This window comes from Paenibacillus sp. 1A_MP2 (assembly GCF_052244825.1).
In the GTDB taxonomy this organism is placed as follows: domain Bacteria; phylum Bacillota; class Bacilli; order Paenibacillales; family Paenibacillaceae; genus Paenibacillus; species Paenibacillus vandeheii.
On record NZ_JBQQCS010000001.1, the window covers coordinates 5,822,466 to 6,283,838 of the forward strand.

Consider the following 461,373-nt stretch of genomic DNA (forward strand, 5'->3'; position numbering starts at 1 on the left):
GTAACCTTATACTGGCTGGACAACACACTGGTCAACCCCACATGGTTGGGAACATTAAACATGCGATGCACCGCAGGTTTGCGTAAATCGGTATCCATCAGCAGGACCTTCTTCCCTTCCTGCGCGTAGGTAACTGCCAGATTACCGATTGTTGTCGTTTTCCCTTCACCGGACAATGCCGAAGCAATCATGATCGTTTGAATCTGACTATCAATAGATGAAAATTGAATATTGGTTCTTAACTTTCGGTAAGATTCAGATGAAGTAGACTTAGGATTAGCCATTGTTACAAGCGTTCCTTTTTCATTGGTTAACCGTGGCATACTGGCCATCACCTACCTGTTTTTGAGATGTTGTTGATTGCTTGGATAAACGAGCTTCCTCTTTTCTGATTCTGGAGATAACAGCAAGTGTGGGGATACCCAGTTCTTTTTCCAATTCATCCTCCGTCTTCAAGGTATCATCCAGATATTCCAACAGGAATATAAATCCTATAGATAGTAGGAGACCAACAAGGAAACTGATGAGGATATTCATAACGGGATTTACATTGATGGGTCCTGAGGAATCCGTAGGTTTGGCTTCACTCAAAATGGTTACATTATCCACTTTCATAATTTCGGGGATTTGGGATTTAAACACTTTGGCGACGGCATTTACGGTTTTTGCCGCTTTCTCAGAAGATAAACCGGTGACGGTCAAATTCATAACCTGGGATTCATTTGCCGTGGATACCCGTAGGATCTGTCCCAGCTCATTACCGTTCATGCCAAGATCGGGGTATGTAGCAGCTACTTTATCGAGGATTGCCGAAGATTTAATGATTTCCATATAAGAACTAATCACTTTAATATTGGTTTGAATTGAACTAATATCAAGGCTTGGAACACCTTGAACGTTATATGCCTGGTTCACGATTAATTTGGCGTTTGCCTCATATAAAGGTACAGTCAAAAAATAATTTTTAACACCCGCCCCTATACAAGCAACTGCAACAAAGGCTATGATGATCCAAATTCGTTTACGTAAAATTTGCATATACTCTTTCAGTTCCACCTTGTATTCCTCCCATTCAAGTCTGCAATTATGATGAAGATAAAGAACTTATTTCTTTTAAACATGTTTAGCTGGTCTCCAGAACAACACCCTGCGTTTCTTGATCGTGGGCACTTCAAGCTTTACGATTTCATTGTTCCATACCGCTCGTGCATTATTTTGCAAACTTCGAACCAGATGCTTCCCAAAACGACGTTCAAGCAGGTGATATGCGGTTTTCATCAAGAATGTTCTTTCTACCATATTATGGGCGTCCGATGAAATGAAATGAAATCCGTTTTCTTTGCAAAAATGGAAACACCATTTCTGAACTTTTCGCCCGAAAAGTCCCATGACCGATTGAGCCGTGATTTGACATAGAGCACCTTGCCCAAGATATTCAACCAATAAATCGGGATTGTTCTGGATTGGACGATTTCGTTCGGGATGAGCAATAATAGGAATGATACCCGCTAACTTAAGTTCTTGGAGTATCCCGGGGAACTGCGAGGGGATATGACCAAAGGGCAATTCCAGCAACATGTAACGGCTCCCGGCGAGTGTGCAGCACGTTCCTGCGTATAAGTCTGCAATCAGGTTGTCATGCACCCTGATCTCCTGTCCGGGACGGATCTCCAAGCGAATGTTGCGTTTGCGAAGTTCTGCATGTAGCAGGTCCACTGCCTGATTGACCACGTTGGGTTTATTGTTGTACTGCCCGTTCAGGTGATGCGGAGTAGCAATGATCGAGGTAATTCCTGAGGCTGCCGCTTTCTCAGCCATCGCAATGGACTGTTCCATATGAACAGGACCATCATCCAGACCGGATAAAATGTGGCAGTGCATTTCAACCATATCCAAACTTCCTCAATGTATGATCCCCCTCGCCCCTTTATTCATTGCGCAAATGCTTTTGGTGTTAAAGAACTAATGCATAACGCTATGAAATATAGTAAAATGGCGTTAAGTACATGCTTGTTCAGAATATGTTTAGAATGTTCAACTCATATGGTAAAATCAATGTAATGATAGGTTTCCTGCAAGTTAGGTTGTTCCGATGCCTTCTCATACTGGAACCGGGAAATGGTCGGAAACTGTACTTCTCGAATCATTGTATTTAACTGTCCCGTTATATATAGTGTCTGCTCTTGCTGAATATGCAAGATTGAATGATACAATGTGAGCTCACCGAAGGGCTGTTTCCATTGCAACCTTGCGTGGAGTCGTACACATACATGGCTATCTTCTACATCCAAACCGATCAGCATCTCTGATGATATTGGCAAGTCCAGGTCGCTCAGGAAGGTGATCGCTCGTGTGTCCATACCAAGCAACAAAACGGGGCGTCTTTTGCGGTCTACCCATTTGCCATGGAACTCCTGAATGTACATATGGACATTTAATTTGAGATCCGCCCATTCCTGAATCATTGAATTCATGGCTTCATTCCTTTAGAATGGTTTAGCTTGCAAGAGTTGCCTACACTCCTTCTCACAGGTATATTGGCTAGGCAACGTGGTCATACTTAAAATATCCCAAATGATACATTTTGTAACTCCATACGTCCAATTTACGATACAATTTGTATCATGTCAAGCAGTATTTGGACATGGTTCTTTTGATTTACGACAATATGAGATGTCCTTAGACAGACCTATATACAACTAGGACTAATAAGGCATTACGATTATGCAGGAAAGCTGCCCTGATCAAACACTTGGCTCAGGATTGTTTCAATATATATTTGATGGCGTTCAGGGGGAAATAGCATATGAGCTACGGAAATCGCATTGCTGAATTAAGGGAACAGCGGGGACTTACTCAAGAAGAACTTGCGAGCTCCATTCATATTACAAGAGCTGCTCTCTCCCACTACGAGAAGAACCGACGCAAACCGGATTTCGAAGTGTTAACGAGACTTGCTGACATCTTTGGCGTATCCATTGATTATCTCATTGGACGGACGAAACAAAGTGATGTCGTGATGGATGAGGACGTAAGGGAATTTGTCGACGCCCTTGAATTATCGGATAAGGAAGTGCTGGAACGCTTCGGCCTGATGATTGATGGTAAACCCTTAACAGAAGAAGAGGCACGTCGTTTTATTGCTTTTGTCCGCATGGAACGCAGCATGGATTAATCCGCAAAGAAGACCCAGTACCGAGAAATACACTTCTCCGGTTTCTGGGCTTTTTTAAGTCTTGTGTTCCCTCCATCTATTCTATGCTTGTCGATGTGTTGTCAAGCCCGCTTGTTGTTGTCGGAGGATACGAAATGGTTCCAACGCTCCGGGTCGATTCCGCATTGCAGTAAAACTTTCATGATGTCCATCTGGGTTGCTTCGACTGGTTTACCTTTCGGCTTACGATCGCCCCTGTTTGGATGCTTCATATTCATTCCGCTAACCTCTCTTATCTTTATACTTTCGCTGCACTCCAAAACTAGCCTTATTATACTTGAGAAACTTCCTCAATGTTGTCGTCTCATGGCGATAGCGTTTTTTGTGCGGGTTCTAATTTTGTCGAAAACCAAATAGGAGCCCTATGGCGCCGCATTGGCCGCCATAAAGCTCCTATTATTCTTAATACAACCAGTTCATGCACTCGAAAAGGAACAAATTAACCTCCTGTACGTGCAAGCTCACGCATGTTGGCTTCAAAAGCTGCCAGCAAAGCAGCCTCCCCGGTGAGACCTGTTGCCTGAATCCGTTCGATTTGCTCTGTCATTCGTTTGAAGTCCTTTGGTATAACCCGAACAAATTGATCTACGGACTGCTGCCAGTTATCCAGAATGCGCTGACCAGCCACACTGCCTGTGTTCGCAACATGGCGCTGAATCATGCCCCGCAGATCTGCACTTTCAGAAACATCTTCGATACGCTCCAAAAGTACCATTTCCAGATTACAACGTTGCAGGAATGTGCCTTTTGGATCATAAACATAAGCAATACCTCCGGACATCCCGGCTGCAAAGTTACGGCCTGTATCACCCAGAACGACAACACGCCCACCTGTCATGTATTCACAGCCATGGTCACCCACACCTTCAACAACGACTTTGGCACCCGAGTTCCGTACAGCAAACCGCTCCCCAGCGATACCACGAATATAGGCTTCACCACTGGTTGCCCCGTATAGAGCGGTATTACCAATAATGATGTTATCCTCGGCATCAAATGTGGCTTTTGGTGAAGGCATGACGATCAGCTTACCTCCGGACAAACCTTTGCCTACATAGTCATTGGAATCCCCTTCAACGGTCAATGTCATACCTTTAGGTACAAAGGCCCCAAAGCTTTGACCAGCAGAGCCGACAAATTTGAATTGAACCGTATCTTCTGGCAATCCTGCAATTCCATATTTGCGTGTAATTTCGCTACCCAAAATGGTTCCCACTGCACGGTTTACGTTGGTAATCGGAAGCACCGCTTCAACCGGTTGACCGGATTCGATCGCAGGTTGTGCCAGTGGCAGCAATTGCTGCATATCCAGCGTCTCTTCCAATTGGTGGTTCTGATGCTGTGTACGGTAACGTGCAGAGCCTTCAGGCATTTCAGGCACATGCAACAATACAGACAGATCTACACCTTTTTCTTCCAATGGTCTACAGCCTCTACCGTTTCGAGGCAATCGGTACGGCCCACCATTTCCTGAATGGTACGGAATCCAAGATCAGCCATGATTTCGCGAACATCTTCAGCAACAAAACGCATGAAGTTAACGACATGTGCAGGATCTCCCGTGTAATTTTTACGCAATTCAGGGTTTTGTGTCGCTACACCTACCGGACATGTATCCATCTGGCAGACACGCATCATAATACAGCCGAGTGCAACGAGTGGTGCTGTAGAGAATCCATACTCCTCAGCTCCCAGCAAAGCAGCGATAGCCAAGTCACGACCATTCAGCATTTTACCGTCTGTTTCAAGAACAACACGATCACGCAGATTGTTCAGCATCAACGTTTGATGTGTCTCTGCAAGACCCAGCTCCCAAGGCATTCCCGCGTGACGAATGGAGCCTTGCGGGGATGCACCTGTACCACCGTCATAACCGCTGACGAGAATGATATCGGCACGACCTTTGGCTACACCCGCGGCAATCGTTCCAACGCCGACTTCGGATACCAATTTAACGTTGATCTCTGCACGTGGATTCGCATTTTTTAAGTCATAAATCAACTCAGCCAGATCCTCAATCGAGTAGATATCATGGTGTGGCGGCGGGGAAATCAGACCCACACCCGGTGTTGATCCACGAACCTCAGCAACCCAAGGATATACCTTACGTCCAGGCAGCTGTCCACCTTCACCCGGTTTTGCTCCCTGTGCCATCTTGATCTGAATCTCGTCGGCATTGACCAGATAGTTGGATGTTACACCAAAACGTCCGGATGCCACCTGCTTGATCGCACTGCGACGAGAATCACCGTTGCTATCTTTAATGAAGCGAGCCGGATCTTCCCCGCCCTCACCTGTATTGGATTTACCTCCAACACGGTTCATCGCAATGGCAAGATCTTCATGTGCCTCTTTACTGATCGAGCCGAAGGACATTGCTCCGGTTTTGAAACGGCGCATAATGTCTTCCACGGATTCCACTTCTTCCAAAGGAATCGCAGGACCGACCGGTTTCAGTTTCAGCATGGAACGAATCGTCAGCAACTGATCGTTTTCACCTTGCACAAGTTTGGAATACTTTTTATACAGCTTGTAGTCCCCGGTCCGTACTGCATGTTGCAGCGTATGGATCGTCTGCGGATTGAACAGATGCTCTTCTCCGTCATTACGCCATTGGTATTCCCCGCCGGAATCCAGTACTTTGTCATTGCCATCTTTGTCCGTGAAGGCACGGTTGTGATGGGTCAGTGCTTCAGCTGCTACTTCTTCCAGACCAATCCCGCCAATTCGGGAAGGTGTCCAGGTAAAGTAACGGTCAACGAAGTCCGATCTCAGACCCACTGCTTCAAAAATTTGAGCTCCGCGATAGGATTGTATCGTCGAGATTCCCATTTTGGACAATATTTTAATAACACCCTTGGTAGCGGCTTTAATATAATTCTTCACGGCTTTCTCATGTGAGATGCCACGCAGCAGTCCTTGCTGAATCATGTCATCCAGCGTTTCAAAGGCCAGATACGGGTTCACGGCACTCACGCCGTAACCAAGCAACAAGGCATAGTGATGAATATCACGCGGCTCTGCCGATTCCAGCAAAATGCTGACTTTGGTTCTGGTTCCTTTACGAATCAGATGGTGATGCAAACCTGCTACAGCCAGCAATGCAGGAATAGCCGCATTCTCGGCGTCCACACCACGGTCAGACAGGATCAAAATGTTATGGCCTTTGTCAATGACACGGTCCGCTGCTTCAAAGAGCAGTTCCATCGCTTTGCGAAGTCCTTCTGCGCCCTCTTTTACTGTAAAGAAGATCGGAATCGTCATCGAGCGGAAGCCTGGACGACGAACGTGGCGAATCTTCGCAAAATCCTCATTGGAAAGTACGGGTGTATCCAACCGAATCTGACGACAGCTCTCCGGTTCAGGATTCAACAGGTTACGCTCGGGTCCGATCGTTGTTGCCGTTGACGTTACAATCTCTTCACGGATCGCATCGATCGGTGGATTGGTAACTTGTGCAAACATTTGCTTAAAATAGTTATACAGACGCTGCGGACGATCCGACAGAACCGCCAGCGGTGCATCATAACCCATAGAGCCTGTGGCTTCCATACCTGTTGAAGCCATAGGCTCCAACACTTTGCGTAATTCTTCAAATGTATATCCATAGGCCAGCTGAAGCTGGGTCACGTTAGCATGTTTTGGATCAGGCAGTTCCGGTGCATCAGGCAGCTCATTCAGGTCCATCAGATGCTCATCGAGCCAATCCTGATACGGATTCTCGGCTGCAATGAGAGCTTTCACTTCCTCATCTGCAATGATGCGTCCTTGTTGTGTATCGACAAGCAGCATACGTCCTGGACGCAGGCGGTCTTTGTAGAGAATTTCTTCAGGAGCGATATCAAGTACCCCAACCTCGGAGGACAAAATAATACGGTCGTCTTTCGTTACATAGTAACGTGCAGGACGCAGACCGTTACGGTCAAGTGTTGCACCAATCTGCAAGCCGTCGGTAAAGGCCATTGCTGCTGGTCCATCCCAAGGCTCCATCATTGTGCTGTGGTATTCATAGAATGCTTTTTTGGCAGGGTCCATTCCCTCATCCGTACTCCAAGGCTCAGGAACCATCATCATTGCCACATGTGGCAATGAACGGCCACTCAGGTACAGGAACTCCAGCGTGTTATCAAACATCGCTGTATCCGAACCATCCGGGTTGATAACCGGTTTTACTTTCGAGATGTCGTTACCGAACAATTCGCTTTCGAACAGCGACTGCCGGGCATGCATCCAGTTCACGTTACCACGCATCGTATTGATCTCACCGTTGTGGATCATGAAGCGATACGGGTGAGCACGTTCCCAGCTTGGGAATGTATTTGTACTGAAACGGGAGTGCACCAGCGCAATCGCTGATTCCACAAGATCTTCCTGCAGATCCAGATAGAATTGTCCCACCTGTTCAGTTGTCAGCATGCCTTTATAAACGATTTTACGACAGGACAAGCTTGGCAGGTAAAATGAACCGCCTTCCGCTTCATCCGCTGAATAACGAATAGCCAGCTCAGCACGTCTGCGAATGACGTACAACTTCCGTTCAAATCCCAGTTCATCCGTAACTTCTGCCGATCTTCCAATGAACACCTGACGTACATATGGCTTTGCTGCAAGCGCAGAACGCCCAAGCATCTCATCAAACGTAGGCACATCCCGGAAACCCAGGAATGTCTGGCCTTCTTCTTCGATAATTTTCTTAAGACTCTCTTCATGTGCACTGCGAATAACCGGGTCCTGTGAAAGGAACAACATCCCTACGCCGTAGAAGCCCTGTTCAGGTAAAGCAAAACCAAGACGATCCGCTTCCTGTGCAAAATAGCGATGTGGAATCTGGATCAAGATACCGGCTCCGTCACCGGAATTCGGCTCACTGCCCTGTCCTCCGCGGTGTTCCATGTTACTGAGCATGGTCAGTGCCTGACTAACGATGTCGTGTGAAGGTACTCCTTTGATGTTGGCAACAAAACCCATTCCGCATGCGTCTTTTTCGAACTGTGGGTCGTACAGACCCTGTTTAGGAGGTAATCCGATGTGTCTCATGGAACGCAACCTTTCTATAATGAAGTATTTCGGAAAGATCAAGAACATAGGCAACAAGCAACAATAAATCGGGAGGAGCGGGCATTTATTCATTGATTAAAAGCCTGCTAAATGGACGAGGGCGACAGCAATATGGCTGTCAATCTTATAAGTGCTGCTATTGCGACATGCCATCCATGAGAGGAGCTGATCCGGATTATCCGGCAAACAGCTTGGTATAACAACACGCAACCGCAGGCACGGCCGCTGATATGGAGCGACGTTTTTTGATATAGTTCTATTATTTTAACACCGACCTAACATCAGCGCAATTTAAACTTTTTAATACCTCTGATAAGAAATGTTTTGCAGTACAGCTTTAGTGTACTGATGCTAAAATTCATCTCTTTTTCGAATAATTATACACATTTTATGTCAGAGTACAACTGATTTTAATTACTGACAAAAGAAAATCATTCCATATGTGGCCTGTGTTTATCTATAGTTGGGCCAATATCTCATGCCATCCTCCAGCGATTATCTTCATCCCTATGCATTGGTATAAAAAAGAGTCTGCAACCCATTTTCGGGTCACAGACTCTTTGCACTATTTGACTACTATATTGCATAATTTTGATACTTGAGTTCAAAGTTTATTTTCAATATTTTGTCCTGTTCCGGTCCAATTCCGCTTATGCCGTCACAACTTGACCGGATTCAGCCACTTGGGCTTCTTTTTTGCGACGTCTGCCGCTCCAAAGGAAGAAAGCCAAGGTCAGCAGCACGGATACGCCTGCATAGATTGCCAGAATGCCGACCTGATGCCACATCACATCGAAGTTGCCACTGGATACAACTGCCTTGAAGCCCATGATGCTGTGCGTCATTGGCAACCAAGGGCTAAATGCCTGAAGCCACGACGGAATCAGCTCTACCGGGAAGGTTCCCGCACTTGCTGCAAGTTGGAAGACCAACAACAGAATGACAACATAACGTCCTGGCAGGTCAAGCCAGGTAACGAGGGCCTGAACAATAAACATAAAGGTCAGCCCCGTAAAGATCGTGAACAGATAGAACAGTGGTACGCTGTGTGTTTCCAATCCAAGACCGTACAGCATGAAGCTTGCCACGATCACGGATTGGATGATGCTCACAAAGCCGAATACGAGTGTACGGCTGACGAAACGGTTCCAGCCCGTTGCGCCCGGTACGGAAGTTTCCCGCATTTTCAAAACAATCGTTGAAATCAACGATCCCACAAACAAACCGATGGACAGGAAGAATGGTGTCAAGCCTGTACCGTAATTACTTACGTTCTCTGTTGTGTTCTCGGACGTATTCACAGGTTCGGCGAACATGTTCACCACATCGTCTGTCTTTTTGACTTCTGACGTTTTCTGAGCAGCATCATTCAGCTTGGTAGCCAGTTCGCTTGAGCCGTCTTTCAGCTCTGTTAGGCCGTCCGCCAGCTTGCCTGCTCCGTCACCGAGTTGTTTAGAGCCGTCCGTGAGTGAACTCACGCCACCGCTCAGCTTACCTACACCTGTTTGCAGGGCAGTTGTACCTGAGCCCAATTGCTTGGCTCCATCTGCCAGCAACGTACCGCCACTTGCAGCTTCGCCCAGCTTGCCGCTGAACTGCTTCAGACCATCGGAGAGCTTCGCTCCGCCTTGGCTAAGCTGACCGGCGCCTGCCAGCAATTGCTGCTGTCCATCCACCAGCTGATTTGCGCCCGCAAGAAGCTGCTTTTGGCCTCCATGGAGCTCAGCTGCACCTGCTGCCAGTTGCTGATTGCCCTGATGCAGTTGATCTGCACCCTGCGCAAGCTTCTGTTCGCTCTCATGCAGCTGCTTACTGCCTTCGGCTACTGCCGCACTGGCCGCCAGCAGCTTCTGTACATCCTCACTGGCTGCCAATTCAGGGTTGGATGCAGCAAGCTGCTTCAAACCGTCTGCAACGCTCTGTGCACCGTCTGCAACCTTGCTGCTGCCGTCTACTGCCGATTGCAGGCCAGTTGCCAATGTGCCGCTGCCTTGCACTGCGCTTTGCAGACCATCGGACAGCTTCGCACTGCCCTGCTCAGACGATTGCAGACCCGCTTGCAGCTTGCCTGCTCCGTCCACGGAAGACTTCAGTCCAGTTTCCAGCTTGGCACTGCCGTCCTTCAACTGGTCTGCACCGCTCTGAAGCTGGCTTGTTGCCGCCGCTTGAAGCTGCTGCAAACCGGATACCAGATTTGATGTTCCACTTTCAAGTTTGGTCGCACCCGTGTGCAGTGCACTGACACCATCACTTAATGGAGACAAGCCATCCTGAAGCTCCAATGTTCCGGATGCCAGCTTTTCCAAATTATCCTTGAGCTTCACGGCCCCATCATCGAGCTTGCCTGCGCCGGTATTCAAATCTCCTGCACCGTCGCCCGCTTCAGCCAATCCGTCCGATACTTCGGAAAACTTGTCGAGCAGTGTCTCCGCATAGGATTCCGTTACTTTGGCCGAAACCTTAGCTTTCAGATCCTTGATGGCCGTCTTGCCAATCTGCGCACCCACGAAGCTGTAATTGCCATTTGGTTCGTAGATCAGATCAGCCGGCTCGGGCTTGTCGTCAAGCAACGTGGTTGCCTGGGATGAAAAGTTTTCCGGGATCGTAATTTGCATATAATACTTGTCGTTTTCCATGCCTTCTTTGGCTTGGCTGGCACTGACAAAGTCCCATTTAAAATCTGCATTTTTCTTCAATTCATCGACGAGGTCGCTACCAACATGCAGCGATTTGCCCTCCAGCTCTGCACCTTTATCAAGGTTGACCACTGCAACCGGCATTTCATCGACATGACCATATGGGTCCCAGTAAGCAGCCAAGTAAATACCGCTATATAGAATTGGAATAAACAAAATAGCAATGACGGGGATCAACACCTTCGGGTTTCTCACGGCCGATCCCACATCCTTGAAAAACACGGATAAAGATTTCATGTTATTTTCTCCCCTTGTTCTCTCTGCTCCATGAGCAGAATAACCAAAATATGAAATTCATTTGACCTGTTACGGAAAATTACCGAAACACGAAGTGACTACTTCCCTCAAACGGTCACTTTAGAGCAAAAAAACAAACCTGTCTCTCGACAAGCCTCACTGCCTGCATGCTTATAATTAACCCATATTATAGTAGAATAAATTCGGGTTACGTTGCGGCAGCAATTCCTTCCATTAAGAAAAGGCGAAAGTAATTCTTGATTTCCTCTTTGCTCAGCGGCTCGTGCTGCTTGCTCCAATCTGAGGTGAGGGCAATGTACAAACGAATCATCATAAAGGCTACTACCTGTGGATCACAGTCACGAATCTCTCCGTTGCTCCTTGCCTTCTCTAGCTCCTGTGCCAGAAAATCAGAGATGACTTTCTCCACTTTCTCCAAACCTTCCTTGGCCTGAAGAGTTCCAAAATCCTTAAGCTCCTGGGACAATTTAACCAGCAAATCGTGATCACGGCGAAACTCCAGCAGTGAATCAAGCACACGAAACAGATTATCAAAAAAAGCACTTTCCTGATGAACTTCACGGTGAGCAATGTTTTTCATTTCCTGGATTACTTCCACCAAAATCTGATCAAACAATTGTTCCTTATTCGTAAAGAACGTATAGATCGTTCCCTTGCCAACGTTCGCAATCTTCGCTACCTGATCCATCGTGGTTGCCTTGTATCCAAACATGGCAAAAGACTGCGAGGCTGCATGAATGACCTGCTGTCTCCTGTCAATCGGAGCCATCATATCCCCTCCTTATTTTCTTGATCGTTCTCTTTAAATGACCAAAAATACAATTCGGTCATTCGGTCAAAAAATAGATTACCACTCTCATCATCAGATTGCAACCCTAACATTAAAAATTTGTGTTAATTTTTTTTAACCGAAATGCAGTGGAAACTGCTCGTGTCGTCGTCTATAGTGTAAGATGACTCCAATAACACGGATAAAGACGAAGTTTCGATGTATCAGAACATCAACTATAGTGTAAATATGTAACGAATGAACATGATTTTCCGCTTCGCTGTATATTCATGTAGTAATGCAACGTGCGGTATGACTATGAGATGTTAAATTTAAATTGATGAATAAAGGTGAACTCATGCGAAAACCAAGAGTGCTCTTGTTATCCGAAGGTTTCGGCACCGGTCACACCCAGGCCGCCCATGCGCTCGCAAGCGGCATTAAGAAAGTCAGTCCACATGTGCATAGTCGGGTCATTGAGCTTGGCAAATTTTTAAATCCAACCATGGCTCCGCTTATTCTGTCCGCTTACCGTAAGACGCTAACGGTTCAGCCCAAGCTGGTCAGTCTGCTGTATCGGACGCAATACAACAAATCACTAAACGGATTTACCAAACTGGCCTTGCACCGGATTTTCTATACACAGACGGCCCAAGTCGTATCCCAATTAAAACCCGATGCCGTGATCTGTACCCATCCTTTTCCAAATGCGGTCATCTCCCGGCTGAAACGTCAGGGACTCGATATTCCATTGTATACGCTCGTCACAGACTATGACGTACATGCAACGTGGATTAATCCCGAGGTCAACAAATATCTGGTATCCACACCGCAGGTAAAGGCTTTGCTTGAAATCAGGGGTGTTGAGCCCTCTCGCATCCAAATCACCGGCATTCCTGTACATCCTGATTTCTGGGAAGCAGGAGACAAAGTGAGCCTCCGACAGGAAATGGGGCTTCAGAACATGCCCACTGCTCTGCTGATGGGTGGCGGATGGGGACTTTCCTTTGATGAAGAGCATATGAAGGCTCTCGCCTCCTGGGCGGATCGGGTACAGCTGCTGTTCTGTCTGGGAAGCAATGAGAAAATGATTGCCAAGTTGAAGGAAATGCCCTGCTTCCAGCATCCGAATATACGCATTCTAGGCTATACCCGCGAGGTCAGCAAACTGATGGACGTATCCGACGTGCTCATTACAAAGCCAGGCGGCATGACTTGTACGGAAGCATTGGCTAAAGGTTTGCCGATGTTATTCGTGCCTCCATTACCGGGGCAGGAAGAAGAAAACTGTGAATATTTTGTACAAGCCGGATACGGCCAGGTCATTCACTCTGCTGACGTTATTACTAATCGCTTCAAATACTTGAGTGAGCAGGTCTATGCACCGCGTCAAGCTGAAAGCCAGCTGAAATCAGCCCTCAAACCAGACAGCAGGAGCACCTATGATCCAACATGTTGTGCCCAGGCTGTTCATGATTTATTGTTCCCGGCTACAGCGGAAGTCACATCCGCACCCAAGGAGCGCTTCACAGCCGGAATTGGGGCCACTTCGCTGTCAGGTACCCGAATCCCATTCTAGCAGCTCTATGACCCCTTCTAATCGTTCTACGAGGACGTTTCATCTCTTGAGGACATGCATAAAGAAGGTTCCCCTCCATTGATCCGGAAGGGAACCTTCTTTTATTTCCTTCATATCTCCGTATGATTTGCTGGAAAAAAGGGTAATTTAAATAACAAGCCCTCATCAACAATTCAATTAAAAACGATGAAATAAAACTGTATTCCAGGGCTTTTCGAGGTCTATGTAGTGAATACATAGTTAACTACCCTGCCTGTTTGCAGAATTTAAAGGTCAATTACTTGTAAAAAGTATGATGCCCAATCGTTTTTACTTTTTTCTGAGAACGAGCCACTGTCAGATCATCCGCAAGCGTCAATGACAAGAAATAATACGTATCATCGGCGACTTCCTTTTTCCCATTCAACGCTGCATTAACAGCCTTGATACTGTCCTCATTGGGAGTAACACGTTTCAAACGCCCGTTCGCTACAGGACTGAATTGGGATTTTTGATAGATAACTTTGTAAATAGTATCGGGAAAATTGGCTGACCGCAGCCGGTTTAAGACAACATTGGCAACTGCCACTTTGCCTTCGTACGGTTCACCTTCCGCCTCTGCCATGACGATTTTTTGCAGCAGAAGCAGCTCTTTATCGGACACACTGTATGACCAGGCTGCAAGTTTCGAGTCTTCCTGGTTCAGAAGTTTGGTCCGTGTAAAGTAAAGTTTTTGGGGGGAGTCGTAATTGCAGCTACAGCTTTGGCACGCTCTACTTTGGCCAATTTCAGAGCTGCCTCTTTTTCGCTTTGGCCGCAGCTGCCGCTCGGGCCGCATGTTTAGCCTTGGCTTCTTTCTGTTCCTGCTCTTCCTGAGCAGCCGTCAGCCAGTTTTTGGCTGGGAGCGATTGGGTCCAGTAATCGGCCTGAATAGACGCATCAGCAGACAGACTTGTCCCGTCTGCCATCATTCGCCTGTCTTCGCTAAAAGAATTTTCGCTATTTTCTGCCGAACCCGCAAGTTCAGTCATCTGTTTGCTATCACTTGCCTCATTCCACTTTCCAGTCGCCTGAACGACATTAGCCCCCACTATACATACAAGCAGCACAGATAACATCGGTGCCACCCAACGATTCTTGCTTATAATATCCATTCGAAGATTCCTCCTGTCGAAACAATTCCCTAATCTAAGTAACCACAAAAAAAGAATTTGAATAACGTTGGCTAATATTACATAGGGAATAACGTAATGTCAATGTGATTTTATGTCATATCCATGAGTTTCAGGAAAAAGAAAACGTATCCACGACCTCATACATCGGCGCCTGACCTGGCTGTGTCACATAAAGCACAAAATCTTGTACCATCCAAGAATTAACACCCAAAAAGTCTTCAGGAAGCACTCCAAATATCCCTTTATCTTCATTTCCTGGGTCCTTACCCATAAATTTACGCGCAATCGTAATATGAGGAGAATACGGTCTTAATTCGACCTCGAATCCGAGGGAGGAAGTTGCGTCCACAATCCGTTTTTGCAGAAGATGAAGTTGATCCATATCTCCCTCAACACCTTTCCACAACACCTTTGGTGCCTCTTTTAACCCAAACGTTCCCCATCCGGATAATTGCAGCTCAAAAGGCTGAAATCCGTCCGTCGCCGAGCGCAGCGTTTTCCGAAGATGTCCAATGTCACTAACAAGGGTATCTCCCAGAAATTGCAATGTAATATGATAATCTCTATAATCGGTCCACTTGCGAAAATCAAGCTTTCCTTGCACCTGTTCGGCAGTCATCCGAAGTGAGTTCTGAATGGGTGCAGGCACCTGAAGTGCAGTAAATAATCGTTCCCGTCGGGATGGAAGATCCGTATATGAATAGTTACTCATGGTAAACACCTCTTCTAAAGTTCGTTTTATTATTTCATAGTCGTCTCTATGGTTCCAAGTTGGTTAATTATAGAGTGACACAATTTATGGGATTTGCACATGAGGCTGTATTCCTGCCTTTTACGCACATCACCTTCTTTTCTGCTAAACTAAAATCACAACATATTTGAATTCAGGAGGCCACTAACTATGGGTAAAATTGTATGTTTTCCATCCCTGACCACGAAACAGCAGCAACGGATTCTGGATGCAGCGCCAGGTTATACACTTACGGTTGGCAAAGCCAAAGAGATTAATACATCGGAGTTAAAAGAAGCCGAAATTATCGTAGGCTGGTCTCCTCTGGTAACTGAGAATGCACTCAAAGAAAACAGCCCTCTCAAATGGGTTCAAGTCTGGTCCGCAGGTGTAGACAACCTTCCATTCTCTGATCTGGAACAAAAAGGAATTTCATTAACCAGTGCTAATGGCGTACACGCCATTCCCATTACCGAGATTATTCTGGGCATGATGTTGTCCCACAGCCGCTGGCTCAGACAAGCGATGCTGCACCAGCAGCGGGCGGAGTGGAAATCACCAGGCAAAGCGCTTCCGGAATTGCATGGAAAAACAGCCGTTATCGTCGGTGTCGGAGAGATCGGATCAGAAACCGCGCGTATTCTCAAAGCATTGGGCATGAACGTAATTGGGGTTCGGCGCTCCGGCAAAGACGTTCCGAATGTAGACCAAATGTACAATATGTCCGGTCTGCATGAAGCACTGAGTCAAGGCGATTACGTCATTAATATTTTGCCACTTACGGATGAAACCCATCATATTTATAATCAGGCTGCATTTGAACATTTCAAATCCGGTTCCTGCTTCGTCAATGTGGGACGTGGTCCAAGCGTGAATACGGAAGCCCTGCTGGGTGCACTGGATAGTGGACAGGTTGCCTTTGCTGCACTTGACGTATTCGAGGAGGAACCACTGCCTTCCGACCATCCCCTGTGGAGCAAGGAAAACGTCCTCATTACGCCACACATTGCCGGAAGTACAGAACAGTACACCGAACGGGCTCTTGATATTTTTGTGCAAAATCTGGAGGCGTATATTGACGGAAAACCCCTTCCTGTAAATCTGGTAAATTATAGTCATAAATACTAAAAACGCTTGATGTTCCTATGTGAAATTGTACAAATCCATGTGAGGTATTTTTCCTGTGAAAATCAAAAACCTCCACACCGGAAAATGAATCTTTTCCCGTGTGGAGGTTTTTTCTGTTATTTTCAGTACAATCGTGTTAATTACATAGCCAAATGTGACGTATAAACGTGCCTTTGCTCACCGTTCGATACTGATCGATGTTCCACCCGGCATCCAGAATGTGCCCCTCCACCCATTCGGTGGAAACGATAACTGCCCGTCCTGTCAGCTTACGCAGACTAGTTAACATGGCAAGTTGTTCCTCATCGGGAAGAACAGAGCAGAGATTATATGGCATGTCCAGGATGGCTGCATCGTAGAAACCTTCCAGATCATTCATATCTCCGAGGGTAATTCTGGCTGGATCATAACCATAATGAGGAAGATTAATGCGCGCACCCTGTACCGCCAAAGGGTTCAAATCATTCCCTTTCGCCTCAATCCCCATCGACAATGCTTCAATAACTACCGTTCCCATTCCGCAGCACGGATCGAGTAACTGATGCCCCTGCACATGCGGAATCGCAATATTGACTAATGCTCTGGCTAACGTCACACCCAGACCTGTGGAATAATTTTGCGGCTTCTGATGATGGGTTTGCCACGAGCGATCAGCTTCTGTCCATTGACCAAGGAGCCATTTCCCATTCGCATGGATTAGTCCGAAAGTCACATCAGGTTGTTTCATCATCGCCTTGCCTCTAATGCACATGCCCAGCTCTTTTCCAGCAAACGGGAATGTGCATAATCCGGCATGTCATCGCCCTCTTTCAGGCAGACCACCTTGAACGTTTCATCAGAAGACAGATCGATCAGTGAAGCCGCAGGCTTCAAATCCTCCACCGTATCTGCTTCAGCCATCACATCCAGTCTGCCTCGGACAAATGGACTTCTACCTGGTGGAATGCATAGAATGGAGCGAACATAAGCATGATCGCCGGAATGAATATCTGTGCCAGAAGCGAGCATCGTTTCCAACTCCAGTTCACATAAAGCACGTTCATTCTCATGGCAAGCAAAGGTATATACGTAATTTCCAGCAACTGAATCCTTGCTGTTTGTAGAGCTCAACATGGTAGCCGTCCTTCATGTCTCTTCTATTATAAGAAGAGGTTATATTTTTAATTTTTCAATGGAAACAAGAAGGTCTTCGGACAATTCTTTCAAGGTTTGAATATTGCCGCTAATCGTTTCCATGGAGCTCACCTGTTCCTCAGCCGACGCTGACACTTCCTCTACACTGGCCGCGGATTCCTCCGATACTGCCGAAATTTGTTGACTGAAATCATTCATGCGTCCGCTCGCCTCCTGCATGCCCTCCAGACCATCCGTCATTGTACCAATGACCTGAACCATGCCCTCTACCGACTCACTAATGGTACGGAACAGATTGCCGGAATTACGTACTTGCTGCTGCCCGCGCTCTGTCTCCAGTACACCTGTTCGCAATTCCTCAACCACACCCTGGGAATCCTTCTGAATATCTTCCGTGATGACGGTAATCTCTTCTACAGATGTCCGAACGGCTTCGGACAATTTACGCACTTCTGCTGCAACAACTGCAAATCCGCGTCCACTCTCTCCTGCACGGGCAGCTTCGATGGAAGCATTCAATGCGAGCAGGTTGGTTTGGCGCGCAATGTCATGAATGACTTGAACCAACTGCGATATGTCTCCGTTTTTGCGATCCAGCTGTTCCATCTTGTGCATGGAAGACGAAACTGTCCCAGCAATCTGCTGCATCTGGTTCACGGATTGCTCCATGGACTCGCGGCCGGTCAGTCCTTGTTTCAGAATAAGGTCTGACATCAGGCGAAGCTGGTTTCCCTGCTCCGAATGTTGCTGAATATGTTCGTTCAGTCCCTCGACGGTACGAGCAGATTCAACAGCCGTTTCCGCTTGACTCTCTGCTGCTTTTGCCGACTCTTCCATCGTTATGGCAATTTGGCGACTGCCAATCTTAACCTCTTCAGAAGAAATGGCCAATTCGCTGCTTTGGCGGTTGACGGCTTCAGCAATCCGTCTGACATTCAATACCATGGAGGTCAGATTACCTTTCATGTCGTTCACGGCTTTGGCAAGCACACCAACCTCGTCTTCATGTTTGGTATGTATGTCCTGAACATTCAATTGACCTTCCGCAATCAGTTTCACAGCACTGATTACTCGAAGCAGCGGTTTCACGACTTGTGAACGGATGATCGGGATACTGATTGCCGTGATGAGAATCATCACCAGTACACCTACAATAATAATTATTCGTCCGTCCTGTACGGATCTAATGGTCTGAGCCGCCGAGAGGTCAGACTGCTCCTGATTGTATCCCACCAGAAAGTCCATATGGACTTGCATGGCATCGAAAGAAGCCGCCCCTTTTTCTGAGACTTCCTTCGCCAGTTGTTCCTGACCTTCGTCACTCAGTTTGATGGATTGCGTGTTAATCTTGAGGTAAGCTTCCCATTTTGTCTTTAAAGCTTCCCAATGTTCATTCTCTTCAGCTGCCTTTTCCTGCTGATCATATATTTTAATGGCCTGAGCTGTTTCACGAATGTATTTGGTGCGCTCTTCAGCGAGGTCTGCTTTGGCCCCAGCCTGTGCATCATAATGGCGATAGCTCAATGACAAAATATGTTCTGTTGTATAATTCAAACGGTTAATCTGCTGGATCGAAGGCATCCAGTTATTGGTGATCCTATTCGTGTTTTTTTCCATTGAGTTCATTTGTGTAACAATCGTGACACTAAGAAGAATTAAACAGAGGATTAATAGATAGAACGCGATGCTGATACGCAGACCGATACTCTTGATCTTGAATCTGCTAAACATATGATTTCCCCTTGTGCCCATCTTCGGCCACTTCCGTATTTTAGGTGCTTTTGTCGTTGTTTTCCCCTTCTTTTGGCATCTTGCAAAATACTCTTTTCTATATTATATCCATAGGAAAAGGGACGTAAAGTATTATAACATTCTTTTGTTTTAGTCATGCTTTATTTTGTAAAATCTTGTGATTATTCCACATTACCTGTTGAACGGAATCGAATAATGTAAATTTATGAGCAAAATGAAGCAAAAAAGAGCTGCAGCATACGGCAAATATCCGATCTGCAGCTCATAAGATTTGAATCTAACAGAGGGGCAGGTATGGAACCCGCCATTCTTTATATCATAACAGCTAACCAGCCACCCTTATGCGTTCGCCAGTAACTTGTAAGAGGCCAACCTTCGCTCGTAATCTGGTCCAGTGGTCACTATAAGCAGCTGATCCGTGTCTAGTCTGTGGCACACCTGCTGCAATTGGTTCCAAACCTGTGCAGGTGTGCCTGCGTAATGTCGTTGTACTTCTTTTCCATCAACATTGGCACTGTCGTCGTTGGAGCGGGTACTCGTGCTGGCAATGTCAGACTGCGTCGAATGCTCTTTCCCTCCGGCTCTGCGTCTCTCCTCCATCTCGTGGCTCCAGGACACCGCATCTTCCTGCGTCTCCGCACACAGAACACTGACTGCAGCCATAACCTCCGGTTCTTTCCTGTTGGCGCTGGGGATAAACCCCTCCCGATAACGCCGCACGGCCTCTGTACCATCCGCGTCACTCATAAATTGTCCAAATACATACCCCATACCAAAACGTGCGGCAAACTCGGCACTTTTTACGTTGGTACCCAGCATCCATAAGGATAACGGAAGCTCCGGAATCGGTCGGGCCGTCACCGGATGTTCTTCATAGGTGTAACGGTCTTCCAGTAGTTCGGTCAGTGCCGCGAGCGATTCAGGCAGCTTGGACACATGTTGCAAGTAATTGCCACTCAAGGCCATCGTCGCATGGGGCCGCCCCCAGGAGCACGTCCCAAGCCTAATTCGATGCGCCCCGGATAGAGCGCCGCCAGCAGTCGGAACGATTCTGCTACCTTGAGCGGGCTATAGTGCGGTAACAGCACAGCACCGGAACCAAGCTGAATCGTGTTCGTTCGTGCGCCAATATGGGCAAGCAGCACTTCCGGCGATGCCGATGCGAGTTCATCCATGTCATGATGTTCAGACGTCCAGTATCTCGAATAGCCCCACTCTTCAGCACGCTGCGCAAGTTTAACGGATTGTTGGAGCGCCTGTTCTGCTGTGGCGCCGTTCAGCCTTGGAACAAGGTCAAGTACGCCCAGATTGTATTTTCCACTGATGGTCGCACCCAAGCGTCTCATCTCCCTTCGTCTCGCTTATCTTAGTCCAAATCGTAGATGGAGCCGACCTTGAGACCGTAAAGTTCATTGTATATTTTCTCGGCAAATGCATCCGTCATCCCGGCAATATAATCAATCACCATATGCTCCCAGGTCCAGATCGGATTCGCCTTCGCCTGATCCTTCTCATAGCGCTGCAGCCAATCGGACGGAATTATGGATTTGGACGTTTCCGGGTCAAGGAAAGCATCCCACAGACGCTTAATCATCCATTCACTGCGCTTTTGCAACCTCTGCACACGCAGGTCACGAATCATGGTCACCCAGGCAAAGCTCTTGAGCACACTCACCGTGCGCAGCATATCGAGATCCTCGGCACCTTCACGGACAAACGTTACCTTTTTCCAGTCTCCGTTATCAATAACTCCCAGACTTGCGACAAAAAGACTGACCCAGTAAGCTTTGACCTCCCGGCGGGTGCGTGAGTAGTCATGCTCACAAAACGGCATCTTTTCATTCCAGATGCGCAGGAACGAAGCAAGGACTTCTTCGACTTTTTTGCCAATCGCTTCCCTTGTCCATCCGTTCCAGAACAGATCCTCCAGCGTTGTAATCTTATCCACAATCAGTCGATTGATATGCGGATCTTGCAGGAAATGCTCATGTACTTCGATTTTGCCTGCCTTGATGCCATCCTCCAGATCATGTGCGGAATACGCAATATCGTCGCAGAGGTCCATCAGCTGTGCTTCCAGCGTCTTTTTGCCAGCAGGAATATCCCAACGATTGCGAATCTCGCGGATATACTGCCATTCATGATGGTACATGCCCTTCTTGCTCTCCGTACCTGGATACGGATACTTGTTGATGCCGAGCAGCACTGCATCGGACAGGTTCAGTCCATCGATATCCTCCCGTTTCTCCAAGTACATAATGAGACGGAAGTTATGTGCGTTGCCTTCAAAATGCTCATATTTCCGCTTCAGCTCAGCACGAATCTCCTGTTCCGGTTGGGTGATTTTGCTCCACGATTTTTCTTCATGATTTTCTTGATCTCAGTGTTAATGAGATCATCGAGGATGCCATCCAACACTTCTTCCCCTTTATGCCCAAAAGGCGGGTGACCGAAGTCATGCGCAATCGCGGCACACTCCACCACTTCCGAATCAATAATCAGTCCCGGGCTGTCTGCCTGGTTCAACTCCACCTCCGGGTAGCGTCGCAGCAAGCTTCTTGCCGCTTCTCGCGCAATCTGCGCCACCTCAAGGGAGTGGGTCAATCGTGTGCGATAATAATCGCCCGTTCCTGCACCAAACACCTGTGACTTGCCCTGCAGCCGACGGAAGGTCGGTGAATGTATCAGTCTGGAATAGTCGCGCTCATAGGCTGCACGAACCCCATCCAGTTTCGTTAGTTCAGGATATTGTCTATGTTCTCTCAGATCGTTCCATTGCATGTTGATCACTCCTAGCCGACTGTCTCTATTTTGAGTGATTATACACATATTCTGCAGTTTCGAAAAGCAAAACCTGTCTGCGATTGTCATCTCTTCTCACATCAACTTGTGATGCACAGTCGTCTTCTCTTATTATACCCCGCCAGACTATCATCCGTGCACCTAAATGGTAATGATTAATATTGAAAGTAACTTATGACGAAAAAAGTGCCTTATACAGTTTGCTTGGCCGTTCCGGTTACGGATCGTTCTTTCGATCGCTGTTATTCCCAAATTTCTTTGATTCCCTTTAGAAAGGGTGAAATTCGGGAATAAAGGCGAACGCTTCGCTTCTTCAGAATCGATTCCGTCCCCTTCACTACTGTCGCTGTTTGATTCACACCCACTCTAAAATGACATTACATCCCCTTAAAGGGGGACTTCAATCAAGACTTTAAGAGGCTAAAGAATACCATTAAATTGTTTATTTCATCACTTCATTAATAGTCTGTCTTCCCCTTACCCTCCCCGGTATGGGGTAGGTAAAATAAAAAACCGACAGGGCGGAAGTGCCCTGTCGGGGAGAAGATGGTTGGTTAGACCATAACCTTGCAGATATCGTTGGTGAACTCTACCGGATCTTGAATTGGCAGTCCTTCGATCAGCAATGCTTGATGATACAGCAAGCTTGTATAAAGGCTCAGTTTTTCTTTATCCTGTGCGAATGCGTCTTTCAGGGATTTGAAGACATCGTGATTTACGTTGATCTCCAGCACTTTATCTGCCTGTACATTTTCACTGTTCGGCATAGCCTTTAGGATTTTCTCCATTTCAATCGTCAGCTCACCTTCAGTGGACAAACATACCGGATGGCTTCTCAGGCGTTTGGAAGCTTTAACAGCTTTTACTTTGCCGCCGAGCTGCGCTTGCATCGCTTCGAACAACTCTTTGTTGTCGTTGTCCTGTGCGTCTGTTTCTTCTTTATCTGCACTGTCCTCGATGCCCAGGTCACCGCTGGAGATGGATTTGAATTCTTTCTCCTTGTAGTTCGTGATCATCTTGATTGCAAATTCGTCGATGTCGTCAGTGAAGTACAGCACTTCATAGCCTTTGTCGAGCACACCCTCGATCTGTGGCAGCTTCTCAATCCGTTCAATGGATTCACCAGATGCGTAGTAGATGTACTTCTGATCTTCCGGCATTCTGGAAACATACTCGTCCAGGCTCACCAGTTTCTTCTCTTTGGAAGAAGAGAACAAAAGCAGGTCCTGCAACGTATCCTTGTTCACGCCATAGTCACTGTAGACGCCATACTTCAGCTGACGGCCAAACGCTTGATAGAACTTCTCGTAATTCTCACGCTCATCCTTAAGCAGGCTTTGCAGTTGGCTCTTGATCTTGTTCTTGATGTTCTTCGCGATCAGGCTGAGCTGACGGTCGTGTTGCAGCATTTCACGGGAAATGTTCAGGGACAGATCTTCCGAATCGACCATACCTTTGACAAATCCGAAGTAATCCGGCAGCAGATCACCGCATTTGTCCATGATCAATACACCGTTAGAGTACAGTTCAAGACCTTTTTCATACTCTTTTGTATAATAATCAAACGGAGTGTTCTCCGGGATAAACAGGATCGCATTATATACCACTGCGCCATCTGCGCTGATGTGCAGGTGTTTGAGCGGTTTGTCAAAACCGTAGCGTTTTTCCATATAGAAGTTGGTGTAATCTTCTTCAGTCAATTCGCTTTTATTTTTACGCCAAATCGGCACCATACTGTTCACGGTTTGCTCTTCTTTGTACTCCTCGAACTCGTTCTCAGTACCTTCCTTCGGACGCTGACCTGTCACATCCATCTTGATCGGGTAACGAATGAAGTCGGAGTATTTCTTGATGATGGATCTCAGGCGGTACTCCTCCAAAAATTCGTCATACGAATCTTCTTCGGTATTTTGTTTGATCGTTAGGACGATTTCCGTACCCACGGAATCTTTCTCGGCTGGAGAGATCGTGTACCCATCCGCGCCTTCGGATTCCCATTTCCATGCTTCGTCGCTGCCCAGCGTTTTACTCGTTACCGTCAGCTTGTCCGCTACCATGAATGCGGAGTAGAAACCAACCCCGAATTGTCCGATGATGTTGTGTCCGTCTTTGGCTTCATTCTCTTTCTTGAACGCCAGAGAGCCACTCTTCGCGATAACCCCAGATTGTTTTCCAGCTCTTCCTGGGTCATCCCGATTCCTGTATCGGTCAGTGTGAGCGTGCGATTTTCTTTGTCGATGGTCAGCTTGATGTAGTAGTCCTCTTTGTTGAAGATGAGTGTGTCGTCCGTCAGTGCTTTGTAATATATTTTGTCAATGGCGTCACTGGAGTTGGAGATCAGTTCTCTCAAAAAGATTTCTCTTTGGGTGTAAATGGAGTTGATCATCATATCCAACAAGCGTTTGGATTCAGCCTGGAATTCTTTTTAGCCATGAATGGGTGTCTCCTTTCAAATTTGGAATAGAATGATTAGATTGAATATAGAAAGCAAACCCTTGAATTGTCCATGCAGAACGTAACATTGCTAGAAAAGCCTTCAATTGCTTTGATCCCCAGATTTTTTGATTTCATATTTAGGGCTCAACACTAATACAAGTAATTGATGTTCTTCTGGTGACCGTTCCGGTTACGGATCGTTCTTTCGATCGCTGTTGTCTCCAAATTTTCTTGAACTATTCTGAAATGGTTAGAAATTCGGAGACAAAGGCGAACGCTTCGCTTCTCCAGAATCGATTCCGTCCCCTCCACTGGTGAGGCTGTTTCGCCAAATACTTGATAATGCTAAGACATCTTTAAAAATATAAAAAATCCGGTGAGACAAACTACGATTCCCAAAATCTTTCCTAGCCCCTCCACGCTCATGCATGTCCTATTCAGGTTTAACATTATCCATATTCAAAAACACAATCATTCCATATGTAGTCGTGTAGTAAAACATCATTTGTTAGCACTCCGTTCGTCAGAGTGCTAAACCCTTCCTTTTATATAACATATGGGAAAATTGGGTGTCAATACGAAGCCGGTTATTTTAACAAAATGATCGAATAACACTTCAAGTTTTGCACATCTCTAACCATTTTAGCTCAATACATCATGCAATACAAAAGCCGCCTCGAACCAAAGTTCGAACCGGCTTGGAGAACAGATTGGAATGAGTATGTGCAGCATTGGCAAGCCACACGCTAACGAACCTGACAGACGTTAATTGGCCTTTATAGGATAATTTCATAATCTAAAGAATCGTCGACACGCTATTTCTCACCTTTAGCGGATCTATCGAAACTTTCCTCAGGTTTTTCGTAAAATAGGGTGTGTGAAATTCGTTAGACTGGGGAATTGGCAGTAAATCGTAGAATAAGGCTTTCCAGATTCGTTAGATATGGAACAGAGTCGGAGACTTAATTAGAGATGCAACTAGAGTTGAAACTATATAAATTGAACTAAACATTTACACGATAACGAAGAGTACAGAAATAACCTGAAGAAGCGGATCTAAAAGCTTTCTGAAAGAAAGCTGCATCGGAAACACCTCGCCTTTATCCCCGGATTCCCCCTTTATATAAGGGTTTCAAAAAAATCTGGGGATTACAGCGATCGGAAGGTTGTTCTGTCATCGGAGTGGCAAGTGTACATATTCTTTAGTTCAATTGATATAGAAAAGCAACCAGAGATGCAAACTGCTACTTTTTGGCCATCTTTGGATCTAAGGTATCGCGCAGACCGTCCCCCAGCAAGTTGAAACCGAGCACGGTGAACATGATGGAAAGCCCAGGGAAAATAAGCGTCCACGGCGCTTTTTGCAGAAACTGGCGGGAATCTGACAGCATCTTGCCCCATTCCGGATCAGGTGGTTGCGCACCCATGCCGAGGAATCCAAGTGCAGCTGCTTCAATAATCGCTGTTCCAATCCCCAGTGTGCCTTGTACGATGAGCGGGGTGAGGCTATTGGGCAAAATGTGCCGGAACAGAATTCGCATATTGCCAGCCCCCAGCGTACGTGCCGATGTAATAAATTCCTCCTGTCTCAAGCTAAGTACCCTTGAACGTACCAGTCGTCCGTAGGTCGGGATGTTCACGATCGCTATCGCGAGCAGTGCGTTCTGCAAGGATGGACCCAGAATCGCGACAATGGCGATTGCCAGCAGAATAGCTGGAAAAGCGAGCAAGATATCGAACAAACGTGAGATGAGCATGTCCGCCCATTTCCCATAATACCCGGCAATCAGGCCGAGCAATGCACCCGCAATAATAGAGCCAATGACCGAAAAGAAGCCGACCCACAATGAAATGCGCGCTCCGTGCAGCACTCTGGAAAATACGTCACGCCCGAGATCATCGGTACCGAACCAATGCTCTGCCGAAGGGGCTTGCAGACGATCTGTAAGTACCTGCTCTTTGTAATCATACGGGGCAATATACGGGGCCACAAAGGCCAACAGGATGAAAAAAACGATAATGATCAAGCCTGCCAGCGCAAGCCGATTTCTCCGAAACGTTCTCCAGGCTTCCCGCCATGGACCAGATGCGGGTGCCGACGCGGCGCCAACGGATTCTCCGGTATTGGTCGATAATTTGGCCATGCGGCGTCTCCCTTCTAGGATATGAATGAAATTTAAGATCAACGAGTTCTATTACACTAAAGCATTACGATTGCAGTACCATCTTTCGATCGCTATTACCCCAGATTTTATTGATCCACCTATTTAAAGGTGACAATCCGGTGATAAATGCGAAGCTTATGCTTTCGAAGCAACTTTCTTCCAGAAAACTCTTAGCTTCACTCCTACAGATTGGTTCTGACTCTTTGTGTCGTTTAATTTTTTAAAGTTAACTTATATGAAGTTCCATTCATCAACCCAAATGATGAATTCCTATTTATAACTAATTCGAGGATCAAATACGGCGTACAGCAAGTCCACAATCAGGTTAATCACCACGAAGAAGAATGCCACGATCAGAATACCGCTCTGGATCACCGGATAGTCCCGCGAACTAATTGCTTCATATATATAGCGACCGACACCAGGCCAGGCAAAGATGGTTTCCGTCAGCACCGCTCCACCCAGCAAAGATCCGGTCTGTATGCCGATGACGGTGAGTACAGGAATAAACGCATTTTTCAACGCATGTCCATATACGACAAAAAATGGACCGAGTCCCTTCGCCTTCGCGGTACGGATATAATCCGAACTCATCACTTCGAGCATGCTGGAACGGGTCATCCGGGCAATAACAGCCATAGGAATGGTGCCGAGAGCGATACTTGGCAGCAGCAGATGTTTCGTTACCGTCCACAGCTGATCCCAACGTCCGGCAATCATCGTATCCAGCACGTACAAGCCCGTAATGGCTTCAATCGGATCACGTGCATTCATTCTGCCGATGGACGGCAGCCAGTGCAGTTTGTTTGCAAACAGCCACTGCTCCATCAAACCAAGCCAGAAGATTGGCATCGATACACCAACCAATGCAATGACCATGCAGCAGTAATCGAACCACGAGTTATGTTTCCACGCACTGACAATCCCGGCATTCACGCCAATAATAATCGCAAACAGCATACTTGCCATCGTTAATTCGAGGGTTGCTGTCAAATACGGCACAATTTCCTGGGCAATGGGAACCTTGGTGCGGATGGATGTGCCCAAATCTCCCTTAAACAGATCGCCCAGATAAGCGAAATATTGTTGAAACCATGGTTTGTCCAGTCCGAGCTGGTCACGCAGGGCTTGCTTGGATTGTTCGGTGGCCTTTTGCCCGAGTATGGTCTCTGCCGGATCACCCGGAATAGCGTGGATAATGGAAAAGACGATCAGGGTCATGCCCAGCAGCACGGGCAGTAACACGAGTACACGTTTGACGATGTAACTGTTCACTCCTCATTCACCTGCCTTTAACGTATAAAAAGCGCTGGCAGACATGCATGCTTTAGATAGTTACATCCGGATGTGGGTTCTGCCAAGCATTGCATGTTCGCCAGCGCTTTTGAACTAATGGTTCTTATTTAATACTAATTGCGGCTCGTATATAAGTTATTCAAAGTAGGCATTGGCATAGGATTCCGTACCCAATGGGGACGGTACAAAATCTTTCAGGTTCGCTTTACCTGCCAAAATAGGTGTGGTGTGCACAAGTGGAATCCATGGTGCATCTTCCTTAATAATCACTTGCGCCTGCTTGTACAGATCCGCACGCTTGTCCTGATCCGTTTCTTTCTGCGCACTCGTCAGCAGCGTATGCAATTCTTCGTTGACGTAGAAGCTGCGGTTGTTGCCAGGGATTGCATCCTTATCCAGCAGCGTGTACAGGAAGTTATCCGGGTCCCCGTTATCACCGGTCCAGCCGAGCATGTAAATGTCGTCTTTCTCCCGGCTTTGGCATCATCCAGATACGTTGCCCACTCTGGTGATTCAATGTTGACGGTCACTCCGATTTTCTCAAAATCGGCCTGGATCGCTTCGGCAACTTTCTTGCCGTCAGGCATATATGGCCGGGATACCGGCATGGCATAGAATGTTACCGGATCAGGCAATCCGTCAGGGTAGCCGGCTTCGGCAAGCAAAGCTTTTGCTTTTTCCAGATCGTAAGCATAGTCCTCGATACTGTCGTTATATCCCCACAGCGTTGGCGGCATCGGGTTCACCGCTGGCTGTGCTTGTCCCGCAAAGAAGGCATCAATAATGCCCTGTTTGTTTACCGCGTGGTTGAGGGCTTGTCTTACTTTCACGTTATCAAACGGTTTTTTCTTAAAGTTGAAGCCAATGTATGACACGTTAAATGGTGGACGTTCGATCTTTTGCAGCTCACTATTCCCCTCAAGGATGGACAGGTCGTCCGGGTTCAGGTCCTCCATGATATCAATCTCGCCGTTTTGCAGCGCATTGAAGCGAGCCGTGTTATCCGGAATGGAACGTACGATCACCTTGTTCAGCTTCGGCAGTCCCTCTTTCCAATAATTCGGATTCTTCTCCAGAGTGATGGAGTCGTTTCGCTTCCACTCTTTGAATACAAACGGGCCTGTGCCTACCGGCTCGCTCTTGAAATTTTCCTTTTTCTCCTGAATCGCGGTTGGGCTTGCAATGCCAAATGGCGTCATCGCAATGTTTTGCAGGAAAGGCGCTTGTGGCTGGTTCAGGGTGAACTCGACTGTTGTCTCGTCAATCGCTTTTACTTCCTTGATCACGCGTCCGTCTTCCGGACCAAACATGGAATCGTAATAATCGAAGGAATCCCCCTCGAATTTATATTCACTGGCCGGATCACTCCATCGGTTGAAGTTGAACACCACAGCCTCTGCGTTGAAGTCGGTACCATCGTGGAATTTCACGCCGGACTTCAGCTTGAAGTCATACTTGAGTCCATCCGCCGAAATCTCCCAGCTCTCAGCCAGTCCAGGAACAACCTCGGTTCCACCTTCTTTGTAGTCCAGCAATGAGTCGAATACCTGATGTCCAATCTTCAGCGACTCCCCATCTGTAACGATTGCCGGATCCAGCGCCACGGAATCTCCGCCGCGTCCCATAATCATCGTATCCTGTGCTGCCACTTCTGCCGGAGGCTCGCTACCTTCCGCTGGAGCAGGGGAATTACCCGTACCCTCGTTACTTGCGCTGGAGCAGCCCGATAGAATCAACACTGTGCTCATGGCCATGGCCATGACCCCGGATAACCACTTTTTTCTCATTTGCATACGTACAACACCCTTCCCTGTCTCATAATGTGTGTGATACTGGCGTGAAAAAACTCCAATGATTACAATGGTTCGGTTTGGTGCTTTGTATCATATGAAAGGCTTTAAATGCCTGTGATACCTGTGATGTAAATCTGGATAAGCTGAGGCACATATGTGAAATGTTAAACGGGATGTAACCGTACACATTTTGTTAGATTTTTCGGATGATGTGACGAGTTCTAAATACCTGTGGTTGTTGCGTAATAATTGAACTTAGGTCAATAAGCAACAGTAGAATGGTACCGACTTGGTAGAGGCTTAACAAGGCTGATTTTGAGAGAACGCTAGTGTTGTTTGGTATGGAGTTTGGCTTGGAATGTAACTTGGAGTTAGTTCGTCATGGCTAAAGTGTCATTGGCAAAGTCTAATGATAGCGATTAGCTGGAACAGAAAGTTGGTAAACAGGACATTTTAGTGGTTTCTCAAACAGGTTGGATTGGATAGTTTCAATACGTTGTGAAATTAATCTAGAGATGTTGGATTTTACAACAGGGAGACATTACAATAACTTTTCATGTTAAAGTCTTGTCATGATGAGGAGGATTGCGTAAATAAACAGTGGTGAAAATCGATTTCGTGTAACTTACTTTACATCACATTCATCAATTAGACAAGAGATTTACGGACATAAGTCTTCAACTTTATTATATATGTTAATATCATTTACATAAAACACAAAAAAGGAACACCTTTCGACAAAAAACGTCGTGTGTTCCTTGCTGTATTCCCTCTTTACAAACCGGGTCCAACTTATATTTAAGCTATGTCAGCTTATTTTTTGAATAAACCTCTGCGGTACATGACCGTGATAAAACGGTAAAAATCATAACTCGCCCCACTATCGATGCTAAACAATGGATTTTTGGTGTCATATGCCAGTGCTGCGTCCACCGCAGCTTTTGCCCAGACTGGAACTTCCATCTGCTGGCGCGCCTGCAGTTTATCGACCTGGGATTTGAGCGCATCAAACGCTGCTTTCTCTTCGGCTGTCATCGGTTCGCCCCCTTTCGGTGGTTCGGTTGGATTCGTGGGATTGGTCGGTTCGGATGGCTCTGGCGGCTTTGGTGTTGCTGTTGCATATCTCGCTCTCAATTCCGCTGCCGATCCTTGGAACTCGTTCATATCCACGTTGCCGCTGATTCCGTTCACATTGCCAGAGTCCGTATACTGCCAGAACATCCAACGTTTCCAGGCAGACTGGTCATCCGGTACACGCGTGTTGCTGTAACGTGCGATCCACAGATCGTATGAGCTGAGTGATGTATCAAAATTTCCGGCAAATGAATTGCCCGTGTATATGATCGGTTTTACACCTGTGAGACGCTGCAATTCCGTTAAAAAAGCCTTAGCAACCGTGTTGATTTGAGCTTTGCTCAGGTTACCCGGATTATTCTCGTAGTCCATGACAGGAGGTAATTGCAGCGCCTTGGCGCCTCCTACTTTGTTAAGTGTACTGGCGTAATGCGCAGCTTCAGCCTTGGCACCATCGGTGGATGTTGCACGGAAGAAGTGGTACGTTCCGACCAGCATGCCTGCCGCCAGTGCTCCAGTTACGTTTTTTTGGAAATTCGGGTCGATGTACGTCTGCCCTTCAGTCGCCTTGATGAACACAAATGTCATGCCGCTTGCCTTCACTTTGGCCCAATCGATCGTGCCCTGATAACGGGAGACGTCAATGCCCTGCGTATTGCCCGAGCTTCTGGTTTGCATGTTTCTCACACCCTTTATGCGGCAAATTGCCGTTTGTATATAGTTAATGCTTGGGGGGCAGGGGTTGCTTGTGTGCGTGTCCCTGATGTTGGGAAAAGCTGAATTTGGATTGCTATGGGTTATGTCGGTTTTGCTATTTGGGTAAGATCAGGTGCTACTTGGTCAGTCTGCTTCGTATTCTATGTCGTCTGTCGGGAGACTACTAGATATCCATTAACTCACTAAGGAAAAATACCGAGTCGGTACGTGACCGTTCCAGATACGGACCGTTCTTCCGATCGCTGTTGTCTCCAAATTTTCTTGATTCATTTTCTTAAAGGTTAGAAATTCGGAGACAAAGGCGACCGCTACCGCTTCTTCAGAATCGATTCTCCTTCACTACTTGTAGCTACGGATCGAACTTCGATTTGAATATTGCCCTTTCTCCTGCTATAAGGCAATTTGAATGATAAACACTTACTTTGTTTCATCTCTGGCCTGTTGATCAACTTCCTTACCATCTGACGGTACAAAAGATTCTCTGGAATCAGGAGTATAGTTGTCGGGAATCCCCCCATCTCCACCCTTACCCTTAAGCACTTCAATTGCCTGCCGAATTGCAGGCGGGATTGGTGCGCCCAATTTGCCCCCATTTTCAATGATGGACAATAACTCATTCGCGATATAAAAAAGGCGACCGCATCCCTGAACAAATGTCCGTCTCCCAGAACACCGTCCACCAGATGAGCCACCGATACCATTGCAAAAATAAATACTTTTCGTGCGATGCCGAACATCCCGACATTGCTCTCCAGCTTGCCAGTCATCCCCGCCGCAGCGAAGCCGGTTAGGTAATCGAGGATGACGAATACGAGTAGTACGCCGAGCACGCCTGACCAACCTCCGAAGAAGTAGGTTGCTGAGCTGGTTATTAGGGCGAGGAGCCATTTCCATAGGGTTTCCTGTTCCATGGTTTCACCTCCTTATATTCAAAATAAAAAACCATACCTCTCCAAATGGATTAAAAAACGTTCCATTATCGTGCGTTCCTACTACTGACTGTCCCCTTCGCCAAGTGCCTCAGCCACTTTGTCACGGCTCTTTGATGGTACTTGCTCAAGGGAGATCATCCCCTTTCGAATCAACATCACATATACAGCCAACATCGTTTCACCACCCCTCATGAGTCCTGTACCACAGCGGATTAGCAGATCAGAAAACCTATCCCTTATCGATCCACCGTTACGTGGAACTCATATAGTTATTCTCTCGTAGCTTTAAGTGCGGTGGGTCACTGCTCCAGTTGTTGCATGGTAGGGGCGAACTCCGACACTTTAGTGGTTCGCATGGTATAGTACACCAGCAATCGCAGAGTATCGTTCTCCGTCTCCCAACGCAATTCCGTTGCGCGACAGGGCGTTCCCTCCATGTCGATGGTTTCCAATGCTTCAAACAGCTGGTCCGGTAGAATCACCGGGATATTGTCTGCTTCTAGCCAGCGAATTTCAAAGACGTGAGATTGCACAAAGCGATCGCTGCGTTCGCGGGTGAGTTGAGCGGAAAGCAGGCGGTAGGATATGCCCGGGGTGGAACCAGTGCCCGTTTGGGGGGGGAGGATCGGGATGTTCGGGAAGTGCTGAGTTAGTGTTGTAGAGATAGAGTCGGTTAAGTGGTTTATGCTCATGGTTCACCTCCTTTGGGGTTGAATATTTTTACAAAAGGTATCGTTTCTATATGACACCGGACTGGCATCCGATTTTTCGTGTCCTATATATGAAGCCGCTGAGCTACCTGCTGCCAAAATACATTTACCTACTTGTCTCTAAATCAACTCCCCCTGAATTCAATATGAAAGCCCCTGACGGCTCTAGAGCATAAAAATAGCGCACCACTTAGGTACGCTATTTAAATCCCTTCAGTTTGTTCTAAAATGTAATCCTCGACTGCTTCCCGATAATCAGCATTGGTGATGTCATCCAACAAGTACACCTGACCCGTTTTTGGATAACGTCCTTTGTCCAAGATTTTTTCCGTTGCATTCCTTACAACCACTTGGTTAACCATTACAAAATCGCTCCTGTATTTTCATTAGCCATGAGCAAAATTTGGTCTTCCAATTCTTTTATGTTCTCTTCCACTGTCAGTTCGGTAAGAATCCTTTCCAGCACTGGCAGTTTTGTTTAAGGATCAATTTTCACAATTCGATAAATGTTAAGGCGTCTCATCATATTCAAGATCAATGTGTTCCAATTTCGTAATCTCGTTTCGTGTCGAGCCGTCACCTTGCCAAATTGAAGCTACAATTTCACCGTATTGATCATATATATAATTCTCATTCCTGTTTGCATTTGTATTTTCACTTCCTTTCCTGAATACCTTTATTCGGGTTTTAACAGACAACAGTATAAGCTTTCCCGGCTCACAACGTCACACCCTTTCCCCTGATTCCCTCTATCTATTTAATTTACAGCGAAACAAGTGTTGTATTGAAATAATGCGAAGCATTTACAGGCCCAGCACTGGTGTTATCGCCCCAAAAAACGAGTTTCAAAGGTACGGTTACATCAAAGTTAACTGGAGCGGGATTTTGACCAAAAGACCAATTTATAGTATCTGTTGAAGTGAAAGATGAGTTGTTTGTCCTGTATTGACAAGTCGAAACCTTCGACTGCAAATCAATAACAAAGTACAGTATATTAATGACTTTTAGCCCTTGACCTGAAGCAGAGGAAGCATGAATGGGCCAAAAATTAACCCCATCATATAGCGAGAAAAAAGCATAAACGCTGTCGGTTGTCGTCGGTAGAGAAATATACGACACGGTTCCTGTATTTCTGGCCGTTCCCGTTATCAATTTCGTACCCGCCTCAAACGTTGCATATGTGTAGGCTAGGTAGCTCCTGTTGTTTGCGGCTAAGGTTACGCCTGTGGATGCATTTGGGCCGGGATTTAACAAACTATACTTGCCGCCGACTTGAGGCCCAGATAACTCTTGGTTATCCAATGAGAAAAAATCAAGTGTCGGCATTATGTCACCACCTCCATGACTATATGGGCATGAACAGCGCCAGAAGCTGAACACCAACCCTCGATAAATTCGTTTGACGAAATGATCATATCTGCAAACGGGATCAAAATTGTATCGTTTGCCGCTATAGTGTACTTGTTAATCAAATTGCAATTGTCGCCACTCCATCCAAAACGGATAGTTACTGTTTGTGCTGTGCCTGTTACGTTACAAAGTACAAGTGATTTCACTAATCGATTTGTACTCCCGAGGGCTGGAACCATCGTTGTTGGTGTTGAACTTGCTGGCATACTAATGCGGAACGAGTTAAGCCCCAATGTAAGTGGTGCTCCATCCCTTTCTTCTGCCGTTACCCTAGCGTTGACATAGGGGGCTGAGCACCACATACGAATGGTTTCGCCTGGAGAGATAACAACATCAGAGATAGGTATAACCAATGTTTGATTTGCTTTCATAGGCTTGGCGTAAATTAAATAATTAATAGGCGAGCTGTTAAGCGCCATGGTAACGGTGGTGTCCACCGAGTTGACATTGCATAGGATAATGGATTTTATAATACACGTCTTATCCGTTTTTCCTGTGTACATGGTTGTGCTTGCTGTTGTGGGGAGTCTATCCCCGTATATTTTAACTACCGCCATCTATAGCGCCCCCCATACTTTAGATTGTGTGTGCAACACCCAAGCACCCCACACTCCGCCCTGCTTAGTCCTCACCCAAAGAGTTGGAACGGAATTTTGTTTGGTAGCTCTTTGCAAAATATATAAGTCAGAATCAACAATGACCTCAACGTAAAACCCGCCAGTACCACCGCCCACTGGGGCATTCGGAACGCTTGGATTAACAAAATATTGCCCTGCGGTAATCAAGTCATTGAAGTTAATCGTAGAAAGAGTTGACTTCAATCGCCCGTTATCGCGTGTTAACTTGAACATTTGCCCTTGTTCGAAAATCGCCAAATCATCCCCCTCGGCGCTGTACGGCACATCTGCCGAAACCTCCCGAGAACTTGATTCTACTGATTGCTTTAGTTGTGGTTGGTACAGGACCGGAAACAACAAGACGCAACTTAATACCGGAAACACCTGCTGGAATTGTTACAACCTTCCTTTTTCGATGCCAACCCGTATTCCCGTTTGCTACCAATGAAGCTATAGTCGTATTAGAAGCGGAGTTTAATACTTCTATATATAGATTTCCCTCATTCATTCCCCATGTATAGAATACAGCCTGTAACATGTAATCGCCTGGACTTACAATTATAGAATCAGAATCCAACATAGAGTATAAACCACTAGTTAGCGGGTAAGACATGCCGAAGTATTTTGATACCCTGCTGTCCACGCTTGTGGTAACCGCCCAAAGAGAAGGCCCTTCTGGGTAATTCCAATTTGACATCCCTAAATTAGCGGAAGAGTTCTTCACAAGGTTGGGCGAATAACTTTCAATTATAGGTTTAACAGCGACGTTAACAGCCGCCTGAGCATTCTCGTCAGCCTGGGGCAGTATCACTCCAAGTTCGTCTCTAGTAGGTACTTTATTCCATGGACCCCAACCAAAATAGTAGTTTCTTTGAAAAACCTCTAAGTTGCCAGGCTGGAAGGTGGTCAGGGTTTGCAACACTCCCGCATGAGGCTCTACAGTCAAGTGAAACGCATCTCCAGTTGGGGAATTAAGCAAGGTTTCTACAGTGACATTCGTTGGGCAATAATATTCCCCTTCTGTAATATAGCTATTAAGATCAGATCCCGCAGGTATAAGTATGGATTCACGTGTTGCAACGCCTGCGTCAATCTTTTCAAAAATCCTGTTAATACTCTCCCGGGTCACATTCTCGTTCCCTAAGGGAAGAGGTAATTTCAGTCGATCCGTTTCTTTTGGCATTACGCCCACACCTCCAGTTCATTCCACGTCAGGGACGCGGCGTCGAGTTTATCCCAGGTCATCTGTTTGTTGTCCAGATCGTCCCACACCAAATATCGATACTCATATTCCACGGCCATATGGGCCGGTTTTAGTTCATCAATCGCGCGTTTGAGATCATCAATATTGGGCGGGATGCCCATCGTGTCCACAAAGCTCACCGTAAAACTCCACGCTTCCGGCTGAAACGTGACATCCACCTTGCCTCCGGCATACGCCTCAGCGACATTCGCCACCAGTCTGCCCGAAAACTTTCCGGCACCGCGCAGTTTCGATTCCACCACAGCACGCCGCTGCTCCACAGGTTTGAGACGATCCGTCTCAATGCCAAGCTCCTGTTCCCAAAAATCCAGGCCCCACGTCGCGGTGCGGACAAAAAACTGATCCAACGTCTCATCCAGCGCCTGATACAAGAGATCCATCTCGGTTCCTTTGGACTGCATATCAGCCTGCATCACACGTGAAGTCTCATAATAGCTCGGCAAATACGAGAACAGCTCCCGACCTTTCTCACTCGTCAGTCCAACATGTACAGCAGAAGGTGCACTCATGACCCGCATCCTCCTTTCCTTTCACATCAACGTAAACAGTTTCGCTCAAATGCTGCGTTCCCGAGCGGCGTACCGCACGACTCAAGCACACTTCTTGCCCGCAGTTTTCTTCACTTCCACATGAGTCGGGAATAGCACAGCTGGAACATCTCCCTTGTCCCACACTGCCTCTGCACCCACACCCGCACTTCGTATCCTCCACTACACCTCTACTCATGCACATCCACCGTCCCCAGCACGGCCACCTGACTCGCGGTCATCTCGATATTCTGGTCGCTCACACCGTTCACGGTAAGCTCCGAATAATCGATAATCGGCGGAATATCAAGCAGGATCGCGGCAATACGAGTGTAACGAACGAGTGGATCGGCAAAAGCCAACTGTTTCAGATATGCGGTCACCCCACCCTCAATCAATGCCCTCACGTCTGCCAGCGTCGCATCGCTTGCCAGGGTCAGCTTCACCTGAATGTTCATCGGGACTTCCTCTGCGGGCATCACGGTCACCACCGGGCCAGCTGGTGCAACGCCTTCACCCTGTCCATCCTGCGTTGGGTCCACGTATTTCTGCACAGCCGCCACCAGATCGCTGCCCGCGGCACGTTTGTCCGTATCCAGCAAATACAATCCCACCGTGCCCGGCCCTTGCCATAACGTAATAACCCGCGTTGCACCAACACCTGGTACCTCACTGGCCCATTGCACATATTGCGATTTGTTGCCGCTGGTTCCTTGGTTACGGACTTTGGCATAAAAGCGTTCCAACAACGCCGTATCTGCCTCAATATCTGCACCGCCTTTAATCACCTCAACATTCGTGACAGAAGTCACGCCACTTACAGGTGTAGACAGCACATTTACTGTGCCCGTAGGCACATTGCTCTCTTTTCCGGCAACAAGCGCCCGCACGCCAACACTACCCAGACCATCTTCTCCCAACTCCACACGACCAACGGTTTCATATTCGAGTGAAGCTTCACCGGAGATTTCATCTGCCAAAGTCGCCACAACCGTGCCCGCAGGCACCACTTTCCCCGGCGCACCAGCAAATTTAACCGAACCTTGTGCCGCTACCGCAGCCCGCCGGGTAATGCCATGCTCTCCGCCCGCAGATCCAGCTCCTCCGAACGAAAATTCGGATCACTGCTCGCCGCAGTACTCGCAAACCCGCGTCGCAGTAATTCCTGCGCCCACAAAGCCGCCTCAGACAGCATAAACGCCACCGGAGCCTCCGCATCCCACAGAAAAGAACCTTCCGACTTGTCCAGATCCGCGGGCAAACGATCCAGCATACGCTGCATAATCTGTTCCTCCGTCTGGTCCTCCAAATAACGCGGAATCTCAGCCATCCCGTCAGATCACCTCACTTTCCAAAATAAACATCTCTTCCTGCACACTCGCCACCCGACACGAGAACATGCATTGCTCCCGATTCCAATCGAACGAGAACTGGTCTACCGAATCTGTGCGTGGATCAGCCAGCAGCGTCTCCGTAACCATCCGGGTAATCTCACTTTCCATAACCCCCGGCTGTCACCCTGACCAACCAATTCATCCAGCTCCGATCCATAGTTCCGGGAATAAATCACATGCCTGTACCGCGGCGTCTTCACCGCCTTGATGCACCATTGCACCCAGGCTTCATGCGCACCTGCCGCAGCGACTTTGCCACTTGGGGTCAGCACAAAATCCCCCGCATCGTAATCGAATCGCCAGCTCCGTCCAAATCGTACCGCTTCCGAAGCCGCCCCGACAGATCTTCCTCATCTCCCCATACCACACCCGTTTCCGGGAACAAACTAGGCATTCGCACTCACCACCTTACACAGCACCACAATGTCGTTACCGCCATTCACCCGCATCGCCAGCACACGGTCTCCAGCCTTCAATCCTTTACCGAGAGACCACACCGCTTCTTCCACTTCCCCTTTTTGCAAAAGAAACCGTCCCGTGCCCGTCGTTCCGCCGTTTGCCACGTCAGGTATACCGGAGATCGCGCCAGCAGCCTCGCGCTCCGGTAACCCAAGCGTGCCCGGCAGCTCGGCCACGAGATAGTCCTGCACTTCGTGCTTGAAGTCATCCAGTTTCACGCCGGACGAAGTCATCGTACCCAGTACCGCGCCCATGCCACTCACGGCTTGACGGGTATGCGTACTCATCGCACCGCGCATGACCTCGGCAAAATGTCCGTACGGATCATCTTTATTCAAGGTAATACCTCCTTTTCACCATCTCTGCCGTCCCCAGCTCCAGCGTCATCGTTCCAGGCCCGGCAGACAGATCGCGGCTAACCGACATGACGATCAGCTTCAGTCCTTTTACTAACACCGCGTCTCCGGCGCGAATCGTATTCACATCCGGTGCAGATATCGTAAAGGTTTCCTGAATACCCGTCAGACGGCTTTTCGCCAGCTTCTTGGCGGCCGTCGCTGTTTTGACCTGATCGTCCTCGATCAGCTTTTGCAGCGTGCCCAACTCGGCTACACCATCCTGCTCAATCGCGAGCACTTTGGAAGGAACCTCTTTGCCGCTACTGGACTCCGAGGCTGCCATCACTTTAACTTTCGTAACGGCGCCTTCGAGCGTACGCATCTGGGTCAGATCAATCAGTCGATCCAACTCGTGCACTTTCGCATTGCTGCCCACTTTGAACAGTTGCAACCCGCCGGGCGTCATCCGCGGATGATACATATCCCCGCCAGACTTCACCGTTTCCTTCAGATCGGCAAACATCATCGAAAAAATTGTCTGCGACCGATACACCGCTTTGCTCAGCTTCGTTTTGGTATCCGGCAGCGCGGCGTATGGAATTTTCCATTCCTTGGCGTACGTTTTGAGACGTTGTGTGGCAGTCTGGTCTTTGGGCAGCAGGAACTCGTCCTCTGATTTTTCCAGATAAATCATCCGGTCGTAGACGGTCAGGGACAGTCGCTTGGTGCCGCTGTTCGAGCTTTCCACTTCCCAGATGACCGCAGGGTGCAGCAAGTGAACCATTGATTTTTCGCCAAAAGGAATCCCGCTGATCCGCACCGGCAGACCCGGTGATATCGCAGGCAGACCCGAAGACGCAGACACCGCCAGCCGGATGTTGGCCTGATAAGCAATCTGGTCGAGCGAGTCCTTCAGCGTAATCGTCTCCACCAGCTTGGTGATGTCATATTTGTCGTCGACAATGACTTTGTAGGTCATGGCATCACCAGCTTTTGTCCTGGCTTGATCCTGTTTGGATCACTGCCGATGGTCTTCACATTGAGCTTGTAGATCTCGTTCCATTTGGAACTGCTGCCCAGCTCAAGCTTTGCTATTTTGGACAGGGAATCGCCGGATTTCACGGTGTAGGTCTTGCTGCTCGTTTTCAGATCAGTACGAGAACCCGACTTGCTCGCAGATGTTGCACCGCCAACCTTCTCCACTTTGGAATCCCGCCAGGTGCGCATCGTAATATCAAAGTAAATATCCCCACTCTCACCACCCCGAAAGTTCGTATTGTGAGAGATCAGATACACGGGCACGTTCACCCCCGTGTTGGTAATGATGAAGCGCAGCGGCTTTTTCGATACCAGAAACGTATTCAGCATATTCATCGCTACCCGCGGATCAGGCAAAGGCTCGTACATGCAATAGGACGCATCGTAGTCTTTGGGAAAAAGAAGAGAAGGTGATCTCCTTCACCTTCTCCCCCTGCGCAAAATCAAACTCGCCATACTCCAGCATATTAATCGTTTCGTACCCTTTGGATCGGGAAATCGTCAGTTCCTCCGGTTTCACCGGAAATTGAAACTTCGTTTTCCCATCGATCAGGGTAAATTCCATTTTGATACCTTCCACATTATCTTTAAATACAGTCATGACAGGCCTCCTTTCTGCTTAGGCCATAATCGTTTTTCGATTTTCCATCGCACGGCGCACTTCCCCTGCAAATCTCATGCCAACCTGATGTGAGATCGCATCGTAGTCGATGGCGTTCTCCCGGACAGTCACCTGCACAGCACCTTGTGGTACGTTTACGGAGATCTGGTTGGTCGTCTCGGTTCTAAAATCCTTCAAGTAACCGGACAGACTACTCATCTGGTCTTCTGATATTTGTACCGTCATCGTGGACGATTTCCCATTGGCATTCGTCTGAGCTACATTACCTAGACCCATGGCTTGTGTCTGCATCACGCTTGTTCCCATGAATGCAGCAGACGTAGGTTGGCCTCCCTTGCTGTTCAAGTACGCAACTGGCCCCGTTGTTGTTAGCGCAGGTGGCACATATGGAGGCGGCATCATGGGAACCGTAGCTACTTGAGTTGGGGTAGCAACCGTTGTTGCCGATACGGTCTTGTCCTCCTTCTTCGAGCCAAAACCGAAGAAACTGGATATGCCATCGGTTATGTTTTTCGTTTTCTCAGAGACATAATCCGCTGCACCCGACAATGCATTACCCACACCCTCGGTAGCGTTGGACATAAATTTTCCAATATCCTTGGATTTGTCCCGATCCAGCCGCCTGCTGCACTGCCAGCCCAACCGCCTACTGCACCACCAACCCAAGTTCCTATGCCAGGCAAAAGAACACTGCCGATGGCGCTGCCAATCGCCGTACCTGCTGTGCCGCCAATCATGGAACCCACAGCTCGACCACGCTCCTCAGGAGGTGCAGTTGCAACATTCGCTACATCAGCGAGCATGCTGATTGGTCCAAGCAATTTCCCGGCTCCCTTAGCAAGCCCTCCACTCAGTTTGCCGAACATCCCATTGCCTGAGAAGAGCTTAGATATTGGTGAACCTGAGGGTACATTTGCGCTAATGCCAAGTCGATTCGGATTCATTTTTTGATCAAAATCCATTTTCAGCTTTTTCTCTTCTGCTGAAGAGATGTTGGTTATAATCTTTTTCGCAGGATCGGAAACAGGCGTTTTTACAGTTCCAGTCGAACGTTCTTGGTAGGACCTGGAACCGCTCTTGTAAGGACCTTTTTTCCCACTTTCAGAATTCGCAATACTCTTAGCCTTAGTGATGCTTCCTGTACTTTTAGCTTTGCCGCCTTTCGCTCCCCCTTGAGAGTCTTCCCACCAAACTGCCACCAGAACAGCAGCAGCATTGGGAGACAGAGCCGGAACTCCCCTTGGACTTTCCAAATAAATTTTTTAATTTGCCAATCAAGTCTGTCGCATTATTTAGCGGATCAAGAAAATCATTAGTTTTCTGCGCCATTTCGCGAATCCAACTAATCTCTTCTTCTTTCGCAGTGTTGTTGACCGTATTATTGTTACTCCCAATATTCAATGCCAACGAAGGTCCACTCGCCGGATTCATTTTTCCCATCGCCACTTCAACCTTCTGCCGAACCTCCACTGACACAGTCCCAGAAGCCTTTACCACCTGGTCCCTGAAGCTGTTCAGTTTCACTAGCGCGCGATCAAGTGCCGGACTAAGTTGGTCATCCAATCCAATCTTCGGCGTGATCCGCAACCTACTTAATCGCACAGCCGTGCTATAAATGCTTTCCAACCTGCGCCCGGTTGTTCTCAGCTCATTGTTCACTTTAATCAGACTCTGATAGCGAACTCTGCCCAGCCGTTCCGTAGAACGCTGAATCTGATCCAGATAGCGGATGGTCGTCCGCATTTCCGCATTGGATTTGGACAAACCTACAATCATTTCTGCCATTTCTTTCACCTCCTGCCCTTTCTAATTATCGATTCATTTGCGAGGTGATCGCTGCCATTTCCTCTTCCGAGAAAGCAATCAACAGCGAACGTTCCCCGCGTGGCAAAGACCAGAATTCTCCGGGCCGTAGATGATGACGGACCCACATGTGATACAAGAACGTGGTCATCCCGCCGGAGTGAATCAGTTTTTTAGGTCTTCAATCTCCACACCGAAGCCAGACAGCTCCAGCACCTTGTCGCCAACGGCATCTAGTTCACCCGCGAGCAGCATGCGACGAACCGCTTGTTCCCCACCGGACAGCTTCATGCGTCCGGTAATACGGTTGTCTCCCCAACCGGACAATTCGAGTCCGCGCACATTCATTTTCACTGTGGCTTCGGAGATCAGCAGCGCATTAAACGTTTCAGTATCCACCTTTTCCTCGGTGCGGCCTTTGACCGTTTTCCGAATCGTACAGCGCTCACGGATCTGATCCACTTTGGAGGACGTTAATCCACGCAGGGTCAGCAGCAGGTCCAGACGTTGAATGCGTACATTCTCTTCCGGCAAACGTTCCGCCGCTTCAAACAACTGATCCAAAATTTGTTCTTCAGACATATTCTCATTCATACTCATGGGGTGCGATCTCCTTCTCATTTCACAATTGGGTTATTACATCTCCATACAGGGACAACAAAGAGACCGAGAATTTCTCGGCCTGCATATGTTATCCCACTTCTGTTAAGTTTCGTAGCTAATATGCTTGATCAGACAAGCTTCGTTACGAGGTCTTTCCGAAGTTCGAAGTCATTCCAATCCTTAGTTCGCCACAATCGGATTCAGCAGTTCAAACCCTTCAAACGTAAATCCTGTTTCCTCCGGAACTTCCTCACCAGCTGTCCAGTTAGCGAGCTGGATTTTGTCCACCATGCAACCTTTCAGCAGGACACTCTCATGTCCGTAAGACTCGGGATCGTTCAGCTTGGAGATAATCTGGAACTTGGTGAAGCCGCGCTGGATCATATCCGAAGTGACTTTGTAACCCGTCATCGTACCTGTTCCTTTTTTCGCACCATTCTTGTGTACTTTCCAGTCGTTGCCAACTAGATTCAGCTCACGCTTCTCAATTTCAACGCTGGCCTCCAGCTTATTAATATTCGTCTGCCACACACCATCGATATGCAGCTGACCATGGGTACCGAGAATTACTCTTGACGCATCCAACATGACAATTCCTCCTTGAAATTAGAAAATATCGTATATAACATCTATCCAACGAATCAGCGTTTCGTTTAAAACACCCTATCCTTCTACACAAACCTTATTGCACGTAAAACGTACCAAACAACTGCTCCATCACATCCGTCAGTTTCACATTCCATTGCAGGAATACCTGATCTGCCTCCGGCTTGAGAATCGGTGCAGCACCATAATACGCCGGATCGAGAACGACATCGTATCCCTCAGCTTCAATGACATTGCTCTGTGCGAGCAGGGCCAGATAGGCTTTCATCGCTCCAATTAGTGCCTGACGTCCTTCTTCCGTATTGTTCACTTTGCCGATATACGTATCTTCAGCAGAACGCTGCAAGTCCGTATTAATCGCATCCATAACACGAATGGAACGAATTTTTTTCCAGGCATTATTCTGTCCTGCAGCAGGGGTTACAAGTGTATTCACTCCACGAAGCGCCTTCACCTGGCGTCCATCATGGAAGAAAATAAATACGCCGTTCTGTACCGCCTGCTCCTGCTCTGCACGCGTCCAGCGGCGTGTTACGTCATCGAACGGAGAAGGTGCGTATGTTGTGGATTCATTCAGACGTTGTCCGGCAATCAGACCCGCGACATAAGCAGACGTTTCCGCCGAACTGTAGAACGCATCTCCCAATCGCACACCCGTACCAACATTGATTACGCCTTCGTGATTCAACGTAAGTGAACGTGCAGAAGCCTTCTGTGCAGCTGTTGCGGAAGTATCGTCCGCCGTGGTGCCGCCGAATACAGCCATCACAGGTTTACCCTCACTGCGTACACGTTTGACCCAAGCCGCAAAGCTCGCCAGCAAAGGTGCATCCGCCGCATGATCCAGTGCCAACACGTCAAATTGCTCACCTTCCAGCGCGCCCTGTACAGCAATATACTCTGCATTGGTCAGACCATCGTTGCCACTTGCGCCACCTTTGAACGCAGCTCCAGCAACGGTTGCCACGACACCTGCACCCTCACCAATCGCCTGAGCGTTAATCCAAATGTTGCTTTCATCCGCATTGATCTCTTTCGCCAGCGACGCTGCCGAAATATCCGCAGTCAGCAGTGCATACAGCATCCGGTTGCCTTCAAACAGACGAACCTCATGCTTCGTATTATCAATTACACCCGGCTGAATCGTGACGTAGAATCCGTTACCCCGGTCACCCGGATACTTCGCGTCCAGTTGCAGAACGGCTGCATCACTGCTGTCTTTCAGCGTAAGCGCGGCTGCTTTTGCTGTTGCTCCGGCCACCCGATAAGCGAGCAGATTTTTCGGTCCACCCAGCAGGGCGAGCTTCAAGGAAGTATAAGCTGTCCCGTTATCCAGGGCATGTGCCGAGAAAATACGTTCAATCGCAGCTTCACTGCCGACTTCTACAAAAGTGCCTACCGGACCCCAGTTTGCCTTAATCGGCACAACAACTGTTCCGCGATTACCAGCTTGAATGGCGGAAGATGCCGCCGCCTGAAAATTCATATATAAGCCCGGAAGTACCGGACGATTCATTTGCTCCCAAGTTCCGCCTGCCATTATTCCTTCACCTTCGCTTTCATAAATTGGTTGATACGTTCCTGTGCTTCTTCAATGGAAAACGTCTCTTGCGCTGCTTCGTACAGCGCACCGTACAGCACCTCTGCCTTAATGGCAAAGAGGGCTTCAGCATGATTCATCAGCTCGGCCCGCGTATATTGCGGGACAGCCTGTTTGCTTTTTTTCACGGAGCTTGCCATGGCCATCTCACCTCATTGTTTGACTACTGAATTCGTGGAACCTGATCTTGCACTATCATTTTGACCTATGAATTTTTGTCCCTATGAACCTATGAATTTGAAGCTAAAGCTATGATATTATCTCTCTCATCTGGAACCCATCTACAGTTCCTCTCGACTAACGTTTACTGTATCCCCTTGCTATGGTGAATCTCGCGGATCAATGGTGCATCCGTTCCTGGACGGCGAATACGCTGCTGCAGCGTCAGACGAATCTGCCCGTTCAAGTAGGCGTCTGCCTGCAAGTCGGCAGAAACTTCATCCACCGTCACATATCGCGTATCGCCTGTATCCGTCAAAGCAATCCGGGTCTGCACAGCCAGTTGTTCAACCAGATGTGTGACCGTTTGACGGACATCTCCTACATTCGCAGCCAACACATGCCCAATCCATTGCTTCCGAATCTCCAACGCCGAAGTCCCCGCCGCTGTTGTACTGCATCCCGTCAATCGCCACAGTATGGACTTGGTCGCATAATCTCCAGGCCAAACATCCCCATATATGGACCATTCCTGTCCGAGCTGAGTTCGTGTCCAACCTTGAAGTGCAGCCATCCACGAATCTGCTATTTCACTCTGAGCGTGTTCCACTGTTTCCGGAGCATACACCCCAAATCGCAGGCTGCGCGTAACCAGTCCAGAACTGGCGTCCACACGATCACAATCCGAAGAACCCAGGTAGATACAGGTAAATGCCCCGCCTTCTTCATCCTCCAGCCTGACCTGGTGCAGTCCTTCCATCAGCAATGAGGACCATGCCTCCACTTGTTCTGCGCCTCCATCTTCGGAGCGTGCATATGGAGAGATTTTGATGATCCTCCTATACCCCGCCCAAGCAGACTTCGGTACTTCTTCGGCAAAAGCAATTACGGCACAGGGTCCAGTCAACACTTCTCCCGGCGCAGGTACATCCAGTACTCTGCCATTCCATGCCGGAACAAGAGCCGCCAGCTTCTGCTTCAACGTTCGCCTGATGACGTTACTCAGTTGCCCTGTATTGGCTGTGTTGTTCAGCCCACTACTTATAGACACATTCATTTCGCCCCCTTCAGCTGCAAGTTTGCGTTCTGCTCCACACAGTGCAGCGACCATGTAGCAGTGATGAACTCCCCCTTTAACCGATCTGTTATAGGAAAAGGGACTCATCGCCAGTACGTCTCTGTACTTGCGTTTCTCCATCGAATCGGAAGCTGGACACCATTCACCGCATCAAAAAGACCGGCCCCTTGTGGCCGGTCTGTACATTAGCGTATGTGCTTTCGGTGTGTGTCCTTTGCTATTGATCCGATAATACAATCTTACACCCTTTCATCCCTAGCGCCGATGGTGATTCGTACGACTTCGGTGCGATTAAGGTTGTAACTGGGGTGGAAAAAAGACGAAAATTTAGCTGAAGCATAAGATGTCTTATTAACATTAGTTTATTTCTTTGTATTTGGTATTATAGGCAATGAGGTATTCTTCTGTAGAGTCCTCTACTGCAATCATATCTGTACTGTTTTCGTTTTTGATTTTAAATAGTTTTGTACCTACTTTGTAGGTGTTGGAACTTATAACGTTCCCATCACCGTGATCTCTCTCATTGGTCGAGGATACCTCTATTTCACCTATTTGTTCAGCTAGTTCCTCCTCTGAGATGATGTCATTGCTTGTAAAATAGACTTCTTCCTTTAGGTTTATCATTTTATCTGAAGGGAAACTTTCTCTGGATGAAGAGCACCCAATCAAAAGTAAAATCAATGAAACGATCAGTATGAGTAGTAATTTTCTTTTCATATTACCTCCATGTATAGACTAGATCCCCTATTAGATGGCTTTGACTTTTTCTTTTAATTAGTGGAAGTGGAAGTTGAAACTTCATCAAAAGTAACTAAACGATTATCGTATAGGTTTTTAAACGAATTGTCACCCGTTTTAAATGATTGTACACCCTGTTTAATAAAGATACTTTCATCCTCATTAATAGGAATGTATACATTATCATCGATCTTTTTTAGATACAACAATACTTCTGTACCTTCTTGGAGTTCGGTAGAATTCTCATGGTAAATAATAGACGTATCTGTTTCTCCGCCAATTTGTCGTAGATTAATTAAATCTCCTTTTGAACCTTCTCCTTTGATGACATTTTCTATAGCTACCTCCGATTGGTGAAATGCTTCTTCGTTTTCACCATCATTTTTAATGAGAGGACTAAGTTTGTTTTTAACAATCCCACTCACAATAAGATCTGCATCATATGCACGAGCTTCGAGTGTGCTATAGCCAATAGCCCAGGAATAATGATTTATTTTCAAATCTTTTTGTGTGATTTGAGCCTTTTGAAGAACATTTTCGGGAACATCTAGCACAGGTTCATCACTCTGAGCTTTAGCAAAGTTATTATCATAAAGAACATTAATGGTATTTATGTCCCATGAAGTTGGTGACTTGTTTGGACGCCCGTCTACTAAAGCTCCAGAAGAATTACGTTCAAATGTATTTGGAGTCATAACTGTAGGATTACCAAATGGAGCATGATCCAACCCAAGAGCATGACCAAATTCATGAGTTGCGATACCCTCTACATTGTCTGTATTGTAATGACTTTGCGTTGTGTAGTATGTATTAACCCATGTTTTCATAGTGGAATAGTTTCCAGTTATAATACTAAATGTCCATTCCGCACGTCCATCCCAAGTAACGCCACTGTCAGATTTATTGCCCGCAGTAAATTTAGAATTCGTACCAGCTTTTAGAAAGACATCAGTAGATAAGTTCCGTTCATCTCTAGCATTTGTCCATATGTTTATGTAGAAATTATTAAAACCATTGTTTTGATAAGTTATATTTCTGCTTCCCCAAGAGTAACCAGTTACTGGAGTCGCATAAGCTTGTATGTTACTAAACAATAATCCTCCTAAGCCTCATAATAACGCTTTCTTAATATGTTTCATAGAACCACTCTTCTGTTATTGGATTTTTTTTCCACAAAAAACTATAACCTTGAATATACAAAAGGGTCAACAGAATACAGACAAAATAGCACTTTTATACTAATTTTTCCCTGGTGGAAGTTTAGTAGAAAAGTGCTAATCTTTAATCAATTATTGAATTGAACAAAAATAAATTGAATTAATTCCTGAATATACTGATCATTTTCATACAAAAGATAGCATCCTAATCTTTCTTTATGGATGCTCGCCACATTCCACTTCCTAAAACACAAATTAAAAAATATAGCTTATTTCAGCGAAACCTTGGGATTCAACGTAATCTCAAACGCACGTCCCCAGATGAAATCGGGGTTCGCATATTCCAGCAGTGCGCTGCAGTACTCCGCATAGACTGGTTCGCCATTACAGATTTGTTTGATCGCCACATTCCCTTGGGCAAAAGCCGGTTTTCCCGCTAGTGTCGCTGTATGGGTCTGCATCAGATCCCGCAGCAGCGTCTGCAGATGAGCGTAATCCTCCTCGGAGTTGAAGAGTGACATGTTCTGATCTGCAAGGGTTGCCACATTGGTATACAGCGCATGCGCTCTCGAATACGTCCGAATATCTGCAATCGCTACAGCTTTATAATAGTAATCTTTCAGGAAGCGTTTGAACAACAATGACCCCTGTGCATTCATGGCATCTCGCAACGTGTGGGCATGTGTTTCAGTTGTAATCAAAGCAAAGCGCGATTGTCCCATACCCACAGCCATACCGATTTTGTTCCCGGTGTATTCCATGCACTGTAACCCAGAACCCGACCCGTATACGGACTGCTTAGGAGTGCTTCGGCTACATCGACGTTGGCTGGACCTTTACCTACAAAATCAATCAACACCGAAGGAAGACCCTTCTCACTATTACTCGTCAATTGAGCCACAGCCGAATGCACCTGATCCAGCGCCGTAATGGCAATAATCTCAATGTCCACAGGCCTTTTACCCGGTGTTCCTGGATGACAGTTCGTCATGCGATCCAGCTCAGACGCCATGTCAAACGAAGCCGCTTCATCGGCAGATGTAGCATTCGTCAATTCATTTCCATTTTCCACATCGGAAGTTGTATCCGTTGCCACATCAGGCTCTGGATAAGCGGAATCCGCTACAACCACACCACCTACAATATCTACATGGCGCACCACATTTTTGTGCAGATCCATATATTCGTAGGCATTGATAATCGTTGAACCATGAGGGCCGAAATATTTTACCGCATAACGTGTCTTCGCCCCACCGCGAAGCAATTGATTCGCCATGCGTGCCACCAGAGCGTGACCCAGGCCGTCAGCATCCGGAAGAATAATCGCCCGATCCGGATTTTGTCCATCCGTCCCACCAAGCCATTCATTTATCCGAGCTTCCACATAATTGATCTCATTAATCTGAACGCCTTGCGTATTCGCATCGTCGACTCCTACGGCGAGGAAATCAATATATCCTTTGCGAGCAAGCTGATCCAGAATGTATAGATTTGTTTTGAATTTATGTTGTCTGGTGTTGTAGTACTGTTCTTTATTAAAATACGTCGTTTCCCCATATTCCGTAGACTCTGGAGAAAGGTTATACCCATTCACAATATCCTCGAATGCCGTAAAGGACTGCCGTGGCTGCTGCATCAATGCACGAGATTCGTTGTAAGCATCCAATGCGAGACCATCTGCAAATGAAGTGGTAGCGAGTCGCATAATGGTATCCATCACATACACCGGTTTGCGCGGATATTTCTTTTTAATGGCTTTAATCACATCGAGCAAACGGGTTGTGTTCTGATCGTAATCAGGATTTGTGCCTCCTCCATCCTCACGAAGCTGACGACTGCCAATCAGACCACCATATGCCAGCATATCCGACGAGATAATGAATCCATCGACTTTGGCAGCATGCTTCAGAATAAAATCATGAATGTTGGACGGTTTACCATACGTAGGCGTAGACGTTCCAAGTAAGGTTGTGCCTTCGACCGTTTTCTTGGAATCCAGACGATTTTGAATGTCACCCAGGTGCGGTGTAATGATATGGATACCGGCTGCTTTTCCTTGTACAACGACGTCATCCAGATTCGCTGGACGATCATCCAGTGGAACATACAATACTGTTTTCATATCCTAAAACCTCCTGTTAGATATATTCAATCTTTATTTAGTACCCGATCAGAGCAAGTGTGCACTCACCGCATAAAAAAACGGCCCCCAGGCCGGTCTGTACATTAGCGTATGTGCTTATCGGGATGTGTCACTTGCTATTGATCCGATAATACAATCTTACATGTTTACATTGGTCGCGCTGACGGTTATCCGTATGGATTACGTCTATTTGTTGTAGCCATCATGGCGGTTAAACGTCGGTTTCTTGCAGAGGCTTCTGTCGGATAACCCAACAAATTCATTCCTGATGCTGTTTATATGATAAAAGTTGCCTTTTAAACTTTATTTACAGTAAAGGATGGATACGATCATGAAAAAAAAGCTCTGGTTCTATCTGTGTATCGCTGTCACCAGTTATATGGCTGGCCCCGTTATGTATGCTTTGACAATGTACACCTTTTATCAAGAAACAGCTGTTGTAACTTCATCACTCATTGGATGGACCGCTGCCACATTCTCATCCGTTGGTATCCTGTTTATCCTGGTCACAGTCATTCTGCTCCGAGTGCTCCACATCTATTATTTCTGGCTGCAAACCCTGCTATTTGAGTTACTTTTCCTTGTGCTCGTCTATATGACCACTGTTCTTCTTGGAGCTGGTAACACAGGTCTGCCCTCGCTGTCCTTTCCATTTACGCCCGAAGGCATTCCCTTGTGGATGTTCTGGGGCAGTATTGCACTTATGAGTTCCTGGGGAATATGGACAGCGCGTCAGCCCGTCCGAAAATCACCATACATGCTGGTATCCAGAGTCATTCTGATCCTGTTTATTCTTGAAATTTGGCTCCTTTAAAAAGATAAAAGGAGCACAGCCATCTCAGGCAATGCTCTCTTAAATGTATGTTTTTCTCACGCAATAATATAGCGGAAGTTTTCCCAGCTTTCCGGAACTGAATTTCCGTTTCTGGCATGATGGTAGAAGCTGAATGGAAATTTGAACAGATGACCTCCATGCCAATCGTGGGAACGTCTGTCGGTCAGCCAGTATTCCAGTTCATGGGGCAGTGCAACAGAACGTTCTGCACGGATCAATGGCAGTCGATCGACTGGACATTGCAGCGTTGGCATCTCCTGCTCAACGTCCACATCCCGGCTCAGTCGCAAAGCCTTGACCATCTTCAGGAATGGTGGAATGCCCTTGTGGAACAAGGTCGGATAATCCAGTTCATATAATATGTTAAGCGCATGCCCATAGGTCAGCATATGGCCGATCAGATCATGATGCGCTTCCGCGTGATAGATCGTGCGGAACGCTCCAAGCTCATCCAGAATTAGACGGGACAATTGTTCAGGGCTTTCAACTTCAGGAAATCCGTCTGCATCATCTACTTTTAAGCCGCGAATTTCTTTCACAGTCGTGTTCATCCATGATCTGCCTGGAATGGTTCGTTCAAAAGAATCAATAAGTGCAACCAGCTGATTCAAGTCGTGGTCCGAGCCCCAACCATCCAGTTCCCGAATGGCTTTCAGGCTAAGGGCACCGTAGATGACCTGATGGCCAACCCAATGCAGCTCTCCGATCGTTCGATCCAGCGCTGCCGTAATACGCGCTTCGGCCTCTTCCCTTGGCAAAACATCTCCCCTCTGGGAGGTCAAACCATCGTTCAATCCATGCTGGCGAAGCATCGCTTTCGCTTCAGCCGTAACACTGCCCGCTGCAAGGGCAGTGAGACGATTTTCCCGCACCCAAAAATAAGCCGCAATAGCTCCCGCCCCATAATGGGCGTGCCACAAATCTCCTGTACGCTCCCGACTGGACACCATAATATCCAGCCCTTCCTCCAACAAACGTCGATCCAACATGCCACCACCCTTCTATCGATGCCAATTCTGAAACACAAACGACCATAGACCGTTTTTTTAGCAAAACACTCCTTTTAAAGCGTTTACTTCTATAAGATGATTCAAAGGGTGCACATATGACCGTTTTGCCCGCTGCTTCCCATATTAACCAATCCGAAGCTTTCCCACTTCACGGATGGCCACTTCAAATGGATACATCTGTGCTTGTTGCTCCGAAAAGAACCAGACACGTTCCTTCTTCACCACAATAAACAGTCCGTTCACATCCCCTACAGGGGCAAAGGTATCACTAGCTTCACCCCATCGCTTCACCCCCATCTGCTCAAGTTCATCCACCGTGGAAAGCACATCTTCCGTAACTAACCCCACCTCACACACCTGCAGCAGATCCTGCTTCGAAAAGGGATGGTCACTCTCGTTATGAACGGTATGATGAGCAATCAGCTCCAGAATGTTACCGGCAGGATCTTCGAAATAGAGCGAATTCGAGTTCCAATTGGTTGAATAGGTCTCATCCTTACCTTCATACCTACTTAGATGGACACGTGCCGCTGCCCACGCTTTGGCCTCTTCAAAACGATTCTTCGGAATCATCCAGGCAACGTGATAAAAGGGTTCCTGTTCCGTTCCATTCTCAGCGAATATCATCTTCGTCAAACCGACTCGAATCGTAAATGAATGCTCGGACTCCTCCAGCAACTCCAATCCCAGAGTATCCACATAAAATGGTTGAATGTCTTCCAGTCGTGCTGTATATAATTTGACTTCTTCAAAAATCATGCCGTGTCCTCCTTCACCCGACCGTGCATCTTCTCCCACTCACTCCATGGCACCATGCCGAGTTCAGGCTGCGCTTCATCCGGGAGCATCGATATGAATTCCAGAGAATGACCATCCGGATCGGTAAAATACACGGACACCGCAGGCATCCACCCAAATACATACAACTCGCCAATATCATCGTCCAGAAAGTTACGCGTCTTGATCCCTTTATCCTCCAGGTAAGTGACAGCTTGTTTCATGTCCTCCAACGATACCTGAAAAGCAAAATGCTGCCGCTGCACCTCGGAGGGGTCCTTTTGCCACAGTCCGAGCATCGCGTTGCCTTCACCACCAATCCAGTAAAAGGAGTTGCCACGTTCCTTCTGCCCATAGGCATACCGTAATCCAACCATTTGTTCATAAAAATGATGCGATCTCTCCAAATCCGTTACGTTCAGATGCGTCTCAAATATGCCTTTAATCATGATGAAAACCTCTTTTCTCTCTTTATCTGTGGTTAGCATCCCGCTACTCTACTTCCCTCTCTTAACTCCCGGAGGATTTCCGTACTGAAGTTAACGTCTCGGCAAGGTGCAAAAATGAACCAAGCACGCGTTTGATCCGGTCTTCAATGTCCTGACTGCCTTCAAACTCTTCGTATCCGTCAAACGTTGCCTCAAACCGTCTCCGCTGCGCACCACCAATGGAAATCCACTCCTGTGCGTTAATCCCGTGCAAATTGCGAATGATCGCCTGCAGCTGCAAAAGCGAACTTACCCCAACAGCTCCTCCTGCTGAGCTGATGGACAATACTGGTTTACCACTGAAATGAGCCTGGCTCAGGTGATCCAATGCATTCTTGAGCACACCGCTTATGCTGCCGTGATACTCTGGTGTAGACAGAATAATGGCATCTGCCGCGAGCATACGTGTGTTCAGGTCGGCGAGGTTCTGATCATCGTTCTGTTTCTCATCCGGTGCATAGAATGGAAGCGGTCTTTGATACAAATCAAACAGGCTGGCTTCATGTCCCTGACCACTGATTACCTCCACGGCATATTCCCCTAAACGTGTGCTGGTTGCATTTTTCCGATTACTGCCTGCCAAAATCAAGATATTCATCTATGTCACTCTCCTACGTTTTAATAGTCGTCCCTACGCTGCGTTATAAATTTCGTTACTCTCATCTTACCGTGCTTCTGTCTCCGAATCGTCAGCAGATAGACTTAACTTCCAGCACAAAAAAACTCAACCTTTGGGTTGAGTTTCTACGACTTTAGTCTGAGAATATTGGAAGATGGATCAGACAACCCAGCCATTTCTTACAGCATGAAGCGCAGCTTGGGTCCGGTCTGCCAGTCCTAATTTGTCCAAAAGATGACTGACATGGGTTTTCACCGTTTTCTCGGTTATGATCAGCTTTATGGCAATCTCTTTATTACTCAATCCTTGTGCGATCAGTCCCAGCACCTCTCGTTCCCGCCGGGTGAGCATGTCCGGTCCATCAGAAGTTTCTATCCCTACCCCATCCCGCTCTTGTTCTGGAGGCCGAGTGGACGTAAGGGGATTGGCACGTCCATGTGCTTCATTCATCGGAAGCTCAGACGAAGCCATCACATGCATTAATTGACCCGCTGCCGCAGGATGCAATTCTACCTGACCTGCGTGCACATTGCGGATGGCAACGGCAAGATCCTCTGGCTCAATGTCTTTGAGCAGATAGCCCTTCACTCCTGCGCGTACGGCTGGTACCACATGGTCCTGATCCGAGAAAGAGGTAAGTACGATGATACGGATTCCAGGTAAAAGCGCACGAAGCCTTCTCGCCGTCTCGATCCCGTCAAGCACTGGCATATGCAGATCCATTAACACCACATCCGGATGCAGCTGTTCTGCCTGTTCCAGTGCTTCCTGTCCGTTCGAGGCTTCTCCGACGACTTCCATATCTGGCTGTGTGGACAAAAATACGTGCAACCCGCGTCTTACCATTGCATGATCGTCAGCGAGTAAAATCGTAATCGGCATCTCTTCATCCCCCTGACTTTATACAGATTCGGACGGGAGTGGAATGACTACCGTTACCGATGTTCCCTTACGGGATGAACTTACAAGTTCTAGTCTGCCACCCAGCGATTGCGCCCGTTCCCTCATGATGGACAGACCAAGTGAACTGGCAGGCAAGGCCTCACGCCTTTTGGCTCCACCTTTGCCCCGATCTGTAACGATGAATATCGCTTCCTGATCGCTTAGCTGGAGGGATATCTCAGCGGAAGTAACTCCCGCATGTTTACGTACATTATTGAGCGCTTCCTGTCCAATACGCCATAGTCCTTCCTCAATACTTTGAGGCAAGGACCGCATACCCGTCCGGTGTACAACGACTTGCAACCCCTGTCCTGTACCATACTCCTGCAAAGCACTGAGCAGACCAGACTCCAAACCTGCCGGGCGAAGCTGCATAATCAAGGCACGCATCTCCTTCAAGGCTTCCTGTGACAAGGTACGTATATCCTTCATTGCTTCCGCGGCCGGATGCAGCTGTAGTGATCCGGATAACATGCTCTCTGCACCTTTAGCTGTCAGGGACAGGGAGAACAAAATTTGATTCACCGAATCATGCAAATCCCTTGCCAGCCGATTTCGTTCCTCCAGTCGGGTTAATTCCCGGCGTTTGTAAACCAGTCTCAGACTTTCCCACGAGGCTGTTATATGTTCAGCGAGTGCATCGAGAACCTCACGATCTGCCTGAAGGAAACCATTGGAAGAACCCAAGCCAACCACCAGTATTGCCGTTTCGCCAGGAGAGCTTAACGGGATAGGAGCAGCCAGGCCCGAGGCCAAAACGGACATAGGGAGCAGAGTATTGCAAAGTGCTGAAACTTCTTGAATCTCCATTGCCGCCAATACCGTCGCACGATGAGAATCAATCACTCGATGCATGCGACTCTCCCCCTGTAGAGAAAGTTGAGAACGTGTCAGCATCTCGAACTTGCCAAGAATATGGGCAGCTTGTACCATAAAACTTCCGTTCTTCTGCGATAACAGTGCAACAAAAGGCCAGTCATAATGCTGCCCGAGCAGCTGTACAACCTTCTTCGCCATGTCGTCTGAATTGCTGCACTCGTTCACTGCCAGGCCCAGCGATCTGCTGTACTCTCCCAGCCTGGCATACAGATCCGCCCGCCTTTGCTCCGCGCTGTATAATCGCATCCGCTCCATCGCACTGCCGATCTGATAAGCTACAGCCTGCAAAAGTGCCAGCTCACTATCACTAAAATGCTCTTTGCCCGGAGCAGCCACATTCAGCAATCCCAGCATCTTCTCCCCTGAGCGGAGCGGGACCGTCGCATGATGGGTGATGTCATGGGTATCTCCCCATTGATGTTCAACCGCATCCTCCAGACGTTTGCAATTAATAATATTTACAGCATTATCCAATCTCCCGTCACGGAAGCGATTCACGCACCAGCAAGACCCGCAGCGCATCGGTTCCTTGTCATGATGCATCAGTGCAGGAGGAAGACGGTGATCAGCAATACAGACGTATTCTCCCTGAGTATCAATCAGGAACACCCAGCCCGCAGTCAATCCTGTCAGTTCCAACAGTTTGCCGAGCACCGTATCCAGCATCAAATTCAGGTCGTTAGAAGTGTTGAGCGTTTCCGCGATCGTCTTCAGTGTGTACATCTCCTGCATTCCGGCTTGTTCCGTCATGCGGATTCCTCTCCTTTGACTGATCCTTAGTGTTGTTTTTCAATTATTGTATACAATCAGCGAAGGATATAAAAGGATGAACTTCTGGCTTAACATCTAACCCAGCTTCTGTCGTTCTTTACGAGATGCAGATAAAGGCTCCATATTGATCAGACCGCGGTCCGACAGAGCCAGCGCCATTTTATAGAAAGCACGTGTCCGAATCTTCGTATACGTATCCTTGCTGACAGGCGGATCAAACACATGGTTATACACTTTATAGTCAAATACATCGTCATCCTTCAGATAACGTTCGCTGACAAGTACACGTTCCTTCTCGCTCAGTCGAGAGACAACAAAATCAATCGTATCGCAGTAAGCCTGACGTGCGCGCTGCACATCCACATTATAGATTGCCGTTCTGGCGGTGGAATCCCCGGTCACATTCGTTGCACCATGGAAACGCTCAGCGTAACTCGCCGTCACCATCACCTCTCGTTCTTCAAAAGCAATCGTTTTATAAATCCGGTATTTTTCCAGCGCGGCTTCTACGGCAGTCTGTGTTTTGCGTCGGTCCAATTCGGGCAGCATCAGTTCCATATTCATTCTCCTCCTTTAACATTCGTTATAGAATGAAAGTCTAGTAGCCTCGCATGTTCGACTCCGATGACAGAAAAATCTTACGATCGCTGTTATCCCCAGATTTTTTTGATTATATTTTCTAATGTAAAAATCCAGTGATAAATGCGAACGCTTCGCTTCTCCAGCTTTTTTCTGTCCTCTTCGTTTTGCGTAACTTAAAGTTCATTCTATAAAAATTAAACTCGCATTCATCTCATCTTTATTAGGGTTATCCAGTTCTCTGAAATAGTAACGGCATTTTTCAATTTTTCCTGTTGCCTTTTGGAATCAATTTAAGCCAGCTATGAAGCAGGAATAATTCATTTTCCCGATCACTCAACTTGTCTCCAATTTACATTTTGTTCGTATTTTGTTCGTATTTCTATTTGAGGATACCACTTTCTGGGGATCGGCGTAAACCTTCATTTTGGGTCGTTTTAACTATAAAATAAAAGCCGCGCTCTCATTTCCTTTACCTTTTGGCATAATTGTTTCATATCCCTTTACCTAATGGTATATATACGATATAGTACAGATAATTAAAGATCCTCGTATAAGTCATTTGATTTTTATTAAGAAGCTACCGAGAATTGTCCTGCGTCGTGTTTAGGTACGTATCACGAGCAAACGTAGTGAAGGAGACGGAATCGATTCTGAAGAAGCGAAGCGTTCGCCTTTATCACCGGATTTCTCCCTTTTAGGAAAGGGAAACAAAGAAATCTGGGGATAACAGCGATCGAAAGAACGATCCGAATCCGGAACGGGCTTAGAGTGCGCATCTACCTCCCCCGTCCAACTGTCTTCTTAATAATTGTTAACATACTTGTACGAATCAAAGGAGTGGCATGAATGGTGGAGCACGCTTTTGGTCCTTATCTGAAACAACTGCGCGAGCAACAGGGATACAGCATCAATCAACTCGCCGAAGCAGCAGGAATCAGCAACTCGCAAATTTCACGCATTGAGAATGGGGTTCGCGGTGTTCCCAAGCCCGCCACCATCCGCAAAATCTCTGACGCGCTTTCGGTTCCTTACGCAGATATGATGAAGCAGGCCGGGTATCTGGAAGTCTCAAATACAGCAATCGAGTTGCAGGCTCCGGAATGGGCAACGTACAAGGACCGTCGGGACTTCAAAAGGATGCTGGAGGACGAGGATGATCTGATGTTTGACGGCATCCCGCTGGATGATGAGGACAAGAAACGAATCAAGGATGTCCTGACAGGTCTGTTCTGGGAAGCCAAGCAGATGAACAAACGCAAAAAAACGAATGATCCGGACGAGCGCCCATGAAGCATTTCAAGCTGAATAAACTAAAGCAGCAGGTGAGATGATATGGATGACATTGTAACAAAGCTGATTCGAAAACACCGGACCAACTGCCCTTTCAGCATTGCCAGAGCCATTGGAATACAGATCCGGTTCACCAATCTGGGCAAGTCTACCAAAGGACTGTATTTCCGAAAGCTCCGTCGCAGATTTATCGTCATTCACAATGATTTACCGCCGGAATGGCAGCGTTTCGTGTGTGCCCATGAGCTTGGACATGACCGATTACACAAAGGCATAAACCGGTTCTTTCTGGAGGAACACTCCTATTTTGCACCAGGCAAGCTGGAAAGACAGGCCAATCGTTTTGCCATACAGCTTCTCACTTCCGGATTAAGGCCTGAGCCGGATGAATCACTGGAGAAATTTTGTTTACGTACAGGACTGCCACGTGAAGTGCAGCATTTTTTTTAGTCTTCCTAAGAACATACGTTCCTTATAAGTCAATTCATCTCTTAATCTTCCACTATTAAAATCAGATGTCACTTTCAGGTTACCTATTTTTACACAAATCTCGAGATTTCCTAATAATAGTCTGGTAAAATACAACATGAGTTGTGCAAACGCTCACGAGATTATTATTTTTTGGGGGGTTACTGATTCATATGAAAATCTGGAAGACTTACGTTTCACTTGTGCTAACGCTCTGTCTGTTATTTGGCAGTGTAGGCTTCGCCTCTGCTGCAACAGATACAACTTCGGGCACAGGTAAGCACATTACTATTCTACATACGAATGACATGCACGCACGCGCAGTTGAGTCCTCACCTGCGATGGGTTTCGCCAAGGTTGCTGGAATTGCGGACAAATACCGTAGCGAAAACCCAAACACCCTTCTGCTGGATGCCGGAGATGCAGTGCATGGTACAACCTTTGCTACGCTCGTTAACGGTGAGAGCATTGTCAAAGTCATGAACGAAATGGGCTATCAGGCCATCGTTCCGGGCAACCATGAATTCAACTACGGTTCCAAGCGTTTGCTTGAACTGGCGGATATGATGAATTTTCCAATGATCAGTGCCAATGTGAAGAAAAAAGACGGTACTCGTCTGTTTGAACCTTATCTTATTAAAGAAGTAGATGGCGTGAAGATTGGTATTATCGCCCTCTCCACACCGGAAACGATGTACAAAACGAACCCGAAAAATATGGAAGGTCTGGACATTACAGACCCATCTGCGGAAGCTAAAGTGCTCGTAAACGAAATTCGCAGCAAAGTCGATGTTGTTGTGGTATTGGGACACCTTGGACAAGACGCGTCCAGCACCGATACTAGCCTCAAAGTTGTGAAAGAAGTGCCTGGCATTGATGTATTCATCGATGGTCATAGCCATACGGTTCTGCAGGATGGACTTGTATCCGATAACGGAACACTGATCGCCAGCGCCGGTGAGTATACTAACTTTGTAGGTGTTATCGACCTGTGGGTTGACGGCGGTAAAGTAACCAAAAAACAAGCAACATTGATTGATGAAACCGAAGCAAAAGACATCAAACCGAATGAGAAAGTAGCCGCATTGGTGAATTCCATTCAGAAAGAACAAGAGCCTATTCTGAAAGAAGAAGTAGCCAATACAGCGATTCTGCTGGACGGCAAACGTGAACAAGTACGTGCAGGTGAAACTAACCTGGGTGACCTGCTGGCAGATGCCATCCGTGACGTCAGCAAAGCTGATATCGCACTCACAAACGGTGGCGGTATTCGTTCTTCCATTGAAAAAGGTATCGTAACCAAAGGTGATGTTATCACAGTACTTCCTTTTGGTAATCAGGTTGTAACGCTTGAAGTAAAAGGCTCTGATGTACTTGCAGCCCTTGAAAACGGTGTAGGATCTTATCCGGAACCAAGCGGTGGATTCCGCAAGTATCCGGCATGACATTCAGCATTGATTCTTCCGCTGCAAAAGGCAGCCGTGTACATTCCGTCATGATCGGCGATAAAGCCCTTGACCCGAAAGCAACGTATACGCTGGCTACAAATGATTTCACTGCTGTTGGTGGTGACGAGTACACCATGTTCGCAAAATACGCAACGTCAGGCATGTACGGTGCTATGGATGAAGCATTGATCGGATACATGCAAAAACTGGGCGCTGTTGATATCAAAACAGACGGCCGAATCAAGGAAGCAAAAGCTCCTGCGGTTCAACCGGAAGCTCCAGTAACCGAAACACCAGCACCAACTACACCGAAACCAGAGACACCAAAACCAGAAACACCGTCGAAACCGACACCAAGCAAACCAGCTCCAGCCAAAGTGCATGTTGTTAAATCCGGAGATTCCCTGTACTCCATCTCCAAACAATACGGTACAACTTGGCAAGCTCTGCAAAAGCTGAATAAAATCAAAAATCCACACTGGATCTATCCAGGTCAACAATTGAAACTGCCTGCAGCCTCTTAAGATTATCAGAGAAAAACAGCTCGAACCGATGATCTCCAGGATGCGACAGAATCAGAAATAGTTGTAGCCATCAATCCATTCCAAAGAAAGGGTGTCCCTCAAGCCATAACCGGCTGATGGACACCCTTTTCTAATTTACAAATTACTTCACCCATGGTTAATCTGCTGAGTTGTACAATTCATGTCTACGTGAATATAGCTTTGCTGCAAAAATAAATCTCTTGATTCACTTTGAGAAATCACTTCATCCCTTGTCCCCAATCATGGACTATAGAAGAAATCTCTATAATTGCCACTCTCATGCGGATATTTCACATTTGAATCGACATATTTATCGTCCATGATTTGCATATTTGCACATGCATACTTTGCTAACACACCATATCTGTAGCTCTTCTGAACAAACCTACTGTATACAGAATACAATTTTTCAAATTCTAGTTACTTGGTATGACAATACGCAAATATTGTTGCATCCTTATGTGACTATAGCCCTCTTTTTAGCGCTTTACTCCGTTACATAACCACAAGCAGCTCTTATCGCATAATATCCGGACCTATTATAGATCGTTCTATTATATAGAGACACGTGCACAGTGCCATAAGGATGGCTTTTTTTAATTCCGGACTATAAGCTGAACTTTCACCTGACTTACAGCCTCTTGTGCCGTCATACTGATTCGTTTGGATTCACCTTGGACTGCAAGAACATGTGATCCAAATTCCACTTGTCCTTCTGCCGCACCTCGACCAATTACAATTTGGACAGGCAATCCGATCAATTCCGAATCCTTGAACTTCACTCCTGGACGTTCATCACGATCATCGACCAATACACTGTATCCGGCATCTGTAAGTTGTTGTTCCAGCTGCAGCGTAAGCTCGCGCTGCTGCTCTTCCTTCCAACTCATTGGAATCAGATGTACATGATAAGGTGCGACAGCTGCTGGCCAACGGATACCATCTTCTCCGGCATATTGTTCAGCAATAGCCGCCATCAGACGAGACACACCGATCCCGTAACAACCCATTACTGGTGCGCACTGCCGTCCATTGCGATCCAGGAAGGATGCTCCCATGGCGTCACTGTACTTGGTTCCCAGTTTAAAGATATGCCCCACTTCGATTCCTTTTGTGAATACAAGCGATTCTCCACAGGTTGGGCAGCCGTCACCTTCAGCAGCGAAACGAATTCGATCTACTTTGTCCAAAGTAAAATCTATACCCGGACGTACATTCGAATAGTGTATATCGACTTCATTCGCTCCTGTAATTGCATGTTCCATAACAGCGACATCCGCATCCACTACAATCGGCAGATCCAGTCCAATCGGACCCAGGAAGCCTACAGTTAATTTCGGATGAACTGCAAGTGCAGTTTCATCAGCCAAGATCAGCTCCTCTGCACCTAGTACCTGCTTCAGAGCGATATCATTCACTTCATGATCCCCACGAACAAGCGCAGCGATTAGTTGACCATCCGCTTGATAAAGAAGCGTTTTGATCATATGCCGAGCGTCCTCACCCACAAAGGCGCTTAGCTCATTGATCGTACGTACCCCTGGAGTTTCGATACGAACCAGTGTGTCCCCTTTAGTATTCCCATCGGCTTTATCGACTGTTTTGGGGTCAGTAGAAGTATCAGCTGGTCCTGCATGATTAGCAGAAGATTCAGAAGTCTGATATCCTGCCTTCTCCAGATTTGCGGCATATCCACAATGTTTGCAGGTTACGATCGTATCTTCTCCCACATCGGCAAGTGCCATAAACTCATGGGTCTCCCCCTGACCACCAATGGTGCCTGCATCGGCTTCCACGCGAATATATTCCAGTCCACAACGCTCCAAAATGCGCGAGTATGCTGTATTCATAGCCTGATAGGTGCGATCCAGCTCTTCCCAATCTGATGCAAAAGAGTACGCATCCTTCATGATGAACTCCCGTCCCCGAAGTAATCCAAATCTTGGACGACGTTCATCTCTGAATTTGGTTCCAATCTGATAAAGTGTAAACGGCAGCTTCCGATAGGAATTAACTTCGTCACGAGCCAGTGCAGTTACGACTTCTTCATGGGTTGGACCCAGGGCGAATTCCCGTGCATGGCGATCCTTCAGACGCATCAGCTCAGGACCATACTGTGTATATCTTCCGGATTCCTCCCATAGCTCAGCAGGCTGCATGATTGGCAGCAATACTTCCTGACATCCTGCAAGGTCCATTTCTTCCCGAACGATACGCTCGACATTCAGCAAGATACGACGTCCCAAGGGCAGATAACTGTATATCCCTGCTGCGAGTTGGCGAATCATGCCAGAGCGCAGTAACCAGCGATGTCCTGCTGCATCTGCCTCTGCTGGTGCTTCACGTAATGTTGGAACAAGCATTTCACTTTGACGCATCTTGTCACACCCCTTACCTTCTATTCGTTATTGTGAATCAGGTTATAAACAGCAAAAAGACACATCCGTCAAGGGACGAATGTGTCGTGGTACCACCCTTATTTAACTGCATTTTGCCGGCTGACCTGCCATTCAATCAACAGAGCATTTGCCATAACCGGTTCCCCGTTTGCAACCTGTGCCAAACGTGAACTTACAGTCCTTCAGGGCATAACGGGCCCATCCGGCGGAGGGTACAGCCCAATTGGACATTCTCCTCCGCAGCTCGCGAGGTAGGAATAACGAAACAGCAACAGAAACCTTGCACTAAGCGGTTTCCTCTCTGCCGAAGCTGGCTAACGTCATTATGTCCTCGTTGATCGCTGTTATCATTTTGATCACCATAGTGTATTTACAAGAAATTGTCAACCATACGCTTGCCAGCTTTACGTTAAAATGAATTCCTGAGCGATGGCTGACATGGCCGTGCGTTACCTGTAATATAGAGAAATAGAAACCATGTATTAATTGATAAAGGAGTTTGTCCTATGCCATATATTATTTACGATCTTGAATTCACAGTAAGCCGCAATACACGTTACTCTTCTGAAATTATAGATATCGGTGCCGTTAAAGTAACGGAAAGTGAGAACGGCCTGTACGTTTCAGACACGTTCCATACGTATGTTCGTCCATCCAATAAATCGGTGCTGTCCGCCGATACAATTCAATTTACGGGTATTTCGCAGAAAGATATCGACGCATCTCCCCTTTTTCCGGAAGCGCTGAATCAATTTATTGCCTGGATGGGAAGTGAATCCTATTACATGTGCTCCTGGGGACCGGATGACCGCACCAAACTGATCTCTCATTGTCGCACGCATCAGCTTGATGTCGCCTGGATCACCAATCACAATGATCTTCAGCAGCAATGGTCGCGCACAGTGCGCAAAGAAGGGAAATTCCGTCAGCTTGGACTCGCTCAGGCTCTTGAGCTGTGCGGTATTGAATTCGATGGCACCCAGCATCGCGCTTTGGATGATGCTATTAATACAGCCAAAGTATTCATGCATCAATTTGACCAGTTCAACCTGGAAACCAATTGCGCCGCAGATGATGAAGGCATCACGTCCAAAGTGGTCTATTCGAGCAGTACAGAAGACGATGACAACGATTCCCCTTTTGGTAACCTGGCACACCTGTTCAAGACTAAAGAGTAACTGCATATAACGTATTTTGAACTAAGACGAACCAGCCATGAGCTACATAGAAGTTCAGTTGTATATCTCCCTCCAGCGCTCCAGACGTTCTTTCATTATGAGGCGGTATTTCTCAGGTTCCAGAATTTCGGCATCGGGTCCATATTGAGACAGCCAGGTTAGAAACCCTTGCTCATCACTCAATATGGCCTCAAACAACAATGTGCCTTCCGGTTCAATCGTCAAGATGGGGCGTGCAAAAAACTGCTCCTGCATGACACGCTCTACAGCGTGCGGCGAAAATCTGATTTTGAATGCAGTCCACTCCGTACTGCTGCCAAGTTCCCGTGGCGTACGGAAGTGAGATTGTAAAAGGTAATCATCTTTGCGGAACGTGCGTGGCAAAATCCGAACCCTGTGTAAACGATTCACTTGAAATAATGTCAGTTTCTCTGACAGGTGACAATACGCCAACAGATCAAATCGGTATTCACGCGGAATAAGACAGTAGGGATCCATTCGCACAATCCCCTTTTTACCTTGAGACAGATATTCTCCTTCAATAGTGTTCTGGGAAATTCCAGCCTGAAGCAACATCACCAGTGAATGATTCAGAAGTTCGGTACTTTCATTCTGCCATGCAGAAGTACCCACTTTGAACATCCCGCTAATTTGCTCAGACCATTCCACTCGCTCTGTTTTGTTTTTCTGACTCGAAGCAACCACTTTCTCATACGCGCTCTCAAAAGCAGGCTTCAGCAACGGACGAATATTCTCCATGACTTCTGCCAGGTGCATAAAGGCTTGAGCTTCATCATCAGACCAATTCAGCGGATACATGGCAAAGTGGCTGATAAACATGTATCCTCTCCCGTGTCCCATATTGGCGATGGGGATATGCATTGCACTGAGGGCCTCCATGTCGCGGTATATCGTCCTTTCCGTTGTCTCGCACCGCTCGGCAAGCTCACGGGCCAGAATGCCCGGCTTGGCCTGCACAAGAGTTATAATGCGCATTAATCGGATCAGTCGGTCTGTCATTTTGCCGGACCCTCCACGATGTTGTTTCAATAAATTCGATACAACTCCATCCATTTTTTATTATTATGTTGTTTAGTACATTCGACTTATTCCTTGACTTCACCTTCAAAAAATTATGTAGAAACATTCCTGGCCCTACCATCATCACTAGTTCTTTATCCCTATTCACCTAACATCGTTTTTCCGCGATTATGAGCCATGGAATTAAAAGTAATCCCGTAGTGGTACCGAAGTTTTTCAACAATTTCGGCTTCCGCATAATAATCCAGATCCTGTTTGCGAGCTGCTTCAATTAACAAAGCATCTGCGTGACGACGCAGCAGATCACTGCCCTCTTGTGTACGACCTCTTTCATAAGCGCGCAAAGCTTGTTTAATCAGAGGAACGGTTTCGTTCAATTTGATCGTCTTCTCTACCTTGGGATCTTCCGGCTGGCGCAGCATGCCCAGATGACTTGTGTATTGAATATACAACTGTTCTCTGCGCAGCAGCACTCTTTGGCTTTGTTTCAACTTTCGTGTACTCCAATAAGCTGAACAAACGGCACTTTTCCCAGATACACGAGGTCCCATGGCGAATTCGAGCAATATTTGTTTACTCTCGCCCTTGTATACATCTCCGAGTCTTAGAACCCAACCGATATCCGTTTCTTTGGAACGACAGCCATAGATACCCTTGAGCTGAATTCCAAATTCCGGTTTGAGCAAAAGTTCCAAGTCTCTCGACACAATTTTGGGTGCTATTTTCCTGAGTCTTTTGGCAGGGGCTCCGTTACGCCACTCTACCATCATATATACGGGGTCGGCTCCCCCTGTCGGTATGGCCTCTCTATTCCACGAATAAGATACTTCAAAGATTGAGTTCACTGGTAGTCTCTCCCCCGATTTATATGTATTATCTTCTAACTTATCAGGGTAAATGGACACTATATTGTCACGGAACATATGTTCGCAGGAAATTTTTCCATAATATTAGTTTTTCCTCCCTAAATCCGTGTAATTACGACAATAAACGACGAAAAAGCTTCGCAGTATGCCAAGCTTTTAGACCACTTTTATATGACAAGTCCTAACTTAAATCGCAGATGGATTAATTCCCATTTTGTGTAATTTTTGTACAGATTCAGGTTCTGTGATGGGAGCATAAGTAATACTATCGATAATCAATTCACGCCCGATGGGCTCACCATTTACAGTGATCATAATCGTTTTGGTCGTTGCAGCTTGTTCAGTTGTGTACATATATTTCTACTCCTTCGTATTCACGATCTTTATAAAAATCGGATATATTGTTTTCGCTCATTAAATTACTAATTTCGTTAATATGAATAGCATGCACCCGGAACTGAAGTAAAGGTATGATGTCATGACCGTCCGGAGTGCTGCCCTGTCCTTCTATTACCCTGTCGCTCTTAAAATTAAACAATATGCGCATGTATTGATTTATTCTCATACAGGGTAATTAAAACTACATCCACTTGAACCCATTGTCCCGGTTTTGACGTATAATGTAAGAGCCGTATTTCAACAAATGACGACGAAATCGGCAAACGATTATGTAACCGAAAGAAGGTGCCATACATGCCAAAACCCATTCAGGGTTATTTCATTCGGGTGTTATTCACCACATGTGTATTGTTTACTGTTTCTTTGACTTCTACAGTCAGTGCAGCGAATGCCAATATATTTTCCGATATCTACAGTGGATGGGAGCGGGTCTCCGAGCTTCCTGGAGAAGTAAACGCTTTGCAGGAAAGCTACAAACAGACGCTGGAGCAATTGAATCAGACCTCTGCCCAATTGGGACAAGCTCAGGCTAATGTGGAAGCATTCAAGGCCCAGAACGAGTTGCTGCTGGCGCAAAACGAGAAACTGACCGATATGGTAAGCAAATTGCAAAATGATCAGGATGCCAAAACAGCAACTGCCAAACGCATTCAGACGATGATTATCACAGCCGTTTCTCTCATATTGGGATACTTTATTCTGATTCGCGTGATGCGCTGGGGAATGCGTCGCCGTTCAGGCCGAGTATAAAAGGACAGGAGCAACCGCATGCACATACACCTGAACAATACCGAAGCTGGCAGAGCCGGACAAGTAGTTACGTTCTCACTGATCCAGGACGACCGCCTGCATATTCTACACCCCCAGCAAATTGTCGCTTTTCGCGGCCCAAGCAGCAGTCGCAATGATAAATTCATGAATATTACGGGGATATATCGCAAAAAAAAGCTGATCAAATCCGAAATTACCGGTCCTTGTCAATTTGTGGCCGCCCTGCCTCCCGGATTCACCATGAAGGAAGTTGAATTGAGTGAGAATAGCGATCTGCTGTACGACTTCCGCCACCTTTTTTTCTATTCCGATGGCGTAACGATGCATACCAAGATTCAGAAAATCAAAAACATGCTGATCACCCGGGACGCAGTCAAAATGAAATTTTCCGGCGAAGGCAAAATCGGATTGCTGACACAAGGTCAGGTCTGCCAGCAGGAACTGCACCCTACTGCACCACTCTACGTGGATGCGGGCAGTATTATCGCTTATCCCGAGAACGCGCAGCTTGAACTTACCGTGTATGGGAACCACCTTGCCAGCCAGCATATGAATTATCATTGGAAGATGACGGGCCATGGCTCGGTACTCTTTCAGGCTGGCCGTGAAAATCATCGACTGGAACAGGATATGAACGATGAAGGCTTATTTAAGCGAATATTGAAGGAAGTCATTCCTTTTGGAAATGTATTAATTAAATAAGTGCAGATATGCTCACCATAATAAAATTGTGTTATACTGTACCGGACAATTGAAGAAGAAAATCCATGCCTGTGGCATGGGAGAGGTTCGCGAACTCCCTCTATAAGACTCGACCTTCATTAAGGTTAATGTGGTCTTGCGTACTTTTTAGGTAACAACGTACGTAAAAAACTAAGGACACTAGATCGTGCCTGCTTTTTTGAAGCAGTCTACGAGAAGGTGTGTTTTTTGATGGATGCCAGTTCATGAACTTCTCTGTTCTTCCGACACTCTGTGCCTATGCGCATGGATTGATCTTAAGAAGATGGAGAGGTTTTTTTATGTTGAACGAAGAAAAAGCAGTCGTTGTATTCAGCGGCGGTCAGGACAGTACAACTTGTTTGTTCTGGGCCAAACAGCAATTTGCCGAGGTTGAGGTGGTTACCTTCGATTACGGACAGCGCCACAAGCTGGAGATTGAATGCGCTGCAGAGATCGCTCGCGATCTGGGTGTGCAGCAAACGGTTCTGGACATGAGCTTGTTAAACCAACTCGCTCCCAATGCACTCACCCGTACAGATGTGGAGATTACGCATGAAGAAGGCGAACTGCCGAGTACGTTTGTCGATGGGCGGAATCTGCTGTTCCTCAGTTTTGCGGCCATTATGGCGAAGCAAAAGGGGCTCGTCACCTCGTCACCGGTGTATGCGAAACGGATTTCAGCGGTTACCCGGATTGTCGGGATTCATTTGTGAAATCGATGAATGTTACGCTGAACCTGTCCATGGACTACCCATTTGTCATTCACACCCCACTGATGTGGCTGGACAAAGCCCAGACGTGGAAAATGGCGGATGATCTCGGTGCCTTCGATTATGTACGTGAACGCACACTAACCTGTTATAACGGGATTATCGGGGATGGCTGTGGTGAATGTCCTGCCTGCAAACTGCGCAAAGCCGGACTGGATCGCTATCTGGAGCAACGCACTAATTCTGCTACTGTTGAAACTGCGGGAGCGGACATACGATGAGAGAACCGGGAACATTTCGTATTGTGGAGCGGTTGCAGCGGATCGGGGAAGATATTCTTCCTGCACAGCTTCGCTATCATCGCAAACGTGTGCTTGTAAGCAAGGAGTTTACGTTTGACGCGGCTCATCACCTGCATTGTTATGAAGGCAAGTGCAAGAATTTGCACGGTCATACGTATAAAGTTGTTTTTGGCATTAGCGGTTATCCGGGTGAGACCGGGCTGACGGTTGATTTTGGACATATCAAGGAGATATGGAAAACACAAATTGAAGGGTATCTGGATCATCAGTATTTGAACGAAACCCTTCCCCTCATGAACACAACGGCTGAAAATATGGTCGTTTGGTTGTATGAACAGATGGAACATGCCTTGCAGACCGAACCGTATGCTGCACTGACCGAGGGTGGTCGAACGGAGTTTGTCCGCTTATACGAGACGCCAACCAGCTACGCCGAGGCAAGACGGGAGTGGATGATCGATGAGTAGTGTAGAACTAAGCAATCTCACAACGTCGACCCGTACCGATGGAACCAATGCTGCTTCTGCGGTGGAATTGGCTGATAACAAGCTTCCTCACGGACAAGACGGAAACAAAGAGGCTCGTATTCCTGTAATGGAGATCTTTGGCCCGACGGTTCAAGGTGAAGGCATGGTCATTGGGCAGAAAACGATGTTCGTCCGCACCGCGGGCTGTGATTATCGCTGCTCCTGGTGCGACTCTGCCTTCACATGGGACGGAAGCGGCAAGGACCTGATCCGGATGATTACACCGGAGGAGGTGTGGAACGAGCTGCGCCGCGTTGGCGGCTCACGCTTCTCCCATGTGACGATTTCCGGCGGCAACCCTGCCCTGCTCGCTTCGCTGGGCGGATTGGTTAAGCTGCTTCGGGAGAACGGCATCCGCACCGCGGTAGAAACACAGGGCTCCCGGTGGCAGCCTTGGCTGGCGGACATTGACGAAGTCACCGTCTCGCCCAAGCCTCCCAGCTCAGGCATGAACACCGACTGGGCTGTGCTGGATGATCTGATCCACCGACTGGCTGCTGGCCCGGTGGAACGAAGCCATAGTCTGAAGATCGTGATTTTCGATGAGACAGACCTGGATTATGCCCGCCGTGTGCATGCACGGTATCCGGGCACGGCTTTATTTTTGCAGACCGGGAACCCGGATGTCACTTCTGCCGATACGCCTGATCTGGCGTCTTCATTGCTTGCCCGTTACGAGTGGCTGATTGATCAAGTTAGTGCATCGGATGATCTGAACGACGTTCGTGTGCTGCCACAGCTGCATACTTTGGTGTGGGGCAACAAACGCGGCGTCTGATGGACTTTATGGGTGGAATGGGCGGCATGATGTAATTTTGAGAACATACAAAGGCTATGAAGGGCCTATCATATATACCGGTAAGCTTCGTGCGTCGCCGGAAATAAGGAGCGTTTACGAACCGATGAGACAACCTGATGAAATGCAAGATTTGACGCTGCTGGGCAACCAGGGCGTAAAATATACGTTTGAATATGATCCAGGCATTTTGGAAAATTTCGATAACAAGCACCCGTACCGCGATTATTTTGTCAAATTCAACTGCCCGGAGTTCACCAGCCTGTGCCCGATTACGGGGCAACCGGACTTTGCAACCATTTATATCAGCTACATCCCTGATGTAAAAATGGTAGAGAGCAAGTCACTTAAGCTGTATCTGTTCAGCTTCCGCAACCATGGAGATTTCCACGAGGATTGTGTGAACATCATTATGAACGACTTGATTAAGCTGATGGACCCGCGCTACATTGAAGTGTGGGCAAATTTACGCCGCGCGGCGGTATCTCCATCGACCCGTACACGAACTACGGCAAGCCGGGGACGAAGTACGAGCAGATGGCCGAGCACCGCATGATGAATCATGATATGTATCCGGAGACGATTGATAATCGTTAAATGGGCAGTTACATCAGTTAGGGTAGATTTAAAATAAAAAAACTCATAGATCGCACAAAAGCCGAACTCTTCTATTTGAAGAATTTCGGCTTTTGATTTTAGTATGGAAACGGAGCGTTTGCAATCAATCGTATGAATTAAACTCGCGTTCAGGCTTATGATCTCGCCTCAGTTCTTTGACTTTTTTGATGTAATGTCTCATCATAAGTGCACCAATAGATTGAACAACCACAAAAAATCCGATAGCAAAGTATAGAGACGTCGAAGCAACATATATAGTCAGAAAAGTCATGACTGCCATAAATAGAATGGTCATCGCCAAATTGCGTTTGGCAAGAACATATGGTGATAGCGATTTCATAGTAATCAGTCCTTTATCATTTCTGATTTAGTAGAACTTTAATAGTGGAACCAGTAGAGTATATCAAGATTTTACATTATATAGAGTACGTTAATTTCTTCTGTTCCCCTTGTCGCCCCTGCAAATCTGTCCTATTATGTAACAATATGCTTAGGCACATCACATCATCAGGCGCTGATCCCTCGTGACCGCGACCAAAGGAGAACTGTACATGTCCATGCAAAATTCATTACCCAAAGACGCCGCTGCGCGTTCGAAAGCTCCACCCGGATTGGATGCTCAAGGTACCGTTTATCGGATCTTAATTGCCATCAGCCTGGTTCATTTGTTCAACGACTCGATTCAGTCAGTCATTCCAGCTATTTTTCCAATTCTAAAAGACTCCATGCATCTTACATATACGCAGATCGGATGGATTTCGTTCGCTATTAACTTTACTGCGTCCATCATGCAGCCGGTTGTAGGCTGGTTTGCCGATAAAAAACCGACGCCTTCCATCCTGCCCATCGGCATGGGCTTTACCTTTACGGGCATGCTGCTGCTTGCCTTCGCCGATAGTTATATGGCCGTTCTGATCTCCGTCATCTTTGTTGGTCTGGGCTCGGCGGCGTTTCATCCGGAGGGTTCAAGGGTATCTCATATGGCCTCAGGGCCTCGTCGAGGTCTGGCGCAGTCCATCTTCCAGGTCGGTGGTAACGCAGGTCAGTCTCTGGCTCCATTGCTCACCCGCTGGATTTTCATCCCGTTTGGGTTGTTCGGTGCCATCGGATTCACAGGGATTGCTGCTGCAGGGATCGCGGTCCAAATCTATATCGCTCGCTGGTATGGACGCATGCTGCAATCGGGAGGGTATTTGCGCAGACAGGCGGCAGCCCGTCGTACACCCAATCCGGCATTGCGTAAAAAGATTGCTGCTGCCATAACCATTTTGATCCTGCTCGTCTTTGTCCGTTCGTGGTATGTCGCTTCGATCGGCAGCTTCTATGCGTTTAACCTGAAGGATACCTTCAACTTGTCCACAGAAGACGCACAGATCTATATCTTCCTGTTCCTGGCTGCCGGGGCACTGGGTACGTTCTTTGGTGGTCCACTGGCGGATCGCTTCGGCAAACGCAACATGATCTTCCTGTCGATGGCCGGAGCCGCTCCACTGGCCCTGCTGCTGCCTTACGCCAATCTATTCTGGACAGCCGTATTGCTGAGCATTATTGGGTTCATTATGTTGTCCAGCTTCTCAGTGACCGTTGTGTATGCACAAATGCTGATTCCAGGCAAAATCGGCACCGTCTCTGGTCTGATTACTGGCCTCGCATTTGGTATGGGCGGTCTGGGTGCACTCGTGCTGGGGAACTGGATCGACGTGTTCGGTGTATCTCCAGTCATGCAAATGTGCAGCTTCCTGCCACTGATCGGTATCTTCACCTTCCTGCTTCCATCGGATAAGCTGCTGAACCGCTGGGCGGAAGAGAACGGTAGCGAAGAATAATTGTTTTTTTAATGGATCAGATTTAGTGAGACCGTTAAAAAGATAAGTTCCACAAAATAAGCTGCAATGCTCAATGAAGCGAAATAGAGTTGTTAAACCAGCCGCGTGAAGCGTAACGTCAGGTGGTTAACCAACCTCGAAATGTTACCTGTTGTGTAGTTGTGCAAACGGGATAAAGCCTTGTATCATTAGGGGCTTTATCCCGTTTTTGTTTTGTCAGCGTTAGCGTCATGGACATCATTGCGAAAGGCGTTGAAGAATCAGCCGCTTTTTATATAACATCTTCCCCGCTTCGGCAACATCACGAATCGTATTTTTGTTACTCACCGAACCAAATACCATGCCGGCAATCGGAATGAGCTGGAACAGCTTTTTCCAACCAAATGATTCGCTATAGGAATTAAAAACCTCCCGCCAGCCCTGCATCTGGGAGATAACCTCTACCTGCTTGTCCGGATTATCGTAATCGGAAAGTTCATCAATAATCGCTTTCTTGCCCACAATATCAGCGGAGGAGAATTGCAGACATTTGACGATAAATATACGCTCTTGAGGCTCGTCGGGATCATATCCATAGCATAGCGCCATCTCCTGCAGCACCTTTAGGGAGAGTCCCATCACGATCGGTATATCTGCTGCAATCGTTACAATGCCGCCAATACCTGTTGCAGCGCCTTGTGCGGCAGCAAACTTGGTTCGACTGTCCGTAATGCGATCAGCAGTGCGATCCAGCACTTCAAGGGGCAAGCCTTCCACGCTGTGGATCTTCGCCGTATTTGCTGCTTCTACATCCTGTTCCATGTGATCATGTTCGTCCTTCATGGCATAACCCGATCTGGCGGATTCCTCTTGAAGCAGCTTGGCCACTTTCTTTTTCTGAACGAGAAATCTCCCGCCATTCTGCACATACTGACCAACTTCGTTCAGGGAGTCTCCAATCTTCTGTTTCAGCGCTTTAGGCATCACTTTATCCAGCAGGGCAAATGGCAAACGACCAATTTTGTCCCAAATAAACAAGTCCTTCTGCCCTTTTTCCATTTTAAAATCTGTTCCAGCTCCCGGTCCAATGTCTCGCGTGAATCCATATATGGCCTCCTAATGTTATGTGTATAGTGAATTGTATACTCCTCATACGCAGAGTTCGGGGGATGGTTGCTTCGATGTAAATCTAAGATAATCATCTTCATGGCTTCATACACAATGTGTGCATAAATAAGAGCCCTTAATCAGCGTTATTCGCTAACTAAGGGCTCTTCCTATCCAAAACTTCCATTCCTTATTTTGCTTCAGCCGCAGCCTTCCCATCTGGAACAGGGACTCCAAAATCAGGTGTACCATCCTCGTTCCATTGAATCACCTGCGCGCGGGCATGACGGTTTGGATCATAAAGAGGGTCTCCCTCGATGTCCTTGTAGTTTCGTGCGTGATAGATCAGAATATCCGTTTTACCATCCGGTGATACCGTGAAGCTGTTATGACCCGGACCATACTGGCCGTTTGCCTCACACGTCTTGAATACCGGTTTAGGCGATTTTACCCAACTCGCTGGATCAAGTAGGTCGGCATCTTCATCCGCAGTGAGCAAACCCATACAATAATTATAGTCGGTCGCACTCGCCGAGTAGCCAATGAAAATTCGCCCATTGCGGTGCAGTACTGCTGCCCCTTCATTCACCTTGAAGCCGATGATTTCCCAATCGTACTCCGGTGTAGCGATCATGACCTGTTCTCCACGCAGCGTCCACGGATTTTCCATTTCGGAAATGTACAGGTTGGAGTTACCGACAATGTCCGGATCTTTCTGCGCCCAGACCAGATAGCGGATTCCTTTATGCTCAAAGGTCGTTGCATCCAATGCAAACGTCTCCCAGCGCGTTCGAATCTGTCCTTTCTCTACCCACTCACCTTCCAGTGGATTCGCAGAATCGTTCTCCAATACATACATCCGGTGGTCGAAAAGACCCTCATTCGTCTCGCTCGTATGGGCTGCTGCATAATATATGTACCATTTCCCATCGATAAAATGAATTTCAGGTGCCCATATATTGGCACTCATTGGTCCTGTATCATGTTTGTACCATGCCGTTACCGGCTCGGCATTCCTCAACTCTTCCAAGGTTAATGCACGCCGAATCTCAATCCGGTCAAAGGCTGGAACGGAAGCCGAGAAATAATAGTAGCCATCTGTGTGACGGTACACCCACGGATCAGCACGCTGCTCCAGTATGGGATTGGTAAATGTAATGGAATCAGTCATGGGAATGCTCCCCTTTCAAATGTGTGTGTGTATGGCTCGGAGTGAAGATTTGTAGACGCTGATGGAAAAAGAGCAAAGAACCTTTGATGGTGCATCGCGGACGCTCCGGGGGTGGTAGGGCCTTGTTGCTCTCTTGTCCTCCGATTTCTTCTTTCCACCGCTCCTGGCGGTTGAAATCGGATGCCAAAGTCGCTCCTTCGGCTCCTTCCTCCCCCTTCGCTGCTTGTGCACCTTCAAAGCGACAGCTTCGCTCTTTCTCGCGCCGCTGAAACAAAATCTAACTCCGAGCCATTTGTTGTGGCTCGGTATATGTGGTGTCGCCCGCTTCGCTCAGGCGACTCTCCCCACACTAAATGCATGGCTGGCCGCTTTTTTAGGCCAGCTCTTGGTGCACCGCGGTCGCTCCTGGGGTGGTAGGACCTTGTCGCTCTCTTGTCCTCCGATTTCTTCTTTCTACCGCTCTTGGCGGTTGAAATCGGATGCCAAAGTCGCTCCTTCGGCTCCTTCCTCCCCCTTCGCTGCTTGTGCACCTTCAAAGCGACAGCTTCGCTCCTTCTCGCGCCGCTGAAACAAATCTAACTCCGAGCTATTTGTTGTGGCTCGGTATATGTGGTGTCGCCCGCTTCGCTCAGGCGACTCTCCCACACTAAATGCATGGCTGGCCGCTTTTTTAGGCCAGCTCTTGGTGCACCGCGGGACGCTTCGGGGGTGGTAGGGCCTTGTCGCTCTCTTGTCCTCCGATTTCTTCTTTCCACCGCTCTTGGCGGTTGAAATCGGATGCCAAAGTCGCTCCTTCGGCTCCTTCCTCCCCCTTCGCTGCTTGTGCACCCTTCAAAGCGACAGCTTCGCTCTTTCTACGCTCGCTGTACCAAACCCAACTCCGAGCCATATTTATGGCTCTCTACTTCTCCGCGGCGCTGATCTGCTTGCCCCAGACAGCAATGCCACGGTCGTTCAGGCCCGTTACCACAAGTGCTGGCTGGCTTCGCTCCCAGTCCCAGGATGGGAGCAGCTTTAACTCTTCAGTAGAAGCTCCTCCCCACGGGCTTTCTGTCCACTCCAGCGTCAGTGTTTGTTTGCCGTCAAATGTCCATTTGCCTGAACCGTTTTCGCTTTTCGCTTTGCCATTGGCTTGTAGGGTGTAAGGCACTGCCTGCACCTGACCGTCCACTGACGGGTCAACAGCCAGGCCTTCCCATTCCCCGGCGATCATCGACTTCAGAATGTCCTGTGCGTACTCACCTGCATAACGTTCTGGTGACACAACAGGCCAGCCGTCCTTGGTCCACAGCATTTTACGTACATGCAGATACGGCCAGTTTTTATCCGTCTCACCTCTCGCATGATGCACAATATAATAATCGTCGCCATCCTTAAGGACTGAGTTATGTCCAGGTGCAACCCAGCCCTCACCTTCGGTGAAGCGGTAGCCACCCAGAATTTTGGTTCCGACTTCATATTGAGGCAGGTGCTCCGTATCCAGCATGTTCATGCCATTTACATCCGTGTAGGGGCCTGTTATGGAATCGGCACGGGCTACACGCACATTATAATCTTCGAATAAGGAATCATAGGAGACGAATAGATAATACTTTTTGAACTTCGGGTTATACACGATATATGGACCCTCCACTGCACCTTCTTCCGTAGCACGATCACGGGCGGCAATGCGGGTTCCATAGCCCTCTTCCTTGAACTTTCCGGTTTGCGGATCGAGAGGTGCAATGTATATTCCGTCAAAAAAAGAACCGTATACCATCCATGAATTGCCTTCGGCATCCACTACCGGATTGGCATCAATGGCATTCAACTTATCCTTTTCGTTCTCGGAAGTTTTAACAACCAGCCCTTCATCTGTCCAAGGTCCTTCCGGAGATGCAGAGGTTTGCAAACCGATGGCCGAACGCGTACTGCCAAAGGTCGAAGCCGAATAATACATTCGGTAGGTATCACCAACCTGAATCACATCCGGTGCCCATAGATTTACCGCCCCTGTCCAATCGAGCGCTTCCTTCGGAATACCTGGTAACGCTTGACCTACCCATGTCCAGTTGATTAGATCATCCGATTTGCGAACCATCACGCCGGGTTTTGCTTCTCCCGCTACCCGAACGTCGGTCGAATAGACGTAATATCCCTGATCCGTTTTGATAATGGCTGGATCATGAGCATTGTTCACCGTCCAGCGGGATTCGTCGTCCAGAATGGAGGTGTCATACAATTGAGTATCTTGAGGAGCTTCAGGAAAGACAGGCGGGGACACAACTTGCCCTGCCCCATCTCCAGAACAGCCTGTAGCCCCAATCAACAACAGCAGCAGCATGGAAGAAACCACTCCTTTACCTGAATTTGTCCACCCGCGGAATGTTCTCCGCTGATTCATCCTTTCACTCCAGAGATCGCTACCGATTCAATAATCTGTTTCTGGAAGATCAGGAAGATGATCAACACCGGCAGCAATGCAACGATGGATGCTGCCATAATAAGCGGATAATCCGTCTGTATCGCATACGTGGCATTGAAGTTCGCAATGACGAGCTGCAAGGTCTGCTTCTCCGGTGAATTCAGATAAATAATCGGTGCCAGATAATCGTTCCAGATGCCCATAAACCATAGAATCAACTGTGCAGCTATCGCAGGCTTAATGAGCGGGAACGTAATGCTGGAGTACAGTCGGAAATAGGAACTGCCATCAATTTTGGCCGCTTCAATAATCGCATCAGGCACACTGAGCAGATATTGACGAAGGAAAAAGATCATGACCACGTTGCCGAACAATCCAGGAACAATGAGCGGTAACAACGTATCCACCCAGCCGAGCTTTGAGAACATGATGAATTGGGGAATCATTACCGTTGGATACGGAATCATCATTGATGCGAGCAGAGCAAGAAACAGTTTGTTTTTATGCGGGAATCTCAATTTGGCAAAAGCAAAGGCGGCGATACTGGACGTAAACGTCCCGACAATCGTCACACTCAGTGCAACGATCAAACTGTTTTTGATCCCGCTGAGCAGCGGACCCGCTTCCCAGATTTCTTTATATTTGCCGAACTGAATAATCTCCGGAATCCATACGGGCGGCAGGGCAAATACATCCTGCTTTTCCTTCACCGAAGTGGATAACATCCAGATCAGCGGTGCAATCATGGCAATGGCCCCAATCGCCAGAACAATGAAGATGATCGAGTTGGTCAGTTTTCTCTTTTGACTATAAGACATATCCGTTCACTCCTTTCCTTGTCCTCAATCCCCATCAAAGGCTGATTTTTCATTCATTTTAAATTGCACGAGTGTAATGACAAAAATGAATACGCCGAGAATCATTGCCATGGCTGACGCATAACCCATTTGCAGGTTACTAAAGGCCTTTTGCCAGATATAAAAGACAATCGAGGCTGATGAGTATTCAGGGCCGCCAGTAGGCGTCATAATGTTCATCTCGGTAAAAATCTGCGAACCGCCAATAATGTTTGTGACGACGAGGAAAAACGTAACAGGCTTCACCATCGGCCAGGTGATTTTGCGGAAAATCTGGAACCCATTCGCTCCGTCGAGCTCAGCCGCTTCATAATATGTACGCGAAACGCTTTGCAAGGCGGCCAGATAGAGCAGCATCGTGTAACCGAGCCCCTTCCATACGGCCATAATAATCAGGGCAGGTTTCACCGTTTCTTTATTGGCGAGCCAGTTGGGCCCTTCGATCCCGAATAGATCAAGGAATTGGTTCACCAAACCATAATCCCCGTTGTACGCCCAGTTCCACATGATGGAAACCGCAGCCAGGGAGGAAATAACCGGAATATAGTAGATTACACGGAAGGTTGTTGTGCCCGGAATTTTACGATTTAGCCCCATCGCCAGCAGCAGCGCCAGCAAGAGACCGATCGGAATGCCAAGCATGAGATAGAATGTATTAAACATCGCTTTGTAAAATAGGTCATCGGTCAGCAGGTCCTTAAAGTTGGCCAAACCAATAAAATTCATCTGTCCCAGTCCATCCCAGTCTGTAAACGAACCATATAGGGAGTAGAGAAAAGGGAACATGACAAAGATCAGCAGCCCAAGAACCGGAGGCAAAATGAACAAGTAACCGTACAGCATCTCTTTGCGATACAATTTCGATTTTGTAACCACGGCAGTCACCCCTGTTTCTAGTATCAGTTCAGCATGTGGCATCATTCGATTGAAACGATCCGATCAATTGATGCCACATACCCGCATGGAATCATCCAATAATAACGATGCCAGCAGCATGATCACAGACCGCTGGCATCGCCTTTTCATCTATTATTTCTGTGATTTCTTCTCTTGCTCTACTGCTTTGTCCAACAGCTTCTGCATTTTTGGCTGCTGCTGCTTTACATAGTCTGCGGCTGTAATCTTGCCGTCCAATACCGGCTGAATGTCGGTGAAGAACAGGTCATACCATTCCGCATTGTACGTGTAGTTACCTGGCAGAGCATGGCCGTAATCTTTTACGATATCAATGAATTCCTGTTTGTTAGCAGGTTTCGTCGAAGTATCTTTGGCCCATTCGTCAGCCATATCGAGCAGGTTCGGAATTTGTACTTTGGCATCCACCAACTGCTGCATGCCTTCCTTGGAAGCCGTGAGGTAATTCACCAATGCTGCGGCTTCTTCCGGGTATTTCGTTTTAGCAGACACCCCGATACCGAGGGAGCCGATCCACGTTGCGGATTTTCCAGTAGAGCCTGCTGGGAAAGGAAGCAAATCATAATCGAAAGGCAGTTTCTCGAAGGTACTCATATCCCATGGGCCTACAGGGAAGAAAGCCATTTCCCCTTTCATCCAGCGTTGGTACGTATCCAATGTTTGCGCTTCCTCAATGGAAGGCGTGATTTTATATTTGTTTTGCATGTCGGCAAAGAATTGTAACGCTTCAGCAAACTTGGGATCATCAATCGTCACTTTTGTTTTGCTTGCATCCAGCCAGTCTGCACCATTGCTCCATACAAAGGATTGCAAGGCCCACTGTACGTTAAAACCTGTACCGAACACGTCCGGTTTTCCGTCGCCATTCGTATCCTTGGTCGCTTGCTGGTTGACCTTGATGAATTCTTCCCAGGTATAAGGTTTGTCTTTATCAGGGAATGGAATGCCTTCTTTTTCAAATAACGTCTTGTTATATCCGAGTGCAAACGGACCCAAATCTTTCGGCATGCCGTAGATATCACCCTGACCTGCCATTTTGCCATCATAGCGGTACAGGTCGACACCATATTTCCAGATGTTGTCCAGATCCACATCCGCATTGTTTTCAACGTAAGGTGTCAGATTCATCAACACTTTGCTGTTCACGTAGGCTTTCACATCGCCAGGGTTAATATAGAATACGTCTGGCAAGCTGTTGCCTGTGATGGCAGCTCTCAATTTTGTCGCGTATTGATCCGCAGCTGTTACGATAATTTTGACTTTGACACCGGGATGCTCTTCTTCATATTTTTTAACAACGGCTTGATAAGCCTTCTGTTCATCCGTGCCACCCCGGAACATAAACGTCAGTTCCTTGTCCCCACTTGAACCACTGCTGCCACCACAGCCTGCAAACACAATTGCGCTCACAAGCATAAGAAGCATGATCGTAACCAACCTCTTTTTCTTTACCATCTGAACCCCTCCTGATCTGGATTTGTAAACGTATTCAATTAGCTGAAATAAGATTTCTGTTGTTAAATTTATCAAATCCAGATCACTTTAGTCAATACTTTGTTAAAACATTTTATGTTTATATAAAATAAACTAGTACATTGGCCATCCGCTGGAATCCCACAGCAAGTCGTTGATTAACAATTTTGGATTGCCGTTATCGTCAGCATCATAGGCATGGCGTGCAATGACGTTACCGTTATACACATCCTGGCCGCCCGGTCCCTTCCACTTGACATTCCCTGAATCCAACAGGGTTCCGCCGCCATTCAACATGTTCACACCGTTTTTGTCCACATACGGACCTGTAATACTCGTTGAACGACCATAGACCATTTTGTACGTGCTGTTCACACCCTGGCAGCAGGAATCAATGGAGGCAAACAAGTAATAATAACCATTCCGGTACACAATACTCGGTGCTTCAATGGCCCCACCATTGTTCGGACGCGCCGCAATAGAGGATATGCTTCCGGTAGGTTTCATCGTGGATTTATCAAGCTTCACAATCTTCAGACCGCTCCAGAAAGAACCGAAAGCAAGCCATGGGTTGCCAGAAGCATCGATGACCAGATTCGGATCAATAGCGTTATAATCGTTAGCAGATGTGGTTTGAAGCACTAACCCTCATCCTTCCACGAACCTGCTCCAATGCTGGTTGCAGACGCAAGCCCGATCGCCGATCTGTTGGAGCCAAAGGTAGAGATGGAGTAGTACAGCCACACTTTCCCGTTGTACTGCTCAACGTCTGGTGCCCATACATCCAGGCCGCTCTGACCCGGAACAGCAGAGGCCCACCAGGAGGGCTTGCTCAGAAAAATCTGCGGAACGCGGTACCATGATGACCCGTTATCCGATTTCAGCACCTGAATGCCCGCACCCGTTGAAAAGGTATACCATGAGCTTCCCTCTTTGATGATGGATGGATCGTGGACGGCAATATCTCCGGTCAGATTCCAGAATGCTGCAAATGCCCGAGACTGACCCGCCAATAGCAGAACAAGTACAAGCAGTGCAGGTAACGCCCAACGTTTTTTCCTGAATCCTGTCAATCCTTTGAACTTTTCCAAACTGAATTCCACCTCTCCTGATCAAATCGTTAATTTGGTTCATGAAGTATTAAATCAATTTAGGTATACTAGGATTATAAAAGCGGTTACATTACATTTCAATGGTATATTTCAAATATATATAAATTGATTCACACTATTTTTCAGATCAACAATTCATCCATATGTGATTTATACTTACATTTTTGTAGTATAAACAGGGGATTTGGCATCCTTTTCTCTGCCCTTCCCTTCCTTCAACGAATCATTTATAATTATCTAAAACAAACCATATAAATGTGCAGAAGCCTGGATCAGAAGGGCTTCGTTCAGAACGTGGAAAGGAAACCCACCTATGATTTATATTAAAGATCTGATGTCTGGCGTTAATATATTCAAGGCACTCAGTTCGGAAATTCGGATCCAGATCATTGAGTTGCTTGCCAAGAACCAGAGTCTTAACCTCAATGATCTCGCGACCAAACTGGGGCTCAGCAATGGCGCCATTACAATGCATATTAAGAAATTGGAAGAAAGCGGCCTGATTGAAATTAACACCGCAGTCGGCAAACACGGAATACAGAAGATTTGTTACCTGAATGAGGAAAAATTGATGGTTGATCTGCGTTCTCAGGAGATCAGCAATCGTTATGAAGTTGAAATTCAGGTGGGACACTACAGTGATTATCAGGCAGCTCCAACTTGTGGACTCGCCACCCGGGACAGCATTGTTGGGGAATTTGATGATCCGCGGTATTTTGCGGACCCGTTGCGAATTGATGCGGAGATGATTTGGCTGGCTGAGGGTTATCTGGAATACCGGATTCCGAACTATCTCAAGCCTAATCAATCGTTTAGCGAGATCCAGCTATCCATGGAGTTGGGCTCAGAAGCACCGGGTTATTGCGATAACTACCCTTCCGATATTTATTTTTACGTCAATGGAATTGAGATTGGGTGCTGGACAAGTCCAGGGGATTTCGGCAATACACGCGGTACATTCAATCCAGACTGGTGGCCACCGCATCTGAATCAATACGGAATGCTGAAGCTGATTCGTATTACTCAGGAAGGTAGCTATATCGACGGTTGCCGTATCTCGGATGTAACCTTGAACGAGATCGGCCTGGATTACAAAAGCGATATCCACTTTCGGATTGCTGTAACGGACGGACCAATGAACAAACGGGGATTGACGATCTTCGGCAAGCATTTCGGCAACTATGGACAGGGTCTGCTCGCCCGTGTGCTCTATAACGTGCAAGAGGAATAATTACGCAATTACAACACACCGCGTTAAAACTTAAAAACAAACAGCCGCCAAGCAATAAGCTTGGCGGCCATATTCATCTCTATTACTTAACCTCGCCCAGACGCTCTGCGAGACGGTCCCATGTTTCCGTAATCCCTTGCAACATTCCCATATCCATGACCGTTTGGAGAGCTTCTGCGGATACATATTCTGAACGATTAACGATCTTTGTCTTGCCGCCAAGGTCAATGAATTGCATAGTCACCTCAGTTGTCGGCAGGCTCTCATCTGTGTTCCCTTCGGCATCCGAGAAAAAATCGGTATATACAATCCGTTCCGGTTCAACAATTTCCTTATATACAGCTTTGCCCCAAGATTCCATACCGTAAAAATCACCCTGGTTTGTATCCTCACATTTCATGCAGTAATGCCAAGCGCCGCCTGGGCGAAAATCGACGTTACAGACAGGAATCGTCCATCCTCTCGGTCCCCACCATTGCCGAAGATGCTCCGATTCCTTGAACATGCTGAACACAAGCTCACGAGGTGCGTCAAAAACACGCTCAAGTACAAGTACCTTTTCATTCTCCACGCTCGACACCATTCCATCGTTTAACATTGTCATTCCTCCTTATGAATTGGGAATACTTATGGTTTGTCTTTCTTACTTTGCAGTTCACGCAAGTATTGATCCAGGTTGTCAAAACGATCTTCCATGACGCTCTGAAACGACTTCACCCACTCATCCAATGTTTGAAAAGGTTCGGGACGGAGCTTGTAGATCCTGCGGTTGGCTTCGGCCTTTACCTCCAAAACGCCATTATCACTAAGCACTTTCAAATGCTTCGAGGCTTGAGGCTGGCGTAGTCCCAGCCGTTCAGCAATTTCCCCTACAGTCAGAGGACCATCACGCAATAGTTCGACGATATGCATACGATTCGGTTCAGCCAAAGCGCCCAACAAGGCCATGTCCATACCCGGATTGTGTCCTGACATGCCTTTCACCTCATTAAGTTATGGTGTATCGGTAGAATCTCATCTCCTTCACCAAAATGCTCTTCTTCCTGATATCTGAAGTATACTCTACAAGGAATATTCCTGTAAAGGAATATTATTTAGATAGTCAGTCCCCTCTTCTTCATTAAATACTCTTTGGAACATACCGAAGGACCGCAGGTGCTTACCTTGAGGTAAGTACCTGTACTAAAAGTGCATACTTACATCTTGGTAGCACTCCCCTTATACTCAAGAAATATTAGAGTTTAAGGAGGAAGTATTATTTTGAAAACACTCGTCATCGTAGCACATCCCAATATGGAAACATCGGTTATCAACAAACGGTGGATAGAAGAACTCCAACAATACCCGGAAAAGTACACCGTACATGAACTATATAAAGTTTATCCAGATGGAAACATAAACGTGGAGAAAGAACAGCAGCTCATTGAATCGCATGATCGCCTTGTCCTGCAATTTCCGTTCTATTGGTTTAGCAGCCCACCTCTTCTTAAACAATGGCTGGATGAAGTTTTTACTTATGGCTGGGCTTATGGCTCTAAGGGAGACAAACTACAGCAACGCAAAGTTGCCTTGGCCGTATCCGCCGGAATCAAAGAGGTGGATTACACGGAAGAGAGCAAATATCGCTATACCCTTGGACAACTGTTATCTCCTTTTGAGACAACCATGCTTTACTGCGATGCGGATTATCGATCATTCTTTGCCTTTTATGGGGCAGAACACGAGCCTGCGTCAAGTGAATTGGAACAAAGTGTACAAGGCTATTTGAATTTTATTGACAATCTATAATCCTAATCACCAGATCGTTGAGGAAGCACTATGCTTGTTCTCCGTCTAGAGAAGTTGGCACAAAAGAAAATAAAATGCATGGTCAATGGTTTGACCAGGAACGTCTTCTGGATGATTAAAGTGGCATTGAAACCGCTGGAGATAAATTGCTTATAAATCTTGTAAATCAATCATTATAACAAAAGGATCTTCCATAGCACGTATGGGAGATCCTTTTGTTATTATAAAACGGCTGCACTAGCGTTGAACAGACTCCGGTCAGATCCCATATTGGCTTCTCCCCAATCACACATCATATGGAGCAGCGGCATCAGTGAACGCCCCCGCTCAGATAATGAATATTCAACTTTAGGCGGGATCTGGGGATATTCTTGACGTATCACCAAACCATCCTCCTCCATCTCTTTCAGCATAACGCTCAGGCTCTTAAAAGAAATGGTACCGATACTTCGCTTCAGCTCATTATGCCGCATTACCTTGTTTTCGGCCAACCAATACAAAATGACCATTTTATATTTACCACTAACCAGGGACAACGTATATCCAAAGCCGGTGTCTTTTAATGCCACGCCAGTCGGAACACAGGTTTCGCGCATAAGTTCCCCCTCCTTCTTTTGTTCATCGTACCATAGTGGAAAGTTATAGAGACTGCCTGAACGTTTTGGGAGACATGCCATATGCCTTTCTGAACTGTCGGGTGAAATAATTGCTGTCGTTAAACCCGCATTCATACGAAATTTCCGTAATGGACAGGTTCCCGTGTTTTAACAGATAACATGCCCTTTCCAGACGCAACTTCTGCAGATAGGAGATGGGCGTCATCCGATAATAAGATCTAAAGATCCGATTCAGATGCCTTATAGAAACATTCGACTTTCCTGCAATCTCTTCCAGGGACAGAGGTTCCAGATAATGATCCTCAATATAGGAAATGGCATTAGCTAAATGCATCAGATTATTGCCCTCTATCCCCTTCTCCTGTGTATCATAATGCCTCGACAAATAAACAACCATCTCCGTAAAACGAGAAATCAGCATGGTCTGATACCCTTGCTGCTTACTTTTATATTCCTCAATCATGACAGAAATCAGCGACTCCACGTACTCCAGACTGGGAATAGGCAAGGCCATTTTACTCGGATAAGAGTGAATACTGCGATAATAAGGCTCCAATACAAACAAAGCCTGAAAGCCTTTGGATTTTCTCAAATCCGGTCCTGCTGAGGCGAGCATTTCAGGTCTGAACATAATATTGCATATCTGAAAATCCTGAGGATCTCTGTAGGCATGCGGAGTGGAACCATTAATTACAAATACATTTCCCTTTTTAACAAAAAACGCCTCTGTATTGACAACATGTGTCGCATTGCCATTCAGGACAATGACAAGTTCCGAAAAATCCACATGCCTGTGAAGTTCGGTATCTTCGTCATGTCCTCCATATTGAATATAAAATGGGAACTCCGGATCGGCTGTAAACCAATTCAAATAGGCGTTGCTCAACAGTTCGCCCTCCATGGTTCATGCTGGGATGAATGTCTATATCATGCTACTCCTGGACCGAAAAATCAAGGTTTGCCGATGATAAGATCTCTATAATTCCTCATGTAGCCATGCAAATTCAGCACAGAAACGAGGGGTGTTATGGATCGTGAAAACACGATTATATGATTGATCTGTTGGATGCAGGGACTTTTTTAAAATCTTTAATTGTAAACGCATTCAAGAAAATAATGAATAACAACAGGGGGTTAATATGATTCATACCATGAGAAAGATTGCAAAATACTCTGTGGTCCTCACAGTCTCATTAAGCTTGCTGGCAGGATGCAGTAGTGGCAATGACAGTTTGGAGGGCAATGAAGGAAGTGACAGTGATACTTCACCGATGACGTTGACTTTCTTTGGAGCAGATTCCAACGCAAACTGGAATAAGATGCAGGATGATGTGGGTAAGGAGATAACCAAACAGACAGGAATTACACTTGATGCGGAATTTGCAGTCTCGGACCCTGCACAGAGACTGGCACTGATCGCGGCAAGTGGAGATTACCCGGATCTGATCAGTCCCAAAGGGGATTTGGACAAGTTGGTAGATGCAGGTGCCATGCTGGACCTTACCGATCTGATTGATCAGCATGCCCCAAACATCAAGAAGCTGTTCGGTGATCAAATCAAACGCTTGCGCTACAGTAACGATGACCCGTCCATCTATGTCATCCCTACCTACTCCGCCATAGACGGAGTCAACTTCGTGGCAGGCGCAGGTTTCGAGCTTCAGCATCGTGCTGTGAAGGAAGCCGGATATCCACAGATCAATACACTCCAAGATTATGAAAATGTCATTCGATCCTATCTGGAGAAGCACCCTACCGATGAGAATGGCAACAAAAATATCGGTATGACACTGAACGCGGATGATTGGCACATCCAAATTACCGTGACGAACCCCGCAGCTGAGACCACGGGCAAATCGGGCGATGGAGAATACTACATTGATCCCAATACGAATGAAGCAACTTATCATTTCCGCACGGAAGGTGAGAAAGAGTATTTTCAGTGGCTTAACCATATGTATAATACCGGGTTGCTTGATCAGGAATCTTTTGTTCAGAAAAACGACCAATATCTGGCCAAAGTCGCTTCTGGTCGCGTCATTGGTCTGATCGATGCAGACTGGGGCTACTCCGATGGGGAGAAAGCACTGAAGGCTTCAGGAAAAAATGATCAGACTTATGGACATTATTCTGTCATGCTGTCCGACCAATACAAGGATAACCGCTACCAGTCCACAGGTTTCATGGCTGGCTGGGGAGTAGGCATAACGGAAAGTGCAGAAGATCCGGTCCGAGCCATTAAATTTCTGGATTTCCTCGCTTCTGAAGAAGGTCAGGTCCTCAACTATTGGGGGCTGGAAGGTAAGCAATATACCGTTGAGGACGGTAAACGTATTGTGCCTGCGGATGTGCAGCAGCGTATTATCAATGACAATATCGCTTTTACCAGAGAATCCGGTGTAGGACTCTACACCAATATCGGAGGGCATTACGGGGATGGCGTAAAAGACTCCACTGGCAATTATTATACCAAAAACTTCCCGGAACAGATCATTGAGAACTACACGGATGTAGAGAAAGAGACCCTCAAAGCTTATGATGCAGCGACCTGGATGGATCTGTTTCCGAATGAGAAGGATTTCCCGGTAAAACCGTGGGGAGCGGTATGGAACATCTCCGTACCAAGTGATGATGAAATCAACATTATAGCCAACAAGGTGAAGGATATTACATGGAAGCAGATTCCACAGGCCGTGATGGCCAAACCGGAAGAATTCGATGCGATCTGGAATGACTATCAGCAGAAGCTCATTGATGCAGGTGTCGAAAAAATGGAACAGGGATTCACCAAATACGTCCAGGATCGGGTTAAACTCTGGAATGAATAGGAGCACAACATGATGAACTACACCAATCCCGTGATTTCGGGCTTTTATCCTGACCCCAGCATCTGTCGGGTAGACGACGATTATTACCTCGTAACCAGCACATTTGAATATTTCCCGGGGGTGCCGATTTTTCACAGCAAAGATCTCGTGAATTGGGGCCAGATCGGCCATGTTCTCACGTCTGCCGAGCAGCTCCCACTCGCCAATGCGGGCAGCTCCGGCGGCATATATGCGCCGACCCTCCGCCATCATGCTGGCTGGTTTTATATGACAACGACCAATGTAAGCGGGGGAGGTAACTTCTATGTACGAAGCAGAGCGGCTGAAGGACCATGGTCCGATCCCATTTTGTTGCTCAAGACGGTATAGATCCCTCCCTACTCTTTGATGAGGATGGTCGTATATACTTTCAAACTGCTTGTAATGGTGATGAAGGCGAAGGGATCTATCAGTGTGAGATCGACATCTCGACTGGTCACAAGCTGACAGAAAGCCAATTCATCTGGAGTGGAACCGGCGGTGCTGCACCTGAGGCCCCTCACCTGTACAAAATAAATGGCTACTATTACCTCATGATTGCCGAAGGGGGAACCGAATACGGGCATATGGAAACCATTGCGCGAAGCACAAATCCATACGGACCATTCGATCCCTGTCCTCATAATCCCATCCTGTCCAATCGAAGTATAAAAAGCAGTATTCACGCCACTGGGCATGCGGATTTGGTACAAGCACAGGATGGGAGCTGGTGGGCGGTATGTCTGGGAATTCGTCCTGCAGCCTACCCCATGCGTCATCATTTGGGTCGTGAGACATTTCTCGCACCAGTGACCTGGACGAGTGACGGATGGCCAATAATCGGTCATGACGGACATATTGAGCCCGTCATGGCCGGGCCCCAGCTGCCTGAGGTTCATTGGCCCCGCAAAGCAATCCGGGATGATTTCGATGTATCCACACTGGGCCTAGACTGGATCTTCCTGCGAAATCCAGCTCCTGGCAGTTGGTCACTCACAGAACACCCGGGTCATCTTGTTCTAAGAGGGAATCCGGTCTCTCTCAATGATGGTCGCAATCCCGCCTTTGTAGGTCGTCGATTGAGCCATTTCTTATGCAACGTGGCTGCCAAATTAAACTTTGAGCCAATACATGATGGTGACGAATCGGGATTGACTGTCTTCATGAATGAGAGATACCACTATGATTTGGCCATAAAGCGAATTAACGGTCAGAAAAAAATCATATTTCGGCGAACGATTGCTTCATTAAGAACAGAGGAGATTCAGGATTGTGAAGCCGGACCTGTCATATTACAAATCCAGGCCCAACGTGATCTTTTTACATTCTCCATACAGCAAGGTTCAACAATTGGCACTGTACTTGGCTCTGGCGATACACATCTGCTCTCTACTGAAGTGGCGGGTGGCTTCACTGGGGGCATCCTTGCCATGTATGCCTATAGTCCATCGGGAGAAGGTGCGCCAAGCCAGTTCGATTGGTTTGATTATGAACCGTTGGATTAAATCATAGTGCGACCTTCGAATTTCAATGTAAAAACGTTGAATATCCTCCATTAAAATTATCCCCTTCAAGTCGATACTCTTTTAAAAAGCCTTGTGTGGTAACATAAGGAAAAGAGTTAACTTGAAGGGGATTTTGCTATGGTTATATACATCGATTCTTCCAAGAAACTTTCCGCACAACTCCTCTTAAATTTCAGAAAAGTCCATTGATTTATTAGAGAAGTTCTCCTAGTATTTTTAGTAGGACACCCAGAGCTCGACATCATAGCAATAGCTTTACTGTTTTTATGAGAGCGCTATCGCTGCAGCACTATAGAAAAACGGGAGGTTGCAGATATGAAATGGAATCACTTCAAGTCCAAGCTTCTGCTTAAGTACACACTATCCTATATCTCCATTTTCCTTATACCTCTTGTTATATTAACTATTATTATTTATCACAATGCTGTGGACACGCTCCGTTCAGAGATCGAACAAACCAATGTCAATCAACTGACCCAAGCGAAAACGGTCATTGATGACCGAATGAAGGAATTGCAGGACATCGCATTTCGCATCGCCTACGATGAGCAGCTAACCCGATATTGGACCCACCATCCCTATTATAGCCGGGAATCCATTAGTGCCTTGGTCAAATACAAAGCGACCAGTTCCATTATTGATGAGCTATTCCTGTTCTTCCGTGGAGATGATAACATCTACTCGTCTCAGGGCTCTGAGAACCTGGATGTATTCACTGGCCGCTACAAATTTAACACCTGGAACGAAACGGACATGATCCGGGATTTGAATCATGTTCCGTTTCCCACGATACGACCAGCCGAGCAAGTCGTTCAAGGAACCAAAATACCCAATTCCATGCTGGCCTACCTTGTACCGATTGCGCCTAACAATACGCCCGCCCACGGAACGGTCATGTACCTGATTCATGAGTCCAATCTGACCGGATTGATTGATTCCATTCTCAGCGACTACCATGGGATGACTTATATATTCGATAATTACGGGCAGGTACTGGCAGCCAACTATAAAGGGGAAACCATTACCGATCAGGAAGTCAAAGCTCTGTTTGCACTTGAGCCGGGAACGCACAGTCTCTCCTTAAACCAGGAACCGCATTCGGTTGTATCCGTCAAATCAGATGCTGGCTGGACTTATGTAACGGCTATGCCGAGCAATCAATTTTTTAGCCGTATCGTCCATATTCGTACCTTTATTGTTCTGGTTTTCTCCTTCGTGGTGGTGATGGGCACTTTCCTTGCCATCATGCTGGCACGAAGACAATACCATCCCATTTCAGACTTGATGGAGTTCATTCGGTTGAAAAATAATCCTGAACCTTCCACATCCAGCAACGAGCTGGAATGGATCAAGAAAACGCTGCATGATTACAGCCAGCGCGTAGATCTTCAGGAGCCCTACGCTCGTAATCATATACTGCTCATGTTACTGAAGCATGGTCATACCGGAGAAATCCCTTCTGAGTTTACGGACAATCTCGGCATCCGTTTTAATCGGTCCCATTATTTTGTCATGACCTTGGGCTGGGAAATGCACGCTTTTCCCATCGGTGATAACCCCGAACAACGTACAGTCATGCAGCTGATAAACGATATAGAACTGCCGGAGTTGTCTGCTTATGCTTACGGCGTGGAGCTTCCACAGCCAGACCAATTAGCCCTCATTGTCGGTTTTGATGCCGAAATCGGGCATCATGCCAGCTTGAGTAATCGTATGGAGTCTATTGTTGGATCACTGCAATCGATGGTGACAGAGCACGTCGGAGTCGCTCCGGCGATTGGTATCGGCAACAGCTACAGTTCTCCATTGCAGCTGAACCAATCCTACATCGAGGCATCGACCGCACTCGAAGCATCCATGCTGCACGGACAAGGCAGCAGTACCTTCTTCAACGCCCTTTCCGGTTCCGGTGCACAGGATTCGTCCTTCTGGGTACCTAAGGATGTACTGCTGAAGCTGGTTCAGAGCTTGAAACAGGGCAGCTACGATGTGGCGGTTCAGATGGTATCCACCGCTTTGAATACCCTGAAATCTGAAATGCCATCTGTACCGCTGCTGCGCTGCATCTGCTTCGACATTCTGAATACGATGCTCAAAACGGCCTCGGAGCTTGGCATTCATCACGTGGTTAATCAACTTCCACGGATTACTTCCTATGACTCACTGGAGGATTTGGAGAAAAAACTGACAGGCCTTGCCGCCGAAATCTGCGCCCATGTCGAGGCGAAGAGCGAGACGGAAGAAAGCTCGCTGATGGATGAAATCGTTGCTTATATTGATGCCAATTACTCGGATTATGATCTCAGCCTGGGTACGATCTCGTCTAAATTCACGATCTCTTCATCGTATTTCAGCCGTTCATTTAAAGAGAAGATCGGCATGAACTTCACCCAATACATCTGGCAGAAGCGGATGGATGAGGTCATCCGGCTGCTGCTGCATACAACTGATCCGTTAAAAGATATCATCACACGTGTCGGTTATCTGGACACACCGAACTTTATCCGCAAATTCAAGAAAGAGACGGGTTACACCCCCGGACAGTACCGCAAAATGCACCGCCCCAACGGCTCCGCCGATTCCCGGATGACGACGACGAGGAATGTATTGGATAAAGGCTTCGAATGACGTCTTTATAAGGAGTTCATCGGATAACCGATTCACCGAATAAATAGAAACCTCCCCTTCATCGTATGGTGAAGGGGAGGTTTACGTATTTTCAAGTTTACTTTTTCGAGTGTTCCGAACGATCTCGTACGCCGAGGCTTCTTCTATTTTGCAGCCGAAATACCTTGAAGCCCTTGATGCATTGCACCCAGCAGACGGTGGGTCGGATCACAGCCATATTCCCAGAACATGATTCCGGCCAGGCCTTGATCCTTCACGTAATCACATTTGCACTGAATGGATTCCTCATCATCATAAGATATTAGACTGGACCCGTTAAACAGAAACGGTGCACACGCTTCATCATCCCAATAACGGACGTAACCATTCTTGTTGATGTACTTTGCATCCAGCTCGGCAAAAGCCGGACCGTACCCGCCTGTACTGCCAGCCATTTGGTGGAGGCCACGGTTCCGGTCAGGAACCTCAGTCCAGATCCGGGAGTAGAACGCAGCACCGATCACGATCTTCTCTTTCGGAACGCCGGCGCGAATGAAAAGGTTCACGGAAGCATCTGTACTCATTCGGAACAGATCTCCGGTTGGCGTATACAGATTCGTATGATGTCCGGTCAGAACCTGAAAACCGCCGCGCATATCATAGGTCATCAACTGCACAAAGTCCAGATACTTCTGCACCTCAGCCATTTCTGTACCGTCTACGTAGTATTGGTCAGCCCCTGCCGCAATCGTGAGTAGATAATGACGGCCATCCCGGGAGCATTTGGCATCCATTGCCTCCCGGATCGTCTTGAGAAGCAAGGTGAAATTCCGTTTATCACCAGGACTCGAGGCGATGCCGGCTTCACCGTAACAAGGATACTCCCAGTCCAGATCGATTCCATCAAAAGGGTATTCCTCCAGCACCCTAACCGCCGATGCGGCCATGCTGTCCCTTCCGGCTTGGGTTGATGCGGCTTCAGAGAAACCGCCAGCGCTCCAACCCCCGACGGACAAGAGCACCGTTAGATTCGGATGATCGCGCTTTATGTTCCGGATAATCTCACCGTGTTTCAAATGCTCGGTAGTAATTTCATCATTTTTGACATGACCGAAGGCTACGTTCAGATGTGTTAACTTCAACAGATCCTCATGCCTCATGTCGGGAAGAACTGAATCGACGACATATCCTGCAGCAATATAGTTTGGCACCCTCTTCACTCCGATCCATTCAATGATTGAGATATCGCCGCAGCAATCTGCAAGGCTTCCTTCCCGGTACCAATCTTGTACCCGGAAGCCGAATAACGGATTTGATCCTCGCTATCCAGCACGAACAGATGTGGATAGCCAGCTTCGTGAGCTGCAGGATTTGGAATGAAACCGGATAAGGACGCATAGCTTGAATCCCTTACAAAAATCGTACGTACTGGCAGCTTCGGATAAGCAGCAGTGTCAAAGGAGGCGTTCCATTCCGTATCTCCGATCAGCAGCACGATGGGTAGACCCAGCTTATCCAGCGGCTCAGCAAGTTCGCCCAGCTCACGAATCAGATGCTTGGTTGGTTCCCGCTCGGGTTCAATCCAGGCAGCAATGGCACCCTCTGATCCCAGAAGAGCCTCCAGTACCACCTCTGAACCATCTAGACGGGTCAGTACACTTCCGGGTGCCAGCTTGCCCAACACGGGAATGTCTACCACCGTCTCGCGATAAGTTAATACCACCTCCGTAGTGTCTCCGGCGCGCACGGTAAAGTAAATGAAGCGCACTCTGACCGCTCCATCTTTCAAACGGATACCCGTCGTCAAGCGATAAGCTCCCGGTTCAACCTCATATGGCTGGCTATAGACATCCGTGCTGCCATGAGGATATATCAACGTTTTGTACACGCCATCTTCCAGACGGGCAAACGAGAAGTTCTCGCCATAGGATGCTGTTGGTGCTTCCTGCGGCCCCTCTTCATCCCTAAGGAGTTGCAGCATTCCCCAGCTTCTGTCCTCCTGATTACGAGAAGCGTTGAGACTGAACATCGCATTTTCCCAGCCTCTGTCACCTAAGTACTGAGGCTTCTGCTCGCTCGGATGCAATCGGGCCGGAATGCCCAAACTGCGGCACACAGCGACAAACAGAATATCCAGCGACTGCGGATCTCCCTTCATCAGGCTGAAAGTGCCTACCGGATTTCCCTTGCCTTTCAAGTTAGGGAGGTCCTCATTATACGCATAACTCTTTTCCAGCTGCCGGACAAGCGCCGAAGGCTCCTTCCTGAACGCCGTTGCCTCTTCCTCCGAGTAGGCATTCTGGAACACGGATCGATAAGGCACCACCATTTCATAGGAAACCCGCGGGCACAGGATGTACTCCACGAACGTATCTTCTGCCCATGATCCTCGCTGCGAGAGCGCACCTGTAAGATGATCGTCCAGCGTCTGACGAAAAGTATCGATTAAATCTTTTTCATTCATCGACTCCAGCAGCCGGAGCGGCCACTCACCGTATTTCTCGGAACGTTCCTCCAGGAAAGCTGCGATTTCACGACTGTTGCCCCGTGCCTTCTGGAGAATATCCCATACCCGTTCCCGAGGAAGTCCAGCCGAATGAGCCAATGCATACGCCTCTTCCTCACTCAGGAATGTATCCTCATATCCACTCCGAATCTTCGTGCCTTCCTCCAGACGGCGGCTATGTTCCTGAATCTTCTCTTGCGGTAAAGCAATTGCTGCTTCTGCCTCTCCTTCGGGAGGAGGAACCATATCGAAATCCACGCTGCCTGATGGCTGCTCTGACGAGTCCAACACTAGCTCAACCTGATCGCTGTCCTGAGCTTTGAATAGGACTTCACTCCATTGGCCTCCGCTAACCGCACGAATCAATAAATCGCCATAACCTGTCTTGAAGGCAGCCTCCCCTAGCACATCGGTCTTAATTTCGGCGATCGGATAAAATTCAGCCGTGTTATACAGCTCGAAGCGGAGGCTCGCTCCAGGCACAGGCTCTCCCTGCATATCTTTCACCTTCACGCAGATGGTTCGCGTCGGTGCGTAGTTTTCAAGCAAATTAATCTCCGTAAATCCCTTCTCGTTAAGGGTTATATCCTCTGGTCCCGGATAATCGCCAAAAATCCTCGTATTGATCAGCATGGCCCTGCGGGCTGGCGGAGTGAACCACCCTTGATTCAATCCAGCTTCAGGCTCGCATGCCCCAATGTAATACCATTGGCCGTCTGCCCAAGCTTCTACCCAGGCATGATTGCTGTCACTGTGTGCCCAGCGCGGCGTATAGACCTGACGGGCAGGTATGCCGATACTGCGAAGAGCGGCTACCGCCAGCGTGGACTCTTCTCCACAACGGCCGCGAGCATTCCGAATCATCGTCAGCGGCGATATCGTTCGCAGATCGCTGCCAATATAAGTCGCTTTCTCATGACACCAGTAATTGGTTTCCAGAATGGCATCCGCCATGGATAACTTCGCCGTCCGGTCAGCCAACTCATCAAATATAATGCCGCGAAAATCCTCAATATTCTCCGTATTGATTCGATAGGGGAGCACAAAATGCAGAAACAGATGATCCGGTACACGCTCGCCCCAAGGCACACGTTTGCGAATGTCCAGCGCCCGACGCACATGGCTGAGGAACAGTTCACCATCATAATCAGCCATGTCATTCACCGGCATGTAGGCATACACATATTTCAAAGCCCATGCCTCTTCTTCGGTTAATGGCTGCTGAAACACATGAAACAGTTTATCTTTGCGGACCTCTGCAAAATGTACCTTCTCCTGGAACTTCTGCTCAATCCGCTCCAATGACTGTGCATCCAGGGAAAATACCAAGGTTTGGCTGGTCATTGCTGGCTCACTCCTTCCACAGCTTTCCGTCTTCCCGAATACAGATTACAGCCGTGCCGTCCGAGGAAGGCGCAGTAATCTGGAACAGGCTGCGAGTCGTTTCAATTACAGGCGAACAGCTCCACGATTCCTCGCCCATTAGTAGCTTCACATCCTGTGTAAATTCACCATGGGCTTCATAATAATTACGTTCACGATAATAGAGCTTGCGAAGCTCCCACTTGATTCGTTCGTCCTCCGGCAACTCAAAGGAATAGTCCGTTCCATCATCCGAAAATACGACATAGCCCCATAGCTCCGGATAATGCATGTTGATAATGCCCATGGGCGACCAAACCCAGTTGTCCTCCGGAAACGGCTTGCCCGTCTCCGGATTCAGCACCTTGCGGTACTCACCATCCTGCACCTCGGTCTGCCATTCCACGCGCGAGAAGTTGACACGCCAGAACTCACCCGGCGCAGGCGGACGGTTGCCTTCGGCACATTCCTTTAGGCTGATCCAAGGAATCGCGACCTCCACACTCCATTTCCGGTTATCAGCACCAGGTGTGTTCAGCTCCCCATCGATATGTACGGCCGTCTTGAGACCGCTGATATCCCAACCATTGACCGGAGGTCCACCATCCCGATAAGGCTTCACCAATAACAGATCCCATACCGTATTTAGCGCATTGATCTCGAACTCATAATATTGGTGGGAATCTCCGTCGGGATCGATAAAAATCTCAAAATCATTATCGTAGAAAATAACGGAATCGCGCTCAGTCAACGTAGCCCATATCTGATCTTCCATCAGCTCAGCAGCGAAGTAGAAATAGTCATCATCCCACAGCATTTTTACCTTTGTCTGTTTCCCGGGCTTCGGACGAAGGTCCCCTTCGATATCAACAAAATCATCCGTCCAATCAGCCGCATCCCAGAATGCCTTATCGACGCGGCCGTCCAGCACCAGCGGTCCCTTCGAACGCTTGCATATATAATGTTTGGGAGCATACTCAATCCTTGGCTCAGGCACTCCACTTTGGTTCATATCGCTCTCTCCCCTTCATGAGAGAGGGCATGCATCTATCGGCGCATGCCCTCCCGTAATGTTAGTTATGGGTAACAACGGCTCCTGAGCCGCCGTACATCTCCAGTTCCTCATCGAATTCGAGCTTAAGCACCGTCACCTGCTCATGGGTGTCCTCCGGGGTCATTTTGATCCATGTTGTGCCCGGGATATTGAACCATGGCACGCCCCCATGGATCTCATGCTCAAGTTCTTTGCCCGAGTGCAGTACGGTAATCTTTCTGATCTTATTGCACAGTCCCTTAATGCACACATTTTCTTTTGGCTCGTCATATACAAACAGGTACAATGTCTTTCTGTCCTCGGATACGGTGCTGCCCCCCAGATAATAGCGGGGCATAATGCCTTCACCCGTTCCGAATACAGCCTCTTCATGCGTTCGGATCCACGCTCCCAGCCCAAGCAGAATATTCTCCTGTCTCTTATCGATGGTGCCATCCTCGCGCGGACCAATATCCAGCAGCATGTTGCCACCCATCGAAATACAGTCACAGAACATCCGAATGATCTGATTTAACGATTTGTATTTATCGTCTGTTGGTACATAACCCCAAGATGTATTGATCGTGGTGCAGAACTCCCATGGTCCCTCCGGTCTCGTGATCGGAATACCTTGCTCCGGTGTTTTATAGTCCCCATAACCTTGAAGGCGGGAGTTGATGATGATATCCGGATTAAAGGATTGCAGGTAATGCTTAAACTCCGGGAGATTCCACTGCTCGGCACTCCGTTCCCAGTCCCCGTCGAACCACAGCAGATCTACCTTTCCGTAATTCGTCAAGATCTCCTGCAGCTGGTGGTTATTGAAGTCAAGGAATTTCTGCCATTTCTCCTCATCCTGAACACCGTCCACAGGACTTGAATGCCGGTTGACGCTGCTGAGATCCTCCGGTACCTTGCCACCTTCATACACGCTAGGATAATCCGGGTGCGACCAATCAATCAGCGAGAAGTACATCCCCAGGTGAATGCCCTTCTCCCGAATCGCTTCCGCATATTCCCTCACGAGGTCCCGATTCGCTGGTGTCTGCTTGACGACATTGAGGTCACTATACTGCGTATCCCACAGAGCAACGCCATCATGATGCTTCGTTGTCAGCACGGCATATCGGGCTCCCGATTTCTCAATTAAATCCGCCCACTTCTCCGCATTAAACTTCGATGCCGTAAAACCGTCCAGCTGTTTCATATATTCTTCGTAGGAAATTCTTCCATTATAGAAGGACCACGATTCCGAGACCCCATCTACAGCATAGATGCCATAGTGGATGAATATTCCCAGCTTGGCCTCTTCAAACCATTTCTGCATCCTTGTTCACACCTCTTTCTGAAGTCCTTCTATATGAGTGATTACTCTTATTGGCCTGTGTTCCAGCGGTCGTATGCTCCTTGATATAGTTCAACGATACGGTCACTGCCCATTTTTTTGATTTGCGCAATATACTTATCCCAGTTCTCAAGCGGCTCCTGACCAGTTACGAACTTCGCTTCCATCTGCTTGACGTACGTATCCAGATCAGATAATAGAGCGGTCGCTTCGCTTTGCTCTTCATTTGTCAAATAAACGTTAGGGAATGGTGCTTTGCCGATCGGCACCAACTTCTCTTGATTCTGCTGGTCAATCCATTCATCAAATTCGGTGCGAAGACCTTTCGCAATGTCCGGATCATTAATGCCTGGTGTCAAAATGCCGTAGTTCGGTGTGATTTTACCGCGATATTCCTCACGATCGCCGCCGCCAGGAACAGGAAGCCACTCTTTCACGAGATTTTCCTTGTCTTTGAATTTCCACAGCACGCCTTCAGGACCTTGATTGAACAGGGTCGCCCCATCATAGCTGTACAAATAATCAATCCAGCGCATGGTTGCCTCAGGGGACGGATTGCTGCTAGTAATCGCAAAGGTACCACGTGCCGATATACCAGGGTGTTTACCGTATACAGGTGAGTCTGCAATCTCACTCTTCACTGGTGTCATCAGTGGATGTTTCGTGCTAGGCTCGCCGCCAAGCGTGAAGTACGGATGGTAGTCATTGAACAGCGCGAGCTTGTTGCTCTCACCTTTTGCTTTTTTCTGATCGCCGGTTTGCGAGAAGGTCTCATGATCAAGCAAATCTTCCTTCCACAGACGGTTCATGAACGTCAGATAACCTTTGTAGCCTTCTTCTTGGTAAGGGTAGTGGACTTTTCCATCCTTATCCGCGTAGATTCCTTCGTTGTACATGCCCCAGAAGCCGAAGAAGTACATACGAAGATCATCCAGTTTTACAGAAGTTAGCGGAATTTCATCTTGTTGTCCATTGCCGTTAGGATCTTCTTCCTTAACACGCTTCAGGTACGTATATAATTCCTCTGTCGTCTTAGGCTCCTCTACATTAAGTGCTTTGAGGAATTCACCGTTATACCACATCGGGCCTCTGTACCACACGGCAGCCGTATCGATAAATGGAAGTGCATACATATGTCCGTCAGGTGTTGTAAAGGATTTGCGGACATCCGGGTTTTCGTCGAGAATCTTCTTAATATTCGGGGCATAGCCCTCATCAATGTATTTTTCCAGTGGAATCAGAATGCCTTGAGTCCCATAAGTAACCTGCTCAGCCGGCTTGAGATCCGCCGCATAGAACATATCCGGTAAATCGCCGCTGGCGAATACCAGGTTCTTCTTTGTTTCAAAGCTGTCGATCGGCGAAAGCTGGTACTCCAGCTTGATGCCTGACAATTTCTCCATCTCTTGCAGGACTGGCATCGTATTCCAGTCGGCTACGCCCGCATCCTGGGACATGACCTTTAACGTAAGCGGTTTGTCCACAATCGGGAATCCTTCTTTCTTGACCCCTTCGACATTTGAAGTCGCAGAACCTCCATCTTCATTGGAACCACAAGCTGCAAGCAATGCTGCTGATAGGGTGAGGCAGAGTACAATGGATGAAGCCTTGCGAAGCTTTTTCATGACGACAACTCCCCTTTTTTAGTGTGGATTATGGTTTAAGATCATCCCTTGACGGAACCGATCATAACACCCTGCACGAAGTAACGCTGAAGAAATGGATAAATGGCAATGACAGGTAAAGTTGAAACAATAATGACGGCATATTTCACCAGCGCAGCAATTTCCGCTTTGGAATTCATCGCCGTTGCGGAAGAGGTATCTATAGCTCCCCGCCCTGTGCTGCCATCTCCTGAAGTACCAGGATTTGGCGCAGAAAGAGCTGCAGCGGATACTTCGAGGAATCATTTAAATAGATCATCGCACTGAAATAGCTGTTCCAGTGTCCAACGCCGTAGAAGAGCGCCATCACGGCAATGATCGGCATGGAGAGCGGAAGCACAATGCGGATGAACAACCGGGTGTTGGTACACCCGTCGATATGCGCCGCTTCCTGCAGCTCCTTGGGAATGGTCGATTGGAAGAACGTACGGCATACGATAATATTCCAGATGGATGCAGCTCCTGGCAGAATAAGCGCCCACATGCTGTTCACCATACCAAGATCCTTAACCAGCAAGTAGCTCGGGACAAGCCCTCCGCTGAAAAACATCGTTACCATAAACATCGCCATGAAGAATCCGCGTCCCACAAAATCAGAACGGCTAAGTGCGTAGGCAGCCGGAAGAGTGACCATCAGGTTGACGAGTGTACCTACGACGGTATAGATGATCGTATTTTTGTACCCGATCCAGATGTTGGTTTTCTCAAACACGCGGGCATAACCTTCAAAGGTAATGCCTTTGGGCAGCAGCCACATCTCACCGGAGCTTACAAATTTGGGATCACTGATTGAGGCGCTAATGATGTATAACAGCGGGTAAAGCACAATGACGAGCGCTATCGTCAGATAGATGTAGTTGCACCATAAGAACAATTTGTCGCTTCTGCTTTCCTTAACCGCGGATGACATGTGTTTTCCCCTCCTTTTACCACAAGCTGTTTTCACTGGTGCGACGTGCAATTTGGTTCACTGTAATCAGCAGAATCGCATTAACTACCGAGTTGAACAATCCTACAGCTGTTGAGAAACTGTACTGCGCATCGACCAGACCCGACCGATAGACAAATGTCGAGATGACATCTGATGAACCCATATTCAACGGATTTTGCAGCAGTAAGATTTTTTCAAATCCGACGCCCAGAATACTGCCCATATTCAGAATTAACAGAATGGTGATCGTAGGGATGATCGCTGGAATGTTAATATGCAAAATCCGTTTAAACCGGCTCGCACCATCCACCACGGCAGCTTCATGCAGTTGCGGGTCCACACCCGATAGTGCTGCAAGGTATATAATGGTACCCAGCCTGCACTCTGCCAGACACCCGACAACACGTACACCGTCTTGAACCACGCAGGGTCCGTCAGGAATTGAGGAGCTTGGAATCCAAGAGCCTCCACCAGATTGACAATCATGCCTGACGAAGGCGACAAGAAGGTGATGATCATACCCGACATTACAACGACCGAAATAAAATGTGGTGCATACGTGACCGTCTGTACGGTACGTTTGAAAAAGGAGTCCTTTACTTCATTGAAGGCTAACGCCAGAATGATCGGTAGCGGAAAACCTATAGCCAGCTCATACAAGCTGATGCTGAGGGTATTCCATAACAAATCCCAGAAATAATACGAATTAAAGAAGCGGATGAAATGATCGAACCCTACCCACGGGCTTCCCGTGACACCAAGCGTCGGGATAAAGTTTTTGAATGCGATTTGTATGCCGTACATCGGCCCGTAATGGAAAATCAGAAAGTATAGAAATGCTGGCGCGATAAACAGATACAATTCCCAGTTTCGAATCATCCTTCTCCCTAATTTATTTTTCTTGCGGTTCGGAATCGTGTGCACCGATAGGTTTTGCGACAAGGCGGACTTCCCTTCTGGCTGCATCAGTTTGTTTCCTCCTTTTCTAAATGAAAATCCGTCCGTTTTGTAAGAAGAGCGAAACACTCCTGTTCAATTGTAAGGAATGAGTCCCGGACCACATTTCGATCATGGGAAGCTTTTGCTCCCTCTCAATTTGGTAACGCTTACATACTGAGTTTATGGATCAATTTTGAATTCGTAAATATGCTATTTCGATCTTCCCTCCTAAAAACCAGGAAAGTGCTGCTACAACAGGGGTTTACACTTTTGATTACAGCTTGTCATTGTCATTTTGGAGAAGTAAAACATGTGGAATTTGACTTATTTTCGTCCTGAAGTTGTCATAAGGGGTAGCTTCGCATGAACTCGACAGATGCCAGATCTGAACAAAAGTTGAGAAACAAACCTTAAAGTCAAAACCCACATATGTTTTGGAAAAAGATATCCATGGTTGCAGACATCATCGTGGGGATTCTGGGCAGTTCCATGATCCAAGTCAAGTCGCAAGGTCTTGTCATGTTCAACGCATCTCAATCCAAAATGAGATAGAGGTGCCCTTCGTTACTGCTGCTCCACTCCCCTCCTCATGCATTTTTCTTTTCAGGATAGATTTAATTCAATCACATTAATGTAATATTATCTATCATATATTTACCACCCGCTTCAAGCTCCCTTATTGCTTGGCTTTATTCTATGAGTTCCTTCCCGGCTTCGTAAATATGTCGTTTTTATCCTGGATTAGAAGCCACACAAACCCAGATAAACACTGGGAATATCAAGTCATATATGTTGATTTTGTGCATGACATGGAAGTCTGGAATCATTGATAATTTCAGGATAACTCCAGAAAAAAAGCCGCTCTATTTAAATCAGAGCAGCCCTTCTACCTATGTGGATATCGATCCCTAACTAATAAATAACATATTTGTGTCACTTAAATTGACTTAATAACCCATTGAAAATATACCAAAATGTAACATATACTTCCGTATAAAAAAACAATCTCAGACCTACTACGAGCGATTCGGACTAGAAGGCAGACAATCTTGACAACCAACTCACTTCATAAAGATCATCACTCTCAAGAAAAACTCAAAAAAAGCGTGCTTCGATAGGGATCGAAGCACGCTGGCAGGGTTTGCTTACTTTCCAGAAGGCTGCACTTCCGCAGTGTACCCTGTTGGAATATCTGTCTCGGCCGTAACATTGGTGATGACCATTGGATACATCATGTCCGGATCAGGTTGGATAATGGTATACAACACGATGGCACGTCCATCCTTCTCCAGCTTCACATCTTCAATCTTCAATCCATAGCCAGGATGAGGCATTTGCGCGGACAGTTTGACTTTGACCGTCTTGTCATCCACCTTGGTTGAAGTCACGGTAGGTACAATCGCCTGTTGGCCTTCGCCCGGGTCGTTGGAGTCGGTTCTGTCGATCCGCCATTGCCGTGCTTATCCACAAATTCAAGTGCATTGAAGATCATGCTTGCAGCCTCCATACGGGTAAGCGACTGATCTGGACGGAAGTTTCCGTCCTTATCCAGTTCAATGATGTCCATGTTCAGCAGGTTCTGGACCGCAGATTTGGCGTCCTTACCGATTTTATTTTCGTCCTTAATATCATTATACAGCATGATTACCGGATATTCCCCGGTTGTATTAATCCCTTCAAGGAGCAAAATAGCAAACTGCTCACGCGTCATCTTCCCTGCGGATTCAATTCCACCGGAATGGATAGGCCATTCTGTGTTGCAGCCTGAACTGCATCGGCGTACCAGGTCGTTGGACTAATTTTATGTTGTGCCGAAGCGGCAGCGTATTCATTTTTCAGACCAAAAGCGTTCACGATCAATTGAACACCCTGTGGCTCGGACAATGCGACATCCGGACGAAACAGATCCGCCGTTACTCCATTAACAATACCCTTAGAATGCAACGAGTCTACAATTGTTTTTTGCCCTTCATCTTTTACATCCGAAAAAGCAAGTACCGATGCACCTCCTGCAGTCAAAGAAACGCAGAGCGCAAGCGTTGCAGCCAATCCTTTTTTATGTTTCATTTCGTGGCACCTCCATAGTTAGTAAACCCAATTTTTGACCTCTTCAACCCTACAGACGGGAGACCCTCTGGAAATGTTTCAGTAAAATCGACATCTGGTGAATAAATGACGAATATGCCGCATATATCACTTTCGCTGCGGGCGCTGATCTGCTTTCTTCCATGAATGCTTACTTGCTTCGTTGACATCCTTATCGATAAGCGCAAAAATAAGAATAGAGAATTCTATCGAATGACGGATAAACAGCAAACCGGATCGCATAAAGTAAGAGGGCACGACGCGCTATTATCAGGTGTCGGCCCTTTTCTTGACTCCGCTTGCGACCAAATTCCACCCCGAACAAAGGAGAACAAATCTATGTCCAAGAAAGGATTACTACGAGGCTATGTCATTGCCAACTGGCCCGTATATCTGTTCGCTGTACTACTGATTATTGCCTCCAATGTGGGTCAGGCGTCCTTGCCCCGAATTCTGGGCAGCTTTACGGATCAGCTCATGCAAAACACGCTTCAGATGAATACAGTCATCCGGTACAGCCTGTCGCTATTAGCCATAGCCATCGCTTATAACCTGTTATTCGGTACCGGACAATTCATGATCATGAAGCTTGGACGCCGCTTCGAATTCATGACACGTGAGCGTATTTTCGGTAAATTTTCCGAGCTGAGCGAGCACTATTTCTCCAAACAGGGAAATGGGAAACTGCTCAGTTACGTCATGAATGATGTCACCTCTGTACGTGAAGCCATCTCCAACGGCGTCACTATGATGACCAATGCAACATTTCTATTATTATCCTGCATCGTGATGATGCTGCTCAGTGGAATTCCGATGAGACTCATTCTGATCAGTATTGTGCCTTTGCTGGCCATTCCCTTTCTGGTCGTTTTTTTCGGTCCGCGAATTCGCAAGCGCTCTCGTGATGTACAGGATGCTCTTGCAACGATGACGGAATCGGCAGAAGAGCAGCTGGGCGGCATTCGTGTAACCAAAACATTTGCCATTGAAGACAGTGCTCGTGAGCGATTTGGGATCACAGTAGATGCGATCAAAAGCAAGCAGCTGCGACTCGTTCGTCTGTCCTCTCTATTTCAGGCCCTGCTACCGCTGCTGGGTGCCATTTCACTGGTTGTCTCCCTGCTTGTCGGCGGAATTTTGACGATGCAAAATTCCATTACACTCGGAAGTTTTGTGGCATTGACGTTATATTTGCGGATCATCATGGGACCGCTTCAACAAATCGGTAATGTGATCAATACCATGCAGCGTTCTGGAGCGTCATTGGAGCGGGTAAATGATCTGCTGACAGAAGTGCCTGATGTACGCGAGCTTCCCAACGCAACAAGACTTCAAACGGTGAATGACATTACAATTGAAAATCTGTCCTTTTCCTATCCCAACAGTTCATCCCCTGCGCTCAAAAACATCAGTCTGAACATCGAGGCAGGACGAACCGTGGGTATTGTGGGTAAAACAGGTTCGGGTAAAAGCACCTTTGTCAAACTATTGCTGCGTACATATGAGCCGCCTGAAGGCACGATTCGCATTAACGGTACCGACATTCGGCAGCTGTCGCTGGAGGGCCTGCGGTCCCGTATTGCCTATGTTCCCCAGGATGGGTTCCTGTTCAGTACAACCATTCGGGACAACATCGCTTTTAGCAACCGGGAAGTTCCGTTGGACACCGTAGAGCATAGTGCAAGACAAGCGGTGATCTACGAAAACATTATTCGGTTCCCCGATCAGTTCGATACCCTGCTGGGTGAACGCGGACTCACGTTGTCTGGCGGTCAGCGTCAGCGCACCAGTCTGGCACGGGGGTTGATCAAAAAAGCTCAGGTGCTCATCCTGGATGACAGCATGAGTGCTGTAGATGCCGTCACCGAAAGTGGCATTCTGCGCAGCCTGCGTGAGATTGGCAAAGGTAAAACAACGCTGATCATCTCTCACCGGATCAGCGCAGTCCGTCATGCCGACGAAATTATCGTTCTGGATGAAGGCCGAATCGTTGAACAGGGAACGCACGCAGAGCTGATGACCGCAAAAGGGTTATATGCTGCAACCTATCGTTTGCAGGAGGAGGGATTACATCATGACTGACCGTAACGCAGAAGTTCGTTCAGATGCGGGAGCACAAGCACCGTCAGGGCATGGGTCCAGTTCCGATGCAGGCGCAGACCAGAGTAAACGTACCTCGTTCAAAGCGATGATGTCCTACGCCCTGCCTCATAAATGGGCCTTTGCAGGTATCTTTTTCTGCTCACTGCTCGGTATTTCCGCAGATCTGCTTCAGCCTTATCTGGTGAAGATTGCAATCGATGATCATCTGGCAATCGGTCAGACCAGTGTAGGTTTCCTTATCCAACTGGCAGCCATCTTTCTGGGGTTGGCTGTAATCAGCTTTATTTTTACCTATATACAAAACAATCTGCTGCAACATGTTGGTCAGAACATCGTCTCTCGCATCCGGAAAGACCTGTTCAAGCATATCTCCAAAATGTCGATGTCTTTCTTCGATCGCTTCCATATTGGCAGTCTGGTTACGAATGTATCCAGTGATACGGAAACAATCAGCAGTTTCTTCACCCAGGTGCTGCTTAGTCTTATCCGGGATGGCATGATGCTGGTGCTTATTATCGTCTTTATGTTCCAGCTCGATCCGGTACTTGCAGGGTATTCTCTTATCGTATTGCCTGTAATCGCCATTGTGGCTGTATTGTTCCGAAGTCGACTGCGCAGAGCTTATCAGAATGCCCGCACTCGCCTCTCCCGTCTGATTGCGTTCACGGCAGAGAACCTGTCCGGTATGTTTCTGATCCAGGCTTTCCATCAGGAAGAAGAACAGAAGAAAAGATTCAAGGAGCAGAACACGCTTCACCTAAAGGCCAATATCGCGCAGGCCCGGTCCAATGTTATTTTCAACCGAACGTTTGATATCCTAGGTAATGCCGCGCTCGTCATGATGGTTTGGCTTGGGGGACGTGCCGTGCTGGGTGAATCATTGCAGGTGGGTGTGCTCTATGCGTTTATCAGTTACATCCGTCAGTTCTTCCAGCCGATCAACCAGATCACCATGCAGTGGAACACGTTTCAGTCAACTACCGTATCCATGGATCGGATCTGGAACATTCTGAGTACCCGTCCGGAAGTCGCTGACCCGAAACCCGGGACCGCCTCCACACTTGAACCACGGCATGTGATGGGGCAGATTGATTTTAATGATGTATCGTTCGGTTATCTCGCAGACCGCCCTCTGATTCAGCATATGAATCTGCATCTCTATCCCGGAGAAATGGTGGGCATTGTAGGAACTACAGGGGCAGGCAAAAGTACACTGATCTCCCTGCTCAATCGCTTCTACGATGTGAATCAGGGCAGCATTGAAATTGATGGAATAGACATTCGTCATTTCCCGCAGGCCAATCTTCACCGGATTGTTGGTCTGATCCAGCAGGAACCGTTCCTCTTCTCGGGCTCCATCATTGACAATGTTCGAATGTTTCGCGAAGATATTACAAGGGAGCAGGCTATTCAGGCCTGCCGATTTGTCGGAGCACATGCGATGATTTCACGTTTGCCGCAAGGCTATGATACACGGCTTTCCGAACGCGGAAGCGGTTTGTCCGCCGGCGAGCGTCAACTGATATCGTTTGCCCGAATCGTGGTCTTTCAGCCCCGAGTGCTTATTCTGGATGAAGCAACCGCAAATCTGGATTCGCATACCGAACAATTGGTTCAACAGGCGCTGGAATCCGTATCTCAGGGCAGAACAACGATCGTCATTGCGCATCGTCTATCTACGGTCATGCATGCAGATCGGATTCTCGTTATGGAGAACGGTGAGATTGTCGAGGAAGGCTCCCATCAGAAGCTGATTGATGCACAAGGGGTATATGCTGATCTCTACACCCATGCGCGTGAAGCCGGTAATGATTCAGCTATCTCTGGATAGTGGATCTGAATCTGGACCACGCGGGGTTAAAATAAACGTTGAATGTGCCGCTCTGCGATGCAGGCGGCATGTTTGGTATATTTTCCGGGAAATGATAAGGAGGCGTACTTATGAAACCTGAATTACATACATCATCGGAGGCGGAGCTTGAGCATCGGCAGATGGGCTACCGCCGTTTTACGGCTATATGGAAAGGAGCACTGTGTCTTCTGTTCTTGCTGTTATGCGTGACCCTGTTATGGATTATTTATGACGAGCGCGCTGGACAACTGGAGACTTTGTATTATTCCATCGCAGCCATTCTTGGCATGTGGTTTATCGGGCCTTTATTTTTTATGTTTCTGTCCCGGGCAATCGCGAGTTCTACCGTGTTATTATCCTGGAATGATGAAGGGCTTCATACCCTAAAGCGGACCATTCCCTGGGATGAAATTCGTAAAATTGAGCTTGGCTCTCCCGCATTTAGCAAATGGATATTGTCCTCATCGCCCATGATTGCCATGTATCTAAAAGACGGCACCCGGCATCATATTCAGACCGATCATTTGCTAACCAAAAAGAGCTCAGCCGAGCAGTTGTCCTTTTGCAGGAGACGCTGCGCGAGAAACAGCAACAGGACCTCTGAAATCCAGCTCACATCACTCTGACTTTTCGATACCAACAGACAGGTTCATTCTATAATTTCCATACGGCAAAATGGCTTCCAGCAAGCTGCCAAGCTGCTCCATCGTTCCCGTGCGCACACGCATCAGGTAGCAGCCCTCTCCGCTGACACGGTGAACCTCCACGATGTCTTCACGTGCAGCCATAAATTCACGGAAGGCGGCATGCCTGTCGCCGGAATTCAGAAAGATCGTTACAAATGCCTGCAGGCCCAAGCCGAGGCGTTCCGGGTTCCATTTTACCGTATACCCTTCAATAACACCCAGATCATGCAGCTTGCGTACTCTCGCACCTACAGCCTGTCCGGTCAAATGCACCTCTTCCCGATCTCTTTGTGGGAGCGTTTGGAGTCCCGGATCAGGCTTTTCAGTATACGTATATCTGTATCATCAATCGTTTCATTCATCTATTTTGCAATCCTTTCAACATGAAATTAAAGTGGTCTGTTTTCTTTCAGTGTGTTATTTACGCCGATAAACGGGTTGTATAACATATAGGATAATAACATTAATTCCCGAAGGAGTGCAGGTTCAATGAAAATTCAATTGATTCGTAATGCTACATTATGGTTGGAATATGGAGGTCTGAATATACTGGTCGATCCCATGTTGATGGATAAAGAAGTGATGCCTGCTTTTCCGAACACGCCCAATGAATTACGCAATCCACGAGTCTCATTACCCGAGACGGAAACGGATTATATGAATCCCGATCTGCTGATCGTTACGCATACCCACCCCGATCACTGGGATGAAGCAGCAGCGAACCAGCTCCGCAAAGATGTACCTCTGCTGTGTCAGCCAGGAGATGAGGCGGTGTTCACAGGAGCCGGATTTACCAACGTTACCGCCGTGGATGACAAACATGAGTATCACTCCGTACGTTTTGCCCGTACTTCGGGACATCACGGAACCGGAGAAATCGGCGAGCGTATGGGCAAGGTATCTGGTTTTGTATTGGAAGCGGACGGAGAACCTGTCTCGTATATCGCTGGTGATACCATCTGGTGTGAAGAGCCAGCCGAAGCTATTCGTCAATATCAGCCTGAGGTGATTGTGGTAAATGCTGGCGGTGCCCGCTTCTTGCAAGGAGATCCGATCACGATGGACGGACCTGACGTAGCTGCCGTGAAACGTCATGCACCGGATGCACATGTGATCGCTGTGCACATGGATGCCATTAACCATTGCATGATGTCCCGCGTGGACCTCGCCAGTTACCTGACCTCCGAGCAGTTGGACGGACAAGTACTCATTCCACGCGATGGAGAAAGCTTTGAGTTTGGACCGGGGACAGGGTTGAAGTAACATTCATTTACTGTTTGTCCAAACATCTAACGGATCTGAGACGCTCTATTTGGCGAAATAGCACAAGTTCGCCATTCTAACGAATTGCAGACGTCTTATTTTCCCTTTTGCACCCTCTTTGCACGCGCAATCGCAGATTTTCATCGAAGTAGCGATTCCTGAGTTCGTTAGATTTGCTCCACCACACTAATCTGCACAATAAGGCGCACACGATTCGTTAGAGGCTGGAGCACCAGAGTAAGTTCTCTTCTCTTGTTGCACTCAAAATGGGTTTTGAGTGCGTTTTGCTCCACACAAAGGCTGACACTTATACCACGAAAAAGGCTGAATGCGTATAAACTCGCATCCAGCCCTTTTCTCTTATTGAGATCACATCATACGGCGTTGTTCTGCCATCGGAGTATCCTGTGTTCCTATGTCTCCTTTATCCACGCTGCAACGCGTATGATACTTCCTAATCTATTACTGCACTTTCAATCGGATCACGTTCCACGATGCTTTGGCCAGGCTTGCCGTGATCAATGTATCTGATACCTCTGCATCACCACGATTATGCGGAGCGACACGATTCGGCTGTGCGGCAGTATTGGCTGCTTTGAGATCATCACTCTCCAGCACAATATGCTCAATCAAGCGGCACTTCCCGAAGCTGCGCAGATCCACTTCAAGCGGAAGTGATTCTTCCAGATGACGGTTTACAGCGAAAACAGTCACTTCACCCTGCTCTTCGTTATGCACCGCAATGCCCTCCAGATAAGGAACATCCGTAATTTGTTTGGTGTCATATTTCGGTGACTGGATCAACGGCACAAGTGCTGTTCCACGTCCAAACACGGAAGCATGCATGAACGGATAGAAAATCGTCTGTCTCCATGCAGCACCACCATTATCCGTCATGATTGGAGCGATAACGTTGACGAGCTGTGCCAAACACGCCATTTTGACACGGTCCGCATGTTTAAGCATGCTGATCAGCATACAACCCACAAGCAGTGCATCTTCATGGTTGTATACGTCCTCCAGCTGCGGCGGAGCGATCTGCCATGGGTCCATTTTGGAGTCAGTCTCATGAGAGTGATACCATACATTCCACTCATCGAAGGACAGATACATCGTTTTTTTGCTGCGTTTCTTTGCTTTGATATAATCGCAAGTCGCTTTCACCGTATCAATGAAACGATCCATCTCCAATGAGCGTGCAAGGAAGGTTGGTGTGTCATTCTCCTGATTGCCGTAATACTGATGTAAAGATAGATATTCAACATGATCATACGTGTGATCCAGCACCGTCGCTTCCCATTCCGGGAAGGATGGCATGCCCAGAGATGAACTTCCGCAAGCGACGAGTTCAATTGATGGATCAGTCCACTTCATCACTTTTGCCGCTTCGAGTGCAATCCGCCCATACTCTTCTGCTGTTTTGTGACCAATCTGCCACGGACCGTCCATTTCGTTGCCAAGACACCAGGTTTTGATAGCATGAGGCTCTTTGTATCCATGTTTAATACGCAAATCACTATAATAGGAACCTTCCGGATGGTTGCTGTACTCCACGATGTTGCGGGCTGCGTCTACCCCCCGTGTTCCCAAATTGACGGCCATCATCACTTCTGAATTCGCCTGTTTGGACCAATCCACAAATTCGTTGAACCCGAATTCATTGGTCTCGATGGTTCTCCAGGCCAATTCAAGTCTGCGTTTGCGTTCAGACACAGGCCCAACGGAATCCTCCCAATTGTAACCGGATACAAAATTACCGCCAGGATAGCGCACAATCGGAACCTGCAGCTCCTTCACCATCTCCAACACATCTCCACGGAATCCCGCTTCGTTCGCTGTAGGGTGACCCGGCTCATATATTCCACCGTATACGGCACGTCCCAGATGTTCAATAAATGAACCGTATAAACGTTTGTCAACTACGCCAATTGTGAAATCCTTGTCTACCGTCATTTTTGCTTTTTCCATCGTGAAGTTCAGCTCCCTAAGATTAATATAAAAATTAATTGATAATCTATGGATCAACGTTCATATTTATATTAAAATCGATTATGGCAGCAATTTCAACATGAATTTTGCAAAATGTTATTCTTTTGGCTGGATTTATGTTTAACTTAATTCTATAAAGCAAAAATGGAGGAACAGATGTGATCAGAGCAAATACCGATACAGAATGGCTGCCCCTATACGAGGCACTCGCGAGTGAGGTCCGTCTACAGATTATCAGGCTTGTTGCGGAGACCCCAATGAACGTGAAGGACATTGCCGCCTCACTCGGCCTAAGCAGTGCCATCGTAACCATGCATGTTCGCAAGCTTCAGGATGTGGGCATCATTCAATCCAAAATGATTCGCAAGGACGGCGGCACGCACAAAATGAACAGCCTGGCCGTCGACTGGATTGGCATCTCCATGCCACAGGAAACCGGAGCCTCACGCAAGCTTCATGAAGTGGCAATCCCTGTCGGGCATTACACCCATTTTGATGTGTATCCAACTTGTGGCCTGGCTACGTCCAATCAGGTCATTGGACAGTATGATGACCCACGCTATTTTCTGGATCCCGAGCGGATGCATGCCCATATTCTCTGGTTTGGACGTGGATTCGTGGAATACAAAATTCCAAACTATATCTTGTCCGGCCAACAGATCAGCGCCATTGAATTGTCACTTGAGATCGGTTCAGAGGCACCTTCAGTCAACCCGAACTGGCCTTCGGACATTACCTTTATGCTCAATGGAATTCATCTCGGTGAATGGACAAGTCCTGGAGATTCGGGAAATGGACGCGGCATGTTCACCCCGGAATGGTGGAGCGACAGTGTTAATCAATATGGCATGCTCAAGGTGCTGCGAATTACACATGAGGGCACATTTATTGATGGACAGCACATGTCCGAAGTTACGCTTGCGGATATTCCCGTAGAACGGAACCAGTGGACATTACGTCTCTCGGTGGAGGAAGATGCGCAGCATGTTGGCGGGTTAACATTGTATGGTCAGGGATTCGGCAACTATGATCAGGATATTCTTTTCCGGCTTTATTACCAGGACTGAATGAACAACAAAAAGAACCTTCTATCCCGCCGCACAGGCAGAGATGGAAGGTTCCTTTATATGTTTTTCAGGTGTTTCAGGCTTGTATTATACGCACGACTTAGAGCGCACTTCCACCAAACAGGAAACGGTACTCCCAGTGTTTGCCGGAGATATCGCTGATGGTTACGCCGCCGCCAGCGTTGGAATACGTGTGCAGGATTTTGCCGTCACCCAGATAAATTCCCGTGTGGGTAATGGTCGCAGTGGATTTGTTCACACTGGAGTACGATGATGCCGATGTGCCTTTATAGGACATAAAGTACATCAGATCACCGCGTTTCAGATTTTTCCAATTGGTCTGAACGGTTCCATTAGCTTTCACATATGCTCCTTGCTTACGTGAATCGGACGGAAGCTTGATTCCAAGTGCATCAATAAATGCCTGACGTACAAAGCTTGAACAGTCGAACGTAGCTGTACTGGTACGACTAGCTCCAAACTCGTAGGGTGTCCCCCAATATTTCATGCCTGCCGCAATCACTTTCTCCACAGAAGCACTGCCTGTAACAGACGTACCGCTTGATCCGGACCCGCTTGTGCTGCCACTTCCTGTGGTCGTGCTGCCTTTCACGGCTTGTGTATATTTTGAAGAAGAAGATATGTATCCTGTCCGGTTGCCGGAATCCTTTACTTTATACCAGCCTGAGCCGGAATTTTGAGTTACCGTTACCGTTTCCCCTTTTGGCACCAAAACGAACAATGCTTGCGGAAGAAGATGGTGATGTACGCAAGTTTACTCCCCAGATGACTTTAACTTTTGAATTCGCAACTGCGGCTGCCGATGCCGGTGTCGTTAATACTCCTGCTGTCAGACTTCCCATCAGCATCGTTGCTGTTACACTCGCAGTAATGATCTTGCTTTTCCAGTTCATGATGTCGTGTTCCCCCTGATGTTACAGAATTTTAACCTGGCCTCATTTGCCGGGCTTGCCCCATTGTAAAACGGGCTGTCCATAACGATCATCAGCCCAAAGTCCTGTATTCGATCTGGCAGGCTTGAGCACTAAGAATCAGGGAAACATCTCACACCAGTTGGCTAAAACTACCGTTAATCACTTCATTTTCAAAGGTTAAATTATTGTAACTATTTGCTGTGCTTCGTTTTACGCAGAAAAGTGGCTTAAGCCGCTCCTCACTCAGGACATGCATCATATGACCTATATTTTAATATTTAAACTCTATAAATGGTAAACATTACTATGGTTCATTTCCCGATCCAGCTGCTTACCTGAAGAACATAAACGCCTCCAACATGCAAAAAGCCGGAGATTTCTCCCCGGCTGTACTCTGTTTCAATATGAGTTGATTATGGCTCAATGCCCCATGCGTTGACTCCGCCAATATAAGCGGTCACCTTGTTCCAGGCAGTGAAGGCCGTTTTGGTAGCATCGAAAGAGTAGTCATTGGTCTGATCAAAATTCGTCCAGTTGTTCTTCGAGAAGCGCCCCTGGATAATTCCAGTCTCCGCCCCCGCTGCCAGACTGCCTGCCCCGGATTTGAAACCAATCTCCAGATACGTATCCGCTGTCCCTTTTGCCGGATCTACCGTCACAAAATGAGATTCAACGTTGGCACTGCCAATCTGAGCGTAATCACACCAGAAACTCAGATCGGATGCACTATCCTTCGTAAAATAATACCGCACCTTCACCTGGCTCAGATCCACGGCTGTCGTGCCTGTGTTCTTGATATTGAACTGCGGGGTCACCGCATTCCCTGACGTCCCTGAACCGCCATTGCGGTATTGCACCTCAAGTGCACCTGTTGTTACAGGAGGCGCTGTTGGGGTCACCGTCACGACATTGGACAAGGTCTGCCCGCTTGCATTTACGGCCACCACTCGGTAATTGTATGCGGTACCGTTCACTGCCGTGGCATCGGTGTACGTTAGTGCCGTCAGTCCTGTAGCCAGATCGGCGTAGGCTCCACCTGCTACCGAGCGTTGTACCTTGTAACTTGCAGCTCCGGTCGAAGCGGTCCATGTCAGTGCAGCCTGATTATTGCCTGCGGTTCCCGTAAGGGTTAACACTCCCGGTACGGACGTTCCCGCCTGCGGAGTAGCGGATGCTTGAGCAGACGGTGCCGATTCACCTGCCGTATTCACTGCGGTCACCACATAATAGTACGTTTTGCCATTGGTCAGTCCTGTATTTGTGAAGGTCGAACCGGTTACCCCCGTTGCTACGGAAGTATACGGGCCACCGTTCACCTCTGCACGTTTTACCGTGTAAGAAGTGGCACCCGATACAGGATTCCAGTTCAGAACGGCCTGCTCACTGCCTGCTGCCGCTGTCAGCCCCGCCGGAGCTGCTGGCACTTGGATCACTGGGCCTCCTGCGTCTCCGAGGAGACGATCATATTCGCCATATGCCGTAGCCATATCCACCTGTGACCAGAAGCGGTGATACGTAAAGGTTGGTGCGCCATTTTCCCATTTTTTCGTTGTTGGATTATAAGACGTTTTGTACAGATTATCCAGATAAGCCCATGCCGGATCTTGCTTGATGGCTGGACGAAGGTCAGCGTAGCCAATATATACGCCATTCCCCCCTTTGGCAGGATCAGAAGGTACGCCGGCCGTACCCGGAATGGTATTGCCCTGACCGAAGGTTCCCGTCCAGTTTGCCGGAATGTAAATCTCTTTGGCGAAGAAGCGGAAGTAGTCTTTACGAACTTCTTCGGTCACGATCCCTACACCATCATTGTAATCCCATGCTGTATTCAGCAGCTTCTCGGCCATATCTTTGGCTTCCTGTCCTTTGTTACTGAACACGCCGCTTTCTGCTTGAGTCCCCGCAGCAAAGAACGTCAAGGCTTTGATATAGCTCCCCAGCACACCTGTATCCTGAGCAGGATCTTTGGTTACCACATGAAAGTTCGGATTGTTCGTAAAGGAACTGAACCCATTCCACTTGTCCGGCTGCCCCTGCCATTCCTGGCTGCCTGGAATCCAGAATTCGCCCGGTGCAGGTGTAGTGGCAACCTGTGCGTTGGTACCGCCAAGAATCCGTTGGCCCGCCGCATTCAAATAATATCCTTGTGCATCCGTCACCGGACGCTCATCAACGAATACATAATCCTTGGCCCAGTCGACCCACTTGGTGATGACTTTTTTGGCCATCTGGAAGTTCTCAGAGCTGAGGTCTCCGCTCTCGGCAAGAATGTAATACATCTCCGCTACACGTTCCAGCGACCAGGCTTGGAATCCGAACCACGTGTTGGAGTCGGGATCACGATATACCGGAGCTTCCTGATAAGCCATGTCGTAGAACGTACTCGTTCCGGCAGGATACGCTTTGTAGGAACCATCAAAACTGTTCGTCGCTCCGCCGCCAATCGCCCCTTCGTGAGACTGTAACCAGGTGTAGAATTCCAATTGGCGCTTCAGCGATGCATTCCAATCTGCCTTGGCTGTTGTCGATTTGGGAATCAGGCCACCTGCCGAATCAGACAAGGCATAAGCTGCCACCGGATTCTGGTATGCCTGATGTGTATGACTGGCGCCAATCCGCCAAGCCCAGTTGCCGCCCTCACCAAGTCCGCCGCCCCATGAGGTATACCACGCCATGAGATACATATTGGAGTCTTTGCCCGTACCGGCCGTCGGTGTGCCGTTCTTGGCACTTCCGATCTTCTGGAAGTACTTGTCGTGCATCCCATAGCGCAGATAGTCACCCATCTTCTTCGCTTTATCCAGATACGCTGTATTGGTGTAGCCCATCTCCTTCGCCCAATACAGTACCTGCACTGCACGTGCGTCAGCATCCGTTGCGTTGGTATAACGCCACTGGGCTGCCGGTGCCTGGGTCTCCTTGGTGAACAGGCTCATGAAACCTTCGCCCGTTTTGCCAAACGTTTTATTGTCCTGAGACGGGTGTGGAATGGCTTCCCATACGGACTCTTGCTCTCCACGCTGGAACGTATTCACGTAAGCCGCTGTATGATTCGGATTCAGCAGATTACCATATCCATACCAGTTATCCACATCCAGCAGCCAGTGCATCAGGTACGTCTGATTGTTGCCATAGGAAGCTTTCAGCTCGGCATCCAGTGGGTCTTTCCCAGCTGCATACTGCCCGTTAATAGCTGAAGGATATTGATCCGGAAAAGGTTTTTCCGCTGCATAAGTAGCCGGGCTGTTCGGATTGTAATAACTCATCGTAGGCTGCTCTTCCTTGCCGTCGCCTTCATTGACAGGGATGATGTATTTCTCCATGCTGTCCCAGGCCGCTTCCAGTTTGGACCAATCGCCCGTATAGTGACCGTACATCGTTTCCAGCCAGAGCCAGTAACTGTACGCCTCGGATGTCGTCATGTGCCCATAATCCGGTGCCTCACTCATCAGCGTTTCAATGGAATGATAGGGAATGCCCTCTGGAGAAAAATAACCGTTTGCCGGATCTTTCAGCTGATCATACAATTGCAAAAATCGCGCTTCATTGATTCCGTCCGCCTGAGCATCAACGGTCTGCTCTTCGGCATAAGCCGTCTGGGGACCTGCCCACAAACCGGTGTACCCGGTCAGCATTACGGTCCCTGCAAGCATGGCAGACAAACTTTTTTTGGCAGCTGATTTCAACATGTATATACCTCCCTGGAATGGTGAATTCAATTTGAATTACTCTGGGTCTGCACATGCTGTTGATCTGATTTGTTATATTGATCTACCTTTAAAGTTACGGCTCGATGCCCCATACCTTCGTACCTCCCTGATACCCAGTTACCTGATTCCAGGTGGTAAAAACCGTCTTGGTTGCATCATAGGAATAGTCGTTGCTCTGATCGAAATTACTCCAATTGTTCTTGGAAAACCGCCCCTGGATTACGCCCGTCTCCGCTCCGGCAGCCAGGCTGCCAGCCCCGGATTTGAAGCTGATCTCCAAAACCGTATCGGCTGTTCCCTTTGCCGGAGTCAGCGTGACAAATTTGCCTTCAATATTGGCACTGCCGATCTGGGCATAATCACACCAGAAGGTCAGATCTCCAGTGCCGTCCTTCGTAAAATAGTACCGCAGCTTCACAGTACTCAAATCGATCGGCTGAGTCCCTGTGTTTTTCAAATTAAACTGCGGAGTCACCGCATTGCCGGAAGCACCTGATCCTCCATTACGATACTGCACCTCAAGCGTGCCTGTCGTTGCCGGAGGCACATTCGGTGTCAACGTCACGATATTGGACAACGTCTGTCCGCTCGCATTCACCGCGGCAATTCGATAACTGTACGCCGTGCCATTTACTGCTGTTGCATCGGTGTAATTCAGCACTGCCAATCCAGTTGCCACATCGGCATATGCGCCGCCCACAACGGAGCGCTGTACCTTATAAGTCTCAGCTCCCGTTGCTGCCGTCCAGGTCAGAATCGACTGTGCATTACCTGCCGTACCGCTTAATGTCAGCATCCCCGGCACAGACGTTCCAGCCTGCGGCGTGGCAGAGACTTGTGCAGATCCGGGCGATTCCCCTGCTGAATTCACAGCCGTCACCACATAAAAATAGGTCTTCCCGTTCGTGAGCCCCGTGTTCGTGTATGTTAATCCATGTACACCTGTCGCGACAGAAGTATATGGACCCCCACTCACCTCGGCACGCTTTACGGTGTACGATTCTGTCCCAGGCGATGCTACCCAGTTCAGGATGACCTGAGCATTCCCTGATACAGCCTGCACCCCCGAAGGTGCAATAGGTGTAACAGCTGGTGTGACACTAGGCTCCTGGCCGTATATCCGCATTCCGGCATCGTAGACCGGAAGATATGTGCTCTTCGCCACATTGCCTGTGCCCAAACCCTGGAATGAATGATCATTATTTGCATTCCATGCGCCCTGCGGGCCGGTAATGCGGAACTGAACCTCTTTGCGATAATGTCCTTCCCCGCCTGGATAGATCTTAGTCCCAGTAAAGTCCGCAGTAACCGCATAAATTCGTTTTCCTGCATCAACCACAACCGGTTGGGATACAGTCGCTCCCTCGGCATATGCGGTTGTAACATGGACATCGGAAACGGTATATCCTGCAGCGTAAACTTCACTCAGATCCACGAAATAGCGAAAAGATAACTTATCCCCCATTCGCGCAGGCCAACCCGAACGGTTGTTCAGTTGAGCCTTGATTTCCGTGTAATTGGAACCGGACGCTTTCACGGCAGCTTCGACAAAGAACTCATCCGTCTTCACCTCGGGAGCCGGGAAATTCGCAATGGGCTGATCATTCTGGCCGAACAGCAGATTCATCTTGGCTAACGCGCCTGTAAATCCTGCATTGTAATCGGTCGCCACCTCATTGCTGACATAGTCACCAATAGAATCGGTATAGGCATCCGAGGCATCCGGTCCACCAACCATCGCGCCGTACAACGTGTGACGATGCTCGGAAGGTACATTTTCATTGTTCGTCCATGAACTGTGGGAGGTCCGGTGATGTGGGTGTTTAGGCGGATTCTGTCCATAACCGACCACATAGCTGCTCTGGCGAGGATTATCCCCCAGAATATAGTTCATTTGAGAGACGGCAAAGTCCTGATACCTTGCTTTCTTCACCGGATCACTGACCCAGTCGGAATACACAAAAGCAATAAAGGATGCATTCGCTGCATAACGGAGCGATCCCCATGTATCAAGCCAGGCAAGCCCGCCCGGTGTATACTTGATTCGTTGTCCATTCGTGCCTACCGACCAATAATCCAGATTGCGCTCTGTTGATTGAATGAACCGTGTCGCTTCTGGCATGTTCAGACTCGACGTAATACGAGCCAATAGAATCTGGGCACCGTAATGTTTGTCATCCCAGCCTTGGGTCCATGTATAAGCCCAATTCCCGTTCTGTCCATCCGCCTGCCACAGATTCGCCGTAGCAATCGCCTTGGACAAGTAAGCGCTGTCATTTGTCGCCATATATAACCATGTTGCAGCCCAGGCGAGTTCATCATAGTAACCTGTCCATGAATTGTAGAACGATTGGGCATCTGTAATGCAATCCGAATATTTGCCTCGATACGTATCAGCGAAGCTGTACAGCTCCTTGGCATGCTGGAGCAGCTTGTTGGCATAAGCCGGGTCACTGTCCCGGAACACAATAGATGAAGAAGCGAGTGCCGCTGCGGTTTCTCCCGCAAGCTCACTTCCCGGACAGGATGCATCAATCTTAAATGCAGGACGACTCATTTGCATCACTTCAGCCGGTCCCCACCAAGCATGGTCCGTATTGCCCGCTCCGACCTGCCCCATAATTCATTTGGTTTCGTGTGCGCTTTCACAAAATAATCCGTCGCCCATTTCAAATTATCCTTAATCTCTTCCAATTGTCCTGCCTGTTCGTACCCTTCGCGGTATTCCACAACAGACCAGGCAAGCATCGTAGCAGAATAGGCCATAGGCAGGCCGAATTTCACATGATCTCCAGCATCGTACCATCCTCCGGTCAAATCAACCCCAACATCCGCTCCGTCATTTAATCCTGAATCACCACGCCATTCAACCCGGTTGTCTTCCGGCAATTTCCCTGAACGCTGGGTTTCATAGAAATAAACCGCCTTCTGCAATGCTTCCGCATAGTTATGGTTCCCGGCAGCCGCATCTGCCTTGCCATTCCATGCCTGTATGGATGTACTTCCTGCCAGTAGCCCTGTCGATAACGCGAGAATAGCGACTCGTCTCCACCAGCTTCCCTTCATCTTCAACCATTCATCTCCTTTTACAATCGGTATCTCGCATTTTCCAATTACACTGATGTAATGACCCGCTCCTTTCTATGGTGTGACTCCGTGTATTCCACCATTAATTACCATTATAGTCTTTTGTTTCAGTTGCAATATCAGCGCTGGTGACTTCTGAAATAACATTGTTGTGACATGTTTGGGGAGTGTTATGACAAAAAAGACCGCTTCTCATATCGCATGAACGCGATATGAGAAACAGTCCTGATAATTCGTATCACCCTTGGTACAGGCTGAATTATGATCAATTCCATTATTCAGTCTGAACACCCGTCTTTTGGATCGTCTACACTCTAAACTTGTTGATTTGCTCCTGCAACTCTTCTGCCATTTTGGACAAAGAGCCGCGGATGAAGCAATCTCTTCCATCGAAGCCAGCTGCTGCTGGGTTGCCGCAGATACATTATGCACGCCACCTGCTGCTTCCCCAGCAATGTTGGAGATCTGATCCACGTACCCTACAACTTCATTCGTACTTGCTGACATTTCCTCCGAACCTGCGGATACTTCCTGAATTTCACCAGCAACCTTGTTCACTACGTTTGAAATTTGCTCAAATGCTTGTCCTGCCGCGGTTACAATCTCAATTCCGGCCTCTGTTTCATTGCTGTTTACTTTCACAGCCTGCACGGCATGATCTGTATCCTTCTGAATTAATTGCACAAGATCCGTAATCCGTTGTGCAGATGTAGAAGACTCCTCTGCCAGCTTCCGCACTTCTCCAGCTACGACCGCAAAACCACGCCCGTGCTCCCCTGCACGTGCCGCTTCAATCGCTGCATTCAATGCAAGAAGATTGGTCTGACGAGCAATATTGTTGATAACCTCGGTAATGGTACCAATCTCTGCTGAACGTTCTCCCAGCCCTGTAACCAGTTCTGTCAACGACGCAATGGAATTACGAACAGAACCCATCTGTTCAACAGCCTGCTGAATAATCATATTTCCTTCAGCAGACTGATTCGCTGCATCAACAGCAGATACAGATACACTTTGAGCAAGCTCGGCAATTTGTTCCGAACCAAGAGCCATTTCACTCATCGCCTGGGAAGAACGCTTCACCATATCTACTTGATCGGATGTACCCACGGCCAATTCTTCAACCGTTTCGGAGATCTGTTCCGATGCTCTGGTGTTCTGTTCTGCACTTGCCAGAAGTTCCTCCGAGGAAGCAGCTACCTGTTCGGATGTCATCGATACAGATTGAATCATCTCCCGCAGGTTGCCTGTCATCGTATTGAAGGAATCAGCCAGCGTTCCCAGTTCATCCTTGTTCTTGAGCACGATCTTCTCACTAGTCAGATCCCCACCTGCAATCAACATCGCCGCTGCATTCATCTTCTGAATTGGACGTGAGATGATGCTTGCAATGAAGAAGGCAATAAACATAGCCATCAGGAAAGCAACAATGGTTACTCCCAAAATAATATTAAATGCTTTTTCGGCCAGATCAACCGATGCATTCGTAGCCGAATCTGATCCTTCATTCCCCATTACAATCAATTGGGCAATGGTATCGTTGGCTGAATACCATAATGAATATGCCGCAGTGTGTAGTTTGCTGGCTTCGTTGTAATTGTTATTCAAGCCTAATTCAATGAATGCGGGCATTTTTGCGATATAGCTCTCGTAGTTCGTACTGAACTCATTGTAAAGTTTCATTGCCTCTGCATTGTCTTCAATGAAGACTAGCAGCTGTTTACGTTCATCCTCAATCTTGACCAGGAGCTGTTCCAGAGATTCATTCATCTTGGCAGTTTCATTTTCATCCTGTTCAACAATGATGGCCAGAGCAAGCCGCTCCACATCGGATATGTCCCCATTCATCTGGCCCAACAAAGATACACTGGGCATCCATGTCTTGTCCACATCATCGGCTTTGTTTGACATACCATGGATTTGGGTGAGCGCATATATGCTGACAAAAGCAAGCAACGCCACAACCATTAAAAATCCAGTCAGTAACTTCATCCGAATTGTAAATCTAAGCTTCCCCATCACGTTTCCCCGCGAACCTTTCATATTCCCCACTCCTTAGCTTTAGCGCATAACTATATAATATATCGACACCTATCGTCATGAATTGTAGATATCCGATTTCGATTTTCAGAAATTTCATGTAACTCCGAAATTAACGCAAAAAAAGCCCCAACTCTTTGGCTATGCCAAGGAACTTGGGACTCTATACGAATGTACCTCTCATCTCAAACGTATACGTTCCAGAACTAACGAAAAATCCGCCGATGAATGTTAATGAAGAAATCGGGAATCGACTTGGTATAATTACGCGTAGCAATCAGGATTACACTGACCAGACTACCCAGAATGAATCCGCCCAGAATATCCCCAGGATAATGTACACCTACGTAGACACGCGAGACTCCTGTCAACACAGCAAGCAGCAGCATCCATGCTCCGAATCGTCGACCGATAAAAAACGAAGCTGCAGCGAGCGCGAATACAAAGGAAGCATGTTTACTTGGAAAAGATGGATCTGGCACATGCGGAACCAGTTGATTCACGGTGCCTTCTACAAACGGCCTTGGATGACCAACCGCAGGTGAAATTCCCCATTTTGCCAGACCCAGCGCTATTATTGAAGCTACACACGCATAAAACACAATTCGTTGCTTAGACGGATTACCAAGAAACCACACAATCACAAGCAGTCCTATCATAACCCAAACCGCATATTCAGCCGATGTAATCATAAACCAGTCCAGAAACGGAATTCGGTCTGCAAACTGGTTGATCCAATTAAATACAGATTGATTCATAACAGTCGTTTAATACCTCCATTACACAAAACACGATTATTTTTTACATATTAAATATACACTAACTATTTGTCAAACATATCGCCTGGTAGCCGAACTTTCGAAATCAAAGAGGACAATTCTCTTACTTTTTGTTAAACTAGTTTGGGTTACATAATAGTTCATTCATAGAAAGGTGAAGATTATGCTTAAGAAATGGTTATGGGGGACCTCCCTAACCCTGGCACTTGCCATAGCGGGTGTCATTGTATATTACGGATACTCGATCGTTCATTTTGCTAATAGCATCTCAACCGCTTCGGACACCTCCTCTTCTGACAACAACAAAAATACAGACACCCCAACTACCCCTGTTCCCAAATGGGAAGGGAAGGAACGAGTTAACATTTTGCTGCTTGGAGGTGACACCAGAGGAGATGATCCGGGCCGTTCAGACTCAGTCATGGTTGCGTCCATTGATCCGGTATCCAAGAAAGCCCATCTCTTCTCTATACTGCGGGATACATATGTTGAGATTCCTGGACATGGCAAGAGCAGACTCAATGCAGCCTTCTCCTACGGTGGAGCGGAATTAACCAAACAAACGGTCGGTGACTTGCTTGGCATCCCTATTCAGCATTACGTGTATACCGATTTTATCGGATTCATGGCGCTGGTTGATGCTGTGGACGGGATCGACATTGATGTGGAGAAAGACATGTATTATACCAGCAAGGCAGATAAACATATGTACGATATTGACCTCAAAAAAGGACTTCAGCATATGGACGGCAAGACTGCCCTGCAATATGTCCGGTTCCGGCACGATGCCACCTCGGACTTTACGCGTACCGAACGGCAGCGGATTTTCATGACTGAGCTGGCCAAGAAGATGCAAAGCACCACTTCGCTCTTCAAAATCCCTGATATATTGGAAGCTGTCGCTCCATATATCGAGACAGACCTCAGTCCAACACAAATGTTAAAACTGGCTTCGCTCGGATTTGATATTAATGTGAATGAAATTGATAAACAGCAGATTCCTCCTAACAAGCTGCTAACCAATGAGCTTGCAGGTTCTGCTCAGGTACTCGGTGTGAATAAACCGAAGCTCCAGGCATACATTCAGAATCTGTTTGAGGAAGATGCCAAATCTTCAGAGGATGATTCAACGAAGGTACAGGACTTGAACTGAATTAAATGAAAATGAAGCAATGATAACATCGGCTAATTTGATTAAAAGACGGCGAACGCCGTCTTTTTTTGTACCTATTTCCCCCATTTAATGCAGCCTTAATGTTTAGCATGTACCCTTAAATGATGAATTCCGGTTACAGAAGGAGGATTACAAGTGAATAAACCGCGAATCGTGGAATGGACTCAACTGCGCGGCCTTGCATTTCTCGCCATTGTGATGCAGCATAACATCGCTGAATATATATATCGCGCCGATATTGAACAACCTGACTCCGTCATGCTGACCATGATTTATCATCTGACTCGTTTTGGTACCCCGACATTCGTCTTTCTGTCCGGTGTAATGCTCTTCTACCATCACAGTCACACCAAACCGGATTACCCCCGGTTTATCCGCAAACGGTTTGGAGATATTTATGTGCCCTTTGTGGTATGGACGTTCATCTACTGGTTGTTTGTCCGGGTATTTACCCCTGAGTTCTGGCTTTCGGGTATGCCGGACTTCCGTAGTCTCGTTCGTGAACTGTTCCTCCCCCAGACGGGATATCATCTGTGGTTTGTGATTATGGTATTTCAGTTCTATATTTTGTTCCCCCTGTTTCTGGCGGGAGCCAAGTTCATTCAAAGACGTATTGAAAAAGTGACTCGTTTCACCCCGATGCAATCGATTATTACTTTGGTTCTCATAGGAATGGCATTATACACATTGCTTATGAAATGGTCCTACTACGATATGGCAGGATGGACAGCATCTCTACCACAGCCCTGGGCAGGCCTGCTTCAGTATCGTTCCTATTCATGGATTATGTACTGGTTCTACTTTTTGCTAGGTGCAGTATGTGCGTGGTCCGTGGATAGCTGGAGGGGATGGACTGCGAGGGCATTGCCCTGGATGGTCTGTCTGTTTATCGGAATGTACATCTGGCTTGGATACGATGTACTGCGGGGATCGGGGATGTTGTTAACCTGAATATCTCAACCTATCTGAAACCGACGACATTTATTATCATCATGGCTCAGATGTTTATGTTTTATGGGTTCCTGGTACTGCTGCGAGGCAAAGATACCCCATTTCAGCGTCTTCTGACGTGGATTGGCCGATATTCGTTTGGCGGCTATCTTGTTCATGCACTGGTTCTCTACTGCATCGCGTATATTACCCGGCCACTTACGCTAACGGAATGGCATCTGCCCGTAACATTGTTGTCGTTTCTCGTCACCGTGGCGACGGCTCTTGCCATCAGCTGGGGACTGTCCAAACTTCCGGGTTCTCGCTTTACCATAGGATTACAACGGAAGAAGCGCCCAGGCCGTCGCTTGCATCATGCTGTTATTCCGGGCACGGGCAGAACAAGTTCACCCGAGCGCAATCCGTCAGCCAGCGCCAATCGCAGTCCGGAAACCAGCCAGTCTTAGTCGTATAGAAAAAGCGTCTCCCTTGTGGAAGACGCTCTTTTTTACTTCACTTCTGTAGAAGCGGATTTTCCCGGTACAGGTTCGTGAGGACCAGGGGCTTGGTGTGCATTGCCCTTCTGGTTAACGAATCTTTTCAGGTCACCTGTCAATTGCTCCTTCAGCTTGTCAACCAGCTGCGTTTCGCTAATACCTTTTGCCTGAGCAATTTCAGCCAGGGACTTCCCGCTCTGAAGCTGCTGATGGAGCTGTTCCGGGGTGATGCCGATAAAGCGGGCAATAGCGCCCTTGTCCATCATCGGACGTCTATTACCGTGGTGAGCAAAATCACGTCTTAATTCCCGCAGTGGTGTATTGATTACCTTTTTCAGCTTGGTATCCATACCCGCTTTGGCTGCTGCTGCCTGCTCCTTCGTGAGACAGCCTTCTTCGGCTGCTTTATCCAATCGCTGAGAGAGGGAAGGCTTCAGCTTCTCCAACAATTGATCTTCACTAAGTCCCTTGCGTTCCTTAGCAATCTGAGTCAGCGTTTTGCCAAGCTCCATCTGTTCCTTTAAGTCCCGGAGCCCAATGCCGAGCAGATCTGCGGTTTCTCCAATCATAAACAGGCCGTGACCTGCCTGCATACATGGCTTGGTCTGATTCGTGGAGGAGGATGGTGTCGCCACATGATCTTCAACAGATCCATTTGGATCAGCGAATGCCGTATAGCCGGTTGCTGCTGTTATAAATACGGCTGCCAGTCCGGCCGCCATCCATTTCTTCCAATTGTATTTCATTTCTCTTCTTCCTTTCGTATGTCAAAATCCTGTGCTTTCTTAGTTTGAGCCTAACTTCCGCTTTTTTATGCCATAAAAATACAAAATGTCATTGTTTTTTTCACAATTCATCACAAAACCTCCTATTTTTTTCTATTCTTTTCCGGTATACTGAAAGTAACTTCATGATCTAGTCAAATAGTCCTTAATCACTTTATCACGGGAAGGGCGTAACCAAACGATGCGGAGAGAATGGTTTGATCCGTTTAGATCCGATGTGGAGGTGGTGTTCGCTGCGGCAGAGCAGCTGGTACAGAAATATCCTGAACCAATGTCAGAACATGCACTAGAACAAATTCATTTGGTCAATCCTTTGTTACGAGATTCGGGTCACAGCTACATCGGCTACATTATTCCGTTGTGGTTGCAGCTCTCGGATGGACTACCTCCAGAGAAAGCACACAAACTGAGTACTGCCTGCCTCATGCATATGTTATATTTTTTGAATCAGGATGAAGTTATGGACGAACGTCCCGAAGATGTGACACTGAAATTGTCACTGGGTAATCTGTATTACGTCGATGCCATCTGTGCCTATTCAGAGCTATTCAGCCTTTCATCCCCGTTCTGGACGTATTTCAGACAGTATGTCGAGGATTGGGCCATGAGCGTCACCGGTGAGAACTCCATCGATTATTTCAAGAGAAGCCCGCTTTTAATTGCCCAAAAGCCGCCCCACTTCAGCTTGGAGCTGCTGGCTCACTGCTTCTTTTGGAACAGAAGCATCGCATTACTCCGGTATGTTCTGCCGTCAACATTGCACTGATGACTCTCCAGATGACAGATGACTTTACAGACACGAAACAAGATGCTGTGCATGGAAATTACAACAGCTTTCTCTCCCACATATCCGCAGCACTGGAACATAACTATCCGGTTCATCCTTTAAGCGAACGTGTACATGACAATGTATACAATACTCAATTCATGAACTCCTATGTAGACATTGCTAAGCAATATAACCTCAGATTAACATCTTCTAACTCGGGCATTCCGCATCTTGAAGCGTTTAATTCCTACTTATGCGACATGCTGGGACGTGCTGTTCAGGACATTGAACAGCACAAAAAATGCTTCTTCAAGGCGGGTTTCATTACTGGATCAGCGAGAAACAACATTTGTCCTAATCATAATTGAAGAGCTGGTACAGTTGAATTTTAAATATGAAGGGAATGTTGACGATGATGGTATCAGAGAAAACGTTGCACGAGGATATTATTGAAAAGGCCTGGACAGATGAGCACTTCAGACAACAACTGTACTCCAACCCGAAGCAAGCGCTTCGTGAAGCATTTGGCATTGATATTCCTGAGCACGTTCAAGTCCGTACCGTTGAAGAACAACAGAACGACTATGTTCTCGTAATTCCTCCCAATCCATCCAAAGTACAATATGATGTGAATTGCGGACCGTGGAGAAGCTAAACGAATTAGATTGAATATGTGAATTGAATCAGAAGGGGTAGCGAACAAAAAAGCCATTGTACTTCTGCCGCTCGTCATTCGACGAACGCGGCAAAAGATACAACAGCTTCTGTTCCTACCCCTTTTGTGCTTGTAAAGCTGATCTGTCCATGCATGGCTTCAACGATACGGAAGGTCACCATCATGCCAAGGCCTGTCCCCTTAATTTTGTTCGAGAAATAAGGCTCACCAAGGCGGACCAACGCTTCCTCATCCATGCCTTCGCCGTTATCTCTAACATGTACCTTAATGACCCCATCCTGGGCATAAGCCCAAATATCAATCTGGCCCTGTCCTTGCAGAGCTTCAATACTGTTCTTAATAATATTAATAAAGGCCTGTTTGAACTTGGAAGAGTTCCCTCTAATCCATAGATCTGGCGGAATGTCGGTTGTTATTTTACCCCCTTCGAGATTAGCCATCGGTACAAGGATACCTTCAATATGGTTAAATTCATCTGCGATATTCAGGGAGATAATATGATCAAACTCTGGTTTGGCGAACGTCAGGAAGTCGGTAATAATGCCGGAAGCCCGATCAAGCTCCTCCAGAGCAATCCGCACGTACCCCTTGTTTTTGTTATCCTCTTGCTCTGTCATAAGCTGAAGGAATCCTCGTGTCACCTGCAGCGGATTACGAACCTCATGAGCAACCGACGCTGCCAGTTCGCTAATAATCTCCATTTTCTCGGATCGCTGTAATTCATTATTGAACAATTCCAACTCTTTCGAATATTCAAGCACTTTGGTATGTTTTTCAGCAAATCGGCTTCCCAGTATGGCAATAAGTGAGATAATAAAAGCAACCATCGACCATTTCCACCATATCAGATGATATGTTCCATTACGCTGGTAATACCACAGTAGTTCAGCAACACTGATTAAGGCAAATGTGCCGAATCCTGTAGCCAGCAATAGAGCTTCCCTGCTCCGTTGAAGCGCTTTGGAGATGGTACCGATCATTAAGATGCTTAACAGGATTACGAGAATGAATCCAATCACGTTCTGAAACAACAAACTGTAGAGCATGTCCCATTGACCGCCTGAAATAAAATCGATCATCAGGGCAGCTACAGCTACTCCAGAATAGATGACTTGAAATTTTCTTAGTTTGGTAAAGATGCCATAACGACCTGGTCCGATAATTTGTTCAAAAAAATAACAGAGTGCAGGCATGCCCATGAGCATCGCCAGATCAAACAATACGGAATACAGATTACCGTAAACCTGGTAGAACGTATATAAAAACTGCGAATAGGTGATAATCATCGTTCCGATAGAACCCATCACGATACATAGCGAAATCCACATCCCTTTATGGAACTTGCCCAGGAAAAATGTGCAGCTTAGCATCGTTAGAGCCGTGAATACAAAGGTCGCTCCCAGTATCACATCAAGCAGACCATTGTGAATGTACTTTTCCTGTAAGGTAGCATAAGACCCAACCTGAACCATTCCGTAGATGCCAAGTCTGCCTTTCTCATTCTCGGACCATATATAGAGTTTACCACCTGAATTCTCACTCGATAAAGGTAACAACACCGCGTTATTATCATAATTGTAATGATAATTCTCATACACCTTACGATCTTCCAGATAGATTACAATGTGATTTCCTTTAATATTTTCAAAACGGATTGCCGAGCTATCTTCGCTTATTGTAGGAATGGTCACACGAGTCCACAAGGAGCCTGTAGGAGCTTCAACACTGCTGTATTCCAGCTTTTCTGCACCTTGCTTCTCCCAGATCTCCTCCGAAACCTTGAACCTCACTGATGAATCCCTGATCGTGCACGTTCCCCCATTTTACTTCCCATCCCGTTATGGATACAGGTCTGTCAACTTCTCCAGCAGTCGCTGAAACGAAGTCATGCGGCAAGCAGAGAATATTCAACATACTTATCCATAAGATGATGATAGCTTTGGGCACATTTTTCATTCACAGCACCTCAAAGTTCTTATTTTCTCTATCCCCAAGTTCTCTCATTTATCATTCGCCACAGTTTAACGTGTCACCTTCTTGGAAGAAAACGAAAATTCACAATTTAGTAGATTTATAGTTTTATTTCCATTTTATTGTTGAAACTGAAGTGTTTTGTCGGTTATTCCCGCAGATCTTCGAACTGGTTCACAATCATTTCGCGCTCTTTCTGTTCGATCTGTGTGCGATACTCCAACCACTGCTCCGTTTCCTCATCGTCATATATGGTCCATATATCTGAGAAAAGATAGTCCCTCAACTGGACAATCTGTCCTGACCATATCCCACCTACCCAGAACAGCCCGTCCGGACGGCGAATAACCGTACGTGAAAACCCGGGCGTAGACGCTTTTTGCCCGATTCGGATTCGAGTGATCATATTCCCCAACGTAAACCAATCCAATTGGAATTCCTCCCTCATATATCCATGTTTCATCATAACATACGCAAAAGATGAAAAGCTGTAAAATTGGTGTGTGCGATTCAATTGTCCCTGCCGGGTGTAATGGTTCCTCAAAGCAAACATTACCTTTAAGGAGATGATTGGAATGAATGAGCCACACAAAACGGTAGAGGTAGAGCATAAGGATGTCCAGTATAAATCGGATTCAAGTAAGGTTGCTTCCACGTTTATCAAATATGCGGCTTATATCATTATTTTCTTTGGATTCCTGTACTTTCTGGTCAAATATGTATTCCCCAAATTTTAAAGCATATTAGTTGGATTTATCATCTGTACATCTTTCACTTTCATTTGTAATCATATTTAGGGAACACAAGGGAATCCTTCACAAATAACCATCAAATATAATTTCACTGAAACGGAGTGTTACTTATGTCAGACAGACCGATCAGCAATGAAGAGAGTGAACGTTACTACGACCGTTATCAGAGGTCCCGTGATATTCCACTGGAAACCGAAGTCCCTGAAGGTGACATAGACACTTTTGATGAAGTTACCGGAAGACGTATCGAAACCGAAGATACAGTTAGCCCACCCATTGTAGCTTTAACGGCTGCAGAAGAACCCCAACTGGAATCACGGACAGCGGAGCCTTCACTCGAATCCGTACCTGATGCTGATCTTATTCAACCGAATAGTCCAGTGGATCCCGCCGCACCCGACCCCAATGCCCTTCACGGGACGGACCTGCTGAACGGCGCCGGAGCGGATGCCAAGCCGGAGAACGATATTCCACCACGACGTTAAGTCCTCATGCTACAGCCTGATTAGGAGGTGCAAACATGATGAAGGATGATCACAAACGACTCGCACATGAGCCGGAAAATCTGGTAACCGAAAGAGATATTGATCCGAATTTTGGTTTGTTCACAGAAGATTCCTTTCCAGAAGCTCTAGCGGATGAAGATCAGCTTGATGCTGTTGAACATGCCATTCCGAAGGAGAATGTTAACCGGAAAGATTCACATACATCTGAGGATCAATAGGATCGTATCGCACATTCAATGAGCGTAAAAGAAACCTCTTCCCCAAGAGGTTTCTTTTTGTTGTGCTCTTCACAATGATAAAGCGTTCATCCGAAAAGAGATGGTCACCGTATCTCTACAGTGCCATCCCATTTCTCTGTTATCCGATTAGTCATTTAACCATTTCGTCTACTACGCTAAAGGTTTACCCGATCCCGGCAACCTCTGTTCCAGTCTGGACCATTTCGCCACAATGGCGGTAATTAGCAGCGCAAATCCGTTGATGATAAAAATCCAGCGAATCGGTAACCAGCCACCCAGAACACCACCGATAATTGGTCCCGCCATCGTACCGATCTGGGAAGCCGACTGATTCAGGCTGAATGCTCTTCCCCGGAAACCAGGTTCAGTCACTTGTACAATCATCGCATTGATCGCCGGGAACACCGCAGCGAAGAACAATCCATACACAAATCGCAATATGCCGAATCCGATATAACCAGTAGTGAAGAACTGCAGAAGGTTACCAATTGCCCCACCCACAAGGCCAATAATCAGCACTTTGCCATATCCGATTCGCGAACCAATCATACCCCAGCGCGGCGCCATAATGACCGTAGCTACACCAACTGCTGAGAAAATAATTCCCGAGCTAAGTGAAGCACGATCAGGCTGAATGCCCATTTCCATCACGTACACGGTCAATAATGGCTCCAGAATCATGACGGAGAAGGTACATATACCCATCATGCCAAGCACCGTAATAAACAATCGATTGGCCCGGGCTTCACGGATGTCATCCATCACATGAGAACGAGCCTTGTTCCGGTTGAAGTTCTCTTCTTTACCCAGAAGGTTGCAATCAACGCAGAGACCAATACAACGATACTGGAAAATAAAAACGCATTCCGGTTGCCGTAATAATGGCTTACTACACCGCCAATTAATGGGCCGATTATACCTCCTGTTGCCCCGGCGGTAGACATGATGCCAAGCGCATACCCCGTCTTCTCTTCCGGTGTGTTCGTACCGACCAGTGCAATCGCTGCCGGTACAAACCCGGCGAGCAATCCCTGAAACAAACGAACCACAATTAGTGAATACGGGTCCTGCACGAAATAATTGATCAAATACAAAACCGCAAGGCTGTATCCCGACCGGATCAGCATTGGCTTGCGCCCGTATTTGTCAGCCAGTGATCCCCAGAAGGGAGACACCAGCGCACTTGCCAGAAACGTGATGCCAAAGGCAAGCCCTGACCAGAACTCCAGGTGATTACGAACGCCCAATTCGCCACTCAGAAACAAAGGCAGAAATGGGATGGAGATTGAATATGCGGTGCTGCAGAAAAACACACCTATCCACAAAATCACCAGATTACGCTTCCACGAGAAGTCCATATACCCGCACGCCCTTTCCGTTACTGACGACGGGACTGCCGTGTATTGGAGCGGACGGAACAGACCCGTACGTCCCTGACTGCGGAAGCATTTTCCTTATTTTACACCTCTGTAAGCATTTACACCATCCCTTATTACCCATAATATTCTGCCTTGCATTGCCATCTCGTCCGCAAAAACGGTATGATAGTTGAGGGATTATCCGAAAATAATTCTGACTAAATATATTATGCAGAGATGCAAGGGGAACGTTCTCATGTCTTTTCGGTGGAAAAAAACAACAGCTGTGTCGCTGGTTCTAGCGATGCTGCTTATCGTCATTAGTGGTTGTGGGCGCCCTACAAGCGGCGCGACGGAAACAGTACCAACTCCGCCTGAAGGCCAAAATCCAGTGGCAACCATTGAAATGTCAGATGGTCAGAAGATCGTCATCGAGCTATATCCTGAAATCGCGCCCAATACCGTATACAATTTTATCTCACTCGCTAATAAGGGTTTCTATGACGGTCTGATCTTTCACCGCGTCATTCCCGGCTTTATGATTCAGGGTGGTGATCCAAACGGGGATGGTTCGGGTGGACCAGGATATACCATCAAGGGTGAATTCACTTCCAATGGGCACAAAAATCATCTGAATCATACCCGTGGGGTCATCTCCATGGCGCGTAAATCTGATAATCTGGACTCCGCAGGCTCCCAGTTTTTCATCATGTTAGCGGATGCTGATTACCTGGATAACGCTTATGCTACCTTTGGCAAAGTCACAGAAGGTATGGATGTCGTTGACGGCATTGCGGCTCAACAAATAGGTGAAAACGATAAACCAGTCACCGATCAAGTAATGAAAAAAGTCACTGTCGACACTCATGGTCTGGAGTATCCAGAACCGGTAAAAATGCCTTAACCTGTGGAACTGAACGAGTCGTCGTTCTGATTCATCCTATGTAAGACAAACAAAAGCTCTGTCCTGTGCGATTCTCGCCAGACAGAGCTTTATTTAATGTTAGCGTTTACATAAATGACTTTATAAAAAATGCCCTCTTCTGGCACGATTCTATATGCAGCAGCTCTGCAACCCGCTGTTCTCAATACATCCATCCCATCAAACGTAACCAACCGATGATCGCAATCCATAACGGACAGCTGAAAGCAACACCCCATGCAAGCCCTTTCAGTAAACTGCGGTTTACTTCCACGAACAACGACTCCTTTCTCCAGGGAATAGTCGCAGTATCGGTAATAATATATGAATTTATACCCGTTTTCATTCGTCACGGAACCCTCTATATCCTGCTTTTGTTCCGCCGTTTCATGGAATGGGTTGGGTGAACCTGATATAATATGAATACTGAACGATAATGGAAGCTGATTTATGTTTTTGAAAGGAGATTATTCCATGGCAAAATCCAAAAAACACACCCCTGCTCCCAAAGCAGCACAGGATAAACCGACCACATTAAAGGATCTGCTGAGCAGTGACGTGCTTGAGAAACTGAAAGCACAGGCTGATGAAGCCAAGGCGGCCGAGGCAGACCGCAAAGAGCAGGAACGCCTGCAGGCGGAAGAAGCTCGTAAAGCGGAACAGAAGCGGAAAGATAATGATTTTGAGTACCTGTTGAATAACAGTTCAATGGACTGGAAGAAACATAAATAACTTTGCAGCAATCCAGATTATCATGATATCTACATTACCGATACAGGGCCGTTCAACGGTCCTGTTTTTTGTATGGTACATATGATTCATCACTCTTTAGTCGGGTATGTAGAAATAGAGAGTATACTGACAATCTATACGATACGGAGGGATCAGGATGACTGAACAACGTTTGCAAGGGAAAGTCGCGATTGTAACCGGAGGTGGCTCAGGAATTGGTCAGGCAACAGCCATTCGTTTCGCTGAACATGGGGCCAAAGTGTTCTTGCTGGACCGGACCCGGAGAATGCAGAGGAAACCAAAAAGACAATTGAGAACGCAGGCGGAGAAGCACACGTCATTGAATGTGATGTATCCAAACCGGACAACGTGCAAAGGGCCATCAATCAGGCAGCAGAGCAAGCTGGACAGCTGGATATTGTGTTTGCCAATGCGGGTATCAACGGCACGATGGCTCCAATTGAAACGATGGAACCTGAGGACTGGGATCAGACGATGGGAATTAATATGCGCGGCACGTTCGCAACCGTGAAGTACGCCATTCCCCATTTGAAAGATCGCGGAGGAAGCATTATTATTACAAGCTCCATTAACGGTAATCGCGTATTCTCTGGCATTGGCTTCTCTGCATACGCTTCCAGCAAAGCGGGTCAAACGGCTTTTACGAAGATGGCTGCATTGGAACTGGCCCGTTACAAAATCCGTGTCAACGCCGTCTGTCCGGGAGCCATTGATACGAATATCGATGACAACACCTATCCTTCGGACGATCTAAAAGAAGTACAGATCCCGGTTGAATTCCCGGAGGGGCATGAACACCCGCTCAAGGGTGAACCAGGAACGCCGAAGCAGGTCGCCAATCTGGTGCTCTTCCTCGCTTCCGACGAATCTTCCCATGTGACAGGGACTCGGATCTACGTGGACGGTGCGGAATCTTTGCTCCGCGGATAATACTTATATCAGGCTCAATGAGCAGTCAACAGCCAAACATCCCGCAAACGGACTGGATTTCCAGACTACTGCGGGATGTTTGGCTTTCCCATTGGTTCGAATTCCCTTTTAACTAGAGCGCTGAGCTCTTTCCTCTCTTCACTCGGTTATTCAGCCGCTCCGGAATGGCAAATAGCAGGACGTACATCAGGGAAAACATCACTGCTGCCAACACCTCTTCCCCAAGAATGTACAAGGGATAAGGGCCCAACAGGTCGAGCACTGAAGGGGTATCCGGTTTGTGTCTCAGGAACATATAATTGGCGTCAAGCAGAACATCCACACCGTACACGACCAACGCTGTCATATTCACAAATATCATTGAACCCAACACAGTTCTCCAGCTTGGACGAAGCTGTTCTACCCAAGTCATGTAGAGCAAGGCAAGAATGATACAAGCATGAGCCGTAAAAAATTGAATGAAACGAAAATGGCCATAAGCATAACCAAGATTAGGCGTTACGATTGCCATCAAGGCTCCTGCTATTCCTGCGAACAGCAATGCAGAATGCAGCAGTCGACTGCGTGTCAATAATAGCAGCGCCGATAATAATAGTGACAGACTGCATAACTCCAGCGGCAATGAAGTCTGCAGGCTCCACACGCCTCCATACACGTACCATAGTTGAAGCACAATCTCGCAGCCGAACATGACACAGGCCAGAGCAATGCGAAAGGTTCGGCGTAGGTTGGATGACGATGAGCGCAGCCAGTTTCGTAACAGGAACATCAATATAATCAGTGCAGCAATCAGACCGATCGCCCACAGGTGTGAAGTTGAAAATAGTATAAAAGGTTCAGCATCATAAGGGTCTAGCCACTGGGGATATGCCATTGCGCCTCTTCTCTCCTTCTCGTTACACAAACACAAAATATCTCTATAATGTTAACTTTTTCATTTTGGCATTGAATGAGTAGACTGTCCAGATGGAATTCTAAATTAGGATTGTATTTTAAATATCTTTATGTTAAGATAAATTCAAGAACAAAACACACTAAAAGTTAGTAACTTTCTTAACGAAAATGTTATAAAAATAGAATTAAACTAACAGGAGGTATTTATAATGCAAATCAAAGGACTTCACCATGTATCTGCACTCACTGCACACGCCGCTGAGAACTATCGGTTCTACACCAATGTTATGGGACTCCGACTGATCAAAAAAACAGTCAACCAAGATGATGTTTCGGTCTATCACCTCTTCTATGGAGATGAAAAGGGAATCCGGGTACTGAACTTACCTTCTTTGAAATTCCGATGGCGGGACAAACACGCGAAGGCGTGAACAGCATCTCAGCAACGTCCCTTCGTGTGCCTAGCGATGCAGCCCTTACGTACTGGCAACAGCGGTTTGACGAATTTGAAGTCCCTCATGGAGAAATCACCGAACGCGGTGGACGCGCTACTCTCGCTTTTACGGACTTTGAAGGACAACGTCTGATTCTCGTCTCCGATGAACACAATTCAGGTGTTGCAGGCGGAAAACCGTGGGATCAAAGCCCTGTGCCTGCCGAGTATGGCATTGTGGGATTAGGTCCGATTCATCTTACTGTTAGAGATGCATCCCTCACCACACCAGTCCTTACCGAATTGCTCGGCTTCCGTCAAAGAGGAACGTATCCTGCTTTTGTCGCTGGCCAACCCGATGTGCTCGTCTTTGAATCCGGTGAAGGTGGTAGCGGCTCCGAGGTGCATGTCGAAGAACGGAATGACCTTGCTCAGGAACGCCCGGGACGTGGCAGCGTGCACCATGTGGCCTTCCGCGTGGACAATGAGGAAGAACTGAAGCAATGGGTGGAACGTGTGCATAACTTCCAGTTCCCGAACTCTGGTTTCGTAGACCGTTTCTACTTCCGCTCCCTGTATTTCCGTGAACCTAATGGTATTCTGTTCGAGCTTGCAACTGACGGTCCCGGCTTCGATACGGATGAAGAACTGGCTCATCTTGGCGAGTCCCTGGCTCTGCCACCATTCCTTGAAGGTCGCCGGGCAGAGATTGAATCCAGACTGAAACCATTGGATACCATGATTCGATAAGCAACGCTGAAATCATAGAAAAAAATAAACGATTATCGCTGTGCGTCACCCCGAGAGACCCGGCTGATGCTCCAGACGATAATCGTTTTTCACGTTCCATAAAGTCATTTTATTTGGTCAGATAAGATGTAGTCAGGGGTACAAACAAGGAAGAACCAGGCGTCTCTTCCACAATCTCTACAACCACAAAATCCGTTTTGGATACATCCACATCAACACCAATCAAACCATCTTCCGCAGCAAGCGATACAGATTTCAGAGTTGTATTATTGCCATCCATGACTTTAATTTCCTGGGAACCACCTACTGCTGCCAGCTCCAGATGTAATTTGGAATATTTTTTCTTCGTCATAATTTGGAAGCTGTTTCCCAGCTTGACCGAATCATTATGGAAATAAACATCTTTGTAATCCTTGCCCTTATAAGAAGTATCGGCGGGGTCTTTCGTATGCCAATCAGACGTTCCCATCACGGTTTCTCCGAGCGAACTCAATGTCAGTTTGTTCGTTTCCGTTGGAGCCGATCCATTACTGCCGCCAATAATAACGGAGGAACTGGCACTGTCATAACTGATCTCAGCACCCAACAGATTACCTACTGCACGTACAGGCAGATAAGTTGTTCCATTGTACGTAATCGGCAAAACGGTCTTTCCATTTGCATCCTTGGCTGTTACCGTTGCTCCATTCATTTTCAGAGATATCTTGCTGTTCAGATACGCTTTGATTGGCTCCAGTCCGGTTGCCGCCAGTGCCCCAGTACCGATTCCGAGCGTAAGTGTACCCACCATTAAACCCAGTACCACCTTTTTCTTCATTAAATATCCCTCCTGAAAGTATGAAATAAGATTCCTTTTACCCTTTATACAATTAAACCATTAAAGGGCTAATGTCAATTCTTTCTTGGTAAATTATTGGAATACCTTCTGTATTCGGACAGCACAAAATGAGGCTAAAGTTTCATCATTTTTTCAGCCTCACTCGGTTCCCTGTGTCATTAAGACAATGGGGGTATATTTTTTTGTCATAACTACCCGTCATTCCGCTCTTCGCTAATTAATCAAATCAATCAAAAGATTCATAGTACTCCTCTTCATACTCTTCCGTGCTGTACTTCAATTCAACAGCCTGCCACTCACCATCCTTAAGTTCATAGGTAAAGTTCAGATCCCCGTCATATAAACCCATACCGTATGCACCGGATGCTGACACCACCAACTTGCCATTCTCCACACTGTAATAAACAACACCGCCGAACTTGAGCTCCTTGTTATACACTCCCTCGCTTGTGTCTTCCTCCATCCGAGAAGGCTCAGCATGAACACCATCAACGGTAACGTTGATCGTAACCTGACCTGGTGTAACACTGACTTTCGAATTTACATGCTGCTTCACAATCTCATCCAATGATTGCATCTTCATCTCTTCCAACGTATTTGGATCGATAATATGAGCCTCGCCCAGATAGATCCCTGTTCCATGACCAGCTGTAAACAATACAACAATCTCCTTCTGGCCATCTCCATTCAGATCCAGTTCGTGTACTTCCGGTTTGTAAGAACCACCTTCTCCTTGCCACTTACTGAATTCTCGTTTCTTGCCGTTCACTTCCAACACCATTCCGTTATATATATACCCTGAGCCTTCGACTTTCATGGGATACAGTCTTACGTTCTCATTTTCCGGAGCAACCGAAACGTACTCTACCTTAACAGGGATCGATTCCTTCGTTGTAAACGCTGCTTCATTCATTGTTTCCATATTGGAGGCCGCGACCGCTGAGGTCTGGCTGGATTGATCATCTATGTTAAGCTGTTTTTGCGATTCATTCATGGTTCTGGCAGACGACGTTGTACTAATCGTAGCTACCGCCAAAATAATCATCAGCAGGATACCTGTCCAAGTTTTCAATATGCTGGGCTCCTTAATCTGTAGTGGAATACTACCATTATATCTTCATTTATCGCCCAAGCGTTGCGAATTTGTTAATGTTTCATAAAAAAATCTTTACATATTTCAGTTTTTACGAAAGAATGTTCGGCTTTAACCATAATAAGCAAAAAAACACCCCGGAAACAGCTCAAGGCTGCATCCGAAATGCTTTCGTTTTGTCCATTAATCGATCTGTTAACTGTCTTAACTCTTCCGCTGAGGATGAAATCTCCTGCATGATTGCCGTCTCTTCATGTGCCGCATCCATAATCCGTCTCGCCTCATCCGAGAACGATCCGGCTTTCCCCTGAATCTTCTTCACATGACCGTGCGTCTGTTCTACACGGGTGGTCTGCTCCCCAATTTTGGATCCGATTTCATGAGCGCCCTTCATAAACACTTCCACCGTACCTGTAAGCTCCTGTAACGTCTGATCAACAGAGATCGTGCGCTCGGATTCGTTCACAACCAAACCATGCTGTTCATGAATCAGTTGAGCTGTATCCTTGATTCGCTGCTGTACGCGGCTGATCAGCTCATTAATCCGATGCACCGATTGTTTGCTCTCGTCTGCCAGCTTACGAATCTGCTGTGCCACCACAGCAAAGCCGGATCCCTCTTCTCCCGCACGTGCAGCCTCAATGGAAGCATTCAAGGCAAGCAGCCCTGTTTCCTCTGCAATGTTTTTGACGGATTGAGTAATGGCTTCAATATCCGAGGCTTCCTTCTCGAGCAGCACCATGATGTCACGGGAACGATTGTGGGATTCCGTCAGCTCGTCCATTCCTTTCATCAGAGAAGAGAAGGTTTGCTTCGTATGATCTACCGAGCGTTCCATCTGACCGGACATCTCTGTCATACCAATCGACTGACTGTGCATACGCTGAAAATCGTTCAACATTTCATCTGCTGTAATGAGCGACTGATGTGAAGTCGTTTTCTGCTCTTCCACACCCACCGCAATATGATCCACCGCATCAGACATCATCTCGATCTGCTCTGCTGCCTGGGCGATTGCTTCACTGAGTGACTGGGCATTCTGCGAGGTAGTGCGTGTACTATCTGTAATATCGTTTACAATACTTCTCAGATTAAAAACCATTACGCGAAAAGCATCATATAATACAGTAATTTCATCCTGTGTACGCCGCTCTGGAACTTCAGCCGTCAAATCCCCCGATGAGATTTGTTGTGCCGCACGGGACAAATGTACAATTGGACGAGTCAACCAACGGGAGGCAAACCAGCCCAGAATCGCGTTCCAGCACACACCCATGATAAGTACGATGGAGATGTACAGCCAGCTTGGCATAGAGAACGAGAGCCAGTCCTGGAGGAAAAATATAAAAAAGCCGCTAGTTCCGTACGTAATCAGTGAAATCAGTACCAAACCTGCGACGGTTTTTGCGCCTAAAGTCCATTTCATTTTCACACCTCATAGTCCTTTTTTCCTATTTTACCAATAGATAACCAAATTACATGTGATTTAGATCACTGAAAACGACAAATTGATCATTGTGTAAACGTTCATGCATGACTTCATTCCAGTGGAGCATAATGGATAAGAGAACAATGCCCGAGTTGAGTTGAGAATCGTTTTGCCAAGGTGATATCCTGAATTTAAATTATTTATCGGTAAGAAGGGTGAAATGATTTAGCTTGGCATCCATTTTGCTTAAATGATATACTGAGTGCGCTTCGGCATTGCCGGAGCTGACCTATTTTTGGATGCCACTGGAGGCGAACGAAATGTCTACAATGTCCACAAGGACGGAGAAAGATTTTATTGGAGAAAAAGAAATTCCTGCTTATGCTTATTACGGAATACAGACGGTTCGGGCTGTAGAGAACTTCCCGATCACTGGCGTTCCTGTACACCGGGAGCTGGTTACAGCTCTGGCTGCGGTGAAAAAGGCTGCGGCAATCACGAATATGGAGCTGAAGATGCTGCCACGCAAAATTGGCGATGTCATCGTCATGGCTGCGGAAGAAATGATGAAAGGCCATCATCTGGATCATTTTATTGTTGACTCCATTCAGGGCGGTGCAGGCACCTCCATGAATATGAATATGAACGAAATTTTGGCCAATCGTGGACTGGAGCTGTTATTGCAGAACAAGGGTGACTATTTCCACTGTAACCCGAATAACCATGTGAACATGTCCCAATCCACCAATGACGTAATCCCAACTGCACTGCGTATTGCTGCGTATCGGTTGTCTGAAACGTTGCTGGATACGATGAAACGTCTGCAGGATGCATTCCGCAAAAAAGAACTGGAATTCAACGACGTAGTCAAAGTAGGCCGGACACACCTTCAGGATGCTGTACCTATTCGCCTTGGACAAGAGTTCGGTGCCTATGCACGCGTTATTGGACGTGATATTGAACGTCTCGAGTTCGCCAATCGTCGCCTGCTCACCATTAACCTGGGAGCGACGGCTGTAGGTACAGGTCTCAACGCCAAACCGGAATACATTGTCAAAGTCACGGAGCATCTGTCTGATGTGACAGGATTGAATTTACAAACGGCTGAGGACCTCGTGGATGCCACACAAAATACGGATGCCTATCTGGAATTGTCGGCTGCTCTGAAAGTATGTGCTGTCAGTCTGTCCAAAATTTGTAACGATATTCGGATGATGGCTTCCGGTCCACGTGCAGGATTCAATGAGCTGCGGCTTCCTCCACGTCAGCCAGGTTCGTCCATTATGCCGGGCAAAGTGAACCCGGTTATGGCTGAAGTGATCAATCAGGTATCCTTCCAGGTTATGGGGAATGACCATACGATTTGCATGGCCTGTGAAGCTGGTCAATTCGAATTGAACGTCATGGGTCCGGTTATCGCGTTCAATTTGCTGCAATCGCTTAAAATCATGAACAATGGCATCGACGTCTTCACTCGTTATGCCGTTGAAGAGATGGAAGCGAACCGTGAGCGTTGTGCGTTAATCATGAAGCAGAGCTTCAGTGTAATTACGGCGCTGAATCCGCATCTTGGCTATGATGTGGCAGCTTCCATTGTGAAGGAAGCACTGAAAACCGGGAACACCTTGCAGGAGATTATTCTGGAACGGGGTCTGCTGACACCGGAAGAACTGGAAGAAATTTTGCACCCGGAGCAGATGACTACTCCAGGGATTGCAGGCGAGCACTTCCTGCGTAATATGGAACGCTTGTAGGTTGATTAAGTTCAACGAATGAATATGCACATTGACTCTCCGATGACAGAATATCCTTCTGATCACTGTTAAATAAGAACGAGCAACCCCCGCAAACCGAGTTCATGGTCTGCGGGGGTTGCTCGTTTATACATTATGTTGTTTAACAGTACCACAGGGTCATTTTCCCCAACGTTTACGCTCAAGTGAAGGCAAAATCTGAAGCTCTTCCCTGTATTTCGCAACGGTTCTGCGGGAGATAACGATACCTTCCTTCGCCAGTAATGCCGTGAGTTGACTGTCCGAATAAGGGCGTTCCGCACGTTCAGAACGAATCAGCTCTTTCAGTCTGAGCTTCACCGCCGGCGCCGAGGCCATCTCTCCGTTCGTTGTTTCAAGACCTGAGGCAAAAAAAGCCTTAAGTTCAAATACACCATGCGGTGTCTGAACATATTTGCCAGTGACCGTACGGCTCACCGTCGACTCATGCATGCCGATGGCCTGGGCAATAACCGCCAGATTGAGCGGCTTCAAACCAGCAGGTCCTTCACGTAGAAAAGCTTCCTGTTCAGTCATGGTTGCAGCCAGGACACGCATCAACGTTCGTCGACGCATGCGTACGCTGCGAATAATCGCTCTTGCCTCAGCTGCCCGACCTGACCAGACCTCGTCAGCATCAATTTCCCTGATCCAGCGGCAACAAGCTTCGTTCAGGGATACACGCGGCACACCCGCCGAGTTTAACCGTAGTGAAACTTCATTGTTCCTTATTTGCACAACAGCATCGGGTACGATGTAATGTGGACGTTCCGTACACCCCATGGATCGGCACGGTTTCGGGTCCAAACGGGAAATATAATCGTACGCTGCCTGAGCCTGCTGTGAAGTAAGCCCCAGTCTTGTTCCCGCCCTGCCCGGATGGAAACGAACCAGTTCCTCCAAACCTTCCTCCACCATATGCTCCGCATGCTCGTTATCCAATGGATCACGCCTAATCTGAAGCAACAAGCATTCACGCAGATTGCGTGCGCCTACACCTGCAGGGTCTAACGACTGAAGGATCTCCAGAGCTGCTTCAGCCTCCGGCATGGGTACCTCCCTTGCCGACATAACCTCAGTCAGATCCATCGTCAGATAGCCATCCTCATTGACACAGCCAGCCAAAAATATAGCTGTTTTCTCCAAAGAAGGTGGGAGACTCTGCAACCGAAGCTGGGATATTAACAGATGTTCAAGGGTAGGTTCGGCCCCTTTTACCTGTAACAGCGGATCATGAGAAGAGAAACTCCCCACATGTAATCGTCGGGAAAGACGGGTGCGCAGGGCAGAGGGCTCTTCTAGCTCAAGCACCGGGTTTTCTTCTGCTGCCTCCTGCAAATAACGAGCCAATTCCTGACCCGACAAGGTCAGCAGATGAATGGATTGCTTCATCTCCGGCGTAATCGATAATCGAATACGCGCCTCCTGCACCAACTGAAATCCTAACATCCGTCTCCCCCTTAAGCGATGCTCAAGCAACTCCAGTAAAACTGAGAACAAAGACTATTTTCAGGAAATGATAGCATAAAAACCAAGCGATTGTTAGCGGGCCCCAACCCCATTTTTCAACTTAATATTTCTCCGATACCAATTTCGCTTGGGTGAACAGCAGCAAGTAGTCTCTTCCACCTGCCTTGGAATCGGTCCCCGACATGTTAAATCCGCCAAATGGATGTGTACCCACCAGTGCACCTGTGCATTTACGGTTAAAGTACAGGTTACCCGCAAAAAATTCCCGTCTGGCTTGTTCCAGATGTTCTCGATTGCGCGAGATTACCGCACCCGTCAGGCCATAATCGGTATTATTGGCAATATCCAGTGCATCCCCGAAGGACTCTGCCTTGATAAAAGCCAGTACCGGTCCAAAAATCTCTTCCTGTGAAATCCGTGCCTGTGGATCCACATCGGCAATAATCGTCGGTTCAATGAAGTATCCTTCTTCGTTCCCTGTACCCCCACCGAGTACAAGGCGACCCTCACTCTTGCCGATTTCAATATATTCCGTGATCTTGGCATACGCCTTGTCATCGACAACTGGACCAACCTGGCTTCCAAATTCAAGCGGACTGCCCATGCTCAGCTGCTTGGTTCGTTCAATCACTTTTTGCAATACCTCGTCATATACATCTTTATGAATAATAGCACGGGAACACGCGGAACACTTCTGTCCGGAGAAACCAAACGCCGAAGCCGTAATCGATTCCGCAGCCAGTTCCAGATCACTGTCGCTATCCACAACGATCGAATCCTTGCCGCCCATTTCAGCAATAACCCGTTTAATCCATTTCTGGCCCGGTGCGGTGCGTGCTGCACGTTCATTAATTCGCAGACCAACATCTCTGGAGCCGGTGAAGCTAATAAAACGCGTGAGCGCATGGTCCACCAGATAATCGCCAACCTCATTGCCTGGTCCTGGCAAATAGTTCACTACACCATCCGGAACACCCACTTCTGCAAGCAGCTCCATGAATTTGGCGGCAATCACCGCTGTTGTGCTGGCTGGTTTTAATACAACGGTGTTGCCCGATACCAATGCTGCCGAGGTCATGCCGGCCATAATCGCGAGTGGGAAGTTCCATGGTGGAATGACAACCCCCACACCAAGCGGAATATAACTCAATTCATTATCTTCGCCTGCAATTCGTGTGAGCGGTTGCGGCTCACTCAGACGCTGCATCTCACGGGCATAAAACTCCATAAAATCAATCGCTTCGGCTGTGTCTGCATCCGCCTCCGGCCATGTTTTGCCTGCTTCATATACCATCCAGGCGGAAAATTCATGCTTGCGCCGCCGCATGAGCGCTGCCGCTTTGTACAAATAACGGGCACGTTCATTCGGGTCCGTATGCTTCCAGGTGTGAAATGTTTCCGCAGCGGTCTGGATTGCCTGCTCGGCAAGTTCCTGATCCGCCTGATAGACCGTTCCGACGACCTGATTTTTGGATGCAGGGTTTACTGAAGATAACGTGCGGGCGCTCGTTATTTTTAGTCCGCCGATAATAATAGCGTATTCCTGGCCAAGTTCAGCCTCCACCTTGCGAAGCGCGTTCTCGAAAGCTTCCCGGTTGGCCGGGACTGCAAAGGATGTGAATGGTTCGTTAACAAAAGGGATATTCATGAATGATTCCTCCTTCAGATGTGGGGGTTCGCTGGCTGTTTGCCTAAGTTGTGCCATGCATTTTACTCATCACCCAATATATGTAGCAAGATCCGTGCCAACTCCGGTTGAAGAATGAATATTTTTTGCGAAAAATATTTTTTTTCAAAGCACCGCCCGTTTTTTTCTGCGCAGATCAACCTTGGCATGATTATTGCTTGATAACTTTGTTATAAAGAAACATGATCCATAAGGAGGAACCCCGATGAGTATCGGAACGGAAATGTACCGTAAAACGCTGCTAACCGTCGCAGGTAATAAAGCTGTGGAGAATCTCTCCATCAAATACGGCAAAAAGCTGGCTGGCAAGTTTATCGCAGGCAATACACTGGAAGAGGCTCTCGAAGAGATTCGGGTACTCAACAACAAGGGCATTATGGCTACACTGGATCATCTGGGTGAGGGTATTACTCATTTAAAAGAAGCCGCGTTGTACCGGGATGAGTATATACGTCTGGTGGAAGGCATTGCCCGGCAGGGTGCAGACTCCAATGTCTCCCTTAAACCAACTCAAATGGGACTCGCGCTGGACCCTGAAGAGGGATATCGAAATATACGTGCGGTTGCCACTCAAGCCAAACTGAATAATCTGTTTGTGCGGATTGATATGGAGGACAGCCCGTTCACCCAAGCGACTTTGGATATTGTGCGCCGTTTACATTCGGAAGGACTGGATAATACAGGTACTGTGCTGCAAGCCTACTTGCATCGTACCGTAGAAGATACACGTGATATGATTCGGGAAGGAATCCGGCTGCGTCTGGTCAAAGGTGCTTACAAGGAACCTGCATCCGTAGCTTATCAGAACACTTCCGAAGTCATTGATCAATTCAAAACGATGATTCGTAATCATCTGGATCAAGGCGTATACACTGCGGTTGCTTCACATGATGACCACATTATCTCCTGGACCAAGCAATACGCGAAGGATCGGGGAATTTCCCCGGATGCGTTTGAGTTTCAAATGTTGTACGGTTTGCGCATGAACGAACAGGAACGCCTGGCGAGGGAAGGATATCGTATTCGTTGTTATGTTCCCTACGGTACCATGTGGTACCCATACTACACCCGTCGTCTGGCCGAGAAACCAGCAAATCTCTGGATGGTGCTGAAAAACATGTTCAGATAATTCTCCAGCTGGGTCAACATATATAAAATACAACGATAACAACAAAAACCATGCTGCCACCTTCTTTGAGGGCACATGGTTTTTTATATTTGCAAAGCATCCCGGAGCATCCCACTTTTTCTTCTCCTCGGCTTGGCTTGGCTTGGCTTGGCTCAACTCAGCTCTTAATGTCTAAAAAATGAGCATCCCCAATTTAAATTGTCTAATTTTCTGGACACCCCTTTTGCTGTTCACAAGTGAACTTCACTCATTCAGAACCTAATTGCTCGGAACTGCCACATAGATCATTCTGGCTCTGCCCACTATTGAGGAGTGAGATAAAAGAGTACAATCTCATTATAAATGTCAGTTTTAATGACTCGCATCTAACCTAAATTCCTGATTCGTCTATACGAATTAACAATTATTCCTAGACTATAGAAATGAAAGCGCATAATAAAATTGAATAATCCATCCTCCTCTCTTCCACCCCGATAACATGTATGCTTCATGTCAAAAAATATATACACACTTCATTTGGAAAGCTATAATATGGGTAACCATCATTATTCCAATCATTTCATTTGCAGACCACTTGTATGTGGCTCATGTGACTGACTTGGTTTCCGAAAGTTATGCTCTAGCTGAGGTGATTCCGATGAAACATTTACTTCCAAGTTTGATGTCCTTATTACGTACAGATATGAGTATCCTGGATTCGGGACTGTGCATGCCTGTCATCCCTTCAACAACAGGGCTGGCAGACGCCATCCCCCTATTTAATACCAGTCCTTATCTGTTAATTCAGGATGATGGACCCTCGTTGGGCTATATCGCTGTATCCGATGTTCTGCAAGAAATGATGCATGCTCATCGACTTATGGAAGCTTATTTCGAGACAACACTGGAGACGGCAGGCTCAGCTCTGACATTGATTAATGAAGATGCAAAGGTGACCTACTGGACATCGGGTGCGGAGCATGTTTTTTCAATTAACAAAAAAGATATCATCGGGAAACCGGCAGCGGATTTCTTTCCCCTGATCGACTCCAATCGCTCAAAACGTTATATACAGGGGAAACCGTGTACCGAAAGCAGCACCAGCCAAGACCTGATCTGTTCGCCCTGATTAATGCACGTCCGGTGCAGCTCGATGGACGCATTGTAGGTGCGGTTGCCGCCGAAGTGGATATAACAACCGAAATTCGTCTTCATCAAGAGTTATTACATATGACATCCAAAGTTCAGCATCTGGAGAAAGCCGTTGCCCGTCTACGCCCGGATTCTGATCCGTTCGCCAGAATCAAAGGCAGTAGCCCAGTGATTAACCAGTGTCTGGAAACTATTCGCAAGATCAGTACCACCTCAGCTACCGTGCTCATTCTCGGAGAGAGCGGAACGGGGAAAGAACTATTTGCCAAAGCCATCCATGACCTGCGCGAACCACAGACAGCGCCATTTATCGCCATTAACTGCGGGGCTATTCCTGGTTCATTATTTGAGAGTGAGTTATTCGGCTACGAGAAGGGGGCATTTTCAGGGGCTGATCCAAAGGGGAAAAAGGGGAAAATCGAACTCGCCGAAGGCGGCACGCTCTTTTTGGATGAAATAGGCGAAATGCCGCTGGAACTTCAAGTGAAGTTACTGCGTGTATTGCAGGAGAAAAGTTACTTTCCTGTTGGAGGAACACGCATGAAACAGGCAAATTGCCGCATTATCGCCGCAACCAATCAGAATCTGCTGGGCATGATTGCCCGCAATCAGTTCCGGGAGGATCTCTACTATCGATTGAATGTCATTAATCTCGTCATCCCTCCCCTGCGTATGCGCAAGGAAGACATTTACGAGCTGACACAGACCTTCCTGCAAGAGTTCTCCTTGCTCTATAACCGTCATATTGAACTCGTTCCTCCCGAGGTGTTCAAGCTGCTATTTCACTATGACTGGCCAGGCAACGTACGAGAATTAAGAAATGTGATTGAGCGGATCACCATTCTCACCACGGATGGCGAGGTTAAGCCTGAATATCTCCCTGATACCTTCATTTCATCCATGGAGCAGGAACCATCCATATTGCAGGAGACGGTACAGCTTCATTCACAGCCTGAGCTGGAATCGAGCTTGTCTCCTATCTCCAGGAGCACGGACACATTTGCCGCATCCGATAAAAGCGAAATAGACGAATCTACGGTTTCTTCCAACCTATCCTATCAACAGAGGTTGGACATCTACGAGTCAGAGCTCCTGCTGCACTATCTGAAAGCCGCCGGAGGCAACAAAAGAACGCTTGCCCGGCAGCTTGGCATCTCCAGAGCCACGCTCTATAACCGCATGAAGAGGCTCGGTCTATGACCAGCCTCTTCTTTCTTTTCTTGTCGTTATAATGCATGATCCAACGTATTGTTAAGCCTCGATGAAAGATTCTTTCTATTACCTATAACACTCTCGCCAGTCGGATCAAAGCGGCTCGCAGATGCCGATAGAATGTGGCCCGACTCATCGAGCATGCCTCTGCTGCGGCAGTTGGATTGCCATCATGTGTCCAATAGGCCGCGTATAACAGCATCTGATCTTGCTGGGAGATCCCATGAATTCGGCCCTCCAGCAAATCCAGGATATGCTTCTGTAGATGAATTCCATCCGTCATACCCTTCACTCGTGCTGCGTACTCATGCAATTCTCCGGGAGAATGCAGATGAGTCAGCATTTTGCGCACATCCTGTTCGGACCAGGGTATCCGACTCACGCCAGATGTCCTCTGTTGTAACCGGTCGCTATTCATATCCAAACCCAGAAGGGACATCACCCAGTCACCAAATTGTCCACTGCGCAAATCCAGATCCAGCACACTTGCCTGATCTGCATACAGGTCACATAAACGTGTACGTGCTTTTCTACTCCGAAAACCAATGCTCTGCAAAAACAGCTTCAGATGCGGATTAGTCGCGACCAGTATGACTCTGGCACCTTCTCCGAGCAGTGACAACCGATCCAGCGACATATAACCCACAAGTTCCTCACGTTTGTAGCCCGGTATATCGTCCCTCGCCGCAGCGAGCACCGCAAAGTGAGTATCCGTCTGATTCGGATCGCAATCCAGCTCTTCTGGTGTGAAACATTCCTGCATTTCGGCCGGAAAATAGTTCGACAGCATCCCGCTGCTCTCCCGGTGTACGAGCACCGTAATGAACATCGCGATTGGCTCGCCAACCTGGTCCCGCATCAATACAATCCCCTCAGGATAACGATGTGCAAGCTCATCCAAAAAAGCTGGATAAGATGGCGCCTGCCAGGGCTCCACACTATACTCACACCACTGTCGGAGCAATTTGTGCAGCGCAGGCAAGTCCTCCGCTCGCATCACTTCCATTGGAGAGAACAGTGAATCAGCCGAGACATCAGCGTATTTTCGGTGCTGGAGCATGGATTCCTGACACAAAAGGAGCATTTTTCGGGTGATCTGGCGTCTCTCATGTGGACCCGCCTGTTCATGGAGCGGCTTGAGCAGCTCCGCAATTCGTACACGCATGGCTTGTAGACGCTGTGGTTCACGTTGACGAAAATCCCGAAGCAGATGTACTCTGGCCATATCATGCAGCCCCAGACCATTAGGACCGGAACGAATGAACGACATACGCCTCAGGACGTTGTATTCTTCAAGCGTTACCTCTGTTTGCAGCACGGATGCCAGCAATTCCTGGTTCGCTGTTTCCAGCAGAGTTAATACCTCAACCATCGGATGCAGGCGGGGAAGCGTCAATTCAAGCAGCAGCCTGGCGCTAATCATTTGTGACAATTCAGTCCAATCGGAAAGGGGGAAATTCCTGCGCTGATCTGCTGCCTCCACGGCAAGTGCCAATCCAAGCGGATGCCCATCCGTCATACGTGCAATCGTACCAGCCATGCTCTTGTTTAATGACCCTGCCCCTGCAATATATTCAGACACTTCTTCACACGTAAAATGCTTAAGAGGCATCTGCACGAGGCGCTGCTGCAGCCTTGGATGAGTCCGCCACGCTGAAGCAGGCTCCGGTCGTGAGGCCAGAATGATGAGCACACCGTATAACGGGAGCTTGGATACGAAAACTTCCATAAACCAACTCTCCAGTAAAGCCAGCTCTTCATAATTATCCACAGCAAGGACCAGTCGCCTTTGTACTGAAGTCTCACTCAGAAGGCTTAATGGCCGAGGGTTACCGTCACTACCCATGGTCTCCAACTCCAGTGTAGAGGACAAATATTCCAAAAAGACCGACGGTGTCGAGCCACAGGATCTGCCATCCATCCATATGGCGGTCGCTCCCTGGTTGCGAGCAACGGATAACATCTCGGACAGTAAAGAGGATTTACCAATCCCCCCCATGCCCGTAACTGAAAAAAAGGTTAAAGGTGCTTCCGGATTGCTGAACCATCGGTCCAACATCATCAGTTCCTTAGCTCGACCTACGAAACGTTTTCCATGACCATAATATCTGTCGTATTGAACCTCACTACTGTTTCCCATCTGTGTCCTCCGTACTAGATACTCGTACTTTCCATAACTTTGATTTTCTCACAAAGTTGAGACTATATTGAGACGCACAGTTACATTTGAAGTGATAAAATTTAGTTAAAAGCCAAATTATAGAAAAAACACACAAAACAGCGGTAACAAACATTTAACTGGTTTACATATACCATTCCCACACCGCTGGATCATCATAATCGATTATTCCGCCGATCGGGCAAACCAATCCATTGGGCATTTTGCGTGATGCAAATTGCTGAAGTCCATGAGCACCAATCCATTTCCAACTTCATGCTCCATGCTTCCCTTTCATAACTAATACAGCCCGATATTTAAGGAAAGGCGGATTTGTGTGAGAAAAATCTCGACATCTGTAATTTGAGCGGACAATTAGGAATCACCCGTGAACAACTTGATGAGTGGTTGTGTCAAAGCGGTGTTTCATTCAAAAAGCTGGATACAGGAACTCTTCCGGAGCGAAGTTCCTCGCCATATCGCTTGGCCGCTCCTACCTCGTTATCCCTTGCACCTTCCTCCGGCCATCCCAGACTGTTTCGCGGCCGCCGGCCTGATTCTGGCACTCCCGTATTACCAAGAGCACGACTCTCTCGTCGCATCAGTAAAAATTGCTAGACTGTGCACATCTTTCAATGATGCACAGTCTGGACTTTCTTCCAGCCTGGTCTATCAAGATGGAAAATCCTGTTCCTCCTCGATCATAGCATGAGCAAGCAGTGCCATCTCCAGGCAGATTCTTCTCTCCTGATCCATAAAGTCAGGTCCCATTAATTCTTCTAATTTCTCCAGTCTATTGTACAAGGTCTGTCGATGTATGAACAATTGGGCAGCCGCATCCCGCTTGGAACCGAAGTTTTGTAGAAAGGCATCCAATGTCTCCACCAACCTTAGATGGTGTGTCTGATCATATTCAATCAGAACGCCCAGATGGTCATTCACAAAAGGCTGAAGGAACGATTGAGGTAATGCTTTTAACATTTGATATATACCCATGTGTTCGTAAAAATGAATATGTTCCAGCCGATCTATGGATCGCGAAACCTCGATGACCTGATATGCTTCCCGCAGACTGTCCGGCATGCCTGTTAAACGGTTGCGTACCTTGCCAAATCCGGCATGAATCACTACCTGCTTCAGGTTGCGACTCGCAAATCGCTTCACATCACCAACAATGCCTTCCAGCGATTTTACCAGTTGTTTTCGTGTGGATGTCTTGCTCTCCTCCTTGGCACAGCATACATATACCTGATTATTTTTCAGCATGATGAGGCTGGACAGATTGTTCTTTTTGAGCAAGGAACGCAGCAACACCAAAATATCCTGATGGTTGGTTTCCATACGCTCACGGCCGATCCCTTTCAGACGGTGCTCCATCTCAATAACCCCGCCTGCAAACCAATACTGTCCCTTCACCAGCAGGCGGAGTCCCATTCGGGTCTGGGCCTGCTCCTCATGCAGAATGTTACCGTTCATCAGATCCTGGAGCAGCTCATTCTGGTTGCGCACCATCTTCTCCTCCAGAAACTGGGAGCGTAAAGTCAGTGCCGCAGCTGCTTTCGCTGTATAATCGAGCAATAGCTTGAGATACTCGACGGGTGCTGAAGGATGTACAACCATGCCGACAGCCGAAAAAACCTGACCAAAACATACGACCGGGTGACACAGTAACACCTGCTCCTCATCCAGATGGAACCATAACTCAGTGTCTGAATCATTAAGATCCAGATGCTCGACCTCCTGCTCGTACCATGTGTAGATCGCTTGCTGCGACTCCGAAGGCAGCTCCGGCACAAAACTGCCCGGTTCCATGGACGAGATATACACCACCGGCTTGGCCGCGTATTCATGCAGAAGGTTAAGCACAGCCGACATGTCTGTACTCTGTAATGTTCGCTGCTGAAGCTGACGGGAATAGGTTTCCAGGCTCTTCAGCAGCTGGTGTTGATGATTAATAAGCAAAGCATGAATATCTTGCGTAATCTCAACGAACCGGACCGGTTGCTCAAACACGATAAGCGGAAATTGATGACTGTCAGCCAGTTCAATCAATTCTTCGGGGATGCCATGAATGCTCGTGCCAAACTCCACGCATAGCCCGGCCGCTTCGCTCCGAATTAACTGGAGCAGATATTCTTCACGCCCTTCTTCCGATTGAAGCCATAGTCCTGTGGATAAAATAAGATCATGAGGACTTACAAATGGAGAGACATTCGTGATCTCCAACACATGGACCCATCCGACCTGACGGGATGTTCCCTCTATCCCCGCTGCAAGCCGGGCTTTGGCAAAGACGGGGCGAGCCAGAATATCCTTTATCGTGAACACTCGGTCATTTCTCAATATCGATCCCTCATAATGTCATTTTTTCTTACATTATAATCTATGGATAAATGTCCTGAACAGTCTTTTCTCGACATTATGTTGATTCAATTCTTCAAAACATAGACATTAGGTAAGGTGCAAATCTGTTATCCAGGTCATAAACTTGTAGTATAAGCTAACAACCATTAAATGGACGAGGTGCATGGCGATGAGAATCGGAATTCCGAAAGAAATTAAAAATAATGAAAACCGTATAGCACTGACCCCGGCTGGAGCTGCTGATTTTGTCAGAGCCGGACATCAGGTCATGATTGAACAAGGCGCGGGACTCGGCAGCGGATTCACGGACAGCGAGTATCAATCGGCCGGAGCGGAGCTTCGGGATACAGCTGCATCCGTATGGTCAGAGGCAGATATGATCATCAAGGTAAAAGAACCCCTTGCCAGCGAATACACCTATTTTCGTCCTGGCTTGATTCTCTTCACTTACCTGCACCTCGCAGCGGAGCCTGCATTGGCGAAGGCACTGATTGAAAGCCGGGTAACCGCTATTGCGTATGAAACGCTGGAGGTCAATGGTACGCTGCCTCTGCTCACCCCGATGAGTGAAGTTGCCGGACGTATGTCGGCGCAAATTGGAGCGCAGCTGCTGGAGAAAACGGAAGGCGGCAAAGGCATTCTGTTATCCGGTGTACCCGGCGTTAGCCGTGGCAAGGTCGTGGTTATTGGTGGGGGCACGGTGGGTACGAATGCCGCCAAAATTGCGATTGGTCTGGGTGCCGATGTGACCATCCTCGATTTGAATCTGAATCGTCTGCGCCAGCTGGATGATATTTTTGGCAATCAGATTCATACGCTGGTATCGAGTCCATCCAATATTGCGGCAGCTGTAGCTGCTGCCGATCTGCTGATCTGTGCGGTGCTGATTCCGGGCGCCAAAGCGCCAACCCTTGTCAGCGAGCAGATGGTTACCACCATGGCACCCGGTTCGGTCATTGTGGATGTGGCCATTGATCAGGGCGGAATCGTGGAGACCATTGATCATATCACGACCCATGATGAACCGACCTACGTGAAGCATGGTGTTGTTCATTACGCGGTAGCGAACATGCCAGGCGCGGTGCCGCGCACGTCTACGGTGGCGCTGACCAACGCCACCATGCCTTACGCGATGCAGCTGGCGAACCACGGTGCAGCCGCCGCGATTCGCGGCAGTTCGTCCATTCGCAGCGCGGTAAACGTGCTGAATGGACATATCACGTATGAGGCGGTTGCCCGGGATCTCGGGCATGCCTATGTTCCCGCAGGACAGGCGCTGGAGAATACCGCCGCGGTCCAGTAATTTGGAAATGATCGTTCCACCCGGCGCCTTGTTGCCCGGCCTGTGGAACGAAACAGAAGCGTCAGTCGGGCAGATCCTGTCCAGGCTGGCGCTTCTTGTTTTTTTTCGAAAAAGGATGAGATCTGAGTAGGCTTCGGGTGGCTCGCTATACTGCACGTTCACTGCACACCTCGCGGAAGTTACAGTCTCGACAGGCGCGGCGCGAAGGCATCGGCGTGAAATAGGAGACGTCTTTGGGACGGTTGTAATATTCATCATCCACACAGGAGCGCATCTCCGCAATATACCGCCCCACGTTCTCCTCCACCTTCAGGATATCCTCTTCCGTTGCCGTAAACTCTCTGTGTGTCCCGGTTAACAGGTACTCCACCCGCAGCTCAATCTGCTCCAGCGGTACCCGGTAATGCTCCCTCACATAGGATGCATACAGCATCAACTGATCTGAGAAGTCATCCTCCTTGCCCGTCTTCCAGTCCACAATGACGATATTGCCGTTGCTGCGACGATATAACAAGTCCATTTTCACATACACGCGTGTATCGTGCAGCATCATGGTATCCCATTTCTCAATCTCCAAAATATCCGTACTCGCACGGGACAGATCCTCCCACGTGAGCGTCCGATACAGATTGCTGACACAGGCCGAAGCTCGCTCTTTAATCGTGGCAATTCGATCATTCAACGTGTCGTCTCCATAATACATCTCGGACAACATCACCCGGTTCTTGGGGTCCAGCCGCCACTGATCCTGATCCATTGATTCCACATAAGCCTGATTCAGCAGCTTGCGCATTGTCTGTTCCAAAAAGTGTTCACGAGGTTTGTCTTTGCCTTCCTCCCTGCTGCGTACCGCCGATTCACACATCCGGTGCGCGAGGTCACCGAATACAAGGTATAGATTACTGAGCTGCTTCAACCGATACAGACGTACCTGCATCTCATCCGCCGACTCTGCCTTCCAGCCGTTATGGGCTCCGTAATAATGATAATAATATTTGCGCAGGCACTCATCGAACATACTCGCCCGCGACTGCGAATAAGACCACTGCGGGTATTGTGCCATAAGATATTCTGCCTTTCTGTATGCCGGATTTCTGCATGTTTCTAGCATCCCTTAATGCTCACAGTATATAGGAAAGGGCAAAAACGCCGCAAGCACCCTTCCGTTATTTTCTTCTAACCGCAACCGTTTCCGATTCAATGCGTAACGTTTATATAGTAACATCACCAAAAGACGAAATGACAGCGCAGAACGCATACTATACTAAATAGAGTACAGGATTTTGCTCTGATATAAGATGAACCTTGACTTACACTAAAACGCGAGAGCAGAAGCTGGTCCCGGCGCTAAAGAATCCAGTACACCTTATTATGTTGATAACGCGGACGTTGTAAGATCTAACGAACTCCAGCCACGCTATTTAACTATATTCTAATTGTACAACGTGGCAAAGCGGTGCAATAGAGCGCCTACGATTCGTTAAATTTTGAAATCTGGCGATTTCCACGTAATAAGACTTACTCGGTTCGTTAAAACTTCAAATATAAGGATTATTCTGCACGCGGAGCGGCCGAGTGTAAAACTCATGAGTTGATCTTATATGAAAAAATATGGTACAGGCATATCCTAAAAGGAGGCACCACCCATGAATCGACCGGATTGGTTCCAGGCGGAAGAAGCATTACAACAAATCCAAGTCATCGGAAGCGACCGGAATGAGCTCGTGAACATCATAGGCCATGTAGAAGGATTGAATTGCATTGGCACAGGAACGGATGCGGCGGTATTTACGTATGACGGATTGCCGCAGTATGCCTTCAAGATGTACTCAGATCATGCCCTGGACAAACTGGAAAATGAAAAACAGGTTTATGAACAGCTCAAAGGCCTGCCTTATTTCCCTACCTATTACGGCAGCGGCCGGAATATTCTTGTGATCAGTTTTGAAGCGGGAGATACCTTGCTTGAATGTCTGGAAAAGGGAATCCCGGTGCCCGAGCAGGTCATGCTCGATGTAGACGACGCGCGTGAAGCCGTGCGCAGCCGCGGCCTGAACCCAAGGGACATTCACCTGAAAAATGTAATTCTCCAGAATGGACGCGGGAAAGTCATCGACGTATCGGAGTATATTCAGGACGGCAATGATAATCGCTGGGAGCATCTCGTCTGGGCCTATCACAACATTTATCCACGGATCAAGGGTACGCCCATATCCCCACGCATGCTGCAAACGATCAAATGGGGATATAATCAACTCGATCAGGCCAACGTCAAACTGGACGACCTCTCCAAAAAGGCTAACCGACTATTCTCCAAATTCATGAAATAAGCATCTTCATAAACAGATCAAGTGTAGTTCTGATATTCATAAAACAAATCCGGATTACCGCCAGAAATGCGCGAGTATCCGGATTTTTGTATGTTCGATGTTGACGATGTTGATGCTAGGACTTTATTTCAACCGCCCTTGGGAGGGTGTCATCCCTTTATATTGTTTATACAGCTTTGTAAAATAGTTGGCGTTCTCGCAACCAACCTGAGCAGCGATCTCGGTAATGGTCATACTGCTCTCCTGCAGCAGCTGTTCGGCTTTTGTCATTCGACACCCGTTCACATATTCCACGAAGGTGCGTCCGGTCAGTTTTTTAAACATTTTGCAAAAATGATACGTGTTCAGCCCCACCTGGCCCGCTGCCTCGGTAACAGACATTTTTCCTGTCGGCTCCGCTTCAATCTGCTCAATCAAATGTTTGAATCGTTCTCGATTGGGAAAATAGGATTGGGCTGTTTTATCAGAAAGTTGATGTGGCATAAAGGTTCGTGCAAGCAGGGTGAACAAGGCATGCAGCTTGGACTTCACAACCAGTTGGTAAGCTGGCGGCTGTGAGGCCATCTCCTCAATAGCTTCATCCAACAGGGAATAATAGCCCTGACAGGCTATGTCATGCTCCGCTGGTTTTACCGGGAACCTTACCTTTCCTTCAAGATATGGCGCAACATATTTCAAGTGAACGGGATCATGGGTAAAATCATGAAATAATGCACTGTTGAGCACGACTGAATCATAGTTGATATCCCCTTCCTCCAGAGCATACCCGACATGCAGTGCCCCTCCAGGAATGATAATGACCTCACCTGCTTGAGCGACATAGGGCCTGCTGTCGATATGAAACAAAGCACTTCCCTTTCGCATAAAAATCAGCTCAAAGTGTTCATGCCAATGCAAGTACAGAATGCATTCTTCCGTTCTCATCCCCGACAACGATTCTGGAACAGCTGAAATGGATGAGATTTATGGTCAATGCGGGTATTTTCGTGAAGCGCTTTCAGATCCAGCATACATTTTCCCCTTCCCCACAAGATCAGACTAATATTGCACAAGATTGTATAGAGCCATCCGGCAGACGCCCGGCTATAATGAGTGTGTCACGAAGTACTATAAGCCAATATTGGAGTGAAATACAACCATGAATAATCCGTTACGAATAGGCACCCTCGTAGGTGGCCACGACGCAGTTCGCGTCATTCCACAGATCATGAAACACGGCTTCGAATCCTTCAATCTGACCTTCTGGCAAACGACGGGTGATCTGGACCTCGCCGAAACAGCGAAACGTGTCCGTGAAATCGTCGACGAACAGGGAGTTATCATCTCTGCAGTAAGTGTATTTGGCAATCCGCTTACTGGAACCGGGGATAACGCCGACACACTGGCCAGCTGGGAACGGGCTATTGACCATGCCCAGCTCTTCGGAGCGGACATCGTCTCCGGGTTCACTGGACGACTCACCGATCAGCCGATTGACCAATCGATTCCACGGTTCAAGGAAGTGTTTGGAGAACTGGCACGCCGGGCAGCGGACCGGGGTGTGCGCATTGCTTTTGAAAACTGTGATATGGGTGGTACATGGCAGACGGGCGACTGGAACATTGCACATAATCCAACCGCCTGGGAAATGATGTTCGATGCGGTACCCGCTGAAAACATCGGATTGGAATGGGAGCCATGCCATCAAATGTCCAGTCTGATCGACCCTATTCCGCAGCTGCGCAAGTGGGCGCCTAAAGTGTTCCATGTGCATGGCAAAGATGCCACCATCGCCTGGGACATCGTCAAAGAATATGGCGTTCACGGCCCACGTGAATTTGTCTGGCACCGTACGCCCGGCTTCGGCGATACCAACTGGTCTGACATCATTACGATTCTGCGACAAAACGGGTATCAAGGAACAATCGATATTGAAGGCTGGCATGATCCTGTCTACAAAGACGAACTCGAAATGACCGGACAGGTACACGCACTAAGGTATTTAAAACAATGTCGCGGTGGGGATTTTGTGCCCAATCCGGTATAGAAACGGGATTAACATTGAGTTACATGATATCTATTGCAAGAACATAGAAAATGAAAAGCATAAGGAGATGATAGGATGAGTCATCCTTATCGGGTGATTGTGGCAGGCTGTGGGGCCATGTCTAACACCTGGGTCGATTACGCCATGCAAAGGCCAGACACGGAAATTGTAGGGCTTGTCGATCTGTATGAACAGACTGCTGTCGCACTCGCTGCACGACACGGCCTTTCCTGTCCCACGTTTACGGATATCAGTGAGGCCATTCGCGCAACAGAAGCCAACATCGTATTTGATGTCACCATTCCAGCGAGCCATCACGATATTGCTATGACGGCGTTACAACAAGGATGTCATGTATTTGGCGAAAAACCTCTGGCGGAATCCTTCTCTGACTGTGAAGATATTGTTCAGACTGCACGCCGTACAGGTAAAATTCAGGCAGTGATGCAAAATCGCCGTTTCGATCCGCGCATTCGCGCCTACCGGCAGTTGATTTCCGATGGAACGATTGGTCGGGTCGGTTTTGCAGGGGCAGACTTCTTCCTTGGACCGCATTTTGGAGGCTTTCGCGATCTAATGGATAGTCCACTGCTGCTGGATATGGCGATTCACACCTTCGACCAGGCACGATATATTCTCGGTGCGAATCCGGTCTCGGTCTACTGCCACGAATTCAATCCTCCAGGGTCGTGGTATAAGGGCAATGCGATGGCATTGTGCATCTTTGAGATGTCCGATGGCTCCGTGTTTAACTATCGTGGGTCCTGGTGTGCAGAAGGTGTGCCTACTTCATGGGAAGCATCCTGGCGCGTAACCGGAGAAAAAGGAACCGCCATATGGGATGGACATGATGACATTTATGCTGAAGTCGTTTCTGCACAGCATCTGGATGCAGAAGGCAAGCCATCCTTTTTCCAACCGTGTGAGCGGATTGAAGGAGAGCAGCCTGTCATGGAGAAAACAGGACATCACGGGTGTCTCGAAGACATGTTCGCAGCGCTGGAGTCCGGGCAACGGCCTGAGACCGATTGCAGTGACAACCAGTTCAGCATGGCCATGGTCCTTGCGTCCCTCGAAAGTGCCCGCACAGGTCAAAAGGTGTTCATTGCCGATTTGATGAAGACTGTATAGTGTTGAGTTCTTCATTTCATAACAAATCAAGCCCAAACTGTGAACCTTCTGCAGTTTGGGCTTTTTGTCTGCTTACGCTTCTATTCTAGAAATGATGTAGGCAAAAAAATGTCATGCCAAATAGCAAACGCAGTGCAGGGGACGAAATCGATTCTGGAGAAACGAAGTGTTCGCCTTTATCACCGGATTTCGACTTTGCAAAAGGCGATCAGGAAATCCGGGGATAACAGCGATCGAAAGAACGATTCGTAACCGGAACGGTTGCTTTGCAGGTAGTTATTTTTTTGAACTTACATTATTTTATAGGATCCCTTTTTTCATTGCCTTGTACACTAGTTGCGAGAACAGGCTGTTCGACCAAGCAAACCATGGCCTTGTGAACGTGTTTGGATCATCCGAGTGAAAGCCTTCATGCATGTACCCGGTACCTGCATCCGTGTTCTCCAGCAGCTCAATCATCTCCAGCATTTCCTTATCATTGTCTGCGGTGAGACCCTGCATGGACAGCGCCATGTGCCAGATGTATCCAGGCGGTGTATGGGGGCTGCCGATGCCTTTGGCGACTTGTCCTTCATAATAGAATGGATTTTCCTTGCTCAAAATAAAGCGGCGTGTATTCTGGTACACGCTATCCTCGGTGGAAGCATACTCGAAATACGGAATAGACATAAGCCCCGGCGTACCTGCATCATCCATGAGGCAAAAGTTGCCGTAACCATCTGTCTCATAGGCATAAATCTGCCCATACTCGGGGTGACGGTAAGTACCGTATAAGGAAATACCGTGACGTATTTCTTCTTCCAGATGCGCCATCTCGCTGACCAGCTTCTCATCTCGAAATACCCACCTAGCAATCTCCCCCATTTGGCGCAGAGTCACCGTTGCGAACATATTCGCTGGAATATTATAATGAAAATCACATGCATCATCGCTGGGCGGAAGCCGGACCAGATCATCCCCGTATAGTTTACAGGCATCCCTAATCCTTCGTTGTTGAGCGTATCATGGGCTGGACAATTCCGGCGCATGAATCGATATGGGGACTGCTCACCATGGCGCTGCTCTGTTTTCCATAGACTTACTATGCTCTCCATCACCCTCTTGAAACGCTCGTCAAATATATCCGTCAATTCTGTCTCACGCCAATACGCATAGGCGAGCCGCATAGAGAAACAAAGTGAATCCAACTCAAACTTGCGTTCCCACACCCAAGGCGACATCTCTGTCTCATCATTCGCATCCCAATGCCATCCATTAGCCGTTTCATTAAACGCATTGGCATAAATATCGATGTCCGCATAGAATGTATGCCGTTTGATCATCCCCCAATAATCCGTTGCAGCTGTTCGTCTTCCTTTACCAGCGGTACGTAGTGCATCACCTGCTCCACTGAATCACGCAGCCACATGGCCGGGATATCCCCTGTAATTACAAAGGTTGTCCCATCATCCAATAGCTTTGTCGTCGTTTCCAACGTGTTGGGAAAACAGTTACGGAACTGCGCCAACAATTTGGGTCTATGTTGCAGCTGTTCCTCGGCCTCGGTGAGAATGTTCTGCACAGCTTGCGGCAATTCCAGATGCGGCATAGGGATTTTCGGTAATCTGAACTGTTCCATGGATGTCGTCTCCTTTGAGATGAAGTTTTCCAAAAATGGTTTCATTGGATGTATTCAAAGCTTGTGATCTATTGTTATTTTCGTTATGATAATTTATAATAACATTATTATTTGTAAGTGTACTGTGCCGGAGCATGATCGTCAATTCATAACGGATGGTTCATTGAAAAAAAAATTCGATCATATCTTGTATATATAAATTGAACAAAAGAATATTTACTACTTGCCACTCCGATGACAGAACAACCTTCCGATCGCTGTTATCCCCAGATTTTTTTGAATTCCCTTTTTCAAAGGGAAAAATCCGGGGATAAAGGCGAAGCGTATGCTTTCGATGCAGCTTTCTTTTAGAAAGCTTCTAGCTCCGCTTCTTCAGGTTATTTCTGACCTCTCCGTTATCGTGTAAATGTTTTGTTCAATTTATATAGATTGAAATGACACGTTAGATTTATGCAAATTATTTACATATGAAGGAGTAATGAAATGTCACGTAAAGTATCCATCCAGTCGCTGGCTGACCAGCTTGGATTATCCAAATATGCTGTCTCCCGCGCGCTCAGCGGCAAAACAGGCGTAAGTGAAGCGACTCGTGCCCGTGTGCTGGAATTAGCCCGTGCATTGGGATATCGCCAGAGCACCCCAGGCAGTAGCGCTGTGCCCACGGGAAATGAAGATCAATCTGAGCCGCCGTTTGCTCTCATCTGCATGAATCAGCTCAACCGTGGCGAACCGCACTACTGGCAGCGTGTACTCTCCGGCATGATCTCTGCCTGTAATGAAAGAGGATGGCATCATGCCATTGTATCTCCCTCTCTGGGAGTCGCTGATGAACACACGCCTCCAGAACGGGCAATCGCTCCTCACTTGGACTGGGAAAGGTGTGCCGGGGTCATCGTCATGGGTGCTTTCCCCATGCTGTCCTGCAACGACTGGCTCAGACAGGTCGCCCTATTGTGCTTGTGGATCATCAGGAGCCTCTGTTGAACTGTGATACCATCAGCCATGATAACCTGGAAGCAGGTATTACTGTGGCGAGATATTTAATGTCGATGCAGTGTCGCCGCATCGGTCTGATTACGGATGATGGCCGGGCTGCCAGTTTTGCGCAGCGGAAGATCGGCATCGAACTGGCCTTGAACCATTTTCACGCAGACAGCAGTCGTATGACTACCTTCAGAGAATGGAATATTCCTTATGAGAACGGCGAATGGATCGACCAATTGGCTGCTACCATCAAAAATATGCCGCAGGACGAGCGACCCGATGCCTGGATTGGTGTCAATGATGATATCGCCTTGCAGTGGATGAATAAGTTGCAGGAAATGGGTTTCTCCACGCCCGGGGACTGCCTTGTCATAGGTATCGACAATGTGCATGCCGCCGCTACATCGTCCCCTCCCCTGACCACAGTCAATCTCTGCAAAGAGGAACTCGGTCAGCGCGCGATCGAGGCTTTGCAGCGTCGGATTGAACGCCCTGGTACACCAAAGGAAACAGTCATGTTATCCACTTCTCTTATTCCAAGGGAATCGGCGTAATTTAATGTGGGCAACCTCCTTAGTGTCTGAGCAACTTAACTTTTTGAATACCAAAAAGGCCCCGCATGTTATTATGCGAGGCCTTTCATCTCTATCTTGTTATTCATACCAAGCTCCGTTCCGTTCTTGGCAGAGAATAATCTTCTTGACTGTTATTTTTGCCAAGGAAGGCTTGTGTACGACGGAAGATCCACTGCCCAATTCACATCACGGTATTCTCGGTTAACTACGGTTCTTTTTAGGGTGAATTTCGTACCGTTTTCTTTGTAAAAACCACGGATGATCAATTTCAGTTTATCGGCAACGTATTCACCGTTATTATTCGGCTGGTCTGGATAACCAACCACTTCAACAGGATATTCCGTCCCTTGTGAATCTACCGCTATCCAGCGATCACCCACGAAAGCATTTCGGAACGTCCCTGTTCCATTAAGAACAAGGGAATATCCTTTATTCACACTACTCTTCTGAAAGTTAGATGATTCCGGAACAGGCTTATAATCAAAATCATCAAATAGGATCTTATCGCCAAGCTGCTCAAATTTTACAAAGGTATGAAATGCAATGTCCGTACGCCTCTTATCCAATTCAACTTCCACTGATTTCTCTTCTTTCACCAGGAGGGTATAACCATCCAGGACAAAGCGAATGTTCTTAGCATCAACCGTAACAAAAGAAGGATCCCATGTCTCCGATAACTTCAGCGGTCCTCCGTCCCTCATGCCACTCTGATCATGAAGCCGAAACTTGGCTTCACGGGCATTTGGTCTAAACCCATTGAAAATTCGATATTCATTGGTTTCAGGGATCTCAAGATGGTAAATGATGCTCAAATAGTTCGCCCAGTTCTCATCAGCTTTGGCTTGAAGCTCATCATCCAGACTGATGTTCATGTCAAGGCGGGTCCCGTTTGGCGTACGTACGAGCTGTGTCATATCCAGTTTCAAACCCTCAGGAGTGGTGTAGGTATTGTTCATAGGAGCCTCAACAGCCAGTGATTTGGCTTTGGTCATATCGATGCTGAACTGAAAACTCCAATCCACCGTTACATCACTATCCTCATATGGCTCTTTCACAAAATTATAGAAATCTCCTACTCCTATATGTTCCAATTCTCCATGCACAATCACCTTGTCAGGGACATCTTGCTGCAACTGAAATACAAATTTATTAAGAGAGCCACTGCTTATTCTGGTATCCCTCGCAATGGTTGCAACCTCTCTCCCCTTTTCATCAGTAACATGAATTCTTCCCATTTCAGGATATAACACGGATATTCCTGTCCCATCAGGTGCTGTTTGCTGCATGTTTAGTACAATCTGAGAACGGTCTACAAGCACATCTTCAATCTTGAGCTTGTAGCCCTTATCATCAATCTGAATATTCGGATTAACCACAAGTCCAAGAGGTTTAAGACGTTTGTAATCTTCCGCCAAACTGGAATATCTCAGCGCCTCTGGCACAGGAATATTTGGGAGTGTAGGAGTATTTATGGCGTTCACAATAGTGCGTTCCTCTGCCCCTGTCCAATCCCGGGCCAGCCATGCACTTCCTGTAAGCAGACACACAATTGCAACAGCAATTCCTGTTCGATATACCCGTCTAACTTTAGGCTCCTTTTTGGTATATGGTTCCACTGTTCTGTCACTCTCCATAGACACCCCTTCCAGCTTCCGCATCACCTCAAGCGTAAAGTCCGCATCCGGTTCCTCACGGAACAAATGCTGTTCCCACAATCGATCCTCATCATTTGGAATAGGCTTCATACGTTGATAAACCTCCTTTGCGCTCCATTTGTTTCTTCAACGTTTTCTTCCCTCGATAAAGTGCATTACGCACTTGTGCGGCACTCATCTCCGTAATATCTGCAATCTCTTCGTAGCTCAACTCATTCGTATATTTAAGCAGCAGCACAAGCCGATACGATTCCGGCAGTTGCTCCATCTGCCGATAGATTTCACGTTGCATCTCCTTATGCAGTACATGTTTCTCTGGCGTTTCACCATGGGTTTGTTCCAAACCCGTATGAACAGCGGTCATCACAGGTTTCTGTTGCCGCATAAAATCCCGCATCCGATTCACAACGATGGTGTACACCCAGGATGAGAAACTGCTTCCTTCCCTTCGTGTCGGAAGATAACGGTAAATTCGCAGAAACGTATCCTGAGCGAGATCCTGTGCATCCTGATGACTCGCACCCATTCCGCGCAAAATGCCGAATACTTTATTTTTATATCGATCCACGAGCACAGCAAACAGCTGTTTGTCCCCGCAATAATACGCTGAATGAGCTCCTCCTCTGGTATCTGTTGAGTCATGTAATCCCCCTTCTCTACAGCTTCCATGCATGGTTCTGTACTATAATAGACGGAAGCACTTCCCGAAACCTCTCACTTTATCCAAAAAAAAGAATTCGCGCCACCAGATGAAAACCGGATGGGCGAACTCTACAACCATTCTTGGTTCTTTGTGACGCTGCACTGACTGTAATTCAAAGTTCTTTCCTTGCTTCTTTCTTCAGTCGTCCCTGCTTTTCTCTGAGACAAAATCACTAAGCTGTGAATAGATCGCTACAATTTCGTCCATCGACATGCGCACTAATCCACTGGATGATGGGGCAACAAATTCATGAATTTCCTTGACGATCGGGTCGTCCTGAAATCCCCATTCCGCTTTGGCACGCTGGCTGTACTGATTGTATACTCCTTTTCCAACGAAACAGGCGATGTCCGGTCGGTATTCCTCCAGCTTTTGCCGTAAAATCTTCCGTCCCTCTGCATATTCTTCCTTCGTAATATCGTCCATGCCTCTTGTCGGCCGGGCCACAATATTCGTAAATCCATATCCCAGCTTCAGCAACTCTCCATCTTCTTGTGCATCATATAAACGAGGGGTCAATCCGGAGCGTTCAAGAATGCGCCAGAAACGATTTCCTTTGTAGGCATAATGATGACCTGTCTCTCCAGACGTAATGCTGGGATTAAATCCGATAAATAAGATCGATAAACCATAATCCAGATGATCTGGAATCATAAAGAAAAGCCCCCTTATCTTTTTTAGTCATTTACATCTTTCATCTGTGTATAAAATGATATAATGGTTGAAGTATTTTCGAATCGGACTGAAATTTTCATGAAAAAGGAAGCTGAACTGATGATTGCAGACATCATGCTTGAAGTCGTCCTACCCGTCTTTCTCCTGATTGCCGTCGGGTCCTGGATGCAAAAGGTGTTCAAGTTGGACTTGTACACCCTCGCCAAAATCAATTTCTATTGTATTACCCCCGCAGCCGTCTTTATGAGCATGTATCACTCCGATATGTCGGGCGAGTTGCTCGGAACCGTTACGCTTTTTTACGCTTTATATGTAGTTATTCTCTATATTGTGGGGTCTGTGTTCGCACGTTCGCTTCGGATGAATAAAGGCATGAAGGCCGCCTTCAACAACAGTATCATGCTGGACAACGCAGGCAATTATGGCCTGCCCATCAACTCCCTGGTATTCCGTGGCGATCCACTGGCCTCTTCCATCCAGGCATTGGTCATGTCTTTACAGGCATTGCTGACCTTTACCTATGGTGTGTTGTCCATTCAGGGTGCGAAGCTCAAAGGCAATTACCGTGCGGTGATCATTGGATTTCTAAAAATGCCCGTTCCTTATGCGTTGTTGCTCGGCATTTTGTTTCATATGGGAAATATCCCACTGCCAACCTTCCTGTCCATGCCTTTGACCTATGCGCAGCAAAGTATGGTGGCTGTAGCCCTATTAACACTCGGAGCGCAAATTGTAAAATATCCGATCCGCCTGTATCGTCTTGATGTGTATATTAGCACATTTTTGCGTTTGCTGATTGGCCCAGCCATTGGGATTTCCATCGTGCTGCTGCTCGGTTTGCAAGGCATCGCCGCTCAGGCACTCATTATTGCATCGGGTATGCCTACCGGAGTCAATGCGTCCATTCTGGCGGAGGAATATGATAACGAGCCCGATTTTGCCGCCCAGACAGTTCTGATCTCGACGCTGCTTAACATCATTACGATTACCGCACTTATTTCTTTTGCAAAGACATTCTGACCTTATACTTTTATAACATGACTAGTTCACTCTCCCGCAAGGAGCTGTGAACTTTTTTTTGTTAAGCGGTTGATGACAGCTCAACTTAAAAAAGTCCAAACGCGCCCTATACTCCGGGTGCGCTTGAACCTCTTTTGTTACCTGCATATTCCATCTGATCAAATCCTTTGTACGACTTGTCAGTCTAAAGAGAACTAAGATTCAAACGTCGTCCGTTCCGGGAACTTGCCACCTTCTCTGAACAAACAACGCACCAGTCGCTGCGCGGCCCGATTGAAGTAAAAACTTGGACTTACCCCGTCCACCTGAACAGGCTCCAGTTCCTTCACACTTTCCTTGACCTTATTCATTTCAATGAGTCCCATCTTCCGCTCATTCGGTCCGAATCGATAAATAACCTTTTCATCGTCCTCCATCTGCTTCACCAGCAGTACATATGACGCCATACAGGTTACCCCCTATCGTTACGTTGTGAGAAATTATGATGACCACTTGCTTACTATTAATTATTACCCAGAATAGAATGGAAGGATATAGGGCTTTAGTTATTTATATTGACGTTAAAACTCCTTATTTTAATTATCTTAATTGAAATATTTTGACGAAAAATAAACAAAAACAGGCTTGGATGTACCAAACCTGCCCAATTACCTTTCATCCAAAGGAATCGGAAGTCTCATGTTTCACCATTTCTGTTACAAACGTGGGTCCACCGGTTCAGACTCATGATGTGTAAATACGCACGGCCTCGTACTTAATCGCAGGTCACATACCCTCCCACACCTCTTGCAGTGCAAAACGGAAGATCCGGTCCAATTCTTCATATTGAATAACCTGCTCATTCTCCATCTGAGTGGCCATTTGTTCAAAATGCGCGATCTTCTCCGCCAAAAAAGCCTGTATCGCCGGCAGCTGCGGTTCCAGATCAAGTTCCTCGCCTGCCTTTTTCCGGCGTAGCAGTTCATGGATTTCCGTATAGAGCGGCCCGCTCTGAGGAACAAGCTCTTGCACCAGCTCTTCGAATGCCATCGGCGGCATCGAATCATAACGTTCGATCCAGCCACAGGCGAGCAGTGGGCGCATCACATAGAAGTATTTTTTGATCTTCACCTGCTCACCCTGCAAATAATCCCGGAAGTTTCCCTTCGCCATATTCAGATAATGGTACATACAGGACTTTGGTGAGAAGGTCAGAGGCGACAATGCACGAATATGCTCTGCCACGCTGTACGGTTCGTCATACTGAATCGGGGATTGCAACCACTCCAGCAGCGGTGGATTCGACTTGCGAAACAGCTTCAGGGCTTTGCGCAAATCCCAACCATTGATATCGAGCTGATCACTGATCGGGCGTTCGATGACATCCCTTTTATCCTCAATGGACAAGTACCATTCCAGCGGTCTCACATATAGGAAACGAACATCGTAATCGCTGTCCTGTGAAGGGAAACCCCACGCCCGGCTGCCCGATTCACAGGCATAGATGATCCGTACGTTCTCCTCCTGTTCAATCTGCTTCAGCTGCTGTCTAATCGTATCTCTCATTTCTTCATGAACATGATTCATCTTCATTGCCCTCCACACTTCCCAATTTAAATATCCATCGCCCGCACCCGGTTAGCGAGTGTATCATATCCCGCCACAGTCTCGGCAATATACGTCAATACCGTTTCACTCCAGCCATAGATATAAAAGGTTTTACCATCCCGTAGTGGTACCATTGCCTGCTGATAAGGTGCAATATCCACGATAAACGCCTTCAACTCCGGATTCATCATCCGGCGATAACGTTCAAGCTCGGCATAAAACGGACTGCCTTCATTCTGCTGTTCATCGGTGATCATAATGATCTGAGGCGATTGGATTCGAACCAACGACCTGGTCGATTAACAGTCGAAGTAACCCTCCCTTGGCGCCTCGGAATCTTGATCCGCAGAGCTTGTTGCTGCCCCCGCTTCACAACCTTATTATGCCTCATGCATTTGCACGCGAACATGGCAAAAGTATGGCGACGAATCCATTTCACAACTCATTAAATCATCGTTTTGTAACGATTGAAGCAGCTAAAGGTATGATGAAATTGATTCAACCTCCATAAGTTTAAAATGAAACCGGCCACTCATCCTGATACAATGAAGGGATAACAAGGAGTGAATGCTCATGGCTAAAGAGAGCTTTGACAAAGAAATTCAATTTCTGCGCATGTTGTCCCTGACAAGTGGCGCGTACAACCGTAAACAATACGCCGAGCGGCTCGGCATATCCGTACATACTTTTGATAAAACCCAACGCAGGTTAAAAGAAATCATGCAGTCCGTCGCCGACCAACGCACCGGTTCGGAACAAAATAAAGAAATGGCAGAGCTCGTACGCTTCCAGTATGGGGAATCCGCTGAACCGATGCTGCTCTTCCTATTCCGTGCCAAGTCAATGAAAGAGACTGAAGTTCAGCGTCTATCCGTCCTTTTGCATACCTTACAGGATCAAGCTTTAACCGCTATGGAACTGCTGGATGCCTGCTGCGCTGATCTGCCGGAGGATCTGGCTTTGCCTGACGAAAAGACGATTCGTTCAGATCTGAAGTATCTGGAAGAAGTCGGGTCATCCGCAAGGAATCTGGCGGCAGACCTTATCGTTACCTTTTGCAGCAGGACGTACTTACGGGGTTAACCGTGGAAGAACAGCTGGAGCTGTATGATTTTGTGGATATTATGGCGAACACCCAGGTTCCTTCCGTACAGGGGTATTTATTACGCGACAGTCTCAAAAAAGCCATTGCAACAAGCTATCCGCAGGAAGAAGCCACCGAACCATTTATATACAAGTACCACTATTATTCCCGCATTCTGGACGAAGCGCATCTGTACACCCTGCTTAGTGCAATTCGACAACGAAAACATGTGCAGTTCCTGTATTATTCACCCAAAAAACCGTCCAGCTACAGCTCGCAGAATACGAATCCACGCTTTGAACGGGAAGCAGGCGGACGATCCAACCGGATCGTACCGCTTGAAGTGGTCTATGATCATCAGTATGGCCGCTGGTATGTCATTGGATATCAAGGGCGCCGTGGCTTTGTGAAATTTCGGATGGAAGGCATTACGCAGCTGGAGGAACAGGGTGCAATTGAAGAAGAATATATGCTCGAATTGAAGCAGCAGTGGGCCGAAATTAGCCGCTACAGCTGGCTGGTGGATACGGGGAACACCGTGACGGTTCAAGCCCGATTCTTCCATCCACGGGATGGCCAGCGTAACTTCATTCTGGATCGGGTACGTTTGCAAGGTCAATGGGGAACGATTACGCCCGAAACGGAACATACCTTTCTCTATGAAATTCAGGTCAACGGTACCACCGAGATTAAGCCGTGGCTTCGGAGTTTTGGCTCAAGCTGCGAGGTGATCGCTCCACAGAGGCTGCGTCAGGAGATGATTAAGGAATGGAAGGAGATTGCGCAATATTATGAATTTGTTCGAGAAGATGTTCAACTATCAGATGATGACGAGATTGAATGAAACCGGACTGTTCACCTGGACCTCACAGGAACGAGCCTGGCTGCGCATGATGCTGAATCACCCCGCCGCACCAGAAGCGCTGAACCCCGACACGTTGCACAAAATGCATGACATGCTGGATGCGGAGCAGGATCTGGACCTTCAGGATTATCTGACCGAAAAGGCCAAAAGTGAAGAAAACAGCGTTTTTCATCCGCTGCTCAAGCCGTTACGGCAGCTGATTCTGCATCATCAGGGGTTTCGTTTGACAGGGCGTGTGCGCAATGGACGCATCAGCCAGGATCAGTTCGGTTTTCCCTACAAGCTCGAATATTCCATGGTCAAAAAGGAATGGTACGTGCTCTGGTATGCTCCACGCTTCGGCAAGCTGATGTCAACCAAGCTGCACAGCATTATTGCGGTGCAGGCTCAGAATGTTGAATCGGAGATTGCCTCTCAATATGCTACCAAAATCGCTAATTTGACGGAGAATAGGAAGACAACCGTGACTATTGAAGTACTGCCTGAATTCAACCAGGAGTTGTCGCGGATTCTGTACGCCTTCTCCTGCTTCGAGAAGCAGGTTGAATATGAAGAAGAACAACAAACCTATCGGATTGAGCTGACAATTCCTCGGAATGAGATGGATTATGTGCTGTCCAAAATGCGTTTTCTGGGCAAACGGGTACGGATCGCAGACAATGCTGCCCTTCGAGCGCGAATGTCTGAGACAGCCGCCAAAGTGCTGGCACGCTATGCGGAATTTGGGACTGAATTACAGCCTGAACGAACTTATGAAGGAGTGCGGAGCCAGCATGTGGAGGAGCCTTTCATCGAGGCAGACGGAAGTGACTCTGCCTAACGTGCACGTCAACTGAGTGGCCGATAAGCTGTTGATAAATTTCCACAATATACAAAGGGGCTCCCCATAGTCATGAAGATGACGGGGCAGCCCTTTTGATGATACGCTTACGTACTGCTACTGGCAGCTGAATTCCTTCTTTTGTTAATTGCATGTACGCCCATCACAACGGCAATCAACTCATACGTATCCAGTTGTTCGGATTGGTTGTCTAACACAAACCCACCTGAACCGAACCAGCCATTTGTACGCCTGAAGCTTGCCACAATTTTGCCGCCCATCCCGGTAATATTATATTCCTGTGAAAACGCCGGAGCGGAGACATCATACACACCACGCGGTCCGGCATCGTATTCATACTTTTTACTGAAGAAGCTAATCCTCGCCCGTAAGACACCCCATTCCCTTCCATCGCCTGAGGTCACATCCCAACGATTACTTAACATGCGGAATTACCACAGCAAATGAGTCCCGAGTTATCGAATACATCAAGCGATGAGCCAAAGGCACTTTTCAAATCGAGATGACCCGCCTGTTCCTGTTCCTGTTCATGGTTCATAATCTCGGTGTACCCTGCATTAAAGAAATTATCTCTGAAATAGAGTTCCATGGAAGCCCTCCTTACAGGAAATAAACCTTCTCCCTTATTGTTAAAGACATATATCCCTATTTACGTATAAGAACTGGGAAATGCTTCAAAATAAAAAAACTGTCAGCTCAACCTGCAGCTGACAGAACTTTTACTTTTACTTTTACTTTTACTTACACTTCCACTTTTTTATTATTCAGGTATACGGCAGCTGCAACCAAAATCATAGCCACGATGATTTCGAATATAACACTCCACCATGTTCCCTGTGACCACAAGATCCGATTGGACGTAATAGAGATCCCTGTACTTTTTTCCGTGACCTGAAATAATTCATTCGGGTTAAAACGACCTGAGAAGATAATATTCTCCAACCAGCTAATGAGATTGGTTAATACGAAGAATGCAATGATACTAATCCAGGGCCCTGTTTTAAAGCGGAAGCTGCCACCAATGGATATGGAGAGAAAGATGATGACGGTTATGAACAATACTACCCACCAGACAAACAGCAGCAAGGAAATGATCTCGGAAACATGAATGCCCGACATATTAATGGCACTGGCCAAGTTCATATCTGTGTGCGTTGCACTGAAGATGAAGTAATGAATGACAGCTACAACCATCACTCCCAGCCCGCAAAGCGTTCCGAATATTAAAGGAGACAAAACGTGAGACAGTCCTGTTACGGGAACGAGACGGCGATTATACGAACGGATATTGGACCAGTACGTCTTAATCATCTTCACATAAATAGACACGCCTACACCGACATATGCCATAACACCTATAACGCTACCTGTTATATCTGACATGAACATTGCCAGCCCAATTTGCACGATAATCAATACTGCCAGCCCGGCAAGCAGCGTGTTCCAATTCCTTCTAAAGTCGTACTTCAGCAACGTCATCATTCTGCATAGACCTCCTTGAACATTTCATCCACACTTTTTCCGTACTTGAGACGCAGGGTCTCAACCTCTTCCCGCATCACCATTTCACCTTCACGAATGAAGATTACTTCATCAAAAATTCGTTCGATATCCGTTACAAGATGCGTAGAAATGATCAGACTGCTGTCTTCATCGTAGAACTTCACAATGGCGTCCAGAATTTTGCCCGGGCAACCGGGTCTACCCCGCCAATCGGTTCATCCAGCAAATAGAGGCGAGCCTTACGGGAAAGAGCCAGTGTTAGTTGCAGTCGTTCATTCATGCCTTTCGACAAATGCCGTACCCGCACTCCCTCTTCAAGCTTCATAAATTCAAGCATCTCTCTGGCTTTAACTTCATCAAAATCAGCATAGAAATCACGGTAGTACGCAATTGCATCCCGGACCTTCATCCAATTCTCGGTCAATGGCCGGTCCGGCATAAAGGATACCAGCGACTTGGTTTCCAATCCAACCGATTTTCCGGTTACGCGAATGTCTCCGCTGCTGGGGTGCAGCAAACCTGCAACCAGCTTCATCAGGGTACTTTTGCCACTTCCGTTGCTGCCCAGCAAACCTACAATTCGGCCTGGTGCGATATCCAATGTGATGTCATGAAGGGCCTTCTTGCTGCCATACGTTTTGTTTATATTGTTCAACTCAAGAATATTACTCATTCAATGTTCCTCCTCTTCCATCGCGACCCAGTGACTGCTTACCGTCTGCAACAGCATCTGCCACGATGGTTACGATGTCCTGTTCATCAATGCCCAGCTCCTGCATTCCTGTTAGAAAACGCTCCAGCAATTCGCCAGCCATCTCTTTTTTGATCGTCATAATTTTCGACTCCTCACTTGTCACATATCGGCCCAGACCCCGTTTGGTTTCGACCACTTCTTCACGCTCCAATTCCTGGAATGTCCGTTGTACCGTATTGGGATTGATCTGTAATTCGGCCGCCAATTCACGAACCGAAGGAATTTTATCGCCTGCCTTAAGTGTGCCTGTTACGATCTGTCTTTTGATGTACTGCATGATCTGCAGGTAGATGGGCAAGTTGTTGTCAAATTCGATGCTCACAATATTCTCGCTCCTCTCTGTATCTGTGTGTTAGTTACATAGTACACTAGTGATTTGATGTTGTAAAGCCCATTTATTTAAATTGCCTTCTACACACAAAAAAGAACAGATCCTGAGATCTGCTCTTGATTCTTCTGACTATGATCATGATATGAGGTGTCCAACCTAATCAGAAGTTATCTAAACAATATCCAAAGGCACTTTGCCCTTAGGTGCAGGGAATGCCTCATTTAATCGAACCACTTCATCTTGAGTCAAAGTAACATGCATCGCCGCCGCATTTTCTGCAACATGATCCAACTGTACAGCTTTCGGGATCGCTAGTACATCACCATCCCTGATAACCCAGGATAACGCGATTTGTGATGGACTAACTCCCCGATCACGGGAAATATCAAGGATGATTGGATGCTCCAGCAACTCTTTCCGGAGCCTGCCACCCTGAGCCAGCGGGCAATACGCCATCACAGGAACATGACGTTCCCGTAGCCAGGGAAGGAGATCGTATTCAATCCCCCTGGAAGCCGCATGATACAGAACCTGATTCACTGCACAGTGTTTACCCTCTGGAATGTTCCATAGTTCCTGCATGTCCTCTTTGTCCAGATTGGAGACACCCCAGCGCAGAATTTTACCCGATTGTTTCAGCTGTTCCATCGCTTCGACCGTCTCTTGCAACGGTACACCCCCACGCCAGTGCAGCAAGTACAAGTCCAGGCGATCTGTACCCAGACGTGAGAGGCTGCGCTCACAAGCGGTGATCATTTGCTTCCGATCCGCATGATGAGGATACACCTTGGATACCAGAAATACATCATCCCGACAGTCCATTATCGCCTCACCAGTAACCTCTTCTGCCCCGCCTTCCGCATACATCTCGGCCGTGTCAATCACGGTCATACCACGTTCAATCCCATAACGCAGTGCCTGAACTTCTTCTCTCCGACTGGATTGCTTCTCACCCATGTACCAGGTTCCCTGTCCAATTGCAGGCAGTGTTGTTCCATCGGATAGCTGGATCGCCTGAGCTTGATTTCCTCGTTTCATCTATACTCCTCCAATCTGAGAATGCTCTTCTACCCTATCTATTCATTATCAAGCAGTTCAAAGCTATTGCCTTCATTCGATCGCTTCCAACGCTCCACCATCATCGTATACAACTGATCCAGCGGTAACGTGAGGCTGTTCTGGACAATACTTACGGTAGCATCGACCATGCTGCTGTTGACCGTCATTAATTTGCGTTTCATCCCATTCTGTCGATCCAGAAAGGCAGTTTCGTCCCAGAGTTTAACCCCAATCATCTTCTGACCCATGAATTCATACATAAAAATATTCTCAACATCTTTCCAGGAAATTAGCCCTCCCGATGTGTAAGAAGAGGAATCCACAAATCCATGCTCATCAACAACAAAGGAAGGTTCCTTCTTAATCATCTTAACCAAACTATAGCAGAGACAAAGCCCAAAAAACAAAATGGAGAACAAGCCTATAACGGAAGAAATGGCGGATCCCTTAGTTGAAGAATCATCAAACATCAAAAAAAATCCGGCTGCTACAAAAATTGCCGCCCCCACTGTTAGCCATGCCATGCGTATCCGGCTCGGGTATTCCACGTGCTGTTGATCATAGGATGTGGACAATGTGATGCTCCTCCTTCATGGTGACTGAGACAAGAATGATCTATATAAACAGGGTTCAGCTCATTGAATGAGCTGATTACCAAATATACTCAAATGGCATTGTTTATTAAATAGAATTAAATAGAATTAAATTAAATTAAAAAAACATTTTCTGACACATTTCGTCCATTTCATGACTATTCAACATTAGGATTCGTCATGCTTCCAATAATTCCTTTTCGGTGCAGGTGATATTGTTAAGAAACGTTCGTTCAGAATCGTATTGTCCTGCCTCATGCTTTCCGTTAATATAAATGGAAAGGTTAGGAAATTAACATATTCTGATTCGTGGTGGGAGGACAAACAATGAACAGTCTGCGCGGCATAACATCGGAAGATCTTTTTCAGATTACATGGGTTAATGATCCAACTCCGTCTCCTCAGGGTGGACAACTGGTATATGTAAGCCGAAAAACAAATGAAGCATGGGACGGTTATTCTTCTCACCTGAGACTCCTCCATCTGGAGAACCAGAAGGACAGGCCTTTCACATCTGGAGATAAAGATCATGCTCCTGCATGGTCACCGGATGGCTCACAGCTTGCTTTTTTACGAGAGCATGAAGGCAAAACACAAGTATGGCTGATCGCCTCAGATGGTGGAGAAGCACAGCAAATCAGCCATTTGAAGCATGGAGTCAGTTCCCTGCTCTGGTCGCCGGATGGACTTACTTTACTGGTTAAATCATCGGTGGACATGAGCGAGAAAAACGAAGATGAAACCGAAGATTCAGATAAAAAACTGCTGCAAGAACTTGTTGTGGATCGTATTCGAATGAAGTCCGACAGTGGCGGGCTGTGGAATGGCAGACGAACCCATCTCTTCCGTGTTCCAGCCGAAGGCGGAGAGGCTGTCCCTGTAACTACAGGCCATTATGACGTTGGGGACTATGCGTGGTCGCCGGACGGTGAGTCCATTGCCTGGATCGCTCAGTTGCCGGAAGAGGGCGAGCAGCATAACGATTACACCCTGACGAACCATGTGTATCGTGCCAAGGCTGACGGATCTGACATGCAGCAGTTGACCCCGGAAGGATACTCTTTCGGGCGGCTGACGTACGCACCTGATGGACAATCCCTTGCGCTGCTTGCCAGTGACCGCTCCTATGGAAATGCTACGCTGGTCAAGCTCTACACCCTTCCGATCTCAGGCGGCAAACCCGTATGTCTGAGCAAGGATTGGGATGTACAGATGAATCACAGCCTTGTCGGTGATATGCGCTCTCACTTAACCAATACGGGTCCGGTGTTCAGTCGTGATGGTTCATCCATTCTCTGTCTTGCTACTGTTGAAGGCAGTGTCCGAATTGCCCGGTTTGCAAGGGACGGCAGTTATGCCGAATATATCTTGCCGGACGAGAAAGAGTTCTATCAGTTTGCGGAACTGGAAAATGGACAGATAGTGGCTGCCGTAGCAGACGTATTAAGTCCTGGCGATCTCTTTCTATATACTCAGCCTGAAGATACACGGGCCCAACCTATACAACTAACCCATAGCAATCCCCAACTGGAAGAAGAGATTCAGCTTAGCACACCAGAGACCTTCTGGTTCGATTCCACTGACGGCTTACGACTGCAGGGCTGGATGCTGAAACCAGCTGGCATGGTGGAAGGTGTCAAAGTCCCAACCATCCTTGAAATTCATGGCGGTCCACATATGATGTATGGGTTTACGTTTATGCATGAGTTCCAGATCCTCGCAGCACAGGGATACGCTGTTGTATACATCAATCCGCGGGGTGGCCTTGGATACGGACAGCAATTCGTGAATGCCTGCCGTGGTGACTATGGCGGTGGGGATTATCGTGATCTGATGGAAGCCATGGATTATGCGTTATCCCGGTATCCGTTTATCGACGAGTCTCGTCTTGGAGTCACTGGCGGCAGTTATGGCGGCTTCATGACCAACTGGATCGTTGGACATACCGACCGTTTCAAGGCAGCCGTCACTCAGCGTTCGATCTCGAACTGGCTCTCGTTCTACGGGGTCAGTGATATTGGATTCTTTTTCACGGAGGACCAGATTGGCGGTAATGCGTGGGATGACACCGAGAAGTTATGGAAACACTCCCCGCTTGCCTATGTCGGCAACGTCAACACGCCATTGCTGATTTTGCATGGTGAGCAGGATCTGCGTTGTCCGATTGAACAGGCTGAACAGTTGTATGTTGCTTTAAAGCGACGCAAACAGACCACTCGGTTCGTTCGTTTCCCGGGAGCCAATCACGAGTTGTCCCGCGGAGGTCACCCACACTTAAGGGTACGTCGACTGGAGCATATTGCTGGATGGTTCAATGAGCATCTGTAATGCCATCATAAGATCGCTTAACTATGAAATAAAATAAATAATTAAACTTCTTCTTGCTCCTCATCTTTTCCTGGGAAAGAAGAACAATGAATTAACAAAAACCATCAGTAGAAGGGTCATCATCTTGACCTTTTCTGGTGGTTTTTACTGTGTTCACATTTGGGTTTGGGATAGTTACTGCCGTGGAGGCATCCCTTTGCACGCTCAAATCATTATTTCCACATGAACAAAAGTTCTGGAAATAGCCCCTTACAAAATGGAATCTATCTGCTGGTTGCAAGTTGCGAAATCAACCAATTTATTAGATAATAATCTGTCGATTGTAGTCGAAGGAACGGATATCAAGGGGGGATTCAAGTCATGAGCAAGAACAATAATCAACCATTTGACGAGCCGATTAGTCGGCTCTCCACAGGATCAGAGAAATGGGATGCGCTTGAAGAGATTTTTGGCGTCGCAGATGCGCTCCCCATGTGGGTTGCCGATATGGATTTCGCCGCTCCACCATCGGTCATTCAGGCGCTGAAGACTCGAATGGAGCATGGGATTTTTGGCTATACGGTGAGGACAGATGCGTATCACGCAGCGCTATCGGGATGGATGGATCGGCGTCACAACTGGAGTATTAACGATGAATGGATCGTATTCACCCGGGGATTGTGCCTGCACTCAGCATTGCTGTACAACGTTTCACTGACCCGGGAGATGCGGTAGTAATCCAGACTCCGGTATATGCCCCCTTCTATGAAGTGGTCCGCGGTCAGGGCAGAGAGCTGATGACCAATCCATTAGTGGAGAACGATGGACATTACGCTATGGATCTGGAGCATCTGGAATCCTGCCTGAAGACGGGTCGGGTCAAAATGCTGATTCTGTGCAGTCCTCACAACCCGGTCGGACGGGTATGGACTCGTGAAGAACTTCAGAACCTTGCTGCACTCTGCGTGCAATATGATATACTCATCGTTTCGGATGAGATTCATGCCGATCTCGTCCACCAACACGGTGCACATACGCCACTGGCTCTTATTTCCGAAGCTATCGCTGATCTCAGCATCATCTGTACAGCACCAAGCAAAACGTTCAACATTCCCGGCCTCTGTACCTCCAATATCATCATTCCAAATGCCAAGCTGCGGGAATCATTCATGCAGGGCGTGAAAACAATGGGGCTTGCCAACATCAGCACGCTGGGAGCAGTGGCAGCCGAAGCGGCTTACAATGGCGCTGAAGAATGGCTGGATGACTGTCTTGCCTATATCCGTGGAAATATGGAATACGTGCAAGAATACGTCGCGGAGCATATGCCGCAAATCGGAATCCAGCTTCCAGAAGCAACTTACCTGCTGTGGATGGATTTCCGGAAGCTGAATATCCCGCATGCGCAACTGTGTACGATGCTGCTCAAGGAAGCGGGACTCGCTTTCAATGATGGGAGCATTTTCGGAGTGGAAGGTACAGGATTCATGCGCATGAATGTGGCCTGCCCACGTTCAACAGTAGAAGAAGCCATGCGCAGATTGTCAGTGCTGGTGGGTAGGCTGTCGGCGGAATGAGTTCAATCAGGTGCAAAGCTATATTTTCAAAATTTCAGCTAATAGAGCCTGTATAGTTCGTTAAAATTGTAAAGAGGGTGTCCCGTAGTCATTTTCATGATTAATGTCATGATGGACTACCCGGACACCCCTTTTATAATTTGTACCCATTAGTGATAGAAATCGAATGATGCAAAATACTGATATCCAGCATACTACGATGTTGGCATTGGAATAATCCGATCACATAACCTGTCCAGTAACTCTCTATCATGGCTGATAATCAGCAGTCCCAGATTACGCTGACGCGCAATGTTCATCACGCTATGCCAGATCTGTGCCTGGGTGATCGCATCCAGCATCGTGGTCATCTCATCGGCAATCACGTATCGAGTTGCTGAGCCGAGTGCGCGCGCTACACAGAAGCGCTGCAATTCGCCGCCTGACAATTCACCGGGCCTCCGCTCCAGCCAATTCGTTTGGATCCCCAAGTCATTGAGCAGACCCTCATCCTCAATCGCTGCTTCCTTCAAGACACGGTGCATCCGCCAGCGAGGATTTACCGCTTTCTCGGGATGCTGGAATACAAGCTGCACCGGACAGGGGCCGGTTTTGGGAAGCGGCTTCCCATCCAGCAGCACTTGACCTGCCAACGGTTCCACATAACCTGCAAGGATACGTCCCAGACTTGTTTTGCCACAACCACTGGGCCCCCACAAGCCAACGGCTTCCCCCTGCTGTACTTCCAGACTTATATTCTGAAATACCCAAGCGTCTTTACTATAACGATAACTTGTCTTTCGAGCCTCAAGTGGCATGAACGCACCTCACTTCCCCACCGCGCACCTTGCGCAGCTCAGGACGTTCGTTCGTGCAATCCGTGGTCGCTCCAATGCAGCGTGGTGCAAATGAGCATCCTTCTAACCGTTGCCGGCCTGCTACAGGCTGGGTACCCGACAGAGGTTGAAATTCGTTTTGCGGCAAAGCGCTCCAGAGCGCTTTCGTGTATGGATGTCGTAACCGTTCGCCCTTACCTGTAAAATCACAAACCTGCGCCGTCTCTACATTGGAGCCTGCGTAAAATACGGATATGCGATCAGCTGCCGTCAGGGCAGTCGTAATATCATGGGTAATCCAAAGGATGCCAACACCTTCATTGGCCAATTGACGAAAATGCTTCATCGTTTCAGCCAGCACTTCGGGATGTATGCCAGGTGTTGGCTCATCAGCAATAATCAATTTCGGCTCACCCGAAGTGGCTGTTGCCATCAGCACGCGTCGAGCCATGCCGCCTGATAATTCAAACGGATATTTGCCCGAGGTGCCCTGTGGTAATCCATAGTGTCCCATCAGTTCCTGCTCTGCTTTTTGCATTACGGATCGGGATGTCGATCGATGCTTTCGTCCTGACTTTTGGCTTACCGGATGAACCTGCCTGCCTACCTTCAATAACGGGTCCAAATAACTGACTGATTGCGGAATGTACACCAGTTCATCTCCACGCAGATGAAGCTGTCGCTCCAGGGTTAAGGGTTCGCCCGCATAGCTTATCCGGCCCTCCAGCTTGGCATTGGCAGGAAGAATGCCCATGATCGCCTGCGCCAACACACTTTTGCCAGATCCACTTGCCCCTACGACCGCTACAATCTCGCCTTCATTCACAGACAGATCCAGATCCTGAATTACAAGGTTCTCCTCGTGCCCAAACCATCCCCGCGCACGTCGGAATGAAACCGATACGCCCTGCACTTCCAGAAGAGCCATGTTATCCTACCTCCCTTGAACTGCCGGTACCCGTTAATGTCTTCAGACTGCCGCCCAGTACATCAAACGCACGAACAACCAACAACAATGCGAGTCCCGGGAAAAGGCCAGCCACCACATGCCTGCGGACAAATATCTCATCGACTCTGACAAAATAATACCGATCGCTGGCTGCTGCGGCGACAGCCCCAGCCCCAGAAACGTAATCGCTGCCTCATGCAGAATGGCATGAGAGAAGATCAGCAGCACACCCACGAACAGCTGCGGAATCAGATGCGGCAGCATGTGCTGCACCGCAATACGTATTCGCGAATGACCCAACCTGCGTGAAATGTGAATATACTCTGCTGATTTTAGCTGAATCATCTCTGCCCGGACAATCCGGGCCAGATTCGGCCAATGAGTCAGGGCAATTGCTAACGCTACCCCAGGCAAACCTCCACCGAATACAAAGGCCAGCATGACCAGCGAGACTAGATGAGGAACACTCAGGAAGAGGTCAATGATCCATGAGATGACCCGATCAGCAGTCTTTCCCAAAGCAGCAGCCAGACCCAATACCAGCGCGATAAACCCGCCGCCGCAAGCCGCAAGCAATCCCACCTGAATGCTCGTTGCCAATCCTTTTAAGGTGCGCATAAACATATCACGTCCCAGCCAATCCGTACCAAAAGGATGTGCCCAAGTTGGGGCCAGATTCCGATCCATCAAGGAGGTCAGCGTCGATTCAGCGGGAAGCAGTCTGCCTGTCAGCCACACGATGGCAATCCAGATCACGCCAAGGCTGCCCCAAACGAGCGCCCATTTGCGCGGATTACGGAAACGTGGAATGCTGACGCCGGGATCGGGATACCCTTTCCGACCATGGGTACGTGGACGTACTGACCTCCAACTTCTCTTGTTCCCCGCCTCACTTTTGGCAGAGTTAGCTTTCGGATGCTGTGCAGTCTGAGCCGCAGGTCGGGAGGGACGTTCCAATGTTTGCTTCATCCTATCGTCTCCTCCTTCATGCGCGGATCAATGAACCGGTATAAAATATCAGCCAGCATATTGCCTGTAAACACAAATATCGCACTGCACAACACAAGTCCAAGCAGCAGCGGCACATCGCCGCGCAATCCCGCCTGAACCGTGGCCTGCCCCAGGCCGGGTAGGAAAACACCTGCTCCGCAAGTACAGCCCCACCGAACAATTCACTAAATGAAGCCAATTGCAGCGTCAGAGCTGGCAGTACGACATGCCTGAACCCATGACGACGAAACAGTTGCATACCTCGCTCACCTCGCGCCCTCGCAAAAAGAATATAATCCGAGTCCAGCACATCCACCAGCTTCTGCCGGGTATGCAAGGCAATGGCGGCGACGCCCGTCAGACTCAACGTCAGCGCAGGCAGAATCATGTGTATGGCCCGATCCCCCACGTCACTTGATCTGCTGCCATACCCGCAGGTACACCAAGTCCAATTGGCAACCAGCCAAGCCATACACCGAATACCATGAGCAGTAACAGCGCAATCCAGAATACCGGTGTGGAAGCCAGTGTGTAACAGTACCAACAGATCAGACGATCCAGCCGCGAATCCCGTTTCATGGCAGCAACGACACCCAGGCCGAAACCAATCAGACCAGATAACATCCATGCTACCGCCATAAGAGCGACAGAATTCATGAACCGTTCCTGGATGATGTCTGCAACCGGCTGCCTATAGATCATCGATGTTCCCAGATCCCCCTGAAGGAGCGCCTTTCCCCAAGTAAACAGCCGTTCTAGTGGTGAGTCATTGAGCCCCCAACGTTCTTCAATCAGACTGCGCTGCTCTGCACTCACCCTAATCATGTCTCCACCAATATAGGCCTCCACCGGGTCCACTGGAGAGAATTGCATCAATATAAAAGACACCACGCTGACTCCTGCCAGCAAAGATACAAGCCGCAGCATTTTAAATCCGACAAATCTGGCCCACCCCATCCTGTCCTCCATCTAATCTCTCCCCAATCCAAGCTAAAACTACCACAGAGTTTCTATTTCAAATCGTCATCCCAGGACCATTCTTCCAGGTTGGATGTCACCGGCCAGCCGTGACCATGTGGATGGATCTGCTGTTCACCGATATTCAGACCATTCTTCACCAGATACAGATGATCAATGTTCACCAGCCATGCCCATGGCGCATCTCCCTGGTAACTGAATCCTGTCGATCCATCCCACTCCGCGTTCTGCCAGAAGGGCAATGCCTCTTCTTCCGTTGTCGCTTGGAGGGCCTGCTGCATCCAGTGGTCCACGGTTGGATTACTGTACAATCCAGTGTTGTAATACCCTTCGCCTTTATGGGTACTGCTGTAGAGGTTGTAGGTTTCCAGCGGATCATGACTTCCCCAGCCAAATAATACGGCATTGGTGTAGGCCAGCTTTTTTGTCTCTTCCCGGCTCTTGCCCTCCACATTGATCTTGATCCCAGCCTGAGCCACCATATCCGCAGCAGCCAGAGCCAGTGATTGTCTCGTTAAATCCCCTGCAAAATAAAGCAGACTGAACTCGGCCTTCGTGCCGTTCTTCTCCACAATTCCATCACCGTCTGTATCCACCCAGCCGCCATCAGCCAGAATCTGCTTCGCTTCAGCCACATCCGCATCTGCGAATACAGAATCCGGATTACCCCAAGGCAGATCATCACTGACCGAATAGGCCGGACGACCGTGCCCCTCCAGTACTCCTTCTACCAAAGCAGTTCGGTCAATTACTACATTCACCGCCTTGCGAATGGAGATGTCGGACGTAACATCGTTACCTGCTGGCAGGCCGTCACCAGACTTAGCGCCTGAGGGTTGCATCGGGAACATGATGCCCCGGTTATCAACTGTTTTTACCGATTCCAATTTCATTCCGTTCACCTGCTGCTTGCTGAACGCAGCCGGGATAGCCGCGATATCAACTGTACCGGCCTGCGCCGCCGCAAAGGCTGCATCCTCCTCAAGATAGAGAAACGTCAATTTGTGGAATGTAGACTTTTTCCCGTAGTATTGCTCGTTCGCCTCAACGATCGCCTGCTGACCCTTATCCCATTGAACCAGCTTGTAAGGACCAGACCCAACCGGATGCTCGGCATAATCAGAACCATAGGCGTGCTCAGGTACAATACCGAGTGTAGTCAGAAGACTGATAAATGTGGACTGAGGCGACTTTAATGTGAAGACGACCGTTGTCGCATCTGAGGCTTCCACATTAGCCATATTGGTCAAATCGATGACCGATCCGCTTTTGGCAGCCGTTTCAAACGTAAACCTGACATCTTTGGCCGTCAGTGGCTCGCCATCGGAGAACTTTACATCATCCCGTAGTGTTACGGTCCAGGTCAGCCCATCTTCACTAACGGAATGGTCTGTAGCCAAATCATTGACCAGTTGAAGCTTGGCATCCCTTTTCAGCAAGGTACTCTGGAAGAGCGGCGAACCATACTGTCCCCAACCCGTAGTTGGATCAAATCCACCTTCCGGTTCCGTGCCAACGGCCAGCACCAATTCGTCTTTGGGAAGTGAAGCCTCCTGCTGGGCGTTCTCTATTGTTGAGGATGTCCCCTGTGTACATCCCGATAGCCCAACGGTACATATAAGTAAAATGCCTAATCCCGCTCTAACCGATCGTTTCCCCATGAAAATCCGCGCATCTACGCTGTTCCCCCTTTATTTTTCACTATCCAATCCAATTCCGTGTTACTTTTTTTGAAAATTGTAGCACAAAACAGTTTTATTGTGTCAACAAACTTGACTTCAAAATCCATTTATTTTCATTTACAGGGAATTAAAATGAGATTCATAGGGATGCATAGGGATTTAGGCAAGGTGATTCACCGTTTGAAGTGAGGTATTATAACAAAATAAAAACAACAGATTATCGGTATTGGACCAATAATCTGTTGTTCTAACTGCGGGCTATGGGAAAAAGCCGGCTAAAGCCGATGAATAGCTTGTTGAAAATTCAAATTTACTCCGATGAAGAATCAGAATGATGATGAGGACTTTGTTGATTGTGACTATGATCATAATTGTGACTTTGATGGCTTGCCATTTTGTTAAGCTCATCCACATACGTTACAGACAGCTCTGCATACAGTACTCCTTTTTGAACCTGGATCTGCTGATGCAGATGACGCAATCGTCCTAAGTTACCCCGCACTGCAATGACCTCAAGACACTGATCATGGTTCAGATGTACGTGCATATTGGAGATGATGTCATGGTGCGCCTCATGCTGCAGCTCCATTAACCGAATAGGGAGATCACTGATATGGTGGTCATACACCATCACAATAGTTCCCGCTACATCCTGCTCGGCATGCAATGCAGAAGGCTCCAGCAATGTTTTGCGGACCAAATCACGGAAAGCTTCCGAACGGTTTTTGTATCCCTGCTCTTCGATATACCTGTCAAACTGTTCAATCAGAGGTGTGGGAAATGCCACACCGAACCGGGTCAAATCTTCTTTGTCCGCCATCATATCCTCCTGCCGCCTCGTTTGCTTCGAGTGTACCATAGTCCCGTCTTCTCATCGACTATACTGTTAATTCTCGGTAGTGGCAGAAAGGATGCTATAGTACAGTACGGTGAGATAGGTTGTTTGTTATGATGTTTGTTATGATGTTTGTTATGATGTTTGTTATGATGTTTTTTATGGCGCTTTGATATGGTGTACTTTTATTTAGGTCTCTTGGTCAGTTCCTGACTGACTTTCGCATAGGTAGCACTTACCTTCTGTTCCAGTGTATAAATATGTTGTTTGGAGCCTGCCCATTTCTCTGCCGCTGCAGCCAAGGAGTTTAGCGAGCTTAATACACGTGAGGACTGGCCTTGCTTCGTACTCTGTTTGAACTGCTGCAACGCGTTTGAATATCGCTCTTTCGACAGGCTCGCCTGTTTTTGCCCGTTTGAATCTGCTTCTTCACCTGATCGGCTCCAGCCAGTAAAGCGCGCAGTCGTTTCACTTCTGTACTTTTCCGTTTGCGGGCTTCGGCAAGCTCCTTTTTCTTGAAACGAATGTCTTCTCGGGCAAGCTGAACAACAGGTTTCAACGTATCCGCTTGGGTGCGAATAGCCGCACTCCATTCCTTGTTTTTGATCGCTTTGGCGGCGTCGAGCTGCCTGTTCACTGAACTGTACAAGGCAAACAAGGGTTCATAGCGGACCTCGGTTTGTTTTACCTTTTCGGCTAGACCCGCGATCTTTACATCATCGATTTGCCTTATATTTATACGTAATTGCTCCAGCTCCTTGGTATTGGCGGCATGAATGGTCTTTGTCTTTTGTTCCCAAGATTGCTCTTGCGTCGTCCAGTTCCCTACATTCTCGTACGCTCGTTGCAGGGACAACTTGGTCTGTGAATCAGCCTTGTTCAGTATCGTCTCCCATGCTTTCTGTGCGGTTACACCAAGCTCAGGACCCGCCGCCGCTTCAGCTATGGAGGAATAATAAATTACACTCATACTGAACATGATTATGAGTCCCAAGCTCATACGGGTCCATATGTTAGCAAGAAGGTTAGGGCGTGCCCCGTATCGGTTGCTCATGAGACTATGATTGCTCAAGCTCCTCATCCGGGATTGATTCATAATCTGTTGCTTGTCTTCATTCGCCTCAATTATGCCCTGTTCCCTGATTTGTGTTAAACACGAACAAAGACCCGCCTGATGACTTGCATTGTCCTCCAAAACTCCATTTTGCATTCTCTTCTGCTCCCTTCAATATGAATAGATAGTAACCTGCTGGATGTTCTATGCAGGGTGATTCGATATGATTCAATCACAACCCCTTAATCTGTAAAGGTCGGCAAAAACAAAAAAAGCACCCGCAAGTCAGGCGTATTGCCTGCTCTTACGGGTGCTTCCCTCATAAGCCGTTCCATATGGGATTCGCTGAAACAGTCATCAATTTCGAATCGAATCGTTCCTTTTTCTAATATATTCCATACGGTGTATCTGGTCAAGTCAGATTGAGAAATCTACATGTTTATCGGGAGAACCCTTCCCGCTTAAAGATTGTCTTACTGTCCGACCAGGATGGCTTTCATCTCTTCTGTCAGGTCTTCTTCTTTCAGTATCATGTACACATCTTCACCACGAATGAAATTAAGCTTGATATGATAGACCGTATCCTTCTCTGTCCGATATCCGGATCGTTGACGTTGAAGCAAACCGCTTATTATTTTTTTGTTTTTAGTTGCGATCTGTTTATTACCGCTTGAATTCACTTCGATATAATCCGAATCAGAGTAAACCCACTTCGCCTTGCCCGGACTATCAATCTCCTGTTTCACAAATTGCGCCGAAGCGATTTCGTCTACGGGAACTTGAAGCTGGTCGTATAAGTTGTTCTCTTTCAACCATGCCAGCACTCGCTTATAACTCGGTTTAATGTCAAAATTCCACATCTCCTTCGATTGATAAGGATCGGTAGATGTTGAATTCTGATTCATTTCCGCGTATACAATTGGCTGCCACGGAGTGCTCTGTTCTTCATAGGTCTGATCCAAGATGTCCTGTTTCAACAATTCCTTGAACTCACGGACTTGTTTGGGATTACTAATGTATACCTTACGAAATGTACTGAGACTTGAGCGCAGTCCAATACTCAGCGCATCCTCATCCAATTTGAACGTATCGTAGGCAACCCTTTTGTAGTCCTCTGTCTGTTTTACAGCCATCAATTCCTTGTGGAATTCGGTTTCGGGAATGTTATATCTACGTTTCATCACCCTGCCGTTCTCCAATTTGTAGTTAATAAATACCTCGTCATAATCATCATCCGGATTAACTGGATCTCTCAAAGGCAAATCGGTATCAATAATTTTTTGATGAAGATTGATGATTGCTTCCACATATTCCGGATCATTCGAATAGAATGAACTATCATCCACCTTCTGGTTAATACCATTGCTATAAATGTAACGATCTCCGCCAAGCTTAATACTGTTGACCTTGCTTATATCAGGCACACGAGCGGCATATCCGTTCCAATCAGCGACAGGTACATATAATAGCAAACCAGCCACAAAGCCGTATAGAACCAATTTCGGGACCAGCTTCCTGGTCCAAATGAGCCAGGTTTTGCGGATAATCATCTCGGCTCCAATATAGCCCACAATTCCACCAAGGATGTAACCACACACGTCCCACCCAACAGATGCCCTGGGCGCGATCGAAGTGAAATAGGCCCCACCGATTAGAACAAGAGTAAACATAAATCCAAAACGGAATATTGGTTTTACAATAGGGAACGTGATTGCCTGAGTGGCAGATTCCACTTGTCTTCTAGCATAAAATACATAAGCTAACGGGATGAACAAAATGGCTAAAACCGAATAAATGATAAGTTCCGCACGAATTACAGGAGCCGTGCTGATGGAACCCATACGCAGGACAAGTGAAAGTTTCTCTGCATTAAAGCGAACGTCGTCATAAGCATATCCGAGAAGATGGTTTTGCAGATGCAGCGAGAAAATGAACCAGACAATGACGGGCACTAATAAAATCCCATACACGGTAAGCCCCTGTAATACGGACTGGCCAATGCACATGCCTACCACTACGGTCATCATGAACATAAACAGCGAGTAAATGCTCATACTGAGGCCCCACATCCAGATTTCACTGCCACCGAAAATATAGGCTGGTTGATCCAGTACTGCCCATACCCAGCCCGTTATTGCCGTGGTAATCCAGACCGGAACCAAAACCATGACGAACCCAGTCAACAGATTCACCGTGAGTAGATGCTTTCGTTGCAGCGGCAAACTGTGGAATAGATCCGAAGACGGACCGGACTGCATATAACGGAATAAAAATATGCCCGCAGCTACCGGAAACGTAATAGCAAACAGGATTTGTACTTCTCCATTCGCCTGAAACAAACTCGTTATCTGTTGAGGTACTTCCCGATATACCGTCGCGATATAAAGCGGTAGTGAAAATAACAACGTGATCAGGTACAAGATGCCGATCCACCCATGCTGCCTGAAATTTTGGAACAGGATGCCCCGGTTACAGAACAATCGGTTGAATATCATATCCTGCATCCTCCATTTCATAGATAAATATTTCTTCCAGCGTCAGCGGCAGCACATCCAGCAGATACGGATCCAATGCACGGAATCGTTCCGTCACAGCCTCGCGATTGCCCTTCACAATAAACAGGGATACACTCCCCCGCTTCTCCTCATGTAAAATATTCACCTGTTCATCCATTGCCTTGGCATGATCTGGATGACGGAAAGCCACTTGAATTTTATGCGTGTCCGCCTTCAGATCATCCAGATCTTTCTCTACGATAATCCGGCCTTTATGCATGATGGCAACATGGTCGCACAGGTCTTCAATCTCACGCAAATTGTGGGACGAGATCAGAATCGTCACTTGACGCTCCGCTGCTTCCTGGAACAGCAGATTCTTGATCTGCTGCCGCATGACGGGATCAAGACCATCGATCGGCTCATCCATGAGCAGCACTTCAGGCATACAGCTGAGTCCAAGCCATACGGCTGCCTGACGACGCATGCCTTTGGACATGCGATGCAGTTTTCTTTTGACATCCAGTTTAAATACACTGCTGAGCTGTACGAATCTCTCCTCATTCCAACGCGGATATACCGTACGATAGAAGGCCGCCATCTGATGGATGGACGATTGTGGGAAAAAGTATGGGGAATCGGCCATAAAAATGGTGCGGCCCTTGAGATCCATATTTTCATATATTTCTTGCCCATCCATGCGAACCGTGCCGCTGTCCTGTCGATAGATGCCTGCCATAATTTTGAGCAAAGACGTCTTGCCTGCCCCATTGGAACCAAGCAAACCATAGATGGACCCCTTATGTACCTGCAACGTTACACCATCCACTGCCTTTTCCTGTTCAAACGCTTTGATGACCTGGTTCAGCTCAATCATTCGGCTCCCCCTTTCTATACGGGCCATCGCTTCCTCAAATAAAAGCGTCATATCGGCTTTGGTCAAACCGGAATACGATGCTTCCGCAATCAGCTTCACCAGAGCCGCTCTGATTTCATCTCTCATGGCTGCATTCGGATGTTCCACGGACGATGATACGAAGCTCCCTTTTCCCTGTAATGAATAAATATAGCCTTCACGTTCAAGTTCCCGGTACGCTTTCTGAATCGTATTCGGATTAACAGTAAGCTGCCCGGACAGCGTGCGAACGGAAGGCAGCTGCTCATCGGGTTGGAGAACACCGTACACGATCATTTCTTTGATTTTGTCCACCAGCTGCTCATAGATCGCCTTACGGCTGCGTACATCCAATTCGAACATCCCGCACCTCCTCTCTGAAAATGTAGTAATACCCTATTGAAGAACGATGACTGTATATGAAGTATATTGGTTCCAACACCAAGGTGTATTAACTGTACTATCATTATTAATACAGTTGATACAGATTGTCAACCATTTACTTTGACTTATCGTATTTTTCGCGTTAGGTTTATATATGATTGAAATGACATATGAGGTTAAAGGAAATAAATCATTCTGCAATTAAGACAGGCCATTGTGAAGCGTCAGATAAGTTCGAGTGATGGGTGTGGTCATGCCGAATGTTGTTACAGTTAGTCAAGCTGCTTTTCGGGTTAAATACGTTCAAAACTTGTTCTGATCTTTGCCCTTCCGGTATGATGGAAAAGAAATATGTGCTTGTTCATTGCTCGCTTCGCTTGTTGTCTGTACAGTGCTCTCAGCGTCCGCTATATGCGTACATATTGCCTACTAGAGCTTTGAATCTAACACTTCATAAGGGAGAATCCGGGATGAATGAACAGAACCAGAATGATTCTATAGAATTTAATCACCTAGAAACTGCAAATAGGGCAAGCAGCCCAGAAACATACTCGGCGTCAGCAGCTGAAATAAAGCGTGTATTAATCGTAACCGCCGTTGATGCGGAAAAAGAGGCTGTACTGCGCGGCCTGGGTGACCAAGCTGTGCACTTTGACGTGATTGCTGCGGGCGTAGGCCCTGCCTCTGCCGCAGCAGGAACCGCTGCCGCGCTGGCCTTTGCCATAGCAGCGGCTGGCGCAAAGGCGCTGGCGCAAGGCTCCGCCGCGCAAAGCGAAACCGATGCGGCACAGGCATCTGCCGCATCCTCAAGGCCGGGTCCCCTTGCCGGGACCGGACTGACCCCAGCGTACACGCTGGTGGTCAGTGCCGGCATCGGCGGCGGGTTCCCCGGCCGGGCGGACGTCGGCTCCCTCGTGGTAGCCGACGCCATGGTTGCCGCCGATCTGGGCTCGCAGACGCCAGACGGCTTCCTAAGCGTGGACGAGCTCGGCTTCGGCTCGTCCCGAGTGGCGGCGGACGCGGCGCTTGCCGCACGCCTGCGCCACGAGCTGCAGCGGGCAGGGCTCGCTGTCAGCGGAGGCACGGCGGTCACCGTATCCACGGCGACCGGAACTGCCCAGACGGCCGCGGAGCTGCTGCGCCGCGTGCCGGATGCCGCCGCCGAAGGCATGGAAGGCTTCGGCGTGGCAACAGCAGCCCAGCAGTTCGGCGTGCCTGCACTCGAACTGCGGGCCATATCCAACGCGGTCGGTCCACGCGACCGCGACGCCTGGCGCATCAAGGACGCCCTAGATGCGCTCCAGGCTGCAAGTTCCATTTTACGGGAGGTACTCACATCATGAAAATTGCATTTTCCCCTTGTCCCAACGATACATTTATCTTTCACGCCTGGGTGCATGGACTGATTCCAGGTGCACCTGAGCTGGATGTCCGTTACGCGGACATCGATATTACCAACGGCCTTGCCGCTAATCCGGATGGACCAGATACACCTGAAGTCATGAAAATATCCTATGCAGCGCTGCCTTATGTGCTGAATGATTATGCGCTCTTGCCTGCGGGCGGCGCACTTGGCAGAGGATGTGGTCCACTGGTTCTGACCGCTAACGGCACAACCGATCCGGCCTATCTCTCGGGACGCCGAGTTGCCGTACCGAGCGAACGATCAACAGCCTACCTGCTGTTCCGTCTCTGGGCAGCACAAAATGTTCCCGGCGGTGTAGGCGAGATTGTCGTTATGCCATTCGACCAGATTATGCCTGCTGTCCGTGACGGCAAGATTGATGCCGGATTGGTTATCCATGAAGCACGCTTCACGTACCAGAACTATGATCTCAAGCTTATGACAGACCTCGGTAACTGGTGGGAAAGCGACACTGGCCTGCCCATTCCGCTTGGAGCAATCATTGCCCGTCGCAACCTGGATGCTCACGCTCTTGCAGGTTGGGCACGTGCCTCGGTGGAATACGCTTGGGCACATCCGGAAGAGTCCAAAACATACGTCATGGAACATGCACAAGAGATGGACCCTGATGTAACTGCGCAGCATATCGGCTTGTATGTTAACGAGTTCAGTGCCAACCTGGGTGATGACGGTTACGGCGCAATTACAGCGTTGCTTGGACGAGCGATGAAAGAAGGACTTGTTCCCGAGTTTGATCTCGATTTATTGCGGATCTAATTCTGGCTCACCCGGCAGAAATGCAAAATATTAATGAGGCTGTGCCAAATCTCGTTCCTATAGTTCTGTTGGGTACCGTCTCCGTGCTGATAATCTTCGTGACTAATGCGCTAACGAATCGGTAACACCTTATTAAGCAGGATCGAGCGGAATGGCGATACTAACGAACCTCAGTAACGTTATTCCGGTAAACCTCTGCGAAAACATAAAATAAACAAAAGAAACGGCGAAATAACGCTCCTTAAATTCGTTAGATTCCAGTGTCTGTGGAAATCCGCTCATTAGCGTGACTCTTGGAGCTAGAATAAAAAGTGGACACCCATTAACGGACAGAAGGATAATAAGACTAACGGAGGTGTGTCCACATGGGAGAACAACGGCAACGATACAATGAAGAATTCAAAAAACAAACGGTCAAGTTTATTCAAGAACAGACGAAGACACTCAGTGATCTGGCAGAAGAGCTTAACATCCCGAAAAGTACGTTACATCAATGGATGAGCCAATATCGTGAGCTCAAAAACGAACCGGCTGCCAGTATGGACCGAGTTAAGGAACTCGAAGCAGAGCTGAAAGAGATGCGTCGCATGCTCCAAGAGAAAGAACATCGACTTGCCGATACGGAAGAGGAACTAGCTATTGTAAAAAAAGCGGTGCACATCTTCAGCAAACCAAAGAACTGAGATTCCAGTTCGTGGAGAATCATCGCTCCGAGTTCCACTTGGAGAAGATGTGCGAAACCCTGCAGGTCTCACGGAGCGGGTACTACAAATGGCGGAAGAACGAAACAAGCATGCAGGAGCTTCGGAAATCCCAGATCATGAAGCGAATTCAGTACCATTTTTCCGACCACAACAAGCGATATGGTAGCCCCAAAATTACACGGTTACTTCATCTGGAGGGGTTTAAGATCACCGAACGTACAGTGAGTGTGTACATGCGCCAAATGAAGCTCCGTTCCGTCGTTAGCCGCATATATCGTGTCCAGACCACGGACTCCAAGCATAACCATCCGGTCGCACCCAACACGCTGAATCAACAGTTTAAAACGCTCAAACCGAACACCGTCTGGGTTACAGACATCACATACATCCCGTGCCGAGGAGGACGCTTGTATCTCGCCAGTGTCCTGGATTTGTGCACGCGTGAAATTGTTGGTTGGCGTTTGTCGAACCATATGGAAACTAGCTTGGTGCTGGATGCTTTGAAGGCTGCTTACACTGCCAAACGACCTGGTAAGGGTTTGCTCCATCACTCGGATCGCGGCTCCCAATACACCTCCAAAGAGTACGTCGAGCAATTAAGTGCCTACGGTATGGAATCCAGCATGAGCCGCCGGGGAAACTGTTACGATAACGCCTGTATCGAGTCTTGGCACAGTATTTTGAAGAAGGAACTCATTTACTGTAATCCGCGCTTTAAAACACCGGAAGAGGCCTACATGGCTATCTACCAATACATTGAGTTTTACTACAACCGCAAACGAATGCATGGCGCACTGGGTACCTTTCCCCTGCCCGTTTTGCACAGCAATTCACCGGAAATTCCGTAGCGTAAGTGTCTACTTTCTTGACAGAGGTCCATCTAGTTCGTTAGATGTGATGGCTGGAGCGCTCGTCTGCAGTTTCGTTAATTCGCCGCTTCGCTTGTTAGTATGTGGAACGATTGGTCCGTAGGTACGTTGATTGGTTGGCCGATCCGTTAGATCGCCTGTATCTCAGTTCACTCCTTCGTTGATTATTTCGTTCTTCCGCAGGCTGGTTTGGCAAGTGTTCTACTAGTAAGTCATAAGTCCATATCCATTTTTCTCCATAATCGGTTCTAAGCGCCGATTATAATTCCGTGGAACAATAAAAAACGGCCGCTGTTCGCATCGTTTGCGACAAGGCCGTTTTTTGTTTTTCGTACGCTAGCTTCAACTTGCTATTCTTGCCAAACACTCATAGGGTCCCATGGCTTGATCTGATCGCCATATTTTCCGGCCAAAAAAGCTTTCATGTCTTCCAGCTTAGCAGGCACCTCGTTCCAAATTGGAAGGGGTGGTAACCCTCGTTTGCTTTTCAATAGGATATCCACTGTAACATACAACCGTTCTGGCTGAATCCAATGAAGGAAGCGGGAAATATCAATTTGCTTGGTCAGGGACAAGGAATCAATTTCGTCATTGTAATGCTTGTTAAACTCGCTAATCAGGTTCAGGAGGTAGTCCCTTTGCTCCTTCACGAAGTCCAGGCCGCAGATGGCACCATGTCCTGGAACAACGATTTCGGGTTTAATTTCATCAATAATCCGATCAAGCACTTTAACCCAATTGAGGGTTCCCTCTTCGCTGTATGCCGTACAACCGTTAAACACGACATCGCCGGCGAACAGCACTTTTTCTTTTGGCATCCACAGCAGCAAGTCACTGTCAGAGTGGGCCGGAGCTACGTTGTAAATCATAACTTCCGTATCGCCAAGACGGATGTTGATATCGTCCTTTATCTCAATATTCGGGAGCACCCATTCTACGCCTTCCAGGTCGAATCCTTCGAATTCCGCTGCAAAAAACCGCTCGCCCGAAGTCGATTCTGGAGAATTCTTTCCTCTTCTGATGACGCTATCCATCCAGGCGATATTTTCGGTGAGACGCTCTCTGGACGCTTCCTTGTGCATAATAATGCAAGCATTTTCAAACACTTTGTTTCCCCAGGCATGGTCGCTGTTATAGTGCGAGTTCACCACATATGCGGGAGAGCCGCCGTTGCTTACTTCCATAAAAGCCTCCCGCATTTCCCGCGCATGGAACAAATCGAAGAACGTGTCATACACCAGCCCTTCACCCTTGTTGATGAACCCGGCATTGGCCCAACTGATGCCGCGATACGGCGAAATACCGGCAAAGACGCCATTTGCGACTTCAAAAAATTTAACCCGAGGTTTTTGGATAATACGTCCATACTTCATGAAAATTCTCCTTTGCGTATATGTTTTTGGGGTAAAGCACACTGATTATGTCTTTAGTATAGAGAATGGAAAACATAAATGAAAGCAAGTACTTGCATGCATTTACTCTATGCTATACGATAGTAACAGAACAACATCAAACAACATGGATGGAGGCGCTGCAACATGAAGCTAGTAACCTTTCAAACCAAGACATCTCAGGAACCTTTGTTTGGGCTTGTAATTAACGAGAAATTTGTCGTGTCTTTTGCTGCAATCATGAAAATGCAGGGAACATTCTTTGACAGTCTTAAAAGTATGGACAGCTATCTTCATTATTTGCCGGCAAGTTATGATGCCGCTAAGGAATTGATGCAATATGCTGTCGAACAGTCGCATCAATTCAATGAAAATGAAATCTGCCCGATTGCAGCGGTAAAACTGCTGCCGCCGGTTCCGAATCCGGCTGCGCTTATCGATTTCGGGCTGACGCCAAGACATCTAAGAAATGCTGGCGTAAATCTGCTGCAAAGAGAATATACAGGGCCGGAAAGAGAAGAGCTTAAACGAAAAACCGCCGAAAAATTCCAGCAAGATCCGAATAAAGTAATTTTCAGTTATTACAAGTGTAACCATAATGCACTAATTGGCGATGGGGATACGATTCATTGGCCTTCGTACTCTTCCTACCTGGATATCGAGCCGGAACTGGCCTTTGTTACAGGGAAGGGGAACTGCATTGCAGGTTATGTTATTTTTAACGACAGTACTCTCCGCGATGTGCAGTGGCCGGATTTCCAGGCGCTGACCGGACCGACGCGCTGCAAAGATTTTGATCGCAGTAAAGGAATAGGACCATTTCTAGTTACACCGGATGAAATCGACAACCCGCTGGCACTGGATGTGGATGTACGGATCGGGGAGAGACTGCACTGGAAGGGAAGCACATCCGAGTATTCTGTACACCCTGCAAAAGTGATGGAGGAGATTCTCAAAGTTTTCACGCCGCTCCCGGGCACGATTATAGGAATGGGTACGATACCGGATTGCTGTGCAATCGAGACCGAACAATGGCTGTTGCCCTCTGACCGAATCCAGATTACATTTGATAAATTAGGCACGCTCACGCAATTGGTGCCTGATCATGTCAAGATTACGGAACCAAGCCGCTGGGAAAAAAGAAGCGATTTGCCTTAAATAAACGTTTATGAAATGATGAACCCCGACCCTGCTGCATATGCAAAATCTTGTAGTAGAATAGGTTTAACATATGTAAAAGGAGAAATGCAATGCAAACTTCAGACAGAATCATTGAAGCCGCGACACGTCTCATCAAAATGAATGGCTATCGGGGAGTAAGCACCAAAGCTATTGCAACGGAAGCTAAAGTCAATGAATCTACGATTTTCCGGCAATTTGGAAGCAAGCAAGGCATATTGGAAGCCATCATTGAAAGACATTCGGATATCCCGCAATTTGAGAAGCTGTTAAAAGAGGACGCGACCGATAACCCGGAAGTCGATCTGCTGAATGTAAGTCAGCAGTACCGTTTATTTTTCCATAAAAATGCGGACATCATTTTAATTGGCATCCGCGACAAAGGAATGCTTCCCGAATTAGACAGAGTGCTGGCCGATCCGCCGGCGAAGCTTCACTCCTTGCTAGTTGAATATTTTGAACGCTTGCAGAAGAAAAAAGTTATAGCCAGACAGAATGAGCGTCTTGTCGCTATGTCTTTTCTCTCGATGTGCTACGGATTTCAGATGAGCGAGCTGATTCACCGGCAATATCAGTCCCAACTCGTCACCGAGGAAGAGTTCTACAAGCACAGTGTCTCATTATTTGTTAAAGGAATTTTGTCTCAGTCATAAGCTTTGTTGATTTATTTAAATATGCCGAAACACCAAATAAAGTCTGTAGCCGGAAAACTGAACTATGACCGAGAGATGGACACTTTTTAAAAAAGTGCCCTCTCTGAGAGCCCTGCAAAAGCCATGCTTTTGAGCAAAAGAGAGATTCAATTTGGAAATGTAATCAAGAATGCTAAAAAGCAGCTCGCTCCTCATACGAGGGCGGACTGCTTTTGCTCGACTAGCTTTACCATTCGATTCACATTCATAACAAATGCTGTGAGATACGTCTGTATCTGTATTCGCATACGAAATGGTCCTAGGTACTTGGTTGTTGCCATACAGTGGAACCTCTTCATCTCTGCATTTTTGTGTTCAATAACCCATCTGCATTTTTCCGTATTAATGTAGTTGTTCCATGTAATCTCATTCGTTCGTCTTACAACGATCCAAACTTAATTACTCCGCCACTACCGTGCGAATCATAACTCTCAGAGCATCCAGCATCATGGGGATGGGCAGTGACGGCACCGAAGGCTGAAGCACAGCCATCTCTGTTGAAGCTGGAAAATGTACAAATCCAGCACGAATCGGAAGCTGTTTCAATCGGATATGATCCAGCACCCGATACATCGTATTGTTGCAAATATACGTGCCTGCGGTATTGGACACCGCAGCTGGGATACCTGCTGTCCCCATGTTATTCACCATCGCACGAATCGGTAGCGTGGAGAATAGGCCGTCCGGGCTGCCTTCCACTATGAGCTCGTCCACGGGATGTTGGCCCTGGTTGTCCGCGAAGGAGCCAGGAGGAACGTCTTTGACATTGACAGCAATCCGTTCAGGTGTAATGGCTGTCCTGCCTTTGGCCAGTCCACAGGCGATGACGGCATCCGGTTGATAGGATTCCATCTCTGCGATTAGCAGATCCGCACATTCATCGAAGTGCACAGGCAGCAGCACTGTTTTCAGCTCCGCTCCCTCGATCACTTCATGCGCAAGTGCTTCCATCAGTTCTCCCGTCGGATTCACCGCATCCCCGCCAAAAGGTTCAAATCCGGAGATCAGAATTTTCACCATCGCTTCTCCACCCCTATCTATTTATTTCGGATTTGTAACGCAGGCCCCACTGACCACGAATCGTGTCCATCAGCTTCATAATTTCCAGGGATTCGTCCAGTTGGATCGTTCTGCTCTCTGTACGTCCTTCCAGGATGCAGCGCCCTGCTTCCTCCGCTTCAAACGCATATCCGATACACGTCCGGTCATCGGTAAATTTCTCCGGTTCATCCTGACCGTTCACGTGCAGATAGGCTTCCTTGCCTGCCAGGAAGAGTGGCAAACGAATGTATCCTTCTGTGCCATATATGACCGCTTCGTTACTCAGGTTAAGCCGAATGGCCCCATTCAGCGATGCAGAACGACCTTCGGAATAAGACAACAATACGGAGAATTGTTCATCCACACCCGTCTGTCCAATGTTCGCCGTACTCCACACATGCTGAGGCTGCTCGCCAAAAATCATGGACGCAAAGGAGATCGGATATACCCCTGCATCGAGCAAAGCACCTCCACCCAGATCCGGGTTAAGCAACCTGCCTTCCGGTTCCCAGCCTACACGGAAACCAAAGTCTGCTTTGACCAGACGTACCTCGCCGATTCTACCTTCCGCAATCCATGCTCTGGCCTGAGTGATCGGAGGCAGAAAGCGTGTCCACATGCCTTCCATGAGGAAAAGATTGCGCTCACGCGCCTTCTCCACCAATTGCTCCAGCTGACGGGCATTCATTGTAAACGGTTTCTCACAGAGTACCGCTTTGCCCGCTTCCAGACAGGCAAGCACATTTTCCTTATGTAACGGATGGGGGGTTGCCACATAAATAATATCCACTTCAGGGTCCTGCAGCATTTCATCATATGAACCGTAAGCGCGTGCAAAACCATATTCAGCTGCAAACTTCTCTGCGCTTTCGGCTGTTCGTGAACCTACCGCTGCTTTTACGGCGTTCCCGGCATGCTCCAAATCCCGCGCGAACTGAGATGCAATCCATCCTGTGCCCATAATGCCCCAATTTACTTTGTCCCGTCCAACAATTTTCGTCATCGTAAAGCCTCCCCTGATATCAAATATTGTAAAAAGATCACGATCTTGATTAGGCCAACACGGTGTCTTCTTTATTTTACCAAAAAGAACCGCTTGCGTCAGACCGGTTTCCTCTCTCCCATTCCATGATCTACATTCAAACAAACGAATTGAGATCCACTCTCATTTCAATTATTCCGTATTTTTGTTAAGATAATTGCAGATCACGGATGAAAGGACGACCCGACTTTGTCCACACTTTTAACCATTAATAAGCTAGTGAAACGTCTCGGTTTAACCGAACAGCGTATTTTATTCGAACAAGTGAACGCAGCAGTGGATCAGGGAGAGCGTATTGCCATACTCGGTGCATCCGGCCAGGGGAAAAGCACATTGCTTCGCATCCTCGCCCTGCTGGATATTCCTGATGAGGGAGACCTGATCTGGAAAGGAATCTCTTACCGGGATTCGGACCCACGTACCTGGCGTATGCGCATGACTTATGTGGCACAACAGGCTGTTATGCTGGCAGGAAGTGTGGAAGATAACCTGAAAACGGTGCATCTGCTTCACAGGCAGCCCTATGATCAGAACTTGGCCCAACGACTGCTTGCAGGGATGGGATTGGAGGATCTTGATATTCAAAAGCGGGCCAGCGACCTCTCCGGTGGGGAGAAACAGCGCATAGCCCTGATCCGTTCCATGATGCTGCGGCCCGAGGTGCTGCTGCTGGACGAAGTGACTGCCTCCCTGGACCGGACTAACGCTCGACTCGTGGAAGAACAATTGACCCGATGGAGCCAGCAGGAAGGCACTTCTCTTGTCTGGGTTACCCATGATCAGGAGCAGGCACAATCGTTCAGTACAACCACCTGGTTCATGGGCAACCAGACCTTGCTGGAGCGTCAGCCAACAGCCCGTTTTTTGACAATCCGGCCACCGAACTGGCCAGACAATTCATTATGCGTCCTGCCCCTGTGGCAGAATAAGGAGAACTCATGTCACTCATCGCTCTTAGTTTTACCATTATATTTGTAATGCTCACCATGCTCATCTCGGTCTGGCAGAAGCTTGATCTGGAGAAGGATATTGCCATAGGCACTGTTCGTTCCGCTGTACAGCTGCTGCTCGTCGGCTATGTACTTCAATTTATTTTTAACTCGGACCACCCCGCTCTGATTATTGCCATTGTCGGATTCATGATTACAGTAGCTTCCATTAATGCCGGCAAACGCGGAAAAGGACTTCGCTGGATTTCCTTATATATTGCGGCTGCAATTACGGTTACGGAGCTGCTCATGATGGGGTTATTGTTAGGTCTGGGTATTGTGGAGCCTACTCCCCAATATATTATTCCATTGAGCGGCATGACCATCGGTAATGCCATGGTGGTGTCCGGGCTGTTTCTGAACCAGATGAAACGCGAGGTTGAGTCCTCCAAAGGTGAGATTGAATCCCTGCTTGCATTGGGGGCAACGCCAAGACGTGCTTTTCAGGACGTGTTGAAACGTTCCGTGAAATCCAGCATGATACCCACGATCGATGGGATGAAAACGGTAGGACTCGTACAGCTTCCTGGCATGATGACAGGTATGATTATTGCGGGTGCGGATCCGGTTGAGGCCGTTCGTTACCAGATTCTAATCGTATTTGCTTTTACCAGCTCAGCCGCTATTACCAGCATCCTGCTCAGCCTGATGACATACCGACAGTGGTTCACATCGGATATGCGGTTGCGCTCGCTATGATACATCCAATCTGTCAGGAAAGGAGGTCTCACCATGTTAATTCATTCGAGCAACAACCCTAACCCAAGTACCGCCCACATGTTGACCCAACCGGATCAGCCGAAACGCGCTGATGAATCCATTTCACGAACGGAAATGAGTACTTTTCTGAACGATACGTTGCTCGAACTTCGTCAGGCAGAGTTGATCACCATAAATACGCATTGGCAATGGAGTCAGATCGAGCTCCCTCACCATACCTTTGTCTACATGCACAAATTCACGGGTAAACTGGTGGCGAACGATATCGAAACCCTTGTTGCCCGCAAGTCCGCCTTCCTGTGTACTCCGGGAACTTCTCTGGAGCTCTTCTCTGATGCTGACCATGAGATTGAACTGTATATCATTCATTTCGATCTGTTTCGGGTTGCCGAGAAAACGGAAGAAAGGCGAATATATGAGCGAGAGCTTGGTTCACCTGTAACAGGGTGGATTCAAGGCCCTTACTATGGGATACAGCGAATTGCCGCACAATTAACAACCGAAGCTTCACAAAACAGCTTGAAAGTGCAGCTGCTCCTGACCGATCTGCTTCATATGCTCTGGCCGCAGGAAGGTCAGTCGGATGCGGAAGGACAGGACGAGCCTGAACAGTGGCTCAGATCAACCTTACAGTATATGCGTGAAAACTATATGAACGAAATCAAGCTGGAGAAGCTGGCCGAATTGGCCGGTATGCATCCGTCGTATTATTCACAACTGTTCAAGAGCCGGATGCAGAAAAATCCAATCGAATATATCACTCATTTACGAATGAATAGGGCCAAGGAACTGCTCATGACTTCAGATCTGCGTATTCGTGATGTGGCCCGCCAGGTAGGCTATCGGGACGAATTCTATTTCAGCCGACGGTTCAGGAACCAGGCCGGTTATGCGCCAACTTCCTATGCCAAGCAGGTACATCGAAATATCGTTTCGCTCTCCTATCCATACACCGATCACCTGATGACGCTTGGCATCACACCATGTGCGGCTCAGATCCAGGGCCATCTGCCCCATGTTCCCAAATCGTTGACGCTGCCGTTCCATGCCTATGAACCTTGGGAACAGGGACGTCAGGCATTCCTTGATGTGAATCCCGATTTGATTCTAACCAAAGATAACGCAGCAGCTATTGCAATGGAACATATTGGAGATGTTGCCCCAATCATCACCATTCCTTGGAATCAGACAGACATCTTCGGTCATTTGCAGAAAATCGCCTCTATCGTGGATCGTACTCAAGCGGCGAAGGAGTGGCTGGAACGGCATGACCGCAAGGCGGAGCGGGCTCGCAAAAAGATCAGGGAAACGGCAGGTCAGGTCACCGTCGCTGTCTGTACTTTAACTGTAAAAGGACCACGCATGTACAGCAATCGCAACTTCGGCCATGTATTTTACCGCAGCCTGCAACTGGCCGCTCCCGATCGGATTCAGAGAGAGTTGGCAGGCAAACCTGTCGGTGTAGGTTTCAACTGGATGTCCTTCACGCCTGGGGAATGGGATGGACTGGAAGCAGATGTGCTCCTGATTGCGGTTACATCCATGCATGAACGGAGCGCACTGCTGCAGCAGATTACTACAGATCCGTTGTGGAAAAACTATCCCGCAGTAAAAAACGGATACGTGCATGTCATAGACTGGAATTCATGGGTGGTATACGCTCCCTATTCCATCAACATCCAGCTCGATGAAGCGCTCTCCATGTTGACGAACAAAGCCGCATTTCTGTAATCTAAAAAATGTCCATCTCTATAATCTTAATTTATGCCATGTACGGGCCTGAATTAAGATTTTATAATGTTCACTAATTGATAATGATAATCAATAACAACAGCAAGGTGTTGTTGGTAACAAAGGAGTGACCCGCATTCAACATCCGGGACTGTCACAACGTCCGTCCAAATCACAAAAATCCGCAGTGACGGTGGGCTTGATGTTTTTGGCGGCTATTGCCGCGCTGCTGCTTAGTATGTTTGTCGCCATTTCTCTGGGGGCCAAGGGGTTAACACTGGAGACCGTATGGACTGCCATATTTCAGTACAACCCGGCTTTGACACCGCATCAGATTATTCACGAGCTGCGGCTGCCCCGTGTTATTGCTGCTGCTGTCATTGGCGCCGCCTTTGCTGTGGCCGGAGCGCTCATGCAGGGGATTACACGCAATCCGCTGGCAGACACCGGCATATTGGGAATCAATGCAGGAGCTACCTTTGTCGTGGCGCTCAGTTTCGCTTTCTGGCCGGGATTACCTTATGGCTGGATCATGTTCCTGTCATTTGCAGGGGCTGTTCTGGGCACTCTGCTCATTTTCCTATTGGGCATGGCAGCTCCCGGAGGACTGACGTCGATAAGGCTTACCGTTGCGGGTGCCGTTATTGCAGCGATGTTAAGTTCGCTCAGCACTGGTGTAGCGATATATTTTGACCTGAGTCAGGATTTGGCCTTCTGGTATGCGGGTGGTTTCGGCGGTATTGAATGGCGGCATCTGAAGCTGATTCTGCCTGTGCTGCTGGTTGCTCTCGTGCTCACCATGCCCATGGCCCGTCGTGTCTCCCTTATGTCGCTCGGAGAAGAAGTTGCGATTAATCTCGGGATCAACCTCCGCTGGACCAGGCTGTTTGCCCTGACGGCGGTAGTAGTGCTGGCTGGCGTATCCGTATCTGCTGTAGGCTCGATCGGCTTCGTTGGATTAGTTATTCCACACATCTCTCGCAAATTGGTTGGCGTGGATTATCGACTTATCATTCCGATGTCCTCCCTGCTCGGAGCCGTCTTGCTGGTGCTCGCCGATTTGGGATCACGCATTGTGAATCCGCCTCAGGAACTGGCAGTAGGCATTATGGTCGCCTTTGTCGGTGTACCCTTCTTCCTCTATCTGGCCCGAAAAGAAAGGAGGGCCTTGTAGCGATGAACTCCAATACACACTCACGAGGCAAACGTTCCATAGCGGTCAGTGTTACGCTGCTCTGCATAGCCTGTGCCGTCATCGTGATCAGCCTCAACACGGGAACAATTCGCTTGTCACCAATGGCCGTGCTTCACACCCTGCTAGGCAATGGTACGCCGGATGATCAGATTGTATTGTTTGACTATCGACTGCCACGCATTCTGGTTACTGTACTGGCTGGAGCAGGCCTCGGCGTCGCTGGTGCTGCGCTGCAAGGTATTACACGCAATCCACTGGCCGATCCAGGCATCCTCGGATTGCATGCAGGAGCGGCCTTTGGATTGATGGTATTTGTAAGCTTCTCCCATTCCATGAATGGCTCGGTTGCCTTGCTGATTCCGTTGTTTGCTTTTGCAGGCAGTGTCGCCGCGGCGCTGATTATCATGCTGCTATCCTATGATCGCCATAACGGAGTATCCCCCATTAAGCTTATTCTGGTGGGCATTGCCGTAGCGGCCGGATTCCATGCCTTGACGCTGTATTTGTCCCTCCGTTTGGATGAAGATACCTATTCCTTCGCCGCTCGCTGGCTGGCAGGCAGCGTCTGGGGCAGAGACTGGGTTCATGTCCAGGCTCTGCTTCCATGGATTGTACTCTGCATCTCGTACATATGGAGTCGTTCCAAAACGCTGGATGCCTTTAATCTGGGAGATGCTGCCGCGACCAGTATTGGTACACCCGTCCGATCCCAACGTGTTATTTTGCTATTGTGCACAGTGGCATTGTCTGCCGTCAGTGTGTCCATGGCTGGCGGGATTGGATTCATTGGTCTGGCGGCGCCTCATCTGGCCCGCAGACTGGTTGGCCCGATGCATCGCCATCTGATCCCAGCCGCCGGACTCATCGGTATGGTTATTCTGGTCGCTGCCGATACGGTCGGGCGAACGATCTTTCAGCCCAATTCCATTCCGGCAGGCGTCGTGGTCGCGGCGATAGGCGCACCTTACTTTTTATACCTGCTGGTACGAACAAAGTAATGGCTTTACCGCAACAATCCAATGATTCCACCGTTATACCCAACATAAAAACGACATCCATGAGATGTTCAAGGAGATTGAGATTACCCATGTTAAAGAAAAACCTTATGCTCTTCATGAGCATCTGTCTGGTGCTTGTACTCGCAGCCTGCGGGAACGCCAATAATTCATCCTCTGCTTCGGAGGACACCAATTCCGCTTCCGGAGACCAACGCATCGCATCCATGTCGATCCATCTGACCAATGACCTGCTGTCTCTCGGGATTACTCCGGTTGGTTCGGTAATCGGCGGGGAAGCCAAAGCCTTCCTGTCCCACGTTGCTGACCGTCTTCAAAATACTACACCGCTCGGTCCCGTTAAGGACCCGGATATGGAAGCTTTGCTTGCCCTGAAACCGGATGTCATCTACCTGGACGAAGAATTTTCCGGTGATGATATCGCCAAATTTGAGAAAATTGCTCCTGTACACGTCTTCAATCTGGATGATGGCACGTGGCGCGACCACTTAAAAGACATTGGCAAACTCGTGAACCGCGAGAAGGAAGCCGAGCAATACATTCAGGATTATGCGACAGAAACGGATGAAGTGAAATCTCTGATCCATGACACCATTGGGGATGGCACCGTAATGGCTATCCGTGTTACTGCCAAAGAATTACGTGTGTTTAGTACACGCCGTCCGATGGGTCCGATTTTGTATGAGGATCTGGGTCTCACCCCATCTAAAGGCATTGAGGAATTCGATTCGTCCAAACCATATCAAGTCGTTTCCCGTGAAGTGCTGCCCGACTTTGATGCAGATGCGATCTTTGTTGTGGTGAACTCGGATGATGAAGCTCAGAACATGTTCAAAGAGCTGCAAAACAATCCAATCTGGCAGGGGCTTAAGGCTGTCAAAGCAGGCCATGTCTACCCGATCGGTGCTCAGCCTTGGCTGGATTATTCTTCAATCGGCAACAAAATGGCCATGGATGAAGCCAAAGAAATGTTCTCCAAGAAATAAAATAATCCTTACTCACAACGCATAATAAAACATCAAAAAACCTCTCTTTGCAGATCGGAATAGAGTCAGCTACATGCTCTCTCCATCCGCTCAAAGCAGAGGTTTTTTGTATTCAAAATTGTATCTCTGAAGGTAAAAGTCCGTCGGCATGGTCTAATCACAGGGTACAAACGACGATCTCAACATCCGTTTCGGCAAAAGCATCCTGAATAATGCCTCTCACCTTATCCCACTTCAACCTGTCCAGCCCGCAGCCAATTTGCGGCATCGCCAGTTTGTTGATCCCTTCTCTGGCACAAACGTCACGCATGGATTCCACCGCACGAGTAAAGGACGGATAGGTTGGTTTGTTCGAGAACTTGGCTTTGGTGACCAAATTCAGGGTCCGCCCTACCGGATAGCACTGTCCAATCTCTAGTGGCTCCTGCTGCGCCTGCTCCTGAAGAACCTCCAATCCAAATCGCTGCCGGAACTGCACAGCAATTCCTGCCCCATGCGGGCATCCGCGGAAATGCAGTGTGCAAGCGTGTAATGATCATCCATGGCAAACAAATCCTGCTGTATCTCGCGAAACTTCATACCTGTCCTCTCCCTTCCACCTTTTGACTTTGTAAACTTCTCCAAATCACTCTCCAGCCAAACGATCCTCAAATGCTTTGAACGTTTTCTGTCCGGCTGTCCGGTCCAATACGGCAAATACGATGCGCTCAAAGGAATGCTTGAAGCTCTCTCTTACCAATACATCATGGAAATATTCCGCTACCTTCGCCGGATCATTCCTGAATACACCGCAGCCATATGCGCCTAATACAATAGTTTGATGCCCATGCAGCGCGGCCACGTCCAGAATATAGCGAATACGCCCTTTCATGACGGACTCAATTTGCTGATCATCAGCATCTCCCCGGTCTCTCACCACTCCTGCATTTACAGCAGGCGCTGTGATGAATGCCGTCAGATTATATTTGTCGAGCAGCCGATCCTCGTCATCACGGATCACCGGAACTTGAGGCGAATAGATCATGTAATCGGAGTACAAACAAGACGGCTGCTTGCGATTGTAATCATACATTTCGCTCATTTGGACGATACATGGGTACAGTCCCGTAGCCCGTGCCAAACTTTCCTCCTGTGCCTGACTGCCTCCCAGGAAGCCGCCACCGGGGTTTTTCGCTGAGGCAAAGTTGAGGCAAACGACATCTTCCCTTCCTTCATCCACAGAAAGGCGTGAAGCGGCCGCGAGTGTGGTCTCGCCCGTAACCTCGATGCGAACGGCTGAAGCTTCGACGGAAGGTTGCATTCGAATCATTTCTTTACTGCGCTTTTCTCGAAGAGCGATAAGCTCCGTAGGACGGTACAATACCGAATCCCGGATCGCTCGCTGTAAGTCCGCACCGATCTGAACCCGGCGATCATATCCGTTCACATATTCTCCTGCTTCCAAAATAGCCAGCGTCTGATGAGCAATACGGGAACGTTTGGAGCGTGCATTCGTGCTGTTGACGCCTGTTGTTATATTGCGGTTGTTGTTCTGAATATCGTTCTTATGTTGTTGGTCGTTCATCTTCATCACTTCCTATATTTTCTCTTAGACGGGTGAGGATCTCACCCAGCCAGTTGGTCCCCGCCACGTTCTTCTATGGCGAATGCGCGGGTCTTCCTCCGCCAGCCCAACGCCCCAGATGCGGTCATCCGGGCTTGCCTCTACAAGAGTCGTTCCTCGGGTGGCGAGCAGCGTGGTCAGCAGCTGTTTGTTTTGGGTGAATTTGGCTTCGTTGCCCTCATAGACAATACGTTTGCACTCCTCTTCCCATACAGTCTGGTCGAATCCTGCGACCTGCCTGCCCAGCTTTTTTGTACAGATGCGGAGCTTGCTTTCAGGATCTTATCTGCAATAATCTGATCGCCGAAAAGCAGCGCTTTTTGGTGCATCATATATTGTTCTGCACTGGTGTAGTGAACGCCATTGACGGTAAAATCCACCGGGTGCCACTGTGAGAACGGAGACGCTGTACGCCAGAAAAATGTAAACTTCTCCATCGAAATTCCCTCCTAACTTTATGGTGTTAATCTTTCCGGATTCAGTCTGTACAAACGGGATGGACGATGTCCTGCATTCCCCGTATACTCACCCGTTTCGATAACCCAATCGGCGATTTTGCGCCGGAAAGCGGCAGCCAGCAGTTTTTTGCCACTGATGATTTCATATACTTTCTGGAGAGCAGTTAATGTGAATGTCTCCGGCATCAGATTAAAAGCAATATCCGTATATTCCACCTTGGCCCGCAGACGTTCCAGCGCGTAATGTATGATCTTCGCATGATCAAAGGCAATACCTTGAACCTCATTCACCGAAATATTGCTGTGGCGCACTCTACCTTCCACTGTTTCCTTCGTCTCAATGACAGCCGACAATTCCTCTGTTCCATTGGTCAAAATCAACTGCACCCTGCGCTCCGTCACGCGTCCACGCTCATGGATATGACGTTTCTCCTCCAGCAGCCGCTGCTCCATCCGAAACCAGTCCGCTTCGCTGGCATCGTCGCCAGCCTGAAGCTGCAGCTCGCTGCTGTCGACCAGCGCCATGTAAGAACAGCTGATTACACGCGTACGCGGATCACGCTGCACATCCCCAGGTGTAGAGCTGCTCCAGATAAATATCATCCAGTCCGGTTTCGGTAAAAAGTTCCCGTCTGGCGGCATCTTCCAGCGATTCCTGCATAGAGACAAATCCACCCGGAAGCGCCCACTGCCCCATATAGGGATGACCTCCCCGACGAATCAGCAGCAGCTGGAGCTCTGGCTCCGCGAGTTTGCGATAATTCTCCTGCGTTTCACTTCGTATTGTAAATACCAACATGTCCACGGTAACGGAAGGACGTTCGTAATCGCCTGCGTCATAGGTTTCAAGAAACTGTTGTTCGCTTATGTTCACGTGATTCTGATGATCTGATGAATATTGATCCGAATTACCCGCATGTGTCATTTCGAAAGACCCCATTCTGTTATTAACATTTTGTTATTAACAATTAGATAATAACAATCTAACATATACTTCTGATCCACGTCAATATTTCCCATACCTTCACAAACCCACATTATGTCTCGCTCTAACAAGCTTCTTCGGAATATCAAAAAGCACTTGACGATATGTCAAAGGAAACTTATCATTTAGTTAGTCGACTAATTAAAAGGATGGAAGCAGTTATGAAATCAGCTCGGAATGAACGTTTAATGGGCGAGTTATCGGAACTCGTCAAGCTACAGCGATACAAGGTTCATGAGAAGCTTGTCAACCACCCTGAGTTATATCCTGGACAACCGCCGCTGTTATTCCAGCTTGAACGGGAAGATGGTCAGACCCAGAAACAGTTGGCCGAACAGCTGCGCCGCGCCCCTGCAACGGTAACAGTTATGCTGAAACGCATGGAAAGCTCGGGGTTTGTACGGCGTGAAGCCGACCCTAAGGATCTGCGCAGTCTGCGTGTCTATCTGACCGATCAGGGCCGTGATGCGCTTAAGGAACTGAGAGAAGTATTCCAGGAGCTTGAATACCAAGCTCAAAAAGATTTTACACCTGAAGAATCGCAACTCATGTCGGCGCTCGCCCAGCGCATGGTTCAGAATCTGCAAGAATATTAAATGAGGTACTTCTGTCTCATGAATAGTTGCAACATGATTATTTCACAACGAATGAGGTGATTTTTCCCATTGTGGACGTTAAAACGATTCCTTACCCCGTATAAGTCAGCGGCCATTCTTGCTCCGCTGCTCATGGTCCTTGAGGTTGCCATGGACCTGCTTCAACCCAAGCTGATGTCCAGCATTGTGGATGATGGTGTGCTTGCAGGGAACCTGTCCCACATCGTGACTACAGGTTTGTTTATGCTTCTTTTTGCGTTAATCGGATGGGTTGGCGGTGCAGGATGTACGCTGTTTTCAAGTAAAGCTGCCGTTGGATACGGCACCGATCTGCGCCAGGAATTGTTTGATCATATCCAGAAGTTCTCGTTCCGTAATCTGGATACCTTCCAGGAGGGCTCGCTGATCACCCGCCTGACGAGTGATATCACCCAGATGCAGACCTTTGTACAGATGCTTCTGCGCATGTTTATCCGTTCGCCGATGCTGATTATCGGCAGTATTATTATGGCGTTTACGATCAGTGTCAAACTGGCGTTGATTCTCATTTTGTCCGTGCCGATTCTGTTCATCATCTTATATATCCTGATTTCCGCTTCTTATCCACTCTTCGCCAGTGTTCAGAACAAGCTCGACAAGGTGAACGCCGTTCTTCAGGAGAATCTTGCCGGCATTCGTGTCGTCAAAGCTTTTGCACGCGCACGTCAGGAGAAGAAACGTTTCCAGCAAGCCAATGAAGATTATACCCATACAGCAGTGAAAGCTTGGCGCATCGTGTCGCTGAATGCACCGGTATTAAGCCTGATGCTGAATGCGACCATTGTAGCGGTGCTGTGGTTTGGAGGCTTCCAGGTGGTAGGAGGCGATATTGCCGCCGGGGATTTGATTGCTTTTATCAACTACGTAACGGTTGTACTCTCATCCCTCACTTCAATTAGCATGATGTTGATGAGCTTCTCCCGCGCCAAGGTGTCTGCTGCACGAATCAATGAGGTGCTTCATACCCAGCCTGATATCCAATCCGGTCATGATGTGTCTCGTAAAGGAGCAGGTCAAGTGGAATTCAGAGACGTCTATTTCCGCTATGATGGAGAGCATACCCTATCTGGAATTACACTGACGGCTAAACCGGGAGAAAAAGTGGCCTTACTCGGCTCAACAGGCTCGGGCAAAACTTCACTTGTACAGCTGATCCCCCGCTTGTATGATGCTTCGCAGGGTGAAGTGCTTGTGAACGGAGCGAACGTGCGTAACTGGGATCTCCAGGATCTTCGCAGCCGAGTGTCCATCGTTTTACAAGAATCCATTCTGTTCAGTGGCAGTATCCGGGATAACATCTGCTTCGGCCGACCTGACGCAACGGAAGCTGAACTGCGTGCCGCAGCCCAAGCAGCGGCGGCTGATGATTTTATCATGAACCTGAAAGATGGATACGACACGGAACTGGGCCAGCGCGGTGTCAATCTCTCGGGTGGGCAGAAGCAGCGGATTTCTATTGCCCGCGCCCTGCTCATGCAACCGGAAGTTCTGATTCTGGACGATAGTACCAGTGCCGTCGATCTGCGTACGGAAGCGAGCATTCAGAAGGCACTGCATTCCCTAATGAAAAACAGCACCACCTTCCTGATTGCACAACGGATATCTTCCGTAAAGGATGCAGACTGCATTTACGTGCTTGATGAAGGAGAAATCGTGGCAAGTGGTACACATGAGTATCTCATGGCCCATTCGTCACACTACCAATCCATTTATTATTCACAGCAACGGAAGGAGGATGTTCAATTTGGCTAAAAATGCTTCCTCCTCCATCCATCAAACCGTTGTTCCGCCGATCGGAAGACCTGGGCCACCCGGCCGAGGTCCGGTTCCCAAAGTAAGAGCCAAGAACGCCCGGCACGCCATCATTCGAGTATGGTCATACATGGGACGTCATCGCAAAGGGGTTATCTCGGCTCTTGTACTGACAGCTCTTGGAACGTTGCTTAATCTGGCAGGACCTTATCTGCTCGGCCGTGCGGTCAATGAACATATCGTCCCCAAAATGACGGATGGCCTGCTGAAAGACTGCATGCTATTGCTGACCGTATACGTGCTCGGCTCGCTCATGATGTGGGCTCAATCCTATGTCATGATCGGCGTATCCCAACTGACCGTGAAGGATCTGCGCCATGCTCTGTTTTCTAGGCTGCAGCAGCTGCCGATCCACTTTTTCGACAAAAATCAGAGCGGTGATCTGATGAGCCGGGCTACCAATGATATCGATAACGTGTCCACGACGCTGAATCAAAGTGTAACCCAGCTGATGTCCAGCGCCATCTTGCTGGTTGGCTCCCTGTCGATTATGTTTGCCCTGGATGTCCGACTGACTCTGCTCAGTCTGGTGACGGTTCCCCTGATTACGATCGCCACTCGGCTGATCGCTTCAAGAACACGCAAACATTTTACTGCACAACAGAAGCTGCTTGGTGAGCTTAATGGCTACGCTCAGGAGACCATTGCCGGACAAAAGGTGGTCGCAGCTTATAATCGTCAGGAGCAGGCGCATAAACATTTTCAGAACCTGAACGAGAAGCTTCGCACTTCCAGTACCCAGGCTCAGAGCGTATCCGGTCTGGTAGGCCCAACGATGAATGTCATGAACAATATCGGTTTTGCCATACTGGCAGCGGTAGGTGGCTGGATGGCTTATCATGATCTGACGTCCATCGGGCTAATTGTAAGTTTTCTTGCCTACTCCCGCCAGATTGAGCGGCCCATCAATGATCTGGCGAACCAGTATAATCTGATTCAGGCAGCCATTGCAGGTGCTGAACGTGTATTCCACATTATTGATACACCAAGTGAATACGTGGAAGAACAGAAGATACAGCTGGAACAGATTCAAGGTAAAGTGGTATTTGAGGAGGTATCCTTTGGGTATAGCCCTGAGAGAGAAATTCTCAAAAAGGTCAGCTTTACCGCGAAGCCAGGCGAGATGATTGCACTTGTTGGACCGACTGGTGCGGGTAAAACGACCATTATCAACCTGCTGCCCCGTTTCTATGAGATTACGGGCGGACGAATTACCATTGACGGCTGCGACATCTCGGAACTTGAGAAAGATCAGCTTCGGCGCGAACTTGGCATTGTGTTACAGGATGCTTATCTATTCTCCGGAACCATTCGTGACAATATTGCCTACGGCAAACCGGATGCAACGGACGAACAGATTCAGCAAGCGGCGAAGCTGGCCAATGCCCACTCCTTCATCCGCAAATTATCGCAGGGTTACGACACCCCGATCATCTCCGGTGGCAGCAATCTGAGTCAGGGACAGCGACAATTGTTAACCATCGCTCGTGCCATTCTCGCTGATCCTGCCATTCTTATTCTGGATGAAGCGACCAGCAGCATCGATACGCGCACCGAAATGCAGATTCAGGAAGCGATGCGAACCTTGATGAAGGATCGCACCAGCTTCGTCATCGCCCACAGGCTAAGCACGATCCGTGAAGCCGATCAGATTCTCGTCATCGATGACGGCAAAATTGCCGAACGAGGCAACCATGATGAGTTGATGCAGCAGCAAGGTTTTTATTATCAGTTGCATCAGGGTCAGCAAAATTAACCAATTTTACCCTTGAAGACAAGACGAAAACGCCGCATTAGGTTCCGTTTTATTCCGGACCTTTGCGGCGTTTCCATTTTATCGCTTCATTCGTACAATTCCGCGTGTAGATTTATTTAAAAAATTCAATGTGTGTTCCTTAAATTCAGAAGGAGTTAAGTTGTTTATTGCTTCAATAGATTGATCAAGAGTTAGCTTTTGGCGAAATAAAATGGTATTAATCTTTTTTATCGTGCTTATTTCTTCATTTGAAAATCCATTTCTTCTTAGACCAACGATATTAATGCCATGTATGTACGAACGCGTACCATCTGCTAAAGAATATGGAATAATATCTTGTGAAACTTTACTTCCGGCTCCAATCATTGCAAACCTTCCGATGTTACATGATTGGTGTACACCAGAACCACAACCAAAAGTGATATAGTCTTCAATATTAACATGTCCGCCAATTTGCACATTATTGACGATGACGTTGTGATCTCCCATCACTACATCATGTGCGATATGAGCATAATTCATAATAAAGTTGTTACTTCCTACTCTCGTGAAACAATCTCCTTTATGTGTGCCTTTACATATGGTGACATACTCTCTCACGGTATTATTATCTCCAATAATGAGATATGATTCTTCGCCTTGGTAACTTTTATCTTGTGGGTCTGAACCGATAATTGCACCATGTGAAATATAGTTATTCTCCCCAATATCGTGTTAACCCCTATGATTACGTGACTTCCAATCCTACACCCGCTACCTATTTTCGAATTTTCTTCAATGATACTGAAAGGTCCGACTTCGACATTGTCCCCAATTACTGCCGTAGGATGAATAATGGCTGAGTGATGTATCATTTAGCACCTTCCTTTGTTTTGGAAAGTTCATCAAGCTTCTCATTTAGTTTTTTTATCATTTTCGGTAGTCTGGAAAGTGCAGCGGATTCTCTTAGTTGTCTCTTATGTGAACGAGCTGTATATCCCGACACCGTTGAGTTCTCGGGCATGTTTTTAGTAACCATGGTTTTAGCTAAAACCACGCAGCAGTCTCCAATGGTAATATTATTAATAACTGCACTTCCACCAGCCAATATGACGCGATTACCAATCTTCGATGAGCCCCCAATTGCACTTGTACCTGCGATAATACAGTGCTCACCAATTTGAACATTATGGCCAATTTGAATAAGGTTGTCCATTTTGGTCCCTTTACCAATGGTTGTTGAATCAATCGTTCCACGATCAATAGTCGTGTTTGCACCAATTTCAACATCATCAAAAATAATGACATTTCCAATATGGGGGATTTTCACTTGTTTTTGCCCATCCCATTCAAAACCAAATCCGTCAGCACCAATCACTGCACCTGAGTGAATGATGACGTTATCTCCAATGAAAGTATCATGTAACACAGTGACATTAGGGTGTATCAAGCAATTCGTTCCAATGGTCACATTTTTACCAATAAATGAATGCGCGGAAATGATAGTATGATCTCCAATAGAAACATCTTCTTTAATTACCGCGAAATCGTCGATCTGCACATTGTAGCCTAACGTTACCGAAGGCTCAATTGTTTCTGATGATACTACACCACTACTTTTGTTTTTTTCACTAAACATTTCAATTAAGCGAATAAAATCGAGTCTGGGGTTTTTCACCTTAATAACAGGTACTTTAAATTTTATTATTGTTGTTTCTGGCACAATGAAAGCTGAAGCATTACATTTATCTAATTTATTTAGATTTTTATCCGTAACAAAAGTAATTTCTCCCTCTCTAGCAGCATTAATTGAACCTACGCCCGTTATAATGACATTGCCATTACCTATTAGAATCCCATTTAACTGTTCAGAAATTTCATATAAATTACATGGCATGATATAGTCTCCTTTTGTATTTAGATTAGATTATTTAATAATTCTCGAGCAAAAAGAGTGTTCAAAAAATGAGAGGTTCCCGAGCCTATGATTTTTGCATGAAAAGAAGGATTCAAAGCTAAATCGCCAATAAGATCCAGCAACTTGTGACGAGACAATTCATCATGAAAACGTAAGTTGGGATAAATTTCCTTTTTACCAATAACTATTCCATGCTCTAAAGAAGCTCCTTGAATTAAACCTTTGCTTCTTAAGTACATTACTTCTTCTTCAAAACAAAATGTCCTAGCTGGCGCAATATCAGTTAAGTAATCGTTTTCTATAAAATTAAAATTGGATGTCTGATCCGAGAGGTAGGCAATTTCATGTTCATTTTTAAAACACACGCAATAGGAGACCATAGAGGAGGGATGAGCTTCAAGAAAAGAATTACCGTGCTCAACTCTAACTTTTTGTTGTAAATGAAGGTAGTTTTTTTTGACTTCTTGCTGCAGATGGCCAACTTCTGAAATCTTGGTTGCAATCTCGGTAGAGCTGCCATCAAAAATGGGTAATTCTTCACCATTAACATCAATAATCACGTTATCGATGCCCATCCCTCGAACAGCAGACAGTGTATGTTCAACCATAGATACAGTGTATCCATGCATGTTTTTAAGCTGTGTGCAACGTTCCGTATTGGATACATTATCGATTTTAGCTTGAATAATTTCATATGGATCTACATCAACTCTTCTAAAAACAATACCTGTGTTTGGTTGTGCAGAATGCAGAGTTATCTTTGACAAATTCCCACTATGTATAGCAATGCCGTCCAATGTAAAGCTACTACGAATCGTTTTTTGGTACATAGCATCCCCTCCGTTTTAATTGAATATTATTCTACTGAACTATTGCAACAGCCCACCCAGTTTATCGTGTAACTCATTAAACAGCCTTCCCCCTTTGACATAATTCTCACATCGGATCCTATTTACATGTATTATATCGATTAAGATTAGCTGATGTTGTCGATATTTGGAGGATCTTCAAATTCACATGAATGTAAAATTTTATAATAAAAGTAGGACAAACCGTTTATGGAGTATAAAGGACTCCAGTTGAAGTACGGATTTACAAAGAGCATATCTTGTGTAAGTCGCAGTTTGGATAACCGGCGGTCTGTCTCCGAACGAATTCAGAAGAGCGAAGAGCAGCATAACAAGAAACCTTAGCACGTCATTGAGCTAAGGTTTCTAAACGAACCATTTTTTGTTTTTTAACTGTCTACTTGACGGGGAGCAGTTCAGTTGGAATTATGCCCCAATAGGTAAATGAAGGGTGAATGTAGAGCCAATCCCCATTTCACTATGAACGGTGATTTTGCCATGATGGTCCAGAGCGATTTTCTGACAGAGTGCCAGTCCAAGTCCTGTACCTTCTTCCTTGGTTGTATAGAATGGATTAAAGATCGTGGCCAGAGAGTTCTCCGGAATGCCGCTGCCCGTATCGCTAATCGAGATAAGCGCCTTATCTCCATCATGCAGCAGATCAATATGCACCTCACCCGGGTCTGTCATCGCTTCAAAAGCATTACGGATCAGGTTGATCAGGACCTGTACGATCTTGTCCCGATCCATGTTGACCACGACTGGCTCACCGGTCATTTCAAGTGTGATTCGATGGCCCCGTGATGCTGCATCCGACTCAGTTAACGACATGACTCGTTCGAGACAATGCCCCACTCGTTCAGGTTTCATGTGATTGGTATGTGGTTTGGAAAACTGCAAAAACTCAGCCGTCAGTTCCGTAACCCGTGTGATCTCCCCCATAATGACTTCATACCAAGGAGCGATATTGAAGGCCTGCCCCGTGACAGCTGCAGGAATCCGCGAATGGCCGTCAGCGGGTTGCGAATTTCGTGAGCCATGCCAGCGGCCAGTTCACCAACAGCCCGGAGTCTTTCGGAACGGAAGACCTCCTCTTCGTTTTTCAACCATTTATTGCGCTGATGCTGGAATAAACTGTCCTCCGCCACCGTAATAAAGTGCTGCAGCGTCTCGGACATTCCCGGATAGAGGGAAATACTGTAGTTTACCTGCAGCCCCCGCAAATCCCCTGACAGGAGTGACGTCACGCGTTCTTCAATGTCCTGTGTCTCAGGCAAAATGACTGCATAGCGATCTCCTGCATAACGGGATATACCGTACGAATCCGAAAATTGTTTTGTAATGCTCTCGCCCGTATTTCTGATAACGCTGCACCAGTTGTCTTCGACCTCTTTGTCAAACCCATTGAGATTCTGAATATTCAGAATTATCAGCAAAAAGGAGCGGTGCTCCTCCACCGTTTTATTAAGGGCATCCATGTATCCTTCGTAATTCAGCAGCCCGGTGAGTGGGTCATGGAGGGTAAGAAAATCATTTTTCTCTCGAAGTCTGCGCTTCTCTGCCTCGCTGTTAATTAAGGTATGATACAAAAATATAATGACTATCGCAGTTAACATGTCAAACAGGGATACCAGCAAATTATATGTATCTATCGGTACATAGGTGAGCCGAATCACTGTATATTCGAGCACAAGCAGCATCGAAATGGGCAAAGTCTGGGCAACGCGTTGTTTATCCTGAATCATCGACATGATCAGCAGATAGTACAGCATATTGCACCAGTTCAATGCACTGAAATAGTGGAATATCCCAAGAAAGACCCAGTGGACGTTACGCAGTGCAGGATAACGTTTCTCCCCATATATACTTGCTACAAATAACACACCAGCACATATCATTAACGCGAGATGGGAAGTAAGCCCTAGAAAATAAGAGGACAGCATTACAAGCAGACATCCTAGCGGGAAAATAACCATTTTCATCGTGTAACTCAGCAAACAGCCACGCCCCCTTTGACATAATTCTCGCATCCGGATTCTATTTACATGTATTATATCGATTATGATTAGCTGATGTTGTCGATATTTGGAGGCTCGTCAAATTCACATGAATGTATAAATTTATAATTAAATTAGGACAAACGGTTTATAGGAAAACGGAGAATGCGAAACTATTTTACATCACATTGCCCAACACTATGTTACAATACATTAATGGGTTTATTTAGGATATCACACCAGATATGGAGGGATTGAATGATACAACAAAGAAAACCGATAGGCATCGGGACACTTTCTTTGCTTGTGCTCGCAATGGGGGTGGCCTTTAATTTTCCCTGGGGCACAGAAAAGCTACAGCTCAGCCACTATTTATTTAATCTATTGAACTTGCCTATCTATAGTAATGGTCATCAAGGATTTCACATTCCATTTATAGTAGCTATAATCTTTTGGTTATCTTCCGTTTTGATCGCACGCAAATATCATTCTCACTATGGTACAAAGTTGGCCTACAAGGTCGGTGGTTTCATGCTGATCTTTAGCGTCATGATCTTTCCACTTTACGGAATAATATGGGCTGTATTTCATTAAAAGAGAAAAATAAGCATAAAGCCAGCCCCTGTCATTCCAGGAAGCTGGCCTTATGCTTTATTACTACACTTCTATTTTTTTGCCATATACTTACGGATATCAAATGCCACCGCGGCCACAATAATCAACCCTTTAATAATGAGCTGCCAGTAAGGACTTACGCCAATAAAGGTCAGACCATAGTTGATAACCCCAAAGATCAGCACCCCTGCCATAACACCAGGCACCGTTCCAATACCACCTGCAGTGGAGACGCCCCCCACAACGCAAGCGGCAATGGCATCCAGCTCATACATATTACCGTAATTGTTCGTTGCCCCGCCCGTACGCGCGGCTTCCAGCACACCGCCCAGTCCATACAATGCACCTGCAATGGCATACAACGCAATCAGGTTGCGTGCCACATGAATGCCGGATACATGTGCAGCCTGAATGTTGCCACCAATGGCATACATGTTCTTCCCGAGGCGAGTCTTGTTGAAGACCACCCAGCAGATCAGCGCAACTGCTATGGCAATCAATACGATATACGGAATGGAATAACCACCACCAAGATCAATGTAACCAGATCCGATAACGGTAAAATCAGGTCTCAGTCCACCAATTGGTTGTGACTGGTTGGGCTCCGTATCAAAATAAATCGAGTTCAGACCATAGACCGCAACCATCGTCCCCAGTGTGGCAATAAAAGGTGGAACATGTAGTTTGGCTACAATGATGCCGTTAACGAGTCCGACCGCCAGACCAGCGATGATCCCGATGATGATCGGAAATCCCACCCATAAGTGTGGCAGATCGGGAAAGAACCGATTGGCATATTCGTCGATTTGCAGCATGGATGCCGATACAACAGCGGTTAGACCTACGACGCGTCCTGCCGACAAATCAACCCCACCTGTTACCAGGATAAACGCAGCACCCAGCGCAATGATGGCCCGTGTGGAGGACTGTTGTAATATATCCCGAAGTGTAGAGAAAGCGAGAAAGTGTGGATCGGCAATGGCAATACCAATGACGAGTAAGATCAGCACAATAAAAATTGCGCGCTGCGCCACATACTGCTTCACCTGATTGATAACCTGTGTGTTCATATATTCCCTCCTGACTAAGCCATCCGCTGCTGTGCGGCCAGCCTCATGATATCCTGCTCTGTTGCCTCGGCTCCATCCACGATTCCGGTGAGCCGTCCTTCGCTCATGACCATAATTCGATCGGACATGCCTAGCAGTTCGGGCATCTCCGAACTGATCATAACAATGCTTTTGCCCTGGCGGGCCAGTTCCGTAATAATGGTGTAGATTTCAAATTTCGCGCCCACATCAATCCCGCGTGTCGGTTCATCGAGCAGTAGAATTTCCGGGTCAGTCAACAACCATCTAGCCAGAAGCACCTTCTGCTGATTACCGCCAGAAAGGTTGCGAATTAGCGTGTTAACCGAAGGCGTTTTGGTTCTGAACTTCTGAGTCTGCTCATGTGCCTCATCTCGGCCTTTCTTCTCATCTAACAGACCAATCCGATTCCGGTAACGTCCGAGACTCGCAATAATGGTATTTTCATATACAGACAACACTGGAAAAATCCCCGTGACTCTTCGCTCCTCGGTCAGCAGCGCTATGTTATGGCGCTTCGCTGCGGCGGGCGACTTGATCTTCACCTTGCGTCCATGAATTGATATCGTACCTGAAGCAAGTCCGCGTAAGCCAAACAGCGACTCAATCAATTCCGTTCGCTGTGCGCCAACAAGGCCGCCGATTCCAAGCACTTCGCCTTTCCTCAGTTCAAACGTCACGTCCCGGAATGAATTCGGCTGACTGGAGGTTAAGCCTTCTGCCTTCAAAATCACTTCTCCAGGTACATTCGTCCGTTCCGGGAACCGTTCATCCAGATCACGTCCAACCATGCGCGTAATGATCAGATCGGTCGTTAAATCGACAGCATCCCAAGTACCCACCACAAAGCCATCCCGCATAATCGTGACCTCATCCGAGATCGTCAGAATTTCCTCCATCTTGTGCGAAATGTAGATAATGGACACGCCGCGACTGCGCAGCTGATTAATAATGGCGAAGAGCTGGTCCACTTCCTTGCCCGTGAGCGAGGACGTTGGCTCATCCATCACAATGACTTTGGATTGAAAAGAGACCGCTTTGGCGATTTCCATCGATTGTATTTTGGAAACGGATAGAGTTCCGGCCAGAGCCTTGGGATCAATGTCCAGATTGAGATCCTGGAACAGGGCCAATGTATCAGCATACATTTGTTTCTCATCCACCAGCAGTCCCCACTTGGGAAACCGTCCGAGCCAAATGTTCTCCATTACCGGTCGATGAGGTACCGGATTCAGCTCCTGATGAATCATCGATATGCCATGCTGAAGCGCCGCTTTCGAACTCGGAATCTCCACCTCATTGCCGTCCATCCGAATCGTTCCTTCATCCGGGCGATACATACCGAACAGACATTTCATTAGCGTGGATTTGCCCGCTCCGTTCTCTCCCATCAGCGCATGTACCGTGCCCGGCTTTACCTTCAATGTGACCTGACTCAGTGCCTGCACACCCGGAAATGCTTTGGATATTCCGTCCATCTCCAGCAGGTAAGGTGATTCCATCTTTCATCCTCTCCTTCCGTAAACCCGGCAAAAAAGGACGCCATCTCATGACGGACGTCCCTGTTTGCTGCTGTTATTGGGCGTCGGCAATGTTGTCTTTCGTAATTTTTTTGTATGCAATCCAGACGTATTTGCCATCCGTAATGTCATAACCCGTATTTTCCTTCGTTGGCGTCTCACCCTTCGCGAGTACGGAAGCGAGTGCAACCGTTGCTGCGCCCTGGTTCTTGGCATCATTCAACACCGTACCCAGCATCGTTCCGTCCTGAAGAGCCTGAATGGCTGGAGCGGTGGCATCTACACCGACAACCGGCATCGTTTTGCCGTCCTTGAAGTATCCGGCTGCTTTCAACGCCTCAATGGCGCCAAGTGCCATGTCATCGTTGTTAGCCAGTACCGCTTCGATCTTGTCTCCATGGGAGGCGAGGAACGCCTGCATTTTTTCCTGGCCTTTGACCCGATCCCACATCGCCGTATCTTCCGCCAGCGCCTCTACCTCGATACCTGCATCCTGAATGGCCTGAACGGAATATTTGGTCCGCAGCTCAGCATCCTGGTGGCCCGGTTCGCCTTTCAGCATGACGTATTGCAGCTTGCCGTCCCCGTTTTTATCTGCCTCAGGGTGAGCCTTCCAGTAATCCACAATGAGCTGACCCGAGATCGTGCCGGACTCTTCCGCCTTGGCTCCAACGTAATACACTTTATCCCACTTGTTCATGTCTTCGGCAACCGGCTCACGGTTCAGGAAGACCACCGGAATGCTTGCCGCTTTGGCTTTGTCAATAATGACTCCTGCTGCGGTCCGGTCCACCGGATTCACGGCCATTGCATTGTACTTCTTGGATACAAACAGATCGACTTTTTCATTCTGGGTTGGCTGTGCGTTCTGGCTATCCACGATATCGAGTGTGGCTTTGCCTTCCGCTGCTGCGGTCATCGCATTCCTTACCCCCGTCATGAACGTATCATCGAACTTATAGATCGCCACACCGATCTTCGGCGTTTCTGTTCCTCCTGCTGCCTGACCTCCTGCGTCTGTTCCCGTACTTCCGCCTGCGCTGTCTCCACCACTGCTGCACCCCGCCGCCGCAACCATACATGCTGTAAGCAACAATGTCATCCACGTTTTCTTCATATCCTAATGACCTCCCCCAAGTTCATTCGGCTTTACCGATGTCTTTATTATGAAAGGGTTTACAATAAATTCGAATACAATATCTTCCTCTGTTTTATCGAAATCTTCCTCAATTATCTTCCTGTCTTCATTGTACAAAAGGAAACAGCAGCTTCTGGTTATCCATCCAGAACATATTGTCCGTACTGACCAGCTTCGTTTCCAGCGTTACTCTGGCTTGTACTTGTTGATTGTTCAGCCGTGCAACGGCCTGATTCACGCCAAGATATCCTGCACTGAATCCATTTTGTACAATCAAGTGTTGAATTCTGCCTTCCTGTAACTGTTCTAACTGCTGCTGTTCACTGCCAAATCCCACAATCTTCACCTTGTTCCCATTTTTCTCGGAAATTCGCCGGTTCAATTCATCCGCTGCACCCAGAGAAGCAGGTTCCTGAAGGGCAATTATTCCGTCCACCTGCCGCTGATCAAGCAGTTGCTTCGTCGCCTGCCAGCAACCATCCCGGGTGCTGCACACGGATTGTGTCTCCACATGAATGTCCGGATACCGGGCTAGTGATTCCTCTACCCCTTGCTCTCGGTTAATCAGACCCGGATTTACAGGATCAGGACCGAGCAAGGCAACGCGCCCTCGTCCTCCCAGCAGTACAGCCATCGCCTCGCCCGCCTGCCGTCCAGCCTCAACGTTATCCATCGAGATGACACTTGTTATGCCTTTTACAGGAAACTCGTCATTCAGCAAAATTACGGGGAGGGCCACTCCGTTGACATCCTTTGTCTGTGCCTTCTGGATGATGCCGCTTAGTGCCTTCTCACTCAAGGGATCGATCAACAGGGCGGATGCTCCCTGTTCCAGTGCCAGCATGACTGCATCGACCTGAGCTTGTTCACGCTCGCTCAGTGGATAAGTTCCATTTTGCAAATGCTCTTGCTTGACCTTTCCCTGTCCTGCTGCGAAGTCAGGGTTAGAGGGCGCGTAAGTTAACCCCTCTGAGGGAAAAGCCTCCACCGTAATCAGCTCCGCCCCCGCTTCTTTGGCAGCCGCTTCAGCCCCAAGACGAATCGCTTCTGCAAGTTCCCCTGTTCCCGCTGGCGTAATTAGTGCAATACGCGGCGGCGACCCCGTCGGATCAGCGTTCGACAACCCACACGCCATACATAACAACAGGCAGCAGATAGCTGCTGCAATGGACATATAACGAAGTATAGGGACTCTCACGCGAATAATTTCCACGCGGACGCAGAGTTTCATTTTCATAACTAAATGCCCGATCCAGTCCGTTCTATTGATCTTATTCGCCTTGTTGGTTCGCTTGGCACACGTGCTGTTCCCTTTATTGTTCATCATGAGCATCGTCCTCCTCCCGTTCCCATTGGAGCGGAATCCGAATCCAGACCGTTGTACCTTCTTCCAGCTCACTATCGAATTCAAGACCATAAGCCTCGCCATAATAGAGCTGAATTCGATCATGTACATTGCGTACAGCTACACCTGATCCTGCACCACTTTTCACGATAGGACTGCCTACCAGGAGTTTTGACATCTGTTCTTCCGTCATGCCAACCCCATTATCCGTAATGCGGAACACCAGCTTGTCTCCTTCCCGGTATACACGAATCTCAATGCATCCCTCGTCCATATGATATTCAATGCCATGCACGATCGCATTTTCAATGAGTGGTTGAAGCACCAGCTTAAGTGTCAGGCAGTCCAGTGTGTCCTCATCCGCATCCATGCTGAAATTGAATTTGCGCTTGAATCGCATTTGCTGAATCGTCAGGTAATGATGGGCATGCTCCAGTTCTTCCCTGACCGTAATAATCGTTTTGCCTTGACTGAGACTGATGCGAAACAATCGGGACAACGAAGTGATCATCGTAATAACTTCCTCATTCCGGCTCATGCCCACCATACGCACGACCGAATTCAACGTGTTGTACAGGAAATGCGGATTAATCTGAGCCTGTAAAGCTTCCAGTTCAAGACGCCGTTTCTGTTCCTGTTCATGGATAATTTCACTCATCAAGGTACGGATTTTATTAACCATCAAGTTAAAGCGACGGGATAAACGTTCCACTTCCAGCGGCCCTTCAATAGGTAGCTCCACGTTGAAATCCCCCCGTTCCACAGCCTTCATCTTTCGTTCCATGCGCCGAATTGGACGTGTCAGACTGGAAGAGAGGAACAGCGAAACCAGGATGACCAAGACCAACACAACGAGCAGCACCCAAATCAGATATCCATTAACCTCCTGGCGGGTCGTCATGATCTCATCCAGATAGGCCACACCAACGATCTTCCACCCAATATTGGCGACAGACTTGACGGAATTCAACCTTTTCTGCCCGTCCGCCTCATCTTCATAACTACCTGTTGCAACCAAAGCCTGTTCAATATTTTCACTTTTGAGCCCCATGTACATCAATTGCTGCTGTGGGTGGTATACGATATTACCTGCACTCTCGTCGATGATATAGACGTATCCCCGTTGCCCCAGACTGACCCGGCGGCTCAGTTCATCCATCTGTTTGAAGTTGATATCCACCAGCAAAATGACCTGCTGATCCTGACCATTTTGCCGTATCGTAATACCTTTGCTCATGGAAACGACCCATTTGTATGGGCCTGTGTACATGTTCTGGATATGAGGCAGCGAGAAACTAAGGTGATCCGGCACTCTAAGCGCAGATTGAAACCACCCTTGCTGTGTCACATGGGCACTCGGTTTTAATTCGGCTGAAGGTCTGTTCTTGAGCAAATGCCCTGTCGAATCCAGCAAAGTAATGGAGATGATATCTTCGCGGCTGCTAAGCAGCGTGTCGAGCTGTTTGTCTACCTGATCCCCTTCCCACGTTCCATCCCGCAGCATATGCTCTTCGATAGCTCGATACAGATGCGACATGCTACGAACATAATCCTCCAGATTGTAACTGACCTGGTCCACGATCTGTCTCGTCGTCAGCTCCGCACTTCGCTCCGCAGCCTGTGTGAATTTGTCATGCAGCAGCAGCGCCATGATGGTGAGCACCAATACGATGAAGACGGAGAAGGACCACGTAATAATAAAGCGGATACTGCTGACTCTCGATGACCTCAACCTGGACCGCAGCCTAAGCCAAAGGGATCTCATCCATCCGGCAAACGGACTCATCGGATTGAGCCTTCATTAGCTGTTAGTGCTGCCTGCTTGCGATATTCTTTAGGCGAGATGCCGATATGCTTTTTAAAACAAAAACTGAAATAATTCGGTTCGGCGAAGCCTACCTGACCTGCAATCTCAAACGACTTCAGCTCCGTGGAGCGAAGCAGTTCCTTGGCCGCTTCCATACGGATCTGCATCAGATATTGCAGAAAGGTGAGCTGCACTTCTTTTTTGAAAATGCCACAAAAATAACCCGAGCTAATATGCAGATGTCCGCATACTTTCTGAATGGACAGATCCGGATCGGCATAGTGTTCTTTGGTAAATGATAACGCCTGCTCCACAATATCCTTGTATACATGCTGCCGTCCGCTGGCGATGCGATGTTGTACAAGCAGACAAACCTCCCGCACTTTGTTCTGTGCCTCGGACAACCCTGGTAAACGGAACAAATCGGCGTACAACTGGAACCCCGCCCCAAAGATGTCCTCCATCGCCTCACCTGATGCCTGAGCTGCCTTCCAGACGGTCGTTAGAACTTCAATTAAATAGAGCTGAATGTCACTTCGCCCATGCTCTACCGTAATTTCCCGGAAAATGATCTCCAGCGCTTCTTCCAGTTCCGTCTGCGTTCCCGCCTTCAGACAGCGTGTCAGCGCCTGCTGCTTCAGCTCGTCAAAACGAAGCTTGCCCGCCGTCTGCCGCTCGACATCGGCAATATAGATAAGCGGATCGGTCCCCGGCACAAGTCGGTAATCCAGCGCCAACAGTGCATCCTCATAAGCATGCTTTACACCCGCCAGTGTATTGACAATCTGTCCTGATCCTACGGTAGCGGGAATACGTAAATAGTGGTTAATGCTGCGCATGACATTTTCGAGTGCCTGCTGCTGGCGTTTCTCCCCCTCTGCTCTACCCCAGCGATCCACGTAAAGCAGTACAATCGTCTCCTGATGCATAAAAGCATGTCCGGCTTCGTGTTCCATCCACACTTCTGCTGCAATGTTCAGCGCAGCGAATTGCTTCAACTCCGCATCCTCCGATTGAAGCAAGGACTGTCCTGTACCTTGTCTATGTTCAATTGTATTCTGACGTTCAGCATCAGACGGCTCGCGATCCACTCCTTGCTGCACTATCTCAGCATTCCGTGCCTGTGAAGTTTCCGCTTGCCCACGCCGCGGCGTTTTCTTCCCTTCTCCATCCATATGGAGGGTCAATACAGAGACACCATACCGTTCACCGCGCAGATCCAGTCCGCATTGCTTCGCTTTGTCATGAATATATTCCGGCGATTTCTGCCGATGCAGCAAAGTTGCCATCAGATCGGCCTGCAGCAAGGGTAAGCTTGTATAATAGTGATCGCGCAGCTGTTGTACATTTTCCCGTTCAGCCACTTCTGACTCCATCTGCGCACGCAATCTGGTAAGCAGTTCTGTCAGATGTCCCGCCGAGAAAGGCTTCAGTAAATATTCATCCACACTCAGCGAGACCGCTTGCCGGGCGTAGTCAAATTCATCATATCCGGTCAAAATCACCACTTTCACAAGCGGATTACGCTCCCGTAATCTTTTGGCAAGTTCAAGTCCATCCATAAAAGGCATGCTGATGTCTGTGACCACAATATCCGGGTCCACCCGCTCTGCCATCTCCAGGGCTTCCCGGCCATTCTCCGCCAGACCAACAATTCGCAAATCGAGCGCTTCCCAATCTACCTCTACGACCAACCCTTCGCGTACATCCTCTTCATCATCCACCAGCAATACCCGGTACACGTTCGGATTCCTCCTTTATTTAAGGGGCCTTAAGCCCAAGCAATAACGTATATGTCGATATGATCCAAGGTTGCCATCATAATATACAATATAAATTCGATTGTGTAACCGCTTACTTTTAAGGTGATAAGAAGCGATTCGTGACACGCTGGATGAACATGATGAGAAAGAGAATATCACCGAATGGAAACTGTTCAACAGCTTGGAGGATTCGTTAAACACACTTCCCCATAAAGAACAATCTTCCTTCATCGCTGCCTATTATAGTAACGAACGAAGAACTATGTTGGAAAAGGGGACATCATGCCAGCCTTGCTTTTACATCCAGATCATACAAAGGCGATACAGTTTTGGGAAAAGCATAATGGAACCTATGCCATGATAATGATGGATACCCGAATCAATGAAAATGGCAAAGACGAGTGGTATGTAAGTCGTTCGCAGGAAATAAATAAGCCCTAACCCACTTCAGCGGGCTAGGGCGTTAATCTTCTTCAAGAGGGAACTGCTCAGGTCCAGTTCTATCCACTGCTGTGTACACTCATGCTCAATTGCTGCATGTGCTTTAATACGATTCCGTTTCTCCATCCTCTTCTACTGACGAAGATAGATTGGCATTTAACCCCTTCACGTAAATCATGGTGGTATCGGGATTGGTATGCCCCATCATTTCGGCCAAGCGATGCAGTGGTGTATGCTCGGCCATAGCGTATCCGAACCGATGACGAAGATCATGGGAACTTAGCCCTTCCAGTCCGGCTGTGGTCATCACCTTTTTGATCAAATGGCGCAGCGCCCTCTCCGTTAAGCGATCACTGGTTTTCTCGGAAGGAAACAGGTAAGGACTATCCAGATCAAGTCCAGCCATATACGCCTTCAACATCGCAATACACGTCATGTTCAGCGGAATTTTCCGTTGACCGTTTCGTTTATCGGCCCTCACGGTGAGTTGCCCGCTTCGTTTTCCCAATTCAATATCTATGGGAGCAAGATTACATACCTCCATCGTTCGCAAACCCGTATGAAACATGAGAGTAAGGATGGTCTGATCCCGAAGCGAGTTGCCGTTCTCAACCGCAGATATGAACGATTGTTCTTCCTCGGTAGTCATTCGGCGCGGGCTAACCTTGTCTTCCGGAATGAATTTCAGTGGTTTGGCAGGATCACTGATGATCCTGGATTCCGAGGCGGCCCACTTGAAAAAACGCTTCAATGTAATCAATCTGCGATTAATGGTAGATGGTTTCAATTGCATTACCTTTTGTGAATCTTCCCGGTAACGGACTAAAGTCGATGTCTGCACGTCCTCGATTTGGAATGAGATCCCTTCCCCCGAGAATTATTTCCTTTATACCATTCGGTAAAATGCTTCAAATCACTCGCATATTCCTTCAAGGTTTTGGGAGTCAATTCTCCCTTAATCGTAAGTATATGTATGAATTCCTGAACAACCATTTCTCCTTGTACCGAAGTACCAGATCCCTTATCCAATAGAAAAAACCTCCAAATCTTGACTTATATTAGCGGACATGGTATTATCATATTAATCGATACATTAGCGGACATCAAGTCTGTGGGTTTGAATATACCTGATTAGCGTTGATTTTCTAAATTAGCCTTTTCAAAATGGTCGTTTAAAAACTTATTTTTTTGGAGGAATCACATGCAAACAGGTACAGTGAAATGGTTTAACGCGGATAAAGGATTTGGCTTTATCGAAACTGAAGAAGGAACAGACGTATTCGTTCATTTCAGTGCAATTCAAGGCGACGGCTACAAATCTTTGGATGAAGGACAACGCGTCCAATTTGAAGTAACTCAAGGTAACCGTGGACCACAAGCTGAGAACGTTACTAAAGTTTAATTATATTAAGGCTGCCTGTACAAGGCAGCTTTTTGTTTTATTTCAACCAAATACGAAAAGTGAGGTATGACAAATGGACAAAGAACAATTGATCACAGAAGTAGCCAAGAACGGCGGATTCTCCAAAAAGAACGCTGAAAAGGCCGTAACGGTTGTACTGGATTCGATTTTGGAAGCATTGAAAGAAGGCAAAGAGGTTCAACTGGTTGGATTCGGCAAATTCGAAGTACGTAATCGTGAAGCACGTACGGGCAAGAGCCGCAGAACAGGCAAGGAAATTCAACTTCCAGCAGGTAAGGTTCCTGTATTTACAGCCGGATTAACGATGAAAGAAGCTTTAAACTAAACAGCAACAACAGGATTGGAAAAGAGGTTTTTATTCAAACACACAATGAACATTTTGATGTAAATGTCGTGTTTTCTACGGTTGATGATATCATTAACTTTTATTCCGGCAAGCAGACAGACCAGAATAACGCGGAAGATCACACCCATTCAACACCCCCATTAGAAGAGTCTGCACAGACGCCACAACCACCCACTCGCTAAAACGAACCTTTCATCTTGGACAATAAGAAGCCCTGTTCCGCTCAACACGGTCCAGGGCTTGATTTGTGTCAATCGAGCACCCAGGGAGAATGAATTTTGGGTACGTCATTGATTAATTGCTTGGTATAGGGATGCTCTGCATGGTGAATGACCTCCTCTGCTCTCCCTGCCTCCACCATTCGTCCTTGCTCCATAATGCAGATCGTGTCGCTCACATAATAAGCCAGCCCCACGTCGTGCGTAATAAATACAATAGTCATGCGGTTCTCGTCACGCAGCTTGAGCAGCATATCCAGAATGGTTGAACGCGAGCAGGCATCCACCATGGAAGTCGGTTCATCCGCAATCAGCACCTTGGGATGCAGCATGAAAATGCGGGCAATCATAAGCCGTTGCATCTGTCCACCGGACAGTTCAAACGGATATTTGTTGTATAATTCCTCGAACTTCAGGTTAACGAAGGAACAGGCTTCCTTCATTTTGGCATATTCCTCGTCCTTGTTCAGTTTCAGTCCCTGAAGTTTGATACAGTCCACCAGCAGCTTTTCCACCCGGTGAAATACGTTGAACGAGGAGAACGGGTCCTGGAAAATGGCCTGAATATCCTTCCAATAGGCTTTACGCTCACGGTACCGCTTCAGCTGTCTTGGCTTGCCATCGTATTCGATCGCTCCATCCGATTCCTTGAGCAATCCCATAATCATTTTCGCAAGCGTGGTCTTACCACTGCCGCTCTCTCCCACAATGGAGATAATCTCCCCTTCATGAAAATCAAAGCTCACATCGTCCACCGCTGCCTTTTTGCGATTGCCTGTACCGTACACCTTGGACAGATGGCGGCCGCTGATCAGCACCTTGCCCATCGTCATACTACCTCACTCCTTTCAGGGAGCCTTGATCCGAGCCGATTACGCCCAGAAGGAATCATTTCATTGGTCTGCACTATCGTCTGTGTCAACTTGAACATCCTCGACTTCTTCTCCGTTAGAAGCGTTCTCCTCTTGGTTCTGTTCCCGCTCCTGGAACTCATCATTCCGCTCCTGCTCGAAGTGCCCTTCCTGCTCCTTCACCCTGATCTGCTCCAGCATCTCCGGTGTCAGGAGACAGCGATATAAGCGCCCATCAACATGAATGTTCTCAATTTTCCCTTGGCGGCACTCGTCGGTCACCAGTGTACAGCGCTCTGCGAAGCGACAGCCTTCCGGCACATTTTTCAGATTCGGTGGTGCACCGGGAATGGCAGCCAGCTTATGCTCCTTCATGCCCTCTTCCGGAACAATGATGGAGCCCATCAGCTTGCGGGTATAAGGATGCAGTGGATTGAAAATCATTTGCTCTGCCGTTCCTCGCTCCACGATCTCCCCGGCATACATCACCATAATTTCATCCGTCACATGGTACAGCAATGGCAACTCATGTGTGATGAATACCAGTGACTTGATGACCTTGCGGTTCAGCAAATCCTTCAACAAACGGATGACCGCCTTCTGAGAAGTGACGTCCAGTGCCGAAGTAGGTTCATCCGCAATCAGCACATTCGGATTCAGAATCGTGGAGATCGCGATGACCGTACGCTGCTTCATACCGCCGGACAATTCATTTGGATACATATCCAGCACATCCGGCGACAGATTCAATGATTGGAAGCGCTCCGTAGCCATCTTCCGCACATCCGGACGTTTCATCTCCGGACGATGTTCCTTCATGATGTCTTCAATAAACCTGATAATCCGCAGCGTTGGATTCAGTGCATTCATGGCAGCCTGGGGAATATAGGCAATTTCCTTGCCCAGAATACGAGCACGAAGCTGCTCTTTGTTCAACTGCATAATATCGGTACCATTGATCCGGATCGAACCACTGCCATAATGCAGGGGCGGGAAATAAAAGCCCATCAGGCTAAGTGCCAGCGTTGATTTGCCACAGCCCGATTCACCTGCAATACCAAGAGTCTGCCCCTCTTCCAGTCCAAATTCCACCCCGTCAACGGCAAAGACATTTTCCTTGAGCCGGGTACGGTAGTAGGTTTTGAGACCGCTGACCTGAAGTATAGGTTGGTTCATGGTCTTAGCTCCTTATTTTCGGATTGAAAATTTCGTCCATGCCCGTATTCATCAGATAAAGCGAGAAGGTAATGACGGCAATCGCCAGCGCCGCAGGAATGAATGCCCACCATGCCCCTGCTACTGGTGCTTCGAACACCAATGCCCAGTTCATCAAAATGCCGAGTGAGATCGTATTATACGGTCCCAGCCCCAGCATGGAGATGGAAGCTTCGGACAGGATGCCCGAGGCCGTCTGGAGTACAAAAGCCATCACTACATAAGACGCGATATACGGCAAAATCTCATGAATAATGATCCGTGGCGTACTGTGTCCCGAAATTTTCGCAATATGCACATGATCCCGGCTGCGAAGAGATGTCGTCTGGGCTCGCACAGCCCGGGCTGTCCAGGGCCAGCTGGTTATCCCGATAATAATGGCCGTCACTAGAGAACTGCGTGAATCAATACTGACCGAGATCAAGATCAGGATGATGAACGAAGGTATAACGATGAATATGTTGGTAATTGCCGTCAGAAAGTTATCCAGCATTCCTCCGATATATCCCGACACCAGGCCCATGACCAGACCGATAACGGTCGCAAAAATACCTGCAATCAGTCCCACGCGTATAGACGTCTGGATGCCATACATCAATTCAAGGAAAATATCCCGTCCAAAATTGTCCGAGCCAAGCAGCAGGCCATCACCCGGCGGCTGGAACGCCATCGCAATCATCTCCAGGGGATCACTGCGATTGATGAGCGGATAGATCGTAACCAAGAGCAGCATGCCGACAAAAGTCACCGCACCGATCATGAATTTGGGTGACTTCAGCAAAATCGAGATCGAATGCTTCATATCACTGTTCCTCCATTTGAGCGGCCTTGATGCGCGGGTCAATGAAGCCGTAGATGACATCAATGGTAAAATTCGCAAGCAATACAGCAATGGCAATCAGCAGCGTGCACCCCGAGATTAGTGGGTAATCCAGCTGCCTTATGGCCGTGAACAGCCATGTGCCGATGCCCGGATAACTGAATACAATCTCACAGATGAGTGATCCGCCAACCATCGTGCCGATGGAGAGCGCAAGTCCCGTAATTTGCGGCAGCATGGCGTTGCGGAATACATAACGCGCAATTCGGCCGTCGCGTATGCCCAGCAATTTACTGTACAGCACATAGTCGGAATTCAGCTCATAGATGGACATCTCTCGCATGCCAATAGCCTGACCACCAATGGTCACGAGAACAATGGAGAGAAACGGCAAGGTATGGTGTCGAACCACGGACATGATGAAGTCGAAGCTCAGCTGTGGTACCATCTGGAAGTCATATCCCCCGACAGCGGGAACCATTTCAGTGATAACGCAAAGACATACAGCATAATAATAGCCAGAGTAAAAAAGGGAATGGAGTTGATAAACAACGCTACCGGAAACAGCACTTTATCAAAAACACCCTTCCGGTACGCCGCAATAGCCCCGAGCAAATTGCCAATCAGCCAGCCGACCAGAATGGCCGGAAGCTGAAGCCCCACCGTCCAAGGGACGGCGGAGGCCAGAATGTCCGTCACAGGCTTCGGATACAGTCCAAAGGACGTACCGAGGTTGCCTGTAAACAGATTTTTCAAATAGATGCCGAATTGTGTCCATAGCGGCTGATCAATGCCGAATTCAACCGTAAACGTCTCATACACCCGCTTGATGGAATCCGAGTCGGTCATCCCTGACGTCATTTTGGAAGCGATCATGCTCACCGGATTGCCCTCAATCAGTCTTGGCAAAATAAAATTCAGTCCGATGGCAATGACCAGGGTCAGGCCGTACCAGAATACTTTTTTGGCGACATATCTGGAATAGGCATTCATAGAATTTAGCACCCCCGAGTTTAGCGGATAAGGGCCTTATGTCTGAAGTGACGTGTTACTTCATCGTGTCCTGATTCAATATGAGTTCCTTAATTGTGAATCTGATATAACGCCTTGATGCCGGCTCCATCCATCGAGATTTGCGGTGGAATGTTGGTGCCGTCTCCTTCGGTCGGGAAACCTTTCCAGACCGATTCATTCACGGTGTCGAACACCCATGGTCTGTACATCAACGGAATGGAAGGAATGTCTTTCAGCCAGATCGTATTCAGTTCGGTGTACAATGACTTCAGCTTCGCCTCGTCAGACACGGATGGAATCTCTTCAATAATGGCGTCTGCGCGGTCATTCTGGTAACGTCCCCAGTTCCAGAACGCCATCTCGCCCATTGGGGCAACCCCTTTGGAGTACATGATCGTCATCGCACGGTTCCAAGGCTGGCTTGGGCTGACCCCGCCCGCCGGTGTGTTCATGATGATATCGAATTTGCCGGTTTGCAGATCATTCGTCCACACCGGGGATTCTGGGAATTTGGTGCGAATCTCGATACCGATAGCCTTGGCGCTCTGTGCTACGATCTCCAGGGCAGCATTCCAGTCAGACCAACCGTATGGGCATTCAACTTCGAAAGGTCCAAGGCGTGTGCCGTTAAGGACGCGGATGCCATCCTTGCCTTTCTTCGCTCCAATCTTGTCGAGCAGGGCATTGGCACCTTCAATATCCATCGTCCATTGCAACGATTTGATGGCATCCTGGTCAATGTATTTGGACTCGGCGTCCGAGTTCAAGGTCAGGGAAGGCTGCATCGGTGCAGAATATCCGCTCATGGCGAGCTCCGAGATTTTGTCATAGTTGATGCTCATGGCTATCGCGCGGCGAACGTCAGCATTATCGAGTCCAGCTTTGGACAGATTGAAGAAAATGCTTGGCATGGAACCGGGCAGATAATACGGCGCATCCTTCAGATATGTTTTGACGGCAGCCCCGCCTTCCCACATCTTCCACACCTGAGGGATAAACTGCTGCGAGACGTCCACTTGCCCACTCTTGAACGCCAGATCTCCTGCGGCATTGTCCTTGTAGATCACATGGGTGATGTACTTCGGTGCAGGCAGCTTGCCAAACAATTTCTGGCCCCAGTAGTTGTCGTCACGGACAATCGTAATTTTCTGGTCGTTATAAAAATGAAGCTTATATGCTCCGGTTCCCACCGGATTGTCATTGATCTCTTTGCGAATCGCGGTCAGATCATTATTGTTCTTCTTCTCGATCTCTGCCCAGATGTGCTTCGGCAGCATCGGAATCAGTTCAATGCTGTCTAGTACGGTCAGTTTGTTCGGGTTATCGGGGTTCAGCTTGATTTCCACGGCCTGTGCTCCATCTGCTGTCACCTCACTGATGTAAGTCCAGAAGCTGCTCCAGTTGATATCGTATTTTTTGCCCAGCTCATAGGTATATACAACATCATCTGCCGTAAAATCCGTCCCGTCGCTCCACTTCGCATCCGCATTCAATTCAATACGCAGTGTGGTTTCATCCGTCCATTCATACGACTTGCCCAGGAGAGGTTCAAGCCCACCGTCCAGCTGATTCACCATGAACAGCGTCTCGTACACCAGTTCCCTGGAGTTGCCGTAATTCACAGGAAATGCGGGATTTCCGCTCAGCAGATTAAAGTTGGTAGGTGGCCCCCATTGCAGCCCGTTGATATACAAGGTCTCGTTACGCGGGGTTTCCTTGTTGGTTTGTGGTGCAGGTTCGTTCTGGGTTGTCGTGGTCGGTGTATCCACCGTCCCTTGTGGTTCACTTACTGATGGCGGCTGAACACTTTGGCATGCGGCTAACAGCGTGACAGACATGAACAGAGCAACGAGCGGTTTTGCAGCACTCTTGAATCGCATCCTGAACCCCTCCGTGAATTCATTTTGACATTATTGGAAGCGCTTACTTAAAGTTATTCTATGACTTATCTCACACCAAACATTCCATCTCTTTTCTCAATGTTGAGACATTGTTTTGCGGTCACACGAAATAACCAGCTCCGCATGGGGCAGCTGGTTATTTATTGATTTGTATTATTACTCCACTAAGGATGAAGCACCGTTTACTTGACGAATCCATTACGAATCGCAAAGACGACCGCCTGTGTGCGGTCTTCCACCTGAATCTTTTGCAGAATACGATGTACATGAGTCTTGACTGTGCTCTCTCCAATAAAAAGCTTACGGGCAATCTCCTCATTCCGTAATCCGTATGCCATCTGTTGCAAAACCTCCAATTCCCGTCCGGTAAAGGGTTCTGGCAGTTGTTCGTTTGCTACCGTTTCCTTCACCGAATCCGGATGACTCGGGGTTGAACGAATGGCGAGGCCGATCACCTTCGATGCCACCGCAGTGCGATAAATAGCCTCCCCCGGTACGCAGCTCGTACCGCATCTACAAGTTCATCCGGTGCCGCATCCTTGAGCAAATATCCGACGGCTCCAGCACGTATTCCTTTGTACACATAATCCTCATGATCGAAGGTGGTCAGGATGACTACTTTGCAGTCAGGCAGCACCTTCAGCAACTCCGCTGTCGCTTCCAGTCCGTCTCCTGCTTCCATCTGCACATCCATTAACACCACATGTGGACGAACCTCAGCTGCCAGCCGGACTGCTTCATGTCCCCCGCCCGCTTCGCCTACCACTTCCATATCCTGCTGTGCACTAATAATAAAACGGAGCCCATGCCGGACCAGATGCTGGTCGTCCACGAGTAGTACATGTATGTTCTGCTCCATTATTGTTCATCACCTCCCATCATCTCCTTCGCATCTTGAGGAATCGTAAGGGTTAGCCTCATTCCATGTGGGTCGACCGCATCAATGGACAAGGAGCCGCCTGCCCTTTCACACCTTGCTCTCATACTCGACAGTCCAAAACCGGGGGAGATCGGATTTTCTTTTCGATACATTCCGTTATCCTCCACAATCATATAAAGCTGATTCTCCTTCTCCAATATGTCCACCTTCACTTGGGAAGCCTGGGCATGACGAATGATATTCGTTAACGCTTCCTGAAGTACACGGTACAGTAGCTCGGACGTTTCTGGCGTCCAATGACTCGTCTGCTCCTGGGGAGTGAGTTTGATCGTGAAGCCTGCCATCTCTCGTATCTCATTCACCAGACTCGTCAAGGCGACCAGCCCGAGGCCTGCTTCATTGCTGCCCATCTGATGAGCAACGGTCCGAACCTCCTGGAGACATTGTCTGACCACTTCAAGTACTGTTCCCATCGCTTTGTCCGCTTCCGCTGCGTCCATCTTCATCATATAAGGTAATGCCTGAAGCTGAACAATAATGGAGGTCAATCGGTTGCCAACACTGTCATGCAAATCCATAGAGATCCGGCTTCGCTCTTCAAGCACGGCATACTGCATCAATCGCACGGTAGCCTGCTCCAGCTCCTGATGTGTATCCTGAAGCTCCTGATGGGCATGTGTCAGTTCAGCATGTACATTCTGCAATTCCTCATAATGGCGTTTGCTGTCCTGTCTGCTTTCCCGTCTAATTCTTGCAGCCCAGCACAGAATATAGGTTACAGCGTGAGCCATCGAATACACCAGAATCTGATCACCTTCGTATTCATCCACATAAAGTAGCGCCGCATTCCCGATGAGAATAATGATACCAAGCAACGAAGAACGATGGATGGGCAGCTTCAGCGCAGTATATCCGATGAGATAAAAGGTTAATTCAAATATGCGACTCTCGGCTTGGAAGAATTGGGCATAGAGCAGCGTCACGACCCAAATCACCAATACCGCTAACGTCCGTATTCGCTCATTTCGAAGTGACTGTGGAACCCAAACCAACATCAGGTACGGCAGCCTAACGATCAGTCCTGCACCCAACTCGACCCACGACAATTCTTTGAGGGGCTCAATCAGACTGTAGAGCAGTAACAACGTTAAAATAATATCTGCTGTATGATCCAGTACCACCGTTCGAATCTGCATCCATTTCGAATCGTTCTGCATAGCTATCCTTTCCAATCCTAAAATGTGAAACGATTATACACCTCTGCCTTGAAAACGCTGGACTTTGGCATACAGAAAATAACGTCGGGCAGCGATGCTTCCCAAAGGCAGAAACAACAGAGCACTGCTCAGGGAGACCAAAGCATGATGCACATCCCATTGGCTGGCGAGCTGTCTCAGCATCATAACTACGATCAGGAGCAAGCTGCTGGCCAGAGATCCCTTGGACATCATTTTGCCTGTGGTCGGATGGATTCGAAGCTGTTCCAGATGTACACGCCACGCGCCAAGCCCGCAACCTATAATGAGAAAAACAATATATAACAGGATGTTGCCCACCGTTAGTGGCGTCTGTGCTATGCTCGAAAGCACCCAAAACGCAAGAATAGCTGGTAACAACCATAAACGTGAGGTCTTCACTTCTTTCTCCCTTAAAGATAACAATAGAACAATGACGGCTACAATCACAATATTCATCATGTTTCTTTCCTCACCTTCTCCACATGTTCTTCGATCTACATTCAGTGTAGCCGAATTCCGCGGCAGTTAAGTCCACCTATAGATGGATTGGCTCTCTTAGGCGCTTCCATCCAGGGGCTTAATGTGGATATGCAAGGTTGCATGAAGTGCGATGATAATGGAGCATTTGGAGGCCGAAATAAAAAAAGCCGGCTCCATAAGGAACCAGCGATAGCCTCGCATTTTTGCAAATGAATTCACGCACATAACCTACTTGCTCTTCAAAAGCTCACGCAAAGTCTGCGAATCATGCGAATCATATGTAGAGACCAGTCGATCCAAATGTGTGTCCAACCACGCCTCATCCTGATCCCACCATTTCAGCTCCATCAGTAAAGCAATGATTTCATCGTCGAAGCGCTTTTTAATTGGCTTGGAAGGATTTCCACCCACAATGGTGTAAGGCTCGATGTCTTTGGTGACCGTAGCATTGGAAGCGACGATGGCACCGTCTCCAATAGTGACACCCGGCATAATGGTTACATTTTGCCCAATCCAGACGTCGTTTCCCAATACAGTGTCTCCCTTAAAAGGAAGCTGATCCAGCGTAGGGGTTACTCTCTCCCAACCAGCACCGAAAATATTGAAGGGATAAGTCGTCATGCCCTCCATTCGATGATTGGCACCATTCATAATGAATGTCACGCCTTCGGCAATTGCACAAAATTTGCCGATCACCAGACGATCACCCAGGAAATCATAATGATGCTGAATGCGGTCATAAAATTGCTCGGGTGGACGACTATTGTCACTATAATACGTATAATCACCGATCAGCACATTAGAGCGCGGCGGCAAATTTTGAATGTAACAAACGGTACGAATATTATCATTAGGAAAAAGTTTTGTTTTATCGGGAGCCATATGTGTTCCCTCCTTTTCCCTCATTGTATCAGAAATATAACCTTGTATATGAGCTAGCAAAGACATTTAAATATTATCTCCCTATATAATAGGTAAGACACCACAACAAAAAAACAAAATATGTAAAAACAAATATATTTTTTACAAATAAATGTATACTTTTGTAATTTTTTTTGGTAATATTTAAAAGTATTCTAATTATATGGGAGGTTTTCGAATGAAATTATCGCGTATTTTACCGAAAGTTGCGTCAGGTGCTTTAGCTTTAAGTTTACTATTCTCTGTTTCTCCAATTTTCGCTTCGGGTGTTCAGGACCTCACTCCTGATCAACTTGAAGTAATTAAAGCAGCAAACAATGCTACACTTAGTCAGGTGAACAAGGAGAATATTAGTGAAGACAATGTAAGCTCATTAGCGGCAGCTACTTCCTCTTATTCAGTAAAATTATCAAGAGGCAGTTTTCTAGCTTGGTCCGATGCGGTAGTAGATTGGACTGCAAATGCAACTCAAATCACAACGAGTAGTGGTAGCCAAGATTCAGGATTTGTATTTCCGAATACTGTGAGAAAAGGTGGTATCACTAAGCAAAGTTCTTCTGCTGCTTCTTACCATATCTATCTTTCTAAAACTACCATCGGAGCCGGAGTAGTCACTCCTTGGGGAGATGTAAACGTCTACGAGTCTGACTTTTCCGATTACATTAAAGTTTTCAAAGATGGGACAGCTACTAACTACTAAAATACTTATAACAACTGAAAACAACGACCATTTACAATGGTCGTTGTTTTCAGTTATGAGAGGTGACAACTATGATAACTATATCAAAACTATCAAAAGAATATAAAAAACAAGTTATTTTCAATAATATCGAATTACAAATTCCTGAAAATAAAATTACATTTATTTCGGGGCCAAATGGTTCTGGAAAAAGCACTTTACTAAAATGTCTTTTAAATCTCGAAAATTACCATGGGGAAATCAAATATAATGATCAACCTTTAGAAGAAGTTAGAGAAAAGGTATTGGTTGTTTATGATAACAGTCCCCTTTATCACAATTTAACGGGACTTCAAAATTTAGAGTTGTTATCTAATCAAACATCTAGTTTAAATGAAAAAAATCATAATATATTAATGCCACATTTTCTTAAACCAGAAATTCTCAAAAATAAAGTTAAATCTTATTCTTTGGGACAAAGAAAAAAATTAAGCCTTATGATAGCTTTGGTAACTAAGCCCAAATACTTATTTCTTGATGAAGCTTCCAATGGATTAGATCACGATACTCTGATGGATCTCAAAATTATATTAGAAAAGTTGTCAATGGATACCACGATTGTAGCAATAGGGCATCATTTTGAATATTACACATCCATCATTGATGATCTAATTTTAATCCATGATCAATCTGCGATCCAAATCAAAGATTTCAAACTTCATGAGGGGGAAGGATTGAATGAAATCTACGAACGTTACATTAAATAGTACAAAAAAAGAACTGAAATATCAGTGGTATTCTCACATAATATGGATCACTGTAATTATTTCTGTCTTCATTTCTTTCCTCAACATATATGGCTTAAAATCAAAGGCTACGAGTTCCTATGACCTATATGTTAAAACTTATAATTTGTATAAAGAAGAAGGTATGGATGTTGATAAAATGCTGGACATGCCAATAAATATCACAGGAACTGGTTCCGAACAAATTGTGGATAATCCTGTACGTTTTCGTTTAGCTGAAGCAGGTGATGCTATAGGATTACTCAATAATAGGTCAATTATCACAAATACATTGGAATGGATGACATTTGTTTTTTTTCCAATTATTTTTGTAATCTATTCTATATATCTAGCCTCTTATGACTATAAATATAAAACTATTAGAATAAAAGCAACTCAAATGGCTTCATCGCAATTAATCACATCAAAATTTCTCTCCTTATATTTAGGAGTTTTAATTATTTTTATTACGACAATACTTGTTTCATTCATAACAGGATATTTGTTTCACCAACAAATCATCAATGGAATTCCAAATGACATTTCAGCAAGATTTAATACTAGCCTGGATCATAACAACCTAATTGTTCAACTTTTATTCAGTTTAATGATAAGTCTTGTCTTTGCATCAATCGGTTTTCTACTGGGGATTTTATTTAAATCAGCACTTTTACCTGTCATTATATTTTTTGTATACGATTTTATAGTTCCCGTGCTTGGAAAATATGATATACGCAACATTATTTCTGTAGTAGCTCACGATATTTTCGAATTTAAAGGGAGATTCCAATTATTCAAACCAACCCCTGTTTCTGAAATGACCTCTTTTAGTATTTTAATTGCTGTCTTAGTATTATCTATTCTGTTATCCTACGTAAGCTTTTCTCGGCAAAGTAAGTACAACATGTAAAATTTATTATTCCTTCTGTAGAAAAAGCAGAGCAAAAATGGATTCGATCTGAGCATCGAATCCCTTTCCTCGTTCTCCGTAGAACAACATTACTCTACCGGAGAGATTTCATATTTGGATGTAAGTGTGACTTGTGCTGCCGTTTGATCCCAATCCACAGTCAGTCCCAGTCCTTCAGAGATGAAGCGTACCGGCACCAGCGTACGACTGTTTTTGATTATGGCTGGTGCATCAATTTCGAGCGTTTCACCATTCACCGTTGCCGTGCTGCTTCCGATCTGGAGCACAAGCGTCTGGTCATTCAGAACGGCGGTTACGGTTTTCGCTGTTTTGTCCCACGTTACTTCTGCACCCAAAAGCTTCAAGAATAGCGTTCACAGGAACCGTCACTCGTCCGCTTTGTTGCAATGGGTCTTGATCAGGGAACGTAACTGATTTGCCATCCAGGGTTACAGTGATCGCTTTGTCTGTTGTTCCTGTTCCGTTATCCGTACCTGTATCTTCCGAAGTCTCAGGCAAAGGCGTTACTTCACGTCCAAGCTGCTCTTGCAGGTTGGCAAGTCGGTTCAGGGCAAACGTGGTCAGCGATCCTGCTGCCATGGAGCCCATACCCCCACCTCCGCCAAAGTTGCCGCCAGGACGTGTCTGGGTATTGCCTGCGTTGTCTGTTGTCCCTGTTCCCGCCGTACCATCTGGCTGTGTTGGTGGTGTTGTTCCATCCGGTCGTGTCATACCTTCAAACCCTTCCGGAGGCGTCATGCCTTCCATGCCCTCTGGCGGTGTCATACCTTCAAATCCTTCTGGTGGTGTACCACCCATACCGCCCGTGCCGCCCGTTGCATCAGCGTTGGCAGAGTATGCAATGTTCGATTCAAACTGTTCTGTTGTGTAGAACTTCGTAGGATCTGCTTCTACATAAGGACGAATGATGTCAGCCAGATCTGTGATGCGGTCCTGGATGCCTTCCAGATAATCCGTCAATTCGTTGACGTAGCTCAAGTATTTTTCCTTATACTCTGGCACTTCAAGCAAGTTGTTGATCATCGGTACGTTTTCCATGCTAATGCCAAGCACTGGCTCGTCCACAGATACGTTCGTTGCATTGGTGTTGGTCGTGGATGATCCTGTTGTTCCACGTCCGCCTCCACCGGAGTATCCATTAAAGGACATGTTAAAGTCCCAAGGCACAACGGTAAATTTGCCATCCGCATCTCCATATAGCATGTAGTTGTGGCCTTTGTCACCGTTATAGCTGTCATAGTTGCCAAAAACCATGTTGCCCGCGATATATTTCAGCGCCGAATCGACATCCAATACGCTCTCAATATTGCCTTTTTCACCTTCAGGCATGTCATTCAGCGTTTTGATAAAGTTTTTGAGCTTGGTTTTGTTCTCGTCTGTACCCAAATCTTCCGTGATGGTGCTGTAGTCGCTGCCTTCTGAATATTGCAGGTAACTCTTCTCATCTGTATCGTAGAGGACTCCGTCCTCATAATCTTCACCGTAGTTGCGTTCCAGATAGCTGTCATCTACCGCTTCAACCCCGGTATAGAAACCAACCAGTTCGCCGTTTACATACAAGTTAACGTAGTTCGTCATCGGTATATCCATACCAATGCTGCGTAGAGCTTCATAATGAAGAACTTCACGCATGTACGATGGATCGGCGTAGTTGTTGTTCAGGACCATTTTGTCCAGACCGAGCAGGGTTTGTGTTTTGTCGTATTTATCGAATTTCAGTCTAAAGCTGTAGCGGTCCGAATCTTCCATTGAAGCTACGGCTTTCAAAGTCAGATTGCCCTTGGTGGAGAAACCAACGTTATCCAGCTTGTTGCCGTCCACTTCCACACTGACCTTCTTATATTCCTTATCCAGCGGGCTTTCGAGCATGCTCTTCCAGTCTGCATCATCAATCGTAACATTCACATCAATAACGTTGTCCGTCTGGAACAACGATTCATAGGCTTGCGTGACACCTGTGCTGGTGCTCGTATCTTCTGCGGCAAATGCAGCGTTCGGGCTTCCTACCACGGCAAAAGATGATGTTACCATCGTCACGGACAAGGCCGTTACTGCAACTTTACGTAGTAAACTATTCAATGATTGAATCCTCCTTCTTGGTTTCTGTTAAGCAACTGAGGCTTATGAAACCATGGTAGGGGACAAACCTTTAATGAATCTTAAATCAATGATTCACAACAAAAGTAGCCCATCAGGCTACATAAGTTGAACTATTAATGTTACACCTTATCACTCCGATTGCAGTACCATTTTCCGATCGCTCTTATCCCCAGATTTTCATCATTCCCTTTGTCCAAGGGAAAAAATCCGGTGATAAAGGCGAACGCTTCGCTTCTTCAAATTGGTTCTGCACTCTCCGTTTAGGTGTAACATTGAGCTTCAACTTATATAGACGCCTGCCAGGCTACTTGTTCTGATCATTTATAGCTCGGTAACTGTCACACCTGCTGCTTTGTAGTAGTTCTCATTTACATTGTTTAGAATGTTGACCTTCAGCAGAATGCCGACTCCGGCAAAAAGTCCGATTCCGTTCGTGTTACCTTCAATTCGGTTATTTTCAATCAACACATTCTCGGGGTTCCCTTCGCCGATGTTGCCCGCTCCAGCATCTCCTTTGTCACGCTCAAGCCGCACACCCCAGTATCCACTGGCGGTATTGTTACGGATTACATTGCCTCGAATCACCGTACCCGGTCCGTTCAACACTTTGATTCCTGCCGCATCTGCAATCGTGGTTGTATTCTCGATGAGATTATCCTCGATTAATGTATCGGGTGTGCCCATGGTTACCGAAATGCCGATTTGGCTGTTCGTGATCGTGTTGTCATGAATGTAGTTTCCTTTGCCTGACTTACTGTGGTTGCTGGGTGCTGAACCCCCTGTATTGCCGAGTCCGATACCTGCACCAGTAAGAACATCTGTAATAATGTTACCTGAGATTTCATTGAAATACTCCAGTTCGCCGTGAAGATCGATGGCATCCAGCTTTGTTCCGTTAAACGTATTGCCCCGCAGCACGTTGTTGTGGGCCACAAACTGAATCAGTGCTCCATGCCTGAGATAAGGACCTTCAAACGTGCTATCCTCTACCACATTCCATAACGTATCATTGGCAAAGCCGAGCCGATCGGTCTTGGCCGTCCCCTGAATGGAAATTCCATAGCCTGAACCTCCTGGGCCCAAATCTGTTGCATTGCGGAATATTGCATGCTTCACAACAACATCGCGGCTGTGCTCGATGCGGATAGCCATTCGTTTGAATTTCTCCACAATCACGCCATCGATCGTAATGTTATACGACGGAGCCTCGCCATAGTTGGCGATGTGAATCATGCTATCTGGCCCCCCTGCGGAGGGATTATTGGATTTGTGGTCGGTCGTGTAGCTACCGGACCAGGAAGAAGTTAGGGTCATATTGGATATGAGAATGCTATGCTGAGCCGATGCTTTCAGGACGGCGCTGCCCGTCACCTGATCCAGCGATGTCTTGAGCACGGTTCCTTCACTGCTCTCTCCTCTCAGGTTCACCCCGGATTTGAGCATCAGATTAGTGGTCCCATCTGGTCCGGATAACAAATTGTACACTCCATTAGGTAAAAACACTTCATCGCCAACGTTCGCCTCATCAATAGCAGCCTGTATAGCAAGTCGGTCATCGCTTGTATTGTCAGCCAGATCTGCACCGTAATCCCTTACATCAATCGTTCGTCCGGTTACGACATGTGGAGAATGGACAGCATGTGGTGTTCCATCTGTCTCCGTCAGACCTGGAGCGATAAAGGGCACCGTCCCCTCAGGAGGTTGTGGCTCAAGGTATGGAATCAGTGCAACAGGCGTCCCTCCCCCAGCAAAAGGGGCATACAGATGCACATCGGTCAGGCTCGTATAAATACTTGAATCTGAATTCCCAAGCCCGGTAATCCGTACATAACGTGCAGAAGTGTCCGGGATAACAAATGCTTGCATCTCTGTCGTATCCCCGCTGCTTTCTCCGCTGAACACCTGCGTCCACAGTTCACCGTCAACAGACGTTTCGATTTCAAAAAAGGTCTTCCTTACATCCCCTTTGTAAAAACCAACACCAACATAGCCAACTTGCTGCGCCTGACCCAGATCATACGTGATCCACTGCCCCTCTCCGGCAACAGACCAGCGTGTATAGCTGTTATTGTCGATGGTATTGGTCGCCAGGTTGCCGTCGCTTCCGCTTGCCGAGACGGAAGCAACCGGCAGGGTCGATACGGGAACCGCAAGGGTGGTCATATTGGTTGACAAAGCACTGCTGACGTTGCCCACCTCGTCAATGGCCCTCACTTGAAATGTGTATGATGTTCCGGCTGCAAGTCCACTGTCACGAAATGACTGCTTACCTTGTTCAGCCAACAAACCTCCATCCCGATAAATCCGGTAGGCAGATACAGCTATATCATCGTTGGCAGCGGGCCATCTCAGTTCGGCAAACTCCGTTCCCCAGTTGCGAACTACCAGGGAGGCGTTCGGCTCCCACTCCGGGGGTTGTGTGTCAGTTCCATCTTCAATTAAAGCGATGACGGATAACTGCGGACGTGGATTGCTCGTTCCGTTGGCTTCCTTGGTATACACGTTCACGGAAAAGCCTGTTGACCCGGCGTCCCCCAGCAGAAATGCCACCTGTCCCGCCTCTGAAATACTCTTCACATAATCGGTTACATCGACTTCGTAAACTGCCGGGCTTCCATTACGATCTGCCGTGACCTGGAATGTACCAAGTAGCGAACTTTCGCTGAGACTTTTGACTGGCGCATTCGACCAAGTTAACGATGATTCGCTCCAGTCTGTTGCATCCAAACCGTACACAGATAATTCCGTATCCGTATTCGACGTGCCTTTCTTTGCGGCAATCCGCAATCGATACCGATCTCCCTCGGGCTCATTTCCGGTCAAATTAAACTTGAAATACACATATTTCTTGGTGGACGAAGTCGAGGAAATGCTGAGCAATCCGGTGCTGGAACCCGTAGCCTGATTAAAATTCAGGTCAGGCTTGCCGCTGTCAATCGCCGCATCGTCGCTTGGCAGCTTGCTGGCGATGACCTTCTCTATCAACGGTTTTTCTTCATCCACTTCTTCACCTCCAGGCGAAGTGTCTTCAGGATTGCTTTTGAAAATTATTGGCTCCGTAACTACCCGGTTCTTCACATGTTCATCCAGGAAGGCCCACGCCTCTGCATTGGCAGTCTCGGATGCCGTTCCCGTAAACCCATGGCCCTGGCCGGGTACGACCTTCAGATCCACAATTGGGACACCCGCGGATTGAAGCTGTCCGGCAAAAGTAACGCTGTCGGTATAGGGAATGGTGGCGTCAGCATCGCCGTGCCGAATCCAAAACGGTGGGTCATCCGATGAAGCATATGTGCCCGGCATGGCAAGTCTGGCCTGTTCCGGTACATCGAATGCACGATGCCCGCCAAGCAGAGCCGTGACCGAGCTATAATTATTGGCAAATGTCGTCGTAAAATCAGCGGGTCCATACCAGTCGGCGACCGCCTGCACTTTGTCGGAATACTCAGGCCATCCGCCGGAACCTTCCAGATCCGGTACATCTACCGTCACTCCTGTATCGAGCACTACGGTGTCACCAGCGACCATATCCCCTGTTGTGCCGAGCAATGCTGCCAGATGGCCGCCCGCAGATGATCCCCAGACACCAATACGACTCGGGTCCAGATTGTACTGAGCTGCATGGGCCCGCAAATATCGAATAGCAAGCTTCACATCCTGAATCTGTGCTGGGAAAGGTGCCTCAGGTGTCAGCCGGTAGTCCAGAGATACACCAATGTAACCGCGTTTAAGTACATAATTACATATAGATCCGAGTGCTTGCTTTCTATCCCCATGGTTCCATCCACCTCCATGGATATAGACCATGACCGGCATCGGTTCAGCTGTCGCTGTCTCGGGAACAGCAATGGATGAATAGATTGCTCGCCCGCCAGCTGTGCCAATCTCCACATCCTCGTATAAAGTCACTCCTTGTGGTGGTGTGAATTCAGTATCCTCTTCTCCAGGCGGCACTGGAGAAGGAGCAGGTGTTATACCAGGAATGGCCTGACCGTAAATGGCAACATTATCGATATACATGTTGGCCTGCATGGCATCTCCTGTCCGAAAACGAATTTTCACCGTGCTGTTATTGTTCGCTTCCGCACCCAGCGACCAGCTTTTAAGTGTATTGCCTTCCTTGTTCTTCAGGTCCGGGGTGCCCGGTGGAAGTTCGAACGTCTCCAGCGTCGTCCAGGATGTTCCACCGTCCTTGGACCATTCGATAATGACGCTCCCACTTATATAGGAAGAAGCACGCGTGTAGTAGCTGAACCGGATGTTTCCGTATCCGGTCAGATTTAGCGGCAGTGCGAGAGCATCGGTTCCGTCCATCTTGATCATGTTGGGCAGCGACGGTGCGGTTGTGGAAGATGACGTTTTGGCCTTGCTTCCGCCTGCACCTTCCTGCAACCAGGGAGCTCTCAGTGCAATTCCACCCGTAGAGCCAAAATTGTCGGGGTCATCAAAATTTTCCGCGTAAATTTCCAGCTCCGGGCCCTCCGGATCTGGGATATTCTCCTCCTGCTTCGCATTTAAAATAGAATGAGGAGCAGCGTCATCCATTGCCCGGACTTCGTGTACTGGAACGATGGTGCCGCTAATGAGAATCACAGACATGGCAACAAGTACAACGCGCTTTTTCCACGTTTTGAACAAGTCATTCACTTGTATCCCCTCCGCACGGTAGTCAAATCTCCTGACATTATGCCCTTGCGATCTGCCCGTTCTCCGGAGCTGCTGCTTCTCGTTGACATGTTTCATCTGCACGGTGAGCAGGACATCCTATTGCTAATTGAAGTCGTTGCTTATCCCGCCCAATTCTAGCGACGCGGCAAAGATACGCCTTCACCGTCCTTGAATTTCTGCGTGGCTTCCTCAATCGCACGATCCCCGCCTTTAGATTTCCATTCCTCAACCACTTTCGGCCAATCGGAGATCGGCTCCTTCCCGTATACCATCTTGATCATGTGTGTGAGCAATACTTGAGGAGGTGTATCCGAATTGGGAGCAATATCGGGATCTGTACAAAGGCTTCCAACCGCGGATCAAAGTTGATGCCATCCCGGCCTTCTTTTGCTAAAACAGTATCGTAAATATTCATCAGCTTTCTGCCTTCTTCTGTCAGCGATAACGAGCCTTTGTTGTACGTCGTATCCTGTACGAACCATAAGAACGACTGACGGTAACGCTCCTCATCCACGCCAGCAGAGTCTGTCGGAGCTGTATATGAAATCACGCCATTATCCTCTGTGTAGGTCTCTCCTTCCGTGCCGTACGTGAAAAATTTCTCCGCTTCATCTGACACCATCCAGTTAAAGAAACGGATAATGGACGCCGGATCAGCCGCATCTTTGTTAATAAAGTAAGCCCGTGTCACCGGACCGTACAAATAATAACCACCTTTTCCGTCCGGGCCGACAGGTGAAGGGATAATCTCGATTTTGGCATCGGGAACTGACGCTTTAATCTGCTTCTCCCACTGGATCAGTTCGTTGGCGTTCATGGACCACATGCCCGCTTTGCCAGAGAGAATCGTATTTTTGAAAACCGTTGAATTAATGGTCGCGAACTCTTTGTTAATGAGCCCTTCCTCGTACATGGTCTTGTAGACGGTAAGGGCTTGCTGCATATTCTCATTATCCATAAACTTCGGTACAACCTGGTCGCCCTGCTGCTCCATCATGGACAGGAATTGCTGTACGTCATAGGCACCGAAAAAGGTATCTGCATACTTGAAATCTTCACGCCCCATATATGGATTCTCCACACCAAGCTTCTTAAAGGCACGTAAAACGTCCATAGTCTCCTCGACCGTAGTGGGCACCGGTAGCCCCGTTTGATCCAGCAAATCCTTGCGAATCCAGGTTGCCCGACGAGATGGATTGGATAAATATTCGGGGATGGCGTAAATATGGCCGTCATGGGTTACCTGGTCCCAGGCTTCTTTCGGCACGGCTTTGAGCAAATCTTGCCCGTACTGCTGCAGCAGTTCATCCAGCGGCTGAAATACCCCGGCCTCGACCGATCCGGCCATCTCTTTACCGTTGACCCCGCCGTCACCCTGCACCACATCAGGAATATCGTTGGTGGCAAACATCTGGACCATTTTCTGCTCATATTCCTTATGAGGCACCAGGACGATTTTCAGATCGGTATGGGTCAGATCCTCCAGCTTCTTGACCCATTTATCCTTGTTAATGTCCGGTGACTTCTCCACATACGTATACGCCAACGTACGCAACGACATGGAGAACTTCGTTTTGCCGTCCCCCGCTCTCACCGGATGCCGCGCCGCTCCCCTTGTTGCACCCTGTCATGACAGCTGCCACCAGCAATAGCGCCATGCCTGAGACCATCCACTTTTTCATGCTACCCCTCTTTTCATCCTGATTTAGATTTAGGTACCACTCTTTGGTGAAGCGCTTTCAAATTAGATGTTAAAACATCCCCACCGCTGCAACAATGGGGATGTTTTAGATGAGATTGCGTTTTCTTTAGGTCAGCACCTCTAGTACGTCTTGGATACCTCAATCTTCTTCGTTACACCGTTGTCGGTGAAGTAGAGATGGATGCCGTGATCCTGGTCATCGATGAAATAGGGGACATACTTCGGCTCCTCGACCTTATACGGTACAAGCAGTGTTACAATTCTATGGCTTGAGGCAGGCCGCGTTTCCGCGCTTAGATGATAATGCTTTTCCAGCCCTTCGTACTCTGCCGGGTCCACCTCTGCGAATTGATCCGTCTGGCTGAGCGCCAGCTCACCGGAGGAAGCATAGACAAAAGTCCCTTCTAACCCTGCCTTATTTCCGTTTAGACGGAAGCTCTGCCCTTTCAGCTGTAGCGGGTGCAGTGCATGGAACAGCCATTGAACGCTGTCCGGCTTCTCCAGATCAATGTGGTCCACAATAACGAAGTAGGATGATTGCAGAAAATGGATTTCACGTACAACACGCTTCACATGTGGTACGGTGCTGGCGTAGGCATCGGTCGCTACCGCGCGTACATAACCATCACCGTCTCGCCAATAGGCTTCTTCAATCTGTCCCGTTGCGGCCATATTCAGCACCTTGTTGTTCTCGGCGTACTGTCCTGCTCCACCAATCAGCAGGTTGTTTTTGGAGCGCGTCTGCCTGCGCCATTCCCGGTGAAAGGAGCTGCCGTGCGCGATATAGTAGCCAGTATCCGCGGCGAGCGGCTCACCGAATGCATGCAGAGTGAAGCTGTTCTGGTCCGCATGACTGTGGCTGATGGAGCCATACCGGCTCGACTTGAGCAGCAGCATCATATGCTCATCCGGATTATCCATCCGGTGATGCATGGCTACCCACCCCACATCCCGGAACCACTTGAGCGGTTCGATGTCTACAGGAGACTCTTCCTCCACCTGGGAGTAATCGTGGCGGTATACCAAGTCGTCAAAGTTAAAGTCCCACCAACCGTAATTATAAAAAGCTCCCTCTGTCCCCGGATCGGATTGGCGTACACGTTCAAAGTACCACTGATACCAACGATTGCCTGTAACACCCGCCAGTTGGCGGACAAGATAGCCTGTTTTCAAGTTTACCGGGTCACCCAGCGTAGACTGATCTCCGAAGCTGGCGCGCCGAGCATCAGGAGGGTATACGTAGAGTGGAAAATCCCCGGTACGCTGGAAGAACGGCCGACGGAAGAAGTCGATGCCCGCGTAGTTTCGCAACAAATTCATTGCTTCGGTCACATAGGCCATGCCTGTTGTCCAGTACATCGGACCCTCGGCCCAACCTCCATCACTTCCTCCCCAAGGGGAGTACAGACAGGCATAATAATCGATCGCATAATCCAGCCACGCTGCGGCCTTTGGTTCCTCATGCAGCAAGGCCATACAGCAAGGTACAAGCACGGAGGACAATGAACGCACCGCATGGCTGTCGTAAGGCACATGATGGATCTTCGAGCGAACCATCACATGCTGGGCCACCTGCTCTGTCCGCCGCAGCAAACTGCGCCTTACCACATCTTGCTCTTCGCTGTTCAGCTCATCATGCAGCCAGTCATAACCCCAAGCCAGCGCGGCGGCAACCCGAAAGGCTGCCTCGTCATTATAATCGCGGGATGTCGTTCCCTCCGTATCCCAGGCTGCCACATGCAGCAGCCATGTTTTCGCCGCTTCAAGCAACCGTTCGTCACGAAGCACCCGGCCAGCGATGCTCAGATGACGAATGGCATATAACACTTCCTGACAGTCAATATACATTTGACGCCATAACGGAGCGACGCGTTTGTTATCCGGGTAAGGCAGCGGTTCACTAATCGGCTCGCGGTTTGCCCACGGCTCAACGGAATTTGCCATAAATACATCCCAGCCGCAATATGAGGGATCGGACGCAATGTCATCTGCAAGTGCCTGCAGCCCACTTACTCCGAGCCATAACCGGGGATGAGCCGTGTCCGTGGAAACATACCGCTGTGCCCGAGAAGGTATCGGTGTCTCGGGTAATCCCGCTGGTACCGTAAACCGCCGCACCTCACTCCATGCCGACATTTCCTGCTGCTTCCCCAGAACGGCGTCCACTTCGGCTTCGCTTCCTTGCTGAACTTGATGATCTACAAGCAGCGCATATCGCCAATAATAATTCCCCGGTTCAAACACCCGGTCCGGCGTAAAAAAATTATATGGAAGCGGTGCAAAGGTCCTCGTCTCTTTTTCCTGAAAAGATGGCCCCACTGACACCTGTAGAATATAGGCATTCTCATCCTCCTGCTGTGCCGCCATCCAGGTAAACCTCGGTGGATTCTCTGCCAGAACGGTATGTTCATCAGGCTCATAGTCCACATGGAACGGCCCGCTGATTGGTTGGTATAACGGTCTTTCTGCAAGTTTCCGCTTCACTTCCATCGTATCGTCCCCTCCTTATCGCAATGGTGTAGCATCAACGCATATACATTCCGCCATTGATTTCAAGCGTTTCTCCCGTTATAAAAGAACCCAACTCCGAACACAGGTACAGCGCCGCACCTGCAACATCCTCGGGACTGCCTTCCCGTCCAAGGGGAATGCTGCTTACCGCAGAAGATCGGCCTTCCTCCGAGGTGAACGTTGCATGGAACGCCGTTTGCCCGATGAAGCCCGGTGAGAGGGCATTAACCGTAATCCCGCCAGGAGCCAGCTCCTTGGCAAGCCCTTTAGTTAACGCGATGACTGCTGCCTTGGAGGCTGCGTAAATAGCTGCACCCGGACCGCCACCATTATGAGCCGCTACCGAAGTCAAATTGATTATTCGACCACCTCCAGCTGCCTTCATGCCTGGAATGACCGCTTTGGAGACAAATACGGCACTTTTCAGATTCACATCCATAATTCGGCTGTAAAGCTCCTCGCTCATCGTTTCAATGGGGCTCCGCTCCACCAGATGTCCCGCATTATTGATCAACAGGTCAATCGGACCACCAAAGCGGAGCGTAATATCCCCAACCATCGATTCAATCGCATCCGTATTCGTCACATCTGCCTGAAATGCTGCTGCTTCACCGCCAGCATCCCGAATTGCAGCCACAACCTCCTCAGCCCGATCCATATTATGCAGGCCATTCACAGCCACCTTTGCCCCGCAACGAGCCAATGCCCCAGCAATGGCAGCCCCAATCCCTCCGCTAGAGCCTGTGACCAGCGCAATTTTGTTCTGCAAGTTAATATTCATTTTCTATCGTCCTCCCTGTTATAGGTTCAATTAAATCCGCTTACTATGCTGATCCGCCGGAAGCGCCATCGTAATGGTCGTTCCCAATCCTTGCTCACTCTCAATCATCAAGCCATACGTTTCTCCAAATACCAGCTGAATTCGGCGATGGACATTCATGAGCCCGATGCCCCCGCGATGGTACACATCATCGGAATCTTCGCCTGCCAGGCGGTTCAATTCCAGACGTCGACGCAGCTTCTCCAAGCGTTCCTCACTCATGCCCATGCCGTTATCCTGAACGATGACAAGAAAGCGATCTTCAAGACGCCGAGCGTCGATTCGGATAAAGTGACCGGGCTCCATGCCTCGCGGAAAAGCGTGTTGTAACACATTTTCCACCAGTGGCTGGAGGGTGAGTCGAACCATTTTCTCCAACAACAGATCCGGTCTAATGATGACCTCCACTTCGAGTTCCCGATCCATGCGATGCTTCATGATGGAAAGGTAGGCCAGCACATGTTTCAGTTCATTCGCAACCGTGATTTCCTCCAAGTTCGTCTGAATGGAATAACGGAGCATATGGGCCATTGATTCCACCATTTGCGTAATTTCTTCTGAATCCTGTACAACGGCATAACATTTGATCGTCTCCAGGGTGTTGTAGAGGAAATGCGGATTGATCTGCAACTGAAGTGCCTGAAATTCCGCACGGTGCCGTTCCAGCGCCTCCTGCTGAAGCTCGATCTCCGATTTCTGACGGCGCAGTTCCGATTCATACACACGCTCAATCATGTCCGACAAGCGGCTGACCATCAGATTATAACTTCGAATCAACACGCCGATTTCATCGCGCCTTTCCTTCATCTCCACCTTGTTCCAGATTCCCTTCTCGGTCTGTCTCATTCCGTTCATCAGCACACGAATCGGTTCCACCTGAGAAGCGCCGATTCGATAGGCCACGACCAGTGCAGCCAGCAGGGTTCCTGCACCAACCCACAATGTGGTCGAGCGAATCGTTGCAATCGGTCGTTGAAGCTCCTCCAGAGGCACGGAAGCAACAAAACGCCAGCCAGAATAATTGGAAAGCTCCGAAATGGACAGCCGTTTGGTGCCATCCGTGTTCAGTTCAAGCGAGCCCGCCTCCATTTGCATAAGTCTGTTTACGCTGCTGGATGGCATCGCTGTCTGCGCCTCTGCCTCACCGGGAGTATAGATAACCGTTCCGTTCTGATCTATCACATACTGATATCCGCCCTGGCCGAGATCGAGTTCTCCCCATATTTTGTCAAGCTCCAGCACATTCACTTCCATCGCCAGTACACCGTTTGGGGTATAGGAGGACACTCCTCTGATCCGCCGCGCAATCGTAATGACATTGGCACTCTGCTCGCTGCGAATACTGCGTGTAAGCAATGTAGATTCGCCGTTTGCAGGCGTTGCGGCCAGTAGCTCCTTATATTGAAGAGCCGCGTCCATATCCGGTATACCGGCTGAATTCTGGTTGTCATCAATGACAACACGCCCGTTTTCCCCGATAACATACAGAAACTTGATCTGCGGATATAACATAAAAACAGGCGGGAACACGTTCGTTTTGATCTGACGGCTGTATTCGTAATAGGCATAACTATCCTCCGGATTCATGTCCAGAAATTGCTTAACACTTCCACTCGCCAGAATGGAGTACGTGGCCCGATCATAATTTTGCAAATACAGGTCGGTCTGGTACGCCGTATTGCGCATCGTCTGGGCGATGTTGTCCGCAAGCTGGTCGTTCATTTCGGTTGAGGCATAGGTATAGGTAAACAAGCCGATGGCGGACAGAGAAAGTGTAATCACGATCGCAAAATGAAAGAACAGGCGGATCGACAGGCTGCGCTTCATCACTCAATGCCCAACTTGCTGCGATACTCGGACGGTGTCAGTCCGGTAATCTTCTTGAACGTCTTCGTAAAATGGGGATGATCCGCATACCCCACTTCGTAGGAAATATCCGTAATCCGGTTACCCGGCTGTTCCAGCATGCGCTTGGCCAGTTCCATTTTGCTGCGTATCCGGTATTGGATAAAGGTCTGACCTGTCGTCTGTTTGAACAGCTGGCTGAAGTAGGATGGGTTAAGCCCCAGCTTGGCTGCAATCTCATCCAGCGATACTTCACGGCGCAAATGCTTCTCCAGATAGGCTTTTGCTTCTTCTACCGGATGCTTGCGCTTGCCGCTACGCTTTTCCTTGATCGTCTTCATTAATCTGTGAATCTCGTTGCCCAGAGTCTCAAAGCATTCTTTAGAGGAAGCGCTTACATTTATCTCGCAGGACGTACTCATCGTTCCGTTGCCACGTGCATTCATTCGGGCCACAATCAATTCGAGCAATTCCTGAAAAAGCTCCGCTGTCTGTTCAGGCATCAAGGAATATGCCGGATAACGACCAGACCATGCTGCGAGCAGCTCTGTCACATCGGACTGCCGTAACTCCCATATGGCCTCTTCCAGGCGCATCGCCCAATCATTCAGCTCCCTCACGGGTACAAGGGAAACTGTAGGTTTATCCTCTTCAGACGCAAGCAATTTGAGTAACAGCTCATGAAGCTCCTGTCGTCCCACAGGCTTCAGCAGATATCGCTTTACCCCATAATCCATACAGGCTCTTGCATATTCAAAGTCCGAATAACCGGAGACCACAATAATGCGTATCGTACTTCCTTGCTCGGATAAACGTCGACACAGCTCGATACCATCCATCGTTGGCATGCGGATATCCGTAAACAGGATGTGTGGCCGAAAGGCTTCAACCACCTGCAGTGCCTCTTCCCCATGTGCTGCCTGCCGAATCTCACAGTCGAACAGCCCCGCTTGCTTGATCATCTTCGCCAGACCCATCCGAATCATCGGCTCATCGTCCGTAATCAAGATTCTGAACATCGCCATTCCCCCGTTTCCGTCAGATCTGTATGCTTCTTGTACTTAAGATTTGACGGAGCCGACCATGATTCCTTTTACAAAATGCTTTTGCAGAAAAGGGTAAATGATAATAATCGGTAAGGTGGCGATGATGATCGTTGCCATTTTGATGCCTTCCGGCGATGTATGTGCAAGAGTGCTATAGACGGCAGAGCCCGGATCGACGGAAATATCGTCACTTTCAAACAGTTTCTTAAGTGTTACCTGGATCGGCCACCAGGCCGGATCATTCAGATAATATAGCGCGGTGGAGTAGGCATTCCAGTGGCCAACCGCATAGAAGATGCCGAGTGATGCCATGGCCGGTTTGGACAATGGAATGACGATACGCCAGATGATACCGAATTCCCCACAGCCATCGATGCGGGCAGCGTCGATCAGTTCACCCGGCAGCTGTGCGAAGAACGAGCGCATGACGAAAAAGTTAAAGGCATTAATCGCTCCTGGCACAATCAGTACCAGCGGATTGTTGACCAGATGCAGTTCCTTCATCAGGATAAAGTTCGGAATGAGCGGCGCCGAGAATACAACGGTCACTAGAACAAACATGACAACCAGCGAGCGCCCTTTGTACTCTGGACGGGAAACGGGATAGGCCAGCGATGCCGTTGCGGCGAGATTGATCAGCGTCCCGAACAGTGTCACCCCAACCGATACCGCAAATGCCCGCCAGAACGAAGCATCGCCGAATACATATTCATAATTGATCCAGGTAAAAGCAACAGGCCAGAAGCTGACCTTTCCGCCCATGATCGCTTCCGAGCTGCTGAGTGATTGGGCCAGCACATTAATGAAAGGCAGAATCATCGTCAACGAGAGCAGCGTAAGAAAACGAGATTTCCAATGCGGAATATACGGTAACGGACACTGGGGGTACGCATCTATCTCGCCTCCTAATACAGGCTTTCGCCGGTTGTTTTTTTGCTGAAAAAATTACCCAGTAGAATAAGCATCAGGCCAACAACGGACTTGAACAACCCGATGGCCGTTGTATAGCTGTATTGCTGTGAGAGAAGCCCGGCTTTGTAGATGTACGTATCGAGAATTTCACCGGATTCCAGATTGAGCGGATTCAGGAATACGAACACCCGCTCAAAGCCCAGATCGAGGAACTTCCCGATGTGCAGCAGCAGCAGAATCATAATCGTCGGTAGCAAGGATGGCAGGGTAATCGACCATATTTGCTTCAAACGTCCGGCTCCATCCACCTCTGCCGCCTCATACAGATCGGGATTGATGCCCGCAATGGCAGCCAGGAAAATAATGGTGCCGTACCCGGAGTCGCGCCAGATTCCGGAACCGATTAGAATGGAACGAATGTATGAGTCTTCCCCAAGAAAGTAGATTGGCTGCATCCCCAGAAATCCAAGTGCCTTGTTCACCACCCCGGCATCCATCGAGAAAATCCCCATGAAAATACCACTTATGACGACCCAGGACAGAAAGTGAGGCATGTATACAATCGTTTGCAGCAAACGCTTAAACACAATCATCCGTACTTCATTTAGCAGAATGGCCAGTAAGATCGGAACCGGGAATGCAATCACCAGATCATATAGTCCGAGCAGAAGTGTGTTATTGAGAATCCGCAAAAAGTCATAATGGCTGAACATCTTCTGAAAATGCTCCAGACCTACCCAATCACTTCCGGTGATGCCTTTGAAAATGTTGTAGTTCTGAAAAGCAATGACCGAGCCGAACAGAGGTACATATTTGAAGAGGAAAAAATACAGGATGCCCGGTACCGAGAGCAGATATAGTATCCGGTATCGCCACAGATAACGTCCCGCATCTCCGAGCCGAGTGCCCATACCAGACGAATTAAGTCTGGCTGTTCCCCGGCTTGGCGGCGCGATATCCGCCGGCTTCACGTTTTCTCCCTCCCTGCTTCTGTGATTGCATGCTTCTCAAATTATCAGGAACATTCTCGTCCCATGGGATTTCATTGAATTCAACGGAAATGTACTCCGGCTCACGATCGATAATACGTGAAAGCTCACGAGTGAACACCTCCACGATCTCCTGCTTTTGCTCATCCGTCCTGCCTTCATACAGCCTGATTGAAATTTCTGGCATCCGAGTTCAGCTCCCTTTCACCACGTAATGTAAACGCTTTAACAACTTCATCTTAGCGTTCCTGTGAGAGAGCAACAATGGACTGTCTTTTCGTTCACTTGTGTTTTCTTTAGGTGAGAGCAGCCCTGGTGTTCAACGCTTCCGGGCTAAAAAAATGTAGTTTATGTAAATTCAGCCTATAGCGGTTTTTCCCACTATAGGCTGAACATGCTTGAGATTATGGTTTTTTCACCTCGTTAGAGAGCCCTTCTACTAGTCAGCTCTCTAGGACTATATTTATTTTCCTACATACTCATCCAAAAAACGATCTACTCTTTGGAAATATTCAGTGGGGTAGTGGTTGATCGCATCGATGTGCTCCGTATTTTCCGGATACCATACTTCTGCGCTTGGATTATCTTTTAAGGACTCATAAATCACTTCTGTATTTTTATAACTAATTTGCTGATCTCCAGTACCATGGATGAGCATAACTGGCTTGTCTTGCATCTTTTTTACCGCATCCATAGGAGATACGGAATCAAGATCAACCTTATAGACCCAATTGGCCATCCAGGTCGATGTATAACTGAATGGGAACGCAGGTAAACCTGAAAAGAAAGGCAGACCCTCTCTCAGAAATAGACCGGCATTGCGAAACGGACTATCCGCGATTACAGCTTGGATGTCATCACTTTCACTCGCGGCCAGCAATGAAGTAGCAGCGCCCATTGAAAAGCCGATCACTCCAATGTTATCACCCGCATGATCCTTGGATTTTAAATAGTCTACGGCTCCCAGCAAATCGTATTTTTCATTGAGGCCCAGTGTAATCAAATCACCATCGGATTTACCTTGCGAGCTGAGATCAAATGCTAATATATTGTAGCCTTTTGGAACAAAATGCTCTACTAACTTCGGTGTCCGTCCTTTGACTAAACGATTGCTCGTATATCCATGGACGATAATAATCGTCTTATCGCTTGATTTAACACCAGTATGTGCAGGAAAGAAGGTACCTCTAATCGTATTATCATTTTTTAAACTCTTGAACTCGACCTCTTCGTAGGGAGTTTTATCGATATTCAGTTCGTAGCTAACATTCGTGTCTCTAGGATGGTGCAACAAGGTGTCTACTACTTTAAACGATATAAAAAACACAAGAGCCACCACAAGCAAAAACACGATTCCCAGGCTCCATAAAATTTTGTTCCGTTTTTTCACACGAACGTTCTGATTGGGCTCTAATGATGTTTGACTCATTCAGACTCCTCCAGTTTTTCTATAGGTGATATGGGTCCGAACAAATAAAAGGCATGCGCCTTCAGATTTTCCCACTCGGGATGATGAACAATACTTTCTCCAAGAGTTAAGGCAACTCCATTTAAGAAAGAGATATAGGCACGAGAAATCATTGCTGGAGAAAAGCTTTTGTTGAACTCTCCCATTAATTGTCCCTTGGCATAGACACCTTCGATTTCATCTGTCATTACCTTAATACTCTCAAGGACCTCCTGTGTAAGTTCAGGGAATCTTTCTCGTTGTCCTAAGACAGATTGGGCAAGCCGCAATTCATTGGTATAGAAGTAGATATGGTTGAATTGTTCTTTCACCATGTTCTTTATCAATGCGCCCGGCGTTCCCTCTTGTTGTAGACAAGCAATTGATTTCCTCTGAATATCAGCAAGCGGCTCAAGAACAGCGGCATAGAATAAAGCTTCTTTGCTAGGGAAATATTGAAAAATGGTTCCAGAAGTCACTCCCGCACTTTTCGCAATGATAGCCGTTGTGGTATTGGAATATCCACTTTCTGCGAACAGGACAACCGCTTCTTTTAGAATCTCTTTACGACGCTCCAGCCTTTTTTCTTCATTGATGGGTCTTGCCAAATGTAATTCCCCTCTCTTTAAATTTAGTTAATTAACTGATCAGTTAATTAATAATATATCTTTAATTACAACTTAATGCAAGAGCTAATTCAGCTACCCCTGAATAACCTTCTCACTCTCCCCATGTACATTATGACAAAGATCACATCCACTCTGCCTGTTCGAGTGCTACAGTTATAAACGACCAATTGACCAAATAAGTAATTTAGTCAATTCTCAGTTATCTTTTATCTTTCCATACGACTAGGAGGTGGATATGCTATGAAAACAATCGATCGAAGGCAACAGGTGATGGACTCAGCAGAGAAATCGTTCGCGTTATTTGGTTACAAGGCTACGACCATGGAGCAGGTTGCCAGACTTGCAAATGTAGGTAAAGGTACGATCTATACTTTTTCGAGAACAAAGAAGAACTGTTCGGAGAGATCCTCCACTCCATCATTGCTGATATGAAGCGGATTACGGAACAAACTGTTCAAGACGACAAACCATTTCTGGAAAACGTGCACCTAAGCATGGACTCTTTGCTGGAGTATAGGGAGGAACATGAGCTATTGATCAAGCTGTTTCAGGAGGTGAACGAGTTCGGCACGCCACAGGCGAAAGAAGGCCTGCAAAAAGTAGAGACTGCAATTCTTGAATATTTAGAGCGCCAAGTAAGACGTGCCATGGAACTACAGCAGATTCGCGAGGACGACCCCAGACTGGTGTCTTTTGTCCTGCTGAAGCTGTATGTCACCTTAACATCCGATTGGAACAAAGCGCATCATTCACTGCACAAGGATCAGATCAAGGATTTCGTGGGCCTCTTTCTCAAAAGTGGATTATCCCCTACATAAAGAAAGATGTGAGGCTGAATCCTTTTATAAATTAGAGAAAGAGATAGATATAGCAACATAGTAGCGTAATGATGGGGAGAGAACATAATGAAATCATTTACTGTATTTGGGCAGGACTTAAAGTCCGCCTTCAAGAAACCAAAAGTATTTATTCCGATTCTCGTGGTGCTGTTCATTCCGGTGCTATATAGCGGCCTGTTCCTCAATGCATTCTGGGACCCTTACGGCAAAATGAATGAACTGCCTGTCGCCGTAGTCAACACGGATCAGGGGGCAACCTACAATGACAAATCGCTGGAAGTCGGACAGAATCTGGTCGATGAATTGAAAAAAAGTGACGACTTCAACTGGCAATTTGTGACCCGTGAAGAAGCCGAACAAGGCATGGAAGACAACACGTATTATATGACGATTGTTATTCCAGAGGACTTTTCTGCAAAAGCAACCACGCTAATGGATGACCATCCCCAACCGGCAGAGCTGATCTATGAACCCAATGAAGGATACAACTTTCTCGCGGGTCAGATTGGCGGGACGGCGGTCAAACAGATCAAATCCAAAGTCTCTGCCAAAGTGACGGAATCCTATACCGAAACGTTGCTGGATCAGGTGGAGAAAATCTCTAGCGGTCTGGCAGATGCCGGAGATGGCGCAGGTCAGATCAACGAGGGTGCGGTCAAGCTGGATGAAGGTGCCTCCAAGTTGAAAGAGAACCTATTCAAACTGGCCGATGGAACCGACAAACTCGAAACAGGCATTGCCCCGTTAAAAGAAGGCACTAGCACCTTGGCTCAGGGAATTGATGAGCTTCATACGGGAGCCAGCTCCCTTTCCAATGGTTTGTCCCAATTGGCGGCAGCCGGTACGAAGCTCGGTGACGGAGCAGCACAGGCTGAAGCTGGCGGCAAACAATTGCAGGCTGGGATTCAATCCGCTCAGGAAGGAGCCGCAAAATTGGACGCTGGACTGGCAGCAGCCGAGGAAGGCAGTGCCAAGCTGACCGTTGGATTGCAGAATACAGTCGGAGGCAGTGGAAAAGTAAGTGAAGGTGCCAAGGCCGTTGCGCAAGGTCTTGCCCAATTAGCTGAAGCCAGTCCAGAGTTAGCTGCTAACCCGGCTGTACAGCAGTTGCTGGCAGCAAGCAAGGCCGTTGCCGCTGGTAGCGAACAAGTATATCAAGGCGGACAGCAATTGCTCGAAGGCAGCCAAAGCCTGCAAGCAGCACAACAGCAGCTGCATCAAGGCAGCAGCCAGTTAGTGCAGGGTGAGCAGCAGCTTTTAGAAGGAGCAACGCAGTTGTCCGCTGGACAGGGTCAGCTTGCGACTGGCCTCCAGCAGTTCAACGCCAAATTGTCTGAGGCTGCCGCTGGCGGAGCCAAACTTTCAGAGGGTTCCCGTCAATTAAACGTAGGTGCAGGGAAACTGGTTGACGGGTTGAACCAACTTTCAGCTGGAATCACCACCATTGCCGATGGTTCCCGCAAGCTGGATAATGGCGCAGGAGATTTAAAAGAAGGTATCGCCAAGTTGACCGACGGCTCTGGTGAGCTTGCCACCAAACTGAATGATGCCGCCGATCAAACAGGCAGTGTGAAAAAGACGGATGAACTGGTAACGATGTACGCAGAGCCCGTTCAGGTGGATGAACATAAACATAACGAAGTGCCCAACTATGGAACAGGGTTCTCGCCATACTTCCTGTCATTAGGGCTGTTTGTCGGGGCATTGATTGCAACGTTAGTTGTGCCCACACGCGGCAGCTCGGTTACCGATGCGACTGGCTGGAATCGTTTTGTGAGCAGAACACTCACGTTCACGATCATGAGTGCCGTGCAGTCCCTGCTCGCCTCCTGGCTTGTATTGTCCGGCTTGGGCCTTGAAGTTCAAAGCGTGCCTTTGTTCCTTTTATTCAGCTTCGTTACAAGCCTCACCTTCATGTACATCATTCAGGCTCTGGTTACTTGGTTGGAGAATCCCGGCCGCTTCCTGGCAATCCTCATGTTAATCTTCCAACTGACCACCAGTGCAGGTACGTTCCCGTTGGAGCTCATTCCGAACTGGCTGAAAGGTTTCAACCCATGGCTGCCGATGACCTATTCGGTAACCGGGTATAAAGCTGTTATTTCGAGTGGACAGTTCGGTGTGGCTTGGGATCAGATCGGAATTTTGTGCCTCTTTGCCGTGATTGGTCTGGCGGCTACCTTTACGTATTTCATGGTGCATCGTACGAATGAAGGCGAGGAATTAAATAGTGAAGCAGTGCTTCACGTGTAGGATGGAAACATAAAAAGCAAGGCCTGTTGTAAGCAACGCCCTCGCCTCAATAACAGCGGGTGTTTGCTTATACACGGCCTTGCTTTTTTATGAAGAGACAAAAATGTAGATCGCCCTTCCTCATTCCTCGATCCTAATATGTAGAAGAAATCTCGCCACTAGAAAATGCGACAAATGCAACCAGTAGGAGCAAAATGATAATTGCATAAATCGCCGTGCCAATGATGCCACAGACAAGACCGGCAATGGCGAGTCCTCTTCCTTGTTCCATGCGAAGCTTGATTTCTTTAAGAGAAATAGATGCAAATATGATAGCAACAATTCCAATCAGAAACCCCAAGTATGGAATCATGATTGACAAAATTCCCATGACAAGCGCTGCGATAGACTTGCCATTGGTTTTGGGTACTACATAAGGTGGTGGCGGAAGCGGATCGCTATAATAACGATCTGCATCATGCTGACGTTGGTCCAAAGGTAAATCCTCCCTGTTTATTAAGTAGTCTCATTATACTTGATTAGCTGGGAAAATATGCGCCATTATTTGTAAATATTCCGGTTTTATTAAATATATTTACTTATTTGACCGGAAACACGGAGCACCTATGAACACAAAAATTATGATATTCTAATTTAAGGATAAGGAGGTTTATTATGTATAAGTTTGCACCTTTACTATTGTCGGTTACTTTTTTGATGACAGGCTGCAGTGGATCGGATAAGTCTGTCGAAGCTTTGAAGTCGATGGAACTTAATCAGGAAAATATGCATACCATCAAGGAATTACGTGAAGATAACGCTCGCCTTCAGGAACAGATCGCTCAAATTCAAGAGAACGTACATAGCGAGGAGCTCAGAAACAATTTAAGAGAAACTCTAAACATGACGTTTAAGCTGAAGGATTCGGACCACTTCATGCTGTTCATAGCCAAATACATCACGACAAAAGGTTCGGAAGGAAATATCGCATATGAGTTCTCTTTCGTCCGTTCGCCCGAAGGCGTTTGGCTGTTTGACGGATACGTCTCTTAATTGATCTTGAGATAGCCATAGCTGTAGTTTTCATAAATTCACTGACTCGGCCTTCATTAAACTCTCCAATAATAGAAATCAATATCGCTGTCTTCGTCTCCTGCACCTAGATGATCTTGAACCAAATCAACGTTTTTAAACGATCTACCTATTTTCAGGAAATAAAAGGAAATTTTAAACCCCCTCAAAAAAACAGGGGGTTTCTCCACAACCTGAAGCCATAAAAGTATAGCTATTTCTTATAAAGGAGTGCAGTGTTATTGAAACGAGCGAACTCTGATTTCAAACTTGTAAAAAATAAGTTGCTACAGCAAAAATAATAATATTAAAGGGCATGATGTAAACGGCCATTCTTTTGGCTTTTATTTTTCTTTCATAATTTGCTTTGTTAAATAGAAATTCAACAAAAAAAGTAGATGCACTGGTTACAGTTGCAAGGAAAAAATACAGTAAAACATTACTACTGTAAAATTGTGTGTATGCCAGCGAAAGTATTATTAGTAATAACAAGAAATTAGTTGAAATTATATAACGATCCAAGAATGTTTTCATCAATTATCCCCCTATGGGCATAATAAGGAGCCTCCAACCCATATAGCCCCTGTTATCGCCGTAATTGCGAACAGTGCTGGCGTGGTTGCAACACCCAAAATCAGCATTGCTGCATTCATTTGAACGCCGTGAAATAATCCGATTAGACTCAATGCAGTTGAACAGGCGCCATAGGGTTGAATAATTGGACCGTCTTTTTGGTTTTCTTCAATGAGGCCGTTAACCTGGTCAATATCTTTTCTTATCTGTTCATAACTGGTATTAGGCGCTTGATTGAGTATAGTTTCCTTTAACTGAGCTTCATCAACGAAATAAAATAACCCTGTTTTTTCATCGACTTTTAAATGCTCAATAAGCAGATTAGCAACTAATACTTCTTCTTTTGTCATACCATTCGCATCTACAGAGTTTTGAGCTTGAGCGTAGGTACTACCAACTAAACTAAAAAACATTGCTGACACCAACATAATGATAGAAAATTTGTTTTTCAACATCCTCATAATTCAAACAACTCCTTTATTTGGTATGAAATAATCATACACATACTTATAAATAATGTCAAATATATCCATATGTAATAAATTTTATATATTTATTATTGTGTTTATAATAACAAAGACCTGAACGGGCATATTTGTGTAGACAGAGGGGACATGCAACGTCTGCTTGTATCTTCAGAAATATCATCGACTACTGCTCTGAAGTAATTTCAATCCACGCATTCCATACGGAGTGCGACAGCGAAAAAAACACGTAACAACAGCATATGTATATATACTAATTACGTGTTTTCGGTCATATTGTCATTTACTATATTTAGTTTAATATACGAAACCCATTATATTCAAGTAATCTGTTGCCAAAAGGTCACAAAATGACATTTCCGACAAATTCCGAGGTGCGAATCTCCCGGGGGTTTCATGGGAGCTTGGCATTCGCACCTGCCCATACTCCTGTTCAATCCTCTACCCTTCCACTTCCACCCGCTGCAAAAACGTGCGAGTACGTTCCAGCTTGGCATTGCCAAAGATCTGCTCCGGAGGTCCCGCCTCGGCAATTTCGCCGTTATCCATGAAGAAGACGCGATCCGCGACATCGCGGGCGAAGCTCATCTCATGGGTGACGATCATCATCGTCATATTCTCCTGCGCCAGCTGCTTGATGACACGCAGCACTTCCCCCGTCAGTTCGGGATCAAGTGCAGATGTCGGCTCGTCGAACAGCAGAATATCCGGCTGCATCATCAGTGCGCGAGCAATGGCTACGCGCTGTTTCTGTCCGCCGGACAGGTTGGCAGGATAGGCATCCGCCTTGTCGGACAGCCCTACTTTACCGAGCAATTCCAGACTGCGCTGCCGGATGATTGCCGAGCTTTCTTTTTTCAACGTCTTCGGTGCCAGTTCCAAATTCGCCTGTACCGTCAGATGTGGAAACAGGTTGAAATGCTGAAAGACCATGCCCATGCGATCCGTAATCTTCCGTATATCCGCGCCGCCCGCATATGTTCCGTTCTCAGCCAGCGTCTGGCCTTGAATGCGAATGGTGCCACCCGAAATATCCTCGAGATGAATCAGGCTGCGTAGCATCGTACTTTTACCCGAACCCGAAGGTCCGATCACGGCGATCACTTCACCCGGCTCCACGTTGAATGATACCTGCTTCAGCACATCAAGTGTACCGAATGATTTTCTTAATTGATTCACTTCTATAATATGTGTCATATGCAGACAGTCCTTTAATTGATGAGATTAGATAACTTCGTAAACTTCTGTTCCGTGCGCGTTTACTCAAATGTATAACGTTTCTCCAGTGCCTTGAAGAACAAAGTGAGTACCATGGTCAGCAACAAATAAATAATACCGGCAATCAGGAACGGTGTCAGACGGAAATCACGGTTTACCGCGGCCTGTGCGTAATGCAGCAGCTCAGGTACAGCCACAGCATACAGCAACGCCGTATCTTTGATTAACGTAATCGATTCATTCGCCGTCGCAGGTAGCACAACCCGGATCATCTGTGGGATGATGACTTTCGTCATCGTCTGCCATTTGCTTAAGCCCAGTACCTGTGCAGCTTCATGTTGTCCTTTATCAATGGAAAGCAATCCACCTCTGAAAATCTCGGCAAAGTACGCACCATAATTCAAAATAAAGGCCAGTGCTGCCGCCGTGAAGCGGTCAAATACAAGATACTCCCCTACGCCTGGAAGCAGCGGCAGACCGAAGCAGAAGAACAACAGCTGAAGCATCAGCGGCGTTCCCCGCATCACATAGACGTACGTATGAGCGATCCACGCCAGTGGCTTGAACCGGCTTTTCATCAATAAGGTTACTCCAAATCCAAGTGGTACAGACACTATAATTGCCAGCAAAAATAAAAAGATTGTGGTCTGTGCCCCTTCAAGCATGGGCTTCATAACGCCCAGTAAATACTCCCAGCTCATCGCAATCGGCTCCTCTAATCTGTTAACCCCGAATTCCGCAGGAGACTTGCTCCTTTTTGGAATCCGGGGTCATGTTGTTTACTACATATGTCAGGCAAATGGCCTGATCCTATTTCAAAACTTCATCTTCACCAAACCATTTGGTGGAAATCTCGGCTGCTGTTCCATCGGCATTCAGCTCATCCAATGCCTTTTGCAGCTGGTTCAGCAGTTCTTCATTGCCTTTTTTCACACCAATGCCGTATTGTTCCGGAGCAAGGGATTCATCTAACAGTTTGAATGTGCCCTCTTCCTTGGACATGTAATATCTCGCGACCACTTCGTCAATGATGACTGCATCCAGACGTTTGGTTTTGAGATCGGTCAGCGCAAGTACATTGTCCGGGAACTCGGACGCATTCACTTTATCCTTCAGCGGACTTGCCGCCAGTGCATCTGCCGCCGAGGACAGCGCCTGCAATCCTACATTTTTGCCATCCAGTTCATCCAGCTTCGTAATCGGTGAGTCCGCCAGTGTAACTGCAACCTGACTGTTCTCCAGATACGGCTTCGTGAACAGCACTTTATCTTTCCGCTCATCCGTAATCGTGTACCCGTTCCAGATCAGGTCGATGCGGCCGCTGTTCAGCTCCGATTCTTTGGAAGACCAGTCAATCGGCTGGAACGTAATTTCTTTCCCCATTTTCTCTGCTGCTGCTCTTGCGTAATCAATATCGAAACCTACAATTTCATTCTTGTCATCCCGGAAGCCCATTGGAGCAAATTTATCATCTATCCCCACGATAATGGCATTATCATCCTTGCTTCCCGAGCTGGAACAGCCCGCCACAACAATCATGCATATGCTGATCAATAATAGAAATATCGCTTGTTTTCTCATCTCTCTAACCCCTCCATGTCTATAACCAAACCCCAAACGCTTTAGTTCGTTACCACGTTATCAGAGTCTTATAATAACATAGCATGGGAGAAGAGTCGAGCATGTTGCCAAGTTCATTCATATCTATTCCGGTCAATTGTCAACAATTTGTGAAAAAGCTTCTTTCACTTGCGCCGGTTCCACCAGCTTCTTACGCACCGATGCATCCCACTTATCCGGTTCCTGGAGAGTCTTCAGTTCCGTTCCAGCCCATTGCCGGGCGGCTTCACGGCTCAAAGTATATTGAACATCCTCAAATGAATAAAGCACATGCTCCAAATTATCAATCCATACAAAATTGGCAGCAGCATTATATACAAGGATTTGTTCCAACTCTTCGGGCTTCATATCACTGGCGTTCATCCTGTATTTAATCTGAGCCGTAAATGTCTCTGGATACAACTGATACCCATTCAACTGGTCGCTTAGAGGCAAGGCCTGATTTAAATGGCTGAGATTGGAGAAGTCTCCCATATAAGCACTGCGATATTTCGCTAATGCCGCAAAATCATGGGTTAACGGATCTTGCTGCTCCGCCTCATACTGTGTCTGCTTGGCCTCTATTCTCGGATTAACGACACCCTCAACTACAATTACACCACAAATACCGAGAATGACCAGTGCAATAATCCATTTGTTCTTTCCACTCATATGACATCACCGACCTCATACTTGCCCACAATCCGATACGCCCTCTGCACGATTAAAGGAATAATAATACTTAGCAAAGGTATGGCAAAAGCAATCGCGATTACCGTAAATTGATAGGGTCCTTCTATCTGAATCGGACGACTATACCAGATGTTGCTTCCAAATCGCAGCGCAGCCTGTGTTCCCCACAGCACAACGATGAGCCCTGCCCATAACCACCACACTCTGCGCGTCCATTGCCATAACACAGGTGTTCGAATTACGGTGATGTCCTCTGGATCAGCCGATGTATTTTTATTTTTCAACATATAAAATACATACATTCCACCCACAATCACACTCATAAGCATGAGCAAGTTGTTAATGGTTGCACCTTGGATCATGACTCTCATTGGAATCGTAATGATCCAGGCGATAAGACAATAGATCAAGGCAGACTGCAACACCGCAGTCCAATAAGGAACACGCTGTACCCTGCGATGGTCACTCATGATCTGATCTATACCAGCTGCATGCAGAATAGCGGTCTGAAAAGCCTGCTCTTCGTCCATTCCCTGCTCCAAATAATCTTCGATTCGTGCAGCAAGATTGCTGTGAATCTCTTCTTTTAACTCCCGATTGGCTAACGTATCCTGCGCGCGATCGAAAAGACGATTCACATGGCGGGTAATGCGAGCTTCTAATGTCATATCCCTTCATCTCCCTTTTCCCCGGAAATAATCATGCAGTCAATCAATGTTTTGGCTGCGTGCCAAGCTTGAACTTGCTGTGTATAAGCTTCCTGGCCCTGCGTTGTAATCCGGTAATATTTGCGTCGTCCTCCCTGGGTCTCTTCCCCCAGTAGGATTCCACATATCCACTCTTCTCCAGCCTTTTCAGACTGGAATATAGCGTCGGTTCCTTTAATTCAAACCGTTCTCCACTCTTGCGATAAATTTCCTTAATAATGCTATAGCCGTAGTTATCCTTCAGTATAAGTACACTCAGAATAATGGGGTCAATGTTGCCTCGAATTAGATCACTGTTAATAGCTTGCTCATCCATCTGCCAGATTCACCGACTTTCTTCAATCCTGGGTATACTATAATACATATTACTATGTCTGTAAATGTAATATGTATCGTGTAGTAAATACTCATTTATATAAGCAACATTTTTCTCTTACTTCTCGTCTGGAAGATATTAGGGAGGTGGATACAATAAAAATCTTCAATACTATGGGAACGTTGTTCTCACTGTTGTTCCTTACAATTTTGCTGATATTATCTGGCTGTAATCCTACTTCAATTAACGGTACAAACGGAACTGCCTCGCCCCCAACAACTAATCCAAAGGAAGGCAAGATAGGATCAAAACAGGTTCAGGAACCGGAGCCCAACTTACCTCAGAAACTGCCTACGCCAATTATTAAGAGCAAAAGCGGCATCTCCATTCCTTCTGTACAGGGCAGTTATTGTTGGAGTGGAACGTGCGTTGATTACGCTAGCCTAAATTTTGAAGACAAAAGTCCGATCTCAGTTCTTGCCGGTGAGGAAGTATCCATAGATATGGGCATAGATATCCCCCGGATGAGATAAGTATTTCTGAATATGTGGACAACCGCAGCCAACCCATTACTTCAACGGGTGGGACCTTCCAACTTCCCAAGGAACCAGGGACATATTATTACGGAGCATTTGTCCGCTGGTCTTCCCCTCAAGATTCGCAGATCAGCCTGGGAGATACTTCTTTTGCGTTTGTAGTTCGTGTTGTGGAGAAAAAATAAAACCAAACAGGGCCCCTCCACTACCGGAGAGGGCCCTGTTTACTGTTTATATTTCTGATTCGTTATTTCTTATTTATTATTTCTTTCGATCATATTCCCATTTATATTCCGTTGTTGTACATCCTGCCTTTATCTATTGCTGCACTTTCTCGCGATCTTTCCCTTTATCTGATTCACCCGCATTTTTGTTAGCAGCATCGCGATCCTGCTGCATTTCTTCAACGGTTTTCACTTTGAGACGTGCAGCACCTTCATATTCCTTCGTTGGAATCAGGTTGCCCGCAGCGAGTCTTGCTTCTGCCGCGGCAATGGCATCACCATATTGCGGTAACCACTCGGCTTGAGCGACCAGCATTTCGTCGACCATTTGCCAGATTTCTTTTGGATTACATACTGCACCCACGAGTGGGTCCATCATGAACGCCTGACGCAATAGTTTGTCGTCACCATGTACAGCAGCCTCAACCGCAAGCCGTTGTACGGAAATGCTTACGTTACACACGGCAGCCGGACCGAGCGGCAGATCACCTACATGTGGCATCGAAATGCCGTTGCGGTCCACATACCCCGGTGCTTCGATGATGGCATCATCCGGCAGGTTGGAAATCACACCATTATTAACGGTATTGAAATGTCCGCGGTATACGCGCCCCGTCTCCAACCCTTCTATAATGTAGGAACCATGTTCTCCGCCGCGTTTTTCTGCAACAAATTGCATCGGCTCATCCTTCATCCAGTTCGGGAAGTCGGTCTCAAACCAATTTCTGCCCTCTGTACATACGCGTAAATACCCGCCTGTCTCGCCATTAATCCAGTTGCCCAGGTCGATCCAGTCCATGATCTCTTCCGGACGTTTGCGGTACCAAGGCACATATTCACTAAGATGACCATTCGATTCCGTACTGTAATAACCAAATCGGCGCAGCATATCGATCCGCACTTTCTCGGTGCGGCTGTACTCTGGATGTTTCTCGAAGGCTTCAAGCAAATCGCCTGTAAGGTCTTTGCCTTCATGGGACGCCTTGATGTACCAGGTCTGATGATTAATTCCGGCACACACAATATCCACTTCATTCATTTTGAGTCCAAACGCATCCGCAATCTGGTGATGCCCATGCTGTACGCCGTGACATAGTCCGATCGTACGCACACCGCCGTACTTGTTGCAGGCCCATGTCAGCATGGCCATCGGATTGGAATAATTGAGGAGCAGCACATCCGGTGCGCTTTGCTTGCGAATATCTTTGCAGATGTCGAGCATTTCGGCAATTCCGCGCTGTCCATACATAATTCCACCTGCACACAATGTATCCCCTACACATTGATCCACCCCATATTTGAGCGGAATATCCACATCGGTTGCAAAAGCCTCCAACCCACCCACACGGATTGTACACAGTACATACTTCGCGTCCTTGAGCGCTTCTCTCCGGTCCGTTGTTGGCTGAATCTGAATATTCAGTCCATTCTCGCGGATATCGCGCTGACACAGCTCGGTAACCATGTCCAGATTGTGCTGATTGATATCGCAGAAAGCAACCTCAATATTGTTAAACTCCGGTACCGCTAGTAAATCCCGCAGCAACCCCCGTGTAAAGCCGATACTGCCTGCCCCGATAAATGCCACTTTAAACGACATGCACAATTCCTCCCGTAATCCGAGTATATTCGTTCCGGTTAATGATCTCACTTCATGAAATCATTGTAGCAACGGGCTATAAGGAAGCGTTATCAAAATCATGACCTCTTCACCACGAGGTTGTCAAAAATCCTCACTTTTGTATCCGCCGCGCCTTACTATCCAGATAAACTGCACGATTTATTCTTCAGCGGGATAATGACTGACATGTCGCTCCATCAAGGAACGGAATTCAACCGGAGTTCGGCCCGTATATTTCTTGAATAACATATGAAAATATTGTCTGCTCCCCACCCCCACGTAATCGGAAATTTCGGAGATTGGAATATCTGTCTGTTGCAGCAGCATCTTCGCCTTTTCCATTCGAAGCATTGTGAGATAATCCGTAGGTGTGCGCTTCGTGTGCTGGCGAAAAATACGATGCAAATACCCCGGATGCAGATTCACCGCTGCCGCGATATCCTTCATTTGAATATTGCGATCCATATTGTGATGCATGAATTCAATCGTACGTTTCACGTACAGCTCCGTCTGATCCAGCGCACTTCGATTGATCTCCCCTCGAAGTCGTGCGACCCTAACCAGCAGTTGGATAAAAAGTGTACGTACCAGCGTCCCCTGCTCAGGGGATTTCAGATCCCGGGCTTCGCGATGATGTGAGCGTTCCTCCGGCGGAATAATCCGCATGGGTGCAGAAGGTCGTCCCTGCTCCATCAGACCGCGCTGATCCAGCTCCAGCACCAGGCTTTTCATAATGTGATACACCTCTTCCGGGTCAGGCAGGACCAGATAAGGCGAGTCTTGTGTTAGAAAAGCATGGACTTCATCCTCTTCCAGCGCGATCTGGCGAATGGAAGGCTGTCCTGGCTCCGATCTGGCAACTCCAAATTCCACATTCAGCATGCGGCACGGGACGCCATCTTTCACCAGCAGACGGTGCGGAACCCCCGCGTCCAGCAGAATGAATTGCCCTTTTTTCAATACAGCCTGTTCCGAACTCCCATTCGGCATCTGTACATCGACCCGGCACATTCCCGAAATGATGTACATGATCTCCGTGGAATCATGATCGTGATAGGACATCTGGTAGTTGTCCCATTGCTTGTAATAGTACGCATAGAAACGCGGTCCATAGTCCTCCATGCGCAGTTTCTCCTGAAACAGACTGCCTGTCCACTGTTTTGCTTCCAATGCCTTGCACCTCCGTTGCTTCAACGATCCTCACTTTTCTCCATTGTAGCAAGTCCTGGCGATGTATAGCATCATGTAAATGAAAAACATTGCGATTATAAATTAGATAATTATATAATTAGCTATAAATCTAATCATTTTTTTATCCAATCTATAAGCAGGAGGTCTTGAGGGATGAAAACTACATTTTTTCTGGTGAGACATGGGGTCAAAGAAAAGCAAATTGGAGATGTACCCCTCACATCCGAAGGAGTAGTACAAGCTAAGTCAACAGCACTTTATTTGTCTAATGTACCTGTCACCAAGATCATCGCAAGCCCACTTCGAAGAGCAATCGACACAGCGGCGCATATTGCTCTCCAAACAAACGTGACAGTGACTGAGGACCAGCGTCTGCGGGAACGCGCCAACTGGGGTGACCTGCCTGAACAAACCTTCGAAGAATTCATTGCGATGTGGGACAGATGCACATCCGATCCAGACTTCCTGCCACCCGTAGGCGACTCATCTAAGCAGGCAGGCGAACGTTTGGCCTCTTCCCTAACGGAATTGGTGAATGTAGATTCACCAGAAAGCTATATCGTTATCGTTACTCACGGCGGGTTAATTACGGATTTTCTCGTAAACACATTTTCAGAGCAGGAACTTAATGTCTGGCATCCTGACTTTATAGCCATGCAAAGTCAACTGATTCCCGAATGCTCCATCACCACATTGATCCATGAGAACGGGAAATACACCATTCAAGATTTTGCATCCGTAAAACATTTGGAATGATGATGCCGTCAGTCGCGTCGGTTTAGCCATTTCAAAAAAACTCCGGGTAACCTCCCGTACGCCTAAACGCACCGAGGTTACTCCAGAGTTCCGCTATATCACCATACAGGTATTGCGTTCTTCAAGCCCAACCTTCAGAGGATCATATCATCTACGTTTTGGGCCACTTATCACTTATCACTTATCACTTATCACTTATCATCTATCATCTATCATCTATCATCTCTTACTTCTCACTTTCCACCCTTACCCGACTTGGGCGTGTGGAACTTGGGCAGTGTAACCTTAGACCAGTCGATATCCGATGCCATGTAGAAGGATGGGTAAGACGGTTGATTGTACCCACTGTTCTGTCCGGCAATGCCGACACGATACATCGCGTCATGCATCAGCGTGTACAGTTTGCGATCTGTCTTCTCGGTGCTCAGATAGATGCGGATCGCCGAGCTGTCTTCGGTTCTGACCAGCATCTCTTCCCGCCAATCCCCAAAGATATCCGCTACGAGAGATGGCGTACCCTTGGTATAATTGTTGGTCAATGTTCCGGTTGCGGTCAGCAGCGTGCCCCGATTCCAATCCTTGATCGTAGGTGTGACATCGATGGCACCGTCCACGATCTGAGTTGTCATATCTCCTGCCCAGCGAATGTTCATATTGGTGCCAGGGGCTTTATCACTTATTTTCTCACCGCTGGCTGTCCATAATCCCACGGCCCAAGTCTCCAGCCCACGGCGGGTCGGATCCACATCACCAATCATACCGCGTCCGGTATCTTTGCCGTGTATCCACCATAAATCACTTCCCCAGTCTTCGCATCCCGCAGGGAATATCCGTATGGCGCCCAAGGACCACCCTCATGCACCATAAAGATCTCAAGTCCCGGACGATCCGGATCAATATCCGCTACATGAAGCGCATCCCCGTGGCCCAGACGCGCAATCGTTCCCGGAGCGGCGCTCTCCGCAGGCATCAGGTCCTTGGAGCTGTACAGCACACTGCCATCATGATCAATCGTGGCCGAGCCGTACACAATCTCCTGTTTGCCGTCTCCATCCACATCAGCCACACTGAAATAGTGCGCGCCTTGCGTTGTAATTGAGCCATACACCGGATCTGTACCGTCCACCCCATGCGGACCGTCATTGAACGGGTTCTTCATCGGTGTCCAACCACTGTCTACCTTCCATTCACGTTTGAGCTTTTTGCCATCCCAGTTGTAGGCGACCAGTGTGGAACGTGTGTAGTACCCGCGTGCAAAGATTGCTGATGGTTTCTTCCCATCCAAATATGCCACGCCTGCCAGAAAACGATCTACCCGGTTCGCCGGTTCAATACGCGCCATCGCGTAATCGCCCCGCATCAATCCATCATCCTGTCGTCCCGGCTCATAAGGAATGGTCTCCAGCTCTTTGCCTGACCCTCCTTCGAACACCGTTACATACTCAGGCCCATCTACGATGAAGCCTTCGAACTTGCGCAGCTCATTCTTGGCACTGCGGCTTGGTGCATACACATCGATGAAGTAATCGGCCAAGCTCTCAGCATCCTTCTGAGACAAAGGATAACTATACTTTTTCTCCATCCCAAAAGCTTCCTCCAGCGTAGCAGGCCAGTTGCCCTTCACGACCTCTTCATGCTTATGCCAATTCTTGAACATATCCACGACATGATCATAGTAGCCATCTGCACTTAAACGGAAATCATCTTCATTAGAGTAACCAGCCTTGCGATCCTGCTTCGGAAGGGTGATGTATTTCTCGGACGTCACTTTTCCTTTTTTGTTATATTGGATTATCTTGGTGCCCGGAGCGGTCTTGAACATCATCTCAGCCTTGCCATCCCCGTCAAAATCATAAACGAGCATCTGTGTATAATGAGCACCCGAACGGATGTTGACCCCGAGATCGATTCGGTACAACAATTGTCCGTCCAGCGTGTAACAATCCACGTACGTTTTACCGGTGTAGCCTTTTTGCGAGACATCCTTGGCGTTAGAAGGGTCCCATTTTACAAAAAACTCATACTGTCCGTCCCCGTCCACATCGCCCACACTCATGTCATTCGCAGAATACGAGTAAGCTTCTCCCACTGGCGTCACACCATCGGCCGGTTTTTGCAAAGGAATATCGACGTAGCCGTTCGCCCAAGGTTTGACGGATGCACTGCGTTTGCTCTCCTTGCCCTTCTGGCTTACTGCTGCCACTTCATAACGGGACGACGATTTGCCTGCGGCATCAACATAGTTGGTGCTGTCGGTTACCGTAGCAATCTTTTTGCCATCACGATATACGTTAAAGTCTGTACCTGTCAGACCTTTATCGCTATACCCTGTGGCCTCATCACCAAGCAATCTCCAACTGAGAAAAACACCCTCCGAAGAAGACGCCGCGACCAGACCGCGATCCAAATATTCAAGCTGAATGTCTTTCAAAGAACCACCTCCCTTATGTGACTGCAGGCTGGCTTCAGCCGCTCTGTTCTCATTGGAAGCTGCTGCTCCGCTCGCACCCGCTGTTCCCGCAACCAGCAAAGCAACGCTTAGTGCCGAAGACAGCATTTTGGCTGCAAGTGGCAAACGTACCTTTTTACGATTGGAGTGCATACCTGAAACCGATCCTTTATGTATCGGCGCTGTTGTTTTGGATTTCATCGACCTTCACTCTCCTTGAGATAGAATGGGTGATGCTTGTGGTTGTGTTTGGATCGTTGCGGCATCCTTCAATCCTACAGACATTCATATCCTTCAAATTTAACTGAATGCGCTTACAAAAATAAGAGAGAATAATCTGCTTGAACAGACTTCTCAGACTTCTTCGATTCCGTCCCCCTTCCATTGCCTCTCCATCAGAGCAGCTCCGCCCTGCCCATCGGGTATTATTATAGACATCCTACCTGCCGCGACAAAGGCAAATATCCGTCCAAAACGATCAATATTCAGTGTTGTTCAGAAGACATTTAGGGAATCAAACCGACGAACGAATCTGTCCGAAGGAAGACTCAGGCTTACCGCCAATTCTTATCTAACGAATCTCACACACCCTATTAGGGCGTAAAACTCAAACAACGAATCCTAACGAACCTCAGTAACCTTATTCGGACCAAAACGGGTCTAAGCGGGGCTAAATCCACCCCAATTTACTGATTAGCGTGTCTAGGATTCGTTAGAATTTCCAACTACACCAAATCACCTATATAGCGTCTACTCTGTTCGTTAGAAAAGAAAGAAGGCTGTCGCCAGATCATTTCCATGATCAGAGGACAGCCCTGCTTCATTCGTCCGCTTACACATCCCTAATTTCGGATCTTCAAGCGGCTCTTACATGCTTCCATCAGCGAACTTCATTTTTCACAACCGAACCAACTGCATAACATTCCTATTAAGGCTCAATGCCCCAGACCAGAGTGCCGCCTTTATAGAGAGTTACCTTGTTCCAGTCCTGATAGGATGTTTTGGTTGGATCGTAGGAGTAATCATTGGATTCATCAAAATTGCTCCAGTCCGTTTTGTACATACGAAGCTGGATATCCCCGGATTGTGCACCTGCCTGAATCGAACCTGCTCCAGCAGTGAAGCTGAGCTCCACATAGGAATCGGTGAACGTGCGCTGGATGTTAGCACCGCCCACCTGTGCCCAGTCGATCGCAGAGTCCATTGCTGCGGTGCCTTCTTTGGAGAAGTAATAACGGATTTTCAGATCACTCAGGTTTACAGCTGTGTTGCCTACGTTTTTGATGTTAAAGAACGGCTTGATCTGATTATCTGCTGCGTTCGTGTCTCCCGCACGATATTGCAGAACCAGATCACTGGTCGGGACAACCACACTTTGTGGTGTTGCGGAAGCTGCGGCAGAATTGGCACTTTCCCCGGCAGCGTTCACGGCACTAACCACATAATGATAGGTCGTTCCATTGGTTAGACCCGTATTCGTGTAGAAGGTGCCGCTCACGTTGGCAGCAACCGTCGTGAATGGGCCCGATGCACTCAACGCCCGCTTCACGTTATAACTTGTCGCACCTGCAGAAGCCGCCCAGGACAAGCTAATTTGCGCATTGCCAGCCGTAGCTGTCAGTGCTGTTGGTGCAGCAGGAGCATTCACACCTGCAATGGGTACAGCACTTTTTACAGCCGAATTGGCACTCTCACCTGCAGCATTTACGGCACTAACCACATAATAGTAGGTTGTACCATTGATCAGACCTGTGTTGGCATACGATGTTCCGGTCACGCCCGCAGCAACCGTCGTGAATGGACCCGATGCACTCAACGCCCGCTTCACGTTATAACTGGTCGCACCTGTGGAGGCGGTCCAGCTCAGGGAAACCTGTGCGTTGCCCGCTGTCGCAGACAGTGTTGCCGGAGCTGCTGGAGCTGTCGTTGCACCCCCTCCACCATTGCTGGCAGGAAGAACAGGGAATGAGTTTTGCACCAGCATGACGAATTGATCATGGAACCAGTGACCCGACACCGGTGCGTTAGGCAGTGCACCGGTCAATACACCATCACGAGTCGTGAATGTTGGATCACACATCCGGTCGAAGCCTTTTCCTTCGTTATTCGGAATTTCCGAGCTGGATCCATCAGATTCCCCTGGAGGTTTGACCCATACATAGGCATCCAGATGGGCTGGTCCTGGTGCTGCTTTTGGCGCTTCACCTATGCCTGCTCCGCTGTTGTTACACCAGTTCCCCCGGTGATCCCGCTTATCCACACGCCCGGAGTTCACGTACGTGTTAATATCACTGCCTGTGGCAGACGTTGGACGGTTAACCCCGCCCCATCCATTGCGGCTGGTATCAATAAGGAAGCCCGTGCTGGCCGGCCAACCTGCTTGTACAAATCCGCTATACAGTGCCGCAGTGAAATCGGTTTCGTCAAAGTACGGATTCCACTCATAAAACTTGGAGGACTTGATCGGTTGTCCGCCGATGTTCAGATCCGGGTTGGTCAAATTCGGTTCGCTCAGCGGTGTGCTATTCGCTGTGTTCGTGATGAATCCGTCTGCGCTGCTCAGACCTGCCGTTGTTCCTTCGACAACGTTAGTATAGAGCGAAATTGCACCTGTACGGTTGTTATCCCAACCAAGCCAGCCGGAGTGACCAATATCCAGGTAGTTGTACACATTCGGAACGGCATGCAGCTTTTCCAAGGCATATTTCACGCCAGCTTCGTAGATGCCTGTTGAACTCGCCTGGGCACAGGCTGGTGTACTGAGGTTGGTTACCAGATTGGGCAGACTGTCCGGCTCAATGATGGCGATGATGCGAATGTCCTGATACTTAGGTTCTGCAAAAATATCGGCGATTACATTGATATAATCATTTTTATACGTCTGCAGCGCCGCCTGTGTTAGTGGAAGTTCACCATTGGACGCAAGCGCATGGCAATCCCGCCCAGGCAAGTTGTAGATAACGAATGAAGCGGTAATCGGAGTGCCTGCTTTCTTTTGTGCCAAAGCGGCATCCAGATGCTGCTCCACACTTTTGCGTCCAGCATTGTCTGTTCCACCATGAATGGCGGCAATACGGTCGATCCAGACTGCCGTTGGATAGGATTTGACCGTTTCCATCTTGGCTTTTAACGACGCATCACTGGTGAGAGCAATGGACGTATCCACGAGAGCGGAATAATCCTGGTTTAAATACGCCGTAGCTCCGACAAACGGATTATCCACATGTGCTTCAGCCGCCTGACTCACTCCTGGAGCCATGCCCGGGAAAATGCCCGCTACGAGCAGCGTTGCTGCCAGCATTTGTTTCACACTTCTGCGAAGGACTTTTCCGCCTCTCGATAAGGTTTTCGATTTTGTCATTAGGGTTCCACCTTTCCTGTGGTTGGATTGGGTATATACTCATGTCTGATCCTCTGTGTCGGCAAGATGCTATGCACGGTAGAGAACATAATGATGAGCTGTTGGAACTTCACCTCCATGAATGCAGTCAAATTGGGACAAGCGTAGGTCAACAACAATAGAGCCTGAACTGTAACAAGAAACAGAGATTGTGTCTTACACTGAGGTTAAGTGACAAATCAAGGGGGATAACATCTGTAGGTGTGTGCGGGTGATCTTCGGTGAACGGCTTTCAAAGCTTTACTCAGACTTCAATTTAGTAAGCGCTTACTTTTAGAGGTTTTAAAAAAAGGCTACCCTCGATACAAACCTCACATCGCGTGTCCACCTCCTTATGAATCTGATTATACTCTATGTAAATATTACTGTAAATTGAATTTATTAAATTATATTATAATTAATTCCATAAATCAGGCAGGGATTTTGAGATGTGCCTGCCCAAGCCATAAGAAAGGCTCATCACGGACTTATCCCCCGTAATGAGCTAATTCACATCGTATATTTTCATGCTCTCTTTCTATGGAAGCACTACAATATCCCCGGTTTCAAACCGTTCAGTACTTCCGTCTTGTCATCTGTCTCGATTCCTGTTTGAATCGTCTGCTGAGCATATTGCCCGTTGCCTTGATCCAGCATTACATATGCCATATCCTGATCACGCATGACCGCCAGCGTGGGAACCACCGTCGCTTTCTCCTTGCGCAGCGTTTCAATCTTGCCCTCCAGACTTAATCCACCGATCAACTTGGCGTTTGGCTTCAGATCAATGACAATATCGAATTGGGAAGGCTGCTTGAGATCTGTTTCCGTTCCCTTTTTGGCAAACTTGGAGATTTTGCTGACCTTTCCGGTTAACGCAACCTCCTTATTGCCCGTCATATGTACGCTTACAGGCATACCAGTTTGAATTTTGAAAATGTCCTGCTCACTAATGGTCGCCACAAATTGCAATTTGCCCGTATCTACAATAGTACCCACATACTGACCTTCGCTCATCATACGTGTCTTGGTCTCCGTATCATTCATCAGAAACACGCCGGATACCGGCGCATACACGGTGGATAAACCGATAACCGCCTTCTTTGCCTGAACCTCCTGCTCCTTCACAGCGATGGATTCCTTGTTCATTTCGTTGGTCAGTCGTTTGGTCTCCCGCTCGGCGAAGGCTTTCTTCCGCTCTTCTTCGGTGACCCCTAATGGCTCGGAACCGTTTCCCTGATTAAGACCAATCTCATTCAATTGAGCTTCCAGCCTCGATTTCTCAATATCGGTCTCCAACTGCTGCACTTCTGTCTGTAATGCTTTCGAATCAAGCGAGAACATAACGGCTCCCTTACGAATGGGCTCCCCATTCTCCACATTCCACTGCTTTATTTTCGAGGCAAAAGGAGCATAAACATCTGTCTGCTTGGCATAAACCGATTTGCCTTTGACCTGAATTTCCTGCGTGACCGTCTCCTGAGTGACTTCAAATGTGATGGGCTGCGGTGCCTCAATGGGCGCTTCGGGTACCGGTTTATATTGTTGGTATAGGAAATATCCAACACCCGCGAGCAGTCCGATCATGATGATTCTCTTTATCCATTTGCTTATTGCCGAATTCTTCATTGCCGTATGTCCCCTCGTTGAATCTGTCTGTTCAATCTTTAAACTTTGCATTCTCTGTATCTCTCTGCTTCATTTATGCCGATTTAATCACCTGTAACGCATTCGTACGCGAGGCACTAATCGCCGGATAGATTCCCGAGAGCACTCCGGTTAATACCGCAAACGCTATTCCAGCAGGCAGAGCTGACGTCTGAATGACCACTTGGAGAGGTGTGCTTGCCTCCATCGAGACTTGCCCTTGGAGCAGTCCGTTTACCCCCTGGATGGCTCCATAAGCGATGAAGACACCGACAATTCCGCCCAATACGCCAAGTACAGCGGCCTCTGTAATGAACATCTGCCGGATCTGCCACAGATTGGCTCCCAGCACCTTCATGACACCGATCTGTTTGCGTCGTTGATGCGTGGACATGATCATCGCAACAATAATGGACAGCGAAGCCAGCAGCATGACGAATATTCCAATGCCCATAGCGGCCTTCTGGTACATACCGAGCTGTCCCTTCATTGCCTGCTCCTGATACAGATTACTGTCTGTCATCAGCGTCAGCTTCTGAATCTGCTCCTGCACCTGTGCTACATATTTCTTGTCCTCCACCTTTACGAGCGCCGAGTTCAGTCGTCCTGCCGCCGCGGCCTGTGCCTGACTGCTCTGGAACTGTTCGGCGAGCATCCGGGCGGTTTCGAGGGAAACATAGACCTTTTTGTCATACATGGCATTATTCTCACTCATGCCGCCAGGAACTTTCAGCACCCCTGTCACTCGCAAAGGTGAGCTTGTTTTGACTTTGGACGCATCATTCATGTCCTGATATTTAAGATTAAACTGTGCCTGAAACAGCTCCGTTTGAGTAGACATCAACGCCATGTATTGCTGTAGAAACTCGTCATTAAACGAATCCTCCATGAGCTTGGCATTCAGTTCACGTATGACCTCGGCGTCCACAAGTCCGAAGGTTGCACCGTAATTTGCAATAGCGGCTCCGCTAATTCCCGATGCACCCCCTTTGTCAAAACGGTAGCCAAAACGGCTTAATGACCCAAGCTCTGTACCAATGACTTCCACATTGGAGCTCTTGCCATCCAGCGTTGCCATCTCCAACATATCCAGCTTCAGCATCGGAGCAACGGCGACGACATGCGGAAGGCTGGCAATAATATCGATTTTCCGAGCCGTTAGCGCTCCGCGTTCAAAGGTAGACGTTTGCCCACTGCTCCCGCTCCCCCGAGTTGATGCCTTCATTCGGAGATACTGTAATCTCATCCATTTTGTAATTCTCGTTTAACGTTTTCTCACCATAGACCTGTACCGACTGCCCCACGCTTAATGCAATAATCATGGCGGCACATCCGATGGACAGACCAATCATGCACAGTAAGGTAACCACCTTCCAGCGTACAATCTGTCCCCATGACATTCGCAACACATCCAGAATTCTCACAACCGCTCTCCTTGCTCTACTGCCTTGGACTGGCCACCCTTCACCAAGCATCCGTCCTGCAATGTAATGACAACCTGCATTTGCTCCGCCACTTCCGCCTCATGCGTAACAATGACAAATGTCGTATCCATCTCCCGATTCAGCTGTTGCAAAATGGAAATGATCTCTTCCTCCGTGCGCGTATCCAAATTCCCGGTAGGCTCGTCTGCAAATATGACAGACGGCTCCGTAATAAGTGAACGTGCAATGCTGACGCGCTGCTGCTGTCCTCCCGATAGCTGGGAAGGGAATAACTCGGACTTGCCGACAAGGCCTACCTGTTCCAGTAGGTGCATCGCCTTTTGCTTACGCCGTGATGGGCGAATGCCCTGAAATACGAGCGGCAGCTCCACATTTTCCCGAATCGTCAGGTTCGCCAGCAGCTCATACGCCTGAAAAATAAAGCCAATATGTGTCCGGCGGAATTCAGCCAACCGGTTCTCACTCATACGCACAATATCCTGATCCGCAATGAGGATCTTGCCGGTGTCCGGCTTCATCAGACCTGCCATTAAGTGCAGTAACGTCGATTTGCCTGAACCGGAGCTTCCCAGCAGTGCAACCATCTCGCCCTTGCCCACGGATATGTTAATGTCCTGCAATACGGGAACGATCCCTTGTGCATTGCGGAACGTGTGTGACACCTGTTCTACTCGCAGCATGAATCCGGCTTCCTCTCATCGATGTAATAGAGGTAATTATAGCCATCAGATGTATCGGTCCAATCTGGACTTGTATCCAATTTGTAAAATCATCCTTTTTACATCATTGGATCGAGATGCGATTGAAATGCCCTCTTTGGATTTATGCAAAATACTCGAATCACAAAAAGGCCCTATGGGTTGAGTCCTTGCGCAGCGACTTCATTCCATAAGACCCTCATGTCTGAGCGTTCCATATTCACATCTTTACCACGCCCGGAAGCTAAATCGGTATAACTCGCTTTTTTCCATGGAGCTCCCAACAACAAAGAGATTGCTGTCATTCCATTTCAACTTGATAAAGTAATCGATATTCCGGTAGATAACCGTATCGGACCCCAGCTTGCTATCATTCAGATAGGCAATGTGCACCTCATTCTTCTGTCCTTCAAGTGTCAGAAAATAAGCAATGCGGGACTCCTCTTCATCCAGATCGAAGCTCCAGATGGGCCCTTTGACCAGTAGTTCAAACTTCTTGGTATCCGCTCGGTACCTGTACAATCCCTGTTCGTTGTTCATCATACCTTGAATCAGCATATCCCCATTCTTCAATACTTTGAACTGCTGTATATCCTGGGCAGGGGGGTATGCGGTAATATCATTTTTGTCGTTAAGAGAGAAGCTATACACTGCGTAATTTTCTTTCAGTTTGACCAGCACATACACCTTGGTCAGATCCCGACTGATCTCATACGAATCCAGCATGATTAGGGTATCATCCTGACTTGAAATGTTGCTTTTCTGTGCAACCATGGCAACTAACTCATCATAACTGTACAATTCGCGTTTCTTTCCTGTATTCAGATCCACCATGTTGAATACCAGGTCATCATATCCGATGTAGGATTCATCGCCTACAAAGATGCGTGAATAGGAGTTGTCATTCTTCAACTTGTGATGTTCTCCAGTTTTCAAATCATATTTATAGGTTGTCTTCTGCGCCTGAGTCGATCGATACTGGGAATAGATCAGCTTGTTCTGATCCGGACTCAGAGTAATGCCATACTCTGTATTCGTAGCGATGTCTTTCAACCGATTATCATCCATATGCAGCTGTGACAGCTTAATCCCGGTATAGGAACGATCCGGCCGATTCAATATCACCGTGTTGGGATCAGCTACCTCAAAATCATAGATGGCAAAGTCATTGGGCAGCTTGGTAGCCGACTCAATCTGAATCGTGCTGCTCGGCGGTGGGGTCAAGCGACTGTTGAACTGTTTATCCGGCAGAATGACGGTTCTGGGCTTCGCATGTCCAATGCTGAAGAGACTGCCAATTCCAAAGATGCCTCCGACAAATACAATTAGCAAACCGGATAACATGAGCATATCGCGATGTCTGCTCCAAAATCCTCGTTTCTTCATACGTTCCATTCCCCAGGCAGACTGATATTCACCTGTGTTCCCTTGTTCAATATACTCTTCATTTCAACTGTTCCCCCATGCTGCTCTACCGTGTTTTTCACAATGGACAAGCCCAGTCCTGCGCTTCCCTTCTCTGTCCTGTTCATCCCGTTATCCCGGTAAAAGGGTTCAAATACATGCTTCAAAGCTTCCTCCGGGATGCCTTCTCCTTCATCGCGAATCAGTATGGCTACCGAATCCCCCAGTCGAAACGATTGGACTTGAATGATGGAATTCACATTTCCGTATTTGACGGAGTTATCCAGTACATTCAGGAAGACTTCTTTGAGCTTGTTCCAATCCCCCTGAACATACAGCGTTTCTTCCAGCTCATAACGAATACCGATATTGTACTTACCCGCCTTAATGGACATATCTTCGCAAGCTTCCCGAATAATATTCGATACATTCACCCGCTCAAAGCGATAGGTCTGAATCGGTGTGGACGATACGGTCACTTCCAGGATATCGGCAACCATGACGTTGAGGCGCTGGCTCTCATTGATAATATATTTTAACCCTTTCTCGAAGAATGCCTGATCCGTAAAGCCATTATCCCGCAAAATCTGGGCATACCCGAGTATCGTAGTCAGCGGTGTCTTTAATTCATGGGTCACATTGTCAAAAAAAACCTTGTTGCGTGCCTGCAAATGCTTGACCTCATCCCGTTCTCTCTCAATCACATCAATCTGCTCCCTTACCCGATCGATCATGACCGTAAAGCTGGAAGCCAGCTCTCCAATCTCATCCTTCGTTGAGATGTGGATGTCTGCATTCAGGCTGCCTTGTGCAACTTCGGCTGAACGTTTCGTCAGAACACGAATGGGCTTCGTAATCTGGCGTGATATAAAGACAGAGCCAATGAAAACAAACACAAAAATGACGGCTGCAAAGCCCTTGATAGTGTTCTGAAAACGCAGATGCCGTTTGAACAGGTCCGTATAATCCCTTTCCAGCTGGATAATGCCAAGAATGCTCCCCTCCGACAGCACAGGGAAAGACAGATTCCCTGTTACTCTGCCCTGATCCACCACTGTTGTATAAGCAATCTTTGACTTCATGGCAGCCTGTAGGTCAGAGGTTTTGGCAGCACCCGGCTTCGCCTCCGCACCCACGGTACTAAACGGTGTAGCATCAGATCGATAGACTATGACCTTGCCACCTACAGCGGAACCGATCTGTTCTGCGAGATCTCGATTCCCTGTTCCCAGGGAGTCCTCACTAATCCGTTTGTTATGAATCAGGAAGTATTGATTGAGCGCGATATCCAGATTTTTTTTGGATTGTACCATGTCCTCCTGTACTTCCCTGTACATGTTCTCCTCACCCACTTTATTCGAAATAATGAGCAAGGCCGAAAAACCGATAAATACGATGACCGAGAAAAGAACGACCATTTTGAACTGAATCGTCCACTTCATGTATGCACCTGAATATTCAGTTTGTACCCCACGCCGAAGACCGTCTCAATAAGTGAAATCCCCTGCTCCCGCTATCCAGCTTCTTGCGGATGCGCTGAATATGAATGTCTACCGTCCGGGTATCTCCGGGAAAATCAAATCCCCACACTTTATCCAACAATTCAGACCTCGTATGTACCTTCCGGTGATGGTTGACCAGATACAGCAATAAATCATATTCCTTATTGGTCAGTCCGGCGCGTTCCCCATCCTTCCAGACTTCACGCTCATCCTTGCGAATTTCAATGTGTCTGCCAAGCCGTACCACTTCATAGGACTGGTTCTCCAGCGTCTCGCTGATCAGATCAATCCGGCGGAAAATGGCCCGAATGCGTACAACGACCTCACGAATGTCGAATGGCTTGGTAATATAATCGTCCGCCCCCAGCTCCATGCCCAGCACCTTGTCCAGCATATCGGACTTCGCCGTAATCATAATCACGGGAATCTTTGAATTCACGGAAAGTTGTCTGCATACATCGAACCCGCTCATGTCCGGCAGCATCAGGTCGAGCAGGATCAAATCTGGTCTGGACTCCCTGAGCAAATCCAGTCCCTCTCTGCCTGTTGCCGCTTCTGTCATCTCAAATCCTTCCTTGCGCAAAGAATAGGATAGGATGTCGCGAATGGACTCTTCGTCCTCAATAATCAAAATCTGTTTCGGTCTCATGATGAATCTTAATCTCCCTGCTCTATGAATTTCATCTGCCTTATATTTTGTATCTCTGCTCCAGGATTGAACAGAGGTTCACGGGAAATGTTACAACTCGGATACAAGTCTGGCGTCTTTGGAAACATCATCCCGATATACTTGGATCATTGAGAACAAACCAGACCGGAAAAGGCCAGATCGGTATCCAAAGGGGAAAACATCACGTGAACAAAACAGCCATTCATAATGCCTATGTAAACTATAAATCAGAAGTGACACGGTATCTATCTCAGATCGTCAAAAATCAACAGGATGCAGAGGATCTCACGCAGGAGTGCTTCATTCGAATGATGAATGTAACGGCAGACATTCCGGAAGAACGCCTTCTCTATTATCTCAAAAGAATTGCCCGCAACCTCGCTATGGATACATTCCGAAAGCGAACCCGTACACTGAAGCGAGACAGTAAGTTGGAGATGCAAACCTATCACTGTGATGCATCCGAGTTGGAAATCTCCGAAGGTGTTAACGACCTTGTGTCGATCATCAACAATACAGAGCATCGCAAAATTCTTGAATTACGCGTGATTCACGGTTACAGCATCAAGGAAACCGCACAGCTCGTCAACCGCAGTGAAGGCATGATCAAATCCTCGGTATTCCATGCTGTTAATCGCATTCGGGCCAAAGTCATCTCCTAAGAGATGGCTTTTTTCATCAGCAGAAGGGCCATAAAATCAACATATGATGTTAGAAAGTATCAAAATTTCTTGTATCGAGCATGACAAAGGACTCATTTTTACAAAAGTCGAGTTCGTTTTTACAAATTGTTATGACTAGGTGAGATTTTGGTGTGATAAGATATGGACGAACTCATGTAGTAACTATTATTTGGGAGGGATTTGGTTGGGTAAATTGACACGTATGCGAGGAGTATGGGTAAAATCACTCCTGGCATTGTCCATGGCATTGCCGCTTCAGATCGGATTATGGAACGGAGATGCATCGGTTCAGGCAGAATGGGCAACCGACCCTGCGCCGTTCATACAGGCGAAGGTTGTTAACGGAAATGCAGGCAAGAAAGTACTGTTCGACAATACTCATGCACAGACAGCCGGAGCGGCTGACTGGGTCATTGACGGAGGTTTCTCTGACTTCGGTAATGCACTCGCGAATGATGGATATTATGTTAAGGAACTGCGCAAGACGACTCCATTTACCTATGACGATCTGAAAGAATATAACGTGTTTGTCATCGCTGAACCCAATGTTCCCTTCAAAACGACAGAACAGGCAGCCATGAAAGAGTATGTAGAAAAAGGCGGCAGCATCTTCTTCATTGGAGATCACTACAATGCTGACCGTAACAAAAACCGCTGGGACGGTTCCGAAGCGTTTAACGGCTATCGTCGTGGCGCATTCGAAGATCCAGCCAAAGGCATGAGCACAGAGGAGCGTAACTCTGAGGCTATGCAAAATGTAAGCAGCACAGACTGGTTGTCCGATAATTTCGGTGTACGCTTCCGGTACAACGCATTAGGCGATATTAACGCCACTAACATTGTGCCTGCTGGACAAGCATTTGGCATCACGGAAGGTGTATCTGCTGTAGCGATGCATGCAGGGTCCACACTTGCGATCACTGATCCAACAAAGGCTAAAGGTATTGTATACCTGCCGAAAACAAATGCGGCTTGGCCCAATGCAGTTGACCAAGGCGTGTACAACGGTGGCGGCGTTGAGGAAGGTCCTTACGTAGCCGTATCCAAGCTCGGTGCTGGTAAAGCAGCATTTATCGGGGACTCCTCTCCTGTTGAAGATGCTTCACCGAAGTATTTGCGCGAAGAGACTGGCGCTCGCAAAACAACGTATGACGGCTTCAAAGAAGTTGATGACGGCAAATTGCTGGTGAATACAGTCAACTGGCTTGCTAATCAGGAAAGTTACACTAGCCTGACCCAAGTGAACGGACTTCAACTGGATAATGCAACAGCATTGCTTCCAATTGAACAACCTGCTGCTACTACAGAACCACAGGCTGAACCTTGGGCTGCACCAGCTGCAGGCTACAAATGGTATGATCGTTCCACGTTCAAAGCAGGTTCTTATGGTGGACCAGCTTCAAGCGCGAACGCTTCCTACAGCTTCGTGAAGCAAGAAACCCTGCCTAATGCGGAGGATTTCCAAATCCGCGTAGTTGTAGAGAACATGCCTGCCAACACAACGGTTTCCGGTTACAGTGCAGGGATCTATCTGACAGGCGGAACACAAGTAGCCATGATTCAGAACGAAAGTGGCACATGGCCGACTTCGTACGGCTATAGCTCCAACTTTAGCGTTACTTCCGACAGCAAAGGTCGCGCCACCAAGGACCTGAATGTCCGCATTAAATCAGGTACTACGGGCGCTGCCAGCCTGCGTCTGCGTCTGAACGGCAGCAACCTGATTACCAATGCAGTTACAGTCGGCAATGTTCCGGCTGAGCAGCTTCCGGAAGAGGAAGGTCCAATCCCGGCAACGATCAGCATCGCTGATGCACGTACCAAAGCAGCTGGTTCAACCGTTACGGTTGAGGGTGTAGTTACAACAGAGCCCGGTGCATTTGGTGGACAATCCTTCTATCTTCAAGACACAACTGGCGGCCTTTATGTTTTCCAAAGTACTGGCGGCTTCCATGCCGGAGATGTGGTTAAAGTAACCGCAGCAACGGCGCTGTACAACAGTGAATTCGAGCTTACAGATATCGTAGCAATTGAGAAAACAGGTACAGCATCCATCCCTGCTGCCGTTGAGGTTCCAGCAGTAACGGCTGCAAACCAGGGTCAACTCGTTCAATTGAAAGAAGTAACTGTTCAAAATATCATTAGTGCAACACCTGTAGGTTCCTTTGAATTTGACGCGGTTGCAGCGGACGGAACTAGCACGCATGTCCGTGTGGATACACGCACAGGTGTAACGCAAACGTCCTTCCCTTATGCGGCAGGCGATAAAATCAGCGTGACCGGTGTTGCCGCTATTTTCAAAGACGTATTCCAACTAAAACCTAGAAGCTTGAACGATTTTGTAAAAGTTGAGGAAGGCGGCGGAGAAGAACCATCTACGCCAGCTGTTGGCGCACCGGGTAAACCTGCGCTTACCTCCAACAATGGTTATAGCAACGGTCTGTCTGAAGGATCGTATACTATCAGCATGAATCTCTGGTGGGGTAACAATGGCACAAGCTATAAGCTGTATGAAAATGGCGTGCTGATTGACACACAAAAACTGACAGATGCTTCCCCGATGGCACAATCAGCCAAAACAACGATTTCTGGCAAAGCTAATGGTACCTATACCTATGTAGCCGAGCTGACGAACTCCAAGGGTACAACTAGCAGTGAAGTACTCACAGTAAAAATTGCAAATGCTGCCCCTGGCAAAGCTGTTCTCTCCCAAGACAACTGGGATGGGGACGGTAACTACAAAGTGACGATGAATCTGTGGTGGGGAACGAATGCAACAGAATACCGTCTCTATGAGAATGATCAACTGATTGATACCAAAGCGCTGAACGCAGTAACACCTAATGCACAAAGCGCCGTGACAGATGTATCCGGTCACGCGAATGGAACGTACACGTATCGCGCCGAGCTGATCAATGCAGCAGGTGTGACAAGCACTGAAACCATTACGGTTAAGGTTACCAAATCGGTATCTCTTCCAGCAGCAAGCTAAGTCTTAGTAAGGAATGCCTAACGTTTAACCAAGCATAGAAAAAACCGAAGCGAGATCGCCGGATTCCAGGCAAGCTTGCTTCGGTTTTTTTCTGTTACTTTTCTCTTAAGATCAGTTTCTCTTCAAAGTTGTTACCGTTAATATCTGTCCACTCAATGACAACTGCTTGCTCTTCATTTCTACTAACACTTGAACCTTGTGTTCGCATTATAGGAAAACTTATAGATTTCGAAGTTAAATCACTATCCTGTCTAATTATGCTTCCTTCATTTATATTGATTTTATATCCTTTAATATCTTCTAAATTATCTTTTTTATAAAATACAGTATATGCTCCATTTTCTGCTCTTTCATTTGTTACTGTAGTATCTAATTCGGCACTCCAATTTTCACTCTCTCCCATGAGATTAATTCTTGTCTGCAATTTTGAACAACCAGTAAGGGATATGGTAAAAAAGACTATTAAAATAAGTATCGACACCCATAACACATTATTATTTTTTCTCATAATCTCCCTCCATTACTACATTTATAACTATACAGTATCATAATATGAACCTACTTCTAAACAGTAATTTCATTTACGATCATATATTTACATATAAGATTATGAAATAAATACAAAAAGCAGCACCTGCTATTGCATGGGCTGCTCTTCCGATAGATCAACAATGGATTGAAACTTTTCCATCAAGTCTTTTATAATATTCGTTTTTATTAGCAAGCAAACTTTACTCTTTTCTTCTTTATACCAGCTTCTTGCGAATATATCCCGAGATCAGATCAATGATCGTAATCATCACGATAATACCCAGCAGGATAATCCCTACTCGCGGCCAGTTCCGTGTGCTGAGTGCGAAGATCAGTGGTGTACCGATCCCCCTGCCCCAATTACCCCCAGAATGGTTGCAGAGCGTACATTAATCTCGAACCGATACAATGTGTAGTTAAGGAATCCAGGCAAAACCTGTGGCAGTACAGCAAACCACAGCTGCTGCATACGATTCGCACCGGAAGCGAGTAACGCTTCAGAAGGACCATAATCAATATTTTCCACTTCGTCAGCGAATAGCTTACCAAGCATCCCGATGGAATGCAGTCCAAGTGCAAGTACACCCGCAAAAGAACCTGGTCCTACCGCTTTGATGAACAGCAAAGCCATGATGATCTCCGGGAACGTACGGATAAAGCTGAGCACCATTTTGCCCGTACCCGATACAGGACGGTAACTGCTCATATTCCGGGCAGACCAGAAAGCAAAAGGAATACACAGTACAGCGGAAATGACGGTACCCAGCACCGAGATCGCCAGCGTATCCAGCAATCCTCGCAGTAAATCCTCTCCCTCAGGCAGATAGACAAAGTCCCAATCCGGGGAGAAAATCCCGGCGACAATCGCCTTCATGATCTGACCTGCTGTTTCCTTGAAACCGGTAAACGGTATACCAGCAAGTGCCCAAGCGTACACAAGTATAAGTAAGATTACAATGACCCAGCGAAGCGGGTTCTTCCGTGGTTTGCGCCGGATTACGCTCGTTTCATTTTTCATCATAACAATTTCTCCCGCAGCTTAGTACTTACATAATCAATGATCAGAACAATAACAAGGGTAAACAGAATGATTACACTCGTTTTGTCATATTCCAGGAATCCAAGGGTTGCTTCATAGTACAGTCCGATACCCCCTGCACCGACCAATCCAAGAATCGCAGCAGCGCGCACATTAATCTCAAAGGCATACAGCACATAAGAAGTAAACTGGGCAGCCAGTTGTGGCACTACACCATAAATAATCAGTTGAATCCGGTTCATGCCCACAGCGGTCATCGCTTCAAGCGGTCCCTGATCAATCGTTTCCAGCGTTTCGTAAGTCAGCTTGGCAATCAGTCCCACCGAGAAGACAGCAAGTGCCAAGATACCAGGAATCGGTCCCAGTCCAAATACAGCAACGAACAGCGCCGCCAGCAACAGGTCAGGCACAGTACGAATCAAGTTCAGTACAAAGCGGGCCGGATAGTAGATCCAGCGGCTGGGCATCAAATTACCTGCACAGATGATGGATACCGGAATCGCGATGATCGCACCGATCGTTGTTCCGATCAGTGCCATTCGAATGGTCTCCAGCATGCCCTGAACGATATTATCAAAGTATGTCCACCGCGGAGGAAACATCTCCTTCAGCAGGTCCAGCATGTTCGGGAAACCTTCAATCAGTTCGCTGAAGCTGGCATCGGTCTGTTTGGCACTTGCCCACAGCAACAACAAGATGATGACCAAGGTGAGCAAATGTTTGGTGCGCCCTGGTGGTTTGGGACGGTGGATAGTCGAACCTGAGCCTGTGCCAGGACGCTTGCCCTTCCCTGATTCGTTCTGTAATGATCCATCTATCGATACGTTTACGGGTTGCTTCATACCAGAACTTCTCCCGCTGTTGCTGTACAGCCTGTTTATCCAGCAGCTCATCTGCCAGAATAGGTCTGCCATAAATTTCGGCAAAACGCTCATCCGTTGCCTCGGATACCGGACCATCAAACACCACTTCGCCTGCACGCAATCCCACAATACGGGTAGCATACTCTCTGGCCAGATCAATAAAGTGAAGGTTAACGATGGTTGTAATGCCAAGATCCTGGTTGATGCGTTTCAGATCATCCATAACCTGTTTCGTTGTCAGCGGATCGAGTGAAGCGACAGGTTCGTCTGCCAGAATGATTTTTGCTTCCTGTGCAAGTACGCGAGCTATCGCTACCCGTTGCTGTTGACCACCGGACAATTGATCCGCGCGGGAATAGGCTTTCTCGGCAATGTTCACCCGCTCCAGTGCTCCAAATGCAAGTTCCGTATCCTCTTTTGGAAAACGGCCCAAAATAGTACGCATGGTGGAATGATATCCCACACGTCCAGCAAGCACGTTGCGAAGCACACTGGAACGCTTCACGAGATTGAAGCTCTGGAAGATCATGCCGATATCCCGGCGAATCATGCGAAGTGACTTGCCATGGGCTTTCGTGATCGACTTGCCATTAATCAATATCTCCCCTTCACTGATATCATGAAGTCGGTTAATGGAACGCAGAAGCGTCGATTTCCCCGCACCAGACAAACCTACTACGGCAATAAACTCTCCCTGTTTAAATTTCAGGTTAATATTATTCAGGCCCTTAGTGCCGTTAGCGTATGTTTTCGTTACATTGTGAAGCTCAATCATGGCAGTAGTCCTTCTTTCATTAATATGGTATTTCGCAGGTTCACGCTGTAATGGGACAAGCCAGCGCAGCGTATGTCACGCTGAACTGGCCTGTCCGCTAATACGATGAAGTTATCCAATGAAAAGATAAGCAATGCAATCATTAACTATCTTTCTTTTAACAGAAAACTACTCGGTTTTTACTTTCTCGTTGTATTGACGAACGATATCAAACTTGCTGTCATCTGATTCTACATAACCTTCGTGTGTGTAGATTTCTTTGATGATTTCGTGACCTTGTGGATCTTTACCGATGTCGATAAATGCTTGTTTAATTTTTGCTGTCCAATCTGCATTCATGTCTGTACGTACTGCGATTGTATCGTTAGGAATCGGTTCAGTGAACGCGAGTACACGAGTATCTTCAAATACAGTCGGGTAGTCTTTTGCTACAGTGTTACGAGCATCTTGGAAAATCGCTGCGGCATCAACGTCACCGTTCAGTACTGCCAATACGCCTTGGTCATGACCTTTAACCGTGATTGGCTGTACATCTTTCAAAGGATCAAGACCTCTGTCGAGCAACAATGCTGCCGGCCATACATAACCAGCGGAAGAAGTTACGTTTTGGTAGGCGATTTTTTTGCCTTTCAGGTCTTCAACGGATTGGATCGGTGAATCTTTCTTCACAATAATCATGGATTTATACGAATCTGCCAGTTGCTCAGTAGGAGCGCCAGTCTCATCATTTACACCAAAACGTTGTGCCTGAAGGATAACTTCAGCTGCGCCTTTTTCTTTGGCAAGTACATAAGCCGTCGGAGGCAGGAAACCTACGTCCACTTTATTGGAAGCCATTGCTTCAATAATTGTGTTGTAGTCTGTGGATACGCTGACCTTCACCGGGATACCCAATTTGTCACCCAGCAGTTTCTCGAGCGGTTTTGCTTTGGCTTCGAGTGTATCTGCATTTTGTGATGGAACGAATTGTACAGTCAGCTCAGTCGGCACGTAACCTTCAGCGGCTTTATCTGTCTCTGCCGTGTCGGTACTGGATGAACTAGAGCTCGTATCAGCCCCGTTAGCCGAACCTGTTGTACTACTGTTAGACCCACATGCACTTAGAAACAGAACCAAAATCAACAATGGTAAAAATAAAGCAGACTTCTTCAAGCGAACACCCTCCAAAGGATTTCTATTTTTCATTACTTGTCTACTATAGTCTTCGAATATTTGCGCGATGTGAAACGAAATTTGGAGTTTTGTAAAGTTTCCTGTCAGGCTGTCAGAGCGGCTTTGATCTGTTAGAATAGCCTCATTACAGTTGATGATACTAGTAGAATCAGTGAATTCCTTTGTACTCCGGCTGTGATTTGATATGTTTAAACTTATATATTTAGAGGAGATTGTAAAATGACATCCATAACAACTACGTCAAGCTTCGACATCATGGTAACAAGTGACCTGCATGGGGCCATTCGACCCATACATTACAATACCAATGCCTATCGTCCAGCCGGACTTGCTTTGCTCGCTTCGCTGATCCGGCGTGAACGGGAGCGTTCACCCGAACTGCTGCTCGTGGATAACGGCGATCTGTTGCAGGGTTCTCCTTTGGCCTCCTATGCTGCGTCCTTCATTTCAGATCATGAAGTGCATCCCTTCATTAATGTTCTGAATGAACTGGGCTATGATGCTGCCGTGATGGGCAACCATGAATTCAATTACGGTCAGCATTTGCTGCGTAAAGCAGTTGAAGACTCCCACTTCTCTTGGCTGTCCGCCAATATTGTAGTGGAACATCAGGACGACACCATCATGAACCATTTAAATGAAGGGAAGCATGACGAAGAAATACGGCCCGTTTCACCCTCAGGTACAGGCATACCCGCCTTCGGTCCTCCTTATCTGATCAAAACCTTGGCTTCAGGCGTCAAAATCGCTTTGCTGGGTGCAACGACCCACTATATCCCGAACTGGGAGCATCCGAAGAATATAGAAGGATTACATTTCCTTGACGCTTTGGAGACCATTCGCGCATGGGTTGGCTATATTCGTGAACATGAACAACCGGATGTGCTTGTTGTCAGTTATCATGGTGGTTTTGAGAGTGATCTGGAGACAGGCGAACCTGCCGAGCGGTTAACCGGGGAAAATCAAGCGTACGCCATCTGCCGTGATATTGATGGAATTGACGTTCTGCTCACCGGGCATCAACACCGTCAGCTTACCGCAGACATTCATGGAGTGACTGTAATCCAGCCTGGATTTAGTGGGAACGGTGTGGGTCATGTATCCGTCCAGTTGGAGCAATTAGCGAATGGTAAGTGGTGGATTGCAGGCAAACAGGCTCGCTTGTTGCTTTTGGATGAAAATAGTGACGTTCAGCCTGATGCGGCTGTTATGAAACTGACAGACGAGCTTGAAGCAAAAGCACAGGCATGGCTGGACCAGCCGATTGGCGAGGTAGCGGGAGACTTGTCCATCGCAGATCCTGCCGCACTGCGGCTCGCGGCACATCCCTTCATTGCTTTTGTACATCAGGTGCAGATGGAAGCGACGGGGGCTCAAATCTCCAATACCGCATTACTCAGCGAAGAAGCCCGTGGTTTCGGCTCCCTCATTACCGTTCGGGATGTGTTGTCCAATTTTATCTATCCCAACACACTGACGGTGCTGGAGCTTCGTGGTCAGGACATTCGGGATGCGTTGGAGCAAACGGCGCGTTACTTTGAAGTGGAGGCTTCGGGCGAAGTTATCGTCAATCCCGCTTACATGCAGCCGAAACCACAGCATTATAATTACGACATGTGGGCAGGCATTGAATATGAGCTGGATATCTCCAAACCTGCGGGAAGTCGTGTGGTGAAGCTGGAACGTGAGGGCATACCTGTAGCAATGGACGCGACGTATTCTGTAGTGATGAACAGTTATCGCGCAGCAGGTGGCGGTGATTATGCAATGTATCCTGGCAAAAAGGTACTTCACGAAGGCGCCACGGATATGGCGGCACTGGTGGAGGATTATATTCGCAGGCATCAACCACTGACCGTGGAGCAGGCGAATAACTGGCGGGTTGTTGAATAGTGCTTAGTAATTTCTCTCATTGAAAAGGGTAAATATGATTTCCTTAGAATAGTAAAATTAATTTTCTTCATCATTCCCCTCCTAAATTATGTATGATTATAGTTAATCTATAGAAATGAAAAGAGCAGAACCCGTATCACAGGTTCTGCTCTTTCTACTACAATGAAACCAATGCCCCGCGCTCATCCGCCGAACGCATCTCAGCTTCAATTAACTCAAGCGTGCCCGTTGCGCTCTCCGGTGTACATACAGATACAGGTGCACCTGCTTGAACAGACTGGATAAAATATTTGAGCTGGTGATAGTATCCCGAGTCGGGTGACAGCTCGGCAACGAAGCCGGGAGCATTATTCGGATTTACTTTCAGTTCACCATTCTCAAAGACCAGATTCCCCTGCTCCAAATTAACGCGATACGTCATCGAGAAGCCATAGTCTCCCCCAGTGTCCAGTCGGCTTGGGCATTCAGCACTTTTCCGTCAGGGTATACATAGTTGGTGGACACCGTATCATAACCACTTCCCGGAATGACGTTGCGAGCCAGCGTAGATACGTGATCCGGTTTACCAAACAGCCAGTGAATAATATCCGCATCATGGATGTGCATATCTAATATGCAGCCACCGCTTTTCTCCCCATCCAGGAACCACTCCTGAGGCAAACCTGAACCCCGGAAGAAATAACCTGCGTTTACCGATCCGTAACGACCATCTTCTACAACAGATTTCAGGTAGCTATAGGCTGGCCAGAAGCGTAAACATTGACCAATCATCAGTGTTTTTCCGGTCGCTTTAGCGGTCTCTGCCATCTTCCAGCCTTCCGCCGAATGACGTGCAACCGGCTTCTCGCACAGGACATGCATGCCTTTCTCCAACAAGGAACACGTTAGTTCAGCATGTAATGGCGTAGGCAGTGTAATATCAATGATATCCAGCTCCTCTTGCTCCAGCATTGCGTCGATGTTGTCGTACAAACGATAAGGTGTGAGATCATATACCTCTTGCTCTGTCGCCATATTGCCGGCTGCTTTACCGTTCTTCAGTTCCTCAATTCTCAGATCACAGATGGCTACCAATTCCACGGGCTCCCCTTCGGAAGCAAGGCGCACATAGTTATCAAAATGCATACGTCCCATAAATCCAAAACCGATCAATCCCACTTTTAACATGTTTCTACCTCCCAAATAAAAGTTGTATTTGCATAAACAGTGTTAGCTGTATCTTCTATTCCTGAGAACGTCCAAGAATGGCATCCATTGCTTTGGATGTGTTGAATATGATCTGCTTCGAATGATGAGTGTATGGCGGAATCATCTCGGCCGTCACATAGTTGTCGTAACCAATAGCCTGCAATGCCTCCATCACCGCCGGATAATTCACATCTCCAGCCAGCAGGTCCACAAATCCGTGAAGTCCACCCGCTTGACGACGATAATCCTTGAAGTGCACCTTCTTGATCCGATGACCGAGAATGCGAACCCACTGCTCCGGGTAACCGTTCTGTACCACATTGCCCACATCAAAATACGAACCTATATAATTGGAGTTAAAAGAATCAATAAAGGTACGCAGCTCTAACGGCGACACCAGAAATTTGTTCCATACGTTCTCAATGCCAATCGATACGCCGGCACGTTCCGCATATGGCAGCAAATGCGCTATAGCTTCTTGGGCCCGTTCGTAGGCTACTTCATAATCTGTTACTTCGCTGTCTGGAATAAAATCCACACCTACAGCACCCGGAATGACCAGAATGGTATCCACACCAAAGGCGGAGGCAAGCTCCAGCTGTTTTTTACATACATCCAATGCTTTCGTGCGAATCTCCGGACGGGCACTCGTCATCGGGTAATCCCAGTACAATCCGGTTGCAAGTCCCGCAATCTCAAGTCCGGCTTCTTCGAGGCGCCCCTGAATATCACGAACCTCCTGATCCGTGGCAGACAGACTCAACTCTCCTTCTCCATTAAGCGAAAGTTCAATTCCCTCAAAGCCAGCTTGCTTCGCCGTCTGAATACAATCCGCAATAGAGGCATCTCCTGGAAACGACCATATATTAATCCCTTTTTTCATCCGAATACCCTCCTTCAAAATTTAAAAACCTGTTCTTCAGCAATGCATAACTATCCCAATCGAAAATATCCAAATCGGGCAGGTAAATGAAAGTTTACAGCGCCCGTAGGCTGCCATGCCTGATACTCCCGTTCTCCTTGCACATTCTCGTCAATTCGGTAAACGTTGACCCTCCAGCATACCCCTTTGGTTAGGGGGGACTTGAAGTTACTGGCGGGAATATGAATCAAATACACCCGATTGCCCTGGCGGTCCACTTCTACAGCCGTTTGCAAACCTTCCAGCTGCCAGGTTACATCGGCTTTCAATTCGGAACCGGCGCCGTTATTGTGGATGAGTGCATCAAACACCACGTTGTGCGGACTGACCTCCAGTTCGATATAGTTCCTGCCATCCCCTTGTTCATCAATGAACAGTTCAACTACATCCTGTTCGTACAGCGGCTGATCCCTTTCCGTGAAATCAGATACGACGTGATCATCCTGGCATACAAAGCGAATATGCAAATATTCCGGGCTCCATCCAAAACGGACTTCCGTGGATTGATGCGGTGGTCTGCCTGTTACGGTGTCGACCAGTTTCAATGGAACACATCGCTCCCAATCCTCAGCCGAGGGGAATCCACTCTGTGCAACGTACCTGAGTGGTTCGCAGCAATAACTCGTGCTCCGTTCCATAGGGAGAGAGCGCATCGTTATCCTCTCCTTTTTAGCTTAATCCGTGATGTTGTCTCTCTCGTAAGAACATGTGATAATACACATATTATAAATAACTTACGTGATCATTTATTTAGGAGATAAAGAGATTATTTGCACAATTCCGTTCAGTTTTAACTAGATATATTTTTGTCCAATCTCATAGAGAAAGGGATGGGATTTCATGTCTCTCCAACAAGTGATATATCCTCTGCAACGAACCGCCCATTACAAGGAATGGTCTCCCAACGTGCATTACGCTCAGTTTCAGAGCCTTCCTCCCGGCAAGCTGGCCAAGCGGCGTCTATATGATTTTGAACTTCTGTACGTCTCTCAAGGTGAAGCCGCAACTTATATGAACGATAAACATCATATTTTGAAGGCAGGTCAGCTCATCATGCTACCTGCCGGGTCTATCACCAGAATGAAGTGGTCTCCAGCCCGGAAGCACGTTTTATTGGCATTCATTTTGATTTTTTCAACGAATTGACCATTCAGACCGAGGCAGACATGGTTGTGAACGAGGAGACGGTTCAGCATCATAAATTCGGAGTGGAAGCTTGCGCAGAAGGCATGACGCCGCTATCTAACAACCCGGTGTATACCCCTTCTCCAGCTGCCGTACAGCTTATGGAGCAATTGGTTCATGAATTTACGATGCGCCAACCGGGATATGAACTGGTATGTAAAGCCTTGATGCTACAACTATTGACCCACCTGCTACGTTCATCCTGGCGAAGTTCGCCACGCCATGATTCGGTGCACGGAGATAAGCTTCTGGAACTCATGAAACGCATAGAGGGCGCCCCATCCGACCCGTGGACCAATTCGAGCATCGCCAAACAATTAAATCTGAGTGTGGATCACATGGCCAAATTGTTCAAACAGATGGCGGGCATACCGCCCAACGAATATATTCAATCCATCCGCCTGAGCGAGGCACGCAAACTATTGCGGGAAACGGATCATTCCATTGAGGCTGTGGGTGTACAAAGCGGTTACCCGGACATTCACTATTTCAGCCGCATGTTCCGCAAATATGAGGGCATTTCACCACGGGAATACCGGAAATTGTCCAGAATGCTATAAAAAGAGCAGCCTGCCAACCGGCAGGCTGCTCATGCTTTTTGAACTAATGTTTCCCATTAGTTAAATGATGCAATAATCAAAAACCATATCCAGTCCTCGTAAGCAATCATTAGCGTAATTCCCATGTGTTTAATGGGCTTGCACTATTGCTGGCAATCATACCAGAACTACTGCTTGACGAGGTTAAACAATGAATCACTATCGACCTCTCTACCGAGAGGGAGCCGAATGAACTCAAGACTATATGGGTTTTGGACTACACCAAAAAAAATGTCACAAAACGACTACTTGAGATTGTTATATAGACGAAAAGCAAAGGAGGTGATCGCTTGGAAGAAGCGAGACCTAGTACCGCAGCTACAGAGGAAATAGAGATTGCTGTTGCATTGGTGAAGGCAGGAAATCATGAAGCTTATACCTCTATCATTCACAGATTTGAAAAGCCCATGTACATCTATTGCTATCATTTGCTCAAAAATAGGGAAGAAGCTCAAGATGCCGTTCAAGAGATTTTTATCAAGGCTTATCAGGATATTCACCGGTACCAGCCTACTGTTTCCTTCTCAGCATGGTTGTACAAGCTTGCCTATCATCACAGCCTCAACCTACTAAAGAAACAGCATCGAAGGTTAAGAATTATGGCACACTTCAAGCAACAGGAGGAAACCCAGGAGCACATTCCAGAGCAGAAATCGGCTATAACTGAGCTGCTGACCTATCTCACTCCGGAGGAAAGACACATTCTTCTGCTGAAAGCAGTGGAGCAATACAATTTTGAAGAGATTGCCCAAATCATGGACGGTAAACCAGCAACCGTGCGAAAAAAATATCAACGCTTGCGCCAGAAGCTCATGGAACAAGCCACCAAACAACGAAGGGTAGGTGGATTATTTGCGCAATCAAACGAATGACAAGCAAATGGAGCATATTGAAGGCATAATCCGAGAAACCGAGACGCCACAGTTTAGTCTTAGTACACAAATTATGAATCGAATAGGAGAGAATTCCATGAATAAGACTACCAAACGAGGAAATATGCTTAAGAAAACATTGATCGCCGGCACTACTGCAGCAGCACTTGGACTAGGGATCATCAGTACTGGCTTTATCTCACCGGTAATGGCAGATGCGCTGGGCCAAATCCCTATGATCGGTAGTCTATTCCATAATAACGTGGATAACGGACTGAAGTCTGCTGCAGAGAATGGCCTTATTACCAAGCTTGACATAAGCGACGTCCATGAAGGCGTAACGTTGAGAGTTTCAGAGGTTTACCACGATGGAAGCAGCCTGTCGATTGCCCTTGAACGCGAAGGAGTAACCACGACAGAGGATCGGTTAATTGGCCCCTCGGAAAATAGGGAAAAAGGCCTGCTCGTGACAGAAGAGCTTATTGTCCTGGTTAACGGCGAACAAGTCCTACCAAGTAGCATAATGCCATTGATCAAATCCGATCATACTGTACAAAAGAATGCAGCGTTGCTGGAACTATCAACCGATAACGACGCGCTGCCGCTCCCGGATCAATTTGAATTAACTCTCCAGGTTAAACTGGCAGGGATCGATGATATTTATGAATTCCAAGTGCCTGTGAGCAAGGCAGTAGCACAATAACTTAGTACACAGCCCCTTCCGCTGAACAAACAGCAGAGGGGATTTTATTGCACGAATTGATTTATACTTAAACCTAGCAAATGCAACATAAAAAATTCTACTGATTTCAGCATCAATCGAATTGCCAAAAGCTATTCTATTCTATTTTGCCATTGGAAGACTGGCGGAATATGCAGCGGTACGGAACGATCATTTTGACAGCCACTTCATATGGATGATCCAAATAATCGAGCAGCAGTTTAACCGCGAACATGCCCATCTCCAGCTTAGGCACATGGATTGTGGATAACGGCGGAGAGGTGAATTCGGATATTTCAATGTTATCCACACCAAAAAAGGCGATGTCCTCCGGGATGCGGAGTCCCTGTTCGGTTGCAGCCCGCATGGCCGCAATCGCCATCATGTCACTGGCTGCAAATATGGCTGTAGGTCTGTTCGCATTGTTGGTAAATGCCTGCTTGGTGAATTCGTAGCTTAGCGAAACATCCCATTTCACATCAATTACCCAGTCATTATCAATAGTCAACCCTGCGTCAGTCATTGCACGCCGATAACCAAGAAAACGTTTTTCCTCCAAAAAATCATTCTTGAATTCTGCCCCGCCAATATAGGCAATGATCCGATGGCCTTGGGCAATCAGATGATTCGTCGCCTCTCTGGCCGCCTCTTCCCGATCATAACCGACAACCGGAATGTTCGGGTCCGTGATATCTACACCCACAACAGTCCGCACATTGGCCTTGAGCCAGCGATAAGCTTCCGGATCAATTCGTTCTACGACAATCATACCGTCAATCCGGTGTTCCTTCACCAGAGACTGCAGCTGCACGATATCCCCGTCATTCTCAATGCTATATACAAATTCCAGCCGCATGCCCGCTTCGGCAAGCTGCTTCTCAATGCCTTCCATAATGACTGAAAAATAAGGACTGTTGTATTTGTTCTGCGGAATGGCGACCACACAACCAATGGCATAAGCCGTTTTAGGTTCAATCTTCTTTTTCTTGGCGGGACGCTGTGAGCGATAACCCAACTCCTCGGCCGTATCCCAGATCTTTTTGCGGGTTTCATCGCTGACCGATCGATTGACATCGTTCTTCATCACACGTGAAACGGTAGAGATCGATACACCAACGCGGTCTGCAATATCCTTCAATTTTGCCATGTGAAGTCCCCACCTTTCCTTTACCTATGTATTTTAACCCCATTCATATTGGGGCAATTTTATCTCAGCTAACACAAATTTGCGGCAAATATAATTCTATATTTCTACTGGGCAGAAGTCAATGAAATGGTGCACAGACGCAGCCTTTTATAAAAATAAGCGACAGTCAGGGAGCTTACTATCCCCCATAACTGCCGCAATTCTAATCCTTTTAAGAAAACGCATGAACGTATGGAACTCTTCCGCCTCTTTATCTGCTTATTGCATCTTGGAGGCCAAATCCTTCAGCGCTGCGTTCAGGTCACCATCCCCGGCAAGTGGAAGTTTGAGTGATTGCTCACCATACGTCCAGACCAGATCGGTTTTCTTGGTTGTAAAGGGAGATACAATACCATACTGCTGTGCATCCAGGAAGATTTTATTATCTTCGCCTACAGTAGCAATATAGGCATCCGCTGCGGCCTTGTTAGCCGGAATGGAGTATCCCTGCTTCGCCAGTTCAGTCTGTCCTTCCGGACCCGCAAGCCAAGCGAGCAGCTTGTAGGCCGCCTCTTCATGCTTGGTGTTAGAGCTGATTGCAAGACCTGCTGGCTGAACAACGGTCTGGTTGGTTTTGAATTTTGGCAGATAGGAGATACCGTAATCCACGCCAGCCTCTTGGTAGTTGGTTGTATTCCAGCTGCCACCCGGATTCATCGCTACTTTGGATGTAGTGATCGCAAGATTCACCTGTCCACCTAAACCTTCAATCTGTGCAGGTGTGGTGTTAATCTTTTTGTTTTTGGTCATATCGATAAAATAGTTCAGCACTTCCATCGCATCAGGTGTCTCAAGCGCAAGGGAACCATCGTCATTCACCAGCTTCGCTCCGTTGGACCACAGCTCTGGCTCCAGGAACCAATCCATCGTTGATCCTGGTGAAATGGACAAGCCCCACTGCACAATGTTACCGGCATCAAAACCCGCTTCGTCTGCGCTTTTCCCGTTCTTATCCAGCGTCAGCTTGGTTGCAATATCGGTAATTTCATCCCATGTTGGTTCAAGCGATGGAACCGGGGCCTTATGAGGATTGGTTGCTTCGTTCTCAAAGATCGCTTTGTTGTAATACCATACGATAACGTTGGCATCGATCGGCAAGGATACTTGTTTGCCCTGATATTGGTGAAGTCCCAGCAGACTTTTGTCCACATTGTTCAGATCAAACTGATTTTCCGCCAGTAAGCCGTCCAATTCCTTAAAAATGCCTAGCTCGGCGTATTTCTCTACGTATGCATAACTCGTTTTGAAAACGTCCGGAAGAGTGCCCCCAGCTGCATTGGCTGTCAGTCCATCCCAGTAACTGCCCCAATCCTTGCCTTCTAACTTGACCTTAATATCGGTATTCGCCTTCATGAACTGATCCAGCAGTTCCTGTGTACGATGAAGCTCTTCAGCAGTTCCCCATTGGGAGTACGTAATCGTTACAGGCTCGTTCTGGCTGCTGCCAGAATCCGTGGAGTCGGCGTTTTCGGAAGATCCCCCGTTTCCACATCCACTGATCACCACCATCGTTGCAAGCACAAGTGCCCATACATTGAATAGCCGTTTACTCTTCGCTCTCATATACACAGCTCCCCTTTAAGTCATATCAATAAGTCCTGTTCACCTGAAAACCGGAAAGCAGGCAGCCATTTTACCCTTTGGTGCCCGTAAGCACCACCCCCTCGACGATATAACGTTGTGCAAACAGATACAGCAGACCAATAGGCACAATACTGATGAATGCCCCGGCAGCAAGTGCCGGCAGATCCTGACTCGTCTGACCAATCAGCAGCTGCAAGCCCACACTCAGCGTGAACATCTCTGGGTTTTTGATATACAGGAACGGCCCCAGAAAATCGAGCCAGGAATTCACAAAGGCAAAAATAATAGTCGTCATAATAATCGGTTTGGACAGCGGCATAATGACGCGTGCATATACCGTCCAGCGATTGCCGCCGTCGAGATAGGTAGCCTCGTCCAGCTCCTGGGGAATGGTCATGAAAAACTGACGGAACAGGAAGATATAATAGGCGCCTCCGAGCCAGGCTGGCACAATGAGCGGCAACCAGGTGTCGATCCAGTTCAGCTTGGAAAAAAGGACATATGAGGGAATCATCATAATGGATGGAGGAATCATCAAAGTAACCAGCACCACTGGGAACAGAATATTCCGATACTTGGTTGCAAAGCGGGAAAAACCGTAAGCGACAAGTGAGCTCGAAACTACCGCGCCTGCCGCCACAAAAAAGGAAATGATAAATGAGTTCTGAATCCACTGCCACATCATCGGCTGTACAGCAAATAACCGTTCAAAGGCTTCCAGACTGAATGTATCCGGCAAAATGGTTGGAGGGACCTTGTAGGTTTCCGCTTTGGTTTTCAGCATGGTCGAGAGCATCCATACCAGAGGCCCTGCGAACAGCATTAATGCTGCGATCAGCATGGTATATTGGGACGCTTTTACCGCTATTTTTCGGCTGTTCATGTAACTCTCCTCCTATCGTTCTCCCTCGTAATACACTAAGCGGTTCGATACTTTCATCAGGATCAGGGTGACTAGCGAGATCACAGCGAACAAGAAAATCGATTGCGTCATCGCCATGCTGAATTTCAGATCGGTAAAGGCCGATTTATAAATGTTGTAGACAAACGTATAGGCGGAGTAGTTCGGACCACCCTTGGATAGCAGCAGTGCTTCCGTAAACATCTGAAAGTTATACATCGTCTGAATAATGATGACAAACAGGATAGAAGGACTGATCATCGGCAGCGTAATTTGGAAAAATCGGCGAATCCCGCTTGCCCCGTCAATTGCAGCAGCTTCGTACAAATGTCTGGGTACATTTTTCAGTGCAGCCAGGAAGATGAGTACCCCACTGCCGGAGATCCAGACCTGAAGCATGATGATGACCGGCTTGATCGTATGTTCGCCGCCAATCCAGTCCACTTTGCCTATACCGAGCGCACCAAGTCCGGCATTCAGGATGCCAAATTCGGAATTGAATACCAGCCGCCAGATAATAACCGTTGCCACGATGGGCACCAGGGTCGGTAAATAGAAGAAGGTGCGGAATAAGGCAATACCTTTGACATTAAAATTAAGCAGCATCGCCAGACCGAGCATACCCGCCGTAACGATCGGAACACCGAATACAACGAAAAACATCGTGTTCATCAAGCTTTTCAAAAAGATAGGATCGTCCATCATGTGTGTAAAATTATCAACGCCGACAAAGTTGAAATTGGTTGCTCCCGGAAGCCTTGCATCGGTAAAGGCGTAGAAAACCGAGGTTCCGAAAGGAAACAGGAAAAAGGTAATAAATCCGATGATCCAAGGCAAAATGAAGAGAAAAAACAGCAGTGTGTCATATTTTCTCAACCTGTTCATGATGACACCCCTCAGCCTGAAATTTCTTCTAAATAAACGTACCGTTCTTCCAAAATGGATTTCTCTGCCGCCAGGGCAATAAGCAGCGCATTACGACCAACCTGTGCACTCGCAAAAGGCTGTCTGCCTTCCTGTACACATTTTAGAAAATCAATGCGCTGGGTCTGTCCTCCGGTATGTCCACCCATGATGGAATCCGACGACACATCAATTTCCAGGTGGTCCTTCGTCCAGTCCTGCCCGCCAACGATATCAATCGTCTTGTCATTCCGCGCCACCATCTGACCGCCATTCTCTCCGATCAGGCCGATCTCAAGCCCTTCTCCCATCAGATTGCGCGGCTTCAAATACATGCACAGACCCAGATTGGCTTTGCTGCCGTTATCATAATCAATGGTGATAAAGGCGTGATCGACGATGGAGGTGTCCGAAATTTCTTTCGTCGGATAGTGACTGTATGAATTTTGAATCTGATTAGGCTCCCCTTGCTTCATGACATGCTGCCCTCCAGAGGCAAACACACGGACTGGCTTCGCCTGAATCATCCAGTTGAAAATATCGAAGTGATGACAATCCTTTTCTACAATCGCTCCCCCAGACTTGGTCTTGTCATAGAACCAATCCGCAGGTGGGAACGGGTCACGGAATTCCTTGCACCACATTAATTTCACATCGCCGAGACGTCCGTTCTCCAATTCCTTCTCCATCCGGCGATACAAATTCGAATACCGATAGACCAGCCCAATCTGCAATATTCGCCCCGACGCTTCAGCAGCTTCTATAATGGCATCGCAATCCTCAATGGTATGGGCAACCGGCTTCTCCAGAAATACATGCTTGCCAGCTTCCAGAAAAGCTACCGCCACTTCACGGTGCAAATAGTTCGGTACACTGATGACCACCGCATCCAAGTCTTCCTTGGTGAGCAGTTCACGATAATCGCTTACGATGGTGGGGTTACTGTTCTTGAGTTCAGCCACCGTACGTGCCACATTCGCCTCATTCATATCACAGATGTAACGAACTTCACTATCTTCGAGCAAATCAAAACCAATGCAATGATGTGACCCCATGTCTCCTACACCGATAAAAGCCATTTTTATCTTCCCCATGCTTACACTCTCCGTTGCTCGTAAATTTGCGGCAAATGCCATGAAGCCAATTCGATGTTAAGTAATCTAACAGGATAGTGACTATGTAACGATAGTAAAATAGTTTTAGTTGCTTGTCAATTGATTTTGGCTAAATTTTAAATTATTTTGCGGCAACATATTCGTGATTTATTTTACATACTACTAAACAGTATAACTCTTTATTTATCATAAATTAAGCGTTTACAATTTTGTTCTATTATCATATACTTTAGTTTGTATTCATTTTTATTTGCGGCAAATATAATGACGAAATTAAAATTATTCATGTTCAAAATCTAATGAAACACTCTTATTTTCAATCAAAAAGTCAATAAATCCTGGAGAAAAAACCTGTTGAATCTCCTTTATTCATCACCTATAATGCAATTTAGACGCGGGATTCCAAATATAAAAACAACTTTTATATTTGCCGCAAACCAAAATATGAACCTTTAAGTTGTTTATTTCTCACTTACTCCCATGACTCTTACATAAAACGTCATAGATCTGCGATAATGTGGATTGGAAAGGAGCTGAGGTTCCCTATCTCCTCTCATGAAGACACATGAGGAGGAGCAGATGAAGTCAACATCCAAAATTTCATTATTCAGGAGGTATACCGTGACAAGATTATTCGATCGAAGCAAGCTGACCCTTGGACTGTTTATGGCTTTTGTCCTTACGATTACCCTGCTATTGCCTGCGGGAGCCTTACCAAAAGCCTCAGCTGCCACCATCACCATTGATGGCAATGTCAGCGACTGGAGCGGGGTTAGTGCTCTCACGACCAATAGTGGCACTGCCCAGACGCTCAAAGTGACCAATGATGGAACCAATCTCTACCTGCTCGTTCAAGGTTCAGGTCTGAGTACGACGATGGGCAACTTCTGGATCAATACCGATAACAATACGTCAACCGGCTACCAGGCAGCGGGCTGGGGAACTACAGGTGTGGAATGGCTGCTTGAAAATACAGGATTATATCGCTATGGTGGCAGCGGTACAGACTGGAGCTGGAGTTCTAACAGCACATTGACTACTTCCCAATTCTATCGCAGCGCTTCCGTCATTGAGGTGGCAATTCCTCTCGCTACATTGCAAATCAGTGCAGGCAGCACGGTACGGGTCGGGTATATCGACAATAGCTCGGATACGTCGAGACTGCCTGCGGCGGGACAAACGCTGCCTGCTTACCTTCTGACTTCGGCTGGATCGGGCGGCGGGACAGGGAACACCGTCGTGAATCCCGTTGAGCTTGACAGCCCACTTAACAATCCGTTCAAAGGCTGGGCGCCTTCGGCCAAGAGCACGACATATGCACAACCGCACAGGCTCGTGTATGCCGGAGTAACTTGGAAGGAACTTGAGTCTACCAAAGGGTCGTATGATTTTAGCGCGATTGAAGCTGCCAACAATCTCGCCTACTGGAAAAGTAAAGGCGTCAAAGTGGTGTTTCGCTTCATTCTGGACAGCCCAACAGGACAGGCTCATCGGGATATTCCAGACTGGCTCTACAATGACATGATTGCCCGCGGAGAATCACCCGGAACAGCTTATAACGATACAACCGGAGGCATGGGTACAGGCAACAACATGGGCTTCTCTCCCAACTACAATTCCACCTATCTGCAAGATCGGCACAAATTAGCCATCGAGGCCATTGCGACAAGGTACAACACGAATGATCGCCCCGTTGCTTTTATCCAGATCGGTTCTCTCGGACACTGGGGCGAGTTCCACACTTGGCCGTATGTCGGACCGAATGGCGAGACCAATTACACAGGTGCTTTCCCTACCAATGATATTTCGAACAAGTTTGTTCAGCATTATATCGATGCCTTTGCCGGCAAAGAGGACAAAATGCAGGTTCTGATCCGGCGCAGTATTGCCCTTGCCAAAACCAATAACAAAGGCATGGTCATGGGCATGTTCAACGATGTGTTTGGACATAAAGACAGCTTCGATGCCGATTGGGGCTGGTACACAGGCACCCAGAATGGCTATTGGGATGATATCGGCCAGCAGCAGCCAGCACATGCGAACTTCTGGGAGACACGCATCTCCGGCGGCGAATTTTACGGGGGCGCTTCCGGCATGCTTGCGGCATTAACCACGGGTAGCGGATTTACGGAAACGTTGCGTCAAACGGAGCTAAGCAAACCAAGCTGGCTGGGACCGAATTCCCCTGCCTCGCTTCCTCTGAATCATGCGTTGCAGGCCAACATCGATGCACTCAAGAAAAGAATGGGTTACCACTTTGTCGTGAAGGAAATCTCGCATCCGTCCACCATTAGCGGAAGCACGTTTACGACGACGATCAAAGTAGAAAACAAAGGTGTACAGCACTTCCCATTTGCCTGGCCGGTTGAAATTCAACTGCGCAGCGGCAATACCGTGGTCGCCAAGAAAACAACAACCGTTAATCTGACCACGTGGAAAACGGGTACCTACACCCTGACCGACTCCATTCCGGTCTCTGGTCTTGCTGCCGGAACCTATGATATTGCGATTGCGATCATTGATCCGGAAACGAATAAACCTGGCGTGGACTTTGCCAATACGAACAAGCTCACCGACGGTTCGTTCAAGCTGAGCAGTGTAACGAAGTAAACGGCATGACATGAAAAGAGCAGGAATAAGGGCCACAGCGCCCTTCGTTCCTGCTCTTTCTTTTTGGATAATAACTATCTATCAACCGAACACAACAATCAGTAAGCCCCAGCAACTCTCCCCTATACGTGAGGCACAGGTGTCATTTGATTGCGTTCCATCAGAATCCATAATTCATCAACCAATTCTTCTGCGGAGTACGGTTCGGCTGAGGTAATCCACCATTCAATCATGCCAGCCAGCGCGGAAGCAAGGAATTGAAGCATAATCTCCTTGTTCCTTCCCTGATTGATGCCAGTCATGTCGATTTGTTTATCCAGTCCTCTCAACAGAGCAGCCTGCAAGCGAGTTCGAAATTCCGGGACACTTTGATCATCCAGCACTGCACCATAGAATAGAGCATGTTCCTTCAGATACCGAAAACTGTGCAGCAGAGCTTCTTTGGAAGGAAATATGCCAGTGACTCCGCAGAAGAGACTGCTCTCGATCATTTCCACCAAATGGGATTTTATACACTGATCCAACAAATCAAACTTGTCCATGAAATGCAAATAAACCGTTCCGCGACTTACATTGGCTCGCTCTGCAATTTGATTAATCGTGATTTGCTCGAATTTTCTTTCGGACAGCAGTTGAATAAAAGCCTCTATAATCGATTCACGTGATTTTTGTATTCTTCTGTCCATACCTACTCCTTTTATTATCGGATCTGAGCTAAACAAAACAGTGAATTGTGTTCATTATTATACACATTCCACTGTTTTAACAATTGTCGTCCAATCCCATTATAAGTACGATCATTATATTGAACGGCTGGGAACAAATCAACTGACAGCCAGCAATACCGAATGGAGGCCTATGATGAAAACAGTAGTGATAGAGAATTATGGAGGCTCAGAAGTTTTTGCGGAGCAGGAGCGCGATATACCACATATTAGTGATACACAGGTGCTCGTGGAGATGAGGGCAACCACCGTATCCTCAGCGGATCAACTGATCAGAACCGGAGCATTCCGGCATTTCATGCCCGTGCAATTCCCTCATGTTCTTGGAGTCGATATAACCGGAATCGTCGTGGCCACAGGGAGTAAGGTTACGCGTGCACAAATCGGGGATCGCGTTATTGCGGTGTCTCGTACAGGCGGTGGTTACGCCGAACATGTCGCTGTGGAAGAATGCGATCTTGCTGTGATAACACAGTCCCTTTCCGATGCAGAAGCTGCTTCGGTCTCTGCGTCCGGCGTGACGGCCTGGCAAGCCTTATTTCACTATGGGAAACTGCAGGCGGGACAGCGTATTCTGATCCACGCCGGTGCAGGTGGCGTAGGACACATCGCCATACAATTAGCCAAACAACACGGCGCTTATGTGATCACCACGGCTCGAGCCCATAATCATTCATTTGTTCTTCAGCTCGGTGCCGACGAAGTGATTGATTATACAACAACCGATTTTGCTGAGACTTTGAGTCCTGTTGATGTCGTGCTGGATATGGTTCGTGACCCGGTTGTCGATAAAGTCACGGGAATCGGAGCAACAGAACTGAAAAATTACAGCATATTAAAGAATAATGGGACGTTCATTTCCCTTGTAAATCCGGTGATTGCGACGCGACCTCTCATCCGTGGAATTGATGCCCAGTTTGCCTTGATCAGCCCCAATGCTAACGATTGGGAAGCGTTTATCCAATGGATTCAGACGAATAAGCTCGATATACATGTAGACAACGTATTCCCCTTTACCCGCCAAGGTGTAGCCGAAGCTCATAAATATTACGACACACGGAATAAGAGAGGCAAAATAGTTATTCAGAGGGATGTTATTAATAGATAATCTACCTCTCTATTGTTGCTCAAGAAACTGGGATGTCCCACTTGCAGCAGCAAAAAGAGCAAGTACTGAACACTTTCAAGGTTCCGTTACTTGCTCTTTTTTATACTATTGCGCCTTGTTTCGCAGCTGACTGTAATACAGCTCGCTGTAGAAGCCGCCCTGTTCGAGCAATGCGTCATGCGAGCCTTGCTCCAGCAGCTGACCATCCTTCAGTACAAGAATGCGATCGGCTTGGCGGATCGTGTTCAGCCTGTGGGCGATGACAAAGCTGGTGCGGCCTTGCATCAGGCGCTGCAGCCCTTCCTGGATTTTGATCTCCGTGACGGTATCAATACTGCTCGTCGCCTCGTCCAGTACAAGAATGGACGGGTCGGCCAGAATTGCCCGGGCAATGGCAAGCAGCTGCTTCTGCCCTTGGCTGATGCCGCTTCCGTCGGCCTGAAGCACTTTGTCGTACCCGTCCTTCATCCGCATGATAAAGGAGTGTGCATTCGCCAGCCTTGAAGCAGCCTCCACCTCTTCATCGGTCGCATCCAGACGCCCGAAACGAATATTTTCCCGAATCGTGCCCTGGAACAGGAATGAATCCTGGAGTACAAATGCCATATGTGAGCGCAAATTCTCACGCCGAATAGTCGTAATGTCACGTCCATCCACTGTCAGCGTACCGGCTGTAGGATCGTAGAAGCGGGATAACAGCTGAATCAGCGTTGTTTTCCCGGCCCCCGTCGGCCCTACCAAAGCGATCATCTCACCCGGCTTCGCTTCAAAGTTAATCTCATGCAAAATATTGCGTCCTTCATCGTATCCAAAGGATACCTTGTCGAAGCGAACGGCTCCCTCCACCTTTTCGAGAGATACTGCTGCGCCTTCATCCTTCGCTTCCTCATCCTCATCCAGCACTTCGAACACTCGCTCTGCCCCCGCAATTGCAGACAGCAACGTATTCCACTGGTTCGCAAGATCATTAAGTGGACGGGTAAACTGACGGGCATATTCCACGAAGATGATAATTACCCCGACTGTAATGGAACCTTGAATCGCCAGGATCCCGCCGATGCCTGCAACAATTGCAAAACTAAGGTTATTTAGACCATTCATCAGCTTGGGAATAAAACCAGAGATCGTCTGCGCCCAGAAACCGGACAACCGGATTTTCGTATTTCGTTCCTCAAACCCGCGAATGACCCGCTCCTCCTGGAGAAAGCCTTGATAATCTTCTGTCCGGACAACGTCTCCTCAATGTACCCATTGAGTTCGCCGAGATTACGCTGACGTTGCTTGAACAACGGCCCGGTTCTGCGTGTAATCCAACGCATGCCAATCGCCATCAGCGGTACAACGATAAATGTAAGCAAGGTCAGCAGCGGACTTAACCAGAGCATCACGCCAAACGTTCCGATCAGTGTTAACACACTGGAGAATATCTGGATGGCCGAGCTGTTCAATGTACCGCTGACATTCTCGATGTCGTTGGTAACCCGGCTCATAATCTCACCCTGTTGTCGCTTGCCGAAGAAAGGAATTGGCAGCTTGTGCAGATGGGAGAACAGATCATACCGCATACGGAATACCGTCTCCTGGGCAATTTCAATCATCCATATATTTTGCAGCCATGATGTCAGGGAAAAGAAAATATAGACTGCCACCAGACCGAATAAAAATGTCGTCCAGCTGGAACTCGTCGCTTCCCCATCGATGAATTTATCCACCGCTACACCGACCATATAAGGCCCCAGCAAAGCAAGTGCGGAACTGGAAAATACCATCAGCAGCACCATCGTCAGCTTGACCTTGCGGCGAGCCAGATACGTCCAGATCCGACCTAACGTACCGGACCAGTTCTTCGCCCGTGCCTTCGGCTTGCGACCTCCACCTGCCTTCAGCGTCTCGGGATCTAACGGCGGTGGAGGCTGACGGAAAGGTTCAATGAATGCTTTGAACATGTGGTGTACCCTCCCCGTATTGTGATTCATAAATTCGGCGATACAGTTGGGAAGAATCCATCAGATCCTCGTGTTTCCCCTGTCCAATCAGATGCCCATCGTCCAGCAGCAGAATCAAATCAGCAGAGGTGGTTGAACTAATCTTCTGCGTAATAATAAACGTTGTACATGACAGCTCTTCCAGTGCATCCAGCAGCCTTGCTTCTGTAGCTACATCGAGAGCACTTGTACTATCATCCAGAATCAAAATGCTTGGACGACGAATCAATGCACGGGCAATCGAAAGCCGTTGTTTCTGCCCACCCGACAGATTGACTCCCCGCTGACCCAGCTGTGTATCGTAGCCATTCGGTAATTTCTCAATAGTCTCGTGAATCTGGGCACGCCTTGCTGCTTCCTTAATCTCTTCCAGCGTGGCGTCCTCCCGGCCCCAAGCAATGTTATCCCTTACCGATCCGGTAAAAGAACGACCTCCTGTGGCACATAACCGATAGCTCCGCGCAATGTGGAAATATCCAACCGTTCTGCATCATTGCCATCGATACGCACTTCGCCTTGATCTTCGGTATAGAGCCTTGGAATGAGCTGTACCAGGGAGGATTTACCTGAACCTGTAGCCCCCATGATGGCAATACGCTCGCCTCGTTTGGCTGAGAACGTAATATCCTCCAGCACGGTAATTTCACTGCCCGGATAGCTGAACCCTACACCTTGAAAATCAACTGCACCCTGGATAACAGGACTCCCTTTTCCAGCTTGCGCCAAATGACCTGCACTCAAGGATTTCCCTGATTGTCCTGGTTGTTCTGGTTGTCCTGATTGCGGTCCTACTTGTTCAGCTTTTCTTGATCCTTGATCATGTGCTGATTCTGATACATCCTCTGTATCAAAAACTTCATTAAGCCGCTGCGCCGAAGCGCTTGCTCTGGAGAAGGTCACCAGAATCCAGGACAGCGCAGACATGGCACCGATGGTGCGAAGCAAATAGTTAATGACAGCGACCACTTCACCCACGGTTGCACTTCCGGTGACGATATCACGCCGTCCGAACCACAGAACGGCGATGATACAGCCATTCATCATGAGCAGCATGAATGGCATTGTTGTCTCCGTCAGGCGCAGCGCGGAGATCGTGCCTTTCATCAGCTTGCCGCTATATCCGGCAAAGCGTTCAATCTCGTGGCCCATCCGGACGAAGACACGGATCAGCCGAATGCCTGTCAGATTTTCCTGGATGACTCCGTTGACGGCATCCAGTCTGCGCTGCACATTGCGGAACAGCAGCGCTGCCTTTTTGATCATCCAGATCACAAACACGAGCAGCACAGGCACCATGACAACGAGCAGCAGACCCAGCTTCGGATTCACCACCACCGCCATGATCATGCTGCCAATCACGACCAGCGGCACACGCGTCATGAAACGCAGGCTCATAAACACCGTGTCCTGCACCTGTGTGACGTCCCCGGTCAATCGGGTAATAAGGGATGATGTTGTAAAACGGTTAAACACCGCATAAGAGAACGCTTGCACTTTATCATACAACTTCTCCCGCAGATCGTAACCGAAGCCGAGACTCGCATGTGACGCAAAAAACGAACTCGCAATACCCGCGGCAAACGCCACAACGGCACTGCCCACAAGCACCCCGCCCCATAGCCAAACCACTGACAGGTCGCCCTGCTGGATACCGTTATCAATGATTTTCGAGATCAAATAGGGTTGTGCCAATTCGACCGTCAATTCAATCAGCATCATGACCAGTGCTGCGATGGCGGCGACTCGGTACTTCTTCAAGTAGTACAACAGCTTGATCATAATCATTCCTCCGGCCGGAGCGCTATATGTTCGTGACGATTGGGTATGTTCACGCAGCCAGCTCCGTTAGTCTCTTCTTTCAATAACTCTATGTAAAATTTCACGTATCCAATACGCTTATTATATCGCATTTTGAACCTTCAAATCGCTAATATCTTCATTCCTTTTCTTTATTAACCTGAAATGGACGGTGAGGGAACAATCATCGGGTACAAAAAAACCTGAACAGATTGCTCAGGCTTGTTGATTTTTCATACGATAGCATCAGCATCACATTTATTTGCCGTAGGTCTGTTCCAGTCGTTCTTCTTCATTGGTGGACAGCAAAATGTTCAGCAGCCCCATCGTGTTATTCGCTTCCGTTCTGGCTGACTTATACATCTCGGCAAATGCCGCCTCGTCCTGGACCGGATCGATGGCAGCCAGCTTGCCCACACGTCGCGGGCTTTATCGTAGAGTTTCGTTAAGGTAATGTCATACGTATGCTGCGCGACAGGTGCCATCGAGTCGAACTCCGCGGCCGTCTTGAAAAAATCCATTGAGTCCGTAAAAGTCTGACTTGTGTAATCCTTGTTCTTCATGGCGTCCTCCGTGAGCAGCAGCGCCTGACGGGAGATAAACAACGTCTTGACCATGGCACGCTCCAGGTTGGTTGCTTCTTCCCATGATACATAGGACACTTCTGGTGCCTGAACGGTTGTGAAAAAAGGAAAGGCATCATCGATCAGACGTTGTGAATCGGAATGGATCGGAATACCTGTGTTCATGTTCACTACTGCATCACTGTAGTTGGCAATATTAATATTTTTGGAGCCTTCCTCACTGACCCGGCGCACCGGATGATCCTTAATCGGAATCCGAATATAGCCAAGCTTGTCGGCGTACTTCTGCTGTAACTCTTGGAGTGTCGAGTCCAAGCCAATCTTGCCTTCATCCGATGAAGACCCTGTTGCAGCCGAATTCGAGGATGTGTCCGCATCGTCAGCTTCATTCGTATCTGCTGACGACGTTTCAGTCGTTGAAGTGTCGGTGCTATGGTTCGCTGTGGCTAAGGCACCAGCATCCTGGGCAGAATCCTTCGTTGCTGCTTCCTTCGCCCCACCACCACAGGCGGTCAGAACAGCTGCCAAGCTGAAAATGGCTGTAAACATCTTGATTCTATGGTTCCATCTCATCATGTAATCTTCCCCTTGTCTTATGTATGTATCCGACTACGTTAACCTCTACTTTACTGCATGAACAACCTGGTTCATAAAGACCCTTTCCGATAACATGGATTATTCAGCATATAATCTGGTCTTTATTTTATCATAAGTTAAATACTGGGTGTATACGACAATATGCCTGCATCCTTATGTAACCTCACCTATTTCCTAATTTCACAGACAAATCACAAAAAAAAACGGTCACCCCTGAAAGGACAACCGTGTTTATGTGTATCCTGTGTACTTCATTACATCCACCCTTTATATCAAGTGATGGACCGAAACGAAGAGTACAAACCAAAACCCATGCATTCCCATTTTGTCGCGCTTGATTGATGCAGCAGGTTCAGGTACCTCTTATTTGATACCTTTGGCCTTCTCCATATGATCAGCCCGGATCTGGGGATCCGTGGAATTAACTGCGGACAACAAGTTGTAGATCGCCTGAATATCCTGCTCTTTATATAACGTTTCGGGGACCTCTGTCTCAAGCCTTTCCGTTTTACGCAGAATCGTCTCCACCAGTTCATGATCATAGATAATCAGTTCATCCGAATTGACATAACGCACTGCAGGATCAACGCTGATCCGACAGCGATTGGTGAAAGTCACCATCGAGACGAGACGAACTCGTTTATAATCACCGAGGTGTGCCTGAATGGCCTCTACATGCCCACGGTGCTGCATCAGTGGGTTATACATCTTGATTCGGCTGCTGCTGACGGTCCAGTTGGCCTCTCTTCGGCCGCCGCGGATCTCACCCGTTGTCAGGTTTCGTGTCTCAATTACAAAGATCCCCGGGGACCAATGACGACATGATCAATGGATGAATAACCCGATCGGGACTTGGTATTGGCAACGAGCAAGTCATTGAGAACTTTGTATTCACCCGGAAGTCCATGCAGCTGCTGGGCAGTGGTAGGTTCCTCTGGCTGACGGGTCCAATCCCCATCGGATTTTGCTTTGCGTCGACTGCGGACCATACGTGTAGGAATAGGCGCCGTTGAGGGCAAAGATGAAGCGGAAGCTGTGATCTGGTTCGCGAGCTCTGGCTGTGACTTGAACAGAGACAGGATTTTTTTGAACATGGGCAAGCTCCGTTCTATGTAGTGTGGGTTTCGCACATCCATTATGTATACTTCTATTACTTATGTCGGATAAAGAGGGGCAAAAATAAAGGGAAGAGGACCAAAAATACACGGCTTAACCTAAAGTATATACAGTTTATTAACCAATCCTGTGACTTTAGACGCATAGAAGGGGAGATTTTAAAAAAACAGCGCATTCCTTTCTATGGAAGAAAAAGAACGCGCTGTGTTCTGGTTGTGGCGATTAAGCCTGTAAATAGTATGTGTAAAGCACCTGTGTACCCTTCTCATCTAGACCGTTCCTTGAGATTTCCTGATACAAAGATTCGGCCAGTGCCAGTCCTGGCGTCTTCATGCCCATCGCTTTGGCGGATTCAAGAGCGATACCCATATCTTTGATAAAATGTTTCACATAGAATCCAGGCTCATAATCGCCTGCGATCATGCGCGGACCGAGATTGCTAAGCGACCAGCTTCCGGCTGCACCGGTAGCGATGCTCTTCAGCACACTCTCCGCGTCCAGACCTGATGTCTTGGCATAGGCAAGCGCCTCGCATACACCCATCATGCCTGAAGCAATGGCGATCTGGTTGCACATTTTGGTATGCTGCCCCGCTCCCGCCTTGCCTTGCAGCACAATATTGGTCCCCATCTGCTCGAACAACGGACGAACTGCTTCGAAAGCCTCCGAACTACCACCCACCATGATGGACAGCTTGCCATCCCGTGCTCCAATATCTCCACCGGAAACTGGTGCATCCAATGCATGCAGTCCTTTGGCTTCAGCGGCTTCATAGATCCGTGCAGCCAGCAGCGGACTGGATGTAGTCATATCAATCAGGTACGAGCCTGGTTTGGCGTTCGCCACGAGACCATTCTCACCGAGATAAATCTCCTCGACATCCTTCGGATACCCCACCATTGTGATGATGACATCACACTCTGCTGCGAGTTTGCCTGGGTGTCATGCCATACAGCACCTTCCTTCACGAGCGCTTCCGCTTTGGCTGCTGTGCGCGTATAGACATGAAGCGGGTAACCTGCCTGCTGGATGTGACCTGCCATGCTTTTGCCCATCACGCCTGTACCGATAAAGCCAACTTTCGTCTCTGCAGGTGCCTTTGTCGTATTGGTCATCGTAGGTCTCCTCCTTATTTCTCTCTGCTCCAGTTGGAACTTGTCTTCTAAACTTGCTATATCTGTATGTTAATGCTTTCGCGCGCGGCCGTCTATCTGTTTCCGCATTTCTGTCCAAAAACAATGAAACAGGAATCGAAATCCCATATGTTGTACAACCTAACGGAAACTTCCTTGAACGGAAAGGAGGATTCCCATGAGCCGTGAAAAGGGAGAAATCACGATATGGCTGTCCTTTTCCATTATTTTGTTAAGTGCAGGACTTGTATGCCATGTTCTATCCATTCCGGCGATTCTGGATTATGCAGGCAGAGATGGATGGCTATCGGTCGTGGCTGCTGCCCCTTTCTTCATGTTGTTTCTATGTATGATGTTTGTGATCATCCGACGGGTACGCGGACAGCGTTTGACGGACTGGATTACGCGGGAATTTGGTGCAATTCCTTCATGGATTTTCCGCATTACTGCTTCAATTTTGCTGCTTTCACTTGGCTCACATACCCTATATGAAACAACGAACTGGACGGTATCCACCTACCTGCAATTCACCCCACCTTACGTGCTCGCAGGCGGCGGTGCACTGGTTGCTGCTTGGGCGGCTGCCAAAGGCATACGTTCCATTGCCATGACCTCCAGCCTTCTGCTTCCCTTCGTGATCCTGCTTGGATACTTCGTGATGTCAGCCAACATGAAATATAAAGACTATGGACAGCTGTTCCCGATTATGGAATATGGTACCGGTCCTGTCCTGAGAGGCATGGTCTATTCGCTTGCCGGACTGATGGAAATCTGGATTTTGATGCTGTTTCAACATGATATCAAAAGCAAAATTCGCTGGTGGCATCTTCTGCTGCTCGGGCTATTCATGCTCACTATGGCCATTGGCCCAACGTTGGGAGCCATCGTTGAGTTTGGTCCGGAGGAAGCCGCGAAACAACGAAATACCCCTTATGAGCAATGGAAGCTGGTGAATATCGGGAAATTGCTTCAGCACGTGGATTTCCTATCCATATACCAATGGCTGAGCGGTTCTTTTGCCAGAGTGGCCATCTCTATTTATCTTATTGTGGATCTGCTCAATTTTCGCAGACCGAAGAAACGATACATTGCTGTTCTCATCGTCACTTTCATCATGTGCTCCATAGCGGTCCAGTGGTGGAGAATTGATTACGTCGACTATTATGTAAACCATATCCAATTTCCCGTCATGCTGGCTTATGTATCTGTCGTCACCATCCTGTTGACCCTGGCCGCACTTATTCACAAAAAAGACAAGGAGGCTCCTGCTCATGCCGCTCACAACCACACCAAAGAGCCCTCATCGGACTGAACCATTCCGGATCAATCAGCATAATCTAACGACCTTTTTTGCCGGATCGGATGACGTCATTATTAGCAGGCACATGATGGGGGAGTCTCCCACACAGATTATCATTGTGTATTGCAGTGGTATGGTGGACAGCAAATCCATCTACGATATTATTCTTCCCGAATTGGCCCGTACCTACGAGATTACTCAGTTCGTTCGTACATCGGATATCGAGAAGTCCATCTCCCTTCAATGGTCCCGGATGGATTTACAGGACCCCGCATTGGGAACGGACCTCATGTCCCTGCGGGTATTTGAAGGTCATCTGCTCATTTGCATCCCTTCGCTTCAATCGATGTGGAGCATGGATATATCCAACATTCCTACCCGTTCGCCGGATGAATCGACTACGGAGGTATCCATCCGCGGAGCCCGGGATGGCTTTATCGAACGCCTGTCCGTTAATATCGCTTTAATTCGTACACGGCTGCGCACAGCCGAACTGGCCTGTAACATCGAATTGATGGGTTCGCGTTCCGTGACCAAGGTAGCCCTGATGTATATCAAAAATATTGCCAATCCCGAGCTGATCGATGATGTCAAGGATCGGCTGCGCAAAATCGACACGGAACGAGTCATGACCGCGAATGAACTGGAGGAATTATTGTCTCCTTCCAAAATCACGTTGTTTCCGGTCACCCATTACACAGGCAGACCCGATTTTGCAGCGGAATGTCTTCTGAACGGCCGCTTCATCCTCATCGTGGATGGCAATCCCAGCGCCATCATCGGCCCGGTGAATCTGTTTCTCCTTCTCAAATCCCCTGAGGATGCCAGTTTTCCGTTCCTTCCGGTGAATGTGGGCCGCATGCTGCGCTTTATCGGGCTATTGGTGACCATATTCCTGCCCGGCTTCTATATTGCGCTGACTTCATTTCATATGGATCAGCTGCCTTTTCCGTTGGTGGCCACGATCTCGGTTGGACGAATGGGGCTGCCCATGGAGTCCGGGGTTGAGATGTTTCTCATTATGCTTCTCATGGAGCTGTTCCGGGAAGCAGGGGTAAGGCTACCGAGCGCCATCGGTCAAACGCTGACCGTTGTTGGCGGATTGATTATCGGGGATTCAGCCATCCGTGCAGGGATGGTTTCCCCGCTCATGATTGTCGTCATTGCCGTAACCGTGGTGGCCGGGGCTACTATTGTGAATCAGGTCTTGACCAGTTCTGTTCTGATTCTGCGCTTTTTCTGTTTTGTACTGGGGGCATCCCTCGGCATATACGGGTTCATTCTGTCCATCATCCTGTTCCTGATCTACCTGACCGATCTGAAATCGTTCGGCATTCCTTATCTGACGCCGCTAAGTCCGCTTCATTTCAAACAGGCTGTGGCCTCCTTATTCAAGCTGCCGAAGGGATGGCTGAAACGCAGACCTGTCTACCTGGAAACGCAGAATCCGCGCAAAGAAGGGAATGATCAATGAAGCGGCCTATACAACGATGGTTGCTAGGGCTGCTAAGTTTCTCTCTTTGTTTCGTGACCAGCGGATGTTGGAGTGCATACGAGATTCAACAGGTGGACTATGCCAAAGCGATTGGGATCGATTATAAGGACGGAATGTACCATATGTATGTTCAGAGCATGGACTTTGCCAGTGTAGCCAAAAGCGAAAGTTCAGCCAAAACGGCGGAATCCCCGCCGGTATGGGTTGGACATGCATCGGGAAAAACATTGAATCTGGCTGTCAACGAGCTGTTCCGAAGTTCCCAGCTTCATATTGCTTGGGGGCATGTGACCGCCATTGTTATGGCCGAAAGTATCCTGACAAGCAAGCATATCAAGGAAGTGTTCGACATGCTTGGACGTTTTCCGGAATCACGTTACACAACCTGGGTGTACGGCACTCGCGATCCGTTGGAGGATATTCTGAGTGCCACGTCGATCTTCAATATGTCGCCGCTGGACAGCATTCTGCATAACCCTCTTCCCTCATTTCTGGAAGAATCTCTGTTTCCTCCGGTGCTCAGTTTCAAACTCATTGCTACACATAACGATGCATCCACGACAACCTATCTGCCTTGCATCGCCATGAACAAGGAGCATTGGTCGCAGAACAAAAAAAATCATGAACTGTTTATCATTGACGGCGCTTTTTTTGAGAAAACCGGGGATGACTTTGAATATTTGCCCCAAAACAAGCTCTCTGGTTACCACTGGCTGCTTAAAGATATGCGGCGTGCGCCATTGATTATTGAAAATGAAGGAACCATTTACGGTGTGCTCAGTGTCGGCTTGCCCAACATCAAGATTGTTCCTGTCATTCGTGGAAATGAGGTTCGCTTCAACATCGATGCCAAGTACCTGACCGCCCTGTATGAATATCTCACCCCTATTTCCTATGATGATATGGTTCAAATTAGCGAGAAAACGTTACGGGATCAAATCTTGCAAACATATCGCGCAGGTCTGCAAAAAGGGGTCGATATCTATGGACTTCAGGAGAAGCTTTATCGCAAAAATCCGAGCCTGTGGCGTAAGTTATCCCATGATGGCTCCAAGATGATCCTTACGGAAGATTCCATTCAGAAGCTGAACATTCATATTACGATTCCATATACGGGTAAATTCCGTAGGAAGGTGTAACCCTCGCAACAAAACAAATCCCCTGCCGTATTGAACGGACAAGGGGATTGTTTGGTTGATGATGCGATTATTTTGCTTAGGGGGTGAGAAGGGTTTTCCTATTTCGAAGCATTCTGCCTATAATACTCCATTACTCGCATGCGTGTGGTCAGAATCAGGGTCTGTGGCAGCAGCACTACAAATATAAAAAGTGGCACGATCAGCACCAGGTGAGCGGCAAAATTTTCTGCGCCAAACGATGGTTTGGGAAGCTCAATGAAGTACCACCAGCACGGAATGGCAACCAGCCAGGTCAGTCCGGTAGAGATGAACAACTCCTTCACCCCGCTCCACAGAAAGCAGAACATAATGACAATGGTTAAAATGAACCACGAATGGGGCTGGCCCGTCCAGCTCCTATCTAAAAATATAAGCAGAGGATACAACAGTGTCGTACTCCATCGCCAGATGTTGCTGGTGTACAGTTTCATAAGCTTCCCCTTTGTATCAAGCGTCCCTTTTACTACATAAACGACACCCCGACTAAAATGTTGGATCTTCCAATCACTCGGTTTGCATGCATAATTACCAATTTACGGCTCATACTACCGTAAGGAAATGATTGAAGGAGTGACAACATGAGATTAAAAAGCATTATTGCCTTTGGAACGGTGTTAACTTGCTCCACACTGTTGTGGGGCTGTGGCAATGCCAATATGAACCATGCTTCCGAGCAGCAGGATACTGTACAATCCGAAAGCTGGAGGGATCCCAAACGACTGGAGGCTTCCCACCTAGAGGCACTGGAACGGATGGAAAAGGATCACATCCACCGCATGGTTTCAATGAATGCGAGCTTGGATGGAGATAAAGTCATGACCACACTGGAACGGTCGACCCAAAAGCTGGAGGAAATGAGACCGCTCGCTGAAATGCTTCAACACGAAGGGCATCCAACGCTACTACAGCGGATTCAGGAGATGGCAGGAGATATCCAAAACTCGAAACAAGTGGTTGCTGAGATGAAAAAACTGCCTCAGGACGGTAAAATTAAGATCCAATCCGAAAACTCTGATTCCTTACACCACATCGCCAGTTTTCGCGATTACCACCAGTACATGCAAGAGAAAATCCAGACTTTGAACAAAGCGAAGTCAGCCACACATTAATCTGACGTTGCTCATACCAATGCCTAAACAAAACAACCATAGTTAGATGGGAAAGTTTAATTCCTATCTAACTATTTTCTTGTGAAGAGGTATTATTGTATCCGGCTGCGATCCAGGCGATCTTCTCTGTCGGCTTCCTCCATTTTACGAATATATTGCTTCAGTTCTTCTTTATGAGCTTCAAGTTCTGTCATCTTAGCAGAAGCCCCCTCCATAAAAGACTGCATCTTATGTGTCAGTTCTGTTGCGGATGTACCAATCCAGTCTTGCTGCAAACGGTCATGAATGGAGCGCATTTTCTTTTCCTGCTGCATAAGCCGTTGCTGCAACTGCTCACATTGCTGAACAGCCCTTCTTAAATCCGACAAGGATACGGATATTCTGCCCATTGTCCATTTCCTCCTGTTATTCCTTCTATGTAAAGTTGAATTAATGTTGGTCCGCGAGTACAAAATCCTCTCTTTTACGTTCGATATACTCCGCAATTTCGCTGATGGATTCCTGATACCAACGATTAATTGCTTGCAGTGTTGCTGTTGCGTTGTACGCAATGGGCGTAAAAGACTGACTTTCGCTCGTGGATATATGTGTCTGAAACATCTGAATTGAAGCCTGAGCATCACTGGAGAAGCCACTTAAACTTAACCTCATCTCCCGAGCAGCCTGTGCTAACTCTTCCGGTGTTAATTGAATCTTGCCGCCCATTCCACTGACATTTCCTGTAGCCGCTGCGATCAACGGAGGAACAATGCCTGACATCAAATTGGAGAACGTGGCTAATGCTTCCTGATGGGCCGTCCATCTTGGAGAAATATCAATGGTTTCCCCTGTGCTCCGGTCAATTAGCGGGCCTTTCAGATTTCCATTCTCATCAAACTCATATTGATCCATGGAATGATATCCCTTGCCTTCGTCCTTCGAGAATGAATCAAAAAATCTCATAATATCACCTACATGAAGCTTGTCCAGATCCACACCTATTCTTACATCATGAACTAACATGGGTGAGCCTACGCCCAGGGGTTGAAAAGGAACCTTTAACTGAAACTGAAATTTCCAATTCTGATACATCGCATTAGCGGTGTCAAAGTCCTGACCTTTATACACGGTACTTCCTACGTGCCTGTCATATTCACTTATTCCGCCAGCCCCTACAGAATCATTCGGATGAACCACGTTAACCATTTTGTTATCAAAATGACCCTCATTCACTTTGGCTAAGCTTACATCATCCAGAAGATTCGTTACGCTTGGAGCACTATATGTCATGCCAGACACATCCTGACGAGCAGCTACATATTGAGCCAAACCGCCACCCAGGGAATGACCCGTCAATGAAATGTCTGAATCAGGATACGCCACCTTCACTGCTTCATACAATTCCTCAGCTTGGTGAAACTGATTATTTTCCCAATCCATATTATCCTTCATCAGCTTGAAGGGACTATTTTTAAATATATTATGGCGTTCTGGATCCGTGATTGCATCCTCAAGCCTTCTGGTTCTGCCACCTACCACATCGAAGGCATCTGTCTCCCAATCCGCAAGTTTATCCAAAAAGTTACCCTGTGGTTCGGTTCCGCGATAACCAATGACAATCTGATCCGTTAAATCATTCTTTAATACAACAGCATCGAAACCGGACCTTCTATGTAATTCGGCACCTTCAGGCTCAATGACTTGCCATTTTGCTGAATCCAGTGTATCGGGATAGTCACCTTCCTTTAAATCAAGATAAGCCAGTTCCGAAATATCTTTATACGTTTTATCAGTGATATAAGTGTCCATAGCTCTCCTTTGTTTTACTGTTCTAAAGAGTTGAGTTAAAACCAGTATATAGTGTCCGTTTGGAACTTAATTTTTCTTTTGTTTAAGCAGTGCTTTGGGGACAATTGCTGTTTGGACTTCAAACGTATCATAATCAATAAGAATAGAGATTTCCGTGTCTTTGTCGTCTTGGACATGCCCGCTTAGACTAACATTGTGACTAAGGTCTTTTGGCATGAATTTATGATCTGTAAACTCCACTTCCGTATTGTATTGATCTATAAAATACTGTTGACCAATTTCTGTGGCCTGTTCGATGATTTTGTCTTGATTGGGCATAGAATTGCATCCTCCAAGGATAAGTAATAGAAGTATAGATATCATAGACATACATTTAAGCCTTTTATAAATCTTCTTCACCCCCTAGATATGTGAACTTATTCCAAAAGAAGTAGAATCATTATAGTGTATCTTCGGTGTAACTTGTATATAACAACTGAAAAATGAGCAAAAAGTCTTTATCCCCCATAGGCAGTGGAAGCGAGACTCATTCAAGTACCTAGGCAGTTGTTACCAGAAATAACCTCACACTTTTGCGTGTATATGATTATTCCCACCCGCTGACCTCGCTTTTAAATGCTAATCCTCCAAGGGTATTTCCCCTCATCTTCCATCGTTCATTCCACCCACAAGGAGACCCATATAAATATGCTGAATAACACAACTGGCATAAGTGCCCCAGTGGCTAACATGATCCAAAGTGTTGCTGGCTTTACATTCTGGAAGTATTGATCAAACCAGTGAAATCGTTCTTTCCGCCATTTGGCAAACTTGAGTTGCCTAATCATATGTTTTAACATTTTATGACGCTGCTTTCCTTCCTCCACTTCTTCCAGCGCACGTCGCAACTCGTCATACAAACGGGCCTCTTCCTGCTCGGCCACTGTGCTTGTCGTCATTTTGCATTCCCTCCCTTACTTAATTAACACGGTAACGACTCCAGAGTTTGAAATTTTATAGGGAAATGAACATAAGACTACTCACGTTCCACAATCATCTTCGCCAATCCCTGATCTAAAGTTATTTCTGAGAACGGGGCTCCCCTCCGAAGTCCGGATCAAGCCACAAGAGGATAACAAAAAGCGGTCCTCTTGCATGACCAGCGTCAGGTCGGAGAACCGCTATAATGTACCGTTTGATCCTTTTCGGACGAATTAAACATCGCATTGTGTTACAACGACTACATTAGCCCATGTTTTCGATCAACGCATTCAAGCACACCGCACCCTGTGCACGCACGTTAACCACAATAATTGGCGTATCCAGCATGCCGTGCATCCAGGACATATACTCCTCAACCTTGTCGTTGGGAAGAATCGTCAGAATGACGCCTGCGAATCCACCGCCGTGTATACGACAAGCGCCATCACCCAGCTTTTGCAGATAATTTTCAGTTAATGCCAGCGCGATGCCAATCTCCTGTTCCTTCACCGAACCGTTCTGATATACATTCTGGAGCCACTTCCAGGAAGAGTTGCCCGACGCCGTAATCAGTTTCAGGAAATCAGCAAAACGCCCCTCGCGCAGCGCCTGCACCTGACCATCCACCCGATTGTTTTCCTCCAGGAAATGCAATGCACGCAGCACGGCGCGATCCCCAGCCGATTCACGAACCTGCTTGAGATTAGCGTAAATCGCCTCGGCTGTAATTTCCCGGACATATTCGCTGCCCAGCGCTTTAGCAACCGCTCTCATCTCATAAGGAACAGCAGCGTAGTCTTCTGTCAGATCCGCATGGTTCCCACCTGTGTTTACAATAACCAGTGAGTACCCGTTTTGTTGGAAATCCCATTGTACAGGTTCGATGACAGGCTCCGCTGGATTTTCAAAATCAATCGCAATCAGCCCACCATAGGCACAAGCCATCTGATCCAGCAGACCGGACGGTTTATTCCAATAGTTGTTTTCCGCATACTGACCAATCTTGGACATGACCACCACATCTAATCTGCCCTCATTGTAGAAATGATTCAGAATCGTACAGATCAGCATCTCGAACGATGCCGACGAGCTCAGCCCGGACGCCGAGAACACGTTACTGGAGATGTACGCCTGGAATCCGCCTACTTTGTATCCAAACTCTCCAAATCCAGCAGCCATACCACGAATCAGCGCCGTTGTGCCATCGTCTTCTGTCTTCGGTGCCAGATCTGTGAGATCGATTAAATATTTCTGGTCATAGCCTTCTGAATAAAAGGTAATTACCGAATCCGTCGTTGGCGCAGCCACTGCAATCGTATCCAGTGTAATACTGCCCGCCAACACCTTGCCATGGTTATGGTCTGTGTGGTTGCCCCCAATTTCGCTGCGTCCAGCCGCACTGAATAACTTGCTGCCCTCTTGTACGCCAAAATACTGTTCGAATGATTCATTGAGCTTCGTGTAACGTGCCGTGTGCTCTTCCAGTTGCTGCTGACCATACATTTGTACAAGCAACGTTTGGCCTGGAGTGGATTGAATCAGTTCCAGTGGTTGTGTAGTCATTAATAATCCTCCTATGGAAATAAAGCATTTATTTTTCTATTGTGTATGATGATCGACTCGGGGAACGGTTCATGCCCGTTTATCTCCCATTATCTCAGCTTCGTTTCGGAAAAGGTAGGGCAGAATTGAAAGTTTGTAAGCGTTTTTTGAAGACATTCTTATTTTTTTATTCAACAGGTTTAACTTCAATCTGATCAACAATAAATTCATTGTCGGCTTTATCAAAGGTATACGTGATATTGAAGTCACACACATATGTAGGAGATATACCAATAGAGCCGGGAAGACTTAATTTTATTTTGTGATTCTCCAATGTATAAATAACAACACCGCCGAAAACAAGCTCATCTTGATGGTAGTCTGGTGCTGGATCAAAATCATAATTGAAGTTATCTACTTGCCCTTGTGAATTCACTGTAATCGCTAGTGTACCATCATCATTTTTAGAAACACGCGATTCAATATGCTCAGCAACAATATCCTCATAACGCTGTACTTTAATTTCCGATAAGCTATCGGAGTTAACGACATGAATTTCATAGATATCCAAGCCTGTCCCTCGTCCAACCTGAATGATTATTATAGCCTCTTCCTTACCATCACCGGTAAGATCGGTATAAAATAACTGCGGCTCCGTTCCCGAATGATGAGAAATGCTCCAATCAAAATCTTTTGCGCGCCCATTTATATCTAGAGTTACTCTTTCAATTGCATCTTGCGTTTCCTTAACTGCATAAAGTTTTACTTGTTCATCCTCAGAAGATCCGATTAATTTCAATTTTGAGTTTGTCTCTTGTTCTGGCTTCGTTGATACCTGTTTAGTCGGAGACTCGCCCGTTCCTGATGGACAGTACCTAACGATTCAGTTTGGCATCCTGCAAGAAGAACTGCACTTAACAACATAAATGAAGCTATTTCTTTTATCAAATTCATGTCCCCCTTTCATCTAATTAGCTAAAATTAATCCAATGAATTCAACTGAATTGTTACCTTCCTCGTTTCTCGATCATTGGCATCAAACCAGTCTTTAAGTACGTTATATTCGCTTGTTTCTAATGCTGCTATTTCAATCGTGAAATGGATATTGTCTATCCAATCATAAGAGATGATAGGCCAGGTCGGTTTCAACATGAATGTTTCTTCAAAATCAGTTGATGCATATGGGATGATTTCTAATTTTTTGAGATCCACGGAAACAAGGATATGTCTCTTGACCAGACCACCTTCATCATAAGCATACCGAATCAATACCTGCTGATAATCAGAAGAAAGTTTATAATCTTGTAAAATGCCCTCAGGCATCGGCAAGCTATGTGTCCCTCTAGCATCAATTTTCACCAAAAGGGTAGAGCATGCTTTGGTTCCACAGCCATACTTTAGCATCGAATATGTTTCCGAAGAAGGCACCTTCAATACCTCCACATGTGTACGATCTATTTCAGTTTGGAAGTCCCGTTCGTTCATAAGGTAGCGCTTATACTCTGGGACGTCGTTAAGAGATAATTGTAGGGTTGCTTCTTCATTCATGATATCAATGATATTGGGTAATGATGAAGCTTGGTTAGGCAAGCCTGGGGAGTTGACGTCGTTTCCCATTTTCGTCTGATATGCGGAAGATTCTAACCTATCAAACCATATTGTAATTACCGCTGAAGTAACGAGTATTACAAACAGTAGCAAAAAGAACCTTTTCTTTTTCATAGCACTCCTCTTTCGCGCATGGTTTCGATCCAGAATCAAATGGATTATACTACAAAGATATCCATTTTTGGTGTCGGAGCGGTTTCAATGTTGTTTCATGTGAAAACCCATTTTTGAGGTTAAGAGGTGAATCTATGAACGTTATTCTAAACAAAGAACCAGATAAACGTCGTATGAACGTAGCCATGCTTATGTATCTCATACTAATGATTTTATTTTATGGCATTTATATTTCCTTGGAATCGGATCGAATAGTTCAATCACAGCAGTGGACTTCTGGTGGTTTCATAAGCGAACAAGGTATTGAGTCAAATGGGAAGATGGACGTCAATCACTGAATCACTGTTTCTCGTTCTGTTCGTACTGGTAATGATCATCATGATTACGCGGTATAGAAGAAATGTAAGAAAATTGATCCCTTTTGCCTTATGGAATGTCGCTTTGTTTGTTGGGGTAGGGGCGTTCAGTTTGGTTGGTTCACAAATGACGTCAATGTCCGTTGGCAACCTGGTGCAACCAATCATCGTACCCGCTTTTCTATTGGCTGCGTTGTTCATATATGTGGTTTGGGGATTAAGAAAACTTGGATAATGTGTGTGAGGCGATTATAAACGCTCAAAAACTTTGGTTGTTTTCTCCATAGATATCTGGAGTGCAGCCAAAGTTTTTTTACATCTTATCTTAGAATCGGATCGATTAATGCACACTTAAACGTATCGCAAATTCCTCCTTGACTGTTACGTCAGGTCATACTTGATAATAAACTCAAGCTTACCTGAAGGAGAGATTAATGGTGAAGATTACCGCGTTACGCTCAGATAAAATTTATGAAGAGATCATTCAGGCTGCACCTGATGAAAAATTGGAGTTATACCGCAAGTACATGATGAGTCCATTCATGAACAAATGGAACATTCAACAGATTCCGTTTCGATCTTATGAGCCTCACGGCTTCGACGTGATCATGATGAATAACTTTATGAATATCGCTCCAGCAGATATCACACCTGAGATTAACGAATCGTTAGCAGCGATTTCGTCTGAAGCATTTTGGCAACAGTGTCATGAAGCTGTTCGTACGAGTCTATCCACCTTTACGGAGGATGGGATTGAATATCCGTTTCCGAATATCTGTACACCATTTTGTTAGGGGATAAGAACAGCCCGACGTTACAGATGAATGAAGGCATATGTGGAGATGGCGGTATTCCCGGTTATATTATTGCTAACCTGATCCCCAATAGGTATACTCTACCTCGTATCCAATCCGTGTTAGCTCATGAATGCAATCATAATGTAAGGTACCAGCATATTCAGTGGGATCCACATGTTACGCTTGGAGAAATGATTATAGGCGAGGGGTTGGCCGAGAGCTTTGCGACGTCCCTATATGGAGAAGATTTGCTAGGCCCTTGGGTAGCTAAAACGGATATGGAAACATTGAATACCCTAATCAAACCGAAGATGAAAGACCAGCTGCATGTCACAGGTTTTGACCAGATTAATCCGTATTTATACGGCGATGAACTTGCGAGAATGCAAAGTTTCACTCCCGTAGGTATGCCCTACGCGGCTGGCTATGCCTGCGGTTATCATTTAATCCAATATTATCTGAACAAAACAGGTACACCGATTACCGAAGCAACCATCACTCCGGCAAGTATCATCCTTGCTGAAACAAAGGACTTTTGGAATGAAGACACCCTATTTCACCGTTAAAGATATCATGCAGATTACTGGCGTAACCAAACGCGCATTACATTATTACGATAAAACGGATCTATTGAAACCGAGCAAAGTCGAGGACAATGGCTATCGGTATTACAATCAAGAGGCACTGAGGAATCTGCAAGTGATTCTCTTGTTCAAAGAAATGAATTTCTCATTGAAAGACATTGCAGCCATGATGCAAATCTCCAAAAATGAACAAAAAGATATCCTAAGAGAGCACCGCAGCACACTCGTTCAACAAAAACAAAAGCTCGAAACCATCATCGATCAGTTGGACGAGTATGTAGATGGAACTGATATCTCTCATCTTAATCTGTTTGGCGATTCTCCCATTCCGTCCATTCAAGAGCAATATGAATCCGAGGCGAAGTTCATCTACGGAGATACCGAGAAATATCATGAATTTGAAGCCAATGTGAACCAACTCGCGGAAGAACAACAACAAGCCTACCAGCAGTTCTCGGTCAACATGGAGCAGGTATTTCGTGAGCTGGCGAAGCATCAGGATCTGTCCCCTGCTTCTGGTGAGGTGCAATCGTTAGTGCGTGAATGGATGAGTTGTCTGGAACAGTTCATGGTCTGTGATGCTGAGATTTTGAGATGTATCGCGGAAGCCTATACGACGGATCGTCGCTATGCTGGTTATTTCGATCAGTTTGGCGATGCGGAATTCTTGGAATTTTTGTATCGGGCGATTGTGGTTTTTGTGGAGAGTGAGGAAGTATAGAACTAGCGTTGTGTGGGTGGGAAATTACGCAAAGAACACAAAACAAAAAAACGTACCTCCATCACCCAACGTTATGTGGTGTAGGTACGCTTTTTCGGTTGTTCACACGTTCACCTGAATGAATTAATTAATTATTTCTTCTTTTTAACTTACGAGCATTTAAAATTACCTTATAACCTTATCCTTCTGTTTCACCATTCGTTGCTGCTGAACCTCATCCAGATATTGCGTGAATCGGGATTCACCAGAGTAGCTCAGGAACAGCCATTCCAAGGCTCGTGTCATACCGATGTAGAAACGGGACACCTCCCGTTCATCCATTCCATCTGTTTTTCCCACCTTACGTGGCATCGTTTCAATGGCAATGATAAACACAGCCCTGAAATCAAGCCCTTTAGCGCTATCGATGGTTAACATTTGAATGCTTTCCTCTTCGCGATCAAAACTCTTCTTGCTCTGTTCATCTTTGGTCACCCAATTATACGGAAGACTGTTATCGTTTAGAGCTTGCTGAATCTCACCAATAATGTTAATTCCTTGATGTTCCTGTACCCTATACAAGATTGCAATATCTTTCAGGGCAAACGATTTTTCCCGGCGCAGATAGTCAATCGACTTGGCTACAAACGCCATCTCCTCCTGCGTGCTTTGGCTTCGATAGATAAGAGGCTCTGGTCCTTTGCGTTTTGTGAACTGAGGCGGTATAATCTCGATTCCGTCTGCCGCAGTGCTAATGACTTTGTGCTGTAACCTGGAGTGTTCCTTGTAAAAATCCCACGCAAATTGCACGATCTGTGCCGTGTTCCTATAATTGATCGTCAGAATTTTGGAGCGGCCACGGAAGTCCAGTCCCGTATCTTGGGCCAAACTTTTTTTTCGTTTGAAAATCGTTTGCGCCCGATCCTCCACAAGCAAGAGGGACTGCGTCTCCTCATTGAGACAAGCACTCACCAACTTCAACCAATCCGGTTCGAAATCCTGACCCTCGTCAATCAATATTGCATCATATTTCGGTAACTCTTGTATGCCCTGCTCCATCTTCTCCAGCAAGGCTGGCAACTTCTTGTCCATAATCCGAAACTGCTTTCCGAGCCACGAATGGAACGTACTCACCTGAATATTGGATCCAAGCGTAGAAACCCCATCATTATCTACAATATCAAGTAAATCCTCAGGCTCTTCCATCTTCTGCACAATGGCCTGCCTCAAATATTGGGACAAAGTTGAGCCATAGCATAGTACAAGAATGTTCCAGTCTGGATTGGCCTTCGCCAGCATCCGCGCCCGACTGACAAGCACCAGCGTTTTACCACTCCCCGCAACGCCGCGGATTAAGCGGTGCTTGTCTCCAACCTGCTTCGCCATCTTTTCCTGATGCAGATCCATCGTCTTGATATTGTGCAAGGATAACAGTAACTGGTCCTGATGAGGTACGATTTCTTTGCGCTCCGCACTAATCCGCACTTCGGGGAACAGATGGTAACGAATTGCTTGTATATCGTCATGGGTCAAGCTATATCGGTTCCGGGTAGGCACCGTAAACATGTGCAGAAGCTTCTCAATCAGGATTTCTTCCGAGAAATCTTCATCCTCCGGATTGACCTCTTCTCTGGTCAGCACAAACACCGGATCAATAACACTGTATAAATCCATATGTAGAAAGTCCTTTTGCTTCAACCGGGCAAAAACAACACCATACCCATAATTGAATTTTAAATATCCTGGCGTTCCCTCTTTGATCAGATTCTTATCCTTCTTCAATTGATCCGCTATGAGGAATGCATAACCTCTTGCTTGCTTCAGTGGACTCGGTTCAGTAATCGTCTCACCTGTCGTACTGTGTAAAATCCATTCATCCCGGTTCACCTGATGCAATGTTCCTTTGGTATAATCCTTCACTTCAAGGACAAGCAAGCCCAGATCTGGCCCGATAATAACGAAATCCGGTCGCCTTCCGCGAATATCAGGTTCATAGTACACGATGTAGTCTTCAGGGAGATGTTTCTTTAAAGTCTCAAACAATAATCTTTCTCCTGCAGTCGCTTTCTTTGGAATAACTTCTGGTACTGTATTTGCCATACAAACCGCTCCTAGTTCTAGTTATATCTATAATTACTCTATAGACATTATCCACTAAAAAACCACAATTTTCCACAATGATTTTATATATGGATCTTTTCTCGAAACAGTATTCGGTGCAAACGAATCTATCTGGCGCTAAAGCAAAAAGAGAGACTCCGAAGTTCAGAGCCACTCTTTTGTTAAATATGGGAAACTAAACTCATTTCCAGTTGTTATATACTAATAAGTACCAATTCCAACTTCTGCTTACTTTTTCAGCTACCCAACTAACAATTACTTTACCGAGAGCCAGAAAGGTTGTCTATTTATGAAAAAATTAATCACTAAGTTAGCCTCTGTACTAGGTTACGGTCTTTTAATTGCACTGGCCATTTTTTTCCTCATAGCTCTTATTGCCATTATAATTCTGGCTATTTATGAATTTAAAAACTAGATTGATAAGCAAATGAATCGTTATGAATCGATCAAAAACAGTTAAAGGTGCAACAAAGCAGAGTCTTATCAGCTTCGGTGCACCTTATATTTAAAAACATATCCTATTCTTTATAGTAAGTGATTACCCCGCTCAAAATACGCATGCAACCGATACAGACAAATCTCCTTCGTCCAGCGATATAGCAGCGCCTGTTCCTCCGAATCTTTCACCTGCACATCCAGCGAAAACACCCCAGCCTCGAAACGAGTCATACTGCCCTTCGCCCCGCTCCACTTGGACATCGGCATATCAACAATCAGCTTCTCTATTTCAGATGCTGTCCTCTCATTCCACTCCCAGAGCGCAAGCTTGTCCTTGTCTGAAAAGTCCTTCCGTTTCCGGTATTCCTTCTCTGTCAGATACGTATGGAAAATTTTCGCCATCTCCCCCGGTGTCACTGGGTCCATCCAGTGCACTTCGCCTCGCTCCAGCATGTACAGCAGCACGATCATCTTGTAGCTTTTGTTCATGAGTGTCTTCTCCACATCACGCAGCCACGCCTCATGCCGGACGTACACCTCTCCCTCAGTCGGGGACAGCAGCTCCGCCCAATAGAGAAATCCAACATAGGAGCCAAATTCGTTCCGGTACCCGATACTCTTCGAACGTCCCATCAAATGCAGCTCCAGATACGTCGGAATACGCCCAGCTCTCGCTTCACATTCAGAAAATCCTGATGCAGCTTCTCACGGCGCGGCAGCCGTTTGCGGCTTAGCTCCTGAAGCAGATTCACCACTCGGGTCTCCAGATGAATCCCACAGTTAGCCGGAACTTCCGGCACAACCGAATCTCGGTCTTTCCCGGTTTCCCCAGCTCCCAGCGCACATCCAGCAAACTCAGCTTCACATCCGCATTGCGGTAATTCCCGATCAGATCGATGATCACACAATGCGATTTCCCCTCTGCCAGCCGCAGACCGCGCCCTACCTGCTGGGTAAACACGGTGAGTGACTCCGTTGGACGCACAAAGAGAAGCGTGTCCACACGCGGTATATCCGTTCCTTCATTGAATAGATCCACCGTCAACACAACCTCCAGCTCACCCGCATCAAGCTGGCGAATGGCTTCCTCCCGCGACATCTCCGATGTGCGCGAATGCAGACTGAGCACCTTCACGCCCTGACTGCGAAAATACGCAGCCAAATAGTCCGCCTGCCGGATCGACGAGCAAAAGCCAATCGTTCTCGTCTGCTTGTGCCGCCGCCAAGCTTCATAAATGGTCTCCACATGCTCCTCTTGCAACTGAACAGCCATGAGCTGTTCTTCATCATACTTCGTACCGATCCAGCGGATCTGCGAATAGTCCGTATCGTCGAATACTCCGTAATATTGAAATGGCGCCAGCCAACCTCGCCGGATCGCTTCAATAAAATGCATCTGGTAAGCCACATTCCCATCACAGAGCGCATACACATCCTTGCCATCCAGCCGATCCGGGGTAGCCGTGATGCCCAGAAGGAACTTAGGCTGGAAATGCTCAATCACCGACATATACGTCTTCGCTGCCGCATGATGGAACTCATCCACCACGATCAGATCAAAGGCATCCACCGCAAATCCATCCCGGTGCTTCTGCATACTCAGCGTAAAGATCGAAGCATACACACAATCTGCCGCCCCATCCTTATACTGTCCGTTATATATCCCATGACTGCGCTCTGGCATAATCCGTTGAAAAGACTTCTTCGCCTGGAACAGAATCTCTTCCCGATGCGCCACAAACAACACCCGCTGGAACCGTTGGGCGAAGAAACCCGCCAGATACGTTTTGCCAAGCCCGGTCGCCATGACGACCATCGCTTTGTCGTACTGCTCCTCCATCGTGCCATGGAGTGCTTCGAGGGCATCCAACTGAGCCAAACGCGGCTGGATCGGCGCAAGCGAGAGCTCGGCGGAGGTTTCTTCATCATTTTCCTCCGGTAGCCCCGTACCGAACTCCGCTTCTTCCATCTCCATGATCCGCTGGATCATCTCCGGGTTCTTCTGGTGATATTTGAGGTACTCTTCCTCATACAGCGCAATCGAATCCAGGTTCACCGGCAAGGTTGTCTCGTGGTAGAAGCTCTGCATGAACTTGTCCAAAGCTGACTGGAACGTATACGGCTCCGCCTCCGCATTCATCGCCAGATTCCATTCATACCCTGTCTTCAGGGCCGTGAACGAAAAGTTGGACGAGCCAACGATCAGCAGCCCTTCCCCATTGTCATGATCGAACAGATACGCTTTCGGGTGAAAAGAAGTGCCCATACTTCGCCACAAACGTGTCTCAATTCGTGGATCAACCTCACAGAGCGCACGCAAACCTTCCGGCTGTGTGATATACAGATAATCTCCTGCGAGCATCCGTACTTCTGCCCCACGTTCTGCCGCCCGTTTTAAGTGCGGGGCCAGCAGTCTCACCCCGGACTGCATAATAAAGGAAGTCATAATATAAATCCCGGACGCATGCTGCATCCGGGAAATGAGTTCGTCTGCCAAGTTATCTGTAATGAGTTTAACGTTAAGCTTCGTCGACATCGATCAGATACACCCGTTCCTGGAATCCACCGCGCTCCTCGGCCTTGTCCGCCCGCAGCTTATCCAACTGTGCTGCATTCGCTCCATGCACCTCCGCCAGCGCCCGGATCACCTCCAGCATGTCAGCCAGTTCTTCTAGGGCTTCCTGATCACTCGCTGCATTTACGTACTCATCCGATTCTTCTTGCAGCTTCGTTCTTAGTTCTTGCTTATACTCCTCCAGGTCCAGAATGCGTGTACGGCATTCCTTACCGCTGGATGTGATAATATGCGGAATCTTGTCCCGCACCAATTTGTTGTATGTAGGCATGTGGTATAACATCCTTTCTGCTATGAGAGCCTTCAAGCCTCGCGCCAGAATCTCCCTTTTTGCCATTATACCATTTGCTATGGGGAGGGATGGGTTGATTTTGTAAAGTGGTTGGGATGGAATGAGGAAATAAAAATAACCCATGACTACTCGTATTCGAGTTGAAATGGGCTTTCTGCCATTATTAATGTCTAATTATTTTGCATCAAACTCTGGTTCAGAAGGATTCTAAGCCAACAGTTTTGAGACAATAGCATTCATATTCGTTGTTTCTTTATCAATCTCGACCAAACAAGTGTCATCATCCATAGCTGGTTCATAACCGATTCTAACTTTTTCAATTGCATACTTCTTCATAATATCAAGAATATACTCTATTAACTTCTGAGCATTTAACGTTGTCTCTGAATTTCTCCGCTGAACAACTCCTCTTCAGGAAAATTCATAACGATATCTCCAGATTCCTCATCGAATGAAAATACAATCATCACGTCGTTAAAGGTATGACCCAGGTTAAGCTGAGACAATAATATTTCCCCGTTCCCTTAGGAGAAAGAATCTCTTCAAGGCTCTCTATTTGCTGAAATTCAATATCGTTTTCACTACGGTTATCATAAAAGTGAGAACTTTTGATATGATCCAACTGAATGTTCAAATCATTCTTAATGAATCGATCTAGATTATTTTTGTTAAAATCAATCAAAATAATTTCTAAACTTTCCATATCCAAACCTTCTTACATCATATAATTCTTTCATTTTCCCAATGTTTTCAATTCGGTATTGTAGGCGGATGTAGTTGCTTATGTTCCAACTCAAACCATTGCTCAATATGGTTACATAACAATGGGATGTCTTGAAGCGCTTGCTCACAGATTTCTTTATATGAATCTTGAAGCACTTCTTCAAGTTCCAAATTCACCTGATATGCCTCAGTTTGTTTCGCATGGTATACATCAGCAGGCTCAATGACATAATTTTTATTTTTGGTTAAAGGACTTACATAGATCGTCCACTCAAGGTTACCCTTAAAGTGCTGAATACAATGCTTTAATTCCTCGTAAAGCTGATCAGCGTTATGGAATCTAAAACAAAAACCCGCAGGTTTCTCATATATCCGATTCGGATTATACATCTCTGTTCTATTCCATTTATACGAACCTAATTTGGCCAAGGTATACGCCATAAGTTCCGGTGCAAGCACCTCTTCTTTTTCTTCATATAAATACTTTTTGACACCATGCCACCCACTTTAGAATCCGTTTATTCATTTGTTGAAAACTATGTTTTCCTGATTACTTTCAATGATCTTATTATTAATCCTCCATTGATTGGATCGCATATTCTATGTCTTGCTCCATATCCAGATCAGGATACTTCGTTTGCAATTGAAGAAGACAATCTATAAATGCTCGACTTTGGAATTCAGAAGATAAATCTTCAAATATCTCACTGAGCCAATATAAATCTTCTTCTCCGCATTGATTTAGAAATGATATGGCACTCTGCTCATTCTTTTTTAGAATATCTACCATCTCATTCCATATCGTTTGAATAGCTGGATCGTCGGGGTGTAAATCTTTTCTCTTCTTTACTAATGAGATAACTTTTTCACTGTAGTCTACCAAGTTTTACTCTCCTCACGGTTGTCTTGAGTTATCTGGAGTAATCGTTCCGATCTGTCCATCGTTCTTGATTACGCCTACTCTAACGTTATTATAATTTCCAAACATCCATTCACCGTCACCCTTAACTCTATTCTCAGGCAGATTTGCTACATGCTCACCGGACTTTTTTATATCTTCCGATGTCCACTCCTTAGGGAACCATGCTTGGCCCTCTCCACTTCGCTTTGCTTTATTTTTGTGATTAGGTATATTACCAACCCGTACACCGTTTTGATATTCTTTAGTAATGTTAAAGGCGATCTTATTTTTAAGTAAGTAATTAATATTATCTTGACCGTGACCACCATTGATCAATCTATTTTTAGAATTAAAATCTCCAAGGGAAGCATGGTGAATTCTTTCATTACTTACTGTAATTCTTCCACCAATCATACCTTTTGGGAATCCTAATCCTTCTTTCGGAACCTTATAACCCTTATTATACGTTCCAGTAAAAGCCAATACGAGCTTAGCAGTCTGTAAACCTCCTATAGTAACTGCTGCTTGCCATGCAGGTATGGATTCTCCAGTTACGGGATGAAGACCTTCCTTAAATGCGCTGATCTGTTCATCATATATATCCCCGCCACTAGACTCCGGTTGCTTCGGTCCAGCTCTCATTTCTTCATAGGAGCCACCATTTTCCCAATACTGAACAAACTCTTTTTGCCCTGGCATCCCATCCTCCGCTTCACTGGCAGGCATGTCAACTCCAAACAAAGGATTATATACCATTCGTCTTTGGTCTTCTGTGTTACCTGTATTATGGTTCATCATTGCATGGGCAGCAACTTGTCCAGCAATGGCTCCCAGGCTCACCTGTTCCTGATCTGCTTGTTCGAATCTCTCGGCAATCGCGGACAGATCTTGGGATGACTTCACCATACTTTCCAGTGCTCGATCCAGTACAGGACGTGATTGCTGAAAATCGTAGAAAAATCGTTCCTGCGTTGCTCCGCCCACTGAGACTGGATAAATCCAATCCGTGCGGTCAGGTCATTACGTATACCTTCCAACTGCTGCCTGCCCTGCTCGATCTGTTTAGATACATGCAGCAGCTCCTCCGGTGTTACTTTAATTGTACTCATATCATTCTCCGCCGTTAGAATTAGGATTTTACCATGTTAGCAGAAGTTTGATGTATATACATCCTTCTAACATCCTGATTTTTCCTTTCTCACCATAATAATATTTCCAACAACGTACTTCATAGGTCCTAATTTAAAGGAAATCTTCTTAATCTCTTGATTTAATAGAAAATAATTAACAAACACACCAACGGGCACGCCGTCAACAATGTCGCTGTAAAACTGATCTGTGCCGTGACTCGTCCTCCGGTAAACTCTTGCCGTGAAAAGAACATCCATATCGAAAGATACGTAGCGCATAGTGGGAATGAAATTATCCCGCTAAATGTACTCGGTTCCATATACCCATTCATCATGCTTTTACCGATTAGGATTAATGTAACCAATTCCATTATAGATAATATGAAAAACGCGATAGCAATTACTCTTTTCAAAATGTACACCTACTTTCCAGATGCAAAGCAAAGAAAATCCTTTGTAGTCTCTGCATCATATATCCTTTATTTGGATGATGTCATCTTGTAAGCGTAACACAGATAAATCAAACATTTAACCCAAATGATCAATTAAAAAAACATCTTACCCTGATGAATCATCCTTCAATCGAGTGGTTAACTCGTCCAATATCTCTTCTGTTCGTTGAAGAAGCTTTTCGACGTTGTTTAGTTGTATGGGTTGGTCATACGGGTAATCTGCTAGGGAAGACATATGTTGTATCGTGCCGATGAACAAAGCGATATCCAATCCGGGTTCAATGTCCGTATGCACTAAAGGTAAGATTTCATTCATGGTGAGCTCCTTGGGTGGATTAACTAAATGATACTTATGGATATAAAGCGCCTTAATCATAGAGGATAGAGCCCAATCGCAGAGAATCAGGCAGGCTTTGAACTGATTGTGATTACACATGATGGCTGCAAGTTTGATGTGATATTGAGCATGTTGGTGATAGTCCATTATTGTCGTATGTAGCATGTGGTAGGCAGGAGCATGTTTGAACCTAGGTTGTATGGAGATATCATGGTCTTGCGAACGTGGGGTAAAATCTACTTGGTGATTACAATGTGCTTCGGTTATGGACCAATTTCTTGCCATTGCCATCCCTCCAAAGAGTTAATACCAGTATTATACAACAAAATGATACCTATAGTAATCAATTAAATTATTTGTATTCTTCGTTTGGTGTTTACCTTGAGGAAACTTGTCTACACTTTTGAACATAGAGAGGTGAATACCATGAACGAGGACAGAGAAGTTTTGAAGCTGGTCGGAGCCAGAATTCGCGCACTACGCAAAGAAAGAGGGTATTCACAGGAGTCCCTCGGAGAAAAAGGTGGATTTCATTTTTCATACATAGGACAGATTGAACGTGGAGAAAAGAATGTTTCTTTGGTGAACTTGGCAAAGATCGCTGAGTCACTGGATGTTAATTTGGTTCAATTATTTGCTTATATAGAAGAAGAGTTTGAGGTAACTGAAGATGAGAAACAAATCAAAGAAATTGTACAACTGCTAAGAGATGCTTCTCCTGATAATATTCGTGTATCCAAAAATGTTATTAAAGGGATATTGATGTGAAACAGCAAACCCTATCCGTCCATTTATGGATTGATAGGGTTTCTCTATACTTTGCATAGCACAGCTCATTATTTTGAATTTGCTCTGCTACATAAATAATTCATCAAATCTTGATCTCGACAGTAAACATAACAACCTTTCATCCCCGAGACATCAAGATTTTATAAATATTTTTGATAAGTTTTGTTAGTTCCTCATTCTTAAATTTAAGCCCTCGTTTTCCCATTCTATCTTTGTACTCATCATAATCCGAATAAAGTTCCATTTTATCCGAATCATATTTTAGATCATTCCCTATAATTACGCCTACATAATCAAACTCAAGACCTTGAGATGTATGAACACATCCAATCTGGTCTATACCACTCTCATGGATAGCCCAAGTACTTGATATTGAACGAGCATTCCAAGGCATAGCAAAACGATGTTCTTCAATAGTTACATCCGGAATTTCCCCATTGCGATTACCTTCTTTATCAGCTGTCCAATTCCAAGCAAAACCTGCCAACATCCTCGCCTTATACCCCTGATCGTTTTTACTTTTGATTAGATCGTATACTTCGTTAGGCGTGTCTACTAATTTAAATTCAAAAGAATCTTGATCCCAACCATCGAAATTAGCGGTGGGACGAATCTGTAAAGCATCATCAACCCAATTCAAAAATCCTTCTGCTCCAGAACAACGGAACTGTGCTGCTAGTGAGTATTCATGCACTTCCGAATCATACAGGGCAGCTAAACGTCTAATCTCGTCAATAGAACCTATATCTTCAGGACGAATACGTTGAAAATCATCTATGAAAAACACATTCACTTTAGATGCCTTTATGATATCTTCGATCTGATTCTCTCCAAGATATTGATATGCTCCTTTGCCTTTTAATCGATGCGCCTCATCCACAACTAGTACGTCATACATATCAGCTGGCTCTTTGTAAAACTGACTTGATCCCGTAAATAACATCTTTGTCCTAGTCTTGTTTCTAGCTTGTCGCTGAGTCAAGGTCTCTACCATAACCGTCCGAAATGAAGCATTCGGGGCAATGAATTTAACATTTAACTTGTTTTTAAGTAACCCACCAAGTGCATTCATAGATATCACTGATTTACCAGTTCCAGGCCCACCTTGCACAATGATGGTTCGTTTTACATCTGTTTGTTTGGCAAGGCTCATAATGGCCTCATACGCGACCTTCTGCTCATCAAGTAAAACAAAATCAGAGTTCCCTTGAAATAATCCATCAATATGATCAATTAGTTTCTTAGAAGGACGAATCTTACCATTCTCAATTAAATAAAGTAAATTAACTCCATTCCCTTCACCTACATGCCTTTTTAGAAAATTTTGAAGTTTAGAAGCATCATCGGCTAGAAACAAAGGAGCTTCACGGATGATATCCTGATATTGATTATATTGAAGGGGGTCCGGGTGTACTGTCCTGTAGTTATGTAGATATGCACATGAGTATCCGTTAATATCTTTGGAATATACGGCCTCATTCATATCACTCAAATACTGTTTGTATGACCATGCTTGATATGAAGGATGCGGTGTCTCTCTTGTTCTACCTCCAATAAAGGCCCTTACAACATCCTCGCGATCCATAGCTTCTACTGAATCCCATTGTTTTAACTCAACGATCACAAAGTTATCATTCCTCTGTTCATCCTGACCTGCAATGATAAAATCTATTCGTTTACTTGTAGAAGGAATGTTGTACTCAATTAATATGCCGCAGTCATCTGCTACCTTCGAATTACGAATAATTTTCTCCATAAATTGCATAGAGTTGTTCCAGGCTCGCACTTCCCCTTGATTAGGTCTCTTCCCCATCCCTTTAATAAATGCTTCTTCAATCTGAACTGTAATTTGATTGTTATCAACAGATTCCCGGAAAGCTAATGCGTTACTGCTGTAGATAATCATGATGCACCGCCTATACGTTATTCATTAGAATTTTTCTTTAATCTCAATATATGAATTTTCTCTGTTAAAACATTTTTTCGCTCTTCAACTCTATAAATAGCTGCTTCTTCTTTAATCTTTGAATTACCTAACAGAAAGTTTTCTTTATCAATAAGGTGATAAACAAACCACTTTAAGCTTGTATCATGCTTATCTGTGATATAAAAACAGTCATAATCATATTCACTAAATTTTTCATTAATTTTCTTGTTACTGAATTTTATAATAATCATAAATACTAAAGTAGATAGACCTAAAACTATGGTAGCAGCAACTATCGTTAATATGAATTGATCGCTTGGAGTAGGTGAAAAGCTTACCTTTCCTGATAATATTGATTGAGCAACTGAAATTGGAAATAGTGAAAACATACATAGAGTTTGAACTAACAACATGAATTTCCACAATATAATATTCTGTACTCTAGAAAGATTTTTATCGAAATAGCTGTTTTTCCTAAGAGAGATATACAAGATTAGTAGATAAGAGAAAGCACCTATAATAGAAACATATTGGATGAAATATTCACCTACTTCAATAAAATAATATACAGTTGTTAAGATTACACTGAAAACAAAGCCTAGGATTAACTGGGACAAAAAGTATATAGTCTTGAGAATCATTTTCTTTTCTTTCGAAAAAAATAACTGTTCTATCTTGGTAGATGTTAGTGTCGTTATGAATTGATTTTTTCGTAAAAATGTATATAAAGCACCGATAAAAATAATTATACTACTTAGACCACTTAACCTTGAAAGTAAAGACCATTCAGCGATTTGACTCCACACTTTCTAACAACTCCATTCTAACATTTAACTTCGAATCTAATATCCGTTAAACAATACACTTATTCGCCACTGCCACCATCTTCGCAGGCATCTCTTCCCGTAACCGCCATACAAAGCTCATCGGTTTGTTCCCCTCATGACTCACATAATCAGCTTCGCCTAAGAAGACAAATGGAGATGTATTGCCATGCTCCTCCTTATACTCCCGCACGAACAGCGCGATCCGGTTGCCCGTCTCTCGATGATGAATATACCGCTGCGCGGTAGCCGTATGCTCTGACACCCGGCTCTGAGTCTGCCAGTGGAATAAGCGCTCGTTAATCGCATAGTCCTCGTACAGTGTGGAGGGTGAGAAATCTTTATCCGATTTGTTCAATGTAATGAAGAAAATATCCGTCTGCTCATCGGCAAAATACTTCACTCCTTCACGGTAGGCGGGTGATTGCTGGGCATTCCAGTAACCGAAGGCGGCAAGCACTTGGTCGATCGAGTACATACAGTGGATATCCAGTGGACAAGTGTACGGGAACGAATTACTTTTATCCACAAATCGCAGATGAGCCAGATTATATTTAAAAATATCCACAAGCTCTGCTCGGAATACCCCACAAGACAGCACACGCTGCACACCCTCTTCAATGCTGCTCAGTCCTAGTTTCTCAGGCGCGGCCCGATGGAAGGTGTAATAGAACATAATCAGCATACGCTGTTCATCGGCGGTAGTCGGTTCTTGGCCTTTTTCAATATGATCGATCAGGAACGTCAGCCAGCTTCGAGAATTAATCGTCAGCACAGACGGTAGTCTGCGGATGTACTCCTCGTGTTCATCCTGGATGGGTGCTGTTAATCCGGCTTCGGCCAACATGCCGCGGAAATACCTTTTCCCCGTGCGTCCACCATACAATTCAACTAGTGTCATCCCGTGATGCTCTACAAAATGAGCCAAGGTCAGCGGCAGTCCGGTGTCTTGCTGGAACGTTTGCAGCTTCTGGATCAACGCTCTTCGATTGCGACTCATCTGCTTCAGGTTGCGCATAATGTAGTCCTTCGCCTGTTTCTCCAACTGAATGAACGTGCCACGAGGCAGGTTCGAGAAGCCGTTCTCGACATAATGCGAGATAGAATGTTTCGTTATCCCAATCAAGTTACCTAAAATGTACTAGAAATTGACTCTTGATGATACAATTCGGAATCCTTAATTGTAATAAATTCACAAATCCGTAACATTTACCTGCATAATCGGTCCAACCAACCCCATTTTAAGGTTGTTTTAGTAGTGTACAAACAATAAAAGGAGGATTTTACAATGAAAAAAGCTTCGATAATTATTTTAACTTTTTTACTCTGCCTGTCGTCTGTATCAATTACAAAAGTTTATGGAGAAGAAGTAGAAACGAACTCAAATGAAGAACTACTGAGAATAATTGGGTATTCAAACGAAGGTCTATCAATTCGAAGTACTTCTGATACCTTAAAGTATGCTCAGTTAGGATACTCTTCAGAAGAAGTAAATGATCTCACAAACGAAACGGTCGCTTATCTGCATAATATAGAAGGAGAACTAATTGGGGCAGATCGAAAGTATATGGAATTTAAACCTAGTGGAGATGTTTCAGAAATCACAGAGCAAGAATATGAGCAACATGAAGCCGAAATTAATTTACAACAAGAGGTAGAGAGCTATTTTTCAGCCAATAGCATATGTACTATTTCTCCATCAGGTTGTCCTGATACTGAAATTACAAGCAATTGGATGCAGTTAACGACAACTATTTCAAAAATCAATAATACCAGTCCTCAAGAATACTTAATTAAACATGATTTTAAATGGTTAAAAAAACCCTTCTACAAATATAAGGATGCAGTCGGTGTAGCTCATCATACTAGTCTAACACCAATTCAAAATAGCGAATACTTGACCTATTCAATGGACTCGTATTATTCTAAGAATATTATTATTGGAGCTGGACCTTGGACTTCTGAAGGAATTAAAAACATTAATTATGGTTCGGCTAATGATAAGACTGGTGGTATTGGATTTGAATTTCCTTTACGAAACGATTCTGCTAGTCTGACTAATGGTAAACAATATAAATATGAAAATCACAGAGGGACTGTCCTCTATCGTGCCATAAGAAACAATAGTTCATTTACTCATGGCGATCTTTCAGGACACTATATTCATACAGAGTCTGGAATCTCTGGTTCCTTAGGTGTTGATGCTAAAGGTACTGGCTCATTTTCAATAACTCCAACGGTTAAACAAGATGCTGCGATTCAAACAGGCGTTTCATTTAAATATTAATGAGGTGAGATTTAATTGCAGATCATTATTATTGTTCTTCTAATCGTAATTATTATCTTTTTATTTGTCATCTATGAAAAACTTCCACCACGAAACTACGTTGAAGAAGCACTTCGAAGAGATGAACAAACTAAAAAGGAACGTAAATAAATACCACCTATCGCAACAGACCTAAAGTCTAAATTTATGACTTTAGGTCTGTTTTATAGATCAAATTAAATACTCAATATGGTCCACTTGATGGACTCAACTCCCTTATAAATATCAATCAAAAAACTGTTTTATATAGCAGGTCCATTCATTTCACACTCAAACAATACACTTATTCGCCACCGCCACCATCTTCGAAGGCATCTCTTCCCTTAACCGCCATACAAAGCTCATCGGTTTATTCCCCTCATGACTCACATAATCCGCTTCGCCCAAGAAGACAAATGGAGACGTATAGCCATGCTCCTCCTTATACTCCCGCACGAACAGGGCTATTCGGTTGCCCGTCTCGCGGTGGTTAATATATCGCTGCGCGGTAGCTGTATGCTCCGACACCCGGCTCTGTGTCTGCCAGTGGAATAAACGCTCGTTGATCGCATAATCCTCATACAGCGTAGATGGAGAGAAATCTTTGTCCGATTTGTTCAGTGTAATGAAGAAGATATCGGTCTGTTCGTCTGCAAAATACTTCACGCCTTCACGGAAGGCGGGTGATTGCTGACCGTTCCAGTAGCCGAAGGCGGCGAGCACTTGGTCGATGGAGTACATACAGTGGATATCCAGTGGACAAGTGTACTGGAACGAATTACTTTTATCCACAAATCGCAGATGAGCCAAATTATATTTAAAAATATCCACAAGCTCTGCTCGGAATGACTCACAAGACAGCACACGTCGCACACCCTCTTCGATGCTACACAGTCCTAGCTTCTCGGGCGCAGCCCGATGGAAGGTGTAATAGAACATGGTGAGCATGCGCTGTTCATCGGCTGTAATAAATTCTTTGCCTTTTTCAATAAAGTCAATTAGGAACGTCAGCCAGCTTCGAGAGTTGATCGTCAGTACAGACGGCAGTCTGCGGATATACTCCTCCTGCTCAATCTCGATTGGCTCTGTCAGTCCGGCTTCGGCCAACATGCCCCGGAAATATCTTTTCCCTGTACGTCCACCATACAATTCATAGAGTGTCATCCCGTGATGCTCTACAAAATGAGCCAAGGTCAGCGGCAGTCCGGTGTCTTGTTGGAACGTTTGCAGCTTCTGGATCAACGCTCTGCGATTACGACTCATTTGCTTGAGGTTGCGCATGATGTATTCCTTCGCTTGTTTTTCCAATTGAATGAACGTGCCGCGTGGTAGGTTCGAAAATCCATTCTCGACGTAGTACGAGATGGAATGTTTGGTGGCGCCGATCAGGGCGTTGAATTTATCTTGGAACCTGTACTCCTGATGCGCTTGCCCAATGAAGTCGAGCACGGTCAGGCACTCTTTGCCATCCGCCATCCGTAGTCCACGTCCCAACTGTTGCAGGAATACGGTCAAACTCTCGGTAGGACGCAGGAACAAAATGGTGTTGACCTCAGGGATATCCACGCCCTCATTGTACAGATCCACGACAAAGATCATGCGCAGTTCCCCGTTAACCAGCTGTCCTTTTGCAGCATGACGTTCCTGTTCGCTCGACCCACCATGCAGGGCCATGGATGGAATGCCGGCTTCGTTAAATATTTTTGCCATATACATTGCATGATCCACCCCTACGCAGAAACCAAGCCCCTTCACATCGTCCAGATCGGTTACGTATTTGTTCAGACTTTGGATGATTTGGTTGGCACGGATTTTGTTATGGGTATAGAGCTTCTCCAATTCGTTCATATCGTAGCCTTTACGCGACCACTTTACCTGAGATAGATCGACAGTATCGGTGACGCCAAAATATTGAAAAGGACTCAGTAGCTTGCGGTCAATGGCATCGGTTAGACGGATCTCGGCGGCAATCGTATGATCGAAGTAAGCGGTAATGTCTTTGCCATCCATCCGTTCAGGCGTGGCAGTGAGTCCTAGCAAAATCTTAGGTTCATAGTGAGACAACAGCTTCTGGTAAGAAGGCGCTGCGGCATGGTGGAATTCATCCACAATGATGTAATCGTAATAGTCTTGGCTGGTGATCTCCGTCAGCTTCATGGAGTTAAGACTCTGAATACTAACAAACAAGTGATCCAGCGCCTCCGCTCGGTGATTCCCGACATGCAGCTCGCCAAAGTTCATATCCTTCAGAATATACCGGAATGTGTCCCGGCTTTGCTTCAAGATTTCTTCCCGATGGGCAACAAAAAGCAGCTTGGCTCCCGCATGGCTTGCGCGGAACCGCTTGTAATCGAAGGCTGAGATGACCGTTTTACCAACGCCAGTGGCGGCGACGATGAGGTTGCGGGTTCGTCCATACAGTGTACGCTCGGCGTGCAGCTGTTCCAGCACTTCTTTTTGATAATCGTAAGGCTGGATGTCGAGGTGAAAGTGGTTGGACTGATCTTTTTACGATTCAGAGCCGCCTTCAACTGTGCCTCATGTCCCTCATCTTCAGCTACATACCGCGTAAATTCGCGGTCATTCCAATAACTCTCGAAGGTCGCTTCAATCTTGCGCAGCACGTCGAGTGAATCCTTCTCCGTCACCTTGAGGTTCCACTCCATCCCACTGGTCAGCGCCGGGTTGGACAAGTTGGAAGAGCCGACATAGGCTGTAGTGAATCCAGTATCACGGTGAAAAATGTACGTTTTGGCGTGCAGCCGAGTCACTTTGGTATCATAGGAAATCTGGATTTCGGTGTTAGGTAGTTTGCTAAGTTCAGTAATGGCCTTAAGGTCAGTTGCTTCCATGTATGTAGTTGTGATGATCCGCAGCTTCCCACCGCCCGCGGTAAATTGTTGAAGCTGTTCCAGAAGCAGGCGAAGCCCGCTGAATTTGATAAATGACACCAGCCAATCGATCCGGTCGGCGGTCACGATCTCCTTTTGCAGCTCCAATAACATACTCGGCTCGGACTTTGCACCTGTGAATAAAGAGCTTTGGGAGATGGGCGTATCTGGACGAACGATCTTGGTATCCCGGACCGCACGAATGCTGTTCAGCTTGGAATACACATGGGTCAACACTTCCCCTGCTCATCCAATTGCAATTCGTTGTACTCTTCTTCCCCAGCGTGCCTTTCAGGGTAGCAATAATCTCATTACACGTTCGGATCTGCGCCAACACTACCGTCTTATCTTCCGTCTTTTCCCGTACAATCTTAAGCGCTCGCAGCGTTACCGCCGCCAAATACGTGGACAGCAGCTTGCGTGCTTCCTCTGCATCCAGCTTCTCAGTCCCAATGTTATACACATCCGGGTCCAGCGCAGAAATCTCCTGCCTGGTGATGGTGTTGATAAGCTGTTCATATATGCCTTGTTTCATGAATGTACCTCGTGTGGGTGTAGGATGGTTGTGGATAGTTCTCTATGTATATGGTGAGCTATATAATCGGTATAGGTAAGTACTACTTCTACTATATTATCGTCCAGTATGGGAGAAATTTCATTAGTTGATTTGATATTAAAAAAGTGGAGTTCTTCCTATTGCCTCTGAACGGCAGGAGTATTCCACTTTGAATCTGCATCTGATATCTAGTTTCAAGTTTCATTCTTAATTACCATTCATATCTCGGATTTAGTGAGTCTCTCCATATATCATCAACGTGATTCACACTTTGTTCTTGAAAATAAACTCTATTCTCCTTCTCAAGATCACTCATAAATTGTGGCCAATCTTTTTCATTAATCTCCGTTGATTCAGGTTCCCCAACTACTTTCAACCATCGATTGTTTAACTGTCGATACTCCACAATTCGTGCTTTAAGTTCCGGTGTTAAAGGGTAACTTGTGGCATCCAAACGGTCGAAAGTCATTAGCATACGTTGAAGCGTTAGGGGTAACGTGTCACTTCGATCTATTTCGCCTGTTAATGATTTGGCAGGTCTGGTTAGCATAGTCATCTCTTCACTAAAGCTTTGATTCATCAAATTATTCTTATTAATACTCTGCATCATATTCATCAAGTTATAAGTTAGCTGCCTCGCTTGTTCTCCATCTTCTATCATCTCGTTCGTTATTTTCTCTTTCTCCAGTATGCGTTTAAAATAGGATTCATTGTTTAAAATCGCACTCTTCATATCAACCATATCTTGTCGTACATTCATCGTTAAATACTCTTCATACATTCTTTTTTCTTTATAAAAGCTATAGGTTAGAACTAGTAAAACTGCAAAAGCTAAGCATCCAACGATTATAAATCGTTTTTTAGTCTCATGGTTATACATTCCTCCTAGTTTTGTTAATAGTAAGAAGCGCCTTTTGTTATTTATAAAGCATTCCAAACTATTTCGATTCATTTGAACTGGTAACTAAAAAGAGTTAATTCATGATTGTCATGAGTTAACTCTTTTCAACATCTTAGCCTATATCTTATTTAATACTGGACGAGTAGAGCTTTTCCCTTCCAACTATAACAAAAAAATCGTTCGCATACGTTGGATTTGCTATTGATATCAGTAGTAAATCTTTCTAGCATTTCTCCTACTGATTTTTTATCCAAATTAGATTGTAAAAACAATTCGTAGTCCATTTATTTCTCCTCCCCAAACACATGTGTTATGTTCCCGTCCACAGAAAAAACACTTCCACTTATAGTTCTTGTAGAAGTGCTCAATGATGTGACTTTAAATCATGCATAGATGTGTACAACTCATACCATCTTTTCACTGCACCATTTAGGGTTATACGGTAGTATGAAGGTCTTCTGTCTTAAATCGAAAATAAGGTGATCATCTTATCTTTAATAGAAATTGATAAGTAATCGCTTGTTTTTTGAGTGTGAATATCAACACGCAGGTTAGTTATCTCCTTTTGAAGTATCAAAAGCACGGCTGGATTAACAAACATATTCATTTTCTTTATATTCAGACCCTCATCACTAATTTCAATCTCAATTCTCTTTATATCGTCCTTAGAACGCAAAATATCACCTAGGCAATAGACTGTACTTTCTCCTCGAGTTTCCTTAACAACTTTTTCACCTAATAAACCTAAGAGAACTTGATAATTCGGCTCGCCATCTTTAAATATATTAATTAACTCAATGATTAGATCATTCAGAGATATGCTTCTTAATCTCTCTTCCATCCTCTCTCTTGAATCATCTATAAACCACGATTCCAGGTCCACTGGTGTGTCGTCTATCATTCCTGGAACATATGGCTTAGTGTAAAGAAAATCCTTATTCATTTTTTAACCTACCTTTTAATGTTTTGTGTATTCCCCACCTATTTTTTCGGCAACTCTGTTAAATAGCATATCCCACACTGCGTCTTTATTACCGGTTTTGAAATATTCTTGTGCTCTTGGATCACTTCTTAACTCTTTTTGAACATTAGCGAATATATTCCCTATGTCATCAGCATTTTCTTTCCATCATTCTGCCCCTCGCCTCATACTCAAATTAGTACCATTCGGTGAAACAGCTCTTATTTCAGCCATATTAAAATCTACTGCAGTGGCTATATCTTCAAGACTGAAAGGCCCGTTAGTTGGATGGTTATGAGTAAACGCCATCACCAAGGGAATCATATTAAACGCAACTAACCTTGAATCAGACTATGTAAATAAGCCCGTTCCAACTTAGTAACTAAGTTGGAATAGGCTGTTTAATATTTCTCTACGTGTTACCTGTTAATATTCTTTAAGATGGCGGATTCTTATAACACCAATCCGGGTCGTACGGTAGAACCTTTAATTTTTTCATATCCTCCCAACTGTAAACCCAGTCATAGTCTGCTACCCAAAAATAATCATCAGGATTTAACTTAAGGTAGTGGTATATAAACTCAAAAACAAGTTCCTGAACACCATATATTTCTTCTATGCAACCCACCTGAAAAAGATCTCTGTCTGCTTCTAGTCCAACGTCGTCATTATAGTAAAATTCCAATCCCGGATTATCGGTTGCATCCACGTAGAAGATAAACGAATAGTTATTTTCTTTCACTAATTTATGGCTTATGTTCATGGTAGTTGAGAGAAAATGACCATCTGTTGAATAATTTTTACTATTGTGAAAGTTGAGCATAGCATCTGCATTAAAAGCTGCAACTATAGAATCTGACAATAACTTTTCAGTTGTATATTTTTTTCGATCCATTAATATAAACGCGGAAGTTCCCACTATTTTAATACTCCTTGCCGATGTTTAATCCCTATTAATACCCCGTTGTTTTTAAATGTATAAAACTAGACAATCTTTTCACTGCACCACTTAGAGTCATACGGCATCTGACTTAATTTTAGAATATCCTCAGCCGTGTAGTACCATTCGGCATCATCAAACCATAAATAATCCTCGCCGTTATCTTTAAAATACTCTACAACGAATCTAAAGATAAACTTGTACTCATGATTTATATTTTCAATATCTAAAGCCCAGAAGTAATTTTCGTCTTGAGTAAGCCAAGTGAAACTATCAATTGAGTCTTCTTCTACTTGATTAACATTAAATGTGAAATACTTTAAGTTGTCTTTATTATCTATGCTTTTAAAAGTAGATCCATCAACTTCTGATAGAGTCCCTTCAACAGATATAAAGAGATCATCACGGTATTTATCTTTTATCAAGATGCAAAACATATTCGCTTTTTGCGCTGCTTTCTTAAAATCCTCAATGGCTTTTTCAGGTGAATACTTTTCTAACTTTTTTAGGAAAATGACAGAACTCATCTCAAACAGCCCTCTTGCAATTCTTCTTGATTAGATATTTAATGAAATACCTGAAATATATTTTCTTAGTTTATTTAGTCACTACACTCATAAAATATAGATCCTCTAACCTATATAAACAAACATCTTCCTCTTCTACATAAACACCAGTTGAAAAGGGATCTATCCATTTTAAATTTAATACTTCAACAGCGGGTTTCCAGCAATCCTTAAAAAAAGATTCTGTTGCAACTGGAACAAAAAAACTCTTTTCAAAATCATTTTGTGGTTCAAGTATTTCATTTTTTTCTATTTAAATGATTTTAGAACATACTTATCGATCATTATCATTATTTTGGCCTTGGTAACTAACAAATCCCTCCTTTATATGTACTTTGAGTATTCTTGAATCCACTTTATCAAGATGCCACCACCAACTGTTAATAGGTAAATCTCTATTCTCATCCCCAGCAGTTATCAATAATTTTTCATCATCTATAACCAATAATCTCAAAATCAACTCATCTACATGATTTATCTTTTCTTTAAGAGACTTATTTAAAGATTGAACTTTTAGATCGTCTCTCATCTCAAAAAGGTTCCTAAATAAATCTAAGTATTGCAACTCCTCTCCATCCCATCCACCGTCTTCTTCAATACACTCTATTCCACCGACAAACTCTTCGTTTAAACATTGGATAATACCTTCGATTATTTCATCATTAATTAGTCTAGAGTCATAAAATTGTTGAGTGTTTTTAAATTTCAGATTCTCTATCTCATCATTAACAAATAATCCACTATCACCATGATATATAAACACATCTTTGCTTTTATCAAGGATTGAGTAAATCTCTTTACAAAAAGATAACGCTAAAAAGGCAGCATTCCGATCCTTGCTAGGTTGAATAAATAATGCAGTTTTCAGATTAGTATTTTTAACCTTATCCTTAGAAATATCAAACCACATATTCCTTATCTCATCATTATCTTTAAGAATATAATAGTTAACCCATATCCAACTGTTGGATCTTTCTATTCCCCAAGAGGATATTTGATCTTTGGCACCAAACTCAGACAGCACACTGTTTAATTTCTCAATACTAAGTTCTTCTTCCATGTACATTACTATATTGGATTGTGACATTATCTTTTGTCTCCTTTTAGGGTATTAATTAATTCCTCTGGAGATGTTACAATTTGAACACCAATTGAACTTATATTTTTTGCTTTCACAGTATCAATACCATTTGGGGCATATAGAATAACTCCTTTATGTTCAGGATTTATATGTGGCTGCTTAACATCGCCTTCAAAGTATTTATAAAAATCACTTATTGATTTTGATTTACCCCCAGTAGCATTGAAACATTCAATAATATAATTCGATGTCCCAGATCAATTTCCCCTATCCTACCACCTAATTCCTTAGCATTATAAGTTGTACCAGCCTCTGTTATTTTTATTTTATTATCAAGTAATAACTTAGCAGTATTTGCTTCCAGTCTAAAACCTTCCCTACCGGATTTTGATCCTTCTTTTAAATTTTTCAGAATCTTTTTTAATGTGTCCTCACTGGCAAGTCCTGAACTTATAAGCTCATCGGAATTCACTCCAATGTACTCAGATATCTTTTTTGTTGGATCTCAGTAAGTTTTAAATTTTCGTTATACTTAAAAATCCCACCTGACTTCGACTTGCCTCTACCCGATCCTCCCAGATCGCTATGTTTATTCTCCACCGAACGAAGCGCCTTGCCAACAAAGGCATAGGCCAATACCTGCCCCATTACAGAACCACTATAGTACCCGGCCCCACTCTCATCCACCTGTTTCTTCTGCTCATCCACAAATTGACCTACATCAGACCTGGCTGTTCCGTTTCCCCAGGCTGCATCCCAAGCAAACTTAATACCTCGCCCAACATCGACCACTCTGCCCAAGGTCATAGCATAGGCCACACTGGCGACCGTGCCGAATGGATCATAGAAGAGCGCCTCTGCTGTCTGTCCAATTCCAGTTACGGTCTCTCCAACCGACTTGTCGAGCAGTCCAACACCGAAATTTCGTTTCAATTCTTCAGGTATATATATAGCAACCTCACCCGAACCATCCGCTGTCCTGAAATTTCTTGCAATAAAGGTAAACTCATTCTGGATTTTATCTAATAGACCCAGTGTAGCAGGGAAGACTTCTTTTACCTGCATAAAATCCCAAAAGAAACGTTCCCCTGTCACACCAGACCACTCCGATTGCAACAGGTAGATTGCTTTTTCAAGCTCTCGGACCATTCGCTCCAGTTCCAGCTTCTTTTGCTGAACCAACCGAGCTTTTTCCTCTAATACATCGGGATGTACCTCGATTCGCTGCATTCCGTCTTCACCGCCAACCTGACCGTAGTATATGTACCTAAATTTTAACAAGTCAGAACGGGGATTGGAATCAAACAGAGGATTCATTTTCTCAAAGGTTATCCGGTAATTAGGCAACATCCCTTAGGCAGCTATTTTGCGCATTAGTGCATACTTCCCTTAGAGTCGACTTTTGCCTTGTACAAAAAAGAACGACTTCTATCTGCGATAGAAGTCGAACAAGGTAATGATGCAGCATGATTCAGGCAAGCATTAAGACACGACGAATTGTACGACAACTGGAATTCCAGCATTCAGTGCGTCTCCACCGGGAATCGTAATTGTAGTGGTTGTAACGGTGGAAGTATCTGCTGTCTGCATAATGCCGTTAATATAAAGATTGTAATAATTGAACGTGCCTGGAAATGCCGTTGCAGCTGTACCCGCGTCGCTTGTAAAAGCAGTCGCAGCAATCGCAAACGTTGCTCCAGTACCCGTTCCATCGCCAATGGTTGCAGCAAATCTTAAACTGTTCTGAAATGGTGTCACAAGTGGCATGTTTCTCACCTCCTACCTGACATAGTATATGTGGTAGATTCATAAGTAGTGAAGGCATAGTCATGAGGAGGTTTGACCAATTTTAACCATTTATTACATGCGCCGTTAGTTGAATGATCTCCAGAATGATCGGCGTTTCTGCAAAGAGCACACCACCTTGTGAAGGGAAAAACAGCATAACCTTACTTACGTCATATGAGTTACCTGGCTGTACGATCCCGTTGATATAAAGATTGTAAATACTGGTAAGTCCTATTCCTGCAAATTCGGATACACTCCGACCATCGTCATTCACGAATTCCCCACGGGGATCGTAACCGAGTCCGATAAATTAAGATCGGTGTCTGGAAAATAGAAGTAACGGTTTACCGTAGGAATGATCTCAATTCCGGGTATGCTGCCCGGCGGACCTTGCTCGCCCTGAGGACCAGCGGGGCCTTGCGCTCCGGGCACACCCGGTTCACCTTGCTCGCCCTGAGGGCCAGCAGGACCTTGCGCTCCGGGCACGCCCGGGTCGCCTCGCTCTCCCTGAGGGCCGATGGGGCCCTGCGCTCCGGACACACCGGGTCCGCCTTGCTCGCCGTGAGAGCCAGCGGGGCCTTGCGCTCCAGGTAGACCGGGCTGGCCTGGTTCGCCGCGCGGACCGACGAGGCCTTGGGCACCTTGCTCCCCCACTAGACCTTGCATTCCGGGCGGTCCGACCGTCTCCGGTTCATGTTGTCTCATCGGAGCGAGCCGGGACCCAGGCTCCGGAAATACCGGGTTGACGCCAATCCCCCTCGGCAAAGCAATGATTTTTTTGCCACAGACTACTTTCAGTTGTCTAATTGGACGCTTCGGTCGGAGGGAGCGACGCTTTCTCCGACAGGGTTTACGGATAATATGGCACTTCCTGCGTTTTCCGGGGACTTGTTTCTGCATTTCGATATTGAACGTCTGGATCTTAATCGTTTAGGCGTAGCTATCCTCTTTTCAGATACTTCAAAATAGTCACTCCCTTAGGCCGATGCACACAGTGTGTATGCCCTATATATATGTCATTAGCACATTCGGAGAGTGTGCTAATGACTATGATGGAAGCCCAATAAAAATGAGGCAAGAGCCTCTGCCATAGTCCATACCTCAATTCGCTGCATCCCATCTTTACCATCAACCTGAACGGAGGATATATCCCTATGTTGAAATAAGTTAGCAGAGTGATTGGAATCAACCGGAGGATTCATTTGATCATAGGTAATCTGATAGATGTGCAACATCCTTTTAGATACCTGATTTGTGCATCAGTGCATGTTCAATTCCCCGCATACTCGTCTATGAAGTGGAAATTAACTTCCTTTTTGCCATCAACTTCCCCCACACCTTGAATAACACATACATTAATGCACCTATAAGCAAATCATCCCTATCTCCATCAAACGCTGCACATTGCCTTCCATGAATACACCGTATCCCTGAGTTACCGAGGAACTGAACCGGTCAGACGTAAAAAATGCATAATAAAGACTGAACATCGGCATATGAACCAATGCATACAAAGCGGAAAAGACAAACGGAAGTAGGGAGATATAACGATTTTTACTTATAACGAAAATGACGAGCGCCTGCGCAACCATGAACAAAGCGCTGAATAACGTGAACTCAACCCCGTCAGACGAATGATGCACGCCACTAAAAAATAACTTCTCAAACAGAGTGAACGTAAATCCTCACCCCAATAATGATACATCACATGAAAGTAAGCTTGCAGATATCCTAAAGTGAATAACAGCGGCACAAATAACAAGCAGAGGCGATCCACATGTTTGCGTGTAAACACAATACAGGCGCTTAAATGCACTCACGGTAATTAAAACAATAAGCATAAGCTCGATATATCGGTTATGTACGCCGTATTGATTCGCTATTAGTCACCCACAAGTGTCACGATAAAAAAGGGCATAACTTGCCCTCTTTCAAATCAAACTGTCCGCTGGTCTCGTCATGCACCGTTTTGGAAATTTCATAGCCGTATGCGTCCTGCTTGCTAAGAACAGACAGTACAATGCCATCAATGTAACCTTTAATCATTTCATTTCTCAGCTTCACACACCACCTACTATTTAATTCTATGTAAATAGCATAAAAAACAAATATAGCAAAAATCATTTTTTTCCATTACTTCCGACCGTCTCAACCTCATCTAACCCCAAAAAACAGGACCTCGTAATAAATACGACGTCCTGCTTTGTCATTGCTATACCTAATTGTAAACTCTACTTCTTCATCAGATTGCCGCATCCGTATTACTTTCCCCTTTAAGCGAGGGCACTGATCGCGGCTTCAGTTCCTGCTCCTCCAGCGAGGTGAATTCATTCTCGCTTTTCGCGATGACGACTGTAGCTACGCTGTTGCCGACGATATTGGTAATGGCGCGGGCCTCGGACATAAAGCGGTCTACGCCGAGCAGCAGAGCCATGCCTTCAACCGGAATGACGTTGTTCGGAATGGCCGCGAGCGTTGCAGCCAGCGTGACGAACCCGGAACCGGTAACACCTGCAGCGCCTTTGGAGGTCAGCATCAGCACACCGAGCAGCACCAGCACCTGAGTGATCGTCAGCTCAACCCCATACGCCTGGGCAATGAACATAGCCGCCATGGACAAGTAGATCGATGTGCCATCGAGGTTGAAGGAATACCCGGTGGGTACGACCAGACCGACGACCGGCTTGGAGCACCCGAACTTCTCCAGTTTGTTCATAACACGCGGCAAGGCCGACTCGGAAGATGAAGTCCCCAGCACGAGCAGCAGTTCTTCCCGGATAAAGCGCAGCAGCTTGAACAGGCTGAATCCGCTCATTCGCGCAATGAGGCCAAGAACAATAACGATGAACAGGAACATGGTCAAGTAGACCGAGCCCATCATTTTACCGATGGAGAACAGGGAGCCTACACCGAAATTGCCAATCGTGTAAGCCATCGCCCCAAACGCAGCGAACGGAGACACCTTCATAATCATCGCAACAATGCGGAAGAAGATTTCGTTAGCGCTTTCAAGAAAATGGGTCACCGGCTTCGCTTTCTCTCCGATTCCCGCCATAGCAAGACCGAACAGTACGGAGAAGAACAGGACAGGCAGCATATCCCCCCGGTAAAAGCACCAATGGCATTGTCCGGCACGATGCCGACGAGGAAATCGAGGAAGCCGTGACTGGATTCCGCGGCCTGCTCCTGAAACTTGGCCACTGCATCCGACTTCACTCCCTGTGTGCTCATGCCCTCGCCGGGACGAACCAAATACATAACCGTGACACCGATGGCCATGGCCAGTGTGGTGACAATTTCAAAATACAGCAGCGCTTTGCCGCCAATCCGCCCGATTTTTTTCATATCGCCCATATTGGCAAAGCCAATAACAATGGTCATGAATACGATTGGAGCAATGACCATTTTGATCATTTTGATAAAAATATCACTGATGATCTTCATCTGGCTGGCATATTGCGGGAGCACGATGCCGAATATAATCCCCAGCACAATCGCCGTCAGCACCTGAATGGACAGATTTTTCCACAGCTTCTTCTTTTTCATCGTTACAACCTCCTTGTTCACGCTGTCAGTTCAGCACAGGTACGGCCTTGTCATGCTTTCTGCGAGCTACGCCCGATTCATGTGCCGCGGCAATGACTGCTTCGCTCACCCGCTCAGCAACCGCCTGATTGAACACACTCGGGATAATATAGGTTTCGTTCAGCTCTTCGTCCTTCACAACCGAAGCAATCGCTTTGGCTGCCGCTACTTTCATCTCATCGGTAACACGGGCAGCCCGGCAATCGAGCAATCCCCGGAACATGCCTGGAAAGCACAGTACGTTATTAATCTGGTTCGGATAATCCGATCGACCCGTTGCCATAACCCGCACATAAGGCTCGGCTTCCTCAGGTGAAATCTCCGGTGTGGGGTTCGCCATGGCAAACACAATCGGGTCCGGGGCCATGCGTTTCAGGTCATTCACCTTTAGTACGCCCGGCCCGGAGACACCGATGAATACATCTGCCCCGACAATTACGTCAGCCAGCCTTCCAGCTTCTCCGAACGGATTGGTGTGCTCGGCAAACCATTGCCAGCCCCGATTCTCATAACGTGCCCCGCGCTGGATCGCGCCCTCGCGGTCGACACCAATGATGTTCGTGGCCCCGGCTGCGGCGAGCATTTTGGCGCAGGCGGTTCCGGCAGCGCCCAGACCACAGACAACAATTTTGCAGGCTTCCAGTTGCTTGCCCGTCAGCTTCAATGCGTTCAGAAGGCCCGCCAGCAGTACGACCGCGGTTCCATGCTGATCGTCATGAAAGACAGGAATATCAAGCTCCTCGATCAGCCGCTCTTCAATCTCGAAGCAGCGAGGAGCCGAAATATCCTCCAGATTAATCCCGCCGAACGTTGGGGCGAGCGCTTTGACAATTTTGATAATATCCTCGGTATCCTGCGTATCCAGGCAGATCGGGAACGCGTCCACATTCGCCATTTGTTTGAACAGCATCGCTTTGCCTTCCATCACGGGCATAGCTGCCTCAGGCCCAATATTGCCTAGCCCCAGCACAGCTGAACCGTCAGATACAACAGCTACAGTATTGCGCTTAATGGTAAGCTGGTGAGCCAGCGATGGTTTCTCTGCAATCGCCGTACATACCTGGGCAACGCCAGGCGTATAGACACGGGACAGATCGTTCCGGTTTTTGATCGGATATTTCGGATTCATCTCAATTTTGCCGCCTAGATGCATCAGCATCGTCTGATCCGAGACATGAACGACCCTGACCCCCTCCTGCTTGCCGAGCAATTCCACGATCAGCTCTCTATGCTTGCTATCCGTCACATTTACCGTCAGATCACGCGTTGTGGTCAGCTTGTCGTTCCGAACGACATCAATAGCTATAATATCTCCGCCTGCTTCGCTGATTGCGGTAGCAATTCCCCCGAAGGAGGCCATACCCCGATCCAGCTCCAGGCGTAGAATAATGCTTGTGTTGGTACCTGCCGGAATACTCATCTCATGCCCATCTCCTTTTGTGATCTATATCATTGACAAAATGATATCGCTTACATAAAGAGTTGGGAATAATTTGACCTTTTTGTTCTTTTTGTTTATTTTGGTCTCGCTCGCATCACAAAAAAAAGAACCGCCACACATGGCGATTCTTGATATCCGAGAAGGTAATTTCCGCTATATATTATATTGTGTGTCTTGTTGCTCCTAACCTTTCCCCTTCCTCATGCTTCGTTGAGCGTTGCCTTTCCCACCTACCGGGGATTGCCCTTGAACTGATAACGATTGATTGGCCTGCCTACACCGCCATACTGCACATCCAGCAAGAGCAGGCCTTGCTTCTGAAGATACTCCAAATATCGGCGTGCCGTTACTCTGGCAAGACCTGTGCCTTCTGCAACCTCCTCCGCCGAGCGGGAACCCGTCTGCTCCTCCATATATAGAACAATCTGACGCAGCGTCATGGCCTGAAGACCTTTAGGCAGATCCTGCTCCTCCGACTTCACTACGGATTCCACTGCCTCCTGTCCATACAGCAAACGGTCCAGCTCGGTCTGTGATAGGGAGATCTCGCCTGTGAGACTGCCCCTCTTGGCCGCATATTGCTCCAATGCCTGCTTGACTCGCTCAAATTGAAAAGGCTTCATAATATAATCCACAGCCCCCAATTGCAGCACCCTGCGAATCGTCTCCAGATCATTAGCGGCCGTAATCGCAATCACGTCGATATTCAGTTCCTCGCTGCGCAGCTGACTAAGCGTGGTCAAGCCGTCCTGCACAGGCATGTACATATCGAGAATCGCTAAGTCTGGCTTCAGCCTGCGCATCAATTCCATGCCTTCCCGTCCGTTGGAGGCTGTTCCGATGACCTGAAATGGCCCTGCCCGCTCCACAAATTGCCTATGAATTTCAAGCACCATCGAATCGTCTTCAATCAGCACGACGGTTGTTGGATTGTTTTTCTTCATCATACCCCTTCTCCCAATCTCGCCACATGGGCAACGTAATCATAATACTCGTGCCTTCGCCTTCTGCGGAGTCAATATCAACCTTGCCGCCAGCCTCATCCACAATACTGTGCACCAGATGCATGCCGATGCCCCGATGATTGCCCTGCTTTGTCGTATAGCCCAGCTCGAACAAGTGCGTCAGGGTCTCCTTGCTCATGCCAAGGCCGTTATCCTCAATCAGCACGGAGCAAACATCTTCATTTTGTTCAATACTAATAAAAACTTCTCTATGTCCATCTGTATTAGATTGCAGCGCATCAAATGCGTTTTCCAGCAGATTACCCAGAACGACCACCATGTCATGATGATCCAACGCAGACGGCAATTCTTCCAGCCAGCTATGGTTGTCCAAACGGACCTCGATGCCCAGCTCCCTTCCACGGCTGATCTTGCCGAGCAGCAAGCCAGCGATACTGTCCACCCGGATGCGCTGATTCACCAGACGCAGCAAGCCCTCCTGCTGCTCGACCACCTCATACAGATAAGCTAGAGCTCGCTGCTCATCCCCCAGCTGAAGCAGTCCGCCAACCGTGTGCAGCTTGTTCATATATTCATGGCTCTGCACCCTCAGCGCCTCCACAAATTCTTTTACCCCGGTCAGCTCCTCGGCCATGCGTGTGACCTCCGTCCGGTCCTGAAAGATCGAGACCGCACCCACCACTTTTCCCTTCACCGTGATCGGAACCCGCGTGCTTACAATATGGGCAGGGCCGACAAAATCCGTATGGTTATAAAGCGGACGGTTGCTCCGAAGTGTGGCTGGCAGTCTTGAATCCGGCAGCACCTCCTGAACGGGACGCCCGATGACATCTCCGGCAACACGCAGCATTTCCTTGGCCTTGTCGTTAAAAATCGTAATCTTTTCCTGGCTGTCAATCGCCACAATACCCTCATGCATCGCCTGAAAGGTGGCCGTCCGTTCAACAAGCAGCCTCGCAATCTCCTCGGGCTCCAGTTCGAACATTCGCCGTTTGATATGGATTGCAAGCAGCCAGGAGCCCCAAATACCGAACAGCAGTGTAAGAAGCGAAATGACATAAATTTCACTCCGCATTCCGTGAATAACGGCACTCAGTGTCGGCAACAGATTGCCGGCAAGCACAACACCCACCTGCTCTCGCTCTGCGTTCATGACTGGCGCAAATGCCCGCAAGGCAATACCTTCCTCCCCCTGAGCCTTCGACAGGTACGTATGCTCGGCAAAGGCGGCCCTTTCATCCATTCCGCCAGAAGAGGTTCCGATCATCCGGTCTGCCGGATGTGTCCAGCGAGTTCCATTCATATCCATAATGACGATGTAGTCCATATGATTCACAATTCGAATACGTTCAGCCAGATCCTGAAGCGTCGGGCGCTTGTCCGTCTTTTCCAGACCTTCCGCCACAGCTGGAAGCTCCGCAACGGTGCGAGCCGTAATCAGCAAACGCTGTCCCAGCTCATCCTCCTTTAACGCAGCAATATGTCCGGTCAAAATAATGCCTCCGATGCAGAGGGCAAACAGCACAATGCCAAACGACAGAATCGTAATCTTTCCTTTAATCCGGAGTCCTTTGCGCACGATGTACCTCCAGTACCTGATTAACAGAATAAGAATTGATACCGCTTGCAACAAATCCTTTAGCGTATGATAAACTATAAACAGCCTGCTGAGCAACCGGAGGGATGCATACTATGAAATCATTTTGGGGGATCGGCCTGTTTGTCATGTTCGGGCTGCTTACAGCGACGGTGATCGGCTTCTATTCCCACTTAACCGCCGAGCCCGTCGTCTACGACTATGAACAAACGGGGTTGCATGAGGATATTGTCATTAAATTCAGTTATGTGGTAGCGGAAAATACACCCAAGGGACAGGCTGCGGAGAAATTCAAGCAACTGGTTGAGCAAAAAACAGGCAAACGCGTTCACGTGGAGCTTTTTCCCAACGGCATGTTATATAACGAAAGCAACGAGATGGAGGCGCTGCAGGACGGCAACGTGCAGATGATTGCCCAAGCTTCTCCAATATCTCCGAGATTATTCCGCAATGGATGGTGATGGACCTGCCCTTTGCTTTTCCAAACGAACAGGCCGTCATGGCTGCCTTCCAGGGGAAGATTGGAGAAGAGCTTCGGAAATCAGCCGGGGATAACGGCATGATCGCTATGGCCTTCTGGGGAAACGGATTTCGCCAGTTCACCTCCAGTAATTCGGCCATCGTGCATCCGGCAGACGTGCGCAATCTCAAGATGCGCATTCAGCCCAGTCGTGTCATTGAGGAACAGTATCGCATGCTCGGAGCTGCAACGTACACCTTCCCCTTCAATCAGATCTATAAAAATCTGGAGAAAGGGACCGTAGATAGCGAGGAAAATTCAATCTCGAATATCTACTCCAAGCGCCTCTATGAGGTACAGCATCATCTGACGATTACGAACCACAGCTATCTGGGTTACGGCGTATTGATGAACCGGGATTTCTGGGAAGGGCTTCCTGACCCGCTTCAGCAACAGATTGAAAGTGCTATGCAGGAAACGACCGAATGGGCCAATCGCAATGCCGTCGAACTGAATCGGAAGCAGTGGAGCCGTATCCAAACGTCCTCTGCCATGCAGATTATCCAGCTGGATGACTCCACGCTGCAGGAATGGCGAACCGCTTGGGAGCCTTTGTATGATCAGTACAAAACCTCCATTGGAAGCAAGCTGCTCGATGAAGTCAGACGACTTCAGAAGCAATACGGAACGCAGCCCCTCGAATGGATGGACACCGACACCTCTGCGGTCAGTCCTTCTTCCTTTTGGGCTGCGTCAGACCAACAGTAACGTGATACATGGTGCGGGACTCCGACGTTTGGCTATACCTCTCATAAGGAAGCAAAATATTCCTGCAAAGCCTCTTCAGCTTCGCAGGATTTTCTATTATTTACGACCATGATTCGATGCATCACATGTCCTGATCGTTTATTTACAACTTGGGAATAGAAAAGATACTCCCTTCCTTCTCGCACTCAGTTAACACGTAAAAAACACGTCCTTGCTCACTCTTCATTGTACCGATCCCTTTGCAGGTGTTGGTCGTAATCCCCTGTTTGGAGCCATAGGCATCCCTAGAGTTATCATAAGTCGCTTGAATCGCTGAGCCATCGTAAATCAATTCATGGATAATGGCCCCACCTTCAATGGTATACGTCGTCACACGAACCTGATCCTGCTGCTTGTTCTTCACATTCTTCACAAATGTTTTCCACTTATCCTTGTTCCGCATGCCTTGGAGAAGCACAACGACATCCCCGCTTTGCTCCGCTTGCTCAGGGTTATGTGGCTCAGTAATTTCCGGAAATGAATTCAAGATCACTGGAGAATCCACTGTCTGATCATTTGCCTCACAGGCAGTTAACATCATTAACGCTAATGAAAACGTGAGCAGTACTCTTTTCATCCAATCACCTCATGTTTACGACGCTAACGGGTCCCTACATGTTACCTATGTGCTGTTAGTAATAACTTAAACACACTCAGTACGGATCTTCAATATAAAGGAAATTTTATCATTTGTATGTAACTTCAACTCTCCATAAAGTGTTTATATAGCAATGCATTATTCACATCCATCTCATCCGAAAAAGAGGCGATACCATGCGTTCGGTTAACCCATTTGATGATACAGCAAAAGAAAAACGACACTCCACTTCACGCTTGAATCATAGACCCACGGGTAAAAGTAAATCAGCACGACGATTCGCCATTGCAATGGCTGCCGCATTAGTTGCATCAAGCCTGCTGATTGAGCTGACAGCTGTGCCAACTACTCATGCAACTACTAACCTACAGCATTCCGCCAGTAACACTTCTGTTCAATCGAATGCAGCAAACACAGAGAAGAAGCTACATTATACCGCTGTAGAGGGAGCTTATTATTACACAGTCGCCTTGAGAAGTGATGGTTCGGTATGGACCTGGGGCCGTAATCTGTTCGGAGAACTGGGTATAAGCGAAAAGGTCCGATATCGTCATACGTCTAGTCCAATCCGAATACCGGAACTATCCCATGTAATAGCAATTTCAGCCGCTGGCGGTGGGATCAACGCAGCCGTTCAGGCGGATGGAACCGTCTGGGAGTGGGGTGCTGGTAAACTACCCAGCAAAGTCGAAAGCATCCACTCTGCGAAGGATGTGGTGACTGGTACTTTCAACGTCGCCCTTCTCCAGAACGGGACAGTCTGGTCATGGCAGCACCCAGCGGCTCAAGGAAGCGATTCTGATCACTTACGTAAACCGCATGCGATTAGCGGACTGAAAGATGTCATCCAGGTTGGATCCGCAGGTCTGCATGGATATGCTCTGAAGAAAGATGGGTCCGTATGGACGTGGAATGAGCCCGACGAACCCGGTAAAGTCCTGTCCAAACCTACCAAAATAAAAGGCCTGACCAACATATCTTCGATCACAAGTTCAGATACATCCCTGCTTGCACTGGATAAGAAAGGGAAAGTTTGGGGTTTGGACGATACAGGGAAAGCGATCGCTTTTGATTACGACTTCAAGGTGAAGAAGATGGATGGAAATTCACAATATAGGTTATTACTCACGACATCTGGTGAGGTGTACAGCTACGGAAGGACCGTTGCTGGCAAAGAAGGAAAAGTAAACCATCTATCCGGCATTACTGATATTTCAGCAGGATATTACCACAGTCTTGCCTTATCCTCGGATGGAACCGTCTGGGGCTGGGGAAGTGATAAGTACGAGGAAGCGGGGGCACCTGCAACATCATCAGGAGGCATGGTCTACAAACCCGTTCAAGCCAAGATGGGTACAGATGTATTTCTGAACGGTGAGCTGTTCCAGTCCATGTATGCGGCTGTCGAAACGCCTAAGACCGTGCAACTGCCAATCAAAGCCATCGCCGCAGCACTCGGAGCAGAATTTGAGGTTCATCAGTTGAAAGGTAGTCTGGACCACTATACGTTGATATATGACAATCGGACAATCACAATCCGCCCTAACGAAACAAAGTATGTTTTAACTTCCGCAGATGCGTCTGGGGAGCAAGTCATGCAGCTACCTGAACCCATAAATAATTACTCGGGAGCAACCACAGTGCCTTTTGAGGTATTGCGTGGTTTGGGATTGAACGTGTCCTGGGATTCAGAGAAAGCTATGCTGACCATCGACGATGCTGATAAGAAAGATTCAGGGAGCTAAACAAGCCGCTTAACATACAAAAAAATCCCCTTCAAGTAAACGTCTTGTTCTTGATGAACACCGTTTACTTGAAGAGGATGGATATAAATCATCTCTATCCCTGAACTACTATATCCGGACTCCTACTTCTCGAACCGGAACCAGCCAAAGTCAAACTGACTACCCGGCAAGAAAATAAAGGTTACCTTCTGCATACCTTTAACCTGCTCAAGCTCAAACACCCGCTCCTCATATCCTTCGGACTGTGTGAACTCGACCAGTTGATTGCTCTGTCCGTCCTCACCTGCAAAACGGATATGAATCGTGTTTTTATCAATCGGCGAACGGCCATAGATCACGAGCTTCGATGTGCCTTCTGCGGTGAAGTCCATGTTTTCAAACTCCAGCGACACATTGTTCCCGATCCCCTCAACATGATCGCCCTCGATCTTGAATGTATCTCCATAGAGATGATCGCATGATGCCGCCGTATTCTGCTCGAATGCGCGGCTTTGGCGCTCAAACGTGAAGCCTTTGATATGAATCTTCTGCTTCAGTACAAAACAGATCGACGTAATCCCGCTTAGCCGCTTGGACAGCTGATACGTCTCTTCCTGATACACATTCCATCTGGATTCTTTGTCGTACACCACATCTGCCAGCAGTGTGCTTCCCTCTTCATCCGGCATGCCTTCCCAGATCTGAATGAAGTACTCCTCACTGGACAGCGCAAAGATTGGAATCGTAATGGTGTCAGAGCCGTACGGCCCGAAGTCGATATTGCGGAAGCCCACATGTGTCTCCCCATCCCGGCTTGTCGCTACCCCGCGTTCATTGCCGTTGCCGACATCCCCTTTGGTGTAATCGTAGAGTCCGCCAGTAATGAAGCCGTATGGATCTTTGTAAGCCGTGCCCAGACCCGTTGCTTTGAACTCCAGTTGGGAAATCAGTTTCGTTTTATCGGTACCGTTACTGCTCGTCGCACGAAGTCGGAATTCACCATCCCCAGCGCCATGACCTTCACTGCATGTTGACTCTCTCCATCCACGTCCGCTTCCGCATGAATCACTTCGACCTTGGCAATGTTGGATTCAATACCTGCATCGTTCACCACCGCCCACTCGATATCCCGGTAGGATGTGTTCTCCGGATACAACTTGGCGCTCACCGTCATCTGCTGTTTCGATGGATCGAATAGCTGCCCATCTTCGCTGATGATCTCGATTTTCCGTAAAGGAATCTCCTGCGCGCGTCCCGTCAACACCGGACGTTCCGTATTACTCATGAGTACAGTTTGTTCCTGACCTGCAGTAGCCCCGGAATCACCGAAGGTAAGAACTCCTGCGCCTTCAACAGCTCTCGATTCGAACTCGGCAGCTGCACTTTCCAATCCTTCCGAAGTCACCTCAATCTTCACCGTTCCCGATTCGTTCGTTGCCCCGATGATTGCCATCAGCTTACCGCTGAACAATCTTCTGCTCAGTCCTTTGTATGGATCATAGTCCGTGCTATCGCCATTATCCAGACCAAGCAGACGGCCTGCACCTGTTACTTGGACCTGCACACGGTTGTTTGCATTTTGCACAGGATTGCCTGCTTCATCTTCCACTTGAATTTCCACGAAAATCAGATCTGTGCCATCCGCTTGCAACTGCTCCCGATCGGCTTGCAGGCGAACCTTCTTCGCATCTGTAAAGGATCTTTGCACATCCGTTGCAATAACGTTGCCGTTTTCATCATAAGCGATGGCTTTCAACTCACCCTCTTCATACGGCACTTTCCACCAGCCTGCCAGCTGAGTTCCCTTTGCATGGTCGATATCATACGTGCCGATCGTCTTGCCATTCAGCTGCAATTCAATCTTCGGCGCATTACTGCACACGCGTACATCGATCAGCTGACCAGGGCTGAAATCCCAGTATGGGAACAGGTGAACCATCGGATTTTTCTTGTAATCCGTCCAGGCTGCTTGGTAGATATAGTAGGAATCTTTCGGGAACGTTGCTGTATCCAGCTGTCCAAAATATGAATTCTTCGTATGATATGGTGTCGGCTCTCCGATATAATCGAATCCGGTCCACAAGAACTGCCCCAATGAATACGGAGTATCCCGTTCTGCCAAAATGCAATATTCTGCCGACTTCGCGCCCCAGCTTGTCGTGCTGTTACCCAAAGCCGAGCACTGCTCGTCATCATCCGCCAGAATGGATTGCTCAAACGGGAAGTGATAGATCCCACGGCTCTGCACTACAGACGACGTTTCACTACCATAGATAATCCAGTCCGGATGTTCCTCGTGATGCTTGTCGTAGTACTTTTCCGCGTAGTTATAGCCTGCGAGCTTCACGATATCAGCGCATTTTTGCGCGTTTTCCCATGGCATGTAGTTCGAACCAATCGTCACGCCTGCATTCCCTTTTGGGTCAAATTCCAGTACATACTCCATCAGCATGCGAGTCACTTCCTGCCCCGCTCATCCGCATGGGTATCATAGATTTCGTTCCCGATACTCCACATGATCAGACATGCATGATTACGATCCCGCTTCACCCAGCTCTTCACATCGGTATGTGCCCATTCCGGGAAAAATCTCGCATAGTCGTAAGGAGTTTTGGCTCTCTCCACATGTCGAACGCTTCCGAAACAATCAGCATGCCCATTTCATCCGCAAGCTCCATGAACTCTTTGGCAGGCATGTTATGAGCGGTCCGGATGGCATTGACGCCCATTTCCTTCAACAACCCAAATCTTCTGCGCAGCGCCGTCAGGTTAAAAGCAGCCCCAAGCGCCCCAAGATCATGGTGTTCACACACGCCGTTCAGCTTCATCTTGACCCCATTCAGGTGAAAGCCTTCTTTTGCATCCAGCTTGATATCCCTAAAGCCAATCCGCTGTTTAACGGACTCGATCGTCTCATACCCCTGCTCACCTGTAGCCACTTGCAGCTCCGTTACCAGCTCATACAGATTCGGTTCATCCGGACTCCATAAGTTCGGTTGATCCACTTTCAGCAGTTGGCTGTTGGATTGTATCTCTCCTTGTCCAGCGTCTTTACCCGCTGTAGTCGTAACGTCCGCTTTGCTGGATACGATCTGCTTACCCTGATACCAAATCGTATGCACAAGCTGTGCGTTCTGGTCGAGATTCAGCTCCGTATCCACTTCAACCTGCCAACCTTCTAGCTGCTGCTGAATGGATACATAGGTACCGTCTGTGATGATATGGTTACGATCTCTCGTTTTGAGCCATACATTGCGGTAAATTCCGGCCCCGGAATACCATCTGCTGTTGGGGCTCTGATGCACAACTTTGACTATAATTTCGTTGTCGCCCTCCACCAATGCACTCGTGATCTCATGCTCAAAAGCCGAATAGCCATACTTCCATTCCCCACAAGCTGCCCGTTCACATATACGGAAGAATCCATGTACACCCCGTCAAAACAAAGCAGAAGCTGCTGCTCCTCCTTCGTATATGGGAATGTCTTGCGGTACCAACCAATGCTGTCCTCATACAGTTCAAGCGTATTATAGATCAGCCAATCATGAGGAAGCTCCACCGGTTCAAACGTTAACCCCGCAGGATCCGTAACCTCCAGCTTACTTTTCGCAAACTGCCATCCATCTGTAAAAAGCCTTTTCTGATTCATCTCAGCTCTCACTTTCTGTGTGTTTTATGATTGCGGTTACAAACAAAAATATACTTCTCACCGAAAACCTTTTCGGAACTATTCTGGTGAGACCATAACCTTCACTCGATTATATCATCTGACCGCTCTCTGTACGTCCATTTTGGGCAGATTTAATTAAAAAAAGATCCCGCTCTCGATTGATTCAAATCGGGACCTTACGAATTCTATTTTTATTCATCTAACTACATTAATCATTCATTAAAAATATGGCACTGCTGTCTGGACTCCTATTCTTCCCTTTTGTTAATTCAAAACAAATTATAGATTCCATGTCTGTCAATCGATTCCTGTAATTTCTTGTCGTGCTATGTTAGATTATCCATTGGAATAATATCACATATATAGATAGGGGAAATTAGAACGTGAAGAAATCATGGGTACTATCAATCATTATGAGTTTTGTTTTGCTCGGCGGGGTATTCACAACTGCAGGGTCGTATGCCGCTGCTGCAGATGACTCAACCACTACATATTCGGAGGACGCCTACTCCGAAGTTGACACAACAGAAGAAGAGCCGGAACTTACAGTCGAGGAAGAGGATTTCCTGAACTACCTGGATCAACTGGATAGCGCAGCGGTATATGAGGAGAAAGCCTTCGATGGTATGGCTGGCAGCTCATATATTACGTCTTCCAATCGCAAGTCCGTTTTCCTGAAATTGACCAATACAGCCATTCCCAACTACACCAAGTATGTATCCAAGCTGAAGCTGATCAAGCCGCAAAATGCGGAACTGCAAAAAATCCATGCCACTTTGATCAAAGGAAGCTATACACAATTGGAAGGATTCCAACTCGCTAAAAAAGCTGTCTCCAAAACAACGGTAAACAGTGCAGTCCTGAAACAAGGTAACGCCAAAATTGATGCAGGCAAGAAAAGCATCGAGAAATATCACAAAGAACTGTCTGCCTATGCCAATAAACTTGGGTATGAATTTTAGTAAATAGACCACCAAAATGTGTGGTGATTTTGAATCATTTTACCCTCACACATGTAGTGGGACACACCATTTGTTCCCAAATAAACAAATTGAGATTTCAGGAAAAAAAAGTGTTTTCTTTTTCCAAATTAGTTCGTATAATAGCACTATAATCAAAAGGCTATGCTGCCGAAAGGTACAACCTCGTAAACATTGGGGTTGTGCCTTTTTTGCGTTTATAGCCGTATGATCCATCCCAACCAAGGAGTGAATGTCATGTTACTTGAAGCTATTTATCATCGTCCCAAAATGAATTGGTCCTACGTATACGACCGTTCGACCATGCACCTGAGACTCCGTTCCAAACGCGGCGATCTGGATGCCGTTATCGCTATTGTCGGGGATAAATATGCCTGGGATCGTACGATCCTCCACCTTCCTATGCGGATCTTTGCCCGTGATGCCCTGTTCGATTATTGGGAAGTGGAAGCGCAACCACCCTACCGCAGATTGCGCTACGGCTTCCAGCTCATCAAGGGAGAGGAATCCGTCTGGATGACCGAACGGGGATTTGAGCAGGCCCTGCCCGATCATCCACTGGAATTTTTTGATTTTCCATTTATGAACCCGGTAGATATCTTTCAACCGCCAGCTTGGGTTAAGGATGCTGTGTTCTATCAGATTTTCCCTGAACGTTTTGCCAATGGTGATCCTTCGATCAGTCCGAAGAACGCAGAGCCCTGGGGCGGTGAACCGACGCCTTTCAATTTTTTCGGGGGTGACCTGCAAGGCGTTCTGGACCATCTCGACCATCTGAGTACGCTTGGCATTAACGCCATTTATTTCTGCCCGGTGTTCCAGGCTACAACCAACCATAAATACAATACCTCAGACTATATGAGGGTCGATCCCCACTTTGGCACCAATGAGAAATTGAAGGAACTGATGGATGCATGCCATGAACGTGGCATACGGGTTGTTCTGGATGCGGTGTTTAATCACTCCGGGAGAGAGTTTCTTCCATTCGTGGATGTGCTTGAGAAAGGGGCCGCTTCCCGTTATGCGGACTGGTTCCATGTCAGAGAGTGGCCGGCGCGTATTGAGGATGGCATTCCCACATACGAAACCTTTGCCTTCGAACCCCTTATGCCCAAACTGAACACGGAGCATCCCGAGGTCAAAGAATATTTGCTGGAGGTGGCCCGCTACTGGATTCAGGATATGGGTATCGACGGCTGGCGGCTGGATGTTGCCAATGAGGTAGACCATCAATTCTGGCGTGAATTCCGGCAAACGGTCAAAACCCTTAATCCGGATGCCTATCTGCTCGGCGAAATCTGGCATGATTCCATCATGTGGTTGCAAGGAGACCAGTTTGATGCGGTTATGAACTACCCATTCACCAATTCCGTCATGGACTATGCCGTGCTCGGCAAGCTCGACGGTCTCGGGTTCGCCAACGAGATTGGCAAACTGCTTGCTGCTTATTCCCAGCCTGTAACCGAGGCAGCTTTCAACCTGCTCGGCAGTCATGACACGCCGCGACTCCTCACCCTATGTGAAGGGGATGTACGCAAAATGAAGCTGGCTGTCATGCTGCTGCTGACGTACCCAGGTGCTCCTTGTATTTACTATGGTGACGAGGTGGGACTCGACGGAGGTTATGATCCAGGTTGCCGCAAATGTATGGAGTGGGACGAACAGAAGCAGAACAAGGATCTGCTCGACTTCTTCACCCAAGCCATTGCCCTGCGTAAACAACACGCTGCATTGCGCGGTGCGGACATCACGATGATTTACGCTGAAGCCGGAGATCCATGCATTGCTATTGGACGCAAGGATCAGGAGACCGGGGAACAATTCGTGCTCGTCCTGAATGCAAGCGAAGAACCCCGCAGTATAGAGTTACCACTACACCAGGGGACTTGGCGTAATGTATTCTCAGCCACAGCTCGGGAAACTCAGCAGAACAAGCTGAAGCTGGACTTGGAAGCGTACGGTTTCTCCCTGCTGCAGCTGGATGTGAAATCACACGTGAAAGCATAACATCTTGCTTCATTCTAAATCCTTCCTCCGATGCGACTCTGGGTACGTCGTATAAAGATATCTCACATTAAATTGTGTAAAGGCTTATCTCTCGTACGAATCACTTCGAATCTGTTCAACAAAAGGGGAACCGTAGATGCGTAAAGCATCATCGGTTCCCCTCTCCAATTACGACTCACTATTTCCCATCCTGCATTGGCATTCATGAGTCACTTCATTTATACGTTCATTCATTCTTACGTCCCTTCCGAATCGTCCTCCATGCTTGCCGCAACCTCATCCCGAACGGAGAAGTTTGGACCGGGATTTCTTATTTTCTTCATTCTTGGGCTTGTTAAGGTTTCATAAGTAACGACGATCTTTTGCGGGATTTTGTATGGTGGCAGCTTGTCTTGGCAAAAGTCCCAGATTTGTCTGCGCAGTTCAGTAAGAGACTGTTCACCTGTAAGTCTGACCGTGGCCTTAACCATCTGCCCCGTAATTCCACTCGGCTCCCCGCTGACGACAGCCGTTTCAATGGAATCCATTTGCTCCAGAACGTTCTCCACTTCCGCAGGATAAACCTTACGTCCGCCTACATTAATGATCTCCGAGCGGCGACCCAAAATGCGAATGTAACCATCCTCCATCTCCGCTTCATCCCCGGTCTGAAGCCAACCATCTTCCGTGAACGGAGATGGAGCGTTCAGATACCCGATCATGGCCGTCTCACTCTGGATCTCAAGCAGCCCGTCTACAATCCGATAACGGACTTCTTCGTCACGCACCGTAAATAGCAATGAACCCGAGTCTTTGGAACGTGTCGGCAAAATGCCAAGCTCAGACATGCCATAAGCCTGCACCGTGCGTACATGCGGGAACTGTCGATTCCATGCTGCAAGCAGCGCCTCTGGCATAACCTCTGACCCATAGGAGACCACTCCGAGACTGGATAGGTCGAATTCCCGATAGATTTCACTAAGGAGCATTAGATTCATGAACGTTGGTGAGACCGGCAGCGCCTGAACGCGATACTTTTCAATGGTTCTGCATACTTCGACGGGTGAGCGATCCGATATGATACATAAACAGCCGCCGCTGGACAGAGATTGCAGCATCGTGTTTAAGCCGCCAATATGGTCAAACATCATGAAAGGAATGGTACAAAGTGGCCGGACTTGCCGCCTGAACCCGTTCAGCAGACGATCCGCGCTGTGAACAGCAGCTTTGCTTCGTCCTGTCGATCCGGAGGAGAAGATCACCAGACCTGCTTTCTTTTCCTGACCGAGCCTTGCCAATATCGGAGATCGACTAACTTGCACGGAGCAGCGTCTGGCTATAGCTTCCCCTTCTGCAACACTCATGCACCATTCTGCCTGAGCGAGCGCTGTATATTCATTCCGTTTAGCCTCAACCAAGTGTCGATCCAGCGGAACCACAATACAATTCCGTTCCAGAAGAGCGATTAATGCCGCTGCGGCATAAGGAGAATAATCCTCTTCAAGCACAACGATTGCCCCTTCAAGCCCTTCTCTGGAAATCCACTGACTAAGGGTCTTCACCTGATCCAATAACCAGCTATAACTATATTGCTCGTCCTTCCATATCAACGCAGGGCGGCTGCCATACACAGCGAACCGTTCCAGAAGGAAAGTGATATTCATCCCTCATCATCCTTCGGGCCATGTTTCAATTGTGCCTCCAAATATTCAACCAGCGATTCCACCGTTCGGTATGGACTTTCGGGCATGGAAGCAGCGGCTATTTCCGCAAGAGTTATCCCTACACCAAACGTATCTTCAACCCCTTGCTCTACAACCGCAAGTAAAGTGACAAGTTCAAGAGAGTCCAGTCTCCCCCGACTTCCATATAGGGGCGCCTGCAAACCACGCTCCAGAGGAATGGACGCGTTATGGTACCGATTAATCTCATCGCAGCTATCCAACACAATCCGCTCAATAACTTCCCGTTGTGAAGGCGCGGGGTTCTCTGCAGTCGATGAGGTCTGTCTGAATCGGTCAGCATGCTGATGTGTCGTCATCAGCGCTTCGTACCAGCGCAATTCGTCCGCCGCCAATTGTTCGATAATATCCGTTAACTGCTCCCGCCATTCAGGGCTTCGTTTCATTCTGGCGATCTGCAGCAGCTTGTGAGCCTGTTCCCAGCGAGCTATCAATGCACCGAATTCCGCAGCATATTGATCATGGGGAGAATCAAGCCATTTGGCGGCCTCTTCCAGCAAATCGCGGAAAAAGTAGCGGCTCCAGCGCATGTCAAACAGGAACGCGGAGATGGCTTTCTCTTTTCACGATCCACCTCGGCATCCGGGTGCAATCTTTGTAACAATTGTGAAGATACAGCCTTTCCAAAATAATAGCTTCGATCGCCCTGCCAGACCGTTCTGCCCGTGATGAATTCATGGGCTTGGGTCGCCAGCGCAGAACGCATCATGTTCCGGTAACCTTCGGAATCGAGTGTTTCCACCGCACGGATCTCCATCGTGCCATAGGTCCGTAATGTTTCTTTTCGCCGGGCTATTTCCAGCTCAGAGATATTTTTGTTTCCTTTCCAGAACTCCTGGAAATCAGCAGCAGATACAGCTCCCATGTATTTGGAGGGAACAGGATCATAGATATAGAACTGCTCCTCATCCATCCCGTACACAGCCAGCCAATGATCGACCAGATGCAGGCGCGAGCCTTGTTTAACGAGCTTGTGAATATATTCCGGATTTCGATAATCCTCCCCGTAGGGCAAGCAATAACTTGTGCCTGTGACGATCAAAAGGTCCTCATGTTCAAGGCGCTCCCGCATATATGCCTTACCTTGTTCGAAGCTGTCAAATTCCCGTTCTCCAAACACTTCCCACATCGTCTCCCCATAATCCAGCTTATGAAAATAAGGCTTGATCAGGCCACGATCCGAACAGGAAGGCAGACTATACAAGCGGCTGGAAGCCAGCAATCCGAGACTGCTTAATGAGCCCTGACGCTGAAGGATTTCATGAATCAAAGGAAAATTGCAGGGATAATAATACGGAATATCCATCGTTGGTTGAAATGGTTGACTAATCATGGCTACCTCCTGTTCCCGGCCTTGGCAGCTGTGCTGCCCCAAGACTGGATTTTGTAATGAAGAGACAGGTTATCACGCGCACGAAACACCCGATTGGGCAGTGCCTTGCCATCTGCATCGGTCTCAAACTGCCGGAAGCCTCGCGTGAACCTGAACCGAAATCCGCTGTCACGCGGAACCTCGAAGCATCCCTCATAACGGCCGCCGCCTGTGTGCAGAAGCTTCATGCCCATGCCTCCGTAGATCGAGTCATCATACATGTCCTGATACGGTACCTCCGCACTCATGCAGACTGTCACGTGACCCGATAATTCCTCCACAACCATATACATGCGTGATGCCGACAACGCTCCCACCGTCAGGGTAACCACTGCATTACCCGTCTTGACAGGAACCAGTTCCCCATTGGGTCGTACCTCAAGAACATCGGGTTGACTGGACCTATATTCCCCTTCAAGCACACTCATGGTGAACCCACTATCATGATGAAGCAGCGCATTGATGTGACTGGTCATTCCGCCCTTCAAACCAATAACGTCCCTTCCTTTAAGCTCAAGAGAGACCGGATTACCGATTCGGCCAAACATGTACATCAGCGGAAACTGAACCCGCTCTCCCCAATCCGCTTCCTGATGACCTGCATCCGGCTGTTCCAGAAATGCGATGTCCCTGCCAGATTTATACCCCAGTTCAAGCATCTGATGGGCTATTTTCCTTACCTGGGAAGGGAGAAACAGTCCTTCGGCGTCCCCAATATCCATCCACATTTGAATCGGAGCACTGCTCTCAGGCATGAGATACATGTCCTCTTCCAGAAGCCTGCTGTCCGACGCTTCGTCCAGCTGTACGTCCACGAAGAAGGGAGAGAGCATGATTAATTTGCCAAAAATTTCGGGATGACGTGTTCCCATATGAAAGGTGCTGAGTGCCGCTGCGGAAGAACCAAGCAGTCCCGTATTGTACTTGTCCGGAAGTGTGCGGTAATGCTCGTCAATGAACGGTTTCAATTCATGAATGATAAAGTGTTCATAATCCAGGCCGGAGCAGCCCACACTCACCGCTTCTCTTGCAGGCGCAATGAAATGATAGAATTCATTGTGTGTAACTGGACGAACATGGGCAATTCCGACAATGATCAGCCCATCCATCAAGCCTTGAGCGATCAGTTGGTCTGCTGCCTGATCTACGTGCCACGTTTCATTTCCCGCAGTCGAAGAGCCGAAGGCTCTCTGACCCGCATGCATGTATAACACCGGATAACGATGATCCACATGCTCCTTATAGCCTGGTGGCAAATAGACAAAAATCTTTCTCGTGTTGTCCAGCCTGGATGCCTTGAAACCTTCCACACATTCGATGACAGAATGAGTGTTCACTGAGCCATCAACCGCCTCTCCTATAGATTCCCCTTGTACACACTGGTTTTTTCCGGTTATGCCTGCTTTGTTCTTCCTTCGGCTACATCGACAAACAACCCCGTCTCTGAAGAGACGGGGTTGTTTTAAACACCGAAATGTTCTAAAATGCATAGCCCTTATATTGGTGGGTCTGCGAATAGTTTAAATCTGTTAAGCCTGATTGTAAATATAGAAATAGAAAATAAATGCTCAGGAAAAAGTTATTGACAAGCAAACCATTATTTAATTATCATAACGTTGTGATTATAACAAGAGGGCCATGCTTTTAAACCCAATCGGTTTAGGACAACCCCGGTAACTCCATCAGGAGGTGCCGGGGTTGTTGGCATTCACAAGGAGGGGATATCGTTAAGAATAACCTGCCAATGGCTAAATTGAAAGCGCTTTTCTAACCAAGGAAGAGAACACACATCTAAATAAACGAAGGGTGGATTACCATGTTCAAATGGACCAAGCGAATCATCCTCAGTACCACGCTGAGCTTCAGCTTGCTGGCCGGAAGTGCACTGCCAATATTCCCGGCGGCCTCCGTATTCGCAGATGCGGATACGGCTGTAACCAACAAGCAGAACTTCAGCACCGATGTTATTTATCAAGTATTTACCGATCGCTTTCTGGACGGCAATCCCTCCAACAACCCTACCGGAGGGGCCTATGACGCCTCCTGTTCCAACCTGAAGCTCTATTGCGGGGGCGACTGGCAAGGACTAATTAACAAGATCAACGACAATTATTTTACCGATCTCGGCATTACGGCACTCTGGATTTCCCAGCCTGTGGAGAACATTTACTCGCTGATTAACTATTCCGGTGTCAACAATACGGCTTATCACGGCTATTGGGCACGTGACTTCAAGAAGACCAATCCTGCTTTCGGTACGATGACCGATTTCCAGAACCTGATCAATACGGCACATGCCAAGGGCATTAAAGTGATCATTGATTTTGCTCCCAACCATACCTCTCCTGCCATGGAAACCGATACCTCATTCGCAGAGAATGGAAAGTTGTACAATAACGGCACACTGCTTGGTGGCTACACCAATGATACGAACAAATACTTCCACCACAATGGCGGCTCTGACTTCTCCACACTGGAGAACGGTATCTACAAAAACCTCTATGATCTCGCTGACCTGAATCACAACAACAGCACGATTGACACCTATTTCAAAGATGCGATCAAGCTCTGGCTGGATATGGGCATTGACGGAATCCGGGTGGATGCGGTCAAGCATATGCCGATGGGATGGCAAAAGAACTGGATGTCCTCCATCTACGGCTACAAACCGGTGTTTACGTTTGGTGAATGGTTCTTGGGTTCCTCGGCTTCAGACGCCGACAACACCAACTTCGCCAACCAATCCGGCATGAGTCTGCTCGACTTCCGTTTCAACAATGAAGTACGTAACGTGTTCCGGGATAATACGTCCTCGATGGTTGCCCTGGATGCCATGATCACCAGTACTGCGGCTGATTATGCCCAGGTGAATGATCAGGTTACCTTCATTGATAACCACGACATGGACAGATTCAAAACAAGTGCCGTTAACAACCGTCGCCTGGAACAAGCTCTTGCATTTACACTTACTTCGCGCGGCGTGCCAGCTATCTATTACGGTACGGAACAATATTTGACGGGTAACGGAGACCCTAACAACCGGGCAAAAATGCCTTCATTCTCCAAAACAACAACCGCTTTTAACGTCATCAGCAAACTGGCACCATTACGCAAAACCAATCCAGCTATCGCTTACGGAACTACCCAGCAGCGCTGGATTAACAATGATGTGTATGTGTATGAACGTAAATTCGGCAACAACGTGGCTGTCGTAGCGGTTAACCGCAATCTCTCGAATTCCACTTCCATCAGCGGCCTTACTACATCGCTCCCTTCTGGAACATACAACGATGTACTTGCAGGTGCGCTAAACGGTAATAACATTACCTCCACAGGAGGTAACGTCTCTACCTTCACTTTGGCCGCAGGAGCCACAGCAGTTTGGCAGTATACAGCCAATACCACAACGCCAACCATCGGGCATGTAGGTCCTACCATGGGTAAAGCGGGCAACACCGTTACTATTGATGGTCGCGGATTCGGTACTACCAAAGGCACGGTCTATTTCGGTACAACAGCTGTGACCGGTTCAGCCATTACATCATGGGAAGATACTCAGATCAAAGTGACCATCCCTGCTGTTGCTGCCGGCAACTATGCAGTTAAAGTCGCAGCCAGCGGAGTCAACAGTAACACCTATAACAATTTCACGATTCTTAGTGGCAATCAGGTTTCCGTTCGTTTTGTGATCAACAATGCATCCACCACGCTTGGTCAGAATCTCTATCTGTCAGGTAATGTCGCGGAGCTGGGCAACTGGTCCACAGGTCCTCTCGCCATAGGTCCAGCGTTTAATCAGGTGATCTACTCCTATCCAACCTGGTACTACGACGTCAGCGTACCTGCTGGAACGAAACTGGAATTCAAGTTTTTCAAAAAGAACGGCTCTACCATCACGTGGGAAAATGGTAATAACCATACCTTCACCACACCAACCAGCGGAACGGCAACCGTTACAGTGGACTGGCAATAGTCATTCCTTCATCTTCCTATCATTCAACCCGGAGTCAGACGCGATAAGCGCCTGCTCCGGGTTCTTTGATTGAGCTTGTTTTACCTTTGACATGGCATGCTTGGCTATCGATAGGTCCGAATGGATTTCAATCCTGCTGCTGCGACCACCCCTACCACCAAAAGCAACGCCCCAAGGCTTTCCAACACGGTTTGGGCACCCCATTGATCGGCCAGAACCGAAACCACCGTTAATCCCAGGATCGGGGCTGTACTTGTTATGGTACCGAGCACACCGTAGATTCTTCCCTGCAGCTCATCAGGAACCTCGGCACGCATCATGATCTGGGTTAACATCGTACAGCACGCAAACATGGCTCCCCCGGCAATAATCAGCGGCAAGGCCAGCAATGGAGAGGATACCTTGGATAACAGCATATACAGTGGACCAAGGACCAGTAAACCGATAAACACCCATCGTCCTCTTCGTTTCAACCGGTTGCCGGAGGCAATCAGAATCCCGGAACCCAGCATATACCCCAAAGGAATACACGTCTCGATCAGTCCGAACTGGACAGGATTCGCCTGCCATACGTTGACCGCCATGACCTGAACAAGCATGATGGCTGACATGAAGAAGAGAATCAGCAGCGGATTAAGAATGACGATGGAGCGAATCAGGGGATGTGCAAAGATGTAGGAGAACGAGCTACCCCACTCCTTGACGAACGATCCTCTATGCATGGAAGAACGTTGTACATCAGGAAAACGTCCGGCCAACATCACACATATCGCAGACAATAAAAAGGTCACACCCGTAATCATGATGGCCGTAAACCCTCCAAATGCAGAAACTGCAATCCCCGCTGCGGCCAGTCCGCTGATACGGGCAATATTATCGACCAGATGAATGGTTCCTGTAGCTTGCTGCAGATGCTCCCTCCCCACCAGACTGGTTACCGAAGCATGAAATGCAGGCGCCTGAAACAAGCTGGAGAACATCGAAAGGGAAAGTAAGAGCAGCACGAATGGAAAAGGAGCGTGCAGTACAAACAGACTCACTGCGATGATAAACGCCATGGCTCCACGGAACAAGTCCGACGACAGCATCAGTTTTCTGCGATCCAGCCTGTCGGCAAACGTACCCGCGAATGATCCAAACAGAAAACTGACGACCATATTACATACCTGCACAGCTGCCATGCTCTTGGCACTTCCCGTGGTCTGCAACACCCACAGACTGATGGCAATGCCGTTTAAGCAATCACCGAATACAGAGATGCCGTAGCCGCATAAAATTCTGCGATAAGCAACATTGCGCCAAAGCGCCCTGTTGGCCATTTTCTGACTCTCCGCAGCAGTGCGAGCCCCGTTTGGCCCCAATTCGGGTTCTGGGGACTGTAGCGTTCCCATCGATCTTTCCTCCTTTTATCATTCGGTCTCAAACAGCAGACAGGCGCTTCCGAAGCAGTTCCAGCGATGAATGGAACCTCTCAGAAGCGCCTGATTGGTGGTGGCCTGGGTATGTTCTACAGGCTGTCTATGCGGTTAACTGTTTATATCCTTTATCATTTTATCCTTTGGAGGCGCCAGAGGTCAGCCCCTGCACAAGGAAACGCTGCAGGAATACAAACAACAACGTAATCGGAATGGCGATCAGTACGGCCCCGGCAGCAAACATCGTAAAGTTACTGTCCTGATAGCGGCTAACCAGATCCCACATGCCGACTGCAAGGGTCCAGTTCTCTTTCGTCCGGAGTACCAGCCGGGCAAAGATAAAGTCCATCCACGCACCCGTAAAGCTGGTTAAAGCTACATAGGTCAGCATCGGCCGGGACAACGGCAAAATGATACTGGTGAACACGCGCAGATGACTGGCGCCGTCAATTCGTGCGGCTTCATCCAGACTGCGCGGGATGGTATCAAAGAACCCTTTGACAATAAATCCACCCAGCACGGCCCCGGACGAATAGACCAGAATCAACGCGGCATGGGTGTCCAGCAATTTGATCTGAAGCAAAATAATATAAATGGCGATCATACTCATGAAGCTGGGGAACATCCCCAGGATCAGCATGGTGGATAGAATGGTCTTCCGACCGCGAAACCGGAAACGGGATAAGGCATACATGCCCAACGTAACCATAAGCGTTGAGAAAATCATGGTGAAAAAGGCGATCTTCAACGTGTTCAGATACCACGTTCCATACATGAACGACGGGTTGTTAAACAGCTCCCCATAATGTGCCAGCGTGAACGCTTCAGGCCACAGACGTTCACTGAACAGGGCCGCACCTGGACGCAGTGACGATAGAAATATCCACAAGACGGGATACACCGATACGATGGCAATGATGACCAGCAGTACATAACTGATCGTCAGACGCATGGGATTGTTGCGCTTTTTCATTGAATCATGTCCTCCTCCTTGAACGATTTGGAACGACGGAAATTCCAGATGGAGAACGACGCAATAATCAGGAAGATAATAATGCCGACCGCCGAAGCCATATTGAACTTGTTGTTATCCAACGTCAGTTTATACAACCAGGTCACGAGAAGGTCGGTTGATCCCGCATATTGATAATCGCCACGCAGCGGATTACCATTCGTCAGCAGGAAGATGACATTGAAGTTGTTGAAATTCCCGGCAAACTGCATAATGAGCACCGGTGTTGTGGCGAACATGATAAAGGGAAGTGTAATGATGCGGAACTTCTGAAAGCCGGACGCCCCGTCTACCTCAGCCGCTTCATACAAATCCCGTGGAATCGCCGTCAACACGCCCAGGATGAGCACCATGCTGACCGGGATTCCGATCCACATGTTGACAATGACGACGGTAACTTTTGCCCAGAACGGATCGGTTAACCAAGGCAGCCCCTCAAGACCAAAAGCCTTCATATACGTATTAATGGGGCCAAACTGTCCGTTGAACAAGTTACGCATCAGAAGCAGAGAGATAATCTGCGGAATGGCATAAGGAAGAATGAATATCGTCCGCCACAGCTTTTTGAAACGAATGCCCTTCTGTTCGATGAGAAGCGCAACCAACACGCCCCCAAAATAGGTAGTGATCGTTGCCAGAATGGCCCAAATGACCGTCCACGTTAATACCCCAAAGAAGGTATGGCTCCACGATTTAAGCTGAACCAGGTCCGTAAACGTCTTAAAGCCCACCCAGTCCACCAGCTTGGCGGGTGGAATATGATCCGGTGCCGAGTAGTTGGTGAAGGCCAGCGTAATCGTAAACAAAATCGGCATAATCGTGAAAAACAGGATACCGAGGGCTGGAATCGACAAGAAAAGATACGGGAATTGTTTATCGAGCAGATATCTCAGGGAAGCAGAAGCTCTGGTAGCCTGCTTTCCTTCCTCTCTTAATTTTCCCGTGAGGTACGCGTCCCGGATATTGAAGATATACAGCAGAAGAAAAACGAAAAACACTAAAAGTACAATAATTCCATTGAGCAGCAAAAAGATGGAGTGGTCGCCCTGCTGCAGCACCGTTGATCCATTCACTTTGACAAAACGCTGCGTCTGCTCGCCCAGCGTCCATACTCCCCATACGGCTTGATTCAAACGAGGAATCAGATATGCGAGTCCAATTCCCTCCAGGATCAGAAAACAGATTCCCTTGATCCATTGACGGTTATACAACTGTCCAAGTCCTTGCAGGACCACGGACAACACAGCCGCTGTCATGCGATGCTGTCTTTCTCTATTCGGCTTGACAGTGACTGGAACATGCTGCTGTTTCATTCATTCCTACTCCTTCCCGGCAAGCGAAGTTACCGATCAGTTATAGCAGAGTGCAGAGGACATGTTGACTTCCTCTGCACCTGCTCTTTTTTATTTATTGGACAGTTGCAAGGCTCTCCTTGACTTGGTTGACTGCGTTATCCAGAGAGGTTTTTACATCCTTGCCTCCATCCCATATGTCGGTAATTGCCGCGCTGATGGGACCCCAAACGCTGTCCATGGCAGGAAGCGAAGGCATTGGAGTGGAGTTGTTGAATTGCTCAAGGAATGCCTTTGTAATTTCATCTCCCTGAATCTTCGGATCTGCCGCAACGTCTTTATTGGCCGGGAGAGTTCCGTTCATCTCAAAGTTGACCATCTGAGATTCGGCACTGGAGAGATATGCCGCAAACAGCTTGGCAGCATTCGGATAGGTTGTGAATGCATTGACGTAATATGCCTTGACTCCAGAGAAGGAGGTCATCGGTTTGCCCTCAATCGCCGGAAGTGGAGCAACACCGAAGTCAATGCCGGCATTGCGATAATCGGCGATGGACCAAGGTCCGTTAATATCCATAGCCAGTTTTCCGCTTGAAAAGAGACCTTTCTTGATGTCATAGTTCACATCGCCCATTTTCACAGGCAGTACTTCCGATTTCAGCGTTTGCAAGAATTGGCCGCCCTTGATGGCTCCTTCATTGTTGAGGCCAATATCCTCGCTGTTCATGCCTTCATCGCCAAAGATATATCCACCTTGGGAAGCCAGGTAAGCAAAGTTGTAATAGAACTGCTGGAGCTCCCACATCAGAGTGTACTTGTTGTTTTTGGTGTCATTAAAGGTTTTGGCAAAGCTAATAATGTCATCAAATGATTTCGGTGCTTCGGGATAAAGCTTTTTGTTATAGAACAGCGCATAGGTTTCTACGCTGTAGGGATAGCCGTATAAGATGTCTTTGAAGGTTACGGCTTTAACCGCATTGTCACTGGATGATTGTGTGGTCTGTTGCTCAAAAATATCGTTCGGCAAGATCAGTCCGGCTTCTGAAGCGCTGCCAATCTTGTCATGCGGGAAAACCACCACATCCGCAGCCAATCCCGCGGGTCCGTCCGTTGTCAGCTTGGTCACCTGATCGGTCGGCGGTAATTCCTCGATCTTTACAGAAACGCCGTACTCCTCTTCAAATTTCTTCGCTCGCTCCTCGATAAAGCTCCGCTGATTTTTATCCTCCCATATGACAAGGCTTGCGCCCTCTTCTGGCTGAATATTTTCCGCGGTCACTGTTGTTTCACCAGTCTCACCGCTGTCTGTTGTGGTTGGCGCAGCGCCTCCACCTCCGCTTGAACATGCGGTAAGTGTGAGTGCCATGAATCCTGCAAGTGCTGCTTGCTGCCATTTTCTCATTGAAATTCCCCCTTTTCGTAGTCATGATCGATGCTGTACTTGCGCTTTTCACCCGTTTTTCTGTGTACTGTTCCTGTATTCTGAAGTTCGGCATCTATCCGTTCGAACGTAATACAAACGTTTGCTCATATTAACCTCAGACTGGTCCAATCCTTATGTAATCGGGATGAATTTTCTTAGATGTATGTTGATTCAAGTCATGTAAGCGCTATAATAACAATCACATCATACAATAGCTAACTTTATTTGCACAAACGTTTGCACAAGTCATTTTTGCTCATTTTCCTTCATTTTGGCGGCATATGTCCCTGTAATTTCCGATTTCCTTGATCTCCCGCCGTCTTCCTTTATTTCGCTACCTCTTCTTTACCATGATGCAGTTAGCAATTGATTTATCAAAGTCTTTGAATTAACATAGGAGACATGTTGAAATGCTTGTACAGAAGGGATTTTTCACATGATTACAATCAAAGATATTGCCAAATTGGCGGGTGTATCCCCTTCTACGGTCTCACGGGTTATTTCCAACCATCCCAGAATCAGTTCGGAAACGTCACTCAAAGTGAAGCAAATCATGAAAGAACTAAATTATCATCCAAATATGATGGCCAAAAGCCTTGTTTCCAAAACGACTCATACCCTGGGTATCATGCTGCCCCGACCTGCTGAAGAGCTGTTTCAGAACTACTTTTTCGGAGAATTACTTCGGGAATCATTACGCATGCCACCCGCATGAATTATGAACTTCTTCTCTCCACCGAAACGTCTTCCAGTGATGAATTGAATGCCATATCCCGCCTGGTACATGGGCGACGCGTGGATGGTATTTTGCTGCTAGGCTCCAAACGCGAAGATCCGATCATATCGTTTTTGGAGGCGGAAAAGTTCCCCTTTGTACTGATTGGTCGCAGCGAAACGCATCCCGATGCACCGATGGTGGACAATAACAACATACAAACGGCATTCGATGCAACTACACATCTGATTGCCCAAGGACATAAACGAATCGGATTTGTTAGCGGACCACCGGATTTGACGTTGTCTCATGATCGCTTGCGGGGATACAATAATGCACTTAAAGAAGCGGGTCTTGATGCTAACAATGACTGGATCGTGGAAGGAGAATTCCTGCAGGAAAGCGGCTTCCGGGCGATGTCCCTGTTCATGTCGCTGCCAGACAGACCAACCGCCCTCGTTGTCATCGACGACAATGTTGCCTTCGGAGTGCTTCGTGCTCTGGCCGAACTGGGATATAACGTTCCTGAAGATATAAGTGTTGTGAGTTTTAATAATATTGCCTTATCAGAGCTTGCTTCCCCGCCGCTCAGTTCCATTGATATCGGAACTTATCAGCTAGGTTATACTGCGGTTCAGGTATTGTTGAAAATTTTGCATGGTGAACATCTGCCTCAGAATCCGGTTATTATCCCGCACCGCTTAATTGTTCGGGATTCGTCCCTCTTTACGTTATCTGGGAATGCGTAGACATGCCTGTGCAAACGTTTGTCCTACTTCCTCACATCCCACGTTCTCACGGTTGTGAACATGCAAAAGAAGCCCATACACGGGTATGAGCTTCTTTGCATATTTCAGTTATGAACGATAGATTAGTAGGAGCTCCATCCTGCATCTGCTGTTACGACTGTTCCGTTCACAAAGCTGGATTCATCCGAACCGAGGAACAGGGCTACCTGTGCAATCTCTTCACTTTTACCTGAACGCGGATTAATCGCCATTCCCAGCTGTTGTCTGCTCGCACCGAAGTGATTAATGTTTGTCATTGTGGAAGCGATATTGGTTTCAACCCCGCCCGGAGCAATCGCGTTACAGCGAATACCTTGCTGAGCATACATGAAGCCTGTATTCTTCGTGAATCCCACGACTGCATGTTTGGAAGCTGTGTACGCCGCGCCTGCACGTGCACCATGCAATCCGCCTGCTGAAGCGATGTTAACGATAACGCCTTTTTGTTTTTCCAAGAAGATTGGCAGCACTTTGCGGGTTGCACGCATTACACTTGTGGTGTTGATTGCAAAGATCCGTTCCCACTTGTCATCCACAATGTCGCCAGCTGGTTCCATACTGTCCATAATGCCTGCATTATTGACCAGGATGTCCACTGTTCCATAAGTGTTAACCGTCGTATCGATCAGATTCTGAATATCCTCTTCCTTCGCCACATTCGCAACCACAAACGTCGCTTCTCCACCTTTTGCCTTGATATCCTCTGCAACCGCCTGCGCTGAAGCTTCATTGATATCCGATACAACCACCTTTGCACCTTCTTGTGCATACAGTGTTGCAATTGCTTTGCCCATGCCGGAACCTGCACCTGTGACTACTGCTACTTTATCTTGAAGTCTCATATTGTATCATCCTCCATGTATTCGTTTACAATAAGTTAACAAACAAATGTTCATTAACTCTTATCCTTAGTATAATAAGTCATAGCAATCTTGTTCAATCAGTAAAAGCTTGCCCAATTGTACGTTAATCAACACTTCCCATTCAGAATGTACTTTATCTTAAAATATCCATTTACGAGGAGTACTGTATATGACCGAACTTCCAAATTCCATGGATCGAAGAATCAAAAAATCCAAAGCGGCGCTGAAGGATGCTCTCATCCAATTAATGCAAAAACAGTCGTTTAAGGAAATATCCATTACCGATATCGTACAACTGGCCGATCTGAATCGAGGTACCTTTTACAGACATTATCAATACAAGGAAGACCTCTTCAATGAAATGATTGATGACGTGATCAAGGATCTGGTCTTCTCCTATCGCGAACCTTATCTGGATAAAGAAATATTTGAAGTAAGTCATATGCCCTCTTCTGCAATCAAAATATTTGAACATGTGCATCAGCATGCACAATTCTACACTCTGGTTGTGAAGTCGGAGGCCTCCTCCAATTTCCAACAGATGATCTGCGATGTTCTGCGTGACCTTGCCCTTCAGGATCTGAACGAAATATTCCCGTCCCACATTAACCGTGAGCTACTGGCAAGTTACCAGTCCCATGCGATCTTTGGCATGATTATTGAATGGATTAGGCAAGAATTCAAGCATAGTCCCGCGTATATGGCAGATGAGTTATTTAAAATCATTAATTTCAAACCGGGCAATATGGTTGTCCAGTCTAACCTAAAATGAGTTCATTGAAGGGAATTTCAAGAACAAAGCTATTCTTAAAGAATATCAAAAGCGACCATTCCCAAGTGCTTAACAAGGAACGGTCGCTATATTGGTTTATGAAAGTTAAAATTATAACCCCAGCTTCTGCCCTTTCTCCAACCGCTGAATCTGTTGCTCCCCGGTATCCGCCAGTTCACGGAACTGGTTAATGGTCTCCCGCATCCGCGGCAGCGCCTCCTGCTTATAAACGCTGATCGAGTCGAGCGCAGAAAGTACATCTGTGAACGCCTGCTTCATTGTATCCACCGAAATGCTGGCATCGTAAGCTTGCTTCTGGATGGCAATGCCCTGATCTTTCAGCATTTTGGACGTACCTGCGATCAGATCATTGGTCGTCCGGTTGAGCAGTTCGATTTTCTGCAACACAATCTTCTGGTTGTAAAGTGCACTTGCGACGGTGACGGCAATTTTCAATGCCGAGATCGTTACATTTTTGGCCCGATCCACACCGCGGATCAGTTCCTTGTTGTTGCGGATGACGACTTCAATTGCCATGATGCCCTGCTGGTTCACCACAAGCATTTGCTGCAAATCCATGACCCGCTGACGGAGCGGGAACAGCACTTCTTCCGTGATAAAACGAACTTTCTCCGGGTCCTCGTTGCGGACTTTGGCGGCTTCGATCTGTGCATCAATCGACTCATCCATTAGCACACCCAGCTGAATTTCCTTTTGCAGTCGTTTGGTGAGTTCCCGTAAATTTTGCTGTTCAATCTCCAGTGTGGTGTTGTCATTTCTCAAGGTTGCTCTGCCTTTGTCCAGCGACGTCACGATGTCGGCGATGACCGCGTCAGCCTTCTGGTATTTGAGGAAATAGGCCCGCAGCGGATTGAACAATTTACCGAGCAATCCGGTTTTGGCAAAATCGACCACGCTTGGGTCGAGATCCTTCAGTTGCATATGCAGCTCAGTCAAGCCTTTGGCGACCTGACCGCCCTCGTCTCCCGTCTTGGACAGATGTCCAACGGAGACTTGAAGCAACGCGTTTTTCTCAGAAGAGGACCTCATGGTGTTCATGCCAAAGCCGTCAATAGATTGCAAGATCTCTTTGCGTTTCTCCAGCGATTCGAGATCCAGTGTCATGATCATCTCTACGTTGGCATCCGCCACTTGCTGCAGCTCTGCCACCTCGGCAGGTACAGGCTTTATTTCTTCCTCAATCACCTTCTGAATTTCCTTCTGGCTAGGTATCTCCATCGAAAACGACATCCAAGTTCCCCCTCAAATTACGTGCTATATAATTAAAATAATGAACTTACACTAGGTCACTTTGAGTGCAGTACCCATGTTACATCTGCACGTTGAACAGGTTACCGATTTTGTACACCACATCGTCGGTATCCGCGTTAATGCTCGCCGCTTCGTTAATGCTGGAGATGCTCTCCAAAGCCTTGATGTCCGCGTTGTAACCAATCGTGTAGATCGGCACTTTGTACGTCTCGACCAGATCACGAATATCCTTTAGGGTATGACCTTCGTTGGTCTCGCCATCACTGAGGACAAAGATCAGCGGTTTCACATTTGGATTGGTAGCCATGTAATCTTCCAGCATCTTCATCGCCACAACGATGCCATCGAAGGTTGCCGTACCGCCACCTGCTTGCAAGCTATCCACCGTACCGACAAACATGGACTGCTGATTCGTATCATACTTGGCAATCGGCAGGTTCACGGTTACGCCACTAGAGTAGGAGACGAGGCCAATACTATTGTCTGTGCCCAAGAACTTCTGGCCTTTGCGCAAGGATTCCTTGAGTCGGTTTAGCGGTTCTCCGTCCATGCTTCCGGATACGTCGGTGACGAATACGGCTGCGATGGGTTTGCTGCCATTCTTTTTCTCTTTCCATACTTTCTGAGCGGATAACAGGGTACCGCCATCCACTGTATTCAATTCGGATTTGTAATCCTGCAAGCCGTTGAAGCCGAATTCCTCAGCCGATTGCTGGTATTTCGCTTGAGTTACGAATTCCGCATACTTCTTAATGATCTCCTGCTTGTTCTGCGGCAATTGCCCCAGTGCATACAGCGGGCTGTCATGTCTTACGCCAAAAGGTGTAAAGACGTATCCGCTTTTCAGATCTGCGGTGTTTACGTAAGTCTGATATTCCAGTACAAATGCGTCCAGACGCCCTGACTTGGCTGCTTCACGCATCTGAATGGTTGTAGAAGCCGTAAACGGTACGTTCGCCTGGAACTTCTCAAAACCCTCAATGGCTTTCTCACCGAGCGGATTGGAGCTATCATATGTGTTGAGTGCAGTCACGAGAAAGTTCAGCCCCGTGGAGCTGGCAAACGGATCAGTGTACCCCATCGCGAGCTCATTGTTCGCAATCGCTTCGGTCACGGTTTTTACATTCACCGAGCCGTATGTGTCGACCAGCGCATCATATTTGGCTTTGGAGATAACGATACCGGGAACGTTCCCTACCAGTCTTTTGGATACCAGGTCTGTCTTTACACCACTTGCGGCTACCATCTCGCCCCATAACTCATTCGAAGGGGTAAACGCATCAGGCACATATTTACCAGACTTGATATAATCGGTCGCCGTACCTGATGCGATATTGCGTAATTTCACCGAAACCTGTTTGCCGCCAACGGTTATGTTAGCCTTGTTGAACTCTTCGGTTACTTCGGTTAACCAGCCATCCGCTCCGGTCCCCGCCTTTTCGATGGAAGAGAATATCTCTACATAATCATTCGTTGTATTCTCAACCGTGATCGGGAATTTGGAGATGTCCGGCAGAGACTCTGCCACATCGACCGGATCGAGATCAATCTGTCCTTTGACCGGTTCAGCTGTTGCAGGAGCAATGTCCGCATACAGCTTGCCTAATTCTTTGCCTGCATTCTCTGTCGTCACCTGTGTACTGGATTTACCAACGTTCGACGTCAGTGTAATACCTGCATATACCAGGCCGAACACGAGCACCAGCATCAAGATCGATATGAAAAAAAACTTTCCCTTCTTCGCCATAAGGCAACCCCTCACTGTCTGTATAATTTGGTGTGCTTGATTAATTGGTCAATTTCCTGCATACAAGGCATCTGTTCGATATCTCCAGCTTCAAAGCTGTCCAGGCGGGAGATTTCCAGCATTAGCTGGTCAAGCTTCAAAAGAATTTCCTCATTGCTATGAAGCGAATTTTTCACGTAGCTGAGATAGTCGTTATATACTTTGGTCTTTTCCTGAAAAAGCTTCTGGGGAAGTGTTGCGGATTTGGACTTCATCAGGCTGGCGTACTCCGCTTCATCGAACACATTGAGTCGGTTCAGTACACTTCGGATGTTGAGGTATAACAGCTTCTCCACTTCGAGGGTGACCGAAGCAAATTTCTTGTAGCTCAGTTCCCCCGGATCAAATCGCTGATTCAACACGTTCAGGAGGGTTTCTTTCTTTTTCTTCATGCGGCTCAGTTGGGATAATCCCAGTGTGATATCTTCCTCAAGCACTTTAATGCGTCGATAAAAGGATAACGCTTCCACATAATCTTCATGGGTTTCGATATTCTTCACGGGCAGGACTACAGGCTGTCTGAACAACAAGGTATAACTTCCATAAAAGAGAGCAAGTGCACTTCCGAACAAGAACGTGACCGAGAGTGCTGTCGTAAAAGCACCCCCATCAAAATTCAGCCCGATGAATCCTGGCGAGAATAATAGAACGTTCATGACGACAATGCCGAAGATCAGCCCCAGCAGTTTTATGTACTTCATCATGTAAATCATCAGACCTCCTTTCGCGCTATATGTCGGATCTACAGGTTAAATATTTCCAATTGCATATTTCTATCATTGTACATGATGTTGCCGCATTCGGGTGGATTAATATGGATATTCATAATATACGTGGCATGGGCTTATCCCATTTCATCTTTAGAGGGACAACGTGGATAAGATTTTGTAACCTCTGGAAAACGAGCCTGGTGCCCTTGAACAATCGGTGGCGGAAAAAGAAATGTTATCAGGTAATACGTGGAAATTTGCAGTGCGTGTCATTTTTTATATAGGGCTTATTCGATAAAAAACAAAACACCCCGACGCCAGCGCCGGAGTGATGATGGATTTAGTTCTTCGTTAAACTGCTTAGAGCAAATCTATTATAATCTAATTCAGTTTGAATAAATTCCGAAGCGGAATCTCCAGTTCCGGATATAACACCGATTGAATCGTTTCTTGCTCCGTGTACAGATGACGGGTCTGGTAACTGCCTTCTTCCAATGTATACACATGGACGGTCTGATTGCCAGGGTCAACAATCCAGTATTCATTCACACCATATTTCTGATACAGATTAAACTTCTCGTTAAAATCCTTCAGCGCAGTTGAAGGAGACAGCACTTCTATGATTAGAGACGGCGCACCGTGACAGCCGTTTTTGGATATTTGGTCTTTAGAGCAAACCACCGACAGATCCGGTTGTACAACATGGTCAGCTACGTCATACTGTTCATTTTCACTGAAATACACATCAAAAGGGGCCACAAATACGAAACATTTCCGATTCTGAAAAAAAGTACGTAAGGAGAAGTGCAGCTCACCCACAATAAACTGGTGTAATGAGGTGGGTGCTGGAGACATATTAAATGCTTTGCCGTTAATTAACTCCCATGCACCCTCCCAAGTTAACCAATCCTGAAAACTATAGATGCCTTTATTATCCGGTTTTGCCACACTCCCAACCTCCTCTGTTACCTAATCAGCATTTTGCTTTTATTATACCATTGTGTTTGCCCATTTTCATACCATACCTCATTTACGAAAAGATGAACTCCGGTTTGCTGCGCGTTGTACGTACCTCCACGACTTTCCCGGCACAGCCGTTGTCGTCCAATGCCTTAAATGCAACCCGAACACCGTCTTTGCCTGACGTAACCGTCACAGGGATATCATAGGTAACATAGAACACTTCGTCGATCTTGTTCATATGAATCCGCTGTTCTCCGACCACATTTCCATCGACGGCGATACTAAATACTCTCTCATACAGTGTACCTTCCCGTTCAAAAGGAGAATGATCTCCTCCCCAGTATGCAACGCATAGATAATTCGGTGCGGAACCATCCACCGCCAGCTGGTAGCTGAAGTAAGACCCGCTGACACCAAAAGCTTCCCGCCACATATGCAGCTTGTTACGGCTGTCTGTATACGAACCGTTATGATGTTCGGCACGGCAATTACTGTCCAGATGATGTCCAATCTCATCCTGCTGACCATCAGGCTGTACTCTGTCGATGGTGATATCGTTCAATTCCTTCTCCAGCGCATCCCCTTCATCGTTAAACGGCCAATAGACCGTATAGAACTCATGATGCACATCATAGAACGGGATCAGCTTCACCGGGTTGCCGTCCGAGGTGACCTCCTTGCTGATCTCAAACGTCAGCGTACTTGCATCCACGACCTTGATCCATTCGCGCACATCCTCCTGTTCCGTCCAGATCACAGGTACAGGGGCTGTTTTGGGATTCAGAGCCGTTTCGTCCACGATGGTATCCTCGGGCAGCCCTTCGTTTCCCAAAGCGCCTGCCAGTACGATCGGGCCATACAGGAATGCTACCTTATGCGCATCATCACGGGACGTGTATTGGTAAAGCGACATCGGCAGCGTGATGGTGATGACATCGCCAGCGGTCCATGTGCGCTCGATATCGAGGTATCCGGGTTCCATCCGAGTATGTGGATGGGCCGTATCCCCGTTCACTGCTGCCGTCATTGGCTCCTGCAGCCATGAAGGCACACGTAATCTAAGATTGGCCGAGGCGCTGCCTTCGGTGATCGTAAGGGTTACCTTTTCCGAATATGGAAAGTTGGTTTCGAGCTTCAACGATATACCTTGGGATCTCCAGTCCAATTGGGAAGCGATATACAGATTGACGTACAGATCCTGTTCATCCTCGAAATAGATCGCCTCGGCGTATTTGCCGGGTTCTCCATGCCAGATCCTGTACAGCACCACCAGGCGGTATCATGCGTACCGTAAATTTTGTAGTGGCCTTGCAGTGTGGATGCAAAATACGTTTTGTTCCCTGTATTCGGGTCCTGTGTGCCCAGGATGTGGTTGTAGATCGCATTTTCATAATAGTCCATATAGGCACTGTCGGGGTTCCAGGTGTAGAGCTGCTTCGTCAGATGCATCATGTTGTGGGTACAGCAGCTTTCCCGGTTTTGATGCCCAGACTCTCCATGCCTTTTGCTTCATAATGCTCCGAAATGCTCGTTGCGCCAAATACGTAAGAACGGTGATGAATCGTGGTGTCCCAGAAAAACTCCGCCGCTGTCCGGTAACTCTCGTGAGTATGGTCCTGATTGTAGATTTCGGCAGCACCGATGATTTTCGGAATTTGCGTATTGGCATGTTTGCCCTGAAGATCGTCCTGCTTGTGTTCCAACGGTTCGAGGATAATTTGATGTGTGAATTTGTTGGCCATCTCAAGATATACAGGCTTCCCTGTGATTCCATACAAATGTGCAAAAACTTCGTTCATGCCACCGTGCTCACATTGAAGCATGATCTGCATTTGTTCTTCGGTCATCGGGCTCAGACCGTCTACCGCCCAATCAGCAAATCGTATTACCACCTCAAGGGCCTGCCCATTACCCGTTAGTTTGTAGGCGTCAATTAACCCTCGATAGATTTTGTGCACGCTGTACCAAGGCACCCAGTATTCCCCGATGTTGAAACCGCCAATATGCTCTGCCCGAAATGCAATTCGGAAAGCTTCTTCGGACAATCCGCCGATATACCCACTGCCCGTCGTCAGCTGAATGGATGCAAGCTCGCTGACGGCATAATCCAGTGTTTGCTTTAGCGTTTCATTGCCTGTCGCCTGATAGGTCACAGCCAGGGCAGACAGATAGTGTCCAAGAGAATGCCCACTGATCGAGCGTGCCTCCCAACCCGCGTACCGTTCCTTTTTGGCAGGTAACCCGTGGGCCTCAAAACATGGTGCCAGAAAACGGTCAATGTCCAGGGATAACAAATACTTTTCTCCAACTTCCTGTGACGTTTGAAAAACGCCATTTAACAGATTGACATGCTCAGGTCCCAGAAATCCTTTTTTGGTTTCAATCATTCTGCTCTCTCCTCCTCGGTATGTAATGGAATTTAGAAGTACTTATATGGATATACAAAGGGTAAAATCCGTGTTTATGTTCATTTCTCCCCTTCGTTCTTTCTTGATATAGGCCTTGAATATCCTCATATTATCAAATAAAATACAACTACATCAGACTCATAATCCAAGAAAAGGTGGAGAAATCCGTCCTATGCACAAGCCATTGGAGCATTACCTGTGCGGCAAGTTCATATCCGAAGGCAATTGGAGCCACATGAGGCGCAGCATGCCTGTTCACGAGGTCATTTTGATGCTGGAAGGTGAGATGTACATTGCGGAGGAGGACGAGCAGTACGTAGTTCGTGCAAATGATCTGCTATTTCTGAGGGCTGGCCGCACCCATTATGGTTATCAGATCAGCGATGCTCCCGTCAGCTTTTACTGGGTTCATTATGATTCGAATGAGAAAGAGTTCGACCAGTATCCCACCCATGCAACCATTCAGGTTCCGTCCATGGCTAATCAGCTGTTCAAGCAGCTGCTCCATAGTTCATCGTTCTCTCCAGAAGAAGCGGATGCGGCATTGCTGCTGCTGCTCAAAGAACTGGAACGCAACACACAGGCGGGTTATCGACCGCACAATGCAATCGTAGATCACATTTGCAAATGGGTGGATATTCATCTCCATACCGACATTACGGTTGGTAAGATTGCCGAGACCTTTAATTTTAACAAGGACTATATCTCCAAAATGGTAAAACGCGAGAAAGGCTTTGGCCTCAAAACCTATATCCTCACGGAACGGATTCGCCGGGCCAAGCAGATGCTGCTCAATACCAATGCCAGTGTAAAAGAAATTGCCGGACAATGCGGTTTTTCCGATTACAAACTATTTCTGCGCATGTTCAAGCAATACGAAGGCAATACACCAACCGAATATCGCAATAATTTGTATTCCACACAGCTCAATCGCCTATAATGAACCTTAACCGTGCGAACCTTGAATGTGCTTGTTCGGATAGACCAACTCATAGAATTTCATGAGTCATATATAGAACATTTGAATTAATCAAGTACCCTCAGGTGTGATACAATTCAAGTCAACTATATCTCTTATTAAACCAAGATCAGAAGGAGAACTTGAGATGACAACGGCAGTAACGATTCATCCCGCTACAGAAGCAGACCATGAAGAAATTGTAAATATTCTTATTGGAAGTTACTCCGAGTACCGGGACACGTTCCAACCCCAGGAACAGTGGGAACATTATTTGAAAGATATTCGGGAATCACCGACTAATCCTTACATCAAGCAATTATGGATTGCCAAAATAGATAATCAGATTGTTGGAACAGTCCAATTGTTCGAGACCGCGCACAAGGCCTATCCGACCTTCGAGCTGCCTATTGATTATCCGTTTATTCGGCTGTTGGGCGTTGATCCCAAGTGGAGAGGTCATGGCATCGCCAGAAAGCTGCTTCAACAATGTGTTGAATCGGCCAAAGACATGGGTAAAAATACGGTGTATTTATATACGGGCGGTCAAATGGTCAACGCGATCCGATTATACGAACGTTTCGGTTTTGTAGAAGACCCGGAATTCAGTTCCGAGAGTAGTGGAGGCAAAGCGATCTGTTACCGGTATGATTCGTAACTCTAGCAAACAGTATTGAGCGTGGATCGCAGGAAAGAAAGATAACAGGTAAATAACGGTATGGTGTTATTTACGCAAAAAGGCCGCTCAACAAGAGCGGCCTTTTATTTTTTAATTGAATTCATTTTATTATACTTCATTTTATGCCCGTCCATTCGTTTTCCTGAATCGGATCAGGGACCAAATAATCAGCACAGCAAGTACGGTGAGACAGATGCTGATGCTGAAACGGTTGCCTTCATCAAATACGAACATGATGGCAATGACGCCGAGACACAGCACAGCAGCCCCAGTGATATAAGGAAATCCCCAGACCTTAAATGTAGGTTGTACCGGATATCTCTTGCGCAGCTTCAGCTGTGAGGTGGCAATACAGATCCACACGAGCATCACGACAAACCCCGGGACCGCCAGTAACACGCTAAAGAGCTGATCTTGTGCGAATAGGCCCAGCATGGAGCCACCAAGCAGAATCACAGCACATACCAGAAGTGTATTTACCGGACTGCCGTTGCGATTCGTTTGAGATAATGCCTTGGGAGCTTCACCACCTACCGCCATGGAGTGCATCATACGGGACGCGCCGTAAATGCCTGAATTCGCAGCAGACAGAACAGCGGTTACCAAAATAAAGTTCATAATATGTGCTGCACCAGGCAGCCCCGTGGAAGCCAACACCTGCACGAAGGGACTGCTTTCTGGCCCCAGCTCATTCCATGGAATGAGCCCACAGATGATGAGAATCGGCAGCGTGAAGAACAACATAATTCTCAGCATGAAGTTCCCCACAATTTTAGGCATCACCTTGTCCGCATTTTCCGTCTCCGTTAAGGTCAGGCCAATAAGCTCAGATCCTCCATACGAGAACATGACGACCAATAATGCCGAGAAGATCGATGACCATCCATTAGGGAAGAAACCGCCTGCTTGCGTGTAATTTTGCAGATAAGGCGTGTTGTCACTTGGAATGATCCCGAAGATCAGACCAGCACCGAGGAAAATAAAAATAATAATCATGGCGATTTTAATGCCTGCCAACCAAAATTCAAATTCTCCAAATACGCCTACACTTAACAGATTAATCAATATTATAAACACCGCACACGCCAGACTAAGCATCCACAGCGGCACTTCCGTGAACCAGTACTGCAAAAAGCTTCCTGCGGCAATCACCTCAATCACACATACCGATAACCAGAGGAAACAGTACATCCATCCCATAATAAAGGATACTCTGCTACCAAATGCTTCCTGCACAAAATCTTTCATGTTCTTGTTCTTGTATACTGTAGCCATCTCTGCCATCGCAGCCATGACTACCAGCAGCAATAATCCTGCAAAGATGTACGTTACAATGACTCCCGGACCTGCGAGTCCAATTGTTTCGGCGCTTCCTTTGAAAATTCCGGTTCCAATGACACCACCCATAGCCATAAAGCTAATATGTCTTGGTTTAAGTTTCTTCTGCAATGTTCCTTCTGTCTGAGCCAATTCCAATCCTCCTGATGTAAAAAACGTCTTCATTTCCTATTTCATGTTTACATAAACATAATGTCCAGTATACCCTATTGTGCATGCCTCAGCCCAGCAGTTCCGTACGGCCAATTCATCCCATGCCTATGCTCACATGACTTATGTTCTATACCCCACAATGATACGAGCCAATCGGTATGCTTCCAACTCATTCATTTAAATACATTCTACTCTCCTTGCGCTCTCTAATATGTATGATTTGTTGCAGTCCACCACTTCGTAAAACAATCGTTACACGCAAAAAAAACCAGCGGTCTGTATACAACAGAATGCTGGTTATCTGGTATTCCCGTTATGCCGTTATGCCTATATATCTATCATTCGATTTATAATTCCTTCGTCATAAAAGCACTGTTCGGGTCCAAACTATAATCTGCAAATGGCTCACAGTAAACAAATCCAAAGTCCTCATACAGCTTCCGCGCCGGGATAAAAGAATCCATCGAACCTGTCTCCAGACTGATTCGTTTATAGCCCCGATTCTTGGCAACCTCGATTATATGGGCAAGAATTTGTCTCGCCACGCCTTTTCTCACATGAGCCGATGCTGTGCGCATCGATTTCAATTCTGCATGCTCCGAGTTCAATTCTTTCATGGCACCGCAGCCCAGCAGCTCCTCCGTTTCCCATGCGCACCAGAATGTAATCTCCGGTTTCTTCAATCCATCCAGATCCAGGGCGTGAATACTTTCCGGCGGCGAATCTGCTGCCATGCCCTGCAAATGTTCTGCAATTAATCCAATGACTTGATGACCGCTCAAATCGTCTACTTTAATCTCCATATCTACCACTCCTGCCGACAATTTTGTTGTGTGTGTATCACTGAATACATGTCTATTATTTATATAGTACTACCATGACAGGTTTTCTGACAACAGGTTCAAAAACACGAATAAACTGTCTATTGTGATACCCTTAAATTTCCATTATAGTGAGGCTATCTGAGATCAAAAGGAGCGAAGAATATTGCGGAGTATCCATATAGTTAATCGTCGTTTTGAGGTGAAGCGAACTTAATTTATTCAAAGGAGACCATCATGACACTAACAACTGAAAATCTGTTTTATAGCAAACGGTTGAAAATGACTCCACCCCGTACAGAAGATGTACAAACCATGCTGCAATGGAATGAAGATCCCGAATATTTGCGAAATGTGGATACGGACATTGCCATCCCTTTTTCGGAAAAGCAGCTTGAAGATGAAGGTGAGACAAAGGACAAGGAAGTTTACTTCCGGCTTCGAACGCTTGAGGATGAACAATTGATCGGATTCGTTGTCATTCACAGCATTGAATGGAACAACCGCTGCGGACAGCTTGCCATTGGCATCGGACTCGCGGAGCATCGCAACAAGGGGTATGGAACGGAAGCATTGAATCTCATTTTGCGATATGCCTTCCATGAATTGAATCTGGACCGGGTAGGTCTGGATGTCATCGCCTATAATGCAAAAGGCATCCGTGCCTATGAGAAGGTCGGCTTTCAGCTGGAAGGTCGCGCCAGATCAGCTGTGTATCGTGACGGCAAGCGCTATGATCGCTTATTGATGGGAATTCTAAGACCGGAATGGGAAGCACACAATCAGATCAATGTGGAGGGTGGACAAGCATGAATATGAATGCAGAGGTCACTGAATTTATCGAACAGATCCCGGTTCCCTGGCAAGCCCAGGTTGCAAGTAAACTGCGGGTCTCCATTTGGCCTAGACGCTAACGAAACTGTTACACCCTAAATGGTCGATTTTCAAGGCATACAAATTTTAACGAATCTCAGTGACCTTATTTGAGTGTAACAACGCCGTCAGAGCCTTAAAATCGACCCTATTTATGAAATAACATCTCTGTTGGAGCTAGAATAAAAAGTGGACACCCATTAACGGACAGAAGGATAATAAGACTAACGGAGGTGTGTCCACATGGGAGAACAACGGCAACGATACAATGAAGAATTCAAAAAACAAACGGTCAAGTTTATTCAAGAACAGACGAAGACACTCAGTGATCTGGCAGAAGAGCTTAACATCCCGAAAAGTACGTTACATCAATGGATGAGCCAATATCGTGAGCTCAAAAACGAACCGGCTGCCAGTATGGACCGAGTTAAGGAACTCGAAGCAGAGCTGAAAGAGATGCGTCGCATGCTCCAAGAGAAAGAACATCGACTTGCCGATACGGAAGAGGAACTAGCTATTGTAAAAAAAGCGGTGCACATCTTCAGCAAACCAAAGAACTGAGATTCCAGTTCGTGGAGAATCATCGCTCCGAGTTCCACTTGGAGAAGATGTGCGAAACCCTGCAGGTCTCACGGAGCGGGTACTACAAATGGCGGAAGAACGAAACAAGCATGCAGGAGCTTCGGAAATCCCAGATCATGAAGCGAATTCAGTACCATTTTTCCGACCACAACAAGCGATATGGTAGCCCCAAAATTACACGGTTACTTCATCTGGAGGGGTTTAAGATCACCGAACGTACAGTGAGTGTGTACATGCGCCAAATGAAGCTCCGTTCCGTCGTTAGCCGCATATATCGTGTCCAGACCACGGACTCCAAGCATAACCATCCGGTCGCACCCAACACGCTGAATCAACAGTTTAAAACGCTCAAACCGAACACCGTCTGGGTTACAGACATCACATACATCCCGTGCCGAGGAGGACGCTTGTATCTCGCCAGTGTCCTGGATTTGTGCACGCGTGAAATTGTTGGTTGGCGTTTGTCGAACCATATGGAAACTAGCTTGGTGCTGGATGCTTTGAAGGCTGCTTACACTGCCAAACGACCTGGTAAGGGTTTGCTCCATCACTCGGATCGCGGCTCCCAATACACCTCCAAAGAGTACGTCGAGCAATTAAGTGCCTACGGTATGGAATCCAGCATGAGCCGCCGGGGAAACTGTTACGATAACGCCTGTATCGAGTCTTGGCACAGTATTTTGAAGAAGGAACTCATTTACTGTAATCCGCGCTTTAAAACACCGGAAGAGGCCTACATGGCTATCTACCAATACATTGAGTTTTACTACAACCGCAAACGAATGCATGGCGCACTGGGTACCTTTCCCTGCCCGTTTTGCACAGCAATTCACCGGAAATTCCGTAGCGTAAGTGTCTACTTTCTTGACAGAGGTCCATGTAATTCGTTACATCTCATAACGGTACAAATGGGAGCAAATAACGCGTCTTAGGTTCGTTAGACCAAAGTAACGTGAATAAGGGGCGTCCAGTGTAATCCTTGTAATCCTCATGACTTATGGGACTGCCTCTAGTCAAACAAAGGGGCCTCCCGTAATGTCGAAGACATATCGGATAGCCCCTTTTGGGTATGCTGCTGTCATTACACCTAAATCGCTTCTATGAATTAAAAAGATTATTGCTTCCTTCATCAGGACTGTTGATAAGATACCGCCGTCATCTGACACGGCTCGCAAATGAACATGTAATACATGCCATCCCCATACTCCTCAACCTCGCTCCAGTCGAGTTGACCAACGGCCCTCATGCTCGAAGAACAGCATGGACAATTCGGATACTCCGCGTCCTGAACCCATCCGGGATGGCCCCCAATCTGGGATAAAGAAGGCTCCATCGCCCACTCACTGGCATGGAACGCCTGACGTGGTGCAGTCGCAATCCGAAACTGCCGCCCTGCATCCGGTGCAAGCTGAGCATAGTCATTCGGGTCGAGATCATCCGCTCCCACGGGCATCACATTATGCGTACTCCAGCACGGTTCACCTGCTGAATCCATCTCCATATAAACGACGCCATAACAGCTGCATATCACGCAAGTCTGCACTTGAAGCCGCTCACTGTTCCAAGCAACGTCCTTCAGTGCTGGATGCCGTACATCCAGATCAATTAAGATCGTTAACGGACTGCCACACCACTCACAGTTATTGGCACGGGTCAACAGCACCGAGATCGGAGCGCCATCTGATGTGTCGTCAGCCCTTTCATTCTCTTTTACTTTATAGAGTGAATAACTTGGGGTGATGAATAAATCCCTGCGCTGACCTTCATTCGTCAACTCCCAACCGGCTTCGGTTGTATAGCGCTCTGGTGCAACATGCAGCTGATCTGCCCAGCGAGGCGGAGACTGCCTCCATTGCTGGAACTGACGTACGACAATTTCATCTCCAATATAGGCGAGCATGAGCAATAGATTGTTCCGATTCTCATCATCAGTATTCACCTGCTGCAAGAGTTGGTCACGTACTTCGGCAGAGGCACTCTTATACAAAATGACAGGGTAGTAGATTTCGCGCTCCAGCAGCTCCGGAATCTGTGCAGACAACGAAATATCATGGTAACAAACCAGATATACCAGAATATCTTTACCTGTATCATCATCCCCTGCACGAATGACCTGCATCGCATAGTCGATCATGAGAGCTTGCTGCTCCGCAGACAAGGACAGATACACCTGTTCTTTGGATTGCTCATATGCCACATAACGGATTAGTGGATCATGAACCTGGCGGGTATGCATGATTTTTAGAATCTCCACAGGGTCTGTCATTCCCTCATACAAGTTTACGTCACGCCGATTGGATTCAATGTATCTTTGATGTGCCTCGCGCTCCATCTCCTGCTTGCAAGGCATGCAATACCCACCTGTTCTGGCAGCCGTTGCTGGCAAAATCGTATTTGGGCACCCCTTACGTATGCACGGAATCCGTTCTGTCATCTGTGGGCACCTCCTCTACTTTTGATTCCACCTTACGATCCACTTAGCCCGATCCATATGGATTAGCGAAGAAAAGTCGCAGATTAGTGATGTCCCAGTTGGTCCTTCGTAAATTCATAAAATGCGATTGCATCTTCGCTGCTGGCAAAGCCCGCCTGAGCCATTTTGTCGCTACCGCCGCCTTTGCCCTGGTAGGCTCCGAGATTGCCTTTGAAGAAAGGTCCACAAGCCCACTCCGGTGGCTGTCCGTTCTGTGCCAGAACAACTTTGGCCTCCGAGATGCTCGCAAAGAGTACAAGTCCCTCATGTTCCGATGTCAGCTTGGTCGCCAGACTCTGCATATCCTTGAGCGATTTGTCCTCAAAGATTTGAGCAATGACAAGTCCTTCCCGTGCAGATAAAAGCTCTTGCGCATAATAAGCGTCATTGGAGGCTTTCACAGTGTTCAGCTCGGCTTGCAGCTGCTTTTGTTCTGCTTCCATTTTATCGATTCGATCCGCCAGCTCGTCCCTACTGGTCTTCAATTTGGCCGAAATTCCGGTTAGCACGCTTTGCGCGGCGTTGAACTCGTTCAGTGCCCGGTATCCGCATTTAAAATAAATCCGGGTGCTGCCCTTCATTTTCTCGGTTTTCAGCAGTTTAATGATCCCGATCTCACCTGTGGCTGACACATGTGTTCCTCCGCAAGCGTTATATTCCACACCCTCGATCTCTACGATGCGAATATCTTCGGTTACGGAAGGCAGTTTCACCAGTGGCAGTCGTGCTGCTTCTTCCGCAGTGACCCAGGAACTGCTGATTTTGGCATTCCGGTAAATCTGCTGGTTGACCTCCAATTCAATTGCAGCCAGTTGGTTCGCTCCCAGTTCGGCTGCAGCCACATCAATCGAGATATAATCTGTCCCCAGATGAAAACTGAGCGTCATCGCATCTGCCAGCTTCAGCGTAATAGCCGACAGCAAATGCTGCCCGCTATGCTGCTGCATATGATCGAATCTGCGCTGCCAATCAATTTGGCAATCCACGTCATTCTGTTCCAGCGCACGCTCCAGCTTATGTAGTACCTCACCGTCTTCACTAATCACATCCAGCACGGTAATGCCACCGATCTGTCCCAGATCACAAGGCTGTCCACCTCCATGGGGGTAAAAAGCCGTCTCCGCCAGCGTGACATATACACCGTCTTCTTTGTCCACTCTGCCTGTAATTTGTGTATGCCACTCCCGTGTGTATGCAGAGTCATAATAGATTTTTTTCGTCATCGAATCATCCCGATCCCTTCTCGTTTAAAGTAGAGTGTTGCTTTAGCATTTTTACGAATGCATCGTCACTTTCTGATCTATGCAAAATCCTTATGTACCTGATCTCCAGATTACACTATCTGGCATAAACAAGCCAAGTTTCAGCCTGCATGCATCCCTTTTTCATATCAAAAAACCGCTCTGCAAGTCAAGCTACAGGACGGTCATGTGAATCTCAGTAGCATAACGATACAACTTACTGACCCAAAATCTCTGTTTCCGTTCTTAGGGTGTGATATCATTTTGACTTAAAAACTTCAATAAATCGTTATTCAGCTGCACAACTTCGTTGTTTGCACTACTCGCATAGTCCGGCAACATCATATCCTTCACCATTTTAGTCCGTAACCATAGCATAAAGAACAAATCCAAAATCAAATCTGGACATGTAAGCACCATTTTAAATGCAGATGGATTAATAGCAACGCCCGCTTTTTGTATGGCTCTCAGATATGTTTTTAAAGTGTATGTTATTTGATGTGCCGTTTTTCTGTTGTTAGCTGTATTGGGGTCAATGATCTTATTATCAATTTTCAAAAAGCTAAGCATTGCAATGTCTGATACTGAATGTGTTATTAAATATGATCTCATATCCTTATTCATTGCCCAGGGAAGTTTTGCTGTTTTAAATATTTTTGCCAGGTTCTCTACACGTTCTGTCACTAAACCACTAATTTCTCCGAACACAGTAGTCACTAGAATCTTTGGTGGAAATCGGGCAAACAATATTCCTTCTTTAATCTGTCCGCCAACACCGGGAAAAGCGGGTAAAAGTCTATCTCCAACCATATCTAGCCACGAAGAAAATCCAATTGAATTATTAGTCATTGTAACAATATTTTTGCTTTGATTGTCTTTGAGCGCTAACAACGCTGATTCTGATCGATCATAACGAACGGTAACGAAAATAAAATCATATATATCATCATTTTCAAGCGTATCAATGACATTGACTTTTATCGATTTAACAGTACCTTTTTCATTATATTGCAGACCCTTTTCTTTCAATGTTTTAAATCGATTAGAACGTGCAAACATAGTAACGTCAAGCCCTGCTTCAATGAATCTCATTGCGTATATGCTCCCTATAACACCTGCACCATAAATTAAAATTCTATTTTGTTTAACGGACATAACAATCCTCCCTTTTTTTTGAATAATCTCTCTTGACTATACAACAACGTGTTGTATGATTTAATCATAAATCGTTATTATGCCCTTGATCAAACATCAGTTTTTAAATATTTGTCGGATGATACTCTTGTTACCGATAGGAGAAAAAAATGAAAAAGCAGCCCCAAATCACGGAAAAAACAAGACAAACGTTTATCAATGTTTTTTGTGAGTTATATAGTCAAAAGCCGATTGAAAAAATCTCGGTTCAAGAGATTACAAATAAAGCGGGATATAACCGCAGCACATTTTATCAATACTTTACTGATATTTACGAACTGTTAGACTTTGTTGAAAATGACTTAGTGAACTACATAAAAGAAGAATTGGTGAAAAAAGAACTATCTTCACATCCTGTTCAAGATGCGTTTCATTGTTTGGAAAACAAGGAATATCTCTCGGTTCTCAATGCCTTTTTGGGCGATTATGGCAGTATTCGTTTTTTAGAACGCTTGAAAAGAGAAATCACCCTTGGCAGATTGGAATTAAACCTACCTCCAGACAGTGCCATAACGCCATACTTAATTGAGTTTCACATCTCAACATCACTTTCTTTGTTTCGTCTTTGGCTCCAGCGACAAAAGGATTTATCCCCAGAAGAGTTTTTCAATTTAGTGGATAACTTATATACAAAAGGGATAGCGCCGTATAGTGAGGAAAATTGAAAAAGGTCCGAAAAGCTGTGTACGCGGCTGGTGGTAAGTATTCTGCAAGCGATCAACACCAAAAAAACCAATTTAAATGGTGGCCACTGAAAACTATCGGTTAAATATAAATTCCTGAAATGCGAAACGAGCCTTAGAAGCGATTCTAGAGGCTCGTTTTATTGTCGATTTTTTTAAGTTAACGACTGCACACATTTTTATTTCATTGAATCCGACAGCTCTGTGAAAATAACCCCCAGCGCATATGCGCCAGCATCCGGGTATCCGAGACTGCGATCACCAACAGCACCCGCGCGGCCCATACGTGCCACGATGTCTTCTGTTTTCTTCGCGCCTTCTACTGCCGCTTCAGCACCTTTGGCAAACGCTGTCTTGAAGTCATCTCCAGACTTCGCACTTTGCGTCCATGAGTCTGCACAAGGAACAAGTGCGTCAATTAATGTTTTGTCACCTACAACAGCACCACGTCCAAAGGAACGTTCGCCTGTAGATTGAATTCCTTGTGCTGCAGCCTGCATCATGTCAGCGAAATCTGCAACGTTCAATTGCTGCTTGTCACCTACGGCTTTGCCTGCCGCCCGGAATGCCGATCCCCAGATCGGGCCGGATGCACCGCCGCAGTATTCCATAATGACAAGAGAGCAGGCATCCAGGAATGAACCGATATCCTTTTTCTCTTCGTTGACGATATGGTTCCATTCGCGCTTGAGTTGTCTGAACCCTTTCGCTACGCTCATACCAAAGTCACCGTCACCCGCATGGGAATCCAGTTCACAGAACGGCACTTCGTTCTTGATGATGATCTCACTCATCTTATCGATCAGATAGACGATATTATCCAGGGAGAATTGATTGTTGTTGATTACCGCAGATGATGCAGGTGTCTCTACTTCATAGGATACAGGCGCATCTTCAGTCACGACGGCTTCCAACGCTTCGGAATAAGCTACTTGCGCTGTCGGAGGACCAGACACTTTGAACGCTGGGGTGTCACTTTCCTTGAACAACAACGTCTTCAGTTCATCGTCCAGTTTCAGGATGGTTACCGATGCACCTGCCATATCGATGCTCGTCATGTAATTGCCAACAAATGTAGTAGCTACATGCAGACCTGAACGCTGTGCCAGCTCACGCTGAACCGAGTTGTTGAGCAGATAAAGCTCCTGTAAAGGTGTAGCCCCGAACCCATTGACAAGCACAGCAATCTCCGCGGATGCACCGTTGTCCAGCTTCATGTCTGCAAGCAGCGCTTCAATCATGCGTCCTGCAAGCTCATCTGCAGATACCAATTTCTCGCGGCGAATGCCTGGCTCACCATGAATTCCTACCCCGAATTCCATCTCATCTTCAGCGATTTCAAATGTCGGTGTACCTTTGGCAGGTACAGTACAGGAGGTAAATCCAAATCCAATGCTGCGTACGTTCTGCGCTGCTTTCTCGGCAACAGTTTTCACCTCTGCCAGACTGCGGCCCTCTTCGGCTGCGGCTCCAGCGATTTTGTGCACCAATACAGTTCCGGCCACGCCGCGACGTCCTACCGTATACAGACTGTCTTGAACAGCGATGTCATCCTCAACCCGTACATATTGCACATCAATGCCATCTTCCTCCGCAAGATACGCCGCGTTTTTGAAGTTCATCATGTCGCCGCTGTAGTTTTTGATGATTAACAGGGTGCCCTTCTTGCTGGCTGTGGCCTTGATCGCCTGATACACCTGAATCTGGGAAGGAGATGCGAATACATCTCCACAGACCGCAGCATCCAGCATGCCTTTGCCAACATAACCTGCATGAGCAGGTTCATGGCCGCTGCCGCCGCCACTGACGAGGCTGACTTTATCGGCATTAATCTCTCTGCGTTTAATCACTTTATATTTCTTTAAAAATTCAAGCTCCGGGTGCGCTAGCGCAATCCCGTTGCACATTTCCATGACTACATTTTCAGCCTGATTGATGATTTTCTTCATGATTTCGCCTCCCGCCGAGCTTTGTATTCAGCACCGATCCGGTCAGCGGTAGCAATCGCACCAGCTACTTCAGTCACGGTGATAGGGAACGGCATCGCGTGAATCGATTCTTCCGGAATACAAGCAATCTCAGCCACTTTCAGCAGCTCTTCCTGGCTAATGGTATCTACACCGATGTCTGCGAGACATACCGGCAGACCAACTTCAAGACAGAAGTCGAGCACCTGGTGCAGCTCTTCTGTCGGCGCATTTTCAAGAACAAGCTGTGCAATTGTACCGAAGGCTACTTTTTCCCCGTGGAAGAAGTGATGTGTGCCTTCCAGAATAGTGAATCCGTTGTGGATCGCATGTGCTGCGGCCAGACCGCCACTCTCAAATCCAAGACCAGACAACAAAATGTTTGTCTCAACGATGTTTTCCAGCGCTTGGGTGACCATGTTGCTATCACTTGCCACTTTCGCTTTTACACCGTCGCTGAGCAGCATTTCGTAGCACAATTTGGCCAGCGCAAGTGCAGCATTCGTTCCTACTGCGGATGGTGTGTATCCTTCACGGGAACCCATTGGCAAACTTGCATTCACACGAGAGTATGATTTTGCTGTAGCTCTTGCCTCGAAGTACGTAGACAATGCGTCACCCATACCCGATACGAGGAAACGTGTTGGTGCGTTTGCGATAACCGTTGTATCCACAAGAACCACACTTGGGCTTTGTTTGAAATAAGCGTAGTCATCAAAAGCACCTTCCGGCGTATACAACACGGCAGAGTGACTCGTTGGTGCATCTGTTGCTGCGATCGTTGGGCAGATAATCAACGCCTCGCCTTCTGCTACACATTTGGCTGCATCAATCGCTTTACCGCCGCCGAGACCGATGGTACATGTGCATCCTTTTTCCTTCGCAATTTCCTGGAGACGAGCGACTTCCTCGCGCGAACATTCTCCTCTAAAACCGCTTTCAACAAACGTAATATTAAATTTCTGTGCCGTTGCATCGAGCTTCGCTTTTACACGATTTACATCATCGGGATGCGCGATCAGTAATGCAGATTCACCAAAAGATTTCACAAAGTAACCTAGGTTCAACAACTCATCTTCACCTTGTACGTACTTCGTTGGGCTAATAAATGCTTTTCTCATAATGATATGCCTCCTATGGATGATATAAGTTCGTTAACGGTATCAATTACCGACATGCCTTCAACAAGGCTACCTGATGTAATTCTTGGATGAACTTATACATTAAATTTTAAATACACTCAATTAATCTAAATATAACTCATGCATGTTCGGGTTACAGTGGACTTTGATAACAAATTATTATAATTTGCAATCGTAATTTTTTGCTTTTCAACGGAATCATGGTATCTTATTGTCATGAGATGGGTGAATTTTGACATCATTTATACATTACCCGTCATGGACTCATCTTAATATGTACAACTTGCTAACTTTTAACGAGCGTAATCATTCATCAGGTTAGCTATGGAGGTTTCACCTATGATTAAAGAATATCTGCATATTAATAAAATTCTCGACCTGAATAAATGGAAGCGTCTACAGGATTCTCTTGCCACCGTGACCAAGCTGGCTATTCTAACCGTCGATTATAAAGGCATTCCCGTAACGAGCCATAGCAGCTGCCAGACGTTTTGCCAAAATGTACGCAAAGATCCCGAACTGCTCCCCTACTGCCAGAAATGTGATTCTCGAGGGGACTGGAAGCCGTTCGCTTGAATGAGCCTTATGTCTACTTGTGCCATTTCAATATCGTGGACATCGCCATTCCGATCACGATCGATGGCAAATATATCGGCGCCGTAATGGCAGGACAAGTGAAGCTCGCTGACCCGAAGAAAGGGACGGATCTGGAACAGATCGTCACGTCCAAGAACGTGCCTATGCATGCTGCGAAGCTGGAGGAATTACAGGACGATTATGACCAACTGCCTGTCATGACCTATGAAGAGGTTGTGAAAATTTCCAACATGCTTTCTTTACTCTGTAACTACATTGTGGAGGAAGCGCTCAACAAAAATTTGCTGTTGGAGATGTTCGAGAAAGCTTCGGGGAATCAGGAATCTCTGAACCTGTCCACCATTCTGCCCGGGTACTCCATCCGAAATATTGAGTCTATCAAAAAAGAAATGACCAATGCGATTGCGGATGCCTATCTCAAAAACAGTCCTAACGAAACGGAAAGCTCCAACCTGGTGCTCCAACCTGCTTTTGAATACATTCACAGTCACAAGAGTGAGCAAGTCTCGCTTAAACAAATGGCCGATCTATGCCACCTGAGTCCAAGTTATTTTAGCAGGCTGTTTGCCAAGGAGACCGGTGAGAACTTCACAACCTATATTGCACGGCTCAAAATCAAATGGGCGAAGCAGCTGCTTGAAGTAACGGACATGCCCGTGTCGCAGATCAGTGATGAACTGGGGTTCAATGAATCGGGTTATTTTATCAAAATATTCAAAAAATTCGAGGAGATTACGCCTGCCCTCTATCGCAAATACATGCAGGACCAATGAGCGAGTATAGCCATAAGCTTTTGTTAACCAGGAAAAGTTACCCAGAAAGTTTCACACCAAGCTCTTCTTCCAGATTCTGAATCTGTTGGCTCAGAGGTGGCTGCGTCATATATAATTTCTCTGCCGCACGGTGGAAATGAAGCTCTTCCGCCACGGTGATAAAGTATCGTAATTTTCGAATATCCATACGTCTGTTGTACGGGCCTCCCAACTATACTAGCCTATTACTTCATTTGATTCCTGAAACCAGACGGCTGTTCAGCCAGCACGGTCATTCATTCATTCATTCATTAAAGTACCTTTCGTCGCCTTTCCTACTATCCCTGCAAAAAAAATGCCCTATCCAGAAGTGGATAAGGCAATATGAGTATAACATTATTAGTTCACCTGTTTACGCAGCTCTTCATCCAACCAATCCAGTGCTAAATGCAGCTTGTCCTTGGGCACATTCTGATACCGATCCCCTGTTGAGAGTTCAAAGGCACAGCTATGAGCACTGGACTGCTGCAAATATGAAGTGATCCCTATGCCGAATTGCTGAGCCATGGATACCAGAATACGCTCCACCTCGGCTTGGGCCAATGGAATATGTACGTGAAACATATTGGAGACGGGCACTTCTGGCAATGTACGTATACCATGGCACGCATTCAACAAGGAGGCCAGTTCCTTGGCCTGCTCATAATAAAGCCCCATTTTGCCAATCCGTTCATTAAAATAGTATTGAGAACTCAGAATATATGGATAAAGGCCGATCAGATCGCCGCCGTGACGCCGTTTCCATATTTTTGATTCTTGCATAACATCCGAATCCCCTGCCAATATGGCCCCAGCGATGCCTCCAATGCCTTTGTAAAACGACACATAGACACTATCAAACAGACTGCAAATTTCGGCTGCTGTCTTCTGATAATAAGGCGTGATTTCGAACAGGCGTGCCCCGTCCAGATGAAGCTTGATTCCACGTTCACGACAATAGGATGAGATTGCCTCCAACTCTTCATACGCAGGTAATTGTCCTCCAATCTCGCGTTGAGGCAGTTCTAGCAGCAGACAGGAAATCCCCTCATCGATCCCCTCTACATCTTCCAATCGAATCAATCGGTCCTCGTCCGCCAGCAAAATGGATTCAATCTGGTGCAGCTCCTTCAGTCCGTCTTCCTCATGGATTTCCAGATGAGATAAAGGGTGATAGGCTACCCGCTTGATGCCTTTGCGGTCACACCAGATACGCAGCGCGATTTGCTGCGCCATCGTACCACTGGGGAAAAACACAGCCGCTTCCTTGCCCAGAACATCAGCCATCTGCTGCTGGAATTGATCAATGATTTCGCCGTTGCCATAATGATCACTATATTGCTCCCCATCCACATGCGCCAGCACTTCCTGAAGCACTTTGACTTTACGGCTGCCATGGCCGCCTATAATAAACTCCGCCTGCCCAAATGCTTCCGCTAACGTTAACTCTGTATCCTTCAAGGTTATTCACTCCTTTATTGTTGTTCTGATTCTTTTTTCATCATCATCTGTACCAATGCACCCAGTGCTCCGGATAGATACTCACTCCGTGAGTAGACAAATCCTACTTCCAACCTGCGATACGGATCAGGCAAAGATAACACTGTAACCTCGCCTCTATGTTCTGCTTTGGTAACCGAGGAGCGTGGGAGTAATGACACCCCTAACCCGGCAGATACGCCATTCATAATGGTGTGCAGTGTTCCGTATTCCGTGACATTGAGGGTGTGAACGCCTTGATCCTTCAAAAAGGCTTCTGCCTGATCGCGATGGGTACAGCCTACTTCAAAAAACAACATCGGTTTGCGCAATAAATCATGCAATTCGTGGTTTCCGGGTTCGGCAATCAATACCAATTCATCGTCGTACACTTTCATATAACTCAGCTCAGGGTGGTCGACCGGGCCATATATTAAAGCGCCATGCAGCTCATGTTGAATGACCTGCTGATTCAGTTCGTGTGTACCCCCTGTAATTAGCGAATGCTGGACCTCGGGGTAACATAAACGGTATTCAGCGAGCATCGGCGTCAGAAAATTAGAGGCTGCGGTCTCAATTGCACCAAGACGAAGCATCCCTGCGGGTGGACTCCCCTTCTGCGTTGCCTGCTCCGCTTCATATAACAAATGTAATATTTTATCCGCATATCCCAGTAAATTCTCACCCGCTGGTGTGAGCGACATGCCCCGGTTGGAACGATGGAACAGTGGCACTTGCAGCTGATCTTCCAGCTGTTTGATTCGTGTTGTTACATTGGATTGCACATAATTCAGCGCTAATGCGGCTTTGCTGATACTGCCTTCGCGGGCAACCGCCTGAAATATTTTCAAATCTCCGGCATCCATGCCCTGATCACCTGCTTGTTATCTATAATCTGAATTGATAGTGACATTCATTTTTGTTCATTTTACGTGAATCTGACCCATCTGTACAATGAGGCTCAGTAGTAAACTTTTTATATAGTCAGGGAGGAATTTTGAAAATGAAAGCGATTATACATGCCGGCCAAAGCGGCCTTGAAGGTCTTCAATATACAGATTCAACATCTCGTGCACCGCAAGCCGGGGAAGTTCAGATCCAACTAAAAACCGCTGGAATTAATCATCGTGATCTGTTCATCATGGCAGGACGTACATTCCAGGACACACCGCTCATTCTTGGTTCCGATGGAGCAGGGGTAATCATAGCGATTGGAGAAGCTGTAGAAGGCTTATCGGTTGGGGATGAGGTCATTATCCACCCTACTCTCGGTTGGGAGCATGCAGCTGACGTACCTCTCGTGCCCGATATTGTTGGTGGCCCTACGGATGGAACTCTCGCACAATATATTACGCTGCCTGCCAGAAATGCCTTGTCCAAACCTTCTCATCTATCATGGGCGGAAGCAGGGGTGTTGTCCCTTTCGGCTCTGACAGCATACCGCGCCTTATTCACTCGTGGCGGACTTAAACAGGATGAACATATCCTCATTCCCGGCATCGGGGGCGGTGTAGCGACATATGCCCTGCTCATGGCCGTAGCCGCTGGTGCGAAAGTGACCGTTACGTCCAGAAGTGAAGCCAAGAAACATGAGGCTCTGCGTCTTGGCGCAACCCGTGCATTGGATAGCCATGCCGATTGGAGTTCGCATAACGATCTGGAACCTGTTGACATGATCTTGGATAGCATCGGACAAGCCATGTTCCCGAAATATTTTGATATAATCAGACCAGGTGGCCGTATCGTGATGTATGGTGCAAGCTCGGGAGATGATCTGAATATTCCGATCCGCTCGATCTTTTTCCCGCAAGTTAGCCTGATTGGCACCTCCATGGGCAGCCGCGAAGAGTTTGTCCAGATGCTGCAATGGGTGGAGCAACATGATATACATCCTGTAATCGATGGCATATATTCGCTGCAGGACACAGCGAAAGCATTCGAACGTATGGAAAAGGGAGAGCAGTTTGGCAATCTTGCTATACTCGTGGAGTGACATCAGATTTTAGATGGACTTTCATTACTTGGTAAAATAATTTTACGATAATGGGGTGAAGCCATCTGACCCGTCTCGCTAAACGTACAGTCATTGTTCTTGTCGCTATTATGCTGCTGGCCCAAATTCCTATGTTGAAAGAAACCTTTGCCCGAGGGGTAACTACGTTATATGTGAACATAAAGTACCCTGAACACTCCTTTCAATACAGGAATTTCATCTATGAATCACACTTTGGAAACTATTTCATTACATATACTGACCAAGACGAAATGGTCATTAGCCTGATGCTTGAGCCCAAATTTTTCCCGGTAATCGTTACGTATGACCCACTGGATCAGCCCATGACAGACTAGTCTGTTCACTCTATGAATCATTTAGGAGGTATCATATGTCCAACCATTTGCATTTAATCGATTTGGTTCGCAAGCTGATGAATGCCGAAGGAACCGAAGATGAACTAGATGAGATACTAACCGAGCTACGGCAGCAATTGCCTCATGCAGAGATCAGTAATCTGATTTTCTGGGATGATCGAGACCTGACACCCGAACAGATTGTGGAAGAGGCGCTGGCTGCTCGTCCGATCATTCTTCCGCCCAGCCCTTAGCCCTTATCCTATTAAATAATCCCTTTAAATCCAGACCACCTCTCCCCAACTTCCATATTTTCGTTATAATGTAAACAAGACATCAGGAAACAGGAGGCGAATTATGGAAACGGAAGGTTTACGGAACGTAGAACTGCTTGCTCTGAAGAAACATAAGATTTACAAACAAAGCTTAATCAGATACCTTGCGCGCTCCATGCTCGCCAGCATGTTTATCGGGTTTGGCGTCATCGTGGCGTTCAAGACGGGTAACTTCTTTTATATGGAGAATTCCCCTTTTACATACTCCATGGCTGCCCTCACGTTCGGCGCGGCAATTATTCTGATCGCCTATGGCGGCGGTGACCTGTTCACCGGTAATACGTTCTACTACACCTATGCTGCCTTGCGCAAGAAACTGAAATGGTTCGAAGTCGTGAAGCTGTGGATCGCAAGTTACAGCGGGAATCTGATGGGTGCGGCGGTCTTTGCTCTGTTGATCTATCTGACAGGACTGTTCGATTCGTCTCAGGTTAATGGTTTTCTGCTGAGTGTCGTAGAGCACAAGATGGAAGCTCCAGCTATGCAGCTCTTTTTCCGGGGGATTCTATGTAACTGGCTCGTTTGTCTGGCATTCTTTGTGCCTATGTTCATGAAGGAGAATGGTGCGAAAATGTTCGCTATGATGCTCTTTGTCTTTTGCTTCTTCATCTCGGGGTATGAGCACAGCGTCGCCAATATGTGTACGTTTGCGATTGCGTTGGTACTGAACCATTCGGGGACCATCTCGTTCGGCGGGGTAATCCACAACTTGGTTCCGGTGACACTGGGCAATCTGGTAGGCGGCGTGCTGCTGATGGGCTTTATGTATTATGCGGTGAACAAACCGTTTCTGGACGAAGAGACACACTAATATCTTTGGGCAAAAAAAACCTCCTTACTGGCCCGGTCACCTGACCGTGGCTGGCGGTAAGCTAAATCATAAACGCCCCGCAACCTTTCCATCCTGTGATGAAGGTTGCAGGGCGTTTATTCATGGGCAGGCCGCTATATGCCAGCCCTCGTTTCTACCAACCGAGTACCACTTTGCTACAGCATCATCTCAACATTTCTAATCATTGCTGCAATTGTGCAAGGATTTGCGGGTCCTTGATCTTCTTGTCTTCAGCCAATAACATCACTTTGGATAGAATTTCAGCTGTTCTCGGATCTTCATCCAGGAATGGAAGGAAGATTCTGCCTCGGTGCTGACTGTGTACAGGTACAATGTGAAGCGCACCAGTCGCCTGCTTGAACACATTACCACTACCAAGATGAACGGCATACTCGCCCAGTTCACCATCTATTCGAGCATAATTTCCATTGAGACGCACGTTATTGATCTTCAACAGACGCAGCGACTCATTCACGATCACATGACGCATCTCCATCGTGGTCAAGCTGGCTTCCGGATCTACTCCACCAACATGCGCAACGCTAACGACCAAATCGATGTCACGCATGACCTCAGAGAAGAAGACAGGTGGAACATCCTTCAACGCAACAGGTTTATACGTCTTCCGATTATAGAACTGTACCGTCTCCAGGGTAGGTGCTTCAGTATCTGCCGGTGAGAACCAGTCTGCCATGGCATAGAGATTGGCAATCAGATTATGCTCATAGCTTACCTTTTGCAGCCCTTCCTCATAGCTGACGGTCCATTGGCGTCCTTTGAGCAGGGCAACTGCTTTTTTCGGCTGAATCTGATAACCTGCATACCGACGGGATACCGTTCCATTAGCCAGCTCATCCTCATTCGGAAGATAGAGTTCACGGAACACCTGCTTGAATGGCTGCCGTTCCTGACGGTTGAACAGATCCCGTTGGAATTCGCTCCAGCTTCCACTCTGGAAGAGATGCAATGGATGTGCAATCAGTAGACGATCTTGTTCCGCCAAGGTTTGAATCAAGCCTTCCATACCTGCCGAAGCTGGAGCTACCAGCCCACCAGACGTTACATCGAATCGTCCAAGCTTGTCATCTGCTTGGAACACAAGAGTGCGAACCAGTGGACGAAGAACCGGATTCTGCAACAGACTTGAAACTTCCTGACGCGTAAAGGAAGTTCCTGCGGTCATGGAACGCTCCAATTCCTGTCTTGCCCGGCGATACTGCTCAACCAGATCCGTCTTTAATTCCTTCAATTCGGCGATGTATCCATCTTTCTTGAACCGGGCAGGTACAGATTTGAGTGTTTTCCCTTTGCTTACGATGAGCAGTTCCGGCTGACCTTCTTCATCAATGACCAATTGAGCTGTGGTCGCCTCATCCAGTTCATGGGGCTCAAAATAGGACTTCATTTCATCCAGCTTGCGAGCTTCCATATCCCACATCAGCCGGGTAACATCGGCATATCCTGCATTACGGGCAAGGTTGCCCAGCGCAATCTGGGATACCAGACCTTCACTGGCCCGGCGCTGTGCGCCAAACTGCTTGCTCTGCATCAGGAACTTCTGTATGAAGTCGTATCGCTCGCGCAGATCCTGTTCCTTTTCTGCTGCAAACGGAATCAGGCTGTAGGTCAACAAATGATCTTTATTGCGCTTCTCTTCCACAGACTCACGCATGTCCTCTAATTTCAGCTTGCCTAGTGCCGCATCTGCGAACAATTGTGATCTACGGTGATTGGCTCCCCGGATATATATTTGGCACAATCGTACAACAGACTGAACCGCTCCTCGCCGACGGCCTTATATGCCTCCTCGAACCAGGCAATATCAAATGCGCCTTCATTGAAGTCCTGTGGTGTGATGGGAGAATAATGCGCCACGATCGTTTCTTTTTCAGCAGTGAATCGTTCATTGATATGGGCATGGAAGTACCAGGCTGCACTGCGAAGACCTTCCCATCCAAGATGCTTCGCAACAATCTCCATCCATTGCGGCGCGTACATCGCGGCTTCCAGGAGCTTCTTCTCCTGAATGGGATGCTTCGCCAGCAATTGTCCCAACAGCACTTCGTCCTCTCCATCACGCGGATGGCATACCTGGATCAGGTGGCTGAACGTTTCTTTACGTGTCGTATTGTCACCATAGCTGTAGATATATCCACGGACAAAGGTATCCTGATCCATGGCAGCAACGAGATGCACCCAATGCTCCAACCCATCAATGCGCTCAAGCTTCATCGCCAGGGTACTTACTTCTGTAGAGAGCTCTCCTCTGGTCAGCTCAATCTCCAAAATTCGCTCAACAACCGTTCTTCGGAGTTCTGCCAACATCGGTTTCTCCGCAATCCAGTCATTTCGGCTGGATGTCAATTCCCGAATAAACAGTGCACGGGACTCTCCAACAAGCAGCTGCTTGTAGACTTCCTGTGCATCAATGAAGCCCAGTTCATAGGCACGCAGGTAATCATTCAGCGTAAGGAAGGAGCCTCGGTAACTGCTCTTGTTTAATCTGTCGAATTGGCTTAACGTCTGAAAATACCGTTTGAAACTGTGATCGTCATGTACGCGATCCCGTACAATATAGAACCATGGGCCAGACAAGAGATCAAGCATGCCCGATTCCTTTTCCATTTGTTCCTCAGGCATCATTTTCATCACCGCATACAGTGTCCGCTCAGCAATTTCAAATGTATCTGACCTATTGCTGTCCTCATAAACAGCCTCAATCAGCGTTTTCACCTGATCTGCGTAACGAAGCTCACTGACCATCTTTTTCATGTCCTGGATATGCTGAACCGGATAGACCTCTTCAGCAAATTCCTTACGCCAGCCCTCCAGCAGCCAGTGTTTCTCCAATTCACCATATTCGTACACGGTGGAATAGTATCGGTAATAATCATCCAGCTTTTTGTTCAGATCCTCCAAACGAATCGCGAACAACATTTGCAGCAGTTCCTTACTATCCAGACCACTCTTCTGCACATATCCCCCCATATATTATGGAGAGGGAATTGCTCCAATAACACTACATCCTGCCGCTGATCGTAAGGGGTGTAGACCATCGCACGCAAAGTCGCACCTACAAGCAAGGTTTCTTTGTAGCCCGCATAATATTCAGCCTCATATTCATGGTCTCTGTGCTCATGCACCAACGCATCCAAACCTTCAAGAAACTGCTTCGCTTTTTCTAGAGAAAGGGTAAACACATCCTTGGGCTTGAAGCCACCGAGATCACGTTCTTCATGAAGCAGTGGATTTTCCCATGAAGGATCATACAAGCCGAATCCATTAGCCGCCGTATATCTGCTGCTCTGCTCTGTAAGCTTATCCAGCAGCTTTTGCTCCTTGGCCGTTGGTTTCTTGATGAGCTCTATTAATGGTTGCATCTGCTCCTGCTGGTCCGAGCGCTGTGGATCTGCGGAGACCTCTGTCAACAGTTCCAGTGCGCCCAATCGCTGCAGTTCGCTTTTGGATTGCAGGAGTCGTTTCAGTGATACCATCAGCTGATCTGCTGGCTGAAGCAGCATTACCTGAATGATCTTCTGACGCAGTGTTCCCGTTTTCAGCTTCAGCAACGCCTCCATTTGCAGCAGCTCTTCAACCGTCAGCGTCAACAGCTTCGCTTTGATCAGAGCATTCTCACGGTTGTTCATGCTTTTATCCGACAGGCTGTCAAAAATAAACTGTCTTTGTACTTCATTCTCGGGGTGATGGACAAACTGGGACAACAATTCCCCTCGCAAATCCGGGCTTAGCTTGTCCTTGAGTGCAATAACCTCGCCAATCCATTCCGGGTCCATGTCATACGCAGCAAGGTACAGCATTTTTTTCACTACATCATCTGGATCGATCCGATAGTGAACAAATTCAAGCACACCGGATGGTCCACCATCCCCTCCCTGCGGAATGTGGGTCAGCATTTGTTTGAACAGATCGAAGTCACGCCGACGCACGGCTTTATCTTCAAAAACAGGCAGTGGCCAGACGTGAACACTCCGTTGATTCTCTCCATTTTCAAAGCTCCAGTTAAACATGTACATGGCATCATAATTCTCAATCACCCAATGTAGTAATTCCAGATCCTGTACTTCAAGATACTGACGTGCGATATGTAACCGCAGCCCTCTGTTCTGACTGTTTGCGAGCACGTATTGTGCAACAATTTGCTGATATACTTGTCCGTGATCCATGATCTGGATGACTTTTCGTTCCAGCTCCTTCTCTTCGATGACAGCCGTTGCCCAAAGACTAATAAACAATTGGTTTGCATCGGCACTTTGCTGCCATTCCTCTCGAACCGCAGGATCAGTCAATGCTTGATGCGCTTGGGTGATGAGCTGAGCAGCAACACGCTGATTTGCCGCTTCAATTCCGATCCCTGTCCATACGGCGAGCGCTCTCACCACCGAACTGAACCGAATCAGGTTGTTGTCGATAATTATTTTTAATATGTATATATACGCCTCAAGTGTTCCTTCATCCATCCGTTCCACAATGCTCTGGCGCAAACCCTCCTGCAGCCTTGCTGCAATCAGCAATTCCCCAACCATCTGGTAAGCATCCACCTGATCGCTCATAAAGATACCCTTAATCATCTCAGTGGTCAGCAATGCATTCTGATTGTCGCCATAGATAATATCATGCAGTCCCTGCTTCATATCGCCGGTTTCATGATCCAGTTCATAGGCAATACAATCCGGTACAACGGCTCTAATCTCATGAAGATAATCAAATTTGTACTCCCGCATGGATACATACTCGTTCAGAGAGAAGCCATGCATCTCCATGCGAAACAAGGCGATCATTTTACGAAAAACCTGTCCAATATGCTGCTCGGGATCGATCGTACGAAAAGGTCTGCGCTCATAATTTTTGCTATAAGGAAAATTCGCGGCACGTTCGGCAATGTAGCGGAACCTCGCCAGAAATGGTTCGCTGACCAGATGTTCCAGCACATCCAGCAATGGACGGAACAATGGAGCTTGCATCTCAGCGGCCATACGTTTCAATAGTATATCTGCATTCAAATAGGCCTTTTCGTCTTCGCGCAAATAGGTGAATCCAGCCATCTCTGCAACATAGCCGGCGAGTTCCTGCTCCATACCATTCAGCGATTTCACTTTTTCCTGCAACGCTTGTTGATACTGTTGAACTTTATCTTCCTGATTCATTCCATTCTCCTCCTCGTCACTCTCTACCACAGACGCCCGGCAAGCATGGTAAAACGGATAAATACCACGTTATCGTCTTCCTGTATAATCAACGGCTCATCCAGTCCCTGCAACTCTTCATCATTGAGAAACACTTTGAATAACCCATCTTCATATGCGGTTATAGCTGTATCCATGGCGCCTTCTATATCAGGGACCCCTTCGTTGTAAATCGCGCCAAAGCCGACTTTGCCTGCTTCCCCCTGCTCCTGAATGTCCTCAGGCATCAGGTAGGCAAGCCATTCCGCTTCATTTTTCTTGTCCTGAAGAGCCTTGAGCTGCTGAGCCACCATGTTCTTAATAAGCTGTCTCGGCGTATCGGTTGTTTCCGGAAGTTCGGCAGCTTGTTTGGCAAGTGCCGGCTTGCGTTTCCCCAGACTTTTCACCGTAATCCATACGTTCACTGGTTACCTCCTATGTATAACTTTATGTTAGAAGAAGCCTCTATCCGCCTTATATCTATATCATCATGGAAAATGGACCAAACTTAAGCTTCTTCCTATTTCGTTATTCATTTAAATATGCGTACATATGTGCCCCTATTGAACATTCTAACGAATATTCCGACCATATTCATGGGCCAATCCTCATATTTACATGCAACTAGCGAACTAATGACCTATATAGCATTTTGACAGTCGGATCGGTCCCCCACAGCAAATAAAAAGAGAACAGTGCGCCCTCGGACAGTCACTGCTCTCTGTATTGTTAAGATGAATATTTCTTCAAAATAATAACCGCATTATGACCACCAAAGCCAAAGGAGTTGGACATGCCTATCTGCATGTCAGCTTCTCGTGCAACGTTGGGTACATAATCGAGATCACACTCCGGGTCGCCCTGCTCTTGATTGATCGTCGGTGGAATGATGCCGCTTCGCAAGCTTTGAATGAGCGATATGGCTTCAGCCCCACCAGCCGCACCCAGCATATGCCCGGTCATCGATTTGTTTGCCGTTACCGGAATATCATAAGCTTCTGCACCGAACAGCTGCTTAATTGCTCGGGTCTCAGAAAGATCCCCGCCTCTGTACTGGTAGCATGAGCATTAATGACATCAATCTCATGCGGTTGAAGCTGCGCATCTGCCAGAGCGGCTTTCATGGCCAAGTAAGCTCCGCGCCCTTCCGGATGGGTGGCTACCATATGATACGCATCTGAACTGGCACCATACCCAACAATCTCCGCAAGGATGTTTGCGCCTCTAGCAAGGGCATGGGACAAGGACTCCACAACCAGGACCCCGGCGCCCTCAGCCATGACAAAACCGTCTCTGCCTGCATCAAATGGTCGGCTCGCTCCTTCATACGCTTCGTTTCTTGTAGATAGTGCCGTTGCATTACCGAAGCTTGCCAGCGATACTTCGGTGACAGCAGCCTCCGTCCCGCCAGCAAATATCACATCTGCCCCACCATGACGAATCAGCCGGAAAGCCTCACCTATCGCGGTATTACCGATCGAACAGGCTGTCACTGGCGAGAGCGTGGGTCCCCAACAGCCAAACCTCATGCTCACCATGGCCGCAGCCATATTAGATATCATCATGGGCACCAGTGTTGGACTGACTCGTGCAGGCCCACGTTCAGACAGGAGTTTGCCTTGTTCCATCAGGGTCTGTATTCCGCCGATGCCGGAACCGATATATACGCCAACTCGCTCCCTGTCCACATGATCCATCACGAGACCGGAGTCAGTCAGAGCCTGATCTGCTGCCGCAACAGCAAATTGCACGAACCGATCCATACGCCGTGCTTCCTTTCGTCCAAACCGTTCCTCTCCGTCAAAATCACGGACCACTCCTGCTATCTTCGTTTTGTAGGACGTTGTGTCGAACGCCTCAATAGGCGAAACTCCTGATTTGCCTTCCACCAATCCATTCCAAAATGTATGCACATCATTCCCCAAAGGAGAGATAATCCCCATTCCAGTAATAACTACACGTTCCATAATGCATCCTCCTTCAGTGCTCTTTCCATACTTGTTTCGTTCAGTTATGCACTTATATTGCCATTCGTATTATCCTATTACAAGTTGTCAATTATAATAGTATAATGACTACCATGATAAACTCAGGATTGAAGGTGATGGCATGAACCATGATGTCAGGCTACAGGCACTATCCGCTTTTCTGAAAAACCAGCGCTCCAAAATCTCTCCGGAATCCGTCGGATTACCCGCAGGCACCCGCCGAAGAACGCCAGGATTAAGAAGAGAAGAAGTATCCCAATTGGCTGGTGTAAGCACAACGTGGTACACCTGGCTTGAACAGGGCCGGGATATTCAGGTATCTCATTCCGTGCTGGATAACATCGCTTCAGCTCTCAAGCTGACTGCGGATGAACGGAAATATTTATTTTCCCTTGCTCTGGAGTATCATTCGGAACTTTATATCCTGGATGAGAAGCCGCTCCAAATTCATCCTTCCTTGCAGAAAATATTGCAGGAACTTCGCAATTGTCCCACAATCATCTCGGACCGACGCTGCCATATTGTTGGCTGGAACGACGCGGCCCGGCATGTTTTTATGGACTTTGAACAGATTCCTGCTGAACAGCGGAACATGATCAGCTTATTGTTTGAACGAAAGGAATTCCGGAGACTTGCGGTCAATTGGGAGGATTTTGTTAGTGGATTCCTGGCTATTTTCCGTGCTTATTACGGTCAATATGTGGATGATGAATGGTATAACCTGTTTTTGGGTGACATGATGGAAAGATATCCTGATTTTCATACCCTCTGGAAACAAAGCAGTGTTAGCAGCGCCCCGGACGTGTTGATTGAATTTAGACATTCCAGAGCTGGCAAAATGCTTTTTGATCTTACCTCGTTACAGGTTCAGGGAAATGCTGATTTACGGTGCAGCATCTACACACCTGCAACAGACACCGCTACCGAGCGGAAATTGATCCGCCTCATGGAGCCGAAGGCAGAAGGTGATCCTGATGAAAGCTGATGCTGCTCTTTCTCATTTACTCCGTAATGCAGGTTAACAAAAAAGACCCAGGCGATGAGGCCTGGGTCTTCGTATTTGTCTTGGATCATAGGTTTAAAATCATTTCAGTTGCAGATGAACTGAGATCTTATTTAAAAGCCGGGATCGCAATATCCGCATACTTCTCTTCAAAGAAGGCCTTCACTTCTGGACCCGCCATACGCTTCGCCAGTTTCTGAATGGCTTCCGAATCCTTGTTATCTTCCCGGGCAACCAACGTAATGGCAAAATGGGAATCATCCTTCTCCGTAAACAGCGCATCCTTCTTCGGTGTAAGTCCAAGTGGACTCGCATAGGCCGGAGTCATGGCAACCAGATCGGCATCATCCAGCATGCGGGCCAACATCAACAGATCCACTTCTTTGAACTTGAAGTTTTTCGTATTCTCCGTGATGTCTGCTTGCGTTGCATTGAAACCGACGCCTTCTTTCAGCTTGATTAGGCCGTTCTGTTCCATCATCACCAGCGAGCGTCCAATGTTCGACGGATCGTTGGCAATCGCTACCGTTGCACCTTCAGGCAATTCTTCCATGGATTTATACTTCTTGGAATATGCTCCGTAGATCGCATTGTAGATCGGTTGCACAGCTACCAGATTAGCGTTATTTGCTTCATTGTACTGATTCATGTAAGGTACGTGCTGGAAGAAGTTTGCGTCTACTTCTTTGTTCGCCAATGCAGTATTCGGTTGAACGTTATCCGAAAGTACAACTACTTCCAGATTAACGCCATCTTCTTTCAGCAATGGCTTCACAATATCCAACACATCCGTCATTGGCGGAATCAAAGTAGCTACTTTGAGCGTCACTTCTTGTCCGGCTTGGCTACCTTCCTTGGTTCCTTCCGCCGCAGGTGTTTCTTCTTTTTGCCGCATCCGGCTGCTACCAGCGTCACTGCCAGCAGCATGAGCATTAGTTTTGCTTTCATCTGTATATTTACCCCTTCATCATGTAATCGGTATTGGTCATGCTGTATTGCATTTTTTCTTTGCTGGCCTGTCCCTAATCAGGATCTGCGATCAAGCCAGCGGGATAATCTGCTGCCTGTGAATTGGATCATCTGTACCAGGATAATCATAATGATAATGGTAAATACCATGATTTCCGTCTCAAATCGCTGATAGCCATAACGAATGGCAAAATCACCAACCCCACCACCACCGACGATCCCCATCACCGTAGAGTATGAGATGAAACTGATGGTGGCAGTTGTTAAACCGAGGACGAGTCCTGAACGGGCCTCCACATACAGGAACTTTACCACAAGTTGCATAGTCGATGCGCCCATGGAAGAAGCTGCTTCAACCACACCTTTCGGTACATCAAGCAATGCTTGTTCTACCAGTCTGGCATAATAAGCAATTGCGATGATCGAGAGCGGAACGGTTGCCGCGAGCGTCCCGATGGATGTTCCAACGATCAGGCGGGTGAACGGAATCATAAATACGACCAGCAACAGAAACGGGAAGGAACGAATGATGTTAACAAGACTTCCCAGAATCGTGAACAGAGGTCGATTCTGATAACGTTGCCCTTTTCTGAACAGATACAACAGTGTACCCAGTGGCAACCCGATTAACACTGCCGCCGTGATGGAGATCCCCACCATAACAAAGGTTTCCCCGATGGCTTGCCATATTTCATGCTGATACTTCACAACGGATTCAGGTATCATCGTTATGATCCTCCTGACCGCCATGAAGAGAGGCATTTCGTCCGATAATGGATATATCTTCACCCATCAGTAAGGATGTCAGCAAATCAGGCCGCGGTACCGGTATACTGCGTACTTCCGCTTTCGACAGCGTTTTGACAATCCGTCCCTCTTTCATCACCGATATCCGGTCGCAAAGCTTTCGGGCAACCTCCATCTCATGCGTAACGAGTACAATCGTCACACCCAGCGTTTCATGGACATGACGCAGCACATCCAGAATTCCACTCGTTGTCTGCGGATCAAGCGATGATGTTGGTTCATCACAGAGCAGCACATCCGGACGGCTGGAAAGTGCTCTTGCGATGGCAACGCGTTGCTTTTGCCCTCCGCTTAACTGTGCAGGATATTGATTGGCCTTATCCTCAAGTCCGACAAATCTCAATACTTCCTGTCCCCGCGCAAGCCGCTCGGAACGGGAAACGCCAGCAAGTTCCAGAGGCATGCAGACATTGCCAATCACTGTCCGATTGCTAACCAGATTGAAGTGCTGAAAAATCATGCCAATGGACCTTCGGGCCTGACGCAGACTCCGCTCACTCATCCGGGTCAGATGCTGCCCATTTACAATGACTTCGCCGTCATCCGGCTTCTCCAATCCATTGAGCATGCGCAGAAGCGTGGATTTTCCTGCACCACTGGAGCCGATAATGCCGTGGATCTCTCCCTGGCCTACTTCCAGGGAAACCGAGCTTAGCGCCTCGAATCCCTGATCCTCACGGGACCCACGCTCGTTATAACGCTTGCTTACCCCGTATAATGAAATCATGGGAGATTCCTCCTGCGATTGATCGTACATGGTCCTTTAAGAACACATGAAGAAAGCCCGCACAGCCGATAACCGGAGCGCGAGCAATCCTGTTTATCTATAATAAATCATCATTCGACATGAAACAAGCTTTAACGTGAGATATCTATGTTCAAGTCACTTGCTTCATACATACTGAACCGTCCGTTGGACGACCCGATATAGATTTCATTTCCGAGCCGATTCATGGTTCCATTCTTCGCATCCCGATCACGATGCTCCGGGCTTCCCATTACAACGTCATGTACACGGCCAATCAAGGTACCATCATGTTTATCCATGATCAGAAGATCCTCACCCATCGGCAGCAAAAGCTGATCATCAATCACTAGGTAACTCCCCTGATTGGTAGGATATCGAAGTGACGAAATCGTGTTTTGTGCATTCCAACGTGTTTCTCCTGTATCATATGCAAGGGCTGCTGGATAACCGTTTTGGATTACATATAATTGATCGTCCTCCACGAGGACCCGTTCAATTTTGTCGTTCAGCGTCCATCGTTTTTTACTACTCTTGGCATCATACAAGGTGGTTGTGAAATCTGCATAATCACCATACATTTCCCCGTTTTTGTGCTCACGGATGAGTATCATGCTGTCATTCAGCACTTCGATTTGCTGTCCCATCCGGGCTGGAAACTGTGCATGCTTCTTACCTGTGCTCAGATCGACCAGCACCCACAGGTCATCCAGCAGCATCCAGCGTTCTGGCTGTGCAGCTGCAAACGGATCAAGGCGGATGATTCCATCAAAATAAGGATTCCGATCCAGAGGCTCTATCGTCGATTTTGCCACAGCAATGCTCCACACCGTACGGCCAGATCGCGGATCGGCTGCAATCAATTTATCCTTTTCCCAATACATGACATAAGGATCTTCTGCGCTCTTGTTTAATAATTCATAGCCGGCAGTTAGTTTACGCTTCCATAATGTTTTTCCGTTCTTGCTGTCCAACACGGTTAACCAGCTATTGCTTGAGCCTTCAACAACCGGACTATCAACAACGACTACATTCTTTGCGGCAGTAATGCCTTTCAATCTGATTTGTTTCTGTGGGGTGTACTCCCAAGTGACCTCTCCATCCTTCAACCGGAGATGGCGTATACGATCCATGTATTCTTTCTTATCTGGGTCGTAACTTGTATATATCGTCACAGCTTCACGGTCGGTATCTATATATGCTTGCAGCGCACCATACCCTGAATTGATCTGCCATAGTTTCTGGCCTGAATGACGATTAAGGGCGTATATGGAACCTTCGTAGTAACCCCCACTAAATCCACCGTCATCCCCTTTCATCAGGAGCACATCATTCGTCGCTGCTTGCAAAAAGGTATAGTTGATATCCCCTTGATTCGTCCATATGGGTTTCCAAGGTATTGTTATCGGCAATGATTTGCCTGTGATTTTGGTGGTGAATTCGTATTCATCCGAACGACCGAAGCTCCAATCGGACTCCACCTTGTTTGGATCATCTTGCGGTATGTTCCAGCGTGTTCTGGCAAGCCTGCCGTTCTTATTGAATGTCACCAGAAATTGGGCATCTGTTCGCTCATATCGCCAGGTCTGTCCAATACTCATTGCATAACCCGTGTCATTCAAATTGGCCGAATTCTCTTTCCAGTCCGGTTCACCAAGCCATTGTTTGACTTGTTTGGAGGTTGTTTCTTTGTTCAACATGATATCCGTCAAATGGCGTACAGCCAACGCGGACTGCGATGCATCCTGTTGAAACCAACCATCCGCTACAATGGCTTGCTGCTCTATACTCTGTGCCTTGATCCAGAGCAGTGCAGGTCGATAAGTGAATGATTCCTTGTTCCAGCTTCGTGGAGCGATGGAAACGCCATACCAATCCTTCATCGCTGCAACAATCACCGCCTGGTCTGTAAGGGATGGACTTGGAGCCCAGCTTGTCGAGCTTCCCGGAGCCAGATACAGCTTACTTCCGGGACGAAGACTGAACGTTTGGGGAGTTATAGTCTTCAAACTTCGACTTTCCTTGGATGCGTACCAGCCGGGAATCCAGAATTCCCCTCTGCTGTAATCCTCGAATTTGATCCATTCGCCGCGAACGGCTTGTATTTTAATTTTTGCATTGCTGGAGGTGTAGTATTGTATTCCCATCAGATCAACGGGCACTTTGTTATCTATAACTTGGGTGTACAGGGGCATACCTGCCTCCAAATTCAAGGTATCTCCCTTTTTATAAGTCGTTTTCGCTTGTGCAGACAAGGCTTGAGTTGTCGAACCGGAGCCCTGTCCTGCCCGTGGTTCCGTATCCATTTCCACCAGCATGAACGCCGTAACCAGTACGGCCGATATTCCAGCTACAGTGATCCATAGGTACCCCGTCTTTTGCCACATCGACCCTCTCTTCACGCTCGTTCACCTCATCTATTTGAAGTTATTTCCAATAAAGACGTTTTGAACAAGGAAAAGTTACTGTTACTCCCAAGTATATTTACCAAGCGTGAAATAATTACAGGTCTCACCTTACATCCACAAGCATTGAATTATAAGGGAATGTCATTCCCAATATATAAGCAGCCGTTAACATAATGATAAAATACCCCACAAAACATACATCCGCTTGGGAGTACCCAATCTGAACATAAAACGTCCGGCTCCCGCCTTCCTTGAATCCCTTCGCTTCCATCGCCACCGCCATACGCTGCGCACGGCGGATACTCTGTGCAAGTAGTGGAATAGCATATCGTTTCAGGATGCCATATACATTCCAGCGGGAGCCGCGCTGCCTCGTTTCCCGAATGCGGATGGCATAACGCAGCGTCTGGAATTCATCCAGTAAAATCGGAATCATGCGCATGGCCGCCAGAAAACTATAAGCATACTTGGGTGGAAGCTTCCACTGCTGCATAAGGGAATAAAAAAGTCGAACAGGCTTGGTCGTCAGGCCGAACAATAATCCGGCAGCCGCCATACTCAGCGAACGAAATCCTAGGTGCAACCCGCGATAGAAGCTCTCTTCGGTAATATGAATCAATCCCCACTGAAACCAGGTGGTCTCGCCCTTACCAAACATGATCATTCCTGTAGAGGTGGAGATAAATACCAGAACGAACGGAGACGCGTACAGCAATAACCTGGGCCATGGGTGACCTGTCCAGACCAACAATAACAGCATGACAACTGCCACATTAGCCATTACATTCAGGTTGTGAACAAGAATGACGAAGACAAACAGCAATGTCAGGAAAATCATTTTCAATCCCGGATTCACCGCGTGAAGCCAGGTCTCACGATGAGGAAACGAGAGCTGCATCCGTTAACCTCCCCTCATCCACCGTCCAGACCCGGTTGCAATAACGCTTCACAATTTCCCGGTCATGCGTAACCATCACAATAGCTGTCCCTTCACGCCGCAGCCGTTCCAGCTGTGATAACATGGCAAAGGTATTGCGCGCATCCTGTCCAAATGTAGGCTCATCCAGTAACAAAATACGCTGTTCTCGCACCAGAGCAGACGCTACACTCAATCGGCGTTTCTGTCCCATCGACAGTTGGTAGGGATGCCGCTCGGATAGCTCTGTCAGTCCGAATTGCTCCAGCATATGATCAGTCCGAACATTTCTTTCTTTGGCAGTTAGTTTGCCGCCCAGCAAGGAAAATCCCACTTCATCCCTGACCGTATTTGTCACGAATTGAAATTCAGGATTCTGGAATACAAAGGCAATGTGATCTGCAAGCTGTTCCGTTTTTCCGGCCGATTGTCCTTCCACAACATAATGACCTGTCGTTTTTAGGATATTCATCATGGACAGCAATAATGAACTTTTACCTGCCCCGTTAGCTCCGACAATCCCCACCCAATCTCCGTAACATACCTTGGCCTGTTCCACCTGAATGAATGGCGTTTTTCCGCGCCATCCGGTGAATTTCTGCATTTCCAGGGCTGGCCGGAGCTGAGCAGAAGCTCGCTCTTCTTTGTTACCCATACTTTCAGTTTCTGCGGTCGCATAAAGAATAATAGGCTCTTGGTTGACCAACACCTGTGACCTCGTCTGGCCCCGCTCTTCCCAAACCCCTGGATACCAGATTCCGTATTCTCTCAGCATATTCCGTCCATCCGTAAACACCTGATTCGCAGGGCCATCCGCTACAATCTTACCTTCAGGCGACAATACGATGATTCGATCTACCCAATCGACAATTTCATTAATTTTATGTTCAACGATAATGAGTGTTTTGTCCTGTGCAATCTGTTTCACCGTATCCCACACCTGTGAGGTTCCCTCATCATCCAGCAGCGCCGTTGGTTCATCCAAAAAGAGTACGTACGGCTCCATCGCAAGAATCGAAGCCATCGCAAGACGCTGCTTCATGCCCTGAGACATGGATTGTATCAGTGTTCGATTATGTTCAAAGTGTAATCCTACTTGTTCCAAGTATTGATGGATAAGAACTGGCATCTGCTCGCGTGGAATATTCCGGTTTTCAAGGACAAAAGCAATCTCTTCATCCGTATATGACATACAGAACTGGGTGTCCGGGTCTTGAAAAACAATGCCGGGCTGTTCAGGCACCTGTATATCGTCACACTTCATCGGAATCTCCACAGATCGCGGAATCAGACCGCTCAGAATTTGCAACAAGGTCGATTTGCCCGAGCCACTGGGTCCAAGTAACAACACTTTCTCCCCTTGACGCACAGAGAGACAGGCCTTGAAACACCAAGGCCTTCTCTCCCGGGAACTTGCATCTTAGATTCGTAACACCTGCCGCCTGCGCATTCCCCTTCGTGATCATCTAGTCCAATGCCTCATAATCCTGCTTTGAAACTGGTCTGAGTGAGCGCGTAACCCCTGTCAGCTCCAGCGCTTTGGCCAGATAATAGGCGAATACACCCGCAATCAGAATACTACCTATGAAGCGGAAGCCGATAAACAGCGTATAATTCCACGCCGAGAGTGAATCGATGTACCCGTACTGATAATCCAGCAATAGCGATGCAGCTGCTGCTCCAATCGCTGCGAGGCAGGTGACAAACAGGTTCGTTTTTCGATACAGCATTGCAGCAAAGAATATCTCTGCCCCAGTCCTTGAAACAAGCCATACACCAGTGTGGACATCCCCCATTCACTTCCTAGAAAAGCACTCACTGTTGATGCCGCAACTTCAGCGAGAATAGCCACGCCCGGCTTACGGATAATGACAAAAGCAAACGTGCCCGCCATAAACCACATGCCATAGATCATCTGCTCTGCATGAACGCCGAACGGCTTCATCAGATCATACGTAGGCCCCCATATTTTGTAGATTACTCCAAACACAACCGCAATCACGATCGTTACCAGGATATCGGTTAATTTCAATTTGTTACTGCGTACTTCTGTCGACATGTTCTCTACTTCCTTCCTCTGTTTCCCTTGGATTATAAAAAAAACAAAAAAGCCTCCCCGGTTACCAGGCAGGCCATACGCACAGTTTACAATTCTCACGATGCTACGGATTAGGCAAATATGGAGAAGAAGAAACAAACGACACCATCCCCGTCACATCAGAAAAAATCCCATTGCACCCAAGAAACGCTGACATCTATCATCTATTCCTTATCCTTAATCCTTACCATTGCACATCGCAAATTCATGTTCTCTACGCTGGCATTACCCAGATCAGATAAACGGTCAGCGGCACAAGGCCACTCTCTCAGCCCAACTTCATTGAGCTCCCGGTTCACTTATTTCATTGCTTCTACTGTACAACACATGGGTATTTGTGACAATCCCGATAAGAGAAAATCTAGTTTAACCTAGGGGAAAGAGTGATTAAATATATGATTCTTCTTGCGGAAATATGCTTCTGACATCTCACAACGGTGCAAACGGGAGCGAATGACGTGTGTCAGGTTCATTTAGACCAAAAATAACGCCAACAAGGGTTGTCCCCGTCATTGTCATGACTTATGGGACAGCCCCTTTTAATTGGCATGCTTCAACTCGTTTATAGGAAAATGATTACGAACCGCCACGCCCCGTATTTAATATTGTGTATTCCCGGATTGACTTGTTTTGCCTGATGCAAAGCCTTTGAACAAGGTCGGTACTTTGGAGTAACGTGTATTTGTAATTTTCCCTTGCGATGTACTGCTGTCCGTACGCATAATAGAATCTTTGACATTGGAAATGTCCGAGTTGTCGAGCGTCATGTTCACGGCGAAGGTTGTTCCACCATTTTGACGCACCAGCTTGCCAATATCGTCTGCACGGAAATTTTTAATGTTAATCGTCCCCGCTGCATTGATTTGAAACACTTTATCATAGGCTTTGTAAGCTGCCCCGCCCGTAATGTTGACCGTGCCGGCTGACTTCAGAGTCAGAGCATCCTCGCCTACATCCTCCCAAACCACATTTGATATCGTACAGTTACCGTAACAATGAACACCATCAGCTGCAGGCGAACCGATAATCACATTTTTGAGCGTAGCGCCTGCCTCCAAGCGAAATACCGGCTTCTGATCTTCTGCTTGAGATCCATCTCCCAGTGTGGAGGGGTTAGCTACATAGGTTTGGCCTTTGCCGTCAAACGTTTCACCCTTGGCTACAATAATTGTTGAGTTTACAACGGTAGGTGCAGCTAAAGCGGGGATTGCACCAAATAATGAAGCGACCAGACCGGCGGACAGCAACAACGTCAACATTTTTTTCATAACTTAAATCCTCCCTTATTCTGATATTTGGCGTACAAGCAAGAGCTTGTCCTTACGGAACCCCTTCAGAGGTGCACCTCTGGTTCGGAACCTACCCTAATCCTACCAAAAAAGGGATGTTACGATAATAATCATTAGCTTAGATATAGAAACGACAGCATCATGCCTGTGATCTCGGCATTTTTTGCAGCGCACTTCAACATCGGATGTGCCGATCTCAACTTCGGGTATGCTTCATTTACAACTCGTAATCTATGGTTAGATGCTCCTTTATCGTTCTGAGAAAAAATGAAAGACCACTTCATCTGTTTCCAGACAATGTGGTCTCTATTATTTTGATCTCTGATTTTATTTAAAAATTACACTTTAGGCTCCAAACCGTTGACGATATCCGCACTTCCGACATAATTCCTCCACCGCTTCCCGTTTGGAGAAACCATAGAACAGATTGTTTGCTCGTTCACCATCTACTATCTCCGAGAACGACTTTTCGTGAACGTTGCCCAAGTTAATTACACCCTCACCGTCGAGGCAGCATGGAACCACAGTTCCATCGACAAGCACAGCTGCTTGACTGCGAAGCGCATGACAGAAGCCTTTACCGTCATCTTCCGGTGCATCCAGACTCGGCCATTGGAATTCGTGATCCTGATTGAGGTACACATTATGCGCAATTTTCACACCGCTGCCTGGCACCACCTTTTCCTCAATGCGGAAATCCAGATTAAACTCCCGTTCAAGAACCTCCAGCGTCTCCCGGTTACGGTTCATCTGGGCATTTGTGAAGTTATCCTGTGTCAGATTCCAGAGACGGAAAGAAATAATAACATTGTGCTTCACTGCTTCCCGGACAAAAGACAACACATTGCCCAGATAGCCCTCACGATCTGTCGAACCTTCGTGTCCATCAAAGCTGTGCAAAGAAAAGTTCATCTGACGCAGCGCCGGTTTGCCGAGCAACTTGTGTTGGGTCTTGGGCAGCAGTGTACCATTCGTCGTAATGTTAACCTTGAACCCCTTCTCATGCGCGGAATCGAGTAACAAATCAATTTTGGGATGAAGCAGCGGCTCACCTTTGACATGTAAATAAATATGCTTGGTATGGGGTTTGATCTGATCCAATATATTGTTGAAGACTTCAGGGTCAATGAAATTTTTGGCACGTTTGGTCTGCGGGCAGAAGCTGCATGCCAGATTACATATACTTGTGATCTCAATATATACTTTCTTGAACGTTTTCAACTCGGGGTCCCCATTCTGCTCAGGAGGGAGAACAGTCCCACCCTCATTTATGATCCGGCCCATATGTGCCACCACTATTATATCGGGTTAGAGAGCCAAGGTAAATCGACCCGCATGTTAATTTTCTTTTCCTCCCTTCCCGGGCGTCTTCTTACTTGTACATCTGAGCAGTTGCCCTTCTGATCGAAGAGCTTAATTCGCTGTTCATTCAAACGGTTAGAATCTTGGGTTACTTTCCTAACTCACATTCCTCGCACTTCTTTTAGGACGCCCTCTTTACATTCCACTTGCATGTGATATATGCTGAACACACAACTGCATATCTTGAACATTGCACTAGGGGAGCCTTGCGGCTGAGACGAATCGAACGATTCGGACCCTTTGAACCTGATCTGGATTATACCAGCGGAGGGAAGTGGAGCGGCCTATCCGTAAGCGGATTTTTTCATGTTAATGATGAAATTTAATATGAATTGAACGTATAGACCCACTCATTTCTCTGGAAATGGGTGGGTCTTTTCGCGTTCTGCGGCAGATCAGAAGGTGTAATTAAAGATCCCGCAGTTTGAAGTTTGAATCAGAAGGGGGAACGGGACGAGATGGATAACGACATAACCATTCACAACATGAGCTTTGCTTTCCCGAAAAAAAGGGATTCCCCGTGCTCTCCAATGTGTCGATGCGTGTAGCGGAAGGCGAATTCGTCTCCCTCATCGGTTCCAGCGGCTCCGGTAAAAGCACTCTCTTCAAGCTGCTGGCAGGCTTGCTTGAGCCAACCCACGGAACCATCGAAATTCCGTGGGTTCGCGAAGGAGAGCGGCTTGGACGCGTGGCCTACATGCCGCAAAAGGACCTCCTGTTATCTTGGCGAACCGTCATGGAGAATTGCATGCTCCCCTCCGAACTTGCTTCAGGGCGGCAGGACAAGGCAAAGACGCAGGCGGACATCCTGGCTGGCCTCGACAGATTTGGCTTATCCGGCTACGCGCATGCGTATCCGTACGAACTGTCCGGCGGCATGCGGCAGCGAGTCGCAATGCTGCGCACCCTGCTTACAGGCGGCCAGCTGATGCTGCTGGATGAACCATTCGGTGCACTCGATGCCCTGACCAAACGGGAGATGCATCGCTGGCTGCTAGAACTCTGGGGAAGTTTGGGCAAAACCGTGTTGTTCATCACGCATGATATTGAAGAAGCCTTGCTGCTCAGTGATCGAATTATCCTGTTAACTCCAGGGGGACAAAGCCAACAGCTGCAGGATATAACGGTACCTTTGCCGCGTCCAAGACATTCAGACATGATCTATGAACCGGCTCTCGTTCAGATGAGACGACTACTGGAGGAACAATTGCATGCGAAACGGTAACTGGAGATGCAGCATGAAGGATAGTGTAAAGCGTTGGCTTGCCCGTTATGGTCTGTTTCTCTTGCTCATGCTGTTACTGCTCGTCATCTGGGAGTGGATTGTGAATATGGGATGGGTGCCCTCCTTCATCATTCCAGCCCCTACGGCAATTGCCAGTTCGCTATATGAGCATCGCCGACTCCTGTTGGCTACACATTTACCTGCTACCTTGATGGAGGTTGTCGTTGGTTTTGGCTTGTCCATTGGTGCCGGAATTGCACTTGCGACAGGCATGCATATGAACCGATCCATTGAAAAGGCGTTATATCCCTTCATCGTAATTAGTCAGACGATTCCACTAATCGCTTTGTCCCCGTCTTTATCCTGTGGTTTGGCTACACGCTGTGGAGCAAAGTCGCGGTGGTATTCCTGATCGCGTTCTTCCCGATTGTCGTGAGCACCTATGATGGCCTGCGCCAAGGTGATCCGGAACAGCGTGAACTGCTGCTGACGATGGGGGCCAACAAGTGGGATATTTTTCGTAAACTCCAGATTCCACTTGCCCTTCCCTCCTTCTTTTCAGGACTGAAGATGTCTGTGGTGTACTGCGTAGTTGGTGCAACGATTGGAGAATGGCTCGGCGGAAGTAAGGGCCTTGGCTATTTCAGCCGCAGAATGTCGAGCAATATGAACACGGATGCCATGTTCGCCGCTATTGTGCTGTTATCCCTGCTTGGTATTGCCCTGTTTGTACTTATTGCATGGCTGGAGAGAAGATTCGCTACAAAACGTCATGCAGGTAGATTTTAAAACAGAAAAAGGAAACGAGGAACTTTAAATTATGAATACAAAGCATATCTATTCCCTGCTCCCCCTCCTTCTTATAACCCTGATGCTGATCGTTAGCGGGTGCGGAAATACGGGTACCAACACACCTGCTATTGATTCAGCTCCCGATGTAAAAGATACAGAATCATCTGCGACCAAAACGTCATCAGATTCCAAAGATAAGCTGTCCATCATGCTCGATTGGTACCCGAATGCAGTACATTCCTTCATCTATGTTGCACAGGAGAAAGGTTACTTCACGGACCAAGGTCTGGATGTCGATGTCCAGATGCCCGCCGATACGAATGACTCACTCAAGCTTGTTGCTGCGGGGAAAATCGATCTGGCACTAAGCTACCAGCCGCAAATTTTGCTCGCGCGTGGGGAGAACATTCCTGTACGTTCCATTGCAGCCATCGTTAGGCATCCGCTTGTGCATCTGTTGACTGAAGCAGATGGTAAAGTAAAGTCGCCAAAAGATCTTGAAGGGCTCACTGTCGGCTATTCCTCAATTCCCCTGTACGAAGCGATGGTGCGTACGATGATCATCCAGGATGGAGGTAATCCTGACAAGATGGATCTTGTGGATGTGGGATTCGACCTGATTCCTTCCCTCGCTTCCGGACAGGCGGATGCCATTATGGGTGGTTTTATTAACCATGAGCTATTGATTTTGGAAAAAGAAGGCCATGCGATAAATTCATTCAATCCCGTCGATTACGGCGTACCTGATTATTATGAACTGGTCCTCACTGCAAGTGAGGTGGGCATTGAAACGAAAAAGGATCAGCTTACACGCTTTATCAAAGCCATACAGGAAGGACAGAAATACGTAACGGAACACCCCGAGGACGCGTTGAACATTCTGCTCGCACATGAGAACGAAACCTCTCCGCTTGACCCGGAGATCGAAACCAAAAGCTTGAATATTTTACTGCCCCTGATGAATGAAGAAGGTCAGCCGTTTGGTGGACAGGACGCCTCGTCTTGGGAAAACGTTCGTGCATGGCTGCTCCAAAGTGAATTGATTCCAGATTCCGTGAAGGCTGAGGATGCTTTTATTAACTTGCAGGGCGAGTAAGGAAATCGCTTGCTGAATGAGATCAAGCAAAATTCGAAAGTTGTCATTCATTATCCATGTCGGAACTACCTGAGTAGATTCGGGATTCAGTTCCTGGACGAATAGAATTCTTATCGAGGATTTGGATCTTGAATTAAGCTTTACAAATGGACTTTACAGCTATCCGTGAATAGTTTTTAACTCCCATCATTTATTGGAACCCACATAATTCAACAAATGTTGCAGAATTAACAACTGATATAAAGGCAACCATCCCTGCCTGCGATTTTTGATCAAGTTGCTTATTTATAAGGAGGATCTCATATGTCTTATCTGGAACGTGTTCGTACGCAAAATCCACTTGTTCATAACATTACTAATATTGTCGTTGCTCCCTTTACCGCCAACGGTTTACTTGCACTCGGTGCATCTCCCTTTATGGCCTATGCGCATGAAGAAGTGGCAGATGTCGCCAAAATTTCAGGAGCGGTTGTATTGAACATTGGCACTCTGGACGAAAGGGTAGTTGAAGCGATCCGCCTGGCTGGTCAATCGGCGAATGCAAATAACGTGCCTGTTGTGCTTGATCCGGTCGGAGCTGGGGCAACCCCCTATCGTACGGAAACGGTCCAGATGCTCCTTCGTGAGCTTCGCCTTACGGTATTGCGTGGCAATGTGGCGGAAGTCGCCAATGTCATCGGTGAGAGCTGGAGTATCAAAGGCGTGGATGCAGGTCAAGGCGAGGGAGATCGCGTCGGAATAGCCGAACGGGCGGCACAAAAACTCGGCTGTGTGGTTGTCATTACCGGACGAGAGGATGTTATTACGGATGGACAAACGACGTTCCTGACGAGTAATGGACATGCCTTGCTTACCCAAGTGACCGGTGCTGGCTGCTTGCTCAGTTCAGTGATTGGTGCTTTTGCAGCCATAGCGAAATCAGGTGACGATTTGCTGAACAGCGTTGTGGAAGCACTCGCTTTTTATGGCATTGCAGCAGAAATTGCGGCGGAACGTACCGCTGACCAGGGACCGGGCAGCTTCCAAATCGAATTGCTGAATCAACTGGCCCTAGTGACACCTGACATTATCGCAAAACGGGTACAGGTTCGCCAGATCGATGGAGGTGCGCAATGAGTATTGCGCAGGCTTTGACGATCGCAGGTTCGGATAATGGCGGCGGCGCTGGAATTCAGGCCGATCTGAAGACCTTTCAGGAGCTCCGCGTATACGGCATGACTGTAATTACAGCCATTGCTGCCCAAAATACAACAGGTGTGCAGGGCGTCTTCCCTATCTCATATGAAGGTATCGCTCAACAGTTAGATTCAACCGGTGATGATTTTCAGCCCTCAGCGGTAAAGACAGGCATGCTCTACAGTGCCGAGATCATTCGGCTGGTCGCGGAGAAATGGCAGCAATATGCCTGGTCCAATCTGGTCATTGATCCGGTTATGGTTGCCAAAGGCGGCGCCCCCCTGTTACAACAGGAAGCCGTTCAGGCGCTAATTACAGAGTTAATGCCTCATGCACTGATCACGACACCGAATATTCCGGAAGCCGAGCTGCTCACCGGGATGTCCATTATGAATTTGGGTCAGCGTGAAGAAGCTGCCAAGCGGATCGTGCAGATGGGCTCGACGTATGCTTTGGTGAAGGGTGGTCATGATGAGGGAAGTGGCATGATTGTCGATGTGCTCTATGATGGGCAGTCATTTCATTACCTGGAGAATGTTCGGGTGGTGACACGACATACCCATGGAACGGGATGTACGTATTCTGCAGCCATTACTGCCGAATTGGCGAAGGGTTCCTCTGTGCTTGCTGCCGTCACGACGGCGCGAGCATTCATTCAGGCGGCTATCGAAGATGAGCTAGGGATTGGGGCCGGGCATGGGCCGACGAATCATTTTGCGTATCAGCGCAGACAGCGGGGTGAGCAGTGATGCGCGGTCTAGATGCAGATGCGATACGCCGTGTGATGCAGGTGTATTTGGTGATGGGCAGCATGAATACGACGCGTGACCCGGTGGAGGTGCTTCGCCAGGCCATCGCTGGCGGCATTACGATGTTCCAGTTCCGGGAAAAAGGAACTGGCGCTCTGGTTGGCGAAGCACGCATCACGCTTGCGATGCGGCTTCGCGAGGTGTGCAGCCAGCACGGCATACCGTTCATCGTGAACGATGATGTAGAGCTGGCTGTAGCGGTGGAGGCCGACGGCATGCATGTCGGCCAGGACGATGCGGACGCGGCGCTGGTACGCGCCCGCATCGGAGAAGGGCGGATGCTTGGCGTATCCGCCCACTCCGCGCTGGAAGCCCGCCGTGCCGTGCAGGCGGGCGCCGACTATCTTGGCGTCGGGCCCATGTACCCGACGCGGTCCAAAGCGAATGCCCACGCTGTGCTGGGCCCCGCCGGGGTGGCCGAACTGCGCGCAGCAGGCATCGCAGTTCCGGTGGTAGGTATCGGCGGCATTACGCCGATACCACGGCCGCCGTGATGGCGGCAGGAGCCGACGGCGTAGCCGTCATCTCCGCCATCGCGGGCGCGGCCGATGTGCGCGCAGCGGCTGCGCAGTTCGCTGCGGCGGTGCGCGGGATGCAGGCGTAGCCATGTGCTCCCTGCACCGCCAGCCCTTGTGCTGCACCAAGTGCATGGTGCAGCCTAACACACTTTGCCTCCTCTCCATAATAGAGGAGGCAGTCTCACTACCCATACAGCGCAACAGTCTATAACATGGACAAGCAATACTCCTGTAAGCAACGGATTATTGAAATTATCCAAGCTTTCAATGATTTACTCATTACACATTTACTCCACTGTTCAGTCACCCAATCCATTCTTAAGATGCGGTTTCCATGCTCGCATCTTGTTTTTCATTTTCCCTGTTGACTCTCACGTAACGTGACGCTGTACAATCGGTGGTGTAAGGAGGTTTTAATCATGGCCATGAAAGTAAAAGAAGTAGCCGAACTTGTCGGGATCAGTGTGCGCACACTGCATCATTATGATGAGATCGGACTGTTAATACCGGACGAAGTGACTTCTGCCGGGTATCGACTGTACTCAGATGCCAATCTGGAAATGCTGCAGCAGATTTTATTTTTCAAAGAACTCGATTTCTCCCTGAAAGATATCAAGAAAATTATAAACAATCCCTCTTTCGATCAGGAGGAAGCCCTAAATATGCATCGCCGTATTCTACTGGAGAAGCGCCAGCGGTTGGACCAAATGATTGCCACCATTGATAAATCAGTTCAACACGTGAGAGGAGAAATTAAAATGACAGCCAAGGAACAATTCGAAGGGTTTAATTTCAGTCATAATCCGTATGAGCAGGAAGCGCGGGAACGTTGGGGAGACCAAGCCGTAGATCAGGCTAATCAAAAATTACAGAACCAGCCTCCTGAGAAGCAAAAAGCCCTATCCGATCAAATGAACTCAATCTACACCCGACTGGCAGCAATTCGTCACATTGACCCCACATCTGCCGAAGCTCAAGCCGGTATCTCGGAATGGTACACCTATCTGAACAACATGGGTAATTATTCACCTGAAGCTTTCAAAGGGCTAGGGCAGATGTACGTGGAAGACGAACGCTTTACACGCAATATTGATCAATTCGGCGAAGGCTTGGCTGTATTTATGCGGGATGCCATGAATGCCTTTGCTGATCGAAACAGCTAATCAGGCAATAAGCTGTAGTTCCATTTTGCCTCATCCGATGTCCACCACAATTAGGTATTCATGTCCTTACTTGGACGATTAGAACGTTAGAAGATCACTTGGATCTACCTCTTGCTGAGTTCATTCAAAAAGGGACGTACGCCATTGGCCTACGTCCCCTTTTTCGTATCTCAGCCGCAATGTGAACGGGCTTTAAAACCATTCACTCTGAGTACTTTTTTTCTTGCAACAATAACTGTATTCCACAGAATTTCTGCGTCTTCCAGTCGAATCAGTTAAGCTCTTGGAGCGTGATCAGATGACGATGCATCCGATGCCAGACTGGTCTTTACCATCCGTCCTGGAATCTGCCATGCCGATACGATCGCCAGTACGATGAATAACAGATCAACCGGCTCGCTGAAATAATCCGTAAAGGTTTCCACAAATGCACTTACCATCTCACCATCGAACACCAGATCCATCACGCTCGCATCGCTGAACAACTCGGATGTAAAATACACCACCGTCAGATATTTCCCAAGCAAAATACCGATAAGTGCAAATATAACTGCGATGACTTTATGTACCGTCGCGATCCGTTTGTTTGAGAATAATACAACCGCATAGCCTGTTAGCGCCCCAATGACAATAGCAATGAGCCCAAGCTCTCTTTCTGTCATAGCAGCGATCACTGCCCAGACAATACCCCCTACAACTGCTGCCAATAAACCACCAACGATTGGCATGCCGATCTTGATCCCTTGTTTCTCTTCCACGTTGACTTTCCCTCCTGAGTCATGCTTATGCTTATTTTCCAGAATTCACCTTTCCTATGAAACCACAAAACCTGCTTTTATTCAACAAATTTCTATGCTTAGGTAAGCAGATTATTGATTTTTAGAACAGGCACATTTGCCTATGATTCACATAATATGCTGTAAAAAGAGGTATGGAAGGAGCAACTCCCTTGTACAGTTATCCTTATTATCGGAATGACAGCATGATCATAGCTCAGGTTACGAAAGCCATAAACGGAGAATCCTCAGCTATTGCCTGTTATACTAAACTTGCCGAATTGGCACCAACTACAGAAGAAAAAATGCGTATTCTGGAGATACGCCAGGATGAAATGAAGCATCTTCAATATTTTATTAGTATTTATGTATCCTTGACGGGAGTTCAGCCCACTGTCCAAATCTCCCAGGATTGTCCATCCGAATACATCGCGGGAATTCACTATGCCTTCAAAGATGAGCAACAGACCGTCGAATTTTATTCTGATGCTGCAGATCAGGCCACTGACCCGCATATTAAAGAAACATTTAGACGGGCTGCCACAGACGAGCAAAGGCATGCCGTATGGTTCCTGTACTATCTGACAAAGCATAAACCAAGCTCTACTGTAAAATAAAAACACATCCCCTCCTATTGGCATGGGAGGGGATGTGTTTTTATAATGATTTCTTATTTAGATTTTTTTAGACGGCATAATGACAGCAGCAATCTGTGCCAAAATGGCATCCACCGATGCTGGGTCATTCACGTCATACTCATCGATGTTCAAACGCAATACCGGACAAGCCGTAAATTGATTAATCCATACCGAATAGCGCTCATGCATATGCTCCCAGTAGGAACGATCCGTCTGGATCTCCATTTCTCGTCCACGTTCCGTAATTCGATTCAGGATGGATGGCAGACTACCCTCCAGGTAGATCAGTACATCCGGATGAGGGAAATATGGTGTCATCACCATCGCTTCAAACAAACTACTGTATGTCTCGAAATCCGTAGCCGACATTGTACCCTGATCCGCATGCATTTGCGCAAAGATGCCGGTATCCTCATAAATGGAACGATCCTGTACAAATCCGCCGCCCAGTTCAAAGATTTTCTTCTGTTCCTTGAAACGCTCTGCCAGGAAGTAAATCTGCAAATGGAAGCTCCAACGTTCAAAGTCATGATAGAACTTCTCCAGATATGGATTGTGGTCGACTTGCTCAAGAGATGTCTTGAAATTTAAACGCTCTGCCAGAGCTGCAGTTAGTGTGGATTTGCCCACCCCTACAGTACCTGCTACCGTGATTAATGCATTCGTGGGAATGCCATAGTTGTTCATGTGATATACTCCTTTACCTGATTAACAATCTGTTTGAAATGTTCGGGATGTTCTACAAAATCGAGCTGTTCCGCATTCACCTTAATGATAATCGGCGGATTCGGGCTGTTAGCCAGGTAGGCCATACCTGTTTTGTAATCTGCGATCAACTGTTCCATATACGCCGGGTCCATATCCTGCTCAAAAGACCGTCCACGTTTGTTGATGCGTTGCATCAATGTATCGAGTTCAGCTTCAATATATAGCACCAGATTGGGTTTCGGCAGATCATCCGTTAAGAGATGATAAATTTGACGGTATTTGTCCCGTTTTGTTCCTTTTAGGGTACGATCGGCAAAAATCATATTTTTATAGATATGGTAGTCCGAAATAACGGGAGTGTTCTGTTTAATATAGTGAGCGCCCGTGTCTTCCAGTTGCTTGAATCGGTTGCACAGAAAAAACATTTCAAGCTGGAAGCTCCACTCATCTATATCCTGATAGAAGGAAGCCAGAAAGGGATTCTCTTCTACAATTTCTTTGACCAGCGGAAGATTCAATTCCTGGGAAAGCATTGTTGCCAACGTTGTTTTCCCGGCTCCAATGGGACCTTCCACTGCAATAAACGGTGCGGATTTCATCGTGTTCCAGTTCCTCCTCGTACTCATGCGTGTTTCCGTTTCTTTATAGACCTCACCTATTGTATCACAGCTTCGATGATGGGAAGGCCAGTATTTTATGTATAAAATGAGTTTTATCTCTACGGACTAAGATAAATAAGACATTATAATAATCCCTAAAATTCATAATAAAAGAAAAAGACACGATCGCTTATATACGATCGTGTCTTTCGATTGCTTGGCGGCGTCCTGACTCTCCCAGGACCCTGCGGTCCAAGTACCATCGGCGCTAGAGGGCTTAACGGTCGTGTTCGGGATGGGTACGTGTGGAACCCCTCCGCCATCGCCACCAAACGCATAGCTTAGCCTTATATTTCAGAGTTTATTCTCTGAAAACTAGATCCGAAACGAAAATTGCGATGTATCACCTGCATATCTTGGATAAGCCCTCGACCGATTAGTACTGGTCAGCTCCATGCATTACTGCACTTCCACCCCCAGCCTATCTACCTCGTCGTCTTCAAGGGGTCTTACATACTGGGAAATCTCATCTTGAGGGGGGCTTCACGCTTAGATGCTTTCAGCGCTTATCCCTTCCGTACATAGCTACCCAGCGGTGCTCCTGGCGGAACAACTGGTACACCAGCGGTACGTCCATCCCGGTCCTCTCGTACTAAGGACAGCTCCTCTCAAATTTCCTACGCCCACGACAGATAGGGACCGAACTGTCTCACGACGTTCTGAACCCAGCTCGCGTACCGCTTTAATGGGCGAACAGCCCAACCCTTGGGACCTACTTCAGCCCCAGGATGCGATGAGCCGACATCGAGGTGCCAAACCTCCCCGTCGATGTGGACTCTTGGGGGAGATAAGCCTGTTATCCCCAGGGTAGCTTTTATCCGTTGAGCGATGGCCCTTCCATGCGGTACCACCGGATCACTAAGCCCGACTTTCGTCCCTGCTCGACTTGTAGGTCTCGCAGTCAAGCTCCCTTATGCCTTTGCACTCTTCGAATGATTTCCAACCATTCTGAGGGAACCTTTGGGCGCCTCCGTTACTCTTTAGGAGGCGACCGCCCCAGTCAAACTGCCCACCTGACACTGTCCCCGCACCGGATTACGGTACCAGGTTAGAACCTAGATACGATCAGGGTGGTATCCCAACGGTGCCTCCACGCAAGCTGGCGCTCACGTTTCAAAGGCTCCCACCTATCCTGTACAGATCGTACCCAAATTCAATATCAAGCTGCAGTAAAGCTCCATGGGGTCTTTCCGTCTTGTCGCGGGTAACCTGCATCTTCACAGGTATTAAAATTTCACCGGATCTCTCGTTGAGACAGCGCCCAAGTCGTTACGCCATTCGTGCGGGTCAGAATTTACCTGACAAGGAATTTCGCTACCTTAGGACCGTTATAGTTACGGCCGCCGTTTACTGGGGCTTCGGTTCGCAGCTTCGGATTGCTCCTAACCGCTCCCCTTAACCTTCCAGCACCGGGCAGGCGTCAGCCCGTATACTTCGCCTTACGGCTTCGCACAGACCTGTGTTTTTGCTAAACAGTCGCTTGGGCCTTTTCACTGCGGCCCCCTCGTGCTATTCACACTACCGGGGCACCCCTTCTCCCGAAGTTACGGGGTCATTTTGCCGAGTTCCTTAACGAGAGTTCTTCCGCGCGCCTTAGAATTCTCTTCTCGCCTACCTGTGTCGGTTTGCGGTACGGGCACCATCACCTGGCTAGAGGCTTTTCTTGGCAGTGTGAGATCATGACCTTCGCTACTCTAATTTTCGCTCCCCATCACAGTCCAGCCTTACGATGTGCGGATTTGCCTACACATCAGCCTCACTGCTTAGACGGACATCCATCAGTCCGCGTCACTACCCTGCTGCGTCCCCCCATTGCTCATAACGGCTTACGGTGGTACAGGAATTTCGACCTGTTGTCCTTCGACTACGCCTTTCGGCCTCGCCTTAGGTCCCGACTTACCCTGAGCGGACGAGCCTTCCTCAGGAACCCTTAGGCTTTCGGCGGATCAGATTCTCACTGATCTTTTCGTTACTCATACCGGCATTCTCACTTGTATAATGTCCAGCGCTCCTTACGGTACACCTTCAACCCTTATACAACGCTCCCCTACCCCTGATGCAAAGCATCAAGCCATAGCTTCGGTGGTGTGTTTAGCCCCGTTACATTTTCGGCGCAGAGTCACTCGACCAGTGAGCTATTACGCACTCTTTCAATGGTGGCTGCTTCTAAGCCAACATCCTGGTTGTCTGTGCAACTCCACATCCTTTCCCACTTAACACACACTTGGGGACCTTAGCTGATGGTCTGGGCTGTTTCCCTTTTGACAATGGATCTTAGCACTCACTGTCTGACTCCCGGAAGTAAGTCTATGGCATTCGGAGTTTGACTGAGCTTGGTAACCCTTGCGGCCCCGCACCCAATCAGTGCTCTACCTCCACGACTCTGTTTTCCGAGGCTAGCCCTAAAGCTATTTCGGGGAGAACCAGCTATCTCCGAGTTCGATTGGAATTTCTCCGCTACCCCCACCTCATCCCCGCATTTTTCAACATGCGTGGGTTCGGGCCTCCAGTGCGTGTTACCGCACCTTCACCCTGGACAGGGGTAGATCACCCGGTTTCGGGTCTACGTCCACGTACTACATCGCCCTATTCAGACTCGCTTTCGCTGCGGCTCCGGCTCTTCACCTTAACCTTGCACGGGAACGTAACTCGCCGGTTCATTCTACAAAAGGCACGCCATCACCCCTAAAACGGGCTCTGACTTTTTGTAAGCACACGGTTTCAGGTTCTATTTCACTCCCCTTCCGGGGTGCTTTTCACCTTTCCCTCACGGTACTGCTTCACTATCGGTCGCTAGGAAGTATTTAGCCTTGGCAGATGGTCCTGCCGGATTCATACGGGGTTTCACGTGCCCCGCACTACTCGGGATCCGTCTCGGAGGGAACCAACTTTCAACTACAGGGCTTTTACCTTCTTTGGCGGGCCTTTCCAGACCTCTTCACTTAACCGGTTCCTTTGTAACTCCATGTGAGACGTCCCACAACCCCAGAGAGCAAGCTCTCTGGTTTGGGCTTCTCCGCGTTCGCTCGCCGCTACTGACGGAATCACTATTGTTTTCTCTTCCTCAAGGTACTTAGATGTTTCAGTTCCCTTGGTATGCCTCTACACAACCTATGTATTCAGTTGTGAGTAACTGGAAATTACCCCAGCTGGGTTTCCCCATTCGGACACCCCCGGATCAAAGCTTGCTTACAGCTCCCCGAGGCAGTTTCGTTGTTCGCCACGTCCTTCATCGGCTCCTAGCGCCTAGGCATCCTCCGTGTGCTCTTAGTAGCTTAACCAACTCGCTCGTGTTCGAGCTGTCGCTCCGCTTGTTTTGGACTGCGTCCAAAGCCAAAAGTCGCTCCATTTCGATCACTCGCTCATGCAGTTTTCACTATTTATTGAAACTTGTTTTAACACAAGTTCAGCTTAAAAAGGAATGTTCTAAATCGCAAAATTTCGTTTCGATATCTAGTTTTCAAAGAACAAGCTCCATGCAAAAGCAAGCTGTTTGAGAGTTTGAGCTCTCAAAACTGAGCAACGAGTGAGTAAGTTTTGCAGCTAAGCTGCGTATTTGAATGTTTCCACGCGGGAAACGATTCTCCATAGAAAGGAGGTGATCCAGCCGCACCTTCCGATACGGCTACCTTGTTACGACTTCACCCCAATCATCTATCCCACCTTCGGCGGCTGGCTCCTTGCGGTTACCCCACCGACTTCGGGTGTTATAAACTCTCGTGGTGTGACGGGCGGTGTGTACAAGACCCGGGAACGTATTCACCGCGGCATGCTGATCCGCGATTACTAGCAATTCCGACTTCATGCAGGCGAGTTGCAGCCTGCAATCCGAACTGAGACCGGCTTTTTAGGATTCGTTCCACCTCGCGGTTTCACTGCCCGTTGTACCGGCCATTGTAGTACGTGTGTAGCCCAGGTCATAAGGGGCATGATGATTTGACGTCATCCCCACCTTCCTCCGGTTTGTCACCGGCAGTCACCTTAGAGTGCCCACCCGAAGTGCTGGCAACTAAGATCAAGGGTTGCGCTCGTTGCGGGACTTAACCCAACATCTCACGACACGAGCTGACGACAACCATGCACCACCTGTCTCCTCTGTCCCGAAGGAAAGGTACATCTCTGTACCGGTCAGAGGGATGTCAAGACCTGGTAAGGTTCTTCGCGTTGCTTCGAATTAAACCACATACTCCACTGCTTGTGCGGGTCCCCGTCAATTCCTTTGAGTTTCAGTCTTGCGACCGTACTCCCCAGGCGGAGTGCTTAATGTGTTAACTTCGGCACCAAGGGTATCGAAACCCCTAACACCTAGCACTCATCGTTTACGGCGTGGACTACCAGGGTATCTAATCCTGTTTGCTCCCCACGCTTTCGCGCCTCAGCGTCAGTTACAGCCCAGAGAGTCGCCTTCGCCACTGGTGTTCCTCCACATATCTACGCATTTCACCGCTACACGTGGAATTCCACTCTCCTCTTCTGCACTCAAGTCACCCAGTTTCCAGTGCGATCCGGGGTTGAGCCCCGGGATTAAACACCAGACTTAAATGACCGCCTGCGCGCGCTTTACGCCCAATAATTCCGGACAACGCTTGCCCCTACGTATTACCGCGGCTGCTGGCACGTAGTTAGCCGGGGCTTTCTTCTCAGGTACCGTCACCTTGAGAGCAGTTACTCTCCCAAGCGTTCTTCCCTGGCAACAGAGCTTTACGATCCGAAAACCTTCATCACTCACGCGGCATTGCTCCGTCAGGCTTTCGCCCATTGCGGAAGATTCCCTACTGCTGCCTCCCGTAGGAGTCTGGGCCGTGTCTCAGTCCCAGTGTGGCCGATCACCCTCTCAGGTCGGCTACGCATCGTCGCCTTGGTGAGCCGTTACCCCACCAACTAGCTAATGCGCCGCAGGCCCATCCCCAAGTGACAGATTGCTCCGTCTTTCCAGTTTCCTTCAGGAGAAGAAAACAACTATTCGGTATTAGCTACCGTTTCCGGTAGTTGTCCCAAGCTTGAGGGCAGGTTGCCTACGTGTTACTCACCCGTCCGCCGCTAACCATCAGAGAAGCAAGCTTCTCTTCAAGTCCGCTCGACTTGCATGTATTAGGCATGCCGCCAGCGTTCGTCCTGAGCCAGGATCAAACTCTCCAATAAAGTATTGAAAAGAGCGATAAGCTCATTTTGAAACTGACGAGATTAAAAATCTCATTTATTTTGCTTCAAAATCATACAGTCCGAAGACGTGTACCGATTTCTCAGCGTCGATCTTGCAAGCAAGATCGTTACTCACTCGTTGTTCAGTTTTCAAAGATCAAACTTGTTTCCGTCGCTGTCGTTGTTCTCTTCAGCAACTCTTATATATTATCACGTCCGAACCAACTTTGCAAGCATCTTTTTTTAAGTTTCTTTCGAAACTTATTTTTCATTCGCTTGCCGCACCGTGTTTCTTGTGTTTTCTTGGCCGGATTAATAATATATCATGTTCTATTATTAATTACAACCTATTTTATAAATTATTTTATATCACTACAATGACTCTTGATTAAATGTATTCCAGTGATTAATCCGCTAACGGAATTTTTGGATACTCACTATGACTACTGGCTTCTAAGAAACAACCTATAGTGAATGTAATCCCAACGCCTAAGGTTTAAAGGATAGTTTAACTCAGAGGAGCGTAAATACTTTCCTTCATTAATGTAACTACTTATTAAGTTAGCTTCATCTATATACTGCTGTCTTTCATTATAGCAACAGAATAATGTTCAGTGATTTTGCTGATTCACCAAAATCTCGCCTCGAGTCATTTTTGCGTAATAATGTATTTCATATATGCGCATATCTTTATTTCAATATAAATCCCTCTTACCTCTATGTATATATATGTTAGGCAACAATTCACTCATCAAAACGAACTCGCCTTAATACTTCTTGCAATCCATTTTCTCAATCTTTAAGGAAATGGCCGTAAAGAACTTGCGCATTTTTCATTTATGAACACAATAGTGAAATAAACGAGAAACATTCTGAAAAACCTTGGTTCTAAAGCATCATTTTCATTCCAAACGCTAACATTAAACTAAATCTATTACGATATATCACATGGATACAAAGCACCATACGCAAAGCGAATACGCATCCAGAATGGTCTCAATTAGAAAAAGGAGTGAAAGATATTGTTAGATAAGATACGGTGGAGTACCCTTCCTTTCTTTGTTAAAAATCTCGTTATTTCATTCGGTAGCATAACGCTAATCGGCGTTATTTTAATCACAGCCGGATATCAGTTTCAAAAAAGCATTTTGATTCAACAGTTATATGATCAGGCTGCGGTAACAACGCAGAAATGGTCCACTGATCTGGATTCAATCAAGGTTCTTGAAGCAGTAAATGAGAAAAATTATTCCGGACCTGCCCAAAAGGTACTTCGAGACTATCTGGATTCAATCCACGAGCTCTATCCCAACATTGCCCAGGCTTACATTTTCGGGACGGAACTGGAAAAGGGAAATGAGACCTCCATTATCGCGATTCCAACCAGCCTGGTAGATTCCTTCGAAGAAGGCAATATGACAGCAGGTACAATGTATCCCTTATCCTCTCAAATTGTTGCAGCTCTTGAGGATATGAAAGTAGACAGCCAACCCGGATTTAGTAGTTTTTATACCGATGATTACGGTACCTGGACAACCATCATGTATCCCATCAAGAATGCTGAAGGTACGATCTATGCCGCAATTTATTTTGATGTTGATGCAAGCGCAGTTCCAAAAGGACTTCATAAACTGATTACATATAGCAGCATATTCCTGGTAGCCTTCCTGATTCTGTTTATGGTACTACAATATATTCTGTTAAAGAAAACACTCAAGCCAATCCGTGACCTCATGGAGGGTATTGAGGCTGCGAGCTCTGGTAATCTGGATGTAACCATCCAAACCGGACGAGATGATCTAGGAGTTATTAATCAAAAATTCAATACGATGATTCAGCGATTCAATGACACGATGTTCAAAGTGCAAACGACATCCTATCACCTTTCTGATTCATCCAAGAAATTATTAGACATTTCCGAAAAAAATAATGATAACATCCAGATGATCAGCAGTAATATCCGGGATATCTCACTGGGCCTTCGTTCTCAGGATCAAGCCAGCGTGGAAAGTGCCCGAGCGATGACAGAGATGTCTACCGTTGTGCAGACGATTGCCAGCAGTTCTGCAGATGTAGCGGATGAGGCATTAAGCATGGAACAACGTTCTAATTCAGGCCATGAGATTATGCAACAAGTTATTGAGCAGATGAGACTGATCTCCGGTGCGGTGAAACATACGTCGGAATCTATACAATCTTTGGAAAGCCGCTCCAACGAAATTAGCAGCATCGTAAATATGATTACACAGATTGCGGAACAGACTAATTTGCTCGCCCTGAATGCTTCCATTGAGGCAGCTCGTGTTGGTGAGGAAGGAAAAGGTTTCGCGGTTGTCGCAGGGGAAGTACGCAAGCTCGCTGAACAGTCCCAGGACTCAGCCAAACAGATCCGTACCTTGATTGACGAAATTCAGCGCGATATCCTCCAATCCGCCGAAGCTATGGAGCTTGGCTCCCAAGAAGTAGAGAAGGGGTCTCATGTCACCCTGGAGACGGGCCAATTCTTTGAGGATATTCTGACAGCTACGAACAAAGTCGCCAACCAAATTCAGGATATCTCCAGCTCTACCGAAGAAATATCTGCCAGCACACAGGAAATGTCCGCAACTGCGGATGAATTGTCTGCCAGTGTAAGCAAAGCAGCACATAGCAGCAAACAGATTGAGCAATCTATTGCGGAACAGGAAGCATCCATGGCTTCCATTGTCTCGGCCTCGGATGAACTCTCCGCTGTATCGGGCCAATTACAGGAACTGATCTCATTCTTCAAAGTAAAAGCAAACTGAATCAATTTTTATTAGTCATCACCCCTACGGATTCAAGCCAAATTCAACCAGTGCGCCAATTAAATGTTGGAACTGCCGTTTGAGTTTGGCTTTTCTATATTTAAAAAAGCAATTCGTGAAGGACTTCGCCTACTACACAGATCAACAACACAGATCTCCCCCGTTAGGAACGCTATCTTCCTCTCCATCTATCTGCTTCAATTACTCTCGTATTCCTTTGACAGTATGGACTTTGGTTTGTTATGTAACCTCATACAGCGCCAGCTTCCTTCAGATTCCACCTCACGGTGGAAACACTTCCCTTCAGCTAATGGCTACTACTGCCTTCAATTCTGGAATTCAACCCTAAAGATAGCACTTATGATGGGCGCACATAAAAGAGATCTGTCCTTTTGTAGGTCAGATCTCTTTGCCATGAACGCCTTTGGCTTCTCCAAGTGCCACTTACTCGGACTTGTCATTTGAAGTTTCGGTGTCGTCCTTCTTCTTCGTGCCTTTACTTTTATAAGGCTTCGGGGCACTTTTTGCCCGATTGGCTGCGGCCTGCCAGCGATTCCAGCCTTTTTTTCCAGTACCACGGCCTGTGCCGCCTTTACCTTTTACTTTACTCATGTTATCACCCCAATAATCAGTCAGGTCTCTTTATTCTATTCGATCAGACCTTTTTTAACCAGAAAATCATGAGCGACATCATCTTCTTTTAGTCCTTCTACGTCAACTTGTGCATTTAACTCCTGCATTTCAGTCTCCGTAATCTGGCCCTTGAGCAAATTCAGTACCTCTTCCAACTCGGGATATTGATCCAATGTGTCCTGCCGAATGACTGGTCCACCGTCATATGGAGGGAAAACTCCTTATCATCCTCAAGGATAACAAGATCATGTACTTTAATCTGTGCATCCGTAGCATAAGCATTGGTTACATCCGTTTCTCCCTTTTCAATCGCCCGATACATGATACCGTGATCCATTCCTTTAGACTCTTTGAAATTCATACCATAAAGCTTCTGAATTCCAGGATATCCGTCCTCCCGATCGAGGAATTCGAATTCTACACCAAGCACCATATCATCCGATACTTTAGCCAGATCGCTCAGCGTTTTAAGTTTATACTTATCCGCCGTTTCCTTGGTTACCGCAAGTGTATACGTATTATTTATACCAAATGGTTCCAAAAAAGCAAGACCTTCCGGCTTGATAAGCTCTCTCGCTCTGGCTAAAGACTCCTCCGATGTTCCCGTTTCCTCCTGATAATAGTTGGCTACAATAGTCCCGGTGTAGTCAGGATACAGTTGAACTTCATCATTTTTCAATGCATTCCATACAACATTTGATCCGCCCAGATTTACCGTCCGTTTCACTTTAATATCTGTTTTCGCTTCAATTAGATCTGCCATCATATGCGCAATAATTACATTTTCCGTGAAATTTTTCGAGCTTACAGTAATCTGTTTATCGCTCGCTGCTCCACTTTCCCCACTCTTACCCCCACCGCATGCAGCAAGAATAATACCAACAGAAGCAAGTAACGCGAAAATAAGTCCAGTTTTTTTCATATTATTTATAAATACCTCCAGATTATTCGAATCTTGATATACGTGACTAACTATAGCCGGAATTCGCAAAGCTGTAACGGAGATTCCAAGCTCAAACTTTCAGCCCTTTAGGTGTCGTCACCTTTTCCAACAGTCCGAGTAAATAATCAATAACCAAAGCCAAAATCGCAGCCGGAATGGCCCCCATTAGAATCAGAGCATCAATATTACGTTGAATGCCGAGGAAAATAAACTCGCCAAGCCCGCCTGCACCGATAAATGCTGCAAGAGTGGCAGTTCCTACATTAATAACGGCTGCTGTTCGAATACCCGCCATAATGACACTCATCGCTAGTGGCAATTGAACCTTGAACAGAATCTGTCCACCCTTCATGCCCATTCCTCTTGCCGCTTCAACAACCGATTTATCTACATCAGCGATGCCTGCATACGTATTACGGATGATTGGTAATAGTGAATATAAGAACAGAGCAGCTACCGCTGTTTTGATGCCTATCCCAAACAGAGGAATCATAAAACCGAGCATCGCAAGACTTGGAATCGTCTGCAAAATGCCAGCCGTTCCCAGTGTGATTCCTTTCAGTCCTTGAATACGAGATATCAAGATCCCCAAGGCAATACCGACGATAATAGCCAATAACATTGAAATGAAGACTAACTGGATATGGACACCCAGCGATTGTAAAAGTTCTTCTCCACGACTGTTAAACTGCTGCTTCATTTGTTCCCACAATGAACGATCTCTCATGATGTTTCCTCCTCATCTCCCACCCATTTTGCGGCAAAGGCAGTTAACAGGCTGCTACGGGTGACAATGCCGACGATTTTACCTTCCACTGTCGTTACAGGGATAACACCATGCGCTGTTTGCGTAATTAACGCCAGTGCATCTCTCGCAGTCGCAGTATCTTCTAGTACTACAGGAGGCCAAGTCATAATTTCTTCAATCGTACGGATGCCCTCCATCTTGGCGGCGAGGTCATAGGCAGATACAATCCCAAGCAGTTTGTCAGATTCATTGCTAACAAGTAGAGTGTCGGTCTTTCGTTGTCTCATGAATGCAAGTGCTTTTCCTGGTGTACGATCAGGATAAGAGGTAGTGGGATTATCGCGCATAACATCCGTAATTGAAATGTATTCGGGATTCTGATAAATTCGATTTTTGCCGATAAACCCTTCAACGAATTCATTGGCTGGCTGACTTAGTATCTGTTCAGGTGAATCCAATTGCACTAATTCGCCGTCTTTCAAAATCGCGATTTTATCACCTAATTTGAGCGCCTCTTCCATGTCATGTGTGACAAAAACAATCGTTTTTTTCACTTCTTTTGAAGCCTCAGTAGCTCATCTTGCAACTGTTCGCGTGTTATCGGGTCCAGTGCACCAAAGGGCTCATCCATCAGTACAATTTCCGGATCTCCCGCCAATGCCCGGGCTACCCCAACACGCTGCTGCTGTCCACCGGATAACTGTTTGGGGTATCTTTTGGCAAAAACAGTGGGATCCAATCCTACCAAGCGGAGCATCTCCAGCACTCTTTCTTTCTTTTTCCCTGCTTCCCAACCTTTGAGTTGCGGAATAAGTCCAACGTTATCTTCAATCGTATAGTGAGGAAATAATCCTACTTGCTGGATGACATAACCGATGTTTTTACGAAGTGTATCGGGGTTTTCCTGCGATATATCTTTACCGTGGATGTAGATTTTCCCTGAAGTATTGGGAATCAGACGATTAATCATTTTCATGGTTGTTGTTTTGCCACATCCACTAGGTCCAATTAATACAAGAATTTCGCCAGCATCTACCTCAAAATCAATATCTTTCACCGCATGATATCCGTTACTGTATTTTTTAGAAACATGTTCAAATTTTAGCATAAATAAC

The 461,373-nt window shown here is 47.2% G+C and carries 366 protein-coding genes, 1 tRNA gene, 3 rRNA genes, 59 pseudogenes and 1 riboswitch (1 of these 430 cut by a window edge); of the genes and pseudogenes, 124 read left to right on the forward strand and 305 right to left on the reverse strand.

Going from position 1 to position 461,373, the window contains the following annotated elements; genetic code table 11:
* The 4 genes from ACTWJ7_RS28805 to ACTWJ7_RS28820 all read right to left on the reverse strand — a co-directional run.
* Window positions 1–323, reverse strand: the start of a protein-coding gene (locus tag ACTWJ7_RS28805) for a CpsD/CapB family tyrosine-protein kinase (protein WP_301879673.1). It extends 361 nt beyond the left edge of the window; the window shows 323 of its 684 coding nt (coding positions 1–323); its start codon is at window positions 321–323; its stop codon lies off the left edge, out of view.
* The gene (locus ACTWJ7_RS28810; RefSeq protein ID WP_301879674.1) at window positions 304–1,056 is read right to left on the reverse strand and encodes a YveK family protein; all 753 of its coding nucleotides are present in this window, start codon (window positions 1,054–1,056) and stop codon (window positions 304–306) included. Before ACTWJ7_RS28810 ends, ACTWJ7_RS28805 begins: the two co-directional genes overlap by 20 nt.
* 57 nt (window positions 1,057–1,113) lie before the next feature.
* Complete coding sequence (locus ACTWJ7_RS28815; RefSeq protein WP_301879675.1) at window positions 1,114–1,890, reverse strand: tyrosine-protein phosphatase; 777 nt, start codon at window positions 1,888–1,890, stop codon at window positions 1,114–1,116.
* A 149-nt stretch (window positions 1,891–2,039) separates the two neighbouring features.
* Entirely contained in the window at window positions 2,040–2,474 is a 435-nt protein-coding gene (locus tag ACTWJ7_RS28820) for a hypothetical protein (RefSeq protein ID WP_079350943.1), read from the reverse strand.
* Between the two features lie 332 nt (window positions 2,475–2,806).
* Between ACTWJ7_RS28820 and ACTWJ7_RS28825 the strand changes: the two genes are divergently transcribed.
* Window positions 2,807–3,175 (forward strand): helix-turn-helix domain-containing protein, encoded by a 369-nt coding sequence (locus ACTWJ7_RS28825; protein ID WP_024632898.1) that lies wholly within the window; start codon window positions 2,807–2,809, stop codon window positions 3,173–3,175.
* Window positions 3,176–3,276: 101 nt separating this feature from the next.
* On the opposite strand, the gene ACTWJ7_RS28830 is transcribed toward ACTWJ7_RS28825, so the two are convergent.
* From ACTWJ7_RS28830 to ACTWJ7_RS28845, 4 genes and pseudogenes are all read right to left on the reverse strand, one after another.
* On the reverse strand, window positions 3,277–3,432 hold the full coding sequence (locus ACTWJ7_RS28830; protein ID WP_161634243.1) for a hypothetical protein: 156 nt from the start codon (window positions 3,430–3,432) through the stop codon (window positions 3,277–3,279).
* Window positions 3,433–3,653: 221 nt separating this feature from the next.
* Window positions 3,654–8,251: pseudogene (gltB, locus tag ACTWJ7_RS28835) on the reverse strand (glutamate synthase large subunit).
* 671 nt (window positions 8,252–8,922) lie between these two features.
* A complete protein-coding gene (locus tag ACTWJ7_RS28840; protein ID WP_301879677.1) occupies window positions 8,923–11,205 on the reverse strand; it encodes a YhgE/Pip family protein in 2,283 nt (760 codons plus the stop codon).
* A 208-nt stretch (window positions 11,206–11,413) separates the two neighbouring features.
* Window positions 11,414–11,995: a TetR/AcrR family transcriptional regulator gene (locus ACTWJ7_RS28845; RefSeq protein WP_024632901.1), complete on the reverse strand. Its 582-nt coding sequence runs from the start codon at window positions 11,993–11,995 to the stop codon at window positions 11,414–11,416.
* A 358-nt stretch (window positions 11,996–12,353) separates the two neighbouring features.
* Between ACTWJ7_RS28845 and ACTWJ7_RS28850 the strand changes: the two genes are divergently transcribed.
* Window positions 12,354–13,574, forward strand: a complete 1,221-nt coding sequence (locus ACTWJ7_RS28850; RefSeq protein ID WP_301879678.1) for an MGDG synthase family glycosyltransferase — start codon at window positions 12,354–12,356, stop codon at window positions 13,572–13,574.
* Window positions 13,575–13,851: 277 nt separating this feature from the next.
* Here ACTWJ7_RS28850 and ACTWJ7_RS28855 read toward each other — a convergent pair whose 3' ends face one another.
* From ACTWJ7_RS28855 to thpR, 3 genes are all read right to left on the reverse strand, one after another.
* On the reverse strand, window positions 13,852–14,217 hold the full coding sequence (locus ACTWJ7_RS28855; RefSeq protein ID WP_443146117.1) for a cell wall hydrolase: 366 nt from the start codon (window positions 14,215–14,217) through the stop codon (window positions 13,852–13,854).
* Window positions 14,218–14,341: 124 nt separating this feature from the next.
* Complete coding sequence (locus ACTWJ7_RS28860; protein ID WP_443146118.1) at window positions 14,342–14,707, reverse strand: hypothetical protein; 366 nt, start codon at window positions 14,705–14,707, stop codon at window positions 14,342–14,344.
* Window positions 14,708–14,837: 130 nt separating this feature from the next.
* On the reverse strand, window positions 14,838–15,440 hold the full coding sequence (thpR, locus tag ACTWJ7_RS28865) for an RNA 2',3'-cyclic phosphodiesterase (RefSeq protein WP_301879679.1): 603 nt from the start codon (window positions 15,438–15,440) through the stop codon (window positions 14,838–14,840).
* Between the two features lie 189 nt (window positions 15,441–15,629).
* Between thpR and ACTWJ7_RS28870 the strand changes: the two genes are divergently transcribed.
* On the forward strand, window positions 15,630–16,586 hold the full coding sequence (locus ACTWJ7_RS28870; RefSeq protein WP_301879680.1) for a D-2-hydroxyacid dehydrogenase: 957 nt from the start codon (window positions 15,630–15,632) through the stop codon (window positions 16,584–16,586).
* 136 nt (window positions 16,587–16,722) lie between these two features.
* Here ACTWJ7_RS28870 and ACTWJ7_RS28875 read toward each other — a convergent pair whose 3' ends face one another.
* The 37 genes and pseudogenes from ACTWJ7_RS28875 to ACTWJ7_RS29055 all read right to left on the reverse strand — a co-directional run bounded on the left by ACTWJ7_RS28875 (window position 16,723) and on the right by ACTWJ7_RS29055 (window position 50,932).
* Window positions 16,723–17,316, reverse strand: coding sequence for a TRM11 family SAM-dependent methyltransferase (locus ACTWJ7_RS28875; protein WP_443146119.1), 594 nt, complete (start codon window positions 17,314–17,316; stop codon window positions 16,723–16,725).
* Window positions 17,313–17,699 carry a hypothetical protein gene (locus tag ACTWJ7_RS28880; protein ID WP_443146120.1) on the reverse strand — a complete coding sequence of 129 codons (387 nt, stop codon included), beginning with the start codon at window positions 17,697–17,699 and terminating at the stop codon, window positions 17,313–17,315. Before ACTWJ7_RS28880 ends, ACTWJ7_RS28875 begins: the two co-directional genes overlap by 4 nt.
* 39 nt (window positions 17,700–17,738) lie before the next feature.
* Entirely contained in the window at window positions 17,739–19,451 is a 1,713-nt protein-coding gene (locus ACTWJ7_RS28885) for a methyl-accepting chemotaxis protein (RefSeq protein ID WP_301879682.1), read from the reverse strand.
* Window positions 19,452–19,811: 360 nt separating this feature from the next.
* Window positions 19,812–20,818: pseudogene (locus ACTWJ7_RS28890) on the reverse strand (MsnO8 family LLM class oxidoreductase).
* A 20-nt stretch (window positions 20,819–20,838) separates the two neighbouring features.
* A pseudogene (locus ACTWJ7_RS28895) lies at window positions 20,839–22,253 on the reverse strand (deoxyguanosinetriphosphate triphosphohydrolase family protein).
* Window positions 22,254–22,828: 575 nt separating this feature from the next.
* Window positions 22,829–24,663 (reverse strand): annotated as a pseudogene (gene htpG, locus ACTWJ7_RS28900) (molecular chaperone HtpG).
* Window positions 24,664–25,954: 1,291 nt separating this feature from the next.
* The gene (gene nikC, locus ACTWJ7_RS28905; protein ID WP_301879686.1) at window positions 25,955–26,854 is read right to left on the reverse strand and encodes a nickel transporter permease; all 900 of its coding nucleotides are present in this window, start codon (window positions 26,852–26,854) and stop codon (window positions 25,955–25,957) included.
* 291 nt (window positions 26,855–27,145) lie between these two features.
* Complete coding sequence (locus ACTWJ7_RS28910; protein ID WP_024632912.1) at window positions 27,146–28,150, reverse strand: ABC transporter permease; 1,005 nt, start codon at window positions 28,148–28,150, stop codon at window positions 27,146–27,148.
* 156 nt (window positions 28,151–28,306) lie between these two features.
* Window positions 28,307–29,958: pseudogene (locus ACTWJ7_RS28915) on the reverse strand (ABC transporter substrate-binding protein).
* 819 nt (window positions 29,959–30,777) lie between these two features.
* Window positions 30,778–31,716 carry a glycoside hydrolase family 25 protein gene (locus ACTWJ7_RS28920; RefSeq protein ID WP_301879687.1) on the reverse strand — a complete coding sequence of 313 codons (939 nt, stop codon included), beginning with the start codon at window positions 31,714–31,716 and terminating at the stop codon, window positions 30,778–30,780.
* A 558-nt stretch (window positions 31,717–32,274) separates the two neighbouring features.
* Window positions 32,275–32,666 (reverse strand): annotated as a pseudogene (locus ACTWJ7_RS28925) (phage holin family protein); the annotation flags it as partial.
* A gap of 81 nt (window positions 32,667–32,747) precedes the next feature.
* A complete protein-coding gene (locus ACTWJ7_RS28930; protein WP_301879689.1) occupies window positions 32,748–32,861 on the reverse strand; it encodes a CD1375 family protein in 114 nt (37 codons plus the stop codon).
* Window positions 32,862–32,986: 125 nt separating this feature from the next.
* Window positions 32,987–33,379: a phage tail terminator family protein gene (locus ACTWJ7_RS28935; RefSeq protein WP_443146121.1), complete on the reverse strand. Its 393-nt coding sequence runs from the start codon at window positions 33,377–33,379 to the stop codon at window positions 32,987–32,989.
* Window positions 33,380–33,600: 221 nt separating this feature from the next.
* On the reverse strand, window positions 33,601–33,759 hold the full coding sequence (locus tag ACTWJ7_RS28940; RefSeq protein ID WP_301879691.1) for a hypothetical protein: 159 nt from the start codon (window positions 33,757–33,759) through the stop codon (window positions 33,601–33,603).
* 400 nt (window positions 33,760–34,159) lie between these two features.
* Entirely contained in the window at window positions 34,160–34,723 is a 564-nt protein-coding gene (locus ACTWJ7_RS28945) for a hypothetical protein (RefSeq protein WP_301879692.1), read from the reverse strand.
* Window positions 34,723–35,364, reverse strand: a complete 642-nt coding sequence (locus tag ACTWJ7_RS28950) for a hypothetical protein (RefSeq protein ID WP_301879693.1) — start codon at window positions 35,362–35,364, stop codon at window positions 34,723–34,725. Before ACTWJ7_RS28950 ends, ACTWJ7_RS28945 begins: the two co-directional genes overlap by 1 nt.
* Window positions 35,365–35,682 carry a pyocin knob domain-containing protein gene (locus ACTWJ7_RS28955; RefSeq protein ID WP_443146122.1) on the reverse strand — a complete coding sequence of 106 codons (318 nt, stop codon included), beginning with the start codon at window positions 35,680–35,682 and terminating at the stop codon, window positions 35,365–35,367.
* A gap of 1 nt (window position 35,683) precedes the next feature.
* Window positions 35,684–36,607 carry a pyocin knob domain-containing protein gene (locus ACTWJ7_RS28960; protein WP_443146123.1) on the reverse strand — a complete coding sequence of 308 codons (924 nt, stop codon included), beginning with the start codon at window positions 36,605–36,607 and terminating at the stop codon, window positions 35,684–35,686.
* Window positions 36,607–37,197 carry a YmfQ family protein gene (locus ACTWJ7_RS28965; protein ID WP_301879695.1) on the reverse strand — a complete coding sequence of 197 codons (591 nt, stop codon included), beginning with the start codon at window positions 37,195–37,197 and terminating at the stop codon, window positions 36,607–36,609. Before ACTWJ7_RS28965 ends, ACTWJ7_RS28960 begins: the two co-directional genes overlap by 1 nt.
* A gap of 209 nt (window positions 37,198–37,406) precedes the next feature.
* Window positions 37,407–38,545 (reverse strand): annotated as a pseudogene (locus ACTWJ7_RS28970) (baseplate J/gp47 family protein).
* Window positions 38,546–38,549: 4 nt separating this feature from the next.
* A pseudogene (locus ACTWJ7_RS28975) lies at window positions 38,550–39,003 on the reverse strand (DUF2634 domain-containing protein).
* A complete protein-coding gene (locus ACTWJ7_RS28980; protein WP_301879698.1) occupies window positions 38,996–39,406 on the reverse strand; it encodes a hypothetical protein in 411 nt (136 codons plus the stop codon). Before ACTWJ7_RS28980 ends, ACTWJ7_RS28975 begins: the two are co-directional and overlap by 8 nt.
* Window positions 39,399–40,385, reverse strand: a complete 987-nt coding sequence (locus tag ACTWJ7_RS28985; protein WP_301879699.1) for an XkdQ/YqbQ family protein — start codon at window positions 40,383–40,385, stop codon at window positions 39,399–39,401. Before ACTWJ7_RS28985 ends, ACTWJ7_RS28980 begins: the two co-directional genes overlap by 8 nt.
* Window positions 40,382–41,009, reverse strand: a pseudogene (locus ACTWJ7_RS28990) (LysM peptidoglycan-binding domain-containing protein). Before ACTWJ7_RS28990 ends, ACTWJ7_RS28985 begins: the two are co-directional and overlap by 4 nt.
* Window positions 41,010–41,063: 54 nt before the next feature.
* Window positions 41,064–41,648 carry a hypothetical protein gene (locus tag ACTWJ7_RS28995; protein ID WP_443146124.1) on the reverse strand — a complete coding sequence of 195 codons (585 nt, stop codon included), beginning with the start codon at window positions 41,646–41,648 and terminating at the stop codon, window positions 41,064–41,066.
* Window positions 41,570–42,028, reverse strand: coding sequence for a hypothetical protein (locus ACTWJ7_RS29000; RefSeq protein WP_443146125.1), 459 nt, complete (start codon window positions 42,026–42,028; stop codon window positions 41,570–41,572). Before ACTWJ7_RS29000 ends, ACTWJ7_RS28995 begins: the two co-directional genes overlap by 79 nt.
* Before the next feature lie 184 nt (window positions 42,029–42,212).
* Complete coding sequence (locus ACTWJ7_RS29005) at window positions 42,213–42,851, reverse strand: hypothetical protein (protein ID WP_443146126.1); 639 nt, start codon at window positions 42,849–42,851, stop codon at window positions 42,213–42,215.
* A 25-nt stretch (window positions 42,852–42,876) separates the two neighbouring features.
* On the reverse strand, window positions 42,877–43,008 hold the full coding sequence (locus ACTWJ7_RS29010) for a hypothetical protein (protein WP_301879810.1): 132 nt from the start codon (window positions 43,006–43,008) through the stop codon (window positions 42,877–42,879).
* Between the two features lie 26 nt (window positions 43,009–43,034).
* A complete protein-coding gene (locus tag ACTWJ7_RS29015; RefSeq protein WP_053783415.1) occupies window positions 43,035–43,469 on the reverse strand; it encodes a phage tail assembly chaperone in 435 nt (144 codons plus the stop codon).
* A 183-nt stretch (window positions 43,470–43,652) separates the two neighbouring features.
* Window positions 43,653–44,060 (reverse strand): phage tail tube protein, encoded by a 408-nt coding sequence (locus ACTWJ7_RS29020; RefSeq protein WP_062323853.1) that lies wholly within the window; start codon window positions 44,058–44,060, stop codon window positions 43,653–43,655.
* A gap of 94 nt (window positions 44,061–44,154) precedes the next feature.
* The gene (locus ACTWJ7_RS29025) at window positions 44,155–45,618 is read right to left on the reverse strand and encodes a phage tail sheath family protein (RefSeq protein WP_301879701.1); all 1,464 of its coding nucleotides are present in this window, start codon (window positions 45,616–45,618) and stop codon (window positions 44,155–44,157) included.
* On the reverse strand, window positions 45,618–45,818 hold the full coding sequence (locus tag ACTWJ7_RS29030) for a hypothetical protein (protein ID WP_301879702.1): 201 nt from the start codon (window positions 45,816–45,818) through the stop codon (window positions 45,618–45,620). Before ACTWJ7_RS29030 ends, ACTWJ7_RS29025 begins: the two co-directional genes overlap by 1 nt.
* Window positions 45,819–45,982: 164 nt before the next feature.
* A complete protein-coding gene (locus ACTWJ7_RS29035; protein WP_443146127.1) occupies window positions 45,983–47,035 on the reverse strand; it encodes a hypothetical protein in 1,053 nt (350 codons plus the stop codon).
* 237 nt (window positions 47,036–47,272) lie between these two features.
* Window positions 47,273–47,632, reverse strand: coding sequence for a hypothetical protein (locus ACTWJ7_RS29040; protein ID WP_301879704.1), 360 nt, complete (start codon window positions 47,630–47,632; stop codon window positions 47,273–47,275).
* A 53-nt stretch (window positions 47,633–47,685) separates the two neighbouring features.
* Complete coding sequence (locus tag ACTWJ7_RS29045; RefSeq protein ID WP_301879705.1) at window positions 47,686–48,747, reverse strand: matrixin family metalloprotease; 1,062 nt, start codon at window positions 48,745–48,747, stop codon at window positions 47,686–47,688.
* Between the two features lie 332 nt (window positions 48,748–49,079).
* A complete protein-coding gene (locus tag ACTWJ7_RS29050; protein ID WP_443146128.1) occupies window positions 49,080–49,571 on the reverse strand; it encodes a hypothetical protein in 492 nt (163 codons plus the stop codon).
* Window positions 49,508–50,932, reverse strand: a complete 1,425-nt coding sequence (locus ACTWJ7_RS29055) for a DUF4127 family protein (protein ID WP_443146129.1) — start codon at window positions 50,930–50,932, stop codon at window positions 49,508–49,510. Before ACTWJ7_RS29055 ends, ACTWJ7_RS29050 begins: the two co-directional genes overlap by 64 nt.
* A gap of 352 nt (window positions 50,933–51,284) precedes the next feature.
* Between ACTWJ7_RS29055 and ACTWJ7_RS29060 the strand changes: the two genes are divergently transcribed.
* The gene (locus ACTWJ7_RS29060) at window positions 51,285–51,767 is read left to right on the forward strand and encodes a hypothetical protein (protein ID WP_301879707.1); all 483 of its coding nucleotides are present in this window, start codon (window positions 51,285–51,287) and stop codon (window positions 51,765–51,767) included.
* A gap of 56 nt (window positions 51,768–51,823) precedes the next feature.
* On the opposite strand, the gene ACTWJ7_RS29065 is transcribed toward ACTWJ7_RS29060, so the two are convergent.
* From ACTWJ7_RS29065 to ACTWJ7_RS29095, 7 genes are all read right to left on the reverse strand, one after another.
* On the reverse strand, window positions 51,824–52,777 hold the full coding sequence (locus ACTWJ7_RS29065; RefSeq protein ID WP_301879708.1) for a hypothetical protein: 954 nt from the start codon (window positions 52,775–52,777) through the stop codon (window positions 51,824–51,826).
* A gap of 144 nt (window positions 52,778–52,921) precedes the next feature.
* On the reverse strand, window positions 52,922–53,557 hold the full coding sequence (locus ACTWJ7_RS29070) for a VOC family protein (RefSeq protein ID WP_301879709.1): 636 nt from the start codon (window positions 53,555–53,557) through the stop codon (window positions 52,922–52,924).
* A complete protein-coding gene (locus ACTWJ7_RS29075) occupies window positions 53,554–54,024 on the reverse strand; it encodes a VOC family protein (protein ID WP_301879710.1) in 471 nt (156 codons plus the stop codon). Before ACTWJ7_RS29075 ends, ACTWJ7_RS29070 begins: the two co-directional genes overlap by 4 nt.
* Before the next feature lie 61 nt (window positions 54,025–54,085).
* Entirely contained in the window at window positions 54,086–54,661 is a 576-nt protein-coding gene (locus ACTWJ7_RS29080) for an NADPH-dependent FMN reductase (protein WP_079350992.1), read from the reverse strand.
* A gap of 180 nt (window positions 54,662–54,841) precedes the next feature.
* A complete protein-coding gene (locus ACTWJ7_RS29085) occupies window positions 54,842–55,564 on the reverse strand; it encodes a response regulator (protein WP_301879711.1) in 723 nt (240 codons plus the stop codon).
* An 18-nt stretch (window positions 55,565–55,582) separates the two neighbouring features.
* The gene (locus ACTWJ7_RS29090) at window positions 55,583–57,253 is read right to left on the reverse strand and encodes a GAF domain-containing sensor histidine kinase (RefSeq protein WP_301879712.1); all 1,671 of its coding nucleotides are present in this window, start codon (window positions 57,251–57,253) and stop codon (window positions 55,583–55,585) included.
* Window positions 57,254–57,349: 96 nt separating this feature from the next.
* Complete coding sequence (locus tag ACTWJ7_RS29095; protein WP_053783401.1) at window positions 57,350–57,832, reverse strand: ArpU family phage packaging/lysis transcriptional regulator; 483 nt, start codon at window positions 57,830–57,832, stop codon at window positions 57,350–57,352.
* A gap of 870 nt (window positions 57,833–58,702) precedes the next feature.
* Here ACTWJ7_RS29095 and ACTWJ7_RS29100 point away from each other — a divergent pair.
* From ACTWJ7_RS29100 to ACTWJ7_RS29110, 3 genes and pseudogenes are all read left to right on the forward strand, one after another.
* A complete protein-coding gene (locus tag ACTWJ7_RS29100) occupies window positions 58,703–59,146 on the forward strand; it encodes a helix-turn-helix domain-containing protein (protein WP_301879713.1) in 444 nt (147 codons plus the stop codon).
* Between the two features lie 42 nt (window positions 59,147–59,188).
* Window positions 59,189–59,596 carry an ImmA/IrrE family metallo-endopeptidase gene (locus tag ACTWJ7_RS29105; RefSeq protein WP_285077937.1) on the forward strand — a complete coding sequence of 136 codons (408 nt, stop codon included), beginning with the start codon at window positions 59,189–59,191 and terminating at the stop codon, window positions 59,594–59,596.
* Window positions 59,597–59,787: 191 nt separating this feature from the next.
* A pseudogene (locus tag ACTWJ7_RS29110) lies at window positions 59,788–61,586 on the forward strand (5'-nucleotidase C-terminal domain-containing protein).
* 617 nt (window positions 61,587–62,203) lie between these two features.
* Here the strand turns inward: ACTWJ7_RS29110 and ACTWJ7_RS29115 are convergent.
* Window positions 62,204–63,985 carry a proline--tRNA ligase gene (locus ACTWJ7_RS29115; protein ID WP_301879715.1) on the reverse strand — a complete coding sequence of 594 codons (1,782 nt, stop codon included), beginning with the start codon at window positions 63,983–63,985 and terminating at the stop codon, window positions 62,204–62,206.
* Window positions 63,986–64,512: 527 nt separating this feature from the next.
* On the opposite strand from ACTWJ7_RS29115, the gene ACTWJ7_RS29120 reads away from it, so the two are divergent.
* Entirely contained in the window at window positions 64,513–65,184 is a 672-nt protein-coding gene (locus tag ACTWJ7_RS29120; protein WP_285077932.1) for a 3'-5' exonuclease, read from the forward strand.
* A 54-nt stretch (window positions 65,185–65,238) separates the two neighbouring features.
* On the opposite strand, the gene ACTWJ7_RS29125 is transcribed toward ACTWJ7_RS29120, so the two are convergent.
* From ACTWJ7_RS29125 to ACTWJ7_RS29135, 3 genes are all read right to left on the reverse strand, one after another.
* Complete coding sequence (locus ACTWJ7_RS29125; protein ID WP_079350999.1) at window positions 65,239–66,204, reverse strand: helix-turn-helix transcriptional regulator; 966 nt, start codon at window positions 66,202–66,204, stop codon at window positions 65,239–65,241.
* 161 nt (window positions 66,205–66,365) lie between these two features.
* Entirely contained in the window at window positions 66,366–67,070 is a 705-nt protein-coding gene (locus ACTWJ7_RS29130) for a hypothetical protein (RefSeq protein WP_301879716.1), read from the reverse strand.
* Window positions 67,071–67,277: 207 nt separating this feature from the next.
* Window positions 67,278–67,445, reverse strand: coding sequence for a hypothetical protein (locus ACTWJ7_RS29135; protein WP_301879717.1), 168 nt, complete (start codon window positions 67,443–67,445; stop codon window positions 67,278–67,280).
* A gap of 339 nt (window positions 67,446–67,784) precedes the next feature.
* On the opposite strand from ACTWJ7_RS29135, the gene ACTWJ7_RS29140 reads away from it, so the two are divergent.
* The 6 genes and pseudogenes from ACTWJ7_RS29140 to queF all read left to right on the forward strand — a co-directional run bounded on the left by ACTWJ7_RS29140 (window position 67,785) and on the right by queF (window position 71,916).
* Window positions 67,785–68,240 (forward strand): hypothetical protein, encoded by a 456-nt coding sequence (locus ACTWJ7_RS29140; protein ID WP_024632428.1) that lies wholly within the window; start codon window positions 67,785–67,787, stop codon window positions 68,238–68,240.
* 18 nt (window positions 68,241–68,258) lie between these two features.
* Window positions 68,259–68,963, forward strand: a complete 705-nt coding sequence (locus ACTWJ7_RS29145) for an AIM24 family protein (RefSeq protein ID WP_301879718.1) — start codon at window positions 68,259–68,261, stop codon at window positions 68,961–68,963.
* Window positions 68,964–69,283: 320 nt separating this feature from the next.
* Window positions 69,284–69,975 (forward strand): annotated as a pseudogene (queC, locus tag ACTWJ7_RS29150) (7-cyano-7-deazaguanine synthase QueC).
* A complete protein-coding gene (gene queD / locus ACTWJ7_RS29155; RefSeq protein ID WP_285078042.1) occupies window positions 69,972–70,463 on the forward strand; it encodes a 6-carboxytetrahydropterin synthase QueD in 492 nt (163 codons plus the stop codon). Before queC ends, queD begins: the two are co-directional and overlap by 4 nt.
* Before the next feature lie 127 nt (window positions 70,464–70,590).
* Window positions 70,591–71,301 carry a 7-carboxy-7-deazaguanine synthase QueE gene (queE, locus tag ACTWJ7_RS29160; RefSeq protein WP_301879805.1) on the forward strand — a complete coding sequence of 237 codons (711 nt, stop codon included), beginning with the start codon at window positions 70,591–70,593 and terminating at the stop codon, window positions 71,299–71,301.
* 124 nt (window positions 71,302–71,425) lie between these two features.
* Window positions 71,426–71,916 (forward strand): annotated as a pseudogene (gene queF / locus ACTWJ7_RS29165) (preQ(1) synthase).
* 124 nt (window positions 71,917–72,040) lie between these two features.
* Here the strand turns inward: queF and ACTWJ7_RS29170 are convergent.
* Window positions 72,041–72,277 (reverse strand): hypothetical protein, encoded by a 237-nt coding sequence (locus ACTWJ7_RS29170; protein WP_301879719.1) that lies wholly within the window; start codon window positions 72,275–72,277, stop codon window positions 72,041–72,043.
* A gap of 217 nt (window positions 72,278–72,494) precedes the next feature.
* Between ACTWJ7_RS29170 and ACTWJ7_RS29175 the strand changes: the two genes are divergently transcribed.
* Entirely contained in the window at window positions 72,495–73,763 is a 1,269-nt protein-coding gene (locus tag ACTWJ7_RS29175) for an MFS transporter (RefSeq protein WP_036664443.1), read from the forward strand.
* Window positions 73,764–74,000: 237 nt separating this feature from the next.
* Here ACTWJ7_RS29175 and ACTWJ7_RS29180 read toward each other — a convergent pair.
* The 9 genes and pseudogenes from ACTWJ7_RS29180 to ACTWJ7_RS29220 all read right to left on the reverse strand — a co-directional run bounded on the left by ACTWJ7_RS29180 (window position 74,001) and on the right by ACTWJ7_RS29220 (window position 82,703).
* Window positions 74,001–74,848: pseudogene (locus ACTWJ7_RS29180) on the reverse strand (EcsC family protein).
* 191 nt (window positions 74,849–75,039) lie between these two features.
* A complete protein-coding gene (locus ACTWJ7_RS29185) occupies window positions 75,040–76,020 on the reverse strand; it encodes a glycoside hydrolase family 43 protein (protein WP_301879721.1) in 981 nt (326 codons plus the stop codon).
* The gene (locus ACTWJ7_RS29190; protein ID WP_443146130.1) at window positions 76,013–76,294 is read right to left on the reverse strand and encodes a hypothetical protein; all 282 of its coding nucleotides are present in this window, start codon (window positions 76,292–76,294) and stop codon (window positions 76,013–76,015) included. Before ACTWJ7_RS29190 ends, ACTWJ7_RS29185 begins: the two co-directional genes overlap by 8 nt.
* A 396-nt stretch (window positions 76,295–76,690) precedes the next feature.
* Complete coding sequence (locus ACTWJ7_RS29195) at window positions 76,691–76,909, reverse strand: hypothetical protein (RefSeq protein WP_301879722.1); 219 nt, start codon at window positions 76,907–76,909, stop codon at window positions 76,691–76,693.
* A gap of 12 nt (window positions 76,910–76,921) precedes the next feature.
* Entirely contained in the window at window positions 76,922–78,343 is a 1,422-nt protein-coding gene (locus ACTWJ7_RS29200; protein WP_301879806.1) for an arabinan endo-1,5-alpha-L-arabinosidase, read from the reverse strand.
* Window positions 78,344–78,399: 56 nt separating this feature from the next.
* Window positions 78,400–79,242 (reverse strand): carbohydrate ABC transporter permease, encoded by an 843-nt coding sequence (locus ACTWJ7_RS29205; protein WP_024632439.1) that lies wholly within the window; start codon window positions 79,240–79,242, stop codon window positions 78,400–78,402.
* A 24-nt stretch (window positions 79,243–79,266) separates the two neighbouring features.
* Entirely contained in the window at window positions 79,267–80,157 is an 891-nt protein-coding gene (locus tag ACTWJ7_RS29210) for a carbohydrate ABC transporter permease (protein WP_301879723.1), read from the reverse strand.
* 153 nt (window positions 80,158–80,310) lie between these two features.
* Window positions 80,311–81,651, reverse strand: coding sequence for an ABC transporter substrate-binding protein (locus ACTWJ7_RS29215; RefSeq protein ID WP_301879724.1), 1,341 nt, complete (start codon window positions 81,649–81,651; stop codon window positions 80,311–80,313).
* 132 nt (window positions 81,652–81,783) lie between these two features.
* Window positions 81,784–82,703: pseudogene (locus ACTWJ7_RS29220) on the reverse strand (glycoside hydrolase family 43 protein).
* 391 nt (window positions 82,704–83,094) lie between these two features.
* Here ACTWJ7_RS29220 and ACTWJ7_RS29225 point away from each other — a divergent pair.
* Window positions 83,095–84,012, forward strand: coding sequence for an ArsR/SmtB family transcription factor (locus ACTWJ7_RS29225; RefSeq protein WP_301879725.1), 918 nt, complete (start codon window positions 83,095–83,097; stop codon window positions 84,010–84,012).
* A gap of 82 nt (window positions 84,013–84,094) precedes the next feature.
* On the opposite strand, the gene ACTWJ7_RS29230 is transcribed toward ACTWJ7_RS29225, so the two are convergent.
* Together ACTWJ7_RS29230 and ACTWJ7_RS29235 are read right to left on the reverse strand one after the other, a co-directional pair.
* Window positions 84,095–84,610, reverse strand: a complete 516-nt coding sequence (locus ACTWJ7_RS29230; RefSeq protein ID WP_301879726.1) for an SRPBCC domain-containing protein — start codon at window positions 84,608–84,610, stop codon at window positions 84,095–84,097.
* 29 nt (window positions 84,611–84,639) lie between these two features.
* Window positions 84,640–84,987: an ArsR/SmtB family transcription factor gene (locus tag ACTWJ7_RS29235; protein ID WP_024632445.1), complete on the reverse strand. Its 348-nt coding sequence runs from the start codon at window positions 84,985–84,987 to the stop codon at window positions 84,640–84,642.
* 285 nt (window positions 84,988–85,272) lie between these two features.
* Here ACTWJ7_RS29235 and ACTWJ7_RS29240 point away from each other — a divergent pair, with 285 nt between their 5' ends.
* Window positions 85,273–85,800 carry an NAD(P)H-dependent oxidoreductase gene (locus tag ACTWJ7_RS29240; RefSeq protein ID WP_301879727.1) on the forward strand — a complete coding sequence of 176 codons (528 nt, stop codon included), beginning with the start codon at window positions 85,273–85,275 and terminating at the stop codon, window positions 85,798–85,800.
* A 221-nt stretch (window positions 85,801–86,021) separates the two neighbouring features.
* Here ACTWJ7_RS29240 and ACTWJ7_RS29245 read toward each other — a convergent pair whose 3' ends face one another.
* On the reverse strand, window positions 86,022–86,396 hold the full coding sequence (locus tag ACTWJ7_RS29245; RefSeq protein WP_443146131.1) for a winged helix-turn-helix transcriptional regulator: 375 nt from the start codon (window positions 86,394–86,396) through the stop codon (window positions 86,022–86,024).
* A 43-nt stretch (window positions 86,397–86,439) separates the two neighbouring features.
* Entirely contained in the window at window positions 86,440–87,303 is an 864-nt protein-coding gene (locus ACTWJ7_RS29250) for a helix-turn-helix domain-containing protein (RefSeq protein WP_301879728.1), read from the reverse strand.
* Between the two features lie 253 nt (window positions 87,304–87,556).
* Between ACTWJ7_RS29250 and ACTWJ7_RS29255 the strand changes: the two genes are divergently transcribed.
* From ACTWJ7_RS29255 to ACTWJ7_RS29265, 3 genes and pseudogenes are all read left to right on the forward strand, one after another.
* Entirely contained in the window at window positions 87,557–89,245 is a 1,689-nt protein-coding gene (locus ACTWJ7_RS29255) for an ABC transporter substrate-binding protein (protein ID WP_301879729.1), read from the forward strand.
* A gap of 12 nt (window positions 89,246–89,257) precedes the next feature.
* Window positions 89,258–90,768 (forward strand): annotated as a pseudogene (locus ACTWJ7_RS29260) (glycoside hydrolase family 43 protein).
* Window positions 90,769–91,104: 336 nt separating this feature from the next.
* Window positions 91,105–93,417 carry a helix-turn-helix domain-containing protein gene (locus ACTWJ7_RS29265; protein ID WP_443146132.1) on the forward strand — a complete coding sequence of 771 codons (2,313 nt, stop codon included), beginning with the start codon at window positions 91,105–91,107 and terminating at the stop codon, window positions 93,415–93,417.
* Between the two features lie 143 nt (window positions 93,418–93,560).
* Here the strand turns inward: ACTWJ7_RS29265 and ACTWJ7_RS29270 are convergent, their stop codons facing one another.
* From ACTWJ7_RS29270 to ACTWJ7_RS29315, 10 genes and pseudogenes are all read right to left on the reverse strand, one after another.
* Window positions 93,561–94,607: a glycoside hydrolase family 18 protein gene (locus ACTWJ7_RS29270; RefSeq protein WP_301879731.1), complete on the reverse strand. Its 1,047-nt coding sequence runs from the start codon at window positions 94,605–94,607 to the stop codon at window positions 93,561–93,563.
* 5 nt (window positions 94,608–94,612) lie between these two features.
* Window positions 94,613–97,246 carry a transglutaminase domain-containing protein gene (locus ACTWJ7_RS29275; protein ID WP_301879732.1) on the reverse strand — a complete coding sequence of 878 codons (2,634 nt, stop codon included), beginning with the start codon at window positions 97,244–97,246 and terminating at the stop codon, window positions 94,613–94,615.
* A 7-nt stretch (window positions 97,247–97,253) separates the two neighbouring features.
* Window positions 97,254–98,276: a carbohydrate-binding family 9-like protein gene (locus tag ACTWJ7_RS29280; RefSeq protein ID WP_301879733.1), complete on the reverse strand. Its 1,023-nt coding sequence runs from the start codon at window positions 98,274–98,276 to the stop codon at window positions 97,254–97,256.
* A 61-nt stretch (window positions 98,277–98,337) separates the two neighbouring features.
* Window positions 98,338–99,624: an alpha-L-fucosidase gene (locus tag ACTWJ7_RS29285; protein WP_301879734.1), complete on the reverse strand. Its 1,287-nt coding sequence runs from the start codon at window positions 99,622–99,624 to the stop codon at window positions 98,338–98,340.
* Between the two features lie 47 nt (window positions 99,625–99,671).
* A complete protein-coding gene (locus ACTWJ7_RS29290; protein WP_301244626.1) occupies window positions 99,672–101,267 on the reverse strand; it encodes an extracellular solute-binding protein in 1,596 nt (531 codons plus the stop codon).
* A gap of 41 nt (window positions 101,268–101,308) precedes the next feature.
* Window positions 101,309–102,216 (reverse strand): annotated as a pseudogene (locus ACTWJ7_RS29295) (carbohydrate ABC transporter permease).
* Between the two features lie 16 nt (window positions 102,217–102,232).
* Window positions 102,233–103,203: pseudogene (locus ACTWJ7_RS29300) on the reverse strand (ABC transporter permease).
* Between the two features lie 1,118 nt (window positions 103,204–104,321).
* Window positions 104,322–104,564: a hypothetical protein gene (locus ACTWJ7_RS29305; RefSeq protein ID WP_443146133.1), complete on the reverse strand. Its 243-nt coding sequence runs from the start codon at window positions 104,562–104,564 to the stop codon at window positions 104,322–104,324.
* The gene (locus ACTWJ7_RS29310) at window positions 104,561–104,887 is read right to left on the reverse strand and encodes an S-layer homology domain-containing protein (RefSeq protein ID WP_443146134.1); all 327 of its coding nucleotides are present in this window, start codon (window positions 104,885–104,887) and stop codon (window positions 104,561–104,563) included. The genes ACTWJ7_RS29305 and ACTWJ7_RS29310 overlap by 4 nt, the downstream gene beginning before the upstream one ends.
* Complete coding sequence (locus ACTWJ7_RS29315; RefSeq protein WP_443146135.1) at window positions 104,884–105,243, reverse strand: S-layer homology domain-containing protein; 360 nt, start codon at window positions 105,241–105,243, stop codon at window positions 104,884–104,886. The genes ACTWJ7_RS29310 and ACTWJ7_RS29315 overlap by 4 nt, the downstream gene beginning before the upstream one ends.
* Before the next feature lie 357 nt (window positions 105,244–105,600).
* Here ACTWJ7_RS29315 and ACTWJ7_RS29320 point away from each other — a divergent pair, with 357 nt between their 5' ends.
* From ACTWJ7_RS29320 to ACTWJ7_RS29330, 3 genes are all read left to right on the forward strand, one after another.
* Window positions 105,601–107,343, forward strand: a complete 1,743-nt coding sequence (locus tag ACTWJ7_RS29320; RefSeq protein ID WP_301879737.1) for an ABC transporter ATP-binding protein — start codon at window positions 105,601–105,603, stop codon at window positions 107,341–107,343.
* Window positions 107,336–109,195: an ABC transporter ATP-binding protein gene (locus tag ACTWJ7_RS29325; RefSeq protein ID WP_443146136.1), complete on the forward strand. Its 1,860-nt coding sequence runs from the start codon at window positions 107,336–107,338 to the stop codon at window positions 109,193–109,195. The genes ACTWJ7_RS29320 and ACTWJ7_RS29325 overlap by 8 nt, the downstream gene beginning before the upstream one ends.
* 110 nt (window positions 109,196–109,305) lie before the next feature.
* Window positions 109,306–109,842 (forward strand): hypothetical protein, encoded by a 537-nt coding sequence (locus ACTWJ7_RS29330; RefSeq protein WP_443146137.1) that lies wholly within the window; start codon window positions 109,306–109,308, stop codon window positions 109,840–109,842.
* On the opposite strand, the pseudogene ACTWJ7_RS29335 reads toward ACTWJ7_RS29330, so the two are convergent.
* Window positions 109,834–110,264, reverse strand: a pseudogene (locus ACTWJ7_RS29335) (Lrp/AsnC family transcriptional regulator). The gene ACTWJ7_RS29330 and the pseudogene ACTWJ7_RS29335 sit on opposite strands and share 9 nt — an antisense overlap.
* Before the next feature lie 127 nt (window positions 110,265–110,391).
* Between ACTWJ7_RS29335 and ACTWJ7_RS29340 the strand changes: the two are divergent.
* Entirely contained in the window at window positions 110,392–111,165 is a 774-nt protein-coding gene (locus ACTWJ7_RS29340) for an MBL fold metallo-hydrolase (RefSeq protein ID WP_301879738.1), read from the forward strand.
* Between the two features lie 462 nt (window positions 111,166–111,627).
* Here the strand turns inward: ACTWJ7_RS29340 and arfA are convergent, their stop codons facing one another.
* The gene (gene arfA, locus ACTWJ7_RS29345; protein WP_301879739.1) at window positions 111,628–113,133 is read right to left on the reverse strand and encodes an arabinosylfuranosidase ArfA; all 1,506 of its coding nucleotides are present in this window, start codon (window positions 113,131–113,133) and stop codon (window positions 111,628–111,630) included.
* A 179-nt stretch (window positions 113,134–113,312) separates the two neighbouring features.
* Between arfA and ACTWJ7_RS29350 the strand changes: the two genes are divergently transcribed.
* Window positions 113,313–114,221: an ArsR/SmtB family transcription factor gene (locus ACTWJ7_RS29350; protein WP_081718096.1), complete on the forward strand. Its 909-nt coding sequence runs from the start codon at window positions 113,313–113,315 to the stop codon at window positions 114,219–114,221.
* A 100-nt stretch (window positions 114,222–114,321) separates the two neighbouring features.
* Here the strand turns inward: ACTWJ7_RS29350 and ACTWJ7_RS29355 are convergent, their stop codons facing one another.
* The 6 genes and pseudogenes from ACTWJ7_RS29355 to ACTWJ7_RS29380 form a co-directional block, all read right to left on the reverse strand.
* Entirely contained in the window at window positions 114,322–114,951 is a 630-nt protein-coding gene (locus ACTWJ7_RS29355; protein ID WP_443146138.1) for a C40 family peptidase, read from the reverse strand.
* Window positions 114,896–115,135, reverse strand: coding sequence for a hypothetical protein (locus ACTWJ7_RS29360; RefSeq protein WP_443146139.1), 240 nt, complete (start codon window positions 115,133–115,135; stop codon window positions 114,896–114,898). Before ACTWJ7_RS29360 ends, ACTWJ7_RS29355 begins: the two co-directional genes overlap by 56 nt.
* A gap of 434 nt (window positions 115,136–115,569) precedes the next feature.
* Window positions 115,570–118,845: a glycoside hydrolase family 48 protein gene (locus ACTWJ7_RS29365; RefSeq protein ID WP_301879741.1), complete on the reverse strand. Its 3,276-nt coding sequence runs from the start codon at window positions 118,843–118,845 to the stop codon at window positions 115,570–115,572.
* A gap of 94 nt (window positions 118,846–118,939) precedes the next feature.
* Window positions 118,940–121,932, reverse strand: a pseudogene (locus ACTWJ7_RS29370) (glycoside hydrolase family 9 protein).
* Between the two features lie 328 nt (window positions 121,933–122,260).
* Window positions 122,261–123,996, reverse strand: a pseudogene (locus ACTWJ7_RS29375) (methyl-accepting chemotaxis protein).
* A 203-nt stretch (window positions 123,997–124,199) separates the two neighbouring features.
* A complete protein-coding gene (locus ACTWJ7_RS29380; protein ID WP_301879743.1) occupies window positions 124,200–124,751 on the reverse strand; it encodes an undecaprenyl-diphosphatase in 552 nt (183 codons plus the stop codon).
* A 184-nt stretch (window positions 124,752–124,935) separates the two neighbouring features.
* Here ACTWJ7_RS29380 and ACTWJ7_RS29385 point away from each other — a divergent pair, with 184 nt between their 5' ends.
* The 3 genes from ACTWJ7_RS29385 to ACTWJ7_RS29395 all read left to right on the forward strand — a co-directional run bounded on the left by ACTWJ7_RS29385 (window position 124,936) and on the right by ACTWJ7_RS29395 (window position 127,343).
* Complete coding sequence (locus ACTWJ7_RS29385; RefSeq protein ID WP_301879744.1) at window positions 124,936–125,925, forward strand: LCP family protein; 990 nt, start codon at window positions 124,936–124,938, stop codon at window positions 125,923–125,925.
* A 156-nt stretch (window positions 125,926–126,081) separates the two neighbouring features.
* Window positions 126,082–126,897, forward strand: coding sequence for an acyltransferase (locus ACTWJ7_RS29390; protein ID WP_443146140.1), 816 nt, complete (start codon window positions 126,082–126,084; stop codon window positions 126,895–126,897).
* A complete protein-coding gene (locus tag ACTWJ7_RS29395; RefSeq protein WP_443146141.1) occupies window positions 126,795–127,343 on the forward strand; it encodes an acyltransferase family protein in 549 nt (182 codons plus the stop codon). Before ACTWJ7_RS29390 ends, ACTWJ7_RS29395 begins: the two co-directional genes overlap by 103 nt.
* Before the next feature lie 41 nt (window positions 127,344–127,384).
* On the opposite strand, the gene ACTWJ7_RS29400 is transcribed toward ACTWJ7_RS29395, so the two are convergent.
* Window positions 127,385–128,119: a hypothetical protein gene (locus ACTWJ7_RS29400; RefSeq protein ID WP_301879746.1), complete on the reverse strand. Its 735-nt coding sequence runs from the start codon at window positions 128,117–128,119 to the stop codon at window positions 127,385–127,387.
* Between the two features lie 220 nt (window positions 128,120–128,339).
* Between ACTWJ7_RS29400 and ACTWJ7_RS29405 the strand changes: the two genes are divergently transcribed.
* On the forward strand, window positions 128,340–128,924 hold the full coding sequence (locus ACTWJ7_RS29405) for a hypothetical protein (RefSeq protein ID WP_443146142.1): 585 nt from the start codon (window positions 128,340–128,342) through the stop codon (window positions 128,922–128,924).
* 415 nt (window positions 128,925–129,339) lie between these two features.
* Window positions 129,340–129,582: an NHLP leader peptide family RiPP precursor gene (locus ACTWJ7_RS29410; protein WP_301879748.1), complete on the forward strand. Its 243-nt coding sequence runs from the start codon at window positions 129,340–129,342 to the stop codon at window positions 129,580–129,582.
* Window positions 129,583–129,656: 74 nt separating this feature from the next.
* Here the strand turns inward: ACTWJ7_RS29410 and ACTWJ7_RS29415 are convergent, their stop codons facing one another.
* Together ACTWJ7_RS29415 and ACTWJ7_RS29420 are read right to left on the reverse strand one after the other, a co-directional pair.
* On the reverse strand, window positions 129,657–131,393 hold the full coding sequence (locus ACTWJ7_RS29415) for an ATP-binding protein (protein WP_443146143.1): 1,737 nt from the start codon (window positions 131,391–131,393) through the stop codon (window positions 129,657–129,659).
* Between the two features lie 329 nt (window positions 131,394–131,722).
* Window positions 131,723–132,004, reverse strand: a complete 282-nt coding sequence (locus tag ACTWJ7_RS29420) for a hypothetical protein (RefSeq protein ID WP_079349793.1) — start codon at window positions 132,002–132,004, stop codon at window positions 131,723–131,725.
* A 145-nt stretch (window positions 132,005–132,149) separates the two neighbouring features.
* On the opposite strand from ACTWJ7_RS29420, the gene ACTWJ7_RS29425 reads away from it, so the two are divergent.
* The 3 genes from ACTWJ7_RS29425 (at window position 132,150) to ACTWJ7_RS29435 (ending at window position 133,050) form a co-directional block, all read left to right on the forward strand.
* Window positions 132,150–132,311, forward strand: a complete 162-nt coding sequence (locus ACTWJ7_RS29425; protein ID WP_173405245.1) for a hypothetical protein — start codon at window positions 132,150–132,152, stop codon at window positions 132,309–132,311.
* A gap of 125 nt (window positions 132,312–132,436) precedes the next feature.
* Window positions 132,437–132,811, forward strand: coding sequence for a hypothetical protein (locus ACTWJ7_RS29430; protein ID WP_301879750.1), 375 nt, complete (start codon window positions 132,437–132,439; stop codon window positions 132,809–132,811).
* A 35-nt stretch (window positions 132,812–132,846) separates the two neighbouring features.
* Window positions 132,847–133,050, forward strand: coding sequence for a hypothetical protein (locus ACTWJ7_RS29435; protein WP_301879751.1), 204 nt, complete (start codon window positions 132,847–132,849; stop codon window positions 133,048–133,050).
* A gap of 171 nt (window positions 133,051–133,221) precedes the next feature.
* Here ACTWJ7_RS29435 and ACTWJ7_RS29440 read toward each other — a convergent pair.
* Window positions 133,222–134,429 (reverse strand): annotated as a pseudogene (locus ACTWJ7_RS29440) (MFS transporter).
* Between the two features lie 256 nt (window positions 134,430–134,685).
* Between ACTWJ7_RS29440 and ACTWJ7_RS29445 the strand changes: the two are divergent.
* The 3 genes and pseudogenes from ACTWJ7_RS29445 to ACTWJ7_RS29455 all read left to right on the forward strand — a co-directional run bounded on the left by ACTWJ7_RS29445 (window position 134,686) and on the right by ACTWJ7_RS29455 (window position 137,034).
* Window positions 134,686–135,333, forward strand: a complete 648-nt coding sequence (locus ACTWJ7_RS29445) for a peptidylprolyl isomerase (RefSeq protein ID WP_301879753.1) — start codon at window positions 134,686–134,688, stop codon at window positions 135,331–135,333.
* Window positions 135,334–135,825: 492 nt separating this feature from the next.
* Entirely contained in the window at window positions 135,826–136,083 is a 258-nt protein-coding gene (locus ACTWJ7_RS29450; protein ID WP_024632484.1) for a YqkE family protein, read from the forward strand.
* 157 nt (window positions 136,084–136,240) lie between these two features.
* Window positions 136,241–137,034, forward strand: a pseudogene (locus ACTWJ7_RS29455) (SDR family oxidoreductase).
* A 112-nt stretch (window positions 137,035–137,146) separates the two neighbouring features.
* Here the strand turns inward: ACTWJ7_RS29455 and ACTWJ7_RS29460 are convergent.
* On the reverse strand, window positions 137,147–137,908 hold the full coding sequence (locus ACTWJ7_RS29460) for a YwaF family protein (protein ID WP_301879755.1): 762 nt from the start codon (window positions 137,906–137,908) through the stop codon (window positions 137,147–137,149).
* A gap of 229 nt (window positions 137,909–138,137) precedes the next feature.
* Between ACTWJ7_RS29460 and ACTWJ7_RS29465 the strand changes: the two are divergent.
* Window positions 138,138–139,111: pseudogene (locus ACTWJ7_RS29465) on the forward strand (ring-cleaving dioxygenase).
* 109 nt (window positions 139,112–139,220) lie between these two features.
* Here the strand turns inward: ACTWJ7_RS29465 and ACTWJ7_RS29470 are convergent.
* From ACTWJ7_RS29470 to ACTWJ7_RS29480, 3 genes are all read right to left on the reverse strand, one after another.
* On the reverse strand, window positions 139,221–139,928 hold the full coding sequence (locus tag ACTWJ7_RS29470; RefSeq protein ID WP_301879757.1) for a stalk domain-containing protein: 708 nt from the start codon (window positions 139,926–139,928) through the stop codon (window positions 139,221–139,223).
* Window positions 139,929–140,175: 247 nt separating this feature from the next.
* A complete protein-coding gene (locus ACTWJ7_RS29475; RefSeq protein ID WP_301879758.1) occupies window positions 140,176–141,021 on the reverse strand; it encodes a hypothetical protein in 846 nt (281 codons plus the stop codon).
* Window positions 141,022–141,190: 169 nt separating this feature from the next.
* Entirely contained in the window at window positions 141,191–142,468 is a 1,278-nt protein-coding gene (locus ACTWJ7_RS29480) for a methyl-accepting chemotaxis protein (protein WP_301879759.1), read from the reverse strand.
* 323 nt (window positions 142,469–142,791) lie between these two features.
* Between ACTWJ7_RS29480 and ACTWJ7_RS29485 the strand changes: the two genes are divergently transcribed.
* On the forward strand, window positions 142,792–144,225 hold the full coding sequence (locus ACTWJ7_RS29485; protein ID WP_301879760.1) for an aspartate ammonia-lyase: 1,434 nt from the start codon (window positions 142,792–142,794) through the stop codon (window positions 144,223–144,225).
* Between the two features lie 159 nt (window positions 144,226–144,384).
* On the opposite strand, the gene rpoN is transcribed toward ACTWJ7_RS29485, so the two are convergent.
* Window positions 144,385–145,692 carry an RNA polymerase factor sigma-54 gene (gene rpoN / locus ACTWJ7_RS29490; RefSeq protein WP_301879761.1) on the reverse strand — a complete coding sequence of 436 codons (1,308 nt, stop codon included), beginning with the start codon at window positions 145,690–145,692 and terminating at the stop codon, window positions 144,385–144,387.
* A gap of 121 nt (window positions 145,693–145,813) precedes the next feature.
* Window positions 145,814–147,361: an L-glutamate gamma-semialdehyde dehydrogenase gene (pruA, locus tag ACTWJ7_RS29495; RefSeq protein WP_301879762.1), complete on the reverse strand. Its 1,548-nt coding sequence runs from the start codon at window positions 147,359–147,361 to the stop codon at window positions 145,814–145,816.
* 244 nt (window positions 147,362–147,605) lie between these two features.
* On the opposite strand from pruA, the gene ACTWJ7_RS29500 reads away from it, so the two are divergent.
* From ACTWJ7_RS29500 to ACTWJ7_RS29510, 3 genes are all read left to right on the forward strand, one after another.
* Entirely contained in the window at window positions 147,606–148,529 is a 924-nt protein-coding gene (locus ACTWJ7_RS29500) for a proline dehydrogenase family protein (protein WP_301879763.1), read from the forward strand.
* A 637-nt stretch (window positions 148,530–149,166) separates the two neighbouring features.
* Window positions 149,167–149,637 carry a PAS domain-containing protein gene (locus ACTWJ7_RS29505; RefSeq protein WP_443146144.1) on the forward strand — a complete coding sequence of 157 codons (471 nt, stop codon included), beginning with the start codon at window positions 149,167–149,169 and terminating at the stop codon, window positions 149,635–149,637.
* Window positions 149,592–150,860, forward strand: coding sequence for a sigma-54 interaction domain-containing protein (locus ACTWJ7_RS29510; protein WP_443146145.1), 1,269 nt, complete (start codon window positions 149,592–149,594; stop codon window positions 150,858–150,860). The genes ACTWJ7_RS29505 and ACTWJ7_RS29510 overlap by 46 nt, the downstream gene beginning before the upstream one ends.
* Before the next feature lie 82 nt (window positions 150,861–150,942).
* Here ACTWJ7_RS29510 and ACTWJ7_RS29515 read toward each other — a convergent pair whose 3' ends face one another.
* From ACTWJ7_RS29515 to ACTWJ7_RS29525, 3 genes are all read right to left on the reverse strand, one after another.
* Window positions 150,943–153,012 carry an nSTAND1 domain-containing NTPase gene (locus tag ACTWJ7_RS29515; RefSeq protein WP_301879765.1) on the reverse strand — a complete coding sequence of 690 codons (2,070 nt, stop codon included), beginning with the start codon at window positions 153,010–153,012 and terminating at the stop codon, window positions 150,943–150,945.
* 431 nt (window positions 153,013–153,443) lie between these two features.
* The gene (locus ACTWJ7_RS29520) at window positions 153,444–153,632 is read right to left on the reverse strand and encodes a hypothetical protein (protein ID WP_143805522.1); all 189 of its coding nucleotides are present in this window, start codon (window positions 153,630–153,632) and stop codon (window positions 153,444–153,446) included.
* Window positions 153,633–153,702: 70 nt separating this feature from the next.
* Window positions 153,703–155,373 (reverse strand): PucR family transcriptional regulator, encoded by a 1,671-nt coding sequence (locus ACTWJ7_RS29525; RefSeq protein WP_079349810.1) that lies wholly within the window; start codon window positions 155,371–155,373, stop codon window positions 153,703–153,705.
* A 190-nt stretch (window positions 155,374–155,563) separates the two neighbouring features.
* Between ACTWJ7_RS29525 and ald the strand changes: the two genes are divergently transcribed.
* Window positions 155,564–156,697 carry an alanine dehydrogenase gene (ald, locus tag ACTWJ7_RS29530; RefSeq protein WP_079349811.1) on the forward strand — a complete coding sequence of 378 codons (1,134 nt, stop codon included), beginning with the start codon at window positions 155,564–155,566 and terminating at the stop codon, window positions 156,695–156,697.
* Window positions 156,698–156,842: 145 nt separating this feature from the next.
* On the opposite strand, the gene ACTWJ7_RS29535 is transcribed toward ald, so the two are convergent.
* Window positions 156,843–157,760 (reverse strand): PD-(D/E)XK nuclease family protein, encoded by a 918-nt coding sequence (locus tag ACTWJ7_RS29535; RefSeq protein ID WP_079349812.1) that lies wholly within the window; start codon window positions 157,758–157,760, stop codon window positions 156,843–156,845.
* A gap of 583 nt (window positions 157,761–158,343) precedes the next feature.
* On the opposite strand from ACTWJ7_RS29535, the gene ACTWJ7_RS29540 reads away from it, so the two are divergent.
* A complete protein-coding gene (locus ACTWJ7_RS29540) occupies window positions 158,344–159,027 on the forward strand; it encodes a serine/threonine protein kinase (protein ID WP_301879766.1) in 684 nt (227 codons plus the stop codon).
* Between the two features lie 123 nt (window positions 159,028–159,150).
* Here ACTWJ7_RS29540 and ACTWJ7_RS29545 read toward each other — a convergent pair whose 3' ends face one another.
* The gene (locus tag ACTWJ7_RS29545) at window positions 159,151–159,891 is read right to left on the reverse strand and encodes a helix-turn-helix domain-containing protein (RefSeq protein ID WP_443146146.1); all 741 of its coding nucleotides are present in this window, start codon (window positions 159,889–159,891) and stop codon (window positions 159,151–159,153) included.
* 274 nt (window positions 159,892–160,165) lie between these two features.
* On the opposite strand from ACTWJ7_RS29545, the gene ACTWJ7_RS29550 reads away from it, so the two are divergent.
* Together ACTWJ7_RS29550 and ACTWJ7_RS29555 are read left to right on the forward strand one after the other, a co-directional pair.
* Window positions 160,166–161,053: a sugar phosphate isomerase/epimerase family protein gene (locus ACTWJ7_RS29550; protein ID WP_301879768.1), complete on the forward strand. Its 888-nt coding sequence runs from the start codon at window positions 160,166–160,168 to the stop codon at window positions 161,051–161,053.
* Window positions 161,054–161,128: 75 nt separating this feature from the next.
* On the forward strand, window positions 161,129–162,184 hold the full coding sequence (locus ACTWJ7_RS29555; RefSeq protein WP_301879770.1) for a Gfo/Idh/MocA family protein: 1,056 nt from the start codon (window positions 161,129–161,131) through the stop codon (window positions 162,182–162,184).
* Between the two features lie 300 nt (window positions 162,185–162,484).
* Here ACTWJ7_RS29555 and ACTWJ7_RS29560 read toward each other — a convergent pair.
* Window positions 162,485–163,802, reverse strand: a pseudogene (locus ACTWJ7_RS29560) (glycoside hydrolase family 125 protein).
* Between the two features lie 483 nt (window positions 163,803–164,285).
* On the opposite strand from ACTWJ7_RS29560, the gene ACTWJ7_RS29565 reads away from it, so the two are divergent.
* The gene (locus tag ACTWJ7_RS29565) at window positions 164,286–164,786 is read left to right on the forward strand and encodes a LacI family DNA-binding transcriptional regulator (protein ID WP_443146147.1); all 501 of its coding nucleotides are present in this window, start codon (window positions 164,286–164,288) and stop codon (window positions 164,784–164,786) included.
* Complete coding sequence (locus ACTWJ7_RS29570) at window positions 164,783–165,340, forward strand: substrate-binding domain-containing protein (RefSeq protein WP_443146148.1); 558 nt, start codon at window positions 164,783–164,785, stop codon at window positions 165,338–165,340. The genes ACTWJ7_RS29565 and ACTWJ7_RS29570 overlap by 4 nt, the downstream gene beginning before the upstream one ends.
* Before the next feature lie 152 nt (window positions 165,341–165,492).
* On the opposite strand, the gene ACTWJ7_RS29575 is transcribed toward ACTWJ7_RS29570, so the two are convergent.
* The 3 genes from ACTWJ7_RS29575 to ACTWJ7_RS29585 all read right to left on the reverse strand — a co-directional run bounded on the left by ACTWJ7_RS29575 (window position 165,493) and on the right by ACTWJ7_RS29585 (window position 168,373).
* Entirely contained in the window at window positions 165,493–167,106 is a 1,614-nt protein-coding gene (locus ACTWJ7_RS29575; RefSeq protein WP_301879772.1) for a hypothetical protein, read from the reverse strand.
* Window positions 167,087–167,584 carry an RNA polymerase sigma factor gene (locus tag ACTWJ7_RS29580; RefSeq protein ID WP_443146149.1) on the reverse strand — a complete coding sequence of 166 codons (498 nt, stop codon included), beginning with the start codon at window positions 167,582–167,584 and terminating at the stop codon, window positions 167,087–167,089. The genes ACTWJ7_RS29575 and ACTWJ7_RS29580 overlap by 20 nt, the downstream gene beginning before the upstream one ends.
* Window positions 167,585–167,857: 273 nt before the next feature.
* Window positions 167,858–168,373, reverse strand: coding sequence for a mismatch-specific DNA-glycosylase (locus tag ACTWJ7_RS29585; protein ID WP_301879774.1), 516 nt, complete (start codon window positions 168,371–168,373; stop codon window positions 167,858–167,860).
* 120 nt (window positions 168,374–168,493) lie between these two features.
* On the opposite strand from ACTWJ7_RS29585, the gene ACTWJ7_RS29590 reads away from it, so the two are divergent.
* Window positions 168,494–169,414, forward strand: coding sequence for an AEC family transporter (locus tag ACTWJ7_RS29590; protein WP_024633438.1), 921 nt, complete (start codon window positions 168,494–168,496; stop codon window positions 169,412–169,414).
* Between the two features lie 194 nt (window positions 169,415–169,608).
* Here ACTWJ7_RS29590 and ACTWJ7_RS29595 read toward each other — a convergent pair whose 3' ends face one another.
* From ACTWJ7_RS29595 to ACTWJ7_RS29610, 4 genes are all read right to left on the reverse strand, one after another.
* Window positions 169,609–169,860 carry a hypothetical protein gene (locus ACTWJ7_RS29595; protein ID WP_079349822.1) on the reverse strand — a complete coding sequence of 84 codons (252 nt, stop codon included), beginning with the start codon at window positions 169,858–169,860 and terminating at the stop codon, window positions 169,609–169,611.
* Between the two features lie 319 nt (window positions 169,861–170,179).
* Entirely contained in the window at window positions 170,180–170,980 is an 801-nt protein-coding gene (locus ACTWJ7_RS29600; RefSeq protein WP_301879775.1) for a nucleotidyltransferase domain-containing protein, read from the reverse strand.
* Window positions 170,981–171,006: 26 nt separating this feature from the next.
* Window positions 171,007–171,288 carry a hypothetical protein gene (locus ACTWJ7_RS29605; RefSeq protein WP_443146150.1) on the reverse strand — a complete coding sequence of 94 codons (282 nt, stop codon included), beginning with the start codon at window positions 171,286–171,288 and terminating at the stop codon, window positions 171,007–171,009.
* Window positions 171,265–171,334: transfer RNA gene (locus ACTWJ7_RS29610), tRNA-OTHER, on the reverse strand. Before ACTWJ7_RS29610 ends, ACTWJ7_RS29605 begins: the two co-directional genes overlap by 24 nt.
* A gap of 240 nt (window positions 171,335–171,574) precedes the next feature.
* On the opposite strand from ACTWJ7_RS29610, the pseudogene ACTWJ7_RS29615 reads away from it, so the two are divergent.
* A pseudogene (locus ACTWJ7_RS29615) lies at window positions 171,575–172,929 on the forward strand (helix-turn-helix transcriptional regulator).
* On the forward strand, window positions 172,877–173,770 hold the full coding sequence (locus ACTWJ7_RS29620) for a WYL domain-containing protein (protein ID WP_079349828.1): 894 nt from the start codon (window positions 172,877–172,879) through the stop codon (window positions 173,768–173,770). The pseudogene ACTWJ7_RS29615 and the gene ACTWJ7_RS29620 overlap by 53 nt, the downstream one beginning before the upstream one ends.
* 107 nt (window positions 173,771–173,877) lie before the next feature.
* Here the strand turns inward: ACTWJ7_RS29620 and ACTWJ7_RS29625 are convergent, their stop codons facing one another.
* The 7 genes and pseudogenes from ACTWJ7_RS29625 to ACTWJ7_RS29655 form a co-directional block, all read right to left on the reverse strand.
* A complete protein-coding gene (locus ACTWJ7_RS29625) occupies window positions 173,878–174,216 on the reverse strand; it encodes a hypothetical protein (RefSeq protein WP_301879776.1) in 339 nt (112 codons plus the stop codon).
* Window positions 174,210–174,380, reverse strand: coding sequence for a hypothetical protein (locus ACTWJ7_RS29630; protein ID WP_301879777.1), 171 nt, complete (start codon window positions 174,378–174,380; stop codon window positions 174,210–174,212). Before ACTWJ7_RS29630 ends, ACTWJ7_RS29625 begins: the two co-directional genes overlap by 7 nt.
* Before the next feature lie 152 nt (window positions 174,381–174,532).
* Window positions 174,533–175,273 carry a hypothetical protein gene (locus ACTWJ7_RS29635; RefSeq protein ID WP_301879778.1) on the reverse strand — a complete coding sequence of 247 codons (741 nt, stop codon included), beginning with the start codon at window positions 175,271–175,273 and terminating at the stop codon, window positions 174,533–174,535.
* A pseudogene (locus ACTWJ7_RS29640) lies at window positions 175,270–175,967 on the reverse strand (ABC transporter ATP-binding protein). Before ACTWJ7_RS29640 ends, ACTWJ7_RS29635 begins: the two are co-directional and overlap by 4 nt.
* Window positions 175,960–176,370 (reverse strand): GntR family transcriptional regulator, encoded by a 411-nt coding sequence (locus tag ACTWJ7_RS29645; RefSeq protein WP_079349832.1) that lies wholly within the window; start codon window positions 176,368–176,370, stop codon window positions 175,960–175,962. Before ACTWJ7_RS29645 ends, ACTWJ7_RS29640 begins: the two are co-directional and overlap by 8 nt.
* Before the next feature lie 180 nt (window positions 176,371–176,550).
* Complete coding sequence (locus ACTWJ7_RS29650; protein ID WP_079349833.1) at window positions 176,551–177,417, reverse strand: aldo/keto reductase; 867 nt, start codon at window positions 177,415–177,417, stop codon at window positions 176,551–176,553.
* A gap of 38 nt (window positions 177,418–177,455) precedes the next feature.
* The gene (locus tag ACTWJ7_RS29655) at window positions 177,456–178,013 is read right to left on the reverse strand and encodes an STM3941 family protein (protein ID WP_079349834.1); all 558 of its coding nucleotides are present in this window, start codon (window positions 178,011–178,013) and stop codon (window positions 177,456–177,458) included.
* A gap of 345 nt (window positions 178,014–178,358) precedes the next feature.
* On the opposite strand from ACTWJ7_RS29655, the gene ACTWJ7_RS29660 reads away from it, so the two are divergent.
* The 3 genes from ACTWJ7_RS29660 to ACTWJ7_RS29670 all read left to right on the forward strand — a co-directional run bounded on the left by ACTWJ7_RS29660 (window position 178,359) and on the right by ACTWJ7_RS29670 (window position 181,915).
* Window positions 178,359–180,359, forward strand: a complete 2,001-nt coding sequence (locus ACTWJ7_RS29660; RefSeq protein ID WP_079349835.1) for an alpha/beta hydrolase family protein — start codon at window positions 178,359–178,361, stop codon at window positions 180,357–180,359.
* A 360-nt stretch (window positions 180,360–180,719) separates the two neighbouring features.
* On the forward strand, window positions 180,720–181,073 hold the full coding sequence (locus ACTWJ7_RS29665; protein WP_443146151.1) for a hypothetical protein: 354 nt from the start codon (window positions 180,720–180,722) through the stop codon (window positions 181,071–181,073).
* A complete protein-coding gene (locus ACTWJ7_RS29670; protein WP_443146152.1) occupies window positions 180,995–181,915 on the forward strand; it encodes a MalY/PatB family protein in 921 nt (306 codons plus the stop codon). The genes ACTWJ7_RS29665 and ACTWJ7_RS29670 overlap by 79 nt, the downstream gene beginning before the upstream one ends.
* A 194-nt stretch (window positions 181,916–182,109) precedes the next feature.
* Here ACTWJ7_RS29670 and ACTWJ7_RS29675 read toward each other — a convergent pair whose 3' ends face one another.
* The 10 genes and pseudogenes from ACTWJ7_RS29675 to ACTWJ7_RS29720 form a co-directional block, all read right to left on the reverse strand.
* Window positions 182,110–182,712: an ABC transporter ATP-binding protein gene (locus ACTWJ7_RS29675; RefSeq protein WP_079349837.1), complete on the reverse strand. Its 603-nt coding sequence runs from the start codon at window positions 182,710–182,712 to the stop codon at window positions 182,110–182,112.
* Complete coding sequence (locus tag ACTWJ7_RS29680; protein ID WP_079349838.1) at window positions 182,702–183,658, reverse strand: ABC transporter ATP-binding protein; 957 nt, start codon at window positions 183,656–183,658, stop codon at window positions 182,702–182,704. Before ACTWJ7_RS29680 ends, ACTWJ7_RS29675 begins: the two co-directional genes overlap by 11 nt.
* 1 nt (window position 183,659) lies before the next feature.
* Window positions 183,660–184,489, reverse strand: a pseudogene (locus ACTWJ7_RS29685) (ABC transporter permease).
* A 155-nt stretch (window positions 184,490–184,644) separates the two neighbouring features.
* Window positions 184,645–185,638: pseudogene (locus tag ACTWJ7_RS29690) on the reverse strand (ABC transporter permease).
* 41 nt (window positions 185,639–185,679) lie between these two features.
* Window positions 185,680–187,308 (reverse strand): ABC transporter substrate-binding protein, encoded by a 1,629-nt coding sequence (locus tag ACTWJ7_RS29695; RefSeq protein ID WP_443146153.1) that lies wholly within the window; start codon window positions 187,306–187,308, stop codon window positions 185,680–185,682.
* 331 nt (window positions 187,309–187,639) lie between these two features.
* On the reverse strand, window positions 187,640–188,149 hold the full coding sequence (nikR, locus tag ACTWJ7_RS29700; RefSeq protein ID WP_079349842.1) for a nickel-responsive transcriptional regulator NikR: 510 nt from the start codon (window positions 188,147–188,149) through the stop codon (window positions 187,640–187,642).
* Window positions 188,150–188,480: 331 nt separating this feature from the next.
* Window positions 188,481–189,374, reverse strand: a complete 894-nt coding sequence (locus ACTWJ7_RS29705) for a hypothetical protein (RefSeq protein WP_443146154.1) — start codon at window positions 189,372–189,374, stop codon at window positions 188,481–188,483.
* A 317-nt stretch (window positions 189,375–189,691) separates the two neighbouring features.
* Entirely contained in the window at window positions 189,692–191,713 is a 2,022-nt protein-coding gene (locus tag ACTWJ7_RS29710) for a hypothetical protein (RefSeq protein ID WP_079349844.1), read from the reverse strand.
* On the reverse strand, window positions 191,688–192,590 hold the full coding sequence (locus ACTWJ7_RS29715) for an ABC transporter ATP-binding protein (protein ID WP_079349845.1): 903 nt from the start codon (window positions 192,588–192,590) through the stop codon (window positions 191,688–191,690). Before ACTWJ7_RS29715 ends, ACTWJ7_RS29710 begins: the two co-directional genes overlap by 26 nt.
* A 216-nt stretch (window positions 192,591–192,806) precedes the next feature.
* A pseudogene (locus ACTWJ7_RS29720) lies at window positions 192,807–192,971 on the reverse strand (GntR family transcriptional regulator); the annotation flags it as partial.
* 491 nt (window positions 192,972–193,462) lie between these two features.
* Here ACTWJ7_RS29720 and ACTWJ7_RS29725 point away from each other — a divergent pair.
* The 4 genes from ACTWJ7_RS29725 to ACTWJ7_RS29740 all read left to right on the forward strand — a co-directional run bounded on the left by ACTWJ7_RS29725 (window position 193,463) and on the right by ACTWJ7_RS29740 (window position 196,726).
* On the forward strand, window positions 193,463–194,335 hold the full coding sequence (locus ACTWJ7_RS29725; RefSeq protein WP_301879784.1) for a futalosine hydrolase: 873 nt from the start codon (window positions 193,463–193,465) through the stop codon (window positions 194,333–194,335).
* Window positions 194,332–195,174 carry a 1,4-dihydroxy-6-naphthoate synthase gene (locus ACTWJ7_RS29730; protein WP_079349846.1) on the forward strand — a complete coding sequence of 281 codons (843 nt, stop codon included), beginning with the start codon at window positions 194,332–194,334 and terminating at the stop codon, window positions 195,172–195,174. The genes ACTWJ7_RS29725 and ACTWJ7_RS29730 overlap by 4 nt, the downstream gene beginning before the upstream one ends.
* Before the next feature lie 365 nt (window positions 195,175–195,539).
* A complete protein-coding gene (locus ACTWJ7_RS29735; RefSeq protein WP_301249069.1) occupies window positions 195,540–195,857 on the forward strand; it encodes a transposase in 318 nt (105 codons plus the stop codon).
* Between the two features lie 11 nt (window positions 195,858–195,868).
* Entirely contained in the window at window positions 195,869–196,726 is an 858-nt protein-coding gene (locus tag ACTWJ7_RS29740) for an IS3 family transposase (RefSeq protein WP_443145090.1), read from the forward strand.
* A gap of 371 nt (window positions 196,727–197,097) precedes the next feature.
* On the opposite strand, the gene ACTWJ7_RS29745 is transcribed toward ACTWJ7_RS29740, so the two are convergent.
* Complete coding sequence (locus tag ACTWJ7_RS29745; protein WP_301880649.1) at window positions 197,098–198,120, reverse strand: MBL fold metallo-hydrolase; 1,023 nt, start codon at window positions 198,118–198,120, stop codon at window positions 197,098–197,100.
* A gap of 165 nt (window positions 198,121–198,285) precedes the next feature.
* Here ACTWJ7_RS29745 and ACTWJ7_RS29750 point away from each other — a divergent pair, with 165 nt between their 5' ends.
* A complete protein-coding gene (locus ACTWJ7_RS29750; RefSeq protein ID WP_301880650.1) occupies window positions 198,286–199,296 on the forward strand; it encodes a fumarylacetoacetate hydrolase family protein in 1,011 nt (336 codons plus the stop codon).
* A gap of 92 nt (window positions 199,297–199,388) precedes the next feature.
* Window positions 199,389–199,970 (forward strand): TetR/AcrR family transcriptional regulator, encoded by a 582-nt coding sequence (locus tag ACTWJ7_RS29755; protein ID WP_301880651.1) that lies wholly within the window; start codon window positions 199,389–199,391, stop codon window positions 199,968–199,970.
* A gap of 438 nt (window positions 199,971–200,408) precedes the next feature.
* Here the strand turns inward: ACTWJ7_RS29755 and ACTWJ7_RS29760 are convergent, their stop codons facing one another.
* Window positions 200,409–201,029 (reverse strand): pyroglutamyl-peptidase I, encoded by a 621-nt coding sequence (locus ACTWJ7_RS29760; RefSeq protein WP_301880652.1) that lies wholly within the window; start codon window positions 201,027–201,029, stop codon window positions 200,409–200,411.
* 13 nt (window positions 201,030–201,042) lie between these two features.
* A complete protein-coding gene (locus ACTWJ7_RS29765) occupies window positions 201,043–202,053 on the reverse strand; it encodes a Gfo/Idh/MocA family protein (protein ID WP_301880654.1) in 1,011 nt (336 codons plus the stop codon).
* 228 nt (window positions 202,054–202,281) lie between these two features.
* Here ACTWJ7_RS29765 and ACTWJ7_RS29770 point away from each other — a divergent pair, with 228 nt between their 5' ends.
* From ACTWJ7_RS29770 to ACTWJ7_RS29795, 6 genes are all read left to right on the forward strand, one after another.
* Window positions 202,282–203,070 (forward strand): ABC transporter ATP-binding protein, encoded by a 789-nt coding sequence (locus ACTWJ7_RS29770; RefSeq protein WP_443146155.1) that lies wholly within the window; start codon window positions 202,282–202,284, stop codon window positions 203,068–203,070.
* Window positions 203,031–203,780 carry an ABC transporter permease gene (locus ACTWJ7_RS29775; protein WP_024633472.1) on the forward strand — a complete coding sequence of 250 codons (750 nt, stop codon included), beginning with the start codon at window positions 203,031–203,033 and terminating at the stop codon, window positions 203,778–203,780. The genes ACTWJ7_RS29770 and ACTWJ7_RS29775 overlap by 40 nt, the downstream gene beginning before the upstream one ends.
* A gap of 33 nt (window positions 203,781–203,813) precedes the next feature.
* Window positions 203,814–205,532 carry an AraC family transcriptional regulator gene (locus ACTWJ7_RS29780; RefSeq protein WP_301880655.1) on the forward strand — a complete coding sequence of 573 codons (1,719 nt, stop codon included), beginning with the start codon at window positions 203,814–203,816 and terminating at the stop codon, window positions 205,530–205,532.
* Between the two features lie 202 nt (window positions 205,533–205,734).
* On the forward strand, window positions 205,735–206,706 hold the full coding sequence (locus tag ACTWJ7_RS29785) for a FecCD family ABC transporter permease (protein WP_052016823.1): 972 nt from the start codon (window positions 205,735–205,737) through the stop codon (window positions 206,704–206,706).
* A 2-nt stretch (window positions 206,707–206,708) separates the two neighbouring features.
* Window positions 206,709–207,725: a FecCD family ABC transporter permease gene (locus ACTWJ7_RS29790; protein ID WP_079349853.1), complete on the forward strand. Its 1,017-nt coding sequence runs from the start codon at window positions 206,709–206,711 to the stop codon at window positions 207,723–207,725.
* 89 nt (window positions 207,726–207,814) lie between these two features.
* Window positions 207,815–208,729 (forward strand): iron-hydroxamate ABC transporter substrate-binding protein, encoded by a 915-nt coding sequence (locus tag ACTWJ7_RS29795; protein ID WP_301880657.1) that lies wholly within the window; start codon window positions 207,815–207,817, stop codon window positions 208,727–208,729.
* Window positions 208,730–208,886: 157 nt separating this feature from the next.
* Here the strand turns inward: ACTWJ7_RS29795 and ACTWJ7_RS29800 are convergent, their stop codons facing one another.
* From ACTWJ7_RS29800 to ACTWJ7_RS29815, 4 genes and pseudogenes are all read right to left on the reverse strand, one after another.
* Complete coding sequence (locus ACTWJ7_RS29800) at window positions 208,887–209,207, reverse strand: hypothetical protein (RefSeq protein WP_443146156.1); 321 nt, start codon at window positions 209,205–209,207, stop codon at window positions 208,887–208,889.
* A gap of 147 nt (window positions 209,208–209,354) precedes the next feature.
* Complete coding sequence (locus ACTWJ7_RS29805; RefSeq protein WP_301880659.1) at window positions 209,355–210,293, reverse strand: TIGR02452 family protein; 939 nt, start codon at window positions 210,291–210,293, stop codon at window positions 209,355–209,357.
* A gap of 24 nt (window positions 210,294–210,317) precedes the next feature.
* Window positions 210,318–210,769 (reverse strand): annotated as a pseudogene (locus ACTWJ7_RS29810) (NADAR family protein).
* An 18-nt stretch (window positions 210,770–210,787) separates the two neighbouring features.
* Window positions 210,788–211,715: pseudogene (locus ACTWJ7_RS29815) on the reverse strand (NUDIX hydrolase).
* Window positions 211,716–211,936: 221 nt separating this feature from the next.
* On the opposite strand from ACTWJ7_RS29815, the gene ACTWJ7_RS29820 reads away from it, so the two are divergent.
* From ACTWJ7_RS29820 to ACTWJ7_RS29830, 3 genes are all read left to right on the forward strand, one after another.
* Window positions 211,937–212,371, forward strand: a complete 435-nt coding sequence (locus ACTWJ7_RS29820; RefSeq protein ID WP_301880663.1) for a MarR family winged helix-turn-helix transcriptional regulator — start codon at window positions 211,937–211,939, stop codon at window positions 212,369–212,371.
* Between the two features lie 69 nt (window positions 212,372–212,440).
* Window positions 212,441–214,162, forward strand: coding sequence for an ABC transporter ATP-binding protein (locus ACTWJ7_RS29825; protein ID WP_301880664.1), 1,722 nt, complete (start codon window positions 212,441–212,443; stop codon window positions 214,160–214,162).
* Complete coding sequence (locus tag ACTWJ7_RS29830) at window positions 214,146–215,978, forward strand: ABC transporter ATP-binding protein (RefSeq protein WP_301880903.1); 1,833 nt, start codon at window positions 214,146–214,148, stop codon at window positions 215,976–215,978. Before ACTWJ7_RS29825 ends, ACTWJ7_RS29830 begins: the two co-directional genes overlap by 17 nt.
* Window positions 215,979–216,056: 78 nt before the next feature.
* Here the strand turns inward: ACTWJ7_RS29830 and lpxA are convergent, their stop codons facing one another.
* From lpxA to ACTWJ7_RS29860, 6 genes are all read right to left on the reverse strand, one after another.
* Entirely contained in the window at window positions 216,057–216,686 is a 630-nt protein-coding gene (gene lpxA, locus ACTWJ7_RS29835) for an acyl-ACP--UDP-N-acetylglucosamine O-acyltransferase (RefSeq protein ID WP_443146438.1), read from the reverse strand.
* Complete coding sequence (locus tag ACTWJ7_RS29840) at window positions 216,575–216,832, reverse strand: hypothetical protein (protein ID WP_443146157.1); 258 nt, start codon at window positions 216,830–216,832, stop codon at window positions 216,575–216,577. Before ACTWJ7_RS29840 ends, lpxA begins: the two co-directional genes overlap by 112 nt.
* On the reverse strand, window positions 216,829–217,854 hold the full coding sequence (gene lpxD / locus ACTWJ7_RS29845; RefSeq protein ID WP_301880666.1) for a UDP-3-O-(3-hydroxymyristoyl)glucosamine N-acyltransferase: 1,026 nt from the start codon (window positions 217,852–217,854) through the stop codon (window positions 216,829–216,831). The genes ACTWJ7_RS29840 and lpxD overlap by 4 nt, the downstream gene beginning before the upstream one ends.
* Window positions 217,855–217,874: 20 nt before the next feature.
* Window positions 217,875–218,705, reverse strand: a complete 831-nt coding sequence (gene lpxC / locus ACTWJ7_RS29850) for a UDP-3-O-acyl-N-acetylglucosamine deacetylase (RefSeq protein WP_301880667.1) — start codon at window positions 218,703–218,705, stop codon at window positions 217,875–217,877.
* A gap of 444 nt (window positions 218,706–219,149) precedes the next feature.
* Window positions 219,150–219,665 carry a two-component system sensor histidine kinase NtrB gene (locus ACTWJ7_RS29855; RefSeq protein ID WP_443146158.1) on the reverse strand — a complete coding sequence of 172 codons (516 nt, stop codon included), beginning with the start codon at window positions 219,663–219,665 and terminating at the stop codon, window positions 219,150–219,152.
* On the reverse strand, window positions 219,635–220,720 hold the full coding sequence (locus ACTWJ7_RS29860; RefSeq protein WP_443146159.1) for a histidine kinase dimerization/phospho-acceptor domain-containing protein: 1,086 nt from the start codon (window positions 220,718–220,720) through the stop codon (window positions 219,635–219,637). Before ACTWJ7_RS29860 ends, ACTWJ7_RS29855 begins: the two co-directional genes overlap by 31 nt.
* Window positions 220,721–220,978: 258 nt before the next feature.
* Between ACTWJ7_RS29860 and ACTWJ7_RS29865 the strand changes: the two genes are divergently transcribed.
* Window positions 220,979–221,314: a hypothetical protein gene (locus ACTWJ7_RS29865; RefSeq protein ID WP_301880670.1), complete on the forward strand. Its 336-nt coding sequence runs from the start codon at window positions 220,979–220,981 to the stop codon at window positions 221,312–221,314.
* 71 nt (window positions 221,315–221,385) lie between these two features.
* Here ACTWJ7_RS29865 and mglC read toward each other — a convergent pair whose 3' ends face one another.
* The 7 genes from mglC to ACTWJ7_RS29900 all read right to left on the reverse strand — a co-directional run bounded on the left by mglC (window position 221,386) and on the right by ACTWJ7_RS29900 (window position 231,230).
* Window positions 221,386–222,405, reverse strand: a complete 1,020-nt coding sequence (gene mglC / locus ACTWJ7_RS29870) for a galactose/methyl galactoside ABC transporter permease MglC (protein WP_094938618.1) — start codon at window positions 222,403–222,405, stop codon at window positions 221,386–221,388.
* Between the two features lie 14 nt (window positions 222,406–222,419).
* Window positions 222,420–223,925, reverse strand: a complete 1,506-nt coding sequence (locus ACTWJ7_RS29875) for a sugar ABC transporter ATP-binding protein (protein ID WP_301880671.1) — start codon at window positions 223,923–223,925, stop codon at window positions 222,420–222,422.
* 73 nt (window positions 223,926–223,998) lie between these two features.
* Window positions 223,999–225,060 carry a galactose ABC transporter substrate-binding protein gene (locus tag ACTWJ7_RS29880; RefSeq protein WP_024628820.1) on the reverse strand — a complete coding sequence of 354 codons (1,062 nt, stop codon included), beginning with the start codon at window positions 225,058–225,060 and terminating at the stop codon, window positions 223,999–224,001.
* Window positions 225,061–225,187: 127 nt separating this feature from the next.
* A complete protein-coding gene (locus ACTWJ7_RS29885; protein ID WP_301880673.1) occupies window positions 225,188–226,408 on the reverse strand; it encodes a sugar ABC transporter substrate-binding protein in 1,221 nt (406 codons plus the stop codon).
* Window positions 226,395–228,191, reverse strand: coding sequence for a cache domain-containing sensor histidine kinase (locus ACTWJ7_RS29890; RefSeq protein ID WP_443146439.1), 1,797 nt, complete (start codon window positions 228,189–228,191; stop codon window positions 226,395–226,397). Before ACTWJ7_RS29890 ends, ACTWJ7_RS29885 begins: the two co-directional genes overlap by 14 nt.
* A gap of 17 nt (window positions 228,192–228,208) precedes the next feature.
* The gene (locus ACTWJ7_RS29895) at window positions 228,209–229,975 is read right to left on the reverse strand and encodes a response regulator transcription factor (RefSeq protein ID WP_301880674.1); all 1,767 of its coding nucleotides are present in this window, start codon (window positions 229,973–229,975) and stop codon (window positions 228,209–228,211) included.
* 565 nt (window positions 229,976–230,540) lie between these two features.
* Window positions 230,541–231,230 (reverse strand): tyrosine-type recombinase/integrase, encoded by a 690-nt coding sequence (locus tag ACTWJ7_RS29900; RefSeq protein ID WP_443146160.1) that lies wholly within the window; start codon window positions 231,228–231,230, stop codon window positions 230,541–230,543.
* A gap of 408 nt (window positions 231,231–231,638) precedes the next feature.
* On the opposite strand from ACTWJ7_RS29900, the gene ACTWJ7_RS29905 reads away from it, so the two are divergent.
* Together ACTWJ7_RS29905 and ACTWJ7_RS29910 are read left to right on the forward strand one after the other, a co-directional pair.
* Entirely contained in the window at window positions 231,639–231,839 is a 201-nt protein-coding gene (locus ACTWJ7_RS29905) for a cold-shock protein (protein WP_024628826.1), read from the forward strand.
* 73 nt (window positions 231,840–231,912) lie between these two features.
* Entirely contained in the window at window positions 231,913–232,185 is a 273-nt protein-coding gene (locus tag ACTWJ7_RS29910; protein WP_024628827.1) for an HU family DNA-binding protein, read from the forward strand.
* A gap of 271 nt (window positions 232,186–232,456) precedes the next feature.
* Here the strand turns inward: ACTWJ7_RS29910 and ACTWJ7_RS29915 are convergent, their stop codons facing one another.
* The 10 genes and pseudogenes from ACTWJ7_RS29915 to ACTWJ7_RS29960 all read right to left on the reverse strand — a co-directional run bounded on the left by ACTWJ7_RS29915 (window position 232,457) and on the right by ACTWJ7_RS29960 (window position 241,705).
* On the reverse strand, window positions 232,457–233,257 hold the full coding sequence (locus tag ACTWJ7_RS29915) for an ABC transporter ATP-binding protein (RefSeq protein ID WP_301880678.1): 801 nt from the start codon (window positions 233,255–233,257) through the stop codon (window positions 232,457–232,459).
* 60 nt (window positions 233,258–233,317) lie between these two features.
* Window positions 233,318–234,451: an ABC transporter ATP-binding protein gene (locus ACTWJ7_RS29920; RefSeq protein WP_301880679.1), complete on the reverse strand. Its 1,134-nt coding sequence runs from the start codon at window positions 234,449–234,451 to the stop codon at window positions 233,318–233,320.
* 4 nt (window positions 234,452–234,455) lie between these two features.
* Window positions 234,456–235,292, reverse strand: a complete 837-nt coding sequence (locus ACTWJ7_RS29925) for an ABC transporter permease (protein ID WP_024628830.1) — start codon at window positions 235,290–235,292, stop codon at window positions 234,456–234,458.
* Between the two features lies 1 nt (window position 235,293).
* Window positions 235,294–235,758, reverse strand: coding sequence for an ABC transporter permease (locus tag ACTWJ7_RS29930; RefSeq protein WP_443146161.1), 465 nt, complete (start codon window positions 235,756–235,758; stop codon window positions 235,294–235,296).
* Window positions 235,743–236,303, reverse strand: a complete 561-nt coding sequence (locus tag ACTWJ7_RS29935) for an ABC transporter permease (RefSeq protein ID WP_443146162.1) — start codon at window positions 236,301–236,303, stop codon at window positions 235,743–235,745. The genes ACTWJ7_RS29930 and ACTWJ7_RS29935 overlap by 16 nt, the downstream gene beginning before the upstream one ends.
* 89 nt (window positions 236,304–236,392) lie before the next feature.
* Window positions 236,393–238,204, reverse strand: coding sequence for an ABC transporter substrate-binding protein (locus tag ACTWJ7_RS29940; protein ID WP_301880681.1), 1,812 nt, complete (start codon window positions 238,202–238,204; stop codon window positions 236,393–236,395).
* Between the two features lie 203 nt (window positions 238,205–238,407).
* A pseudogene (locus ACTWJ7_RS29945) lies at window positions 238,408–239,087 on the reverse strand (response regulator).
* Complete coding sequence (locus tag ACTWJ7_RS29950) at window positions 239,084–240,322, reverse strand: sensor histidine kinase (protein WP_301880682.1); 1,239 nt, start codon at window positions 240,320–240,322, stop codon at window positions 239,084–239,086. The pseudogene ACTWJ7_RS29945 and the gene ACTWJ7_RS29950 overlap by 4 nt, the downstream one beginning before the upstream one ends.
* A 33-nt stretch (window positions 240,323–240,355) precedes the next feature.
* The gene (locus ACTWJ7_RS29955; protein WP_301880683.1) at window positions 240,356–240,802 is read right to left on the reverse strand and encodes a hypothetical protein; all 447 of its coding nucleotides are present in this window, start codon (window positions 240,800–240,802) and stop codon (window positions 240,356–240,358) included.
* A 249-nt stretch (window positions 240,803–241,051) separates the two neighbouring features.
* Window positions 241,052–241,705: a Vat family streptogramin A O-acetyltransferase gene (locus ACTWJ7_RS29960; RefSeq protein WP_301880684.1), complete on the reverse strand. Its 654-nt coding sequence runs from the start codon at window positions 241,703–241,705 to the stop codon at window positions 241,052–241,054.
* A gap of 217 nt (window positions 241,706–241,922) precedes the next feature.
* On the opposite strand from ACTWJ7_RS29960, the gene ACTWJ7_RS29965 reads away from it, so the two are divergent.
* From ACTWJ7_RS29965 to ACTWJ7_RS29975, 3 genes are all read left to right on the forward strand, one after another.
* Window positions 241,923–242,444: a hypothetical protein gene (locus ACTWJ7_RS29965; protein ID WP_301880685.1), complete on the forward strand. Its 522-nt coding sequence runs from the start codon at window positions 241,923–241,925 to the stop codon at window positions 242,442–242,444.
* A gap of 71 nt (window positions 242,445–242,515) precedes the next feature.
* Complete coding sequence (locus ACTWJ7_RS29970; RefSeq protein ID WP_301880686.1) at window positions 242,516–243,190, forward strand: ATP-binding cassette domain-containing protein; 675 nt, start codon at window positions 242,516–242,518, stop codon at window positions 243,188–243,190.
* On the forward strand, window positions 243,162–244,118 hold the full coding sequence (locus ACTWJ7_RS29975) for an ABC transporter permease subunit (protein ID WP_301880687.1): 957 nt from the start codon (window positions 243,162–243,164) through the stop codon (window positions 244,116–244,118). The genes ACTWJ7_RS29970 and ACTWJ7_RS29975 overlap by 29 nt, the downstream gene beginning before the upstream one ends.
* 89 nt (window positions 244,119–244,207) lie before the next feature.
* Here the strand turns inward: ACTWJ7_RS29975 and ACTWJ7_RS29980 are convergent, their stop codons facing one another.
* The 13 genes and pseudogenes from ACTWJ7_RS29980 to ACTWJ7_RS30040 all read right to left on the reverse strand — a co-directional run bounded on the left by ACTWJ7_RS29980 (window position 244,208) and on the right by ACTWJ7_RS30040 (window position 262,787).
* Window positions 244,208–244,483 carry a copper amine oxidase N-terminal domain-containing protein gene (locus ACTWJ7_RS29980; protein WP_301880688.1) on the reverse strand — a complete coding sequence of 92 codons (276 nt, stop codon included), beginning with the start codon at window positions 244,481–244,483 and terminating at the stop codon, window positions 244,208–244,210.
* Window positions 244,416–246,218 carry a CotH kinase family protein gene (locus ACTWJ7_RS29985; RefSeq protein WP_301880690.1) on the reverse strand — a complete coding sequence of 601 codons (1,803 nt, stop codon included), beginning with the start codon at window positions 246,216–246,218 and terminating at the stop codon, window positions 244,416–244,418. Before ACTWJ7_RS29985 ends, ACTWJ7_RS29980 begins: the two co-directional genes overlap by 68 nt.
* A 342-nt stretch (window positions 246,219–246,560) precedes the next feature.
* Complete coding sequence (locus ACTWJ7_RS29990) at window positions 246,561–250,982, reverse strand: alpha/beta hydrolase fold domain-containing protein (protein WP_301880906.1); 4,422 nt, start codon at window positions 250,980–250,982, stop codon at window positions 246,561–246,563.
* Window positions 250,983–251,041: 59 nt separating this feature from the next.
* Window positions 251,042–252,589: pseudogene (locus ACTWJ7_RS29995) on the reverse strand (extracellular solute-binding protein).
* A gap of 140 nt (window positions 252,590–252,729) precedes the next feature.
* Window positions 252,730–255,099 (reverse strand): DUF4962 domain-containing protein, encoded by a 2,370-nt coding sequence (locus ACTWJ7_RS30000; protein WP_301880692.1) that lies wholly within the window; start codon window positions 255,097–255,099, stop codon window positions 252,730–252,732.
* Window positions 255,100–255,133: 34 nt separating this feature from the next.
* Complete coding sequence (locus tag ACTWJ7_RS30005) at window positions 255,134–255,901, reverse strand: SDR family NAD(P)-dependent oxidoreductase (RefSeq protein ID WP_024628841.1); 768 nt, start codon at window positions 255,899–255,901, stop codon at window positions 255,134–255,136.
* Between the two features lie 30 nt (window positions 255,902–255,931).
* Window positions 255,932–257,767 carry a cache domain-containing sensor histidine kinase gene (locus ACTWJ7_RS30010; RefSeq protein ID WP_301880907.1) on the reverse strand — a complete coding sequence of 612 codons (1,836 nt, stop codon included), beginning with the start codon at window positions 257,765–257,767 and terminating at the stop codon, window positions 255,932–255,934.
* Entirely contained in the window at window positions 257,767–258,804 is a 1,038-nt protein-coding gene (locus ACTWJ7_RS30015; RefSeq protein WP_301880694.1) for a response regulator transcription factor, read from the reverse strand. The genes ACTWJ7_RS30010 and ACTWJ7_RS30015 overlap by 1 nt, the downstream gene beginning before the upstream one ends.
* Before the next feature lie 42 nt (window positions 258,805–258,846).
* Window positions 258,847–259,650, reverse strand: coding sequence for a carbohydrate ABC transporter permease (locus ACTWJ7_RS30020; protein WP_443146163.1), 804 nt, complete (start codon window positions 259,648–259,650; stop codon window positions 258,847–258,849).
* 86 nt (window positions 259,651–259,736) lie between these two features.
* Window positions 259,737–260,654, reverse strand: a complete 918-nt coding sequence (locus tag ACTWJ7_RS30025; protein ID WP_053784167.1) for an ABC transporter permease — start codon at window positions 260,652–260,654, stop codon at window positions 259,737–259,739.
* Between the two features lie 10 nt (window positions 260,655–260,664).
* Entirely contained in the window at window positions 260,665–260,919 is a 255-nt protein-coding gene (locus ACTWJ7_RS30030) for a tautomerase family protein (protein ID WP_443146164.1), read from the reverse strand.
* A gap of 276 nt (window positions 260,920–261,195) precedes the next feature.
* The gene (locus ACTWJ7_RS30035) at window positions 261,196–262,161 is read right to left on the reverse strand and encodes an alpha/beta hydrolase (RefSeq protein ID WP_301880697.1); all 966 of its coding nucleotides are present in this window, start codon (window positions 262,159–262,161) and stop codon (window positions 261,196–261,198) included.
* The gene (locus ACTWJ7_RS30040) at window positions 262,158–262,787 is read right to left on the reverse strand and encodes a TetR/AcrR family transcriptional regulator (RefSeq protein ID WP_301880698.1); all 630 of its coding nucleotides are present in this window, start codon (window positions 262,785–262,787) and stop codon (window positions 262,158–262,160) included. The genes ACTWJ7_RS30035 and ACTWJ7_RS30040 overlap by 4 nt, the downstream gene beginning before the upstream one ends.
* Window positions 262,788–263,048: 261 nt before the next feature.
* Here ACTWJ7_RS30040 and ACTWJ7_RS30045 point away from each other — a divergent pair.
* Together ACTWJ7_RS30045 and ACTWJ7_RS30050 are read left to right on the forward strand one after the other, a co-directional pair.
* Window positions 263,049–263,626 (forward strand): annotated as a pseudogene (locus ACTWJ7_RS30045) (TetR/AcrR family transcriptional regulator).
* Between the two features lie 87 nt (window positions 263,627–263,713).
* Entirely contained in the window at window positions 263,714–265,900 is a 2,187-nt protein-coding gene (locus ACTWJ7_RS30050; protein ID WP_301880699.1) for a YhgE/Pip domain-containing protein, read from the forward strand.
* 133 nt (window positions 265,901–266,033) lie between these two features.
* On the opposite strand, the gene ACTWJ7_RS30055 is transcribed toward ACTWJ7_RS30050, so the two are convergent.
* Window positions 266,034–266,375: a DUF4190 domain-containing protein gene (locus ACTWJ7_RS30055; RefSeq protein ID WP_079349894.1), complete on the reverse strand. Its 342-nt coding sequence runs from the start codon at window positions 266,373–266,375 to the stop codon at window positions 266,034–266,036.
* A gap of 179 nt (window positions 266,376–266,554) precedes the next feature.
* Between ACTWJ7_RS30055 and ACTWJ7_RS30060 the strand changes: the two genes are divergently transcribed.
* Entirely contained in the window at window positions 266,555–266,932 is a 378-nt protein-coding gene (locus ACTWJ7_RS30060; RefSeq protein WP_079349895.1) for a hypothetical protein, read from the forward strand.
* Between the two features lie 282 nt (window positions 266,933–267,214).
* On the opposite strand, the gene ACTWJ7_RS30065 is transcribed toward ACTWJ7_RS30060, so the two are convergent.
* The 8 genes from ACTWJ7_RS30065 to ACTWJ7_RS30100 form a co-directional block, all read right to left on the reverse strand.
* On the reverse strand, window positions 267,215–267,484 hold the full coding sequence (locus tag ACTWJ7_RS30065; RefSeq protein WP_024628856.1) for a hypothetical protein: 270 nt from the start codon (window positions 267,482–267,484) through the stop codon (window positions 267,215–267,217).
* An 11-nt stretch (window positions 267,485–267,495) separates the two neighbouring features.
* Window positions 267,496–267,984 carry a hypothetical protein gene (locus ACTWJ7_RS30070; protein WP_024628857.1) on the reverse strand — a complete coding sequence of 163 codons (489 nt, stop codon included), beginning with the start codon at window positions 267,982–267,984 and terminating at the stop codon, window positions 267,496–267,498.
* A 465-nt stretch (window positions 267,985–268,449) separates the two neighbouring features.
* Window positions 268,450–269,205 carry an amino acid ABC transporter ATP-binding protein gene (locus ACTWJ7_RS30075; protein WP_301880701.1) on the reverse strand — a complete coding sequence of 252 codons (756 nt, stop codon included), beginning with the start codon at window positions 269,203–269,205 and terminating at the stop codon, window positions 268,450–268,452.
* A 62-nt stretch (window positions 269,206–269,267) separates the two neighbouring features.
* The gene (locus tag ACTWJ7_RS30080) at window positions 269,268–269,927 is read right to left on the reverse strand and encodes an amino acid ABC transporter permease (RefSeq protein ID WP_113054586.1); all 660 of its coding nucleotides are present in this window, start codon (window positions 269,925–269,927) and stop codon (window positions 269,268–269,270) included.
* A 109-nt stretch (window positions 269,928–270,036) separates the two neighbouring features.
* Window positions 270,037–270,807 (reverse strand): amino acid ABC transporter substrate-binding protein, encoded by a 771-nt coding sequence (locus ACTWJ7_RS30085; protein WP_024628860.1) that lies wholly within the window; start codon window positions 270,805–270,807, stop codon window positions 270,037–270,039.
* 132 nt (window positions 270,808–270,939) lie between these two features.
* Window positions 270,940–271,497, reverse strand: a complete 558-nt coding sequence (locus ACTWJ7_RS30090; protein WP_301880703.1) for a DUF4825 domain-containing protein — start codon at window positions 271,495–271,497, stop codon at window positions 270,940–270,942.
* Complete coding sequence (locus ACTWJ7_RS30095) at window positions 271,494–272,186, reverse strand: permease prefix domain 1-containing protein (RefSeq protein ID WP_301880704.1); 693 nt, start codon at window positions 272,184–272,186, stop codon at window positions 271,494–271,496. Before ACTWJ7_RS30095 ends, ACTWJ7_RS30090 begins: the two co-directional genes overlap by 4 nt.
* 43 nt (window positions 272,187–272,229) lie before the next feature.
* Window positions 272,230–272,541, reverse strand: coding sequence for a PadR family transcriptional regulator (locus tag ACTWJ7_RS30100; RefSeq protein ID WP_443146165.1), 312 nt, complete (start codon window positions 272,539–272,541; stop codon window positions 272,230–272,232).
* A 146-nt stretch (window positions 272,542–272,687) separates the two neighbouring features.
* Here ACTWJ7_RS30100 and ACTWJ7_RS30105 point away from each other — a divergent pair, with 146 nt between their 5' ends.
* Window positions 272,688–273,074, forward strand: a complete 387-nt coding sequence (locus ACTWJ7_RS30105; RefSeq protein ID WP_443146166.1) for a hypothetical protein — start codon at window positions 272,688–272,690, stop codon at window positions 273,072–273,074.
* 321 nt (window positions 273,075–273,395) lie between these two features.
* Here the strand turns inward: ACTWJ7_RS30105 and ACTWJ7_RS30110 are convergent, their stop codons facing one another.
* Window positions 273,396–274,901 (reverse strand): alpha-glucosidase/alpha-galactosidase, encoded by a 1,506-nt coding sequence (locus tag ACTWJ7_RS30110; RefSeq protein ID WP_079349902.1) that lies wholly within the window; start codon window positions 274,899–274,901, stop codon window positions 273,396–273,398.
* A 180-nt stretch (window positions 274,902–275,081) separates the two neighbouring features.
* On the reverse strand, window positions 275,082–276,044 hold the full coding sequence (locus ACTWJ7_RS30115; protein ID WP_079350017.1) for an AraC family transcriptional regulator: 963 nt from the start codon (window positions 276,042–276,044) through the stop codon (window positions 275,082–275,084).
* Between the two features lie 222 nt (window positions 276,045–276,266).
* Here ACTWJ7_RS30115 and ACTWJ7_RS30120 point away from each other — a divergent pair, with 222 nt between their 5' ends.
* Entirely contained in the window at window positions 276,267–276,869 is a 603-nt protein-coding gene (locus tag ACTWJ7_RS30120) for a histidine phosphatase family protein (protein WP_079349903.1), read from the forward strand.
* A gap of 233 nt (window positions 276,870–277,102) precedes the next feature.
* Here ACTWJ7_RS30120 and ACTWJ7_RS30125 read toward each other — a convergent pair.
* From ACTWJ7_RS30125 to ACTWJ7_RS30165, 9 genes and pseudogenes are all read right to left on the reverse strand, one after another.
* Window positions 277,103–279,471, reverse strand: a pseudogene (locus ACTWJ7_RS30125) (rhamnogalacturonan lyase).
* A gap of 775 nt (window positions 279,472–280,246) precedes the next feature.
* Window positions 280,247–282,679, reverse strand: coding sequence for a glycoside hydrolase family 6 protein (locus ACTWJ7_RS30130; RefSeq protein ID WP_301880706.1), 2,433 nt, complete (start codon window positions 282,677–282,679; stop codon window positions 280,247–280,249).
* Window positions 282,680–283,246: 567 nt separating this feature from the next.
* On the reverse strand, window positions 283,247–284,326 hold the full coding sequence (locus ACTWJ7_RS30135; protein WP_443146167.1) for an efflux RND transporter periplasmic adaptor subunit: 1,080 nt from the start codon (window positions 284,324–284,326) through the stop codon (window positions 283,247–283,249).
* Window positions 284,327–284,399: 73 nt separating this feature from the next.
* Window positions 284,400–285,569, reverse strand: coding sequence for an ABC transporter permease (locus ACTWJ7_RS30140; protein WP_443146168.1), 1,170 nt, complete (start codon window positions 285,567–285,569; stop codon window positions 284,400–284,402).
* Window positions 285,517–285,768, reverse strand: a complete 252-nt coding sequence (locus ACTWJ7_RS30145) for a hypothetical protein (RefSeq protein ID WP_443146169.1) — start codon at window positions 285,766–285,768, stop codon at window positions 285,517–285,519. Before ACTWJ7_RS30145 ends, ACTWJ7_RS30140 begins: the two co-directional genes overlap by 53 nt.
* Entirely contained in the window at window positions 285,765–286,469 is a 705-nt protein-coding gene (locus tag ACTWJ7_RS30150) for an ABC transporter ATP-binding protein (protein ID WP_079349907.1), read from the reverse strand. Before ACTWJ7_RS30150 ends, ACTWJ7_RS30145 begins: the two co-directional genes overlap by 4 nt.
* Before the next feature lie 246 nt (window positions 286,470–286,715).
* Window positions 286,716–287,873 carry a hypothetical protein gene (locus ACTWJ7_RS30155; protein WP_079349908.1) on the reverse strand — a complete coding sequence of 386 codons (1,158 nt, stop codon included), beginning with the start codon at window positions 287,871–287,873 and terminating at the stop codon, window positions 286,716–286,718.
* Window positions 287,870–289,333: a sensor histidine kinase gene (locus ACTWJ7_RS30160; RefSeq protein WP_079349909.1), complete on the reverse strand. Its 1,464-nt coding sequence runs from the start codon at window positions 289,331–289,333 to the stop codon at window positions 287,870–287,872. The genes ACTWJ7_RS30155 and ACTWJ7_RS30160 overlap by 4 nt, the downstream gene beginning before the upstream one ends.
* Before the next feature lie 16 nt (window positions 289,334–289,349).
* Window positions 289,350–290,042, reverse strand: a complete 693-nt coding sequence (locus tag ACTWJ7_RS30165) for a response regulator transcription factor (protein WP_443146170.1) — start codon at window positions 290,040–290,042, stop codon at window positions 289,350–289,352.
* A gap of 206 nt (window positions 290,043–290,248) precedes the next feature.
* On the opposite strand from ACTWJ7_RS30165, the gene ACTWJ7_RS30170 reads away from it, so the two are divergent.
* A complete protein-coding gene (locus ACTWJ7_RS30170; protein ID WP_218671925.1) occupies window positions 290,249–290,725 on the forward strand; it encodes an RNA polymerase sigma factor in 477 nt (158 codons plus the stop codon).
* A gap of 205 nt (window positions 290,726–290,930) precedes the next feature.
* A complete protein-coding gene (locus tag ACTWJ7_RS30175; protein WP_301880709.1) occupies window positions 290,931–293,738 on the forward strand; it encodes a chitinase N-terminal domain-containing protein in 2,808 nt (935 codons plus the stop codon).
* Window positions 293,739–293,832: 94 nt separating this feature from the next.
* Here the strand turns inward: ACTWJ7_RS30175 and ACTWJ7_RS30180 are convergent, their stop codons facing one another.
* The 5 genes and pseudogenes from ACTWJ7_RS30180 to ACTWJ7_RS30200 form a co-directional block, all read right to left on the reverse strand.
* Window positions 293,833–294,246, reverse strand: a complete 414-nt coding sequence (locus ACTWJ7_RS30180) for a hypothetical protein (protein WP_301880710.1) — start codon at window positions 294,244–294,246, stop codon at window positions 293,833–293,835.
* A gap of 238 nt (window positions 294,247–294,484) precedes the next feature.
* Window positions 294,485–295,287 (reverse strand): annotated as a pseudogene (gene phnE, locus ACTWJ7_RS30185) (phosphonate ABC transporter, permease protein PhnE).
* Window positions 295,287–296,150: a phosphonate ABC transporter, permease protein PhnE gene (gene phnE / locus ACTWJ7_RS30190; protein WP_236703666.1), complete on the reverse strand. Its 864-nt coding sequence runs from the start codon at window positions 296,148–296,150 to the stop codon at window positions 295,287–295,289. Before phnE (ACTWJ7_RS30190) ends, phnE (ACTWJ7_RS30185) begins: the two are co-directional and overlap by 1 nt.
* A gap of 28 nt (window positions 296,151–296,178) precedes the next feature.
* Window positions 296,179–296,946 (reverse strand): annotated as a pseudogene (phnC, locus tag ACTWJ7_RS30195) (phosphonate ABC transporter ATP-binding protein); the annotation flags it as partial.
* A 168-nt stretch (window positions 296,947–297,114) separates the two neighbouring features.
* A complete protein-coding gene (locus tag ACTWJ7_RS30200) occupies window positions 297,115–298,065 on the reverse strand; it encodes a phosphate/phosphite/phosphonate ABC transporter substrate-binding protein (RefSeq protein ID WP_443146440.1) in 951 nt (316 codons plus the stop codon).
* A 273-nt stretch (window positions 298,066–298,338) separates the two neighbouring features.
* Between ACTWJ7_RS30200 and ACTWJ7_RS30205 the strand changes: the two genes are divergently transcribed.
* Complete coding sequence (locus ACTWJ7_RS30205) at window positions 298,339–300,012, forward strand: bifunctional metallophosphatase/5'-nucleotidase (RefSeq protein WP_301880712.1); 1,674 nt, start codon at window positions 298,339–298,341, stop codon at window positions 300,010–300,012.
* Between the two features lie 157 nt (window positions 300,013–300,169).
* On the opposite strand, the gene ACTWJ7_RS30210 is transcribed toward ACTWJ7_RS30205, so the two are convergent.
* The 4 genes from ACTWJ7_RS30210 to ACTWJ7_RS30225 are packed head-to-tail and all read right to left on the reverse strand — an operon-like array spanning window position 300,170 to window position 302,775.
* Window positions 300,170–300,433, reverse strand: coding sequence for a hypothetical protein (locus ACTWJ7_RS30210; protein WP_443146171.1), 264 nt, complete (start codon window positions 300,431–300,433; stop codon window positions 300,170–300,172).
* Window positions 300,430–301,179, reverse strand: coding sequence for a Gfo/Idh/MocA family protein (locus tag ACTWJ7_RS30215; protein ID WP_443146172.1), 750 nt, complete (start codon window positions 301,177–301,179; stop codon window positions 300,430–300,432). The genes ACTWJ7_RS30210 and ACTWJ7_RS30215 overlap by 4 nt, the downstream gene beginning before the upstream one ends.
* A gap of 55 nt (window positions 301,180–301,234) precedes the next feature.
* Window positions 301,235–302,083: a sugar phosphate isomerase/epimerase family protein gene (locus tag ACTWJ7_RS30220; RefSeq protein ID WP_053784037.1), complete on the reverse strand. Its 849-nt coding sequence runs from the start codon at window positions 302,081–302,083 to the stop codon at window positions 301,235–301,237.
* Window positions 302,084–302,133: 50 nt separating this feature from the next.
* Entirely contained in the window at window positions 302,134–302,775 is a 642-nt protein-coding gene (locus ACTWJ7_RS30225) for a carbohydrate-binding family 9-like protein (protein WP_301880713.1), read from the reverse strand.
* A gap of 187 nt (window positions 302,776–302,962) precedes the next feature.
* Here ACTWJ7_RS30225 and ACTWJ7_RS30230 point away from each other — a divergent pair, with 187 nt between their 5' ends.
* From ACTWJ7_RS30230 to ACTWJ7_RS30245, 4 genes are all read left to right on the forward strand, one after another.
* Entirely contained in the window at window positions 302,963–303,268 is a 306-nt protein-coding gene (locus tag ACTWJ7_RS30230) for a hypothetical protein (RefSeq protein WP_443146173.1), read from the forward strand.
* Window positions 303,208–303,867, forward strand: coding sequence for a helix-turn-helix transcriptional regulator (locus ACTWJ7_RS30235; protein WP_443146174.1), 660 nt, complete (start codon window positions 303,208–303,210; stop codon window positions 303,865–303,867). Before ACTWJ7_RS30230 ends, ACTWJ7_RS30235 begins: the two co-directional genes overlap by 61 nt.
* A gap of 329 nt (window positions 303,868–304,196) precedes the next feature.
* On the forward strand, window positions 304,197–304,778 hold the full coding sequence (locus tag ACTWJ7_RS30240) for an RNA polymerase sigma factor (protein WP_079349920.1): 582 nt from the start codon (window positions 304,197–304,199) through the stop codon (window positions 304,776–304,778).
* Between the two features lie 97 nt (window positions 304,779–304,875).
* A complete protein-coding gene (locus ACTWJ7_RS30245) occupies window positions 304,876–305,481 on the forward strand; it encodes a DUF4179 domain-containing protein (protein WP_301880714.1) in 606 nt (201 codons plus the stop codon).
* Between the two features lie 136 nt (window positions 305,482–305,617).
* Here ACTWJ7_RS30245 and ACTWJ7_RS30250 read toward each other — a convergent pair whose 3' ends face one another.
* The 5 genes from ACTWJ7_RS30250 to ACTWJ7_RS30270 form a co-directional block, all read right to left on the reverse strand.
* The gene (locus ACTWJ7_RS30250; RefSeq protein WP_301880715.1) at window positions 305,618–306,646 is read right to left on the reverse strand and encodes a LacI family DNA-binding transcriptional regulator; all 1,029 of its coding nucleotides are present in this window, start codon (window positions 306,644–306,646) and stop codon (window positions 305,618–305,620) included.
* Window positions 306,647–306,904: 258 nt separating this feature from the next.
* Window positions 306,905–308,248: an ABC transporter substrate-binding protein gene (locus ACTWJ7_RS30255; RefSeq protein ID WP_301880716.1), complete on the reverse strand. Its 1,344-nt coding sequence runs from the start codon at window positions 308,246–308,248 to the stop codon at window positions 306,905–306,907.
* Between the two features lie 70 nt (window positions 308,249–308,318).
* Window positions 308,319–309,152 (reverse strand): carbohydrate ABC transporter permease, encoded by an 834-nt coding sequence (locus tag ACTWJ7_RS30260; protein WP_285077710.1) that lies wholly within the window; start codon window positions 309,150–309,152, stop codon window positions 308,319–308,321.
* A gap of 12 nt (window positions 309,153–309,164) precedes the next feature.
* Window positions 309,165–310,055, reverse strand: coding sequence for a carbohydrate ABC transporter permease (locus tag ACTWJ7_RS30265; protein WP_079349924.1), 891 nt, complete (start codon window positions 310,053–310,055; stop codon window positions 309,165–309,167).
* An 11-nt stretch (window positions 310,056–310,066) separates the two neighbouring features.
* Window positions 310,067–311,167, reverse strand: a complete 1,101-nt coding sequence (locus ACTWJ7_RS30270; RefSeq protein ID WP_301880718.1) for a Gfo/Idh/MocA family protein — start codon at window positions 311,165–311,167, stop codon at window positions 310,067–310,069.
* 642 nt (window positions 311,168–311,809) lie between these two features.
* On the opposite strand from ACTWJ7_RS30270, the gene ACTWJ7_RS30275 reads away from it, so the two are divergent.
* Entirely contained in the window at window positions 311,810–313,798 is a 1,989-nt protein-coding gene (locus ACTWJ7_RS30275) for a DUF4832 domain-containing protein (RefSeq protein ID WP_301880720.1), read from the forward strand.
* Between the two features lie 122 nt (window positions 313,799–313,920).
* On the opposite strand, the gene ACTWJ7_RS30280 is transcribed toward ACTWJ7_RS30275, so the two are convergent.
* Window positions 313,921–314,484 carry a TetR/AcrR family transcriptional regulator gene (locus ACTWJ7_RS30280; RefSeq protein WP_301880721.1) on the reverse strand — a complete coding sequence of 188 codons (564 nt, stop codon included), beginning with the start codon at window positions 314,482–314,484 and terminating at the stop codon, window positions 313,921–313,923.
* A 172-nt stretch (window positions 314,485–314,656) separates the two neighbouring features.
* Here ACTWJ7_RS30280 and ACTWJ7_RS30285 point away from each other — a divergent pair, with 172 nt between their 5' ends.
* On the forward strand, window positions 314,657–315,631 hold the full coding sequence (locus ACTWJ7_RS30285) for an NADP-dependent oxidoreductase (protein WP_301880722.1): 975 nt from the start codon (window positions 314,657–314,659) through the stop codon (window positions 315,629–315,631).
* Between the two features lie 105 nt (window positions 315,632–315,736).
* Here ACTWJ7_RS30285 and ACTWJ7_RS30290 read toward each other — a convergent pair.
* The 8 genes and pseudogenes from ACTWJ7_RS30290 to ACTWJ7_RS30325 form a co-directional block, all read right to left on the reverse strand.
* A pseudogene (locus ACTWJ7_RS30290) lies at window positions 315,737–317,577 on the reverse strand (ABC transporter ATP-binding protein).
* Window positions 317,558–317,845: a hypothetical protein gene (locus ACTWJ7_RS30295; protein WP_443146175.1), complete on the reverse strand. Its 288-nt coding sequence runs from the start codon at window positions 317,843–317,845 to the stop codon at window positions 317,558–317,560. Before ACTWJ7_RS30295 ends, ACTWJ7_RS30290 begins: the two are co-directional and overlap by 20 nt.
* A 15-nt stretch (window positions 317,846–317,860) precedes the next feature.
* Window positions 317,861–318,082, reverse strand: a pseudogene (locus tag ACTWJ7_RS30300) (hypothetical protein); the annotation flags it as partial.
* Window positions 318,025–319,395: an ABC transporter ATP-binding protein gene (locus ACTWJ7_RS30305; RefSeq protein WP_443146176.1), complete on the reverse strand. Its 1,371-nt coding sequence runs from the start codon at window positions 319,393–319,395 to the stop codon at window positions 318,025–318,027. The gene ACTWJ7_RS30305 and the pseudogene ACTWJ7_RS30300, both read right to left, overlap by 58 nt.
* A gap of 332 nt (window positions 319,396–319,727) precedes the next feature.
* The gene (locus tag ACTWJ7_RS30310; protein WP_443146177.1) at window positions 319,728–320,573 is read right to left on the reverse strand and encodes a hypothetical protein; all 846 of its coding nucleotides are present in this window, start codon (window positions 320,571–320,573) and stop codon (window positions 319,728–319,730) included.
* 384 nt (window positions 320,574–320,957) lie between these two features.
* On the reverse strand, window positions 320,958–321,395 hold the full coding sequence (locus tag ACTWJ7_RS30315) for a nuclease-related domain-containing protein (RefSeq protein ID WP_443146441.1): 438 nt from the start codon (window positions 321,393–321,395) through the stop codon (window positions 320,958–320,960).
* Entirely contained in the window at window positions 321,386–321,688 is a 303-nt protein-coding gene (locus ACTWJ7_RS30320) for a nuclease-related domain-containing protein (RefSeq protein ID WP_443146178.1), read from the reverse strand. The genes ACTWJ7_RS30315 and ACTWJ7_RS30320 overlap by 10 nt, the downstream gene beginning before the upstream one ends.
* A gap of 244 nt (window positions 321,689–321,932) precedes the next feature.
* Window positions 321,933–322,825: pseudogene (locus tag ACTWJ7_RS30325) on the reverse strand (NAD(P)-dependent oxidoreductase).
* Between the two features lie 196 nt (window positions 322,826–323,021).
* Here ACTWJ7_RS30325 and ACTWJ7_RS30330 point away from each other — a divergent pair.
* Genes ACTWJ7_RS30330 through ACTWJ7_RS30340 form a run of 3 tightly spaced genes read left to right on the forward strand, consistent with a single transcriptional unit; the run spans window position 323,022 to window position 326,777 of the window.
* A complete protein-coding gene (locus ACTWJ7_RS30330) occupies window positions 323,022–324,155 on the forward strand; it encodes an endospore germination permease (protein WP_301880727.1) in 1,134 nt (377 codons plus the stop codon).
* Complete coding sequence (locus ACTWJ7_RS30335; protein WP_301880728.1) at window positions 324,115–325,617, forward strand: spore germination protein; 1,503 nt, start codon at window positions 324,115–324,117, stop codon at window positions 325,615–325,617. The genes ACTWJ7_RS30330 and ACTWJ7_RS30335 overlap by 41 nt, the downstream gene beginning before the upstream one ends.
* Window positions 325,614–326,777 carry a Ger(x)C family spore germination protein gene (locus tag ACTWJ7_RS30340; protein WP_301880729.1) on the forward strand — a complete coding sequence of 388 codons (1,164 nt, stop codon included), beginning with the start codon at window positions 325,614–325,616 and terminating at the stop codon, window positions 326,775–326,777. The genes ACTWJ7_RS30335 and ACTWJ7_RS30340 overlap by 4 nt, the downstream gene beginning before the upstream one ends.
* 98 nt (window positions 326,778–326,875) lie before the next feature.
* Here the strand turns inward: ACTWJ7_RS30340 and ACTWJ7_RS30345 are convergent, their stop codons facing one another.
* Window positions 326,876–327,247 carry a hypothetical protein gene (locus ACTWJ7_RS30345; RefSeq protein WP_079349937.1) on the reverse strand — a complete coding sequence of 124 codons (372 nt, stop codon included), beginning with the start codon at window positions 327,245–327,247 and terminating at the stop codon, window positions 326,876–326,878.
* A 147-nt stretch (window positions 327,248–327,394) separates the two neighbouring features.
* Between ACTWJ7_RS30345 and ACTWJ7_RS30350 the strand changes: the two genes are divergently transcribed.
* Window positions 327,395–327,925 (forward strand): hypothetical protein, encoded by a 531-nt coding sequence (locus tag ACTWJ7_RS30350; RefSeq protein ID WP_079349938.1) that lies wholly within the window; start codon window positions 327,395–327,397, stop codon window positions 327,923–327,925.
* Window positions 327,926–328,017: 92 nt separating this feature from the next.
* Here the strand turns inward: ACTWJ7_RS30350 and ACTWJ7_RS30355 are convergent, their stop codons facing one another.
* From ACTWJ7_RS30355 to ACTWJ7_RS30385, 7 genes are all read right to left on the reverse strand, one after another.
* On the reverse strand, window positions 328,018–328,314 hold the full coding sequence (locus ACTWJ7_RS30355; RefSeq protein WP_079349939.1) for a WXG100 family type VII secretion target: 297 nt from the start codon (window positions 328,312–328,314) through the stop codon (window positions 328,018–328,020).
* Between the two features lie 40 nt (window positions 328,315–328,354).
* On the reverse strand, window positions 328,355–329,713 hold the full coding sequence (locus ACTWJ7_RS30360) for a lipase family protein (protein ID WP_301880731.1): 1,359 nt from the start codon (window positions 329,711–329,713) through the stop codon (window positions 328,355–328,357).
* Between the two features lie 66 nt (window positions 329,714–329,779).
* Window positions 329,780–330,031: a hypothetical protein gene (locus tag ACTWJ7_RS30365; protein ID WP_301880732.1), complete on the reverse strand. Its 252-nt coding sequence runs from the start codon at window positions 330,029–330,031 to the stop codon at window positions 329,780–329,782.
* A 338-nt stretch (window positions 330,032–330,369) separates the two neighbouring features.
* A complete protein-coding gene (locus ACTWJ7_RS30370) occupies window positions 330,370–330,651 on the reverse strand; it encodes a hypothetical protein (RefSeq protein WP_301880733.1) in 282 nt (93 codons plus the stop codon).
* Between the two features lie 286 nt (window positions 330,652–330,937).
* Window positions 330,938–332,236, reverse strand: coding sequence for a galactokinase (locus tag ACTWJ7_RS30375; RefSeq protein WP_301880734.1), 1,299 nt, complete (start codon window positions 332,234–332,236; stop codon window positions 330,938–330,940).
* A 166-nt stretch (window positions 332,237–332,402) separates the two neighbouring features.
* On the reverse strand, window positions 332,403–333,014 hold the full coding sequence (locus ACTWJ7_RS30380) for a hypothetical protein (RefSeq protein WP_443146179.1): 612 nt from the start codon (window positions 333,012–333,014) through the stop codon (window positions 332,403–332,405).
* A 182-nt stretch (window positions 333,015–333,196) separates the two neighbouring features.
* Window positions 333,197–333,937, reverse strand: a complete 741-nt coding sequence (locus tag ACTWJ7_RS30385) for a hypothetical protein (RefSeq protein ID WP_301880736.1) — start codon at window positions 333,935–333,937, stop codon at window positions 333,197–333,199.
* Between the two features lie 312 nt (window positions 333,938–334,249).
* Here ACTWJ7_RS30385 and ACTWJ7_RS30390 point away from each other — a divergent pair, with 312 nt between their 5' ends.
* The 3 genes and pseudogenes from ACTWJ7_RS30390 (at window position 334,250) to ACTWJ7_RS30400 (ending at window position 336,395) form a co-directional block, all read left to right on the forward strand.
* Complete coding sequence (locus tag ACTWJ7_RS30390; RefSeq protein ID WP_301880737.1) at window positions 334,250–334,528, forward strand: hypothetical protein; 279 nt, start codon at window positions 334,250–334,252, stop codon at window positions 334,526–334,528.
* A 202-nt stretch (window positions 334,529–334,730) separates the two neighbouring features.
* Window positions 334,731–335,656: pseudogene (locus ACTWJ7_RS30395) on the forward strand (DUF2268 domain-containing protein).
* Complete coding sequence (locus tag ACTWJ7_RS30400; protein WP_301880738.1) at window positions 335,631–336,395, forward strand: MerR family transcriptional regulator; 765 nt, start codon at window positions 335,631–335,633, stop codon at window positions 336,393–336,395. Before ACTWJ7_RS30395 ends, ACTWJ7_RS30400 begins: the two are co-directional and overlap by 26 nt.
* 165 nt (window positions 336,396–336,560) lie before the next feature.
* Here the strand turns inward: ACTWJ7_RS30400 and ACTWJ7_RS30405 are convergent, their stop codons facing one another.
* The 9 genes and pseudogenes from ACTWJ7_RS30405 to ACTWJ7_RS30445 all read right to left on the reverse strand — a co-directional run bounded on the left by ACTWJ7_RS30405 (window position 336,561) and on the right by ACTWJ7_RS30445 (window position 345,628).
* Window positions 336,561–338,474, reverse strand: coding sequence for a 3'-5' exonuclease (locus tag ACTWJ7_RS30405; RefSeq protein WP_301880739.1), 1,914 nt, complete (start codon window positions 338,472–338,474; stop codon window positions 336,561–336,563).
* A gap of 546 nt (window positions 338,475–339,020) precedes the next feature.
* Window positions 339,021–341,469, reverse strand: a pseudogene (locus tag ACTWJ7_RS30410) (DEAD/DEAH box helicase family protein).
* A complete protein-coding gene (locus tag ACTWJ7_RS30415) occupies window positions 341,453–341,779 on the reverse strand; it encodes a nucleoside triphosphate pyrophosphohydrolase (protein ID WP_301880742.1) in 327 nt (108 codons plus the stop codon). Before ACTWJ7_RS30415 ends, ACTWJ7_RS30410 begins: the two are co-directional and overlap by 17 nt.
* Before the next feature lie 487 nt (window positions 341,780–342,266).
* A complete protein-coding gene (locus ACTWJ7_RS30420) occupies window positions 342,267–342,503 on the reverse strand; it encodes a hypothetical protein (RefSeq protein WP_301880744.1) in 237 nt (78 codons plus the stop codon).
* 47 nt (window positions 342,504–342,550) lie between these two features.
* A complete protein-coding gene (locus ACTWJ7_RS30425; RefSeq protein WP_443146180.1) occupies window positions 342,551–342,982 on the reverse strand; it encodes a hypothetical protein in 432 nt (143 codons plus the stop codon).
* 112 nt (window positions 342,983–343,094) lie between these two features.
* The gene (locus ACTWJ7_RS30430) at window positions 343,095–343,406 is read right to left on the reverse strand and encodes a hypothetical protein (protein ID WP_301880746.1); all 312 of its coding nucleotides are present in this window, start codon (window positions 343,404–343,406) and stop codon (window positions 343,095–343,097) included.
* A gap of 12 nt (window positions 343,407–343,418) precedes the next feature.
* On the reverse strand, window positions 343,419–344,330 hold the full coding sequence (locus ACTWJ7_RS30435; protein WP_443146181.1) for an EndoU domain-containing protein: 912 nt from the start codon (window positions 344,328–344,330) through the stop codon (window positions 343,419–343,421).
* The gene (locus tag ACTWJ7_RS30440) at window positions 344,324–344,533 is read right to left on the reverse strand and encodes a WXG100 family type VII secretion target (RefSeq protein WP_443146182.1); all 210 of its coding nucleotides are present in this window, start codon (window positions 344,531–344,533) and stop codon (window positions 344,324–344,326) included. The genes ACTWJ7_RS30435 and ACTWJ7_RS30440 overlap by 7 nt, the downstream gene beginning before the upstream one ends.
* 579 nt (window positions 344,534–345,112) lie before the next feature.
* Window positions 345,113–345,628 carry a HEPN domain-containing protein gene (locus ACTWJ7_RS30445; RefSeq protein ID WP_301880748.1) on the reverse strand — a complete coding sequence of 172 codons (516 nt, stop codon included), beginning with the start codon at window positions 345,626–345,628 and terminating at the stop codon, window positions 345,113–345,115.
* Between the two features lie 141 nt (window positions 345,629–345,769).
* On the opposite strand from ACTWJ7_RS30445, the gene ACTWJ7_RS30450 reads away from it, so the two are divergent.
* Window positions 345,770–346,111: a helix-turn-helix domain-containing protein gene (locus tag ACTWJ7_RS30450; RefSeq protein ID WP_301880749.1), complete on the forward strand. Its 342-nt coding sequence runs from the start codon at window positions 345,770–345,772 to the stop codon at window positions 346,109–346,111.
* A gap of 139 nt (window positions 346,112–346,250) precedes the next feature.
* On the opposite strand, the gene ACTWJ7_RS30455 is transcribed toward ACTWJ7_RS30450, so the two are convergent.
* The 3 genes and pseudogenes from ACTWJ7_RS30455 to ACTWJ7_RS30465 all read right to left on the reverse strand — a co-directional run.
* Window positions 346,251–348,038: a DUF2075 domain-containing protein gene (locus ACTWJ7_RS30455; RefSeq protein WP_443146183.1), complete on the reverse strand. Its 1,788-nt coding sequence runs from the start codon at window positions 348,036–348,038 to the stop codon at window positions 346,251–346,253.
* 17 nt (window positions 348,039–348,055) lie between these two features.
* Complete coding sequence (locus tag ACTWJ7_RS30460; RefSeq protein ID WP_301880751.1) at window positions 348,056–348,865, reverse strand: hypothetical protein; 810 nt, start codon at window positions 348,863–348,865, stop codon at window positions 348,056–348,058.
* Between the two features lie 46 nt (window positions 348,866–348,911).
* Window positions 348,912–350,009 (reverse strand): annotated as a pseudogene (locus ACTWJ7_RS30465) (DUF3427 domain-containing protein); the annotation flags it as partial.
* Between the two features lie 162 nt (window positions 350,010–350,171).
* Between ACTWJ7_RS30465 and ACTWJ7_RS30470 the strand changes: the two are divergent.
* Window positions 350,172–351,170, forward strand: coding sequence for a hypothetical protein (locus tag ACTWJ7_RS30470; RefSeq protein ID WP_301880752.1), 999 nt, complete (start codon window positions 350,172–350,174; stop codon window positions 351,168–351,170).
* A gap of 309 nt (window positions 351,171–351,479) precedes the next feature.
* Here the strand turns inward: ACTWJ7_RS30470 and ACTWJ7_RS30475 are convergent.
* The 16 genes and pseudogenes from ACTWJ7_RS30475 to ACTWJ7_RS30550 all read right to left on the reverse strand — a co-directional run bounded on the left by ACTWJ7_RS30475 (window position 351,480) and on the right by ACTWJ7_RS30550 (window position 368,442).
* Window positions 351,480–354,614, reverse strand: a pseudogene (locus ACTWJ7_RS30475) (DUF3427 domain-containing protein).
* Window positions 354,615–354,846: 232 nt separating this feature from the next.
* Window positions 354,847–355,515, reverse strand: coding sequence for a hypothetical protein (locus ACTWJ7_RS30480; RefSeq protein ID WP_301880754.1), 669 nt, complete (start codon window positions 355,513–355,515; stop codon window positions 354,847–354,849).
* 484 nt (window positions 355,516–355,999) lie between these two features.
* Window positions 356,000–356,479 carry a hypothetical protein gene (locus ACTWJ7_RS30485; protein WP_301880755.1) on the reverse strand — a complete coding sequence of 160 codons (480 nt, stop codon included), beginning with the start codon at window positions 356,477–356,479 and terminating at the stop codon, window positions 356,000–356,002.
* 454 nt (window positions 356,480–356,933) lie between these two features.
* Window positions 356,934–357,416 carry a hypothetical protein gene (locus tag ACTWJ7_RS30490; protein ID WP_301880756.1) on the reverse strand — a complete coding sequence of 161 codons (483 nt, stop codon included), beginning with the start codon at window positions 357,414–357,416 and terminating at the stop codon, window positions 356,934–356,936.
* Window positions 357,417–357,481: 65 nt separating this feature from the next.
* The gene (locus tag ACTWJ7_RS30495; RefSeq protein ID WP_079349957.1) at window positions 357,482–357,964 is read right to left on the reverse strand and encodes a hypothetical protein; all 483 of its coding nucleotides are present in this window, start codon (window positions 357,962–357,964) and stop codon (window positions 357,482–357,484) included.
* 313 nt (window positions 357,965–358,277) lie between these two features.
* Window positions 358,278–359,090: a hypothetical protein gene (locus ACTWJ7_RS30500; protein ID WP_301880757.1), complete on the reverse strand. Its 813-nt coding sequence runs from the start codon at window positions 359,088–359,090 to the stop codon at window positions 358,278–358,280.
* Window positions 359,091–359,277: 187 nt separating this feature from the next.
* Window positions 359,278–359,556, reverse strand: coding sequence for a hypothetical protein (locus ACTWJ7_RS30505; protein WP_443146184.1), 279 nt, complete (start codon window positions 359,554–359,556; stop codon window positions 359,278–359,280).
* On the reverse strand, window positions 359,553–360,314 hold the full coding sequence (locus ACTWJ7_RS30510) for a WXG100 family type VII secretion target (RefSeq protein ID WP_443146185.1): 762 nt from the start codon (window positions 360,312–360,314) through the stop codon (window positions 359,553–359,555). Before ACTWJ7_RS30510 ends, ACTWJ7_RS30505 begins: the two co-directional genes overlap by 4 nt.
* 252 nt (window positions 360,315–360,566) lie before the next feature.
* Entirely contained in the window at window positions 360,567–360,851 is a 285-nt protein-coding gene (locus tag ACTWJ7_RS30515; RefSeq protein ID WP_301249277.1) for a DUF4183 domain-containing protein, read from the reverse strand.
* A gap of 82 nt (window positions 360,852–360,933) precedes the next feature.
* A complete protein-coding gene (locus ACTWJ7_RS30520) occupies window positions 360,934–361,146 on the reverse strand; it encodes a DUF4183 domain-containing protein (RefSeq protein ID WP_443146186.1) in 213 nt (70 codons plus the stop codon).
* Window positions 361,143–361,772: a hypothetical protein gene (locus ACTWJ7_RS30525; protein ID WP_443146187.1), complete on the reverse strand. Its 630-nt coding sequence runs from the start codon at window positions 361,770–361,772 to the stop codon at window positions 361,143–361,145. The genes ACTWJ7_RS30520 and ACTWJ7_RS30525 overlap by 4 nt, the downstream gene beginning before the upstream one ends.
* A 999-nt stretch (window positions 361,773–362,771) precedes the next feature.
* On the reverse strand, window positions 362,772–362,936 hold the full coding sequence (locus ACTWJ7_RS30530; RefSeq protein ID WP_301880760.1) for a PadR family transcriptional regulator: 165 nt from the start codon (window positions 362,934–362,936) through the stop codon (window positions 362,772–362,774).
* Between the two features lie 178 nt (window positions 362,937–363,114).
* A pseudogene (gene dctA / locus ACTWJ7_RS30535) lies at window positions 363,115–364,418 on the reverse strand (C4-dicarboxylate transporter DctA).
* 25 nt (window positions 364,419–364,443) lie between these two features.
* Window positions 364,444–365,877 (reverse strand): NAD-dependent malic enzyme, encoded by a 1,434-nt coding sequence (locus ACTWJ7_RS30540; RefSeq protein ID WP_079349962.1) that lies wholly within the window; start codon window positions 365,875–365,877, stop codon window positions 364,444–364,446.
* A gap of 251 nt (window positions 365,878–366,128) precedes the next feature.
* The gene (locus tag ACTWJ7_RS30545) at window positions 366,129–366,845 is read right to left on the reverse strand and encodes a response regulator (protein ID WP_079349963.1); all 717 of its coding nucleotides are present in this window, start codon (window positions 366,843–366,845) and stop codon (window positions 366,129–366,131) included.
* Window positions 366,805–368,442, reverse strand: a complete 1,638-nt coding sequence (locus tag ACTWJ7_RS30550; protein ID WP_301880762.1) for an ATP-binding protein — start codon at window positions 368,440–368,442, stop codon at window positions 366,805–366,807. Before ACTWJ7_RS30550 ends, ACTWJ7_RS30545 begins: the two co-directional genes overlap by 41 nt.
* A 146-nt stretch (window positions 368,443–368,588) precedes the next feature.
* On the opposite strand from ACTWJ7_RS30550, the pseudogene ACTWJ7_RS30555 reads away from it, so the two are divergent.
* A pseudogene (locus tag ACTWJ7_RS30555) lies at window positions 368,589–369,688 on the forward strand (DctP family TRAP transporter solute-binding subunit).
* Between the two features lie 142 nt (window positions 369,689–369,830).
* Here the strand turns inward: ACTWJ7_RS30555 and ACTWJ7_RS30560 are convergent.
* The gene (locus ACTWJ7_RS30560; RefSeq protein ID WP_301880764.1) at window positions 369,831–370,304 is read right to left on the reverse strand and encodes a DUF4362 domain-containing protein; all 474 of its coding nucleotides are present in this window, start codon (window positions 370,302–370,304) and stop codon (window positions 369,831–369,833) included.
* Window positions 370,305–370,501: 197 nt separating this feature from the next.
* On the opposite strand from ACTWJ7_RS30560, the gene ACTWJ7_RS30565 reads away from it, so the two are divergent.
* Window positions 370,502–372,070 (forward strand): stalk domain-containing protein, encoded by a 1,569-nt coding sequence (locus ACTWJ7_RS30565; RefSeq protein WP_301880765.1) that lies wholly within the window; start codon window positions 370,502–370,504, stop codon window positions 372,068–372,070.
* Between the two features lie 122 nt (window positions 372,071–372,192).
* Here ACTWJ7_RS30565 and ACTWJ7_RS30570 read toward each other — a convergent pair.
* A pseudogene (locus ACTWJ7_RS30570) lies at window positions 372,193–375,698 on the reverse strand (DUF4982 domain-containing protein).
* 404 nt (window positions 375,699–376,102) lie between these two features.
* Between ACTWJ7_RS30570 and ACTWJ7_RS30575 the strand changes: the two are divergent.
* Both ACTWJ7_RS30575 and ACTWJ7_RS30580 read left to right on the forward strand, forming a co-directional pair.
* Window positions 376,103–376,681, forward strand: a complete 579-nt coding sequence (locus tag ACTWJ7_RS30575; protein WP_301880767.1) for a hypothetical protein — start codon at window positions 376,103–376,105, stop codon at window positions 376,679–376,681.
* A 255-nt stretch (window positions 376,682–376,936) separates the two neighbouring features.
* Window positions 376,937–378,706 carry an alpha-glycosidase gene (locus ACTWJ7_RS30580; RefSeq protein ID WP_301880768.1) on the forward strand — a complete coding sequence of 590 codons (1,770 nt, stop codon included), beginning with the start codon at window positions 376,937–376,939 and terminating at the stop codon, window positions 378,704–378,706.
* A gap of 236 nt (window positions 378,707–378,942) precedes the next feature.
* Here the strand turns inward: ACTWJ7_RS30580 and ACTWJ7_RS30585 are convergent, their stop codons facing one another.
* From ACTWJ7_RS30585 to ACTWJ7_RS30600, 4 genes are read right to left on the reverse strand one after another with little or no spacing between them, the layout of a single operon-like run.
* Entirely contained in the window at window positions 378,943–380,349 is a 1,407-nt protein-coding gene (locus tag ACTWJ7_RS30585) for an ANL family adenylate-forming protein (protein ID WP_301880769.1), read from the reverse strand.
* Window positions 380,346–380,861, reverse strand: coding sequence for a hypothetical protein (locus tag ACTWJ7_RS30590; protein WP_443146188.1), 516 nt, complete (start codon window positions 380,859–380,861; stop codon window positions 380,346–380,348). The genes ACTWJ7_RS30585 and ACTWJ7_RS30590 overlap by 4 nt, the downstream gene beginning before the upstream one ends.
* Window positions 380,858–381,760 (reverse strand): hypothetical protein, encoded by a 903-nt coding sequence (locus ACTWJ7_RS30595; protein ID WP_443146189.1) that lies wholly within the window; start codon window positions 381,758–381,760, stop codon window positions 380,858–380,860. The genes ACTWJ7_RS30590 and ACTWJ7_RS30595 overlap by 4 nt, the downstream gene beginning before the upstream one ends.
* 2 nt (window positions 381,761–381,762) lie before the next feature.
* Window positions 381,763–383,136, reverse strand: coding sequence for an alpha/beta hydrolase (locus ACTWJ7_RS30600; RefSeq protein ID WP_301880771.1), 1,374 nt, complete (start codon window positions 383,134–383,136; stop codon window positions 381,763–381,765).
* 479 nt (window positions 383,137–383,615) lie between these two features.
* Here ACTWJ7_RS30600 and ACTWJ7_RS30605 point away from each other — a divergent pair, with 479 nt between their 5' ends.
* Entirely contained in the window at window positions 383,616–385,772 is a 2,157-nt protein-coding gene (locus ACTWJ7_RS30605; protein ID WP_301880772.1) for an alpha-amylase family glycosyl hydrolase, read from the forward strand.
* 104 nt (window positions 385,773–385,876) lie between these two features.
* On the opposite strand, the gene ACTWJ7_RS30610 is transcribed toward ACTWJ7_RS30605, so the two are convergent.
* The 4 genes from ACTWJ7_RS30610 to ACTWJ7_RS30625 form a co-directional block, all read right to left on the reverse strand.
* A complete protein-coding gene (locus ACTWJ7_RS30610; protein ID WP_301880773.1) occupies window positions 385,877–387,163 on the reverse strand; it encodes an MFS transporter in 1,287 nt (428 codons plus the stop codon).
* Between the two features lie 160 nt (window positions 387,164–387,323).
* Window positions 387,324–388,160, reverse strand: a complete 837-nt coding sequence (locus ACTWJ7_RS30615) for a sugar ABC transporter permease (RefSeq protein ID WP_024628944.1) — start codon at window positions 388,158–388,160, stop codon at window positions 387,324–387,326.
* A complete protein-coding gene (locus ACTWJ7_RS30620; RefSeq protein WP_301880774.1) occupies window positions 388,157–389,512 on the reverse strand; it encodes a carbohydrate ABC transporter permease in 1,356 nt (451 codons plus the stop codon). The genes ACTWJ7_RS30615 and ACTWJ7_RS30620 overlap by 4 nt, the downstream gene beginning before the upstream one ends.
* A gap of 94 nt (window positions 389,513–389,606) precedes the next feature.
* Window positions 389,607–390,893 (reverse strand): sugar ABC transporter substrate-binding protein, encoded by a 1,287-nt coding sequence (locus ACTWJ7_RS30625; RefSeq protein ID WP_285077592.1) that lies wholly within the window; start codon window positions 390,891–390,893, stop codon window positions 389,607–389,609.
* A 457-nt stretch (window positions 390,894–391,350) separates the two neighbouring features.
* Here ACTWJ7_RS30625 and ACTWJ7_RS30630 point away from each other — a divergent pair.
* A pseudogene (locus tag ACTWJ7_RS30630) lies at window positions 391,351–392,378 on the forward strand (LacI family DNA-binding transcriptional regulator).
* 122 nt (window positions 392,379–392,500) lie between these two features.
* Here the strand turns inward: ACTWJ7_RS30630 and ACTWJ7_RS30635 are convergent.
* Window positions 392,501–393,259 (reverse strand): SDR family oxidoreductase, encoded by a 759-nt coding sequence (locus ACTWJ7_RS30635; protein WP_079349979.1) that lies wholly within the window; start codon window positions 393,257–393,259, stop codon window positions 392,501–392,503.
* 190 nt (window positions 393,260–393,449) lie between these two features.
* Between ACTWJ7_RS30635 and ACTWJ7_RS30640 the strand changes: the two genes are divergently transcribed.
* Entirely contained in the window at window positions 393,450–394,052 is a 603-nt protein-coding gene (locus ACTWJ7_RS30640) for a TetR/AcrR family transcriptional regulator (protein WP_301880775.1), read from the forward strand.
* Window positions 394,053–394,163: 111 nt separating this feature from the next.
* Here the strand turns inward: ACTWJ7_RS30640 and ACTWJ7_RS30645 are convergent, their stop codons facing one another.
* The 7 genes and pseudogenes from ACTWJ7_RS30645 to ACTWJ7_RS30675 all read right to left on the reverse strand — a co-directional run bounded on the left by ACTWJ7_RS30645 (window position 394,164) and on the right by ACTWJ7_RS30675 (window position 401,170).
* Entirely contained in the window at window positions 394,164–395,303 is a 1,140-nt protein-coding gene (locus tag ACTWJ7_RS30645) for a toxic anion resistance protein (protein ID WP_301880776.1), read from the reverse strand.
* A gap of 79 nt (window positions 395,304–395,382) precedes the next feature.
* On the reverse strand, window positions 395,383–397,071 hold the full coding sequence (locus ACTWJ7_RS30650) for a vWA domain-containing protein (RefSeq protein ID WP_079349982.1): 1,689 nt from the start codon (window positions 397,069–397,071) through the stop codon (window positions 395,383–395,385).
* Between the two features lie 11 nt (window positions 397,072–397,082).
* Window positions 397,083–397,814, reverse strand: a complete 732-nt coding sequence (locus ACTWJ7_RS30655; protein WP_029880720.1) for a hypothetical protein — start codon at window positions 397,812–397,814, stop codon at window positions 397,083–397,085.
* A gap of 387 nt (window positions 397,815–398,201) precedes the next feature.
* The gene (locus ACTWJ7_RS30660; protein ID WP_079349984.1) at window positions 398,202–398,768 is read right to left on the reverse strand and encodes a Uma2 family endonuclease; all 567 of its coding nucleotides are present in this window, start codon (window positions 398,766–398,768) and stop codon (window positions 398,202–398,204) included.
* Window positions 398,769–398,850: 82 nt separating this feature from the next.
* Window positions 398,851–400,053, reverse strand: coding sequence for a DUF6805 domain-containing protein (locus ACTWJ7_RS30665; protein WP_443146190.1), 1,203 nt, complete (start codon window positions 400,051–400,053; stop codon window positions 398,851–398,853).
* A gap of 17 nt (window positions 400,054–400,070) precedes the next feature.
* Window positions 400,071–400,235: pseudogene (locus ACTWJ7_RS30670) on the reverse strand (beta-L-arabinofuranosidase domain-containing protein); the annotation flags it as partial.
* Entirely contained in the window at window positions 400,232–401,170 is a 939-nt protein-coding gene (locus tag ACTWJ7_RS30675; protein ID WP_443146191.1) for a beta-L-arabinofuranosidase domain-containing protein, read from the reverse strand. The gene ACTWJ7_RS30675 and the pseudogene ACTWJ7_RS30670, both read right to left, overlap by 4 nt.
* 193 nt (window positions 401,171–401,363) lie before the next feature.
* Here ACTWJ7_RS30675 and ACTWJ7_RS30680 point away from each other — a divergent pair, with 193 nt between their 5' ends.
* On the forward strand, window positions 401,364–402,131 hold the full coding sequence (locus ACTWJ7_RS30680) for a helix-turn-helix transcriptional regulator (protein ID WP_301880778.1): 768 nt from the start codon (window positions 401,364–401,366) through the stop codon (window positions 402,129–402,131).
* A gap of 166 nt (window positions 402,132–402,297) precedes the next feature.
* The gene (locus ACTWJ7_RS30685) at window positions 402,298–402,807 is read left to right on the forward strand and encodes a GNAT family N-acetyltransferase (protein ID WP_301880779.1); all 510 of its coding nucleotides are present in this window, start codon (window positions 402,298–402,300) and stop codon (window positions 402,805–402,807) included.
* Between the two features lie 141 nt (window positions 402,808–402,948).
* On the opposite strand, the gene ACTWJ7_RS30690 is transcribed toward ACTWJ7_RS30685, so the two are convergent.
* Window positions 402,949–404,331, reverse strand: coding sequence for an amino acid permease (locus ACTWJ7_RS30690; protein ID WP_443146192.1), 1,383 nt, complete (start codon window positions 404,329–404,331; stop codon window positions 402,949–402,951).
* 335 nt (window positions 404,332–404,666) lie between these two features.
* Window positions 404,667–405,122 carry a GNAT family N-acetyltransferase gene (locus tag ACTWJ7_RS30695; protein ID WP_301880781.1) on the reverse strand — a complete coding sequence of 152 codons (456 nt, stop codon included), beginning with the start codon at window positions 405,120–405,122 and terminating at the stop codon, window positions 404,667–404,669.
* A 255-nt stretch (window positions 405,123–405,377) separates the two neighbouring features.
* Here ACTWJ7_RS30695 and ACTWJ7_RS30700 point away from each other — a divergent pair, with 255 nt between their 5' ends.
* The 3 genes from ACTWJ7_RS30700 to ACTWJ7_RS30710 all read left to right on the forward strand — a co-directional run bounded on the left by ACTWJ7_RS30700 (window position 405,378) and on the right by ACTWJ7_RS30710 (window position 407,527).
* Window positions 405,378–405,953, forward strand: coding sequence for a GNAT family N-acetyltransferase (locus ACTWJ7_RS30700; protein ID WP_179132839.1), 576 nt, complete (start codon window positions 405,378–405,380; stop codon window positions 405,951–405,953).
* A gap of 303 nt (window positions 405,954–406,256) precedes the next feature.
* A complete protein-coding gene (locus ACTWJ7_RS30705; protein WP_301249069.1) occupies window positions 406,257–406,574 on the forward strand; it encodes a transposase in 318 nt (105 codons plus the stop codon).
* Between the two features lie 11 nt (window positions 406,575–406,585).
* The gene (locus ACTWJ7_RS30710) at window positions 406,586–407,527 is read left to right on the forward strand and encodes an IS3 family transposase (protein WP_443146193.1); all 942 of its coding nucleotides are present in this window, start codon (window positions 406,586–406,588) and stop codon (window positions 407,525–407,527) included.
* Between the two features lie 197 nt (window positions 407,528–407,724).
* Here the strand turns inward: ACTWJ7_RS30710 and ACTWJ7_RS30715 are convergent, their stop codons facing one another.
* The 3 genes from ACTWJ7_RS30715 to ACTWJ7_RS30725 all read right to left on the reverse strand — a co-directional run bounded on the left by ACTWJ7_RS30715 (window position 407,725) and on the right by ACTWJ7_RS30725 (window position 411,464).
* On the reverse strand, window positions 407,725–409,029 hold the full coding sequence (locus ACTWJ7_RS30715; RefSeq protein ID WP_301880782.1) for a DUF1963 domain-containing protein: 1,305 nt from the start codon (window positions 409,027–409,029) through the stop codon (window positions 407,725–407,727).
* An 83-nt stretch (window positions 409,030–409,112) separates the two neighbouring features.
* Window positions 409,113–410,291 carry an alanyl-tRNA editing protein gene (locus ACTWJ7_RS30720; RefSeq protein WP_301880783.1) on the reverse strand — a complete coding sequence of 393 codons (1,179 nt, stop codon included), beginning with the start codon at window positions 410,289–410,291 and terminating at the stop codon, window positions 409,113–409,115.
* Window positions 410,292–410,555: 264 nt separating this feature from the next.
* Window positions 410,556–411,464, reverse strand: a complete 909-nt coding sequence (locus ACTWJ7_RS30725; protein WP_301880784.1) for a ketopantoate reductase family protein — start codon at window positions 411,462–411,464, stop codon at window positions 410,556–410,558.
* A 149-nt stretch (window positions 411,465–411,613) separates the two neighbouring features.
* Between ACTWJ7_RS30725 and ACTWJ7_RS30730 the strand changes: the two genes are divergently transcribed.
* Window positions 411,614–412,168, forward strand: coding sequence for a TetR/AcrR family transcriptional regulator (locus tag ACTWJ7_RS30730; RefSeq protein WP_301880785.1), 555 nt, complete (start codon window positions 411,614–411,616; stop codon window positions 412,166–412,168).
* A 197-nt stretch (window positions 412,169–412,365) separates the two neighbouring features.
* Here ACTWJ7_RS30730 and dhaK read toward each other — a convergent pair whose 3' ends face one another.
* Together dhaK and ACTWJ7_RS30740 are read right to left on the reverse strand one after the other, a co-directional pair.
* The gene (gene dhaK / locus ACTWJ7_RS30735; protein ID WP_301880786.1) at window positions 412,366–414,135 is read right to left on the reverse strand and encodes a dihydroxyacetone kinase subunit DhaK; all 1,770 of its coding nucleotides are present in this window, start codon (window positions 414,133–414,135) and stop codon (window positions 412,366–412,368) included.
* The gene (locus ACTWJ7_RS30740) at window positions 414,132–415,274 is read right to left on the reverse strand and encodes a glycerol dehydrogenase (RefSeq protein ID WP_301880787.1); all 1,143 of its coding nucleotides are present in this window, start codon (window positions 415,272–415,274) and stop codon (window positions 414,132–414,134) included. Before ACTWJ7_RS30740 ends, dhaK begins: the two co-directional genes overlap by 4 nt.
* A 360-nt stretch (window positions 415,275–415,634) precedes the next feature.
* On the opposite strand from ACTWJ7_RS30740, the pseudogene ACTWJ7_RS30745 reads away from it, so the two are divergent.
* A pseudogene (locus ACTWJ7_RS30745) lies at window positions 415,635–416,665 on the forward strand (PocR ligand-binding domain-containing protein).
* Between the two features lie 46 nt (window positions 416,666–416,711).
* Here ACTWJ7_RS30745 and ACTWJ7_RS30750 read toward each other — a convergent pair.
* The 3 genes and pseudogenes from ACTWJ7_RS30750 to ACTWJ7_RS30760 all read right to left on the reverse strand — a co-directional run.
* Window positions 416,712–416,852: pseudogene (locus ACTWJ7_RS30750) on the reverse strand (LysR family transcriptional regulator); the annotation flags it as partial.
* A 191-nt stretch (window positions 416,853–417,043) separates the two neighbouring features.
* Window positions 417,044–418,144: a threonine aldolase family protein gene (locus tag ACTWJ7_RS30755; protein ID WP_301880789.1), complete on the reverse strand. Its 1,101-nt coding sequence runs from the start codon at window positions 418,142–418,144 to the stop codon at window positions 417,044–417,046.
* A gap of 14 nt (window positions 418,145–418,158) precedes the next feature.
* A complete protein-coding gene (locus ACTWJ7_RS30760; protein WP_301880790.1) occupies window positions 418,159–419,028 on the reverse strand; it encodes a LysR family transcriptional regulator in 870 nt (289 codons plus the stop codon).
* Window positions 419,029–419,165: 137 nt separating this feature from the next.
* Here ACTWJ7_RS30760 and ACTWJ7_RS30765 point away from each other — a divergent pair, with 137 nt between their 5' ends.
* From ACTWJ7_RS30765 to ACTWJ7_RS30775, 3 genes are all read left to right on the forward strand, one after another.
* Entirely contained in the window at window positions 419,166–420,155 is a 990-nt protein-coding gene (locus tag ACTWJ7_RS30765; RefSeq protein ID WP_301880791.1) for a quinone oxidoreductase family protein, read from the forward strand.
* A gap of 391 nt (window positions 420,156–420,546) precedes the next feature.
* Window positions 420,547–420,765 carry a hypothetical protein gene (locus tag ACTWJ7_RS30770; RefSeq protein ID WP_301880792.1) on the forward strand — a complete coding sequence of 73 codons (219 nt, stop codon included), beginning with the start codon at window positions 420,547–420,549 and terminating at the stop codon, window positions 420,763–420,765.
* 103 nt (window positions 420,766–420,868) lie between these two features.
* Window positions 420,869–421,657, forward strand: a complete 789-nt coding sequence (locus tag ACTWJ7_RS30775; RefSeq protein ID WP_301880793.1) for a formate/nitrite transporter family protein — start codon at window positions 420,869–420,871, stop codon at window positions 421,655–421,657.
* A 202-nt stretch (window positions 421,658–421,859) separates the two neighbouring features.
* Here the strand turns inward: ACTWJ7_RS30775 and ACTWJ7_RS30780 are convergent, their stop codons facing one another.
* The 4 genes and pseudogenes from ACTWJ7_RS30780 to fabF all read right to left on the reverse strand — a co-directional run bounded on the left by ACTWJ7_RS30780 (window position 421,860) and on the right by fabF (window position 428,828).
* A complete protein-coding gene (locus tag ACTWJ7_RS30780) occupies window positions 421,860–423,437 on the reverse strand; it encodes a DUF5724 domain-containing protein (RefSeq protein ID WP_443146194.1) in 1,578 nt (525 codons plus the stop codon).
* Window positions 423,371–426,843 (reverse strand): annotated as a pseudogene (locus tag ACTWJ7_RS30785) (DUF5724 domain-containing protein). The gene ACTWJ7_RS30780 and the pseudogene ACTWJ7_RS30785 overlap by 67 nt, the downstream one beginning before the upstream one ends.
* A gap of 23 nt (window positions 426,844–426,866) precedes the next feature.
* Entirely contained in the window at window positions 426,867–427,286 is a 420-nt protein-coding gene (locus ACTWJ7_RS30790) for a hypothetical protein (RefSeq protein WP_301880795.1), read from the reverse strand.
* Between the two features lie 304 nt (window positions 427,287–427,590).
* Window positions 427,591–428,828, reverse strand: a pseudogene (gene fabF, locus ACTWJ7_RS30795) (beta-ketoacyl-ACP synthase II).
* A gap of 142 nt (window positions 428,829–428,970) precedes the next feature.
* Here fabF and ACTWJ7_RS30800 point away from each other — a divergent pair.
* A complete protein-coding gene (locus ACTWJ7_RS30800) occupies window positions 428,971–429,834 on the forward strand; it encodes a helix-turn-helix transcriptional regulator (protein WP_079350004.1) in 864 nt (287 codons plus the stop codon).
* Window positions 429,835–429,961: 127 nt separating this feature from the next.
* On the opposite strand, the pseudogene ACTWJ7_RS30805 reads toward ACTWJ7_RS30800, so the two are convergent.
* The 9 genes and pseudogenes from ACTWJ7_RS30805 to ACTWJ7_RS30845 all read right to left on the reverse strand — a co-directional run bounded on the left by ACTWJ7_RS30805 (window position 429,962) and on the right by ACTWJ7_RS30845 (window position 440,305).
* Window positions 429,962–430,800: pseudogene (locus ACTWJ7_RS30805) on the reverse strand (MetQ/NlpA family ABC transporter substrate-binding protein).
* Window positions 430,801–430,878: 78 nt separating this feature from the next.
* Window positions 430,879–431,547, reverse strand: a complete 669-nt coding sequence (locus tag ACTWJ7_RS30810; protein WP_029880724.1) for a methionine ABC transporter permease — start codon at window positions 431,545–431,547, stop codon at window positions 430,879–430,881.
* Window positions 431,537–432,355, reverse strand: a complete 819-nt coding sequence (locus ACTWJ7_RS30815) for a methionine ABC transporter ATP-binding protein (protein WP_301880797.1) — start codon at window positions 432,353–432,355, stop codon at window positions 431,537–431,539. The genes ACTWJ7_RS30810 and ACTWJ7_RS30815 overlap by 11 nt, the downstream gene beginning before the upstream one ends.
* A 131-nt stretch (window positions 432,356–432,486) precedes the next feature.
* On the reverse strand, window positions 432,487–434,775 hold the full coding sequence (locus ACTWJ7_RS30820; protein ID WP_301880798.1) for an outer membrane protein assembly factor BamB family protein: 2,289 nt from the start codon (window positions 434,773–434,775) through the stop codon (window positions 432,487–432,489).
* 109 nt (window positions 434,776–434,884) lie between these two features.
* A complete protein-coding gene (locus tag ACTWJ7_RS30825; RefSeq protein WP_301880799.1) occupies window positions 434,885–435,679 on the reverse strand; it encodes an energy-coupling factor transporter transmembrane component T family protein in 795 nt (264 codons plus the stop codon).
* Window positions 435,654–437,163 (reverse strand): annotated as a pseudogene (locus ACTWJ7_RS30830) (ABC transporter ATP-binding protein). The gene ACTWJ7_RS30825 and the pseudogene ACTWJ7_RS30830 overlap by 26 nt, the downstream one beginning before the upstream one ends.
* Window positions 437,164–437,756, reverse strand: a pseudogene (locus tag ACTWJ7_RS30835) (ECF transporter S component).
* A 638-nt stretch (window positions 437,757–438,394) separates the two neighbouring features.
* Entirely contained in the window at window positions 438,395–439,063 is a 669-nt protein-coding gene (locus ACTWJ7_RS30840; protein WP_024628995.1) for a pectate lyase, read from the reverse strand.
* 366 nt (window positions 439,064–439,429) lie between these two features.
* Window positions 439,430–440,305, reverse strand: a complete 876-nt coding sequence (locus tag ACTWJ7_RS30845; RefSeq protein WP_094938439.1) for a radical SAM/SPASM domain-containing protein — start codon at window positions 440,303–440,305, stop codon at window positions 439,430–439,432.
* Between the two features lie 328 nt (window positions 440,306–440,633).
* Window positions 440,634–440,736: riboswitch (TPP riboswitch) on the forward strand.
* Between the two features lie 230 nt (window positions 440,737–440,966).
* On the opposite strand from ACTWJ7_RS30845, the gene ACTWJ7_RS30850 reads away from it, so the two are divergent.
* From ACTWJ7_RS30850 to ACTWJ7_RS30880, 7 genes and pseudogenes are all read left to right on the forward strand, one after another.
* Window positions 440,967–441,671, forward strand: coding sequence for an ABC transporter ATP-binding protein (locus ACTWJ7_RS30850; RefSeq protein ID WP_443146195.1), 705 nt, complete (start codon window positions 440,967–440,969; stop codon window positions 441,669–441,671).
* Window positions 441,672–441,684: 13 nt separating this feature from the next.
* Window positions 441,685–442,460, forward strand: a pseudogene (locus tag ACTWJ7_RS30855) (ABC transporter permease).
* 31 nt (window positions 442,461–442,491) lie between these two features.
* On the forward strand, window positions 442,492–443,559 hold the full coding sequence (locus ACTWJ7_RS30860; protein WP_301880803.1) for an ABC transporter substrate-binding protein: 1,068 nt from the start codon (window positions 442,492–442,494) through the stop codon (window positions 443,557–443,559).
* A 303-nt stretch (window positions 443,560–443,862) separates the two neighbouring features.
* Window positions 443,863–444,675 (forward strand): hydroxyethylthiazole kinase, encoded by an 813-nt coding sequence (gene thiM / locus ACTWJ7_RS30865; protein ID WP_301880804.1) that lies wholly within the window; start codon window positions 443,863–443,865, stop codon window positions 444,673–444,675.
* Window positions 444,672–445,484 (forward strand): bifunctional hydroxymethylpyrimidine kinase/phosphomethylpyrimidine kinase, encoded by an 813-nt coding sequence (gene thiD, locus ACTWJ7_RS30870; RefSeq protein ID WP_301880805.1) that lies wholly within the window; start codon window positions 444,672–444,674, stop codon window positions 445,482–445,484. Before thiM ends, thiD begins: the two co-directional genes overlap by 4 nt.
* Window positions 445,484–446,148 (forward strand): annotated as a pseudogene (gene thiE, locus ACTWJ7_RS30875) (thiamine phosphate synthase). The gene thiD and the pseudogene thiE overlap by 1 nt, the downstream one beginning before the upstream one ends.
* A 333-nt stretch (window positions 446,149–446,481) precedes the next feature.
* A complete protein-coding gene (locus tag ACTWJ7_RS30880; RefSeq protein ID WP_301880807.1) occupies window positions 446,482–447,225 on the forward strand; it encodes a MerR family transcriptional regulator in 744 nt (247 codons plus the stop codon).
* A 275-nt stretch (window positions 447,226–447,500) separates the two neighbouring features.
* Here the strand turns inward: ACTWJ7_RS30880 and ACTWJ7_RS30885 are convergent, their stop codons facing one another.
* The gene (locus ACTWJ7_RS30885) at window positions 447,501–447,983 is read right to left on the reverse strand and encodes a hypothetical protein (RefSeq protein ID WP_301880808.1); all 483 of its coding nucleotides are present in this window, start codon (window positions 447,981–447,983) and stop codon (window positions 447,501–447,503) included.
* Window positions 447,984–448,174: 191 nt separating this feature from the next.
* Here ACTWJ7_RS30885 and ACTWJ7_RS30890 point away from each other — a divergent pair, with 191 nt between their 5' ends.
* Window positions 448,175–448,618 carry a ferritin-like domain-containing protein gene (locus ACTWJ7_RS30890; protein ID WP_079350406.1) on the forward strand — a complete coding sequence of 148 codons (444 nt, stop codon included), beginning with the start codon at window positions 448,175–448,177 and terminating at the stop codon, window positions 448,616–448,618.
* A gap of 57 nt (window positions 448,619–448,675) precedes the next feature.
* Here the strand turns inward: ACTWJ7_RS30890 and ACTWJ7_RS30895 are convergent, their stop codons facing one another.
* The 5 genes from ACTWJ7_RS30895 to ACTWJ7_RS30915 all read right to left on the reverse strand — a co-directional run bounded on the left by ACTWJ7_RS30895 (window position 448,676) and on the right by ACTWJ7_RS30915 (window position 455,148).
* A complete protein-coding gene (locus ACTWJ7_RS30895) occupies window positions 448,676–449,326 on the reverse strand; it encodes a deoxynucleoside kinase (protein ID WP_079350407.1) in 651 nt (216 codons plus the stop codon).
* Complete coding sequence (locus ACTWJ7_RS30900; protein WP_079350408.1) at window positions 449,323–449,946, reverse strand: deoxynucleoside kinase; 624 nt, start codon at window positions 449,944–449,946, stop codon at window positions 449,323–449,325. The genes ACTWJ7_RS30895 and ACTWJ7_RS30900 overlap by 4 nt, the downstream gene beginning before the upstream one ends.
* Window positions 449,947–450,161: 215 nt before the next feature.
* Window positions 450,162–450,279 (reverse strand): 5S ribosomal RNA (rrf, locus tag ACTWJ7_RS30905).
* An 83-nt stretch (window positions 450,280–450,362) separates the two neighbouring features.
* Window positions 450,363–453,287 (reverse strand): 23S ribosomal RNA (locus ACTWJ7_RS30910).
* Window positions 453,288–453,597: 310 nt separating this feature from the next.
* Window positions 453,598–455,148 (reverse strand): 16S ribosomal RNA (locus ACTWJ7_RS30915).
* The 16S, 23S and 5S rRNA genes sit together here, the layout of an rRNA operon.
* A gap of 1,022 nt (window positions 455,149–456,170) precedes the next feature.
* On the opposite strand from ACTWJ7_RS30915, the gene ACTWJ7_RS30920 reads away from it, so the two are divergent.
* Window positions 456,171–457,934, forward strand: coding sequence for a methyl-accepting chemotaxis protein (locus ACTWJ7_RS30920; protein ID WP_301880809.1), 1,764 nt, complete (start codon window positions 456,171–456,173; stop codon window positions 457,932–457,934).
* Between the two features lie 444 nt (window positions 457,935–458,378).
* Here the strand turns inward: ACTWJ7_RS30920 and ACTWJ7_RS30925 are convergent, their stop codons facing one another.
* From ACTWJ7_RS30925 to ACTWJ7_RS30945, 5 genes and pseudogenes are all read right to left on the reverse strand, one after another.
* The gene (locus ACTWJ7_RS30925) at window positions 458,379–458,546 is read right to left on the reverse strand and encodes a DUF3934 family protein (protein ID WP_079350412.1); all 168 of its coding nucleotides are present in this window, start codon (window positions 458,544–458,546) and stop codon (window positions 458,379–458,381) included.
* Window positions 458,547–458,581: 35 nt separating this feature from the next.
* Window positions 458,582–459,489: pseudogene (locus ACTWJ7_RS30930) on the reverse strand (glycine betaine ABC transporter substrate-binding protein).
* Between the two features lie 91 nt (window positions 459,490–459,580).
* Window positions 459,581–460,237 (reverse strand): ABC transporter permease, encoded by a 657-nt coding sequence (locus tag ACTWJ7_RS30935; RefSeq protein ID WP_301880811.1) that lies wholly within the window; start codon window positions 460,235–460,237, stop codon window positions 459,581–459,583.
* Window positions 460,234–460,812, reverse strand: coding sequence for a CBS domain-containing protein (locus tag ACTWJ7_RS30940; RefSeq protein ID WP_443146196.1), 579 nt, complete (start codon window positions 460,810–460,812; stop codon window positions 460,234–460,236). The genes ACTWJ7_RS30935 and ACTWJ7_RS30940 overlap by 4 nt, the downstream gene beginning before the upstream one ends.
* Window positions 460,809–461,366, reverse strand: coding sequence for an ATP-binding cassette domain-containing protein (locus tag ACTWJ7_RS30945; protein ID WP_443146197.1), 558 nt, complete (start codon window positions 461,364–461,366; stop codon window positions 460,809–460,811). The genes ACTWJ7_RS30940 and ACTWJ7_RS30945 overlap by 4 nt, the downstream gene beginning before the upstream one ends.
* Window positions 461,367–461,373 lie beyond the last annotated feature (7 nt).

What these genes read in the sequence shown, in the direction of transcription:
- ACTWJ7_RS28875 (WP_443146119.1), bottom strand. Translation starts at nt 17,316, where the DNA reads ATGATGAAACAACCTGATGTGACTTTCGGACTAATCCATGCGAATGGG.
- ACTWJ7_RS30010 (WP_301880907.1), bottom strand. Translation starts at nt 257,767, where the DNA reads ATGAAGCGCAGCCTGTCGATCCGCCTGTTCTTTCATTTTGCGATCGTG.
- arfA (WP_301879739.1), bottom strand. Translation starts at nt 113,133, where the DNA reads ATGGAAAAAGCAAAAATGACGGTAGACAAGGATTTCACAATTGGCGTA.
- ACTWJ7_RS29275 (WP_301879732.1), bottom strand. Translation starts at nt 97,246, where the DNA reads ATGACCAGCCAAACCTTGGTATTTTCCCTGGATGCACAGTCATTGGAG.
- ACTWJ7_RS29055 (WP_443146129.1), bottom strand. Translation starts at nt 50,932, where the DNA reads ATGAAAACAGTATTGTATGTTCCACTGGATGATCGTCCAGCGAATCTG.
- ACTWJ7_RS29890 (WP_443146439.1), bottom strand. Translation starts at nt 228,191, where the DNA reads ATGAGATCCCTTTGGCTTAGGCTGCGGTCCAGGTTGAGGTCATCGAGA.
- ACTWJ7_RS29265 (WP_443146132.1), top strand. Translation starts at nt 91,105, where the DNA reads ATGAAATGGAATCACTTCAAGTCCAAGCTTCTGCTTAAGTACACACTA.
- ACTWJ7_RS29795 (WP_301880657.1), top strand. Translation starts at nt 207,815, where the DNA reads ATGTTAAAGAAAAACCTTATGCTCTTCATGAGCATCTGTCTGGTGCTT.
- ACTWJ7_RS30150 (WP_079349907.1), bottom strand. Translation starts at nt 286,469, where the DNA reads ATGCTGCGAGTAGAACAGGTGTCACACACGTTCCGCAATGCACAAGGG.
- nikC (WP_301879686.1), bottom strand. Translation starts at nt 26,854, where the DNA reads ATGGCCAAATTATCGACCAATACCGGAGAATCCGTTGGCGCCGCGTCG.
- ACTWJ7_RS30565 (WP_301880765.1), top strand. Translation starts at nt 370,502, where the DNA reads ATGCGTTCGGTTAACCCATTTGATGATACAGCAAAAGAAAAACGACAC.
- ACTWJ7_RS29785 (WP_052016823.1), top strand. Translation starts at nt 205,735, where the DNA reads ATGTTTTTGGCGGCTATTGCCGCGCTGCTGCTTAGTATGTTTGTCGCC.
- ACTWJ7_RS28995 (WP_443146124.1), bottom strand. Translation starts at nt 41,648, where the DNA reads ATGTCCAACGCTACCGAGGGTGTGGGTAATGCATTGTCGGGTGCAGCG.
- ACTWJ7_RS30320 (WP_443146178.1), bottom strand. Translation starts at nt 321,688, where the DNA reads ATGTTCAAAAAAATCCTGTCTCTGTTCAAGTCACAGCCAGAGCTCGCG.
- ACTWJ7_RS29020 (WP_062323853.1), bottom strand. Translation starts at nt 44,060, where the DNA reads ATGTTGGATGCGTCAAGAGTAATTCTCGGTACCCATGGTCAGCTGCAT.
- ACTWJ7_RS30180 (WP_301880710.1), bottom strand. Translation starts at nt 294,246, where the DNA reads ATGAGAAAAAATAATAATGTGTTATGGGTGTCGATACTTATTTTAATA.
- ACTWJ7_RS29575 (WP_301879772.1), bottom strand. Translation starts at nt 167,106, where the DNA reads ATGAAGCCTATTCCAAATGATGAGGATCGATTGTGGGAACAGCATTTG.
- ACTWJ7_RS29710 (WP_079349844.1), bottom strand. Translation starts at nt 191,713, where the DNA reads ATGATATTCAACCGATTGTTCTGTAACCGGGGCATCCTGTTCCAAAAT.
- ACTWJ7_RS29460 (WP_301879755.1), bottom strand. Translation starts at nt 137,908, where the DNA reads ATGGCATATCCCCAGTGGCTAGACCCTTATGATGCTGAACCTTTTATA.
- ACTWJ7_RS29000 (WP_443146125.1), bottom strand. Translation starts at nt 42,028, where the DNA reads ATGGATTTTGATCAAAAAATGAATCCGAATCGACTTGGCATTAGCGCA.
- ACTWJ7_RS29755 (WP_301880651.1), top strand. Translation starts at nt 199,389, where the DNA reads ATGCAAACTTCAGACAGAATCATTGAAGCCGCGACACGTCTCATCAAA.
- ACTWJ7_RS29450 (WP_024632484.1), top strand. Translation starts at nt 135,826, where the DNA reads ATGGCAAAATCCAAAAAACACACCCCTGCTCCCAAAGCAGCACAGGAT.
- ACTWJ7_RS30640 (WP_301880775.1), top strand. Translation starts at nt 393,450, where the DNA reads ATGACCGAACTTCCAAATTCCATGGATCGAAGAATCAAAAAATCCAAA.
- ACTWJ7_RS29735 (WP_301249069.1), top strand. Translation starts at nt 195,540, where the DNA reads ATGGGAGAACAACGGCAACGATACAATGAAGAATTCAAAAAACAAACG.
- ACTWJ7_RS29900 (WP_443146160.1), bottom strand. Translation starts at nt 231,230, where the DNA reads ATGCAATTGAAACCATCTACCATTAATCGCAGATTGATTACATTGAAG.
- ACTWJ7_RS30210 (WP_443146171.1), bottom strand. Translation starts at nt 300,433, where the DNA reads ATGACGTATCGCGTTAATTTGGAGCAGGGGAATCTGGTCTTTGAGAAT.
- ACTWJ7_RS30895 (WP_079350407.1), bottom strand. Translation starts at nt 449,326, where the DNA reads ATGAACAACTATGGCATTCCCACGAATGCATTAATCACGGTAGCAGGT.
- ACTWJ7_RS30245 (WP_301880714.1), top strand. Translation starts at nt 304,876, where the DNA reads ATGAATAAGACTACCAAACGAGGAAATATGCTTAAGAAAACATTGATC.
- ACTWJ7_RS30860 (WP_301880803.1), top strand. Translation starts at nt 442,492, where the DNA reads ATGAATACAAAGCATATCTATTCCCTGCTCCCCCTCCTTCTTATAACC.
- ACTWJ7_RS30120 (WP_079349903.1), top strand. Translation starts at nt 276,267, where the DNA reads ATGAAAACTACATTTTTTCTGGTGAGACATGGGGTCAAAGAAAAGCAA.
- ACTWJ7_RS30090 (WP_301880703.1), bottom strand. Translation starts at nt 271,497, where the DNA reads ATGAGTGGAAAGAACAAATGGATTATTGCACTGGTCATTCTCGGTATT.
- ACTWJ7_RS29400 (WP_301879746.1), bottom strand. Translation starts at nt 128,119, where the DNA reads ATGAAATACAATTGGAAGAAATGGATGGCGGCCGGACTGGCAGCCGTA.
- ACTWJ7_RS30695 (WP_301880781.1), bottom strand. Translation starts at nt 405,122, where the DNA reads ATGGAGATTAAAGTAGACGATTTGAGCGGTCATCAAGTCATTGGATTA.
- ACTWJ7_RS28825 (WP_024632898.1), top strand. Translation starts at nt 2,807, where the DNA reads ATGAGCTACGGAAATCGCATTGCTGAATTAAGGGAACAGCGGGGACTT.
- ACTWJ7_RS30405 (WP_301880739.1), bottom strand. Translation starts at nt 338,474, where the DNA reads ATGGCAAATACAGTACCAGAAGTTATTCCAAAGAAAGCGACTGCAGGA.
- ACTWJ7_RS30060 (WP_079349895.1), top strand. Translation starts at nt 266,555, where the DNA reads ATGTATAAGTTTGCACCTTTACTATTGTCGGTTACTTTTTTGATGACA.
- ACTWJ7_RS29195 (WP_301879722.1), bottom strand. Translation starts at nt 76,909, where the DNA reads ATGGCTCGGAGTTGGGTTTGGTACAGCGAGCGTAGAAAGAGCGAAGCT.
- ACTWJ7_RS30115 (WP_079350017.1), bottom strand. Translation starts at nt 276,044, where the DNA reads ATGGAGGACTATGGACCGCGTTTCTATGCGTACTATTACAAGCAATGG.
- ACTWJ7_RS29145 (WP_301879718.1), top strand. Translation starts at nt 68,259, where the DNA reads ATGCACATACACCTGAACAATACCGAAGCTGGCAGAGCCGGACAAGTA.
- ACTWJ7_RS29705 (WP_443146154.1), bottom strand. Translation starts at nt 189,374, where the DNA reads ATGCAAAATGGAGTTTTGGAGGACAATGCAAGTCATCAGGCGGGTCTT.
- ACTWJ7_RS29760 (WP_301880652.1), bottom strand. Translation starts at nt 201,029, where the DNA reads ATGGTGAAAATTCTGATCTCCGGATTTGAACCTTTTGGCGGGGATGCG.
- ACTWJ7_RS30825 (WP_301880799.1), bottom strand. Translation starts at nt 435,679, where the DNA reads ATGCAGCTCTCGTTTCCTCATCGTGAGACCTGGCTTCACGCGGTGAAT.
- ACTWJ7_RS28850 (WP_301879678.1), top strand. Translation starts at nt 12,354, where the DNA reads ATGCGAAAACCAAGAGTGCTCTTGTTATCCGAAGGTTTCGGCACCGGT.
- ACTWJ7_RS30335 (WP_301880728.1), top strand. Translation starts at nt 324,115, where the DNA reads ATGCCGCTCACAACCACACCAAAGAGCCCTCATCGGACTGAACCATTC.
- ACTWJ7_RS28885 (WP_301879682.1), bottom strand. Translation starts at nt 19,451, where the DNA reads ATGTTTAGCAGATTCAAGATCAAGAGTATCGGTCTGCGTATCAGCATC.
- ACTWJ7_RS30205 (WP_301880712.1), top strand. Translation starts at nt 298,339, where the DNA reads ATGACATCCATAACAACTACGTCAAGCTTCGACATCATGGTAACAAGT.
- ACTWJ7_RS29050 (WP_443146128.1), bottom strand. Translation starts at nt 49,571, where the DNA reads ATGGAATACACCGGGAACAAAATCGGTATGGCTGTGGGTATGGGACAA.
- ACTWJ7_RS30350 (WP_079349938.1), top strand. Translation starts at nt 327,395, where the DNA reads ATGAGATTAAAAAGCATTATTGCCTTTGGAACGGTGTTAACTTGCTCC.
- ACTWJ7_RS29875 (WP_301880671.1), bottom strand. Translation starts at nt 223,925, where the DNA reads ATGGAATCACCTTACCTGCTGGAGATGGACGGAATATCCAAAGCATTT.
- ACTWJ7_RS29960 (WP_301880684.1), bottom strand. Translation starts at nt 241,705, where the DNA reads ATGGCTCCCGATAAAACAAAACTTTTTCCTAATGATAATATTCGTACC.
- ACTWJ7_RS30760 (WP_301880790.1), bottom strand. Translation starts at nt 419,028, where the DNA reads ATGGATGCCGGAGATTTGAAAATATTTCAGGCGGTTGCCCGCGAAGGC.
- ACTWJ7_RS30130 (WP_301880706.1), bottom strand. Translation starts at nt 282,679, where the DNA reads ATGACAAAATCGAAAACCTTATCGAGAGGCGGAAAAGTCCTTCGCAGA.
- ACTWJ7_RS29360 (WP_443146139.1), bottom strand. Translation starts at nt 115,135, where the DNA reads ATGAACTGGAAAAGCAAGATCATTACTGCGAGTGTAACAGCAACGATG.
- ACTWJ7_RS29225 (WP_301879725.1), top strand. Translation starts at nt 83,095, where the DNA reads ATGATTTATATTAAAGATCTGATGTCTGGCGTTAATATATTCAAGGCA.
- ACTWJ7_RS30470 (WP_301880752.1), top strand. Translation starts at nt 350,172, where the DNA reads ATGAAAAAAGCTTCGATAATTATTTTAACTTTTTTACTCTGCCTGTCG.
- ACTWJ7_RS30435 (WP_443146181.1), bottom strand. Translation starts at nt 344,330, where the DNA reads ATGGTGAAGTCATCCCAAGATCTGTCCGCGATTGCCGAGAGATTCGAA.
- ACTWJ7_RS29910 (WP_024628827.1), top strand. Translation starts at nt 231,913, where the DNA reads ATGGACAAAGAACAATTGATCACAGAAGTAGCCAAGAACGGCGGATTC.
- ACTWJ7_RS30900 (WP_079350408.1), bottom strand. Translation starts at nt 449,946, where the DNA reads ATGAAATCCGCACCGTTTATTGCAGTGGAAGGTCCCATTGGAGCCGGG.
- ACTWJ7_RS29780 (WP_301880655.1), top strand. Translation starts at nt 203,814, where the DNA reads ATGTTAATTCATTCGAGCAACAACCCTAACCCAAGTACCGCCCACATG.
- ACTWJ7_RS29325 (WP_443146136.1), top strand. Translation starts at nt 107,336, where the DNA reads ATGACTGACCGTAACGCAGAAGTTCGTTCAGATGCGGGAGCACAAGCA.
- ACTWJ7_RS29650 (WP_079349833.1), bottom strand. Translation starts at nt 177,417, where the DNA reads ATGAAACGAGGAAATCAAGCTCAGGCGATCCAGCTATCCGATGGAACA.
- ACTWJ7_RS29075 (WP_301879710.1), bottom strand. Translation starts at nt 54,024, where the DNA reads ATGATTAAAGGCATATTTGAGACGCATCTGAACGTAACGGATTTGGAG.
- ACTWJ7_RS29135 (WP_301879717.1), bottom strand. Translation starts at nt 67,445, where the DNA reads ATGTACACAACTGAACAAGCTGCAACGACCAAAACGATTATGATCACT.
- ACTWJ7_RS30675 (WP_443146191.1), bottom strand. Translation starts at nt 401,170, where the DNA reads ATGATTGAAACCAAAAAAGGATTTCTGGGACCTGAGCATGTCAATCTG.
- ACTWJ7_RS29675 (WP_079349837.1), bottom strand. Translation starts at nt 182,712, where the DNA reads ATGCCACTTGAGGCTCGAAAGACAAGTTATCGTTATAGTAAAGACGCT.
- ACTWJ7_RS30080 (WP_113054586.1), bottom strand. Translation starts at nt 269,927, where the DNA reads ATGAGCTGGGAGTATTTACTGGGCGTTATGAAGCCCATGCTTGAAGGG.
- ACTWJ7_RS30345 (WP_079349937.1), bottom strand. Translation starts at nt 327,247, where the DNA reads ATGAAACTGTACACCAGCAACATCTGGCGATGGAGTACGACACTGTTG.
- ACTWJ7_RS29625 (WP_301879776.1), bottom strand. Translation starts at nt 174,216, where the DNA reads ATGTTAAGTAATCGTTGGGATGTGACCTCAGGCGATGGAAGGGAATGG.
- ACTWJ7_RS29425 (WP_173405245.1), top strand. Translation starts at nt 132,150, where the DNA reads ATGAATGAGCCACACAAAACGGTAGAGGTAGAGCATAAGGATGTCCAG.
- ACTWJ7_RS30370 (WP_301880733.1), bottom strand. Translation starts at nt 330,651, where the DNA reads ATGACGACAAGCACAGTGGCCGAGCAGGAAGAGGCCCGTTTGTATGAC.
- ACTWJ7_RS29635 (WP_301879778.1), bottom strand. Translation starts at nt 175,273, where the DNA reads ATGATGACGTTGCTGAAGTACGACTTTAGAAGGAATTGGAACACGCTG.
- ACTWJ7_RS30330 (WP_301880727.1), top strand. Translation starts at nt 323,022, where the DNA reads ATGAGCCGTGAAAAGGGAGAAATCACGATATGGCTGTCCTTTTCCATT.
- ACTWJ7_RS30355 (WP_079349939.1), bottom strand. Translation starts at nt 328,314, where the DNA reads ATGGGCAGAATATCCGTATCCTTGTCGGATTTAAGAAGGGCTGTTCAG.
- ACTWJ7_RS29025 (WP_301879701.1), bottom strand. Translation starts at nt 45,618, where the DNA reads ATGGCAGGCGGAACTTGGGAGCAAATGAATCGTCCGGTACTTCCGGGC.
- ACTWJ7_RS29880 (WP_024628820.1), bottom strand. Translation starts at nt 225,060, where the DNA reads ATGAAGAAAACGTGGATGACATTGTTGCTTACAGCATGTATGGTTGCG.
- ACTWJ7_RS30015 (WP_301880694.1), bottom strand. Translation starts at nt 258,804, where the DNA reads ATGTTCAGAATCTTGATTACGGACGATGAGCCGATGATTCGGATGGGT.
- ACTWJ7_RS30415 (WP_301880742.1), bottom strand. Translation starts at nt 341,779, where the DNA reads ATGCCTACATACAACAAATTGGTGCGGGACAAGATTCCGCATATTATC.
- ACTWJ7_RS30005 (WP_024628841.1), bottom strand. Translation starts at nt 255,901, where the DNA reads ATGAATATTAACTTGCAGAACAAAATTGCGCTGGTCACAGGCTCTAGC.
- ACTWJ7_RS28840 (WP_301879677.1), bottom strand. Translation starts at nt 11,205, where the DNA reads ATGAAATCTTTATCCGTGTTTTTCAAGGATGTGGGATCGGCCGTGAGA.
- ACTWJ7_RS29660 (WP_079349835.1), top strand. Translation starts at nt 178,359, where the DNA reads ATGAACAGTCTGCGCGGCATAACATCGGAAGATCTTTTTCAGATTACA.
- ACTWJ7_RS30035 (WP_301880697.1), bottom strand. Translation starts at nt 262,161, where the DNA reads ATGAGTCAAACATCATTAGAGCCCAATCAGAACGTTCGTGTGAAAAAA.
- ACTWJ7_RS28920 (WP_301879687.1), bottom strand. Translation starts at nt 31,716, where the DNA reads ATGCAAACCAGAAGCTCGGGCAATACGCAGGGCATTGACGTCTCCCGT.
- ACTWJ7_RS30420 (WP_301880744.1), bottom strand. Translation starts at nt 342,503, where the DNA reads ATGGAAAGTTTAGAAATTATTTTGATTGATTTTAACAAAAATAATCTA.
- ACTWJ7_RS30285 (WP_301880722.1), top strand. Translation starts at nt 314,657, where the DNA reads ATGATGAAAACAGTAGTGATAGAGAATTATGGAGGCTCAGAAGTTTTT.
- ACTWJ7_RS29865 (WP_301880670.1), top strand. Translation starts at nt 220,979, where the DNA reads ATGATACAACAAAGAAAACCGATAGGCATCGGGACACTTTCTTTGCTT.
- ACTWJ7_RS29775 (WP_024633472.1), top strand. Translation starts at nt 203,031, where the DNA reads ATGTCACTCATCGCTCTTAGTTTTACCATTATATTTGTAATGCTCACC.
- ACTWJ7_RS29680 (WP_079349838.1), bottom strand. Translation starts at nt 183,658, where the DNA reads ATGGCTCTTCTGGAAGTGCAGGGCGTATCGGTTTCATTCCGACGTGCG.
- ACTWJ7_RS30650 (WP_079349982.1), bottom strand. Translation starts at nt 397,071, where the DNA reads ATGGCGAAGAAGGGAAAGTTTTTTTTCATATCGATCTTGATGCTGGTG.
- ACTWJ7_RS29200 (WP_301879806.1), bottom strand. Translation starts at nt 78,343, where the DNA reads ATGCTGCTGCTGTTGTTGATTGGGGCTACAGGCTGTTCTGGAGATGGG.
- ACTWJ7_RS29595 (WP_079349822.1), bottom strand. Translation starts at nt 169,860, where the DNA reads ATGGCGTCATATGTACTGCTGGTGAAGCAGATGGAGGACGATGAAAAG.
- ACTWJ7_RS30610 (WP_301880773.1), bottom strand. Translation starts at nt 387,163, where the DNA reads ATGGGAACGCTACAGTCCCCAGAACCCGAATTGGGGCCAAACGGGGCT.
- ACTWJ7_RS30390 (WP_301880737.1), top strand. Translation starts at nt 334,250, where the DNA reads ATGGGAAGATGGACGTCAATCACTGAATCACTGTTTCTCGTTCTGTTC.
- ACTWJ7_RS29565 (WP_443146147.1), top strand. Translation starts at nt 164,286, where the DNA reads ATGTCACGTAAAGTATCCATCCAGTCGCTGGCTGACCAGCTTGGATTA.
- ACTWJ7_RS29930 (WP_443146161.1), bottom strand. Translation starts at nt 235,758, where the DNA reads ATGGTACCACAGCTGAGCTTCGACTTCATCATGTCCGTGGTTCGACAC.
- ACTWJ7_RS30225 (WP_301880713.1), bottom strand. Translation starts at nt 302,775, where the DNA reads ATGCGCTCTCTCCCTATGGAACGGAGCACGAGTTATTGCTGCGAACCA.
- ACTWJ7_RS29885 (WP_301880673.1), bottom strand. Translation starts at nt 226,408, where the DNA reads ATGATGAACAATAAAGGGAACAGCACGTGTGCCAAGCGAACCAACAAG.
- ACTWJ7_RS29255 (WP_301879729.1), top strand. Translation starts at nt 87,557, where the DNA reads ATGATTCATACCATGAGAAAGATTGCAAAATACTCTGTGGTCCTCACA.
- ACTWJ7_RS29230 (WP_301879726.1), bottom strand. Translation starts at nt 84,610, where the DNA reads ATGTTAAACGATGGAATGGTGTCGAGCGTGGAGAATGAAAAGGTACTT.
- ACTWJ7_RS30220 (WP_053784037.1), bottom strand. Translation starts at nt 302,083, where the DNA reads ATGAAAAAAGGGATTAATATATGGTCGTTTCCAGGAGATGCCTCTATT.
- ACTWJ7_RS29015 (WP_053783415.1), bottom strand. Translation starts at nt 43,469, where the DNA reads ATGAGTATGAATGAGAATATGTCTGAAGAACAAATTTTGGATCAGTTG.
- lpxD (WP_301880666.1), bottom strand. Translation starts at nt 217,854, where the DNA reads ATGCCATGTAATTTATATGAAATTTCTGAACAGTTAAATGGGATTCTA.
- ACTWJ7_RS30605 (WP_301880772.1), top strand. Translation starts at nt 383,616, where the DNA reads ATGTTCAAATGGACCAAGCGAATCATCCTCAGTACCACGCTGAGCTTC.
- ACTWJ7_RS29950 (WP_301880682.1), bottom strand. Translation starts at nt 240,322, where the DNA reads ATGCAGAACGATTCGAAATGGATGCAGATTCGAACGGTGGTACTGGAT.
- ACTWJ7_RS29970 (WP_301880686.1), top strand. Translation starts at nt 242,516, where the DNA reads ATGATAACTATATCAAAACTATCAAAAGAATATAAAAAACAAGTTATT.
- ACTWJ7_RS29485 (WP_301879760.1), top strand. Translation starts at nt 142,792, where the DNA reads ATGTCTACAATGTCCACAAGGACGGAGAAAGATTTTATTGGAGAAAAA.
- ACTWJ7_RS29790 (WP_079349853.1), top strand. Translation starts at nt 206,709, where the DNA reads ATGAACTCCAATACACACTCACGAGGCAAACGTTCCATAGCGGTCAGT.
- ACTWJ7_RS29175 (WP_036664443.1), top strand. Translation starts at nt 72,495, where the DNA reads ATGCAAAATTCATTACCCAAAGACGCCGCTGCGCGTTCGAAAGCTCCA.
- ACTWJ7_RS30100 (WP_443146165.1), bottom strand. Translation starts at nt 272,541, where the DNA reads ATGGATGAGCAAGCTATTAACAGTGATCTAATTCGAGGCAACATTGAC.
- ACTWJ7_RS29085 (WP_301879711.1), bottom strand. Translation starts at nt 55,564, where the DNA reads ATGCCGATTACGATTTTACTCGCTGACGATCATGCAATGGTAAGACGC.
- mglC (WP_094938618.1), bottom strand. Translation starts at nt 222,405, where the DNA reads ATGAACACACAGGTTATCAATCAGGTGAAGCAGTATGTGGCGCAGCGC.
- ACTWJ7_RS30375 (WP_301880734.1), bottom strand. Translation starts at nt 332,236, where the DNA reads ATGACTACACAACCACTGGAACTGATTCAATCCACTCCAGGCCAAACG.
- ACTWJ7_RS30030 (WP_443146164.1), bottom strand. Translation starts at nt 260,919, where the DNA reads ATGCCAGAAATTTCAATCAGGCTGTATGAAGGCAGGACGGATGAGCAA.
- ACTWJ7_RS29520 (WP_143805522.1), bottom strand. Translation starts at nt 153,632, where the DNA reads ATGCGACGAGAGAGTCGTGCTCTTGGTAATACGGGAGTGCCAGAATCA.
- ACTWJ7_RS29745 (WP_301880649.1), bottom strand. Translation starts at nt 198,120, where the DNA reads ATGAAGTATGGACGTATTATCCAAAAACCTCGGGTTAAATTTTTTGAA.
- ACTWJ7_RS29285 (WP_301879734.1), bottom strand. Translation starts at nt 99,624, where the DNA reads ATGCAGAAATGGTTTGAAGAGGCCAAGCTGGGAATATTCATCCACTAT.
- ACTWJ7_RS29205 (WP_024632439.1), bottom strand. Translation starts at nt 79,242, where the DNA reads ATGTCTTATAGTCAAAAGAGAAAACTGACCAACTCGATCATCTTCATT.
- ACTWJ7_RS29005 (WP_443146126.1), bottom strand. Translation starts at nt 42,851, where the DNA reads ATGGCAGAAATGATTGTAGGTTTGTCCAAATCCAATGCGGAAATGCGG.
- ACTWJ7_RS29035 (WP_443146127.1), bottom strand. Translation starts at nt 47,035, where the DNA reads ATGGAGAAACGCAAGTACAGAGACGTACTGGCGATGAGTCCCTTTTCC.
- ACTWJ7_RS30500 (WP_301880757.1), bottom strand. Translation starts at nt 359,090, where the DNA reads ATGTCACAATCCAATATAGTAATGTACATGGAAGAAGAACTTAGTATT.
- ACTWJ7_RS30945 (WP_443146197.1), bottom strand. Translation starts at nt 461,366, where the DNA reads ATGCTAAAATTTGAACATGTTTCTAAAAAATACAGTAACGGATATCAT.
- ACTWJ7_RS30700 (WP_179132839.1), top strand. Translation starts at nt 405,378, where the DNA reads ATGACACTAACAACTGAAAATCTGTTTTATAGCAAACGGTTGAAAATG.
- ACTWJ7_RS29100 (WP_301879713.1), top strand. Translation starts at nt 58,703, where the DNA reads ATGGTGGAGCACGCTTTTGGTCCTTATCTGAAACAACTGCGCGAGCAA.
- ACTWJ7_RS29315 (WP_443146135.1), bottom strand. Translation starts at nt 105,243, where the DNA reads ATGAAACATAAAAAAGGATTGGCTGCAACGCTTGCGCTCTGCGTTTCT.
- ACTWJ7_RS29310 (WP_443146134.1), bottom strand. Translation starts at nt 104,887, where the DNA reads ATGACGCGTGAGCAGTTTGCTATTTTGCTCCTTGAAGGGATTAATACA.
- pruA (WP_301879762.1), bottom strand. Translation starts at nt 147,361, where the DNA reads ATGAATATCCCTTTTGTTAACGAACCATTCACATCCTTTGCAGTCCCG.
- ACTWJ7_RS30455 (WP_443146183.1), bottom strand. Translation starts at nt 348,038, where the DNA reads ATGATTATCTACAGCAGTAACGCATTAGCTTTCCGGGAATCTGTTGAT.
- ACTWJ7_RS29935 (WP_443146162.1), bottom strand. Translation starts at nt 236,303, where the DNA reads ATGAATGCCTATTCCAGATATGTCGCCAAAAAAGTATTCTGGTACGGC.
- ACTWJ7_RS30340 (WP_301880729.1), top strand. Translation starts at nt 325,614, where the DNA reads ATGAAGCGGCCTATACAACGATGGTTGCTAGGGCTGCTAAGTTTCTCT.
- ACTWJ7_RS30000 (WP_301880692.1), bottom strand. Translation starts at nt 255,099, where the DNA reads ATGGAAGTGAAGCGGAAACTTGCAGAAAGACCGTTATACCAACCAATC.
- ACTWJ7_RS28820 (WP_079350943.1), bottom strand. Translation starts at nt 2,474, where the DNA reads ATGAATTCAATGATTCAGGAATGGGCGGATCTCAAATTAAATGTCCAT.
- ACTWJ7_RS30840 (WP_024628995.1), bottom strand. Translation starts at nt 439,063, where the DNA reads ATGAAAAAAATGTTGACGTTGTTGCTGTCCGCCGGTCTGGTCGCTTCA.
- ACTWJ7_RS30140 (WP_443146168.1), bottom strand. Translation starts at nt 285,569, where the DNA reads ATGAAGGCATCAACTCGGGGGAGCGGGAGCAGTGGGCAAACGTCTACC.
- ACTWJ7_RS29975 (WP_301880687.1), top strand. Translation starts at nt 243,162, where the DNA reads ATGAAATCTACGAACGTTACATTAAATAGTACAAAAAAAGAACTGAAA.
- ACTWJ7_RS30680 (WP_301880778.1), top strand. Translation starts at nt 401,364, where the DNA reads ATGCACAAGCCATTGGAGCATTACCTGTGCGGCAAGTTCATATCCGAA.
- ACTWJ7_RS28985 (WP_301879699.1), bottom strand. Translation starts at nt 40,385, where the DNA reads ATGACCTACAAAGTCATTGTCGACGACAAATATGACATCACCAAGCTG.
- ACTWJ7_RS30165 (WP_443146170.1), bottom strand. Translation starts at nt 290,042, where the DNA reads ATGAGACCGAAACAGATTTTGATTATTGAGGACGAAGAGTCCATTCGC.
- ACTWJ7_RS29590 (WP_024633438.1), top strand. Translation starts at nt 168,494, where the DNA reads ATGATTGCAGACATCATGCTTGAAGTCGTCCTACCCGTCTTTCTCCTG.
- ACTWJ7_RS30685 (WP_301880779.1), top strand. Translation starts at nt 402,298, where the DNA reads ATGACAACGGCAGTAACGATTCATCCCGCTACAGAAGCAGACCATGAA.
- ACTWJ7_RS30880 (WP_301880807.1), top strand. Translation starts at nt 446,482, where the DNA reads ATGGCCATGAAAGTAAAAGAAGTAGCCGAACTTGTCGGGATCAGTGTG.
- ACTWJ7_RS29380 (WP_301879743.1), bottom strand. Translation starts at nt 124,751, where the DNA reads ATGAATCAATCTGTATTTAATTGGATCAACCAGTTTGCAGACCGAATT.
- ACTWJ7_RS30160 (WP_079349909.1), bottom strand. Translation starts at nt 289,333, where the DNA reads ATGAAGTGGACGATTCAGTTCAAAATGGTCGTTCTTTTCTCGGTCATC.
- ACTWJ7_RS30705 (WP_301249069.1), top strand. Translation starts at nt 406,257, where the DNA reads ATGGGAGAACAACGGCAACGATACAATGAAGAATTCAAAAAACAAACG.
- ACTWJ7_RS29550 (WP_301879768.1), top strand. Translation starts at nt 160,166, where the DNA reads ATGAATAATCCGTTACGAATAGGCACCCTCGTAGGTGGCCACGACGCA.
- ACTWJ7_RS28930 (WP_301879689.1), bottom strand. Translation starts at nt 32,861, where the DNA reads ATGTTGGCTGTATATGTGATGTTGATTCGAAAGGGGATGATCTCCCTT.
- phnE (WP_236703666.1), bottom strand. Translation starts at nt 296,150, where the DNA reads ATGAAGCAACCCGTAAACGTATCGATAGATGGATCATTACAGAACGAA.
- ACTWJ7_RS30095 (WP_301880704.1), bottom strand. Translation starts at nt 272,186, where the DNA reads ATGACATTAGAAGCTCGCATTACCCGCCATGTGAATCGTCTTTTCGAT.
- ACTWJ7_RS30655 (WP_029880720.1), bottom strand. Translation starts at nt 397,814, where the DNA reads ATGATGAAGTACATAAAACTGCTGGGGCTGATCTTCGGCATTGTCGTC.
- rpoN (WP_301879761.1), bottom strand. Translation starts at nt 145,692, where the DNA reads ATGTTAGGATTTCAGTTGGTGCAGGAGGCGCGTATTCGATTATCGATT.
- ACTWJ7_RS30495 (WP_079349957.1), bottom strand. Translation starts at nt 357,964, where the DNA reads ATGAGTTCTGTCATTTTCCTAAAAAAGTTAGAAAAGTATTCACCTGAA.
- ACTWJ7_RS28940 (WP_301879691.1), bottom strand. Translation starts at nt 33,759, where the DNA reads ATGGTTAACCAAGTGGTTGTAAGGAATGCAACGGAAAAAATCTTGGAC.
- ACTWJ7_RS29040 (WP_301879704.1), bottom strand. Translation starts at nt 47,632, where the DNA reads ATGAAAAGAAAATTACTACTCATACTGATCGTTTCATTGATTTTACTT.
- ACTWJ7_RS28870 (WP_301879680.1), top strand. Translation starts at nt 15,630, where the DNA reads ATGGGTAAAATTGTATGTTTTCCATCCCTGACCACGAAACAGCAGCAA.
- ACTWJ7_RS30740 (WP_301880787.1), bottom strand. Translation starts at nt 415,274, where the DNA reads ATGAGAAAAGCATTTATTAGCCCAACGAAGTACGTACAAGGTGAAGAT.
- ACTWJ7_RS29820 (WP_301880663.1), top strand. Translation starts at nt 211,937, where the DNA reads ATGAAATCAGCTCGGAATGAACGTTTAATGGGCGAGTTATCGGAACTC.
- thiD (WP_301880805.1), top strand. Translation starts at nt 444,672, where the DNA reads ATGAGTATTGCGCAGGCTTTGACGATCGCAGGTTCGGATAATGGCGGC.
- ACTWJ7_RS30065 (WP_024628856.1), bottom strand. Translation starts at nt 267,484, where the DNA reads ATGAAAACATTCTTGGATCGTTATATAATTTCAACTAATTTCTTGTTA.
- ACTWJ7_RS29535 (WP_079349812.1), bottom strand. Translation starts at nt 157,760, where the DNA reads ATGGCACAATACCCGCAGTGGTCTTATTCGCAGTCGCGGGCGAGTATG.
- ACTWJ7_RS29630 (WP_301879777.1), bottom strand. Translation starts at nt 174,380, where the DNA reads ATGGAACTCTATTTCAGAGATAATTTCTTTAATGCAGGGTACACCGAG.
- ACTWJ7_RS30515 (WP_301249277.1), bottom strand. Translation starts at nt 360,851, where the DNA reads ATGCCACTTGTGACACCATTTCAGAACAGTTTAAGATTTGCTGCAACC.
- ACTWJ7_RS29905 (WP_024628826.1), top strand. Translation starts at nt 231,639, where the DNA reads ATGCAAACAGGTACAGTGAAATGGTTTAACGCGGATAAAGGATTTGGC.
- ACTWJ7_RS30545 (WP_079349963.1), bottom strand. Translation starts at nt 366,845, where the DNA reads ATGATGAAGAAAAACAATCCAACAACCGTCGTGCTGATTGAAGACGAT.
- ACTWJ7_RS30135 (WP_443146167.1), bottom strand. Translation starts at nt 284,326, where the DNA reads ATGAAGAATTCGGCAATAAGCAAATGGATAAAGAGAATCATCATGATC.
- dhaK (WP_301880786.1), bottom strand. Translation starts at nt 414,135, where the DNA reads ATGAAGAAAATCATCAATCAGGCTGAAAATGTAGTCATGGAAATGTGC.
- ACTWJ7_RS30730 (WP_301880785.1), top strand. Translation starts at nt 411,614, where the DNA reads ATGAAAAAGCAGCCCCAAATCACGGAAAAAACAAGACAAACGTTTATC.
- ACTWJ7_RS30815 (WP_301880797.1), bottom strand. Translation starts at nt 432,355, where the DNA reads ATGATTTCATTATACGGGGTAAGCAAGCGTTATAACGAGCGTGGGTCC.
- ACTWJ7_RS30365 (WP_301880732.1), bottom strand. Translation starts at nt 330,031, where the DNA reads ATGCCCAATCAAGACAAAATCATCGAACAGGCCACAGAAATTGGTCAA.
- ACTWJ7_RS30440 (WP_443146182.1), bottom strand. Translation starts at nt 344,533, where the DNA reads ATGAGTACAATTAAAGTAACACCGGAGGAGCTGCTGCATGTATCTAAA.
- ACTWJ7_RS29365 (WP_301879741.1), bottom strand. Translation starts at nt 118,845, where the DNA reads ATGTTGAAATCAGCTGCCAAAAAAAGTTTGTCTGCCATGCTTGCAGGG.
- ACTWJ7_RS29765 (WP_301880654.1), bottom strand. Translation starts at nt 202,053, where the DNA reads ATGACGAAAATTGTTGGACGGGACAAAGTAAATTGGGGCATTATGGGC.
- ACTWJ7_RS29120 (WP_285077932.1), top strand. Translation starts at nt 64,513, where the DNA reads ATGCCATATATTATTTACGATCTTGAATTCACAGTAAGCCGCAATACA.
- ACTWJ7_RS30025 (WP_053784167.1), bottom strand. Translation starts at nt 260,654, where the DNA reads ATGGGCACTCGGCTCGGAGATGCGGGACGTTATCTGTGGCGATACCGG.
- ACTWJ7_RS30280 (WP_301880721.1), bottom strand. Translation starts at nt 314,484, where the DNA reads ATGGACAGAAGAATACAAAAATCACGTGAATCGATTATAGAGGCTTTT.
- ACTWJ7_RS29480 (WP_301879759.1), bottom strand. Translation starts at nt 142,468, where the DNA reads ATGAAATGGACTTTAGGCGCAAAAACCGTCGCAGGTTTGGTACTGATT.
- ACTWJ7_RS29990 (WP_301880906.1), bottom strand. Translation starts at nt 250,982, where the DNA reads ATGAAACATGTCAACGAGAAGCAGCAGCTCCGGAGAACGGGCAGATCG.
- ACTWJ7_RS30715 (WP_301880782.1), bottom strand. Translation starts at nt 409,029, where the DNA reads ATGACAGAACGGATTCCGTGCATACGTAAGGGGTGCCCAAATACGATT.
- ACTWJ7_RS30620 (WP_301880774.1), bottom strand. Translation starts at nt 389,512, where the DNA reads ATGAAACAGCAGCATGTTCCAGTCACTGTCAAGCCGAATAGAGAAAGA.
- ACTWJ7_RS30450 (WP_301880749.1), top strand. Translation starts at nt 345,770, where the DNA reads ATGAACGAGGACAGAGAAGTTTTGAAGCTGGTCGGAGCCAGAATTCGC.
- ACTWJ7_RS30075 (WP_301880701.1), bottom strand. Translation starts at nt 269,205, where the DNA reads ATGACACATATTATAGAAGTGAATCAATTAAGAAAATCATTCGGTACA.
- ACTWJ7_RS29830 (WP_301880903.1), top strand. Translation starts at nt 214,146, where the DNA reads ATGTTCAATTTGGCTAAAAATGCTTCCTCCTCCATCCATCAAACCGTT.
- ACTWJ7_RS29235 (WP_024632445.1), bottom strand. Translation starts at nt 84,987, where the DNA reads ATGTCAGGACACAATCCGGGTATGGACATGGCCTTGTTGGGCGCTTTG.
- ACTWJ7_RS30155 (WP_079349908.1), bottom strand. Translation starts at nt 287,873, where the DNA reads ATGAAGAAACGAGGATTTTGGAGCAGACATCGCGATATGCTCATGTTA.
- ACTWJ7_RS29505 (WP_443146144.1), top strand. Translation starts at nt 149,167, where the DNA reads ATGAAACATTTACTTCCAAGTTTGATGTCCTTATTACGTACAGATATG.
- ACTWJ7_RS30305 (WP_443146176.1), bottom strand. Translation starts at nt 319,395, where the DNA reads ATGATCAAGCTGTTGTACTACTTGAAGAAGTACCGAGTCGCCGCCATC.
- ACTWJ7_RS29545 (WP_443146146.1), bottom strand. Translation starts at nt 159,891, where the DNA reads ATGCGAAAGGGAAGTGCTTTGTTTCATATCGACAGCAGGCCCTATGTC.
- ACTWJ7_RS29030 (WP_301879702.1), bottom strand. Translation starts at nt 45,818, where the DNA reads ATGGCAAGCTCCGTGAAAAAAAGCAAACAGGCTGTCCCGCAATATACG.
- ACTWJ7_RS29115 (WP_301879715.1), bottom strand. Translation starts at nt 63,985, where the DNA reads ATGCGTCAAAGTGAAATGCTTGTTCCAACATTACGTGAAGCACCAGCA.
- ACTWJ7_RS30215 (WP_443146172.1), bottom strand. Translation starts at nt 301,179, where the DNA reads ATGTTAAAAGTGGGATTGATCGGTTTTGGATTTATGGGACGTATGCAT.
- ACTWJ7_RS30110 (WP_079349902.1), bottom strand. Translation starts at nt 274,901, where the DNA reads ATGTCGTTTAAAGTGGCATTTATCGGGGCAGGCAGTATCGGCTTTACA.
- ACTWJ7_RS29805 (WP_301880659.1), bottom strand. Translation starts at nt 210,293, where the DNA reads ATGAACGACCAACAACATAAGAACGATATTCAGAACAACAACCGCAAT.
- ACTWJ7_RS29600 (WP_301879775.1), bottom strand. Translation starts at nt 170,980, where the DNA reads ATGAATCATGTTCATGAAGAAATGAGAGATACGATTAGACAGCAGCTG.
- ACTWJ7_RS29340 (WP_301879738.1), top strand. Translation starts at nt 110,392, where the DNA reads ATGAAAATTCAATTGATTCGTAATGCTACATTATGGTTGGAATATGGA.
- ACTWJ7_RS29410 (WP_301879748.1), top strand. Translation starts at nt 129,340, where the DNA reads ATGATGGTATCAGAGAAAACGTTGCACGAGGATATTATTGAAAAGGCC.
- ACTWJ7_RS29620 (WP_079349828.1), top strand. Translation starts at nt 172,877, where the DNA reads ATGAATTTGTTCGAGAAGATGTTCAACTATCAGATGATGACGAGATTG.
- ACTWJ7_RS29095 (WP_053783401.1), bottom strand. Translation starts at nt 57,832, where the DNA reads ATGGAACTGATGCTGCCCGAATTGGACCGACGCAAAACACAGACTGCC.
- ACTWJ7_RS30525 (WP_443146187.1), bottom strand. Translation starts at nt 361,772, where the DNA reads ATGCAGAAACAAGTCCCCGGAAAACGCAGGAAGTGCCATATTATCCGT.
- ACTWJ7_RS30595 (WP_443146189.1), bottom strand. Translation starts at nt 381,760, where the DNA reads ATGATTAGTCAACCATTTCAACCAACGATGGATATTCCGTATTATTAT.
- ACTWJ7_RS30085 (WP_024628860.1), bottom strand. Translation starts at nt 270,807, where the DNA reads ATGAGAAAACAAGCGATATTTCTATTATTGATCAGCATATGCATGATT.
- ACTWJ7_RS29245 (WP_443146131.1), bottom strand. Translation starts at nt 86,396, where the DNA reads ATGCGCGAAACCTGTGTTCCGACTGGCGTGGCATTAAAAGACACCGGC.
- ACTWJ7_RS29080 (WP_079350992.1), bottom strand. Translation starts at nt 54,661, where the DNA reads ATGAATATCTTGATTTTGGCAGGCAGTAATCGGAAAAATGCAACCAGC.
- ACTWJ7_RS29940 (WP_301880681.1), bottom strand. Translation starts at nt 238,204, where the DNA reads ATGCGATTCAAGAGTGCTGCAAAACCGCTCGTTGCTCTGTTCATGTCT.
- ACTWJ7_RS30270 (WP_301880718.1), bottom strand. Translation starts at nt 311,167, where the DNA reads ATGGGGAAGATAAAAATGGCTTTTATCGGTGTAGGAGACATGGGGTCA.
- ACTWJ7_RS30690 (WP_443146192.1), bottom strand. Translation starts at nt 404,331, where the DNA reads ATGAAGACGTTTTTTACATCAGGAGGATTGGAATTGGCTCAGACAGAA.
- ACTWJ7_RS29695 (WP_443146153.1), bottom strand. Translation starts at nt 187,308, where the DNA reads ATGGGGAAACGATCGGTTAGAGCGGGATTAGGCATTTTACTTATATGT.
- ACTWJ7_RS29750 (WP_301880650.1), top strand. Translation starts at nt 198,286, where the DNA reads ATGAAGCTAGTAACCTTTCAAACCAAGACATCTCAGGAACCTTTGTTT.
- ACTWJ7_RS29215 (WP_301879724.1), bottom strand. Translation starts at nt 81,651, where the DNA reads ATGGTAAAGAAAAAGAGGTTGGTTACGATCATGCTTCTTATGCTTGTG.
- ACTWJ7_RS30765 (WP_301880791.1), top strand. Translation starts at nt 419,166, where the DNA reads ATGAAAGCGATTATACATGCCGGCCAAAGCGGCCTTGAAGGTCTTCAA.
- ACTWJ7_RS28845 (WP_024632901.1), bottom strand. Translation starts at nt 11,995, where the DNA reads ATGGCTCCGATTGACAGGAGACAGCAGGTCATTCATGCAGCCTCGCAG.
- ACTWJ7_RS30775 (WP_301880793.1), top strand. Translation starts at nt 420,869, where the DNA reads ATGGAAACGGAAGGTTTACGGAACGTAGAACTGCTTGCTCTGAAGAAA.
- ACTWJ7_RS28960 (WP_443146123.1), bottom strand. Translation starts at nt 36,607, where the DNA reads ATGCCAAAAGAAACGGATCGACTGAAATTACCTCTTCCCTTAGGGAAC.
- ACTWJ7_RS29540 (WP_301879766.1), top strand. Translation starts at nt 158,344, where the DNA reads ATGAATCGACCGGATTGGTTCCAGGCGGAAGAAGCATTACAACAAATC.
- ACTWJ7_RS30070 (WP_024628857.1), bottom strand. Translation starts at nt 267,984, where the DNA reads ATGAGGATGTTGAAAAACAAATTTTCTATCATTATGTTGGTGTCAGCA.
- ACTWJ7_RS29405 (WP_443146142.1), top strand. Translation starts at nt 128,340, where the DNA reads ATGCGGAGAGAATGGTTTGATCCGTTTAGATCCGATGTGGAGGTGGTG.
- ACTWJ7_RS28965 (WP_301879695.1), bottom strand. Translation starts at nt 37,197, where the DNA reads ATGAGTGCACCTTCTGCTGTACATGTTGGACTGACGAGTGAGAAAGGT.
- ACTWJ7_RS29730 (WP_079349846.1), top strand. Translation starts at nt 194,332, where the DNA reads ATGAAAATTGCATTTTCCCCTTGTCCCAACGATACATTTATCTTTCAC.
- ACTWJ7_RS29185 (WP_301879721.1), bottom strand. Translation starts at nt 76,020, where the DNA reads ATGACTGATTCCATTACATTTACCAATCCCATACTGGAGCAGCGTGCT.
- ACTWJ7_RS28935 (WP_443146121.1), bottom strand. Translation starts at nt 33,379, where the DNA reads ATGAGCATAAACCACTTAACCGACTCTATCTCTACAACACTAACTCAG.
- ACTWJ7_RS29585 (WP_301879774.1), bottom strand. Translation starts at nt 168,373, where the DNA reads ATGATTCCAGATCATCTGGATTATGGTTTATCGATCTTATTTATCGGA.
- ACTWJ7_RS29105 (WP_285077937.1), top strand. Translation starts at nt 59,189, where the DNA reads ATGGATGACATTGTAACAAAGCTGATTCGAAAACACCGGACCAACTGC.
- ACTWJ7_RS29430 (WP_301879750.1), top strand. Translation starts at nt 132,437, where the DNA reads ATGTCAGACAGACCGATCAGCAATGAAGAGAGTGAACGTTACTACGAC.
- ACTWJ7_RS29385 (WP_301879744.1), top strand. Translation starts at nt 124,936, where the DNA reads ATGCTTAAGAAATGGTTATGGGGGACCTCCCTAACCCTGGCACTTGCC.
- lpxC (WP_301880667.1), bottom strand. Translation starts at nt 218,705, where the DNA reads ATGTACCAAAAAACGATTCGTAGTAGCTTTACATTGGACGGCATTGCT.
- ACTWJ7_RS29840 (WP_443146157.1), bottom strand. Translation starts at nt 216,832, where the DNA reads ATGATACATCACTCAGCCATTATTCATCCTACGGCAGTAATTGGGGAC.
- ACTWJ7_RS30935 (WP_301880811.1), bottom strand. Translation starts at nt 460,237, where the DNA reads ATGAGAGATCGTTCATTGTGGGAACAAATGAAGCAGCAGTTTAACAGT.
- ACTWJ7_RS30230 (WP_443146173.1), top strand. Translation starts at nt 302,963, where the DNA reads ATGTCTCTCCAACAAGTGATATATCCTCTGCAACGAACCGCCCATTAC.
- ACTWJ7_RS28880 (WP_443146120.1), bottom strand. Translation starts at nt 17,699, where the DNA reads ATGTTGAGCTCTACAAACAGCAAGGATTCAGTTGCTGGAAATTACGTA.
- ACTWJ7_RS30540 (WP_079349962.1), bottom strand. Translation starts at nt 365,877, where the DNA reads ATGAGTATTCCGGCAGGTACCAACACAAGCATTATTCTACGCCTGGAG.
- ACTWJ7_RS29670 (WP_443146152.1), top strand. Translation starts at nt 180,995, where the DNA reads ATGGATCGTATTCACCCGGGGATTGTGCCTGCACTCAGCATTGCTGTA.
- ACTWJ7_RS30925 (WP_079350412.1), bottom strand. Translation starts at nt 458,546, where the DNA reads ATGAGTAAAGTAAAAGGTAAAGGCGGCACAGGCCGTGGTACTGGAAAA.
- ACTWJ7_RS29070 (WP_301879709.1), bottom strand. Translation starts at nt 53,557, where the DNA reads ATGATTTTTGAAGAAGTCAAATTATATACAGCACGACTGGAAGACATT.
- queD (WP_285078042.1), top strand. Translation starts at nt 69,972, where the DNA reads ATGAGAGAACCGGGAACATTTCGTATTGTGGAGCGGTTGCAGCGGATC.
- ACTWJ7_RS30645 (WP_301880776.1), bottom strand. Translation starts at nt 395,303, where the DNA reads ATGTCGTTTTCGATGGAGATACCTAGCCAGAAGGAAATTCAGAAGGTG.
- ACTWJ7_RS30020 (WP_443146163.1), bottom strand. Translation starts at nt 259,650, where the DNA reads ATGATTCTGCCTTTCATTAATGTGCTGGCCCAATCACTCAGCAGCTCG.
- ACTWJ7_RS30510 (WP_443146185.1), bottom strand. Translation starts at nt 360,314, where the DNA reads ATGCAGCGAATCGAGGTACATCCCGATGTATTAGAGGAAAAAGCTCGG.
- ACTWJ7_RS30615 (WP_024628944.1), bottom strand. Translation starts at nt 388,160, where the DNA reads ATGAAAAAGCGCAACAATCCCATGCGTCTGACGATCAGTTATGTACTG.
- ACTWJ7_RS29320 (WP_301879737.1), top strand. Translation starts at nt 105,601, where the DNA reads ATGTCCAAGAAAGGATTACTACGAGGCTATGTCATTGCCAACTGGCCC.
- ACTWJ7_RS29125 (WP_079350999.1), bottom strand. Translation starts at nt 66,204, where the DNA reads ATGACAGACCGACTGATCCGATTAATGCGCATTATAACTCTTGTGCAG.
- ACTWJ7_RS30310 (WP_443146177.1), bottom strand. Translation starts at nt 320,573, where the DNA reads ATGATGAGATGGAACCATAGAATCAAGATGTTTACAGCCATTTTCAGC.
- ACTWJ7_RS29280 (WP_301879733.1), bottom strand. Translation starts at nt 98,276, where the DNA reads ATGAACCAAAGTGGAGTGCCTGAGCCAAGGATTGAGTATGCTCCCAAA.
- ACTWJ7_RS30635 (WP_079349979.1), bottom strand. Translation starts at nt 393,259, where the DNA reads ATGAGACTTCAAGATAAAGTAGCAGTAGTCACAGGTGCAGGTTCCGGC.
- ACTWJ7_RS29920 (WP_301880679.1), bottom strand. Translation starts at nt 234,451, where the DNA reads ATGAACCAACCTATACTTCAGGTCAGCGGTCTCAAAACCTACTACCGT.
- ACTWJ7_RS30580 (WP_301880768.1), top strand. Translation starts at nt 376,937, where the DNA reads ATGTTACTTGAAGCTATTTATCATCGTCCCAAAATGAATTGGTCCTAC.
- ACTWJ7_RS29925 (WP_024628830.1), bottom strand. Translation starts at nt 235,292, where the DNA reads ATGAAGCATTCGATCTCGATTTTGCTGAAGTCACCCAAATTCATGATC.
- ACTWJ7_RS30585 (WP_301880769.1), bottom strand. Translation starts at nt 380,349, where the DNA reads ATGAATATCACTTTCCTTCTGGAACGGTTCGCTGTGTATGGCAGCCGC.
- ACTWJ7_RS29290 (WP_301244626.1), bottom strand. Translation starts at nt 101,267, where the DNA reads ATGAAAAAGCTTCGCAAGGCTTCATCCATTGTACTCTGCCTCACCCTA.
- ACTWJ7_RS30255 (WP_301880716.1), bottom strand. Translation starts at nt 308,248, where the DNA reads ATGAGAGCGAAGAGTAAACGGCTATTCAATGTATGGGCACTTGTGCTT.
- ACTWJ7_RS29855 (WP_443146158.1), bottom strand. Translation starts at nt 219,665, where the DNA reads ATGGGGGAGATCACACGGGTTACGGAACTGACGGCTGAGTTTTTGCAG.
- ACTWJ7_RS29500 (WP_301879763.1), top strand. Translation starts at nt 147,606, where the DNA reads ATGAGTATCGGAACGGAAATGTACCGTAAAACGCTGCTAACCGTCGCA.
- ACTWJ7_RS30720 (WP_301880783.1), bottom strand. Translation starts at nt 410,291, where the DNA reads ATGACGAAAAAAATCTATTATGACTCTGCATACACACGGGAGTGGCAT.
- ACTWJ7_RS30485 (WP_301880755.1), bottom strand. Translation starts at nt 356,479, where the DNA reads ATGAATAAGGATTTTCTTTACACTAAGCCATATGTTCCAGGAATGATA.
- ACTWJ7_RS29665 (WP_443146151.1), top strand. Translation starts at nt 180,720, where the DNA reads ATGAGCAAGAACAATAATCAACCATTTGACGAGCCGATTAGTCGGCTC.
- ACTWJ7_RS29555 (WP_301879770.1), top strand. Translation starts at nt 161,129, where the DNA reads ATGAGTCATCCTTATCGGGTGATTGTGGCAGGCTGTGGGGCCATGTCT.
- ACTWJ7_RS30725 (WP_301880784.1), bottom strand. Translation starts at nt 411,464, where the DNA reads ATGTCCGTTAAACAAAATAGAATTTTAATTTATGGTGCAGGTGTTATA.
- ACTWJ7_RS30260 (WP_285077710.1), bottom strand. Translation starts at nt 309,152, where the DNA reads ATGAACAGCCGAAAAATAGCGGTAAAAGCGTCCCAATATACCATGCTG.
- ACTWJ7_RS28815 (WP_301879675.1), bottom strand. Translation starts at nt 1,890, where the DNA reads ATGGTTGAAATGCACTGCCACATTTTATCCGGTCTGGATGATGGTCCT.
- ACTWJ7_RS29725 (WP_301879784.1), top strand. Translation starts at nt 193,463, where the DNA reads ATGAATGAACAGAACCAGAATGATTCTATAGAATTTAATCACCTAGAA.
- ACTWJ7_RS30050 (WP_301880699.1), top strand. Translation starts at nt 263,714, where the DNA reads ATGAAATCATTTACTGTATTTGGGCAGGACTTAAAGTCCGCCTTCAAG.
- ACTWJ7_RS29715 (WP_079349845.1), bottom strand. Translation starts at nt 192,590, where the DNA reads ATGATTGAGCTGAACCAGGTCATCAAAGCGTTTGAACAGGAAAAGGCA.
- ACTWJ7_RS30770 (WP_301880792.1), top strand. Translation starts at nt 420,547, where the DNA reads ATGTCCAACCATTTGCATTTAATCGATTTGGTTCGCAAGCTGATGAAT.
- ACTWJ7_RS29435 (WP_301879751.1), top strand. Translation starts at nt 132,847, where the DNA reads ATGATGAAGGATGATCACAAACGACTCGCACATGAGCCGGAAAATCTG.
- ACTWJ7_RS29090 (WP_301879712.1), bottom strand. Translation starts at nt 57,253, where the DNA reads ATGACGGAACAAGCCGGAATGCAGGAGATGTACACACTGAAGACGATC.
- ACTWJ7_RS30560 (WP_301880764.1), bottom strand. Translation starts at nt 370,304, where the DNA reads ATGAAAAGAGTACTGCTCACGTTTTCATTAGCGTTAATGATGTTAACT.
- nikR (WP_079349842.1), bottom strand. Translation starts at nt 188,149, where the DNA reads ATGGCGGACAAAGAAGATTTGACCCGGTTCGGTGTGGCATTTCCCACA.
- ACTWJ7_RS30265 (WP_079349924.1), bottom strand. Translation starts at nt 310,055, where the DNA reads ATGAACAGGTTGAGAAAATATGACACACTGCTGTTTTTTCTCTTCATT.
- ACTWJ7_RS29915 (WP_301880678.1), bottom strand. Translation starts at nt 233,257, where the DNA reads ATGACGATGGGCAAGGTGCTGATCAGCGGCCGCCATCTGTCCAAGGTG.
- ACTWJ7_RS30360 (WP_301880731.1), bottom strand. Translation starts at nt 329,713, where the DNA reads ATGGACACTTATATCACTGATAAAACGTATAAAGATATTTCGGAACTG.
- ACTWJ7_RS29065 (WP_301879708.1), bottom strand. Translation starts at nt 52,777, where the DNA reads ATGTTGGATCGACGTTTGTTGGAGGAAGGGCTGGATATTATGGTGTCC.
- ACTWJ7_RS28945 (WP_301879692.1), bottom strand. Translation starts at nt 34,723, where the DNA reads ATGCCGACACTTGATTTTTTCTCATTGGATAACCAAGAGTTATCTGGG.
- thiM (WP_301880804.1), top strand. Translation starts at nt 443,863, where the DNA reads ATGTCTTATCTGGAACGTGTTCGTACGCAAAATCCACTTGTTCATAAC.
- ACTWJ7_RS29395 (WP_443146141.1), top strand. Translation starts at nt 126,795, where the DNA reads ATGGACTGCGAGGGCATTGCCCTGGATGGTCTGTCTGTTTATCGGAAT.
- ACTWJ7_RS30480 (WP_301880754.1), bottom strand. Translation starts at nt 355,515, where the DNA reads ATGTATAACCATGAGACTAAAAAACGATTTATAATCGTTGGATGCTTA.
- ACTWJ7_RS29965 (WP_301880685.1), top strand. Translation starts at nt 241,923, where the DNA reads ATGAAATTATCGCGTATTTTACCGAAAGTTGCGTCAGGTGCTTTAGCT.
- ACTWJ7_RS29060 (WP_301879707.1), top strand. Translation starts at nt 51,285, where the DNA reads ATGAAAAAAAAGCTCTGGTTCTATCTGTGTATCGCTGTCACCAGTTAT.
- ACTWJ7_RS29515 (WP_301879765.1), bottom strand. Translation starts at nt 153,012, where the DNA reads ATGGGAAACAGTAGTGAGGTTCAATACGACAGATATTATGGTCATGGA.
- ald (WP_079349811.1), top strand. Translation starts at nt 155,564, where the DNA reads ATGAGAATCGGAATTCCGAAAGAAATTAAAAATAATGAAAACCGTATA.
- ACTWJ7_RS30445 (WP_301880748.1), bottom strand. Translation starts at nt 345,628, where the DNA reads ATGGCAAGAAATTGGTCCATAACCGAAGCACATTGTAATCACCAAGTA.
- ACTWJ7_RS28830 (WP_161634243.1), bottom strand. Translation starts at nt 3,432, where the DNA reads ATGAATATGAAGCATCCAAACAGGGGCGATCGTAAGCCGAAAGGTAAA.
- ACTWJ7_RS30400 (WP_301880738.1), top strand. Translation starts at nt 335,631, where the DNA reads ATGAAGACACCCTATTTCACCGTTAAAGATATCATGCAGATTACTGGC.
- ACTWJ7_RS29470 (WP_301879757.1), bottom strand. Translation starts at nt 139,928, where the DNA reads ATGAAGAAAAAGGTGGTACTGGGTTTAATGGTGGGTACACTTACGCTC.
- ACTWJ7_RS28860 (WP_443146118.1), bottom strand. Translation starts at nt 14,707, where the DNA reads ATGGATATTATAAGCAAGAATCGTTGGGTGGCACCGATGTTATCTGTG.
- ACTWJ7_RS29445 (WP_301879753.1), top strand. Translation starts at nt 134,686, where the DNA reads ATGTCTTTTCGGTGGAAAAAAACAACAGCTGTGTCGCTGGTTCTAGCG.
- queE (WP_301879805.1), top strand. Translation starts at nt 70,591, where the DNA reads ATGGAGATCTTTGGCCCGACGGTTCAAGGTGAAGGCATGGTCATTGGG.
- ACTWJ7_RS29330 (WP_443146137.1), top strand. Translation starts at nt 109,306, where the DNA reads ATGAAACCTGAATTACATACATCATCGGAGGCGGAGCTTGAGCATCGG.
- ACTWJ7_RS30385 (WP_301880736.1), bottom strand. Translation starts at nt 333,937, where the DNA reads ATGAAAAAGAAAAGGTTCTTTTTGCTACTGTTTGTAATACTCGTTACT.
- ACTWJ7_RS29955 (WP_301880683.1), bottom strand. Translation starts at nt 240,802, where the DNA reads ATGATGAATATTGTGATTGTAGCCGTCATTGTTCTATTGTTATCTTTA.
- ACTWJ7_RS30250 (WP_301880715.1), bottom strand. Translation starts at nt 306,646, where the DNA reads ATGGCAAAATTGAAGGATATTGCAGACCGCGTTGGTGTATCGATCTCT.
- ACTWJ7_RS29140 (WP_024632428.1), top strand. Translation starts at nt 67,785, where the DNA reads ATGCCAAAACCCATTCAGGGTTATTTCATTCGGGTGTTATTCACCACA.
- ACTWJ7_RS28950 (WP_301879693.1), bottom strand. Translation starts at nt 35,364, where the DNA reads ATGGCGGTAGTTAAAATATACGGGGATAGACTCCCCACAACAGCAAGC.
- ACTWJ7_RS30810 (WP_029880724.1), bottom strand. Translation starts at nt 431,547, where the DNA reads ATGATACCTGAATCCGTTGTGAAGTATCAGCATGAAATATGGCAAGCC.
- thpR (WP_301879679.1), bottom strand. Translation starts at nt 15,440, where the DNA reads ATGAGTAACTATTCATATACGGATCTTCCATCCCGACGGGAACGATTA.
- ACTWJ7_RS30625 (WP_285077592.1), bottom strand. Translation starts at nt 390,893, where the DNA reads ATGAGAAAATGGCAGCAAGCAGCACTTGCAGGATTCATGGCACTCACA.
- ACTWJ7_RS30800 (WP_079350004.1), top strand. Translation starts at nt 428,971, where the DNA reads ATGAACCATGATGTCAGGCTACAGGCACTATCCGCTTTTCTGAAAAAC.
- ACTWJ7_RS29170 (WP_301879719.1), bottom strand. Translation starts at nt 72,277, where the DNA reads ATGAAATCGCTATCACCATATGTTCTTGCCAAACGCAATTTGGCGATG.